Origin of the sequence: Litoribaculum gwangyangense (assembly GCF_039543505.1) — a bacterium.
Lineage (GTDB): Bacteria > Bacteroidota > Bacteroidia > Flavobacteriales > Flavobacteriaceae > Litoribaculum > Litoribaculum gwangyangense.
The window spans coordinates 576714-1038086 of the sequence record NZ_BAABJW010000001.1 but is presented as its reverse complement, the minus strand read 5'-3'; the positions used below and the strand labels follow the sequence as shown (position 1 = coordinate 1038086).

At 33.2% G+C, this 461373-nt stretch carries 430 protein-coding genes and 5 tRNA genes (2 of these 435 running past the window's edge); 178 read left to right on the top strand and 257 right to left on the bottom strand.

All coding sequences use genetic code 11. The annotated features are described in order from the left end of the window. The 3 genes in view from ABD963_RS04670 to ABD963_RS04660 are tightly spaced (at most 1 nt apart) and all read left to right on the top strand, a layout consistent with a single transcriptional unit that may run on beyond the window. On the top strand, positions 1-785 hold the 3' portion of the coding sequence (locus ABD963_RS04670; RefSeq protein WP_345275777.1) for a four-carbon acid sugar kinase family protein. Its footprint begins 604 nt before the window's first position; 785 of the gene's 1389 nt are visible here — the last part of the coding sequence; the start codon falls outside the window, past its left edge; it ends in the stop codon at positions 783-785. Further along, on the top strand, positions 782-2050 hold the full coding sequence (locus ABD963_RS04665) for an MFS transporter (RefSeq protein WP_345275776.1): 1269 nt from the start codon (positions 782-784) through the stop codon (positions 2048-2050). Before ABD963_RS04670 ends, ABD963_RS04665 begins: the two co-directional genes overlap by 4 nt. Position 2051: 1 nt before the next feature. Beyond that, positions 2052-3080: a Gfo/Idh/MocA family protein gene (locus ABD963_RS04660; protein ID WP_345275775.1), complete on the top strand. Its 1029-nt coding sequence runs from the start codon at positions 2052-2054 to the stop codon at positions 3078-3080. Positions 3081-3122: 42 nt separating this feature from the next. Here ABD963_RS04660 and manA read toward each other — a convergent pair whose 3' ends face one another. After that, complete coding sequence (gene manA, locus ABD963_RS04655) at positions 3123-4325, bottom strand: mannose-6-phosphate isomerase, class I (protein WP_345275774.1); 1203 nt, start codon at positions 4323-4325, stop codon at positions 3123-3125. A gap of 271 nt (positions 4326-4596) precedes the next feature. Beyond that, a tRNA-Leu gene (locus tag ABD963_RS04650) sits at positions 4597-4678 on the bottom strand. Between the two features lie 101 nt (positions 4679-4779). On the opposite strand from ABD963_RS04650, the gene ABD963_RS04645 reads away from it, so the two are divergent. The 3 genes from ABD963_RS04645 to ABD963_RS04635 all read left to right on the top strand — a co-directional run bounded on the left by ABD963_RS04645 (position 4780) and on the right by ABD963_RS04635 (position 8316). Beyond that, a complete protein-coding gene (locus ABD963_RS04645; protein WP_345275773.1) occupies positions 4780-6168 on the top strand; it encodes a dipeptidase in 1389 nt (462 codons plus the stop codon). Between the two features lie 114 nt (positions 6169-6282). After that, complete coding sequence (locus tag ABD963_RS04640; RefSeq protein ID WP_345275772.1) at positions 6283-7143, top strand: DMT family transporter; 861 nt, start codon at positions 6283-6285, stop codon at positions 7141-7143. Positions 7144-7215: 72 nt separating this feature from the next. Then, on the top strand, positions 7216-8316 hold the full coding sequence (locus tag ABD963_RS04635; RefSeq protein ID WP_345275771.1) for a DUF4407 domain-containing protein: 1101 nt from the start codon (positions 7216-7218) through the stop codon (positions 8314-8316). On the opposite strand, the gene ABD963_RS04630 is transcribed toward ABD963_RS04635, so the two are convergent. Both ABD963_RS04630 and ABD963_RS04625 read right to left on the bottom strand, forming a co-directional pair. Next, on the bottom strand, positions 8317-8595 hold the full coding sequence (locus tag ABD963_RS04630) for an STAS domain-containing protein (RefSeq protein ID WP_345275770.1): 279 nt from the start codon (positions 8593-8595) through the stop codon (positions 8317-8319). Between the two features lie 98 nt (positions 8596-8693). Further along, positions 8694-8975, bottom strand: a complete 282-nt coding sequence (locus ABD963_RS04625; protein WP_345275769.1) for an STAS domain-containing protein — start codon at positions 8973-8975, stop codon at positions 8694-8696. A 224-nt stretch (positions 8976-9199) separates the two neighbouring features. Between ABD963_RS04625 and ABD963_RS04620 the strand changes: the two genes are divergently transcribed. Continuing rightward, positions 9200-9631 (top strand): YybH family protein, encoded by a 432-nt coding sequence (locus ABD963_RS04620; protein WP_345275768.1) that lies wholly within the window; start codon positions 9200-9202, stop codon positions 9629-9631. 10 nt (positions 9632-9641) lie between these two features. Beyond that, positions 9642-9782: a hypothetical protein gene (locus ABD963_RS04615; RefSeq protein ID WP_345275767.1), complete on the top strand. Its 141-nt coding sequence runs from the start codon at positions 9642-9644 to the stop codon at positions 9780-9782. Positions 9783-9801: 19 nt separating this feature from the next. On the opposite strand, the gene ABD963_RS04610 is transcribed toward ABD963_RS04615, so the two are convergent. The 7 genes from ABD963_RS04610 to ABD963_RS04580 are packed head-to-tail and all read right to left on the bottom strand — an operon-like array spanning position 9802 to position 16685. Further along, positions 9802-10164, bottom strand: coding sequence for an MmcQ/YjbR family DNA-binding protein (locus ABD963_RS04610; protein ID WP_345275766.1), 363 nt, complete (start codon positions 10162-10164; stop codon positions 9802-9804). A 60-nt stretch (positions 10165-10224) separates the two neighbouring features. Continuing rightward, positions 10225-10926: a hypothetical protein gene (locus ABD963_RS04605; RefSeq protein WP_345275765.1), complete on the bottom strand. Its 702-nt coding sequence runs from the start codon at positions 10924-10926 to the stop codon at positions 10225-10227. Positions 10927-10930: 4 nt separating this feature from the next. Then, entirely contained in the window at positions 10931-13414 is a 2484-nt protein-coding gene (locus ABD963_RS04600) for a T9SS type A sorting domain-containing protein (RefSeq protein WP_345275764.1), read from the bottom strand. 3 nt (positions 13415-13417) lie between these two features. After that, positions 13418-14797, bottom strand: coding sequence for a T9SS type A sorting domain-containing protein (locus ABD963_RS04595; protein WP_345275763.1), 1380 nt, complete (start codon positions 14795-14797; stop codon positions 13418-13420). A 29-nt stretch (positions 14798-14826) separates the two neighbouring features. Then, on the bottom strand, positions 14827-15288 hold the full coding sequence (locus ABD963_RS04590) for a DUF3592 domain-containing protein (RefSeq protein ID WP_345275762.1): 462 nt from the start codon (positions 15286-15288) through the stop codon (positions 14827-14829). Between the two features lie 10 nt (positions 15289-15298). Beyond that, complete coding sequence (locus tag ABD963_RS04585) at positions 15299-15865, bottom strand: hypothetical protein (protein ID WP_345275761.1); 567 nt, start codon at positions 15863-15865, stop codon at positions 15299-15301. Between the two features lie 13 nt (positions 15866-15878). Then, positions 15879-16685, bottom strand: coding sequence for a DUF4412 domain-containing protein (locus tag ABD963_RS04580; protein WP_345275760.1), 807 nt, complete (start codon positions 16683-16685; stop codon positions 15879-15881). Positions 16686-16868: 183 nt separating this feature from the next. Between ABD963_RS04580 and ABD963_RS04575 the strand changes: the two genes are divergently transcribed. Both ABD963_RS04575 and ABD963_RS04570 read left to right on the top strand, forming a co-directional pair. Continuing rightward, on the top strand, positions 16869-18896 hold the full coding sequence (locus ABD963_RS04575; protein WP_345275759.1) for a histidine kinase: 2028 nt from the start codon (positions 16869-16871) through the stop codon (positions 18894-18896). Further along, the gene (locus ABD963_RS04570; protein WP_345275758.1) at positions 18893-19651 is read left to right on the top strand and encodes a LytR/AlgR family response regulator transcription factor; all 759 of its coding nucleotides are present in this window, start codon (positions 18893-18895) and stop codon (positions 19649-19651) included. The genes ABD963_RS04575 and ABD963_RS04570 overlap by 4 nt, the downstream gene beginning before the upstream one ends. A gap of 44 nt (positions 19652-19695) precedes the next feature. Here the strand turns inward: ABD963_RS04570 and ABD963_RS04565 are convergent, their stop codons facing one another. The 4 genes from ABD963_RS04565 to ABD963_RS04550 are packed head-to-tail and all read right to left on the bottom strand — an operon-like array spanning position 19696 to position 22742. Then, positions 19696-20442, bottom strand: coding sequence for a cyclase family protein (locus tag ABD963_RS04565; protein WP_345275757.1), 747 nt, complete (start codon positions 20440-20442; stop codon positions 19696-19698). After that, positions 20439-21572 carry a radical SAM family heme chaperone HemW gene (hemW, locus tag ABD963_RS04560; RefSeq protein ID WP_345275756.1) on the bottom strand — a complete coding sequence of 378 codons (1134 nt, stop codon included), beginning with the start codon at positions 21570-21572 and terminating at the stop codon, positions 20439-20441. The genes ABD963_RS04565 and hemW overlap by 4 nt, the downstream gene beginning before the upstream one ends. After that, a complete protein-coding gene (ruvC, locus tag ABD963_RS04555; protein WP_345275755.1) occupies positions 21572-22126 on the bottom strand; it encodes a crossover junction endodeoxyribonuclease RuvC in 555 nt (184 codons plus the stop codon). Before ruvC ends, hemW begins: the two co-directional genes overlap by 1 nt. Continuing rightward, a complete protein-coding gene (locus tag ABD963_RS04550) occupies positions 22119-22742 on the bottom strand; it encodes an outer membrane beta-barrel protein (protein WP_345275754.1) in 624 nt (207 codons plus the stop codon). Before ABD963_RS04550 ends, ruvC begins: the two co-directional genes overlap by 8 nt. A gap of 54 nt (positions 22743-22796) precedes the next feature. Between ABD963_RS04550 and ABD963_RS04545 the strand changes: the two genes are divergently transcribed. From ABD963_RS04545 to ABD963_RS04535, 3 genes are read left to right on the top strand one after another with little or no spacing between them, the layout of a single operon-like run. Continuing rightward, on the top strand, positions 22797-23762 hold the full coding sequence (locus tag ABD963_RS04545) for a lysylphosphatidylglycerol synthase domain-containing protein (RefSeq protein WP_345275753.1): 966 nt from the start codon (positions 22797-22799) through the stop codon (positions 23760-23762). Positions 23763-23767: 5 nt separating this feature from the next. Continuing rightward, positions 23768-24880, top strand: coding sequence for a glycosyltransferase (locus ABD963_RS04540; protein ID WP_345275752.1), 1113 nt, complete (start codon positions 23768-23770; stop codon positions 24878-24880). 19 nt (positions 24881-24899) lie between these two features. Continuing rightward, on the top strand, positions 24900-25634 hold the full coding sequence (locus ABD963_RS04535) for a Bax inhibitor-1/YccA family protein (protein ID WP_345275751.1): 735 nt from the start codon (positions 24900-24902) through the stop codon (positions 25632-25634). Between the two features lie 6 nt (positions 25635-25640). On the opposite strand, the gene ABD963_RS04530 is transcribed toward ABD963_RS04535, so the two are convergent. Continuing rightward, positions 25641-26117: an energy transducer TonB gene (locus ABD963_RS04530; protein ID WP_345275750.1), complete on the bottom strand. Its 477-nt coding sequence runs from the start codon at positions 26115-26117 to the stop codon at positions 25641-25643. Positions 26118-26223: 106 nt separating this feature from the next. Here ABD963_RS04530 and ABD963_RS04525 point away from each other — a divergent pair, with 106 nt between their 5' ends. After that, a complete protein-coding gene (locus ABD963_RS04525) occupies positions 26224-26724 on the top strand; it encodes a DUF456 domain-containing protein (RefSeq protein ID WP_345275749.1) in 501 nt (166 codons plus the stop codon). 265 nt (positions 26725-26989) lie between these two features. Here ABD963_RS04525 and ABD963_RS04520 read toward each other — a convergent pair whose 3' ends face one another. From ABD963_RS04520 to ABD963_RS04470, 11 genes are all read right to left on the bottom strand, one after another. After that, entirely contained in the window at positions 26990-27661 is a 672-nt protein-coding gene (locus ABD963_RS04520; protein ID WP_345275748.1) for a response regulator, read from the bottom strand. Between the two features lie 9 nt (positions 27662-27670). Next, on the bottom strand, positions 27671-29503 hold the full coding sequence (locus ABD963_RS04515) for a tetratricopeptide repeat-containing sensor histidine kinase (protein ID WP_345275747.1): 1833 nt from the start codon (positions 29501-29503) through the stop codon (positions 27671-27673). Positions 29504-29609: 106 nt separating this feature from the next. Then, the gene (locus ABD963_RS04510) at positions 29610-29756 is read right to left on the bottom strand and encodes a hypothetical protein (RefSeq protein WP_345275746.1); all 147 of its coding nucleotides are present in this window, start codon (positions 29754-29756) and stop codon (positions 29610-29612) included. A gap of 344 nt (positions 29757-30100) precedes the next feature. Then, positions 30101-31108, bottom strand: coding sequence for a LacI family DNA-binding transcriptional regulator (locus ABD963_RS04505; protein ID WP_345275745.1), 1008 nt, complete (start codon positions 31106-31108; stop codon positions 30101-30103). Positions 31109-31338: 230 nt separating this feature from the next. Then, positions 31339-31415 (bottom strand) — tRNA-Asp (locus ABD963_RS04500). A gap of 81 nt (positions 31416-31496) precedes the next feature. Next, a complete protein-coding gene (locus ABD963_RS04495; protein ID WP_345275744.1) occupies positions 31497-32426 on the bottom strand; it encodes a DUF58 domain-containing protein in 930 nt (309 codons plus the stop codon). A 10-nt stretch (positions 32427-32436) separates the two neighbouring features. After that, a complete protein-coding gene (locus ABD963_RS04490) occupies positions 32437-32982 on the bottom strand; it encodes a ClpP family protease (protein WP_345275743.1) in 546 nt (181 codons plus the stop codon). Between the two features lie 79 nt (positions 32983-33061). Beyond that, on the bottom strand, positions 33062-33379 hold the full coding sequence (trxA, locus tag ABD963_RS04485) for a thioredoxin (protein WP_345275742.1): 318 nt from the start codon (positions 33377-33379) through the stop codon (positions 33062-33064). A 147-nt stretch (positions 33380-33526) separates the two neighbouring features. Further along, a complete protein-coding gene (locus ABD963_RS04480) occupies positions 33527-34675 on the bottom strand; it encodes a serine hydrolase domain-containing protein (protein ID WP_345275741.1) in 1149 nt (382 codons plus the stop codon). Positions 34676-34685: 10 nt separating this feature from the next. Beyond that, positions 34686-39074 (bottom strand): DNA polymerase III subunit alpha, encoded by a 4389-nt coding sequence (dnaE, locus tag ABD963_RS04475; protein ID WP_345275740.1) that lies wholly within the window; start codon positions 39072-39074, stop codon positions 34686-34688. A 156-nt stretch (positions 39075-39230) separates the two neighbouring features. After that, entirely contained in the window at positions 39231-39695 is a 465-nt protein-coding gene (locus tag ABD963_RS04470; protein WP_345275739.1) for a ferritin-like domain-containing protein, read from the bottom strand. A 344-nt stretch (positions 39696-40039) separates the two neighbouring features. On the opposite strand from ABD963_RS04470, the gene ABD963_RS04465 reads away from it, so the two are divergent. The 3 genes from ABD963_RS04465 (at position 40040) to rimM (ending at position 42247) form a co-directional block, all read left to right on the top strand. After that, entirely contained in the window at positions 40040-41032 is a 993-nt protein-coding gene (locus tag ABD963_RS04465) for a lactonase family protein (protein WP_345275738.1), read from the top strand. A 96-nt stretch (positions 41033-41128) separates the two neighbouring features. Further along, complete coding sequence (locus ABD963_RS04460) at positions 41129-41659, top strand: 30S ribosomal protein S16 (RefSeq protein WP_345275737.1); 531 nt, start codon at positions 41129-41131, stop codon at positions 41657-41659. 63 nt (positions 41660-41722) lie between these two features. Continuing rightward, positions 41723-42247 carry a ribosome maturation factor RimM gene (gene rimM / locus ABD963_RS04455; RefSeq protein ID WP_345275736.1) on the top strand — a complete coding sequence of 175 codons (525 nt, stop codon included), beginning with the start codon at positions 41723-41725 and terminating at the stop codon, positions 42245-42247. Between the two features lie 16 nt (positions 42248-42263). On the opposite strand, the gene ABD963_RS04450 is transcribed toward rimM, so the two are convergent. Then, positions 42264-42731 carry a DUF2383 domain-containing protein gene (locus ABD963_RS04450; RefSeq protein WP_345275735.1) on the bottom strand — a complete coding sequence of 156 codons (468 nt, stop codon included), beginning with the start codon at positions 42729-42731 and terminating at the stop codon, positions 42264-42266. 235 nt (positions 42732-42966) lie between these two features. Here ABD963_RS04450 and ABD963_RS04445 point away from each other — a divergent pair, with 235 nt between their 5' ends. The 4 genes from ABD963_RS04445 to ABD963_RS04430 all read left to right on the top strand — a co-directional run bounded on the left by ABD963_RS04445 (position 42967) and on the right by ABD963_RS04430 (position 46688). Then, positions 42967-43626, top strand: coding sequence for a tRNA1(Val) (adenine(37)-N6)-methyltransferase (locus ABD963_RS04445; protein ID WP_345275734.1), 660 nt, complete (start codon positions 42967-42969; stop codon positions 43624-43626). A gap of 98 nt (positions 43627-43724) precedes the next feature. Continuing rightward, positions 43725-44903: an acyl-CoA dehydrogenase family protein gene (locus tag ABD963_RS04440; RefSeq protein ID WP_345275733.1), complete on the top strand. Its 1179-nt coding sequence runs from the start codon at positions 43725-43727 to the stop codon at positions 44901-44903. An 86-nt stretch (positions 44904-44989) separates the two neighbouring features. After that, the gene (locus ABD963_RS04435) at positions 44990-45730 is read left to right on the top strand and encodes an SGNH/GDSL hydrolase family protein (RefSeq protein WP_345275732.1); all 741 of its coding nucleotides are present in this window, start codon (positions 44990-44992) and stop codon (positions 45728-45730) included. A gap of 58 nt (positions 45731-45788) precedes the next feature. Beyond that, complete coding sequence (locus ABD963_RS04430; protein ID WP_345275731.1) at positions 45789-46688, top strand: metallophosphoesterase family protein; 900 nt, start codon at positions 45789-45791, stop codon at positions 46686-46688. A gap of 174 nt (positions 46689-46862) precedes the next feature. On the opposite strand, the gene ABD963_RS04425 is transcribed toward ABD963_RS04430, so the two are convergent. Further along, positions 46863-47189, bottom strand: coding sequence for a 2Fe-2S iron-sulfur cluster-binding family protein (locus ABD963_RS04425; RefSeq protein ID WP_345275730.1), 327 nt, complete (start codon positions 47187-47189; stop codon positions 46863-46865). 237 nt (positions 47190-47426) lie between these two features. Here ABD963_RS04425 and ABD963_RS04420 point away from each other — a divergent pair, with 237 nt between their 5' ends. The 7 genes from ABD963_RS04420 to ABD963_RS04390 are packed head-to-tail and all read left to right on the top strand — an operon-like array spanning position 47427 to position 52874. Next, positions 47427-47855, top strand: coding sequence for a SoxR reducing system RseC family protein (locus ABD963_RS04420; protein ID WP_345275729.1), 429 nt, complete (start codon positions 47427-47429; stop codon positions 47853-47855). 6 nt (positions 47856-47861) lie between these two features. Next, positions 47862-48752 (top strand): Fe-S cluster domain-containing protein, encoded by an 891-nt coding sequence (locus ABD963_RS04415; protein WP_345275728.1) that lies wholly within the window; start codon positions 47862-47864, stop codon positions 48750-48752. Next, positions 48745-50073, top strand: coding sequence for an electron transport complex subunit RsxC (gene rsxC, locus ABD963_RS04410; protein WP_345275727.1), 1329 nt, complete (start codon positions 48745-48747; stop codon positions 50071-50073). The genes ABD963_RS04415 and rsxC overlap by 8 nt, the downstream gene beginning before the upstream one ends. A 2-nt stretch (positions 50074-50075) precedes the next feature. Next, entirely contained in the window at positions 50076-51086 is a 1011-nt protein-coding gene (locus tag ABD963_RS04405; RefSeq protein ID WP_345275726.1) for an RnfABCDGE type electron transport complex subunit D, read from the top strand. A 2-nt stretch (positions 51087-51088) separates the two neighbouring features. Then, the gene (locus tag ABD963_RS04400; protein ID WP_345275725.1) at positions 51089-51685 is read left to right on the top strand and encodes an RnfABCDGE type electron transport complex subunit G; all 597 of its coding nucleotides are present in this window, start codon (positions 51089-51091) and stop codon (positions 51683-51685) included. 5 nt (positions 51686-51690) lie between these two features. Continuing rightward, a complete protein-coding gene (locus ABD963_RS04395) occupies positions 51691-52296 on the top strand; it encodes an RnfABCDGE type electron transport complex subunit E (protein WP_345275724.1) in 606 nt (201 codons plus the stop codon). A gap of 2 nt (positions 52297-52298) precedes the next feature. Further along, entirely contained in the window at positions 52299-52874 is a 576-nt protein-coding gene (locus ABD963_RS04390) for an electron transport complex protein RnfA (protein WP_345275723.1), read from the top strand. A gap of 1 nt (position 52875) precedes the next feature. Here ABD963_RS04390 and ABD963_RS04385 read toward each other — a convergent pair whose 3' ends face one another. Together ABD963_RS04385 and ABD963_RS04380 are read right to left on the bottom strand one after the other, a co-directional pair. Further along, positions 52876-53889: a 2-oxoacid:ferredoxin oxidoreductase subunit beta gene (locus ABD963_RS04385; protein WP_345275722.1), complete on the bottom strand. Its 1014-nt coding sequence runs from the start codon at positions 53887-53889 to the stop codon at positions 52876-52878. Between the two features lie 2 nt (positions 53890-53891). Further along, positions 53892-55748 carry a 2-oxoacid:acceptor oxidoreductase subunit alpha gene (locus tag ABD963_RS04380; RefSeq protein ID WP_345275721.1) on the bottom strand — a complete coding sequence of 619 codons (1857 nt, stop codon included), beginning with the start codon at positions 55746-55748 and terminating at the stop codon, positions 53892-53894. A 149-nt stretch (positions 55749-55897) separates the two neighbouring features. Between ABD963_RS04380 and ABD963_RS04375 the strand changes: the two genes are divergently transcribed. The 3 genes from ABD963_RS04375 (at position 55898) to ABD963_RS04365 (ending at position 60377) form a co-directional block, all read left to right on the top strand. Beyond that, positions 55898-56248 carry a 4Fe-4S dicluster domain-containing protein gene (locus tag ABD963_RS04375; protein WP_345275720.1) on the top strand — a complete coding sequence of 117 codons (351 nt, stop codon included), beginning with the start codon at positions 55898-55900 and terminating at the stop codon, positions 56246-56248. Between the two features lie 104 nt (positions 56249-56352). After that, positions 56353-59886 carry a pyruvate:ferredoxin (flavodoxin) oxidoreductase gene (gene nifJ, locus ABD963_RS04370; protein WP_345275719.1) on the top strand — a complete coding sequence of 1178 codons (3534 nt, stop codon included), beginning with the start codon at positions 56353-56355 and terminating at the stop codon, positions 59884-59886. 116 nt (positions 59887-60002) lie between these two features. Next, a complete protein-coding gene (locus ABD963_RS04365; protein WP_345275718.1) occupies positions 60003-60377 on the top strand; it encodes a HEPN domain-containing protein in 375 nt (124 codons plus the stop codon). Between the two features lie 23 nt (positions 60378-60400). Here the strand turns inward: ABD963_RS04365 and ABD963_RS04360 are convergent, their stop codons facing one another. Further along, positions 60401-60643, bottom strand: coding sequence for a NifU family protein (locus ABD963_RS04360; RefSeq protein WP_345275717.1), 243 nt, complete (start codon positions 60641-60643; stop codon positions 60401-60403). Positions 60644-60646: 3 nt separating this feature from the next. After that, positions 60647-61783 carry an Mrp/NBP35 family ATP-binding protein gene (locus ABD963_RS04355; RefSeq protein ID WP_345275716.1) on the bottom strand — a complete coding sequence of 379 codons (1137 nt, stop codon included), beginning with the start codon at positions 61781-61783 and terminating at the stop codon, positions 60647-60649. Between the two features lie 163 nt (positions 61784-61946). Here ABD963_RS04355 and ABD963_RS04350 point away from each other — a divergent pair, with 163 nt between their 5' ends. Further along, positions 61947-62783 (top strand): outer membrane beta-barrel protein, encoded by an 837-nt coding sequence (locus tag ABD963_RS04350; RefSeq protein ID WP_345275715.1) that lies wholly within the window; start codon positions 61947-61949, stop codon positions 62781-62783. Positions 62784-62791: 8 nt separating this feature from the next. Here ABD963_RS04350 and ABD963_RS04345 read toward each other — a convergent pair whose 3' ends face one another. The 3 genes from ABD963_RS04345 to trmB are packed head-to-tail and all read right to left on the bottom strand — an operon-like array spanning position 62792 to position 64430. Further along, entirely contained in the window at positions 62792-63121 is a 330-nt protein-coding gene (locus ABD963_RS04345; RefSeq protein WP_345275714.1) for an MGMT family protein, read from the bottom strand. Positions 63122-63123: 2 nt separating this feature from the next. Beyond that, positions 63124-63753 (bottom strand): LysE family transporter, encoded by a 630-nt coding sequence (locus ABD963_RS04340; RefSeq protein ID WP_345275713.1) that lies wholly within the window; start codon positions 63751-63753, stop codon positions 63124-63126. 2 nt (positions 63754-63755) lie between these two features. Then, positions 63756-64430 carry a tRNA (guanosine(46)-N7)-methyltransferase TrmB gene (gene trmB / locus ABD963_RS04335; protein WP_345275712.1) on the bottom strand — a complete coding sequence of 225 codons (675 nt, stop codon included), beginning with the start codon at positions 64428-64430 and terminating at the stop codon, positions 63756-63758. Between the two features lie 179 nt (positions 64431-64609). Here trmB and ABD963_RS04330 point away from each other — a divergent pair, with 179 nt between their 5' ends. Next, positions 64610-65656: a glycosyltransferase gene (locus tag ABD963_RS04330; protein ID WP_345275711.1), complete on the top strand. Its 1047-nt coding sequence runs from the start codon at positions 64610-64612 to the stop codon at positions 65654-65656. Here ABD963_RS04330 and ABD963_RS04325 read toward each other — a convergent pair. After that, on the bottom strand, positions 65639-66682 hold the full coding sequence (locus tag ABD963_RS04325) for a sensor histidine kinase (protein ID WP_345275710.1): 1044 nt from the start codon (positions 66680-66682) through the stop codon (positions 65639-65641). The two genes, ABD963_RS04330 and ABD963_RS04325, sit on opposite strands and share 18 nt — an antisense overlap. Continuing rightward, complete coding sequence (locus ABD963_RS04320; protein WP_345275709.1) at positions 66682-67362, bottom strand: response regulator transcription factor; 681 nt, start codon at positions 67360-67362, stop codon at positions 66682-66684. Before ABD963_RS04320 ends, ABD963_RS04325 begins: the two co-directional genes overlap by 1 nt. 197 nt (positions 67363-67559) lie before the next feature. On the opposite strand from ABD963_RS04320, the gene ABD963_RS04315 reads away from it, so the two are divergent. The 3 genes from ABD963_RS04315 (at position 67560) to ABD963_RS04305 (ending at position 70904) form a co-directional block, all read left to right on the top strand. Beyond that, on the top strand, positions 67560-67895 hold the full coding sequence (locus tag ABD963_RS04315) for a T9SS type A sorting domain-containing protein (RefSeq protein ID WP_345275708.1): 336 nt from the start codon (positions 67560-67562) through the stop codon (positions 67893-67895). A gap of 106 nt (positions 67896-68001) precedes the next feature. Then, positions 68002-69846 carry a T9SS type A sorting domain-containing protein gene (locus ABD963_RS04310; protein WP_345275707.1) on the top strand — a complete coding sequence of 615 codons (1845 nt, stop codon included), beginning with the start codon at positions 68002-68004 and terminating at the stop codon, positions 69844-69846. A 77-nt stretch (positions 69847-69923) separates the two neighbouring features. Continuing rightward, entirely contained in the window at positions 69924-70904 is a 981-nt protein-coding gene (locus ABD963_RS04305; protein WP_345275706.1) for a LuxE/PaaK family acyltransferase, read from the top strand. A gap of 208 nt (positions 70905-71112) precedes the next feature. Here the strand turns inward: ABD963_RS04305 and tyrS are convergent, their stop codons facing one another. After that, complete coding sequence (gene tyrS, locus ABD963_RS04300; protein ID WP_345275705.1) at positions 71113-72408, bottom strand: tyrosine--tRNA ligase; 1296 nt, start codon at positions 72406-72408, stop codon at positions 71113-71115. A gap of 86 nt (positions 72409-72494) precedes the next feature. Between tyrS and ABD963_RS04295 the strand changes: the two genes are divergently transcribed. Next, complete coding sequence (locus tag ABD963_RS04295; RefSeq protein ID WP_345275704.1) at positions 72495-73499, top strand: NAD-dependent epimerase/dehydratase family protein; 1005 nt, start codon at positions 72495-72497, stop codon at positions 73497-73499. Here ABD963_RS04295 and ABD963_RS04290 read toward each other — a convergent pair. From ABD963_RS04290 to ABD963_RS04280, 3 genes are read right to left on the bottom strand one after another with little or no spacing between them, the layout of a single operon-like run. Then, complete coding sequence (locus ABD963_RS04290; RefSeq protein WP_345275703.1) at positions 73465-74013, bottom strand: DUF4296 domain-containing protein; 549 nt, start codon at positions 74011-74013, stop codon at positions 73465-73467. The two genes, ABD963_RS04295 and ABD963_RS04290, sit on opposite strands and share 35 nt — an antisense overlap. Beyond that, positions 74010-75356, bottom strand: coding sequence for a dihydroorotase (locus ABD963_RS04285; RefSeq protein ID WP_345275702.1), 1347 nt, complete (start codon positions 75354-75356; stop codon positions 74010-74012). The genes ABD963_RS04290 and ABD963_RS04285 overlap by 4 nt, the downstream gene beginning before the upstream one ends. 2 nt (positions 75357-75358) lie before the next feature. Beyond that, positions 75359-76084, bottom strand: a complete 726-nt coding sequence (locus ABD963_RS04280) for a polyprenol monophosphomannose synthase (protein ID WP_345275701.1) — start codon at positions 76082-76084, stop codon at positions 75359-75361. Between the two features lie 118 nt (positions 76085-76202). On the opposite strand from ABD963_RS04280, the gene ABD963_RS04275 reads away from it, so the two are divergent. Then, positions 76203-76850, top strand: coding sequence for a DUF4271 domain-containing protein (locus ABD963_RS04275; protein ID WP_345275700.1), 648 nt, complete (start codon positions 76203-76205; stop codon positions 76848-76850). Between the two features lie 17 nt (positions 76851-76867). After that, positions 76868-77617: a uroporphyrinogen-III synthase gene (locus ABD963_RS04270; protein ID WP_345275699.1), complete on the top strand. Its 750-nt coding sequence runs from the start codon at positions 76868-76870 to the stop codon at positions 77615-77617. 55 nt (positions 77618-77672) lie between these two features. Here ABD963_RS04270 and pckA read toward each other — a convergent pair whose 3' ends face one another. After that, positions 77673-79289: a phosphoenolpyruvate carboxykinase (ATP) gene (pckA, locus tag ABD963_RS04265; RefSeq protein WP_345275698.1), complete on the bottom strand. Its 1617-nt coding sequence runs from the start codon at positions 79287-79289 to the stop codon at positions 77673-77675. Between the two features lie 62 nt (positions 79290-79351). Beyond that, positions 79352-79747: a DUF423 domain-containing protein gene (locus tag ABD963_RS04260; RefSeq protein ID WP_345275697.1), complete on the bottom strand. Its 396-nt coding sequence runs from the start codon at positions 79745-79747 to the stop codon at positions 79352-79354. A gap of 109 nt (positions 79748-79856) precedes the next feature. On the opposite strand from ABD963_RS04260, the gene ABD963_RS04255 reads away from it, so the two are divergent. Next, a complete protein-coding gene (locus ABD963_RS04255; protein WP_345275696.1) occupies positions 79857-81221 on the top strand; it encodes a saccharopine dehydrogenase family protein in 1365 nt (454 codons plus the stop codon). A 56-nt stretch (positions 81222-81277) separates the two neighbouring features. After that, positions 81278-81745 (top strand): Lrp/AsnC family transcriptional regulator, encoded by a 468-nt coding sequence (locus ABD963_RS04250; RefSeq protein WP_345275695.1) that lies wholly within the window; start codon positions 81278-81280, stop codon positions 81743-81745. A gap of 68 nt (positions 81746-81813) precedes the next feature. On the opposite strand, the gene ABD963_RS04245 is transcribed toward ABD963_RS04250, so the two are convergent. After that, positions 81814-83355, bottom strand: a complete 1542-nt coding sequence (locus ABD963_RS04245) for a glycine--tRNA ligase (RefSeq protein WP_345275694.1) — start codon at positions 83353-83355, stop codon at positions 81814-81816. Positions 83356-83552: 197 nt separating this feature from the next. Between ABD963_RS04245 and ABD963_RS04240 the strand changes: the two genes are divergently transcribed. Continuing rightward, a complete protein-coding gene (locus ABD963_RS04240) occupies positions 83553-84230 on the top strand; it encodes a ComF family protein (protein ID WP_345275693.1) in 678 nt (225 codons plus the stop codon). 57 nt (positions 84231-84287) lie between these two features. Further along, positions 84288-85892 carry an Ig-like domain-containing protein gene (locus ABD963_RS04235; protein WP_345275692.1) on the top strand — a complete coding sequence of 535 codons (1605 nt, stop codon included), beginning with the start codon at positions 84288-84290 and terminating at the stop codon, positions 85890-85892. Here ABD963_RS04235 and ABD963_RS04230 read toward each other — a convergent pair. Continuing rightward, positions 85885-86664: an amidohydrolase gene (locus ABD963_RS04230; protein WP_345275691.1), complete on the bottom strand. Its 780-nt coding sequence runs from the start codon at positions 86662-86664 to the stop codon at positions 85885-85887. The two genes, ABD963_RS04235 and ABD963_RS04230, sit on opposite strands and share 8 nt — an antisense overlap. 77 nt (positions 86665-86741) lie before the next feature. Between ABD963_RS04230 and ABD963_RS04225 the strand changes: the two genes are divergently transcribed. Next, a complete protein-coding gene (locus ABD963_RS04225) occupies positions 86742-87902 on the top strand; it encodes a serine hydrolase domain-containing protein (RefSeq protein WP_345275690.1) in 1161 nt (386 codons plus the stop codon). Here ABD963_RS04225 and ABD963_RS04220 read toward each other — a convergent pair. Genes ABD963_RS04220 through ABD963_RS04210 form a run of 3 tightly spaced genes read right to left on the bottom strand, consistent with a single transcriptional unit; the run spans position 87899 to position 90711 of the window. Next, positions 87899-89041, bottom strand: a complete 1143-nt coding sequence (locus ABD963_RS04220) for a methionine aminotransferase (RefSeq protein ID WP_345275689.1) — start codon at positions 89039-89041, stop codon at positions 87899-87901. The two genes, ABD963_RS04225 and ABD963_RS04220, sit on opposite strands and share 4 nt — an antisense overlap. 9 nt (positions 89042-89050) lie before the next feature. Then, positions 89051-89743 carry a LytR/AlgR family response regulator transcription factor gene (locus tag ABD963_RS04215; RefSeq protein ID WP_345275688.1) on the bottom strand — a complete coding sequence of 231 codons (693 nt, stop codon included), beginning with the start codon at positions 89741-89743 and terminating at the stop codon, positions 89051-89053. Beyond that, positions 89740-90711, bottom strand: coding sequence for a sensor histidine kinase (locus ABD963_RS04210; protein ID WP_345275687.1), 972 nt, complete (start codon positions 90709-90711; stop codon positions 89740-89742). The genes ABD963_RS04215 and ABD963_RS04210 overlap by 4 nt, the downstream gene beginning before the upstream one ends. 170 nt (positions 90712-90881) lie before the next feature. On the opposite strand from ABD963_RS04210, the gene ABD963_RS04205 reads away from it, so the two are divergent. Next, a complete protein-coding gene (locus ABD963_RS04205) occupies positions 90882-91778 on the top strand; it encodes a thioredoxin domain-containing protein (protein ID WP_345275686.1) in 897 nt (298 codons plus the stop codon). Here ABD963_RS04205 and ABD963_RS04200 read toward each other — a convergent pair. From ABD963_RS04200 to ABD963_RS04180, 5 genes are all read right to left on the bottom strand, one after another. Beyond that, the gene (locus tag ABD963_RS04200) at positions 91775-93547 is read right to left on the bottom strand and encodes a MutS-related protein (protein WP_345275685.1); all 1773 of its coding nucleotides are present in this window, start codon (positions 93545-93547) and stop codon (positions 91775-91777) included. The two genes, ABD963_RS04205 and ABD963_RS04200, sit on opposite strands and share 4 nt — an antisense overlap. A gap of 76 nt (positions 93548-93623) precedes the next feature. Then, positions 93624-94319, bottom strand: coding sequence for a zinc metallopeptidase (locus ABD963_RS04195; protein WP_345275684.1), 696 nt, complete (start codon positions 94317-94319; stop codon positions 93624-93626). Positions 94320-94395: 76 nt separating this feature from the next. Beyond that, entirely contained in the window at positions 94396-94650 is a 255-nt protein-coding gene (locus ABD963_RS04190; RefSeq protein ID WP_345275683.1) for a SemiSWEET family sugar transporter, read from the bottom strand. Between the two features lie 3 nt (positions 94651-94653). Further along, complete coding sequence (locus ABD963_RS04185; protein WP_345275682.1) at positions 94654-94959, bottom strand: DUF6370 family protein; 306 nt, start codon at positions 94957-94959, stop codon at positions 94654-94656. A gap of 25 nt (positions 94960-94984) precedes the next feature. Then, the gene (locus ABD963_RS04180) at positions 94985-97972 is read right to left on the bottom strand and encodes a leucine--tRNA ligase (protein WP_345275681.1); all 2988 of its coding nucleotides are present in this window, start codon (positions 97970-97972) and stop codon (positions 94985-94987) included. Positions 97973-98098: 126 nt separating this feature from the next. On the opposite strand from ABD963_RS04180, the gene ABD963_RS04175 reads away from it, so the two are divergent. The 4 genes from ABD963_RS04175 (at position 98099) to ABD963_RS04160 (ending at position 101129) form a co-directional block, all read left to right on the top strand. Beyond that, the gene (locus ABD963_RS04175; protein WP_345275680.1) at positions 98099-98872 is read left to right on the top strand and encodes a patatin-like phospholipase family protein; all 774 of its coding nucleotides are present in this window, start codon (positions 98099-98101) and stop codon (positions 98870-98872) included. 53 nt (positions 98873-98925) lie between these two features. Beyond that, on the top strand, positions 98926-99843 hold the full coding sequence (locus ABD963_RS04170; protein ID WP_345275679.1) for a DMT family transporter: 918 nt from the start codon (positions 98926-98928) through the stop codon (positions 99841-99843). An 81-nt stretch (positions 99844-99924) separates the two neighbouring features. Further along, positions 99925-100803: a cell division protein FtsX gene (locus ABD963_RS04165; protein WP_345275678.1), complete on the top strand. Its 879-nt coding sequence runs from the start codon at positions 99925-99927 to the stop codon at positions 100801-100803. A 71-nt stretch (positions 100804-100874) separates the two neighbouring features. Continuing rightward, positions 100875-101129: a DUF3098 domain-containing protein gene (locus ABD963_RS04160; protein ID WP_345275677.1), complete on the top strand. Its 255-nt coding sequence runs from the start codon at positions 100875-100877 to the stop codon at positions 101127-101129. 35 nt (positions 101130-101164) lie between these two features. Here ABD963_RS04160 and ABD963_RS04155 read toward each other — a convergent pair whose 3' ends face one another. Further along, complete coding sequence (locus ABD963_RS04155) at positions 101165-102298, bottom strand: glycerate kinase (RefSeq protein ID WP_345275676.1); 1134 nt, start codon at positions 102296-102298, stop codon at positions 101165-101167. 45 nt (positions 102299-102343) lie between these two features. Here ABD963_RS04155 and ABD963_RS04150 point away from each other — a divergent pair, with 45 nt between their 5' ends. From ABD963_RS04150 to ABD963_RS04130, 5 genes are all read left to right on the top strand, one after another. After that, positions 102344-103684 carry a GntP family permease gene (locus tag ABD963_RS04150; RefSeq protein WP_345275675.1) on the top strand — a complete coding sequence of 447 codons (1341 nt, stop codon included), beginning with the start codon at positions 102344-102346 and terminating at the stop codon, positions 103682-103684. A 57-nt stretch (positions 103685-103741) separates the two neighbouring features. Continuing rightward, on the top strand, positions 103742-104536 hold the full coding sequence (locus tag ABD963_RS04145) for an undecaprenyl-diphosphate phosphatase (protein WP_345275674.1): 795 nt from the start codon (positions 103742-103744) through the stop codon (positions 104534-104536). A gap of 1 nt (position 104537) precedes the next feature. Further along, a complete protein-coding gene (truB, locus tag ABD963_RS04140) occupies positions 104538-105233 on the top strand; it encodes a tRNA pseudouridine(55) synthase TruB (protein ID WP_345275673.1) in 696 nt (231 codons plus the stop codon). A 58-nt stretch (positions 105234-105291) separates the two neighbouring features. Next, entirely contained in the window at positions 105292-106008 is a 717-nt protein-coding gene (locus ABD963_RS04135; protein ID WP_345275672.1) for a hypothetical protein, read from the top strand. Between the two features lie 90 nt (positions 106009-106098). After that, positions 106099-108633, top strand: a complete 2535-nt coding sequence (locus ABD963_RS04130; protein ID WP_345275671.1) for a PQQ-dependent sugar dehydrogenase — start codon at positions 106099-106101, stop codon at positions 108631-108633. Between the two features lie 154 nt (positions 108634-108787). Here ABD963_RS04130 and ABD963_RS04125 read toward each other — a convergent pair whose 3' ends face one another. Further along, the gene (locus tag ABD963_RS04125) at positions 108788-109408 is read right to left on the bottom strand and encodes a thioredoxin family protein (protein WP_345275670.1); all 621 of its coding nucleotides are present in this window, start codon (positions 109406-109408) and stop codon (positions 108788-108790) included. Positions 109409-109524: 116 nt separating this feature from the next. Between ABD963_RS04125 and ABD963_RS04120 the strand changes: the two genes are divergently transcribed. The 3 genes from ABD963_RS04120 to ABD963_RS04110 are packed head-to-tail and all read left to right on the top strand — an operon-like array spanning position 109525 to position 111329. Continuing rightward, positions 109525-110088 (top strand): DNA-3-methyladenine glycosylase I, encoded by a 564-nt coding sequence (locus tag ABD963_RS04120; protein WP_345275669.1) that lies wholly within the window; start codon positions 109525-109527, stop codon positions 110086-110088. After that, a complete protein-coding gene (locus ABD963_RS04115; RefSeq protein WP_345275668.1) occupies positions 110075-110662 on the top strand; it encodes a hypothetical protein in 588 nt (195 codons plus the stop codon). Before ABD963_RS04120 ends, ABD963_RS04115 begins: the two co-directional genes overlap by 14 nt. Beyond that, positions 110610-111329 carry a DUF2490 domain-containing protein gene (locus ABD963_RS04110; protein WP_345275667.1) on the top strand — a complete coding sequence of 240 codons (720 nt, stop codon included), beginning with the start codon at positions 110610-110612 and terminating at the stop codon, positions 111327-111329. The genes ABD963_RS04115 and ABD963_RS04110 overlap by 53 nt, the downstream gene beginning before the upstream one ends. Here the strand turns inward: ABD963_RS04110 and aat are convergent. The 3 genes from aat to ABD963_RS04095 form a co-directional block, all read right to left on the bottom strand. After that, positions 111326-111958, bottom strand: a complete 633-nt coding sequence (aat, locus tag ABD963_RS04105; protein WP_345275666.1) for a leucyl/phenylalanyl-tRNA--protein transferase — start codon at positions 111956-111958, stop codon at positions 111326-111328. The two genes, ABD963_RS04110 and aat, sit on opposite strands and share 4 nt — an antisense overlap. 91 nt (positions 111959-112049) lie before the next feature. Next, on the bottom strand, positions 112050-112427 hold the full coding sequence (locus ABD963_RS04100) for a DUF3127 domain-containing protein (RefSeq protein ID WP_345275665.1): 378 nt from the start codon (positions 112425-112427) through the stop codon (positions 112050-112052). Positions 112428-112464: 37 nt separating this feature from the next. Beyond that, complete coding sequence (locus tag ABD963_RS04095) at positions 112465-113334, bottom strand: flavin reductase family protein (RefSeq protein ID WP_345275664.1); 870 nt, start codon at positions 113332-113334, stop codon at positions 112465-112467. A 122-nt stretch (positions 113335-113456) separates the two neighbouring features. Here ABD963_RS04095 and ABD963_RS04090 point away from each other — a divergent pair, with 122 nt between their 5' ends. Continuing rightward, positions 113457-114608, top strand: coding sequence for a sensor histidine kinase (locus ABD963_RS04090; protein ID WP_345275663.1), 1152 nt, complete (start codon positions 113457-113459; stop codon positions 114606-114608). A 2-nt stretch (positions 114609-114610) separates the two neighbouring features. After that, a complete protein-coding gene (locus ABD963_RS04085; protein ID WP_345275662.1) occupies positions 114611-114961 on the top strand; it encodes a hypothetical protein in 351 nt (116 codons plus the stop codon). Here the strand turns inward: ABD963_RS04085 and ABD963_RS04080 are convergent. Both ABD963_RS04080 and greA read right to left on the bottom strand, forming a co-directional pair. Continuing rightward, a complete protein-coding gene (locus tag ABD963_RS04080) occupies positions 114956-115345 on the bottom strand; it encodes an HIT family protein (protein WP_345275661.1) in 390 nt (129 codons plus the stop codon). The two genes, ABD963_RS04085 and ABD963_RS04080, sit on opposite strands and share 6 nt — an antisense overlap. Positions 115346-115441: 96 nt before the next feature. After that, positions 115442-115915: a transcription elongation factor GreA gene (greA, locus tag ABD963_RS04075; RefSeq protein WP_345275660.1), complete on the bottom strand. Its 474-nt coding sequence runs from the start codon at positions 115913-115915 to the stop codon at positions 115442-115444. A 143-nt stretch (positions 115916-116058) separates the two neighbouring features. Here greA and ABD963_RS04070 point away from each other — a divergent pair, with 143 nt between their 5' ends. Beyond that, positions 116059-116490, top strand: coding sequence for a hypothetical protein (locus ABD963_RS04070; protein ID WP_345275659.1), 432 nt, complete (start codon positions 116059-116061; stop codon positions 116488-116490). 55 nt (positions 116491-116545) lie between these two features. On the opposite strand, the gene ABD963_RS04065 is transcribed toward ABD963_RS04070, so the two are convergent. The 8 genes from ABD963_RS04065 to ABD963_RS04030 all read right to left on the bottom strand — a co-directional run bounded on the left by ABD963_RS04065 (position 116546) and on the right by ABD963_RS04030 (position 123706). After that, the gene (locus ABD963_RS04065; RefSeq protein WP_345275658.1) at positions 116546-118681 is read right to left on the bottom strand and encodes a TonB-dependent receptor; all 2136 of its coding nucleotides are present in this window, start codon (positions 118679-118681) and stop codon (positions 116546-116548) included. A gap of 305 nt (positions 118682-118986) precedes the next feature. Further along, entirely contained in the window at positions 118987-119394 is a 408-nt protein-coding gene (arfB, locus tag ABD963_RS04060) for an alternative ribosome rescue aminoacyl-tRNA hydrolase ArfB (RefSeq protein WP_345275657.1), read from the bottom strand. After that, entirely contained in the window at positions 119395-120945 is a 1551-nt protein-coding gene (locus ABD963_RS04055) for a DUF4301 family protein (protein ID WP_345275656.1), read from the bottom strand. Next, on the bottom strand, positions 120945-121514 hold the full coding sequence (locus ABD963_RS04050) for an AAA family ATPase (RefSeq protein WP_345275655.1): 570 nt from the start codon (positions 121512-121514) through the stop codon (positions 120945-120947). Before ABD963_RS04050 ends, ABD963_RS04055 begins: the two co-directional genes overlap by 1 nt. Then, positions 121475-122107, bottom strand: coding sequence for a nicotinamide riboside transporter PnuC (gene pnuC, locus ABD963_RS04045; protein WP_345275654.1), 633 nt, complete (start codon positions 122105-122107; stop codon positions 121475-121477). Before pnuC ends, ABD963_RS04050 begins: the two co-directional genes overlap by 40 nt. Beyond that, positions 122091-122351, bottom strand: coding sequence for a thiamine-binding protein (locus tag ABD963_RS04040; protein WP_345275653.1), 261 nt, complete (start codon positions 122349-122351; stop codon positions 122091-122093). Before ABD963_RS04040 ends, pnuC begins: the two co-directional genes overlap by 17 nt. Continuing rightward, positions 122348-123079, bottom strand: coding sequence for a phosphoglycerol geranylgeranyltransferase (locus ABD963_RS04035; RefSeq protein WP_345275652.1), 732 nt, complete (start codon positions 123077-123079; stop codon positions 122348-122350). Before ABD963_RS04035 ends, ABD963_RS04040 begins: the two co-directional genes overlap by 4 nt. Continuing rightward, the gene (locus ABD963_RS04030; protein WP_345275651.1) at positions 123080-123706 is read right to left on the bottom strand and encodes a 4'-phosphopantetheinyl transferase family protein; all 627 of its coding nucleotides are present in this window, start codon (positions 123704-123706) and stop codon (positions 123080-123082) included. A gap of 137 nt (positions 123707-123843) precedes the next feature. Between ABD963_RS04030 and ahcY the strand changes: the two genes are divergently transcribed. Then, positions 123844-125160: an adenosylhomocysteinase gene (gene ahcY, locus ABD963_RS04025; RefSeq protein ID WP_345275650.1), complete on the top strand. Its 1317-nt coding sequence runs from the start codon at positions 123844-123846 to the stop codon at positions 125158-125160. Positions 125161-125473: 313 nt separating this feature from the next. Here ahcY and ABD963_RS04020 read toward each other — a convergent pair whose 3' ends face one another. After that, positions 125474-125743 (bottom strand): hypothetical protein, encoded by a 270-nt coding sequence (locus tag ABD963_RS04020; RefSeq protein ID WP_345275649.1) that lies wholly within the window; start codon positions 125741-125743, stop codon positions 125474-125476. A gap of 95 nt (positions 125744-125838) precedes the next feature. Between ABD963_RS04020 and ABD963_RS04015 the strand changes: the two genes are divergently transcribed. Next, on the top strand, positions 125839-126309 hold the full coding sequence (locus ABD963_RS04015; protein WP_345275648.1) for a DUF1569 domain-containing protein: 471 nt from the start codon (positions 125839-125841) through the stop codon (positions 126307-126309). A gap of 56 nt (positions 126310-126365) precedes the next feature. Here the strand turns inward: ABD963_RS04015 and rpmA are convergent, their stop codons facing one another. The 3 genes from rpmA to ABD963_RS04000 form a co-directional block, all read right to left on the bottom strand. Next, positions 126366-126626 carry a 50S ribosomal protein L27 gene (gene rpmA, locus ABD963_RS04010; RefSeq protein WP_345275647.1) on the bottom strand — a complete coding sequence of 87 codons (261 nt, stop codon included), beginning with the start codon at positions 126624-126626 and terminating at the stop codon, positions 126366-126368. Positions 126627-126649: 23 nt separating this feature from the next. Further along, the gene (rplU, locus tag ABD963_RS04005) at positions 126650-127165 is read right to left on the bottom strand and encodes a 50S ribosomal protein L21 (protein ID WP_345275646.1); all 516 of its coding nucleotides are present in this window, start codon (positions 127163-127165) and stop codon (positions 126650-126652) included. 77 nt (positions 127166-127242) lie between these two features. After that, complete coding sequence (locus tag ABD963_RS04000) at positions 127243-127695, bottom strand: DUF4199 domain-containing protein (RefSeq protein ID WP_345275645.1); 453 nt, start codon at positions 127693-127695, stop codon at positions 127243-127245. Positions 127696-127952: 257 nt separating this feature from the next. Between ABD963_RS04000 and ABD963_RS03995 the strand changes: the two genes are divergently transcribed. Further along, positions 127953-128483: a heavy-metal-associated domain-containing protein gene (locus tag ABD963_RS03995; RefSeq protein WP_345275644.1), complete on the top strand. Its 531-nt coding sequence runs from the start codon at positions 127953-127955 to the stop codon at positions 128481-128483. Positions 128484-128534: 51 nt separating this feature from the next. Here the strand turns inward: ABD963_RS03995 and gldD are convergent, their stop codons facing one another. The 4 genes from gldD to mutY all read right to left on the bottom strand — a co-directional run bounded on the left by gldD (position 128535) and on the right by mutY (position 132051). Continuing rightward, positions 128535-129116 carry a gliding motility lipoprotein GldD gene (gene gldD, locus ABD963_RS03990; RefSeq protein WP_345275643.1) on the bottom strand — a complete coding sequence of 194 codons (582 nt, stop codon included), beginning with the start codon at positions 129114-129116 and terminating at the stop codon, positions 128535-128537. Further along, positions 129109-130419 (bottom strand): gliding motility-associated protein GldE, encoded by a 1311-nt coding sequence (locus ABD963_RS03985; protein WP_425562786.1) that lies wholly within the window; start codon positions 130417-130419, stop codon positions 129109-129111. Before ABD963_RS03985 ends, gldD begins: the two co-directional genes overlap by 8 nt. A gap of 53 nt (positions 130420-130472) precedes the next feature. Next, the gene (locus tag ABD963_RS03980) at positions 130473-130919 is read right to left on the bottom strand and encodes a single-stranded DNA-binding protein (RefSeq protein WP_345275641.1); all 447 of its coding nucleotides are present in this window, start codon (positions 130917-130919) and stop codon (positions 130473-130475) included. Positions 130920-131007: 88 nt separating this feature from the next. Beyond that, positions 131008-132051, bottom strand: coding sequence for an A/G-specific adenine glycosylase (gene mutY, locus ABD963_RS03975; RefSeq protein WP_345275640.1), 1044 nt, complete (start codon positions 132049-132051; stop codon positions 131008-131010). Positions 132052-132190: 139 nt separating this feature from the next. Here mutY and ABD963_RS03970 point away from each other — a divergent pair, with 139 nt between their 5' ends. Further along, positions 132191-132481, top strand: a complete 291-nt coding sequence (locus ABD963_RS03970) for an HU family DNA-binding protein (RefSeq protein WP_044626974.1) — start codon at positions 132191-132193, stop codon at positions 132479-132481. A gap of 318 nt (positions 132482-132799) precedes the next feature. Next, a complete protein-coding gene (locus ABD963_RS03965) occupies positions 132800-134347 on the top strand; it encodes an Rne/Rng family ribonuclease (RefSeq protein WP_345275639.1) in 1548 nt (515 codons plus the stop codon). A gap of 92 nt (positions 134348-134439) precedes the next feature. Here ABD963_RS03965 and ABD963_RS03960 read toward each other — a convergent pair whose 3' ends face one another. The 3 genes from ABD963_RS03960 to ABD963_RS03950 form a co-directional block, all read right to left on the bottom strand. Next, positions 134440-135474, bottom strand: coding sequence for an NADP(H)-dependent aldo-keto reductase (locus ABD963_RS03960; protein ID WP_345275638.1), 1035 nt, complete (start codon positions 135472-135474; stop codon positions 134440-134442). A 167-nt stretch (positions 135475-135641) separates the two neighbouring features. After that, the gene (locus ABD963_RS03955; protein ID WP_345275637.1) at positions 135642-136601 is read right to left on the bottom strand and encodes an OmpA family protein; all 960 of its coding nucleotides are present in this window, start codon (positions 136599-136601) and stop codon (positions 135642-135644) included. A 32-nt stretch (positions 136602-136633) separates the two neighbouring features. Then, a complete protein-coding gene (locus ABD963_RS03950; protein ID WP_345275636.1) occupies positions 136634-137398 on the bottom strand; it encodes an exodeoxyribonuclease III in 765 nt (254 codons plus the stop codon). Between the two features lie 121 nt (positions 137399-137519). Here ABD963_RS03950 and ABD963_RS03945 point away from each other — a divergent pair, with 121 nt between their 5' ends. Further along, positions 137520-140942 carry a hypothetical protein gene (locus ABD963_RS03945; RefSeq protein WP_345275635.1) on the top strand — a complete coding sequence of 1141 codons (3423 nt, stop codon included), beginning with the start codon at positions 137520-137522 and terminating at the stop codon, positions 140940-140942. On the opposite strand, the gene ABD963_RS03940 is transcribed toward ABD963_RS03945, so the two are convergent. The 5 genes from ABD963_RS03940 to ABD963_RS03920 form a co-directional block, all read right to left on the bottom strand. Then, entirely contained in the window at positions 140939-141718 is a 780-nt protein-coding gene (locus tag ABD963_RS03940; protein WP_345275634.1) for a M28 family peptidase, read from the bottom strand. The two genes, ABD963_RS03945 and ABD963_RS03940, sit on opposite strands and share 4 nt — an antisense overlap. Before the next feature lie 260 nt (positions 141719-141978). Next, positions 141979-142719 (bottom strand): succinate dehydrogenase/fumarate reductase iron-sulfur subunit, encoded by a 741-nt coding sequence (locus ABD963_RS03935; RefSeq protein ID WP_345275633.1) that lies wholly within the window; start codon positions 142717-142719, stop codon positions 141979-141981. 10 nt (positions 142720-142729) lie between these two features. Further along, positions 142730-144727, bottom strand: coding sequence for a fumarate reductase/succinate dehydrogenase flavoprotein subunit (locus ABD963_RS03930; protein WP_345275632.1), 1998 nt, complete (start codon positions 144725-144727; stop codon positions 142730-142732). A gap of 11 nt (positions 144728-144738) precedes the next feature. After that, positions 144739-145416, bottom strand: coding sequence for a succinate dehydrogenase cytochrome b subunit (locus tag ABD963_RS03925; protein WP_345275631.1), 678 nt, complete (start codon positions 145414-145416; stop codon positions 144739-144741). A gap of 124 nt (positions 145417-145540) precedes the next feature. After that, entirely contained in the window at positions 145541-147382 is a 1842-nt protein-coding gene (locus tag ABD963_RS03920; RefSeq protein ID WP_345275630.1) for a T9SS type A sorting domain-containing protein, read from the bottom strand. A gap of 108 nt (positions 147383-147490) precedes the next feature. On the opposite strand from ABD963_RS03920, the gene ABD963_RS03915 reads away from it, so the two are divergent. Then, positions 147491-148783, top strand: coding sequence for an aminopeptidase P N-terminal domain-containing protein (locus tag ABD963_RS03915; RefSeq protein WP_345275629.1), 1293 nt, complete (start codon positions 147491-147493; stop codon positions 148781-148783). A 54-nt stretch (positions 148784-148837) separates the two neighbouring features. Here ABD963_RS03915 and ABD963_RS03910 read toward each other — a convergent pair whose 3' ends face one another. Next, complete coding sequence (locus ABD963_RS03910) at positions 148838-150160, bottom strand: aspartate kinase (RefSeq protein WP_345275628.1); 1323 nt, start codon at positions 150158-150160, stop codon at positions 148838-148840. A gap of 96 nt (positions 150161-150256) precedes the next feature. Between ABD963_RS03910 and ABD963_RS03905 the strand changes: the two genes are divergently transcribed. Beyond that, positions 150257-150913, top strand: coding sequence for a hypothetical protein (locus ABD963_RS03905; RefSeq protein ID WP_345275627.1), 657 nt, complete (start codon positions 150257-150259; stop codon positions 150911-150913). On the opposite strand, the gene brnQ is transcribed toward ABD963_RS03905, so the two are convergent. Then, positions 150894-152189: a branched-chain amino acid transport system II carrier protein gene (brnQ, locus tag ABD963_RS03900; protein WP_345275626.1), complete on the bottom strand. Its 1296-nt coding sequence runs from the start codon at positions 152187-152189 to the stop codon at positions 150894-150896. The genes ABD963_RS03905 and brnQ overlap by 20 nt on opposite strands. 34 nt (positions 152190-152223) lie before the next feature. Here brnQ and ABD963_RS03895 point away from each other — a divergent pair, with 34 nt between their 5' ends. The 3 genes from ABD963_RS03895 (at position 152224) to ABD963_RS03885 (ending at position 153661) form a co-directional block, all read left to right on the top strand. Beyond that, entirely contained in the window at positions 152224-153003 is a 780-nt protein-coding gene (locus ABD963_RS03895) for an alpha/beta fold hydrolase (protein ID WP_345275625.1), read from the top strand. Positions 153004-153101: 98 nt separating this feature from the next. Beyond that, positions 153102-153341, top strand: a complete 240-nt coding sequence (locus ABD963_RS03890) for a hypothetical protein (protein WP_345275624.1) — start codon at positions 153102-153104, stop codon at positions 153339-153341. 68 nt (positions 153342-153409) lie between these two features. Further along, positions 153410-153661 (top strand): hypothetical protein, encoded by a 252-nt coding sequence (locus ABD963_RS03885; protein WP_345275623.1) that lies wholly within the window; start codon positions 153410-153412, stop codon positions 153659-153661. Here ABD963_RS03885 and thiL read toward each other — a convergent pair. Next, positions 153651-154697, bottom strand: a complete 1047-nt coding sequence (gene thiL / locus ABD963_RS03880) for a thiamine-phosphate kinase (RefSeq protein WP_345275622.1) — start codon at positions 154695-154697, stop codon at positions 153651-153653. The genes ABD963_RS03885 and thiL overlap by 11 nt on opposite strands. An 83-nt stretch (positions 154698-154780) precedes the next feature. Between thiL and ABD963_RS03875 the strand changes: the two genes are divergently transcribed. The 17 genes from ABD963_RS03875 (at position 154781) to ABD963_RS03795 (ending at position 170492) form a co-directional block, all read left to right on the top strand. Next, a complete protein-coding gene (locus tag ABD963_RS03875) occupies positions 154781-156028 on the top strand; it encodes a choice-of-anchor B family protein (RefSeq protein ID WP_345275621.1) in 1248 nt (415 codons plus the stop codon). A 9-nt stretch (positions 156029-156037) separates the two neighbouring features. Beyond that, positions 156038-157375, top strand: coding sequence for a hypothetical protein (locus ABD963_RS03870; RefSeq protein ID WP_345275620.1), 1338 nt, complete (start codon positions 156038-156040; stop codon positions 157373-157375). Then, on the top strand, positions 157372-158139 hold the full coding sequence (locus ABD963_RS03865; RefSeq protein WP_345275619.1) for an MbnP family protein: 768 nt from the start codon (positions 157372-157374) through the stop codon (positions 158137-158139). Before ABD963_RS03870 ends, ABD963_RS03865 begins: the two co-directional genes overlap by 4 nt. Positions 158140-158187: 48 nt before the next feature. Then, positions 158188-159219 (top strand): cytochrome-c peroxidase, encoded by a 1032-nt coding sequence (locus ABD963_RS03860; protein ID WP_345275618.1) that lies wholly within the window; start codon positions 158188-158190, stop codon positions 159217-159219. Between the two features lie 138 nt (positions 159220-159357). Next, complete coding sequence (locus tag ABD963_RS03855; protein WP_345275617.1) at positions 159358-159687, top strand: HesB/IscA family protein; 330 nt, start codon at positions 159358-159360, stop codon at positions 159685-159687. A gap of 16 nt (positions 159688-159703) precedes the next feature. Further along, a complete protein-coding gene (gene sufB / locus ABD963_RS03850) occupies positions 159704-161152 on the top strand; it encodes a Fe-S cluster assembly protein SufB (protein WP_345275616.1) in 1449 nt (482 codons plus the stop codon). Between the two features lie 15 nt (positions 161153-161167). Next, a complete protein-coding gene (locus ABD963_RS03845) occupies positions 161168-161587 on the top strand; it encodes a hypothetical protein (RefSeq protein WP_345275615.1) in 420 nt (139 codons plus the stop codon). Position 161588: 1 nt separating this feature from the next. Further along, positions 161589-162341, top strand: coding sequence for a Fe-S cluster assembly ATPase SufC (gene sufC / locus ABD963_RS03840; RefSeq protein ID WP_345275614.1), 753 nt, complete (start codon positions 161589-161591; stop codon positions 162339-162341). A gap of 10 nt (positions 162342-162351) precedes the next feature. Next, complete coding sequence (gene sufD, locus ABD963_RS03835; RefSeq protein ID WP_345275613.1) at positions 162352-163665, top strand: Fe-S cluster assembly protein SufD; 1314 nt, start codon at positions 162352-162354, stop codon at positions 163663-163665. A 101-nt stretch (positions 163666-163766) separates the two neighbouring features. Further along, positions 163767-164981, top strand: coding sequence for an aminotransferase class V-fold PLP-dependent enzyme (locus tag ABD963_RS03830; RefSeq protein WP_345275612.1), 1215 nt, complete (start codon positions 163767-163769; stop codon positions 164979-164981). Between the two features lie 149 nt (positions 164982-165130). Beyond that, a complete protein-coding gene (locus tag ABD963_RS03825) occupies positions 165131-166198 on the top strand; it encodes a zinc metalloprotease (RefSeq protein ID WP_345275611.1) in 1068 nt (355 codons plus the stop codon). Positions 166199-166280: 82 nt separating this feature from the next. After that, the gene (locus ABD963_RS03820; protein ID WP_345275610.1) at positions 166281-167072 is read left to right on the top strand and encodes an META domain-containing protein; all 792 of its coding nucleotides are present in this window, start codon (positions 166281-166283) and stop codon (positions 167070-167072) included. A gap of 39 nt (positions 167073-167111) precedes the next feature. After that, on the top strand, positions 167112-167534 hold the full coding sequence (locus tag ABD963_RS03815) for a SufE family protein (protein ID WP_345275944.1): 423 nt from the start codon (positions 167112-167114) through the stop codon (positions 167532-167534). 7 nt (positions 167535-167541) lie between these two features. After that, complete coding sequence (locus tag ABD963_RS03810) at positions 167542-167868, top strand: SUF system Fe-S cluster assembly protein (protein ID WP_345275609.1); 327 nt, start codon at positions 167542-167544, stop codon at positions 167866-167868. Between the two features lie 47 nt (positions 167869-167915). Beyond that, positions 167916-168422, top strand: a complete 507-nt coding sequence (locus ABD963_RS03805; RefSeq protein WP_345275608.1) for a DUF2480 family protein — start codon at positions 167916-167918, stop codon at positions 168420-168422. A 77-nt stretch (positions 168423-168499) separates the two neighbouring features. Beyond that, positions 168500-169426: a DUF3078 domain-containing protein gene (locus tag ABD963_RS03800; RefSeq protein WP_345275607.1), complete on the top strand. Its 927-nt coding sequence runs from the start codon at positions 168500-168502 to the stop codon at positions 169424-169426. A gap of 127 nt (positions 169427-169553) precedes the next feature. Next, positions 169554-170492 carry a DUF3078 domain-containing protein gene (locus ABD963_RS03795; RefSeq protein ID WP_345275606.1) on the top strand — a complete coding sequence of 313 codons (939 nt, stop codon included), beginning with the start codon at positions 169554-169556 and terminating at the stop codon, positions 170490-170492. 85 nt (positions 170493-170577) lie between these two features. Here the strand turns inward: ABD963_RS03795 and hflX are convergent, their stop codons facing one another. Next, entirely contained in the window at positions 170578-171795 is a 1218-nt protein-coding gene (gene hflX, locus ABD963_RS03790) for a GTPase HflX (protein ID WP_345275605.1), read from the bottom strand. 74 nt (positions 171796-171869) lie between these two features. On the opposite strand from hflX, the gene ABD963_RS03785 reads away from it, so the two are divergent. Next, positions 171870-172838 carry an endonuclease/exonuclease/phosphatase family protein gene (locus ABD963_RS03785; RefSeq protein WP_345275604.1) on the top strand — a complete coding sequence of 323 codons (969 nt, stop codon included), beginning with the start codon at positions 171870-171872 and terminating at the stop codon, positions 172836-172838. A 43-nt stretch (positions 172839-172881) separates the two neighbouring features. On the opposite strand, the gene ABD963_RS03780 is transcribed toward ABD963_RS03785, so the two are convergent. After that, complete coding sequence (locus ABD963_RS03780; protein WP_345275603.1) at positions 172882-174360, bottom strand: DUF5689 domain-containing protein; 1479 nt, start codon at positions 174358-174360, stop codon at positions 172882-172884. Between the two features lie 2 nt (positions 174361-174362). Further along, positions 174363-177164 carry a carboxypeptidase regulatory-like domain-containing protein gene (locus tag ABD963_RS03775; protein WP_345275602.1) on the bottom strand — a complete coding sequence of 934 codons (2802 nt, stop codon included), beginning with the start codon at positions 177162-177164 and terminating at the stop codon, positions 174363-174365. Between the two features lie 117 nt (positions 177165-177281). Here ABD963_RS03775 and ABD963_RS03770 point away from each other — a divergent pair, with 117 nt between their 5' ends. Then, positions 177282-178334: an endonuclease/exonuclease/phosphatase family protein gene (locus ABD963_RS03770; protein ID WP_345275601.1), complete on the top strand. Its 1053-nt coding sequence runs from the start codon at positions 177282-177284 to the stop codon at positions 178332-178334. On the opposite strand, the gene ABD963_RS03765 is transcribed toward ABD963_RS03770, so the two are convergent. The 11 genes from ABD963_RS03765 to uvrC form a co-directional block, all read right to left on the bottom strand. Then, positions 178331-178771: a hypothetical protein gene (locus ABD963_RS03765; RefSeq protein ID WP_345275600.1), complete on the bottom strand. Its 441-nt coding sequence runs from the start codon at positions 178769-178771 to the stop codon at positions 178331-178333. The genes ABD963_RS03770 and ABD963_RS03765 overlap by 4 nt on opposite strands. 102 nt (positions 178772-178873) lie before the next feature. Further along, positions 178874-182131 (bottom strand): TonB-dependent receptor, encoded by a 3258-nt coding sequence (locus ABD963_RS03760; protein WP_345275599.1) that lies wholly within the window; start codon positions 182129-182131, stop codon positions 178874-178876. Positions 182132-182306: 175 nt separating this feature from the next. Beyond that, positions 182307-183926, bottom strand: coding sequence for a glucose-6-phosphate isomerase (gene pgi, locus ABD963_RS03755; protein ID WP_345275598.1), 1620 nt, complete (start codon positions 183924-183926; stop codon positions 182307-182309). Position 183927: 1 nt separating this feature from the next. Then, positions 183928-185244 (bottom strand): M23 family metallopeptidase, encoded by a 1317-nt coding sequence (locus ABD963_RS03750; RefSeq protein ID WP_345275597.1) that lies wholly within the window; start codon positions 185242-185244, stop codon positions 183928-183930. Beyond that, positions 185196-186119 (bottom strand): tryptophan 2,3-dioxygenase family protein, encoded by a 924-nt coding sequence (locus ABD963_RS03745; RefSeq protein ID WP_345275596.1) that lies wholly within the window; start codon positions 186117-186119, stop codon positions 185196-185198. The genes ABD963_RS03750 and ABD963_RS03745 overlap by 49 nt, the downstream gene beginning before the upstream one ends. Before the next feature lie 6 nt (positions 186120-186125). Continuing rightward, positions 186126-186908 (bottom strand): DUF3108 domain-containing protein, encoded by a 783-nt coding sequence (locus ABD963_RS03740; RefSeq protein ID WP_345275595.1) that lies wholly within the window; start codon positions 186906-186908, stop codon positions 186126-186128. 201 nt (positions 186909-187109) lie between these two features. Further along, positions 187110-188270, bottom strand: coding sequence for a 4-hydroxyphenylpyruvate dioxygenase (hppD, locus tag ABD963_RS03735; protein ID WP_345275594.1), 1161 nt, complete (start codon positions 188268-188270; stop codon positions 187110-187112). 99 nt (positions 188271-188369) lie between these two features. After that, positions 188370-189527 carry a homogentisate 1,2-dioxygenase gene (locus tag ABD963_RS03730; RefSeq protein WP_345275593.1) on the bottom strand — a complete coding sequence of 386 codons (1158 nt, stop codon included), beginning with the start codon at positions 189525-189527 and terminating at the stop codon, positions 188370-188372. Between the two features lie 192 nt (positions 189528-189719). Then, positions 189720-191960, bottom strand: coding sequence for a patatin-like phospholipase family protein (locus ABD963_RS03725; protein WP_345275592.1), 2241 nt, complete (start codon positions 191958-191960; stop codon positions 189720-189722). Positions 191961-191971: 11 nt separating this feature from the next. Continuing rightward, the gene (locus tag ABD963_RS03720; RefSeq protein WP_345275591.1) at positions 191972-192337 is read right to left on the bottom strand and encodes a hypothetical protein; all 366 of its coding nucleotides are present in this window, start codon (positions 192335-192337) and stop codon (positions 191972-191974) included. 24 nt (positions 192338-192361) lie between these two features. Beyond that, positions 192362-194155 (bottom strand): excinuclease ABC subunit UvrC, encoded by a 1794-nt coding sequence (uvrC, locus tag ABD963_RS03715; RefSeq protein ID WP_345275590.1) that lies wholly within the window; start codon positions 194153-194155, stop codon positions 192362-192364. Positions 194156-194249: 94 nt separating this feature from the next. Here uvrC and ABD963_RS03710 point away from each other — a divergent pair, with 94 nt between their 5' ends. From ABD963_RS03710 to ABD963_RS03695, 4 genes are read left to right on the top strand one after another with little or no spacing between them, the layout of a single operon-like run. Further along, a complete protein-coding gene (locus tag ABD963_RS03710) occupies positions 194250-194696 on the top strand; it encodes an ATP-dependent zinc protease family protein (RefSeq protein WP_345275589.1) in 447 nt (148 codons plus the stop codon). Beyond that, entirely contained in the window at positions 194674-195549 is an 876-nt protein-coding gene (rimK, locus tag ABD963_RS03705) for a 30S ribosomal protein S6--L-glutamate ligase (protein ID WP_345275588.1), read from the top strand. Before ABD963_RS03710 ends, rimK begins: the two co-directional genes overlap by 23 nt. Then, complete coding sequence (locus ABD963_RS03700) at positions 195550-196530, top strand: succinylglutamate desuccinylase/aspartoacylase family protein (protein ID WP_345275587.1); 981 nt, start codon at positions 195550-195552, stop codon at positions 196528-196530. It abuts the gene before it with no gap. After that, complete coding sequence (locus ABD963_RS03695) at positions 196531-197094, top strand: 5-formyltetrahydrofolate cyclo-ligase (RefSeq protein WP_345275586.1); 564 nt, start codon at positions 196531-196533, stop codon at positions 197092-197094. It abuts the gene before it with no gap. Here ABD963_RS03695 and ABD963_RS03690 read toward each other — a convergent pair. From ABD963_RS03690 to panC, 9 genes are all read right to left on the bottom strand, one after another. After that, positions 197091-197720 carry a lipoprotein signal peptidase gene (locus ABD963_RS03690; protein WP_345275585.1) on the bottom strand — a complete coding sequence of 210 codons (630 nt, stop codon included), beginning with the start codon at positions 197718-197720 and terminating at the stop codon, positions 197091-197093. The two genes, ABD963_RS03695 and ABD963_RS03690, sit on opposite strands and share 4 nt — an antisense overlap. A 59-nt stretch (positions 197721-197779) precedes the next feature. Beyond that, positions 197780-198163: a TraR/DksA family transcriptional regulator gene (locus ABD963_RS03685; protein WP_345275584.1), complete on the bottom strand. Its 384-nt coding sequence runs from the start codon at positions 198161-198163 to the stop codon at positions 197780-197782. Between the two features lie 4 nt (positions 198164-198167). Then, positions 198168-201668: an isoleucine--tRNA ligase gene (gene ileS / locus ABD963_RS03680; protein ID WP_345275583.1), complete on the bottom strand. Its 3501-nt coding sequence runs from the start codon at positions 201666-201668 to the stop codon at positions 198168-198170. Between the two features lie 118 nt (positions 201669-201786). Further along, entirely contained in the window at positions 201787-206415 is a 4629-nt protein-coding gene (locus tag ABD963_RS03675; protein ID WP_345275582.1) for a LamG-like jellyroll fold domain-containing protein, read from the bottom strand. 431 nt (positions 206416-206846) lie between these two features. Next, positions 206847-208205, bottom strand: coding sequence for a DNA repair protein RadA (radA, locus tag ABD963_RS03670; RefSeq protein ID WP_345275581.1), 1359 nt, complete (start codon positions 208203-208205; stop codon positions 206847-206849). Beyond that, positions 208205-209356 carry an alpha/beta hydrolase gene (locus ABD963_RS03665; protein WP_345275580.1) on the bottom strand — a complete coding sequence of 384 codons (1152 nt, stop codon included), beginning with the start codon at positions 209354-209356 and terminating at the stop codon, positions 208205-208207. Before ABD963_RS03665 ends, radA begins: the two co-directional genes overlap by 1 nt. 88 nt (positions 209357-209444) lie before the next feature. Beyond that, positions 209445-210413 (bottom strand): lysylphosphatidylglycerol synthase transmembrane domain-containing protein, encoded by a 969-nt coding sequence (locus tag ABD963_RS03660; protein ID WP_345275579.1) that lies wholly within the window; start codon positions 210411-210413, stop codon positions 209445-209447. Between the two features lie 88 nt (positions 210414-210501). Continuing rightward, positions 210502-210852, bottom strand: coding sequence for an aspartate 1-decarboxylase (panD, locus tag ABD963_RS03655; RefSeq protein ID WP_345275578.1), 351 nt, complete (start codon positions 210850-210852; stop codon positions 210502-210504). A gap of 13 nt (positions 210853-210865) precedes the next feature. After that, a complete protein-coding gene (gene panC / locus ABD963_RS03650) occupies positions 210866-211717 on the bottom strand; it encodes a pantoate--beta-alanine ligase (protein WP_345275577.1) in 852 nt (283 codons plus the stop codon). A gap of 289 nt (positions 211718-212006) precedes the next feature. Here panC and ABD963_RS03645 point away from each other — a divergent pair, with 289 nt between their 5' ends. The 7 genes from ABD963_RS03645 to ABD963_RS03615 all read left to right on the top strand — a co-directional run bounded on the left by ABD963_RS03645 (position 212007) and on the right by ABD963_RS03615 (position 223109). Then, the gene (locus ABD963_RS03645; protein ID WP_345275576.1) at positions 212007-212816 is read left to right on the top strand and encodes a glycogen/starch synthase; all 810 of its coding nucleotides are present in this window, start codon (positions 212007-212009) and stop codon (positions 212814-212816) included. 23 nt (positions 212817-212839) lie between these two features. Further along, positions 212840-214492 (top strand): BamH family beta-barrel-assembly machinery protein, encoded by a 1653-nt coding sequence (gene bamH / locus ABD963_RS03640; RefSeq protein WP_345275575.1) that lies wholly within the window; start codon positions 212840-212842, stop codon positions 214490-214492. A 125-nt stretch (positions 214493-214617) separates the two neighbouring features. Next, positions 214618-216471 (top strand): glutamine--fructose-6-phosphate transaminase (isomerizing), encoded by a 1854-nt coding sequence (glmS, locus tag ABD963_RS03635; protein WP_345275574.1) that lies wholly within the window; start codon positions 214618-214620, stop codon positions 216469-216471. Positions 216472-216684: 213 nt separating this feature from the next. Further along, entirely contained in the window at positions 216685-219519 is a 2835-nt protein-coding gene (locus ABD963_RS03630) for a TonB-dependent receptor (RefSeq protein ID WP_345275573.1), read from the top strand. Between the two features lie 11 nt (positions 219520-219530). After that, positions 219531-221138, top strand: coding sequence for an SGNH/GDSL hydrolase family protein (locus ABD963_RS03625; protein WP_345275572.1), 1608 nt, complete (start codon positions 219531-219533; stop codon positions 221136-221138). A gap of 166 nt (positions 221139-221304) precedes the next feature. Beyond that, the gene (atpD, locus tag ABD963_RS03620; protein WP_345275571.1) at positions 221305-222813 is read left to right on the top strand and encodes a F0F1 ATP synthase subunit beta; all 1509 of its coding nucleotides are present in this window, start codon (positions 221305-221307) and stop codon (positions 222811-222813) included. 17 nt (positions 222814-222830) lie between these two features. Beyond that, the gene (locus tag ABD963_RS03615) at positions 222831-223109 is read left to right on the top strand and encodes a F0F1 ATP synthase subunit delta/epsilon (RefSeq protein ID WP_345275570.1); all 279 of its coding nucleotides are present in this window, start codon (positions 222831-222833) and stop codon (positions 223107-223109) included. A 55-nt stretch (positions 223110-223164) separates the two neighbouring features. Here the strand turns inward: ABD963_RS03615 and ABD963_RS03610 are convergent, their stop codons facing one another. The 3 genes from ABD963_RS03610 to ABD963_RS03600 are packed head-to-tail and all read right to left on the bottom strand — an operon-like array spanning position 223165 to position 225413. Then, positions 223165-223617 (bottom strand): LexA family protein, encoded by a 453-nt coding sequence (locus tag ABD963_RS03610; protein ID WP_345275569.1) that lies wholly within the window; start codon positions 223615-223617, stop codon positions 223165-223167. Between the two features lie 47 nt (positions 223618-223664). Beyond that, entirely contained in the window at positions 223665-224921 is a 1257-nt protein-coding gene (locus ABD963_RS03605) for a Y-family DNA polymerase (RefSeq protein ID WP_345275568.1), read from the bottom strand. A gap of 57 nt (positions 224922-224978) precedes the next feature. Continuing rightward, the gene (locus ABD963_RS03600) at positions 224979-225413 is read right to left on the bottom strand and encodes a DUF3157 family protein (protein WP_345275567.1); all 435 of its coding nucleotides are present in this window, start codon (positions 225411-225413) and stop codon (positions 224979-224981) included. A gap of 68 nt (positions 225414-225481) precedes the next feature. Between ABD963_RS03600 and ABD963_RS03595 the strand changes: the two genes are divergently transcribed. Next, a complete protein-coding gene (locus ABD963_RS03595; protein WP_345275566.1) occupies positions 225482-225898 on the top strand; it encodes a putative signal transducing protein in 417 nt (138 codons plus the stop codon). Here ABD963_RS03595 and ABD963_RS03590 read toward each other — a convergent pair. Continuing rightward, the gene (locus ABD963_RS03590; protein WP_345275565.1) at positions 225874-227370 is read right to left on the bottom strand and encodes an aminotransferase-like domain-containing protein; all 1497 of its coding nucleotides are present in this window, start codon (positions 227368-227370) and stop codon (positions 225874-225876) included. The two genes, ABD963_RS03595 and ABD963_RS03590, sit on opposite strands and share 25 nt — an antisense overlap. A 73-nt stretch (positions 227371-227443) precedes the next feature. Here ABD963_RS03590 and ABD963_RS03585 point away from each other — a divergent pair, with 73 nt between their 5' ends. The 3 genes from ABD963_RS03585 to ABD963_RS03575 all read left to right on the top strand — a co-directional run bounded on the left by ABD963_RS03585 (position 227444) and on the right by ABD963_RS03575 (position 230846). After that, the gene (locus tag ABD963_RS03585) at positions 227444-229267 is read left to right on the top strand and encodes a TonB-dependent receptor plug domain-containing protein (RefSeq protein ID WP_345275564.1); all 1824 of its coding nucleotides are present in this window, start codon (positions 227444-227446) and stop codon (positions 229265-229267) included. 165 nt (positions 229268-229432) lie between these two features. Beyond that, complete coding sequence (locus ABD963_RS03580; protein ID WP_345275563.1) at positions 229433-230293, top strand: cupin-like domain-containing protein; 861 nt, start codon at positions 229433-229435, stop codon at positions 230291-230293. 61 nt (positions 230294-230354) lie between these two features. Next, positions 230355-230846, top strand: a complete 492-nt coding sequence (locus tag ABD963_RS03575) for a DUF6646 family protein (protein ID WP_345275562.1) — start codon at positions 230355-230357, stop codon at positions 230844-230846. A gap of 20 nt (positions 230847-230866) precedes the next feature. On the opposite strand, the gene ABD963_RS03570 is transcribed toward ABD963_RS03575, so the two are convergent. Further along, a complete protein-coding gene (locus ABD963_RS03570; protein WP_345275943.1) occupies positions 230867-231340 on the bottom strand; it encodes a regulatory protein RecX in 474 nt (157 codons plus the stop codon). A gap of 111 nt (positions 231341-231451) precedes the next feature. Here ABD963_RS03570 and ABD963_RS03565 point away from each other — a divergent pair, with 111 nt between their 5' ends. Then, positions 231452-233824 (top strand): T9SS type A sorting domain-containing protein, encoded by a 2373-nt coding sequence (locus tag ABD963_RS03565; RefSeq protein WP_345275561.1) that lies wholly within the window; start codon positions 231452-231454, stop codon positions 233822-233824. Between the two features lie 551 nt (positions 233825-234375). Here the strand turns inward: ABD963_RS03565 and ABD963_RS03560 are convergent. The 5 genes from ABD963_RS03560 to gdhA form a co-directional block, all read right to left on the bottom strand. After that, positions 234376-236787, bottom strand: coding sequence for a TonB-dependent receptor plug domain-containing protein (locus ABD963_RS03560; protein ID WP_345275560.1), 2412 nt, complete (start codon positions 236785-236787; stop codon positions 234376-234378). 3 nt (positions 236788-236790) lie between these two features. Continuing rightward, a complete protein-coding gene (gene recO, locus ABD963_RS03555; RefSeq protein ID WP_345275559.1) occupies positions 236791-237510 on the bottom strand; it encodes a DNA repair protein RecO in 720 nt (239 codons plus the stop codon). After that, positions 237510-239846 carry a type IX secretion system anionic LPS delivery protein PorZ gene (gene porZ, locus ABD963_RS03550; RefSeq protein ID WP_345275558.1) on the bottom strand — a complete coding sequence of 779 codons (2337 nt, stop codon included), beginning with the start codon at positions 239844-239846 and terminating at the stop codon, positions 237510-237512. The genes recO and porZ overlap by 1 nt, the downstream gene beginning before the upstream one ends. 55 nt (positions 239847-239901) lie before the next feature. Beyond that, positions 239902-240939 carry an acyltransferase family protein gene (locus tag ABD963_RS03545; RefSeq protein WP_345275557.1) on the bottom strand — a complete coding sequence of 346 codons (1038 nt, stop codon included), beginning with the start codon at positions 240937-240939 and terminating at the stop codon, positions 239902-239904. A gap of 131 nt (positions 240940-241070) precedes the next feature. Then, positions 241071-242414, bottom strand: a complete 1344-nt coding sequence (gene gdhA / locus ABD963_RS03540) for an NADP-specific glutamate dehydrogenase (protein WP_345275556.1) — start codon at positions 242412-242414, stop codon at positions 241071-241073. A 199-nt stretch (positions 242415-242613) separates the two neighbouring features. Between gdhA and ABD963_RS03535 the strand changes: the two genes are divergently transcribed. Further along, a complete protein-coding gene (locus ABD963_RS03535; protein ID WP_345275555.1) occupies positions 242614-243444 on the top strand; it encodes a THC0290_0291 family protein in 831 nt (276 codons plus the stop codon). Here ABD963_RS03535 and ABD963_RS03530 read toward each other — a convergent pair. Beyond that, positions 243441-244580 (bottom strand): cystathionine gamma-synthase, encoded by a 1140-nt coding sequence (locus ABD963_RS03530; RefSeq protein WP_345275554.1) that lies wholly within the window; start codon positions 244578-244580, stop codon positions 243441-243443. The genes ABD963_RS03535 and ABD963_RS03530 overlap by 4 nt on opposite strands. Positions 244581-244668: 88 nt before the next feature. Between ABD963_RS03530 and ABD963_RS03525 the strand changes: the two genes are divergently transcribed. Beyond that, positions 244669-245388, top strand: a complete 720-nt coding sequence (locus ABD963_RS03525) for a DUF3298 and DUF4163 domain-containing protein (protein WP_345275553.1) — start codon at positions 244669-244671, stop codon at positions 245386-245388. Here the strand turns inward: ABD963_RS03525 and ABD963_RS03520 are convergent. Beyond that, on the bottom strand, positions 245368-245832 hold the full coding sequence (locus ABD963_RS03520; RefSeq protein WP_345275552.1) for a DinB family protein: 465 nt from the start codon (positions 245830-245832) through the stop codon (positions 245368-245370). The genes ABD963_RS03525 and ABD963_RS03520 overlap by 21 nt on opposite strands. A 57-nt stretch (positions 245833-245889) precedes the next feature. On the opposite strand from ABD963_RS03520, the gene ABD963_RS03515 reads away from it, so the two are divergent. Further along, positions 245890-246243, top strand: a complete 354-nt coding sequence (locus ABD963_RS03515; RefSeq protein WP_345275551.1) for an arsenate reductase family protein — start codon at positions 245890-245892, stop codon at positions 246241-246243. 11 nt (positions 246244-246254) lie between these two features. Here ABD963_RS03515 and ABD963_RS03510 read toward each other — a convergent pair. Continuing rightward, positions 246255-246326 (bottom strand) — tRNA-Arg (locus tag ABD963_RS03510). Positions 246327-246339: 13 nt separating this feature from the next. Beyond that, complete coding sequence (locus ABD963_RS03505) at positions 246340-246816, bottom strand: cupin domain-containing protein (protein WP_345275550.1); 477 nt, start codon at positions 246814-246816, stop codon at positions 246340-246342. Between the two features lie 361 nt (positions 246817-247177). Between ABD963_RS03505 and ABD963_RS03500 the strand changes: the two genes are divergently transcribed. Beyond that, positions 247178-248197, top strand: a complete 1020-nt coding sequence (locus ABD963_RS03500) for an AAA family ATPase (RefSeq protein ID WP_345275549.1) — start codon at positions 247178-247180, stop codon at positions 248195-248197. Here ABD963_RS03500 and ABD963_RS03495 read toward each other — a convergent pair. The 11 genes from ABD963_RS03495 to ABD963_RS03445 form a co-directional block, all read right to left on the bottom strand. Further along, positions 248194-249672, bottom strand: coding sequence for a DUF2779 domain-containing protein (locus tag ABD963_RS03495; protein ID WP_345275548.1), 1479 nt, complete (start codon positions 249670-249672; stop codon positions 248194-248196). The genes ABD963_RS03500 and ABD963_RS03495 overlap by 4 nt on opposite strands. A 2-nt stretch (positions 249673-249674) precedes the next feature. Next, positions 249675-251069: a GmrSD restriction endonuclease domain-containing protein gene (locus ABD963_RS03490; RefSeq protein WP_345275547.1), complete on the bottom strand. Its 1395-nt coding sequence runs from the start codon at positions 251067-251069 to the stop codon at positions 249675-249677. A 2-nt stretch (positions 251070-251071) separates the two neighbouring features. Further along, positions 251072-255952 carry a DEAD/DEAH box helicase gene (locus ABD963_RS03485; RefSeq protein ID WP_345275546.1) on the bottom strand — a complete coding sequence of 1627 codons (4881 nt, stop codon included), beginning with the start codon at positions 255950-255952 and terminating at the stop codon, positions 251072-251074. 169 nt (positions 255953-256121) lie between these two features. Then, positions 256122-256775, bottom strand: a complete 654-nt coding sequence (locus ABD963_RS03480; protein WP_345275545.1) for an NUMOD1 domain-containing DNA-binding protein — start codon at positions 256773-256775, stop codon at positions 256122-256124. Positions 256776-256878: 103 nt separating this feature from the next. Further along, positions 256879-258168 (bottom strand): hypothetical protein, encoded by a 1290-nt coding sequence (locus ABD963_RS03475; protein WP_345275544.1) that lies wholly within the window; start codon positions 258166-258168, stop codon positions 256879-256881. A gap of 455 nt (positions 258169-258623) precedes the next feature. After that, the gene (locus tag ABD963_RS03470) at positions 258624-258878 is read right to left on the bottom strand and encodes a hypothetical protein (protein ID WP_345275543.1); all 255 of its coding nucleotides are present in this window, start codon (positions 258876-258878) and stop codon (positions 258624-258626) included. A gap of 45 nt (positions 258879-258923) precedes the next feature. Next, complete coding sequence (locus ABD963_RS03465; RefSeq protein WP_345275542.1) at positions 258924-259919, bottom strand: DUF3871 family protein; 996 nt, start codon at positions 259917-259919, stop codon at positions 258924-258926. Then, positions 259885-260793 carry an AAA family ATPase gene (locus tag ABD963_RS03460; protein ID WP_345275541.1) on the bottom strand — a complete coding sequence of 303 codons (909 nt, stop codon included), beginning with the start codon at positions 260791-260793 and terminating at the stop codon, positions 259885-259887. The genes ABD963_RS03465 and ABD963_RS03460 overlap by 35 nt, the downstream gene beginning before the upstream one ends. Before the next feature lie 108 nt (positions 260794-260901). Next, positions 260902-261300: a hypothetical protein gene (locus ABD963_RS03455; protein WP_345275540.1), complete on the bottom strand. Its 399-nt coding sequence runs from the start codon at positions 261298-261300 to the stop codon at positions 260902-260904. A 443-nt stretch (positions 261301-261743) separates the two neighbouring features. Continuing rightward, a complete protein-coding gene (locus ABD963_RS03450) occupies positions 261744-262205 on the bottom strand; it encodes a hypothetical protein (RefSeq protein ID WP_345275539.1) in 462 nt (153 codons plus the stop codon). A 9-nt stretch (positions 262206-262214) separates the two neighbouring features. Further along, complete coding sequence (locus ABD963_RS03445; protein ID WP_345275538.1) at positions 262215-262700, bottom strand: hypothetical protein; 486 nt, start codon at positions 262698-262700, stop codon at positions 262215-262217. Between the two features lie 112 nt (positions 262701-262812). Here ABD963_RS03445 and ABD963_RS03440 point away from each other — a divergent pair, with 112 nt between their 5' ends. Continuing rightward, positions 262813-263055: a helix-turn-helix domain-containing protein gene (locus tag ABD963_RS03440; protein ID WP_345275537.1), complete on the top strand. Its 243-nt coding sequence runs from the start codon at positions 262813-262815 to the stop codon at positions 263053-263055. 300 nt (positions 263056-263355) lie between these two features. Here the strand turns inward: ABD963_RS03440 and ABD963_RS03435 are convergent, their stop codons facing one another. The 4 genes from ABD963_RS03435 to ABD963_RS03420 form a co-directional block, all read right to left on the bottom strand. Continuing rightward, a complete protein-coding gene (locus tag ABD963_RS03435) occupies positions 263356-263592 on the bottom strand; it encodes a hypothetical protein (protein WP_345275536.1) in 237 nt (78 codons plus the stop codon). Next, positions 263592-264596, bottom strand: a complete 1005-nt coding sequence (locus tag ABD963_RS03430; protein WP_345275535.1) for an exodeoxyribonuclease VII large subunit — start codon at positions 264594-264596, stop codon at positions 263592-263594. The genes ABD963_RS03435 and ABD963_RS03430 overlap by 1 nt, the downstream gene beginning before the upstream one ends. After that, positions 264589-264768: a S24/S26 family peptidase gene (locus ABD963_RS03425; protein WP_345275534.1), complete on the bottom strand. Its 180-nt coding sequence runs from the start codon at positions 264766-264768 to the stop codon at positions 264589-264591. Before ABD963_RS03425 ends, ABD963_RS03430 begins: the two co-directional genes overlap by 8 nt. Positions 264769-264846: 78 nt before the next feature. Beyond that, entirely contained in the window at positions 264847-265632 is a 786-nt protein-coding gene (locus tag ABD963_RS03420; RefSeq protein ID WP_345275533.1) for a Swt1 family HEPN domain-containing protein, read from the bottom strand. 64 nt (positions 265633-265696) lie between these two features. Here ABD963_RS03420 and ABD963_RS03415 point away from each other — a divergent pair, with 64 nt between their 5' ends. The 3 genes from ABD963_RS03415 (at position 265697) to ABD963_RS03405 (ending at position 266981) form a co-directional block, all read left to right on the top strand. After that, on the top strand, positions 265697-265978 hold the full coding sequence (locus ABD963_RS03415) for a helix-turn-helix domain-containing protein (protein ID WP_345275532.1): 282 nt from the start codon (positions 265697-265699) through the stop codon (positions 265976-265978). 180 nt (positions 265979-266158) lie between these two features. After that, positions 266159-266725, top strand: coding sequence for a hypothetical protein (locus tag ABD963_RS03410; protein WP_345275531.1), 567 nt, complete (start codon positions 266159-266161; stop codon positions 266723-266725). Further along, positions 266709-266981, top strand: a complete 273-nt coding sequence (locus ABD963_RS03405) for a hypothetical protein (protein WP_345275530.1) — start codon at positions 266709-266711, stop codon at positions 266979-266981. The genes ABD963_RS03410 and ABD963_RS03405 overlap by 17 nt, the downstream gene beginning before the upstream one ends. A gap of 204 nt (positions 266982-267185) precedes the next feature. Here the strand turns inward: ABD963_RS03405 and ABD963_RS03400 are convergent, their stop codons facing one another. After that, the gene (locus ABD963_RS03400) at positions 267186-267476 is read right to left on the bottom strand and encodes a DUF2188 domain-containing protein (RefSeq protein WP_345275529.1); all 291 of its coding nucleotides are present in this window, start codon (positions 267474-267476) and stop codon (positions 267186-267188) included. 208 nt (positions 267477-267684) lie between these two features. On the opposite strand from ABD963_RS03400, the gene ABD963_RS03395 reads away from it, so the two are divergent. The 3 genes from ABD963_RS03395 (at position 267685) to ABD963_RS03385 (ending at position 269053) form a co-directional block, all read left to right on the top strand. Then, positions 267685-267834, top strand: coding sequence for a PspC domain-containing protein (locus ABD963_RS03395; protein WP_345275528.1), 150 nt, complete (start codon positions 267685-267687; stop codon positions 267832-267834). A gap of 327 nt (positions 267835-268161) precedes the next feature. After that, entirely contained in the window at positions 268162-268563 is a 402-nt protein-coding gene (locus tag ABD963_RS03390; RefSeq protein WP_345275527.1) for a hypothetical protein, read from the top strand. Between the two features lie 37 nt (positions 268564-268600). Then, on the top strand, positions 268601-269053 hold the full coding sequence (locus ABD963_RS03385; RefSeq protein ID WP_345275526.1) for a hypothetical protein: 453 nt from the start codon (positions 268601-268603) through the stop codon (positions 269051-269053). A 15-nt stretch (positions 269054-269068) separates the two neighbouring features. Here the strand turns inward: ABD963_RS03385 and ABD963_RS03380 are convergent, their stop codons facing one another. Beyond that, positions 269069-270268 (bottom strand): site-specific integrase, encoded by a 1200-nt coding sequence (locus ABD963_RS03380; RefSeq protein WP_345275525.1) that lies wholly within the window; start codon positions 270266-270268, stop codon positions 269069-269071. A 15-nt stretch (positions 270269-270283) separates the two neighbouring features. Here ABD963_RS03380 and ABD963_RS03375 point away from each other — a divergent pair, with 15 nt between their 5' ends. Continuing rightward, positions 270284-270694: a GIY-YIG nuclease family protein gene (locus ABD963_RS03375; RefSeq protein WP_345275524.1), complete on the top strand. Its 411-nt coding sequence runs from the start codon at positions 270284-270286 to the stop codon at positions 270692-270694. 171 nt (positions 270695-270865) lie between these two features. On the opposite strand, the gene ABD963_RS03370 is transcribed toward ABD963_RS03375, so the two are convergent. Together ABD963_RS03370 and rseP are read right to left on the bottom strand one after the other, a co-directional pair. Further along, a tRNA-Asn gene (locus tag ABD963_RS03370) sits at positions 270866-270939 on the bottom strand. Between the two features lie 74 nt (positions 270940-271013). Next, complete coding sequence (rseP, locus tag ABD963_RS03365) at positions 271014-272357, bottom strand: RIP metalloprotease RseP (protein ID WP_345275942.1); 1344 nt, start codon at positions 272355-272357, stop codon at positions 271014-271016. 161 nt (positions 272358-272518) lie between these two features. On the opposite strand from rseP, the gene ABD963_RS03360 reads away from it, so the two are divergent. The 11 genes from ABD963_RS03360 (at position 272519) to ABD963_RS03310 (ending at position 281627) form a co-directional block, all read left to right on the top strand. After that, the gene (locus ABD963_RS03360; protein ID WP_345275523.1) at positions 272519-273193 is read left to right on the top strand and encodes an SCO family protein; all 675 of its coding nucleotides are present in this window, start codon (positions 272519-272521) and stop codon (positions 273191-273193) included. Positions 273194-273265: 72 nt separating this feature from the next. Beyond that, on the top strand, positions 273266-273502 hold the full coding sequence (locus tag ABD963_RS03355; RefSeq protein WP_345275522.1) for a FeoA family protein: 237 nt from the start codon (positions 273266-273268) through the stop codon (positions 273500-273502). After that, entirely contained in the window at positions 273495-275594 is a 2100-nt protein-coding gene (gene feoB / locus ABD963_RS03350; RefSeq protein ID WP_345275521.1) for a ferrous iron transport protein B, read from the top strand. The genes ABD963_RS03355 and feoB overlap by 8 nt, the downstream gene beginning before the upstream one ends. Before the next feature lie 27 nt (positions 275595-275621). Then, on the top strand, positions 275622-275756 hold the full coding sequence (locus ABD963_RS03345) for a FeoB-associated Cys-rich membrane protein (protein ID WP_345275520.1): 135 nt from the start codon (positions 275622-275624) through the stop codon (positions 275754-275756). Between the two features lie 117 nt (positions 275757-275873). Next, positions 275874-276533 carry a metal-dependent transcriptional regulator gene (locus ABD963_RS03340; RefSeq protein WP_345275519.1) on the top strand — a complete coding sequence of 220 codons (660 nt, stop codon included), beginning with the start codon at positions 275874-275876 and terminating at the stop codon, positions 276531-276533. Beyond that, a complete protein-coding gene (locus ABD963_RS03335) occupies positions 276520-277329 on the top strand; it encodes a transporter (protein ID WP_345275518.1) in 810 nt (269 codons plus the stop codon). The genes ABD963_RS03340 and ABD963_RS03335 overlap by 14 nt, the downstream gene beginning before the upstream one ends. 9 nt (positions 277330-277338) lie before the next feature. Continuing rightward, positions 277339-278241, top strand: a complete 903-nt coding sequence (locus ABD963_RS03330; protein ID WP_345275517.1) for a metal ABC transporter solute-binding protein, Zn/Mn family — start codon at positions 277339-277341, stop codon at positions 278239-278241. Further along, positions 278241-278978, top strand: a complete 738-nt coding sequence (locus tag ABD963_RS03325; RefSeq protein WP_345275516.1) for a metal ABC transporter ATP-binding protein — start codon at positions 278241-278243, stop codon at positions 278976-278978. Before ABD963_RS03330 ends, ABD963_RS03325 begins: the two co-directional genes overlap by 1 nt. Then, positions 278978-280105 (top strand): metal ABC transporter permease, encoded by a 1128-nt coding sequence (locus ABD963_RS03320; RefSeq protein ID WP_345275515.1) that lies wholly within the window; start codon positions 278978-278980, stop codon positions 280103-280105. Before ABD963_RS03325 ends, ABD963_RS03320 begins: the two co-directional genes overlap by 1 nt. After that, the gene (locus ABD963_RS03315) at positions 280098-281258 is read left to right on the top strand and encodes a metal ABC transporter permease (RefSeq protein ID WP_345275514.1); all 1161 of its coding nucleotides are present in this window, start codon (positions 280098-280100) and stop codon (positions 281256-281258) included. The genes ABD963_RS03320 and ABD963_RS03315 overlap by 8 nt, the downstream gene beginning before the upstream one ends. 9 nt (positions 281259-281267) lie before the next feature. Further along, positions 281268-281627, top strand: a complete 360-nt coding sequence (locus ABD963_RS03310) for a YraN family protein (protein ID WP_345275513.1) — start codon at positions 281268-281270, stop codon at positions 281625-281627. An 8-nt stretch (positions 281628-281635) separates the two neighbouring features. On the opposite strand, the gene ABD963_RS03305 is transcribed toward ABD963_RS03310, so the two are convergent. Both ABD963_RS03305 and mfd read right to left on the bottom strand, forming a co-directional pair. Further along, on the bottom strand, positions 281636-282967 hold the full coding sequence (locus ABD963_RS03305; protein WP_345275512.1) for a TlpA family protein disulfide reductase: 1332 nt from the start codon (positions 282965-282967) through the stop codon (positions 281636-281638). A 30-nt stretch (positions 282968-282997) separates the two neighbouring features. Continuing rightward, positions 282998-286345 carry a transcription-repair coupling factor gene (mfd, locus tag ABD963_RS03300; protein ID WP_345275511.1) on the bottom strand — a complete coding sequence of 1116 codons (3348 nt, stop codon included), beginning with the start codon at positions 286343-286345 and terminating at the stop codon, positions 282998-283000. Between the two features lie 254 nt (positions 286346-286599). Between mfd and ABD963_RS03295 the strand changes: the two genes are divergently transcribed. After that, positions 286600-287031: a TerB family tellurite resistance protein gene (locus ABD963_RS03295; protein ID WP_345275510.1), complete on the top strand. Its 432-nt coding sequence runs from the start codon at positions 286600-286602 to the stop codon at positions 287029-287031. Between the two features lie 79 nt (positions 287032-287110). Here the strand turns inward: ABD963_RS03295 and ABD963_RS03290 are convergent, their stop codons facing one another. The 3 genes from ABD963_RS03290 to ABD963_RS03280 form a co-directional block, all read right to left on the bottom strand. Further along, on the bottom strand, positions 287111-287815 hold the full coding sequence (locus ABD963_RS03290) for a YiaD family glycine zipper/OmpA-like lipoprotein (RefSeq protein ID WP_345275509.1): 705 nt from the start codon (positions 287813-287815) through the stop codon (positions 287111-287113). 8 nt (positions 287816-287823) lie between these two features. After that, complete coding sequence (locus tag ABD963_RS03285; RefSeq protein ID WP_345275508.1) at positions 287824-288291, bottom strand: lipocalin family protein; 468 nt, start codon at positions 288289-288291, stop codon at positions 287824-287826. Positions 288292-288600: 309 nt separating this feature from the next. Further along, entirely contained in the window at positions 288601-290727 is a 2127-nt protein-coding gene (locus ABD963_RS03280) for a Tex family protein (RefSeq protein WP_345275507.1), read from the bottom strand. 66 nt (positions 290728-290793) lie between these two features. Here ABD963_RS03280 and ABD963_RS03275 point away from each other — a divergent pair, with 66 nt between their 5' ends. Next, entirely contained in the window at positions 290794-291261 is a 468-nt protein-coding gene (locus ABD963_RS03275; protein ID WP_345275506.1) for a nuclear transport factor 2 family protein, read from the top strand. Between the two features lie 245 nt (positions 291262-291506). On the opposite strand, the gene ABD963_RS03270 is transcribed toward ABD963_RS03275, so the two are convergent. The 3 genes from ABD963_RS03270 to metG all read right to left on the bottom strand — a co-directional run bounded on the left by ABD963_RS03270 (position 291507) and on the right by metG (position 296753). Beyond that, positions 291507-292025: a ferritin gene (locus ABD963_RS03270; protein WP_345275505.1), complete on the bottom strand. Its 519-nt coding sequence runs from the start codon at positions 292023-292025 to the stop codon at positions 291507-291509. A 95-nt stretch (positions 292026-292120) separates the two neighbouring features. After that, positions 292121-294538: a hypothetical protein gene (locus ABD963_RS03265; RefSeq protein ID WP_345275504.1), complete on the bottom strand. Its 2418-nt coding sequence runs from the start codon at positions 294536-294538 to the stop codon at positions 292121-292123. A 148-nt stretch (positions 294539-294686) separates the two neighbouring features. Beyond that, the gene (gene metG / locus ABD963_RS03260; RefSeq protein WP_345275503.1) at positions 294687-296753 is read right to left on the bottom strand and encodes a methionine--tRNA ligase; all 2067 of its coding nucleotides are present in this window, start codon (positions 296751-296753) and stop codon (positions 294687-294689) included. A 69-nt stretch (positions 296754-296822) separates the two neighbouring features. Between metG and ABD963_RS03255 the strand changes: the two genes are divergently transcribed. Beyond that, positions 296823-297842 carry a S66 peptidase family protein gene (locus ABD963_RS03255; protein ID WP_425562791.1) on the top strand — a complete coding sequence of 340 codons (1020 nt, stop codon included), beginning with the start codon at positions 296823-296825 and terminating at the stop codon, positions 297840-297842. Here the strand turns inward: ABD963_RS03255 and ABD963_RS03250 are convergent. Together ABD963_RS03250 and ABD963_RS03245 are read right to left on the bottom strand one after the other, a co-directional pair. Beyond that, the gene (locus tag ABD963_RS03250; RefSeq protein ID WP_345275502.1) at positions 297839-298291 is read right to left on the bottom strand and encodes a DUF1569 domain-containing protein; all 453 of its coding nucleotides are present in this window, start codon (positions 298289-298291) and stop codon (positions 297839-297841) included. The genes ABD963_RS03255 and ABD963_RS03250 overlap by 4 nt on opposite strands. A gap of 31 nt (positions 298292-298322) precedes the next feature. Further along, complete coding sequence (locus ABD963_RS03245; RefSeq protein WP_345275501.1) at positions 298323-299099, bottom strand: TerB family tellurite resistance protein; 777 nt, start codon at positions 299097-299099, stop codon at positions 298323-298325. 120 nt (positions 299100-299219) lie between these two features. Here ABD963_RS03245 and ABD963_RS03240 point away from each other — a divergent pair, with 120 nt between their 5' ends. The 5 genes from ABD963_RS03240 to ABD963_RS03220 all read left to right on the top strand — a co-directional run bounded on the left by ABD963_RS03240 (position 299220) and on the right by ABD963_RS03220 (position 302633). Beyond that, positions 299220-299630, top strand: a complete 411-nt coding sequence (locus tag ABD963_RS03240; protein ID WP_345275500.1) for a BrxA/BrxB family bacilliredoxin — start codon at positions 299220-299222, stop codon at positions 299628-299630. A 112-nt stretch (positions 299631-299742) separates the two neighbouring features. Then, on the top strand, positions 299743-300138 hold the full coding sequence (locus tag ABD963_RS03235) for a hypothetical protein (RefSeq protein ID WP_345275499.1): 396 nt from the start codon (positions 299743-299745) through the stop codon (positions 300136-300138). Positions 300139-300165: 27 nt separating this feature from the next. Beyond that, positions 300166-300903 carry a lysophospholipid acyltransferase family protein gene (locus ABD963_RS03230; protein ID WP_345275498.1) on the top strand — a complete coding sequence of 246 codons (738 nt, stop codon included), beginning with the start codon at positions 300166-300168 and terminating at the stop codon, positions 300901-300903. Positions 300904-300912: 9 nt separating this feature from the next. Then, positions 300913-301905 (top strand): acyl-ACP desaturase, encoded by a 993-nt coding sequence (locus tag ABD963_RS03225; RefSeq protein ID WP_345275497.1) that lies wholly within the window; start codon positions 300913-300915, stop codon positions 301903-301905. A gap of 68 nt (positions 301906-301973) precedes the next feature. After that, positions 301974-302633 (top strand): HD domain-containing protein, encoded by a 660-nt coding sequence (locus ABD963_RS03220; protein ID WP_345275496.1) that lies wholly within the window; start codon positions 301974-301976, stop codon positions 302631-302633. Between the two features lie 366 nt (positions 302634-302999). Here ABD963_RS03220 and ABD963_RS03215 read toward each other — a convergent pair whose 3' ends face one another. Together ABD963_RS03215 and ABD963_RS03210 are read right to left on the bottom strand one after the other, a co-directional pair. Next, positions 303000-303176 carry a hypothetical protein gene (locus ABD963_RS03215; protein ID WP_345275495.1) on the bottom strand — a complete coding sequence of 59 codons (177 nt, stop codon included), beginning with the start codon at positions 303174-303176 and terminating at the stop codon, positions 303000-303002. Between the two features lie 12 nt (positions 303177-303188). Further along, positions 303189-304061, bottom strand: a complete 873-nt coding sequence (locus ABD963_RS03210; RefSeq protein ID WP_345275494.1) for an AraC family transcriptional regulator — start codon at positions 304059-304061, stop codon at positions 303189-303191. Positions 304062-304594: 533 nt separating this feature from the next. On the opposite strand from ABD963_RS03210, the gene ABD963_RS03205 reads away from it, so the two are divergent. Beyond that, the gene (locus ABD963_RS03205) at positions 304595-305194 is read left to right on the top strand and encodes a hypothetical protein (protein WP_345275493.1); all 600 of its coding nucleotides are present in this window, start codon (positions 304595-304597) and stop codon (positions 305192-305194) included. Positions 305195-305249: 55 nt separating this feature from the next. Here the strand turns inward: ABD963_RS03205 and ABD963_RS03200 are convergent, their stop codons facing one another. Further along, on the bottom strand, positions 305250-306323 hold the full coding sequence (locus ABD963_RS03200) for a PA0069 family radical SAM protein (RefSeq protein ID WP_345275492.1): 1074 nt from the start codon (positions 306321-306323) through the stop codon (positions 305250-305252). 319 nt (positions 306324-306642) lie between these two features. Between ABD963_RS03200 and ABD963_RS03195 the strand changes: the two genes are divergently transcribed. After that, a complete protein-coding gene (locus ABD963_RS03195) occupies positions 306643-308316 on the top strand; it encodes a glycoside hydrolase family 26 protein (RefSeq protein ID WP_345275491.1) in 1674 nt (557 codons plus the stop codon). Between the two features lie 76 nt (positions 308317-308392). Here ABD963_RS03195 and ABD963_RS03190 read toward each other — a convergent pair whose 3' ends face one another. From ABD963_RS03190 to ABD963_RS03155, 8 genes are all read right to left on the bottom strand, one after another. Continuing rightward, positions 308393-309175 carry an enoyl-CoA hydratase/isomerase family protein gene (locus tag ABD963_RS03190; RefSeq protein WP_345275490.1) on the bottom strand — a complete coding sequence of 261 codons (783 nt, stop codon included), beginning with the start codon at positions 309173-309175 and terminating at the stop codon, positions 308393-308395. 3 nt (positions 309176-309178) lie between these two features. Further along, the gene (locus ABD963_RS03185; RefSeq protein ID WP_345275489.1) at positions 309179-309607 is read right to left on the bottom strand and encodes a hypothetical protein; all 429 of its coding nucleotides are present in this window, start codon (positions 309605-309607) and stop codon (positions 309179-309181) included. A gap of 6 nt (positions 309608-309613) precedes the next feature. Then, positions 309614-311074 (bottom strand): sensor histidine kinase, encoded by a 1461-nt coding sequence (locus tag ABD963_RS03180; RefSeq protein ID WP_345275488.1) that lies wholly within the window; start codon positions 311072-311074, stop codon positions 309614-309616. Between the two features lie 224 nt (positions 311075-311298). Further along, positions 311299-311847, bottom strand: a complete 549-nt coding sequence (locus tag ABD963_RS03175) for a CopD family protein (RefSeq protein WP_345275487.1) — start codon at positions 311845-311847, stop codon at positions 311299-311301. A gap of 4 nt (positions 311848-311851) precedes the next feature. After that, entirely contained in the window at positions 311852-313201 is a 1350-nt protein-coding gene (locus ABD963_RS03170) for an MATE family efflux transporter (RefSeq protein ID WP_345275486.1), read from the bottom strand. Beyond that, the gene (gene hemH / locus ABD963_RS03165; protein ID WP_345275485.1) at positions 313201-314247 is read right to left on the bottom strand and encodes a ferrochelatase; all 1047 of its coding nucleotides are present in this window, start codon (positions 314245-314247) and stop codon (positions 313201-313203) included. Before hemH ends, ABD963_RS03170 begins: the two co-directional genes overlap by 1 nt. Positions 314248-314280: 33 nt before the next feature. Next, the gene (locus tag ABD963_RS03160) at positions 314281-314436 is read right to left on the bottom strand and encodes a hypothetical protein (protein WP_345275484.1); all 156 of its coding nucleotides are present in this window, start codon (positions 314434-314436) and stop codon (positions 314281-314283) included. 27 nt (positions 314437-314463) lie between these two features. Beyond that, positions 314464-315363 carry a helix-turn-helix transcriptional regulator gene (locus ABD963_RS03155; protein ID WP_345275483.1) on the bottom strand — a complete coding sequence of 300 codons (900 nt, stop codon included), beginning with the start codon at positions 315361-315363 and terminating at the stop codon, positions 314464-314466. Between the two features lie 188 nt (positions 315364-315551). On the opposite strand from ABD963_RS03155, the gene hemA reads away from it, so the two are divergent. The 13 genes from hemA (at position 315552) to ABD963_RS03090 (ending at position 330178) form a co-directional block, all read left to right on the top strand. Further along, the gene (gene hemA / locus ABD963_RS03150) at positions 315552-316814 is read left to right on the top strand and encodes a glutamyl-tRNA reductase (RefSeq protein ID WP_345275482.1); all 1263 of its coding nucleotides are present in this window, start codon (positions 315552-315554) and stop codon (positions 316812-316814) included. Next, positions 316807-318384 (top strand): hydroxymethylbilane synthase, encoded by a 1578-nt coding sequence (gene hemC, locus ABD963_RS03145; RefSeq protein ID WP_345275481.1) that lies wholly within the window; start codon positions 316807-316809, stop codon positions 318382-318384. Before hemA ends, hemC begins: the two co-directional genes overlap by 8 nt. Before the next feature lie 3 nt (positions 318385-318387). Continuing rightward, positions 318388-319413 (top strand): uroporphyrinogen decarboxylase, encoded by a 1026-nt coding sequence (gene hemE / locus ABD963_RS03140; protein WP_345275480.1) that lies wholly within the window; start codon positions 318388-318390, stop codon positions 319411-319413. Further along, positions 319406-320164 carry an EI24 domain-containing protein gene (locus ABD963_RS03135; RefSeq protein WP_345275479.1) on the top strand — a complete coding sequence of 253 codons (759 nt, stop codon included), beginning with the start codon at positions 319406-319408 and terminating at the stop codon, positions 320162-320164. Before hemE ends, ABD963_RS03135 begins: the two co-directional genes overlap by 8 nt. Further along, positions 320154-320696, top strand: a complete 543-nt coding sequence (locus ABD963_RS03130) for a GNAT family N-acetyltransferase (RefSeq protein ID WP_345275478.1) — start codon at positions 320154-320156, stop codon at positions 320694-320696. Before ABD963_RS03135 ends, ABD963_RS03130 begins: the two co-directional genes overlap by 11 nt. 2 nt (positions 320697-320698) lie before the next feature. Further along, positions 320699-321607 (top strand): oxygen-dependent coproporphyrinogen oxidase, encoded by a 909-nt coding sequence (hemF, locus tag ABD963_RS03125; protein ID WP_345275477.1) that lies wholly within the window; start codon positions 320699-320701, stop codon positions 321605-321607. A 27-nt stretch (positions 321608-321634) separates the two neighbouring features. Next, positions 321635-322624 carry a porphobilinogen synthase gene (hemB, locus tag ABD963_RS03120; protein ID WP_345275476.1) on the top strand — a complete coding sequence of 330 codons (990 nt, stop codon included), beginning with the start codon at positions 321635-321637 and terminating at the stop codon, positions 322622-322624. A gap of 23 nt (positions 322625-322647) precedes the next feature. After that, the gene (locus ABD963_RS03115; RefSeq protein WP_345275475.1) at positions 322648-323733 is read left to right on the top strand and encodes a CNNM domain-containing protein; all 1086 of its coding nucleotides are present in this window, start codon (positions 322648-322650) and stop codon (positions 323731-323733) included. Then, the gene (locus ABD963_RS03110; RefSeq protein WP_345275474.1) at positions 323733-324206 is read left to right on the top strand and encodes a methylated-DNA--[protein]-cysteine S-methyltransferase; all 474 of its coding nucleotides are present in this window, start codon (positions 323733-323735) and stop codon (positions 324204-324206) included. The genes ABD963_RS03115 and ABD963_RS03110 overlap by 1 nt, the downstream gene beginning before the upstream one ends. A 49-nt stretch (positions 324207-324255) precedes the next feature. Further along, on the top strand, positions 324256-325407 hold the full coding sequence (locus ABD963_RS03105; RefSeq protein WP_345275473.1) for a serine hydrolase domain-containing protein: 1152 nt from the start codon (positions 324256-324258) through the stop codon (positions 325405-325407). Continuing rightward, a complete protein-coding gene (locus ABD963_RS03100; protein WP_345275472.1) occupies positions 325404-326117 on the top strand; it encodes a 3'-5' exonuclease in 714 nt (237 codons plus the stop codon). Before ABD963_RS03105 ends, ABD963_RS03100 begins: the two co-directional genes overlap by 4 nt. Then, positions 326118-327797 carry an ABC transporter ATP-binding protein gene (locus ABD963_RS03095; RefSeq protein WP_345275471.1) on the top strand — a complete coding sequence of 560 codons (1680 nt, stop codon included), beginning with the start codon at positions 326118-326120 and terminating at the stop codon, positions 327795-327797. Between the two features lie 422 nt (positions 327798-328219). Further along, positions 328220-330178 carry an acetoacetate--CoA ligase gene (locus ABD963_RS03090; protein WP_345275470.1) on the top strand — a complete coding sequence of 653 codons (1959 nt, stop codon included), beginning with the start codon at positions 328220-328222 and terminating at the stop codon, positions 330176-330178. Here ABD963_RS03090 and ABD963_RS03085 read toward each other — a convergent pair. The 4 genes from ABD963_RS03085 to trhO form a co-directional block, all read right to left on the bottom strand. Continuing rightward, a complete protein-coding gene (locus tag ABD963_RS03085) occupies positions 330175-332508 on the bottom strand; it encodes a penicillin-binding protein 1A (RefSeq protein WP_345275469.1) in 2334 nt (777 codons plus the stop codon). The two genes, ABD963_RS03090 and ABD963_RS03085, sit on opposite strands and share 4 nt — an antisense overlap. A 65-nt stretch (positions 332509-332573) precedes the next feature. Further along, positions 332574-333077, bottom strand: a complete 504-nt coding sequence (locus tag ABD963_RS03080) for a gliding motility lipoprotein GldH (protein ID WP_345275468.1) — start codon at positions 333075-333077, stop codon at positions 332574-332576. After that, the gene (locus ABD963_RS03075; RefSeq protein WP_345275467.1) at positions 333064-334302 is read right to left on the bottom strand and encodes a PSP1 domain-containing protein; all 1239 of its coding nucleotides are present in this window, start codon (positions 334300-334302) and stop codon (positions 333064-333066) included. The genes ABD963_RS03080 and ABD963_RS03075 overlap by 14 nt, the downstream gene beginning before the upstream one ends. 186 nt (positions 334303-334488) lie before the next feature. Continuing rightward, complete coding sequence (gene trhO, locus ABD963_RS03070; RefSeq protein ID WP_345275466.1) at positions 334489-335562, bottom strand: oxygen-dependent tRNA uridine(34) hydroxylase TrhO; 1074 nt, start codon at positions 335560-335562, stop codon at positions 334489-334491. A 282-nt stretch (positions 335563-335844) separates the two neighbouring features. On the opposite strand from trhO, the gene recA reads away from it, so the two are divergent. The 4 genes from recA (at position 335845) to ABD963_RS03050 (ending at position 339443) form a co-directional block, all read left to right on the top strand. Then, complete coding sequence (gene recA, locus ABD963_RS03065; protein ID WP_345275465.1) at positions 335845-336846, top strand: recombinase RecA; 1002 nt, start codon at positions 335845-335847, stop codon at positions 336844-336846. A gap of 112 nt (positions 336847-336958) precedes the next feature. Further along, positions 336959-337366: a hypothetical protein gene (locus ABD963_RS03060; RefSeq protein WP_345275464.1), complete on the top strand. Its 408-nt coding sequence runs from the start codon at positions 336959-336961 to the stop codon at positions 337364-337366. Between the two features lie 23 nt (positions 337367-337389). Continuing rightward, positions 337390-337932, top strand: a complete 543-nt coding sequence (locus ABD963_RS03055) for an RNA polymerase sigma factor (protein ID WP_345275940.1) — start codon at positions 337390-337392, stop codon at positions 337930-337932. Beyond that, a complete protein-coding gene (locus ABD963_RS03050) occupies positions 337929-339443 on the top strand; it encodes a porin family protein (protein WP_345275463.1) in 1515 nt (504 codons plus the stop codon). Before ABD963_RS03055 ends, ABD963_RS03050 begins: the two co-directional genes overlap by 4 nt. Positions 339444-339525: 82 nt before the next feature. Here ABD963_RS03050 and ABD963_RS03045 read toward each other — a convergent pair whose 3' ends face one another. Continuing rightward, on the bottom strand, positions 339526-340263 hold the full coding sequence (locus tag ABD963_RS03045; RefSeq protein WP_345275462.1) for a lysophospholipid acyltransferase family protein: 738 nt from the start codon (positions 340261-340263) through the stop codon (positions 339526-339528). 116 nt (positions 340264-340379) lie between these two features. Here ABD963_RS03045 and trpS point away from each other — a divergent pair, with 116 nt between their 5' ends. Then, positions 340380-341348, top strand: a complete 969-nt coding sequence (gene trpS / locus ABD963_RS03040) for a tryptophan--tRNA ligase (protein ID WP_345275461.1) — start codon at positions 340380-340382, stop codon at positions 341346-341348. A 161-nt stretch (positions 341349-341509) separates the two neighbouring features. Here the strand turns inward: trpS and dprA are convergent, their stop codons facing one another. Next, entirely contained in the window at positions 341510-342613 is a 1104-nt protein-coding gene (gene dprA, locus ABD963_RS03035; RefSeq protein ID WP_345275460.1) for a DNA-processing protein DprA, read from the bottom strand. Positions 342614-342749: 136 nt separating this feature from the next. Here dprA and ABD963_RS03030 point away from each other — a divergent pair, with 136 nt between their 5' ends. Further along, on the top strand, positions 342750-344099 hold the full coding sequence (locus ABD963_RS03030; protein WP_345275459.1) for an HU domain-containing protein: 1350 nt from the start codon (positions 342750-342752) through the stop codon (positions 344097-344099). Between the two features lie 77 nt (positions 344100-344176). Beyond that, positions 344177-344686 carry an acyl-CoA thioesterase gene (locus ABD963_RS03025; RefSeq protein WP_345275458.1) on the top strand — a complete coding sequence of 170 codons (510 nt, stop codon included), beginning with the start codon at positions 344177-344179 and terminating at the stop codon, positions 344684-344686. A 36-nt stretch (positions 344687-344722) separates the two neighbouring features. Here ABD963_RS03025 and ABD963_RS03020 read toward each other — a convergent pair whose 3' ends face one another. From ABD963_RS03020 to ABD963_RS02920, 21 genes are all read right to left on the bottom strand, one after another. Next, on the bottom strand, positions 344723-345952 hold the full coding sequence (locus ABD963_RS03020; protein ID WP_345275457.1) for a murein hydrolase activator EnvC family protein: 1230 nt from the start codon (positions 345950-345952) through the stop codon (positions 344723-344725). After that, the gene (gene lolB1, locus ABD963_RS03015) at positions 345952-346719 is read right to left on the bottom strand and encodes a lipoprotein insertase outer membrane protein LolB1 (RefSeq protein ID WP_345275456.1); all 768 of its coding nucleotides are present in this window, start codon (positions 346717-346719) and stop codon (positions 345952-345954) included. The genes ABD963_RS03020 and lolB1 overlap by 1 nt, the downstream gene beginning before the upstream one ends. After that, positions 346719-348059 (bottom strand): tetratricopeptide repeat protein, encoded by a 1341-nt coding sequence (locus ABD963_RS03010; protein ID WP_345275455.1) that lies wholly within the window; start codon positions 348057-348059, stop codon positions 346719-346721. The genes lolB1 and ABD963_RS03010 overlap by 1 nt, the downstream gene beginning before the upstream one ends. Positions 348060-348142: 83 nt before the next feature. Continuing rightward, positions 348143-349162, bottom strand: a complete 1020-nt coding sequence (locus ABD963_RS03005) for a sugar phosphate nucleotidyltransferase (RefSeq protein WP_345275454.1) — start codon at positions 349160-349162, stop codon at positions 348143-348145. Positions 349163-349256: 94 nt separating this feature from the next. Then, entirely contained in the window at positions 349257-349691 is a 435-nt protein-coding gene (gene dut / locus ABD963_RS03000; RefSeq protein ID WP_345275453.1) for a dUTP diphosphatase, read from the bottom strand. Next, positions 349681-350439, bottom strand: coding sequence for a DUF6090 family protein (locus ABD963_RS02995; protein ID WP_345275452.1), 759 nt, complete (start codon positions 350437-350439; stop codon positions 349681-349683). Before ABD963_RS02995 ends, dut begins: the two co-directional genes overlap by 11 nt. 7 nt (positions 350440-350446) lie before the next feature. Then, a complete protein-coding gene (locus ABD963_RS02990; protein ID WP_345275451.1) occupies positions 350447-351910 on the bottom strand; it encodes an oligosaccharide flippase family protein in 1464 nt (487 codons plus the stop codon). 69 nt (positions 351911-351979) lie between these two features. Beyond that, positions 351980-352444, bottom strand: a complete 465-nt coding sequence (locus ABD963_RS02985; RefSeq protein WP_345275450.1) for a hypothetical protein — start codon at positions 352442-352444, stop codon at positions 351980-351982. Between the two features lie 147 nt (positions 352445-352591). Further along, complete coding sequence (gene atpG / locus ABD963_RS02980; RefSeq protein WP_345275449.1) at positions 352592-353449, bottom strand: ATP synthase F1 subunit gamma; 858 nt, start codon at positions 353447-353449, stop codon at positions 352592-352594. 72 nt (positions 353450-353521) lie between these two features. After that, positions 353522-355102, bottom strand: a complete 1581-nt coding sequence (gene atpA / locus ABD963_RS02975) for a F0F1 ATP synthase subunit alpha (protein WP_345275448.1) — start codon at positions 355100-355102, stop codon at positions 353522-353524. Between the two features lie 44 nt (positions 355103-355146). Further along, positions 355147-355677: an ATP synthase F1 subunit delta gene (gene atpH / locus ABD963_RS02970; RefSeq protein WP_345275447.1), complete on the bottom strand. Its 531-nt coding sequence runs from the start codon at positions 355675-355677 to the stop codon at positions 355147-355149. Positions 355678-355683: 6 nt separating this feature from the next. Continuing rightward, positions 355684-356184 carry a F0F1 ATP synthase subunit B gene (locus ABD963_RS02965; protein ID WP_345275446.1) on the bottom strand — a complete coding sequence of 167 codons (501 nt, stop codon included), beginning with the start codon at positions 356182-356184 and terminating at the stop codon, positions 355684-355686. Between the two features lie 82 nt (positions 356185-356266). Continuing rightward, positions 356267-356461, bottom strand: coding sequence for an ATP synthase F0 subunit C (gene atpE, locus ABD963_RS02960; RefSeq protein WP_104735064.1), 195 nt, complete (start codon positions 356459-356461; stop codon positions 356267-356269). A gap of 33 nt (positions 356462-356494) precedes the next feature. Further along, entirely contained in the window at positions 356495-357589 is a 1095-nt protein-coding gene (gene atpB, locus ABD963_RS02955; protein WP_345275445.1) for a F0F1 ATP synthase subunit A, read from the bottom strand. A 116-nt stretch (positions 357590-357705) separates the two neighbouring features. Further along, on the bottom strand, positions 357706-358092 hold the full coding sequence (locus ABD963_RS02950; protein ID WP_345275444.1) for a hypothetical protein: 387 nt from the start codon (positions 358090-358092) through the stop codon (positions 357706-357708). Further along, positions 358092-358265: an AtpZ/AtpI family protein gene (locus ABD963_RS02945; protein WP_345275443.1), complete on the bottom strand. Its 174-nt coding sequence runs from the start codon at positions 358263-358265 to the stop codon at positions 358092-358094. The genes ABD963_RS02950 and ABD963_RS02945 overlap by 1 nt, the downstream gene beginning before the upstream one ends. A 16-nt stretch (positions 358266-358281) precedes the next feature. Beyond that, a complete protein-coding gene (locus ABD963_RS02940; protein WP_345275442.1) occupies positions 358282-358701 on the bottom strand; it encodes a bactofilin family protein in 420 nt (139 codons plus the stop codon). A 12-nt stretch (positions 358702-358713) separates the two neighbouring features. Beyond that, positions 358714-361275 (bottom strand): type IX secretion system periplasmic lipoprotein PorW/SprE, encoded by a 2562-nt coding sequence (gene porW / locus ABD963_RS02935; protein WP_345275441.1) that lies wholly within the window; start codon positions 361273-361275, stop codon positions 358714-358716. Positions 361276-361390: 115 nt separating this feature from the next. Next, positions 361391-362086 carry an ABC transporter ATP-binding protein gene (locus tag ABD963_RS02930; protein ID WP_345275440.1) on the bottom strand — a complete coding sequence of 232 codons (696 nt, stop codon included), beginning with the start codon at positions 362084-362086 and terminating at the stop codon, positions 361391-361393. Between the two features lie 12 nt (positions 362087-362098). Then, positions 362099-363577 (bottom strand): DUF5687 family protein, encoded by a 1479-nt coding sequence (locus tag ABD963_RS02925; RefSeq protein ID WP_345275439.1) that lies wholly within the window; start codon positions 363575-363577, stop codon positions 362099-362101. Positions 363578-363579: 2 nt separating this feature from the next. Further along, entirely contained in the window at positions 363580-363987 is a 408-nt protein-coding gene (locus ABD963_RS02920; RefSeq protein ID WP_345275438.1) for a DUF2059 domain-containing protein, read from the bottom strand. A 139-nt stretch (positions 363988-364126) separates the two neighbouring features. Here ABD963_RS02920 and ABD963_RS02915 point away from each other — a divergent pair, with 139 nt between their 5' ends. Continuing rightward, positions 364127-365185 carry a 2Fe-2S iron-sulfur cluster-binding protein gene (locus tag ABD963_RS02915; RefSeq protein WP_345275437.1) on the top strand — a complete coding sequence of 353 codons (1059 nt, stop codon included), beginning with the start codon at positions 364127-364129 and terminating at the stop codon, positions 365183-365185. On the opposite strand, the gene ABD963_RS02910 is transcribed toward ABD963_RS02915, so the two are convergent. Beyond that, positions 365182-366201, bottom strand: a complete 1020-nt coding sequence (locus ABD963_RS02910; RefSeq protein ID WP_345275436.1) for a glycosyltransferase family 9 protein — start codon at positions 366199-366201, stop codon at positions 365182-365184. The genes ABD963_RS02915 and ABD963_RS02910 overlap by 4 nt on opposite strands. Positions 366202-366240: 39 nt before the next feature. Next, positions 366241-366846: a DUF4254 domain-containing protein gene (locus ABD963_RS02905; RefSeq protein ID WP_345275435.1), complete on the bottom strand. Its 606-nt coding sequence runs from the start codon at positions 366844-366846 to the stop codon at positions 366241-366243. Between the two features lie 73 nt (positions 366847-366919). On the opposite strand from ABD963_RS02905, the gene upp reads away from it, so the two are divergent. After that, complete coding sequence (gene upp / locus ABD963_RS02900; RefSeq protein WP_345275434.1) at positions 366920-367579, top strand: uracil phosphoribosyltransferase; 660 nt, start codon at positions 366920-366922, stop codon at positions 367577-367579. Here the strand turns inward: upp and ABD963_RS02895 are convergent. Next, complete coding sequence (locus ABD963_RS02895) at positions 367568-368491, bottom strand: DUF6427 family protein (RefSeq protein ID WP_345275433.1); 924 nt, start codon at positions 368489-368491, stop codon at positions 367568-367570. The genes upp and ABD963_RS02895 overlap by 12 nt on opposite strands. 67 nt (positions 368492-368558) lie before the next feature. Here ABD963_RS02895 and ABD963_RS02890 point away from each other — a divergent pair, with 67 nt between their 5' ends. Beyond that, positions 368559-368786: a DUF6341 family protein gene (locus ABD963_RS02890; protein ID WP_345275432.1), complete on the top strand. Its 228-nt coding sequence runs from the start codon at positions 368559-368561 to the stop codon at positions 368784-368786. Here ABD963_RS02890 and purD read toward each other — a convergent pair. After that, positions 368781-370052 carry a phosphoribosylamine--glycine ligase gene (gene purD, locus ABD963_RS02885; protein WP_345275431.1) on the bottom strand — a complete coding sequence of 424 codons (1272 nt, stop codon included), beginning with the start codon at positions 370050-370052 and terminating at the stop codon, positions 368781-368783. The genes ABD963_RS02890 and purD overlap by 6 nt on opposite strands. Before the next feature lie 86 nt (positions 370053-370138). Between purD and ABD963_RS02880 the strand changes: the two genes are divergently transcribed. From ABD963_RS02880 to ABD963_RS02870, 3 genes are read left to right on the top strand one after another with little or no spacing between them, the layout of a single operon-like run. Next, positions 370139-371458: a phenylacetate--CoA ligase family protein gene (locus ABD963_RS02880; RefSeq protein WP_345275430.1), complete on the top strand. Its 1320-nt coding sequence runs from the start codon at positions 370139-370141 to the stop codon at positions 371456-371458. Next, positions 371455-372549, top strand: a complete 1095-nt coding sequence (gene wecB, locus ABD963_RS02875; protein WP_345275429.1) for a non-hydrolyzing UDP-N-acetylglucosamine 2-epimerase — start codon at positions 371455-371457, stop codon at positions 372547-372549. The genes ABD963_RS02880 and wecB overlap by 4 nt, the downstream gene beginning before the upstream one ends. Then, entirely contained in the window at positions 372549-373715 is a 1167-nt protein-coding gene (locus ABD963_RS02870) for a glycosyltransferase family 4 protein (RefSeq protein WP_345275428.1), read from the top strand. The genes wecB and ABD963_RS02870 overlap by 1 nt, the downstream gene beginning before the upstream one ends. Here ABD963_RS02870 and ABD963_RS02865 read toward each other — a convergent pair. From ABD963_RS02865 to ABD963_RS02750, 24 genes are all read right to left on the bottom strand, one after another. Then, positions 373709-375115 carry an exopolysaccharide biosynthesis polyprenyl glycosylphosphotransferase gene (locus tag ABD963_RS02865; RefSeq protein ID WP_345275427.1) on the bottom strand — a complete coding sequence of 469 codons (1407 nt, stop codon included), beginning with the start codon at positions 375113-375115 and terminating at the stop codon, positions 373709-373711. The genes ABD963_RS02870 and ABD963_RS02865 overlap by 7 nt on opposite strands. Before the next feature lie 11 nt (positions 375116-375126). Continuing rightward, positions 375127-376113, bottom strand: a complete 987-nt coding sequence (locus tag ABD963_RS02860) for a UDP-glucuronic acid decarboxylase family protein (protein WP_345275426.1) — start codon at positions 376111-376113, stop codon at positions 375127-375129. Positions 376114-376213: 100 nt separating this feature from the next. Continuing rightward, the gene (locus ABD963_RS02855; protein WP_345275425.1) at positions 376214-378166 is read right to left on the bottom strand and encodes a polysaccharide biosynthesis protein; all 1953 of its coding nucleotides are present in this window, start codon (positions 378164-378166) and stop codon (positions 376214-376216) included. Positions 378167-378187: 21 nt separating this feature from the next. Continuing rightward, on the bottom strand, positions 378188-379324 hold the full coding sequence (locus ABD963_RS02850; protein ID WP_345275424.1) for a DegT/DnrJ/EryC1/StrS family aminotransferase: 1137 nt from the start codon (positions 379322-379324) through the stop codon (positions 378188-378190). Next, complete coding sequence (locus tag ABD963_RS02845) at positions 379314-380315, bottom strand: MraY family glycosyltransferase (RefSeq protein WP_345275423.1); 1002 nt, start codon at positions 380313-380315, stop codon at positions 379314-379316. Before ABD963_RS02845 ends, ABD963_RS02850 begins: the two co-directional genes overlap by 11 nt. A gap of 19 nt (positions 380316-380334) precedes the next feature. Then, positions 380335-381252 (bottom strand): NAD-dependent epimerase/dehydratase family protein, encoded by a 918-nt coding sequence (locus ABD963_RS02840; RefSeq protein WP_345275422.1) that lies wholly within the window; start codon positions 381250-381252, stop codon positions 380335-380337. A gap of 7 nt (positions 381253-381259) precedes the next feature. Beyond that, positions 381260-382402, bottom strand: a complete 1143-nt coding sequence (locus ABD963_RS02835) for a glycosyltransferase family 4 protein (protein WP_345275939.1) — start codon at positions 382400-382402, stop codon at positions 381260-381262. 1135 nt (positions 382403-383537) lie between these two features. Further along, positions 383538-385385, bottom strand: a complete 1848-nt coding sequence (gene asnB / locus ABD963_RS02830) for an asparagine synthase (glutamine-hydrolyzing) (protein ID WP_345275421.1) — start codon at positions 385383-385385, stop codon at positions 383538-383540. A 177-nt stretch (positions 385386-385562) separates the two neighbouring features. Further along, complete coding sequence (locus ABD963_RS02825; protein ID WP_345275420.1) at positions 385563-386627, bottom strand: glycosyltransferase; 1065 nt, start codon at positions 386625-386627, stop codon at positions 385563-385565. Then, positions 386627-387547 (bottom strand): glycosyltransferase family 2 protein, encoded by a 921-nt coding sequence (locus ABD963_RS02820; RefSeq protein WP_345275419.1) that lies wholly within the window; start codon positions 387545-387547, stop codon positions 386627-386629. Before ABD963_RS02820 ends, ABD963_RS02825 begins: the two co-directional genes overlap by 1 nt. Continuing rightward, on the bottom strand, positions 387540-388766 hold the full coding sequence (locus ABD963_RS02815) for an O-antigen polymerase (RefSeq protein WP_345275418.1): 1227 nt from the start codon (positions 388764-388766) through the stop codon (positions 387540-387542). The genes ABD963_RS02820 and ABD963_RS02815 overlap by 8 nt, the downstream gene beginning before the upstream one ends. Next, positions 388763-390007, bottom strand: a complete 1245-nt coding sequence (locus tag ABD963_RS02810) for a lipopolysaccharide biosynthesis protein (protein WP_345275417.1) — start codon at positions 390005-390007, stop codon at positions 388763-388765. The genes ABD963_RS02815 and ABD963_RS02810 overlap by 4 nt, the downstream gene beginning before the upstream one ends. Next, the gene (locus tag ABD963_RS02805) at positions 390004-390732 is read right to left on the bottom strand and encodes an O-antigen ligase family protein (RefSeq protein WP_345275416.1); all 729 of its coding nucleotides are present in this window, start codon (positions 390730-390732) and stop codon (positions 390004-390006) included. Before ABD963_RS02805 ends, ABD963_RS02810 begins: the two co-directional genes overlap by 4 nt. A 610-nt stretch (positions 390733-391342) precedes the next feature. Beyond that, the gene (locus ABD963_RS02800; protein WP_345275415.1) at positions 391343-392332 is read right to left on the bottom strand and encodes an SDR family oxidoreductase; all 990 of its coding nucleotides are present in this window, start codon (positions 392330-392332) and stop codon (positions 391343-391345) included. A 5-nt stretch (positions 392333-392337) separates the two neighbouring features. Continuing rightward, on the bottom strand, positions 392338-392865 hold the full coding sequence (locus ABD963_RS02795; RefSeq protein ID WP_345275414.1) for a hypothetical protein: 528 nt from the start codon (positions 392863-392865) through the stop codon (positions 392338-392340). A 68-nt stretch (positions 392866-392933) separates the two neighbouring features. Continuing rightward, positions 392934-394184 (bottom strand): nucleotide sugar dehydrogenase, encoded by a 1251-nt coding sequence (locus ABD963_RS02790; protein ID WP_345275413.1) that lies wholly within the window; start codon positions 394182-394184, stop codon positions 392934-392936. 42 nt (positions 394185-394226) lie between these two features. After that, positions 394227-395093 (bottom strand): dTDP-4-dehydrorhamnose reductase, encoded by an 867-nt coding sequence (rfbD, locus tag ABD963_RS02785; RefSeq protein ID WP_345275412.1) that lies wholly within the window; start codon positions 395091-395093, stop codon positions 394227-394229. Next, on the bottom strand, positions 395090-395635 hold the full coding sequence (gene rfbC, locus ABD963_RS02780; protein ID WP_345275411.1) for a dTDP-4-dehydrorhamnose 3,5-epimerase: 546 nt from the start codon (positions 395633-395635) through the stop codon (positions 395090-395092). Before rfbC ends, rfbD begins: the two co-directional genes overlap by 4 nt. Beyond that, positions 395635-396501 (bottom strand): glucose-1-phosphate thymidylyltransferase RfbA, encoded by an 867-nt coding sequence (rfbA, locus tag ABD963_RS02775; protein WP_345275410.1) that lies wholly within the window; start codon positions 396499-396501, stop codon positions 395635-395637. Before rfbA ends, rfbC begins: the two co-directional genes overlap by 1 nt. Positions 396502-396507: 6 nt before the next feature. Continuing rightward, entirely contained in the window at positions 396508-397551 is a 1044-nt protein-coding gene (gene rfbB / locus ABD963_RS02770; protein WP_345275409.1) for a dTDP-glucose 4,6-dehydratase, read from the bottom strand. A 3-nt stretch (positions 397552-397554) separates the two neighbouring features. Then, entirely contained in the window at positions 397555-398625 is a 1071-nt protein-coding gene (locus ABD963_RS02765; RefSeq protein ID WP_345275408.1) for a hypothetical protein, read from the bottom strand. A 12-nt stretch (positions 398626-398637) separates the two neighbouring features. Then, entirely contained in the window at positions 398638-400326 is a 1689-nt protein-coding gene (locus ABD963_RS02760) for a DUF6909 family protein (protein WP_345275407.1), read from the bottom strand. A 39-nt stretch (positions 400327-400365) separates the two neighbouring features. Further along, on the bottom strand, positions 400366-401859 hold the full coding sequence (locus tag ABD963_RS02755; RefSeq protein ID WP_345275406.1) for a GH3 auxin-responsive promoter family protein: 1494 nt from the start codon (positions 401857-401859) through the stop codon (positions 400366-400368). Then, positions 401856-402728, bottom strand: a complete 873-nt coding sequence (locus ABD963_RS02750) for a M23 family metallopeptidase (RefSeq protein WP_345275405.1) — start codon at positions 402726-402728, stop codon at positions 401856-401858. Before ABD963_RS02750 ends, ABD963_RS02755 begins: the two co-directional genes overlap by 4 nt. Positions 402729-402870: 142 nt before the next feature. Here ABD963_RS02750 and tatA point away from each other — a divergent pair, with 142 nt between their 5' ends. Next, positions 402871-403053 carry a twin-arginine translocase TatA/TatE family subunit gene (gene tatA / locus ABD963_RS02745; RefSeq protein ID WP_345275404.1) on the top strand — a complete coding sequence of 61 codons (183 nt, stop codon included), beginning with the start codon at positions 402871-402873 and terminating at the stop codon, positions 403051-403053. Between the two features lie 65 nt (positions 403054-403118). On the opposite strand, the gene ABD963_RS02740 is transcribed toward tatA, so the two are convergent. The 3 genes from ABD963_RS02740 to ABD963_RS02730 all read right to left on the bottom strand — a co-directional run bounded on the left by ABD963_RS02740 (position 403119) and on the right by ABD963_RS02730 (position 406916). Further along, positions 403119-404099, bottom strand: a complete 981-nt coding sequence (locus ABD963_RS02740; RefSeq protein ID WP_345275403.1) for a DUF4837 family protein — start codon at positions 404097-404099, stop codon at positions 403119-403121. Between the two features lie 24 nt (positions 404100-404123). After that, a complete protein-coding gene (locus ABD963_RS02735) occupies positions 404124-405650 on the bottom strand; it encodes a LysM peptidoglycan-binding domain-containing protein (RefSeq protein WP_345275402.1) in 1527 nt (508 codons plus the stop codon). A 78-nt stretch (positions 405651-405728) separates the two neighbouring features. Further along, positions 405729-406916 carry a phosphoglycerate kinase gene (locus ABD963_RS02730; protein ID WP_345275401.1) on the bottom strand — a complete coding sequence of 396 codons (1188 nt, stop codon included), beginning with the start codon at positions 406914-406916 and terminating at the stop codon, positions 405729-405731. 220 nt (positions 406917-407136) lie between these two features. Here ABD963_RS02730 and ABD963_RS02725 point away from each other — a divergent pair, with 220 nt between their 5' ends. Beyond that, entirely contained in the window at positions 407137-408291 is a 1155-nt protein-coding gene (locus tag ABD963_RS02725; protein WP_345275400.1) for a DNA polymerase III subunit, read from the top strand. Between the two features lie 116 nt (positions 408292-408407). Here the strand turns inward: ABD963_RS02725 and ABD963_RS02720 are convergent, their stop codons facing one another. The 6 genes from ABD963_RS02720 to ABD963_RS02695 form a co-directional block, all read right to left on the bottom strand. Further along, the gene (locus tag ABD963_RS02720) at positions 408408-409553 is read right to left on the bottom strand and encodes an MFS transporter (RefSeq protein ID WP_345275399.1); all 1146 of its coding nucleotides are present in this window, start codon (positions 409551-409553) and stop codon (positions 408408-408410) included. A gap of 100 nt (positions 409554-409653) precedes the next feature. Next, a complete protein-coding gene (locus tag ABD963_RS02715) occupies positions 409654-410169 on the bottom strand; it encodes an OmpH/Skp family outer membrane protein (protein WP_345275398.1) in 516 nt (171 codons plus the stop codon). A 245-nt stretch (positions 410170-410414) separates the two neighbouring features. Continuing rightward, on the bottom strand, positions 410415-411275 hold the full coding sequence (locus ABD963_RS02710; RefSeq protein WP_345275397.1) for a class I SAM-dependent methyltransferase: 861 nt from the start codon (positions 411273-411275) through the stop codon (positions 410415-410417). A gap of 54 nt (positions 411276-411329) precedes the next feature. Beyond that, positions 411330-413201 carry a tRNA uridine-5-carboxymethylaminomethyl(34) synthesis enzyme MnmG gene (gene mnmG, locus ABD963_RS02705; RefSeq protein WP_345275396.1) on the bottom strand — a complete coding sequence of 624 codons (1872 nt, stop codon included), beginning with the start codon at positions 413199-413201 and terminating at the stop codon, positions 411330-411332. Between the two features lie 80 nt (positions 413202-413281). Beyond that, on the bottom strand, positions 413282-413692 hold the full coding sequence (gene ybeY / locus ABD963_RS02700; RefSeq protein ID WP_345275395.1) for an rRNA maturation RNase YbeY: 411 nt from the start codon (positions 413690-413692) through the stop codon (positions 413282-413284). Continuing rightward, entirely contained in the window at positions 413685-417104 is a 3420-nt protein-coding gene (locus ABD963_RS02695) for a hypothetical protein (protein ID WP_345275394.1), read from the bottom strand. The genes ybeY and ABD963_RS02695 overlap by 8 nt, the downstream gene beginning before the upstream one ends. Positions 417105-417196: 92 nt before the next feature. On the opposite strand from ABD963_RS02695, the gene gltX reads away from it, so the two are divergent. Both gltX and ABD963_RS02685 read left to right on the top strand, forming a co-directional pair. Then, entirely contained in the window at positions 417197-418708 is a 1512-nt protein-coding gene (gene gltX / locus ABD963_RS02690; protein WP_345275393.1) for a glutamate--tRNA ligase, read from the top strand. Between the two features lie 24 nt (positions 418709-418732). Continuing rightward, positions 418733-419785 (top strand): metallophosphoesterase, encoded by a 1053-nt coding sequence (locus tag ABD963_RS02685; RefSeq protein WP_345275392.1) that lies wholly within the window; start codon positions 418733-418735, stop codon positions 419783-419785. 16 nt (positions 419786-419801) lie between these two features. Here ABD963_RS02685 and ABD963_RS02680 read toward each other — a convergent pair whose 3' ends face one another. Further along, positions 419802-420485, bottom strand: coding sequence for a hypothetical protein (locus ABD963_RS02680; protein ID WP_345275391.1), 684 nt, complete (start codon positions 420483-420485; stop codon positions 419802-419804). Positions 420486-420559: 74 nt separating this feature from the next. Here ABD963_RS02680 and ABD963_RS02675 point away from each other — a divergent pair, with 74 nt between their 5' ends. Then, a complete protein-coding gene (locus ABD963_RS02675) occupies positions 420560-421483 on the top strand; it encodes an SPFH domain-containing protein (protein WP_345275390.1) in 924 nt (307 codons plus the stop codon). A gap of 95 nt (positions 421484-421578) precedes the next feature. On the opposite strand, the gene ABD963_RS02670 is transcribed toward ABD963_RS02675, so the two are convergent. The 6 genes from ABD963_RS02670 to ABD963_RS02645 form a co-directional block, all read right to left on the bottom strand. Then, a complete protein-coding gene (locus tag ABD963_RS02670) occupies positions 421579-421884 on the bottom strand; it encodes a hypothetical protein (RefSeq protein WP_345275389.1) in 306 nt (101 codons plus the stop codon). 101 nt (positions 421885-421985) lie between these two features. Then, positions 421986-422618 carry a response regulator gene (locus ABD963_RS02665; RefSeq protein WP_345275388.1) on the bottom strand — a complete coding sequence of 211 codons (633 nt, stop codon included), beginning with the start codon at positions 422616-422618 and terminating at the stop codon, positions 421986-421988. After that, positions 422611-424266: a sensor histidine kinase gene (locus ABD963_RS02660; RefSeq protein ID WP_345275387.1), complete on the bottom strand. Its 1656-nt coding sequence runs from the start codon at positions 424264-424266 to the stop codon at positions 422611-422613. Before ABD963_RS02660 ends, ABD963_RS02665 begins: the two co-directional genes overlap by 8 nt. 71 nt (positions 424267-424337) lie before the next feature. Beyond that, complete coding sequence (locus tag ABD963_RS02655; protein WP_345275386.1) at positions 424338-425492, bottom strand: GNAT family N-acetyltransferase; 1155 nt, start codon at positions 425490-425492, stop codon at positions 424338-424340. Positions 425493-425559: 67 nt separating this feature from the next. Then, entirely contained in the window at positions 425560-426042 is a 483-nt protein-coding gene (locus tag ABD963_RS02650; RefSeq protein ID WP_345275385.1) for a DUF1761 domain-containing protein, read from the bottom strand. A 78-nt stretch (positions 426043-426120) separates the two neighbouring features. Next, complete coding sequence (locus ABD963_RS02645; protein WP_345275384.1) at positions 426121-428115, bottom strand: glutamine--tRNA ligase/YqeY domain fusion protein; 1995 nt, start codon at positions 428113-428115, stop codon at positions 426121-426123. Positions 428116-428217: 102 nt separating this feature from the next. On the opposite strand from ABD963_RS02645, the gene folB reads away from it, so the two are divergent. Continuing rightward, on the top strand, positions 428218-428580 hold the full coding sequence (gene folB, locus ABD963_RS02640) for a dihydroneopterin aldolase (RefSeq protein WP_345275383.1): 363 nt from the start codon (positions 428218-428220) through the stop codon (positions 428578-428580). A 51-nt stretch (positions 428581-428631) separates the two neighbouring features. Beyond that, positions 428632-428702, top strand: a tRNA-Cys gene (locus ABD963_RS02635). Positions 428703-428721: 19 nt separating this feature from the next. Here ABD963_RS02635 and ABD963_RS02630 read toward each other — a convergent pair. The 3 genes from ABD963_RS02630 to ABD963_RS02620 all read right to left on the bottom strand — a co-directional run bounded on the left by ABD963_RS02630 (position 428722) and on the right by ABD963_RS02620 (position 430572). Continuing rightward, complete coding sequence (locus tag ABD963_RS02630; protein ID WP_345275382.1) at positions 428722-429417, bottom strand: LysE family translocator; 696 nt, start codon at positions 429415-429417, stop codon at positions 428722-428724. A 110-nt stretch (positions 429418-429527) separates the two neighbouring features. Next, positions 429528-430202, bottom strand: a complete 675-nt coding sequence (locus tag ABD963_RS02625; RefSeq protein ID WP_345275381.1) for a head GIN domain-containing protein — start codon at positions 430200-430202, stop codon at positions 429528-429530. A gap of 76 nt (positions 430203-430278) precedes the next feature. Next, positions 430279-430572, bottom strand: coding sequence for a YbjQ family protein (locus ABD963_RS02620; RefSeq protein ID WP_345275380.1), 294 nt, complete (start codon positions 430570-430572; stop codon positions 430279-430281). Between the two features lie 199 nt (positions 430573-430771). Between ABD963_RS02620 and ABD963_RS02615 the strand changes: the two genes are divergently transcribed. After that, positions 430772-431869 carry an acyltransferase family protein gene (locus ABD963_RS02615; RefSeq protein ID WP_345275379.1) on the top strand — a complete coding sequence of 366 codons (1098 nt, stop codon included), beginning with the start codon at positions 430772-430774 and terminating at the stop codon, positions 431867-431869. 114 nt (positions 431870-431983) lie between these two features. On the opposite strand, the gene rnr is transcribed toward ABD963_RS02615, so the two are convergent. Then, a complete protein-coding gene (gene rnr / locus ABD963_RS02610; RefSeq protein ID WP_345275378.1) occupies positions 431984-434179 on the bottom strand; it encodes a ribonuclease R in 2196 nt (731 codons plus the stop codon). Between the two features lie 615 nt (positions 434180-434794). Here rnr and rpiB point away from each other — a divergent pair. The 3 genes from rpiB to ABD963_RS02595 are packed head-to-tail and all read left to right on the top strand — an operon-like array spanning position 434795 to position 436649. Further along, positions 434795-435229, top strand: a complete 435-nt coding sequence (gene rpiB, locus ABD963_RS02605) for a ribose 5-phosphate isomerase B (RefSeq protein WP_345275377.1) — start codon at positions 434795-434797, stop codon at positions 435227-435229. After that, positions 435230-436147 carry a cation diffusion facilitator family transporter gene (locus tag ABD963_RS02600; RefSeq protein WP_345275376.1) on the top strand — a complete coding sequence of 306 codons (918 nt, stop codon included), beginning with the start codon at positions 435230-435232 and terminating at the stop codon, positions 436145-436147. A gap of 58 nt (positions 436148-436205) precedes the next feature. Further along, positions 436206-436649 carry a GNAT family N-acetyltransferase gene (locus ABD963_RS02595; protein WP_345275375.1) on the top strand — a complete coding sequence of 148 codons (444 nt, stop codon included), beginning with the start codon at positions 436206-436208 and terminating at the stop codon, positions 436647-436649. Here the strand turns inward: ABD963_RS02595 and ABD963_RS02590 are convergent, their stop codons facing one another. The 4 genes from ABD963_RS02590 to rnpA form a co-directional block, all read right to left on the bottom strand. Further along, a complete protein-coding gene (locus tag ABD963_RS02590) occupies positions 436650-438059 on the bottom strand; it encodes a T9SS type B sorting domain-containing protein (RefSeq protein WP_345275374.1) in 1410 nt (469 codons plus the stop codon). A 6-nt stretch (positions 438060-438065) separates the two neighbouring features. Continuing rightward, the gene (locus ABD963_RS02585) at positions 438066-438920 is read right to left on the bottom strand and encodes an OmpA family protein (protein WP_345275373.1); all 855 of its coding nucleotides are present in this window, start codon (positions 438918-438920) and stop codon (positions 438066-438068) included. A gap of 98 nt (positions 438921-439018) precedes the next feature. Then, positions 439019-440653 (bottom strand): S41 family peptidase, encoded by a 1635-nt coding sequence (locus ABD963_RS02580; protein ID WP_345275372.1) that lies wholly within the window; start codon positions 440651-440653, stop codon positions 439019-439021. A gap of 8 nt (positions 440654-440661) precedes the next feature. After that, positions 440662-441039, bottom strand: coding sequence for a ribonuclease P protein component (gene rnpA / locus ABD963_RS02575; RefSeq protein ID WP_345275371.1), 378 nt, complete (start codon positions 441037-441039; stop codon positions 440662-440664). A gap of 190 nt (positions 441040-441229) precedes the next feature. On the opposite strand from rnpA, the gene ABD963_RS02570 reads away from it, so the two are divergent. Then, on the top strand, positions 441230-443086 hold the full coding sequence (locus tag ABD963_RS02570) for a CBS domain-containing protein (protein WP_345275370.1): 1857 nt from the start codon (positions 441230-441232) through the stop codon (positions 443084-443086). Continuing rightward, positions 443083-444273: a succinylglutamate desuccinylase/aspartoacylase family protein gene (locus tag ABD963_RS02565; protein ID WP_345275369.1), complete on the top strand. Its 1191-nt coding sequence runs from the start codon at positions 443083-443085 to the stop codon at positions 444271-444273. Before ABD963_RS02570 ends, ABD963_RS02565 begins: the two co-directional genes overlap by 4 nt. Before the next feature lie 133 nt (positions 444274-444406). On the opposite strand, the gene ABD963_RS02560 is transcribed toward ABD963_RS02565, so the two are convergent. The 13 genes from ABD963_RS02560 to ABD963_RS02500 form a co-directional block, all read right to left on the bottom strand. Beyond that, positions 444407-446158: a hypothetical protein gene (locus ABD963_RS02560; RefSeq protein WP_345275368.1), complete on the bottom strand. Its 1752-nt coding sequence runs from the start codon at positions 446156-446158 to the stop codon at positions 444407-444409. Positions 446159-446161: 3 nt separating this feature from the next. Further along, positions 446162-449179, bottom strand: coding sequence for a type I restriction endonuclease subunit R (locus tag ABD963_RS02555; RefSeq protein ID WP_345275367.1), 3018 nt, complete (start codon positions 449177-449179; stop codon positions 446162-446164). After that, positions 449176-450498, bottom strand: a complete 1323-nt coding sequence (locus ABD963_RS02550; RefSeq protein WP_345275366.1) for a restriction endonuclease subunit S — start codon at positions 450496-450498, stop codon at positions 449176-449178. The genes ABD963_RS02555 and ABD963_RS02550 overlap by 4 nt, the downstream gene beginning before the upstream one ends. 89 nt (positions 450499-450587) lie before the next feature. Further along, positions 450588-452396, bottom strand: coding sequence for a type I restriction-modification system subunit M (locus ABD963_RS02545; RefSeq protein WP_345275365.1), 1809 nt, complete (start codon positions 452394-452396; stop codon positions 450588-450590). A 516-nt stretch (positions 452397-452912) separates the two neighbouring features. Next, positions 452913-453665, bottom strand: a complete 753-nt coding sequence (locus ABD963_RS02540; RefSeq protein ID WP_345275938.1) for a hypothetical protein — start codon at positions 453663-453665, stop codon at positions 452913-452915. A gap of 85 nt (positions 453666-453750) precedes the next feature. Continuing rightward, positions 453751-454596, bottom strand: coding sequence for an NmrA family NAD(P)-binding protein (locus ABD963_RS02535; protein WP_345275364.1), 846 nt, complete (start codon positions 454594-454596; stop codon positions 453751-453753). Positions 454597-454651: 55 nt separating this feature from the next. Beyond that, positions 454652-455053, bottom strand: coding sequence for a DUF5367 family protein (locus ABD963_RS02530; protein WP_345275363.1), 402 nt, complete (start codon positions 455051-455053; stop codon positions 454652-454654). A 37-nt stretch (positions 455054-455090) separates the two neighbouring features. Beyond that, on the bottom strand, positions 455091-455585 hold the full coding sequence (locus ABD963_RS02525; protein WP_345275362.1) for an anthrone oxygenase family protein: 495 nt from the start codon (positions 455583-455585) through the stop codon (positions 455091-455093). Position 455586: 1 nt separating this feature from the next. Then, entirely contained in the window at positions 455587-455886 is a 300-nt protein-coding gene (locus ABD963_RS02520; RefSeq protein WP_345275361.1) for a hypothetical protein, read from the bottom strand. Positions 455887-456049: 163 nt separating this feature from the next. Further along, entirely contained in the window at positions 456050-457039 is a 990-nt protein-coding gene (locus tag ABD963_RS02515; RefSeq protein ID WP_345275360.1) for an AraC family transcriptional regulator, read from the bottom strand. A gap of 212 nt (positions 457040-457251) precedes the next feature. Next, positions 457252-459066, bottom strand: a complete 1815-nt coding sequence (locus ABD963_RS02510) for a M1 family metallopeptidase (protein ID WP_345275359.1) — start codon at positions 459064-459066, stop codon at positions 457252-457254. A gap of 33 nt (positions 459067-459099) precedes the next feature. Further along, on the bottom strand, positions 459100-460710 hold the full coding sequence (locus ABD963_RS02505) for a S8 family peptidase (protein ID WP_345275358.1): 1611 nt from the start codon (positions 460708-460710) through the stop codon (positions 459100-459102). A 27-nt stretch (positions 460711-460737) separates the two neighbouring features. Next, positions 460738-461373: the 3' portion of an MBL fold metallo-hydrolase gene (locus ABD963_RS02500; RefSeq protein WP_345275357.1), read on the bottom strand. It continues 225 nt past the right edge of the window; 636 of the gene's 861 nt are visible here — the last part of the coding sequence; its start codon lies off the right edge, out of view — the gene reads right to left on this strand; the stop codon is at positions 460738-460740.

The following is a 461373-nucleotide window of genomic DNA, read 5'->3' as shown; positions in this document are numbered from 1 at the left end:
AGATAATAAGCTTATCTATCGAATCATTGCGCACCCATTCTGTAGAAAATATTATTTCCATTATAAAGAATTCAGACTGTTCGCATATCATTGTAAATGCAACCTCTTATTCTGATTTACAAATTGCCGCTTTAGCCCTTTTAAAAAGCAACATCCCTTTTCTTTTTAGAACAGCAGCTTCCTTTGTAAATGCCATTTCAGGTATTGAAGTTAAAGGCTGCCTTTCTAAAACTGATATTATAAGTAATTCAAATAAAGAAACTGGTGCTTTGGTTGTTATTGGTTCATATGTACCAAAAACAACAGCACAACTTCAGTTGCTAAAAGAAAAATCCAATGCTGTTTTTTTAGAATTAGACGTAACGAACGTACAAAATGATTTGCTTTTTGAAAAAGATATTAACCTTCTTTTAGAACAAGTAAATCATTATATCAAAACACATCACGATGTTGTGTTATACACTAGCAGAACTCTTATAAAAGGCCAAACAAAAGCTGAAAGTCTCGCAATTGTAAACCGTGTTTCAAACGGATTAATTTCAATCATAAAACAACTTAAAGTACAACCAAGATATATGGTAGCCAAAGGCGGCATTACATCTAGTGATATAGCAACTAAAGGTTTGAACGTAAAACGTGCAAAAGTTTTAGGGCAAGTACTAAAAGGCGTACCCGTTTGGCAATTGGGTAACGAAACCAAATTTCCCAATATGCCCTATATTATATTCCCTGGGAATGTAGGCGACAACAATGCATTATACCAACTAACCACATTACTAAAATGAAAAAAAATAGCTATTTCCCGAAACGTTACCTTATGGTAGGCGGCACCTTTTTGTTAGCACTTTTATTATATATAGATCGTATTTGTGTTTCTGTTGCCAAAGACCCTATTTCTGAGGCTTTGAATTTAAGCGACAAACAAATGGGTTGGGTTTTAGCCATATTTTCTCTTGGTTATGCTTTTTTTCAGACGCCTTCTGGAATGCTTGCCGATCGCTTAGGCCCAAGAAAAGTGTTGGCTAGCATTGTTACCATTTGGTCATTATTTACAGCATTAACAGGGTATGCATGGAATTTCTTATCACTTTTAATTGTTCGATTCCTATTTGGCGCTGGTGAAGCTGGCGCATTTCCTGGTATGACAAGAGCCGTTTATAATTGGATCCCTCTACAAGAACGAGGCATTGTTACCGGTGTTAATTTTTCTGGCTCCAGGTTAGGGGCCGCTTTTGCTTTACCACTAGTGGTTTGGTTAATAGATAGTTTTGGCTGGCGAACTTCCTTTCTAATCATGGGAGTAGTTGGAATATTATGGGCCATAGCCTGGTATATGTTATTTAGAGATAACCCAGAAAACCACAAAGCTCTTTCTAAAGAAGAAAAAGACTTTATTTTAGAAAACAGACAAGAAAAAGAAACAGATGTTGCTAAAGAAAAAATAAATTTTGCTGCGCTTTTAAAATCAAAGAACATGTGGCTAGCTATGGGTCAATATTTCTGTAGTAATTTTACCTTTTTCTTTGCACTTACATGGTTATTCCCGCATGTGAAAAGCGAATATAATTTAGATACCATTGAGGCAGGATTCTACACTGCAATCCCTCTTGTTTTTGGTGCCTTTGGCAACTGGTTTTCTGGTGCTTTGAGCGACAATATTTTCAAAAAAGGAAATTGGGCAAAATCACGTATATTACCAGCCGCCATTGGGTTTACCTTAGCAGCCGCTGGGTTAATTGGAAGTATTTATATGAGTACAGCCCTAGGTGCTATTCTATTTTTAAGTATGGCTATTTTTGGAGCTGATATGACTTTACCATCGTCTTGGGCTTTTTGCGCCGATATTGGCAAAGAACACTCTGGAGCCGTTTCGGGCACCATGAATATGGCAGGAAATATTGGAGCATTTATTACTGCTCTTGTTTTTCCTTATTTATTAGACTGGACAGGAAATACCAACTTATTTTTTGTTGTTGGTGCTATTTTAAATATTATAGCCATCGCAATTTGGTATAATATGAAACCACATAAACATTTTTCGGAATATTAATATGGAAAAACTTAGAGGTGTTGCCGTTGGCACAGGTTATTTCAGTCAGTTTCAATATGAAGCTTGGAATCGTTTAGAAAATGTTGATATTGTAGCTGTTTCTAGTAGAAGGTTAGAAAAAGCGGAAGCCATATGTAAGCAGTTCAATATTCTAAAAGCTTATGATGACTTTGAAACTATGCTTATTTCAGAAAAGCCCGATTTTGTTGATATTATTACACCGCCAGAAACCCATACCGATTTTTGCAGAATCGCTATAAAACATGGGGTAGCTATTATATGCCAAAAACCTTTGGCACCTACTTACGAAGAATCTATGGCTTTGGCAAAAGCCATAAAAAACTCTCATGTTAGAATGATGGTGCATGAAAATTTCCGTTTTCAGCCTTGGCATCGCGAAATAAAAAAGCTTTTAAACCAGAATATAATCGGGCACAAATTGCATACAATAAACTTACGTATGCGCATGGGCGATGGCTGGCAAGAAGATGCCTATATGAACCGTCAACCCTATTTTAGAGAAATGCCACAACTTTTAATATATGAAACCGGCGTTCATTTTATTGATGTATTTAGATATTTAATTGGAGATATCTCACAAGTATATTCCAAATTGAAAACGTTAAATTCCAACATAAAAGGTGAAGATTTTGCCTGGGTTAATTTCGAATTTAAAAATGGCGTTTTAGGTTTTTTGGATGCTAACCGTTTTAATGAAAATACGGCTGATGACCCACGATTAACCTTTGGCGGTATTTGGATAGAAGGCAATAAAGGCACCATACGTTTATTTGACGATGGCACTATTACCATACAACTCCTTGGGGAAAAAGAAACAAAACACGATTACCCTTTTGAGAAAATAAACTTTGCAGGGGATTGTGTTTACAATACTCAAAAGCATTTTATTGATTGTTTACGATCCGGTGCTCCATTTGAAACCGATGTTCAAGCATATTTAGATAATATTATGGTGCAAGAGGCTATATACGAATCGAATGAAACGGGGCTCCCCATAAAAATCAATTGATTTTTTAACATATAACAATGGAATTAGACCTTTTATGGTTTATTATGGAGCTGTGGCTTTGTAAAGTATCGCTGTTGAGTTTGTTGTTACATTGTATTTTGCATTCGCAACCAAAAAGGCCGATTCACCTTTTTTAAGTTTTATAGTAGAACTATTTTCCTGGATTGTTGCTTCGCCTTCAATAACTATCAATATTTGTGCTGTTTTTGATGTTGATTTGTATTCTTGGTGCTTATCCAAACGTATTTGGCTCAATTCAAAATCTGGAGCTGGACTTTTATAAATACGTTCCACACCATCATCTTGTAATTCTCCTTTCATAATATTGGGAATGGTAGGTTCAAACTTGGTGTGTTTTAATAACTCTGGTACATCAACATGTTTTGGTGTTAGGCCACCACGTAATACGTTATCAGAATTTGCCATAAGCTCCATATTTTGGCCTTCCAAATAGGCGTGAGGAATTCCTGCATCTTGAAAAACCGCTTCTCCTGTATTCACTTTTACGATGTTAAAAAAATAGATGGAATAAATACCTTTGTCGAAATTAGATGAGTTTTCACTGGCATCTACAGCTTTAGCTGCCCAATAATCGGGGCTAGACTTCCTTAATTTTCCAGCTTTATAAAGTGGCAAAATCCTATCAAGTAATGGCTGCAATACTTTATTTGTTGTGTCCTGAGTCTGCATCATGACAAATTTGTATAGACCATAATAGCCTTCTTTTTCAAAAACAGAAATTAACGAATGAAATTCTGGAATGCCTTTTAAAACTTTTTTTAACTTTTCTTCAGATAAAAACCCATGTAATAACCAGAATTCACTCAACGCTACCATAATTTCAGGTTTATGGTTGTCATCCTTATAATTTCTGTAAGGTGCATTTAAAGGAATTCCCTCCTCATTCTCTCTCTTGTAACCTTTTTCTGCTTCTATTTTTGTTGGATGTACCTGTATCGATAACATATCCTTTACATCTAAAACTTTGAATAAAAAGGGTAATCTCCCGAATTTATTGGCTATTTTAGAACCTAGTTTTTCATTTAAATCAGTTTTCAAAAATGAATTCAATGGTTCAAATTCATTATTAATTTGTATTATCGAAGTGGCGTTTTCGTGGGCCCCCAGCCAATATTCAGCACATTTATCTTCTGTGATTTTTTCTCCCAACAGGGTAGGTATAAACTCTGTACCTCCCCAAGCATAGTTTTGAATTTTTCCTCTAATATGAAATAGTTTTTTCATTAACTTTTGCTTATTGATTTATGATTCGTTAAAAATGTTTTGCCCTTTATATGTTATCTATACAAAGCAAACAACTTATTTAAAATTTCGGTGTTCTAATTTAATGCTTAATTTGAAATTAATAGCAGAAAAATTATCTTTTGGTTATTAGTGAGAAGCGCTAAATTGTTACTAATCGATTTAAAATTGAATTCAAATATAACTAAAGAATTCCCTATGTAACACATCAAATAAAAAAGCCAACTTTAATAAGTCGGCTTTTCCTTTGCAGTGCGGGCGGGGAGACTCGAACTCCCACACCTCGCGGCACTAGATCCTAAGTCTAGCGTGTCTACCAATTCCACCACGCCCGCTAAAGGACTGCAAATATAAACAAGATTTTTAAATTGCAAACTCCTAGCCCCTAAAAACATTCTTTTTTTATACTTTTGGAAAGGAACTCTAAAAATACTTTATGAACAACATTCAATCATATATTTCTAAACATAAAAACCGGTTTTTAAACGAACTTATCGAGCTACTCAAAATACCTTCTATTAGTGCTGATTCAGTTTATAAAGAAGAAGTTTTAAAAACAGCTGGTGCTATTAAAGTAAGCCTAAAAGAAGCAGGTTGCGACACGGTTGAAATTTGTAAAACGGAAGGTTACCCCATAGTTTATGGCGAAAAAATAATTGACAAAAACTTACCAACAGTTTTAGTTTATGGACATTATGATGTACAGCCACCAGACCCTTTAGAACTTTGGACCTCGCCACCTTTTGAACCAGTAATTAAAACATCTGAATTGCATCCTGAGGGCGCTATTTATGCGCGTGGTGCTTGTGATGATAAAGGACAAATGTTTATGCATGTGAAGGCTTTGGAATTTATGACGGCAACAAACCAATTACCCTGTAACGTCAAATTCATGATTGAAGGTGAAGAAGAAGTAGGCAGCTCCAATCTTGCCACTTTTGTAAAAAATAATCAAGAAAAATTAAAAAATGATGTGATCCTTATTTCCGATACAGGCATGATTGCCAATGATGTTCCTTCTATCACAACAGGTTTACGAGGATTAAGTTATGTTGAAGTAGAGGTAACAGGACCCAATCGTGATTTACATTCTGGCCTGTATGGCGGTGCCGTGGCTAACCCCATCAATATACTATCAAAAATGATTGCCTCATTACATGATGAAAACAATCGTATTACCATTCCTGGTTTTTACAATAAGGTGGAAGAACTCTCTAAAGAAGAACGCGCTGAAATGGCAAAAGCACCTTTTAGTCTCGAAAAATATAAAAAAGCATTGGATATTGAAGCTGTTTATGGAGAAGCAGGTTATACCACCAATGAACGAAACTGCATTCGCCCAACCTTAGATGTTAATGGTATCTGGGGCGGGTATATTGGCGAAGGGGCTAAAACCGTTATTGCCAGTAAAGCCTTCGCTAAAATTTCGATGCGATTGGTACCTCATCAAGATTGGAAAGAAATCACACAATTATTCAAAACACATTTTGAAAGCATCGCTCCAAAAGGTGTAAAAGTGAAGGTAAAACCGCATCATGGTGGGCAAGGTTATGTAACACCCATAAACCATATTGGATATCAAGCAGCTAGTAAAGCATACGAAGAAACTTTTGGCAAAACACCTATTCCACAGCGAAGCGGTGGTAGTATTCCTATTGTGGCGTTATTTGAGGAAGAATTACAAATTAAAACTATTTTAATGGGCTTTGGTTTAGATAGTGATGCTATCCACTCCCCTAACGAGCATTTTGGCATATGGAATTACCTAAAAGGCATCGAAACCATCCCGTATTTTTATAAATATTTTACAGAACTTTCTAAATAAATATGGGTGTTACCTCCTTTTGTTTTTTAAAAGGAGGTCGCGCTTTTCGTTTCAATCTTTTGCCAAAACAAAAGGATTTTCTCTACAATCGCTAACACCAGTAAGCACCAAACCATGAAAAACCAGCACGCCCATCATCTTTTATTATTAGGATTAGCTACCTTATTTATAAGTACCTCTGGTGTTTTAGGTAAATATATTAATCTTCCTACACCACTAATTATATGGTTTAGAAGTGCCCTGGCGGCCATACTCCTTTTTATTTTCTGTAAATACCGGAAATTAAATCTTAAAATTAAATCTAAAAGAGATCTCCCTACCATTATTTTAGGGGGTTTATTACTGGGCACGCATTGGATTACCTATTTTTTGGCTTTAAAATTTAGTAATGTAGCCATTGGCATGCTCTCCATGTTCACGTTTCCAGTAATTACAGCATTATTAGAGCCGTTTTTCACAAAATCTAAACGAAATCCAATACATGTATTATTGGGGCTTATGGTTTTATTGGGCATCTATATTCTCGCGCCAGAAATAAATTTTGAAAGCACTTACTTAAAAGGTATACTTCTGGGCGTATTTTCTGCATTATGTTATTCACTAAGAAATCTCATCTTAAAAAGACATGTTTCTCAGTACGACGGTACGGTATTAATGATGCAACAGTGTATTATAGTTTCCTTTTTTTTGATACCCGTTTTATTCAATATTGATATTGAGAAAATACAAACCGAACTTCCGTTCCTCCTGATACTAGGTATAGTCACCACCGCTTTAGGACATTCTTTATTTATAAGCAGCTTAAAACATTTTTCGGTGAGTACAGCTAGTATTATTGGTAGTGCGCAACCTATTTTTGGAATTATTATGGCTTATTTTTTTTTGAACGAAATACCAAATATCAACACATTTATTGGTGGCTCTCTTATTCTTCTTACCGTTTTTATTGAAAGTATGAGAACTTCCAAAAGATAATTTTTAAATTTTTATGTAACAATTCCCTAGCTTTAACGTTCTAATAGTCAATCAATCAAAAAACAATCAATCATGTTAAAGCAATTCTTCATTATTTGCTCTGGCTCAGACACCGATATTTTAGAACAATGCTCTAAGGGCGAGCAAAATAAATACGCAGGTATTGGCGCTACCGTTTTTTTTACTGCTGTTATGGCTTTTATAGCGGCAAGTTATGCGCTGTATACCGTTTTTGATAATATGTTTACCGCTATTTTTTTTGGATTTGTTTGGGGTTTACTCATTTTTAATTTAGACCGCTTTATTGTTTCAACCATCAAAAAAACCGGTAATGTTATAGATGAATTCATTCAAGCATCACCAAGAATTATTCTGGCCATAATTATTGCGGTAGTGATTTCCAAACCCTTAGAGCTTAAAATTTTTGAGAAGGAAATCAATCAGGTTTTGTTAGTACAAAAAAACGACATGACTTTAGCCAATAAAACGCAAATAGCTGAACAATTTACTCCAGATATTGAAGCACTAAAAAACGACATTTCTGGTTTACAAAATCAAATAGACGCCAAAGAAGCCGAAGTCAATGCGCTTTACGACACATACATCTCGGAGGCTGAAGGGACTGCCGGTACCAAACTTTTAGGGAAAGGTCCTGTTTACAAAGAAAAACGTGAAAAACATGACGCTGCTATGGCTGAATTACAGCAATTAAAAACTGAAAACAAAGCAAAAATTGTAAGTACAGAAGCTCAAATTGCCGAATTAGAAGGTGATTTTGAAAGTCAAGTGGTAACAACCCAACCCATTATTAATAATTTTGATGGCTTGATGGCCAGAGTTAATGCTTTGGGAAAATTGCCTTGGTTACCTTCATTCTTTATTTTTCTGCTGTTTCTAGCGATAGAAACCTCTCCTATTTTCGCAAAATTATTATCTCCTAAAGGGGCTTACGATTTTAAATTGGAAGACCAAGAAACAGCTGTGAAAACCAACGTCCTTCAAAATAAAAACCAAAGAGAAGCATTATTAAAAACAGATTATGCGATTAATGATCGTATTTATGAAAACATAAAACAAGAGGACGAACTCTACCATTATAAACGCAAAAAAGCTATAGAACTCATGCAATTACAGGCAGACGCGTTTTACAAGCAACAAAAAAATGTTTTATAGTTACGCTGCCGTCTCTGTTTTGAAATGATCGTACAAATCTTTACAACCAAAACCAATAATTGATAATCTTTTATTCTTGGTTAAAGCTTCTTGATGTAATTTAGCAATAGCAGCCACACCATACTCATCAATACTTTCAACCTCTTGAATACTTATTGTAAGTATATTAATACGCTCAAAAATATGTCTGAATTCTTCATTAAAAATATGAAGTGTACTTCTATCGAGGACACCTTTTATTTTAAAAAAACTGTTTGAGTTTGTAATTTTTAAATCCATAATAAATTGTATTTAAATTAGTTAAGTAAAGTTGCTAAATTGGGTATGATGAAATTATCTAAAATTTTCAGTAACCATTAAAAAGGCAAACATAATAGTTAAGCTGCTGTTGTATGATGTTCAAAATGTTTGTACAATTCTCGATTACCATCACCTATAACAGACATACTTCTGTTGCCAATTTTAGATAAATTGTACAAATGTGTAAGAGCCGATATACCAAATTCGTCCATGGTTTCGACTTCTTCAATACTAATTGTTAAATTCTTTACACGATCAAAAACATCATTAAATGTATTGTTAAATACATCCATATTTTCCTTGTTTAGAGACCCAACAATTTTGAAAAAATTTTTATGATTGGTAATTTTTAATTCCATATTAAGTAGTAATAAATAATTAAATAATAAACTTGAGGGAGAGCAATCAATTGATTACGAAGTAAATATAAAAGCATATAATGGAATTTCACTATTTACTCGACCAATAGATTTTAACTTTAGATGAAAAATTATTTGATGTCAATTTTATCGTTGAGTAACCATTTAAATACTAGTTTTTACTATTTTTACCTATGTAAAAAATGCTTTTGTTAAAAAATTCCATGAAAAGACTAATTCTATTACTTTGTTTACTTACTACGTTTAGCAGCTTTTCTCAAAATGATGATGAAGCCGATAAAAAAGCCATTCAAAAAGTACTAAAAAAACAGCGTTTAGCTTGGTCTGATAATGACCTAGAGGAATTCATGGAAGGTTACTGGAAAAACGATTCCTTAAAATTTTATGGAGCCAATGGTGTTACGTATGGCTGGGAAAACACCCTAGACCGCTACCAAAGAGCCTACCCAACAAAAGACCACACGGGTAAATTAAGCTTTAAAATAAATGCCATTTCTAAAATAACTGATGGTGCCTATTATGTTTTGGGTGAATACCATCTGAAACGTGAAGTAGGAAATGCCGATGGCATTTTTATGCTTATTTTTAAGAAAATTGATGGCGAATGGAAGATAATTGCAGACACTTCTTCTTGAAAGCTGTTTGATGAAATACAGTTACAAAGTAATTTTAATGATAGTTCTGGCAGGCATTACCATTTTTGGTATTGTTACTGGTAAGTTCTTGTTTCTTGTATTTATGTTTCCCTTAGGTCTGGATTGGTTTAAAAAGAAAAAATCGGATTAGGTTTTTTCTTGACACTATTTTATTGAAAAGATTCCCTCATTTTTTTAGTCATCCCCTTTACAACCATTTCGTCGGAGTGGTCTATTAATTCCAAAATAAACTGTGGTTTTAATTCATTTTTATGTATGGCGATGGTATTCCAATGTTTATTGCTTACATAAGGTCCAGCGTAAATACTTTCGTATTGTTCTCGCAATTCTATGGTGTAATCGGGGTCGCATTTTAGGGTTATAGCCGCTTCACCTTTTTCCCATTTATCCAATGGCGCCATTAAAAACATTTTGTTTAGTACTTTAAAAACCAATGTGTTTTCATCAAATGGAAAGCTTTCAGTTGATGCCTTTTTACTTAAACAATATTCACGAAGTTGTTCAATATGCATAAAAAAACGCGTTCATAATAATGTTGCAACGCGTTTAAATTTAAGGTTTTTTGAATTATCTTAAAAATACTTTCCTATCCATTTACAGTTTGGGACACCTTCAACATTGGTTACCGTTACTTTATCCGGAAAGGAAGCCATAACATTTGGGTCTGTTTTATATATATGTTCTATTTTATATTCTATAAAGTTAAAACCTGCTTTTAAATTCAAATTGTAATTATAGTTAATCTCAGTATCACTAGTATCTGTCATTTTTGTCGTGATACAGTTTCCATGATATTCAAATGGCTTCGCTACATAAATTAATTCATAATAAGAACCTAAAATTGGTTCTATATATGCTGGGTCTTCTACCCAAGGCATGAGGTTTTCGTCTGAAAGCGTGAAAATAACGCCTGCATATGGGTTATCATTTGTGGATAATGATATTACCCCAGAATCAAAAGAAAAGATATTGTCTTTTTCTTTAACCATGTCCATACCATTATCACATTGTGAAAACAAGCTATACCAAAGTTTTACCGATTCACTGTTTTTATCCTCTTCTGAAATGTTTTTTAATTCTTTAGGGAAATCGAAATTAATGTCTCCAGATTTTGAGATAGAGCCTATTTTAATGGGGTTTTCCATACCAAAAGGCATCACCATCATATTATATTCTATACTTTCCAATGGGTTATTAGCAAGTTTTGGTTGGGTTTGTGAAAATCCTAGATAGAATATAAAAAGGCTCACTGTTAATACATTGACTTTTTTCATGGCTTTAGTTTTTAATGAATTTTATGGTTTGGGTATTCCCGCTTTTCGAAGTGGCTTTTAAAATGTATAATCCGGATTGTAAATGTGTAAGTTTTAGCTCATCATTAGCAAAAACAGCATTCTTTAAGAATACTTGCTTGCCAAGAAAATCATAAATTTTTATTTGAAATGCTTCTGGGTTTTTTGAAGAAATAATCAACTTATCTGCAACTGGATTTGGGTAAATATATATAGCTTTTAAGTCTTTATTTTTTTCAACAGAAAGCGAACTGTTTATATTTATTTCAATAAGAGAACCAACTGCATAAACATTGTCACTACTAAAATTAAACTTGCCTGTAAGAGTGTTTATATTTGGATTATATTCAAACAAGGAACCTTGATATGTTGACCCTGAAGAACCATTTAAAATAAACGCTTTATTTTCTGAAGTTTTAAGAAAATTTTCTTGGAAGCCATAGCCTGGGGTTTGGGTATTAAAATCGATTTTTTTTGTAAAGGAATTTGTATTTAAATTATATTGAAAAATACCACCATTATTATATACCCCTCCATTCCAAGTAAAACCATATAATATACCCGATTCTAATTCACTTAAAGAAACTCTATATGTTTGATATAATAATGCTGTAAAATCAAATTTCTTTGAATAAGTTTTTGATTCTATATCAAATTCAAATAAAACATCTTTATTATTAGCCCCTTCATAAGTTAATAAACCATATAACTTTCCATTGGAAGCTTGGATTAAATTGCCACTTGGCAAGCTACCCGTATTTGTACCATCAAAATCAAAAAGGTTTAAATAAATATCATTAACATAATCATATTCAAAAATGTTTCCTTTATAATAAAGTCCTCCATTTCTTGTCATTCCGTAAATTTTTCCATTTACAGCTTCAATTATACCAGTTGGAGTTTCCAATGCATAAATGATAGAATTTATAAAAGAGATTTTAGGAGTATAAGTACTCGTTTCTAAATCAAATTCAAACAGTTCATAATCATTAATCCCATATAACTTTCCATTTGAAGCATATACATAGATTTGGTTACTGGATCTATCTTCGAAATCGTATTTTTTAATGAGTGAATTGTCATCTGGATTGTATTCAAGTAGAGTGCCTTTAGAATATTCACCACCACCACCAGTTGCAATATATAGTTTATCATTTAGTCCTTTAGTAAAACCTTTACTGAAACCACTCCCCATATCGGCATAATTAAAGTCTATTTTTTTTGTGTGTTGTTGGTTATCAAGATTAAACTCAAACAAGGTTCCAGAACCTAAACCTAAACCTCCAAGTCTAGTTGTTCCATATAACTTATTATTAAATAAAGTTAATGTACCTGATGGAAGAGACCCTTCCTTTTGAGAAGGAAATTGAAATATTTTATTATAACTATCATTGTTTAAAATATCCAATTCATACAAAACGCCCCAATTCAAACCCCCATAACCCATTAGGCCATACAGTTTACCATTTGGAGCTTCTATTAAATCTCCGGTTGCATTCCATCCCATCGACGTATCCAAATCAATCAACTTATTGAAAGTAGACGTAGCCAATTCATATTTAAATATAGTCCCGAAATTAGACAAACCTCCTTGATTAGTTGTGCCGTATAAATAGCCATTTGACGCCTCCATTAATCCAGAATAAGGCCTAGAACCAGAATCTGCGCCATCAAAATCAAATAGCTTTATAAAACTAAAGTCATTTAAATCATAGCTAAATAAAGTACCCTTGTCGTTTATGCCACCTATTAGCGATATGCCATATAACTTGCCATTACTTGCTTGCATTAAAAAAGCTGGGCCAGCTCCACTAGTAATAGATTCAAAATCTAAAAGTTTAGAAAAAGTATTAGTGCTTAAATTATATTGAAACAAAACACCGTTGTTATTAGTCCCTCCTAAATTTGTTAGACCATATAAATTACCATTATCTGCCTGAATTAATGGTGCATTAGGGTGTGCTCCATCATCTTGGTTAAAATGATAAATAATTTCTACATTATTAGTTTGAGGATTAAACTTATACATTGTTCCAGTATTATTTGAGCCTCCAGAACTAGTTATTCCATACATAAAATCATTATTTGCAAGTATTAACCCAAAAGAAGGAGAACTACCAGAAACTGTATATTCAAAATCAAATAATTTTAAATATTCTTCTGTTACAGGGTTATAAGAAAAAATTACCCCACTGTCGTTTGCTCCTCCTTGATCTGTTGTCCCGTAAAAAACACCATTATATTCACATAACTTAATGTTTCCAGGATATTCACCCTCGTATTTAAATGCTAATTGTTGCAAAACTGTAAAGTTGTCTCCGTTAATGTCTGTCTTAAAAATGGTACCAAGATTATTGGTATTACCACTGGTAACACCAATAATTGCTTTTTCTTGGGCGCGTAATGACATTATAGTCAAACATAAAAAGGAATAAAACCAGCAGCTTATATAAATTTTATATGTTTTCATAATTTAATTTTTAATGAATTTGATTTTTTGAGAGTTACCATCAGAAGTCATATTTAAAAAATAAAGCCCTTCAGAGAGGTTAGAAACATCTAAAGACGTTAAAGGTTCGTTATGATTTAGTTTTAAAACTTCTTGTCCTAATTGGTTAATTACTTGCAATTGAATATGCCTAGCCAAAGGGTTTTCAATAGTTAAAATGTTTGATACAGGGTTTGGGTAAATTTTAAAACTAATTGAACCAACATTAATTAAACTTAGGGCATTGCAACTAACTTGTCCATAAGTATTTCTTGTTGAATTAGTGCCATCACCTAACTGTCCAGAAGTATTTTCACCAGAAGTCCATAAAGCCATATCAGTTTTTATGGCTATAGAATAACTACTACCAGCACTTACATTTTGCCAGTTTGAATCTGTCCCTATTTGTGTTGGTATATTATAAGGGGTGAAATTACCTGTTCCTAATTGTCCTAATGAATTATATCCCCAAGAATATAAAGTGCCGTTACTTTTTATAGCATGGGAATGATTATTATATGCATTTACAGTATCCCAATCCAAATCACTACCAACCTGAGTTGGAACATTTTTATTAGCACTTGAACCAATTCCTAATTGGGAATTGCTATTATAACCCCATGCCCAAAGCGAATTATTGTTTTTTAAAGCTAAATTAAAAAACCTTCCAGCGGAAATGGATTTCCAATCAGTATCTGTTCCAATTTGAACTGGCACATCTTTTAAATCGGTAGTACCATCGCCTAATTGCCCCCAAAAATTTCTACCCCATGCCCATAATGTACCATTTGTTTTTATAGCGACTGAATGCTCTAAACCTGTTGCCGAAACTTCTTTCCAATTAGTATCAGTGCCAATTTGAATTGGCGCATTGCTCTGCGAGGTACTGCCATTACCTAATTGGCTGTATTGGTTTCTGCCCCATGCCCATAAAGTTCCATTTGTTTTTATTGCTAAAGAATGTTGAATGCCTGCAGATGCCATTTTCCAATCAGTGTCTGTACCTATTTGGGTAGGTGTTAATAAATTTGCAACAGCACCAATTCCTAACTGACCGTATCGATACCTTCCCCAAGCCCATAAGGTTCCATTTGTTTTAATCGCAAAACTATGTTCAGCTCCAGCGGATATAAAATCCCAATCTGTTTCAGAACTTATCTTAATAGGCTCATTTACATTAGTGCTATTTCCGTCTCCTAATATACCATTCCCATTTAATCCCCAAGCCCATAGCGTCCCATCATCTTTTATTGCAATAACATGATTAGCTCCAGCTGAAACCTTTTGCCAACATTGGGAAAAAAGAGTTAGAGATAGTAAGTTTAAAATGACAAATAAGACTGACTTTAGTAATTGTGTTTTCATAGACGTATATATATTTAATATTCAACCAGTTAATTTATAAAAGCGGTAATAAGGGCTGGATTAAAAAAAGCGACATAACCCAAGGTGAAAAATAAAGTCAATAGTATAATAGCGGAAATTACACCATCCTTTCTTCCGGGTTCTAAAACGGCCATACGGTGTTTATTTGGATTGTAAAAGACATTTACTTGCTGTCCCTCCCGATATTTTTTCTCAAACTCTATGGCACGGTTTTTTTTATAATATTTTGAATTTGTAAAAAAGATGCGCTTGTTTTTATGGGTTTCACCTTGCACTTGGTAGCTATATTCTAAATCCATTTGTATTTCACTTCCATGGATATTAACAGTTTGAATAGTCCCTTCTACTTTTGGCCATCGTTTTGATTGATTTGCCAAATACCATATATACAAAGTATTAATTAACAAAGGCGATATAATCAGCATAATGATGAGGCCCGTAGTTTGATAATCTGTGAGTTCTTGAAACATTTGAAAATCTTTAATTATTATTTAATTTTTCTAAATCCTCTTTTTTAATGTAAGACCACAAGGCATCTGAATGCTCTGGACCTTCAAGAACAATTCTGAAGCGATTATTATACACAAATCGAATATCATAACGCTTAATGTTGGGCTGTAAAAAGGCAATGGTTTTGTAGCCATCTCTTTCTTTTAAAACATACTCGGTACCCTCAGGGGCTATTTGTTTGGCGTTAAAAGACATTTCAAAGTTTTTGACAACTGAATGGTCTCTAGCAGCATCATATATGGAGTAATTATAGCTGCTTTCAAAGCTACCATAACTGGCAGTTGCCATAGGTTCTCCAGGAAACAAATAAACATTGTATCGCTTATTGGAACCTATATAATCAGGGAAAAACGCTTCCAATTGGGCTTTGGTAAGTGGTATTTTTTTTGGATTTTGATTTTTGGAATCGATTCCTTTTTGCACTGGCAATTCCACTTTTTGTGCTTGAATTGAACTCACATTTTCGTTTTTGAGCTCATTTTTACAAGAAAATTTCAAAACGAAAAGAAACAGTATGATGGGAATATAATTTTTCATAAATAATTTAGGTTTACATAAACTTATAATTCGACTTTTTAATGGTTTTAGCTACTGTCTCCAACCCAACACATTCCATTTGCATACTTTGATTTTTATCTTTCAAGGCCCTCATATCCATATAAATCATGAGTACTTTTTCGTCTTTACCAAAAAAGTCTTTTACTTGTTCCGGAATTTTGGCTTGTTGGTTTTTGTAGATATCATCAAAACTTACTTCGGTTTCATTAGTAAAATACATATCCATTTCAAAATCTGCATTACGGGCGTTCACACCTTGGCAATAGTATCCGTTTATGGTTTTATTGTCTATTGATGTGATTTCGAAGCCTTCTGATTGGTCTTTGGCTTCTTCTAAATCTAAATCGTCTGGCATTGAAGAAACCATACCCACATTATTACCTTCAGATTCCATAAACATGGTGGTTACTTTATTGCCATTATCCATCACGGTAAACATATTTTCCATGGCTGCCGAGGCGAATCCAAAATAAGGTGCACCGGGTTTTAGATAGTAATCAAAAACAACATCTCCCTGCTTTGAAGTCATTTTTAAGGAATATTTCCAATTAAAATCATAGGTATCAGCAACCAAAGCAGGATCACCCTTATCCATTTTTCCTCCAAAAGGATTAGTTTCAAAAGCCATATCCATAGTTTTTGATGTTTTTTCGGCTACTTTATCAGAGGCTTTTTCAACAATCACATTTTCTACCTTCTGCTCGACACGATTTTTCAGTTTTTTTAGTAGCTGCGCATTGCTAATTTGGGCATATAAGACGAAAACAATTAATATGGCGAAAGAATAATTTAGTTTCATTTTGTTCTATTTTTAAAACAAAACTAACTAAGCATAAATCAATTAAAAACCGCTAATTAGAATTTGGAAGATATGATTTAGAATTCGGAAAAAATGTTATAAACTACTGAATACTAAATAAAAATAACTAAATTCTAGGTAGTAATATGACAATATAAAATAGATGTGTACTTTAGCTTAATTATGAAAAAAACACGCTTGTTTCTACTATTTATTTGCTTTGGAATTTATTCGTTAAATGCCCAAATAGTATTAGATTCCATTAAAGCCATTCAATCTTTAGTAAATAACGATCAGGTGGAGGCATTGGTAATTAATCGTGAAGTTTCATATAACAATGTTAAAAAGTACAAAAATTGGCAACCCTATGATTCTACTTTTACCACTTCACCTAAACTGGCTCTTTGGGTAAGGTTTACTGTAAAAAACACCTCAAATAAACCCGCAAATATTTATTTATATGCTGCCGATAACTTTGTAGATGTTTTCATAGAAAACAAACAACAAACAGAACATCTAAAAAATGGCTATTTGGCTTCTTTGGGTGAACGCGATAACAAAATAGAAAGCTATTTTACCCAAATAGAACTTCCACCTTTACAAAGCACCTTATGTTATGTTAAATTAAGCAACGATTATGTATTGTCTAAAACCTATTATCCATTGCTTTACTCCACAGAAAGCTATTTAGATTTTGCATATAAAACCTCAAAATTATATACAAAACCAGTAGGTTTTATATACTTTTATTTAACTACACTGTGCTGTATTTTTGTTTTTGTTTTGGTGTTTTGGTTTCGTTTGCAGCAACGCCTGTATTTTTATTATTTGGGGTATTTGCTGTTTCAAATCATTTATGCGTTTTTGGTTTTAAGAACAACAACTGCTACCGTGGCAAATATTTTTCTTTATGCTCCTGCATTTTCCCAACTCATTTTTGAACCCGTGCAATTTGCATTTATTGGCTTCTATATTTTTTTTATTTTAAACTTACTAGAAATTAATAAATACAATAAAACCCTTTCTAAAGTACTTATCTATTTTGGTGTATTTTGTTTTTTTTATGCCTTTGCACGTTTTATTTTCAATTATTATTTCAAGGACTTGCAACTGGGTGAGATCGTTTTTTCAGCAGTAAGGTTTATTATACTCCCTCTAAATTTTGTTTTAATAATTTGGATAATTTACAAAGTAAAACACCCCCTTTTAAAATATTTTATTATTGGACAATCCCTATTTTTTATAGGGTCTATACTGTCTTTTTATTTGGCATATTCTGAACTTTTTTTAGATCCCAATAGCATATTTAATTTCCCTCAATCCCGAAATATTATTTTTCAAATTGGGCTTTTAGGAGAAGTTTATTGCTTTTCTATTGCCATTGGAGAAAATATTTTTTTGTTACAAAAAGAAAAGAACCTTACAAGTCAAAAATTAATCGACCAATTACAAGAGAATAAGGTGTTGCAAGAAAACATGAATCAAGAATTAGATAAAAAAGTAAAGCAAAAAACCGAAGAGTTAATTCATTTGTATTCTGAAATTGAAAAACAAAAAGAGGCCGAAATAAAAAGTGAATTTACCCGAAGAATTCAAGATATGGAAATGTTGGCACTACGGTCTCAAATGAATCCTCATTTTATATTCAATAGTTTAAATGCCCTAAAAAACTTAATTATGATATCTGATAAGGAGGGCGCCACATCGTATTTAGATAATTTCTCTGTATTGTTACGCAGTATTTTACAAAACAGTACCAAAGATGTAATAACTGTTGAAGAAGAGCTTGAAATATTAGAACTTTATCTCTCTCTTGAAAAAAACCGCATTGAAGACAGTTTTAATTACACTATAGAAATACATTCCAGAGAACTATTATCTCAATATAACATCCCTCCACTTTTATTGCAACCTTTTGTAGAGAATGCTATTTGGCACGGTTTAAACCCAAGTGAAAAAGCCGAAAAACAATTAACCATTATTTTTGACACCACAAAAGCGCTTAAAATTACCATTCAAGATAATGGAATTGGCAGAAAAGCTAGCGGAAATTCAAAAAAAATGCACAAATCAATGGGTACAGATATCACTAAAGAAAGGCTGTCCCTTTTTAACCATACCAACGATATTAATTTGCATTTAACTATTTTAGATCTAGAAGAAAATGGTATACCATCTGGAACAAAAATAATTTTAAATTATAACCAATGACCAATATAATAATTATTGATGATGAAATGCACTGTGCCAATGTTTTGGAGAGTCTAATAAAAAAAGTACATGCAGATTATAACATTACAGGTATTTTTACTAACCCTTTAAAAGGCTTAGAGTTTATACAGAACCACCCACCAGATTTACTTTTTCTTGATATAGAAATGCCCCATTTAAACGGGTTTGCCTTATTAGATAGGTTACTGCCTATTGATTTCGATATTATTTTTACCACAGCATACGACCAATATGCCATAAAGGCATTTCAATATAGTGCTATAAATTACTTACTTAAACCCATTGCCGAAAAAAGTATTGTTAGAGCATTATCAATTTGGGAAAAACGCATAAGAAAAACGAGCCATGAGCAGTGGGAACTTTTTCAAAAAAATTTAAAAAATACTCCTAAGGATTGCTCTAAAATTGCTTTACCAACAGGTGTAGGATACCATATTGTTGAAATTGCCACCATTATACGTTGCCAATCAGATAACAATTATACCTATTTCTTTTTTAAAGATGAAAACAAAATGCTTATTAGCCGTACCTTAAAAGAAATTGACGACATGCTTACCGAGCATGGTTTTTTAAGAGTCCATCAATCGCATTTAATAAATCCGAAATATGTAAAAGGAATTTTAAGGCAAGATGGGGGGTGTTTAATTATGCATGATAATGTAGAAATTCCTGTATCCAGACAAAAAAGAACACAAATAAATGATATTTTAGAATCTATGCTTAGGTTTAAGTAGATGCTATTTAAAAATTATATTTTTATGCTTTTTAAAGGGAATCTTTAGATTATTTTATATAAAACGGGTTTACTTGGTGTAGCATCATTTTCAAAAGGTGCTATTTGAAGATTTAGAAAATAAGTACCATCCTCTACTGTATTGGGCACAAAAATAAGTTCGGTAATAGTGGCATCCATTCTTAATTTTCCTTTGGTGTTCCAAAAGGCATTATGCGCCAACAATTGGCATTCATCTTTTTCTTTATCTACACTGGGTAAATCTATAAGCAAATGTTTCACTTCCTTTTCTCTCAAATAAACAGCGACGTCTTTTAACAAATAAGGTGGATTTGTATTGGAATACTGCATGGACAGTTTTTCTTTAGTATTAGGTATGGTTCTAATAACTACAGCATCTCTTTTTTTATTACCCAGAGCAAACTGTATTTGTTTTTTTGATATGACAGAATCTCCATTTAAACGTTCGGGAGCAACCGTAATCACTTCAGCCAAAAAGAAAAACTGTTTCAAATTTTGGTTGATAGAATGTACTTTTTCCGTGATATGGCCTACACATTCGGTATGTGTTCCGTGTCCATGCGGATTGAAATTAATATTATTGAAATTAATGCACGCTCCATCTTTAACACTTGCAACCCAATCGCCATCTTTTTCTGGTTCAATTTTAGGTGCTTCAATATACCATGCATTAACGTTGCTTTTTGAAGCGCGCAAAGGCATGGATATATCTAAGGGTTTAGATAAATCTATTTTAAGTTTCCTTGAATTGTATTCTATGGTTGCTATCAAATTAAATTGATTTTAAAAAGGTCTGAAGCGATACCATCACTTAAAAATTTGCCCTTTTTGGTTGTTAAAAGCTTATCATCATCAATATACAATAAATGTTCACTAATGTATTTTTCAGATTGTTTTAAAATATACTTTTTATAGTTTTTACCAAAATCATGTTCCACTTTTTTTAATGAAACACCCCATATGGTTCGTAAACCCGTCATTACATATTCATTGTATTTATCGGTTACCGAAAGCGATTCCCTTTCTATGGGCAATATATTTTGCTGAATGGATTTTATATATGTTGTGTTGTTTCTAACATTCCAACCACGTTGTTCTCCATTGAATGAATGCGCCGACGGGCCCATACCTAAATACGGTTTCCCTTGCCAATAAGCTGAATTGTTTTTACTGAAATAATCAGGTTTTCCAAAGTTTGATAATTCGTAATGCACAAAACCTGAAGCTTCCAGTTTTTCAATCAATAAATGAAATTGTTCTTGCGCCAATTCATCATCTACATTTTTAATAATGCCTTTTTTGATGAAATTTTCCAAGGCTGTTTTGGGCTCAACGGTTAGGGCATAACTGGATATATGCGGGATATTGTAGGATAAAGCGATTTCTATATTCTCTAGCCATTCCGCGTTTGATAAATCGGGAATGCCGTAAATTAAATCTACTGAAATATTATCAAAATACTTAGTGGCATCCTCTAAACACTTTTTGGCTTCCACAGAATTATGGGCACGATTCATAAGTTTTAAATCGCGCTCAAAAAACGATTGAATGCCAATGCTAAGTCTGTTAAATGGTGTTTTCGCTAATTCGCTTATTCGATTATTTGATAAGTCGTCAGGGTTTGCCTCTAAAGTAATTTCTGGATTATCTACAACTTCGTGATTTTTATAAACAGTATTAATGAGAAACTCTAACTCTATGTTAGTTAACAAACTAGGTGTTCCACCACCAAAATAAATAGTCTCAATGGTTTGGTTTTCAAGTTCATTAGTTCGTAATTCTATTTCCTTGCACAATGCTTGAACGAGTTCCTCTTTCTTTTTTAAAGATGTTGAAAAATGAAAATCGCAATAATAACAAGCTTGCTTGCAAAAAGGAATATGGATGTAAATGCCTGCCATTATTTTTTGACCCTATCGCCATTTTGCTTAATAAACGCATCCCAACCAGAGTAACTTTTGCCAATTTCCACTTTACCCATATTGTAAAAATGACAAACAGCAGCCGCTAAACCATCCGTTGCATCTAAGTTTTTAGGTAAAGTTTTAAGACCCAACAAACTTTGTAACATCTTAGCTACTTGTTCTTTACTGGCATTTCCATTACCGGTTATGGCCATTTTAATTTTTTTTGGCAAATATTCGGTTATGGGTATTTCCCTGCTCAAACCAGCAGCCATGGCAACACCTTGTGCCCGACCTAGTTTTAACATACTTTGTACGTTTTTACCATAAAAAGGGGCTTCTATAGCTATTTCATCAGGATGATGCGTATCTATCAACTCAATGGTGCGTTCAAAAATAAGTTTCAGTTTTAAATAATGGTCGTCGTATTTTTTTAAATCGAGTTCATTAAGTTGCATAAACTTCATGCTTTTTCCAACTACTTTTATGAGACCAAAACCCATAATGGTTGTTCCTGGATCGATTCCTAAAATTATTTTTTCTTCAATCATTTTGTTCACAATAGTAACAACCGCTGAGCGATATGGAAGCACCCAAAGTTACTGTTAAAAGATTACCGTTAAAAGAACCAAATCCGTTTGAAATGGGATTGAAATCATCGGAAAAACCCATAATGTAGGACGTATCAATATATACCGATAGTTTATCTGATATTCCAAAATGGAATTCTATTCCTGCCATGGCATTCAAATTTGAGGTATCGTTTTGGGTATAATTCCCCAATGGTTTAACCTTTGTAAATCCGGGGCCTGCGTGAATAAAAGTACCCATATTTTGTGGTAAAAAGCTAAAAATTGGAGTCGCATTATAAACTATTTGGGCATTTATACGAGAATAATTTAATTTAAATTCTTGGGCGTCTGTATCGTTCGATATTCTGCTAAAACCATAATCCAATTTGGCACCTATTTTTTTTGAGAACATGTATTGAAGTCCTAAATTAACCGTTGGGAAATTTAAGGTTTTACCCTCAAAGCCCTGAACAAATCCATCTGTAGATGGATTATTTAACCCCAATGCCACTTGTACTTTAAAGGTGCTGGTGTCTCCTTGGGAAAAACTTAAAAACCCACAAAAAAGAAAACACATTGCTAAGCAAAACTTCATATAAATTTTAAAACTTGAAGACATATACTAATAATCGTTTAATTTGTATTCGATATGACCTATTCGTTGCCATACAAAACTAAACAATTCTTTTTTGTGCTCATTAAATTGGGCATTCTAGTTGGCGCATTTTATTTTATTTATCAAAAATTGGCAAATAATAATGAATTGAAATTTTCAGTTTTCATCGATATTTTATCAAAAAATGAATCTTTTTCAATAAAAAGTATCCTTTTTTTAGTGTTTTTAAGCATTTTAAATTGGTTTTTCGAGATTTTAAAATGGCAAAACTTAGTGAGTTATATTAAAAAAATAAACTTTAAAAAATCGCTAGAACAAAGCTTAGGAGCTTTAACTGCTTCCTTATTTACACCCAATAGAATTGGAGAATACGGTGCCAAAGCAATTTATTTTAAATCTAATTATAGAAAGCCTATCATGCTTATTAACTTAATAAGCAATGTTCTACAAATGAGCGTTACTGTTTTAATTGGCATCATTGGTTTTAGTTTTTTTATCTCTGAAAACAACTTAAATATTAATTATTACAAACTTGCCAAATTTTTAATGATCATTTTTGCAGTACTACTTTTACTAGGTTTTGGCATATTAAAAAGCAATGATACTATTAGAGGGTTTGCATTAAAAAAAATCAAACGTTTTTTTTATAAATACCCAAAAAATAAATTGGTTTTGGGTTTTATATTATCATGCATACGTTATACCATTTTTTCATTTCAATTTTATTTTTTGATGACCCTTTTTAAAATTGATATGTCCTATATAAATGCACTTAAGGCAATAACTTCTATGTATCTAATGGCTTCCATTTTACCCTCTATTTTTATTTTTGATGTGGTTATTAAAGGAAGTGTGGCCGTTTATCTGTTTTCGTTTCTTGGTGTAAACGAACTCACCATTTTAAGTATCATTACCATCATGTGGCTTTTAAATTTTGTGGTACCAAGTATATTTGGTAGTTATTATGTACTTAATTTTAAACTACCTAAAAATAATTGATAGACATGATTTTAATTAGCATCATCATAACTGTTTTGTACTTGTTTTTAATTGGAAGTTTTGTTTTTGGTTTTGATAAAGTGCATCTTTTTAAGTTGAGTGATATTCAACCTAAAACTAAGTTTTCTGTTATTATTCCTTTTAGAAATGAAGCCGAAAATTTACCTAGCTTACTAGAATCCATTAAAAATTTAAACTACCCTAAACAACTTTTTGAAGTGTTTTTAGTGGATGATGAATCTGATGATAACTCTTTGGAAATCATTATAAAAAGTGGTGTTGATGTTATAACTATTCCCAATAAAAGAGAAACCCATTCCCCGAAAAAGGATGCCATTTCCAACACCATAAAATATGCAAAAAACGAATGGATTGTAACTACTGATGCTGATTGTGTTTTACCAAAATATTGGCTCGATAGTTTTGATGAGTTTATTCAAATTAAAGATGTCGTTTGTGTGGTAGCACCTGTTATTCTAACTAATCAAAATAGCTTTTTAAATCGGTTTCAGTTACTGGATATGCTGAGTTTACAAGGAACGACCATGGGTGGTTTTGGTATCAAAAAACCATTTTTATGCAACGGTGCTAATTTTGTTTACAAGAAAGATGTATTCAACAAATTGAATGGGTTTGAAGGCAATACTAATATCGCTAGTGGTGATGATATTTTTCTACTTGAAAGAGTTTTGAAAACTTACCCTAAACAGCTTCACTATTTAAAATGTGAACATGCTATTGTCTCAACAAAACCTCAACCAACTTGGAATGAACTCATATCCCAACGCATTCGTTGGGCTGCAAAAACCAGTGCTTATAATAATTGGTTTGGAAAACTTACAGGATTAATCGTCCTGCTTAAGAACGCTATACTAATTATTGGTTTATTACTTTCAATTATAGGTGTTTTCAATATCAAAATATGGTTATTTATTTTAATTATTAAGTTAAATATTGATTTCTTTTTGATTTATAAATCGGCCACCTTTTTTAATCTAAAAAATGTTTTAGTAAACTTTGTCACCGGCTTTTTTGTGTATCCATTTTTTAGCGTTTATGTAGCTTTTAAGTCTTTATTTTCTGGTTACCATTGGAAAGGAAGACCATTCAAAAAATAATTTAATTAGATTTATACTTATGAATTTTTTAAATAGAACATCAAACCCAGCTTTCACTAACTACTTTTTTGGTGGTGACAAGACTAGTCCAAAAACCATGTCGACAACGGGTATTTTTTTTAAATCGATATTTTCAATAGCTATCATTATAATAATTTCAATAGGGATCTGGAAACTGTATACAACAGGTTTTGACATTAAATGGTTTGGTATAGGCGGCATGATTACTGCTATAACAATTAGTATCCTGATTTCTGTTCGTCAACATTGGGCTCATATTTTGGTGCCACTGTATGCGATTGCTAAAGGCTTTTTTCTAGGAAGTATGAGCGTTTTTGCGCATGCACATTACCCTAATTTGCCTTACCAAGCTATTGGTTTAACCGTTATTACTTTTTTGGTAGTGTTATTATTATACCAAACTCGAATTATAGTGGTTACTAAAAAACTTAGAAGCATTATTATTACTGTTGCTGCCAGTATTTTTGTGATTTATATAATTTCATGGATTTTAGGTTTTTTTGGTGTTAAATTTTTTATATGGGGAACTACATGGCCAGCAATAATATTTAATATAGTGGCCGCCATTTTTGCTGCCTTATCATTACTGCTTGATTTTGATTACATAGAACGCCACAAAAACAAATCTCCCAAATACAAAGAGTGGCTTGCAACTTGGGGGCTTTTGGTAACCCTAGTTTGGTTATATGCCGAAATTTTAAGATTGATGCGAAGTTTGGCTATAAAATTTTAATTATACCTAATTTACATTTATAATTATAGGCAATTCAAACTTAGTAGTGACCTGTTGTCCCCTCTTAATGGCAGGAAATACTTCAGGTAAGGAATCTAAACTTTCGTTCAGTAAACTTTTTATATTAGGGATTTCTTGAACCGTTAAAGAATCTATCTCAGCATCTATTAAAAGTAGATTTCCAGATTTGTCTACTTGAAACTCAAGCAATATGGTATCATGAATGTCTTTCGTTACTACTAAATTCTCTCTCTTTAAAAACTCCCAAATATGTATGGTTAAAACCGCTTGAAAACATCCTTTTCTGTCTTCTTTTAAAGATAAAGAGTCACATACTGAAAAACTTGGGTACTCATCAACATCATTCCAATTAAAGGTTTGCAATTCTTCTTTTAAAATAGCTTCAGAAGATGTTTTTTTTACATTAAAATACTTGCAGGAGGTAAGTATAAAAACACATATAAAAACACAGAATAGCTTCATGGATAATAACTAAAACTGAAAAATACAATTTTATTCTTTAAGATACACCTATTTGTAACAATTGACATGATTTTCCGTCTCAGAATAGAATAAATAAAACATCTTTATGGATATCATTTTAATTATTATAGCTGGCCTAGTGATGCTTTTAGGCATTTTAGGTAGCTTTTTACCAATCTTACCTGGTCCTCTAACAAGTTGGTTTGGTCTTTTATTACTTCATTTAACAGAAGCCATTCCAATGAATAAATCCTTTTTAGTTATCACACTTATGATTGCCGTATTTATTTGGTTTTTAGATTATATCATCCCTGCTATTGGCACTAAGCGTTTTGGAGGAAGTAGATATGGCATGATAGGAACTTCTATAGGATTAATTATCGGTTTAGTGGCTCCAATACCTGGTGGCATAATTATGGGTCCTTTTCTTGGAGCCTTTATAGGAGAAGTAATCAATCAAAGCGATACTAAAACTGCAACCAAGGCAGCATTTGGATCCTTTATAGGATTTTTAACTTCCACTTTTATAAAATTTGTTGTTGCTGTCATTTATTTAGGGCTCTTTATTGGGATGGTCTGGGATTATAAAAACACCATATTTCAATGATAATAATGAAGAAGCCCTGTGGGTCTCTCACCTCCACAGGGCTTTTTGTAAATTGCTATTATCAACAAAAAAATTGAGGGATTAATTAATTTTGAAGTGTTGATGTAACAAACATAATTATAAGATTTCACTTCAAGCTGCGGGAAACCCGTAAACCTTTTACGGGTATGTGATAAGATACAAGTATAATAAAGGTTTCAAGCTTAAAAAAAAATCAATTTTTTTTTAATTTTTTTTAAATAACAATAAAATTGTAAAAATTTACTTATACAAAACCTTTTTTTCTGGCTTTTTTTAGCAACGTTTCATCTTGTCCATCTTCCACTTCAAAAATCTCCCTAAGCTGCTTTTTTCTTTTCTCAACAGCACTTAACGACATATCTAAATGCGATGCAAGGTTTTTGGTTTTCACTCCTTGTGACAAGAGATGAAGAATTTTCCTGTTTTTGTCATCGATAACGATATCACTAGTAATTGTTTTTCTTATGTGACTATTTACAGTGCCACTATAAAATGGCGGATTATTTAGCACTGCTTGAAAAGCACTAGCCAGTTCACTTGAAGTTAAATCACTTTTTATTAAAAAACCCTCTGGGTCGATAGTTTTTATGATATTATGAATTCTGAAAGATTCATTAAACATGGTTAAAATAATAATTTTAGCCTTGGGTAACACTTTACGTGCATATTCTGCCAAATCTTCACCAGAATTCATCATCCCATCGGATGAGGGTGGCAAACTAATATCTACAAACAGGACATCATAAGGGGTTTCTTGTACCGCTTTATCTATATATTTAATAGCCTCATCACAATTATTAGCAATGTCGATTTTTAATTCTTGGTTATCTTTTTTTGTGAATTGTAATGTGTTTTGATATCCCTCGATAATCATGGGATGATCGTCAATCATTAATATTTTTAGTCTCTCGGTCATAATTTAGCACTATGATATAGGTGCCTCTATAGTTACTGTGGTTCCTATATCTTTTTGAGAAGTTATTTTAATAGCTCCTTTAATTTCATTAATCCTGGAGTTCATGTTTTTTAGTCCTATCCCTGATTTGGCCTTGTTGACATCAAATCCAGAACCATTATCTGTCATGTTTAAGCAAATTACGTTATTTTTTAATTTAAAACTAATTTTCACATTAGTTGCGTTGGCATGTTTATATATATTATTCAAGGTTTCTTGAATAATTCTATAGATATGAATTTTTGTTTTATTAGAAACTTCTTCCCAAACTATGGTATCATCATGCTGTAAATTATAAGTTAAATTATAGGCTAATGTTTGAGTTTCCACTAAGGTTTTTATGATGTCTATAAAACCAGAGCCAGATACAAAATCGGTATTTAAATCATGTGAAACCTTACGTATGTCTTGTTCTATGGTCTTTAGCTCATCAATATACTGGCTTCTAGTTTTAATAGCTTCGGCAGTATTATTCATGTTTAAACTATCTAAACTTAAACGCGTTCCGAATAGCCTTCCTAAAACACCATCATGTAATTCCTCTGAGATACGCTTCTTTTCAAGTGCTCTAGCCTCTTCAATACTTTCGTTTTGAGATAGCATTAAGTTATAAATTTCCTCATTCGTTTCCTGTTGTTTTTGAATGAATTGCAGTTCTTTGTTCCTATTTCTTTGATAAATTACCACATATAATAAAAAGGAAGCTATTATTACTATTATGGAAGTAAACAAAAGCCATTTACGCTCTTTAGCTATTTGTATATTTTCTTGTTCGATTTTATTCGTTTCGTATCTAATCCTAGCAAATTTATCACGCTTTAACCGTTCGCTTTTTTGCAAACTATCACTTAGCATAATGTACTCTTTTAGGTAATTAGAAGCCTTATCTCCGGTTTCTATTTTTGAAAGAAGCAATAATGATTTTAGTAAATCGTCATTATTGTAAGCCTCCGAAAGCTCTTTTGCTTGGTAGGCATAATATTTTGCCGAATCTTTTTTGTCTATATCATTGTAATATTCTGCTAAATGCTGATGGATTATTATGGAGTTATATTCATCATCAATACTATCGCAAATTTTTAGGGCTTTATGGTATAGGGCAGGTAATTGTTCAAAATTTTTGGAGAGATATAGAGTATTGGCATAGTTACCCAAGGCCAATACGTAAACACTAGGGTAATTATTAATCAATTCTTTATTTTCAAAAATATCCTCATATATCTCTAAGGCTAAGTCATACTTTCCTGAATTTTTGTATGCAAAAGCTATATTATTTTTTGACAAACCTATACTTCTGAGGAAATCGCCATCCAATTCTCTTTTCAAATCAAGTGATATTTTATGATATTTTATTGACTCATCAAATTGCTCCAATTCATTAAAAACAATGCCTAAATTATTGTATATGTAAGCTTTGTAACGGTTAACATTATGATTCCCTTTTAAACTTTCAAGTAGTGTAATTGCCTCTATGGATGTAGATTCGCTACCTGTATAATCTTTGTCGTAGGTTTGGCAAACAGCTATTCCGTAGAGCGTCATGGCTATTTCCAATTTGAGATTATATTTTCTAAAAACTTTCTCTGCTTTTTGAAAATAAACATAAGCACTATCACTTAAAAGCGAATTCCTATACAACTCGCCAATTTTGTAGTGTTCTTGGGCAATTGAAATAGAATCGAGAGTTTTATAATTTGATAAATATGATTTAATGGAATCGATCTTTTCTAAACGGTCATCTATTTGAGCATTTCCATAACCAAATCCAACAATGATATAAACTAAAAGTCCTAAATATTTCAATACTGAGTTCTATTTAAACTCAAATGTATTTATAATTTTCCAATTTTATTCAATAAAAAAAGCCTTGAGGTATTTCAAGGCTTTAATGTAAGTTCAATTTTTTTATTTAGTCTTGTCCTTGACCACCTGTAAAAGGTGCAGCTTCAACTTCTGGTGAAACCAATAAATCATCTTCATTTAAATCTTGTTTTGTACATGAGGTTATGGATGCAAAAATAAGTGCTAAGATTAAAGTAATTTTTAAAGTTTTCATATTAATTTTCGATTTTAGGGTTATACAGTTTTTCTCTATTGTTTGATAAAATAATGAACTAAGATGTTTGATAAAAAATATCTCGGTTGAGGGAAAAAATGGATAATTAACTTAAAATCGAATACATAAAAATATGCACTACGATTACTATATTTTTTTACTTTGAGGGAATTGTGACTCTGGAGTCACTAAATGGATTAATTTTCTTTATTGAACTTAGGGAAATAATTGGCGCCCAATAAGAGACAACTAAAGTATGTCATAGTTTCATCATTTTACTAAAAATTCGATGAAATGTTACTTTTTACCGATAAAATGTAATTTATAAGTGAATTTTGCTTCCTTTAATGGATTGTAGATTTATTTTTTACCAAACTCGTCTTCACAATTATAGTCTTCACATCATCTGTTTTATCTATGTTCTGAATTCTATTAATCAATAATTGCGTCGCATTTGCTCCAATTATTTTAGCGTGTTGCCTAATAGTTGTTAGTTTAGGTAAAGTATGGTAAGAATCTGATTTACTTGCAAAAGCTATAACAGAGATATCCTTGGGTACTTTTAAGCCCAAATTTATAGCCGTATTTAAGGAAATAATTCCTGATGAACTGTCTGCAGCTATAACACCATCTATAATTTTATTCTTTTTAAAGAAAGACTTTATCTTTTTTTGATGGTCATCCTTCTTTTTAATTTTTAAAACGAGAGGTTTAAAGTGTTCGCTCTCCAAAACAGCTTTATTATACCCGCGTTCTCTAAGTTTACCAACACTTAAATCGTCAATATTACTTATGAAGGCTATTTGTTTTCGCTTTTCTAAGATTAAACTTCTGGTCGCATTATAGGTAGCGTCAAAATCGTCAACAATTACTTTATCACACATAACATCGTGAGCAACTCTATCGAACATCACTATGGGCAATCCATTACTTATAGTTTTTTTAAAATGTTCTATTTCATTATTAATTTGAGTTTCTTCTGCTACACATAAAATAAAACCGTCCACACTTCCATTGGCCAACAAGTGTAAACTCTCTTTTTCCTTTTCCAAAGACTCATTAGATATGCAAGTAATAATATTATACCCGTGTTTTGTCGCTTCACGTTCAATACCAAAAAGCACTTTGGCCAAAAACCTATTTAGAATGTTTGGTATGATAACACCGATAGTTTTTGTTTTATTATTTTTTAAACTTAAGGCTACCTTGTTAGGTTTGTAATTATATAGTTCTGCCAGCTCTTTAACCCTTTTCACTGTTTCTTCGCCAATTTCTTCACTATTATTCAATGCTTTTGAAACTGTTGAAATAGATACATTTAATTCTTTAGCTAGCTGTTTTAAGGTAACCATATTAGAAAAATAAATTTATAAATCGCAATTTACAAAAATAGATGAAGCAAAATCAAGAGATTAAAATAACCTTAAAACAAAAAAGCATCCCAATCTTCTATAAAGAAAAAAGGAAAGCTTTCCATTGGTTTAACTACTTAAACCTTTGATAAACACTGGGTGTTTACCAAACAACACAACTTCTTTTACTTGCCAAAAAAAGCCCTAATCTCTTAGAGCTTTTAACAATTTGGCGGTCTGGACGGGACTCGAACCCGCGACCTTCGCCGTGACAGGGCGACATTCTAACCAACTGAACTACCAGACCGTTGCTTTATTGCGGTTGCAAATATACACGCCTTTTTTTATATCTCAAATGTTTTTTTGTGTTTTTTGTATAAATTTTTAACTAAACAAACTTTTGACGTTCTATCATATATATGGTTAGTAGGTTGTTAAAATTCTTATTAATATCGGCCTCTACATATTTTATTTTGTATTGGGCACATTTTAATCGTAGCGCATTAAAATAAGCATCTACAGCTTTACTGTAGTTCTCCCTTATCGAATCGGCATATAAATTAATATACTCCCCTGTTTCAACATCAACAAAACGTTTTGGCTTATTGTTAAAATCGAACATTAACTCCTTTTCTTTATCAAAAACATGAAACAATATAACTTCGTGCTTATTGTACTTCAAATGCCGCAATGCTTCAAAAAGTTTGGTTTCATCTTCTGAAGTTTGAAACATATCGGTAAATAAAAAAATCATAGAGCGTCTATGAATTTTTTCGGCTATTTCATGCAAATACTTATAAGTTTCGGTTTGCCTGTTTAAAGATTTGGAAACAACGGCTTCACTTAAATGATTAAGTAACATTTGGTGATGGCGTTCACTACCCTTTTCAGGAGCATAATAATCGTATTCATCACTATAAATGCTCAATCCAACGGCGTCTCGCTGTCTTTTTAAAATTTGCATTAAAGCCGCTGAAGCTAATACCGAAAACCCAATTTTATTTAAATGATTAATAGAAAACGTATCCATTTTAGGATAATGCATGGAGCTACTGTTATCTATGATAATATGACAACGCAAATTGGTTTCATCATCATATCTTTTGGTATATAACTTATCGGTTTTGGCAAATAGCTTCCAATCTATATGACGTGTGCTTTCACCTTGATTATAAATTTTATGTTCCGCAAATTCAGCTGAAAACCCATGAAACGGACTTTTATGCATGCCAGCTATAAATCCTTCAACTACTTGCTTGGCAAGTAATTCTAGGTTTTTAAAACCTTCAGCTTTATTAAGTTCGTTTTGTAAATTCATTAATATGGGACTATTTTATAATACCATCAACAATACCATAAGTAACGGATTCTTCAGCTCCCATCCAGTGATCGCGGTTAAAATCTTTCATGACTTTTTCATAAGATTGCCCACAATTATCTGCCAAAATTTGAGCACTTAGTTCTTTAGTTTTTATAATTTCCTGTGCTGTAATTTCAATATCACTAGCTTGTCCACGTGCGCCACCACTTGGTTGATGTATCATAACACGTGCATGAGGTTGTATAAATCGTTTTCCCTTAGTGCCAGCTGAAAGTAGGATAGACCCCATACTCGCCGCTAATCCTGTGCAAATGGTTGACACATCACTTTTTAAGGATTTAATACAATCGTACATGGCAAAACCAGAGGTTACATAACCACCAGGACTGTTAATGTATAAATGAATATCCTTGGTTTCCAAAGCATCTAAATACAATAATCTATCTATTACGTGTTTTGCGGATTTATCATCTACCTGCCCCCACAAAAACACTTTGCGTTCTTCAATTAATTTGCTATCAATAGCATCCTGTACTTTTATTGGTTTACTCATAATTTATTTTAATTTTCATCTAAAATAAAAAAAGGTTTCCCATAATGGGAAACCTTTTTAGTTTCTTTTTAATATTTATTTATAATAGCGAATCAATCGCATCTGTATATGCTTTTTTTGGAGCAACTCCTACCTGTCTACCAACAACTTCTCCATTTTGAAAAACTAAAACAGTAGGTATGTTGCGTACACCATATTTAGCAGCAAATTCTTGATTCGCATCTACATCTACTTTACCAACTACAGCTTTACCATCATATTCACTACTAATTTCCTCAATGATTGGACCAACCATTCTACATGGTCCACACCAAGCTGCCCAAAAATCTACTAAAACTGGTTTTTCACTTTTTAAAACCGTTTCCTCAAACATCGCATCTGTAATTTCTAATGCCATAATATTTATATTTTTATATGTTCTTAAATCATTTTAATACTACAAAATTAGTCAAAAAAAACTCGAAAGCTTACAATGTCTTAATTTGTTTTGCTTATAATGGTATTGTAACACCCTATATGCTGAAATATTAATCGCTTAAGAACATTATTTTAGCTTTTCCAATATTGATCTATTTAAATCTAATAATAAAGATTGTTGATCTCGCTCTAAAACAGCAACCGCTATGGTAGTTTTTAAATTAGGGACATAGTTTACTGCTGAACCCCAATACCCATTGTGTCCCAACCCTCCTGTTCCATCAAATTCAGTGTAAGACAAACCAAAGAAATAATTGTTTTCTTGAGCTTTTTCTGGAACCATTTCACCATACATTAATTTGATTGTTTCTGGGTTATCAAAAATTTTATTTGAAAAAAGATAGTGCAAAAACATAGCCAAGTCTTTTGTGGTGGCGGCTAAACCGCCACCACCATATAAATCAAAGGAATGATCTAAGCTGTAGCTGTTAATTCTTTCGGAACTTGAGTATTGATGTGCCAGTGGTTTCGTATGGTTTGGATAATCTTCTAAACTTGAAAACCACGTCGTATTTAAATTTAGTTTCTCAAAACTTAACAATTCCCGTAAAGCAATGAAAAAATGCTTTTGAGTAATGGTTTCTATGATTTCTGATAGTAGTAAGTAATTGGTGTCAGAATACGAAAACACCATACCAACTTCCCCTAAGGGTTCTCCTGCAGATGTAGCCAGTTTTATTTGTTCATCTCGAGTCCATCTGTAATTTGGTTTATTTTCAATGAAATCAAAAAATTCACCTGAACCAGCATAATCAAAAATGCCACTGGTATGCGAAAGCAAATGTTTTAGTTTAATTTCTTCAAGATTATAACCCTCTTTTTCCAAAACCTCTCGGGATTTTTGTGAAATTAATGTAGCAACGGCATCGTTGAGTGTTATCTTATTATCCTCAACCAATCGCAATATTGCTGCGGCAATATAGGTTTTGGTATTGCTAGCAATTAAGATAGGATTATCTTTTTGCAGGGCTATTTTAGTCACTGTATCTGCCACCCCGATAGCACCAGTCCAAGATATTTTTTTTTCAGGAGATTCTACATGCACCATTAAACCAACACAATCTTTATTACTATTGTAAATGGAATCTAAAATAGGTTGAAAATCAATAGCATTGTTTTGATTCTTAAAAGTCTTATTATGGTTTTTACAACTAAAAGTTAAAATAAAACATATCAATACCGTAAAAAGATTAAGTGCAATTTTTGAATTTATCATATAATATAAATTAATTCAACTTATACATCATATCTTGAGCTTCCAATTCATTTAATAACTCTTGGCAAACCTTAACCTTTTGTTTTCTACTAGACATCGTTAATTTAATTTTGTCCTGATTATCATACACCAAAAAATTGAGCGATTGATTACCTGGATGCATATGAAGAAGTTCTTTTAAAGCGATTATTTTATGCTCATTCAAATCATGAATGTCTACTTGAATGGATAATTTTTTGGCGTAATTTTCCATAACATCATGTAATAGCTGGAAGTTGTTGAATTGCAACCTTGGATCACTTTTATTTCCTGTGTCCTTGTTAGTCCAACCTTCACGAACAAAAGTCTTAACAAACACAAAATTGTTCTTCATTAAAAAATGTCTAAATTTTAAATACTCTTCACCAAAAATTCTAAATTCAAAACTATCTGTATAATCCTCGACCGTAAATAGCGCCCAACCTTTACCTTGCTTACTTACACGATGCTGCACATCGGTAACCACACCACCAAAAACTAATTCCCTATTCACATAAGGTTCTAAATTGTTAAACATAGCAAGTGTAGCATTGCAAAAGGTTTTCATTTCGGTTTTAAAATCATCCAACGGATGCCCTGAGATATAAATACCTACAACTTCACGTTCCTTTCCAAGTTTCTCCATGGTTCCCCACTCCTCACAAGGTGGCACTTGGGGTTCTGCTATTTGCACATCGCTGGCATCACCAAACAAACTTACTTGAGCTGAATTTTCATTTTCCTGGTGTTTTGCTCCATATTTAATAGCTTTTTCCAAAAAGGTAATACCATCACCATCATCATGGAAATATTGTGCTCGATGGGTATTTCCCAAACCATCAAACCCTCCTGCCAAAGCTAAATTTTCAAAGGCTTTTTTATTGGCTGCTCTCAAATCAATACGCTTAGCCAGATCAAAAATGGATTTATAATGGCCATCTTTTTTTCGGTTTTCAACAATGGTCACTACCGCACCATGGCCTACCCCTTTAATAGCACCCATTCCAAAACGAACTGCACCATCTTTATTTACCGAGAATTTGTAATACGATTCGTTAACATCAGGTCCTAGAACTTGTAATTTCATGCGTTTACACTCTTCCATAAAGAAAGTTACCTGCTTGATATCATTCATGTTGTTGGATAGTACGGCCGCCATATATTCCGCAGGATAATGTGCTTTTAAATACGCTGTTTGGTAGGCTATCCAGGCATAACAGGTGGAGTGGGATTTGTTGAATGCATAACTAGCAAAAGCCTCCCAATCTTTCCAAACTTTTTCAAGAATTTTGGCGTCATGGCCATTCGCACTGGCTTGCTCAATAAACTTGGGCTTCATTTTATCCAATACCGCAATTTGCTTTTTACCCATAGCTTTTCTGAGTACGTCGGCTTCTCCCTTAGTAAATCCAGCGAGTTTTTGCGACAACAACATTACCTGCTCTTGATATACCGTGATACCATAAGTTTCTTTAAGGTATTCTTCCATTGCAGGTAGATCATAATCAATGGCTTCATCGCCGTGTTTTCTTCTAACGAAACTAGGAATGTATTCCATAGGTCCGGGACGATACAAGGCATTCATAGCAATCAAATCTTCAAAAACCGTAGGTTTTAAATCTTTAAGGTGTTTTTGCATTCCAGGAGATTCGTATTGGAATACTCCAACCGTTTCGCCCCTTTGGAATAACTCATAGGTTTTTTCATCATCTAAAGGAAAATTATCAGGATCAAGTAAAATCCCGTGTTTTGCCTTTACAATTTTAACGGTATCTTTAATTAAAGTGAGTGTTTTTAAACCCAGAAAATCCATTTTAAGAAGTCCAGCTTCCTCTACCACCGAGTTGTCAAATTGGGTGACATATAAATCGGAATCTTTAGCAGTGGCAACAGGAACAAATTTGGTAATATCGTCTGGCGTGATGATGACACCACAGGCATGAATCCCAGTATTCCTCACAGATCCTTCCAACATTCTGGCAGTGTTTACCGTTTCAGCTTCTAAATCATCACCTTCAGAAATGTTTAATAACTGATTCACTTTTTCCAAATCCTCAGCTCTAAACTTGCTTGCCAATTCCTTTTCAGGTATTGCGAATATTTTATTGAGTTTAGACATGGTTGGAATCAGTTTCGCTATTCTATCCGCATCAAAAAGGGGTAAATCGAGTACGCGAGCCGTATCTCTTATCGATGATTTTGCAGCCATGGTTCCGTAGGTAATGATTTGTGCCACCTGATTACTCCCGTATTTATTGATTACGTATTCCATTACTTTACTTCGACCTTCATCATCAAAATCAATATCGATATCGGGCATACTGATACGATCAGGATTTAAGAAACGCTCAAAAAGTAAATCGTATTTAAGGGGGTCTATGTTGGTAATCCATAAGCAATACGCCACTACCGATCCTGCAGCAGAACCACGACCTGGGCCAACAGAGACATCCATGTTTCTGGCTTCACGAATAAAATCCTCAACAATTAAAAAGTACCCCGGATAACCCGTGTTTTCTATTACACTAAGCTCAAAATCGATGCGTTCTTTTATTTCTTCACTTATTTCTTCGCCATATCGCTTTTTGGCTCCTTGATAAGTTAGATGTTTTAAATAAGCATTTTCTCCTCGTTTGCCACCATCAATAACATCTTCTTCATTTTTAAATTCATCGGGTATATTAAACGCTGGAAGTAACACTTCTCTAGCCAATTCATAAGGTTCCACTTTATCAACCACTTCTTGAATATTACTAATCGCCTCAGGAATATCCTTAAATAGGGCTTTCATTTCTTCTCCCGATTTAAAATAATATTCTTGATTTGGCAAACCGTAACGATAGCCACGACCGCGACCTATAGGCGTTGCCTGCTTTTCACCATCTTTGACACAGAGTAAAATATCATGCGCATTGGCGTCTTCTTTTTTGCAATAATAGGTGTTGTTGGTAGCTACTAATTTAACATCATGTTTTTTAGAAAAGTCAACTAAAACGCTATTGACACGGTTTTCATCTTCTTGTTTGTGACGCATGATTTCTATATACAAATCGTCTCCAAACTGCTCTTTCCACCACAGCAACGCTTCTTCTGCCTGATTTTCACCAACATTTAGAACCTTGCTTGGTACTTCTCCATATAAATTTCCGGTGAGTACGATCAAATTTTCTTTATATTGTTGAATCAAATTTTTATCAATTCTTGGCAAATAATAAAATCCATCTACAAAAGCATGCGACGATAATTTTGCCAAATTATGATAACCATTTTTGTTTTTAGCAAGAAAAACCACTTGGTAGCCATTGTCTTTTCTGGTCTTATCGGTATGATCTTCGCAAACAAAAAATTCGCAACCCAAAATGGGTTTTATTTCTTTCGCTAAGGGCTTTTCGCCATTTTCATTAGCTACCTCGTTTTTAGCTTTAACCGTTTTGTTGTGATTACTTATGGCTCTTACAAAATGAAAAGCTCCCATCATGTTCGCATGGTCTGTTAAGGCCACAGCTGGCATTTTATAATCGGCAGCCGCTGAAACCAAATCGGTAACACTTATGGTAGATTGCAACACCGAAAATTGCGAATGATTGTGAAGATGCACAAAATCAACCTCTTCTAATTCTGAAATGTTTTGTTTTATCTCATCAGAAGAAATTTGTTTGGTTTCAGATTTTTTAAGGCGCTCCTTTATTTTAGCACTTTCTTTCTTAAGGTTGATGTGCTTTAACCCAATGAGTTGAACTTCCCGTGGATTAGCCTCCTTGAAGTATTGAAAATAATCGGGTTGTACGTCCAACTGCTCTTTGGTGTATTCTTCCAGTCGAACTAACTCAAAAAAACATCGGGTGGTTGCCTCCACATCGGCGGTGGCGTTGTGGGCTTCAGCAAAAGGTTCGTTAAATAAATATTCGTGCAGTTCGGTTAATGTTGGTAATTTAAACTTGCCGTAGCGCCCACCAGGAATTTGGCATAATTCTGCAGTATGCTCCGTACAGGTATCTAAAACTGGGAGTTCTTGTAAAGGATTCGCAACATCCGCACGTACAAATTCGGCACCCATGATATTCAAATCGAACTTTACGTTTTGCCCAACCACAAATTTGGTTTTGCTTAAGGCTTCATTAAACTTTTCTAAAACCTCTAATAATGGAATGCCCTGTTCTTGAGCCAATTCGGTTGAAATACCATGTACTTTTTCAGCATCAAAGGGAATATTAAAACCATCTGGTTGCACCAAATAATCTTGATGTTCGATACAATTACCCATAGCATCATGCAATTGCCATGCAATTTGAATACACCTAGGCCAATTATCGGTATCTGTGATTGGAGCATCCCAATGCTTTGGTAATCCTGTAGTTTCGGTATCGAAAATTAAGTACATTCTGTATGTTTAGGTGTTGATTTGTTAGTTGTTGATTTTTCTAATGAGCCTATAAAAATACATAGAAATAATACTTTTTTAAAGTGAAGTTATAAACAGTTGTAAACAAAAAAACGCAACCCGCTGGGTTGCGCTTATCTTAACCTAAATTAATGTTTATGATACTAATTCTTCGTGTACTTTTTCGGTATTAATAGATGCTTGAATCGCATTTTTTTGCTTAGTTAATAACGAATCGATGGTTGGTGGTAAAGTTTTGTCTTTTAAGATTTCATTGTATTCTTCCAGACTTGCTTCTTCCCCACGAATGGCTTCTTCTAAGATAGCCTCTTCATTATTTGAACTGAATAACGATTTTAAGCTCATCCAATTTCTGTGCATGATTCCTTTAAAACTACCTGCGTTTTCCGGTAATTCACCATAACGCAAAATTTCTGTTCTTAATTCTTTTGCGAATTCACTTCTTTCGGAAGCTCTTCTTTTAAAGAACATTTTTAACCTGTCGTTATCTATAGTATCGATAGCTTTCAAATACCCTTTTTCGGCATCATAATTTTTAATTAATAATTCATTTAATTTGTTTGAAATTTTTTCACTGTACTTCATAATATTCATTTTCATTTTTAAATTTCATGTGTTTGTTTTAATTGATTTTCAGAAGTCATATGCGACTTTTGAGGGTTAAATAAATCATTAAACACAAATAAATAATTTGTTTAACCATGTCGATTTCAATAATTTGTTTAAAGATGTATATTGTTTCACATCTGCATATTCAATATAACAGAAACATACAGTAAAAACAAGGGTTTTAACGTTTTTATGATATCATTAAGAGTATTTAACATTTATTGTCTAACATATTATTTTAGTGTATTTTTGATAACCAATATATTATTATGAAATTACATTTTTTATTGCTGGTCACAATTCTCATTTTAAGTTGTAAAGAAAAAACTCTGCCTATGTACGTAGGAACTTATACAAACGGTCAAAGCGAAGGCATTTACCAATTGCAGTTTGATACCGATACTGGGGAACTAAGCGATTTAAGATTAGTTGCTACGATAGAAAATCCTTCATTTATAGCGTATTCTCCTAATAAAAAATATTTGTATGCTACGGATGAAGGCAATTCAACTGTTTCTTCTTTTAAAATCGAAGATAACGGTATGTTGAAATTTATAAATACAGTAAAAAGTTTTGGTGGCGCACCATGTCATATTTCTATAAATCAAAAAGGAAACAAAGCGGTTGTGTCAAATTATGTTGGTGGTAATATGGCGTTATATGACATTAATGAAGATGGAAGTCTGAATCAAGCTTCTCAAGTTTTTAATCATAATACGCCTGAACAAAAATCACATGCACATTCTGCACAGTTTATAAATAATGAACTTTTTGTGGCTGATTTAGGTAGAAATGCCATGTATTTGTATGAAAAAGGAGGTAATAACAACTACAAATTAAAAGATTCATCTATAATAAAAATGACAGAAAATGCTGGTCCAAGGCATTTCACATTAACCAAAGATGGCAAATTTATTTACGTTATTAATGAATATGCCAGTACTGTTACCGCCTCAAAAAAAGTAGGAAATAAGTTTGAACTTATAAATCATTTCTCGACACTTTCAACCGATTACAAGGGCAATAATGCTTGCGCCGATATTCATTTAAGCAATGATGAGCGTTTTTTATATGGCTCAAATAGAGGTGAAAATTCCATAGCTGTTTTTAAAAGAGATATCGAAACAGGTGTTTTGGAAAAAATTCAAAATATGCCAGTTCATGGCGATTGGCCACGTAACTTTACATTAGACCCAACGGGTAAATTTCTTTTGGTTGCCAATAAAAAGAGTAGCAACATAAGTATTTTTAATATTGATACTTCTTCAGGGAAACTGTCTTTTTTATATGATATTAAAGTTCCAAATCCTGTTTGCTTACTTTTCTAGATTTCATCATAAATAAAGGCTTGATAATAAAAAAATTATAGTATATTTGCACCCTTATTAATAACCGAGGTCGTGAACCTCAATTAATTAATTATTATGCCAGTAAAAATTAGATTACAAAGACACGGTAAAAAAGGGAAACCTTATTATTGGATCGTAGCAGCAGATGCACGAGCAAAAAGAGATGGTAAATACCTTGAAAAATTAGGAGCTTACAATCCGAACACAAACCCAGCAACTGTTGAATTAAACATTGATGGTGCTGTAAAATGGTTACAAAATGGTGCTCAACCAACCGATACAGCAAAAGCTATTTTATCTTACAAAGGAGCCTTATTGAAAAATCATTTAGTAGGTGGTGTTAGAAAGGGTGCTTTAACAGAAGAGCAAGCAGAAGCAAAATTCACAGCTTGGTTAGAAGAAAAAGCGGCTAAAATTCAAGCTAAAACCGATGGTTTATCTAAAGCCGAAGCTAAAGCTAAAGCTGCAGCATTAGAAGCTGAAAAAGCTGCTAATGAAGCACGTATTGCTGCCGCTGCCCCGGTAGTAGAGGAAGCAGCTGAAGAAGTTGAAGAAACGATTGAAGCTGCAACTGAAGACGCTCCTCAAGTAAAAGAAGAAGAATAAAAACAGTAATTTTTGTACTTTTGAACTCCGATAATAATTATCGGAGTTTTTTATTTTAAAAAAATGAAAAAAGAAGATTGCTTTTACTTAGGTAAAATTGTAAAAAAATACAGTTTTAAAGGTGAATTGCTTATAAAATTAGATACTGACGAACCGGAAATTTATGAGAATTTAGATGCTATGTTTCTTGAAGTAAGAGGTTCATTAATTCCATTTTTTATAGAAAGTTCTCAACTTCATAAATCCAATTTGCTACGCGTGCAATTTGAAGATGTAAACGAAGAAGCTGATGCGGACGCCTTAATTAAAAGCGACGTGTATTTACCATTAGAATTTTTGCCAAAACTAGAAGGCAACAAATTTTATTTTCATGAAGTTGTAGGATTTACCATGAAGGATAAAAACTATGGGGCCGTTGGAAAAATAGTAGCTATTAACGATACTACTGCTCAAGCACTTTTTGAAGTTGAAAAAGATGGAAAGCAAATTTTAATCCCAATGAATGATGAGTTCATAGTAAAGGTAGATAGAAAAACCAAAACTATTTTAGTTGAAACACCAGAAGGGTTGATTGATTTATATCTTTAAAATATCAAAAAATTACCTAGTGTGACACCACGTTTTTAGCAAAAAAATCTTTATGAACTTCAATAGCATACAAGGATTTTACTAAAGTGTCTTTCTGCTGTTTAAGAGACGTTTCAATTTCTTCAGAAAATTCGTAACTATTTAGAGTCTTTTGATATTTTTCAATATTAGCTAACTTTAACCTTCCGATTTCAGTCAATAGTAGTTGCTCGTTTTTAGACGAAATAATCTCCTTTATGCTTGCATTCAATTTATGATTAGACACAAAAGAATCTTCTGGGTATGAAGGTATAGCTCCCTTTTGTCTTATTAAAGAATCTAGCGACTTAATTATTTGGTTTCTCTCATAGCCAAAAACTCTGAAGAAATTTTTTAAGACCACATTATTTACTTTTGATAGTGCGTGCAAAAATATTTTTTCCGATTCAAAGTTTAGAATTAGAAGCTCGTTAAGATAATCAATAGATTTTTTAGGCTTTTTCATGGTTAAGTTGGTTAAGATTTGAAATTTAAAAAATTTGATAAAATGTAAAAATTTTTAGATAAAAAGCATGTTTTACAAATTTGTATCTTAAATTTATTACAAAATAATAGCTAATCTATTAAAAAAAATACAATAAACAAAAAGATCTATATTAAAAACCCTTAATTTATGCCAAGAAATGATTGAAAAGCCTTTTAAATTTAAAAAATTTACAATTAATCAAAGTAATTGTGCCATGAAAATTGGTACCGATGGTGTATTGCTTGGGGCTTGGACGTCTTTAAAAACCCACCCGTTTTCCATATTAGATATTGGTGCTGGCACAGGCGTTTTATCGCTTATTATGGCGCAACGAAGTGACGCAGAAATAATAGATGCCATTGAAATTGATGATTATGCTTACGAACAATGTGTCGAGAATTTTGAAGAATCTATTTGGGCAGATAGACTATTTTGCTATCATGCCTCTCTAGAAGAATTTGTTAATGATATGGAAGATAGATATGATTTAATTATTTGTAATCCACCATTTTATACAGAAGATTACAAAACCCCAAACAACAAGCGTAATTTAGCCCGTTTTCAAGACGCTATGCCTTTTGATTACTTACTGAAAAGCGTTTCTAAATTACTATCGAATAACGGCGTTTTTTCTGTTATTGTACCGTTTAAAGAAGAAAAGGAATTCACGCATTTAGCCTCCAAAAACAATCTTTTTCCAAATCGTATATTAAACGTTAAAGGCAACCCAACCTCAGAAATAAAAAGAAGTCTTATCGAGTTTTCTTTCCATAAAAGCGATTTGGAAATTAGCGAATTAATTATTGAAACTAACCGCCATCTATACACCGAAGATTATATTATCTTAACTAAAGATTATTATTTGAAAATGTAAGCGTATTCTTTTTAATAAATATTAAATTCTCAAAAACACACATAATTAGTTTATTATTTTCAATAAATTTACACCCACACTGAATAAAATTAAATTTTATGAAGCCTGATTTATTTGAAGCACCAGATTATTACAACCTAGACGAACTACTTACTGAAGAGCATAAATTAGTACGAAATGCGGCTCGCGACTGGGTAAAACGAGAAGTTTCACCAATTATTGAGGATTTTGCCCAAAGAGCGGAATTCCCAAAACAAATTATAAATGGGTTGGCGGATATAGGTGCTTTTGGACCCTACATCCCTATGGAATATGGCGGAGCTGGATTAGATCAAATTAGTTATGGCTTAATCATGCAAGAAATTGAACGAGGCGATTCTGGAGTACGAAGTACTGCTTCAGTACAATCGTCTTTAGTGATGTATCCCATTTGGAAGTACGGCAACGAGGCACAACGCCAAAAATATTTACCAAAATTAGCAAGTGGCGAATGGATGGGGTGCTTCGGGCTAACCGAACCAGACCATGGTAGTAATCCTGGCGATATGGTTACGAATTTTAAAGATAAAGGCGACCATTATTTATTAAATGGCGCTAAAATGTGGATAAGTAATGCGCCTTTTGCACAAGTGGCTGTAGTTTGGGCAAAAAATGAAGAAGGACGCATACACGGTTTAATAGTAGAACGTGGAATGCAAGGATTTTCGACTCCTGAAACTCACAATAAATGGTCATTGAGGGCATCGGCTACCGGCGAACTTATTTTTGATAATGTAAAAGTTCCTAAGGAAAATTTACTGCCAAACAAATCAGGATTAGGAGCACCCCTTGGATGTTTAGATTCTGCTCGTTATGGAATTGCTTGGGGTGCCATTGGCGCTGCCATGGATTGTTATGATATCGCTTTGCGCTACAGTAAGGAACGCATGCAATTTGGAAAACCTATAGGGCAGTTTCAATTACAACAAAAGAAATTAGCCGAAATGATTACAGAAATTACCAAAGCCCAACTTTTAGCTTGGCGATTGGGAGTTATGCGTGAAAATGGAACTGCAACTTCAGCACAAATATCGATGGCTAAGCGTAACAATGTTGACATGGCTATTAATATAGCTAGAGAAGCAAGACAAATATTGGGAGGAATGGGAATAACGGGTGAATACAGTATCATGCGTCATTCCATGAACTTAGAAAGTGTGATCACTTATGAAGGTACCCATGATATTCATTTGCTCATTACAGGATTGGATATTACAGGATTGAATGCCTTTAAATAGCCTTAAAATTAAATATTGATTCTTTTTTAGAACAGGCTATTTTTTAAATTGTAAGTCTTGAAATTCAAATATTTACAGAAAAATTAATGAAAAAGATTGTTTTCATATTAATAGTGTCAACAAGTTTAAGTTTCAATTGCAGCAAAGAAGAAGCCCCCTCAGAAGTTGAAAATCGAATAGTAGAAAATCAAGAGCAAGAAGAACAAAATTCCGAGCCTAATAACACTATTAAAATATTATCACTAGGTGATAGCTACACCATTGGGGCGAGCGTTTGCGGAACTTGCAGGTTTCCTGAACAATTAAAAGACAGCTTAATTTTAAATTTCGAAAACAGTAAAAATTTCGATCTAAAAGTTATTGCTCGAACAGGATGGACAACCACCAATCTTATTAATGCCATAAAGGATGAAAATTTAATAGATGAATATGATTTAGTAACTCTTCTAATCGGCGTAAATAATCAATATCAAGGAAAATCTTTTTCGATTTATGAAAGTGAATTTCCTCAACTTGTAAATATGGCTATTGCAAAAGCAAAGCGACTCAAAAATAATATTATTGTTGTTTCTATTCCAGATTATGCGTTCACACCCTTTGGTAGAGGCGACACAAATATATCAAGTGAGATAGATAAATATAACTCCTATGCAGAAAATTATTGTTTAGGAAACAATATAACCTTTGTAAACATAACCGATATTACTAGAATGGGGTTGGACAATACCAATTTAGTTGCATCAGATGGTTTACATCCTTCAAAATTAGCGTACAGTAAATTTGTTGAACGCATACTTCCTTTTGCTATAGAAAAACTAAAAAAATAATTTTTTCGAACATGCTGAACAGCATTTCTTTTTAATAGGTTTTGTTTACTTTTACTTTATGCTTACAACCAAAAAGAGATTGGATAAGGCTTATAAAAATGCTAAAATCATTGATTTTGATGATGATAGTAAGTTTATCCTTTTCAGTGATTGCCACCGTGGTGACAATAGTTTTGCTGATGATTTTGCCAATAATAGAAACATTTATTTTCATGCGTTAAAGCATTATTTTACTCAAGGTTTTCAATATTGTGAATTGGGAGATGGTGATGAACTTTGGGAAAATTTGTCTTTTGAGTCTATTTTAAATGCACACAAAAATGTGTATATGCTAATGAAAGAATTTCATAAGCATAATAAATTACACATGATCTGGGGAAACCACGACATGGTTTATAGAAACTCAGACTATGTTAAAAAACATTTATCAACTTTTTTCGACCCCAAAGTAGGTGAGCATGTTGAACTTTTTGGAGATATTACTTACCATGAAGGCATTATACTAAAACATGACAACACTGGACAGGAGGTTTTTTTAACCCACGGTCATCAGGCTGATTGGTGGAATTTTCTCTTTTGGAAATGGAGCCGATTTATGGTTCGAGTTTTATGGAAACCATTAAACGTCATGGGAATTGCAGATCCTACGAGTCCAGCAAAAAACTACAAAGAACTTATTAAAGTAGAGAGAAGAACCAAAAAATGGATTACCGAAAACAATAACTTGGTTACCATCGTTGGGCATACTCATCGCCCTCGTTTTCCAGATCCAGGAGATATTGCGTTTTTTAATGATGGAAGTTGCGTGCACCCCAGGAGTATAACGGGTATGGAAATTGAAAACGGAGAAATATCGTTAATTAAATGGCATATAGAAACTACAGATGAAGGTACTTTACAAATAGTTAGAGTGCTTCTTGAAGGGCCAAGAAAACTATTGGATTACAAGACAGAATAATTAAAAGTAGCCTTTCTTCGCAAACCATAGGAGAGGATTTTATTTGCTACTACTAATGTCATATAAGAAGCAGGGCGAATACATCTTTAAACTAAAAACTTTGTGTTTAGTTAGATTTATAACTAAACATCTGTTTTGGATTTAAAAGATTCCTTTAAATAAAGTAATTCCTAATTAACTCTCAGGAGCCAATTCTACTTCAAGACCTTCCATTTCTGGCGTCATTTGAATTTGGCAGCCTAGTCTACTATTTTCCTTGACATCAAAAGCTTCAGATAGCATAGCTTCTTCATCATCGGTCATTTCTGGTAATTCAGTATCACTTAGCACATAACATTGACATGAAGCACACATGACCATTCCTCCGCAAACTCCAATAGTACCCTCCGGTGCTAATTCGTAAGATCTAACTACCTCCATAAGATTCATAGCCATATCTGTAGGTGCTAACACTGTATGTGACACACCTTCTCTATCTGTGATTTTAATTTTAATATCCACATTTAAAAAAATTAAGCGCAAAAATAGGTAAATAAATTCACAAAACTAAAACTCCTACTAATTTAATAGACTAAATAAAATTATTTGGTGTTTAACCATTCTTCAACCCTTTAATTGCTGTTCTTTTGTTTTGAAATCAAAATAAATGGATACAATAAACCTGACATAAATCATATTATTGCCTGATTGAATTAATTAATTTCGTACAGTACCTTTTATGACTTAAGAACACTATTTATGGGTTCTCATCAAAAAAATAAAGACATATTTGTTCACTCTGGTTTTATTTCTAAAATAAGCAGTAAATCTATTTTTGTCACTTTAGAAGAAAATGTTCATTGTGAGTCTTGCCATGCCAAAGGATCATGTGGTGTTTCAGGATCAAGCACAAAAGAGATTGAAGTTCTAAATTCAAAGGATTCTTTTAAAATTAATGAACATGTAAATGTCGTTTTAAAAAAAACACTGGGTTTAAAAGCCGTTTTTTTCGCCTATTTACTCCCTTTTACTTTAATGTTTTTGACATTAATAATAGCCTCAAATTATTTAACCGAATGGATGGCTGGGATACTAGCACTTAGCATTTTAATACCCTATTACATAATACTTTATTTTTTAAAAAATACGCATAAGAGAATCTTTGAAATTTCAATTTTAAAAACATAGTTCAACATGTCAGATTCAGTTTTAAATAGTGTTTTTTTATTGGTTTCTTTAGGAATAATTGCAGCTATCGTGCTGTACGTAGTATCAAAAAAATTCTATGTTTATGAGAACCCCTTAATAGCTGAAGTTGAAAATATCTTACCAGCCGCAAATTGCGGTGGTTGTGGTTCTCCAGGCTGTAAAGCATTTGCTGAGAAACTTGTAAATTCTGAAGATATTTCTAATCTGTTTTGTCCAGTTGGAGGTAATGACATCATGAAACTTGTATCTATCGCATTAGGTAAGGAAGTCGCCGAGAAAGAACCAACACTTGCTGTTTTAAGATGTCAAGGTGGGTGTGATGTAAGGCCAAAAACCACAGAGTATCAAGGGCCTAGATCTTGCGCAATTTCATCTATGATTTACAGTGGAGAAACCGATTGTCAGTACGGCTGTTTAGGCGATGGTGATTGTGTGGCAGTTTGCAAATTTGATGCTATGTATATGGACGAAACTACAGGATTGCCTGTAATTATAACAGATAAATGCACCTCTTGTGGAGCCTGTGTCGAAGCATGTCCTCGAGATATTATTGAAATGCGACCAAAACACAAAAGGGATTTAAAAATATTTATTGGTTGTTTGAACGAAGACAAAGCAGGTATTGCCAAAAAAGCTTGTGATGTTGCTTGTATAGGATGCTCTAAATGTGAGGATATTTGTCCTAAAGATGCTATTACTATGGCGAATAATTTAGCATACATAGACCCCATCATTTGCACACTCTGTAGAAAATGTGTAGATGTATGTCCTACACATTCTATTATAGAAACTAATTTTCCTCCAAAAAAAATAAAAAAGGTTACCGCTGATGTTAATGTAAATGTTGAATCTGTAAACTTAAAAACTGATGCTTAAAACATTTCCGAAAGGTGGTATACATCCCCCAGAAAACAAGATAACTTCAGAAAAATCGATAAAAAAGATGCCGATTCCAAAAGTTGTATATGTCCCTATATCGCAACATATTGGCGTTCCAGCAGAAATAATAGTTAATGTAAAAGATACTGTTCAAATTGGACAAGTTATTGCTAAATCTGGTGGATTTGTCTCTTCAAATATTCATGCCCCTGTAGCTGGAACGGTTACCAAACTGGATAAGATTATTGATACAAGTGGTTACAAAAAACAATGTATTGTAATTAGAACAGACTTTAAAAACGAAGCTAATTTTGAAGACATTATCTACCCTCTAAAAAAAGAGATTGAATTAAGTCCAAAAGAAATCTTACAAAGCATAAATGACTATGGTATTGTAGGCCTAGGAGGTGCCACATTTCCTTCTCATGTAAAATTGAACGTAAAGGAGGGCATAACTATAGATCACTTAATAATTAATGGAGTAGAATGTGAACCGTATTTAACCGCTGATCATCGTTTGATGCTTGAAAAAGCTGAAGAAATTATCGTTGGAATTAAGATTTTAATGTTCGCCTTAAACATCAATAGAGCTATAATTGGAATTGAAAACAACAAAAAGGACGCCATTGAAATGTTTAAGAAACTTACTAAAAATGAAGAAGGAGTCAAAGTTGCCGCATTAAAAGTTAAATATCCACAAGGAGGTGAAAAACAATTAGTATACGCCTTATTAAATAGGGAAGTTCCTAAAAATGGTTTACCAATAGATGTAGGTGTAATTGTACATAATGTGGGGACTATTTTTGCTATTTATCAAGCCATACAACATAAAAAACCTTTAATAGAACGTGTAGTAACTGTCACTGGCAAAAAATTAAAAAACCCGTCTAACTATTGGGTAAAAATAGGCACTCCAATTACAGACCTAGTAAATGAAGTCGGTGGTTTGCCAGAGGGTACTCGTAAAATTGTAAATGGTGGCCCCATGATGGGTAAAGCTATAAAAAATACAGACGTCCCGGTAACAAAAGGAACCTCTGGAATTTTAGTAATTTCTGAAGATGAAGCCAGCAGAGGTGAACCTAAAAATTGTATTCGTTGTGGAGAGTGTGTAACGGTTTGTCCAATGGGATTAGAACCACATCTTTTAATGAATTTATCTGAAAAAGGTATGTTTGAAAAAGTAGCTTATGAGGATATTATGACTTGTATTGAATGTGGCTCCTGTAGTTATGTTTGTCCTTCTCATCGTCCATTATTAGATTATATCAGGTTTGGAAAAAATATAGTAAAAAAGTTAAATACCGCTAAAAACTAATTATGAGTGCCCAACCAATTATTGTATCTGCATCTCCCCATGTTCACTCAGACAGAACTTCAAAAAAGATCATGTACGATGTTGTAATTGCTTTAATTCCTGCATTTTTAGTCTCATTATATGTTTTTGGAATTAGGGCTTTAATTGTAACCTCTGTTGCTATTATTTCTTGTTTGGCATTTGAGTATTTGATTCAGAAATACCTATTAAAAACTGAAATAACCATTATGGACGGATCTGCATTGATAACAGGTGTTCTATTGGCATTCAACTTGCCTTCAAATTTACCCATTTGGATGATTATTATTGGTAGTTTAGTAGCTATTGGAATTGCTAAACTATCTTTTGGCGGTTTAGGTTTTAACATTTTCAACCCCGCCTTAGTAGGTCGTGTGTTTTTACTCGTATCATTTCCAGTACAGATGACAACATGGCCAACGGCCATTGTAAATAATACCAATATTGCTGATGCGGTTACGGGAGCAACTTCACTTGGTGTTATAAAAGAAGGTTTAATGTTTGGTGAAACCATGACAGAAATCAGCACCAGACTGCCATCTACTTTGGATATGCTGTTTGGTTTTACAGGCGGTTCTGTGGGTGAAATATCTGGCATGGCATTGCTGATTGGTGGATTATTCTTAATCTTTAGAAATGTTATCTCTTGGCACATTCCATTTACAATTTTGACAACTATAGCAGTTATGACTGGGATATTCTGGTTTTTAAATCCAGAACATTATGCAAATCCATTAATCCATGTTTTAACAGGCGGGGCTATTTTAGGTGCCTTTTTTATGGCGACGGATTTGGTTACAAGTCCAATGACTAGAAAAGGGATGATGATTTTTGCCGTTGGTATTGGAGTAATTACGGTAATTATAAGACTTTTTGGTGCCTACCCCGAAGGTATTTCGTTTGCAATTATAATTATGAACGCCTTTGTACCACTAATCAATAAATATTTTAAACCTCGGAGGTTTGGCGCCAAAATAAAAGCTAAAATTGTGTAATTATGAGTAAGAAAGAATCAACATTTGCAAGTATGGTTGTCTCACTTTTAGTGATAACACTCGTTTCAGGATTCGCTTTAGGATTTATTAATGATCTTACCATTGAACCAAAAGCAAAAGCGAAATTAGATAGAAAAATTAAAGCTGTAAAATTAGTATTACCAGAGTTTGATAACAATCCTGTGGAAGATTTCAAATTAGTTAAATCTGAATTTGCCATGGATAGTGTTGAAATATATCCAGCTTTTAAAAATGGAAAATTTATTGGAGCAGCTATAATTGGTTCTTCCGAAAAAGGATACAGTGGTTTAATTAAAATTTTGGTGGGTTTTAAACCAGATGGCACCATTGAAAATATTTCTGTTTTAGAACAAAAAGAAACTCCTGGTCTGGGAACCAAAATGAAAGATGAGTCGTTTTTACAACAATTTAAAGGAAAAAACCCATCAAAATTCAATTTAAAAGTAGTAAAAGATGGAGGTGATGTTGATGCCTTGACTGGCGCTACTATTTCGACACGTGCATTTAGTGAGTCAACTAAAATGGCGTATGATGAATTCTTAAATAATGTTGATTTTATTAATAAATCTAAATCATAAGTGAGATGGGTGAAAAAATAAGCCAAAAACAGAATTTCTTAAAAGGTGTTATTAAAGAAAACCCCATTTTTGTTATGCTACTTGGTATGTGCCCTACTTTAGGTGTTACCTCATCGGCATTCAACGGTTTAGGAATGGGGGTGGCTACCTTATTTGTTTTATTAATGTCCAATATTGTAGTTTCCTTGGTGAAATCTCAAATACCCAGTAAAGTTCGGATTCCAGCTTTCATCATTATTATAGCATCCTTTGTAACCATTGTTGAAATGGTTCTAGAGGCTTTCATTCCATTTTTATATGAACAATTAGGCATATTCATTCCATTGATAGTTGTAAACTGTTTAATATTAGGGAGAGCTGAAGCCTTTGCTTCAAAAAACAACTTGACATCTTCCATTCTTGACGCCTTAGGCATGGGGTTAGGATTTGTTTTGGCCTTAACTGTTTTAGGCACCGTTAGAGAAATACTTGGAAGCGGTAGTCTTTTTGGATTAAAATTTGTTCCGGAAAACGCCAATACATTTATTCTATTCATATTGCCTCCTGGAGCTTTTATAGCCCTAGCCTATTTAACAGTAATATTTAATCGATTAACCATTAAATCAACATAGATATGGATTATGTCATTATTCTTATTGCAGCCGTATTTGTTAATAATATTGTCTTATCTCAATTTTTAGGAATTTGCCCTTTTTTAGGTGTTTCAAATAAAGTATCTACATCTGTTGGCATGTCTGGTGCCGTATTATTTGTAATGACCATTGCAACTACTGTTACATATTTACTTAATGAATATGTTTTAATTCCAGCCGGTTTAAATTATTTAAGAACCATCACTTTTATATTAGTTATAGCAGCTTTAGTTCAAATGGTAGAAATTGTTCTTAAAAAAGTAAGCCCTCCATTATACCAAGCCTTAGGGGTATTTTTACCTCTGATAACAACCAACTGCGCCGTTTTAGGTGTAGCAATTTTAGCTTTAGGGCTGGATAATGGAAGTTTAATAAAAGCCGTTTTTTTTGCAATCTCTAATTCTATTGGCTTTTCTTTGGCTCTTATCATTTTTGCAAGTATAAGAGAACATTTAGAACTTGCAGATATTCCTGAGGGATTGAAAGGTGTCCCAATAAATTTGCTGGTTGCCGGTTTATTATCCTTAGCTTTTTTAGGATTTACAGCTTTGGTTTAAATCAATAAACTTGATAAGTTTCTCCTGAAAAGAATAAATCGTCAGTTGTAACGAAATTAGATTTTGACTTAACTTCTGCAGTTAATGCATCTTCTCGTTCTTCTAAAGTTACATCATCAAAACTTCTTATGATTCCTGTCACTAAAGGATATTCCAATCTTACCAACATTTGATGTAATGTAGGATCTTCATCTTTGGCATTATGCACTAATAAATCTTCTTGCTCAATACCATTTTCACCAATTGCCACTACTTCTAGTTTTAATTTATTCAACATCAAACCTTTATCTCTATTTTTACCAAAAATCATAGGCTTTCCATGTTCCACAAACAATTGTTTATCTTCTCTAATATCTTTATCTGTATACTTTGTATAGCAACCATCATTAAAGATGACACAATTTTGCAATATTTCTATTAAAGATGTTCCATTAAATTTTTCAGCTTCAATAAAAATTTGTGTCATTTCTTTTGGAGTGTTTCCTCCTATTCTTGCAAAAAATCTTGCTTGAGCACCAATCGCTAACTCTCCAGGGTGAAATGGAGGTTGTGTATTTCCGTAAGGCGATGATTTCGTTTTTTGACCGACAAGGGAGGTTGGTGAGAATTGACCTTTTGTTAAACCATAGATTTCGTTATTAAAAAGTATCATGTTTAAATCAATATTTCTCCGTAAAACATGAATAAAATGATTGCCACCAATAGCCATAGAATCGCCATCGCCTGTAATCACCCAGACACTTAAACTTGGGTTAGCTAGTTTAACCCCAGAGGCTATCGCAGGAGCTCTGCCATGAATACCGTGCATTCCATAGGTGTCCATATAATATGGAAAACGCGAAGAACAACCAATACCAGAAATAAAAACCACATCTTCCTTTTTTACGCCAATTTCTGGTAGTGCTTTTTGCATAGATCTTAAAATAACATAGTCGTCACAACCTGGGCACCATCTAACTTCTTGATTACTTGCAAAATCCTTAAACGTGTATTTTTTAATATTAGTTGTTTCCATAATCAATTTAACAATTGTTTAAATTTTTCTACAAGTTCTGTATTTCCAAATGGTAATCCTTGAATTTTATTAAACTGAAGAAAGTCATATTTATTAAAATTCATTCTCAATATATTCACAAACTGTCCATTGTTTAATTCACAAACCACAGTTTTTTTAAACTTGCCTAAAATATCTTCTGTGTTTTTTGGTAATGGGTTTATATAATTAAAATGTGCAAATCCTATGTTGCTATAGCCCTTTTTGTTTAATTCCTTCACGGCTGAATGTAATCCCCCATAGGTTCCACCCCAACCAATAACTAATAAATCTCCTTCATCAGCAAACTCGGTAGTTAATTCTGGGATATAATTTTGAACACGTTCAATTTTTTCAGCTCTTATTTTTGTCATGAACTCATGGTTTTCTGGCACATGAGATACATTTCCTGTGATTTTATCTTTTTCTAAACCTCCAATTCTATGCTCTAATCCAAAAGTTCCTGGAACAGCCCAATTACGAGCAAGAGTATGTTCATCTCTATCATAAGGATGCCAATTTTCTTTTAATTCAGTGACTTTATTATTTTTTATCTCTGGCATTTCTGAGACTCTTTTAATTTTCCAAGGCTCCGATCCATTCGCAATATAGCCGTCCGTTAACAATATCACTGGAGTCATATGCTCTAACGCCAATTTGGCGGCTTGGAATGCAAATTCGAAACAATTTGAGGGAGTGCTAGCTGCTATTACAATTACAGGGCTTTCACCGTTTCTACCATACATAGCTTGCATTAAATCAGACTGTTCGGTTTTAGTTGGCAACCCAGTTGAAGGACCTCCTCTTTGAACATTTACCACAACTAAAGGTAATTCCACCATCATAGCTAATCCTAATGCTTCACTTTTTAAAGCCAAACCTGGACCTGAAGTGGTTGTAATTGCTAAATCTCCTGCAAATGATGCCCCAATTGCGGACGTTATACCTGCAATCTCATCTTCAGCCTGAAAAGCTTTTACTCCAAAATGTTTGTGTTTAACAAGTTCATGTAAAATATCGGTTGCTGGTGTTATTGGGTAAGATCCTAAAAATAATTCTAAACCAGATTTTTCAGCTGCGGCCAAAAGCCCCCAGGCAGTGGCCGTATTTCCGCTTATAATTCTATAAGTGCCAGCAGGCATCCTCGCTGGAGAAATAGTATATGAGTTAGGAATTAATTCTAGCGTTTCTGCAAAATAAAAACCTGCATTTAGCACTTTGGTATTCGATTCTATTAAATGGGGCTTAGATGCAAATTTTTTATTGAAAAAATCAATAGTATGTTCTGGAGAGCGATGGTACATCCAGTACACCATGCCTAAAGCAAACATGTTCTTGCTTCTGGTAATGCTCTTATTATCTAAGCCCTCAACATCTTTCAACGCTTCCTTTGTTAGCGATGAAATGGCTACTTCAATAATTCTGTAATTTTCAAGACTGCCATCTTCAAGAGGATTCGTTTCGTATTGCGCTTTTTCTAAATTTTTTTTATTGAACGAATCAATATCAACAATTATAGTATGTCCAGGTTTTACTGCATAAAGATTTGTTTTTAAACCCGCAGGATTCATGGCCACAAGTAAATCTACATCATCACCAGGTGTACTAATCTCTACACTACCAATATGAACTTGAAAGCCTGAAACGCCGTATAGACTTCCCTGTGGAGCTCTAATTTCTGAAGGGTAATTAGGAAATGTTGAAACATCATTCCCAAACATAGCAGAAGTATCCGAAAATTGAGTTCCAGTTAATTGCATACCATCTCCAGAATCACCTACAAATCTTATTACAACAGCTTCTAAAGCTTCGGGTTGTGTATCTTTAATCTCAGCAATCATAATTTTAGATATAATATTTTAGTATCAAAAATTGAAGTTAATACTACCAAATATAGTTTCTGTTTTTAGATTTTTATATGATTTTTATCATATAAAAAGTGGTCATAAAAAATTAATTTTACTCATAATTATCATAAAAACAGATAACTATGGCTATCATTATAACAGAGGAATGCATCAATTGTGATGCTTGTATTGCAGAATGTCCAAACAATGCAATTTACGAACCAGACCAAGAATGGTCTTATTCTGATGAAACATCTTTAAGTGGATTAATTACATCTCTAAATGGAGAAGAAATTGATGCCGATGCACAAAATGATCCGATTTCAGATGAATTTTACTATATAGTTCCCGACAAGTGTACTGAATGTAAAGGTTTTCATGATGAACCTCAATGTGCTTCGGTTTGTCCAGTAGATTGTTGTATCATAGATGAGAATCATGTTGAAACAGAAGATGAATTATTACTAAAAAAAGCTTGGTTACACGGTGAATAACAACCACTTAATAACCAAGTTTTTTACTATATATATTCTTAAAAAATTAAAACCATTGAAACTCTTTTCATACGAAGATGGTTTTTAATTATAATTTATTCATTATGAAGAAAAAATTTCCAAAACTGATTTGCGATGCCAATGAAGCCGTTGCTCGCGTAGCGCATAAAACTAATGAGGTCTGTGCGATATACCCTATAACTCCTGCTTCACCAATGGGAGAGCATGTAGATGTATTTAGTTCAAACGGCGAGAAAAATATTTGGGGAAATATTCCCAGAATTGTAGAAATGCAAAGCGAAGGTGGTGCCGCTGGCGCTGTTCATGGTTCTTTACAAGCTGGTGCTTTAACTACCACTTTTACAGCATCACAAGGTTTACTATTAATGATACCAAATATGTATAAAATAGCAGGCGAATTACTTCCTTCTGTTATTCATGTGGCAGCTAGAACGGTTGCAACACATGCCTTATCAATTTTTGGAGATCATTCTGATGTTATGGCAACTAGACAAACTGGTTTTTCTATGCTATTTGGTGGCTCTGTTCAAGAAGCACAAGATTTTGCATTAATAGCCCAAGTATCTACATTAAAATCTAGAATACCATTTTTAAATATTTTTGATGGTTTTAGAACCTCTCATGAAATTTCTAAAATTGATGCCATTCCAGATGATATCATTAAAGCTATGATGCCTGATGATAAAGTAATGGACCATAAAAAAAGATCCTTAGATCCTGATCATCCTGTAGTAAGAGGTACGTCTCAAAATCCAGATGTCTTTTTTCAATCTAGAGAAGCTGCCAATTTGTTTTACAGTAAAATACCGAAAATTGTTCAAGAAACAATGAACGAATTTTATAAACATACTGATCGTAAATATGAATTGTTCGACTATATAGGACATCCAGAAGCAGAAAAAATTATAATAATTATGGGATCTGGCCAAGGTCCTGTCATGGAAGCCGTAGATACCATGGTGAAAAATGGTGAAAAAGTTGGAGCCTTAATTGTGCGCTTATTCAGACCATTTTCGGTAAGCCATTTTATTGATGCACTGCCAAAGACCGTTAAAAAAGTAGCTGTTTTAGACAGAACCAAAGAACCTGGTAGCGCTGGTGAACCATTATATTTAGATGTAGTTACAGCATTCGCTGAAAGCAACAGAGAGATGCCAAAAATTATTGGTGGTCGTTATGGATTATCTTCAAAAGAATTTGATCCAGCAATGGTTAAGGCCATTTACGATGAACTAGATAAGGAAAAACCAAAAAATCATTTTACTATAGGTATTAATGATGATGTTTCAAATACAAGTTTAGAAATTGGAGAACGGCTACAAACTGTTAAAACCACATTTAACTGCATGTTCTTTGGTTTAGGTTCTGATGGTACTGTTGGTGCTAACAAAAATTCTATTAAAATTATTGGTGAAACAACTGATAATTATGTACAAGGTTATTTCGTATATGATTCTAAAAAAGCTGGTGCTCAAACGGTGTCACATTTACGTTTTGGACCTCAACCTATTTATTCAACCTATTTAATTCATAAAGCAGACTTTATTGCTTGTCACCAATTTAATTTCATTGAAAAATATGATATCTTAAAAACTATTAAAAAAGGTGGTACTTTTTTGTTGAATTCTCCTTTTTCTAAGGATGATATATGGGGAAAATTGCCTCAAAAAATGCAAGAAGAAATTGTAAAAAACAAATTAGATTTCTATGTAATTGATGCCTCAAAAGTGGCTCAAGAAGCCAATTTAGGGAAAAGAACCAATACGGTTTTACAAACCTGCTTCTTTGCTATTTCAGGGGTATTACCTAAAGATGAAGCTATTCAGAAAATTAAAGATGCCATTGTAAAATCATATTCTCATAAAGGAGATAAGGTTGTTCAGATGAATTTTAATGCTGTTGATAAGTCACTTCAAAATCTTCAAAAAGTAGAATATCCTAAAACAATAACAAATGATAGAAACCTAAAACCTATGATGACTGGAACAGACGATCCATTTGTTTTAGAAGTTTTAGGGAAAATCTTGGCCGGTAGAGGTGATGAATTACCAGTAAGTGCTTTTCCTGTAGATGGCACATTCCCAACAGGTACAACACAATATGAAAAGCGGGGAATAGCTGATTTTATTCCAGTTTGGGACGATAAAGATTTATGTACTCAATGTAATAAATGTGTTGCCATTTGTCCGCATGCAGCGATAAGAGCCAAAGTCGTTCTAAATGATGAATTAGTTGGCGCTCCGGCATCATTAAAAACTGTTGCGGCTAAAGGAAGACCATTTACAAGTGATACTGAATCTTATATATTACAAGTATCCCCAGAAGACTGTACAGGTTGCGATCTTTGTGTGGCTGTTTGTCCAGCAGAAAGCAAAGAAATTGAAGATTTCAAAGCCATTAATATGAGGAAAAAATTAGATGTTGAGGCTGAGGAAAATGCTAATTGGGATTATTTTGTAAATCTTCCAAATTATGATAGAACAGCTCTACAAATAACCAATGTAAAAGGCTCACAATTTTTAGAACCATTATTTGAATTCTCAGGAGCATGCTCTGGATGTGGAGAAACACCTTATATTAAAATGTTAACCCAATTATATGGCGACAGTATTTTAATTGCAAATGCAACAGGTTGTTCTTCAATTTATGGAGGCAATTTACCTACAACACCATATAAAACCAATGAACTTGGCAGAGGTCCTGCTTGGGCAAATTCGTTATTTGAGGACAATGCAGAATTTGGTTTAGGAATGAAATTGGCATTAAGCAAAAAACAAGAAATAGCTATAGATTTATTAAAATCGTTAGAAGAAACTGTTGGTAGTGATCTTGTAGACGCTATTTTAAATAATGCTGAAGAGACAGAAGCACAGAAAAAAGATAAAAACGAGCAAATTCAAAATCTAAAAGAAAGGTTAACTAAACTACCAAATAATGATAAAGCTGTTAGGTTAAATCAATTGACCGAATATTTAAGAAGAAAATCTGTATGGATTCTTGGTGGTGACGGTTGGGCTTACGATATAGGATATGGTGGTGTAGATCATGTATTAGCATCTGGAGAAGATATTAATATTATGGTTTTAGACACCGAAGTTTATTCTAATACTGGTGGCCAAACGTCTAAAGCTACACCTCTAGGGGCGAGTGCAAAGTTCTCAGTATCTGGAAAAAGAACTGGCAAGAAAAGTCTGGGATTACAAGCTATCTCCTACGGTAATGTATATGTAGCACAAGTTGCTTTAGGCGCTAAAGATTTACAAACTTTAAAAGCCATTGAAGAAGCTCAAGCTTATCCAGGCCCATCATTAATAGTCGCTTATTCACATTGTGGAGAACATGGTTATGATTTAAAAGATGGTGCTTTACATCAAGAAAAAGCTGTCGAAGCAGGATACTGGCCTTTATTTAGATTTGACCCTTCCAAGCCTAAAGGTAAAAAGTTCAAATTAGACTCTAAAGCACCTAGTATTCCACTTAGTGATTTCATGTATAATGAAACTCGATTTAAAAGAGTTGTAAAGGATGATAAAGTATTAGGAGCTGCATTACTTGAAGAAGCTCAAGAAGAGGTTAACACTAAATGGGAGCGGTTAGAACTATATAGAAATATGTAAATAATTAGTAAAAACATCTATTTCATTTAGAAATAGATGTTTTTACACTTTTGACGGAAAACCTTGAAAATTAAGTTTTCTAAAGGTATGGAGATTTAAAACTTTAAATTAAAAAAATGGAAACTGAAGCAAAAAAATTATTCAAGGAAGCTGTTGATAAATTAAATGAGGCCAACAAAGAACTTTATAGACCTGAAGAAGATATTGTATCTTATTCTGTTTGCAAAAATTCTCAAAGAGCAATCGAAAACTATTTGAAAGGATATCTATTAAAAAGTGGAATTGATCCAATTGGTTTCAAAACCGTTAGTACTCTTTATGAACAATGTATAAAAGTGAACAAAAAATTTGAAAAAATCGACTTCTCTGATTTTCAATGTAAATCACATAATTTAGAAAATGTTTATTGCAACGAAGTATCGAAAGTGAGCAGTTGTTTCGATATTGCAGATAGTTTAGATACTTTTCTAAGAAGAGAAAAAATCCTTTAAATAGCCTAAACTTTACCAAACGTTTAGTCTATATTAATAACATGCTCTATTTGTGGAACATACTTTTTAATAGTCATTTCCACACCAGATTTTAGGGTCATTTGATTGACACTACAACCAACACATGCTCCTTGTAATTTAACTTTTACAAGTGTGTCATTCTCTTCTATTGACATTAATGAAATATCCCCACCATCACTTTGTAAAAACGGACGTATTTCGTCTAAGGCTTTTTCAACATTTAACCTAACCTCTTCTGTACTCATAAGCTACTTTTTTATTGCTGAACAACCAGCCATGGTTGTTATTTTTATGGCCTCAGTTGGCGGTAAATCGTCATTACGCCTTACTACCTCCTGAACTACATTTTTTGTTAATTCTTCAAAAGATTTCTCTAATGGTGTTGCTGTTTGTAAAGCTGCAGGGCGCCCAACATCTCCAGCTTCTCTAATGCTTTGTACCAAAGGTATTTCTCCTAAAAAAGGTACATCCAAATCATCAGATAAATGTTTTGCACCTTCTTTTCCGAAAATATAGTATTTATTATCTGGTAATTCCGCTGGCGTAAAATAAGCCATATTTTCAATAATTCCTAAAACGGGTACATTGATACTTTCTTGCTGAAACATGGCTACTCCTTTCTTAGCATCGGCTAATGCCACGTTTTGAGGTGTACTTACTACTACTGCGCCAGTAATAGGTAAAGATTGCATAATACTCAAATGAATATCACCTGTTCCTGGTGGTAAATCAATGAGTAAAAAATCGAGTTCTCCCCAATAGGCATCAAAAATCATTTGATTTAGCGCTTTTGCGGCCATAGGACCACGCCAAACGACGGCTTGATTAGGTTGTGTAAAAAACCCGATGGATAATATTTTTACCCCATAATTTTCAATGGGCTTCATTTTCGATTTTCCTTCAACATTAATCGCCAAAGGTTTTTCTGCTTCCACATCAAACATAATTGGGATAGATGGCCCATAAATATCAGCATCCAAAACCCCAACCTTAAATCCCATTTTAGCCAATGTTACTGCTAAATTGGCTGTAACAGTAGACTTTCCAACACCTCCTTTACCCGATGCTACAGCTACAATATTTTGAATCCCAGGAATAGGATTTCCTTTAATAACATTAACCTTTGGTTTTGCAGGTGCATCTACTTTTACGTTTACAGTAATTTTAGCTTTTTCATAAACCTGCTCATGAATGGTTTTAAGTATTTCAACTTCTGTACGCTTTTTAGCTTGTAAACTTGGGTTTTTAATTGTAATGTCTACAATCACCTCATCACCAAATGTAACTACATTTTTAACTGCTCCACTTTCAACCATATTTTGTCCTTCACCGGGAACGGTAATGGTTTCTAGGGCCTTCAATATATCTTGTTTGTTCAGCTTCACTTTATCTAATTTAGATTAATTCTAAAGTACAAATATACACTGAATTCTTTACAATTTAAAGTTCTTTAATTGAAATGATTTATGTTACTATTAATGAGAACAATTGATAAATATGGTATGGTTTGTGTGCTATACTATTTCATAATTTTATGATTGATTTATAATGAAAAGAATTTTACTAAGTATTTGTTTTTTGTTTTTTATTGGAGTATCCAGTTTTTCACAAAGTAAAATTGAAAAGGCAGAGAAAAGCCTGAAAAAAAAGGAAAAGACGACTGAAAATACGAAATCAAATCATAATAATAGCCGAAATAACCATAATTCTGAGGGTGATTTTTTAACAGAAGTGGTTGGCGAGATTATTGTTCAAGCCTTTGCTTACTCTATATATGCGGTAGCTATTGAATCTCCTTTTGAAATGGAAAATAAGGCAAGTAACGCTTACATTACAAAACATCCGTATTATAAATCCAACAAAGGCAACTACATTTATGACTGGAGTGAAGATATAACCTTTTTTAGAACGGATTTATCAACAAGATACATCTCTGAAAATAGTAAACTCAAGGGGATGCATCTAAATTTAGAAATGCATTTTTTAAAAAGAATTGCCATTGAAGGAGATTATTTACAGCTTTGGGAAAACAATCCTAACTTTGGTTATGATAATTTAGCTATTTACACTTCACTTGCAAAATATTATCGCGTTCGTTCTGAAAAATTTGATGCGTGGTGGGGTTTGGGCGCTTCCTATATTGATGGTTCTGTAAATGAATTTGGTTTTACTTATGGCTTGGGCGCTGAATGGTTTATAGCAAAACCAATAAGTGCAGAAGTTAGCTATAACCAAACCCTAATAAATGATGAAAGCATAAATAAATTTAATGGTTTATTGAATTATCACTTTAAACAATTTAAAATAATTGGAGGTTATGAGCATCTTAGAATAGGCAACCAAAATTTTTCTACAGTCACTTTAGGTACTGGGTTTTTCTTTTAAGATAAAAATTACAATTCCTTTGCCGGATCCCAAAAAACCTTTTGAAAGTTTTGAATTTGGTTTTCTATCACTTCAACACCTTCACTTTCCAATAGTTGCTGCATAAGATTAGTACCATCAAAATGATGCTTTCCAGTGAGCATTCCTTTTTTATTAACCACGCGGTGTGCCGGCACATCCTTACCTGAAGAACCATTCATAGCATAACCCACCATTCGAGCGCTTCTTGTTGCACCAAGATAATTAGCAATTGCGCCATAACTACTCACTCTCCCAAATGGAATTTGCTTTGCTACCTCATAAACTTTATCAAAAAAATTAAGGGTTTCAGGTTGCATTTTTAGATCTCTTTAATGATATTTATTAACGTAATAATAGCTATAATCCCAGTGATTCCTCCTATAATATAATTCATATTTTTTTGTGAGGTAAAAGATCTTTCTCGTATTTTTTCAAAAAAGAAAATATAAATATACAACATAACGAACGTCCCCATAACAGCGCCAGAAACATATGAAACAATACTTATATGACTAAAATCTAACCAACCAAATGAAGCCAAGGTGATGGTCATGTAAGCTTGATATGGTATAGGAAACACGTTAATTGCGGATAAAAACATTCCTTGAAAAAAACGACTGTGTTTGCTCCTTATTTTAGGTTGGAGTTGTTGCTTAGGTTGCGATTTTGCTATAAATAAAAAGTAAATAGAAATTAAAATAAAAATTACAAAAGCTACCCGTTGAAGGATATCAATTACCTCTGGATGCATGCTTAAATAACGAGCAAAAATAGCTGCTATGTAAGTTTGAATAATAACGATGACACAAACCCCTATAGAAAACATAACCCCTCTTACATGGCCTTCTTTCAAGCTTATTTTGGCAGCCGTCATGTTTAACAACCCAGGTGGCACAACCCCAATTAACGCCACTATTAAGCCTATAAAAAAGATAAAAGTTATGTTCACTATTACTTTATTTTAAACCTAATATACGTAATAGGTTTGTTTTGTTCTAAATATTGCGATTCATAAAAGGTTTGAATACTGGTTACTTCCTCAGGGCTACCTTCTTGTTTGTATACATTATGGTTAGCATAAAGCACTTCGTGTCCTGCTCCATGCAACAAACCAAGGGTATAACCATGCATAAATTCACTATCGGTTTTTAAGTTTACCACGCCATCTGGTTTTAAAATTTGTTTGTAGCGCTGTAAAAAGGCAGTATTTGTCATGCGGTGTTTGGTGCGTTTGTATTTTATTTGTGGATCTGGAAACGTTATCCAAATTTCATCCACTTCATTTTCTGCGAAAGCGTAATCAATCAATTCTATTTGAGTACGAAGAAATGCCACGTTTGGAATAGCCTCCTCTATAGCTGTTTTGGCACCTCTCCAAAAACGAGCTCCTTTTATATCGATGCCAATGAAGTTTTTATCAGCATATTTTTGTGCCAAAGCTACAGAGTATTCGCCCTTTCCACAGCCCAATTCTAAAACTAACGGATTATTGTTTTCAAAAACGTCTGTTCTCCATTTCCCTTTTAAATGGAATTTAGAATTAACTAGCTCGTCTCTTGTTGGTTGAAATACGTTTGAAAAGGTTTCGTTCTCTTTAAATCTTCGGAGTTTATTTTTGCTTCCCACAGGTTATTGCAAATTTTTAATTATTTGGTAAAATTAAGGAAATATACGAGAGTGTTAATATGCTTATCTTTGAATTTGCGTGAATTTTGCCTGAGGAATTTAAGCGGCGTCCCCCGGAAGTGTTTTGAGAATATGGCAGAAAGCTAGACTTGAACTACTAAAAGCACACCATGAAACATATGAAAAAAAAAATTTTAGTTGCGCCTTTAAATTGGGGTTTGGGACATGCCACCAGAAGCATTCCCATAATTAACGCTTTAATTCATGAGGGTTTTGAGCCTATTCTTGCAAGTGATGGAGTTGCTTTAACGCTGTTGCGAAAAGAGTTTCCTAATTTATCTTCAATTGAGCTTCCTTCGTATAATGTGACTTACGCAAAAAACGGGAAACATTTTAAATGGAAACTTTTAAAAGACTCTCCAAAACTTTTGAAGGCTATTAAAGCTGAAAAAAAAGCGATTGGTGTTATTTTGGAAAACAATGATATATCTGGTATTATTTCGGATAACCGCCTAGGTGTGCGAAGTAAAAAAGTGCCATCTGTTTTTATTACGCACCAATTGAATGTTTTAAGCGGAAATACCACCTGGTTAAGCACCAAAGTACATCAAGAAATTATAAAAAAATTTGATGCGTGTTGGGTTCCTGATGTTGAAGGAGACGTTAATTTAAGCGGAAAACTGGGGCATGTAAAATCCTTTGAAATTCCCACAAAATACATTGGCCCACTTAGTAGATTTACCAAAATGAATTCTGAAGTAAAAAATGACTTGATGGTTTTGATTTCTGGTCCAGAACCTCAACGTACCTTACTTGAAGAAAAACTTCTGTTGGAATTAAAAAATTATACGGGTAAAGTGGTTTTTGTTAAAGGGATTATGGAAAAGGAGCAAAACATGCAAGTTATCGGTAACATGACCATTTATAATTTCATGACATCTCATTTACTTGAAAAAACTATTAATGAGAGTGCTTTAATACTTTCCCGATCTGGCTACACCACAGTTATGGATTTGGCTAAACTTAATAAAAGAGCGTTTTTTATACCTACACCTGGGCAATTTGAACAAGAATATTTAGCTAAAAGATTCATGGAATTACAATTAGTCCCTAGTTGTAATCAAGATGATTTTACTGTAAAGAATTTAGATGTAGTTGCTATTTATGAAGGATTGAAGGCTTTTGATTTTGAAGTGGATTATAAAGATTTATTTAGCCTTTTCTAAAGTGAAGGAGAATTCACTGCCAACCCCATATTCACTCTCCACATAAATTTTTTCGTTATGCGCTTCAATAATATGTTTTACAATAGATAAGCCCAGACCAGAACCACCTTCTTTTCTTGATCCACTTTTATCAACTCTATAAAACCGTTCAAACAATCTTGGTAAGTGTATTTTTTCGATACCCTCTCCATTATCGGTTACACGAACGATTACTTTATTTTTTATAAGGTTTTCAATACTTACTTCGGTAGTACCTTTTTCTCTTCCATACTTAATGGAGTTTACCACTAAATTGGCCAATACTTGCTGTATGCGTTCCCTATCTGCTTTAACCATTATGGGATTCTCATAGTCCATATCAAAGGTGAGAGTAATGTTTTTTTTAGTAGCTTTCATTTCCAGCATTTCAAAAACATTTTCAACCAATTCCACAATATTAAAGGTTTCAATTTTAAGACTCAAATCGCCAACTTCCAATTTAGTAATCATGTCTAGATCTTTAATAATGTAGCCTAATCTTTCAACACCTTTATTAGCTCTCTCTAAATACTTTTTTCTTAAAATTTTATCATCCATAGCGCCATCCAATAAGGTTAAAATATAACCTTGGACAGTAAAAAGAGGTGTTTTTAACTCATGGGAAACATTCCCTAAAAACTCCTTTCTGTATTGTTCTCTAACTTTTAGGGTTTCTATTTCTATTTTTTTATCTCTTGCAAATTTGTCTATCTCCTGTGTCAAGGTGCGCATATCGGTAGTAATAGGGCCTTTTGTTAAACTAGCAGACTCTAACAAGGTTAAGTCATCGTATATTTTTTTTACACGTTTGTAAATAAAACGTTCTACCCTAAATTGAACCGTAAAAAAAGAAAAGAGATAGACTCCAAATGAAAACGCCAATAAGTACCACCAATTAAGCTCATATAAAAAGTATAAAAAAACACTCATTAAGAGTGTTACATACAAGGTTATATAAAGCGAGGTTTTTATCGCGAACCGATATGATTTTTTAAATTTTGTTTGCATTAATCTACGAACTTATACCCAACTCCTTTAATAGTCTTAAAACTTTTGTCTCCTAATTTTTCACGTAGTTTTCTAATGTGTACATCAATTGTTCTACCTCCAACTACAACTTCATTACCCCAAACTGTATCTAGAATTTCATCTCTTTTGAAAACTTTACCTGGTTTTGAGGCTAGTAAAGATAATAATTCAAATTCTTTTCTAGGTAAAATAATTTCTTTTCCTTTTGAAGTGATTTTATATTCGTCTCTATTGATTACCAAGCTACCTACTTTAACAGTATCGGTAATATCTTCTTCCTTAAAGCGTCTTAAAAGTGCTTTCACTTTACTTACCAAAACCTTTGGTTTAATGGGTTTGGTAATATAATCATCAGCTCCTGCATCAAACCCAGCTACTTGCGAGTAATCTTCTCCTCTTGCCGTTAGAAATGCGACAATGGTGTTTTTTAAATCTGGGTTTTTTCTAATAATTTCACAGGCCTCAATACCATCCATTTCGGGCATCATAACATCCAAGATAATCAAGTGCGGAAGTTCTTTTTTGGCTTTTTTAACACCATCGCTACCATTTTCGGCAGTAATCACTTGATAGCCTTCACTTGTTAAATTATAGCCAACTATTTCTAAAATATCCGGCTCATCATCTACTAGCAGAATTTTAATGTCCTTTTTTTTCATTTTTTTAATTACCTCGCATTAATATAGTAAAGATAAAACTAATAACATAAATTCATTAAAATTTTAAAATTAATAACATTAAGGTAACAAACCAATTAAAAGAAATTAACGTTTCGATGTATCACTCAAATCTTTAACACTTTTTTGGCATCACTTTTGAAGTATTTTAATACTTTTATAGTGCCAAATCCAATCTTATGAAAAAATATTACTTATTGTTTTTATTCATTACTTTAGCATTTTTCCAAACACAGCAGGGTATTTCTCAAAGCAAAGTTAACAATATACCTGCTGAAAAAATAATTGAGAATCTTTCTATTTACCCAAACCCTGCAAGTAGTGGTAAAATTTATATTACCTCGAAAAATAACCTAAACAAAAAGGTTGAGTTTTATAATGTTTTAGGAAAACAGATATTTTCAATTGATTTAGTTGGCAAAGAATTAAATATTTCCAATCTAAGCAAAGGTGTTTATATTTTGAAAATTACGGAAGGCGAAATAAGCGAAACTCGCAAATTAATAATAAAATAACTTCCATATTATTATATAGTTAAAAAACAGCCTTTTTGGCTGTTTTTTTAGTTTATATGCAGATTAATAATTATTTTTAATACTCTATTAATTAATCTCTCATATTATGAAAAAACTTTACTTTTTACTTTTTTGTATTTTAATTTCTGGTTTGTCTTTTGGGCAAGTATTTATAACAGAAATTGCAGATCCTAACAACAATGCTGACGCAAGATATATTGAACTTTATAATGCAGGGGCATCACCAGTTGATTTCACTGAAGGCAGTGGATGGCAAATTGATAAATATCTCAACGCAAGTGCAACTGTATCGGCAAGCCTAGATCTTACAGGAATAATTCCAGCTGGTGGCTTTTATATTATTGCTTACAACAACGTTGATGGAACATTTGCCAGTGTCTATGGATTTGCTCCTGACCAACTAGACCCTATTTTAAATGGTGTAGCTGGAAGTAATGGAGATGACGACTTGTTCTTGGTAAATGGAGCAGATGTAATTGTAGACGCGTTTGGAACCCCCGGTATTGATAATACAACCACATGTGCTGAATATGAGGATGGTCGAGCTGAGAGAAAACCTACCGTCACTTCTGGTTCAAACCCATGGAATGAGGCCGAATGGAATATTTGGGCTGATAGTCCAACTTCAGATAGTTGCACTAGTTATACTGTTGCTACTCAAGATGCACCCGGAGATTTTGACCCCGGTTCATGGATTGGCACTAATACGGACCCAACACTTTCATTAAGTGACGGACCGGGCAATGGAGATGTTCTCATTGCTGACCCAGAAACCGTAAATAATGCCAATATTGATTTTGCTACAACAAATTTTAATATGTCTGGCGAAACTTCACCAGGTAGTGGAATTAGTGATGGATCAGAAGATGGTTTTATAATATGGTCTATAGAAAATACTAATGGTAATGTTTTTGTAGACGGTGGTAGTGTTTTTACATCAAACGACTCGAACGTAACTTACCCTGTAAATGGATTAATTGTGGGTGAAACTTATTTTTTCAGAGCAGAGTTAGTAGATAATTCCGGAAATCCTTTAAGTACGCCAGTAGTTTATTCCTTTACCTTCACTATAGCCACCTATACGGACGTACCTGATTTAGCAACCCTGAGAGCCCAAGTAGTTGGCCCTGACTTATATTATCGGGTAACGGGGCCCGTAATTAATACCTGGACTATTCCTGATTTTGATTTAACAATGTATTTTCAGGATGGAACGGCCGGTATCATGGTTTATGACATTGATTATGCCACATCTCCTTACAACACCGGTGATGCTGTATCAAATATAAGAGGTCGTTTAGACAATTTTAACAGTGTTCTTCAGTTAATACCTAGTGATGCTGGTTGGGGAGCGCCAACATCAACGGGAAACAGTCCTGCAATCCCAACCGTTACAATCGCAACTTTATTAAGCAATTGGGAAGATTATGAATCAGAATTAGTTCGAATAAATGGTGCCACTTTTGCTGATGCCGGAGGTACTTTTGTTAGTGCTATTGGCAGTACTGGTAATTATAACATCACGGATGCTACCGGAACTACCATTTTTAGAAGCGCATTTAGTAATGCCAATTATATAGGCCAGACCATCCCTTCAGGAAATCAAGACTTAGTGGTAATTGTATCAGAATTCTTTGGAACTGTTCAGGTTACTTCAAGAGGATTATCAGACATTACACTTGATACCGAATACAACGAAATAGAAGGGTTTAGTATGTATCCTAACCCAACCTCATTAGGTTATGTTAATATTTCTAGCAGAAAAAATGCCGAAATGAATGTGACAGTGTTTGATGTTTTAGGAAAGCAGGTTATCACTAATACTATTACTGATAACAAATTAGATGTTTCAACCTTAAAAACAGGTATTTACATCATGAAAGTTTCACAAGAAGATGCTATATCCACTCAAAAATTAGTGATTAGATAATTTAAGCAAACCATTTATTTAAAGCGTTACCCTTTGGTAACGCTTTTTTATTTTATCTACCTTTGTTATCTTAGTTTATGATAGATATAAATTCCATTTTTAAAATTAAAAGCACAACTGAATTTGAAAATTTGTCTTTACAAGTTTTTAAATTTCAATTCGATAACAATCCTATTTACAGATCGTTTTGCGATTTATTATATATACACCCCAGTGATATAAAAAAAATAACGGATATCCCGTTTTTACCAATTCAATTTTTTAAAAGCCATAAGATTTTAAGTTCCAATCAACCTATAAAAACAACGTTTACTAGCTCTGGAACCACAGGAAGTTTAACTAGTAAACACCATGTAACCGATTTAGGTGTCTACAAGCAAAGTTTCACCAAAGGATTTGAGCATTTTTATGGGAACATTGAGAATTATGTTATTTTAGGTTTACTACCTTCTTACATGGAGCGCGGAGGGTCTTCTCTTGTTTATATGGTAGATAATATGATTAAAACCTCAAATCATCCTGAAAGTGGTTTTTATTTGAATAATATTATAGAATTAAAAAATATCCTAATCAAATTAGATTCGGAAGGCAAAAAAGTTTTACTAATTGGTGTGTCCTTTGCTTTGTTAGACTTGGTTGAAACATATAAATTTGACCTACAACATACCATCATTATGGAAACTGGTGGCATGAAAGGGCGTCGTAAAGAATTGATTAGAAGCGAACTTCACAAAAAACTAAAAGCAGGCTTTGGAGTTGATACTATACACAGTGAATATGGTATGACCGAACTTTTAAGTCAAGCCTACTCCAAAGGAAATGGTATTTTTAATTGTCCGCCTTGGATGACAATTTTCACCCGTGACACCGAAGATCCGCTAACCATATTAACTGAGGGAAAAACAGGAGGGATTAATATTATTGATTTAGCCAATACAAATTCTTGCTCTTTTATTGCCACCCAAGATTTGGGTAGAGTATATCAAGATGGTTCTTTTGAAGTTATAGGTCGCTTTGATAATTCAGATATCCGAGGGTGCAACTTAATGGTTCTTTAATTTTGTTGCTAACTAAAAATTCTTCTATTTGAAGGATAAAAATAGTTTAGAATCTTAAAAAGATTTAAAATATAAAACACTTTTTTTGTAAGGCAAAGAATGTAATCCCGACAAAAAATAAACTAAGAAAAAGAAAAATTAATTTTTTCTAATTAGTTTGGTTGGTTAGTTAGTTAAAGCCCAATGTTAACATTGGGCTTTAATATTTTTAAATAATTTGTAATACAAAGTAATTTTTTTTACCCCGTTGCAGCAATACAAATTTATTGTTAATCAAATCCTTTGATTCAATTTTATAATCCTCGTTAACCTTTTCTTTGTTTACCGAAATCGAATTTTCTTTTAAAGCGCGTCTAGCTTCACCATTGGATTTTAAAAACCCCCCTTTTTCAGCCAAAGCCGCTATTATATCCAACCCGTTATCAATGTCAGATTTATGAATTTGCGTTTGTGGAACCCCATCAAAAACGTCTAAAAAAGTTTGTTCATTAAGCTGTTTTAAGTCTTCACTTGTGGAGTTTCCAAACAAAATAGTACTGGCTTTTATGGCATTATCTAAATCCTCTTTTGAATGAACCATCATGGTGATTTCTTCAGCTAATCGCTTTTGAAGCACACGTAAATGAGGCGCTTCATGATGTTCATTTACCAAAGCAAATATGTCATCTTGATTTAAAAAAGTAAATATTTTAATATACTTTTCAGCGTCCTCATCACTTGAATTCAACCAATATTGATAAAATTTATAAGGTGACGTTCTATTGGCATCCAACCATACATTGCCCCCTTCAGATTTACCAAATTTAGATCCATCTGATTTTGTAATTAAAGGACACGTTATAGCATATCCTTTACCGCTTTCAATCCGCCTAATTAATTCGGTACCCGTTGTTATATTTCCCCACTGGTCGCTTCCTCCCATTTGTATAGTACAATCTTTTTCTTTGTATAGATGAAGAAAATCATAACCTTGCACCAATTGATAGGTAAACTCTGTAAAACTCATCCCTTCTGAAGAATCTGATGAAATTCTATTTTTTACAGAATCTTTAGCCATCATATAATTTACAGTAATGTGCTTACCGACATCACGAATAAATTCAAGGAAAGAAAAGGATTTCATCCAATCATAATTATTCACCAAAATTGCCGCATTTTCAGCATGGCTTTCAAAATCTAAAAAATGAGCCAATTGCTTTTTTATGGCTTCTTGATTATGACGTAAAGTATTTTCATCTAGCAAATTACGCTCACTAGATTTTCCTGATGGATCCCCAATCATTCCTGTGGCACCACCAACTAGAGCTACTGGCTTGTGCCCACAGCGTTGATAGTGCGCCAATAACATAATTGGTACCAAATTACCAATATGTAAAGAATCTGCTGTGGGGTCAAAACCCACATAAGCACTTCGCATGCCCTCCATAAGGTGTTCTTCCGCTCCTGGCATAACTGTATGTATCATGCCTCTCCAAGTTAACTCTTCAACAAAATTCTTTATCATTTGTAACAATTTTAAAATACTTTGGCAAATATAAAAATACCCTTATAATTACTAATGTATTCTGAATAATTCTTTACTTTAGTTGCATGATTTTAGTAACAGGAGGTACCGGTTTGGTTGGCGCACATTTACTTTTTAAACTCGTTAATAATAAAGAAAAAGTAAGAGCCATTTACAGAAATGAAAGAAAGCTCAGTAATGTTAAAAGTGTATTTTCTTGTTATACTAACAATTACGAGTCTTATTTTAATGCCATTGAATGGGTTGAAGCTGATATTTTGAATATTCCAGCTTTAACAGAAGCTTTTGAAAACATTACCCATGTTTATCATTGTGCTGCTTTTGTGTCTTTTGAGCCCGATAAATATCAACTTTTACGAAAAACTAATATTGAAGGTACTGCCAATATTGTAAATTTTTCTATTTCAAATAGCATTAAAAAGCTTTGTTATGTAAGTACAATTGCGACTTTAGGACACGAAACAAACCCTATTGCAGAAGATACCAATTGGAATCCTGAGGCCGACAATAGTGTTTATGCCATAACAAAATATGGAGCAGAAATGGAGGTTTGGAGAGGTACTCAAGAAGGCTTAAATGCAGTTATTGTAAATCCAGGAGTTATTTTGGGCGCAGGTATATGGCGATATGGCACGGGCGTTTTTTTTAAAAAAGCAAAAAAGGGTTTTAAATATTATCCTTCTGGTACTATTGCCTTAATTGCCATTGAAGATGTCGTTACTGTGATGATAAAATTGATGGAAAGCAACATTAATAATGAACGATTTGTATTGGTTAGTGAAAATTGGACCTACAAAGATTTTTTAAGTGCTTTATCAAAATCCGTGAATGCTATACCTCCGAAAAAACAAGTAAACCAAAGGCTATTGAATCTAGCTTGGAAACTAGATTGGTTAGTACATAAACTAACTGGCAAACGAAGGCAGCTTACCAAACAAATAGTACATTCATTAACAACAGAAACAATTTACAGCAGTAAGAAAATTAAAGATGCCTTGAGCTATGAGTTTAAACCTATTAATGAAACTATTGATTTTATTGGTGGCCAGTATCTGATACAGGCGGAATAAGATTTGTTCCTGCTTCAAACTTTTTAAATGTAGTAGTTTTATCCAAAGAATCTTTAATAATTTCTTTTTTTAAAGAATCTTTTAAGCTTAATGTATCTAATTCTTTTGCCAAAGCTGCTTTTAGTGAATCTTCTTCCCGTTTGGTCTTCTCTTTCCATTCTTGAGCCTCTAAATCCTTGTATTTGGTTTTTAGCATCTCCAAACTATCTTCCACCTTATTATAAATCTCTTCGTAATCTTTTATATGAAACGCATAATAATTATTGCTTAAAACAAATTGCAAACTATCAATGTTATATTTTGTAAAAATGTAGGTGTCCAAATCAATACCACTATTTTTTAAAATCATTTTATTAACAGTACTTGCAGATGATATAAGTTTATCATCAATTAAAATATCTATCATTTTTTCCTTAGGAATCAAATTATCAGGCTTTTCTGGACCATTAAATCTGTTACAAGCCACTAAAGTTAAAACAATGGATATATATGAGATAAATCGCTTTAAAATCATCTATTAAAAGTTAATCGTTTTGCTGATTTAACATTACTAAATTTAGCGTTTTGATACACTAAATTACCATTTAAAAATGTATGTGTAATTCTAGATTTAAAGGTGGTTCCTTCAAAAGGCGACCAACCACATTTATATAATATGTTGCTCTTATTAACTGTCCATGGATTATTTAAATCTACCAAAACTAAATCGGCAAAGTACCCTTCTCTAATAAATCCACGACGGTCGACTTGGAATAAAATAGCGGGATTATGGCACATTTTTTCTACTATTTTTTCCAAGGAAATCTTCTCCTTATGATACATTTCCAACATAGCTGGTAACGCATGTTGCACTAACGGGCCACCTGAGGGTGCTGCTGTATAAACGTTTTTCTTCTCCTCCATCGTATGCGGTGCATGGTCAGTGGCTATCACATCAATTCTGTCATCTAACAAAGCTTTCCAGAGTTGGTCTCTATCATTCTTGGTTTTTACCGCGGGATTCCACTTAATTAAAGTGCCTTTTTTATCATAATCTTCATCAGAAAACCATAAATGATGAATACAAACTTCAGCAGTAATTTTTTTATCAGCGAGTGGCATTTTATTTGTAAACAAATTGGTTTCCTTTCCTGTAGATAAGTGAAAAACATGCAATCTTGCACCTGTTTTTTTTGCCAATTCTATGGCTGTTGATGAAGACAAATAACAAGCTTCTTCACTTCTGATTATAGGGTGGTATTTTATGGGGATATCTTCACCAAATTCTTCTAAATGTTCTTGCAAGTTTTTTTTAATGGTACCTTCATCTTCACAATGAACTGAAATTACCATGCTGGTACTTTTAAAAATTTTTTCTAAAACCACAGGATCATCAACCAGCATGTCCCCCGTAGAAGACCCTAAAAATAATTTTAACCCAGCGACTTGATTTGCGTCCAATTTTAAAATTTCTTCCAAATTATCATTAGTTCCCCCAAACATAAACGAATAGTTGGCAAACGATGTTTTAGATGCTATTTCAAATTTTTCTTCCAGTTTCTCAATGGTTGTAGTTTGTGGATTGGTGTTTGGCATTTCTATAAAACTGGTAATACCCCCTGCGATAGCAGCTTTACTCTCAGTTTCAATATTTGCTTTATGGGTTAAACCAGGTTCCCTAAAATGAACTTGGTCATCGATAGCTCCCGGTAAAATGTATTTTCCTTCGGCATCAATAACTAGAACATCGGAAGATTTTGCACTTATTGAATCACTTACTTCTTTAATGTACTCGCCTTCAATTAATATATCACCAATAAATATGGTGCCTTCGTTTACTATTTTAGCATTTTTTATAAGAGTCAATTTTTGGTTCATTCTTACTGTTTTTTTAATAAACTTTTAAGCTTCATAGAGATAACTCCAAAGATAGCTTCAGAAATAATACCTGAACTTAATTTAGATTCGCCTTTCGTTCTATCGGTAAAAATAACGGGGACTTCAACAATATTAAATCTTTTTAAATAAGCTTTAAACTTCATTTCAATTTGAAATGCATAACCTATAAATTTAATGGTATCAAGATTGATGGATTCTAAAACTTCTTTTTTGTAGCATACAAAACCTGCTGTAGTGTCATGAATTTTCATACCTGTAATTAATCTCACGTATTTTGATGCCAAATAAGACATTAATACTCGGCTCATGGGCCAATTCACTACATTGACACCCGTTATATATCTGGAGCCTATGGATACATCGGCACCCTCATCATGGCATGCACTATAGAGCTTTTCAATATCATTAGGATTATGTGAAAAATCAGCATCCATTTCAAAAATATAATTATAGTTTCTTTTCAAACTCCACTTAAAGCCATGAATATATGCAGTGCCCAAACCAGATTTCTCCTTTCGAACTTCTAAAAACAACCTTTTTGGAAATTCCTCTTGAAGCTCTTTAACTTTTAGAGCCGTTAAATCTGGTGAATTATCATCAACAATAAGAATATGAATATCAACTGATTGACTGAGAACTGCTTTTATAATAGCTTCTATGTTCTCGACTTCATTATATGTTGGTATAATTACAATTGTACCCTTCATACTACTATTTCTTGAAACCCAATTTAGTTTTGGCAAAGGTACATTATTAACCGTTTATTTTTTTTAAATATTCTTTAATAATAAGGTTTAATATTAAAATTTATAATAATTTTAAAGCATGCTTCGTAATATTATTTCAAACGAATTGTTTACTATTTTATTGGTTGTTGGTTTAGTAATTATAGCTATGGCAAAATTAACAGCTCCTAAACGTTTTGATGATTTTTTAATTGTTTTAGGGAACAATAAGTACCTTAAAATCTATGCAAGAGATCAAAAATTCCTTGATATTTTTGATGGGTTGTTGTTTGGAAATTTAATACTCTCATTATCTGTTTTTTGTTATTTAATCTATCAAAATCTAACGGAAACAAGAGAAGTATCTTTCAACATCATGTTTAAATTAGGTATAGGAATAGCATCGTTTATTTTGATAAAAGTGCTTGTGGAGCGACTTATAGCTAGTTTATTTGAAATTGATAAACTAATAGATACTTATATTTTTCAAAAAATTAGTTACAAAAATTATTTAGGGCTTTTACTACTTCCCATAAATGCCTTATTGTTATATACTTTTAAACCTACATTAACCCTTTTTTATATAATTATAGGTTTATTATTAATAGTTAATATAGTTGGTTTATTAAGTTTGTTTAAAGCACATCAAAGTTTAATAAAAAATAACTTGTTTTATTTTATTTTGTATCTTTGCGCACTTGAAATCACACCCTATATAATTTTGTATAAGGTGTTTTTTATAAAATAAAAAAACTACCAGTGTTTATGAAAGTGAAAACCATTTTGGTATCTCAACCTGAACCTAAAATAGAGAACTCCCCCTACTTTGATTTGATTGAAAAACAGAAAGTTAAAATAGATTTTAGACCTTTTATTCATGTTGAAGGTGTTAGCGCTAAAGATGTAAGACAACAAAAAGTTGATTTAAAAAACTATACCGCTATTATTTTAACCAGTAGAAATGCTGTAGATCACTTTTTTAGGGTAGCAGAGGAAATGCGTTTTAAGGTTCCAGACACCATGAAATATTTTTGTCAATCTGAAGCTGTGGCATTTTACCTTCAAAAGTACGTGGTATACAGAAAACGTAAAATTTATGTAGGTAAACGTTCGTTTTCGGAACTTTCTCCACTTATCAAAAAATATAAAGATGAGAAATTTTTATTACCCAATACCGATAAAGTAAAGGATGAAGTTCCTGAAACTTTAAATGCTTTGGGCGTAAACTGGAAACAAGCTATCTTTTACAAAACAGTTGTTAGCGACCTTTCTGACTTAGCTGATGTATATTATGATGTTTTGGTGTTTTTTAGTCCTTCTGGTATTGAATCATTATTTCAAAACTTCCCTGATTTTAAACAAAACGAAACTCGTATAGCTGTTTTTGGAAATACCACTATTAAAGCGGTTGAAGAAAAAGGTTTACGTGTAGATATTGCTGCTCCAACTCCTGAAACCCCATCAATGACTATGGCGTTAGAGAAATATATCGAAAAGGCTAATAAGGGAAAATAATTAATTTTCTATAGTTAACAAAAAGGCCCAATTAATTAATTAGGCCTTTTTGTTGTTAAAATGCATACCGTTGTGGACCACCACGTCTTATTTCCTCACTACAATGTGCTTCAAACTTTTTAAAATTTTCTCTAAAAGCATTGGTTAATTTGAAAGCTGTTTTGTAGTAAGCTTCGTCATCATTCCAGGTAGCTCTTGGGCTCAATACACTAGTTGGAACACCAGGGCAAGTTCTAGGTTGTGCCACTCCGAAAACCGAATGTATATGGTAATCATCATAATTATATAATCCTAAATCGCCATTTAAAACTGCATTAATCATGGCACGAGTATATTTTAGTTTCATACGTGTTCCTATACCATAAGGGCCTCCTGTCCATCCTGTGTTTACCAACCAAACATTCACGCCAGCATCAATCATTTTCTTACTTAACATTTCGGCATATTTTGAGGGATGTAAGGGCATAAAAGGCGCACCAAAGCAAGCTGAAAAAGAGGGTACAGGCTCAACAACTCCAGCCTCGGTTCCTGCAACTTTGGCAGTATAGCCAGAAATGAAATGATATGCTGCCTGACTTGGTGTTAACTTAGAAATTGGAGGCAACACACCAAAAGCATCTGCAGTTAAAAAGAAGATATTTTTAGGGTTTTTACCAATGGAAGGTATTTGGATATTTTCAATATGGTTTATGGGATAACTTACCCTGGTATTTTGCGTAATAGATGTATCAGAAAAATCAACTTCGCCTTTGTTATTTAAAATAACATTTTCAAGGATAGCTCCTTTTTTTATAGCATCAAATATTTCGGGTTCATTATCTCTGGACAGATTTATTACTTTAGCATAGCATCCACCTTCAAAATTAAACACCGTGTTTTCGTTGGTCCAACCATGCTCATCATCACCTATTAAACTTCTATTAGGGTCGGTTGATAGGGTTGTTTTTCCTGTACCTGATAGCCCAAAGAAAATAGCTGTATCATCATCTTTACCTACATTAGCACTACAGTGCATGGGTAACGTATTTTTAAAAACAGGAAGTATAAAGTTCAAAGCAGAAAAAATACCTTTTTTAATTTCGCCGGTGTATCCTGTTCCTCCAATTAAAGCGATTTTTTTTGTGAAGTTTAAAATAGCAAAATTATGCTGACGCGTACCATCCTCTCCAGGGTTTGCCATGAAACCTGGTGCATTTACGACTGTCCATTCTGGAGAAAAATTTTCAAGTTCTTCTTCAGTTGGCCGTAAAAACATGTTAAAAGCAAATAAATTGCTCCATGGATATTCATTAATTACTCGAATATTTAATTTATAATTTTCGTCTGCACAAGCATAACTATCTCGAACAAAAATTTCTTTGTTTGATAAATAATCTACAACCTTATTGTAAAGTTTATCAAATTTATCAGCTTCAAAAGGAATGTTTATGTTACCCCACCAAATTTTATCTTCCGTTATGTTATCTTTAACAATAAACCTATCTTGAGGAGAACGTCCGGTAAATTCCCCAGTATTAACCGCCAATGCACCTGAAGAAGCTTCAACACCTTTTCCTTTTTCAATTGTTATTTGGTGTAATTCTTCTGGTGATAATTGATAGTTGATTTTTGAATTTTTAATGCCATATGATTCCAAAGAATTCGTTATCAAAATCTTATTACCGCTTTCCATAAACTGATATAAAATTATTTATTTTTCAAAATTAAGACAATTATTTAAATTATATTTAATTATTATTGATTTTTAGATGACATTTTTATAAAATCAATAAATACGAACACCCAAGCTAAAATCAAAAAAAAGCCACCTAAGGGCGTAATAAAACCAAAAAAATTAAAATCGAAATTCGTTAAATCATTTGTAGCCAATCCATAAATAGAACCTGAAAAAAAAAGGACACCAATTAAGGTTAAATAATAAACTATCTTTTTAGTTTTTATAGTTACGTAGGAAGTGTTTCCAACAAATAGCAAAAAAAAGGCGTGGTACATTTGGTAACGAACGCCTATTTCAAAAGTTTGAATTGCATTAACAGTGATTAATTCCTTTAAACCATGCGCTCCAAACGCTCCTAAAGCTATACTTAAAATCCCTAAAGCGGATGCCGTAATTAAGATTTTTTTATTCATTTTTATAAATTATTCGCAATAAATACTTTCAGAATATGTTAATGTCATAAAATTAAACAGTAATTTTACTGCTCGTTATTCACAACAAAACTACTCAACAATATCCAAAATGCGAAAGATTTTAATCATTGGTTTAGGGAAATCTGCTCCTTATCTTTTAAAATATTTATTAGATAAATCGGTTTCTGAAAATTTATTTGTAAGCGTTGCTGATTTAAACATTGAAACTGCAAAAAAACTAATTGCTAATCACAAAAATGCGGAAGCCATTCATTTAGATATTTTTAATGAAACCGCTCGCAATGAGGCTATTAAAAATTCAGATATCGTAGTTTCTATGTTACCTGCCCGTTTTCATATTGAAGTTGCCAAAGATTGTATAAAACATAGAAAACACATGGTCACGGCATCATATGTTAGCTCCGAAATGCAAACCTTGGATGATGAGGCCAAAACTAATGGTCTTATTTTAATGAACGAAATTGGCGTAGATCCAGGAATAGATCACATGAGTGCCATGCAGGTTTTAGATAGAATTCGTGAAAATGGCGGAAATATTATTTTGTTTGAATCATTTACAGGGGGATTAATTGCACCAGAAAGTGATAATAATCTTTGGAATTATAAATTTACTTGGAATCCAAGAAATGTGGTGATTGCAGGACAAGGTGGAGTCGCAAAATTTTTACAGGAAGGCACCTATAAATATATCCCCTACAACCGTTTATTTAGGCGAACAGAATTTTTGGATATTGAGGGATTTGGTCGATTTGAAGTTTATGCCAATCGCGATTCTTTAAAATACCAAAATGTGTATGGTTTAGAAAATGTTAAAACTTTGTACAGAGGTACCATGCGTCGTGTGGGTTTTAGTAGAGCTTGGAATATTTTTGTTACATTGGGAATGACAGATGATAGTTACACGATGGATGACAGCGAAAATATGAGTTATCGTGATTTTGTAAACGCCTTTTTGCCTTATAGCCCATCAGATTCTGTAGAGTTAAAATTACGTCATCAATTAAAGATAGATCAAGATGATATTGTTTGGGATAAACTCATAGAACTTGAAATTTTTAGCTCAACAAAAAGAGTTGAACTTAAAAAAGCAACACCAGCCCAAATTCTACAAAAAATATTAATGGATAAATGGACGCTTGATCAAAAGGATAAAGATATGATTGTGATGTACCATAAATTTGGTTACGAAAAAGAGGGTAAAAAATATCAAATTGATGCCAATATGGTTGTGGTTGGTGAAGATCAAACCTATACTGCCATGGCAAAAACTGTTGGCTTACCCGTTGCCATGGCAACGCTTGCCATTTTAAATGGAAAAATTAAGACTCCAGGGGTGCAAATTCCAATAACCAAAGAAGTTTACAAACCTATTTTAAAAGAGTTGGAAACTTTTGGCATCAGCTTTAACGAAAAAGAAGTGCCCTATTTGGGATACAATCCTCTAAATAATTAGTTTCAATTTAAAAGTAAATAACTACATTTATGTTTTAGTTTGAAACCAGATTTAGCATGCAAAAGAACAAAACCATAACTATTGATGGCATTGATAAAAAAATACTTCGAGCCTTAATGCTAGATGCCAGGACACCTATTTTAGAAATTGCTCGAAATGTTGGTATTTCTGGTGCTGCCATCCATCAACGGTTACGAAAATTGGAAAAATCCAAACTTATTTCAGGTTCAAAATTTATTATTAACCCCAAAATATTAGGATATTCAACGTTGGCGTTTGTGGGTATTTATTTAGATAAAGCAGCTAACACCGATGAAGTCATTAGAGCCTTAAAACGTATTCCAGAAATTGTTGAATGCCATTTTACTACGGGCTCCTTTGGTATTTTTGTAAAAGTTTTAAGTTTAGACAATACCCATCTTATGCACATTATTAACAAGAATATTCAAACGATAACTGGTGTTTTAAGAACCGAATCCCTTATTTCTTTAGACCAACAGATTGATAGGCAAATACATATATAAAAAAAGCCCGATCAAATTGTTCGGGCTTTGTGATTTTATAAATAGAATCCTGTGTAGGTGGGAATAATTTACATCTTCATCAACCAAGTACGTACATCCACTTCTTGCTTTATAATATTCCGTAAATCCTCAATTTTAACTCGCTGTTGTTCCATAGAATCCCTGTGGCGAATGGTTACAGTGTTATCCTCTAAAGTATCATGATCTACTGTAATACAAAATGGTGTTCCATTGGCATCTTGTCTTCTGTAGCGTCTACCAACGGCGTCTTTTTCGTCATAATCCACATTAAAATCCCACTTCAAATCATCCACAATTTGTTTAGCTATTTCGGGCAAACCATCTTTTTTTACTAAGGGTAGAACCGCCGCTTTTACAGGTGCTAAAACACTTGGTAATTTTAAAACCGTTCTGGTGGTTCCATTTTCCAATTCTTCTTCTACCAAAGAATTTGAAAATACTGCTAAAAACATCCTATCTAAACCAATTGATGTTTCTAACACAAAAGGCACATAGCTTTTATTCTCTTCAGGATCAAAATACTGTAATTTTTTACCTGAGTATTTTTCATGCTGACTTAAATCGAAATCGGTACGTGAATGAATCCCTTCCAATTCTTTAAACCCAAACGGAAACTTAAATTCAATATCACAAGCAGCATCTGCATAATGTGCCAATTTTTCGTGGTCATGAAAACGGTAATTGTCTGCTCCCATTCCTAAACTTAAGTGCCACTTCAATCGCGTATCTTTCCAATGGTCATACCATTCTTTTTGAGTGCCTGGTTTAATAAAAAATTGCATTTCCATTTGTTCAAACTCACGCATTCTAAAAATAAACTGTCTTGCAACTATTTCATTTCTAAAAGCTTTACCTGTTTGCGCTATACCAAAAGGAATTTTTAAACGACTGGTTTTTTGAACGTTTAAAAAGTTGACAAAAATACCTTGTGCCGTTTCAGGGCGTAAGTATAAATCCATAGCATTTTCAGCAGAAGCTCCCAGTTTAGTGCCAAACATTAAATTGAACTGCTTCACATCAGTCCAGTTTCTGCTACCCGTTAATGGATCAGCAATTTCCAATTCTTCAATAAGTGCTTTTACATCGGCTAAATCTTCATTTTCCAAAGACTTTGCCATACGCGAAAGCGTCGTATTTATTTTTTCTTGATATTCAACAACGCGTTGGTTGGTTGCCAAAAATTGTTCCTTATCGAAAGCATCCCCAAAACGCTTTTCAGCTTTTACAACTTCCTTATCAATTTTAGCTTCTATTTTAGCACAATAGTCTTCAATCAATACATCGGCACGATAGCGTTTTTTTGAATCTTTATTATCAATTAAGGGGTCATTAAAGGCATCCACATGACCAGAGGCTTTCCAAGTGGTTGGATGCATAAAAATAGCGGCATCAATACCCACTATATTATCATGCATTTGCACCATAGCTTTCCACCAGTAGTCTCGTATGTTTTTCTTTAATTCTGCACCATTTTGAGCGTAGTCATAAACAGCACTTAAACCGTCATATATCTCACTGCTTTGGAAAACATATCCGTATTCTTTGGCATGAGAGATAACCTTCTTAAATTGATCGTCTTGATTTGTCATGCTGCAAAAATAAAAAACCGCTTTAAACAAATAGCTTGTTTGTTGAAAAATAAGTTTTGATTTTATTGTTTTGGATTTAATTATCTTTAGAACGGTTTAGTGTTAGCGATTGCAGTAAAATCCTTTCTAAAACTAAACCTTAATAATTTTAAAAAGATTGTAGTAAAAAAGTGCCTTAAAGAAAAATTCAAAAAAATATGCTAAAACCCTTAGTAAATTTATTTTTCCCTAAAGTATGTTATGCTTGCCATAGCTTACTCCATGATAATGAGGATACTATTTGTTTAAATTGCAGGCACGATTTACCTATAACCAATTTTCATTTTGATAATAATGATGCTGTTTCAAAAGTGCTTTACGGTCGTGCCAAAATCGAACAAGGTACATCCCTTTTCAGGTTTGAAAAGAAAGGTCTTGTTCAGCAACTCATTCATAGTTTAAAATATAAAGGCTATGAAAATATCGGATTTGTTTTAGGGAATTGGCTTGGCGGGGAACTTAAAACTGTTGAGAGCTACAATAATATTGACATGGTTATCCCTGTTCCACTTCATAAAAAAAAACTAAAAAAAAGAGGGTATAACCAAGTTGCTAAATTTGGTCAACAAATTGCCAAAGCTTTGAATGCTGATTATAAAGATGATGTTTTAGTAAAAATAACCAACACTAAATCTCAAACTAGTAAAAGCCGTTTTTCCAGATGGATAAACCACGAGGAATTATTTGCCTTGAAAAACATGGATATTATTGACGGAAAACATATTTTACTGGTAGATGATCTTATTACAACAGGGGCAACCTTAGAAGCCTGCACTGCTGTTTTAAACCAAGTGAAAAATGTAAAAATAAGTGTAGCTACAATGGCAATAGCCTAACACTATTGGGCATTATTTCTGTAAATTTATGTAGGTTTGTAGAAATATAAATTGTTAATGACCAAGACCCTTTCAAATTTTATTTTGGCCTTTGTTTTAGGGGCTATTTTTATAAACTGTGCCAACAGAGGAACTCCTGATGGCGGACCAAAAGATGAAACACCGCCCGTCATTATTAAATCTGAACCAGAGAATTTTTCAACAAATTTTAAAGGCAAGGAAATACGGGTTTATTTTGATGAGTATATAAAAATAAAGGATATACAAAAACAACTCATCATTTCGCCACCCATGAAAACCCAACCCGAAATAAAACCTTTGGGAGGCGCTAGCAAGTATATTTCTATTAAAATTTTCGACACGCTTCAACCCAACACCACCTATGCTTTTAATTTTGGAAATAGTATAACCGATAACAATGAAGGCAATCCATATCCATACTATCGTTACGTATTTTCAACCGGTGATTATATAGATTCATTGACCGTAAAAGGCACTATTGTTGATGCCATTAAAAAACAACCTGAAACTTTTGTAAATGTTGCTTTATATGAGGTAGATTCAACCTTTACCGATTCTGTCATTTACAAACAAGTTCCTAAATATATTACTAATACCCTAGATAGTTTAACCACATTTTCTATCGAAAACATAAAGGCGGGTAAATATTTACTGATAGCTCTAAAGGATAAAAACGGTGATAATAAATTTCAGCAAAAAACCGATCAAATTGCATTTCATAAGGAGTTTATTGAGGTTCCAACAGATACTACTTATAATTTAAAGTTGTTTTCTGAAGAACTTGATTTTAACGCTACAAGACCTAAGTTAATATCGGGAGAAAAAATCGCTTTTGGTTATGAGGGCGATTATAAAAATATGGAAATCAAAATTCTTTCTCAAACTCCTCAGGATTTTGAATATCGTATTACAAAAGATGAAAAAACAGATACTCTTTATTACTGGTACAAACCAAGACTGGAAGTAGATTCCCTTATTTTTAAAGTAAGTCATCCCAATTTTGAAAAAGATTATACAGTAAGAATAAGTGAACAAAAAAGAGATTCATTGACAATAAGTGGAAACCCATCTGGAAATATAAAATATGATGAACCCCTCAAAATAACTGGTAATATCCCCTTTGAGGGTTTTGACCAATCCAAAATTGCTCTAATAGATAAGGACTCTACTCGAATTCAGTTTGCGTCAACATTTGATTCCATTTCAAACACCTATGCTTTGAGTTTTGACAAAACGGAGGGCAATACCTATCAAATAAAAATATTGCCCGAGGCTTTTGTTGACTTTTTTAACAATAAAAACGATACTATTAACTTAAAAGTAAGCACAAAAAATAATTCTGATTATACCGACTTAAGGATTGTTTTACAGAATGCCACTTTTCCACTCATCGTTCAATTAATTGATTCAAAAGAGTCGCCTAAGTATGAAATGTACACAACCCAAGAAAGTATTTTAGACTTTAACAATATTAGCCCGGGAAAATATACTATTAGAACCATTTTTGATGCTAATGGTAATAGAAAATATGATACTGGAAACTACTTGAAAAAAATTCAGCCAGAACGTGTTGTTAATTTTGAGATAGATGAAGAATTAAGAGCCGATTGGGATATCGTACAAACCATTATTTTTAAATAATAGTAAAACTATCTCTATCATTTAAAAACTTCAATTTATTTCTGTATGCTTCGATATGTCTTTTTTCTAAAATTACTATTTCAATTTGTTCTTCATTTGGCTTTATAACAGTTATTTCATTACCTAAAACATCATAAACCGCCGAATTTCCAGTATATTCACTATTTACTCCATCAATGCCTACCCTATTTACACCAATACAATAGCACATGTTTTCAATAGCCCTTGCTTTTAATAATGTATCCCAAGCAGATACTCTTGGTTTTGGCCAGTTTGCTACATACATTAAAACATCATAATCCTCTTTATTTCGTGCCCAAACAGGAAAACGTAAATCGTAACAAATTAGCGGACAAATTTTCCAACCTTTATAATTTACAATCACTTTTTTGGTACCAGCTTTGTAAATTTTATCCTCACCTGCTAATGTAAATGTGTGGCGCTTATCATAACAAACAAACGTACCATCAGGTTTAACAAAAAATAAGCGGTTGTAAAAATTATTATCCTCTGAAATAACAATGCTACCGGCTATAGCTGATTTTTTTTTAGATGCCATTTCAAGCATCCACTCAACTGTTATCCCATTCATGGACTCTCCAACCAATTCAGCATTCATGGTAAATCCTGATGTAAACATTTCTGGCAGCACAATAAGGTCAACCATTTCAGATATACTTTCAATTTTATTAGTGAAGTTTAACCTGTTTTGCTCTGGGTTTTCCCAGACCAAATCGGCTTGAATTAGTGCGATTTTTAATAGTTCTTGCATGTTTTAAATTTAAGCATTTTAGACAAGATTTAAAATTAATTGAGTAATTTGAACCATTAAACTTTCATAACCACATTATGCAAAAAAGCAAATTCCTTTTACTCATTGTAGCAGTTATATTTTTTGTTCCTATAGCGAAAGCGCAAATTATCTATTTTCCAGACAGAAATGCTGATTGGGAAGTTAAACCTGCATTAGATTTTGGAATCAATGCAAATGATTTAAAAGAAGCAGTAGATTTTGCCTTAGCGAATGAATATTCCGGCTCCAGAGACTTACGTGTAGCCATTTTAGAGGGTTTTGCTCGAGAACCTTTTCATCAAATTCTAGGACCAACAAAAAAGCGAGGTGGACCAGCAGGGCTTATTTTAAAAAATGGATATATTATTGCACAGTGGGGAGACACAAAACGCGTGGACATGACCTTTAGTGTTACTAAAAGTTTTTTATCTACGATGGCTGGTTTAGCTGTTGATAAAAATTTAATTAATAACGAAGCCGATTATGTAAAAAATTATGTTTGGGATGGTACATTTGATGGCTCCCACAATTCTAAAATTACATTTCAACATTTACTGCAACAAAATTCCGATTGGTCTGGAGAACTTTGGGGTCTAAAAGATTGGGCAGATCGACCGCCAAGAGAAGGCGGTTTGGATGACTGGAAAAATAGAGAACTTAAAGAACCTGGTACTTTTATGGAATATAATGATGTTCGTGTAAACGTGCTAGCTTATGCCCTACTTCAAATATGGAGAAAGCCACTACCTCAAGTGCTTAAGGATGACATTATGGATAAAATAGGTGCCACAACAACTTGGAGATGGTTTGGTTATGATAACGCATGGACAACTATTGATGGATTAAAAATGAAATCTGTAACCGGAGGAGGGCATTCTGGGGGCGGTTTATTTATTTCTACCGAAGACATGGCTCGTTTTGGCTTGTTGTTTTTAAATGATGGGAAATGGAAAGATAATCAAATAATAAGTGAAGATTGGATTAAAAAAGCTACTGAACCCTCAACAACCAATGTAAATTACGGTTATATGTGGTGGTTAAATAAAAAAGGTCCACGACATTGGGAAAATATATCTGAAGATGTTTTTTACGCTTCAGGATTTGGTGGCAACTTTATCGTTATAGACAAAAAACACCATGTTGTAGTTGTAACTAGATGGCTTCAACCTTCAAAAATAGGTGAGTTTATGCAAACTCTTTCTAAAGTTTTAGACTAGATTTTATTTAAAATATCAGCGGCTTTTTTTAAAGTGTCATCTGATTTAGCAAAACAAAAACGCAATACTTTACTATCAAGATTATTGGTGTTAAAAGCAGATAAAGGTATTGAGGCCACTCCAAATTCAATAGTCAATCGTTTTGCAAAATCTACATCATATTCTTGGGTGATTTCTGAGTAATCTAACACTTGAAAATAGGTGCCTTTTGAGGGTTTAAACTTAAATTTGGAATCTTTAATTAAGTTTAAAAATAAATCTCTTTTTCTTTGAAATAAATCTGGTAAATCCAAATAATGTTTGGGTTCTTGCATATAATCTGCAATGCCTTTTTGAGTTGGATGATGAATACAAAATACATTAAACTGATGTATTTTCATAAATTCTTCCATTAATTCTTTTGGCGCGCAACAATACCCGACTCGCCAACCCGTATTATGAAAAGTTTTTCCGAAAGAACCTGTTATAAAACTTCTCGATTTTAAATCAGGAAATAAGCAGGCACTTTGATGTTCTTCTCCATCAAAAATCATATGCTCATAAACCTCATCACTTAAAACAATAATATTGCTATGTTTTGTTATTTCTTGCAACTGTAACATATCTTCTTTTGAAAAAACAGTACCTGAAGGGTTATGGGGAGTATTTACAATTATCATTTTAGTTCGACTGTTAATAGTTTGTCGTACCGAGTTCCAATCCACTTTAAAATCTGGCGCATTTAATTGAATGGAAACGACTTTTCCACCATTTAATATTACAGATGGTTCGTAACTATCATATGCAGGTTTAAAAATAACAACTTCATCATTAGGTTTTATAAATGTATTTATGATTGTAAAAATAGCTTGCGTGGCACCAGCAGTAACTGTTATTTCATTTTCTGGATGGTAACATATTTTGTAAAGCAACTCGAATTTTTTCGCAATAGCTTCTCGCAATTGCAAATTTCCAGCCATGGGCGCATATTGATTATATCCCGTATTCATGGCTTGAGAAACTAAATCTATAAGCTTTTGGTCGCTCTCAAAATCTGGAAAACCTTGTGATAAATTAATGGCTTCATGCTTTTTAGCCAACCCACTCATTACAGAAAAAATAGTAGTTTCTACATTGGGGAGTTTAGAAATATACTGCATAAAATGGATTTAAACTATTTGTAATTGCTTTAACAATCCTTGTTTGTAAGTTCTCCCAATGGGGATTTTAAAATCTCTTACAAAAATGAGGTTTCCAGAAATCTTACTTACAAATTTACTATTTATTATGAAGGATTTATGAACTTGAATAAATTGATTATTTGGCAATTTTTCAGTCCAGTTTTTTAAAGAATCTATGTAAGATAGTTTTTGTGTTTCGGTAACTACGGTGATATAATTTCTATCAGACTCTATGTATAACACAGAACTTAATGTGATTTTATGAAGTGTTTTATCAACGTTTAAATAAATGATTTCGGTATTATCTTCTTTTGTGTTTTTCCAAATTTGTAATCTACTTTCTGCTTTATTGACAGCTTTTAAAAACCTATCAAACGAAAAAGGTTTCACTAAATAATCAACAATAGTATCGAGCTCAAAACTGTTCACTGCATATTCTGGATAAGCGGTTGTCATGATAATAGCTGGCGGTTTATTAATGGTCTTTATAAAATCCAAACCAGACATATCTGGCAAATTAATATCTAAAAAAATAACATCAATAACATTGTTTTTTATGAAGGCGTTGGCTTCAATAGCTGCCTTAAAAGTAGCCTGCAAATTAATATTTGGCAATTTCTCAATAAAGTTTTTTAAGATTTTTTGAGCTGGCATTTCGTCTTCTATAATGATGCAATTCATTGTAATGTCAAATTTAAAGTCACTTTAAACGTTTTATTTTTTTCAATATTGAGTTTATAGTTGTCTTTATAGATAAGTTCTAAACGCTTTTCTAAGTTTTGTAAACCTATTTTAAAATCGGTGGTGGTTACTATGCTTTCATCAAAATCATTTTCGCAAACCAAATTTAAAATACCATTTTCACCTTCAATCATAACTGAAATAGCACTATTTAAAGTACTATGCTTAAACGCGTTTTCAATAATGGTTATTAACAACAAAGGCGCTATTTGATTTTTTAAAGAATCGATATGTTTTTTGTATTGAATATGCTTAACGCCTTCTGTTCTTATGGTTTGGAACTTGATGTAATTATCGATAAACTGGATTTCTTTTTCAAGTGAAATGGTTTCTTCATTGCTTTCATACAGCACATGTTTCAGGTTATCTGAAAGCATTAAAATAAGCTCTGGCGTTTCATTGGGTTTTTCAAGCGAATAAGAATAAATAGTATTCAAATTATTGAACAATACATGCGGATTTATTTGCGATTTCAGAAACTTCAATTCCATTTCGGTATGTTCCTTTTTTACTTTTTCAACTTCTTCTTGTTCGTCAATAAACCTAAATAAAATCCACACAAACGAAAAGAAAATAAGTGGCACCAAGGTTTGCCATAAATAATCGCTTAAGCATTTGGGCAAGCTGCACCCACATTGTGCAAAAGCGTAGCAATACAACTGAGTTGCCAAAAAGGAAATGAGTGCAAAAACCAAAACATAGAGTATATACCATGTTTTTTTTACAAAATACGGTAGCAGAAAAAAGTGGTTGATATAAACGATGGCAATCAATAAGGACACGTATTGCAAAAACGGGTTCTCTCTCCAATAGAAATCTGAAAACAAAAAAAGCGATACAAACACAAACAGCATCCAAAAGAGAATGTGTACCAATATTTGCGAAATGTGCTTTTTACTTAAAACCATGTTTAAATGTAATTAGAAAACCCAAAAGCATCAAAGAATATGTATAAAAGTCCATTTTGTTATTGCAAACAACCAAAATTGCTGTTTGTAAACCTATTGTGGTTGTTGGTAAAGTTAATTAGCAGTTGTAACTAAACTGATTTAAATTTGAAAAAACAATCAAAAAAATCATGAAACGAACCGTTATTTTTTCAATTCTATTTCTTAGCCTTCACTTTTGTTATTCCCAAACTTTAAATCATCTTGAAAGAGATGAAAATGGCCATGAAATGTTGTTAGGAGAAATTAATAAAACAGGACTTACTCAAAATCCTTTTAATACTTGGTTTTCGGAAAACTATGAGGATTATTTAGTGAACAAAAGCATTGTAAAACGATTGAGAGACTCTTTAAAGCAATATACCATAAAATTATTTTTAGGTACCTGGTGTGGCGATAGTAAACGCGAAGTTCCCAGATTTTATAAAGTTTTGGAGACAGCTAAATTTCCTGAAAAACAATTACAGGTTATTGCGGTTGATAGAACTGAAGATGCCTATAAACAAAGCCCTAACCATGAAGAAGCAGGATTAAATATTCACAGGGTGCCTACTTTTATTTTTTATAAAAACGGTAATGAAGTCAATAGAATTGTTGAATCGCCAGTTGAAACTTTAGAACGTGACATACTCAAAATTGTAACTGATAATAGATACACGCCCAACTATATGGCAGCAAACTATATGAACTATTTACTAAGCTCAAAACCTATTGAAAGTTTAAAAACTGAAGAATCTATTTTAGTACCCAGACTAGCTGAATTTGTAAAAGGTAGCAGAGAATTAAACACGCTTGGGTATATGCTTTTGCGTTCTAATGAATTAGAAAAAGCTTTATATATTTTTGATTTGAATACCCAAATTTTTCCTTACAAATATGATGTTTATGATAGTTTGGGAGAAGCTTTTTATGTAACTAAAAACTACTCTGAAGCTTTAAAAAACTACTATAAAGTTTTAAGCATAAAACCTGATGATAAAAATGCTATGGCAATGATTGAGAAAATTAAAATTGAAATGGTAAACTAAACAATATCCATCTTTTTAAGTAAGAAAGATGCATTCATATTTTTGCAAATACCTTGTTTTAGTTTGTAATCAAAATAAAGTTCGTCGTTAACAATTTCGGCGTCAAAATAATAGTTCTCTATAACATCTAATTCTTGTTCGATTTCGCATAAGCTTAAATCGTGCGTTGCAATGATGCCAGTTGCCTTTAAAGCCACCAGTTTTTCAACAAATTTTCTAGAACCAATAGCTTTATCAGTGCTATTGGTGCCTTTTAAAATTTCATCTAATACAATAAAATAAGGCTCTTTATGAATAGTATCAACAATATATTTTAATCGTGTTAATTCAGAAAAGAAATAGGAACTGTTATCTGTTAAAGAATCGGAGGTACGCATACTGGTAATTAGTTTTACGGGCGAATATTCACTCGAAGTTGCGCAAACAGGTAAACCCACATTGGCCATAACGATATGCAATGAAACCGTACGCAAAAAAGTACTTTTACCTGCCATATTAGCACCCGTAACAATGAAAAACTGTTCATTTCCAATTATTAAATCACTATTTATACGTTTTTCTTTTTTTAATAACGGATGCCCTAATTGTTCTGCTTTAATTACAACTCTATTATTTTTTATTATGGGAAATACAAAATTTGGATGGTTAAAAGCATAATTGCCGAGTGAGTTATAGGCATCAAAAAAAGTAACAACTTCAAACCAATGGTTAACTTTATTAGCATACTGTTTAATCCATTGTTCTATTTCAAAGCTATTCTTTATATCTGTTAAAAAATAACCATTTCCGAAAATGGCACCAATAAAATTATTTCTGTTGTCTAGAGCATCTAATGCTTTTGAAAACTCTTTAAAAATAACAGATGCTTTTTTATTTTCAGATTGAATTTTCTTTTGCTTTTGTTTTAGTAATTCAGAGGAAAATGTTTCGTTTTCTATTAAATCTAACAGCAACCCATATTGCCTAAAGGTATCTCTAACTTTATCCGTATTTGCGGCTAAAACATTTATTTTTTTTAGATAATTACCTGTAATTCCCAATCCAATTAACAACCAATAGCCAATAAATTCAGGATTTGGCATGCCTTTAAAAGCTATAAACACAACAATAAGTAATGTTACTAAAGTAAAAACCATAGGCAACCATTTTATACTTTTTGGTAAAAACGATTTGTGGTTTTTCAACCATTGGATGATTTGCTTTTCAGGGGTTTCAACATGTACTAAACTGGCCGTAGCCGAATATAGTTGGCGCCATTTAACTTTATTACTTAATTCGTTAATAGCCTGTTGCCGTAATTCGATATTTGAAATATCGTTGGCTTTTAGAGCATTTGCTAATCTCAAAGAACCTTCATTTAAAGTGGTTCTGTTAATAAACTGGTAAAAAGAACCTCGGCCAAACAAATCGATATCCAAACTATAAGAGTGGTTTGGCTCTTGAAATTCCAACCCTTCTTCTCTGTGATGAAAATTGCCAGAATTAATTTTTATTTCTTCCTCATTAATGGAAACCAAAGCTTCATGCAAGGTCTTTTGGGTTTTTAAATCGGTATATTTTGAGAGTAAAAAAGCAAAAAGGACCATTCCAATTATGGCTATTCCAAGAGCAACCTGCCATTGTGAGAACATCATGTAAACTCCCCAAACAGTTAAAACAAAAATTGCTATTCTGTAAATACTAAAGAGCACCATTTTATTGGTTAACTTTTGAACCTTTTCAGTGTATTTTTTTAAGTGCTCATTATAATATTTTGAAGGGTTTTTCATTTATTTTGATTGTTATATAAAGAAACAAAAAAGCCCTGAAAATTTTCAGAGCTTTATGTAAATATTTAAATTGGTTTTAATCTCGCCCTCCAAATACTTGAAGTGCCCAATATAATAACGAGGCTAGTGCACCAATAGCTGCAACCACATAAGTTCTTGCCGCCCATTTTAAGGCGTCTTCAGAACCAACATATTCGTCTGGAGTTACTATGTTTTTATTTTTTAGCCATACTAATGCTCTATTGCTGGCATCATATTCTACTGGTAAAGTTATAAAACTAAACAACGTTGCAAACCCCATGAAAGCAACTCCAGCAGCCGCTACCCACCAACCTAATCCAAGTCCTGCAGCACCACCAAGTATTAACCCTCCAATGATTAACCATTGGGACATTCCTGAAGTTACACTTACCACAGGTACTAAACTAGAACGCATTTGTAACCAACTGTAAGCCTTTGCATGTTGTACTGCATGCCCACATTCATGAGCAGCAACAGCAGCAGCGGCAGCATTTCTTTGATTATAAACGGCTTCACTTAAATTAACGGTTTTGTTTTTTGGATTGTAATGATCTGTTAACTGTCCAGGGGTTGAAATAACCTCAACATCCCTTATACCATGGTCTGCCAACATTTTTTCTGCAATTTCAGCACCACTCATACCATTACGTAATTGAACTTTAGAATACTTGTCAAACTTTCGTTTAAGTGTGTTGCTCACTAACCAACTCACAAGAGCTATAGCACCTATTAATATATAATATCCTATCATGTTTTTTTATTTTATTATTTTTTTATTAAATATAGCAAAAATAACGCCAATTATTTATTATGAAAGTTTGTCAGCATTAATTATTCTTTCCGTACTTAATTTTAAAGTAAACTAAGAGAAAAGACGATAATGCAGTAATGGTATTTGCAAAAATCATTGAAGGGCTATGCTTCAGAAAACCATACACAAGCCATCCAAGAATACCAACAAAAAACATAAGTAACATAGGAAGTGATAAACTCGATACGTCTCGTGTTTTCCAAGTTTTATAAACTTGAGGAAGGAACGCTGCGGTTGTTAAAATGGCTGCAACAAAACCTATAATTTCCATAGATTAATCCAATAAATTGATAGAGCTTACTTGAAATCTGTCATGAACAATTTTTCCCGATATCTCAGCTTTTCTAATCACTTCACAAAATCCTGAGTTTTCATCATGAGCATCACCAAAATCATCAATATGGGCGCCATCAACAAAAAAAGCTTGTTCATCAATTCGAACCGCTAAGTCACATCCTTTTTGGGATGCTAGTCCGAATTGGCATTGCCCGCAAGACACTTCAACAATTTGTGTTTTACCTTTGGCCTTGTTACACGATAAAATCGCTAGAAAAGCGCAAAAAACTAAAAGGTTTTTCATGATTTTGAATTTTTATCAAATGAGCCTATCCAACTATATTAACAATTTTACCTGGAACTACAATCACTTTTTTAGGAGCGCGCCCTTGCAACTGCTCTTTGGTTTTTTCGTTTGCCAACACGGCTTTTTCAATCTCTTCTTTACTGATGTCTAAAGGTAACTCCAGCGTGAAACGCATTTTGCCATTAAACGAAATAGGGTAATTTTTACTACTTTCTACCAGATGGCTGGCATCAAATTTTGGAAACGGCGCCGTTGAAATACTTTCGTTATGCCCCAATTGATTCCATAATTCCTCGGCAATATGTGGTGCATATGGTGAGATTAAAATCAACAACGGTTCTAATATGTCTTTGCTGGTACATTTTTGAGCTGTTAACTCATTCACCGCAATCATAAAAGTGGATACCGAGGTATTAAACGAGAAATTCTCTATGTCTTCCTGAACTTTTTTGATGGTTTTATGCAGTGTTTTTAAGTTGTCTTTTGAAGGTTCTACATTATCAACAAGCAATCCGTTTTCTCCAACATACAATCGCCACATTTTTTTAAGGAAACTGTGTACACCCGTAATACCAGCCGTATTCCAAGGTTTGTATTGCTCTAATGGACCTAAAAACATTTCATAAAGGCGTAAACTGTCAGCGCCATAATCGATACAAATTTGGTCTGGATTGACCACATTGTATTTGGATTTAGACATTTTTTCGACATCGCGCTTTACTTTAAACGTACCATCATCTTCACAAATAAATTCTGCTTTTTTAAATTCTTCTCTCCATTTTTTAAAAGCTTCAATGTTTAATTCATCAGAGGCATTTACAAATGATACATCAACATGCATTAATACTTCTGTTTGATTATAGTCTACAATTCCTTCACCTCTTGAAATATTATACTCTTTCTTTAAACTATCCGCTTTATTAACAAAATCATTTATTTTAGTTTCTTCGCCATTCTTATATTTAATATATTCTGAATAACTAACAAAAGCTACAATACCGTTTGGCAATTTTTTTTCATTTTCGGGATTGATACCAATATTATTTGAATATACACTAAAACTGAAAGAAATTCTAAAAACAAAAGCACTCGTCCCCAAAATCATACCTTGGTTAATCAGTTTTTTGGCAAACTCATCATAAGGCACCAAACCTTTATCGAACATAAACTTTTGCCAAAAACGCGAATACAACAAATGCCCTGTAGCATGCTCACTTCCGCCAATGTACAAATCCACCTGTTGCCAATAATTAATAGCTTCTTGCGAGAAGATTTCGGCGTCATTGTGTGGGTCCATATAGCGGTTAAAATACTGGCTACTACCTGCCCACCCAGGCATGGTGTTCAATTCTAGAGGAAACACCTTTTTATTATCTATTTGGCTATTATCAACTACGGCATTTGTTACGGTACACCACGCCCATTTTGTAGCGTTACCTAAAGGTGGTTCGCCCGTTTCGGTTGGCAAGTATTTTTCAACTTCGGGTAACTCAATAGGTAAATATTTGGTGTCAATCATTTGTGGCATCCCATTCACATAATACACCGGGAATGGTTCGCCCCAATAACGCTGGCGACTAAATACCGCATCACGCAAACGGTAATTGGTTTTACCTTTGCCTTGACCTATTTTTTCTAGCTCAGCAATCGCTTTTTTGGTAGCTTGTTTATAGCTTAAACCGTTTAAAAAATCACTATTGGCAATCATCGTTTTTTCTTTATCGGCAAAGGCTTCTTCGCTAATATCAACACCCTCAAAAATATTGGGTATGGGAATATTAAAATGTTTTGCAAAATCGTAATCCCTTTGGTCACCACATGGCACACTCATGACTGCGCCTGTGCCATAACCTGCCAACACATAATCGCCAATCCAAACAGGTACAGGTTTTTTAGTAAAAGGGTGCTCAACATAAGCGCCTGTAAAGGCACCTGAAATGGTTTTAACATCCGCCATTCTATCACGCTCGCTGCGCTTAGCCGTGGCTTCAACATACGCCTCAACTTCAGATTTTTGCTCTGGCGTTGTAATTTTAAAAACCAACTCGTGTTCGGGGGCTAAAGTCATAAATGAAACTCCAAAAATAGTATCCGGTCGTGTTGTGAAGACATCTATAACGTCATCATGTTCGATTAAATTAAAAGAAACGGCCGCCCCAACTGATTTTCCAATCCAGTTACGTTGGCTTTCTTTTAAAGAATCTGTCCAGTCAATTTTATCTAACCCCTGAAGTAAACGTTCAGCATAGGCAGAAATTCGCATACTCCACTGGGTCATTTTTTTACGAATCACAGGATGTCCACCACGCTCGGAAACCCCATTAACAATTTCATCGTTTGCAAGTACCGTACCTAAGGCTGGGCACCAGTTTACTTCAGTTTCTGCCAAATAGGTTAAACGGTATTGCAGTAATATTTCTTGTTTTTTTACGTCATTAAAATTATTCCAATCTGAAGCCGTAAAGAATGCTAAATCATCATCGCAAGCAGCGTTCACATGCACATTCCCTTCAGTTTCAAATATTTTAATCAATTCTGATATATCCTCAGCCTTATCACTTTTGTAATTATACCAAGAGTTAAATAGCTGAATGAAAATCCATTGTGTCCATTTATAATAACTTGGATCAGACGTTCTTACTTCTCGAGACCAATCAAAAGAAAACCCGATTTGGTCTAATTGTCGGCGATAGGTTTTAATGTTTTCGGCAGTTGTAATCGCAGGATGCTGACCCGTTTGAATCGCATACTGTTCTGCAGGCAAGCCAAAAGAATCATACCCTTGTGGATGCAATACATTATAGCCTTGGTGGCGTTTATAGCGCGCATAAATATCTGAAGCTATGTAACCAAGCGGATGCCCCACATGCAGCCCAGCACCACTGGGGTACGGGAACATGTCCAACACATAATATTTGGGTTTATCACTATGGTTTTCAGCTTTAAACGTTTGGTTCTTGGCCCAATAGTCTTGCCATTTTTTCTCGATTTGATTGAAATCGTATTTCATTCTAAAATTTTCAGCATGTAAAGGGGCAAAGTTAAGGTTTAAATAGAAAAAACTAAAGGCTATTTAAATTACTTCTAGGGATTTTTTTATAATTGTATCTTTATTCAGCTTAACTTATAAATTTATATGAATCAGAAAATTGGCTTAGTGCTTTCCGGTGGCGGTGTTAGAGCCATTGCTCATATTGGACTAGTAAAAGTTTTATTAGAACATGATATAGTTCCAACACATGTTTCTGGAACCAGTGCCGGGGCTTTAGTGAGTGCGCTTTATGCCAATGGGTACAATACCGATGAGATGATCCAGTTTTTTAAACAAACTCCTATTTTGGATTTCTCCCTGTATGCGTTGAAGAAACCAGGCCTTTTGGATAGTGAAAAATATATTAGGTATTTTAACAAGTTTTTTACCGAAAATTCTTTTGAGAAATTAAAATACCCCTTAACAATAACGGCTACCAATTTATTATCTGGTAGACTGGAATACTTTAGTGAAGGAGAGCTTATAAAACCTCTTATAGCCTCTTGTGCGCTTCCACCTTTGTTTTCACCGTTAAAAATTAATGACAACCTATATTCTGATGGCGGTATTTTAAACAATTTTCCTGTAGAACCATTAAAAAAACAAGATGTCCCAAAAATAGTTGGCAGCTTTGTAAACCCTATAACCACCGTTAAAGCCTCGGAAATAAACACCTCTTTAAAATTAATTTATCGTGTTTATCACCTTGGTTTAGAAACTAATAATATCAAAAAATTCAAATTATGTAACTATGTTTTTGAACCCAAGCCCATTGATAAAATTGGTACATTGGAAACTAAAAGTATAGATGCTGCTTTTGAAATTGGATACAATCAAGCTAAAAAAGAAATTGACGGTATACTTAAATCGCTAGAATAGCTGAAATCAATTTCAAATTTCTACCTTCGTAGCTTCATATAAAGTATTCTTTTTTGATTAAAAACACCACTAAAGCCCACTTAGCACTTCTAGGAGCCAATATTATTTATGGTGCTAACTATATTATTGCAAAAGGTATTATGCCCAATAAAATTGGACCTTCTGCTTTTGTATTTATTAGGCTTTCGTGTTGTGCCTTACTATTTTGGGGTATTAAGTTTCTGTTTGTCAAGGAAAAGGTTGAAAAAAGGGACTTATTGAGGTTGGCACTTTGCGGTTTGTTTGGTGGTGCTTTAAACCAAATGCTGTTTTTTCATGGTATTAATTTAACATCACCCATAGATGCTTCCATTATTCAAACATCAAACCCCGTTTTGGTTTTAATATTTAGTCTTATTATTTTAAAAGAAAAACTTACCAAAAATAAAATTATCGGAATTACCATGGCAGGCATAGGCGCTGTATTCTTAATTTTATATGGTAATAAAGTACAAGGTACCAGTTCTTTTTTGGGCAATCTATTTGTTTTTTTAAATGCTTGTAGCTATGGGTTGTATTTGGTTATTGCAAAAACACTCATGCAAAAATATCAAGCTATCACGGTGGTTAGTTGGGTATTTTTATTCGGTTTTATGTATGCTTTTCCTTTTGGAATTGGTGATTTTTTAAACACCAATTTTGAAGCTTTTACAACCAATACCTATTTAACCATTGGTTATGTGGTTTTATTCACCACCTTTTTTGCTTATCTGTTTAACATTTATGCACTAAAATACGTGTCGCCAGCAATAACCAGTAGTTATGTGTATTTACAACCTGTTGTTAGTTTTATATTGGTGAGTGTTTTAGCCTATATTTTTATGCAAAGCGATTATGCACAAGACATCAGTTTGGTTAAAATATTGAGTTGTTTACTTGTTGCGGCAGGGGTTTACATCACCAGTAAATCTCAAAAAAAATCGCCCATTTAAAACAATATTAAAAGTTTAAACGTTGTATTTCCTAACGAATCGAGTTTTCTTTTATATTTTTACATTGTTAATCCATATTTTATGAGTTCATCTTTTGAAAAACACCAAAAACGCCGATTGATATCTTCTTATTTTTCTGTGGTGTTGAGTATTGCCTTGGTTTTATTTTTATTGGGATTATTGGGCATGCTGGTTTTGAACGCTAAAAAAGTATCCGATCATTTTAAGGAGCAAGTGGTAGTTACGATTTATTTGAAAGATTCTGCCAAAGAAGTTGAAACCAAGCAACTGGAGAAAAGTTTAGCCATGGCAGATTATGTAAAGAGTACCGAATACGTTTCTAAAGAACAAGCTGCAGAATTTATGAAAGCTGAAAATGGTGAAGATTTTATGGATTTTGTGGGTTATAATCCGTTGCAAAACTCCATTGATGTGCATTTGAAAGCCGATTTCGTAACCTCGGAACATCTTGAAAAAATTTCAGAAGAAGCGTTGTCAAAAAACTTTGTTGATGAAGTTACTTACGATAACGACTTGGTAAACTTAATGAACGACAACGTTAAAAAAATTAGTTTTTGGGTATTGGTGATTAGCGGTATTTTTACGTTAATTGCTGTTTTATTGATTAACAGTTCCATAAGATTAGCGGTATATTCCAAAAGATTTACCATAAAAACCATGCAAATGGTGGGTGCTACCAAACAGTTTATTCGTCGCCCGTTTGTTTGGAAAAGTGTCCGTCTGGGAATGATTGGGGCTGTTTTAGCCTTAGTTGGTATGGCGATAGTACTATATTATCTAAACAAAACATTCACAGATTTACAATTACTAAGTAACCCTGTTTTGGTAAGCCTATTATTTCTTTTAATTTTTGTTTTAGGAATAGTTATTACCTGGATTAGTACTCATTTTGCAACACAACGTTTCCTGAATTTAAAAACCGATGAATTATATTATTAGATAATTTATAAACGCCTTAACATTTAAATTTTAAATAAATACGTTAATTTGCGTTATATTTTTAGTGAATCATGGGAGAAAAAAAACGAAAAGAAGAATCTAAACCAACATTTGTTTTTGGAAATAAAAACTATAAATTCATGTTTATTGGCCTTGCCATTATAGCTTTGGGTTTTATTTTAATGTCTGGTGGAGGTAGCGATGACCCCAATGTTTTTAACCCTGAAATTTTTAATTGGAGGCGTATCCGTTTAGCACCTATGTTGGTGCTTATTGGTTTTGGTTTTGAAATTTATGCCATTCTTTTGAATCCTGATAAGGAGTAGTTCTCGAAACAATTTTTCATACTTCAAATTCACAATTATTGAAGCAACAGTAAAGTTTCTGCAAATTTTTCTGCTATTTTTTTTACATACTTCTCACTATTTTCCATAGCGTCTTCCAAGTTTTCAGCATATTTTATAACGGCATCGGCATAATGAATTCCGAAATCTTTGATTTCAACAGCATTCAAATCTAAAGCACCACAAAAGGCAGCCACTTTGATGTTTTTCGCTTTTGCAGAGGTAAGCACACCTTGAATAGTTTTCCCTGAAAGGGTTTGATTATCTAATTTTCCTTCCCCAGTAATAATCCAATCGACATCCTTTATTTTTTCATCAAAATCAATTAAATCCTTAACTAAATCTATCCCTGATTGAAGTTTGGCATTTAAAAAAACCATGGTTCCAGCTCCCATACCACCAGCTGCTCCAGCTCCTTTTGTGTTTTCAATGTCTTTCCCAAACTGTTTTTTAAACAAATTGGAAATGTGTTTTAATCCAGCATCCAAGTGTTTTATCTCTTTTTTTGAAGCACCTTTTTGAGGGCCATAAATATAAGCAGCTCCCTGTTTTCCATGCAACGGATTGGTAACATCACTAGCTACCTTAAAGTCAATATTTTTAAAAATCTTTGAAACCTCTCCCGTATTTATCTTGTGGATATTTAATAAATTCTTCCCAATGGGGCTTAATTCTTTTCCATTTTCATCTTCAAATTTATACCCTAAAGCGGTCGCCATACCCATTCCACAATCGTTTGTTGCACTACCGCCTACACCTAAAATAATGGTTTTAGCACCTTTTTTTATAGCATCTAAAATAATCTCACCTGTTCCCAAAGTGGTGGTGTTAAAACAATTTTGCTCCTTGGGCTTTAACAATGCCATTCCAGAGGCACTTGCCATTTCTATAAAAGCGACTTTAATATCTTCCATGTAGAGGTAAGATGCTTCTATGGGTCGAAATAATGGATCGTTAACAATAACTTTTACAAGTTTTCCTTTCAAGTGATATTTTAAAATTTCAATCGTGCCATCACCGCCATCAGAGAGAGGTATAAAAATAACCTCGGCCTTTTTAATTAACTTTTTTAAGCCTTCTTCAACGGCATTACAAAACTGTAAGCCTGTTAAAGAGCCTTTAAATTTATCTGGTGCCAGCACAAAACGCATAAATAAAATTTATTAGTACTTTTAGTTAAATCAAATATACGCATAATGGAAATTTTAATTGCCTTAGTAGTAGTGGTTATATTCATGGTTGTTGCTGCCTCAAAATATAAATTCCATCCTTTTTTATCGTTGTTACTAGCTAGTATTGTTATGGGTTTTGTTGGTGGTCTGACAGAAAAAGAAATAACAGCAACCCTTACAACTGGCTTTGGTAAAACATTGGGAAGTATAGGGATAATTATTGCTTTTGGAACCATAATTGGTGCTTATTTAGAAAAAAGTGGTGGTGCTAAAACCATGGCAAATTGGGCATTAAATACCATTGGAAAAAGCCGTTCGGTTTTGGCCATGAACATCACTGGTTTCATCGTTTCAATTCCTGTTTATTGCGATTCCGGTTTTATAATTTTATCCTCTTTAAACAAGGCCATAAGCAAACGTACTAAAATACCTTTAGTGGTTTTGGCAGTGGCTTTGGCTGGTGGTTTGTATACCGCCCATGTATTTATACCCCCAACACCAGGGCCTTTGGCGGCCACCGCTGCTTTGGAGGCTGATTTGGGTTTGGTGATACTTTTAGGAATTGTCGTTTCGTTTCCTGTATCGTTAGTCAGTTATTTTTGGGCCAATTATCTTCAAAAAAGATATAAAAATATCGTTGATACTGAGAGTATTGTTGATAATATTACTGAAGCGGATAATCCGTCTCAAGGTATCCCAAAAACCTCAACAGCCTTTATGCCTATCATTGTCCCAATTATTTTAATCGCTTTAAAATCAATTGCCGATTACCCTACACATCCCTTTGGAGAAGGTATATATTCTAGAATAGTCAACTTTATTGGGAACCCGATTATTGCCTTATTGATAGGAGTATTTTTGGCTTTTAAACTGAAAAACAAAGTAAAAGAAGCTGTTCATTTTAATTGGATTGGCGAAGGTTTAAAAGAGGCTGGGGTTATTATATTAATCACAGGTGCTGGTGGTGCTTTTGGTTCCATATTACAGGCAACTGGTATAGGGGATATTATTGGAAATTCATTTTCAAATTTTAACTTAGGTCTATTTTTACCCTTTTTAATAGCGGCTGTTTTAAAAACTGCACAAGGGTCTTCAACTGTATCCATAATTACAACCGCTGCCATAATGGCTCCCATTTTAACATCCTTTGGCTTAGATTCTGCCTTAGGAAAAGCCCTGTCGGTTCTGGCTATTGGTGCAGGCGCTATGACGGTTTCACATTTAAACGACAGTTATTTTTGGGTCGTGGCCCAGTTTTCTGGAATGGACACCCCAACAGCATTAAAAACACAAACTGTTTCCACTCTGCTGCAAGGTGTTTTTGGTATTTTATTGATACTGATTATTGGTTGGATTTTTATTTAACTAAATTTTTAGCTAAACACTTGCGTTTGCTTTAGGTTATTGGTTATTTTTACCCTCATGAATATAATTGACTCCATCATACTTGGTATTATTCAAGGGCTTACCGAATTTTTACCTGTTTCATCCAGCGGCCATTTAGAATTAGGAAAAGCCATTTTGGGAGACCAATCAGTTCCAGAAGAAAGCCTTCTATTTACCGTGGTTTTACATTTTGCTACCGCACTAAGTACCATGGTTGTTTTTAGAAAAGATATTTTGCTCTTAATAAAAGGTGCCTTAAAATTTAAGTGGAATGATGATTTGAAATTTATTGTAAAAATTGCGATTTCCATGATTCCTGCTATTATTGTTGGTCTATTTTTCGAAAAACATTTAGAATCCCTTTTTGGTGGCAATATCCTGTTGGTTGGTTGTATGTTAATGGTTACTGCTATTTTACTGTACTTAGCAGACAAGGCAAAGAACACAAACAAAAATGTCTCATTTAGTAATGCCTTTATCATAGGAGTCTCACAAGCTATTGCAATGTTACCAGGTATTTCGCGATCTGGCGCAACAATTTCTACTTCAGTTTTATTAGGAAATGATAAAACCAAAGCTGCTCGTTTTTCCTTTTTAATGGTGGTCCCATTAATTTTTGGTAAAATAGCGAAAGATGTTTCAAGCGGAGAGTTAACTTACGAAAGCAGTAACTTTACAATGCTCTCCATTGGGTTTATAGCTGCTTTTATTTCAGGTCTTTTTGCATGTACCTGGATGATTGCTTTGGTTAAAAAAAGTAAGCTAAGCTATTTTGCTGTTTACTGCGTTATTGTTGGTTTAATTGCTATCGCATTTTCATTATTCTATTAAAATGAAAACTGTAGAAGATTATCTTTCGGGGGAAGTATTATTAATTGACAAACCCTTAAACTGGACCTCCTTTCAGGTGGTTAATAAATTACGCTGGGAAATCAGGCAAGCTTTCAAAATAAAAAAAATTAAAGTTGGTCATGCGGGTACTTTAGACCCTTTAGCATCAGGTTTACTAGTTATTTGTACGGGTAAAATGACCAAGCAAATCAACACGTTTCAAGGTCAAGAAAAAGAATACACAGGAACTTTCGTTTTAGGAAGTACAACCCCTTCTTTTGATTTGGAAACTGAAATCAATGAAACCTTTGAAACTAGTCATATTAACGAAACACTTATCTACGAAACGACAAAACAATTTGTTGGCGATATCGAGCAATTTCCTCCTGTTTTTTCAGCATTAAAAAAAGATGGAAAACGCCTATATGAATTTGCAAGAGCCGGGGAAGATGTAGACATTAAACCCAGAATGGTAAACATTTCAGAATTTGAAATCACTAAAATCGATAATCTTCAAATTGATTTTAGAGTGGTTTGTAGTAAGGGTACTTACATACGTTCTTTAGCTAACGATTTTGGTAAGGCCCTTAGTTCTGGTGCTCATTTATCTATTTTAAGACGCACAAAAATTGGTGATTTTCATGTTAAAAACGCAACATCCATTGAAACCTTTATTGAGGGTCTTAATTTCTGTTAACAACTAAATTGCTTTATTTTACGTATATTTCACGAACCCAAACGTAAAAATTTAAGATTTGCACCTAACAAATCAACATAAAGCAATATTAATTACCTTCTTCCTTTCGGGAACTGTTGTGCTATCTGTTTTCAATTTAAGCCTAAAAAAACATAGTGAGCTAATTTCTGAAAGTTACTACGAAATTGAACCGGAAAAAGAACTCTCCGAAGAAGAAATAAAAATTCTTGAAGCTTTGGAAAAAATAAATAATGCCAAAGCCGAAACGAATAACGCCTTTAACGAAAACCAAAAAAGCAACCAGTTTGCACAAGCTTATAAAACAATAGCACCACCCGAGGATTATGTCCCCAAAACAAATAGCATTTCTGACGGACCGAACACTGCCCAACGCAGTTATGAAGATGAACAAGATTCTAAATTAAAAGAGGAAGAACTCTCTAAATTCAGTAAAGTAAATGAGCTTTTAAAGAAACAAAAATCGGATGGTAACAATTCTAAAAGCACCATTAGTTTTTCGTTAAAAGATAGGCAAAAAATCTACATCCCTATTCCTGTTTATTTATGTGAGGAGGATGGAAAAATTATTGTAAATATTACCGTTAATGCTAATGGTGATGTTATTGATTCTTATATTAATACATCTTCCACATCAGACAATGAGTGCCTAATAGAGCGTGCCTTAGAGTATGCCAACCAGTCACAATTTAGTGCTGATGCCTCAAAAACCTCTCAAATAGGCACCATTACATTTTATTTTATTGGTAAACAGTAATTCAATATTTTACTTTAAGTTAACCCATTTGAATAATAAATTCACTTTAAATTCGGTAACTTTGAAATAAAAACCTCAAACAATTGACTTATGGCTTACAAAAATCTAATACTATTTTTTTCTTTTTTAAGTGTTACTATTATAACAAGCGCTCAAATAACCTACGAATCAGCATTCCCTAATTTAGATTTTCGATTTCCAGTAGAGATGCAATCTGCAAAAGATGGAACAGATCGTATGTTTGTTGTAGAGCAAGAAGGACGAATAAAGGTTTTTCCAAGAAACCCTAATGTAACTTTAGGTAATTTAACAACATTTTTGGATATTACAGACAGAGTTAGTTTTGCAAACGGGCAAGAAATAGGCCTTTTAGGTCTAGCTTTTCATCCAGATTTTACTAACAATAGATATATATATGTTTTTTATACTACTCAAAGTCCCCTTTCACAAATCAGTGTTAGGTCTGTATTATCTAGGTTTACTGTAAACAGTGGAAATATCAATCTTGCCGATCCTAATAGTGAACTTATTATTTTTCAATTTGATAAGAACCAAAATAACAGCAATCATAATGGTGGGAAAATTGCCTTTGGTCCTGACGGCTATCTTTACGTATCATTTGGTGATGGTGGAGGTGGAGATGACCCTAACAATAATGCTCAAAACACCAATAATGTTTTTGGTAGTATTTGCAGAATTGATGTCGACATAGATGGTAGCAACCCCTTAGAAACAAATCCCATTTTACCGAATGGAAATTATGAAATTCCTACGGATAACCCTTTTGTGGGAGTTAGTGGCCTGGACGAAATTTACGCTTATGGCATCAGAAACACTTGGAAATTTTCATTTGATGAAGTCAATGGAACTCTTTGGGGTGCTGATGTTGGACAAGGTACTTTTGAGGAAATAAATATTATTGAAAAAGGCAAAAACTATGGTTGGAAACGTTTTGAAGGAAATATTGTAAGAAATAATATAACCATTTCTGGCCTTTCAGACTTTCCTGTTTTTTTTTATGGCCACAATGCTGGAGACAGATCTATAACTGGAGGCTATGTTTATCGAGGAACAGAAATTACAAGTTTAAGTCCAGATATCAATTCTAAATATATTTTTGGAGATTATGTAAGTGGAAGAGTGTGGGCTTTAGATTATAATGCAACCACAGGTAGTGCCAGCAGCACTTTACTTTTTAAAACTAATGGGCAATTTATATCTTCTTTTGGTGTAGATGACGATGGTGAATTATATTTTAGTGATTATGGTATTAACGCTAAAATATACAAATTAGTTGATGGTACAACGACAGCAACAGGAACAGCAGTAAATGGTATTGGGGCATGGAGCCATTTAGATGAAGGTGTTAATGGCACTATTGAAGCCATAGCAACAGCACCAAACGGAAACGTTTATCATGGAGGTAATTTTAACCAAGTTGGCACTATTACAGCAAATAATATTGCGGTTTGGAACAAAAATAATGGATGGCAAACTCTTGGTAGCGGCTCTAATGGTACAATTAACGCATTAAAAATTTCTAGTAATGGTGATGTTTATGCTGGTGGTTCGTTTTCATCAATTGGAGGTGTGTCAGCTAATAATATAGCGGTATGGAATGGAAGCACATGGAGTCCTGTTGGGGCAGGTATTAATGGGCCTGTTGCTGCTTTAGAAATAGACAGTAATGGGAATATTTATGCTGGTGGTGTTTTTGAAACAGTAAATGCCAGCATTACAGCAAGAAATATAGCACTTTGGAATGGCAGTGCTTGGTCTGTTTTAACAGATGCGACTAACTCAATTCCGGGGACTAATAACGAAATTAGATCACTAGCAATTGATAATAACGGCATATTATATGTTGGTGGTAACTTTGATGAAGCTGGTGGCAATACAGCGCCAAGAATAGCGACTTGGGATGGTGCTAACTGGGGCACCTTAGGCTCTGGTACTAGCGGATTTGTGGAAGCTATAGCTACTACAGATACCGATGTGTATGTAGCCGGAAACTTCGCTATCGCTGGTGGATTAACCGTTAACCGTATCGCTAAGTGGAGCAAAACTGGCAATAACTGGTCTACCTTAGGCAACGGCTTGAGCAACATTGTAAACACATTAATTCATGATGGCACAAATTTATATGCAGCAGGAGCTTTTGATAATGCCAATATTAATGCAACAAATAGCATTATAGTTCATAATATAGCTCAATGGAATGATATTAGTGGATGGAAAGCATTAGGCACAAATACTAGTGTAGGTGTAGATATTAAAATTAATACCATGACCTTTGCTTCTGATAGTGATGGCGTTGACAGAATATTTGTTGGCGGTAATTTTAATAATGCGGGGGCGATTAGTGCCAATAATACGGCACAATGGTCTTCTCCAAATTTATTGAGTATAACAGAATTGAATAAGAATGAAAACCTTTATGTGTACCCTAATCCAACAACAGGAATAGTTAACTTGAGTAAAGAACAAGAATGGTCTCTTTACAATATTCACGGAAAAATTATTAAAACAGGAAAAAGCAATGTTTTAACAGTTTCTTCGTACCCTTCAGGCATTTATTTTTTAAAAATTAAAAATAGTTCAACTCTTAAAATTATTAAAAAATGAAAATGAAAAAAAGATGTGGATGGTGTGTTGGAGATGATTTATATGAAACTTCACCGCAACCAATAATGTGGTGTGGCCTCAGATTATTTAAAATAGTCCCAATTTAGTACTGATACCTCAAAACCTCCATAAATAGGTACAATTACGTATTATTTTATTGGTAAACAGTAAATTCTATATCAAACAAAATATTTGCTACATCCTCTGCGATGGTTTGGCCTTTATCTTTATTGTACCAAATTTGCAGCTCTTCTTTAAACTCTGGTGTTAGTTTTCCATGATTGTTTTTGTATTCATTAACAAGTTTGTTAGCTATGCTCGGTCTGGGGCCATAAGTGTTTAAAATTTCACCTGTTTCGTCATCAACCATAATAACTTTAGCAATAGCCCTTCCACCATTAGTTAAAAACATGTCCATGAGCTCAATATTTTCATCACGCAATACAATCTTTATGCTTATATTATTATTAAATTCTGCCATTTTGTTAAGTACTGGCATTACATGGGCTGCATCACCACACCAACTTTCAGTAATAATAATCCAAGTAATTTTTTTATTCAAGGCTGTAACTTTTTTCTGGATTTTTTCGGAAATCTTGATTGTTTTGTCCCAACGTTTCATGCGCCTATCATTAAGCTTGGTGTAATTAATTAAAGCTTCTGATTTATTATGACCAGTTGTTGAGTTTATTTCTGCTAAATGTGATATCATATTTCGATATGATTCATAGGAAATTCCCTTTTTTATACTCGATTTTATAATTGGATCTATCATTGTTTCAGTTAGTTGACTTTATGGAACTTTTTTCTACTTTTCAACATCAACATTTGTCATTTTATTTTACAAAAGCTTACATTTATAATCGAAATTTTCACTTTATAGAATTTTAAATGAAAAAAAATAGATGCGGTTGGTGTGTTGGAGATGATTTATATGAAACTTACCACGACCAAGAATGGGGTGTACCTATTTACAATGATAATACTCTTTTTGAATTCTTAATTTTAGAAACTTTTCAAGCGGGTTTAAGTTGGATTACTGTTTTACGTAAACGTGAAAATTTCAGAATAGCATTTGATAATTTCGATTATAAAAAAATTGCCCAATACCAACAGCCAAAAATTAATGAACTATTACAGGACACGGGTATCATTAGAAATAAATTAAAGATTCTAGCAACCATTACCAACGCTCAAGCTTTTATAAAAATTCAGGAGGCATTTGGCAGTTTTAGTAACTATATTTGGGCTTTTGTTGACAATAAACCCATAAAAAATGCACTTAAAAATTATACACAGGTTCCTGCAAATACCTCGTTAAGTGATGCCATTAGTAAAGATTTAAAAAACTATGGTTTTAAATTTGTTGGCACAACGGTCATATATGCCTATATGCAAGCGACAGGTATGGTTAATGATCATGAAATGAGTTGTTTTAGATATGATGAAGTTTAATATTATTATATTGATTCTTTTTTATTGTTCACTTTCATTTTCACAAGTCAAAAATGAAAAAGAAGAACGTATTGAGGCATCAGAATTTCCTAAAAATAGCCTTTTATATTTCAATGCTATAGCAACTCGAGCAAAAAACATTAAATATTATAAAGAAACCGATGGAGAAAAAAGCAGTTATGAAGCTAAGTTTAAACTGAATAAGCTCCATTACAGTATAGAGTTTGATACTTTGGGTAAACTAGAGGACATTGAAATTGTTATAAAAGAAAAACATATACCTGAGCCAATACTCAATAAAATCATGGATTATTATAAAACCAAATATGCCAAAGTTAGATTTATAAAAATACAAAAACAGTTTGTAAATACTTCAGATAAAAGTGACCATGAGTTTTTAAATTATGTCCTCGATAATCCCATTGGCAAAAACACCCATTTTGAGATTATAGCTGAAATCAAAACTAAGGAAGATAAAACGCGTTTGTTAAAGGAGTTTACCTTTGAAAATACTGGCAAATTTGAAAAATCAAGACCCATTTCTTCATCCTCATACGAGCATGCATTATACTAAAGCCATTACTTTTTATATATTTCTCCTGATGTGGGTTTTTTCAGGAGCACAGGAAAGTTTTAGGGCCTTGGCAGAAACCTCTATAGCAATCAACCATAAAGTATCTAAAAATTACAATGTAAATTTTGCAACCCGTTCACGTTCTTTCCTATACAGAAACCAAACTTTACAGTACCAGCAACAGCAGCTGGATATTTTTCACTTTTCAACCTTGGTTTTAGATTACAGTCACGATCTAAGTTTTGGAATCTACTACCGCAACCGGGATATTTTTGATACGGGCAGTGATGAACTTCGCCTTACACAACAGTTTAACTACAAAAAGCAAAAACTTGGTGTTCGGTTTGGTCATCGTTTTAGGAGTGAACAACGCTTTTTTAACGACAGAACGGTTTTTAGACAACGATACCGTTTTACCATAGATTTTCCTTTAAATGGAGAAAAACTTGACATAGGAGAGCTTTATTTTGTAAGTTCTTTGGAGGGGTTACTTAATTTAAGTAAACCTGATATACCAGAAATAGATCAACGTACTACCGTACAAATAGGTTGGCAACTTACAGAAAATTTAAAGCTACAAGCAGGTTTAGAGTATAGGTTAGAATCTTTTAATGTAGAAGCTCAAAATAATTTGTTTGTATTAAGTTCTGGTATTTTGAAGATTTAAAAGGCCATGATATATCTCATAAAACTATCTCTTGAAATTTCTTCAGCACCCAAACTTTCTAAATGCGGGGTGTACACTTGGCAATCTATCAGGTTATAATTGCTGTTTTGTATAAAATTAATAAACCCCAGCTTACTGGCATTGCTTTCTTTGGTAAACATACTTTCACCACTAAATACACCGTTTCCTAAATCCACGCCATAAAGACCGCCGACTAATCGATTTTCATTCCACACTTCAATAGATTTAGCAAAGCCTAATTCATGGAGTTTTACATAGGCACTTATCATATTTTTGGTTATCCAAGTTCCTGCTTGACCATCTCTTTCAACTTTAGAACATTCCGTAATCACTGCTTTGAAATCTTTATTTAGTGTCACAACAAAATTATTATTTCGCAGGATTTGTTTCATGCTTTTGGATACTTTTAACTTATCTGGAAACAAGACAAAACGTGGGTTTGGGGACCACCATAAAATGGGTTCTTCATACTCAAACCATGGAAAAATTCCAGATTTATAGGCAAGCAAAAGGCGTTCTACTGACAAGTCGCCACCAATAGCCAGTAATCCATCTTTAGTTGCTTCATTTACATTTGGGAACCATATATTTTCATTCAAATAATGCATTTACAAACTTAGCTTTAATACAATAGAAAAACCTCTCAATAAAAATACTGAAAGGTTTTATAATTTATGTTTCTGCTCAAGCAGAAATTATTTAAAACGGTAAATCGTCGTGATCGTCTTCGTTTAAATCTCCTGCTGGTTCAAAAGCATCAGCTGGTGGCATTGGAGGTAAATTATCGCCTCCTGCTTCACCTTGTAAAGCTTCAATGCGCCATCCTTGTATGGAGTTAAAATATTTGGTTTCGCCTTGCGGATTTACCCATTCCCTTCCTCGTAAATTGATGCTTATTTTTACTTGTTGCCCAACTTGATAGTTGTTTAACAAATCGGTTTTATCTTGCACAAACTCCACCATAATATGCTGCGGGTATTGCTCTTCTGTAGTCACTACAATTTCTCTTTTTCTAAACCCATTGTTTCCAAAAGTTTGGGTTTCTCCTATCATTTTAATTCTTCCTTGAACTTCCATTTAATCTATATTTAATCTTTAATATTACTACTTTTATTTATGACAACAATATTTTCCAAGCACTTTCAATATCTCCAAAGCTTAAATAATTTCGTGCCAATTTATGTTTTTGTCTATGTGTCTTGGTTTTGATATCGGGATATCGCGAACCTAAATCTTCAATAAAAGCTTTGACTTCTATTTCTGTTGGGAGTGCTTCAATATTGCCTAACATGCCTAAATCGTTCCCTGTTAAAACCATACTGTTTTTAACATAGTCTGGAAAATTATCAACTCCAATTCCTAGGCCAGAAAGTGGTTTGGGTATTTCAAAAAAGCCCTTTATTGCACGACTATAATAATTACCTCCTGCTCTAGCTACCAAGTCTAACTTTTTTTGGTTTATGGACCCATCTTCATTTAAAACATCTTCATCAATATGAAATTTTACAATTTCACAAATAACTAAATTACCGGCACCTCCCTCTGTCCCTAATTTTATGATGTCATTTACTTTACACTCAAATTGTACAGGAGCTTCTGCAACCCTAAAAGGTTTCACAATCTCTGATTTCAACATGGTCAAACCTGCTTTTTCAAACTCATTAACGCCCTCAGGATATTCGGTGCTACTTAATGACATTTGATGTACCATATCAAAATTTACAACATTTATTACTACTTCTTTTGTGGCTTCAACATTTTGCAACGTATGCTTTTCTGTGTTATCCCGAACACGTCTGGATGGTGAAAAAATTAAAATAGGAGGATTTGCACTGAATACATTAAAAAAGCTGTAAGGTGATAAATTTGGATTGCCATCAACATCAACGGTACTTGCAAAAGCTATTGGCCTTGGTGCTACAGCATTTAACAAATAACTATGCAATTTGCTGGTGGACAAACTTTTTGGATCTAAAGACAGCATTAACCTCTTTTAAGTTTTACAAATGTAACTAAACTACAACGCATCTAAAAACAGATTTACTAACAACTTGCGCAATAATATTAACAGATTTGCATTATATTACAAATCAAATTTAATTTTTAATGATTTTCACAAAACACAGCAATGCTTTTAGATGGATTATCATCCTAATATCATTTGCTATAGTATTACTTATTTTATGGAAAACCTATGAATTCTTTCAATATTTTAAGGAGGAAGAGCGAAGCAAAATGGAAAATTGGTCTTTTGCACAAACCGATTTAATAAACTCTGATAATAATACAAATTTAGACCTAACATTAAAAATACTAAATAGCAATAAAAGCACACCTGTTTTAGAGATTAATAAAGATGGAAGTGTTGGCAGTCATCTTAATATTGATGATATTAAATTGACAGACTCTACGTACATAAAAAATTTAATTACAAAATTCAAGAGTGAAAACAAACCTATAGAAGTTATTTTCGACGGTAAATTAAATAGCATTATTTATTATGGAAATTCACCATTACTTAATAAACTAAAGTATTATCCTTTAGCCTTGATGCTAATTATTATTCTATTTGTAGCAGTAATTTTTTTCTTTTATAGCAGTAACAAAAACGCCACTCAAAATAAGTTATGGTCAGGTATGGCTAAGGAGACCGCGCATCAAATAGGTACGCCTTTATCATCATTAATTGGCTGGACAGAAATTTTAAAAAGTGAGAACGTAAACCCAGATTATATTGTTGAAATAGAAAAAGATGTAGATAGGCTAAAAACCATTACTGAGCGTTTTAGTAAAATAGGTTCGCTGCCAACATTGGAAATTACCGACATTGTAAAGGAAACTATTGAATCTTTTGATTATTTAAAAGCACGTTCTTCAAAACTTATTGATTTTGAGATAAACGTCCCAGACGAAGTAATTCCTGTAAATCTAAATGGACAACTTTACAGTTGGACTATTGAAAATCTAGTAAAGAATGCCATTGACGCCATGAAGGGCCGGGGTAAATTAATTGTTGAAATTTCACAATTGGAAAACAATGTAAAAGTAAGTGTTACCGATACTGGAAAAGGAATTCCGAAGAAGGATTTCAATAAAATATTTGAGCCAGGTTTTACAACCAAAAAAAGAGGTTGGGGTTTAGGACTATCACTTACCAAACGTATTATAGAAAGTTTTCATGATGGGAAAATTAAAGTTTTACACTCTGAAATTGGAAAAGGCACCACTATACAAATTGCTTTAAAACGTGCTAATTAAAAATGCCTGAAAAACAATTTGATATAAAAGAAGTCACTTTAAAAAACAACTGTCCAATATGTTTTATTAGAGAGGGTTTACGCTTAATTTTAAAGCAAAAAATTAAAGAAACGAAGTTTTACAAATCGATTACCTCTGAGGTCAATTATGAATTAGTTTGTAAAAAATGTAACTCCATTATATACCCTGTACAATGGACAGATGATATTGATCAAGTAGTGGATTACCAAAAAAAAGCTGTGGAGCCGAAAAAAGCTTCCACGTACCTAAAAAAACTCAGTTGGGTTGTGATAATAACTACTGCTATAGTTGTCTCTGCAGTAATTTTTACGATGCTTTACAATAATTTATAGTGCAGCTTTTATGGAATTTGCTATATCTTGAAATTCGTCTGGTGTTAATTTTACTTTTTGAATAAATCGGGCATCTTCCATAGAGTTTAAAGGAATTAAATGCACGTGGGCATGTGGAACTTCCAAACCAATGACGGTTAAACCAACCCGTTTACAAGAAATGGTTTTCTCAATAGCTTTAGCAACTTTTCTTGAGAAACTCATTAAACCATTAAAATCAGTTTCATCTAAATCAAAAATCTTATCGACTTCCTTTTTAGGTATACAAAGCGTATGCCCTTTACTGTTGGGATTAACATCTAAAAAGGCTAAAAAATCATCTGTTTCAGCTACCTTATAACAAGGAATTTCGCCATTAACTATTTTAGTGAAAATTGAAGCCATATTTTTTGAGAGTTTCAATAGATGTAAATATAAAAAGATTCCCAATCAAAATAGATTAGAAATCTTTAAAATAGGTTTTTTTTTAATATAAATAGTTTATCTAGAAATCTCTATAATATCAAATTTCATAACACCATTTGGTACTTGTATTTCTGCAACTTCACCAACCGATTTTCCCAACAAGCCTTTGCCAATAGGAGAGTTTACCGATATTTTACCCGATTTTAAATCGGCTTCACCATCGGCCACCAAAGTATAAACCATTTCCATACCATTGGTTTGGTTTTTTATCTTCACTTTGGACAACACCAATACTTTAGATGTATCCAATTGTGATTCGTCTATTAATCGAGCTCCTGCTAAAGCGTCTTCAAGTTTAGAAATTCGCATTTCCAACATACCCTGTGCTTCCTTAGCTGCGTCGTATTCGGCATTTTCACTTAAATCGCCTTTATCTCTCGCTTCAGCTATAGCTTTAGAAGCTTTTACGCGCTCAACATCTTTTAATTGTTTAAGCTCATCTCTTAATTTTTTTAATCCCTCAGGTGTATAGTATGATACTTTACTCATAACTTCATCGTTTTACTTAATAAAAGATGCTGAAAAAATTCAGCATATAAAAAAATCCCGTAAGCACGAGATTAGAATACAAATATACAAAATATTTATGTCAATTTACTTTTTGTTGTAAATTGCCCATTATTACGAATGCTATGAAACACTTCCTGTACTTATTTTGTTTACTTTTTTTATGCGCATGTAGTGGCAACTCTATTGATAATAGAAATTGTAATTTTTTATTGGATATTAATGTGAGTGAAACTATCAATCTTAATTTTCCTCAATATAGTCAGTTAAAATCCATAAACGTTCCAGTTCATATCCCCAATATAGGAGGTAAAGACGGCATTATAGTTAACAATACCGGCTCCAGATATGTAGCTTTTGATGCCACCGACCCCAACCACATTCCCTCAAATTGTTCGTTTTTAACTATTAATGGCATTATTGCTAAATGTAATTGTGACGATGGAAATGAATACAGTTTACTGGATGGCATCCCTGTTGGTAACACTGGAACAAGATGTCCTTTAAGAGGTTATGTGGCACAAAGAAGCGGTGATAACTTGACTATATTCAATTAAAAAAGCGCATTTGGTATTAAACCAGCCGCGCTTAAATTTAAACCTAATACATCACTTAAAATTTTAAAGTAGCCCCTAACAAGAAATTTGTGGTGGCTTGTGGATAATACCCAGCAAAATAACCTGTGGTTGTTCCAGTAGGACTGCTTGCATCATCAAAATCGAAAGAGCCAAAGTAGCCATTAGAAACATATTCTTTGTTAAAAATATTATTTACTAAACCAGATAATACAATGGATTTGAATAACGCTTTGGGTTTAATTTCATAATTGATATTGAAATCGCTCACAAAGTAACTTTCCAAAATAGAGTCTGCATTATCGGTATTTCCCATATATTGTTCGCCAACATATTTGCTTAAAAGCGATAGTTGTAAACGTTCAACAGGATAAAAATTTAAAGCATTACCAATAACTAATTCTGGTGAAAAGGAAATATTGGTGTTACCTAAGTTTACCAGAACTCCATCAACTGAGGTGGTAAAATCTTTATTTTTATTACGGCTCAAAGCCACATTAGTTGATAAGTTAAATACACTGCTAAACTTGATGTTAGCATCCACTTCTAAACCTAAACGGTAACTTTTACCACTAGTAGCTCTTAATGGACTTCCCACATCATCCAATTCACCTGTTAAAACCAGTTGATTTTGATAAAACATGTAATAAACATTAGTACTAAGTGCTACCTTTTCAGTGTTATGGCGCCATCCTAATTCAATATCATTCAAGGTTTCATTTTCTGTTACTCCTGCTTGAAAATCATCCCGATTGGGTTCTCTATTAGCTATAGCATACGATGCATAAAAGTTATTATTCAAGCTTGGTTTATAAGTAAACCCTAATTTGGGATTAAAAAAGTCGAAATCTGCATCGGTATTAAATACATTCCTATCAGAATCCAACCCATTGGTTTTGTAGCTTACAAAACGTCCTTGCAAATCAACAAACCCAGTTATCTTTTTGGCAAGTTTGAAAGTAGCTTTTGTAAAGATGCTGAAATCGTTTTTAGTGGCATCGCCATTGTAATAACGATCTCTTATTTGAGTATTGGGTGCTAAATTACTACCCCATATAACCTCTCCAAAATGATCTCCGGTATAAGAACTTATGGATAATCCTGAAATAATTTCCAGCATATTTTTTTTATAAGTAACATTGGCATTTAGCACATAAAAGTTATTGTCCAGCCAACGGCGCACAATAACATCAGAATCATCTACAATTAAATTGGCAAAATCTGTAGCAGATTCCTCTGGTCTGTACTGCTCAAAATATCCGTAACCTTTAGTGTAATTTAGGCCTAAATTGGTAGACCAGTTATTGTTAAAACGCTCATTCCAATGTAATTGATAGTGGTCTTGCCAGTAATTATCGGTTTCATTTTCGTAGGTGTAAGGGTTTTGTCTTCGGTCTTCTTGTAATTGTTCTGCTGTTAACCCAAACCAAGATTGATAGGTTTGTTCTTTATTTCCAAAAGTTAACGCTTTAATTAAGGTGTTTTCATCTTTATAAATACCTTGTAAAAAATAGGATTTCAAGTCGGTAAAAGCACGATCTACATACCCATCGGAATATATTTTTGAGAAGCGTCCAGAAAATTCAAAATGATTATTTAGCAACCCCGTACTTAATTTTACGGTGTGTTTACGAGTATTGAAGCTACCAAAACTATTAGATATTTCACCAGAAGCTTCTTCGGAAAACGCATCGGTTAATAGGTTTAAACTAGCCCCAAAAGCACCAGAGCCGTTTGTTGAAGTTCCAACCCCTCTTTGCAATTGCAAGCTTTCTGTAGATGAGGCGAAATCACCTAAATTGACCCAAAAAGTGCCTTGGCTTTCAGGGTCGTTGTATGGAATTCCATTTATGGAAACATTTACTCTTGTGGCATCGGTGCCACGAACTCGAATACCCGTGTAACCTATACCAGCACCCGCATCACTAGTGGTTACGACTGAGGGCAAATAATTAAGCAAAATTGGGATATCCTGGCCCAAGTTGCGTTTTGCCAACTCTTCCTTTGATACGTTTGAATGAGTAATAGGAGAATCGGCGTCCACTCTCACTGCTTTTACTAAAACCTCGTCAAGATTTTGAGTTTTGGTTGAATCTTGTTCCGTTTGATTTTGTTGTGCATAAGCACAGATTGATAACACAAAAAGTGTCAAAAAAAGAAAATTGTTTTTCATCTCGAAATAAATAAAATTTAAATCGAATAAAAAGAGGTCATTATTCTTTTATTGTTAATAATTGATTTTTTGAAAAGCAACTTGCTTTTCTTTTATAATCCCTAAACAGCATTACCTGTTCCAGGTTCATTGGGTATGATCTCAGCCTTTCGGAAGTTAAAAGTTAAAAGCTAAAAGTTAAAATATCTTTATTAAGAATTTTTCAATGTTCACTAATCACTGTTAACTGAAAAAGCACCCCTTTTTGAGAACGACGCAAAATTACTCAACAATAGATAATTGACAATGGACTATGTACAATTATTTTAATCTAAATCAGGTTTTTTTCTATTTACCTTTTTCTCAGATAGATTACGTTTGCTTTTCAATCGTTTTCTGACTGCGGATTTTGGAACTTTTGTTGGTATTCGCCTTTTTGGAACAACCAACGATGCTTGAACTAGGTCAAAAAAACGCTTTATTACCAGGTCTTTATTTTTATGTTGGCTTCGGCTTTCATCGCATTGCAATATTAAAACGCCTTCATTGGTCAGTCTTGATTTTAATTTATTTTGAAGGCGTATTTTTTGTAAGTCAGTTAAAGCTTGTGAATTATTTAAATCAAAATACAATTCAATTTTTGAAGACACTTTGTTCACATGCTGTCCGCCAGAACCTGAACTTCTAATGGCTTTAAAATTGAGCTCTTGCAGTAAACCATCTTTATTTAACATTTATAAAACTTGATGTGCGGGTTTTAATAAATCGTTAACTGTTTTTACAGGGTTAAACGTTTCAACGGGTACTTCAACAAAAATTGAATTCCAATGTGCCATACTACCATTCCATAATCCAGGTAACTCAAGAGCCTGAATATCAACCCCATTTTGCGTTTTCATGGTGATAAAAGCTGCCTCAGGATCAACATAATTCATTAAATCAAACTTTTTACCTTTATAGTTTTTAATACCACATACCAAATCGGTTGGATTAAAATGTGTAGCGTTTTTTACTATATCTGCTTGCTGTTTATTATCAATATCTATTTGAGCAAATTCCACAATTTGTAATGATATCTCTCCATTAATATCCTTTACCCAAAATGGACCTCCACCAGGTTCGCCTTCATTTTTTACCATAGCGCAAACACGCATAGGCCTGTTAAGTTTATTCTTTAAATAAATTATTTTTTTCTCAAGTGACAGGTCGTCAAAATTCTCTGTAATAGGTACATTTAGTGTTTTTGATAAAAATAACGCCATGTCTATTGTATCCTCTTCTGTAATAGTCTTATTATCTAAATCTTCTAGATAGGCAAAAGCTTGATTTTGCGCTTTTAATAAGACTCCAGCTATCATTTTTTTATAATCGGATATTTTTTTGTTTTTATCAAACACTACTATGTTATCTATATTTTTAATAAAAACAACATCGTTATCTAAATCATTTAAATTTTCTAAAAGGGCGCCATGGCCTGCAGGCCTGAATAAAATAGAGCCGTCGTCGTTTCTGTAAATTTCGTTATCAGTAGTTAAAGCCAAGGTTTCGGTTTCTGCTTTTTGGTAGGAAAAAGACACGTTAAATGTAGTTCCGATGCTATTTTCTAAACCAGATTTTACCTTGTTCAACTCCGTGTTGAAATAACTGTGGTGTATTTCAGAAACTGTAAAATGCAGATTTGATATTCCGTTTGAACTCGCATAAAGTGTTGATTCCAACAAATGTTCACGAAATGCCGTAACCGATCCCGTTTTGTATTGATGGAAAGGAAGTAATCCCTTAGGTAAAAAACTGTAATTTAACCCGTTTTCTAATAGCATCGTGTGCACAAATTTGTAGCAAGCTTCATCTTTGGATAAATTTTTGAAATTCGGGGTTTGTGATTTAACCTCATTCAATACTTCTTCATAAAAAGGAAATTGATTTAAACAATCGCTAAATGTTTTAATTAATTTGTTTCCTGATCGATTTACATAGTCATCAATACTTTCGTTTGACACATCAAAATCATTTAAAAACTGAAACAAAAATTTGAACATTCTAGAGGCTGCACCAGAGGCAGGAACAAATTTTATGATGTTATAATTATTTTGTTCCGTTTCGTAAAAATCTATTAAATCTCGCATCTCCTGTTCAGAATATTTTTCTATTCCGTTTCCAATATTTGCAGCTTCAACCAGATTTGAATAAGACATGCCATTTTTAATTCGGTTAACTTGTGCTTCAACCAGTTTTACCGTTATGCCTTTATTTTTTATTTGTTGTAAATCTTTTTCTGTAAACATTATTTTTGGGGTTTTAAAAGTTTATCAATATGTTTTACGGCTTCTTCCAGTCGTTTTTTTTTGTTGCCTTTTAATAAAATGTATGGTCTATTTTGTTTTATGAGCTCATTTTTAAAGGCTTCAAACATTTCTTTTCTATGTTCTGGTTTGTCTCTTAAATCATCTGCCTCCCATGGGGTGTCAATGTAAGTGAGCAAATACAAATCATAAGTGTTTTCAAGTGCATACTTTTCTAAAATGGGATCGCAACTTCCTATATAGTAGGCCTCAGAATACACTTTGGTTTCCAGTAAATCGGTATCGCAAATTAAAACAGTATCTGTTTTTTGCGCCAATTCATTTTCTAAACGCATTTGTCCTTCAGCAATAGGAAGTAAATCATTTGGCTCACAAGTTTTACGTTCGTTATTCCATTTGTTTTGAAGATATTCGCGTGCATATTCTGGCACCCAAACCGAATTGTAGTATCGAGCTAACTGTCGAGACAAAGTCGTTTTTCCAGTAGATTCGGGACCAAACAAAACTACTTTCACACAGTTTGAAGGTTGTTGTTTAAATTTTTCTTCCATGCTAAATAACCAAAAATGGCAATCACTGTAAATCCTAAATATTGAAAACTAGTAAACGTAAATCCTTTGTAAAAATACAATGGGACTGAAATAACATCTCCAATAATCCAGAAAACCCAATTTTCAATTTTTCGTCTTGCCATAAGCCACATACCAACAAAAAATATAGCAGTTGTTATGGTGTCTACGTAGGCAACCCAACTTGTCCATTTACCAAAAGCCTTGTAAACTAAATAAACAAACAACAGGGTAGCAAAAAATATGGCTATACTAACTCTTTTTTCGTTGAATGTTGTTGTTGAAATTGGTGTAACGTGGATTTCATCTATTTTTCTTGTCCAAATGTACCAACCATAAACACTCATTATAAAGTAGTATGCATTTATCATCATGTCACCCAAAAGCTCCCACTTAAACAATAAATAAACAAAAATAATAGTACTTATCATACCCGTTGGAAACACTGAAACACTGTTCTTTTTAGAATACCAAACTGATAAGAATCCAAAGATAACTGCAACAATTTCAAGAACAATATCTAAAGTTTCATAATCTGAATATTGCCCAAAGAAAAACTCAAAAGTGGGGCTCATAATCGTGTCTATCAGATTTTACAATTTTCATATACAGTAAGCCTCTATCAATAAGTTCAAATGCTTCTTTAATTTCTGAGGTTAAAAGTTTCATTACCTCATCATAATCGCCATAAACTTGGGTGCTTAAAGGGTTTTCAAGAACTTTTAAATTTGAAGCTCTTAATTTCTTTATAAAATGAATGATTGCAGGCTCGTAATTATCATGTAAGGGAGTTAATGTTAATTCTACTGATATTTTCATATTTCTTTTTTTAATTCATCAAAAAACGCTTCGTTGTCTTCAAAAACAGTTCCAATAACCACCATATCTGCTCCAGAATCATACGTGTTTTTTAGTTGCTGTTTATTTCTAATACCTCCTCCAACTATAATTGGTATTTGCAACTCTTGTTTTACGGATTTTATTATCTCAGTATTTATGGGGTGAATGGCACCACTACCTGCCTCTAAATACATCAATTTCATGCCCAACAATTCTCCCGCTTTTGCAGTATCTACTATGTTCTGCACATTTTTTCTAGGAATTGGTTTTGTTCCCGTTACGCGCTGAACAGAGGTTTCCTTCCCGTTTTCTATTAACATATATCCAGTAGAAATAACTTCTAATTTGGTTTTTCTTAATTTTGAAACCGCATCAATATGTTTACCAATTAAATAATCAGAATCCCTCCCGGAAATTAAAGACAAAAACAATAGAGCATCAGCTTTTTTGGTAATTTGCGACACATCTCCTGGAAATAATACAAGGGGTAATTTGGTATACTTTTTAATTTCAGCAACCAAAATTTCAGTAGCCTTTTCATCAACGATACTACCTCCAACAAAAATATAATTTGCAATGGACTCATTGACTTTTTTGACAAAATTAGCGGTGTTTTCAATAGAAAATTTATCTGGATCGATTAAAACAGCAAGCAGTTTTTTCTTGTTTGATACAGAATCTTGTATGTTTTTATAAATTAAATTCATTTAAGCAATGGCATAAGCACAAGTAAACCCTTCAAACTCCAAAAATTGAATAGTATAGCGATATTTTTGGTTTTGATAATCAATCCAAGCAACGGTTTCTTTATCTTTTATTTCAAAAGGAATCACCAAAAAATATTTCTTAAAACTCAATCCTGGTGTTGCAAATAGCTTATACAACGATTCCTTTATACACCAAATAGCAGTGAGTTTTTTGATGTAATCTGAATCGTTTTCTTTTAAGTAATCAAACTCATAATCAATAAACTTATGTGCAATAATGGTTATTTTATTACGTTGCTTTTCAATATCAATTCCAACCACATTTTCACTTACTATAACTGCTGAAAAATGAAAGGAATGTGTTATGGATATCTGTTTTCCATCTTTCAAATGTGGTTTTCCATGTTCGTCATAAAATAAATCCGAATCTTGATACCCAAACTCAGTTAACAAATGTCTTACACTTAAAAACCCACGTTGATGTAATTCACTTTTCATACCAAAAACACGTTCTAAACTTTCGGGTTTAAGTTGGGTATTATTCATTAAATCCTCAAACGATTCTAAAATCTTCCATATTTTAACAGTTGTTTGTGAATTTGGGTTAATGGTTTTATATAATGGCATTTAATATTCTGAAAGTTATTGATTATCTTTGCACTGCCTATGGCAGATTATATGTTTTTGTTGAGCAATTTAACTATTTTAAATGCTTTTCCAAAGATGTTTTCCTTTTATAAAAAACAAAAAAGTAAGAAATTGATATGAGTACAAAAACCATTCCTTTTATAGCTAATAAAGTGAAAGATATATCACTTGCAGCTTGGGGTAGAAAAGAAATAGAATTGGCCGAAGCAGAAATGCCGGGTCTAATGAGTTTACGTGAAGAATATGGAAACTCAAAACCACTTAAAGGCGCTCGAATTGCAGGTTGTTTGCATATGACCATTCAAACAGCGGTTTTAATTGAAACTTTGCAAGCTTTGGGTGCAGAAGTGACTTGGAGTTCATGCAATATTTTCTCAACCCAAGATCAGGCTGCCGCTGCCATTGCTGCGGCTGGAACATCTGTTTATGCTTGGAAAGACATGACTGAGGAAGAATTTGACTGGTGTATCGAACAAACACTATTCTTTGGTGAGGACAGAAAACCCCTAAACATGATTTTGGATGATGGTGGCGATTTAACTAACATGGTTTTAGACCGTTACCCAGAATTAGTTTCTGGTATAAAAGGTTTAAGTGAAGAAACCACAACAGGGGTTCACAGATTATACGAGCGTGTAAAAAACGGCACGTTACCAATGCCTGCAATCAACGTAAACGACAGTGTTACCAAATCAAAATTCGATAATAAATACGGTTGTAAAGAAAGTGCGGTAGATGCTGTTCGTCGTGCTACTGATATTATGCTTGCTGGAAAGCGCGTTGTAGTTTGTGGTTATGGCGATGTTGGTAAAGGAACTGCTGCCTCTTTTAAAGGTGCTGGAAGTATTGTAACTGTTACCGAAATCGACCCCATTTGTGCATTACAAGCTGCCATGGATGGTTTTGAAGTTAAAAAATTAGAAACCATTGCGCCAAATGCAGATATTATTATTACTACAACTGGAAATAAAGACATCGTTCGTGGTGAACATTTTGAGGCTGTAAAAGACAAGACCATTATTTGTAACATTGGGCATTTTGACAATGAAATTGATATGGCTTGGTTAAATAAAAATTATGGCCATACTAAAAACACTATCAAGCCTCAAGTTGATAAATATACCGTAAACGGGAAAGACATCATTATTCTAGCTGAAGGTCGTTTGGTAAACTTAGGTTGTGCCACAGGACATCCAAGTTTTGTAATGAGTAATTCATTCACTAATCAAACCTTAGCACAAATAGAGCTATGGAACAACAGTGATAAGTACGAAAATGATGTGTATATGTTACCTAAACATCTTGATGAAAAAGTAGCAAAATTACACCTAGAAAAAATTGGTGTAGAGTTAACTGAGCTGCGTAAAGACCAAGCGGATTATATAGGTGTAAAACCAGAAGGCCCTTATAAACCAGAGTATTACAGATACTAGTTAAGAACAATAGATTTTTATATATTAAAAACCCTTGCAGAAATGTGAGGGTTTTTTATTGATGGTGAATTCTGGCATGGTTACTATTACAATGAAAGCAAAAACACCATAAAAATAATCGTGCATTTTGATTACCAAAAATAGAACGAAATATATAGCGCGATAAGGAAGTCAATCAACAATTAATCGAAAAGGGCTATATGGCTTTAGGTTTTGGGAGCACGAAATAAAAAACGAACTGACCAAATGCATTAATGATGTTTTGGTTTACATTGATGTTGGAGAAAATAATTAATTACATTACATTCAAGAATCAATCCACCATATCCTCCTCAAAATACCACCACAAACTAGAATCAATAGATTGCTTCATTTTGGCGATATCAACACCATCTTTTAAAAAAACAGTAATACTTTCATTAGCTCTGTTTTGCTCTACACAATCAGATATTTCAATGAGTTCAATTTCTTTGAAGTGCTCTAAATGACTTTTTATTTTTCCATCTAAAGATTCATCACTTAAGTAAATTTTTATGCTTGGTTGAGATGGGGAATTCCTAATTTCAGATCTAAAGGGTAGCATAACTATCTAAATTTAAGTTAGACATAGTCTAATTGCAAGTGCAATACTTTAAAGTTACGGATTTTATCAATATCTTTTACATTTAAAATAGCCCTATGAACCAACAACAAATTACGGTTTTAAAAAATCAGTTATCTCAAATTGAAGCATTAATACCTTTAATTAACAAATTAAACCCCAAAGTATCAAAATCTAACGTAGGTTGGCAACTAGATCACGCTTTAAAGGTATTTAATGCGGTTTGTGATTGGACTGAGAAATCTAATCCAAAAGATTATAAGTGGAATTTTAATTTTTGGCGCAGTATTTTATTTCCTTTAGGTTTTATACCAAGAGGCAAGGCCAAGGCACCAAAATTGGTATTACCACCAGAAAATATTAAACCTGAAGACTTAAAGTCTCAAATAAAAACAGCAAGAAATCATATTGAAAATTTAAAAAAATTACCAAAAAAAGCTTATTTCAAACATTTTGTTTTTGGCATGTTACCTAAAAAACAAACGTTACGATTTTTGGAAATGCACACTAAGCATCACTTAAAAATTGTGAGAGATATTTTGAAGTAATAAAAAACCCTTACTTGAAATAGTAAGGGTTTTTATTTTTAAAACAACCATGTTTCTTAAGCGTCAAAAGGCTCTATAGAAACATAAGATTTGTTATCTTTTTTCTTAGTAAATTTTACAACACCATCAACGTAGGCATGTAATGTATGATCTTTTGAAGAGTATACGTTTTCACCTGGGTGATGTGTATTTCCTCTTTGTCTAACGATAATGTTTCCAGCTTTAGCAGCTTGACCCCCAAAAATCTTAACACCTAAGCGTTTCGATTCTGATTCTCTACCGTTTTTCGAACTTCCGACTCCTTTTTTATGTGCCATTTTATTTCGATTTTATATTTTTATTAACTTAACGCAGCTATTAAATCAGCTTTCTTCATTCCAGAAATTCCTTCTATCCCTTTAGCCTTCGCCATCTCTTTCAATTCAGCAACGGTTAAACTGGTTAAATCTTGAGTTAATTCTGCTTTTGGTAAAGCAGTTTTGTTCTCTGTTTCAAGTTTTTTTGCTGGAGTAGCTTTTTCAACTTTATCAGCTTTTTTGGCTCCTGAAGCAACAATGCTTTCAATAACGATTTCAGAAAGCGATTGACGATGACCGTTTTTAACACGGTATCCTTTACGTCTTTTCTTTTTGAAAACGATAACTTTATCACCTTTTAGGTGCTTTAAGACTTTTGCTCCTACTTGAGCTCCGTCTATAGCTGGGGCGCCTACAGTTACGTTGTCACCATCTGCCAAAAGAAGGACATTATCGAAAGCAATTTGCTTTCCTTCTTCAGTTTGTAAACGGTTAACAAAAACTCTTTGGTCTTTAACAACTTTAAATTGTTGCCCTGCTATCTCTACAATTGCGTACATAGCGTAACGTTTTTATTAATTAATTTTGTTCAAAAATGAGTGCAAATATAATGCTAATTAATTAAACTACAAACGTTTTATTGCTTTTGAGGAATATTTCCGGTTTTTTTGAAAAGTTGCATAACGGTAAGAGTTGAAACCACTGTAGTTGCAAAACCCATAATTGCTACTACAAAGGTTACCAAACCAACATCAGCACCAAGACCACCATTCATAACTTTGAGTAATTCTGGCAAAAAATTGGTATTGAACTCTGTTGCGTAAAATAAAAAGAAAACTGAAAACAAAATGGTTGCAATGGTTCCTGTAATTAAGCCTGTTTTAAAACCTTCTCCATATGAAAACCCCTCCGAGTCCTCCAATTTTTTTAATCGAATTACTTCATAAATTCCAAAAGCAGTTATAAAGGCATTAAAAAAGCTAAATACAGGATTGGTATGCTTATGGAACAAAGCTAAAACTAAAAAATAAGCTATTAACACGGCACTAGTTACTAAACCAAAACGAATGGGAAGAGATATTTTTTTCATTTATTTTTTTCTTTTTTAATGGTTATATACAATACTTTAGTTATTAAATTCTATTAATTTCAAATAATGTATAAGTATGCAAAATTTCAGATTGAAATTAATCCACTTAAATTTCGTGAAAAATAATGAATAAAAAAATTTTTAAGCATTTTATACTTATCACCCCTATTTATTAATTCATTAAAATTTTATATTTTAATACGGTAAAAGATACTTATTTAGTAATTTCGCATATTACTTTTTTAAATTAACTCCCAATGAAAACAATAAAGCAAATTATATTAGCAACCTTAATTTCAACTTTTGCATTTAATTGTAAAAATGATGTTAAACCTGAAATTAAGACTGTTGAGGCTATAACTGATACAAAAAAAGAACTAGACCCCAATGCGACTTATGCTAAAGCAGAATTCACTATTGATGGTATGATGTGTGCTATTGGTTGTGCTGCAACTATAGAAAAGAAAATTGCAAAAATGGAAGGCGTAAAATCTGCTATTGTAGATTTTGACAAAAAACTTGCTATGGTCGAATACAATGAAGCTAAAGTAACTCCAGCTTCTCTTGAGGAAACCGTTTCTGGTGTTTCAGATACTTATAAAGTAAGCAACATGAAAACAGTTACTGATTTTTCAACAAGCAAAATTTGTGATAAAGCATGTTGTGCAGGAAAAACAGATGAAGAAAAAGCTAAGTGTAAAAAAGCTTGTTGCTCTGAAACTGCTTTGGTTGACATAAAAGCTTGTGCTGCAGATTGCAAAAAGGCATGTTGTGCTAATAAAGCTTAAATAACACTTTCCTATAACAATAAAAAAGCATCTTAAAATTAAGATGCTTTTTTATTTCCATTCTACGGTTTCCATAATGTGTCTAATATCCTTTTGCAAATAATTGGCTGCTGGCAATATGGAATCATAGTTAGGTTTTGCATAAAAATAAAGCGATCCTGTTAAAAAATGATTGATGCTATCGGTTACATAAAACTGAGCTTGAGAAGCCACATCACCCTTAACTTCCGCAAAAGCACCATACACTTTGTGTAACTTATTTTCATAAGGCGTAACAGGAATTTCATCTGCTTTAATAGTGTGCTTTTGTGTAAAATTTTGTGCATCTCGTAAAAAGTTTATCAAGTTTTCTTTGTTTCCCTCAACAGCTTTATATGTTAAGAAAATGGTACCTTTTAATGAAGGATATTCAATGTTAATACCATAACTTTTGGTAGAGGATTGTACTTCTTTTTCTGATATTTTGGTAGCTAATAAATTGGTTTCAAAAGTAAAAGGCAAATCTAAATTTGATTCTACATACTTTGCTTCTGGATATTCTAAACGTAAAAATGCTTTTGGTTTAGGCACATAATCCTCGCCACAGGATATAAAGAATATGGCTACTAATAAGGCTGCTAAATACTTAGACATTATTTATGGTGAATTTTACAAGTTTAATGCGCTTTTTGTCCATAGCTTCAATAGTAAAAACGTAATTTTTAAAATTTATTTTACTATTTAACTTAGGAAAACTTTTTGATATTTCAAGAACAAATCCAGCTACTGTTTCGGCCTCTCCTTTATTATTTTCAAAAACGGTATCATCTTCAATCTTGATTATTTTGTAAAAATCCTTTAAAGCTGTTTTTCCTTCGAATACATAATTATTATCATCCAATTTAGAATAAGTTAAATCTTCATCATCAAACTCATCACTTATATCACCTACAATTTCTTCAATAATATCTTCAAGTGAGATTAATCCTGATGTTCCACCGTACTCATCAACCACAACAGCCAAATGCACTTTTTTCTCCTGGAATTCAGCCATTAAATCATCTAATTTTTTGTTTTCTGGCACAAAAAAGGGCTCGCGAATTAAGGTTGTCCATTCAAATTGTTTTCTATCAATATAAGGCAATAAATCCTTAACATACAGAATGCCTTTAATATTATCGATATTGTCTTTGTAAATAGGAATTCTAGAATAGCCATTTGAAATAATTTCTGGCATTATCTCGGTATATTTTTGGTCTATATTTAAAGCAAAGATATCTATACGAGGGCGCATAACTTGCTTGGTATCCGTATTTCCAAAAGACACGATACCTTGTAATATTTTGTGTTCTTCTTTGGTGGTGTCTTCATCGCTTGTTAGCTCCAAAGCTTGGGATAGTTGATCAACGCTTAAATTTGATTTTTGCCTTCCTAATTTATTATGTATAGCCAGAGTAACGCTTCGCATTGGCAAGCTAATGGGCGACAAAAGAATATCTAAAACCCTCAACGGATATGCCATAAATACAGCAAATTTTAAATTGTTTCTACTAGCATAAATTTTTGGCAAGATTTCTCCAAATAACAAAATTAAAAAAGTGACAACTACTACCTCTAGAACAAATTTCAATTGAGGGTTTGTTATATTACCAAACATAATATCTCCCATGAAAGCAAAGAGAATCACCACGGCAATATTTATAAAATTATTGGCTACCAATATAGTTGCCAAAAGCTTTTTAGGGCGCTCTAAAAGTTTGGAAATAATTTCAATACGTTTGGATTTTTGCTCCAAGCCTTCTTCAATATCACCTCTGTTTAGAGAAAACAAAGCAACCTCAGCACCTGAAATGAGTGCGGAACAAACCAAAAGCAATATTAGTAAAGCAAAACCAAAGACGATTGAAAAATCAATTGCCATTATTAAAAGTCTAAAACTCGTGAGGTCAGGATCCAAATACTTGTGCTTTAGTTAAACATAAGATTATCGATGTGTAATCGAATATTTTATTAAAACGGAAGATCGTCATTATCATCTACTGGTGGTTCATTACTAATTTGTGAACTCGAAACTGTGTTATGTGATGTAATATTACTAGATGCATTACTCTCACTCTCTTTTTTCGTTGTGAGAAATGTGAAATCAGTACATTGAATTTCAGTAGAATATCTATCCATACCTTTTTCATCTTGCCATTTTCTGGTTTTTAATCTGCCCTCGATATAAACTTTATCACCTTTGCTTAAATATTTTTCACAAATTTCGGCAGCTTTATTTCTAACCACTATATTATGCCATTCGGTATTTGTAACACGCTCATTGGTTTGTTTACTAGTGTAGGTTTCATTGGTAGCCAAAGGAAACCTCCCTATGCATCCCCCTCCTTCAAAATAGTGCATTTTAACCTCATCACCTAAATGCCCTATAAGCATGACTTTATTCAAAGTTCCTGACATAATTATTAATTTTTAAAAGAGTGCAAAAATAACCATTTGTACTCCATTTTTTTAAAATTAGTAAAAAAATGTGATTGTAAATACCAAACTAATCAAAATTAAACGATTCGATAAAGTTTTCAATTAAAATAGGCACAGGATAATTACTTAACTCTGCAGTTGGAACCCCATCATACAAAGGTTTTTCAATGTTTATAATCCAAAATTTTGTGTGTAAATGCTGGTGAGATAATTTATGAACAATAGGTTCCTCATTATACAGAGACAATTCAAAAGTGGTTTCTTTTAATAAACTATGGGTCACAAGTTCTTTTTTTAAACTTTTAGCATCCATATTTTTTTCTGTTTCAATTAAAGGAAATTGATATAAATTTTGCCAAATACCTTTTCCCTCTCGCTTTTGCAAAATGGTTTTTTCATCTTTTGAGATAAATACTAAAAAGTTGAAGTGCTTTTTTTTTGCTTTCGCAGATTTTATTTTAACTGGTAGTTCGTTGATTCTATTCTTATTAAAAGCGATACAACTATCATTTAAAGGACAACGATCGCAAAATGGATTTTGGGGTTTACATTGCATCGCTCCAAATTCCATAATGGCTTGATTGTATTCAGAAGGATTGTTTTTATCGATTAACATTTGCGCCAATTCCTTGAATTCTTTTGTACCCTTTGAAGAGTTTATCGGTGTTTCGATGCCATAGTAACGAGAAAGCACTCGGTATACATTTCCATCAACTACCGCAGTTGGTTCATTAAAACAAATAGAGGCAATGGCACTCGCCGTATAATCCCCAACACCTTTCAACTGTAACAACTCTTTATAACTTTTTGGGAATTCTCCTTCCAATTTATTAGCGATGTATTTAGCTGATGCATGTAAATTTCTAGCGCGCGAATAATACCCAAGTCCTTGCCATAATTTTAATACCTCACTTTCCTTAGCATTTGCGAGATGAAAAACAGTAGGATAATTAGAAACAAAAGCTTCATAATATGGAAGGCCCTGCTTTACTTGTGTTTGTTGTAAAATAATTTCTGAAAGCCAAATGTAGTAGGGGTTTTGGGTTTTTCGCCAAGGTAAATTTCGCTTATTATTTGAATACCAATATGTTACTGCTTCTGAAAACTTCATTCATTAATTTATATAAAGCAAACAAAAATAAACGTTTATAATCTTAAATTTTAATGAATTAGGTTTGAAATATTGAATTTTAAATTCCTATATTTGCATCCCTTTTAGAATTTAAAGTAACTTAAAATAATATCAAAAAATGACGAAGGCTGATTTAGTAGCAAAAATTTCCGAAAAATTAGGAATTGAAAAAGGCGATGTTCAAGCAACTGTTGAAACATTTATGGATGAAGTAAAAACTTCTTTAGAGAGTGGTGATAATGTTTATTTAAGAGGTTTTGGAAGCTTCATTATTAAGACTAGAGCTGAAAAAACAGGTAGAAACATATCAAAAAATACAACTATTAAAATTCCTGCTCATAATATTCCTGCATTTAAGCCTGCAAAAGTTTTTGTTGAAGGTGTAAAAACGAATGTAGACGTTAAATAAAAAATCAAACGAATTATTAATTAATAAAGACACTATTTATGCCAAGTGGTAAAAAACGTAAAAGACATAAGGTAGCGACGCATAAACGTAAAAAACGTAGACGCGCTAACCGTCACAAAAAGAAAAAATAAATCGGGAAAGTAGTTAGATTAGCTACTTTTTTTGATTTTACAAACAACAAGTTCTTTGAAATGAGTTCATTAATTTTTTGGCACTATTAGTGTTTTATGAACTCCACGGATATTAAAAAATCCTGTGAAAAAATAATGTATAATCCATCTGTTACATAATTTGTGTAATGGAATTAAAATTAACTAAATGGATAAAGAATTGATCATTAGATCTAGTTCTGAGCATGTTGATTTTGCCTTATTAAAAGATGGAAAACTTATTGAATTACAGAAAGATGAAGGTGCTAATAACTTTTCGGTTGGTGATGTGTTTATAGCCAAAATACGAAAAGCTGTTCCTGGGCTAAATGCTGCATTTGTAAATGTAGGTTATGAAAAAGATGCGTTTTTGCATTATCATGATTTAGGCCCAAAATTGCCTTCACTTTTAAAATTCACAAAACGTGTAAGCACAGGTAAACTAAAAGATTTTTCTTTAAAAAATTTCCCATTTGAAAAAGATATTGATAAAGACGGCAAGATTGCCGATGTCTTAAAATCAAATCAATCGCTATTAGTACAAGTAGTAAAAGAACCTATATCAACCAAAGGTCCAAGAATAAGCTCTGAGCTTTCTATTGCCGGCCGGTATATTGTTTTAGTTCCTTTTTCGAATCGTATTTCTATTTCACAAAAAATAGAGGACAAAGAAGAAAAGGACAGACTAAAACGTTTGGTAAAGAGTATTACACCACCAGGGTTTGGTATTATTGTTCGTACAGTAGCACAAGGCAGAAAAGTAGCAGAGCTAGATAAAGATTTACAGAATTTGCTTAGTCGTTGGACGGCAATGTGTAAAAAGCTACCCAAAGCACATCACCCCAGTAAAGTATTAGGAGAAATGAATAAAGCCTCGTCTATTCTTCGAGACATATTCAATGATACCTTTACAAGTATTTATGTGGATGATGAAGAGCTTTACATTCAAATTAAAGACTACGTGCAAGAAATCGCACCAAAAAAAGAATCAATAGTAAAATGGTATCAGTCTAACGTTCCCATTTTTGAAAAATTTGGAATAGAAAGACAAATAAAAACCTCGTTTGGAAAAACTGTTTCTATGGCAAAAGGCGCCTATTTGGTAATTGAACATACCGAAGCCTTACATGTTGTAGATGTAAATAGTGGAAATAGGTCTAACAAAGCCAACAACCAAGAGGATACAGCACTGGAGGTTAACTTGATAGCTGCCACAGAAATTGCTCGCCAATTGCGTTTACGTGATATGGGTGGTATTATTGTGGTAGATTTTATTGATATGACCAATGCTGAAAACAGGCAAAAATTGTTTAACCACTTTCGTGATGAAATGAAAGATGATAGAGCTAAACATAAAATATTGCCTCCAAGTAAATTTGGATTGATACAAATAACAAGACAGCGTACCCGACCAGAAATGAACATTAAAACCCGTGAGGAAAATCCTGACGAAATTATTAATGGCTCTGAGGTTGAAGCACCCATAGGGATTGTACAGAAGGTAACGCATGATCTTGAACAACTATTAAAAAAAGACTATAAAAAGTTGACTTTAAACACACATCCTTTTATAGCAGCCTTCTTAACAAAGGGCTTTCCATCTATACGTTCAAAATGGTTTTTTGAACACAAAAAATGGGTTAAAATTTTACCAAGAGATGCTTACACATACCTAGAATACCATTTTTTTGATAAAGATGGTAATCAAATTAAATAATTAAAAACCCCGTTACTTTTAAGTTACGGGGTTTTTGTTTTTATGTAAAGCAGAAAGTTGCTGAATTCTCCTGTGGAGTTAAATTACTAAGTTTAAGGTGCAGGATTGGGTATTTCAGCATGCACCTCGTTTATCTGTTTTAAAACTTCCTCGCTTAAATTTATATTTATTGAACCTATATTTTCTTTAAGTTGTTCCAAATCCGTAGCTCCAATGATATTACTTGTTACAAAAGGCTGTTGATTTACAAACGCTAAACTCATTTGTGCTAGGGTTAAACCATTATCTTCAGCTATTTTAAGATACCTCTTAGTAGCTTCCGTAGATTGTTTACTGCTATAACGGGCAAACCTAGGAAATAGTTTTAATCTAGCATTATCTGCTGCAGTTCCTTTTATGTACTTGCCAGAAAGCACCCCAAATGCCATAGGAGAGTAAGCCAAAAGACCTATATTTTCCCGAATGGAAACTTCTGCCATATCCCCTTCAAAAACACGATTTATAAGCGAATAGGCATTTTGTATAGTGATCATTCTTGGTAAGTTTTTTTTAGATTCTTCCACGAAACGCATAGCTCCCCAAGCTTTTTCGTTAGACATCCCAATATACCGAATTTTTCCTGCTTTAATTTGTTCTTCAAGAGTATGCAAAACATCATTAAAATTATCTTCCCAAGAATCGTTGGCATTATGTTTATAATCCCTGACTCCAAAGGTGTTTGTTTGTCGCTCAGGCCAATGCAATTGGTATAAATCAATATAATCTGTCTGTAAACGTTTTAATTCCGAGTCTACAGCTTCTTTAATACCGCTTTTACTGAAACCAACAGTTCTTATATGAGCCGTATAATCGCCTGGTCCAGCAATTTTAGAGGCTATAATAACCTTGTCTCTATTATTTGTTTTTTTTAACCAAGTACCTATTATTTCACTGGTTCTGCCTTGTGTTTCTGCAGCTGCTGGCACAGGATATAATTCGGCTGTGTCAATAAAATTAACGCCTTGTTCTAAAGCATAATCTAATTGAGCATGTCCTTCTACTTCGGTGTTTTGGTTTCCCCAAGTCATCGTACCAAGACAAATTTTACTAACTTTTATTTGGGTATTTGGTAAGGTGGTATATTTCATTTGAGATCTTTAGATATGATTTTAAAGATAAAAAACCTTTCAATTTTATTTAAATTGAAAGGTTTAAAACTTTGTTAAGGTTTTTTGTGTTAGATGTTAAAGCATCTTCTTCAAATCTTTCTAGATAGCATCTGCTTAAAGGAACACCCTTATGGATGGTTTCAATACTAATTCTCGTTTAACAACTTAGAGAGTTCGTCTAATTTTGGTGTTAAAATAACTTCGATTCGTCTATTTTTAGCTCGACCTTCCGAGGTAGAATTGGTAGCCACAGGAGCAAATTCGCCACGTCCTGCAGCAGTTAAATTTTCTGGATTGATAAAGGCATTCTCTCTTAAAATATTAACAATAGCTGTAGCGCGTTTGGTAGATAAATCCCAGTTACCACTTAATTGCCCACTTCCTTGGTAGGGTACATTATCAGTATGTCCTTCAATTAAAACTGCAATATCTGGATTATCTCCCAATACATTCCCCAATTGCTGAACAGCTCTTCTACCCTCACTACCAACGGCCCAACTACCCGATTCGAATAGCAACTTGTTTTCCATGGATACATATACTTTGCCATCGCGTTGCTCTACAGTTAAACCCTTACCTTCAAAATCGGTTAAAGCTTTTGAAATGGCATTTTTTAATGCGGTCATGGCAGCATCCTTATCTGAAATCACTTTTTCCAACTCTGCAACACGATTAGAACGGTCTTCCAATTCTTTTTTAAGTTTTTCCAGTCTTTGGTTTTCTGCCGCCAATGCTTGTTCTTTAGCTTCCAACCGCGCTAATAATTCTCTATTTTTTTGTGAATTTGCTGCTATGGCTGCCGAACTGTTTTTTTCTAATGCATCATAAGATGCTTTTAAATTATCTAAACTGGCTTTGGTGGCGTTGTATTCAGATTGTAATTTATCGCGTTGAGAAACGGCTTCATCATAAACCGATTGTAATTGCTTTAATTCATTTTCCGCGGCTGTTTTGGCACTTTTAAGTGCTTCATTATCGGTTGAAAGTTTTCTGTTTTCACTTTTTAAATCGGCATATTTCGCCTCCAAATCTTTATAGACTTTTGGTGAAACACAAGAAGTTAAAACCATTAGGGCTAATACTAGGAAAGTGCCTTTTTTAATCATTTTGTTTGGGTTTTTTGTTATTCATTAATACTTTAATTTTCTATTTCCAACAGAATTGGACAATGGTCGCTATGTTCTGCTTCAGATAGTATAACGGCTCTTTTGATGTTTTCTTTTAAAGGTTTTGCTACCATGGCATAATCTAATCGCCAACCCTTGTTATTAGTGCGAGCATTGGCTCGATAACTCCACCAGCTGTATTGTTGTTTATCTTGATTTAAATATCTAAAAGAATCTATAAATCCTCTGTCAATAAAGTCACCTATCCATTTGCGTTCCACAGGTAAAAATCCAGAAGTATTGCTTAATCCTTTGGGGTTGTGAATATCTATTTCTTCATGGCAAATATTATAATCACCGCAAATAATGAGGTTTGGAATTTTCTTTGTAAGGTCGTTTATATAATTTTGAAACATATCCATATATTCCAATTTATGATCCAATCTTGCATCATTGGTTCCGGATGGCAAATACAAACTCATTACCGAAAACCCATCAAAATCAGCTCTCAAGTTTCTCCCTTCAAAATCCATAGATTCTATACCTGTGCCATACTCCACATGTTTGGGTTCTGTTTTGCTTAAAATGGCTACACCACTATAACCCTTTTTTTGAGCACTAAACCAGTAGTTATATTTGTAACCAGCTTCTGCAAACATATCTAAATCCAATTGCTCTTCCATTGCTTTAATTTCTTGTAAACAAATAACATCTGGATTGGCGCTTTTTAACCAATCTAAAAACCCTTTGTTTATAGCTGCTCGTATACCGTTTACGTTATAAGATATAATTTTCATATAGCTTCTTTGAATTTCAGCTAAAATAAATAATACGTTACTTTTACACTATTAAATATAGCAGGAGTTTTAACGAAGCTATTAACAAAATATTTTAAACGATTTACAGTTTAAGTACTTAATGAAGATTTTTAGTTGTATTCTTTTATTTATAATTTGTTTTTGTGGGTTTTCGCAAGAGCAAGTTTCCAATTATAAAAGTAAAAGAGTTGCTGTAAAAGATTCCATTAAAATTGATAGCATTAGTATAAACCCTCATTTTTTTTCAATCAAAACCAATAATAATATGGTTGTTGATTCTTCTTTTTACACTATTGATTTTCCGAAAGCGCTCTTAACATTTAAGAAACCCATTGAAAGCGATTCCATTATTATAAATTACTTAAAGTTTCCTGAGTTTTTAACTAAAACTTACAAACAACTTGATGAAAATATTATTGTTGAAAATAATAGCAATATTGAAACCTTATACAAACTTACACAACCAAACAACACTAATAATTTTATACCTTTTGATGGATTAACTACTTCGGGAAGTATTTCACGTGGCGTTACGGTTGGTAACAATCAAAATTCGGTTTTAAACAGTGAGTTGGATCTCCAAATAACTGGAAAATTGAATGACAAAGTATCCCTTCGTGCATCCATTCAAGATGCTAATATTCCCTTACAAGAAAGTGGCTACAGCCAACGTTTAGATGAGTTCGACCAAGTTTTTATTGAACTATTTAGCGACCGTTGGAACATTAGAGCGGGTGATATTGATTTGCTCAACACCAATTCCTATTTTGCTTCATTTTCCAAACGTGTGCAAGGTTTAAATTTTAATGTGAAATTGGGTAATGAAGACAAGCAAACCAACCTATTTGCTGCAGGTGCCATAGTTCGTGGGCAGTTTACAACCAGTCAGTTTATAGCTCAAGAAGGTAATCAAGGCCCTTATAAACTGCAGGGTCAAAATGGTGAGTTGTTTGTTTTGATTGTTTCCGGTAGTGAAACGGTTTATGTAAATGGCGTAGCCGTAAAACGTGGTGAAGATCAAGATTATATCATCGATTATAATGCTGGTGAAATTATTTTCAACTCTACTTTTCCTATAACTTCGGAAATGCGGATAACCGTCGATTACCAATTTAGCGACAGAAACTATTCTCGTTTTGTGGCTTATGGTGGTAGCACCTATGAAAGTGAAAAATTAAATATTGGTGTTTCGGTGTATTCTGAAAATGATGCTAAAAATCAACCTTTACAGCAAAATTTATCAGAAGAACAGGTGCAGATTTTAGCTAATGCTGGCGATGATAGAACCCAAATGGTAGCGCCATCAGAAGTTAGGGAAGATTTGAATGAAAACCGAATTTTATACCGAAAAGAAATTATTGGCGGTAATGAAGCTTTTGTATTTTCCAACGACCCCAATGATGAATTATATCGGGTAACTTTTTCTTTGGTTGGTGCTAATCAAGGGGATTATATTTTGAGTAATATCAATGCCATCAATAATATTTATGAATATGTTGGCATAAACCAAGGAAATTATGCTCCTGTTGTTCAACTAGTTGCCCCTACAAAGTTGCAAATAGCGGTCGTAAATGGTAGCTATAAACCCTCAGAAAAAACACGTATCAATTTTGAAGCTTCGGCTAGTAAAAACGATTTAAACTTGTTTTCTGATATTGATGATGAGAATAACAACGGTTTTGCTGGTAAATTAAACATGGAACAATCGCTCATCAAAAAGGATAGTTTATGGACTGTTGATGTGTTTATTAATACCGATTATATTAGCTCAGACTATAGAAATATTGAAGGATTGTACAACCCAGAATTCAACCGCGATTGGAATTTAAACTTAAATAACATTAATGGCATTGGTTATGGCTTAGGAAATCAAACACTTTTAAACTCAGGTTTCAGATTCGGTCATCATAAGAAAGGGTACGCCAATTACCAGTTTGAACACCTAAATTTTACCGAAGGTTTTAATGGAAACAGACACGTTGTAAATGCGAATTTGGTCTTGAGCAAGTTTAATATATTGTCTTATTCAAGTTTTTTAAATGCCAATTCAAGTATCAATACTTCAACTTTTTTGCGCTCTTATAACCGTATTACCTATAGCATGAAAAAAAGTTGGTTGGGCACTAAACTAGCTATTGAAGATAATGAACAGCGGGAGACAACCACCCAAACATTAACACCTATAAGCCAGAAATTCAAATCTTACGAACTATTTTTTGGAATTGGAGATAGCACCAAAGTTTTTGCCGAAATTGGTTATAAAAACCGAGTAAACGATAGTATTAGAAATAACGAATTGCAAAAAGTAAACACCTCAAACACCTTTTATATGGACTCGAGATTGGTTCAAAATAAAAACACCAATTTATCGCTTTATGCTAATTATAGAACTTTAAAATATACTGAAGTTAATATTGACAATGAAAACTCAGTTAATTCCAGATTGCAGTTCAATCAAAAACTTTTTAAACAAATAGTGCAATGGAATACCATTTTCGAGACCAATTCGGGTACATTGCCACAACAAGATTTCACTTATGTGGAAGTTGAATCGGGACAAGGGACTTATACTTGGATTGATTACAACAATAATGGTATACAAGAGCTAGAGGAGTTTGAAATTGCGCAATTTCAAGATCAAGGTAAATACATTCGAGTACTTTTACCCAATAGAATTTTCATCAAAACCCATCAAAACAGATTGAGTCAAACACTTATTATAAATCCTTCACAATGGTCGGTTTCAGAAAGTAAATCAAAAAAAATTTGGTCTCATTTTTATAACCAGACCAGTTATCTGATTGATAGAAAATTAAAGCGCGAAGGGAGCAGTTTCAATCTAAACCCTTTTGAAATTAATGAGAATAACCAATTGGGGTTACAACTCAATTTCAGAAATGTTTTCTTTTTTAACCGCGGTAAACAACGCTATACAACTTCTTATACATTTCTTGATAACAGTACTCGAACCGTATTATCTATTGGATTTGTTGAAAATAGCTTAAAAAGCCATCAGTTTAATTTTAATCATAAAATTGCTGAAAGTTGGTTAATTAATTTACTCTCATCTTTTGATAATAATGAAAGTGTAAGTGAAAATTTCTCTAGTAGAAATTATAATTTTGATGAAACCATACTAAATCCAAAATTATCCTACCTATTTAATGACAATTCTAGTTTTGATGTATTCTACCAATATGCTAACAAAGAAAACACCATTGGGAATTTAGAGTCATTAAAACAGCAAAAATATGGCATCTCTTTCACTTTAGGCAGTAATCAAAAAAGCGCTGTAAATGGTGAATTCAATTATTTTTCAAATATATACTCAGGAAACCCCAATACACCCGTGGCTTATCAAATATTGGAAGGTTTGCAACCGGGAAAAAACTTTACATGGAGTTTGTTAGTACAAAAAAAACTGACTGATTTTTTAGATTTAAATCTTAGCTATTTTGGTAGAAAAACAGAAACTAGCAGAACCATTCACTCTGGCTCCATTCAACTAAAAGCTTATTTTTAAAATTTAGAATCATCCATTCTTTCAAATACTGAGATAATGGTTTTAACGGCTTCTATATAAAATTCTGGTTGGATATTTTCATAATCATCCGTTGGTTCATGGTAATCTTTGTGGTCTTCAACCCCAAAATATAAAAATGGAATCCCTTTTTTATGAAAACTCGCATGATCTGAAGAATACGTCCAGTTTTCTAAACCATCAAACCCGTCATGTCCTGTTAAGAGTTTTATTGATTTGGGGCCATCGAAATGCTGTAAAACATACTCTAATTTTTTACTAAAAGATGTTCCAACTGCATACAATTCATTTTTATTACTCCTGCTAATCATATCCATATTTAAATTAAGTACGATGTCATTTCTGGAAATCATGGTATTATTTACAAAATATTTGGAGCCCTCTAAACCTAATTCCTCTGCATCAAAAGCTGCTAAAATAACTGAGTGTTTTGGGGGATACTTCATAAAATATTCCGCAAAACTAAATAGCGCACTTAAACCAGAAGCGTTATCATCAGCACCATTATATATGACACCATTTTTAATTCCTTCATGATCGTAATGGGCACTAATTACAATATGTTTTTTTGGAAATTCTGTGCCTTTTATAAGGCCTAAAACATTATCAGCTTTATATAAATTCCTTTTATGGATAAATGAAAAAGATTGTTTATAATTTTCTACAAATGGTAATACATTTAAAGTATGAAATTGGTTTATTATATATTTTTGAGTTTTAATAGCTCCAATTGTGCCCGTTCTTCTTCCTTCAAACATATTTGATGATAAGGATTTTATATGTTTTAATAAAGTGCTCTCGTTTAATAAAAATTGTCCACTACTTATATCTTCTTGAGAATAAATTTGAAAGTTAAAACCTAGACAAAAAAGAAAGCTAAAAAAAAATACTTTAGGAGTATATTGAAATTCCATTTTGGAAATGTAAAAAAAATAAATATGAACATGCTTTACATTGTATAATAAAAAACTCATGCATTGCAATAAACACATGAGTTTTTTAAATATGTTATGTTTTTTTAAATAGAAGCCTTCATCAGCTCTCTATTCATTCTAGCTATATTATCAAGAGATATACCTTTAGGACATTCTACTTCACATGCTCCAGTATTAGTACAGTTTCCAAAGCCCTCTAAATCCATTTGAGCTACCATGTTTCTAACTCTATCGGCTGCTTCTATTTGTCCTTGTGGTAATAATGCATATTGTGAGACTTTAGCTCCAACGAATAACATTGCGGATGAGTTTTTACAACTCGCTACGCAGGCTCCACAACCAATACAAGTTGCCGCGTCCATAGCTGTGTCAGCTGCATATTTAGAGATTAAAGTGCCATTAGCATCTTGTGTATTACCCGAGGTATTAACCGAAATAAAGCCCCCTGCTTGTTGTATTCTATCAAAAGCACTTCTATCTACAATTAAATCTTTTATTACAGGAAAAGCCGTTGCGCGCCAAGGTTCTATATAAACGGTATCTCCATCTTTAAAACTTCTCATATGTAATTGACAAACCGTAATGCTTCTGTCAGGACCATGGGCACGGCCATTGATAAACATAGAACAACTTCCACAAATGCCTTCACGACAATCGTGGTCAAATGCTATTGGCTCTTCATTTTTATCAATTAGGTCTTGATTTAAAACATCTAACATTTCTAAAAAAGACATGTCAGGTGATATGTTATCAACTTTATAATCAACAATTTTTCCTTTATCGTTAGCGTTTTTTTGACGCCAAATTTTTAATGTTAATTTCATAACTAATTTGTTATTTATAACTTCTTTCTTTTACTTCAATATTCTCGTATACCAATTCTTCTTTATTTAAAATGGCGTCTTTTGGTTCTCCTTTGTACTCCCATGCCGAAACATATTGAAACTCTTTTCTACGCATGGCTTCTCCATCTGGAGTTTGATACTCCTCTCTGAAATGTCCTCCTGCTGATTCTTCTCTTTGCAATGCATCCTTAGCGAATAATTCTCCTAATTCTAAAAAATCTGCAACGCGTCCCGCCTTAGCTAGTTCTTCATTATACTCATTTGCATTTCCTGGTACTTTTACATCTTTCCAAAATTCGGCTCTTAATTCAGCAATTTCAGAAATGGCTTCTTTTAATTCTTTTTCATTTCTGGCCATTCCACATTTGTTCCACATTATTTTCCCTAGTTTCTTATGGAAATAATCTACAGAATGTGTACCATTATTGTTGATTAATTTGTCAAGATTGGACTTTACAAGTTTTTCTGCTTCGTCAAACTCTTTAGTATCCGTTGGAATAGGCCCTGTTCTAATATCGTTAGATAGGTAATCACCAATGGTGTAAGGTAACACGAAATAACCATCGGCCAATCCTTGCATTAATGCTGATGCGCCCAGTCTATTAGCACCATGATCGGAGAAATTAGCTTCACCTATAGCATATAAACCAGGAACTGTAGTCATTAGGTTGTAATCTACCCAAATGCCACCCATGGTGTAATGTACTGCTGGGTAAATCATCATTGGTGTTTCATAAGGGTTCTGGTCTACAATTTTCTCGTACATCTGGAATAAGTTCCCATACTTCGCTTTTACTATTTCTTTACCTAACTTGGTGGTTATTGATTTATCATTTTCATCAAGACCTTTTATATGGGCTTGCTCTTTCCCATAGCGTTGGATGGCTGCAGCAAAATCTAAATATACGGCTTCACCAGTTTTATTTACCCCATAACCAGCATCGCAACGCTCTTTAGCAGCCCTTGAAGCTACATCTCGAGGTACCAAATTTCCAAACGCTGGATATCGACGTTCTAAGTAATAGTCTCTGTTTTCTTCTGGAATATCGGTTGGTTTTAATTTACCTTCTCTAATAGCGGCCACATCATCTAGGTTTTTAGGAACCCATATGCGCCCATCGTTTCTCAAAGATTCAGACATCAATGTCAATTTAGATTGATGATCACCAGAAACTGGAATACAAGTAGGATGGATTTGCGTATAACATGGATTTGCAAAAAACGCTCCTCGTTTATGGGCTTTCCAAGCCGCAGTAACGTTACTACCCATGGCATATGTAGATAAATAAAATAAATTACCATAACCACCTGTACCCAATACTACAGCGTGTGCTGAATGACGCTCTATTTCTCCTGTAACTAAGTTACGAGCTATAATACCTCTTGCTTTGCCATCAACTATAACAACATCTAACATTTCGTGGCGACTGTACATTTTAATTTTTCCACGGCCAATTTGACGATTCATTGCAGAATAGGCGCCTAATAAAAGCTGCTGCCCTGTTTGTCCTTTTGCATAAAATGTCCTTGAAACTAATACCCCTCCAAACGAACGGTTATCTAATAGCCCTCCATAATCACGCGCAAAAGGTACACCTTGGGCTACGCATTGGTCTATAATGTTTGTAGAAACCTCGGCTAAACGATATACATTGGCTTCACGAGAACGATAATCTCCTCCCTTTACGGTATCATAAAATAATCTGTATGTCGAATCGCCATCTCCTTGATAATTCTTTGCTGCATTGATACCCCCTTGAGCTGCAATGGAATGCGCACGACGTGGAGAATCTTGAAAACAAAATGATTTTACATTGTAACCTAATTCGGCCAGAGTTGCAGCGGCAGATCCTCCAGCTAAACCTGTTCCTACGATAATAACATCTATTAAACGCTTATTTGCTGGATTTACTAAGTTAATTTTATCTTTATAGCTTGTCCATTTATCTTTTATTGGACCTTCTGGTACTTTTGAATTTAAAGTCATATCTCTTAAGATTAATGGTTAAAATGGTGATATAGCGCTATGAAAATGAAACCTAATGGTACAATAATTGAATAAGCTTTACCAATATTTTGCAATGTTTTCTTTCTTCCTGCGGTACCTCCCATAGATTGAAATGCCGAAGTGAAACCGTGCAAAAGATGTAAAGCTAAAAATACAAAAGCTAAAACATAGGCTCCAACTCTAATGGGGCTAACAAATTTATGAGTTAATTCCTCATAATAGCGAAACCCTTCTACACCTTCCATGGTTCCAGACCAATCACCTTTAATGAATTTTGTATTGATTTCTGGAAACCAAAAATCAATAAAGTGTAAAACTATAAATGCTAAAATAGCAACTCCGCTCCAAATCATATTTCTACTCATCCAAGTAGAATTTGCTGAGCCATGTGTTTTTACATATGCTATTTTTCTGGCATTTCTGTTTCTAATCTCTAAAACAAAACCCATTATAAAATGAAATACCACACCAAAAATTAACACAGGTTGCAATATAAATTGTACCAATGGATTCGTTCCCATGAAATGTGACACTTCATTAAAAAGATCAGGATTAAGAACCGATAAAATATTAATTGAGAAATGCTGAAGCAAGAAAAACATAAGGAAGAACGCAGAAAGTGCCATAGCCACTTTTCTTCCAATTGAAGACTTAAAAAATCCGCCCATTTTTATAACGTTATTTATTTATTACAAAGGTAAGTTAGCATACATATATAGACAAATAACCAATGTCTTGTTTTTGTTATTTAGAATGATTATAAAGAATTTTGTTGTTATGAAAAATGGCCAATTAATGAACTACTAATTTTTTGGTTATAAATGAAGTTTCAGAGTGAATTTTAACAAAATAAACTCCCTTGGAAACGTCTTTTAAATTTATTGGTGATGATTTTGAACTATTTAAAATACGGTGTTCAGAAACTAGCCTACCACTTAAATCAAAAATAACCACTTTTTCTAGAATAATATAGGATTCGTTTTTTATGAAGAATTGGGTTTTTGCAGGGTTAGGGTATAAGGTTATAGCATTTTTAAGCTCAAATTCCTCAACACTTAATGGGCAATTGGCATTAGTCATTGGTGATCCGCAAAGTGATAAGCCAGTACTTCTTGTTTGTACATTAGTTGCCGCTGTGATGTTATTAGCCGTTAAAACGCGTTGTTGCTCACCATTTGATATAGAGTAATGCATAACATCATCATTATTATTTCCGTTAAAAACCGGATCTATTACATGGCTTAACTGATGCCCATGACCTAATTCGTGCAATGCAACACTTTGAAAATCATATTGTGAGCCACCAACTGATCCTGATCCAAAATACCAGTTAGTTTCGCTATCAAATACAATGTCTAAACTTGTAATAAGCCAATCTGTGCCATTACATGATCCATACCATGAGTAACAAACTCCTAAAATATTAGTATCTAATTCGTTCTCATTATCAAAACGAATAATATTTTCATCGTCATCATCCAATTCTCCATCAAAAGGAGCAAATAAATCTGCAACGCCTATTACATCTGTAGTTGTAGGCGTTCCGCTAATGGTCCAATTTATTCCGGTTTGGCAAACCCACTCATTAAATGCATTTTCAAAAGCAGCTTTAGCTCCAGGGTGTTCTGTGTCATTAAAAAAATCCGTTTGCATATCCCATGTATAACCCCCACTATTATTTTCATTAAAATGCTGAACTACAAACGCTTCATCACCAGAACCAGGATTGTAAATCACATTCGTCTCTGCATAAGAAACTGTGAGTGTTGACGATAATGGTGATTGAATATTACTACTGTCTTCTATAAAAATGGGCCCAGTTCCAGCTGTTGAGGGCACTTGAACAATTATTGAAGTGTCGTTCCACGTTAAAACTTCAGTATCTAAAGCACTAACGTAGGTAGCACCTCCATCATCTGCATTACTAAACCAAACCTTACCTTGCGACATTCCAAAACCACTGCCTGTAATGGTTAAAACATCTTTTGTTCCGGCACTAACTATGGATTTATCCAATGTTAAATTACTTGGTGGCAAAAGTCCTTTTTCTTGATTTAGTTTGCTTTTAGTTTGAATTTCTTGAACATCAAAAGCTAGTATTTCTGTATAATTATTTCCAGTGGCTTTGATGATGTCCTGATAGAGAATGGATTTTATTCCCTGTTTAATGTTAAATGGGTTTACAGCTAAATCATCCCGTAAATTGTATTTGTAAAATCCTTGTAACGACCCATAAGGTTTGAATGTGTTTTTATTCGACTGTTGCTTCGAATTTGGATTTATAACAACACTATTTTCCAGAGCGAAAACTCCTATATCATCTACATTCAATTTTAAGCTAGGAAAGGCTATTAAAGCCTTAAGACCAACTGTTCCGCCTAGAGTTATTACATCAATCTTAGAAATTAATTGTCCTTTGAACACTTTATATACTTCAATAGTATTTGTTGTATAAATCAAACCATCATTCTCATTCCAAAAAGACTCTTTGTTGATAACCTTACCCTCAATTACAAGACTTGAATTTCCAATTTGTTCCTCTAAAGAAGTTTCTTTGAGAGCTATTTGAGAATTTAAAATTATTGTAAAAAAACCAAATACAATTGCTAGACTTGGTGATAAATTTCTTTTCATTATTTGAATTGTTGATTGTACAAAAGTATTTGAGGGATAATCAAATATAATAAATTATCTTATAGATTTTTTTAGTTTTACTACTTTTATAAACTAATTAAACTTTCCATGAAATATTTACCCATTGACAAAAATCTTTTTATAAAAAACCGTAAAAATTTTACGGCTAAAATGAAACCCAACAGTTTAGCTGTTTTTAATTCAAATGATATCTATCCAATTAGTGCAGATAGCACGATGCCTTTTGAACAACATCGAGATATATTTTATTTAAGTGGGGTTGATCAAGAAGAAAGTATATTGGTATTATTCCCTAACTGCCCAAAAGAAAAACATCGGGAAATTTTATTTTTAAAAGAAACGAATGACCATATTGCTGTTTGGGAAGGGGAAAAATTAACCAAAGAAGCGGCCTTTGAAACCAGTGGCATACAAACTGTTTATTGGCTCAAGGATATGGAAAAAATTATGTTTGAACTGATGACCCAATGTGATACCATTTACATAAACACCAATGAACATTACAGGGCAAATGTAGAAACCCAAACTAGAGAAGACCGGTATACGAAATGGTTAAAAGAAAAATATCCTGCACACTCTGTTGCAAAAAGCAACCCCATTTTACAAAGACTCCGCTCTGTAAAAGACCCTATAGAAATCGAGCTAATGCAGAAAGCTTGTAACATTACCGAAAAAGGCTTTAGGCGCCTATTAAATTTTGTAAAACCCAATGTATGGGAATATGAAATTGAAGCCGAATTGATGCATGAGTTTTTAAGAAATCGCTCAAAAGGTTTTGCTTACACCCCCATAATAGCTTCTGGTAATAATGCCAATGTTTTACATTATGTACAAAATAATCAACAATGTAAAACTGGTGATTTGATTCTACTAGATGTTGCTGCTGAATATGCTAATTATTCGAGTGATTTAACAAGAACCATTCCTGTTTCAGGTAAATTCAGCAAAAGGCAAAAGGATGTATACAATGCGGTGAATCGCGTTAAAAAAGAAGCTACTAAAATGCTCCTTCCTGGAACCATGTGGGCAGATTACCATGTTGAAGTTGGAAAAATCATGACCAGTGAATTAAAAGGATTAGGACTTCTCGATAAAGCAGATGTACAAAATGAAAACCCTGATTGGCCTGCTTATAAAAAATATTTCATGCACGGAACCTCACATCATATTGGTTTAGATACACACGATTATGGGATTTTAACTGAACCCATGCTTCCCAATATGGTTTTTACAGTAGAACCAGGAATTTATATCCCTGATGAAGGTTTTGGAATTCGTCTTGAGGATGATGTGGTTATACAAGAAAAAGGAGAACCATTTAATTTGATGCAAAATATTCCTATAGAAGTTGAAGAGATTGAGGAGTTAATGAACTCATGAAAAAACAAAAAGGATTGTTACATAACAATCCTTTTTTACTACTAAACTTGAAATTTACAGAGTGACTAATTCAAATAAATAATTATTTAGCTTTTGTAGAGTGGCTATTTTATGTTTAGTATCAATTAATAATGAGATGTTGTTATTACTTCCTCCATAAGATATCATTCTAATTTTTACATCTCGCAATATCTGAAACAACTTATAAGTGTCCTGGTGGTTCACTATGGAATGTCCTACTAAACATACTATACTCTGGTTTTTATCTACCTCAATAGTGGCTATTTTTTGAAGCTCTAATAAAATTTTATCTAAATTTTTATCATCATCAATAGTTAATGAAACTGCAACTTCAGATGTCGTTATCATATCTATTGACGTTTTATGTGCCTCAAAAATCTCGAATACTTTTTTCAAGAAACCGTGTGCAAGCAACATTCGAGCCGACTTGATTTTTATGGCCGTAATATTATCTTTAGCCGCTATAGCCTTGACGCCATTTTGGGAAGTTTCATTAGAAATTAAAGTCCCATAAGCTTCAGGATTCATAGTGTTTTTTAATCGAACAGGAATTCCATCCGCCCTGACTGGAGTAACCGTTTGTGGGTGTAAAATTTTAGCTCCAAAATATGCTAATTCCGCAGCCTCATCAAATGACAAATTGGATATTGGCTTCGTGTTTTCCACATATCTTGGGTCGTTATTATGCATACCATCAATATCGGTCCATATTTGTACCTCTTCGGCTTTAATGGCAGCTCCAATTATGGTTGCCGTGTAATCACTTCCACCACGCTGTAAATTGGAAATTTCATCATTGTCATCTAAACAAATAAACCCTTGTGTGATGTAAATTTGAGAATCTTCGGCCTTATCAAAAACACTCTTGAAATGTCTGGAAATGTATTCTAAATTTGGCTCTTTAAATGCATCAATACGCATAAAACTTAAAGCAGGCAACAAAGTAGAACTAATATTTTCCTGCTTTAAGTAACTATTAACCATATAGGTTGATAGTAACTCTCCTTGAGCCACTATGAGATTTTCTAAAGTTTCTGAAAATGCTTTATAAGTTGATTCAACCAATAAATTAAATATGTTGGAAACATATGTTTTAACATCTTCATTGAATGATTTATTCGTTAAAAGGTTGTCAATGGTAGAAAAATATGCTTCATGCAATTTATTGATTTTTTCGATAGCGTCATTGGGACGATTATCAGCAATATCTTGGGATATCGACACCAATTGATTTGTGGTACCAGACATAGCCGAAAGCACGACTACTTTTTTTTCTCCATCATTGATGATGTTTTTAACATGACTTATATTTTCTACTGAACCAACGGAAGTTCCTCCGAATTTTAATACTTTCATTTTCATTAATTTGCTGTAAAATTATAACTCCTTTGAGTAATAACGATGTTTATTGAAAAAAATGTTTATTTTTGCACATATTGTTAAATAATTAACATGAAAACTGTATCTAATTGTGTTGAAGACATTTTAATATCACAACCTTATTTAGAAGAAGCGCTTTCCAGAAACATCATCAATTTTAGCGCATTGGCTATTGAACTTACTGCACCTATTAGCGAAATGTTAAAAAAGGATGTGAAACCTGGAGCCATTATGATGGCATTAAGACGTTACAGTCCGCCAGCGGCCTTGTCTAATACCGTTAAAATGAAACGCGTTATCCAAAATTTAGGGGATATAACGGTACGCTCTAATCTTACGGATTTTACAGTAAAAAATTCAGACACTATTATTGATAATCACGCTAAGATTCTAGAAAAAATCAATCAAGAATCTAAATTATTTTACACCTTCACCAGAGGTATCCATGAGAGTAACTTAATTATTTCCAGTAGTTTAAATGCATTTATTGAAGAGCAATTACAAAATGAAACCTTTCTTGCTGTACAAGATGGACTCTCAGCTATCAGTATCAATTTGCCAAAAGACAACTCTAAAATCGCAGGTTTATATTACCATTTTTTTAAACGCTTAGCTTGGGAAGGCGTGGTACTTTACGAGGTTATTTCCACCACAAACGAATTCACTATTTTGGTTGAAGATGAATTTGTTGATAAGGCTTTTACCGCTATTAAAAAGGTGAAATCTTAGTTTGATGATTGTGACTTTCAAATATATTTACCAAAATAAATGTGAGAATAGCTGGTAAAACCCACCCTAAATTTTTATTTGCTAAAGGAATAATCATTTTTAAAGTTTCCAAATTCTCCATCGGAATTACAAAACCTAAAAAATCTGGAACACTAAAAATAAACGCCACAAAAACTACCCATCTAAAAACAAGTTTTGAAGCCCACTTTTCTGGAATTACATTAAGTAAAATTAAGACGATACATATTGGATATATAAACATTAAAACGGGAAGTGCTAAATTAATAATATAGTTTACATCCAATTGACCAACAAAAATACCTACTAAACAACACCCTACAGTTGTAACTAAATAAGCATTTTTATAATTATTAAAATAGGCTTTACAAAAATCAGCTATACTAACAATGATGGCCACTGCGGTAGTAAAACAGGCTAAGCTAACTAAAACACTCAAAAAGGTTGAGCCTATATCTCCTAATGTTTTTAAGGCTAGGGCAGAAAGTAGTTCTGTTCTAGAAATATTTGAATCAAATTGTTTATTGTAAATGGCTCCAATGACTATCAGACCAGAATAAATTATGAAGAGACCCGTCATTGCAATAATTCCAGATTTGGCAATCATCTTTTTCTTTTCAACAAAATTCAAATTCGTTTTGAAACTGTTTATGGATACAATAACGATTCCTCCAGTAACCAATCCTGCTATGGCATCATACGTTTGGTATCCTTCAAGCAATCCGCTGATTAATGGTGCATCAAAAATTGATGAATTCATTTCTTTAACGGGAGAAAAAACTCCAACAAAAATTATAGCTAGCAGGATTAAAACTATTATTGGTGTTAAATATTTGCCAAGAAGATTTAGAACTTGACTTCTATTAAAAGCAAAGACAAATACTAATGTAAAATACACCAAACTTGTTAGAAAAGCACTTGTTTCAAAATTAGGGGCGATGGCTATCTCATGTGTAACAGCGGCTGTTCTGGGACATGGCAAAGCAATAACTATGGCGTACACAACGAAACAGAAAATAGTACTGAATAAGGGAGATACTTTTTTGCCAAAATCAAACATTGTGCCCTGTAATTTAGCATGTGCAAAAATGGCTAAAAGCGGTATAATTACAGTTGTTATCATGAACCCAATGGAAACTATCCACCAATCTGGGCCAGATTTAAAACCTAAAAGAGGAGGCAAAATTAAATTTCCAGCACCAAAAAACCCAGCAAACAAAGCGAAACCAAACACAAAGGTTTCTTTAGTTTTATTCATAGTATGGCTTATCTTTGACTAATATAAATTAAAAATGTATATAGAACATAAAGGGAGTCGTATTTTCTACATGGATAAAGGGACAGGCTATCCTTTAATTTTGCTTCATGGCTTTTTGGAAAATAGTTCCATGTGGAAACCTTTTATCCCAAGTTTAGCTAAAAATAATAAGGTCATATGCATGGATTTATTGGGCCATGGTAAAACTGAATGTTTAGGTTATGTTCACACAATGGAAATGATGGCAGAAGCCGTTGAAGCTGTAATAAAAAAACTAAAGATCCAAAAAGCCTTTTTCGTGGGGCATTCTATGGGTGGTTATGTGGCACTCGCTTTCGCGGAAAAAAATCCTGACATGATTCAGGGTTTGTGTTTGATGAATTCTACTGCCTTAGCGGATTCAGAAGAACGAAAAAAAAACAGAGACAGAGCTGTAATGGCAGTTAAGGAAAACCATGAACGGTTTATTAATATATCAATTTCAAATTTATTCAGACCGAAAAACCGAAGCATTTTTTCTGAAGAAATAAAACAAATAAAAACAGAAGCTTTACAGATGCCCTTACAAGGAATAGTAGCTGCTTTGGAAGGTATGAAAATCAGAAAAAATAGAACACAACTTCTGAAAAACATGGATTATAAACAACTTATGATTGTAAGTAAAAAAGATCCTGTTCTAGATTACTTTTCGCTAATTGATCAAGCAAAAAACACCCCTGTGAAAATAGTTGAACTTCCAGATGGACATATGAGCCATATTGAGAATAAAGATGATTTATTACAAACACTAATGCATTTCGTCGAAAATATATAACATTTCATCGTTTATTTGTTTTTTTTGTATAAATTTATTCTCTAAATGCTCCGAATATGAAAAAAACACCAACTAGCAAACCTAAACTACTGCCAAAAATGTACTGCAATATCTTTGGTCATGAGTATCAAGTAACCAAAAAAGTAACTTATCACGTTAAGGAGTATACATGTAGGCATTGTAAAAAAGAATTAACCACAAACAGCAACGGTACGTTAACAGAGCTAACCCCCAAGTTTAAAGAGATTAATGCTATTTTGGAACGTATTCACACCACCCGAATGGAACGTTTAAAGAGAAAATCTATCACTTCGTCGATTTATAGTCAACTTGTTTAAAATAATAAATGTTTTTTAATAATTTCACTATCTCTCCTAGTTGAATTAATTAAAAGATATTGAATTAAATGAAAAACATACATTGCAAAATGTTTGGTCATAACTATCATGTTACTCGCCACGTTACCTATCACGTTAAAGAATACACTTGTAAAAATTGTAAAAAAGAATTAACCACCAGTGGTAATGGACATTTGGTTGAATTAACGCCAAAATTCAAAGAAATCAACGATGTTTTAGAGCGCATCCACAGAAAACGCATCCAAAAACAAGTTAAGGAAAATGCCTCCGTAGATAATTTATTGGTTTTTAGCCATTAAAATTTTTCCAACCCTGTGCCTTAATAGGAATTTTCGTTTCTGCTCTAGTAACTAAATGTAACCCCTCCTTTTCTTCCTTTATGTAACCAATTACGCTTAGATTAGGATTTGCTTTAATTTTTGGATAATCTTCTTGTGAAATAGTGAACAATAACTCATAATCTTCCCCCCCACTCAAAGCTACCGTAGTGCTATCAATATTAAATTCTTCACAGGTAGAAATTACTTGCGGGTCTAAAGGGATTTTTTCTTCATACAAATCACAACCTACTTTACTTTGTTTACATATATGAATAATTTCTGAAGAAAGCCCATCGCTAATATCAATCATAGAAGTTGGACATACTTCCAAATCATTTAATAATTTAACAATATCCTTACGTGCTTCAGGTTTTAATTGACGTTCAATTATATAGTTATAAGGTTCTAAATCTGGTTGATTGTTAGGATTCACCTTGTAAACTTCCTTTTCGCGCTCTAAAATTTGAAGCCCCATATATGCAGCCCCTAAATCACCACTTACAACAAGTAAATCGTTCGGTTTTGCACCATTTCTATAAACTACTTTTTTAGTTTCTACCTCTCCAATGGCCGTTATTGAAATTAACAATCCTGTATTTGATGATGTCGTATCTCCCCCAACCACATCAATATCATATATTTTAGCAGCCATTTCTATACCCGAATACAACTCCTCAAGAGCTTCCAAAGGAAATCTATTGGACACTGCAATAGAGACAGTTATTTGTGTTGCATTCGCATTCATGGCATACACATCTGATAAATTTACAATCACAGATTTATATCCCAAATGTTTTAAAGGCACATAACTTAAATCAAAGTGCACACCTTCAACAAGTAAATCTGTAGTTACAACAATGTTCTTTTTATTAAAATTTAACACAGCCGCATCATCTCCGATTCCCTTAATCGTTGAGCCTTTTTTTAACTTAAAGTTTTTGGTTAAATGGTCTATAAGTCCAAACTCTCCTAAATCACTTAATTGGGTTCGCTGTTGATTTTTATCTTCTATCATACTGCAAAAATAAGAAGCTAATTTTGTTTTTACTATCTTTATACTAAAACATAACCTATTTAGTTATTAATAAAAGTTTTGCTATGAAATCCCTAAGATTTGTCTACTCTATTTTTTTAATATTCGCAATATTTTATTTGATTCAATCTTGTAATACTGAACCTGTTGAAAAAGTTGAGGTAATAGAAAATAATGAAATTATACCACTAGCTAAGTGCCTCGATGGTTTTGCCGATATCTATCCCTGCAATGATTATGATTTGATCGGATTTGTCCCAATATCAGATTTGGGAGGACCGACGGCCGAAGGAAATGATTGTTGGGGTTGGGTAGACCCAGAAACTCGAAAAGAATACGCTCTGTTCTGCGCCACAACAGGCGTTGCTTTTGTTGATATAACAACTCCAAATGAACCCGTTATAATCGGAAAATTACCAACAGCAACAGTCAGTAGTCCTTGGAGGGATGTTAAAGTATTCAACAACTACGCTTATATAGTAGCTGATAGGGCTACCACACATGGGATGCAAATATTTGATTTAACACGTTTAAGAAACGTTACTAACCCACCTGAAATATTTACAGAGGACCAAATATATACGGGATTTGGGAGCGCACATAATATTGTTATCAATGAAAATACAGGTTACGCTTATGCCGTTGGCACCAATAGAACTGGAACTTATCAAGGTGGCCCATTGTTTATTAATATTCAAGATCCTTTAAATCCCATCGAGTCTGGTGGCTACTTAGGGTATTCACATGATGCTCAGGCAATCCTGTACAATGGCCCCGATAATACTTATATTGGAAAAGAAATTTTAATAGGAAGTAACGAAAATGAAATAGTGATTATTGATGTTACAAGCAAAGCTAGCCCTGTTTTCATATCAAGTATTAGTTACGACAATGTAGGTTACACGCATCAAGGTTGGTTTACCGAAGACATGAAATATTTCATTCTAGGTGATGAGCTTGATGAAATAAATTTTGGAGCCAACACCCGAACTGTAGTATTTGATTTTTCCGATTTAGACAACCCTAGATATCATATGGATTATTTTGGACCCACTTCTGCCATTGACCACAATGGATATGTGAATAGGAATTCATACGTTCAGGCAAGTTATACAGCAGGCATGAGAGTACTTGATATTACAGATATAGAGAGTAAATCCATAACCGAGATTGGTTATTTTGATACCCATCCTGAAAATAATATCGCTGCTTTTAATGGGGCTTGGAGTGTTTACCCATATTTTCCAAGTGGAAATATTATTATAAGTGACATTAACAGAGGCTTATTTATTGTTAAGAAAAGTGATTTGTAATTCTTTAATATGAACTTTAAGGATTCTTCTTTTTTTACGGTTTGCTCTTGCCTTTTAATATTATGTTGTTCGTCAAAAAGTGATATTACAAGTATTACAGATTCTGAAATTCAAATCGAATTTATTAAAACTTTAGGAGGTTTAAAAAATGAAAGCGCTCAGTCCATCATAAAGACTATTGATGAAGGGTATGTCATAATGGGCTACACGCAAAGTATGGATGCCGACATTGAGGGAAAAACAAATGAATCTTTCGATTATTGGTTACTTAAATTTGATGCAAACAACAATATCCAATGGCAAAAAACCTATGGAGGGAGTGATGATGATAGAGCAAGCGATATTGTACAAACCAACGATGGTGGATTTGCCATCATTGGTTACAGTAAAAGCAATGATATAGACGTTTCCGAAAACTTTGGAGCACAAGATTTTTGGATACTGAAATTAAATAGTTCAGGAAATATCACTTGGCAAAAATCGTTTGGTTTTTCTGGTGCTGATATTGGCATATCCATTATTCAAACCAACGATAATGGGTTTTTATTAACTGGGGTTTTAGATGTATCCGCTTCGGGTGGTTTAGGGAATAGTAAAAACGCTTCAATTAAACATGCTGGCGGCGATTATTGGGTTATTAAACTAGACCCTTCTGGTAACAAACAATGGAGTCGCTATTACGGTGGTACATTTACAGATATTCCTAATGATGTGATTCAAACTGATGACAACGGATATATAATTGTAGGTTCCTCAGATAGTAATGATGTCGACATTTCGGCAAACAAAGGCTCCTATGATTTTTGGGTTGTTAAAATTTCAGAAACTGGCACCCTTCTTTGGGAAAAATCCTTTGGAGGATCAGAAATTGATGAAGCCAGAGCCATAACAAGTTCAGATGATGGAAATTACGTAATTGTTGGGGATACTAGAAGTAGTGATTTGGACGTTTCTATGAATAAAGGAGCTGCCGATTTATGGATTATTAAAATATCCTCTGATGGAAATTTAATTTGGGAAAAATCTTTTGGTGGCAGCAGTTTTGATGTAGGTCGTTCCATTTTCAAAACATTAGACAATGGATTTGTAATTTCTGGCAGTTCCAGAAGTGCTGATGGAGATGTTGAAGTTAACCGTGGGCAAAACGATGCTTGGATTTTAAAAATAGATGCCAATGCTAATTTATTATGGCAAAAAACCATTGGTGGGTCAAATATTGATTTTGCTTACGATGCCGTTGAATTGAATGACCAATCAATTATAGCTGTTGGTGAATCAGCAAGTAACAATTTAGAAATACCTGAAAACAAAGGATTTAATGATTTGTTAATAATAAAATTAAAATGAAAATAATTGCCTCAATATTGATGTTTTGTTTTGTTTTGTTTTCCTGTAGTGAAGATAAAGATGATACTATTTCACAGGCAAATTTAACTTTTAATTTTACCCACAATTGGGATGGAGTAGAAGTTTCAAATGTAAACTTCAATACTATTCAATATACAAATGCAAATGGCGAACAATTAAGCATCGAAAGACTTCGATATTTAATTTCAAGAATTACATTTCAAAATTCTAATAATGAAGTTTTTACAATAAATAGTTATAAGCTAATTGACGTTACGAACAATAAAAATTTATCATTTACACCAACTACGACAATTCCATCGGGCACCTATAAGAGTTTATCTTTTACGTTTGGTTTTAACAATGATGATAATTACAATTTTAATTATCCCGACTTAAATTCTACCTCATGGAATGTACCAGAAATGTTAGGTGGTGGCTATCATTTTATGCAACTAGAAGGTAAGTTCATGGACAATACAGCAACCGAAACAGGTTTTGCATACCACACCATAAGAGCTGTTGATAATTCTGGAGCTACACCTATATTTCAAGATACTTTTTTTGAAGTTGATTTAGGCGCTGTAACCATATCAAATAATGCCGTATTTAATATTGAAATGAATATTGCTGAATGGTTTAAAAATCCCAATACTTGGGATTTAAATGTGTTAAACAATATGCTGATGCCTAATTATAATGCCCAAATCATGATGTTTGAAAATGGACAAAACGTATTTAATTTAAAATCAGTTAATCAATAATCCCTTAATGCCTTGAAAAAATGGATTAAACATAATTGTCTAATACTTATGTTCATTAGTTTTTCTTGTTCAAATGAATCGGTAGATCAATATGTTCCAGTTTTAAATCCACTGAAAATACCAAAGTTATTTGAAGACAACATTTTAAATCCTGTAATTCCTATTGATAATCCACAAACGGTTGAAGGAGTCGCTTTAGGTAAAAAGCTCTTTTTCGATCCAATTTTATCCGGTAATAACACCCAAGCCTGTGCCGATTGCCATGCTCCACAAAATGCGTTCACTGATTCATCCCAATTTAGCGACGGAATTGATGGCATTTTAGGCACAAGAAACTCTATGCCCCTTTTTAATTTAGCATGGAATTATGACGAAAAATTCTTTTGGGACGGAAAAGTGTTCAGTTTAGAACATCAAGCATTAGTTCCGGTTTCAGATCCAATTGAAATGAAAAGTTCATGGCAACAGGTAGAAAAAGAACTTCAAAATCATCCTGAATACCCTAATTTATTTCAACAAGCTTTTGGAACTTCAACCATAGATTCAACTTTGGTAACCAAAGCAATCGCCCAATTTGAACGTACTTTAATTTCTTCAAATTCGAAATTTGACAAATATCTTTTAGGTGAAATAGAATTAACCCCAGAAGAACTGGAAGGGTTTAATATATTTATGAACGAAAACAAAGGTGATTGTTTTCATTGTCACGGCAGCGATAAAAACCCGCTGTGGACCGATAATATATTCCATAACAATGGTTTAGATGAAACCTTTACAGATTTAGGTTTGGGAGCCGTTACTGGCGACCCTTCAAATAATGGAAAATTCAAAACGCCATCGCTTCGCAATTTAGCATTTACAGCGCCTTATATGCACGATGGCAGATTTGCAACTTTAGACGAGGTTATAAATCATTATTCCGAGGGCTTAAAAAACTCAGCTACTATTGACCCTTTAATGAAAAAAGTCGTCCAGGGAGGCGTGCAATTATCCGCCCAAGATAAAGCCAATTTGAAGGCCTTTTTACTCTCTCTCTCAGATTATGAATTTATAAACAACCCAGACTTTACAAATCCATAACAAAAACCTATAAAACTATATGCTAATATAATGTTAGGTTATATGGAAATCCATGACTTATATTGTATATTTGTACTCTATTTAGAAACTGTCTTAATAAATTTTCTTTAAAACATTTCTAAATTTAATTAATAGAATATGATAAAAGTTTCTGAAACAGCTAAAAAGAAAGTCATCGAACTTATGCAAGATGATGGCTATAACCCAAGCACGGATTACATTCGTGTAGGGGTAAAAAGTGGTGGTTGTTCTGGTTTATCTTACGATTTAAAGTTTGATAAAGAAAATCAAGAGGGCGATAAAGTGTTTGAAGACAATGGCGTTAAAATTATTGTTGACAAAAAGAGCTTTTTATACTTAATAGGAACCACCTTAGAATATTCAGGAGGTTTAAACGGCACAGGTTTCGTTTTCAATAATCCAAACGCCAACCGAACTTGTGGTTGTGGCGAATCATTTTCATTATAAAAAATAATAAAGCATTATGTCCAAGTATACTGAAGATGACTTACGAGAAGAACTCAAAACCAAGGAATATGTATATGGTTTCTACACCGATATAAAATCGGATACCTTTCCTGTTGGTTTAAATGAAGATATTGTTCGTGCGATTTCTAAGAAGAAAGAAGAGCCAGAATGGATGACCAATTGGAGGCTTGAAGCCTTTAAAGCTTGGAAAGAAATGACCGAACCTGAATGGGCAAACGTGCATTACGCAAAACCAGATTTTCAAGCTATTTCATACTACTCAGCTCCAAACAGCAAACCAAAATATGATAGTTTAGATGAGGTAGACCCAGAGTTATTGGCAACTTTTGCAAAACTTGGCATCTCACTTGACGAGCAAAAAAAATTGGCTGGGGTTGCCATGGACGTGGTAGTCGATTCGGTTTCGGTAGCAACCACATTCAAGAAAACCTTAGGTGAGAAGGGTATTATTTTTATGAGTATTTCTGAAGCTATCAAAGAGCATCCTGAACTCGTAAAAAAATATATTGGCACCGTTGTTCCACAAAAAGACAATTTTTATGCAGCTTTAAACAGTGCCGTTTTTAGTGATGGCTCATTCTGTTATATTCCTAAAGGTGTTAAATGCCCTATGGAGCTTTCAACATACTTTAGAATCAATCAAGCTGGAACTGGTCAATTTGAAAGAACTTTAGTAATTGCTGACGAAGGTAGTTACGTAAGTTATTTGGAAGGTTGCACCGCTCCAAGCAGAGACGAAAATCAATTACACGCAGCAGTTGTCGAATTGATTGCCTTGGACAATGCCGAAATAAAATATTCCACAGTACAAAATTGGTACCCTGGAAACTCTGAAGGTAAAGGTGGTGTTTACAATTTTGTAACCAAACGTGGTTTGTGTGAGAAAAATGCAAAAATTTCTTGGACACAAGTTGAAACAGGTTCTGCTGTAACTTGGAAATATCCTTCATGTGTGTTAAAAGGTGATAATTCGGTAGGCGAGTTTTACTCAATTGCTGTTACCAATAATTATCAGCAAGCGGATACGGGAACAAAGATGATTCACTTAGGTAAAAACACCAAGTCAACTATTATATCTAAAGGAATTTCTGCTGGAAAATCTCAAAATAGTTATCGTGGTTTGGTTCAAATAAACTCCAGAGCAGAAAATGCCCGCAACTTTTCGCAATGCGATAGTTTACTCATGGGTAACGAGTGTGGCGCTCATACATTCCCATATATTGAAGCCAAAAATAAAACCGCAAAAATAGAACATGAAGCCACAACCAGTAAAATTGGTGAGGATCAAATTTTTTACTGTAACCAACGTGGTATTGATACCGAAAAAGCTATTGCTCTAATTGTAAATGGTTTTAGCAAAGAAGTTTTAAACAAGCTCCCTATGGAATTTGCTGTGGAGGCCCAAAAATTATTGGAAATTAGTTTAGAAGGAAGTGTTGGATAAATTTTACTGTTTAAAATGAAAAAAATAATTTTTCTAATTTTCTGTATTTCTGTCTTGGTAAGTTGTAAAAATGATAAAAATTCAGAACAAACAGAAGACACCAATTTAAATGGAAATATTGAAAAAACCGAAAAACAAAGCGATGGTTTAACATTACTTAAAGGTGAATTCGTTTATTATGGTGGTGCGGCAGTTTTACAAACTCAATCCGAAATTTATGGTGTTTTTATAACTGATAAAATGCTAGAGTTAAATGAACTTGCGGAGAAATTCAAAACTCAACCAACCGATATGGTTCAAGTAGAAGTAAGAGGAAAAATAACAACACAAAATGATGAAAAGATTCTTTGGGATAATAAGTTAGAAATAGAAGAAATATTGAATGTTTTTGCTCCAAAAAGCAAAGATGATATAATAAAATTAGGTAAAGAATAGTATGTTAAAAATAAAGAACTTATACGCAAGTATTGAAGATAAAAGCATTTTAAAAGGAATTAATCTAGAAGTTAAACCGGGAGAAGTTCATGCCATCATGGGACCAAATGGCTCAGGTAAAAGTACGCTTGCCTCCGTTATTGCCGGTAAAGAGGACTATGAAGTAACCAAGGGTAATATACTTTTTGAAGGTGAAGATATTGATGAATTAGCCGCTGAAGAGCGTGCCCACAAAGGTATCTTCTTATCATTTCAATACCCGATTGAAATCCCAGGTGTGTCTGTAACTAATTTCATTAAAACAGCCATTAACGAATCTAGAAAAGCCAGAGGACTTGAAGATATGCCAGCTAAAGACATGCTAAAGTTGATTCGTGAAAAAGCAGATTTACTAGAGATTGATAGAAAATTTTTATCCCGCTCCTTAAACGAAGGGTTTTCTGGTGGCGAGAAAAAACGAAATGAAATTTTTCAAATGGCCATGTTAAATCCAAAGTTAGCCATCTTAGATGAAACTGATTCTGGATTGGATATCGATGCGCTTCGAATTGTAGCAAATGGCGTAAACAAATTAAAAAGTAAAGATAATGCTGTAGTAGTTATAACTCATTATCAGCGTTTGTTGGATTATATAGTTCCAGATTTCGTACACGTACTTTATAACGGTAAAATTGTAAAATCGGGTACCAAAGAATTAGCACACGAGCTTGAAGAAAAAGGTTACGACTGGATTAAAGAAGAAGTGAACGCTTAACACCAAGCAAATGGATTTAAAAGAAAAATTATTATCATCTTTTATGGTTTTTGAAGATCATGTAGATAACGATACTTATGTGCACGATATAAGAAACGATGCTATAAAAATATTTGAAGAAAAAGGCTTTCCAACAAAAAAAGAGGAAGCTTGGAAATACACCTCTTTAAATAAAGTTTTAAAAGAAGATTACAGTGTTTTTCCCAAACAGGAAAACGCTTTGGAATACCGTGATGTTAAAAAATATTTCATCCACGATATCGATACTTATAAAATTGTATTTATCGATGGTAAATATTCATCACACTTGTCACAAACCACTCACGATGGTATGGATATTTGTTTAATGTCTGCGGCATTTTCAAAGCCTAAATACCGCTTGGTTATTGAAAACTATTTTAATAAAGCTGCTTCTAAAGACAGTTTGCCTTCTTTGAATACAGCCTTTTCAAGTGAAGGTGCCTATATTCATATTCCAAAAAATAAATTGGTTGAAAAACCTATACAGATTATTCATTTTTCTACTGGAAATGAATCAGCCATCATGTTACAACCTCGTAACCTCATTGTGGTTGATGAGAATTCACATGTACAAATTATCGAACGTCATCAAAGTTTGACAAGTAATGCAGTTTTAACAAACTCTGTTACAGAAATCTTTACAAACAAACGCGCCATTGTTGATTATTATAAAATACAAAATGATAGTTTAAATGCTTCGTTAATCGATAATACTTTTATTAAACAAAAACAAGAAAGTGTAGCCTCGGTTCACACCTTTGCTTTTGGTGGCAAATTAGTACGTAATAACCTTAACTTTTACCAAAATGGCCAGCGTATCGATTCAACTTTAAAGGGTGTAACTATTATTGGTAATAATCAGCATGTCGATCACAATACATTGGTGCATCATATTGAACCCAATTGTGAAAGCCATCAAGATTACAAAGGTATTTTTGATGAAAATTCAACAGGTGTTTTTAACGGAAAAATTATTGTTGAAAAAGAAGCTCAAAAAACAAATGCCTTTCAAGCAAATAATAATATTTTAATAAGTGATAAAGCCACTATTAATACTAAACCTCAATTAGAAATTTTTGCAGATGATGTAAAATGTTCGCATGGTTGTACGATTGGGCAATTAGACGAAAGTGCCTTGTTTTATATGCAATCGCGCGGTATTCCAAAAAAGGAAGCTAAAGCGCTTTTAATGTATGCATTTAGTAATAATGTGTTGAGTTCGGTTAAAATCCCCGAAATGAAACAACGCATTACCAAAATTATAGCTAATAAATTAGGTGTTAATTTAGGCTTTGACTTATAATACTAAACTTGATTCAGTATCCAAAATATGTTGAATCCATTCCCTGCAATTTCCTTTGTCTTAAAAAAGATAATGTTATCATAGAGGATAAACGGTAAATTATGTTTAAAGTAGAAGATATACGTAAAGACTTCCCTATACTTTCACGCAAAGTAAATGGTAAACCTTTGGTTTATTTTGATAATGCAGCAACCTCACAAACGCCAAAACAAGTTATTGATGCTATTGTAGATTATTATTCTAACTATAATGCCAACATACATAGAGGTGTACACACTTTAAGTCAAGAAGCTACAGATTTATATGAGCAAGCACGCCACAAAATACAAACGCATTTTAATGCGAAATTCTCCCATGAAATCATTTTTACTTCGGGTACAACACATAGCATTAACTTAGTTGCTAATGGGTTTTCATCACTTTTAAAGAAGGGAGACGAAATAATTGTTTCGGCTTTAGAGCACCATAGTAATATTGTACCTTGGCAAATGTTATGCGAACGCACAGGTGCTATTTTAAAGGTCATTCCCATGAACCAACAAGGAGAATTGGAAATAGCTGATTATGACAAATTACTTTCGAAAAACACAAAATTAGTCTTTGTAAATCACGTGTCTAATGCATTAGGAACCATCAATCCTATTCAATATATTATTGAAAAGGCACACCATGTTGGTGCTGCTGTTTTAATTGATGGTGCGCAATCTTGCCCCCATATTAAAACAGATGTTCAAGCATTAGATGTTGATTTTTATGTAACATCAGCTCATAAAATTTGTGGCCCTACAGGTGTTGGTATGCTTTATGGTAAAGAGGAATGGCTAAAAAAATTACCACCATATCAAGGAGGCGGTGAAATGATTGCAGAGGTAACATTTGAAAAAACCACTTATGCAGATTTACCTCACAAATTTGAAGCAGGCACACCAAATATTTGCGGCGGTATTGCGTTTGGAGTCGCCATAGATTATATGAATGCCATTGGTTTTGAAACCATTGCTACTTATGAAAATGAATTACTTGAGTATGCCACAAATGAACTTCTTAAAATTGATGGCTTAAAAATTTATGGGACTGCAAAAAATAAAACTTCTGTAATTTCATTTAATTTAGCAGGGATACATCCTTACGATGTGGGTAGTATTTTGGATAAATTAGGAATTGCTGTTCGTACAGGACATCATTGTGCACAACCCATAATGGATTATTATAAAATTCCTGGAACTGTACGTGCTTCTTTTTCTTTTTATAACACCAAATCTGAAATTGACACTTTAGTTAATGGTGTTAAGAAGGCAAAAATGATGCTTTCTTAAAATTCTTCCGATTTTGTTTCATTATTATTGTTTATTAATTAACAATCTCTTGCCTTTTGTCGAATATTTAACATTTTTTTTAGTAATTTTTAGATATATTCTGAAATAATTTTAACTTCAGCGTCAACTAATTCAAATTTATATTACTTATGAAAAAAGTGTTTTTAAGTATGGTAGCTTTTGCCCTGATCTTTACAGCTTGTGAGGATGAAAAAAATGATGTTATTGAAGTTCAAGAAGTCGACATGAGCGACTTTTATGTTTACACGGATTCCAATAATGATTTAAGCTCCAAATCTGCTAATTCTAAAGAACAGTTTAAAAACTGTTTTACCATGGATGTCCTAAATAAACAATTGGATGCAAACCCTGGGTTGGCAAAAAAAATGTTTGATGTTGAGTATCACACCCGACAATTTATTGCTTCAAAAAGCAATGGTAAAGGCAAACCTGGCGGAGGCAGTGGTGGTGGAGAAACTGATATTGATGTATTACCCATAAACGATGGCCTGGGTGCCATTAACATCCCAGTTTATGTTCATATTGTATTACCAAATGCTAACGATGTAACAAACTCTCAAGTTCAAGCGCAAATGAATGTATTAAATGACGATTTTAGTAACCCTAATACCAATCAACTGCCTTCTGGAGCTACTAATTTTGTCAACGATGCTACAAATACAGGAATTACCTTCACTTTAGCTAATACTTTTAGATACAATGATTCAAGATCGTCTTGGGGTACCAATGATGCTGTAAAATCTGCTTATCCACCAATTACACCAAGCACACATATGAATGTTTGGGTATGTAATATTGGTAATGGTATTCTAGGGTATGCACAATTCCCAGGTGGTAATGCATCTACAGATGGCATTGTTTTGTTATACTCAAGTTTACCTGGTGGTTCTGCTTCGCCTTACAACTTAGGTAGAACAGCTACCCATGAAGTAGGTCATTACCTAAATTTACGACATATTTGGGGCGATGGCAGATGTAGACAAGACGATTTTGTTGCTGACACTCCAACGTCAGACGGAGCAAATTACGGCTGCCCTTCTTACCCAACGGTTAATTGTCAAACTACAGACATGACCATGAATTATATGGATTATACCAACGACGCCTGTATGTATATGTTTACCGATGGACAAAGAAATAGAATGCGTGCTATTTTTGCTTCTGGTGGTCCTAGAGCTACTATGGCAGGAAACTAATTGAAATAATAAATCAATAAAAATAAAAAGACGCCAAGTTTGGCGTCTTTTTTGTATATTTTATAATCAAATATTCTAACTCATGAAATTTATTGTAACCGTTTTTAGTGCCATTTTACTTCGCTGTTGCTGGGGGCCATCTGATTTTCAACTTATGTTACAAGAAGATAGCGATATTACTTTAAAAGAACTTGATGGAAAATACAAAATCAATACTTTAAGTGATATGGATATTTCATCTCTTGACCTCAGTATAGTATTTAATGAAAGTACAAAAAAAGTATCAGGTTTTTCTGGTTGCAACCGCTTTTTTGGTTCTTATACTTCAGAAAAAAATGCCCTAAAATTTAACTCTTTAGGCACTACAAAAATGCTTTGTAATGAAGACTCAAATAAAGTGGAACAAAAATTTCTTAAGGCTCTTGAGAAAGCCAATTTAATTTTGTTTGATAAAAATGGATTTTCATTATTAAAAGACAAAAAACGTTTACTTTCTGTCACCAAAGAGAATTTACAAGAACAGATAAAAATAGAATATACAGCCTCGTCTCGAGGAGTTTACAATCAAATCATTGTCAATAAAGAAACAGTCTCAAGTCTACAAAAAAGAGGTGGAGAGCCTAATCGTAAACCTAGTGAAGAAAAAAACTGGAAAACCATTACAGAAATGTTAAAATCTATCGACGTTGAAAACATATCAACTTTAAATGCTCCAAGTAAAGCGTTTCAATATGATGGTGCGGCCATAGCCCATTTAAAAATAACGAAAAATGGTAAAACATATGAGTCGCCACCTTTTGATCACGGAAATCCACCTAAAGAAATCTCAGAACTTGTTAAAGAAATCTTATCAATTTCAGAAAACATTGAATAGCAACATTTGATGTTGTATTTTTGTATAAATTTTGTGACTGTGACTATTGAAAATATACAAGAAGAAATAATTGATGAATTCTCAATGTTTGAAGATTGGGAAGAACGCTATCAATACATGATTGATCTGGGAAAAGATTTGCCATTAATTGATGCGCAATATAAAACCGAAAACAACATTATAAAGGGATGTCAAAGTAAGGTTTGGGTGCATGCAGAAATGAAAGATGACAAAGTAGTTTTTACAGCCGATAGTGACGCTATCATTACCAAAGGCATTATAGCTATTTTAATACGAGCATTTTCTAACCAACACCCCAAAGACATTATTGAAGCCAATACCGATTTTATTGATAAAATTGGCTTAAAAGAACACTTATCACCAACACGAGCCAATGGTTTGGTGAGCATGATTAAACAACTTAAAATGTATGCCATCGCATATCAAACACAGTTAAACTAGTTGAAAAATGAATAAACCAATAATAGATACCACCGAATTAGGTGAAAAAATAGTAAATGTTCTTAAAACCATTTATGACCCAGAAATACCAGTAGATATTTACGAACTTGGGTTAATTTACGACGTATTTGTAAACGAAGATTATGATGTTAAAATCTTAATGACGCTTACGACTCCAAACTGCCCTGTGGCAGAAACTTTGCCACTTGAAGTTGAGGAAAAGGTAAAATCGCTTAACGCTGTTAAAAGTGCCGAAGTTGAAATTACTTTTGATCCTCCTTGGACCCAAGAACTCATGAGTGAAGAGGCGAAGTTGGAATTGGGAATGCTTTAATTTTTAAAACCTAAAAAAGCATGAATCAACTTAATTAAATGAATTTTATGCAAGACGAAATCGTAAATCGCGTTGCGAACAGCAAATTGGTTACTGTAAACCTAGAAGATTATTATCCAAAAGGCGATCGTGTTTTAATTGATATTAAAGATTGGCTTTTTGAAGGTTTTGTGTTGCGCGAAAAAGACTTTAGGAACCACATTGCAGAATATAATTGGCAGCAATATCAAGATTGTTTTGTAGCATTAACATGCACCAGTGATGCCATTATACCGGGTTGGGCATATATGCTTTTAAGTATTCAACTAGAACCTTACGCAAAAAAAATAGTTATTGGAAATCTAGAAAACTTGGAAACTTCCATTTATCAAGATGTCATAAACACCCTAGATATTTCAGAATTTATAGATAAGCCTATCATCATCAAAGGATGCTCAAAAAAACCGGTCCCCAAGAATGCTTATATTATGCTTACTACAAAATTAAAGCCTATTGCCAAATCTATCATGTATGGGGAAGCCTGTTCCTCCGTTCCACTTTTCAAAAAGAAATAATTATAAGTAAAATAAAATCCTACAAAAAAGTGTAATTCATATATTTGTGGCGTAAAACTTAACAAAAATTAATAATTATGAAAAAGATATTAGTGTTTGCTATATTTTTTGCGGGTGTTATATGCTTAAATGCCCAGACAAAAGAAGAATTACAAACTCAAAAAGCTGAAAAACAAGCCCAGGCAGATGCTGCCCAAAAAGAAGCCAATGCTTTACAAGCTAAAATAGATGCACTACCTGGTTGGAGAACTGGAGCTTTTGGTACCATCGGTGGTAGTTTATCCAACTTTAATAATTGGTATGCACAAGGCGCACCAAATAACTCATCTGGAAACATTGGATTTACCGTTAATGCTTATGCTAATTTAATTGAAGAAAAATTCTTCTGGAGAAATGCTTTAACAACTAATTTAAATTGGGTAAAACTAGATAACAAGGATATTGATACTGATGATGAAAACTTTAATCCAACTACCGATGTGTTCAATATTTCTTCATTATACGGTAGAAATATTACTAAAACATTAGCTATTTCTGGTTTAATGGAATATAGAACAACATTACTAGATAATTTTAATGATCCTGGATATTTAGATTTAGGTTTTGGTGCGACTTGGACACCTATAGAAAATTTAATAGTTGTTATACATCCACTAAACTATAACTTTGTTTTTAGCAGTGGAGATACCGTTTTTGAATCTTCTTTGGGTGCTAAAATAGTTGCGGATTATACCAGACAAATTGGCGCCATCAACTTTAAATCAAATTTATCGATGTTCCAAAGTTATAAGAGTAGCGACTACTCTAACTGCACTTGGACAAACTCTTTTGGGTATACTTTATGGAAAATGATTGGTGTAGGTTTTGATTTTGGATTGAGAAATAACAAACAAGAAGCTTTAAATTATGCTCTAGCACAAACACCAGCAACTGCTACTTCTTTTGACGATTTAGATAATAAATTACAAACCTATTACACCATTGGTTTAAGTTATAAGTTTTAATTTTCACTCATTTAGTTATAAAAGGTGTATAATTTTTAACATTATACACCTTTTGTATTTAGTCTATCATTTTAATTATTTGACAAATACAAAAAATTTATATTTGCACGCATATAAAACCCAATAAATGAAAAAAATATTAGTGTTATTAATCCTAATTGGAGTCACCATTTCAGCACATTCACAAACCTTGGAAGAGTTAAAAGCTACCTTAGCGATACAAAAAGACTCTTTAAAAGCAATTCAAGAACGTGTTAATACTACCCAGGGCAAAATTAATGCCTTCCCTGGTTGGAAGAAAGCTGCTTTTGGTACAATTGGGGGCACATTTTCCAACTTCAACAATTGGTATGCACAAAGGTCTCCAAATAACAGGTCTGGTAATATTGGATTTACAGTAAATGCTTATGCTAACCTTGATACCGACTATTATTTTTGGAGAAATGCTGGTAATTTAAACTTATCTTGGGTTAAATTCGACGATAAAGACCGGGCAAATGACAATACAAGATGGCGTGAAGCTACCGATGTTTTCAATGTTACCTCTTTATATGGTATGAAATTAACTGAAACATTTGCCCTTTCTGGTTTGGGCGAATACAGAACCACCATTTTAAACAACTTCAATAATCCTGGATATTTAGATGCTGGTATTGGTGGGACCTGGACCCCTACTAAGGATTTAGTAATTGTTGTACACCCTTTAAACTACAACTTAGTATTTAGTAGAAACGATGTTATTTTTCAATCATCATATGGTACTAAAATATTGGTGGATTATACTAGGCAGATAAAAGAAGTGAGTTTTAAAACCAACTTATCCATGTTTAATAGTTACAAAAATGGAAACCTCTCTAACTGGACTTGGAACAACTCTTTTAGCTATTCTCTCTGGAAGATGATTGGTATTGGTTTTGATTTTGGTTTAAGGAACAACAAACAAGAAGCGTTAAAATTTGCTTTTGATAATTATGATGTCAATAGCGGCGATCCAATCCCAACTTTTGATACGGTAAATAACAAATTACAAACGTATTATACCATTGGTTTAAGCTATAAATTTTAACTAGCTATCAGATTTTTTGCGTTAGCGATTGAAGCCATCTTACAAGTAGTATGGAAAGCGCGACACGAAGGGTAACGTCCTTAAACTATTCCAGGTCTTCGTAATTGTAATCTGGATAAAGAAAGTGGTTGTAAGGAAAACGTGTAACGTGAATGTCTCTTACCTCATCGTATACGCGTTTTTTGAAATCCTCTAAATTCTTTTTATTCAGTGCTGAAATGAACAGCGCATTGTTTCCAACTTTACTCATCCAAGTGCTTTTCCATTCTTCAAGGGTGTAATGTCTTTCTGTTTTTTCGGTTTCTAAGTCGTCTTCATCCAGCGGTTCCGGTTTATAGGCGTCAATTTTGTTAAACACCATGATAGTGGGTTTATCGCTACTTTTAATTTCACCTAAAATTTTATTTACAGACTCTATATGTTCTTCAAAATTAGGATGTGAAATATCCACTACATGTAATAGTAAATCGGCTTCCCTCACCTCATCCAATGTGCTCTTAAAACTATCCACTAGTTGTGTCGGCAGCTTTCTAATAAACCCAACGGTATCACTTAATAAAAAAGGCAGATTTTGTATAACCACTTTACGAACGGTAGTATCGAGTGTTGCAAAGAGTTTATTCTCAGCAAATACGTCGCTTTTACTAATCACATTCATTAAGGTAGATTTTCCAACATTGGTATAGCCTACCAAGGCTACTCTAACCATAGCACCACGGTTGCCACGTTGGACAGCCATTTGTTTGTCAATGGTTTTAATCCGTTCTTTTAAAAGGGAAATTTTATCACGTACTATACGTCTATCTGTTTCAATTTCGGTTTCACCTGGTCCACGCATTCCGATACCTCCTTTTTGGCGTTCAAGGTGCGTCCACATACCTCTTAAACGAGGTAACAAATATTCACATTGTGCTAATTCTACTTGGGTGCGTGCATAACTGGTTTGGGCACGTTGTGCAAAAATATCAAGTATTAAATTCGTTCTATCTAATACTTTCACATTCAAAATCTTACTAATATTGCGTTCCTGTGCTGCCGATAACTCATCATCAAAAATGGCGGTTCCCACTTCATTATCCTCAATAAATTGGCGCACTTCTTCCATTTTACCACTACCTATAAATGTTCTGGGATCTGGGTGATCCATTTTTTGGGTAAAACGTTTTACAGCATAACCTCCCGCCGTATAAGTTAAAAACTCCAATTCATCTAAATATTCCTTAGATTTTTCTTCGCCTTGTTCTTTAGTAATAATACCTACCAAAACGACCTTTTCTAAGGATATGTCTTTCTTTTCAATCATATAAACAAATAATGCACAAAGTTACGTAAATGAAACCATTTTAATTTTTATATTTTTAAAGCTAATTTAGATTTATGGTAGATTCTTATGATGGCATTCCCGTAAACCACGATATGCAAACCGTGGCTTTTTATAACCTTGAAAATCTTTTTGATTTAGTTGATAACCAACTTACCAACGATAATGATTTTTTACCAACATCGGTTAAAAGATGGACTCCCAAAAGATATGATAACAAACTTAGAAAACTAAGTTTCGCCATTTCAAACATTGGGCGCAAAGAAACCGGAAAGCATCCTGCTATAGTGGGTTTAGCTGAAGTAGAAAACGCCAAGGTAATTGAGGATTTAATCACTTCAAAACATTTAGAGGGATATGATTATAATTATGTGCATTACAATTCACCTGATGAAAGAGGCATTGATGTGGCTTTACTTTATGACTCGAAAGCCTTTGAAGTTTTGAATTCTGAAACGTTTACTGTAATGCTGTTTAATGATGAAGGATTACCTGATTATACGCGAGATATATTATTGGTTACTGGTTTGCTAGATGGTGAAAAGGTACATGTAATTGTTAATCATTGGTCATCAAGACGTGAGGGCGAAAAAGAAACCGAACATAAACGTTTGTCTTCATCAAAGAAAGTTATTGAGATAATTTCATCCATTAGACTTGAAGATGAACATGCTAAAATCGTGGTTATTGGCGATTTTAATGATGAACCACAAAACCATAGTATTAAGCTATTGGTTGAAGGTTGTAAATTGTACAACCCCATGGAAACCCTGCGTTCTTACAGTAGAGGTACTACTTACCATAACCGCCAATGGAATTTGTTTGATCAAATTATGTTATCTTCAAATTTTTTAAAATCTTCTAACCATTTATTTGAATATTTTTCAGCTAATATTTTTGATGAAGATTTTTTAAAACTCTTCAACGGACCTTATAAAGGGTCGCCCTTTAGAACGTATGTTGGCAAAAAATACAAAGGAGGTTACAGTGATCATTTCCCTGTTTATGTGATACTGAAGAAATAAAAAAAGCCCACAAAAAGTGGGCCTTTTTACACTCTAAACCTATTTAGAAGTCTATGCTTATATCGTCTAGTTCATAGGTACCGTCAAAATCTGCTTCGCCACTTCCAGTGTACTTAAAGGCTATATATACAGTTCCAGATACACATGATAAATTTACAATTCCAGAGTCAAACCAACTACTAAAACTATCACTATCTTGGGTAATGTAAGCATCGGTTAGCACGCCCCAAGTGGCCGTTGATATTCCAGATTCGGTACCATCCCAATCTGTTGATAATAACACTTCCATATTACTACCATCAGAAAAACTATTAGAGGTTTTAAAAACTAATGTTTCATTTTCTTGAGCATCTAAATTGATAGCCGGAGTTATTAACCATGCAATTGTTGATACATCGTTAGACCGAAAAGAACCTACTCTTGCTGATATTCCTAGAGATGCATTGGATCCTGTTGCCGAATACGCTTCCCAACCTTCGGTTCCAGATTGGATATAGTTGGTCCATCCATTACCAGATATTGGCGCATTTCTTATTTGAGTTTCAAAATTATCTGCAAATAAGTTATTAGTTCCTTGACTTGACGCAATGCCACAACTCAATTCAATAGGGTCACATCTTTCATTATTATCAAAAACAATATCTGAAGTACTATTAATTATTAAGACGTTAAAATCATCGCGGAAGTCTCTACTAAAAATCCCTTTTATAGAACCTTTTAACTGTGGGACTTGAAGTGACTTAAAATCAGCAAAAGTACTGGTTTGTAATATTATTGTAGAACTGTTTTCACAGCTTTCAATGGTTCTAAAACCATCAAACTCATCATCTGGTTCTCCCGCAAAAGTCTTGTCCAATTCATTTCTGTTTATCTGCACATCGTTTAATTGAATGTATGTGTTTTCATCAGCTTCTGTTAATTCAGATATGGAAACTATTTTAGGAGTTATGGTTGCCACTTCAGGAGTTCTTAAAATAAAATCTTTGTACTCAAACGCTTGGATTTGCCCAATATCACTCCCATCTCCTTTACCAATAACTATAACCCCGTTAGCTTCACCAATTGTGAGTCCGCTTAAATTAACAATAACTCTACGCCCAAACTCATAAGTATCACTTAAACTGGCCACATTTATTGATATTCTAAAACCAAGTCTTGGGTCATTGGTTGGGTTGCTATCGTCTATTTTATTCTGAATGATTAATTCTTCAAAATAGTTGCCCGAACGGTCACTTGAAACAACATAACCTTCTATATATAATTCTTCATCTAAGCCTATTATGGCCGTATCATCCCCATTGGCTTGTGCTTGTTCTAAACGTGATTTTACAGCTTCAAAAGTCGTAATTTTATCTGAAGGAATATTGGGTTCATTAATTGTTAGATCAGGTAAGTTATAATCATCATCATTCACACACGATGCTATAAAAACAGTAAGCGCCAAAACACTTAAAACCGTTAAAAATTTATTTGAATTACTCATAATGCTTTTATTATTTGATATTTTATTTTTCTTTTTCATAGTTAAAAGGATAAGTACACATTCAGGAAATATGTTGCGCCAAACCCGTAAAAGTATTTTGAACCAAAAACGGGTGTGTCTAGAGCTTTATCATCTCGTAATTGCCTGTAATTGGCATTTCTTCCTTGTTCAAAGCCTCCAGATCTATAAACTTCATCCAGCACATTATTGATACTAGCAAAAAAACCAATAAATTTATCACCTATTTTCCACGATTTGCCTCCTACTAAGTTTACAACCATGTAGTCATCAAACTTTTCTTGTCTTAACAATTCTCTGGCTAAATCTTCATCATAATCATTAAAAGTATTACCATCAAAATCGGTTGTGAAGTTAGATGATCTAATCAAAGGACTTACATCTATGTAAGTATTGGTAAAAAAATTAGCCGTGGCACCAATCCACCAATAGTCAGGGTCTCGATACTCAAACCCAACAGAATAGGCTCTGTGGGGTCCTGCGGCTATTTTATAATCTTTTAAATTTGATTGACCAAAATCTTTAAACCCATCTATAAAACCTGCGGCTACAGATTCATCATCGGCCTCTGTGGTTAAAAATAAATTAGGGTTATTATCATAAGTGAACTGACCAACGGAGGCAACCCCTTTTAATTTGATGGTTGGTGTTACCTGTGCTTCAATTCCCAACTCGCCACCAATATGTCTTTTATCAATCCCTTGCAAAATTTCTTGAACAAAAGCGGTATTATCACCCCCTATACCATCAGCAAAGAAAAAGGATATTTCGCTGGCATCTTCTATTTTGGTATAATAACCTGTTAGTTTGGCTTTTAATATAGGAGATCTAAAAATATAACTAGCATCGGCAGAGGTTACTTTTTCCTCAGTGATGTTAGGCACTATATTGTGGTTTTCTCTTGAATTAGAATAGGTATTACGTAAGGATGGTGCTCTAGTAATATAACCTCCATTAAAATCTAATAAATGTTTTCCTGAAATTTTATAAGTAACTCCAGCTTTAGCTCCAAACCCCGTAAAGTTTAATTTTTCGCCTTTACCAAAAGAGTTGTTAGCGAAGCCCCCGTTTTGGTACAACCCTTCTCGTTGGTATTCGGTATTTGAAATACTTCCTGAAAGGTAAAAATCCACTTTATTGTATTTAAATTGGGCTTGTGCATAACCATTCATAACATTTGCAAGAAGATTGTAGTTGTAGGCAAATCTATCGCCTTCGGTTACAATTCTATTGGGATTGCGCAAATCGTTTTGTGCTTCATCAATATCTGTTGCGAACGCATCTACATCCAAATACGTACTTGCACCCAGTAAATCCAACACTTGAGCAAAATTTTCAGATCGCAATGATTTGTAATTAACCGATGCGTTTAAAATGATGTTATCATTAAGTTCACTGGTTAAAATGGTATTAAGTGTTAGTTGCTTATCATCAACTCTATCTTCATATAAGGCGTAAATAGCATTACCGCCATTTCTAGCATTGGATATATTGGCTTGATACATGCTGTTCCAATCAATTTGCCCATCGTTTAGAAATTGTTGTTGCAACCCATAAGCCACACTCGTATCGTCTGGGAAATTTCTTAAAGCATAGCTTGGTAACTTTTGATAGTATGTTGGACTGGGGTTAGCACCTCCGCCCTGTGGGAAACCATTTATCAAATCCGTACCATTGTTATTCAATCGGCTGTTTCCAATTTGTCCAAATTGATAGCCAATATTGGTGTTTAAAGTAGTTTTACTAGATATATCCCAATAGTGGTTCAACATTAAAATGGGTTGTTCAATTTCTCTCATACGGGAGTTTCGTTTTTCACCATCTTGCCAACCCCAATATTCATTGTAACGGATGCCTTTTAAATCGACAACTTCTAGAGTGTTAGGTGATGATCTTCCTCGCCGGTTTGGTGCGTAAATAGAGACAAAATTAATACTATGCTTCTCATTAAATTTCTTTTCGACAGAAGCAAAAATGGAGGTGGCATCATATAAGGTGGCATCTTGGAACCCTTCATTACCCCAACGCCTTCCTAATGATACGGTAAATGCCCAATCATTTTTTAATAGTCCAGAAGCATAGGTAGCCATTAATCTGTTATTGTAGGTTCTGTCTGAAGAAGAATAGGTTAAACGAGAGCCTGGTCTTGCTTGTGATGCCCGAACATTTATATTGGTGGTTCCTAAAACACCTCCAAAATTATAACTAGACGGAGATAATCCTAGGGTTAATTCTTGATTTCTCATGACATCATTCAAACCTCCCCAATTGTTCCATTGTGGTCTGCCATCAAAAAGCTTGTTCATTTCTATCCCATTGATTAGAATCGAACCATTCTCAGAATCCAAACCTCTCAATCTATAGAATGATTGACTAAATTCAAAAGCCGCCGTTCTTTGGAATACATCTAATGAGGATGACAATAATCCTGAAATATTATCAGCGCCTCCACCGTCGTCATTCAATTCATCATCCGAGAGTGTTATGGTAAACAAATCCTGACTTGAGGTGAAATCCCTCTCCAAAGTCATATCAGAGATATCCACAATACTATTTTTGTTGACAACAATAGGATACCTTTTAGTGATGTATCCGCTTTTAGAAATTCTTAAAACCTGTTCTCCCAATGGAACATTTACAGAGAACATAAATTCTCCAAGAACATCTGTTTGAATAGTTTGTTCGGTTTCCTCAATGGTAATACTAACATTTGAAATGGGCTCAAACGAAACCGCATCTTTTACACTACCTTTAACTATGGTTTGCGCAAATACTGATGAAAACGAAAAAAAACCTATCAAAAAAATGAGTAATTTTTTTTTCATACTTAAGTTTGTAAAATAATAATTATTTAATATTTACAAACTTACTGTATTTATAAGAAATATTTACTTTTGGCTTAAATTTTGTAATCAAAATAACGATAACTTAATATATCAATAATGAACAAATTGAGATTGTGTTTATTAACTCTTTTACTATGTGGAATTTTAATTGTTACTGCACAAGAAAAGAAAACCTATAAAATACACGGTATTGCTTTTTATAATCTTGAAAACTTATTTGATCCGATAGATGACCCTACCAAGTTTGATGAAGCTAGTCCTATTATGGAATTAAATACAAACAAAGAAGAGGCATATAAAAAGAAAATTAAGAATATGGCTCGGGTAATAGCTGATATAGGAAAGGATGTTACTAACAATGCTCCAGCATTAATTGGCGTATCGGAAGTTGAAAATAGAGAGGTTTTAGAAGATTTGATTAATGACTCACTTTTAATTGATAAAGATTATGGTATTGTTCATTATCATTCACCAGATGCTCGGGGTATTGATGTGGCTTTACTTTATCAGAAAAAGCTTTTCACACCCATATCAACAAGTAGCCACGAATTAAAAATTTATGATGATATTTCTAGAAAACGCGTCTATACAAGAGACCAATTATTGGTGAGTGGAAATTTAGAAGATGACCCCATACATATTATTGTAAACCATTGGCCTTCAAGAAGCGGTGGAGAGGCCAGAAGTAGACCAAAGCGTGTTGCTGCTGCCAAACTAACTAAACATTTAGTAGATTCATTACAAGTTATAGACCCTTATGCTAAAGTTTTTATTATGGGCGATTTGAATGATGACCCTACAAATTCCAGTGTTAAAGATGTATTAAAAGCCAAGAAAGATAGAAATAAAGTGGGTTTAAAGGGCATTTACAATCCCTATGAAAACTTTTTTAAAGACGGATTGGGCACAACTGCTTATAGAGATGCATGGAGTTTATTTGACCAGATTTTAATAACGAAACCCCTACTTGAAAAAGATTATTCTTCATATAGATATTATAAAGCGAGTATTTATAATGAAAACTACCTAATTACCAGTAAAGGGCAATATAAAGGCTATCCTTTTAGAAGTTGGTCCAATGGTGGCTTTAGTGATGGTTTTAGTGACCACTTTCCAGTTTGCGTTTATGTAATTAGAGAGGTTGATTAACCTAACCAAGTACTCCAAGGAATTCTTGACAAAAACAGTACGAGGGCTATTGTATAAAAAATAGCGATAGTTTTCAACTTGGCCTTGGATGTTAATTTCCTTTTATGCTTTGAATACCCTATGGTAATTAAAGCAACCGCAATGATATTTATGAAAGGATGTTCTACTAAATACAACCTATTCACTGAATCTTTCATAATCTCACCCATACCCAATTCACTAAACATTTGCAATCTTGGTGATACAAAATATAAAACCAACCCAATTAACAATTGAATGTGCGAAACAATAAGCGTGAATAATGATTTTCTAAAGTCATTGGCTTCGTATTCTTTGTCCCCAAAGGTTTTTATTAAAGCATTAACCGTTGCAATTATTAAAACTAAAAGCACTAAATAAGCCCAATAGGAGTGAAGTGTTCTTACTATTTCGTACATGATTATTTTTATTTGTTAATATTTAGCAAATGTAATAATTAAAAGCATAAAAAAACCGCTTCAAATTAAAGCGGTTTTTTTATTATTATGATTTAATTGTAATTAGTTAAAAGTATATCTTAAACCAACTTGTGCTTGCCATCTTGAACTTTGGATACCACTATCATCATATAAAACTGGACCATTCTCAAGAACATTTTCTACCAATCTGAAAACTGGTGTGTTACCTGCTCCAGCACTTCTAGTTTCTAAAATTGAAGTGTTACCTGATGCAAACGCTTGTCTTCCCCAATCCTTATTTAAGAAGTTTGTAAAGTTAAAAATATCGATTGACAATTGTAACGTATTTTTCTTTTTTAATGCTGGGAAAGAAATATCTTGTAATAATTTAAAATCAAGTATGTGACTCCAAGGACCTCTAGAACCATTTCTTTCCGCATATTGTCCTCTTCTGGTTTTCAAATAACTATCATTTTCAATATAACTATTTAAAATAGCCCATTCATCGGCTGTACCAGCGGCAGAACCCGATCTATCTTCCAATACAATTTCCGATGCATTGGCAGGAACATACATTAAAGCATTATCTCTACTATCATCATTTAAAAGAAAACTACCTGCTCTATATACATAAGAGTATGGACTTCCTTGAGAACCATTATAGAATAAACCAATAGTAGTTTTGATGTTATCGTTCCAGTCAATTTCATAAGACATATTACTTGAAATTCTATGTCCTTGAGCAAAATCAGACCTAGTTACAGGTAAAACTGAATTTTTACCATTTACCGTTTGCTGATTTCTCCATTGTGAACTGTTTTGAGAAGAGGTTCCATCAAAAATAGCATTAGCCTCTCCATAAGAGTACGATACCTGGCCTGCAAAACCATTTTCAAAAGGCTTTCTAAGAGTAAAGGCAGCATTCCATGAATTTCCGCCTCCAGTATTAGACGCTAAATAAATACCATTATAAGTTGGATCAATTCGGGCAGATCTGTTATAAACTGGTCTATTATCAGCTCCTGCTAAACTTCCCACAGGACCTCCTAAATTTAAATTTTCATAATAAATATCAGTAATATTATCATTCCAAATAACGTCTGCACTAGCTATTAAACCCCAAACTGGTAGTTTTTGATCTACAGCAAAGTTTACTTTAAATCTTTGAGGCAATTTAAAGTTTGAAGCAAATAAATCTACGTTTCCAGAAGTTGCACCTGATCCTGGCGCAATATGCACTGGTTGGTTATTAACATCAGGGTTAAAAAAGATAGGATTAGCAAAATTACGTTCATCGCTAGAACCACTATTTAATCCATTACTATTATATGTAGCTCCTGGCCATACTAAAGGCAATCTAGATGTAAAAATACCTAATCCACCACGTATTTGGGTTGATTTATTTCCATTGACATCCCAATTAAAGCCTATTCTTGGTGATACATGAACGGTAGTACTTACACCACGTCCTACTTGTGCACCTTGTAAATCTTTACCTGCCGCTTCTAGAATTGGAATTGTTCTATCATTGAAATCCTCATTTACAGGGCCATCTGACCAAACAGGAACATCAAAACGAATACCTGCTGTTAACTTGAAATTATTCGACATTTGTACTTCGTCTTGGAAATAAACTCCCGCTTGAAATACTTCAAACTCTGAAGCTCCTGTAGATTCATCTCCAACTGCTGTACCACCTGAAAGCGAATAACCTTTATCATAATCTGAAGCAGCTAATCCAGCTAAAAATTGTTCTAATCCAGAAAGACCTAAAGATGAGCTGTTTCTAAAACGATAACTTCCAAAGTTATTTGGAATGAATAAGTTTTTCATTTTAGAGTACTCATTATGTGTACCTATGGTGATTGTGTGTCTTCCTTTAAATATTTCAAAATTATTAGTAAAAGTAAAAATATCTTGATTTAAAAGGTTCGCAGTTGAAAATGGTTCAGATCCAAAAAAGATACTTCCACCTGATCCATCATCTAGTCTTACTGTAGGAAATGGCGTTCCTTCAGGATCTCTATCATCTCTTACTGTTTTGTACGCTATAGTCATACTATTTGCAAACTTATTACCGTAGGATGAATTCCATTGTAATGTTGTTGCATTGGTCTTGTTAACAAAAAGTTCAGAACCATTTAAGAAATTTATTGACCCGTTTGATGAATTACGGGCTTCTAAATTATCAACATCCTGTAATCTATGGGTTAATGTCAAACTATGATTTTCGTTAATATTCCAATCTACTTTTGCAGTAACCATATTATTTACCAGTGTCGAAGCATTATTATCATAAATACCCGGATCGTAACCATAGTTAGAAATTAAAAATTGTCTCAGCGATTCGATATCTGAAGCTGAAGAATCTCCTAAATAATTACTGATGTTGAATGGTTGTGGCGTTTCATTATCCTGTTTTTCGTAATTAACAAAAATGAATAATTTATCTTTTACTATTGGCGCTCCAACTCTAACACCATAAGTTAATGCCGTGAAGTCAGCCAATTTTTCTCTAGTATCACCACTATTGGTTAAAACCGCTGGTGTTTTTCCAGCAAGATCTTGATTTCTGAAAAAAGTATAAATAGAACCTTCTACATTGTTAGATCCAGAACGTGTAATGGCATTAATAGCACCACCTGTAAATCCAGAAATTTTAACATCAAAAGGCGCTAATTGAATTTGAATTTGCTCTAATGCATCAATTGAAAAAGGGTTGGCACCAGTTTGTCCACCATCAGTACCTGAACCTGCTAATCCAAATACATCATTACTAACGGCACCATCTACTGTAAAATTGTTAAATCTATTATTTTGTCCACCCAAAGAAACCGAGAATCCATCATTGCCTTCACTAAGTTGTGCTTGCGGTGTAGCTCTCAAAAAATCTGCGACAGATCTAGAAGCTGAAGGAATTGTAGCAAGATCTCTCCTGCTCACTGTCGTTTCTGCACCAGTTCTGTTAGAATCAAACACATTATTACGTGTGGTCGTAATAACAACTTCTTCTAAAGCATTAGCTTCTTCTACTAGTTGTTTGTTAATTGATGTTGTTTGTCCAAGTGTTAATTGAAGCCCATCCTCTGAAAATTCAGCATATCCTACATAACTAATAGTGACTGAATATGGTCCCCCAGGTCTCATATTTGAAATCCTGTAAAACCCATCAAAATCTGTAGCGGCTCCATAAACAGTTCCAGTTGGGAGATGCTTAACAAGGACATTTGCCCCAGGTAAAGGCTCTCCATTAGTGTCTGTGATTCGCCCATTAAGAGCAGATGTTGTCGTTTGTGCAAATCCCACTGAGGTAACCAGCATTCCTACAAGCATCATTAAAATTTGAGTAATTTTTCTCATAATTTTTAAAGATTAATTATTTATTGTTTGAAATTAGTCTTTGCAAAAGTAAGTATTAAATACTTTTATATATTACACAAATGTTAAGAAATTTAACGTTTGTTAATAACTAATTGAATTTTTTTATGAAAATAAAATAGGGTTTGCTTGGTTTTTATGAGAATCCTTTTGAGTTTTAAGATAAACTCTTATAATAATTCAATAAATTATGAGTCGAAGAATCATGTTTATTATTTGCTTTATTGTTAATTTCTTGTAAAATTTTCGTTGCTAATTGTTTCCCTAACTCTACTCCAAACTGATCATAGCTAAATATATTCCAAATAATACCTTGTACAAATATTTTATGCTCGTACATGGCTATAAGTTTTCCCAAGCTTTCTGGAGTAAGCTTATTAATAAATATTGTATTTGTAGGCTTATTGCCCTCGAATATTTTAAATGGTACAATATCTTTTTGAGTACCTTCAGCGATTACTTCAATTTCTGTTTTTCCATTTAATAACGCTTCTGTTTGCGCCAGAAAATTTGAAATCAACTTGTCATGATGGTCTTGGTTTCCATGAAGTGACTTTGCAAAACCTATAAAATCGGCAGGAATTAATTTAGTGCCTTGATGTATTAACTGAAAAAAAGCGTGTTGCGCATTGGTTCCCGGTTCTCCCCAAATAATGGTACCTGTTTGATAATCTATGGGATTCCCATTTCTATCAACACTTTTCCCGTTACTTTCCATAATACCTTGTTGCAAATACGTTGCAAACTGGTTTAAATATTGCGTATAAGGAATAATGGCTTCGCTTTCAGCTTTAAAAAAGTTATTGTACCAAATACTTATCAATGCTAAAACGACAGGGATATTGGATGAAAAATCTTCATTTTTAAAATGTTCATCCATTTTGTTGGCGCCTTGTAATAAATTATCAAAATTATTGTATCCAATGGCCAAACTTATGGTTAAACCAACGGCGCTCCAAAGTGAAAAACGCCCTCCCACCCAATCCCACATGGGGAAAATGTTGTTTTCATCAATACCAAAATTCTTTACGTTTTTAATATTCGTTGAAACCGCAACAAAATGCTTTGCAATGGCATCTTCACTAGCAGATTTTAAGAACCAAGATTTTATGGTATTGGCGTTGGAAAGCGTTTCTTGAGTAGTAAATGTTTTAGAAACTATTACAAACAGTGTTGTTTCAGGATTTAACTTTTTTATGATTTCGTTTACATGGTCACCATCAACGTTGCTTACAAAATGCGTGGTTAGATGATTTTTGTAGTATTGCAAAGAATCTACAACCATGGCGGGACCAAGATCAGAACCACCAATGCCAATATTCACAACATCGGTAAATGTTTTTCCAGTAAATCCCTTTAAATGGCCATTTACTACATTATTAGTGAATAAATTAATTTTTTCTTTTACTTTATAAACTTCAGGCATTACATTAACGCCTTCTACTTTAAATTCTGTATTCTCTGGTGCACGTAGTGCAGGATGCAAAACCGCTCTTCCTTCCGTTTGATTTATAAATTCGCCAGAAAATTGACTTTTAATAGCTTCTTTTAGTTTTACCTCATCAGTCAATTCAAGCAAATATCTAAACGTTGTTTCATTTATTCTATTTTTTGAAAAATCTACATAAAAATCTTCATATTTGATGGTGTATTTACTCGCTCTATCTTGGTCTTGAGCAAATAGATCTTTCATATGATAATCCTTGACTTCTTCAAAATGTTCTTGTAGTTTTTTCCAAGATTTGGTTGTTGTTGGGTTTATTTTTGGTAAAGCCATATTATGAATTTGCTTGTCTAATAATAGTTTGTTCCGGTTGTTGTTTTAAGTCCTCAGGAGAAAAATAAATGTTATCTAACTGATTTTTAATAGGTTTAATATATTCTAAATATTTAGTCTTTAAAGAATCCGAAATAGGTTTAGCCTCAGGAAGTTTTTGCCTGAAAGGGTCTACCTGTTTGCCATTTACCCAAAAACGATAGCACACATGTGGGCCTCCCGTATTGCCAGTCATACCCACATAGCCAATAACATCGCCTTGTTTAACGAACTGGCCCTTTTTAACATTTTGTCTTGACATATGAAGATACTGAGTTTCATAAGTAGCGTTATGACGAATTTTTACATATTTCCCATTTCCGCCTTTACGGGTAGATTCTGTAACCGTTCCATTCGCAGTAGCACGAATAGGAGTTCCTACAGGTGCCGCAAAATCGGTGCCTTTGTGAGGGCGTAAAGCGTAACCATAGTAGGCGATTCTTCGTTTTAAATTGTACCTAGAAGAAATTCTACCAAATTGAATAGGTGATTTTAAAAAAGCGCGGCGTAAATTTTTGGCTTCTTCATTAAAATAATCAATAATGCCTTTCACTGTATCTGTTTGATACCTGAAAGCGTAAAACGGTTCGTCTTTATGCTCAAAATAAGCCGCCTTAACATTATGGATACCTGTATAAATGGTATCGTCAATGAACTTATCTGTGTAAATCACCTTAAAACGGTCTCCTTTTTGTAAGCGTCTAAAGTCTATGGTCCAAGCATAAATTTCATCGGCCAATTTGTTGGTTAAAACTGGGCTAACACCTTGTTCATCAAGAGTCTCCGAAATACTACTTGTAATGATACCTGTTATCGTTTTTTCAACATATTTAATAGGCTTCCTGCTTGTATAAGCATGGATGGAATCTTGAAAATTAATTACTACGTATTCCTCTAGATTAGGTTGATAGATAAAGCACCGAGGTGTTTCCAAAGAATCTTTTGAGCAAAGAAGCGTGTAGGGTTTTCCAAGCTGAAGTTTTCTAATATCAAAAGTATCTTTAGCTTTTTCGGCGATATGAAATATTTTGGGATACCCTATTTTGTTACGCTCCAAAATCACACCAAAACTATCTCCTTTTCTTATGGTATCTCTTTTAACAACGTAATCATTTAAATTAAAACCAAACTCCAAAATCTCTTCTGGTTCTTCAACAATGGCTAATTCTTCTTCAAGTATAGGTTTTTCTTCTTCTTTTTTACAAGCTATTATACCAAACACAATAGCAATTAGAACGAGATATTTGTTCCCCAAGTTTCTTTTTCTTTGTCTGTCCATAAATCTGGAAAAAATATTCTTTTTTGATATTTTGGATGCATATACTTAACCCATTCACTACCTCCAGTAGCTTCTGCTGTTTTACCGTTTATATTTAAATAATGATTAGCTGTATTGTAATGTGCCATCACCCATTTTATGTTAACCGTATAATCATAATGCTTCATAGCATCAATTAACGCTTTATTTTCTCTAGCCTCTTTTGGAAGCGATTTAAATTTGGAATATAAATTATTGAATTGATAAAACTTTGTAAATCTAATAAATTCCTCTTTATACCGCTCTTCAAATGCGGTTAATGTGTAAGTTTTTTTTCCTGACTTATAATCTTTCCCTGCAGCTTGCCAATATAAGTGTTCAAAAGCATGTTCGTAAGATGAGTTTCTATCTATGGTATCCCTAAATCTTTTATCTATTAGATTGATAAGTTCGGTTGATGCAAATTCAATTTTTCGATATTGGGCACTTTGAAAACCACTAGCAGGCGTTAAAGTAGTCCTGAATTTATTGTATTGCTTTATGTCCATTCCGTCTTTCATAATGCTGAAAGAAGAGGTTAGTACATCAAAATAGCGACTAACACGCATGATTTTATCAGTGAACGTTTCAGTAGTAATGTTATCATTCTTAGCCACTTGTTCAATCTCGCTCAGAATCATCTTGAACAAAAGCTCTGAGATTTGATGGTACATAATAAATACCTTCTCATCTGGAAAAACCGTGCGCTGTATCTGAAGATTTAATAAAGCATCTGTTTGAATGTAATCCCAATAATTGATGGGTTTGCTATGTAAAAGCCCTTCTAAATGTGCCTCAACATCTTGGTCTATGGCTTCGTATTTTTCTTTAAGTTGTTTGGTGATTTTGGAGTTCAAAATGTGCTAATTTTTTACAACTATTCTAAAAGGATGTTTCAACCCTTTAAAGGCTTCTAAATCGGCTCGTAAAGAACCTATTCTTAGGTCCGCCTTAATGCGTAAAGGTACTTTATTTTTGTCTTTTGAAACCCACAAAGTTAAACTTTCTTCTTCCTTAAAAACCCTTCCTGCCATAACATAAGGCCTGAATTTTAAAGCTTCTATATCTCCAAAATCCGTATCTATAATCTCTTCACCTAAATACTTAAGCTTAAAGCCATAGTTTTCTTCATCAAAAAACATATCTGTGCGTATTTCGTCACCTATTTCCAATTTGCTAACATCTATACTATTACGAAGGTAATAATAGGTTGATACCATGTCTTGGATATTTGGTTTAGTTTCAAAAACTTTTTGGTTATTGTGCTTTTTATCATTTACAAAAGCCTTATTGTTTTCATGATCAAAGGTGATTTCAATATCTTTAGTATGACCGCCCTCGTCAATATTTCTTATGAATTTATATGGTTTGTTAGTTTTCTTGTCGAAATATGATTCGTATCTATCTTTTACTTTGAAAAACCATTTTATCATACCAGTTGTCCAACCTTTCCCTACAACATGATAAACATCTTTATCATCTAATTTGGTATCTTTTACAGTAAGGGTGGCGTTACCGGCCTTTAACCAATTGCTATAGCTCATTTTGAATTTGAACCATTCGCCATCACCAAATGCTGATTCTTGCTGCGCACTTGATATTTGAATGGTTGCTAGCGCTATGAATGTAAGTAGTAAATTTTTCATCTTTATTTGGGTAATTGTATTGTAACACTTAATGCTCTAATTTATTGTTACAAGCAAGAAATTACAATTACTGTTCCAAAAATATAAAATTTCTTCACATAGCTCGTTATGATTAAAAACTCTTAACGTTAAAATGATTTATAAAAACGCCATCAATTAAAGTTTTGATGGCGTTTTAAATTGTTTAAAGTATCCCTAAGTTTACAGGGTACCTCTGTTTGCTTGTTCACGTTCAATAGATTCAAAAAGCGCCTTAAAGTTGCCAGCTCCAAACCCACGTGCTCCCATGCGCTGAATGATTTCAAAAAATAGGGTTGGCCTATCTTCAACAGGTTTTGTGAAAATCTGTAATAAATAGCCTTCTTCATCCGCATCAATCATAATGCCTAAGCTTTTAAGGGTTTCTATATTTTCTCGAAGTTCATGACTGTGTTCTTCTAATCTTCCGGGAACAGCTTTATAATAGGCTTCCGGCGGTTTTGATAAAAACTCAACACCTCGTGCTCTTAATTGTGATACTGTGCTAATAATATCATCTGTTGCTACAGCGATATGTTGAACTCCTGCGCCCTCATAAAAATCAAGATATTCTTCAATTTGAGACTTTTTCTTTCCTTTTGCTGGTTCGTTTATTGGGAATTTTATACGTCCGTTTCCATTGCTCATTACTTTACTCATAAGCGCTGAATATTCGGTATGAATTTGCTTATCATCAAACGATAAAAAGTTTTCAAAACCCATGACGTCTTCATACCACTTTACCCATGTATTCATTTGTCCCCAACCCACATTACCGACCATGTGATCGATGTATTTTAAGCCTACAGAGGTTGGATTGTAATCGCTTTTCCACTCTCGAAACCCTGGCAAAAAGGGGCCATTATAGTTTTTACGTTCCACAAACATGTGCACAGTTTCACCATACGTATAAATCCCGGCTCTTACTACTTCCCCATGGTCATCCTTTTCTACAATAGGCCCCATATAAGATTTTGCGCCTCTACTGGTGGTTTCTTCATAAGCTTTTCTGGCATCTTCCACCCATAATGCAATCACTTTTACACCATCACCGTGTTTTACAATATGTTCATTAATTGGTGATTTGCTTGTTAAGGGCGTTGTTAAAACCAATTTGATTTTGTCTTGCTTTAAAACGTAACTTACTTGGTCTTTTGAACCTGTTTCTAACCCTTTATAAGCGTAGGATTGAAATCCAAATGCTGTTTTGTAAAAGTGAGCAGATTGTTTGGCATTACCAACATAGAACTCTACATAGTCCGTTCCTAAAAGCGGTAAAAAATCTTGTGCACCTTCAAATATTTTTTCTAAACCGTAGTTTACTGATTTTATGTCTTTACTCATTTTATTAAATGTTTTTTGTTTATTCGTTTAGTTATTAAGTTTATAACGAATATTTGATTTTTAGCCCTGATTAAAGCGGGTAATAGCTTCTAATTAAATTTATACTAACCAAGATTTATAATAGGAATCATCGGCTATTTTTAAGGCTTCTTCGGTAACTTTTAAAGGTTTAAAGGTATCTACCATAACAGCCAATTCATCGGTTTTTGTTTTACCAATACTACGCTCGGTTGCTCCTGGATGCGGACCATGGGGAATCCCCGCTGGATGTAATGAAATATGACCCGCTTCTATGTCGTTTCTACTCATAAAATCACCATCAACATAGTACAAAACCTCATCAGAATCTATATTGCTATGGTTATATGGTGCAGGAATGGATTGTGGATGATAATCGTAAAGCCTAGGCACAAAACTACACACTACAAAAGCATCCGTTTCAAACGTTTGGTGAACCGGTGGCGGTTGATGAATGCGCCCAGTAATGGGTTCGAAATCGTGAATTGAAAAGGCATAGGGGTAATTGTATCCATCGTACCCAACCACATCGAATGGATGAGATGCATAAACCATTTCGATAATATCGTCTTGTTTTTTTACTTTTATTAGGAAGTCGCCACTTTCGTTATTGGTTTCCAGCTCGTAAGGTCTACGAATATCTCGTTCACAAAACGGAGAATGTTCCAATAACTGACCAAACCAATTACGGTAACGTTTAGGTGTGTAGATTGGCCGACGTGATTCTACAATAAACAATCTATTATCCTCAGTATTAAAATCGATTTTATAAATAATCCCTCTTGGTACCAGGAGATAATCACCGTATTTGAAATCGAGGTTACCTAAATGCGTTCGCAATTTCCCTGAACCCTTATGAATAAAAATCAACTCATCAGCATCGGTATTTTTATAAAAGTAATTTTTAGTTGACTCCTTTGGAGCTGCTAAAACAATAGCACAATCACTATTCACTAAAATGGTTTTTCGGCTTTCTAAATAGTCATTTTCAGGTTTTACTTGAAATCCCTTTAACCGATACGATTGTATATTGTTCGATTTGGCAATTTTAGGTGCCACACTATATTGTTTTTTAATTGCTTTTACCTGGGTTGGTCGCTGCTCATGGTAGCTATTCGTAGACATGCCATCAAAACCAATGGTGCCAAATAATTGCTCATAATACAAACTACCATCTGGTTTTCTAAATTGGATATGACGTTTATGTGGAATATTTCCTAATTTATGATAAAAAGGCATTTTCTTAAAATTAAAAGTTAAAAAGATAAAGGTGTTAGCCTTAAGTAAGGTATATAAAGATACAAAAATGTCTACTTATTCAGGATTTCTCTTGATAAGAAAATGAAGATACTGAAATAAGTCTTTCCAGAATAAACTCATAATAACGCAAATATCGTTATTAATTTATAATTTATAAAATTCATCCCACTTTTAAAACCAAAACCCAATATTGAAAAACCAAAAACTCTTTTTTTGCTCAGGTGAATAACTGAATTTTGCTTGGACTGGTCCTAAAAAGGTATTAACGGCGTAACCCATTGCATAGCCTCTATAATCTGGTAGGGTAAACCATTCACCAGAATCAAAAATATTATCGTCAATGTTTGCCCAGTTGGCTTCTGCTGTTATATGATGATTTTTATAAATTTCATAATCTACTAAAAACGATGCCTTTACAAAACTATTTCCGGTGAGTGAAATGAAATCATACCCTAAAAATGGTATAAAATTGTTAATCAAATTATTACCATATCCACCCAATGCAAAATCCAATGTATTTGTAGAATCATCGCCAATCTTAAAGCCTCCATGTGTTGCTAAATTAAATGCCAATTTATTTGAAAGACTAAAAGCATACCCTATATCTGCTTTTGCTATAGAAAAATTTTCGAAGGTTTGGTTAAAACTTGAAGCATATAAATAAATATGAAGGTTGCCATTAAAATAGACGCCTTTTTTTGGAAAATATTTGTTGTCGTAGGTGTCCAACTTTAAATTACCAAAAAGACTGATATAGTCTGTCTTTTCAAAGAAAAATTCATCCTCTGAATTGTTTCCCGAAAGAGTCTCTGATTTTATTTCCAGTCGCTTATGCTCTATCCCCATACTAAGGGCAAAATCTCTTCTAAATAATGTTTGTAAATAAAACTGATTGGTTTGATCTGTGAGTTTTGAATCTATTTTATTTAAACCGGTACTTGTAATTTGATTATCATCCAACAGTAGTTGAGCGCTAATATTTTTATTGAATTGATTGTATCTTGAGTTTAAACCAATACTCCAATAAAATCCTTTATCAATTAAATATTCAAAATTATAACGCACATTATCTCCAAGAATAATATCGAGAGACGTGACATCATTATTGAACAATAATCGTTTTTTTGTTAAGTTTACTAGAGCCGCGCTTTTGTATAAATCATCATAATGAACACCTAGTTTTAAAAAAGTGTTTACTTGAGATTCTTTTAAATTTGTAATCAAATCATAGCCAGTTTTGTCTTTTGAGTTTTTTAATTGATACTCAAATGAGCCAAAATTATTGGTAGCCACCAAGTTATTAATGCCTTTTTTAAAATCAGCATAACTTATTTTTTCATTGTTTTTTAATTTGAGCTTTCCTAAAACATAAGCTCTGGTATACTTTTCATTTCCATTAACCGATATTCCATTAATGGTTAGGCTATCAATTACTTTAGGTTTTAATTTTGGCGTTTCTGTTTTTGCTCTTTTCGTTAAACCCATTAAAACATTGAGTTCAGATAAAGCTGCATATTTACCTTCTTTTATAATATCTGTACCTTCATCAAAAGAGACCACATTAAAATCTTTAATGTTTGGCTTAATGTAAACATCCGTTTTATTAACTTTTGTTTTCATATCATTGATGGTTCGAAAATTATTGATTTGAATCAAAACATCAAGTGCAGAAGCTAACTCCTCACGGGTTGATAAACCATGCTGTACATCCACGCCAATAATGATATCCATCCCTTTGGAGCGTAATTCATCAACGGGATAATTATTAACTACCCCTCCATCAATTAACACCTCATCATTAATAACCACGGGCTGAAACAAAGAGGGCAGGGCTCCACTTGCCATAACCGATTGAGTTAAATTTCCCTTATCTAAAATGACTTGTTTACCAGTCTCAACATTAGTGGCAATACAAAAAAACGGAATGGGTAATTTGCTAAAATCGTTAACCTCATTAACATGCAGCATTAATTTTAAAAGTAAACTGTAGGTATTATTACCTCTTGATAGAGCCGATGGTAGTTTAATTTTGAAATCGTTAAAAGGTAATTTTATGGCGTATTTTTCCATATTGGCTCGCTCATCAAACGCCGTGGAAGATCTCGGCAGATCATCATTAATTATAGTATCAAAATCTATTTCATGGAATATGGAATCCAGCTGTTTCCCTGTGTACCCTGAGGCATACAATGATCCAATTATAGCGCCCATACTGGTTCCTGCTACATAATCAATCTTTACACCTAAGCTGTCAATCACTTTTAAAACCCCAATATGTGCTAATCCTTTAGCGCCACCACCACTTAACACCAACCCAACTTTGGGTTCATCTTTTACGAGCGTATCATTTTGCCCTTTCGCAGAAATGAAAACGAGGAGGAATAGTGTTAATATGATAAGGGCCTGTCTCAAATCATTTTTTTTTACCAACTTTGTTTAATACCTCCACTACTACCTGATCTTGGAAATATTCTATCGTAATGTAATTTTTTATTGTAAGCATTATTTTTCAGTTTGTCTAATTCAGAATATCTAGCCACTTTCGAATTTGCTAATTCAATTATTTTTTTAAGTTGTTCCTTGGTAAGATGTTTGTTCCAAATTAATTTATCTCCATAAAAAGCAATACCCTTAATATCATTTAAAGATTCTGATTTAAGAAACTTATTCCAATGCTTATCCAATACCCTTCTATCATTGATTCTGTCTCTCCACAAAAAATATTGTATCAAAATTCCTCCTACCACAATAACTATTAGCGCAATTATTAATGAAATTGAATTATCCATTAAATTATATTAATTAAGAAATCTTCACTTCCCATGATAATAATTATAAACCTTTTCTGCCCTGGATACGCCTACCACTTCTTCCAGTTCATCTAATTTGGCATTAGCAACCCGTTTTGCCGATTTAAAATGCTTTAGCAACTCTACTACTGTTTTTTCTCCTACACCGCTTATAGTTTCAAGCTCGGTATTTAAAGCACTTTTACTGCGCCTGTTTCGGTGGTGCTCAATACCAAAACGGTGTGCTTCATTACGGAGCTGCTGTATAATTTTTAAGGTTTCGCTTTTCTTATCTAAATATAAGGGAATTGGATCGTTTGGGTAGAATAATTCCTCTAATCTTTTTGCAATACCAATTATGGCAATTTTTCCTCGTAAATTTAAAGCATCCAAACTTTTTAAGGCCGATGATAATTGCCCTTTACCGCCATCAATAATAATAAGTTGTGGCAAGGGTTGCTGTTCATCCAACATGCGTTTGTAACGCCTGTAAACCACTTCTTCCATGGATGCAAAATCATCAGGACCTTCCACAGTTTTTATGTTGAAGTGACGGTAATCTTTTTTACTGGGTTTGCCATTTTTAAATACCACACAAGCAGCTACAGGGTTAGTCCCTTGGATGTTGGAATTATCAAAACACTCTATATGGCGTGGTTCTTCAGAGAGTCTTAAATCGGCTTTCATTTGCGCCATGATTCTATTTACATGCCTATCGGGATCGACAATCTTCATTTGCTTAAAACGCTCCATTCTAAAATACTTAGCATTACGAAGCGATAAATCTAAGATGTGTTTTTTATCGCCCAATTGAGGTACGGTTACCTTAATATCCTCGCCTAAATCGACTGGAAATGGTACATAGATTTCTTTACTTTTTGAATGGAACCGTTGCCTAATTTCGGTTATGGCAAGCTCCAATAATTCCTTATCGGTTTCATCCAGTTTTTTCTTAATTTCAAGTGTGTGGGAACGAATGATGGAACCATAAGACAACTGCAAAAAATTGATATACCCGTAACTTTCATCACTCATAATGGTAAACACATCTACATTACTGATTTTTGGATTTACAATGGTAGATTTTGATTGGTAATTCTCTAGAACCTCTACCTTTTCCTTTATTTTTTGGGCTTCTTCAAACTGCATATTATCTGCCAAATCTCGCATTTGCTTTTTAAACTGCTGCAATGAATCTTTAAAATTTCCTTTCAAGATTTCCTTGATAGCTTTAATATTCTCATTATATTCCGTTTCGGTTTCAAAGCCTTCACAAGGACCGTTGCAATTTCCCAAGTGGTATTCCAAACATACCTTGTACTTTCCTGCTTGTATTTTTTCCTCTGCCAAATCATAATTACAGGTTCTTAAAGAATAGAGACCTTTTATTAAATCTAGAAGTGTGTAAACTGTTTTAACACTGGTGTAAGGACCAAAATATTCTCCACCATTTTTAAAGACTCGTCGTGTTGAAAACACCCTAGGAAACCGTTCGTTTTTTATGCAAATCCATGGATAGGATTTGTCATCTTTTAACATCACGTTGTAACGTGGTTTGTGCTTTTTAATTAGGTTATTTTCCAATAAGAGCGCATCGGTTTCAGTTTCAACCACAATGTGTTTAATGTTTGCGATTTTTTTTACAAGCACCCGAGTTTTACCATTATCATGGGTTTTAGTAAAATAAGAACTGACCCGCTTTTTTAAATTCTTGGCTTTTCCAACGTAAATAATAGTACCCTCTTTATCAAAATATTGATAGACCCCAGGTTGGTTTGGTAAGGTTTGCAATTGTATTTCTAAAGCAGGCATATCCATTAAACCAAAGGTAATTATTTAATAGTTAATGTTTTTTAATAATATTGTTTTTTCAATTGACTATTTCCTAACTTGCACCACTTTTAAATGAGTAATGAGTAAAAAAATTATTGGTCGGGTTGATAAAATCGACTTCCCAAAATTAGGTTTGTTTAACATTGATGTGAAAATTGATACCGGTGCTTATACATCGGCCATTCATTGTTCTGAAATCATCATAGAAAATGACAGTTTAAGATGTATTTTCAATAGCGATGTTCACCAAAACTTCGGAAAAACAGAAATCATTTTTGATACTTACACCAAAACCAATGTAAAAAGCAGTAACGGCTACAAAGAAAACCGATACAAAGTAAAATCGGAAGTGGTCTTTTTTGGAAAAAATTACAAGATTAACTTAACTTTAAGCACTAGAGACGACATGAAATTCCCTGTACTGATAGGCAGACAATTTTTAAAACAAAAATTTATAGTTGATGTAGATTTAGATTACGTTTCTTATTTATACAAAACACACCATGAATATAGTCATTCTATCTAGAAATGCACAATTATACTCCACCGATCGTCTTGTAGAAGAAGGTTTAAAAAGAGGACATAAAGTTGAAGTGATTGACCCTTTAAAATGTGACATTATTATTGAAAAAGAAAAACCCACTATATACTTTAACGATCGTTATTTAGATTATGTAGATGCCATTATCCCTAGAATTGGAACTTCGGTAACCTTTTTTGGATGCGCAGTTGTCAGGCAATTTGAGATGATGGGTGTTTTTACAACCGTTACCTCGGATGCTATTATTCGTTCCCGAGATAAATTAAGAAGTTTTCAAAGACTTTCGAAAGCTGGTATAGGCATGCCAAAAACTGTATTTACAAACTATTCACGCGACATTGAAAAAGTATTATCTCACGTTGGAGGTGCTCCAGTAATTATTAAACTTTTAGAAGGTACTCAAGGTTTAGGAGTAGTTTTGGCGGAAACCAAGAATGCAGCAGAATCTGTTTTAGAGGCCTTTAACGGTTTGCAGGCACGTGCTTTGGTTCAAGAATATATAGCAGAGGCCAAAGGCGCCGATTTAAGAGCATTGGTCGTTGACGGACAAGTAGTTGGCGCCATGAAGCGCCAAGGTAAAGAAGGAGAATTTCGTTCTAATTTACATCGAGGTGGTTCAGCAGAAATCATAAAATTGAACCATGACGAATTAAAGGTAGCCATGAATGCAGCAAGAGCTTTAAAACTACCTGTTTGTGGAGTAGACATGTTACAATCTGCGCGAGGACCTTTGCTTTTAGAAGTAAACTCAACACCTGGTTTAGAAGGAATCGAGGGTGCTACGGGAAGAAATATTGCAAAAAGTATCATTATGTATATTGAACGAAATACAAAATAAATGCCTGAAAAGAAAAGTGACATATTAACTATTTTAGGCGAACAGATAAAACCGGGCGAAAGCAAAGAAGTTAATTTTGATGTCGCCAATTTACATACCTCGTCATCAGTATATGTTCCTATAATCATTGAACGCTCAAAAAAACCCGGACCCACTGTTTTATTTACAGCTGGTATTCATGGTGATGAAGTTAATGGCGTTGAGATAGTTAGGCAACTCATAGCCAAAGGCATCAACAAACCCAAAATTGGCACTATTATTTGTATGCCTGTTATCAATATTTTTGGGTTTATCAATTTAAAACGCGAATTCCCTGATGGACGGGATTTAAACCGTGTTTTCCCTGGTAGCCCAACAGGTTCTTTGGCTGGAAGGGTAGCCCATAAATTGGTAGATGAAATACTTCCAAATGTTGATTTAATCATAGATTTTCATACAGGCGGCTCTGGCAGATTTAATGCACCGCAATTACGATATTCTAAAGACAATAGGGCACTCGATATTTTAGCAAAAGCGTTTGGCGCACCGTTTGTTGTATATTCTAAAAACCTCTCAAAATCTTTTAGAACAACCTGTTATAAACTGGGAAAACCATTGTTGCTTTTTGAGGGTGGCAAATCATTTCATATTGATGAAACCGTTACCAATTCTGGTGTTAATGGTTCTAAAAGGGTGTTGGCACATTTAGGGATGTTAAAAACCACTTTTAAATCTTCAAAACCAAAAAAAGATTGTGTTTTTATAAATGAAAGTAAATGGCAACGTGCTAGCTTATCTGGTATGTTTAAAGCCACTACTGGTGTAGGAACCCAAGTTAAAAAAGGCGATATTTTAGGAAATATTACTGACCCATATGGGAAGTTTAACTATTTTGTAAAGGCTCAAAACTCCGGCTATATTATAAACGTTAATGAATCTCCTATTGTCTATCAAGGCGATGCATTATTTCACATTTCTACCAAACTGAAAAGAACAACCTAAATGACCAAAACTGAATTACGAAAAAAATATAAAGTACTTCGTAATAATTTATCAGTAAATTCCATTGATGAATTAAGTTTAACCATTGCCAACCAACTTTTAAAATTGCCTGTTTGGGATTATTCATTTTACCACATTTTCTTAACTATTGAGTATAAAAAAGAGATAAATACTGATTATATTTTGAGTATTGTATCGGGTAAAGACAAACATATTTTGGTCTCTAAAAGCGATTTTGAAACGGGTTCAATGACCCATTTTTTGCTTACGGATAATACTGTGATTAAAAAAAACACCTATCAAATTCCTGAACCAGTTGATGGCATTGAAATCTCTAGTAACAAAATTGATGTGGTATTCATCCCCCTTTTAGCCTTTGATAAAGGTGGAAACCGGGTAGGTTATGGCAAAGGGTTTTATGATCGTTTTCTAGCTAAATGCAACCCAAAAACGATTAAAATTGGTTTATCATTTTTTGAGGCTGAAAACGAAATTACCGATGTTTTTGAAAATGATATTAAGCTAGATTATTGTGTGACACCTGAAAAGGTATATGAATTTTAGTCGTTATCTTTTTTAGCAAACGCCTTTTTATTAAAAACAATCAGCATTAAAAACCCCGTGCTAATAGCCATATCGGCGAAATTGAAAACAGGCTCAAAAAAGTTAAATCGTTTACCACCATAAAACGGAAACCACCCGGGTAAATCAATCTCAAACAATGGGAAGTAAAGCATATCTACCACTTTCCCATGCAATAGGGAATCATAGCCGCCAGTTTCAGGTAAAAAAAGGGCCACTTGGTTAGCACTGCTATCAAATAAAACACCGTAAAAAACAGAATCTATAATGTTTCCTAGAGCACCTGCAAAAATTAGAGCTATGGCTATAATCAAAACTCTTGATCTGTGTTTTTTTGAAGCATCAAACAACCAATAACCAATACCAAAAATAGCGACTACCCTGAAAAGAGTTAAAACAACTTTGGCAGTTCTTTCGGTCATAAAAGATAAAAAATCACTGATTTTTGTACCCCAAGCCATGCCATCATTTTCTATAAAATATATTTTAAACCAACTAAAAACATCAACACTTTCGTAAAGCGCAAAGTGGGTTTTGATATAGATTTTACTAATCTGATCAATCAATAATATCAGAATAATAAGGATTATGGATTTTTTTAATGACATGTTATAAAATAAAAACGTCCCAAATTTTGAGACGTTTCAAATATATAATTTAAACGTAGTTATTGCTGCATGTTTTTAGCTTCAATGCTTAAAGTTGCATGAGGCACCAATTTTAAACGTTCTTTATTTATTAATTTACCAGTAACTCTGCAAATGCCATAAGTTTTGTTTTCAATTCTAATTAGGGCGTTTTTTAAATCGCGGATGAACTTTTCTTGACGAATAGCCAAAGCCGAATTAGATTCTTTACTCATCACTTCACTACCTTCATCAAAGGCTTTAAATGTTGGTGATGTGTCATCAGTACCATTATTATGGTCATTCATATAGGCACTTTTTATAAGTTCTAAATCGTGCTGTGCCTTTTTTATCTTTTCTTGAATGAGTTCTTTAAATTCTACTAAATCTTTGTCCGAGTATCTTACGTTTGCATCTAAGCTCATAATATTAATGTTTTTTAATAAATAGTTTGGTGTTTACATCATCAAAAGCAATATCTATACCATTGTCTAGTTTATCTGTAATCTCTATCTTGTTTGTTAACGTTTCCGATTTTATATAGGTCATGTTTGAATTGACCGCGTTTAAAATTTGCTCATCTTTTTGAAGGGTAACATCAATTCTATCGGTTACTTCAAAACCTGAATCTTTACGCAAATTTTGAATACGATTGATAAGCTCTCTAGCAATCCCTTCTTTTCGTAAATCATCAGTTATTGTGACATCCAAGGCAACTGTTAGAGCCCCTTCATTTGCTACCAACCAACCTTCAATATCTTGTGACGTAATTTCAACATCTGTGCGTTCTAAAGTAATGTTTTTTCCGTTCACTTCAACGTCTAAATTGCCATTTTGCTCCATTTTGTTGATATCTTCTGCCGTAAAGTTAATTACTGCATTGGCAATAGCCTTCATATCCTTTCCAAAACGTGGTCCCAACACTTTAAAGTTTGGTTTAATTTGTTTTACTAATATATCTGAAGCGTCTTCTAAAAGCTCTATTTCCTTGACATTCACTTCATGTTTTATTAAATCTGAAACAGCCGAAATCTCCTCTTTTTGCTGAAGATTATCAACCGGAATCATGATTTTTTGTAAAGGTTGGCGCACTTTTATTTTTTCTTTGGCTCTTAGTGATAACACTAATGAGGATATGGTTTGGGCGCTTTCCATTTTACGCTCCAAAGTTTTATCAATAAAAGAAGCATCAAAAACTGGGAAATTCGATAGATGAACACTTGAAAAAGATTCTTTTCTGGTAACCGAATTTAAATCTAAATACAACCTATCCATAAAGAAAGGTGCTACAGGCGCACCAAGTTTTGCTATGGTCTCCAAACAAGTGTAAAGTGTTTGGTAAGCCGAAATTTTATCCTGCCCATAATCGCCTTTCCAAAAACGTCTTCTACTTAAACGTACAAACCAGTTACTTAAATAATCTTGAGTAAAGTCTGAAATAGCACGAGATGCTTTAGTGGGTTCATAATCGGCGTAAAATTCGTCTACTTTTTTAATAAGCGTATGCAACTCCGAAAGGATCCATCTATCTAGCTCCGGTCGTTGCTCTATAGGAATATCAGCCTCAGCATAACTAAAGTTATCTAAATTTGAATACAGACTAAAAAAAGAATACGTATTATAGAGCGTTCCAAAAAATTTACGTTTTACTTCTTCAACGCCATCAATATCAAACTTTAAATTATCCCAAGGATTGGCGTTACTAATCATGTACCAGCGCGTTGCGTCGGCACCATGATTACTCAATGTTTCAAAAGGATCGACAGCATTGCCTAAACGTTTGGACATTTTTTGTCCGTCCTTATCCAACACCAATCCGTTAGATACGACATTTTTGTAGGCCACTGAGTCAAAAACCATCGTGCCAATAGCGTGAAGTGTATAAAACCAACCACGGGTTTGATCAACGCCCTCAGCTATAAAATCGGCTGGAAAAGATTCTTGTTTATCTATTTTTTCCTTGTTTTCAAACGGATAATGCCACTGTGCATAAGGCATAGATCCTGAATCGAACCAAACATCTATTAAATCGCTTTCGCGAAACATTTTTTGTCCTGTTGGGGACACTAATACGATAGCATCAACAATATTTTTATGTAAATCGATTTTTGAATAGTTGTCTTCAGAATTGTTTCCAATTTCAAAATCTTCGAAAATATCTTTTGATAGTACACCAACTGAAACGGCTTTGGCCATTTCGTACTTTAATTCTTCAACCGAACCAATACAGATTTCTTCTTTACCATCCTCGGTTCTCCAAATGGGTAACGGAATGCCCCAATAACGGGATCGGGATAAATTCCAATCATTGGCATTTGCTAACCAGTTTCCAAAACGTCCGGTACCCGTAGCTTTTGGTTTCCAATTAATGGTTTCATTCAGTTCGAACATTCTGTCCTTAACGTCTGTTATTTTAATAAACCAAGAATCTAAAGGATAGTACAAAATAGGCTTATCGGTTCGCCAACAATTTGGATAGCTATGTTTATATTTTTCAACCTTAAAGGCTTTATTTTCTTCTTTTAATTTAATAGCAAGTTCCACATCAACAGAGCGTTCTGGTGCTTCACCTTCGGTGTAATATTCATTCTTTACATATTTGCCTGCAAACTCGCCAAGTTCTGGTCTAAACTTTCCTTGTAAATCTACTAATGGTACTAAATTTCCATTATCATCTTTTACCAACATGGGTGGTATTTCTGGGCTTGCTTGTTTTGCTACCAAGGCGTCATCGGCTCCAAAAGTTGGCGCCGTGTGTACAATACCTGTACCATCTTCGGTAGTTACGAAATCTCCAGAAATAACTCTAAAAGCGTTTTCAGGATTGTCATTTGGTAAAGCATATTGTAATAATTGCTCGTACTTGATGCCTACTAAATCTTTACCAATAAATTCTTTTATTATTTTAAAAGGAATCTTTTTCATGCTACTAACATTATTAAAAATATTAGTTACATCTTTTAGTTCATTCTCTGGAAAAATCTTTTTTAGTGTATTATAAATAGGACTTTCTTCTTTAACTAATCTAGGTGCGTTAAGAAAATCTATAATATCATTACTCTCAAAAAACTTACCAGAAAACTGGAAATTCACTAACTTTTTAGCAAGCACTACTTTTATGGGCTCAAAAGTATATTGATTATAAGTTTCAACCAACACATACTCGATTTTTGGACCTACGGTTAATGCCGTGTTACTTGGTAACGTCCAAGGTGTGGTTGTCCAAGCCAAGAAGTAGATATCCCCTTCATTTTGCAAAAAAGCTGGAAGTGATTCTGGTATCGCTTTAAACTGAGCAACAACCGTTGTATCTGTTACATCTTGGTAGGTTCCTGGTTGGTTTAACTCATGCGAACTTAAACCTGTGCCTGCTTTAGGAGAATAGGGCTGAATCGTATAGCCTTTGTAGAGTAAATTTTTATTATAAATCTGTTTTAATAACCACCAAACACTTTCCATGTATTTGGGTTCGTAGGTAATATATGGGTCGTCCATATCTACCCAATAGCCCATTTTTTGGGTTAGGTCGTTCCAAACATCGGTGTATCGCATTACTGCTTTACGGCAAGCATCATTGTAATCTTCAACAGAAATGGTTTTCCCTATATCTTCTTTAGTAATACCCAATTCTTTTTCTACGCCTAATTCAATGGGCAAACCATGGGTGTCCCAACCTGCTTTTCGCTTTACTTGGAAGCCTTTCATGGTTTTGTAACGAGGGAAAATATCTTTAATGGCGCGCGCTAAAACATGATGCACACCGGGAAGTCCATTAGCGGAGGGTGGCCCTTCAAAAAAAACAAAAGGTTTGCTGCCTTCTCTGGAAGTTACACTTTTTTCAAATATGCTGTTTTCTTGCCAATAGTTTAGAATTTCTTCTGCTACTTTTGGCAAGTCAAGTCCTTTATATTCAGGAAATTTAGCACTCATTATATCATATTTCTTTTCGATGCGCGAAAATAAGAATTTATCACGAAACGATTAATTAATATCATAAAAAAAGCCAAAACAAATGTTTTGGCTTTTTTACTTTTAGTGAGAAACACTTTTAGTTGATAATGATTTTTTTGGTTAATACTTCATTGTTCTCTGTTCTTAAACAAACAACGTAGGCGCCTGTTGACATATTTTCAAATCGAATACCGTTTTCTAGATTTGTTGTTGTAACATCCTCAAGCTCTAGTATTCTTTGCCCTCGCATATTTATTAAAGCTAGGTTTTTAACCTCGCTATTTAATTTTTTAACATAAAATGTATTGGTTGTATTTTGATAATACATATAATTTTCTGAAGCTAAAGCTTCTTCTATACTTAATACCTGTGATTGACTTTGGAATACTATCTCAAAACGTTCATTAAACTTGCCTTGGGTTGATGTGAATCCATATGGTTCCCCAGTTCGTAAATCAAAATAGGCATCAGTTAAATTATCCTTTAAATAGATTTCTTGGTTTTCGTCAATGTTTTCCATCTCGGTAATTCTTATTTCAAATGCATTGTCGCCCGATGATTTAAAGTTTAAAGGCACTATCTTGTCGTTAGTAATTTCACCATAGGCCTGTATGTTCATGTTTTGACCGTTCAGATCTAGATTTAAATCGTTGTTGTTAGAGTCGGTACATTTTGCATCATAGCCATAATCAAATGCATCACTGGTATAGTCACTGAACCCGAGCAATAATTCTCTTCGGGTTGCTGGACCCGATGTTGAATTTAGTTCTAAACGGATTTTTTTCATGTCGCCGTTTGATGTATTTTCTTTTGAAGCATTGCCTTTTGATGATTTACCATTGGCCGTTTTAGAAAATACAGATCCATTATTATAGGTTCCATCGGCATCTACTTCTTTAATAAATACACGCTGACTGTTATTAAACTCTACATTACCACTGGCTATTATTTCTGTAATAAATCCTTGCCCTACAGGCAGATACCTTGTTGGTACAATCGTTCCATCTTGAGAACCATTATTTGCGCCATAAAACCCAACAAATTGATACGCTCTTGTTGATCCTAGTTTATTTACTTGGGCATAACCTCCATTGTAATCATTCAAGTTATGGGATGACCCGCTCCATTGTTGCCATAGGTGTAATGTTCCATCTATGACTCCCACATTATCATCAATAAATTTATGAATATCTATAGCTGAAGGGTAAGGATTCCCTAAGAGGAATTCTGTTTTTGAGGCGTTAGGTACAGATCCTGGACCACCTCTATCAGTCACACTCACCAAAATAGTACCGTTATTTGGTTTTCCTTCAAAAATGTATTGTTGTTCGGAAGCTGGTATACCCGTTCCCTTTTGAGTATAACCCACACCTGGGATCAGGGCCGTTGATGTTGTAATACGTGCCCAATCCCAATAGGTCAAACCATTTATATAGGTGAACAACCAATAAGTACTTACATTTCCATTTCCTGTATAAGATGACGTGAACAGACAATTGTTACCTGCCTCATCCTTCAGCATATTTAAAGAAAATGGTGAATTATTAGCATTGTTAGTGGCAGCATTGTTGTTTGATAAGGCGGTTGCGCCTATTGCCCCAACTGGTGATGACCAATAATTGTACCAAAAGGCACTTGCTGTTCCTTCTTGGCGTCTTAATATTTTACCATCTGCTGAGGTCACTAAATCACTATCTACCGTTTGAATGAGCTGTGAATCGTCTTCTAAATCTAAAGTACCATTCAATTCTAAATACCAACTGTTTTCAACGAAATGATCTCCTTGTACAGTTAATTTTTGACCAGAATCTATGATTAACCCTACTTGTTTTAAATCGTGGCCCACTGTTACATCATTCGAAATTTTTACAATACCATAATCATTGGTTGCTGCAGCGTTTTCTATATCCCAAACATCGCCGTGTAACCAAGTAGATTCGTTAGACCAAGAACCTGAATTTATTGCCACATAAGGCATCGGCGCCGTTTGATCCTGAATGGTTGTAATCCAATTAATATATAGGAAATTATCATAACTTGAAAAATCTTTAGTTCTTCCCATTTTAATATCGGTCATTGGATAGTAAGCTATCAAATTTACCCAAGGAACTGTATTACCTGTAGCTATATCCTTAATATCTTTCTGAACGATTGTTCCTTTAACATTTCCGGAGTTTTCTTCAATTTCTTGATAAACCATTTGTTGTATTTGATCGTCGGTAAGTATCATATTGAAAACACGAACTTCATCAATATCTCCTTTAAAATATTGATTGTCTAATAATTCATTTGAAAACCTTCCTATCTCAAAAACATCACTGGTATCCGAACTTTGTGTTAGGTTGGTTCCAGAAACGCTCGCTGAGTCTTCTAGCACACCATCTACGTACAATTTTATTTCACCAGTACTGGCGGAAAAAACGCCTGTTAAATGGTGCCACTCATCGTAGTTAATCTCAGAATTACCCACTCCACCTATGGTTTGCTGAGTACTACCATTTGTTGAGACACTAAAAGCTGGATGATGCCCCGCTTCTAGCCATAATTTAAGTGCTATATCTTCACTAGCAATAACCATATTTGTGGTGTTGCCTGAATCCGTTTTAACCCAAGCCATAATAGTTACATCACTTAATCCACTTATAAATGAATCTCTTGACAGGTAATCATCCACACCATCAAAATCTATTGTGGCGATTGCTGGTGGATTAATATCGAACATATCCCTATAATCTAAATCACCTCCTATGGTGGCGTCAAAATCTACATCTCCGAAAGAAGCTGTTAAATCTGCAATATCTCCACTAGTGACTTCATCATTAATGTCTATATAAGCCAAAACAGCATCAAAAACATCATCTAAACCATCATTATCTGAGTCTATACCACTTAAAACACTGGCTTGCCCATTTTCTTGTATATCAGGGATTCCGTCGTTATCCGTATCACTATCTAAATAATCTTTTAATTTATCTCCATCGGTGTCTTCAACATCAAATAAATCGATACCTCCCATGGCAGATTCATAAACATCGTCTAAACCATTATTATTTAGATCTATAATACTTGAACTAATTCCACTTGGTGGTATATAGCCAATGGTTGGCTGAGCTTCAACATTATCTGGTATACCATCATTATCACTATCAATATCCAGAGTATCCAAAATTAAATCGTTGTCAATATCACATTTAGAACTAACCCCAAAATTGGTTAATCGTGTACTAGTTGTAACTGTACCCGTAGCGCCATAAACTAAATCTACATGTGAAAAAATATCAAACTCCATATATAAGTAGAAATCAGGATCATCTCCCTGAGTTCCTCCATCATCTGGCTCGTCTTCCCAATCGGTAGGGGACCCAGCTATTGTAGGATCTAATCTATAATTAATGAACCCAGCAGGTCCACCACCATTAATAAATCCAGCTTGCTCTAAATTTGTTGTTGGAGACAAATAACCTGTTATTGAAGAAGTAACTGTAGATGGATTAAATCCAGCGATCTCAGTAAAGTCATCTCCAACTCTGTGGTCAATATCTCTAGATTCTAAAATAATGCCGTATAAAATGGCCGGTTCGCCAATGGGATTCGATGGTGTAGCCGTTCCAGATTCAACTAAATCAAATGAATATGTTACATACTCGTCGGCACTGGCATCAAAACCATCTATTCTTATTTCATTGTTACAATCAACTCTGAATGTTCCATTTATTTCTGTAATGGTTACAATTATATCGTAATATTTATTTTGAAATAAAAGGGCGTTGGAATAAATAACTTTCTCCCCTTCTTTTACATCATTTAAATCTGTAGCAGTTAAAACAGCTGCGTTATCAAACTGGATAGTTGCGGAACACTCATAAGTATCAATGATTCCATCATTATCATCATCTAAGTCACAAATGTCACTTACTCCATCGCCATCGGTATCCAAATTACCAGATGCTACTGCATCACATGGATCAATAACCGTTAATGTTGCTGAATAGGTTTCATAAATACAAACATTATTATCGTGGGTTAACAAAACATAATAAACATTCCCATTTAGGCCTGTTACATCACTTATACTTAAAGTCGAATTGGTAACACCACTATAAACTCCTGAATTTGATAGCGCTGTTCCACCTGAAGCAGGATTTCCAAGGTACCATTGGTAGTTTATTCGTGAATTGGCGTTTTGGGAACTTCCGTTGGAATAATTCGGATTTCCACTATTAAAAGTTGTTGTTCTACGTGAAGAAGCACTAACACTAAAAGAGGTAGAATTACCTGCATTTTCAGTTCGATTGTTTGGTGTTGAGGAAACGGTAAGGTTGGACGCCTCGATTTCGTCGCCGTTAACCCCATTATATCCACCAGAACCTCCTATTACCCGGCCATTAGAATTAATTCCCGTTCCGTCTAAAACACCATCATTATTACTATCTGTTCCGCCGGACTCTCTTGAATCATAGCATCCATCGTTATCACTGTCTAAATCTAAGTAGTTATAAATACCATCTCCATCAGTGTCTATTCTTTTTTCTTCAGAATCCAAAACACCGTCATTATCACTATCCAAGTCTAAATAATTCAAAATACCGTCGCCATCTGTATCTGTTCCGTCTGCGATTTCATCAACATCAGATATAGTATCTCCATCCGTATCTTGTGCAAAAGAAGTATTTGACACAAAAAATAGAATAACAAACACTGTTTTAAAAAGTAGTATTTTTTTCATAGGTTAAAATTTAATAGTTTGGGACTATTTAACTTATTGTACTTCTTAACCTATATTCTAGTAAAATGGATTATAAAAAATCTTTGAGGGAAGACTATTAATCGTCAGAATGTATAGAATGTTCTGAAATTAATCATTAGCAATATTAAATTTTATTAAACTGTTTTTATTAAAAGACACTTATTTTTCGACAAAACATTAAAAAAATCCAATTAAAAGCACAACAAAACACATGAAATGCATAAAAAAAGGATGAATAACATTTTATTTTTAAATTAAAAAATCATTGTTTATTTCTGATTAACTGATTAAAACAGCTACAATATTAATTTAAAAAATCGATAAAACCTAATAAAAATTCGATGAAGTGTTATTTTTTTAAGATGAAACGATTATTTTTACGAAATACGATATTTTTACGAAAAGTTTTTTTAAGTCAAAAGAGGTGCCAAATCTTCAATTTTGGAAATTAATTGAATTTTAATCGCTGTGTTTTTTAGTGAAATTTTATTGTATTTGGATATAAAAATGGTTGAAAATCCTAATTTTTCTGCCTCTAAAATACGTTGTTCCACTTTCTGAACCGGACGAATTTCGCCAGATAGTCCCACCTCTGCAGCAAAACAGATATCTTTTGGAAGGGCTACATCTTCATTTGAGGATAAAATAGAGGCTACCACCGCTAAATCTATGGCGGGATCATCAACGGTTATCCCACCTGTAATATTTAAAAATACATCTTTAGCACCCAATCTAAATCCGGCACGCTTTTCCAAAACTGCTAAAAGCATATTTAATCGTTTCGCATTAAATCCGGTAGCACTTCGCTGCGGTGTCCCATAAACAGCGGTACTCACTAAAGCTTGGACTTCAATCATCAAAGGGCGCATGCCTTCCAAAGTAGCGGCAATGGCATTACCAGAAAGTTCTTCATCCTTTTTTGATATTAAAATCTCGGATGGATTGGAAACTTCACGTAAACCAGACCCTTGCATTTCGTATATACCCAATTCGTTTGTAGAGCCAAAACGGTTTTTATGAGCTCTCAAAATTCTGAAAACATGGTTTCTATCGCCTTCAAATTGAAGTACCGTATCTACCATATGCTCTAATATTTTAGGACCAGCGATATGGCCATCTTTAGTAATATGACCAATTAAAATCACAGGTGTAGCAGACTCTTTTGCAAATTTAATAAGTTCGGCAGTACATTCTTTTATTTGAGATATACTTCCTGAAGACGATTCAATATAATCGCTATGTAGTGTTTGAATGGAATCTATTATTACAATATCAGGTTCTAAAGATTCAATTTGCTTGAAAATATTTTGAGTTTTAGTCTCAGTTAAAATATAGCAATTGTTATTACTAGGATTAATGCGCTCTGCACGCATTTTTATTTGCTTTTGGCTTTCTTCACCTGAAACATAAAGTGTTTTATAAGGCAGTTTCAAGGAGATTTGAAGTAATAAGGTGCTTTTACCTATTCCTGGTTCGCCTCCTAAAAGGGTTAACGACCCAGGTACGATGCCTCCGCCTAAAACACGATTTAACTCACCATCAAAAGTATCCAAACGGATTTCTTTAGTGGTATCAATGTCCCTTATGCGCAAAGGTATTGAAGCCCTTTTACTTGTTGATGTTACTGATTTCCAATCACTTTTTTCTGGTTTTTGTATAACTTCTTCAACAATGGTATTCCATTCTTTACAAGCATTGCATTGTCCCTGCCATTTCGCATATTGCGTGCCACAGTTCTGACAAAAAAACGTGGTTTTTACTTTAGCCATTAATACCCGAAGTCTGCTTTAATTAAATCTGCTTTCTCCAAAACCAAATCTTTTGTGATACCTGCAATTTCACTTAAAGTATAAGCTGATTGATACGTTCTCATGGCTTTCTTTGGCTCTCCGGTTTCTTCATAAAAACGTGCTAAATAGTATAACCCTAATAAGGTTTCAGGATATTCTTTACGTGCTATTTTACCTAACTCTTCGTAATACTCAAACGTTTCATTCTTTTCAATAGCTGCAGAAATTGCTTTAAAATCATTGATCAAAACTTGCTTTTCTATACCAAATAAATCTCTAATGGTTTGATACTTTTCTTCAAGGTAAACTACAGGTGAACCCTCTAACTTTAAAATAACTTCTTGGTACTCTTTTTTAGAAATAGGCTGGTATACTTTAAACATGCCTTCAATGGCATTGGGAATAGCGTGCGTTGGTACTGAATAATGTGAAGGCCCTTCAAAGCTGTCAAAATCATAGAACAGATAGTCATTTTCAATAGCCGAAATGTCTTTATTTAAGGCATCTGTCATTTGTTTTATGGAAGAGATATCATTATTGGTATTTGCCAAATAATAGAATATTTTAGATTGCGTTTTACCTAAAACTTCAGGTATATAATCCAACATATTTGGAGCTAATTCTGGGCTAACCGATATATAACCTTGAAACAAAGGATTCGGTTTTAATAGATAATAATTGATAAAATTTGCGGTTTCACTATGGCCAACAGCCACCCTAAAACCTCCTGATTTATAGGTATTTTCCATGTATGGAATCAGTTCCATTCCAATAAACTCAAAAAAAGCAGCTCCTGTTTCAATTGGTAATGAATTTTGTTCGGAGTACATACTGTCATCATACCGTTTATCTATTTGATTAACTCCTACGACAATTGATTCTGGCATATCTTCCCAATATGAAAAATAATCCACATTTCCAGCTACTGCTTCAAACATATAATCGCCGTCTAAAACAACAAACAATGGGTAGGTTTTATCATCATTTGAACTATATCCTCTGGGTAATTGAATTTTTAATTGGCGTTCTTCACCTAATTTTGAAGATTGAATAGTTTCATATTTAACTTGGGCCTTACATACATAATTTGTGCAAAACAGACATAAAAAGAAACAGATTGCTTTATTCATTTTAAAAATGATTTGAGATTTTATACCGCCAAGGTAATAAATTTAAGTAGAGATAAAAAGCAAAGTTTTTGTAAGCTATAAACAACTTTCAAATACGTTTTGGCAATTTTTTTCTGTTAAAAATAGGTAGATAAATAAGTGATAAACCTCCAAAAATAATAATCATTAAAGTTTGAGATGCCCACATAATCCAACCAAAAGCGCGACTTGGATCATCAGGGATGCCAAACAATAAAAATGCCAAAACAACAGCCTCTGGATATGAGCCAATACCACCATTTGTAGCCGCGATACTAAAACTGGCTGCTATAAAACCAATTAAAATAGCTGCAAAGGGAATATCACTGGTTTGCTGCAAGGAAAAAGATGTCACATAAAACATAAGCACATACATAGCCCAAATAAATAGGGTATGAAAAATAAAGGCCCATTTCTTTTTCATTTTAAAAATACTTAATGCCCCCTCAATTAATCCAGTTACAAATTCTTTAATTTTTAAAGCGAATTTTGAGCGTCCTTTTTTTACAAATCTTAAAATAAAAACTAATAAAAGAACTACTAAAATAGTAGCCACTAAAAGTTTTATGGGATTGAATTTGCCAATTAAAAAACCGTATATAAAATCGAACTCCAGAAACAGAGTAATAATAATGATTCCTAACATGACAAACATATCGGCAATACGTTCGGCAACAATGGTTCCTATTCCTTTTTCAAAAGGCACGTCTTCGTAATTAGTAAGTATCGATGCTCGCGCAACTTCGCCAGCTCTGGGAATGGTATAATTGATCAAATAGGTTGCAAAAACAGCCATGATACTGTTGCCTAACTTAATTTTGTAACCCATAGGTTCTAATTGAAAACGCCAACGATAAGCACGAGAAAGGTGACTTAAAAGACCCAGAAACATTCCTAAAACAACAAAGGCATAATTAGCTTCTTTGAAGTATTTAAGTAACTCCTCGATAGAAATTTGAGATAGTGAATACCAAACAAGAAAAACGCCCAGTAATAGTGGAAGTGAAATTTTTAATAGCCTTTTTATATTAATTTTCATCTATTTAAAATTTCACAAGTTTTTGATAATCAGTTAAATTATCTGAATTATTATTTACTAAATACCTCTAATGGACTTTGAAAAGTATTTATTTTAACAAATTAGTGGCTTCATCAGGAAACACTAAAGAAGGTTTAAATCCTTTAGCTGCCTCTATATCCATAAAAGCATAAGTAATTAAAATTAAAGTATCCCCTACAGAAACTTTTCTGGCTGCAGCACCATTTAAGGTGATTTCACCGCTATTTCGTGGGCCTGGAATGCAATAGGTTTCCAAACGCTCTCCATTATCATTATTAACAATTTGAACTTTTTCACCTTGTATAATGTTGGCAGCATCCATTAAATCTTCATCAATAGTGATACTGCCTATATAGTTGAGTTCTGCACCAGTGCATTTAACTCTATGTATTTTAGATTTTACTACTTGAATTTGCATGAGGCAAAGATAATTAATTTAGAGCGATATTATCAATGAGTCTTATATCATCCGCATATACTGCTATAAAAGCTCTGTATGTTTTTTTATTCGATTTTCGTTTTATTGGTTTTAAGGTTTTTGCATCTGCAATAATGAAATATTCTAATTGTAACAAATCATTCTTAGCAAACCGTTTTTCAACCCATTCTGTAACCTTATTAGCACTTTTTATGCCAAAATGCTGTTTGGCAGTTTTTAAGGTTTTATAAATGAATGGCGCTTCTGCTTTGTGTTCTGGTTTCAACCTAGTATTCCGGGAACTCATGGCTAAACCATTAACTTCGCGGTGTATTTTACAGCCTACGATATTTACCGGTATGTTATGTTTTTCAACTAGTTTTTTAATAATGGCTAATTGTTGAAAATCTTTCTCGCCAAAATAAGCGTTGTTTGGTTTAATAATTTCAAAAAAACGTTTTACAATCGTGCCCACCCCATCAAAATGTCCGTTTCTAAATTTGCCTTCCATTTCAAACTCCAATCCATCAAAGTCAAATTTTTGCGAAACGGTAAGTCCATCATACATATCATCAACCGTTGGTGCATAAACCAAAATATTTGTTTTGTTTACTGTTTTAAGCAAGGCAACATCTTTCTCAAGTGTTCTTGGATATTTCTCTAAGTCCTCCTTGTTATCAAACTGTGTAGGGTTTACAAAAATACTAACAACCACCATGTTGTTGTTCTCCAAGGCTTTTTTTACCAATTGTAGATGACCCCGGTGCAATGCGCCCATAGTAGGAACCAAACCTAATGTTTGGTTTTTATGCCTTAAAGCATTTATAGCACTTATTATTTGTTGTTTTTTGGAGTAAACTTCCACGATTTAATAAAAAATTAACGCGTGCAAACTTAAGATTTTACAACCAATTAGCATAAATTTTTGTATTTTTGCATGTTTTTTATTTTGAATTTTCAAAAGCAGACCAAATATAAAAACTCGCTTTACAGAATTTCTCTTTAAAAGAAATATATAATTGCTAATGGTTTAAATATCATTTTAAGTCAACAAAACAAACATATGAAACATACATATCTAAAAATACGCGCCCTCGAAAGCTTGGTTTTTTGGATGTTACATATGGTCATTGAAAAACGATAAACACATACACATGAAAGATAAGAGGATATTATATGTATCATCTGAAGTAGTGCCCTATTTACCTGAAACTGAAATTTCTTCAATGTCCTTTGAAGCTCCTAGGTTGGTAAACCAACAAGGAGGACAAATAAGAATATTTATGCCCCGATACGGCAATATTAATGAACGAAGACACCAATTACATGAAGTTATAAGATTATCCGGAATTAATTTAGTGATTAACGATTTGGATATGCCTCTCATTATTAAAGTGGCATCCATACCAAAAGAGCGTATTCAGGTATATTTTATTGATAACGATGAATATTTTAAGCGTAAAGCAACTTTAACCGATGAAGACGGAAAATTATTTTCAGATAATGATGAACGTGCTATTTTCTTTGCAAAAGGGGTCATTGAAACCGTTAAGAAACTAAATTGGTCCCCCGATATTATTCATGTACACGGCTGGTTAGCATCTTTATTACCCTTATATCTAAAGGAATATTATAAAGATGAGCCTTTGTTTAACGAAAGCAAAATAGTAACCTCTGTATATAATCAAAGTTTTAACAATACCTTAAATAAAGATATGGTTAATAAGATTAAATTTGACAACATTAATGAAGAAGTTATTAATGTATTGGAGGAGCCATCTTATAACAATTTAATGAAAGTTGCCATTGATTATTCTGATGCATTGATTATTGGCTCTGAAAGTATTCCTGAAGAATTGACCAATTATTTAAAAGCATCAAAAAAACCTGTTCTAGAATATAAAAGTAAAGATGAATTTGGTGAAGCTTACACAACATTTTTCAATAACGACGTTTTAAGCTAAACACTACATTTATCCAATTACGTATGAAAAAAATCATAAAAGCTCTTAAATTCCCTACTATATTTACACTATTTTTTTTAATTTTAGTGAGTTGTGATAAAGATTTTACATCAATAGAAAGTGATGTACTTGGAAAAGAAAATTCAAACTTCAATACCAACTCTGATGTTATAGTAGTTTCGGCCTACAATAAAAAGTTAGATTCTTTACAAGTAAATGGTTTAGCCTCTAATTTACTGGGTGTTTTCAAAGACCCTTCTTACGGAACAACCATAGCTAGTATTGTAACTCAAGTAACACCTGCAAGGTTTAACCCAGATTTTGGCGTTAACCCCATTATTGATTCTGTAGTTGTTAATATCCCTTACTTTAGCACACAAATTGGAGTAGATGAAAATAGTAATGCCATATATAAACTGGACTCCCTATATGGGAATCCTGAAGCTGAATTTAAGCTTACTATTTATCAAAATAATTATTTTTTAAGGGATTTTGATCCTAATTCTACTCTAAACAATGCTCAAAATTTTTATTCAAATGCAAATTCTACTTTAAATTCTGTACTTACTGGAAGCAGTAATGTAAATTTTGACGATCATATTGCAGCAATAATTCATGAAGATTTACAGTTTCTACCAACTGCGAATGCCGTTGTAACCAAAACAGGTTCAGGGGATAATTTAATTGAAACAAGGAGTGCTCCAGCCTACAGAGTTACGCTAAACGACCCTGAAGACATTTCATATTGGACAAATACAATCATTGCTAAACAAGATTCACCTGAATTGAGCAATGCGAATAATTTTAAAGATTATTTTAGAGGGCTTTACCTTAAAGTGGAAGCTGTTGGAAATGATGGCAATATGATATTACTGAACTTAGCTTCAACTAACGCCAATATTACTATTAATTATACAAGTGGTGAAACGGACTCTAGAACCCAATCAACCTATACTCTTAATTTTGTTGGAAACAGAGTGAATACTTTTATTAATAATTACAACCTAGTAACGTTACAAAATGGTGATCCAGTTTTAGGTGATGAAAAACTATATTTAAAAGGTGCGTCAGGTTCCATGGGAGTTGTAGATATTTTGGGCAACAATCAAGGTTTAGAAGATTTTTTAAACACCTATAGAATACCTAATGGACTTGGTGGCTATGAAAAGGACAATAATGGGAATTACATTTTGAGGAGACTTATAAATGAAGCGCATTTAGTTATTTATGAAGATGAAGGCATACCTAATGAAGAAGATGAAAATGGTGATGTTTACCATAAATATGACCGTATATATGCATATGATATTGATAACAACACCCCAACTGTCGATTATCAATTAGATCCGACTGAAAATAATAATGCCATTAATTCGAAATTAATAAGTTTAGGCCAAAGAGACTCTAGCGGAAGATATAAAATTATTCTTACAGAACATTTAAATAATATCTTATTGCGAGATTCTACAAATACCAAAATTGGCTTAGTGCTATCAAACAATGTGAATTATACAACTACTAATAAAATTTTAAATAGTAATGATGATGTTACTGCATTTCCTGCGGCCGCAATAATTAGTCCAAGAGGCACCATTCTATATGGCAGTAATACAAATGTTCCAGAAGAAAAGAAGTTAAAATTTAAAATATTTTATACTGAACCCGATCGAAATTAAAATTCCTTTAATGAGATCTAAAATTAAAACCCATTAAAATAAACGATTTATATTATATTTAGGTCGGTAATTAAGGGTTATAATTGCTGATAATTTTAAAACCAACATCAAAAATTTAATTATACATGTGTGGAATTGTTGGGTACCTCGGACCTCGTGAAGCTTATCCTATCATTATTGAAGGGCTAAAAAGGCTTGAGTACAGAGGCTATGATAGCGCTGGCATCGCCTTATTTGACGGCACCAATCTTAAAGTTTCCAAAACAAAAGGAAAAGTAGCCGATTTAGAAAATCGAGTGGAAAATGAAATTACCAAACATGGAAATGTAGGTATTGGTCATACCCGTTGGGCTACACATGGTGTGCCTAATGATATAAATTCACATCCACATATTTCAAACTCTGGAGACCTTGTGATTATTCATAATGGAATCATAGAGAATTATGAATCTCTGAAGCAGGAATTAACCTCAAGAGGATATACATTTCAATCTGACACCGATACTGAAGTTTTAATCAATTTGATTGAAGATGTGAAAACGCAGGAAAAGGTCAAACTTGGTCAAGCAGTTCAAATTGCATTAAATCAAGTTATTGGTGCCTATGCTATTGCAGTTTTCGATAAAAACAAACCTGAAGAAGTTGTGGTTGCCCGTTTAGGAAGTCCACTCGCGATTGGAATTGGCGAAAATGAAGATGAGTTTTTTATTGCAAGCGATGCCTCTCCTTTTCTAGAATACACAAAGAATGCTGTTTACCTAGAAGATGAAGAAATGGCCATCATTAGGTTTCATAAAGGTGTTAAAATCAGAAAAATTAAAGATGATTCGTTAGTAGATACTTACGTTCAAGAGCTTCAAATTAATTTAGAACAAATAGAAAAAGGTGGTTTTGATCACTTTATGCTAAAAGAAATATATGAACAGCCAAAAGCTATAAAGGACACTTACCGAGGAAGGCTTTTAAGAAATGATGCTATAATAAAAATGGCAGGTGTTGAAGACAATATGAAAAAATTCCTCAATGCTAACCGTATCATTATAGTAGCATGTGGTACATCTTGGCACGCCGGCCTAGTTGCAGAATATATATTTGAGGATTTGGCCAGAATACCGGTCGAGGTAGAGTATGCCTCAGAATTTAGATATAGAAATCCTGTGATTACTGAAAATGATGTGGTTATAGCCATTTCACAATCAGGTGAAACAGCTGATACACTAGCAGCCATAAAATTAGCAAAATCCAAAGGTGCTTTTGTTTTTGGTGTATGCAATGTTGTTGGCTCATCCATTGCTAGGGAAACTCATGCTGGTGCTTACACCCATGCAGGCCCTGAAATAGGGGTTGCATCGACTAAAGCTTTTACAACCCAAATAACTGTTTTAACATTAATCGCCCTAAGGTTGGCTCGTGCCAAGGGCACTATTAGTAGTTCCGATTTTCGTCAACATTTGTTAGAATTAGAATTAATTCCTAACAAAGTTGAAAAGGCCTTAAAGTCTGATGCACACATAAAAATGATTGCTGAAATTTATAAAAACTCCAGAAATTGTTTGTATTTGGGTAGAGGTTATAACTTCCCTGTAGCTTTGGAAGGCGCCTTAAAATTAAAAGAAATATCATACATTCATGCTGAGGGATATCCAGCCGCAGAAATGAAACATGGTCCTATTGCTTTGATTGACGAAAATATGCCAATTGTTGTAATCGCAACAAAAAAAGGCCATTACGAGAAGGTTGTAAGTAATATTCAAGAAATAAAATCCAGGAAAGGTAAAATAATAGGTATCGTTACAGAAGGAGATACCCAGGTTAAAGAACTAGCAGATCATGTTATAGAAGTGCCTGAAACTCTTGAATCACTATCTCCTTTATTAACAACCATACCCCTTCAATTATTATCTTACCACATTGCAGTGATGCTTAATAAAGATGTAGATCAACCCAGAAATTTAGCTAAATCTGTTACTGTAGAATAATTTTCATTGGCTAATAAAGGTGTCAATTCCCCTGAAATTTTTATGAAATCATTAGAATTCTTATTTTCTATACTTATTTTTAAGGATATAATAATTTTTAATAGTGTTTTTTGAAAAAATATACTATGCGCGCATAATTTTTTTATATTTTTACGCGCAAGTAATACTTTATATACATATATTGCTAGACTAAAATTAAACTTAATCAAATAAATGAAAACAATTCTCCCTTTTTTATTTTTGTTTTTTTGTGGATTATCATATTCCCAAACAACAATTACTGGTTCTGTAGTTGATGATAATAGTCAACCCATTCCAGGAGCTAACATCTTAATTCTTGGAACCTCAACGGGTACGGTTACAGATTTTGATGGCCAATTCACAATTACTTACAATCAAAATCCTCCATTTTCTGTTCAAGCAAGCAGTGTAGGGTTTGAAACCGTAACTGTAGAAGTAACAACAACCAATCAAACCATTAATTTCGTTTTAAAAGAGGGTACTTCTTTAGATGAAGTCGTTATCTCTGCTTCCAGAACGCCAGAACGAATTTTCGAATCGCCTGTAACAGTTGAACGGTTAGGACTTAAAGAAATAAAAAACACTGCCTCTGCGGAGTTTTATGATGGTTTAGAGAATTTAAAAGGCGTAGACGTTAACACCAATAGTTTAACTTTTAAATCTGTTAACACCAGAGGTTTCGCAACATTTGCCAATACCCGTTTTATGCAATTGGTAGATGGTATGGATAATGCAACACCAACACTTAACTTCCCTTTAGGTAACTTATTAGGGATGATAGAAACCGATGTGCAAAGTGTGGAATTACTTCCCGGTGCTTCTTCGGCACTTTATGGAGCGAATGCTTTTAATGGTATTTTATTCATGAGAAGTAAGAATCCTTTTGATCATGAGGGAATAAGTGTCTATTATAAACAAGGTGTTACATCACAAGAGGCTGCAGGAAATAATGAATATAAAGATTTCGGTATAAGAGCTGCACATAAATTTAGTAATAAGTTTGCGGGTAAAATTAACTTTAGTTATTTACGCGGTACGGATTGGGCTGCTAATGATACGAGAGGAAAAAACAGAAACAATACCTTCATAAATAATGATAATAGTACCAGAGAAAATAATATTGATTATGATGGTGTAAATATTTATGGAGATTTGGTGTCAACAAATATTAAAACTGTAGCTAACAGACTCGTAGAATTAGGCAGATTACCAAACCCTGCACTTGCTAATCTAGTTCCATCAGTAAATGTCAGTAGAACTGGTTATGCAGAAAGTGACTTAACCGATTATAATGCTGAAAGCATAAAATCAGATTGGGGACTTTATTTTAGACCATGGGAAGATGATTTTGAAATACAATACGTTGGTAAAATAGGATCTGGTTCTACAATATACCAAGGATCTAATAGATATAGAATTGAAAATTTCTTTTTACAACAACACAAACTAGAAATAAAAAATAAAAACTTCTTTGTTAGAGGTTATTTGACTGCAGATAACGCAGGAGACTCCTATGACATGGTTTTTACAGGCGTAAATGTAAACAGACAATGGAAATCTGACGAACAATGGTTTGGAGAGTATACCGGTGCTTTTATAACAGGCACACTAGCCGGTTTAAATGGTAACGAAGCCCACGCAAATGCTAGACAAGTAGCAGATACTGGCAGATTTGAACCTGGTACACCAGAGTTTATAAATGCTTTAAATAAGGTAACCAGCGACCCAGATATATTAACTGGTAGCCAACTTAAAAGTGAATCTAAAATTTATCATGGAGATGCTAATTATAATTTTAGTCATCTTACAGATTTTGCAGAAATCCAAGTTGGAGGTTCTGTAAGACAATATGTATTAAATTCATCTGGATCTATATATACAGATAGGTTGAATGAAATTAAATACTCTGAACATGGTTTATACACACAAATTCAGAAGAAATTCTTAGAAGACGACCGTTTAAAACTAACGGCATCGTTACGCTATGACAAATCTGAACTTTTTGATCCATTCTTTTCTCCAAGAATTTCTTTAGGGTATAACATTGGCGAAAATGAAAACCATAATATAAGAGCCTCTTTCCAAACAGGCTTTAGAAACCCAGATACGCAAGCATTATACATTGGGTTTAATGTAGGACCGATTGTTTTACTTGGTAGTGCACTAGATAATCCTGAAAGATTTACAAGAACTATTAGTGGCGATCAAATTTCAACAGCTGGTAAAGCAATCATTGGGTCTAACTCCTTAACTTACGATGGTTCAGGCGCATACAACAACTCTTTCACAAGAAGTTCTGTTGTGGCATTTGCTGCATCTCAAAACCCTGCCGATTTACAAATAGCCAATCCAGGACTAGTGAAGCCAGAACAAGTAAGTTCTTTTGAGATAGGGTATAGAGGTAAAATCGATAAAATTATTATTGATTTCAGCACCTATTATAACCAATACAAAGATTTCATAGCCACTACAGATGTTGTAAACCCCTTATATGGAGATGTACAATTAACCCAAAGGCTGCCTAACAATATTCCAGTTGCCGTAGCTGCATTAGCAAATTCTGATGTTCAAGCATTTCGTGCTTACACCAATTCAACTGCAGATGTAAGTTCTTACGGAGCCGCTATAGGAGTTAGCACTAAAATATTTGGAGGTTTTGACTTAGATATGAATTATACCTATGCCAAACTGGATTTTGACAGAGAAGCCAATCCAAACTTCCAAACAAACTTTAATACTCCTGAACATAAAGCAAAAGCGTCTTTTGGCAATACAGATTTATTCAAAAATTTCGGATTCAATGTAGCCTGGAGATGGAGTGATAATTATGTTTGGGAAGCCTCTTTTGCAACTGGCGAGGTGCCTGCGTTTCATGTTATGGATGCTCAAATAAACTATAGAGTACCTTCTCTAAAATCTACTTTTAAGGCAGGAGCCACAAATCTTTTCGGAGATGAATATTTCACTGCTGTTGGAACAGGGTTAATAGGCTCTATGTACTACCTTTCTTGGACAATTAATAACTAATAAAATCAATTATGAATACTCGATATATATTTCTTTTATTTCTACTATTAGGATTCATTTCATGTAATGAAGAAGATAATATTTTACCAGAACCAGTAGTTTTACCTGAGTTGACTTCTGGATCAGCAGACTTCTCTAACTATGTGGCTTTAGGTGCCTCATTTACTGCTGGATTTACAGATGGCGCTTTGTTTAAAGCTGCCCAAGAAAATTCATTTCCAAATATTTTATCTCAACAATTTGCCAATGCAGGTGGAGGAAACTTTAACCAACCATTGATGAACGACAATTTTGGTGGTCTTGCTTTAGGCGGAAACAGAATACAAGGCCCTAGATTAGTCTTTGGTGGAGCTGGTCCAGTATCATTAGAATCTATCATTGGTCCTGTTACTGTTACAACCGATATCGCTTTAAATAACCCAACTGGACCCTTTAGTAACTTAGGTGTTCCAGGAGCTAAAAGTTTTCATCTACTTGGTAATGGCTATGGAAATATCGCGAATCTTCCATCAGCAGCAAACCCTTATGCAGTTCGTTTAACCGGTAGCACTCCCAATGCTTCATTACTGGAATTAGCGATGGCCCAAAGCCCAACATTTTTTACCTTATCAGAAATTGGAGGAAATGATGTTTTGGGATATGCCACTTCGGGAGGCGATGGCTCAAATCCTATAACTGATACTGCAACGTTTAATTTTGCTTTTACAACCTTAGTAACGACCTTAACTTCCGGAGGTGCTAAAGGCGTTGTCACCAACGTACCTTATATTACAGATTTACCACATTTTACTACGGTTCCCTTCAACCCTTTAAGTCCAACAAATCCAAGTTTTGGTCCGCTAATACCAACACTGAACGGAGTTTTTGGTCAGTTAAATCAAGTTTTTGCATTTTTAGGTGTTCCAGAAAGGTCTATCGTGTTTTCATCCACAGCAGCTAGCCCTGTTGTTATAAAGGATGAAACGTTAGTAAACCTTTCGGCGCAAATCACAGCTGTTTTAAACGGAAGCCCAACCTTTCCTGCTTTCGTACAAAGTTTTGGGTTACCAGCTGCTGCCGCTCCATTAGTAGCAAATCTTTTTGGAAATATTTACGGCCAAACAAGACAAGCAACTTCCGAAGATTTATTTGTATTACCCAGCAGCTCTATTATAGGTACTGTAAATACAACTACTTTAGCTTTTTTACAGTCTCAAGGTTTACCGGCTAATTTAGCAGGTCAATTTTCAGTCGAAGGTGTTACCAATCCGTTAGCTGATAAATGGGTTCTTTTGCCAAGCGAACAAATGGAAATAAAGAATGCTACTGACGCCTATAATGCGACCATAGAAAATGTTGCGACAGCGAATCCTAATGTCGTATTGGCTGATTTGAACAGTGTTTTAACACAATTGGCGTCAACAGGAATTAATTTCGATAATTACACCCTTAATGCAGATTTAGTTACTGGGGGTGCCGTAAGCTTAGATGGTATACATTTAACCCCTAGAGGTTATGCCTTAATGGCCAATGAGTTTTTGAAAGCTCTTGATAGCGAATTTGGCTCAAACTTCGTAGCCTCTGGAAATACTGCAAAAGCAAAAGATTACCAAACTAATTTTTCACCCTTATTACAGTAGAAACAAACTAAAATATAATTTTTAAACACCTTCAAATTGAAGGTGTTTTTTTATTCCAAAAAACCTTTAAAAACAACTTTTATTTTAAATTAAAAAAATTATCTTTGCACCCGAAAACGCAACGTGTTTTCTTCAATTTAAACGCATAATATTAAACATATAAGTAATGTCTAAAGTTACAGGTAAAGTTGCACAAATAGTAGGACCAGTTATCGATGTTGAATTTGCTGCTGGTTCAGAGCTTCCAAAAATTTATGATTCATTAGAAATTAAAAGACCTGATGGTTCTTTGTTAGTACTAGAAGTACAATCTCACATTGGTGAAGATACAGTGCGTACTATTGCAATGGACTCTTCTGATGGTTTAAGTAGAGGTACTGTAGTTACAGCTACTGGAGCTCCTATTCAAATGCCAATTGGTGATGCTGTATACGGAAGATTATTTAATGTAATTGGAGATGCCATTGATGGTCTTGGAAATTTACCAAAAGCTGGAGACGCTGGGTTGCCAATTCACCGTCAAGCTCCTAAATTTGAAGATTTGTCAACGTCTACCGAAGTTTTATTTACGGGTATTAAAGTAATAGATTTAATTGAGCCTTATGCAAAAGGTGGTAAAATTGGTTTATTTGGTGGTGCTGGTGTAGGTAAAACAGTATTAATCCAAGAATTGATTAACAATATAGCAAAAGGTCACGGTGGTTTATCAGTATTTGCTGGTGTAGGAGAAAGAACTCGTGAAGGAAATGACCTGTTAAGAGAGATGTTAGAGTCTGGAATTATTCGTTATGGTGAGGATTTCATGCATTCTATGGAAGATGGTGGATGGGATTTATCTAAAGTTGATAAAGCTAAGATGAAAGAATCTAAAGCTACTTTCGTTTTCGGACAAATGAATGAGCCACCAGGAGCACGTGCTCGTGTTGCTTTATCTGGCCTTACAATTGCTGAATATTTCCGTGATGGTGCTGGTGAAGGACAAGGGAAAGACGTACTTTTCTTCGTAGATAACATTTTCCGTTTTACGCAAGCCGGTTCAGAGGTATCTGCATTACTTGGCCGTATGCCTTCTGCGGTAGGTTATCAACCAACATTAGCAACAGAGATGGGTGCGATGCAAGAACGTATTACTTCAACTAAAAGAGGTTCTATTACATCCGTACAAGCGGTTTATGTACCTGCAGATGATTTAACGGATCCTGCGCCTGCTACAACATTTGCGCACTTAGATGCTACAACGGTATTATCTCGTAAAATTGCTGAGTTAGGTATTTATCCTGCGGTAGATCCATTAGATTCTACTTCAAGAATTTTAACTGCTGATATTTTAGGTAAAGAGCACTATGATTGTGCACAACGCGTAAAAGAGTTATTACAACGTTACAAAGAATTACAAGATATTATCGCCATTTTAGGTATGGAAGAATTATCAGAAGAAGATAAATTAGCGGTATCTAGAGCAAGACGTGTGCAACGTTTCTTATCGCAACCTTTCCACGTTGCAGAACAATTTACAGGTATCCCAGGCGTATTAGTTGATATTAAAGAAACCATTAAAGGATTCAATATGATTATGGATGGTGAATTAGATCACCTTCCTGAAGCGGCCTTCAATCTTAAAGGTACTATTGAAGAAGCGATTGAAGCGGGAGAAAAAATGTTAGCGGAAGCTTAAACTAAAATAACTGAATTATGCATTTAGAAATCGTATCACCAGAAGCTACGTTATTTAGTGGAGAAGTAACAAGTGTTGCTGTTCCGGGAGTAAATGGCGAATTTGAAATGCTTAATAACCACGCGCCTATTGTTTCCTTATTGAAAGAAGGCGTTGTAAAAATTTCAGGCGCTATTGAACTAGCCGAAGAGGTTCAAGATAAATTTACCAAAGGTGATAAAAACACAACCTTGTTAAAAATAAATTCTGGAACTATTGAAATGAAGGACAATAAAGTAATTGTTTTGGCAGATTAGCCTATTTTTAAAACTATAAACAAAAAACGCGAAGCATAAGCTTCGCGTTTTTTGTTTAATATACTTTCTTAATCACATTGGTAACTATTCCCCAAATTACAAAATCGTTTTCTTCCGTAATTTTTATCATAGGATAATTGGGATTTTCAGGTTTTAGCCAAAGACCTGTTTTATCCATTTTTAAACGCTTAACCGTAAATTCACCATCTAAAAAACAGACGGCTATTTTATTGTTAGCTGGTTCAAGACTTCTATCTATTATCAATAAGTCGTTATCCTCAAGTCCAGCTCCAACCATGGATTGTCCGCTTACGCGAGCAAAAAAAGTAGCCTCTTTATTTTTGATAAACTCCTTATCTAAAGAAAGACGCTCTTCTTTAAAATCTTCAGCCGGAGATGGAAAACCAGCTGAAATACCTGTGTCGAAAAAGAAACCTCCCAGACTATCTGAAACCTCAGCGTTGTAGAAAGTTAAATTTTTAGATTTATATAATATATTTTTCTTCACTTTATGATTTAACAAAACATCCCTGCTAAAGTTAATAAAGATTCTTATTATTTTACAGAAATAATGTCATTAAAATTGGTTGTGTACTTTGGCGATAATCGCTCCTGACGCATTTTCCAGGTACGTTTTAAATCTTGATTACCTATTTTTATTTTACTTTCTCGGTATTTATTGTTTAATCCGTCGATAGCAGACATAAGCGATTTATGCTTTGGATCTTCATGTTCAAACATATCCAGTTGATAGTTATCACTAGGAACTAATCCAGTAACAATGACTCCTGCTTTCTTGTAATGAATGCCTTTTTTAAAAATACTTGAAACCGCTTTTACTGCTTCATTGCTTATAACTAATGAAGAATCTGTGGGAAAGGTTAAACTAACATGTTTACTCGCTCTATATCGTTCTGCGTCTTTCCTAAACGGGTCACTTCTTAATGTTACAATAATCATATGGCAACTAGACCCTTGTTTGCGTAATTTTTCGGCGCAACGTGTCGCAAACGTAGAGACTCGTTCTTTTATATAATTAAGGTCGTTATAGCTGTAATCAAAACTTCGAGTGGTAGCAATAGCTCGTTTGTTTTTAGGTTCATCCAACAATATTTTAGGATTTCCTTCCAAGTCCTTTTTTAGTTTCCACTCTGTAATTGAAAAGGTTTTCCGCACCCAATCATCGTTTAATTGTATAAAATCAAAAGCGGTTTTGCATCCATTGGCTTTTAATCGCTTTTGCAATCCCCACCCTATTCCCCAAACGTCTTCAATTTTTGTCCATTTTAAAGCTTTAATACGTTTTTCATCAGAATCAATGACGTAAACTCCTTTCGTTTGCTCTGGAAATTTTCGAGCTATTTTATTCGCTATTTTACTCAACGCTTTTGTTGGGGCAATGCCTACACAGGTTGGGATGCCTATCCATTTTAAAATGCGTTTCCGTATTTGGTTTCCGTAGTCATTAAAATCATAATTCTTAAATCCTATAAATTCCAAAAAAGCCTCATCAATACTATAAACCTCAACATCAGGTGTAAATTGTTCCAAAATTTTCATAACCCGGTTGCTCATATCGCCATACAATGGATAGTTAGATGAAAACACCTGAATATCATTTATTTTACAAAACCCTTCCCACTTAAAAATAGGCGCTCCCATGGGCAAACCCAAAGCTTTTGCCTCATCACTGCGTGAAATAACGCACCCATCGTTATTACTTAAAATAGCAATGGGTTTATGGTGAAGATTAGGGTTAAAAACACGTTCGCAAGACGCATAAAAGTTGTTGCAATCTACTAGGGCGTACATAGTAGTAAAGATACAGGAAAGACCTTAAAAATTTAAATTTTTAACAAGAATGACATGTTAAAAAAGCTTTTGATGTTTTATGATAGAATTCCCCACGCGTTTATATTTAACCTCTTTTCCATTGGCACAAAACGTATAAGTAGCTTTAGATTTTTGCTCAGAAACCGATAATAACAATACCTCATCTATCGTACAATTGTTGTCCTTTGCTACCTTTTCCTTTACGTGTTCTATGGTTGCACGACCCTTTTTTAATTGGGATTGAATTTTTTGGTTCAATTCAGGCTCCATAAAATCAGACGGTAGATTGCATGAAATGGTCTCTTTTACTTTTTCTGTTGTTTTAGTAGATATTTGTGCATCAATATATTCCCAAGTAAAATCGGCTTTTAATAAAACACGTCTTCCATCTTCCGTGTTAACGATGTAATTGTTTTGGGAAAAGGCAAAACTTGTAATGGCAAAAAAAAGAATAAAAAAAGAGGTTTTCATAATGCGGAATATTTATAATTTCAAAAATACAAAACTAATCTTCAAAAGTTCTTTCTATTTTTGTGATTATGAGCGACACCTTTAAAACCATAGCTAGATTTCAATACTCTACAGAAGCCCAAATTATTAAAGGACGTCTAGAAGCCGAAGGTATTCAAGTTTTTTTGTCGGACAACCTAACTATTGACACGGACCCGTTGGTTAGTAATGCTATTGGTGGCGTTAAACTTAAAGTGTTTAGACATGATGCTCTAAAAGCCCAACATATTTTAAATTCAATTCACAAATATTCATTGGACGATAATGGCAACCCTATTCATTGCCCAAATTGTGAAAGTGAAGAGGTCAATTTGTTTTCAACAATTACAGATTTGAGATCCTTTTTAGCCTTTCTTTTCGGATTTATTTCAGGTACGCTCCCCTTTTATTCTAAAGATAAATACCGATGTGAAGTTTGTAATCATGAATTTAATATAGCATCGTAAGATTCTTTTAGCTTTTTAACCACAAGGTCTGTATCATTTTCATTTAAGTGTCCAAATCCAAAACGAATAGCGCAAGTATCCCTATCTTGATAAAGAATGGTTTTAGGAAGAAATAAATCATTCTTTTCAGCTTGTTCAGCTAGTTTTACCAACGAAATTTTGGCGTCAAACTGCACCCAAATGGCTAAACCGCCTGTAGGAACTTGAAATGTAATATCGCCCTTAAAATATTTTTCTAGACACTGGCATAAAAAGTTGCGCCTTTGCTTATAAATAATCACGTTCTTTTTCATGAGGCGATGTATTTCACCTTCAGAGATCAATTCAGAAAGCATCTGTTCCTGAATTAAATCACCTTGTTTGTCTAACAATTGTAAATAATTGTTTGCCTCTAAAATTAAATTTTCTGGAGCTACCACAAAGCCTGTTTGAAAACTTGGAAATAACGATTGCCCCAACTTTCCTAAATAGATAACCATACCATTGGCATCGGCACTTGCCATGGGTAACATAGCTGAACCTTCAAACTGAAAATCATAATCGAAATCATCTTCAATAATAGCAAACTGATAATCCTTTGCCAGTTCTAACAATTTTAAACGGCGTTCTGCACTTAGTGTTTGTGTTGTTGGGTAATGCCTATTTGCACACACATAAACACAGCGAAGGCTACCTCTTGCAAAGTGAGTTTTGATATAATCAACATCCAAACCTTCATGATCTACTGGAATTGTTTTAATCGTAGCACCGGCCTCTTGAAAAATCATGTTGGAGGCATAATTGCTTAAATGCCCTACTAAAACCAAATCGTTTTGCTTAATTAAAAGTTGGGAAACTATATACAAACTCATTTCTGTGCTTCTGGTACTTATGACATTTTCTGGCTTTATATGAAATCCTCTAGTAGCATTTAAATAATTACAAAGCTGTATTTCAAAAATTGAATACGTTGATTCGTAGGTTTGATGCCACTTCGAAATCAAGGATTTTCGTTTCATAGCAGCGCTATACCACCTGGAAAATTGGTGTACAGGATGCAATCGTAAATCAGGTGTGCCTTCATTAATCGTATATTTCGCTTTTGTAATTTGATGTGTTGAAGCTAAATGGAGAGCGGATTGAAAAGGAAACCCAGTGGTTTTAGAATACTCATAAACCTGATCTATGTGATAGGTTGACGCTTTAATAGGAGCCGTTGTATGTTCTGGTTCTAAAATAAAAGTTCCTTTATTGGGTATAATTTCCACCCAACCCTGGGAGGCTAATTCATCATAAACCGCTACAATTGTATTTCTATGGACATGTAAAAGACTACTTAAACTGCGGCTTCCCGGCAAGGCAGTTCCTTTAGACAAATAACCACGTTGAATGGCATTTATAATTTGTTGTGCAATTTGAATATAAATCGCTGTTGACCTCGATTTTTCGAAATGGATTAATTGTTTTAAAAGATCATTAACCGGACTATTCATTGTTTTAAAACTGGACTACCTTACTCGTCCGGAAAGTTACGACTTTTGCATCGTTTTTAAACACCATATTTTTATGAGAGCCCAATTATCCTTAACAAGTCTTTTAGTTTTATTTGCCCTTACAGGAAAAGCACAAGAAAATCCTGTAAAAATAGATTCTTTAAAAGAAATTGTGATTAACTCAACAAGAATAGACCTGCCTTTTAAAGAAAACTCAAGAACCATTGATATCATTTCTTCCGAAGACATAAAAAATAGCGCCACCAATAATTTAGCCGATTTATTACAACAAGTCGCAGGTGTAGATATTCGGCGTCGTGGTACTGGTGGAAGTCAGGCAGATTTATATATTCGTGGTGGTAGTTTTGACCAAACGCTCTTACTTATTGATGGCATTAAAATGGATGATGCGCAAACAGGGCACCACACCATGAATGCCGCTTTACCTGTTGAAGTTATTGAGCGCATTGAAATCATCAAAGGCCCTGCAGCTCGGGTTTTTGGTCAGAATGCTTTTACGGGCGCCATCAATATTGTTACTAAAAAAGACTTGAAAAACAGCGTTTCTGCCAATATGGAAACGGGTTCTTTTGGGCAATTAAATGGATCGGTAACAGTGGGTACCGATTTGGAAAACACATCCCATATTATTCATGTAGGAAAATTAACTTCTACAGGCTACAGAAATAATTCTGACTACGAGAATTCTAATTATTTCATGAAGAGCATTTTCAATAAAAAAGAACTCCCCATCGAAATGATTGCCACATTTTTGGATAGAAAATTTGGAGCCGAAAACTTTTACACCACCAACCCCTCGTTTAATGAATACGAGGAAACTCAAAATAGTTTAGTTGCTTTTACCACCGAACTTAATAACGAAAAACTAAAAATGAAACCTCGAGTGTATTGGAAACGTAACCAAGACATCTTCTTATTAAGACGTAACGACCCTGGTTTTTATAGAAACCTTCATATTACAGATAAAATGGGTGTTGAAGTTAATGCATCTTATACATCAAGTGCTGGAATAACAGGATTTGGAATAGATATGTCTAAAATATATATACGCAGTAATAATTTGGGAAATAGAAACCGTTTTATGACCAATATGTTTTTAGAACACCGTTTTAAATTATTAGATAACAAGCTAGATGTAACCCCCGGTATTGCAGTAACCTATTTTTCTGATTTTAAATTTCACGCATTCCCGGGAATTGATGTTGGCTATAAACTAACCGACCATTTTAAACTATACGGAAACGCTGGTTATACTTATAGAATTCCAACCTATACCGATTTGTTTTACAGAGACCCTGCCACTGAAGGCAACCCAGATCTCAAACCCGAAGAAGCACTTTCTGGAGAATTGGGCGCCAAATACCTATCGCCCAAATTTACAGGTTCGGTAGTGTTTTTTTACAGAGATGCTAGTAAATTAATTGATTATGTAAAGGATGTTGAAGCAGACCCTTTTATGGCAACAAACCTACGTGATTTATATACCAAAGGGTTTGAAGTGAACACAAGTTATAATTTTAAAATCCGTAATTTAAACCAAAACTTTTCTTTGGGATACGTGTTTTTGGAAGATGAAGTGGGTGATTTAAACTTAAACTTTTCTAGGTACAGCATCAACTCCTTAAAACACCATTTTACCTCACGTTTAAGTACACAACTGTGTAAAAACTTTAACTTTAACATAATCTATAAACATGCAGAACGTACCGAGGGTTTAAGTTACAATGTATTGGACGCTTCCATGGTAGTCACCTCAAAACAATTTGAGTTTACTGCCATTGTAGGGAATATTTTTGATGCCGACTATATAGAGAGCGGAATTATACCCATGCCACCTAGTAATGTATTGTTTGGATTGCGTTATCAGTTTAATTAGTAAACGCCTTATTGATGGTATTCTGCTATGTTAATTGACATTGGCAGTAAATAAATTTACTTTGTAACAACGTTTAGATGAGATGAGTAATTAGGCCATCGCCCGCCAAATATTATTTTAAATTTGGTAACGTTTTCTTAACTTTGAGCACTAAATTTTTAAGCTTTGTCGTTAAACTTACAAGACATTCCGCGCGTAAAAACCATTACCAAAGCGGATTTTTTAAAGCACTATTTTAAACCACAAAAACCGGTGGTTATTGAGCGTTTTATTGAAGATTGGCCTGCTTATAACAAATGGAATTTAGACTACATGAAAAGTGTTGGTGGCCATATTACCATTCCGCTGTACGATGATAGACCCGTGGATTATAAAGATGGTTTTAACCAAGCACACGCTAAAATGAAATTGAGCGATTATATTGATTTGCTTAAGCGCGAGCCCACTAAATATCGCATTTTTTTATGGAATGCCCTGAAGGAAATACCTGAGTTGCAAAATGATTTTACGTTTCCCGATTTTGGGTTGCGACTTTTAAAAGGCATTCCTATGTTGTTTTTTGGAGGGCGCGATTCGTACACCTTTATGCATTACGATATTGATTTAGCAAACATTTTTCATTTTCATTTTGAAGGCACCAAAAAATGTATCTTGTTTGATCAAAACCAGAACCCCTTTTTATACAAAATACCCCACTCGTTAATTACTAGAGAGGATATCGATTTTAATAATCCTGATTTTGAAAAATGGCCTGCATTAAAAAAAGCCAAAGGATGGGTTTGCGAACTTAACCATGGCGAAGTGCTTTACATGCCCGAAGGCTATTGGCATTATATGCGTTATGTAACCCCAGGGTTTTCCATGAGTTTGCGTGCCATAGCCAGAAACCCGAAAAACTTAAGTAAAGCTATTTATAATATTTTTGTGATGCGCAATTTAGATAATGTGATGCGCCGAATAAAAGGGCAAAAATGGATTGACTGGAAAAACGAGCAAGCTATTATTAAAACCCAAAATAGATTGTAATTAAAGTACTTTGGCGAAGAAAGTAATCCTATATTTGCGGTCTCAGTAACATACTTAACACATGAAAAAAATAATTTTATTAGTTGCTTTTTGTAGCATTTCCTTTTTAAATGCCCAGGTTTTTATAGGCAGTGGCGATAACAAATTTCAAGTGGGTGCCAATGTTCAAGATAATGGCTCTGGTTTAAATCTAAGTTACGACTTTGGTGTGGGTCCCAACATGTCGTTTGGTGTGTCATCAACCTATCTTTTAGGTGTTGATGATAGTTTAAATGCCGATTTTGGTGACCGTTTTGATATGAAAGGCCGTTTTAACGCACATTTAGGAAATGTGGTTAATATGGATGAGAACTTTGACATCTATCCGGGATTAAATTTCAGCCTTAAAAATTTTGGAGGCCATTTAGGAATGCGATATTTTTTCTCTGATGGTTTTGGGCTTTTTACAGAATTTAATGTTCCTATTGCCAAATATAACACGGATACCTTAACACCTGCTGAAAAACTGCACAACCAGTTTACATTTAATTTTGGAGCTTCTTTTAGTTTGTAAAATGCAAAAAAATCAAACGATCATTTAATTAATTCATTGGCTTTTTCATAAACCAAGTGCATTTCCCAGCCTCTATACAACAGATAATCGATTAATTTTTTCTTTTTCTTAAAAACATTGGTTTCTTTAATAGATTGGACTTTTTTTTCGGCTAACGCATTGAAAACCTCGACATATTCCGTATTTTCTATTTCTGCAAGTGCTTGATTTATATTAACTTTGCTTATGTCTTTTTTCTTAAGTTCATAAGTTAAACGGCTACGCCCCCATTTCTTAATTTTAAACTTACCGCTTACAAATGTTTTGGCAAAACGTTCTTCATTAAGAAAGTTGTGCTTTAATAAATGAACCACAATCATATCGATAGCTTCGGGTATCATGTGCATGGTTTCCAGTTTTTGCCTTACTTCTTGATGGCAGCGTTCTTGGTACGCACAATAATGCTCCAATTTTTTGGTAGCTTCTTGTAGTGTATATGTTTTTTTGGTATGCATAGGTAAGCCAAAAATAACAATTGATAAATTAACTAAACGAATAAAAAACATAAAACCCAAATCCATTGTACTTGTATATGTAAAGTGCATGTTTTAAAAACCCTCTTAGCTATGAAAAAAATTACGTTCTCAAAATATTTTACTTTTTTAATTGCCCTTTTTGGTGCCCTAAATTTTGGTTTTGGGCAGACTACATTAAGTGCTGGAGATATTGTTATTACAGGCTTTAATTCAGATGATCCTGACGAATTTACATTTGTTTTACTAACTGATGTTTCTAATACAACAAGTATAAAGTTTACTGATAATGGATGGCAATCGTCGGGAAGTTTTAGATCAAATGAAGGCATTATTGAATGGACAGCCACATCAGCACTCTCCTGTGGCACTGAAATAACAATAACTGATGGCAGCCCTTTTTCAGCCTCAATTGGTAATGTTACAGATGATAATCAATTTCAACTTAGCGCTACAGGAGATCAAATATTAGCCTATCAAGGAGCTGATATATCTCCTACATTTATTTATGCTATTAACTTTGATGGTACTGGATGGTCAAATGCTACTACTGCTTCTACTTCAGCTTTACCAACTGGGTTGACTAATGGAACTAACGCCGTAAATTTAGGTGAAATAGATAATGCTAATTATAATTGTGCTTCAGTTTCTGGGCAAAGTGCAATTTTAGCTGGAGTTTCAAGTTCAGTAAACTGGATTTTAGATAATAACCGCTTAGCTTCTTTAGGTGGATGTACTTACACTTGTGGGACTTGCGTATCAACAGTAACATGGAATGGTACAACTTGGTCAGCAACACCCGATTTAACCACTGAAGCTATAATTAATGGAGATTATGACTCTTCAATTGATGGTGATTTAAGTGCTTGTAGTTTAACAGTTAACACAGGATTTAGATTAACCGTTGGAAACAATAGTTTTGTTGAAATTGAAAATGATGTCGTGGTAGATGGTGAACTATTTGTTGAAACCTCAGGTAACTTTGTACAAAATGATGCCTTGGGCACCTTTACGGTTAACGCTGGTGGTCTTGCTAGGGTTAACAAGCAAACCCCTCCAAAAGACCAATGGTATTATTACACCTATTGGAGTTCGCCCGTTGTTAACGAAACTATTGGTAGTGTATTCCCTGATGTAGATGGGGATAGGCGTTTTTGGTTTAATGCCGCCAATTTTATCGATAATAATGGTGATGATATTGATGATTTCGGTAATGACTGGCAATATGCATTAGCTGGAGCTACGATGACACCTGGCGTTGGATATGCCGTAACTGAAGCACGTTTATTCCCAAGTGGACTTGGTGCTTCAGGTACTGCTTCGTTTGAAGGCGAGTTTAATACTAGTGACGTTCCCGTAACCATTACTTCAAATCCTGCAAATACAGGTACTAAGTGGAACTTAATTGGAAACCCTTACCCTAGTGCAGTTAATTTTGTGGATTTTCATACGGCTAATTCAACAGTTATTGATGGTGCAGCCTATTTTTGGTCACAAGCAACACCTCCTGATGCTGGAAACTCAGGCAATCAACAAATAAATTTCAGCAAAAACGATTATGCAATTTATACAGTGGGCAGTGGAGCTATTCAAAATGATGCTTTCGGAAATCCTCCTAATGGCTTTATACCATCAGGGCAAAGCTTTTTTATAGCAGGTTTAACAGATGGAACTGTAACCTTTACTAACGCCATGCGAGAAAAGAATGCTTTAAGTAATTCTCAATTTTTTAAGAATTCCACTACCAAAAATAATTCAACAACATTTAATAGACTTTGGGTTAATTTAACCTCAAATAACGGGGTATTTAATCAAATTTTAGTAGCCTATGTTGATGGGGCTACAAATGCCAAAGATGCTCTAGCTTATGATGCTCCAAGACTTTCAATTAATGATTTACCTGCTGCTCTTTACACATCAATTGAAGGAATAGATACAAAATTCGCCATTCAAGGTAAAGCTACCACTAGCTTAAATGAAGACGAAGTTATTAAACTAGGGTTTGCCACCAATATTAATGTAGAAACTACTTACACCTTAACTTTGGCGCAATTTGAAGGCGACTTTTTAACTAATAATCCCGTGTATTTAAAAGATAATTTGTTGAACAAGGTACACAATTTATCGGCCTCAGATTACACGTTTACAAGCGATGTTGGGGAATTTAACTCCCGTTTTGAGGTTTTATTCAGTCAAGCTTCTTTATCGACTGATGAATTCGCTTTAAATTCAAAATCATTAAAAATTGTGGAACTTGAAGATGACAGAGTCCAATTTACCACCACTGAAGATTTAAGTATTAAAAATATAAATATCTATGACCTTTTAGGCAGACAATTATACACTTTTAAAGGCAATAGCGATTCTGAAATTTATTCCCTTTCAAATATAAGCAACAGCATTTATATTGCTAAAGTAGAATTATCTAATGGTGCCGTTATAACCAAAAAAGCTATTAAAAAATAACTAAACTTACGTTTTAAAATTAAGCCGCCATAAAATGGCGGCTTTTTATTTTATGGGAATTTATTCCGTTTCCTACCTTATTTTTTAATGGCTTATAATGAGGTGTTATAAATTTATATACATTTTATTGTTGCATACTAATTTCAAATTACTAAGTAAGACATCCGTGCAATAAAAACCATTTTCTGGCCATTTTGTGCGGTTCAACAAAAAAATAGTCCATTGGTCAAACTTTTTTTAAGGAAACATGATAGTAATATACCTTTGCTAAGTATTTGATTTACAGCATGTTAAAATACATAAAATACCGACAAACTGTAAAGGACTACAAAAAACATGGATAAAAAGAAAGCCCATGTAAAAAACATCGATAAAGGATTATTAATTTAAAAAAACAATAACATGAAAAAAGTTACCCAAAAAATTAAATTATTTATGAAAGCATTAAAAGAACACGCTGTCGCAGCCTCTTATGCTATAAATAGATAAAATTGAATAAATTACTAAAACTCAAAGATGAGTTTTCTATTTCGTTCGGGCGCCATATCAAGTTACAAACTATATTTTAACGATACCACAAAGTTTCTTCCAGCGGCTGCAATACCTGAGGAATACGTTTTATAACGTTGGTCTGAAATATTTTCCAAACTAGCTGTAACCGTTGTAGAGTTCGTTACTTGATATTGCGTTCTTAAATTGATAGTATACCAAGATGGACTGTAAGGGTTGCCATTAGCATCTAAGGCATAAATGTAATCCTTTTCAATTTCTGAAGGTGCCAATTGGTAAAATGACAATTCACCATTGTAATTAGCAAAAAAGTCGAGTTTTAAATCCCCCGAACTCCAAACTATGTGCGTATTTCCAAAATTGGGAGCCACATGTCTTACTGGCACTTCTATAGAGCCTTCAACCTCAGTTCCGCCAATAATATTGTATTGTGAAGTAAGTGCAAGTTGATTTGTAAAATTAATTTTTGCCCCCACTTCAAAACCATAAATCCAAGCTTTTGAGGCATTTTGTATGGCTTGTACATTACTTAATTCACCGTCATAAATAATTTCACTTTCACCATTCAAATTAAAATCCCTCCTAACTAAAGCATTGTCTAAATAGGTATAATACGTATTCATATCCAGGATGACTTTATCATTAAAATTCAATTTCAATCCCAATTCGCCACCATAAGCATATTCTGGTCTTAAAGTTTCATTTGGCACGACTACGGACCCCGGTTCCGAATCAAAAACTTTTCCGATATCGTCAATATTAGGAGCCCTAAAAGCCGATGAAGCATTCAATTTCCATTGAATCATTTTACTGGGCAACCAGCTAATCCCAGCCGTTCCTGTAAGAGCACTGGCTTCGTTTTGTGAGGTGTTGAAGGGCAGATTTAAATACGTATTGTTTTCGGTAAAATCGGCTTTTGAAATGATATGGTTAAAGCGTAAACCTGATTGAAATACAAACTTAGTATTAGGTTGGTATTTGATACTTGAATAAGCGGCCATAGATTGCCAGTTAGCACCATTTGGATATCTTGAAACCGTTGGGATTATTGAATTTGTTTCGATGTTTTCTTCTTCTCCTGTAGACTTCACTTTGTTGTAGATATACTCTAAACCATAAAAAAACTCCGTTTTAAGGCCTAATTTTTTTTCTAAATCTAAATTAAAAGAATAAGCATCAACAGCTTCTTGCCTCATATTTCTAATTGGGGATTGAAAATCCCTGTCCATTCTACTCTCTTGAAAATTTTGATAGGCGATGGTAGCCTTTATTTTGTCGTACAAATTCGAATTACTGCTTAATTTGGTTACTTGTAGATTAGACATCAACCATTTTTGTGGCCCATAATTCCATTCTGCGGAACGTAAAGTCCCACGCCGATACCGTATTAAACGATCGTATCTGGAATAATCTGACGTGGTGGTATAATATAACCCTAAATCGAAACTAAGGTTCTTATAAGGCTTGTAATGTGCCTTTTGCATGAGATTTACTTGGGTGTAACAAGTAGGCTTTTGCACTAAAGGATTAGTGTTTGTTACCACAGCATCATTCCCATTAGTGGATACCACAAACTCGGGCCTTAAATACGCTTTTGGGCCATGGCTTCCCATGCGTAAATCACCAAAATATGAATAACTGGCATTAGTTACAAAGGCCCATTTTTTATATCCCAAGTTAAAATCAAAATGGCCCGTTTTTTCATCACTGGCCGTTGAATATCTTACAATGGCATTAGCCTTTAATAATAACGAATCTGAGTACGATAATATGGGTTTTTGGGTGTAGAAACCCATAACGCCTCCAATGGCATCGCTGCCATAAATTACAGAACCTGAACCTAATATAACCTCGGTATTTTGTATTGAAAAAGGGTCTACAGATATCACATTTTGTAAATTTCCTCCCCTGAATATGGCATTATTCATTCGCACACCATCAACTGTAATTAATAGCCTGTTTGTTGAAAACCCTCTTATCATAGGGCTTCCGCCACCCAGTTGACTTTTTTGAATGTAAACCTGCCCCGTATTTTCCAATAAATCGGCACTGGTTAGTGGGTTTGAAAACTCAATATTTTTGGCATTGATGTTGATTATTTTTTGAGGAATGTCCCTTTTATTTTGCTCAAATTTGGATGCTGATATAACAATTTCGTTTAAATCTTGTGTGTTGGAATTTAAATAAACTTTATTGGAATTCCCTAATTGACGTTTAGTAATGCTCTTCAATTGATGGGATAAATGCTTGAAATAAATAATTTCAGTTTCAAAAAACGCATCTAAATCTGCTTCTCCCCTAAAATTGGTTACAACACTTTTAGATTTGTCTACATTGTAAATGGCTACTCCAAAAAGGGGCTCTTTGGTTTGAGCGTTTAAAACTTTAATGTTTTGACATTGCGAACTTTTAAATACAAATAAAAAAAATGTAAAAGCAAGAAATGATTTCATTGATTAGTTAAAAACTTGATTAAATATTTTTAGGGATTTGGGAATTTTAAAGCTTCCCAAATGTAATTCAAAATAAAGCAACATCATACTTAAAAAAACTTGACGTTGTTTTGAACTGATTTTTACATAAGATAAGCCATCAAATTTTGTGCCTAACAAGTGTTTTAGAAGGGTTAAATTTTCTCCGGAAATAGAGTGTTTACTGGTAGGTTTTTCTTCAAATTTACCTTCGTTTAAACTAAAATAAGAGTATTCAATATGGGATTCATCGGGATAAAACCCAATATATTTTGTTAATTTTAATAAAAATAACAAGTGAAAATTAGAATATTCCGATTGTGAGTCTAACCACAATAAAGTGCTTTCTAAATAGCTATAAAGCTCTTCATTTTGCTCTTCTTCCTTTAAAATATTAGATAATACCTCAGATAAGAACATTACGATGGAACTTTTTAGAACATGGGTATGTAAACTCGTGTAAATATGTGCAATTTTGGCCTCTTTAATAGTTTGTAAAGACCTGTTCTCTTTAAAAAGAACAATCAATTGTAATTGTGAAAGCAATTGAAAATACGCTGTCTTTGAATGTCCTTTTTTACTTTTTAAAACGCCTCGAAGTAAAAAACTTATAACTCCCAATTGCTGTGTATAACACTTAACAATGAGATCGCTATCTCCATATTTAAGTTTTGATAGCACAATGGCATTTGTAGTAATGAGCATTATCTAACCACCATTAATTTTATAACTTTTGTTTCGAAAGTATCTAAATCAGATAGCATAATTAAATAAACCCCTGAAGCCACAACATTATTAGCAAGGTTTTTTCCATTCCAATAAGCTGTACCCCCATCTATTTCTAAATTATAGCCTCTATATCTTTGATTGGTTCTGGATTGTGCTTCGGCCACTAAATTACCTTCTATATCAGTAATTTTAATATTGACATTTTCTGAAATGTCTTTAATTTTAACTTTTTCATCCACAATATTAAAACCAGGGCGAACTGGGTTTGGATAAGCATAGGAATTTGATAAATCTTCAAATGGACTGGAACCCCCTGATTTAAAAGACACCAAGCCTCTACTAGTGGCTATATAAACGATGCCGTTCGTATCATCTAATGCTATGTCTCTAATACTATTAGAGGGTAAGGGGGAGTTTTCTTTTGTAAAATGAAAAATGGTATTTTGTCCATCTGATGAAAAATAAAATAATCCGGAATCATCAGTTCCTACCCATTTGTTATTGGAACCATCAACTTTTATATCTGTGATGAATTGTTGAAATAATAATTCTTTTGCAATGCCATCTTCCTCTATGATAATTTCCTGTACCTCAATATCATCATCCGTAAAAAAATTGGATGTATTAAATAAAACCCTTAACCCTCTAAAAGTTCCTATCCATAATTGATTTCTTTTATCTAATGCTAAAGCTGTTACAGCTGATGAAGGCATATTTTGCTCTTCTTTATAAATCGCTTTTGTTAATTGGTTTCCATTGTTCTCATTAAAACCAATAAAACCAAAACTAAACGCCGATGCAAGCCATTTTGTTTGGTCAGGTCCAATTATTACATCGGCAAATCCATTGTTATCTGTAGCATTTGGAATAATGGCATCGAATGAAAAAGATCTCCACTGGTTAGATGATGGATTAAAAGACTTTAGTTGATTTTTATCTCTTCCGATACTTAGCCATAAAAGTCCATTAGTATCAAATGAAGATGCACCAACTTTAATACCTAAGTTATTTGCAATCTCAACCTCCAGTGGGCTATTCGTTTCATCATATAAAAAAGTTGGAACACCATCATTTACTTCTAATAAACCACTATAAAACGAACTTATAAATACTTGACTAGTGTTTAATGGATTAATTGAAATTTTATTTAGGCATTTAGCTTCCAGTACTTCGCTATATCTATTATTAATCCATTGATTATTTGATAAGTGACTAAACCCACGACTGTTTATAGGAAACGGATTATAAAATACATCATATTCGCCAAAAGTAACCCATAAACCATTTGGTTCGGCTTCAATTGAAAAGGGGATGTTTAATAATGGCCCATCTGGATGAATTTCCTCAAAAACCGTTGGATTTGTTACAGTAGTTTCTAAAATACCAAATTCTCTAGTGCCTATATAAATACTATTATTTTCAATAGTAGCACAAGTATATAACGTGCTAAAATTGGTGTCTACTGAAACTTGCAATACAATATTAAAATTGGTGTCATAAATAAAAACATTGTTGCGTGTTGTTACTATTAAACTATCATCTAAAGCTCTTAAATCTAGTGGAGCACTTGAATAAAGAAATCTTTCATTTATAACATCGTTTATAATTTGATAAATTTTTCTGTCGACATTTATAGCATATAATTTATCTCCTTGAGCTTCAATCGAGGTCCAACTGCTTGAGTTGACCAATTGCCAGTTTTGGAAATCAATTAAATTTGGATTGGTAACCAATGCCTTTCTTATACCATTTCCATCCAAGCATGAGGCATAAATATAATCGCCAAAAATGGTGGTTTGGGTTACTTGAATTTGTATCCCTCCATCTCCTATAAAATAAGTGTCCCCAAATTCCAATCTTTCTAAATCGAAAACCGAAATCCCATAATTAGTTGAAATATAAACCAAATTTTGATATTCATTGAAATGATTTATTTTTTTGCTTGTAGGAGGTATTGTTGGTTTATCAATAATATCTACAATTGTTAAAACATTGTCATCATTATCAAAAGCAATTTCAATTAAACCATTTTCATAACCAATAATTAATAATTGATAGGTTTCACTGTAGAGAATAGAAGAAATAATTTCTCCTGACAACCCATTAATGGTTGTAATCTCATTGATTTCATTTGTTTGAAGATCTAAACTGAAAATAGCATTGTCTGAGGCTGCAAAAATTTTGTTGCTCCCTCTTGAAATATCTTTAATTTGGTTGTATGAAAAATGACCTTCCCAAAGTGCTGAAAAATCTTGAGCCCTTTGTTTAAAAGGGATTAGTATAATGATTAAAAAAATAATCCTACGAAGCATAAATTGTTTCTTAAAATATATTTATATAAAACGCTATTTATCTTTATTTCATATACTAACTTTTTGATATTAATTTCTTTTGCCTTGATTTTCTACTCTTAGATAAATTAGGCAATTCAATTACATACCATGAAAAAACCGCTAAAGCCAAAACAAAAATAAGTAAAACAACACTTGTAAAGTAAGGGTTGTATTTATCAAATAGCTTATAATGAACAAATATTTGAATTATTGGAAAATGAAAAATATATATTCCATAGGTGAAATCTCCATACTTACCGAAAGTATTTAGGAATTTAAAATTGTATGCTATATAGAAAACAATAACCCCAAAAGTAAAAGGTTTTAAAATATGACTTGAAAACATATATTGTTCTGTAAGAAAAATGATTAAACACGGAACAATGAGGTAATGCTTCCATTTTATGAAAAATGCAAAATTTTTATATAATATAATTCCTGACACGAAAAATGCTAACGCACCAGGAAGCTGTTTTGCTATTCTGTAAGCATCTATTGAAAGAAAGTAATTAAAATAAGCTATTGATAACAAATATGTTATTATTGTCAATAAATAAATATTAAACCTTTTAGTATTCACAAGAAAATAAAATACTGGCACCAACAAATAAAAGGCCTCTTCAACTTTAATAGTCCATAATGCACCATTAACAGTGCAAATTGAATTGTCATTGAAAACCCCAGGTAAACAAGGTTCTATGTAATTTTGAAAAGTTAAATTGGCAATTAAATATTTCCAGAATTGAAAATTCAAAAAATAGTTGTTGATTGAATTTTTTGATAGTATTACTAAAAAAATAGCACTACCCAAAACAACAAAGAAGTATGCTGGAACTATTCTTCTAACTCTTTTTATTATATATTCTTTAATAGATACACTATTTTCGTAACTCTTTGCAATTAAAAATCCACTAATTATAAAAAACCCGTGAATAGCTACTTGTGTGTTAAAAAACTTTGAATAAGATTGAAAAATTTGAACTTGACTTAATCCAATTAAATGAGCCAAAGCTACAGTTGAAGCAAATACTATCCTTAAAAAATCAAAGTTATTAGTGTTGACGTCTTTCAAAAAAACAATAATTGTTGACTAATGTTTCAAATATATTTATAACTATCGACTTTTAGTTCAAAATAATATATTTTAAACAAAAAAGCTTTCCCTTTTCGGGGAAAGCCTTAAGCAATTTAAATTATTTCGTTTTATACGATTCCTTGTGCCAACATAGCATCGGCTACTTTTACAAAACCTGCGATATTAGCTCCTTTTACATAATCAACATAACCATCTTCATCTTTACCATATTCAATACAGGATTGATGTATATCGGCCATGATATCTTTAAGTTTGTTATCGACTTCTTCTCTGGTCCACTTATAACGCAATGAGTTTTGAGTCATTTCTAAACCAGAAGTAGCAACACCTCCCGCATTTGACGCCTTTCCTGGAGCAAATAAAATTTTGGCTTTATGGAAAGCAGCGATAGCTTCCTTAGTTGAAGGCATATTAGCGCCTTCACTAACACAAATACATCCATTATTTAAGAGTGTTTTGGCATCTTCCTCATGAAGTTCGTTTTGAGTAGCACAAGGTAATGCAACGTCACATTTTACTTCCCACGGGGTTTTCCCTTTTACAAATTTTGCGTTGGGATACGTTTCTAGATATTCACTGATTCTACCTCTTTTAACATTTTTAAGCTCCATAACAAATTTTAATTTGTCCGTATCTATACCTTCCTCATCATAAATATATCCAGATGAATCTGAAAGTGTTAAAACTTTACCTCCCAATTGTATTACTTTTTCAGCAGCATATTGTGCGACATTTCCAGATCCAGAAACCACTACACTTTTACCCTCGATAGTATCTCCTTTGGTTTCCAGCATCTTTTGCGCGAAGTACACATTCCCATATCCGGTTGCTTCTGGTCTTATTAAAGAACCTCCCCAAGACATCCCTTTACCGGTTAAAACGCCAGTAAATTCATTATTCAATTTTTTATACATGCCGAAAAGAAACCCTATCTCTCTCGTTCCTACACCTATATCACCAGCTGGGATATCTGTATTTGGGCCTATGTGTCTGAATAATTCACTCATAAAAGCATGACAAAAACGCATGATTTCATTGTCACTCTTACCTTTAGGATCAAAATCGCTACCTCCTTTTCCACCTCCCATAGGCAGTGTAGTAAGACTATTTTTGAACACCTGTTCAAATGCCAAAAACTTCAGTATACTAGCATTTACAGTTGGGTGGAAACGTAAACCTCCTTTGTACGGGCCAATTGCAGAATTCATTTGAACTCTATAGCCTCTATTTACTTGTATTTCTCCACTATCATCTACCCAACAAACCCTAAATGATATCAATCTCTCTGGTTCAACCATTCTCAACAGAATATTTTTACCATAGTAAATATCATGTTTTACAATATAAGGAATTACAGTTTCTGCAACTTCTTCAACGGCTTGTAGAAATTCTGGTTCATGACCATTCCTTTCTTTTACAAGATCTAAAAATGCTTCAATGTTACTTTTCATATATACATTAATTGTATTGTTTTTATTAAATAAATAATTTACGAGTGCAAATATACGTTATCTTTAAAATTAATGTTGTTTTTTTTAAAAATTCGCAATACATATTTTTATTGATTATGGCTAAATCCATTAATATTTGTTTGTTTGGTGAGTTTTTATATATTTGTCTTTAATAATGCCTCAAAAAACGAACCTTATTATGCTTAACGTGAAACAATTAGTTTCCTTTTTTTGCTTGTTTGTTATGCTTCAAACAGCGCATTCTCAATTAGGCTTCTCTCACGAATTAGGGGTAATTGCAGGACCGGTTCAATTTAGATCAGATTTTGGTAGCCGTAACGAAGGTGAGACCAATTTTGGTAATTCTGGAATAGGAATAGGCCTTATACATTATATAAATTTTTCTTATAGAGCTGATTGTAATTGTTATACAACTGATACCTATTTTAATGATCATTTCAAATTAAGGAATGAAATTTCTTGGAATAAAACCAAACTAAACCATTTAGGTCAGTGGGTTGGACCAGAAAATGTAACACCAGATGCCGACAGACTTAGAGCACAAAGTGGTGTTGCCAAAAATTTAGATATTGGTACACAAATAGAATTTTTTCCTTTAAGTATTAGAGATTTTCAGGGGTTTGCATACAGTTTTGCCCCTTTCGTAAGTCTAGGTGTGCATTATACATATTCTACGCCAGAAGCTAGCACTACGTATGGTGATGGTGATATTTTTAATGAAAATAATATCTACTCATTTTGGTATCGCGATGATACACGCTTACCTCCTCTGCCCTCCGGACAGCAAAGACAATATCCCATAGATGTAACCCCTCATTCATCTTGGTCAATGGTTGCAAGTGTTGGAGTTCGGTACAAACTAACTAAACTTTCAGATTTAATGTTAGACTTAAGATGGCAGTACTATTTTGATGATTGGGTTGACGGTTTAAACCATGAGTTGAGTTTCAATAAAAATAATGACTGGTTGGTATGGTTAAATTTTGGATATATCTATTATCTGGATTAACCTAAAGCCTGTTTTAAGTCGGCAATTAAGTCTTCTACATCTTCTATACCAACGCTAAGTCTAATTAAAGAATCTACTACACCTGTCTTTTCACGTTCCTCCTTTGGAATACTGGCATGGGTCATGCTAGCTGGATGACCACATAAAGATTCTACCCCTCCTAAAGATTCTGCCAATGTAAAAACTTTTAAATTTTCAATAGTTTTAATTGCTTCTTGAAAATTATTGCCTTTGGTAGTAAATGATATCATACCGCCAAAATCTTTCATCTGGTTTTTAGCAATTTCATGATTTGGGTGATTTTCAAACCCTGGCCAATAAACCTTCTCTATTTTCTTGTGATTTTGCAAATATTCTGCTATGGCTTTCCCATTTTCACAATGGCGTTGCATTCTAACATGCAACGTTTTTATACCCCTTAAAACCAAAAAACTATCTTGAGGTCCACAAATAGCGCCACTAGCATTTTGAATGAAATATAATTTGTCCGCTAAACTTTTGTCTTTTACCACTAAAGCTCCCATAACTACATCGCTATGCCCACCTAAGTATTTTGTTGCAGAATGCATAACAATATCGGCTCCCAAATCTAACGGCTTTTGCAAATATGGCGTGGCAAATGTATTATCAACTGCCAATAAAATGTGATGTTTATTAGCAATTTTCGAAGCAGCTTCAATATCTATAATATTCATCATGGGATTGGTTGGTGTTTCAACCCAAATAAGCTTTGTGTTTTTGTTAACAAAACTTTCAATGTGAGAAGCATCTTGCATTCCTATAAAATGAAATTTAATACCAAAATCTTGGAAAATTTTGGTGAATAGTCTAAAAGATCCTCCATATAAATCATTCGTTGAAATAACCTCATCACCTGGTTTTAAAAGCTTGATTATGGCATCAATAGCAGCGAGTCCAGACGCAAAAGCAAGTCCATAATTACCATTTTCGATACTAGCTAAAGCGCTTTCTAAAGCGCTTCTTGTTGGGTTGTGTGTTCTGGAATATTCATACCCTTTATGACCACCAGGTGTGGTTTGCGCATAAGTGGATGTTTGGTAAATAGGAGGCATCACCGCTCCATAAGCCTTATCATGCTCTTGACCACCGTGAATGACTTTTGTATTAAATTTCATTTGATATTGAATTTGTTACAAATGTAAGTTTTAATTCGCTCTATTCAAATGCAATAATTATCTTTAACTATAGTTAATTATAACCCAAATGTGTCTAAAAAAATCTTACTTGATTTTCTTTTTGTTTTTTACTTTTTTTGCTTGTAAAAAAGAAAATAAAACCTCTTTTTCCAATATTACCATTTCAACAGAAAAGAATGATTTAGTTGAAGTAAACATTCCTAAAGCAAATGGGGATGAAAATATTTCAAAGAAAATTAATTCAACCATAAAAGAGTTAATTATATCTGCTTTGCATATTGGCAATCCAGATGATGTTGCTTCTAAATCCATTGAAGAAAGTATAGATGCTTTTAATAAAGAATATACTGATTTTGTAACAGATTTTCCCGATACCGTTCCAGAATGGGAGGCCCAAATTGATGGTGAAGTGATGTTTCAATCGCCTGAAATTATAAGTTTAGCATTCACTAGCTACAAGTTTACAGGAGGAGCGCATGGTAATTTGCTTATTTCGCTATTGAATTTCAATGCTCAAACTGGTAATCTTATAGAAAATAGTGAGCTTTTTAATGATATTGAAAGCTTTAAAACCCTAGCAAACACTTATTTTGATAAAGCCATAGAGGACAAAAACACGCTTTTTGAACCTACAAAATTCCAATTGCCAGAAAATATGGGTTATGGTGAAGAAGGTGTTGTTTTACTATATAATACCTATGAGATTGCTCCCTATTCAACAGGCCTTATTGAGTTTGTAATACCGTTTGAAGACGCTAAACCATTTTTAGTTTTTAATAGCCTTTAAAAGCGCCAGAACGTACCCGTAATGTAAACCCTCGTGAATGGTGGCAAACTGCAAAGCTTCATCAACATTGGTTAAGGTGTTTCCGGTTGTAGAAACCGTATAGGAATTATACTTTTTAAAAACACCATTATAATAGTCTTCTTGTGTGTTTTTTATGGTCGAAAAGAGAAAACTTTGTATTTCTTTCACTTCATTTTCTGAAATATCGCCATTAGGTTTTGTATCCTTTCTGTATTTATTAATAATAGTATCTGAAAGCATCGACTCTAAACCAGATAACTTATAAACCAACAATTGTTCCGATACTATCACGTGGGCAATGTTCCAAATGATGTTGTTGTTAAACCCTTTGGGGATTTTATTTAAATCGGCTAAAGAATTAGCCTCTATTATTTTATTAAAAATACCTCTTGTGTTATTTAAAACTTGAAATGTAAAATCCATATTCTTTATTATTTTGATAAATATAGTTTTAATTTGTTTTTTGAAACCTTATAAAGCATGAAAAAAGTATACTTTTTAAAAACCTGTAACACCTGTTTAAGAATTTTAAAAGAATTGGATTTACCCTCAGAATTCATTTTACAAGACATCAAAGCTGAGGAAATAACCGTTAAGCAATTGGAAGCCATGAAAACCCTAGCTGGAAGTTATGAAGCCTTGTTCAGTAAACGTTCTAAATTATATAAGGAAATGGATTTAAAAACTCAAGATTTGAATGAACGCGACTACAAGCATTACATTTTAGAACATTATACCTTTTTAAGCAGGCCTGTAATAATTGTTGACAACCACATTTTTATTGGAAACTCTAAAAAAACGATTGAAGCCGCCAAAAAATTCATAAAAGGATAAGTAAAGTATTGTGACTCCATCAGGATTCGAACCTGAATCTAAAGTTTAGGAAACTTTTGTTCTATCCCTTGAACTATGGAGCCAGAAATTAAAAAACTAAGGGGTTTTTAATTTTAGAGCAATATCATTATAATATTCCTGAGAAAGCACTTCGGTCCAAACCGTTGGTTGATCTCCACCGTAAATAGCCAAATAAGTGACATCATTTTCTTTACTGGAAGAATGCCAATGCTCAATATCTTTATCACATTTTATTACATCTCCAACTGTTAGGATCACAGGATTTTTTCCACGTTCTTGATAATAGCCTGTCCCTTCCACAATAATAATAACCTGTGGGGTGAAGTGTTTATGCCAATCTAAAGTGGAGTTCGCTTTAAAAGTAGCTTTGGTAATATTGTAATTTAACTCTTTATCATCATGAAATAAGCCATTTAACCAAGCTTCACCTATATAATGCGTGTTGGGTGCTTTGGTTCCTTCCTCTTTATAAGATTTTATATCATATTCTGAGTTTTGAGCGAATGTAAAAAAAGGAAAGATTATGAGTAAAGAAGTTATTAGTTTTTTCATGGTTAATAATTTTTAATCTAAAAATAAAAAAAAGCCTCAACAATTTAGATGTTAAGGCTTTAGTTTTGCTCCCCCTCTTGGGCTCGAACCAAGGAATTTAAAACACTTGTATTCAGTAAATTACACAAAAAGGAGTGAACATGATACCTTAAATCTATCCTAATTCGCCTTAAAAATAACAATTAATCAACTAAAACATTATCCTTAATAGGATAGAATTTCATACATCCAAAAGAATCAACAAAACCATTAAAACAATTAATGGTCGTTTAATTAAGATTTATTAAATTGTCCTGTCCTATTATAATTAAATTAATTGGACACAATTAATTATTTATATGAGATGGATAACTTTGATAGGATGAAGCAATCTGAAGAAACTAATAAATTATTGGCTGAAGCATTTGGACAAATTTTAAATGTTAACAATATACTCAAAGGACACTCATTCAAAAAATCATATACTGCTCTAGAACTATTTAATCTGGAAACTGAAAACATTCCTAAGCTTCTTGAGCCTTTCCTTCAAAAAAGTGGACTTGCTACTTTAGTTGGTACGTCTGATGCAGGTAAATCTACTTTTTTAAGGCAATTATGTCTTTCAATTGTACTTAAATCTAAAGCATTTTTAGGTTTTAAATTAAACCCCAAACACCATAGGGTTATTTATGTAACTACTGAAGATGATTACAGTTCTGTAAGTTATTCCATTATTAAACAAGTAAATTCATTAAAAAAGAAAATAAAAAACTTAGATGTTTCTAATTTGAGTAATCTAGAATTTATTTTTGATACTGAAAACTTATATGAAAACTTAAAAACTAGTATTGAAGAAAACCCTGTTGATTTAATAGTGATTGATGCTTTCACTGATATCTATGACAAAGAAATTAATGCTAATACACAGGTAAGGAGATTTTTGAATATTTATAGTAACCTAGCCTTTCAAAATAATTGTCTGATTTTATTTTTACACCATATTGGTAAAAACACCCAAAGAAAGACTCCATCTAAAGATAGCATAATTGGGAGTCAAGCATTTGAAGCAAAAATGAGAGTAGTCCTCGAGTTAAGACCTAATTTCAAAAACAAAAATTTTATTGATTTATGGGTTTTAAAATCTAATTTTCTAGAATCCTCATATAAAGAAAAAGGAATCATTTTAGAAAGGGATAAAAATCTTTATTTCTCTAATACTGGACAAACCACCAATAATATTAAAGACCAAAAAAAAGACAATAAGGAACTTGTTGAAGTAGTAATAAAATACCACAAAGAAGGTTTATCTTATCGAAAGATAGAAGAAAAGTTGAAAGGGACTGAATTTGAAATTAGTAAAACAGGTATTGGTAATATTATAAAACAAATAAAGAATGATTAATTTATCATTCTTATTAATACTTTATAAATTTCAACCATTGCAAAGGTGTCTAATTCACAATATGCTAAAAGACTTTTTCTTGTTTCTTCAATATCTTCACTAAAGTCTTTATCTAAAACCATTCTTCCCCAAGTATCTAAAGCCATTGTACCATTATTAATATCTAAATCTGAATAGGTTACTTCTGGGACTACTACAGGTAAAACTTTTTTAATGGAACTAGAACCATGAAAACGGTAGTCTATATAATCTCTTTTAAAAATAGTTTCTAAATCAAAGGTATGCTCGTTTATGTAAGTAAGGTAATTGGTAAATTGTGGCAACCATTCTATTAAGTCTTTATTTCTTCCTATTTCAAAACTGGCGTGCCAAGATACAAATGTGCCTGTGCTACCTGTAAAGTCTTGCATTGCTTGTAACATCTCTATTGGCATTTGCATTTTATCCAATAAATATTCAAAATGAGTTAATGTACCTTCCTCAGATAAAGTGTGTATGGATACTTGAAAGGTTAAATGCTTATGAGGACTTAAACCATCTAATTTAGGAATAGCACTTGCATAGGTTTCATAATCTATAAAATGTAAAGGAAACTTCAATTTGTCTATTTCCCTTTTAATATTAGGTATATTGATTATAGGTTCTTCATGTTTTACCGATGCTACTTGTGTTTGTTGGTTTGCATTTAATTCAAAATCTAATGGAATATCAATAATTGCTAATTGGTCATTATCTACTAATTGACCTATTTTTTTGGCTCTTATATTACCTATTTCATAAATGCTATACTCTGGAATAGTAGTATTGAAGTACTTAAAACTATCGCAATGATTAGACCTTGTGTTGTATTTACAGGAACAAACCGTTTCGTTAATGCTTTCTTTATTTATAAAGTTTGATGCCGCATGTATTTGATTCACGACACTTGAATACAAAACCTCTAATTTATCTGTTACCTCTACAATTTCTAACAATTCATTGGCTACAATTTGGGCTTGTTTTACATACTCTTTGTTAAGATGTATGATAGATACTTTTGAAACCGCATAGCCATTTTCTGTGAGTACTTGTTTTTGGAAACACGCATCTTTTAAGTGGTTGTGTTTGTTATCTGTTTTTATAGAAGTAGACGATTTTACCTCATAAATATGCCAGGTATTATCTGCCAAACGTTCTAATATGTCAATTCTTGCAAATACGCCTTTTTGAGTAGAAAAAGAGGGTTGAAAATATACTGTTCCTCCTTTATTTATGATGCCTTTTGTAAACTCTGGACTTGCATTTTCGGGTATCTCTATACCGTTTGTAAATAGTTGTTTTGCATAGGCTTCTACCTCGTAACCTTCTTTAATTAGTTTTTCTAAAAACAATGAAAATTCTCCATTAGGATATTCATTAGGCTTGTTTTTTAGTAACCATAAAGATTCTGGACAATTTAAATAATGAATAAAGTCAGTTTTGGTGAGTTGATGCATAATTATATTCTATTCCCTTTTGAAAGGTTATGAAATGAACATAACAACTCACCATTTTCAATTATAGTTTCGCCTCCTTTAGAATGAGGTAAAACGTGGTCTGCCTGATATTTTGACCAACTTACTATTGCTTCTTTTTCGGGAACACCTTCTCTTAAACATTGTTGACATAAACCCTTGCCTTTTCTATAAATTAATATTCTTTGTAATTCAGAAAAAGCTCTATTTGTATCTTTCTCTTTTAAATCTATATTATTATCTGAAACATATTTAAAGAAAATTTGGCGTAATATCATATCTCTTACTTCTAAATCAGTTTCTCCTTGTTGTCGTCTATTGCTAAAGCTTAATAAATCTGTATCTGTACCTTCATCATAAGTTTTCCACCTCTTGTAAAAGTCATATACAAAACCTTTAATATTAGATTTTGTCTCGTCATCAAGAACGTAATACATTCTTAAATGACGAATTAACATATAGATTGAGATTATAAAATATTCTGTTGAAAATTCTTTAATACCATTATTATCATCTAACACAGCATCATCTTTAAAGATGCTGTAAAATGTATTAAGGTTAGTTTTTACGTTTGTTGCTACTTTTTCATTTTCAAATGAATAATCTCCAATACCATTTTTAGTTTTATGCTCATTGATAAACTCGGTAATTTTCTTATCACTTAAATCTGTATAACCACCTTCTTTTTCAATTAATAAGAAACGTGCCATTAATTGTAGATGTTTCATTCTACCATTATCTACATCTAACAATTTAAAAAATGATAATTTATCCTTATTGGCATCAATTGGCATGTATGCTTCATAATCAAACGTTAAGTCATCAGAATATTTAACTATGAAATTTCTACTTAAACTTGATAATTGAGCGTGTGCCACTTCCATATAATTTAACGATTCACCTTGTTGCAAACGCCAAAATATTTCAGTTGCAATGATTTGATGTTCAACACTATTAGGTTCATCTATGTTTTTGATTACATCAGCTTGGTATTTAAGAGATTTATCTATAAACTTTCTTATTTCTGTATCTAAATCTTTATAATATTTTCCTGCTAAACCGTCTCCCAAATCTGAAAGTGTTTTAGGTAAAGGATATTTATTGTCAAAAAAATCTTGAACAGTTGTTATACGTTGCTGACCATCTACAATTTCACTAACAGTACCGCTATTATCTTTACGTACCTCTCTGATAACTAATTTAGGTATATAATATCTTCTAAACAAACTATCCATTAAAGCCTGTTTTTTCTTTTTATTCCAAACTACCCTTCGTTGATAAGGTGGTCTTGTAACAAAATCTTCTTTATACTCAAAAAAATCTTTAATACTTATTTCCGTTGGTACTACCGTATATTCTGTTTTTGGATTGAATGCCATTTTTATTCAAATTCTAATTTTGGTAAGTCATTTACAATATCTACTGTTTGAACACTTAAATTTATTATACTTAATATTAAATCTAAAATGTAACGTGGGTTTTCAACTTCTTTAGACCAGTCGTTAGGGTCGTTTTTAATTCCTGAATTTTTATCAACTGTAACTTGATATCTGTCCTTTATCCAATCAATAGCAGATTTACCATTTACTACATATTCATAAGCTTTATTAGGTATATTATTTATTTTAATTCTGCTATTATAAATAATTGTTCCTTTTTGGTCTTTTTTAGGGAAACGTAATTTTGTTACTCTATAAAACTCATACTCATCATTTATAAATAAGTCTTGTGGCATTATCACTTCTACATCATTATAAGGCTCTACTGATTCATATTTTATGTGTATTTCTGCTAATTGGCGCCCTGCTTTACTAAACGCCCAAAAATCTTTAGGTCTATCGACTAAAGGAATGCGAGGTAACATCTTTTTAAGGTCGTTAGCAAATGTTTCTCTGTAGTCTGGACTGTGTAAAATACCGTACACATAGTAGAAAATATCTTCTTTAGTTATCGACTTGCCATATTGCTTTTTAGCACGTTCCCAAATAAAATCACTTACACCATCTCTACGAATGTATTTAGACTCACTTGCTGCATCAAATAAACTGCCTTGAACTTGTTCTTTTTCTTCGTAGTAATATAATGGGAAACATTGTCCATTCATTTGTAACTGTAAATCAGGAATAGAATTAGTTATAATAACTGAAAATGATTTACTGCCACCTAAACCAGTAATACTAATTGTTCTATTAAATGTTTCATTAGTAGGTAAGATTTGTGAATGTAAGCCTGGACTCTCAATAAAAGCCTTATGGAAATACAATTGTTGTTTTGAATATGGTCTATAAAGACCTGTTCTAATATTTGATAAGTCTAATGAAAAAGTATTACCTGAATTTGCTTGTTTTCGTAATGAACGTGTCCATTTTATCTTTTTTAAATCATTGCTTATAAAATCCTCAACTTTTAATTTTTTATTTTCTTTTAATTTATTTTGGTAATCCGTAGTTTGCTCATTATAAAAACCAATCATATTACCCATATTAGAACCTAATTTATTTTTTGAAAAATTGTAACTCCATACATCTCTATTTGTACCTACACCTACAGCATAAGTATTGAAAAATGTTTGTGTTTTTAAGTTAAATTTCTTTTCTGGCTCAATAGGAATAAAAGTATCAAAAACATCATTTCGTTTATTTACCCAATCACTATGTTCATTGGGTTTTATCTTTTTCCAATCTATTTTATTGATTGATTTAAATTTTGCAATGATATCTAACTTTTCTTTTTGGTTTAAATAATCACCAATGTCGTGATAATAGATTTTTGCTTTTTCAGAATTATCAGGATGTTTAATCAATAAGGTGATGGATATTGGTGTACGTGAACCACCACCAAAAACGTTGCCAGCTTCCTTCTGTCTTAATTCACCTTGCGTTCTGGCGTTTCCTCTTAAATTAAACACATAAATCGTAGAAAATTCTTTTTCTAATGATTTGCGGAAACCATCTGTACTATTGCCATCTAACCATGCTCCATTACTCACAAAAGCAATGACACCACCATTTTTGGGGTCTAATCTATCTGTACTCCAACGGAACGCTTTTATATAAGCATCATATAAAGATTTATTTAAACCTGCATTTGATAAGGCTGCATACGTATTTGCTATTCTTGAATCTAACTTATCATAACTTTGGTTTTGTGCATTATCATTAGCAGATTTTTGACCAATGGAATAAGGTGGATTTCCCATTATTACACGTAATGGTGCTTTTTGTTGTGCCTGAACTCTTTTAGAGTTTTGAGGAAACATTTCAGAAAACAATTTTTCGCTTTGGTTGGTTTCGCCTAATTGAAAGGTATCAGTTAATACCATACCATCAAAGGGTGTGTATTCTGATTCTTCTTGTTCTATTTGGTCATGAAAAGCATTCTCGATATTTACAGCAGCTATGTAATATGCTAATAATACAATTTCGTTTGCGTGTAACTCTTTGGTGTATTTGCGTTGTAAATTTTCTTTTTTTATTAAACCACTTTGCAATAAACGAGTAATAAATGTTCCTGTTCCTGTAAATGGGTCTAAAATATGTATGTTTTCATCTGAAATAGAACGGTTAAATTCTTTTTGTAAAACATCATTAACAGAATGGATAATAAAATCTACGACTTCTACAGGTGTATATACTATTCCGAGCTGTTGAACCATTTTAGGAAAAGCCGTATAGAAAAATTTATCATATAACTCTAAAATAATACTTTGTTTACCCTCTGCATTATCTATACCCTCTGCACGTTTTTTTACAGATTGGTAGAATTTATCCAATGTTTCAGCATCTTTATCTAATGCTTGGTCTTCCAAAACATCTAACATTGTTTGCATAGATGTTGAAATGGCATTGTTTTTCACAAATGAGTACCCTTCAAATAAAGCCTCAAAAACAGGTTTTGTGATGATATGTTGTGACAACATTTCTACTGCCTGACTTTCTGAAATTGATGGGTTAATATTCTTTTGAAGTCCTTTTAAAAACTTATTAAATGCCTTTTGGTATTTAGGTTCTCTATTAATAAGATTGTTTATACGGTCTATTTGATTTTCGGCAATTTTTGCAACGTCTTTAGCCCATTTCTCCCAATATACCCTATCACCAACCTTTTGTACCATTTTAGCGTATACAACAGATTGCAGTTGTTCAAACTGCATTTGTAATTGGTTGTTTAAATCTTGGTATTTTGAATTTTTGTCATCTTTCGCCTTGCCTTCACCGTCTGTTGCAGAACCGCCAACTAAAACCTTTTTGGACTTATTATTATTTAATTCTAACTTATTGACCTCTGCATTAAAAGTATCATCATGAGCACGTAAGGCATTTAACACTGACCATACTACTTTAAATCTATCATTATCATCTAACGCTTTTGAAGGTTCAACATCGGAAGGAACTACCACAGGGATAATGATGTAGCCATATTTTTTGCCTGGTGCTTTACGCATTACACGACCTACAGACTGCACTACATCTACTTGAGAATTACGAGCAGATAAGAATAAAACAGCATCTAAAGATGGTACATCGACACCTTCGCTTAAACAACGTACATTGGTTAGTATTCTACATTCATTTGAATCAGCAGATTGCGATTTTAACCAACCTAATAATTCATCACGTAGTGGTGCATTCATACTACCATCGATATGGTTTGATGATACACTAACTAATTTTTCGCGTTGGCTTGGTTCAACAGAATCTAAATAAACATCAGAAGTTTCATTAAATATGTTAGTAATCTTTTTTGAAACCGAAATATTTTGACAAAAAGCAACAGCACGTTTCATTGGTTCTGGGTCAACTTCTTTTATTAAACCATTATCACCTAAAACTTGTTTTGAAAGTGCATTTAAACAACCAATTAATTTAGAAGCATCGTCAGAATTAATTTCATTTTCAGAATTAGCCACCATTCTTTGAACTGCGCTTGGGATATCGTTTTCACTTAATGTTAGTACCAATACTTTATAGTCGGTTAATAAGCCTCTATCTACAGCTTCACCAAAACCAATACGATACATTTCTTTACCATATTTAGTTTCATCGTCCATAGAACAAAGTACAGCATCATTTAAATCTGCTTTAGTTTTATCACTCTCTTTAAATAAACGAGGTGTAGCAGTCATATATAGTCTTTTATTGGCTTGTAAAAAGTTGTTATCGTGAACTTTTACAAATGTGGATTCGTCATTACCAGCTAAAGTAACTCCAGTTGTACGGTGTGCTTCATCACAAATAATTAAATCGAAAATAGCATTGTTATTATTCTCGTTTAATAAATGTTTTTGTGCATTTGCAATAACATCTATGGATTGATAGGTAGAAAATACTACGGTCATTCCTTTTTTAGATGACCTATCAATTGCTTTAAATTGTTTGATTACACTTTTTACATCTGTAGATGCAGGAAAAGGTAAATCGACTACATTTACATCTGGGTCGTCACTAAATTTCATTCTTTGTCTACCAATTTTAGCATCCGAACAAATAGCAATAGGTTTTATAGGTTCGTTAGCATCTGATGACCATTCCCGTAATGTTTGACCTAATAATGCGATAGATGGTACTAAAAACAATATCAACCCACTATTGTTGGTTTCGTTTTCAGCTATTCGTAATGAAGTAAATGTTTTACCCGTACCACAAGCCATTATTAACTTACCACGACCATTTTCTTTAAAATGTTCGTGAGTTTTATTTAGTGCTTCCTCTTGGTGATTAAATAATGTTTTTTTCTCTGTTCTTGCTAAATCACCTATTATACCCTTTTCAAGTTTTTCCCATTCAACAGGAGCTTGTTGTAAATCTGTAAGGTTTATTCTTGTTACAGGTGGATTTTGGTTTTTTATAGCCTCTTCAGCATTTGAACCCCATTTATTAGTAGTAGAAACCCAAATTCTTTTTGAAAATCCTATTGTTTGAAATTGGTCGTTTTTAAATTCACGACTTGATGTAGATAAAAAAGAATCAACAGAACTTTTATCTATAGAAGCATTTTCCGAGAAACATTTACATTGTATTGCCCAATAATCACCTTCAAAAGTTAAAGCTACCAAATCAATACCTGTGTCTTTACCACCAAAATCCTTTTTACCAGGGAACTCATTCCACATCCAAACATATTTTAAAGTATATGAATATGTTGGGTCTGTTTGTAAATATGCTTGTATTAATCTTTCAAATCTATCCCCTTTATCTCTTTCTGAAAATGATTTATCTCTGTAGTGTTGTAATATTTTATTGAATTGGGTAGGTGTAGCCATAAATTTAAAGTTAAGCTAAAATTAAGATTGAATGATAATTTTAACCAAAAAAAAGAAAAAATATCTTACAAAGCTATGAAAACTTTAAAATGATTTTTTTGTCCTGTCCCAATGTGTTACATAAAATACTTTTTAAATTTTTTATATATAATTAAAAAAAGGGAGTATATTAATTATACTCCCATTTATATCCATTTGATTGTTCTCTTTCTCCTCTGCAACATCTTGAAATACATGTTTTTGATATTCCTGTAAGTCTGGAAGCTTCTGCAACTGAAACATATTCAGACATAAAGTATCCATCTAAAGAATATTGATAAACTTTCTTTCTCCTTATATCACGTTTTGGACTAAATGTCTCTTTGAATTCATAGCTCCAATAAAAACCTCCATAAATATTATTGACAGATAAACATGCTCGAGATATATGTTGTTTAGTGGAACTGATGGATTTAGCTGCATTATCTAAACAATCAAAACTAGCCAACATTTTCCCATTGTCTAAGCTATACTTATAGACATTTTTTTTAAATTCACCACCAACTGAACTATTATACCCTTTATTTTTAGAATTATATTCTAAGATGTATTGTTGCTCTTTTTGCGCTAACTCATCTATTGAACTTGCCGTATCAATCTGTTCCCAGGAGAAAGCATCAGAACCACATGTATAGATTGCTTCATGGAATTTATTTTCTTCATTTCTATATGCTCTTTCAGTATGGTCTAATTTGCGTTGATGTATTGAATTGGTGGTTGCACCTATATACATTTTTCCATCTATTAAATTTTCAGCCTTGTAAATTATATAATTCATCTTCATAATCATTCTTCATTTTTCTAATTTCCTTTTAGGGAACCCCTCTCTTATCCCAATAATATCAAAGGATTCAAAAAAATTTACCCTTTTAAAACGGGTAATTTATTTATACTGCTTTTAAAAATCCTTTGTTAGATTGTCCATTACTTACAAACTTACCTTCCAACCAATCATTTAAAAGTTTCCTCATCCTTGAGTTTGGAATGAACAAATTCATTGGCTTGTTGTCCCTAATTCTGCCCCTCCAGACCCATTGAAGGAGTTCTGACAACGCCCAAATATCATCATCTAATATTACCCCTCTTTCCTTAAAGAAATGAACTGTTTGTGGGTCATGATACCTGTTTCCTAGAAAAGCCATTGACTTTTTACTCTTAAAAATATTAGTGGCTCTTGCATTGATAGGTATGAAACCCTTTGTATAACCATTACCACTCAACTTCTGCCTAAAAGCTTTGAAAGTTGTAAATGCATTTTCTTCTGTATTAGTCTTGAAAACCTTCTTGAAAATATACTCAGTGCTATTAACAACCTTTTTCAAGTTCTTCTTGTTCAAATTCTTTATCCAGGTCTTACTGAATGAGTTTAAACTTTCATTATAGTTTGCACTTCCCTCATAAACGTTCAACAGTTTCTTAATACTTCTCAGATGGTCTTCTTCATTATTGTAATTGATTTTATAATCAATATTGTACATTTTGAAATAGGAGCTCAACAAGCTTCCCTTAAAAAGGTACGTCAGTATTTCCACTCTTTGGAACCCCTTAAAAATCTCAATGGGAAAAACCCAAACAAAAAAATACTTGTCCAAAAAGAATACTGTACTGTTGTTGCAAATCCTTTTTACCTCCTTAAAAGCATTGTCGTTATATTCATCGTCTATGAATTTAACCTCGCTTGTTTCTTGGTCTATGATAATCAAGTTCTCATTGGTCAGAATTTCAATATCTTTGGCTCCAATATTGAAAACATTCAATGGATTCACGACTTCATCCAAAATCAGAATATAATCATCAAAAAGGCTATAATCATCCTTTTTAAGGTTCATAAACAGAGAATGAGTGGATACAATGTTTCGCTTTTTATTACAAAGCTTTAAAAACTGTGCCCTTTTGTTCAAATATTGATAACTACCTTCTGAATTAAGGTCAATATTTCCACTCTCATCACAATAGTCTATATTATAATCATATTTACCTTCCCCTTTCTCTCCTGGTCCCAATGGCGCATACACACTGTTTATTGGAAGGCTGTCCATTATCCTATCAATTTCACTCAAAAAAGGAGTTATATATATAAAACTCTTATCGTCTTTTAAATAGCTTTTCATTCTCTCTATGGCATCATAGGTTTTACCGCTACCCATGATAGCATCATAAACTTTAATTTTACTCATTATCAAATATCATTTATACCATTTAGGTGTATATTCATCAAAGCTAGCAACTATTATTCTAACCTTTATTTATTCAATTTTTTTGGGAATAGTTATTCAGAAAGAGTGAAGATTAATAATGTCCAAATAACTAAAAAGTAACTTGTGAGTTTGGGAATTTCATTTACATTCTTCATCATCTTTCTAACCCAAATAATCTATACAAATGTACAAAAAAAATATGACTTATGCAAGTTTTTTCTTACTTATTTTATACTCAAAAAGATTATAAATCATAACTTTTAAGTTAATTCATCTTTTGTACTTAAAGCATTGTATATAATTAAACATACAATGCCATAAATACAATTGAGCACTCTAATTCATTTTCAGTGGTTTTTCATATTATAGAGGTAAAACCTTCTCAAAACATATCTAGTAGTAAGGATATGGAAAATACAGCATAAGCCTCTTTTTTATTCATCAACCTGAATTTCAAAATGATGGTGATAATAATATTTCTCTTTAATCTTAAAAACTGTTTTAAGTTCCATAGTAACCTTAACCTCTTCAACCCAAACAATTTCACCTTTTTTTAATTCACCGATATCACCAATTACTTGGACTTTAAAAGGACAAAAAAGTAATTTTAACAAGTTGTTCCAGGTGACAACATAAAGCACTTTTGGATTTGAAAATTTAAGTAGTTCAGCTAGCTGTTTTTCATCCATAGCAATATTATATTAGAAGGCTAAATTCTGTTTTTAGCTATATTATTAATTATCAAGGAACCAATTTGGGATATTGTTTTTCATTGAAATACCCAGTTCATTGACTAGCTCGTATGCGTTGACATTTCTACTCAAGAAAGTATCTATGTAACTACTTTTCACACTTCCAGTAAGTAAATTATATAAGCACCAAAGACTAATTGTCCCATCTGAATTTCTTGAAAAGTTTTCATCTTCATAATAACCTTTAGTCACGGCATTAATTTGACCATCATTTAATAATAGAGATGGAACTTGTTTCCTTTCTACTTTTGACAAATAATAATACATACGACACCTTCCTAAAAACTTCGCAAATTGTTTTTCTGTTAGATAATATCTTGATAAGAGCTTTAGATTATTTAAGTGATTTTGAATTTCATAGCTGCTCAAAACGCCCGTTATTTTTGATTTTAGTTCTTTAACTGATGATGCTCTAAGCTCTTCAACAACACCATCTGAACTCAAACACATGTTAGTACAGACAAAATTTAAAAAGCCTATTCCAATTTTGAATTTCTCATAGTTTTTATTACTGTAGAGATTTTCTTGATTATAGGCTCTAACAGCTATAATAGAAAGGTTTAAGCTATTCCCATTTATTATTTCATTGATACTAGGAACATCTATTTTGAACATCATTCTTTCAAAATATTGTGTTTTTTCATTTTCAAGGAGAGCCTTTACAGGCTTGTCAATTGCAGAAGGAATACGTCCTAACACTTTATGACTAGCCCTAATTACAGGCTTAGTAATCTGCTGACCTTCAAATATTGATTTAACGCATTCTTCAGTTGTTTGAATAAATTCATGATGTGCCAATGTACATTCCAAATCTTTAAATGTTGGAATGATACAGTCCTTCTTTAAATAATCTAAACTTACCTCTTTAGTATTCGCCTCAATAAATGGGCTTTTTGATTGTCCAGTCATTATTTCCTCTTCAGAAATAATCTGATTATCTGTGTCATTTTGTATTGCTATCGATTCCATTTTCTTCATTCTTTGATTGGTTAATAATTTCTTTATTGGGAATAATTTGAGATTTTAATGTTTGAATCTCTTGTTGTCTCTGTAATATTTGAGGTTTTATTTTTTCCTGTATTTCAGGATACTTGGCGTAGACATATCTTAACTGTTCTATGGTTTTGCAGCTGGAGATTTCTTTTGTGATATCATCATTTGGGGGTATATCAGTTTGATTGCACCACTGTAATATCTTTTTCCCTGTAGCTGCATTAATAACAAATTCTGGTTTACCTGATGAAAACAATCCCGTTCTGTCCTTGCTTGCTCTTACTAAATGTTGGTCATTAATGATTTCAAAATTTACCGTTAGTTCATATTCAAAGCCTTCTCTAGTGATTTCCTTCATGCCATGTTTGACAACTTTTGTGCGTCCGTTTGAAGTAGTATCTATAGAATAGTCAATTTTGCTTCTTACTGTTGTAATAATATGGCTTTTACTTCCTAAAATTGCATCAATAAAAGCCTGGTGCCTTGGAGTTACATTTGCCCAGTCCTGAAACCTACCTCCTAATTGTTCGTGTATCTGTAGACAACCACCTTTGCCCTGCCATTCATGGGTAATACTATCGATAATAATTACTTCCATAGAAGCATTTTCACAAGTTCTAATAGCTTCAATATACCGTTCTGGACTGTAAGGTTCATCTAGCCTGAGCACGTTAAAATCACCTAAATGAGAGTATAGTGAGGCTGAATTGTTTTCTGTGTCTATGATTGCAATCTTAGTCCAATCATTTGTAATACCATAAGCTAATAATAAAGCAGAATAGCTTTTGCCAAATCCGCTTGCACCGCTTATTCCAAGTCTTAATTTTACTTGGTCCCTTTGTGCTTTTTGTAGTTTCATAATATTTATGAATTAAAGTTTTTATTTAAAATGTTATAATTTATTATGTTCATGCATAAAAAAAGAGCTCCATTTCTGAAGCTCTGTAAATATTGTCTGTTGACTCTTTTAAGCCTCTACCAATACATCGTCAACCACATTATCTTTGATAATTGACTTGGTATGTGAGGAATTCAAAGAATTTTCACCCAATAGTAAAGCTAGGTCTATAGGTGTACCTGCTCCAAGCTTGGCAACTGCCCTACCTGCATATTCACCCTCTATTTGGATTTCCAATCCTATCTCTTGTCCCACAGCATATCTTTCCTCATGTTTTGAAATACTATTGGAATAAAAGCGAACTGGTGTGATAATCTTCTGTCCATTTGGATAAACCATCTCAACATCCCCCAACTGATAAGGAGTGTTCTTTTCATTGTTCAAATAGTAAATTTCATCATTAAGTGATACAATCTTTCCGTGGTAGTCTACTACCATTATACCTGCTTTGTTTCTGTAAGGTACCATAATTTTTAATTTTAAAAGTTAATAAATATGCACCCCACAATTAGCCAGGGGGTACTTCGCAAAAGGAAAAAAGAGTAGGGGGTGATGTTTAGATTAGTCTGCGTTTACAGCTCTATTTATATTTTGAAATATTATAAGGGGGTGTTTCAAAAAAAAGGTAATTGCTAAATTCCAAAAAAGCTTAGAAATTTTTGTCAAAAAAAAATTTTTTTTAATCCCAAAGGACTCCTGTAAAGAATAATTGGAGATATATTTGCTAGCATTTGGGACATTTTTATAATCCATCCTTTAAAAAGTTATCAAAGGACTTTGCTACAAAATAACTACCCCTGGTTCCAATTAGGATTTTATTATTATATGGGATTATATTTTGTAAACCACAGATTAATACTTTTTATTGTAATCATACGTTTATATTGCCTATACTTGTGACCACATGATAATTAAAATGGTAAATCATCCTCATAATCTTCTATATCATTATTCTCTAGGGTACTAATTCCTAACCATTGTCTCAATGGCTGGTAATTATCATTATATAATCTAAAAATTTCATCTTCATCATGATTTAATATTTCATCTAACCCATAAAAAGCCTCCATAATTCCTACAATGTAATGACCATAAACAATTAAATCAAAATGTCTGTAGCCTAGTTTTCTAACAACACAAAAAGTAGTTATCGGTAAATTTTGAAAAAAAGATAATGACCCTTCGTATGTCTTTGCTTTAACCATAACTAATTCCCCAGATACAAAATCTAAGATTTCTATATCTATGCTAAAAACCTTTCCCCTTAACCTATTACCAACACTTAAAACCTTACAAGGTACTTTGTATACATTCTCCTTATAGAACTCACTGTATGAGTTAATAATTGGGATTAATCTAAAATCTGTTGACATTTGTAATTATTAGTTTGTAAAAAGTTCCTTTTGTGGTTCTATATTATTCCCCATAAGATTTAAAAGATGTAACAATCCTTTTTGGATTCTGTTTGTAATCTCATTATGTCCATTTTTCATGCTAATAGTGAACTCGGAAACAAACTCATCATCTTCAGGGACATAAATATCTTCCGTATCGGACCTAATAAAAATATCCAAGGTGCTGTTGGTTCTGTTTTTGGTAGATAGGTATATTTTAGAAACAACTTCAGGCACAAAAGAATAATATTGGTAAGTGTTTCTATTCAGTAATGGATTCCAGCTTTTGCGGACAAATAACAAGTAATCCCCGTAATTATCATCTTTTTTTATTGAGATTTGATATGTACCCATTATTTGATTGTCACCAAACTCTTCAAGCTTTAGATTAAGCCAATCCAAGGTTTCCTCTCTGGTCTGTGAATAAATTAGTGCAGTAGAGAGAATCAAAAATATTGATATTAAAATTTTCATTGGTTTAGGCTTTAAACTAATAGATAGATTTTCCATTATTAAATATATAAAACATATTTAACCGAACATATATGTTCTGCTGTTTTTTTATCAAATGGAGCAAATTTGTTCTATGGCTAGCAGGTCGATAAATAATGTTGATAATGAAGCAATTATTAAATTGGGTAGGCGTATAAAATTTTTACGTTATGAAAAGAATATGACCCAAATGGATGTAGCCGTATTAGTAAATATTGATGCTTCTGCGGTTAGAAGATATGAAAAAGGTAAAGTTGAAATGGGGTTTACTACCTTGATAAAATTTGCTGAAGCTTTTGAAGTAACAGTTAATGACTTGATTTATTCAAAAGAATAATATATGCCTACAAATCTTGAAGCAATCATTACACATTAGACCATTGACAGATGTCTTAACAACAAACTTATTAGGTATTCCATTGATTTACTTATAGATAGGTGCTCAGATGAAATCAGTGATTTTTATGGAGATATATGGCTAAAATAAAAAATAAAAAACGACCATTTTTTTATTTGTTATCCAAGAGAAACCGAAGAGAACTGTTTAATTGGGAATTCATTTTTAGGATTGTAAAATAACCCCCTACAAATTTCTGATTAAAAAGTTAACAAGTAGACTGCTATAAGTTTACAAGTTTTATTTTAAATCTAAGTGAGAAATATATTTGTCCAATTGTACACCAAGCTTAAAGCTTCTTACTTCAACCACTTTGTTTAATTGACTGTCATATATCAATTCAACATAAAATTTATCCAAAGAATAAAGGTTCATCCTTATATCCACTGTTACATAATTATCCAAAAAAACACCATTATCCACCACGGCAAATAGTTTATCATCAAATTCTAGCTTATTGAACTCCTCTAATGTCATTAACTGTTTACTTTAAATACAAGAACTCCCAATAAAGCAATCAAAACAACAAGGACAATCCAAATTATATTTAATGTTTTCTTGTATGCCATAATCTGACTTGAAAGTAATTTAGTTTCTTTATCAGCTTGCTTCTTGAACTGAATCAATTCTTCATCTTTAATCTTTAAAGCATTATTTCTATTCTTATAAGTAATTATCACTTTCTGCAGAAATGCTCCAACAGCTGTAGGAGTTGAAAAACCTCTATCAGCAACTTTTTCAAACAAAGTTTTATCCTCATCATGACCTATTCCTGTAATAAAAGGAATTGGTAGTTCAATAGCCTTTTTACAAAGTTCAACTTCATTAAATACTTCCAATCCACTTCCACCTCCTCTGATAATAACTAATAAATCAGAGTTACTAAAATCAAATTTATTTAAAAACTCAAGTGTTTCATTTTTTGATGATAAATTACATCTGTGATGTCTAATATCATAATAATTTGCTTCTAAAAGCTGACTCATATAATCATCTTGTGATGTCGACTTTACACCTGTTATAATTTCTATTCTTGGTTTTAAGCCATTCTCAATTTTATTTATTAATAGGTCCTCTATTAAAGGAAAATCACGCTTAAACCTTGCTTCTACAACATCATATTCAACTTCAGAAATAAGTTGTACTCTTTTCTCATACTTTAAAATTTTGGTAACAGTGAACAACACATTTATTTTAGAATCATTTGATAAATTTTGTGATTTATTTATAAATCCCTCAAATTGGTAATATTTTCCATCTGTAAGTTGTTCCTTTAAATCTTGAGTAAATTGTGAAGTAATTTTACACTGTTTATCCTTGCTTACTATTTCATCATAATAATACTTTCCATAAAGCTTCCCATTTTGATGAAAATAAAACCCCTCTAAAATCAATAATTGACCATCTAAAGTAGATGATAAGCTATTGGCATATAAAGATTGGAGTGTACTAACAGTAATAGTATTATTTGTTTTATTCATTATAATTCACTTTATAAAGAATATCAGGTTTATTGCCTTTTTCCCCAGCATAAAAAGTAGTACTGGGATGCTTAATTAAGTGCTTGTTAAGGTCTATATTAATATCTAAAAAATCATCAGCTGGTGATGGAAAGCCAACAGATATACCATTTACAACAAAAGGAAGTTTCAATTCAGTTGTGTATGAAGGAGTATAAAACTCAATATTTTCCGTGTTATATAGATTTTTTAATTTCAATGTTTATTAAATTTATTTAAGTAATCTAAACCAATCTTTTAGGGCTAAATTAAGCCTAGAAATCTCGTCGTCAGGAAGAACAACGGAATGAGCAATTGAATTCCTTAATGTATTTAAATTCTCAGTGATAACCCTAAAATCTGTAGAGTTCTTGAATTTTTTTGAGAATACATCCCAATTTGTTTCAACAATTTTTCTCAGCTCGCCAAATGTGGTATAATCAATTTTATGTTCTGACTTTTTAGAAAAAACACGATTGTTTTCATTTTCAATTAATGAATTAACCTTATCTCTGATTTTATCAATTACTTTTTCATTCCACCAATTATCTCCATACTCTTCATAGAGAGTTACTTCTACTAATCTTCTAATTGATTTTTCAAGACAATAAATTAATTTGTAATATTCACTCATTTGCTTAGCTTCTTCAATTAACTTTTCATCAAAATTAAAGTCATTATCGACAGTCTTAATTTGTAAACTTTTTTTCTCTTTATTATTTACTAATCTCTTAGATTTAGGGGATTTTGTAAAGAATCTATAATATGCTTTTAATGCATTTCTATAAGTTCCATGCCCGATATTACCAATCTCAGCATATTCACCTTTTAACTGGTACAAATCAACTATTTTAGCTAATAATTCAGCATTTTTAATTAGATATATTTTGGTATGTAAACTTGTTACTTTATTTATATGTTCTGAAATTTTATTAATTGATAATGCATATGCTTTTGCAGTATTAATTTTTTTATTTTCTTCTTTAACAAGCCAATTTATGAATCTTTCTTCTACCATATTGAAAAGATAATTTATTATCATTTAAAAGTATTAAAATTAAACTATCCAAAAACTTAATAGAATGAAAAACTTAAAATTTGAGGATTTACCAAAAGCAATGGAATTAACTTTAGAGAAACTAATGTTTATAGAGCAACAACTTTATGAATTAAAGCAAAATTATCAGCCTAAAGAACATGTGGAGTTAATGACTAGAAATGAAGTGGCTGACTATTTAAAAATAAATATGACCACACTATGGAATTGGACTAATAAAGGAAAACTAATTGCTTATAGCATTGGTTCTAGAGTATATTATAAAAGAAGTGAAATAGTGAATTGTTTAGTTAAAATTTATAAATAAAAAAAATGTAAGTTATATTTTTGATGTTTTGTAAGAAAGTGATTATATTAGAATTATGGCTTTGGTTATTTAGAATAATAAAGTATAGTAATAATCAAATGTATTTCTCAATATTGGAGGAGTATAGGTCATTCAATAACTTATATAACTAAGTTGACAAACATTTAAAAAAGTCAAAATATGAGGAAATTTATATTATTAACTTTAATTCTTTTTTCTACATTTTCATTTGCACAAATCCCAGGGTTTTGGGAATCAAAAGAATTTAGTAAAGATGTTTCTTTATTCAAAGCTAAAACTTTTTTAACTCAGGATGTTTTAAAGACATCGGAAAACTCACTACAATTTGAAGCAATACCATTAGCTGCTGCAAGTTCAGGAGAATTAACAACCTTAATTTATAAATGTGATAGCCAAAATGCAGATGGACTAATTTTAGGTTTTTATGGAAATTATTGGGATTCTACATCTGGAGTAATTTATCAAGGTTATGGGTTTAAAAACCTTCCGAAAGACAAAGCCTATAACTTTTTAAACAAAATAGAATCTGAAATTGAAAAGAATCAAAAGTTTTTGAAAGACAATAATGATAACAATAACATTGTATTTGAATTTGACGACTTAAAAGTTATGATATGGACAACATCGGGAAGTTATCTAATACGTGTTTTTTATAATGGATTCGATTCCACTTGGGAAAAGACATCTTTTGAACGGTCTAAACGAAGATTTGAAAGAAAAATATAATAAATTGAATGTGACACATAACAGTATTTTCAATAACCCAGAATTTGATAATCGATTTGACAGATTAATGGCTTCAATAAAAAAATATTTAATTGAAGCCAACTATGATTTAGTTAATTTAGAAATAGATGAAATTATTGGATGGCATGATTGGGGAACGGAACGGAAAATATATGTAAGTGATAAATGCCCTTTAGACATAAAAACCCAAATTACTGACTTGATAAAAAAGGAATTTTCTAATCCAGAAAAATAAACAAATTAAAAACTTATTGCAACATATTATAAAAATAATTCCTTGGTTATCTAATTCTTGTTTAATCAAAGTAATATTTAGATTTAAACTAAGTTTGTATAAACAATTCTCTTTAATCTAGAAATCTCTAAACAAATTTTCTTCATTGTTATTATTACATATTTTATTTATGTAATCTCCACACTTGAACGAATTCAAAATTCCCTAATCAAAATCAACTTGGTCTCTTATAGTCCCATCCTGTCGGTGAATAATAACATTTGCTTTGTATTTTTTTGCCAACACTTTGGCTTTATTAATAGCTGTACTTTGCTTTATATGCTTTGATGTAATTTGTTTATTACCCTCACGTCTTACCGCCCAGCCATCCTCATAAGGTACCACATGTTGATTCCAAGTTCTAGAGTGTGAGGCACCTCGTGAACTTTTAAAATAAGCTTCAATTAACTCTTTGAGAACACCTAACCAAGATGGTGAGTTATTACTTTTTGTCATTTACTAATTGTTTTGAAAATCTAAGATACAATTTTCCTAATCATTGGTTACTGACCTAAATTAAGTAATTTTCAACTAAAAATTACCTTCAGTCTATTAAGCTCCATACTAATGCTGTGAGCTACTTTTCTGTAACTATCCTTGAAGTGAAGCTAATAGAAAAGCCATAATTGATTATATTTGATTGTTAATCAATTAAAATAATATTATGATTTTAGGAGTTGCAGAATGGCTTAGTGTTAAATTGGGTTGGAAAGCATCACATATCCGTATTGCTTTTGTTATATCAGTATTATTCTTTGGAGCTGGTATTGGACTTTATTTAATTCTTTGGATAGTTAAAATGTTTTCAAAATAAGATTAAGGGAAGCTAACCACTCTCCTTTAATCTGTTATCTCCAAAATTTATCTACATTTAAAAATAAAGTTGGTAACGAGACGTCTACTTGAAAGGTTTTATTTAAAGATTAGTATCTACAGCGCATTTTGAAAACTCAAACTTGGTAATATTAGATATAGAATTACCATATAAAACTATAAATGTGCTATTAGAATTAAAGAGAAGACAAGAGTTCTTTATAAATTTTGAGACAAATCTTCAGCATAAATGATTAATTTATGGACTTCTTGCAACTGTAGTTTATTTCTTATATTTGGCTCTTAATAAAATTCAATATACTTACGAATGAAAGCCCTAAATGTATTCTTAAAAATTCTTATTGTTTGCTTATTTACATTCTCCTGTTCAAATTCAGATGACAAACAGATTGAAGAAGTAAAATTGGAAGAGGTAACAGCTAATGTCATTTTTTGGGAGTATACCGCTGACACAGGTAATAATACATCAAGATTACGCTATGTAATAGAATTTCAAAATCCAAATGATATAGCTGTTAATGGCTATTATCGAATAAAACAAAATGCTGACGGTTTGATTACTACGGCATTCTCAACTAATAAATCACCATGCTATCAGATAGGAGCTAATTCCACGTGCACTCTAAGTTTTGATGCGGAAGATTCCCATGACCTTGGGAAATTAAACTCTATTGATTTGATTTCTGTAGAATATATTATTGAAGTATAATATTAAATTAAACAGTTACTTAATTGAACTGATTTTTATGATTAAGTTAAAATCTATTTGTTTATTGTTTTTAAGTCTTGCGTTTCTAGGGTGTTCAACCAATTCTGATAATAATGAAGAATCTAGTGAATGTTTTTACAAAAATTCAATGGAATCCTTTGAAATAGAACCTGGTCAGTGTGTGATTATTTCGGAAAATCCAGATATGACACTAGTATTTGTTAGTATTGAAAACCACGTTAAATCTAATAATACTGACTATTTCACCACAGTTACTGTAAGACTAGAAGAAACCAATTTCACTTGGGAGACTCCTCATGAAATTCATGACAACCCAAATACTGAAGCAATTGATTTTAAAGGAGAAATCCTCACTGGGATAAATGAGGATTCTTATGCGATTTATGTTGATAACATTGAATTTACTGAAAAAGAAACTGAATTCATTTTTCACAAAGCTTTAGTAAGAGTAGAATACACTACTAATTAAGTTAAAAAAGGGAAGCTAACCACTCCCCTTTAATCTATTCATTTCAGTACTGATTTTCTTTTGAACCACTTTTCCATAACTATCTTGCGTTATCTTCATACTTGAATGTCCCAAGAGTTCACTTACAATCTCCATCGGAACATCATTATATAACAAAACAGTCGATGCAAAAGTTCTTCTTGCCATATGTGTGGTCAAGTTTTTTTCAATACCAATAATAACAGCTATTTCTTTTAAATAGGAATTGTATCTCTGATTGCTTATTCTGGTGAAAACATTCTTATCGGTAATACTACAGCGCTCTATAATCTCAATGGCTTTAGGAAGCAAAGGGATTGATAATGCTTTTAAGGTTTTCTCACGCTTCATTTTAATCCATTTGTTTCCATCAAAGCCTATGATTATATTAGATTGTTTTAAGTCCATTAACTCTCTGTATGGTAAGCCAGTATAACAGCTAAACACAAATAAATCTTTCACAAACTGTAATCTTGGTTGTGTAAACTCATGGTTTTCTAATTTTAATAATTCCTCTGGAGATAAAAAGACTACTTCTTTGTTAACACGTTTTGATTTAAAAAGCATAAATGGGTCGTTATCTAAATACCTTTCTGAAACAGCCACTTTGATAGGTTTTCTAAAGCGCTGAATCCCTTTGTTAATAGTAACCTGTTTTTGTTTCTTAACTACTTTTAGGTAATACTCAAAGTCATTTAGGAACTGTAATTCAAGCTTTTTTAGTGGGAAATCATTGGTTTTGAATTTCCATTGTATAAATCCTTTTACATCGTTTTTAACATACTCAAACTTGTTGTAAGTGATTGATTTTATATCAATCCCTATAAGTGTTTTAAGCTGTTTTAAGTAATGTTCAAAGTATTCTACCACATTATATTCTTTGGTTAGTTTTTCACCTTTATAAAGCCTGTAAATATCATCAACTGTAAAGCTCACTTCTTTTACTTGTAGCAATAAAAAAACCTTATTAATTTTAGTTTTAATAAGGCTTAGTTGAGTGTTGATATTATCTCTATCTGGTTCTGGAGGTTTAATAATTTGCTTCTTGCTATCCCAGTTTTTAGGGTTTACAAATTGTCCAGTAGAGAATTGTTTCCTAACTTTATTGTATGTTATTCTACAAAAAATTACAGATTTAATTTTATTATTTGTTCTCCTATTCAAATAAAATAGGATATTAAGTTTATAATTATTCATGATAAATTATTTTTTATGATAAGCGTTGAAAAATTAAAAGAAACCACCAATGATTTCTTTAAGGAATTTTGCAATATTGATGGACCAACTTGGTCGGAAAAATGGAAGTTTGAAGGAGAGTTACCTCATAATACAAAAAAAGGATGCTATGCTCATCTAAAAGGAAATGAGGTAGTGTATGTAGGATTAGCAATTGGCAATTCTTTTGATGGTAGTGGTATTGGAGCAAGAGTTTCTAAATATTGGAAGAAAAGTGAAAATTATAGCGTAAATAAACAAGTATATCTACCTACTGTAAAAGATGTAGACTCAATAATAACATTACCTTTTGAACCTGATAATTTTTATTTAGCTGCTGCTTTAGAAGTGTATTTAATTCAAAAACTTAAACCAATTAAAAACAAAATACATTCCATAAAAAAATAGAGTGTACCTAGAATAATTAAAGGTATACCTCATAGTGTACCTTTTATATTGAAAAAACTTGGCAAGTTGGTGTTTAGAGAGAAAATGCAATTAATGCAGATAATGCAACTATAATCAAGGGTTATTGCATAAAAAAGCCTCAACAATTTAGATGTTAAGGCTTTAGTTTTGCTCCCCCTCTTGGGCTCGAACCAAGGACCCTTTGATTAACAGTCAAATGCTCTAACCAACTGAGCTAAGGAGGAGTGTTATCTTTTCGCTTTTGCGAGCGCAAATATATATATATTTTTATTTAATGCAAACTTAATAATTAAAAAAATTACCCAAATATTGCTTTGTAAATATCATTCCCATTTGCAAATAAAACCAAGGCTATTAAAATAAAGAAGCCAACCATTTGCGCATACTCCATAAACTTGTCTCCTGGCTTTCTGCCAGAAACCATTTCGTATAGTAAAAACATCACATGGCCACCATCTAAAGCTGGTATGGGTAGTAAGTTTAAAACCCCTAACATGATAGAAAGGAATGCCGTAATGCTCCAAAACACTTGCCAGCTCCAAAAACTTGGGAAAATATCATATATCGCCTTAAAGCCTCCAACGCCTTTGTACGCACCTGTACTAGGTGTAAAAATGGCTCCTAATTGATCCCAGTATGACGCCATTTTATCTTTAGCTTTTTTTAGGCCAACAGGAAAGGATTCAAAAAAACCATACTTTTTTGTTTCAAATTGGTAATATCCTAGTTTTTCTAAATTGTCTTCTGTAATGCCTCCATAAACCAACCCTAATTTGCCTTCATTGCTTATTTTAAGAGGCACTGTAATTTGGTTTTCCTCTCTTAAAATCTTAGCTGTTACCTCTTGGCCTTTAAATTTTTCTAATCCTAGCTTTACCTCATCGGCATATTTTGTGTTTAAATCGTTCAACCCAATAATAATATCACCCTTTTTAATTCCACTATTTATATTATATGATGTATCTGGGACTTGAACAACTACAAAAGGCAACCTTAAATCGATAAATCCTCTTTCTTTAGAGTCTATTAATTGTGCTAAGAAGTCTTCTGGAAAAGTGATGGTTGATTGTTCTCCGTTTCTTTCAATGGTTATCTCCTTACCAAATAACACTTTTTCAGAGATTTCTGAAAAGTTTTCAATCTTCTCACCATCTACAGCTAAAATTTTATCTCCAGTTAAAAGACCTGCTTTATTTGCTACTGCATTTTCAATTAAAAGACCATCTTTAATATTATCAACGGGCAGGAATTTATCTCCATAGAAATAGCTCATTCCTATATAAATTAGGATAGCCAGCAAAAAGTTAACCGTTACCCCACCAAGCATAATAATCAAACGCTGCCATGCAGGTTTAGATCGAAATTCCCAAGGTTGAGGTTCTTGTGCCATTTGCTCGGTATCCATACTTTCGTCTATCATACCGGATATTTTTACATACCCTCCTAATGGTAACCAGCCAATACCATAAACAGTTTCACCTATTTTCTTTTTAAAAAGCGAAAATTTTACATCAAAAAATAAGTAAAACTTCTCTACTCGTGTTTTAAAAGCTTTAGCTGGAATAAAATGCCCCAATTCGTGCAAAATAATCAGCAAAGAAAGACTCATTAAAAACTGAGATATTTTTATAACAAACTCCATATGTTCTTGAATCAATTTTTTATAATCGCACAAAAGTAAGCTTTTAAACCAACTTTAAAAAGCCAATTAAACAAAGGCCCAAGTTTTAACATGAATTTAGGCTTCCATAACGTTATACAGCTTTAAAATTCATTGTATTTTTGCACAAATTGTTTAGTTATATGCTGCTGTTTTTTAAAGATTACAAAAAATTTGCCATCGTTTTTGGAGTCATTTCCATTATTATCATAACGCTTATTTATAACACACTAAATGTTTATAAACCACTTCCCATTTATCAACCGGCCATGGTAAGCACGGAACTCGTAGACAGCACCATTCAATATCAAAAAAAATACCATAGAGTGGCTGATTTTAGGTTGATTAACCAAAACGGTAAAACCATTACCCAAACTGACTATCAGGACAAAATTTATGTCGCCGATTTCTTTTTTACAACCTGCCAAACCATTTGCCCAATCATGACAGACCATATGGTCCATATTCAAAAAAAAATCATGGATGATGATGAAGTAATGTTACTTTCCCATTCTGTAACTCCAGAAATTGACAGTATTGCGCAACTAAAATACTATGCTAAATCAAAAGGCGTAAACGATAAGAAGTGGAACTTAGTAACTGGAGACAAAAAACAAATTTATGATTTAGCCAGAAAAAGCTATCTAGCAGTTAAAGACAATGAATTTGGCGGTAAGTTTGATATGATTCACACCGAGAACTTTATGCTAATCGATAAAAAAAGACAGATTCGCGGGTTTTACGATGGCACAAACCCAGAGGAGATTGATCGGCTTTTGGATGATATTGAAACTCTAAAAAAAGAATACAAGAACTAGTTTTTTCTGTACAATTTTTTTAGGCTGAATATTTAGCTTATTTTTGCTTCTTTAAAATCAATCTAAATAAGCGTGCAAGACACATTAGAAAATTTAAAACGTGGTGAAAGCGCCGTCATTAAAGATGTTTCCTCCATTCATATACCATTAAAACTACTTGAAATGGGTTGCTTACCCGGTAATTCTGTTGAACTTGTTCAGGTTGCACCATTTCAAGACCCCATGTATCTAAATATTAATGGAACACATTTAGCTATTAGAAAAGAAACTGCTTCTCACATAATCATTGAAAAACTGGCAAATGAGTAAGCAAATTAATGTCGCTTTAATTGGGAATCCTAACACTGGAAAAACCTCAGTATTTAATGCCTTAACTGGATTGAACCAAAAAGTAGGCAACTACCCTGGTATTACTGTCGAGAAAAAGGAAGGTGTTTGTAAGCTCCCACGCGGTGTTAAGGCACACATAATTGATTTACCTGGAACTTACAGTTTAAATGCCTCATCACTTGATGAAAATGTGGTTATTGAACTTCTTCTAAATAAAAATGACAAAGATTTTCCAGATTTAGCTGTAGTTATTAGCGATGTTGAAAATCTAAAACGAAACCTATTACTTTTCACTCAAATTAAAGATTTAGAAATCCCAACCATTCTAGTTATTAATATGGCAGACAGAATGAATTACAAAGGAATTTCTTTGGATATAGAATATCTAGAAAAAAATCTTCAAACAAAAATTGCGTTAATTAGTACTCGGAAAAACCAAGGTATTGATACTTTAAAAACGCTTATTGCAAATTACAAAGATATCTCTATTACACCCTGTTTAAATGCTTCGGAAATTGATAAAGAATATTTTGATAATTTACAGAAAGCGTTCCCTAACCAACTGCTTTACAAATTGTGGTTAGTTATTACCCAGGATGTCAACTTTGGAAAAACCGATAGAAATGAAATTAATGCAGTAGCCAATTTTAAAACTAAAAGCAAAAGCGATTTAAAACGTTTACAACAAAAAGAAACCATAAAGCGGTATCAATTTATAAATAATGTGCTTAAAGTGGGTCAAAGCATTGATGCATCGCAAGCAAAGGATTTACGCACCAAACTCGATAGGATTCTAACCCACAAAGTCTGGGGCTACTTAATTTTCTTCATTATTTTACTTACTATTTTTCAAGCTATTTACGATTGGTCTAGCGTGCCTATGGATTTTATTGATAGTGCATTTGCCTTTTTAAGCGAGTGGACTAAAAACCAATTACCAGCTGGCGCATTTACCAATTTATTGGCAGAAGGCATAATTCCTGGTCTTGGAGGTATTGTTATTTTTATTCCACAAATAGCCTTTTTGTTTTTATTTATTTCTGTTTTGGAAGAAAGTGGCTATATGAGTCGAGTCGTGTTCTTAATGGACAGGATTATGCGTCGTTTTGGTTTAAGCGGAAAGAGTGTAGTGCCATTAATATCTGGAACAGCGTGTGCGATTCCAGCCATCATGGCTACCCGAAATATTGAAAGCTGGAAAGAACGTTTGATAACCATTTTAGTAACCCCTTTTACAACCTGTTCTGCCAGATTGCCGGTGTATTTGATTATTATTGCCTTGGTGATTCCTGAAGGACGCATTTTTGGTTTAGGTTACCAAGCATTAACATTAATGCTATTATATCTTATTGGGTTTGGAGCCGCTATTGTTTCAGCATATATTTTAAATAAAATATTAAAAATTAGAAGCAAAACTTTTTTTGTTATTGAAATGCCTAATTACAAACTGCCTCTTTTTAAAAATGTAGCTTTAACGGTTATTGAAAAAACTAAGTCGTTTGTATTTGGCGCAGGAAAAATTATTTTGGCGATATCCATTGTGTTATGGTTTTTAGCCTCTTATGGCCCAGGTGAACAGTTTAATAATGCTGAAAAAATAGTGAAAATCGAATATGCTTCAAATAATTTAACTGAAGAAGAATTGCAACAAAAAATAGCATCTCACAAGTTGGAACACTCCTTTATTGGGGTCACGGGACGCGCCATAGAACCGTCTATTAGGCCCTTGGGTTACGACTGGAAAATTGGCATAGCTATAGTAAGTTCTTTTGCCGCTAGAGAAGTATTTGTGGGAACTCTAGCTACTATTTATAGTGTAGGAAGCGATGAAGAAGAAACCATAAAAAATAGAATGGCAGGAGAGGTAAACCCCATCTTAGGGGGTCCATTATTTACATTTGCTTCAGGCATTTCGCTTTTGCTGTTTTATGCCTTTGCCATGCAATGCATGAGCACTTTAGCTGTAGTGAAAAAAGAAACCAATAGCTGGAAATGGCCCATACTTCAATTAGTAATAATGTCTTCTTTTGCTTATATTGTAGCTTTGATTGCCTTTCAATTATTGAAATGAAATCAAATTAGAATTGACTAAAGAATTATGAACACCTTCATCCAAAATATATTAGTTTTTGTAGCCATGGCTTTTGCCGTAATCTTTTTGGTTAGAAAATTTATTTGGAAAAAATCGGCTTCAAAAAAAAATTGTGGAAATAGCGATTGTGGGTGTCACTAATTAATCTCAACCTCTTAACTATATAAATAAGTTACAGATTTTAATTGTAACTTATTTTTTTTAGTTACTTTTGAAAAAATTTAAGCTTACTTAAAAATATTTTAAAGCAATTAAAAAATGTCTATAGCCATAGAAAATTTTGTAAAAGCTATTTACAAAAACGGAAAACGGGATAATAATGACACTAAGCCAGGAAATATTGCTAAAGAGCTGGGAATTTCAAATGCAGCGGCCACTGACATGGCTCAAAAATTGGCCTCAAAAGATTTGCTTCATTACGAAAAATACCAAGCTTTAAAACTTACTGATAAAGGCAATAAAATGGCCTTAAATGTGGTAAGAAAGCATCGCTTATGGGAGAGTTTGCTTTTTAAACTATTTGATATGTCTCTACACGATATACATCGCGAAGCAGAATTATTAGAGCACCAAACTTCAGATTTATTGGCAGAAAAAATTAGTGAATATCTTGGAAACCCAAAGTTTGACCCTCATGGGGATCCTATTCCAAATGCCGATGGCGAAATAACAACCACGGATACTTCTGTAGCACTTTCTCAAACTTCTGAAGGAAAAAAATATATTATTTCTCGATTAATGAGCGACGATAAGGAGTTTTTCGATTTTTGTGCGCAACACGGGTTGAAATATGGTAACACCTTACTGGTTTCGAAGCAATTCAACAAAAATAAAATGACTCAAATTTTAATAAACAACAATACCATTTTACTTAACGAAGATTTTTCTTCAATAATATATGTCAATGAAAGCATTTAGATACATCCTTTTCATGCTGAGTTTAGCAATATCATTTTTAACTTTTTCTCAAGAGGTTGACAGACATTCTCTACCTTTAATTACCGATCGACCCGATGCCACCGAAGCCTCATCAACGGTTGGAAAAGGCATTTTACAGTTCGAAACAGGCGGATTGTTCGAATCGTACGAAGTTGGAAATATAAAAACGGAGAGCTACACTTTTAATACCATGTTGGTTCGTTACGGAATTTTAGATAATTTAGAACTACGATTAGGTTGGGATTTTGTAGAAGGAGTAACCAAAATAAACAACAATAAACTTGATAATGTAACTAGCGGATTGTCACCTTTACTATTAGGAATGAAAATTGACATAGCTAAAGAAAATAGAGCCATGCCTGAAATAGCATTAATCGGGCATGTATTCCCCATTTTTAGTGCATCAACTGATTATAGACCCGAATTTACTGGCATTGATTTTAGATTATCACTATCTCATACACTCAGTGAAAAATCTAGTTTAGGGTATAATATTGGAGCCGAATGGGGTAATGATTCCCCCGAAGCTGCAGCCATATATACGCTTGCTTATGGCTATAGTATTACCGATAAATTTGGAATGTATGCTGAGTTATATGGTGATTTACCTGAAGATAGCTCTGCAAACCATTATTGGGATGCTGGTTTTACTTATTTAGCCTCGAACGATTTACAATTTGACACGTATTTCGGGACAAGCCTTACTGAAGGACAAGATATTTTGATTGGTCTTGGATTGAGTTATCGTGTAAAAACTACAAAAAAATTGAAATAATTGAAAAGCATGAAAAAAATACTTATCATATTCATTACTATTATTTGCGTTGGCTGTAAAGAGGAGAAAAAGACAAACGGCAAACTTAATGTAGTCACAACTACTACCATGATTACCGATTTGGTTCAAAATATAGGAGGAGAACACATTAACTTACAAGGCTTAATGGGTAGTGGTGTCGATCCGCATTTATACAAAGCCAGTGAAGGAGACGTAACCAAATTATCCAACGCGGATATTATTTTTTATAATGGTTTGCACCTAGAAGGTAAACTGGTTGAAGTTTTTGAAAAAATGAAAAACAAAAAAACCATTGCTATATCTGATGCTATTGATAAATCCACACTTATTGGGTCAGACTATTTTGCCTCAAATTACGATCCCCATATTTGGTTTGATGTTAATTATTGGATACAAGCAACCCAATTTGTAATTGATAAACTTTCAGAGGCTATACCAGACCAAAAAGCAGCTTTTGAAACCAATGGTGCTAATTATATTAAAAAGTTAGAGGCCTTGAAAGTTAACATGAAGAACATTATAGAAACGCTGCCTCAAGAAAAACGCATTTTAGTTACAGCACATGACGCCTTTAACTATTTTGGAAAAGCTTTCGGTTTTGAGGTAGTTGGTTTACAAGGGCTTTCAACCGCTACTGAGGCTGGTGTACAGGATGTTCAAAAATTAGCGGCTTTTATAATAGAGAAAAAATTGAAAGCAATTTTTGTAGAAAGTTCCGTTCCAAAACGTACCATTGAAGCACTGCAAGCTGCGGTAAAATCTAAAAATCACGATGTAGTAATTGGTGGCACCTTATATTCCGATGCGCTTGGAAATGCGGGGACTATTGAAGGAACCTACATTGGGATGTTTGAATACAATGTAAATACCATAGTAAATGCATTAAAATAATGAAACAAAAAATAGCAGTACAAGTAGATGATTTAACCGTGGCATACAACTACAAACCCGTATTGTGGGATATCGATTTGGAAATCCCAGAAGGTGTACTTATGGCTATTGTTGGTCCAAATGGAGCCGGAAAATCTACACTTATTAAGTCTATTTTAGGGATTTTAAAACCTATAGCAGGTAGTATTAGTGTTTATGGTAAACCTTATACTAAGCAACGTTCACTTGTGGCATACGTTCCTCAAAAAGGCAGTGTTGATTGGGATTTTCCAACTACTGCGCTAGATGTTGTAATGATGGGAACTTATGGTCGTTTAGGTTGGATAAAACGCCCTGGACAAAAAGAAAAAAAAGCAGCACTTGAAGCTCTAGAAAAAGTTGGGATGTTACCTTTTAAAAGTCGACAGATAAGTCAATTATCAGGCGGACAACAACAGCGAATCTTTTTAGCCAGAGCATTGGTACAAGATGCCTCCATCTATTTTATGGACGAACCTTTTCAGGGTGTAGACGCCACTACTGAAATAGCCATAATAAACATTTTAAAAGAACTCCGTAAAGCGGGTAAAACCGTGGTTGTTGTGCATCATGACTTGCAAACGGTTCCTGAATATTTTGATTGGGTAACCTTCTTAAATGTTAAAAAAATTGCTACAGGACCTGTTAAAGATATTTTTAATGATGATAATTTAACAAAAACCTACGGTATTAATTATAAAGTAAGTATTCAAGAATAATGACAATTAGCGAATATTTTTCTTTAATTTTCTCTGACTATACCCTGAGAACTATCACTCTTGGAACCGCAATTTTAGGGGCTGTTACTGGTATGTTAGGTAGTTTTGCAGTATTGCGAAAACAAAGTCTTTTAGGAGATGCTATTTCGCATGCTGCCTTACCAGGCATTGCACTTGCCTTTTTAATCACTGGGGCTAAAGATAGTAATGTATTGCTTTTAGGGGCTTTAGTAAGTGGACTCACGGGTACATTTTGGATTCGTGGGATCATTAAAAAGACACATTTAAAATCGGATACAGCATTAGGATTAATACTGTCATTGTTTTTTGGTTTCGGAATATTATTACTCACTTTAATTCAAAAGCAACCCAATGCTAATCAGGCAGGTTTAGATAAATATTTATTTGGACAAGCGGCTACTTTAGTTGAAAGCGATGTTTGGTTAATGTCTTTTGTAACCGTTATTTGCTTTTTTATATTATTACTCTTTTGGAAAGAATTCAAAATGCTTCTTTTCGATGCAGATTATACTAAAACACTTGGATTTAACACCAAAATTATTGATATACTCATTACGTCCTTTATTGTTTTAGCCATAGTTTTAGGCTTGCAAACTGTTGGTGTTGTGTTAATGAGTGCCATGTTACTAGCGCCTGCAGCGGCAGCAAGACAATGGACAAATAGTTTAAGTGTTATGGTGTTTTTAGCGGCTATTTTTGGAGCTTTTTCGGGGGTGTTTGGTACTGCTATTAGCGCTAGTCAAAATAACCTGTCAACTGGTCCCGTAATCGTGATTGTGGCAGGGGTTTTTGTTTTAATTTCTTTCCTTTTTTCCCCTCGACGCGGTTTACTTTTTAAACAGATTCGATTCATTAAAAACCGCAGAGATTTAAAACTACATAAAACTTTAGCCTTCATGTTTCACATTGCGGAAACTCATGATAATATTTCGCATCCTCATGCCATTAAAATTTTGAACAACTTTCAAGGATACACAAAACACACACTTCAAAAATTAGTGGATAAAAATTATGTAACTATTACTGGCGACTTCTGGAGTTTGACCGAACAAGGGTTTAAAACAGCATCCAATTTATATAATCAACAAGATAAAAACAATGAGTAATGCACAAATTGAAATACAACTTATTGCAAGTATAGTAGCCATTGCTTGTGCTATTCCAGGAACCTTTTTAGTGTTACGAAAAATGGCCATGATAAGTGATGCTATTAGTCATTCCATATTACCTGGTATAGTTATTGGTTTTTTTATAACACAGGATTTAAATTCTCCATTATTGATTTTATTGGCAGCTTTAACAGGTATTATTACGGTGGTTCTAGTTGAGTATATCCAAAAAACTGGCTTAGTAAAAGAAGATACTGCCATTGGGCTTGTTTTTCCAATTTTGTTCAGCATAGGTGTTATTTTAATTGCTAAAAATGCAAATGATGTGCATTTAGATGTGGATGCCGTTTTACTAGGTGAATTAGCTTTTGCCCCTTTCGATAGACTGATGATTTCTGGCGTAGATATGGGTCCAAAATCATTATGGATTATTGGAAGTATTTTAGCAATTACCACTGCCTTATTGATGGCGTTTTTCAAAGAACTCAAAGTAAGTACTTTTGATGCCGGTTTAGCCGCATCTCTAGGGTTTTCACCAGCCATAATACATTATGGATTAATGACAGTTTCTTCAGTTACTACCGTTGGTGCATTCGACGCCGTGGGAGCCATTCTAGTTGTCGCATTGATGATTGCTCCTGCTGCCACAGCATATTTACTAACTACCAACCTAAAACGTATGCTTGTTTATTCTATTTGTTTCGGTGTTTTTAGTGCCATTTCTGGGTATTGGTTGGCGCATTGGTTGGATGCTTCCATTGCAGGATCGATTACAACCATTTTGGGATTACTATTTTTAGCCGTTTATTTATTGGCACCAAACAAAGGAATTATAGCCGTTTTGTACAGAGAAAAACAGCAGCGCACAGAAGTTTTGCTTATCACATTTTTACTTCATTTGAAAAACCATAATGAAGAAAGAGAGCGACATGTAAACCACCTAAACGAGCATATTAATTGGCAAAAGGTACGTTCAAAAACGATATTGGATTTAGCTTTGAAGAATAATATGATTTCAATCGCCAACAAAATAGTTTCTCTAACTGAAAAAGGCAATGAATTCACCTCCCAAGCAATTGACTATATAATTACGAATGAGGACACCCAAATTGAACACATGAAAGATGATTTCTTTTTGTTTAGGGGGTAAATTAATGAAATGGCAAAACACAACGAACTAGGTAAAAAAGGGGAACAACTTGCAGTTGATTTTCTATTAAAAAACGGGTATGATATTTTAGAACGCAATTACCGTTTTGATAAAGCCGAAGTTGATATTATTGCTCAAAAAAAAGACATACTCGCTATTATTGAAGTAAAAACAAGATCAAATACCGATTTTGGAAATCCACAAGATTTTGTTAAACCTAAACAAATACAGCGATTGGTGAAGGCAGTTGATGAATATGTTACTGTTAACGCTCTAGATGTGGAAGTACGTTTTGATATTATCGCTATTGTTAAAGAAGGAAAAAACTATAAAATTGAGCATTTGGAAAATGCTTTTTATCATTTTTGATACTTTAGTCATTCGTCATCTTCGAAAAAAGCTTTTAAAGCCTCAAAGTTCTCAGGTTTTGCAATAATTTCTTTTTGCTTGTTAAGCACAAAATAGGCTGGAGTAGCCTTTACTCCATAATCATTTCCTATCTCGTTATCCCATTTCCCTTTACCATAAACATGGATAAATTCGGGGAAATTTTTAATAACGCTTTGCCATCTTTTTGGTTCATCTTCCAAACCTACGGCAACTACTTTTAAAAAGCCTTTTTCCTGAGCGTTTACATAAGTTCTCAACTGTGGAACCTCATCCAAACAATGCGAGCATGTACTGCTCCAAAACAAGACTATATAATTTTCAGCAAGGGTTAATTCACTTAATTTTTTGGTGATGGTAGTTTTATCTTTTTTAATTTCAAAAGAAAAATCAGGGGCTTCACTGCCTAAAGAGGTGTCTTTATAAACAATCAAAGCATGTAAAAGTTCTTGATCATTCAACGTTACAGCGATATCCATCAAATAGCTTTCTGCAATGTAATTGGCAACAGGCTCTATGTTCAAATCCACCATTTGCTGCCATAAATCGAGTAAAATAATACGTTTTATTTTTAGTGGTGTTTCCTTAATTTTAGTATAAATTACATCTATGTTTTTTTTGTAATTTGTGATATAATCCTTGGAATCATCAGACATTCCAAACACATAACTCACTATTTTTTCCTCTAAAAAACTAGAACTTTGAAGGGTTTCATTATTAAAATCGACATAATCAAAATAGTGTTTTCTTAAATTATTCGAATACGTTTTCACATCTTCAGCCTTTTTGGGAATATAGGGTTTGTTTGCTTTAATAAATTGAAGCGCTATGGTTTCTTTAGCTGCTTTTTCAAAATTAGCTTGGGTTTCCCTCTGGGTTTTAAAAATAGCTTTTAACGCCATAGTATCCTTGCTTTTTTGACTGTAATAATTACCTATACTTTGGGTTACCATAGACATGCTATTGGTATATGATGATAATAATTTGTTCTCTAAGGATTTAATGAAATTCACTCCTGTTTCGGAATTGAAAGTGAGTTCAATATCTTCTTTTCCGTTATAAATAATGTCAAAATTATAATCTTCTTGTGGAATGGCATATACCAATCGATAAACACCTTTTTTAGCTGTAGAATCCAACTTAAATTGAAATTTACCATCCTTTTTTACTTCGAAACTAGAGATGTATTTTGAAACCGTTGGAGTCACTTTATATAACAAAGCCACATTATAGCTTTCCGGTGGAGAGAAAACCCCTTTAATGGTATGTTGCGCAACAAGAATGCAGGGTAATAAAAGTGATAGAAAAAAGATGCGTTTCATTAATATAAATTCATTTTTTTAGAACAATAATTACGCCATAATAGGTCGTAAATTATTTAATGCTTGCTTTACAGATTTTATGTTTTCGAAAGTTAGCATCAACCTGAGTCCATTTCTGGTTTGTTTTTCCTTTATTTTACAGTTATTTGGATGTGTTTGAACAAATTGTAATACTTTCGAAAAGTTTGTACTTTGATAAAAATTACTTTGTTGATCGTTAATAAAATAGCCAATTAATTTACCTTGTTTCATAACTATTTTCTCAAAACCAATTTTGGTTGCTAACCATTTTATTTTAACACTGTTAAGCAAATCGATAACTTCTTTTGGTAACTCACCAAAACGGTCAACTAATTCTGTTTCAAAGGTATGCAATTCTGCCTCTGTTTTTAAATTATTTAGTTCAGTATATAAGTTTAGGCGCTCTGTAATATTATTAATGTAATTATCTGGGAATAAGAGCTCAAAATCGGTGTCAATTGTCACGTCTTTTACGTATACTTTTTTGGTTTCATCTTCATTATACAAATCCTTAAATTCGTTTTCTTTGAGCTCTTCAATAGCTTCATTTAATATTTTCTGATAGGTATCAAAACCAATTTCATTAATAAAACCACTTTGCTCGCCACCCAACAAATCTCCTGCGCCACGAATTTCCAAATCTTTCATGGCAATGTTGAAACCACTTCCTAATTCTGTAAATTGCTCTAATGCCGTGATACGCTTTCTAGCATCTTCGGTCATCGCTGAATATTCTGGTGTAATGAAGTAACAGAACGCTTTTTTATTGCTTCGCCCAACACGACCCCGCATTTGATGCAAATCGCTCAACCCAAAATTATTGGCGTTATTGATAAAAATGGTGTTGGCATTGGGTACATCCAGGCCACTTTCTACAATCGTGGTGCTTACCAATACATCAAAAGCGCCATCCATAAAAGCCAACATGAGTTGCTCTAGTTTTTTACCCTCCATTTGTCCATGACCAATACCTATTTTAGCATCGGGTACCAAACGTTGTAGCATACCAGCCACTTCTTTGATGTTTTCAATACGATTGTGTATGAAAAATATTTGTCCACCGCGTTCAATTTCGTAACTCACTGCATCACGAATGGTTTCTTCATTGAAACGAATCACATGGCTTTCAATAGGGTATCGATTTGGTGGTGGTGTAGTAATAACAGATAAATCGCGTGCGGCCATTAAACTAAATTGCAGTGTACGAGGTATAGGCGTGGCGGTTAAGGTTAACACATCCACATTTTCTTTTAGAGTTTTTAATTTTTCTTTTACAGCAACCCCAAATTTTTGCTCTTCATCTACAATTAAAAGTCCCAAATCTTTAAACTTGACATTTTTATTAACGAGTTGATGTGTTCCGATAATAATATCTACGCTTCCGTTTTCTAAACCTTCCAGCGTTTCTCGTTTTTCTTTGGCAGTTCTAAATCGGTTTAAATAGTCCACCTTTACAGGGAATTCCTTTAAGCGTTCTGAAAATGTTCTGGAATGCTGGTAGGCCAAAATAGTTGTGGGGACCAAAACAGCAACTTGTTTTCCATTATCGACTGCTTTGAATGCCGCTCGAATAGCGACTTCGGTTTTACCAAAACCAACATCGCCACATACCAATCTATCCATTGGGCGTTCGCTTTCCATATCGGCTTTAATATCTGCGGTTGCTGTACTTTGATCTGGAGTATCTTCATAAATGAAAGAGGCTTCCAACTCATGTTGCATGTAACTATCGGGGTTGTATTGGAAACCCTTTTCTGTTTTTCGTTTTGCGTATAGTTTAATTAAATTGAACGCAACATGTTTAACCCTAGATTTTGTTTTTTCTTTTAAGGTTTTCCAAGCATTGCTGCCCAATTTATAAATTTTAGGCGGCTTCCCGTCTTTACCATTAAACTTAGTGATTTTATGTAACGAATGAATACTTAAATACAACACATCGCGCTCGCCATAAACCAGTTTTATAGCCTCTTGCTTTTTGCCTTCTACATCAATTTTTTGAAGCCCTCCAAAACGCCCAATACCATGGTCGATATGTGTTACATAATCGCCTATTGAAAGATTGGTAAGCTCTTTTAATGTAAGTGCTTGTTTTTTAGCATACCCGTTTTTAAGATGGAATTTATGATAGCGTTCAAAAATTTGATGATCAGTATAGCAGATTATTTTGTTATCATGATCTATAAACCCCTGGTGCAATGACAAAATAACCGTGTTGTATGGTTTTACTTCCAGATGTGAATCGTCAAAAATATCATGAAATCGTTTTGCTTGTTGCTCGCTTACGCAGGTAATGTAATTTGTATAACCCTTTTCATAATTAGCATTTAAATCTTCAATTAATAGGTTGAATTGTTTATTAAATGATGGTTGGGGAGTAGTGTTAAAAGTAACAATGTTTTGAGATGAATTATTAAATAGTGTTATGGGTCCAAACTCAATAATTGAAAAATCGAGAAGCTGTTTTTTTAATAATGAAGAATCACAAAATAATTCCTCGGGTTTTGCGTGTTTAATATCTGATGACAATGTTTTAAAAGCCTCTGTGGCTTTAAAATAAAAATCGTCAATTCTTGAAAAAAGCAAATCAGGGTTTTTAATACAAACCACCGTTTTTTGAGCGATATATTTTAAAAAACTTTGTCTGCTTTCTTGCAATAATTTATTGGCAACATTGGGGATGATATTAATTTTTTTTAACTGCTCAATGGATAATTGGGTTTCTACATCAAAAGTTCTAATACTTTCTATTTCATCACCAAAAAACTCTATTCGGTAGGGTTCATCATTGGAAAAAGAAAAGACATCTAATATCCCACCACGAACAGAAAATTCTCCGGGTTCGGTAACAAAATCTACACGCTTAAATTGGTATTCAAATAGTACTTCGTTGACAAAATCGATTGATAAATTATCATTGACCGAAACTTTTAATGTGTTACGCTCTAATTCTTTTCTTGTAACCACTTGCTCAAAAAGTGCATCGGGATAAGTAATTATAATCGCTGGTTTTTTTTGCGAATTGATGCGGTTTAAAACCTCGGCACGGAGTAAAACATTGGCGTTATCGGTTTCTTCGATTTCGTAAGGCCTACGATAACTGCCTGGATAAAACAATACATCTTTATCGCCACATAATTGTTCTAAATCATTCAAATAAAAAGCAGCTTCTTCTTTATCATTAAAAACAATTAAAAAGGGTTTTTCGCTTTCTTTAAAAATGCTCGAAATAACAAAGGAAAACGATGATCCTACAAGCCCTTTTAGATGTGTTCTACTTTGGGTTTTACCAATAGCCAATTGCAGATTTTGCGTTTGCAAAGTCTGTAAATAGGTTTGAGAGTTTAGGGTTTTACTCACCTAATTATTGATTTTTGAGAGTGCAAAGATAAGGTTTAGAATTATTATTTACATGTTGAATTATTGCTAATTTGCTGATGTCTCTTTTTTATTTTGCATGAAGGACTGAAGTGAAAATCTTTATTCTTTTTGCGAAAGATTGAAATCAAAAAGGTGAACACGCTCAAGCACGCAAATGCCCAAAAAATTAATTTTTCGGTTTAGTTTATTAAAAAAAATATGTACGTTTGCAGCACTTATTAAAACAAGAATATATGTCGTTTTCAGATTTATTTGATAGTGGATTTAAAAAGCGTAATGAAGACCATTTTGCAGCCATTGTTAGAGTGGCTATGGCCGATGGCATCATTACTGATGAAGAAAAACAGTTTTTAGATAGACTAGCCAGAAACTTGGATATAAGTGAAACGGATTATAAATTGATTTTGAAAGACTATCAATCGCATCCAATAAATCCCCCGATATCATACGACCAGCGTTTGGAACGTTTGTACGATTTGGTTCGAATGATTCATGTTGATACTATTACTGGTGACCCCGAAATGTTACTTTTAAAGAAAATTGCAGTTGGACTAGGTTTTCATGCTGTAAACGTAAAATACATTATTGATAAAGCATTAACTCTTGTTAATAATGGTGTTGATTTAGATACTTTTATGCAGGAGATAAAGAATATGAATAGATAATAACCGCTTATTTGTAATATTAAAAAAGGCTGTTCCTATAAAGAACAGCCTTTTTTACGTTATCATCATAAAACAGACTTTATTGCCCTGCCTGTTTTTTTGCTTCTTCAATCATTTTATCGTTTGGTAATATAGCCACATTAACGCGTCTGTTTTTTGCGCGCCCCTGAGCCGTTGAATTGTCATGCATAGGTTGTGTTTCACCAAACCAATTGGTGGTAAGCCTACCGCTAAATATGCCGTTTTGTGATAAGTAATTGGTTACCGCATAGGCTCTATTTTTTGATAGAGTCATGTTGTATTCTTCTGAGCCTTGACTATCGGTATGTCCAACAACTAAAATATTGGTGTCTGGATATTCTTTGAAAACCCCGATTAGCTTATTTAAAGTATTTTGTGACGCACTATTTATATTATATTTATTGGTATCGAAATACACACCGCTACTTTCATCAAAAGTCACTACAATACCGTTATCTACACGTTCTACCTGTGCTCCTGGAATTTCTTCTTCAATCTTTTGAGCTTGTTTATCCATTTTGTTTCCAATAAGTACGCCAGCCGTACCACCTACTACGCCCCCAATAACGGCACCTAATTCGCCATTGCCTCCTTTACCAACATTGTTTCCAATAATAGCTCCTAAAATAGCGCCACCTGTGGCTCCTATTACAGCCCCTTTTTGTTTGTTGTTAGCGTTTTGAACCGCTTTACAATTTGTAAAGCTTATTAGAGTAATTAATGCGAATAGTAAAATTCCTGATTTTTTTATAATTGTTTTCATGTATAATATTATTTAGTGAAATTCATGTTTATTGTAAGTGGACTTCCAGATACATTGACCGATTGTTGCCATTGCATTTGTGTTTCGGAGAGTGATGATAGTTTTAGTCGGAACCCTTGATTGGTATCTGATTTATATTTTTCGTTTGTTGGTTTTAATAAGAAATCATAGAGTCCTGTTGTGGCATCAACTTCTTGAATAGTGAACACAAAATAACGTTCTCCTGAGGAACAACTGGAATCATTAATGGTGTAAATTCCTGTATTGTTATTCGGAACAAATTTCCAGATGCTGCCTTCAAAACAAGCTTTTGAGGCATCATTCAATAAAACAGTATTGTAGGTTCCTGCTTGGTTGTAGGTTATAGAACTTAAGGTCCAATCACCTTTAATAACTTTTTTTGATGTTCTTACCGTTTTTGAAGTTCCACAAGATATCATGCCAATGGTAACTATAATTAAGAGTATTCGTTTCATATATTGTTTATTTAAATTAACTAGATATTATAATATACGGATTTATCATGTAGTAAAGATGATTCTTTGCTAAAGATTTAAATAAATTGACTTAAATAATTAAAATTACATCCTTAGATTCATTGGTATTGTTCATGAAGGTGATAACCCTGACATAAAAAATTTAAAATGTTTGAATCTAAACATGTTAACCATAATAACTTTTAGAATTATTTATTAGGTTATTCATAAGGATGTTAAGTTTGGGCTGGTGGTTCATTTCGATCCTTGCCGCTTAAAAAGGGATCCGTTAATTTCTGTATTAATAGTTTATTTATGCAACTTTAATTGAATACGCTTTCTGGGAATATCTACCTCTATTACTTTCACTACAATTTGTTGATGCAAGCTCACATGATCGTTTACGTCTTTCACATAGGAATCTGATAAATTCGAAACATGAATCAATCCGCTTTCTTTAATACCCACATCTACAAAAGCACCAAAATTGGTAATGTTGTTGACAATTCCCGGTAGTAACTGTCCCTCTTGTAAATCATTAATAGTTTTAACATTTTGATTGAAAGTAAATACTTTAGCTCGCTCTCTGATATCTAAGCCCGGTTTTTCAAGTTCTTTTATGATATCTTGAAGCGTAAGCAAACCAACTGATTCTGTACAATATTTATTTAAATCTATCTTTTGAAGTACCTCTTTATTTCCAATTACACTTTCGATTGATTTTCCTATATCTTTAGCCATTTTTTTAACTATTGGATAGCTTTCAGGATGCACTGCAGAATCGTCTAAAGGATTTTTAGAATCTTTAATTCTTAAAAATGCAGCCCCTTGTTCGAATGCTTTTTCACCCAAACGTGGAACTTTTTTAATATCATCTCTAGATTTGAATGCCCCCTTTTCACTTCTATAATTAAAAATGTTTTCTGCTAATTTTGGTCCTATCCCAGAAACATAACTTAACAAACTTTTACTTGCTGTATTGATATTTACACCAACTGCATTTACACAATTTTCAACCACTATATCTAATTGCTTTTGTAGTTTGGTCTGGTCAACATCATGCTGGTATTGCCCAACACCTATAGATTTTGCATCAATTTTAACTAACTCAGCTAGTGGATCCTGCAAGCGTCTTCCAATAGACACCGATCCACGAACGGTAACATCATAATTTGGAAATTCTTCCCGAGCTATTTTTGACGCTGAATAAATACTTGCTCCCGCTTCACTTACTACAAAAACTTGAATATCGTTTTTAAAATGAACCTTTCTAACTAAAGCCTCGGTTTCTCTTGATGCCGTTCCGTTTCCTATGGCTATCGCTTCAATTTTATGAGCCTCACAAAGCGAACTTATTTTTTTCATGGCGCCAATACTATCACTTTTTGGAGGATGGGGATAAATGGTTTCGTTATATTTTAATTGTCCTTGGGCATCTAAACACACCAATTTACAACCTGATCTAAACCCAGGATCTATGGCCAAAACACGTTTTTCTCCTAAAGGCGAACTTAATAAGAGTTGTTTTAGGTTTTTTGCAAATACACTTATGGCTGAGTCATCGGCTTTATCTTTTGCTATTTGTAACGCTTCATTGCTTAACGATGGTAATAATAATCGTTTGTAAGCATCTTTAATGGCTATTTCAATTTGTTCAGCGCAAGAGTTATTACTTTTAATAATGCGTTTTTTAATAATATTTATAGCACTATCGTTATCAATTTCAATTTTCAACCTTATGAATCCTTCTTTTTCGGCTCTTAAAATCGCTAAAAACCGGTGTGATGGAATTCTAATTAAGGATTCTTCCCAATCAAAATAATCTCTAAACTTTTGCGCGCTTTCTTCATCGGCTTTTGGTTTTATCACTTTCGTGGAAAGAATCGCAAAACGGTCCAATTGGTTACGAATATTGTTACGAATATCCGTGCGTTCATTAATCCATTCAGCAATAATGTGTCGAGCTCCTTCTAAAGCATCTTTAGCCGAACAAACATTAGCTTTTACATATTTAAAAGCAACCGATTCAATATCATGAGCGTTCTGACTCATTATAATTTTAGCCAGTGGCTCTAAGCCATTTTTACGTGCGGTTTCTGCTTTCGTTTTTTTACTTTTTTTGTAGGGTAAATATAAATCTTCAAGGGTGGTTAGCTCTTGACTCGATTCTATTTTTTCTTTTAAATCTGGTGTTAAAACTTCTTGTTCTTGTAACGCTTTTAAAATAGCATTTTTTCGTTTTTCTAAAACATCAAATTGTTCTTTAAACTTTACTATTTCTCCTATTTGGACTTCGTCTAGATTGCCTGTACGTTCTTTTCTATATCTTGAAATAAAGGGAATGGTGCAATCTTCTTCTAATAACTGAATAGTGTTTTTAACCGATAGCTCTGGTAATTTTGTTTTGGAAATTATGTATTTTAGTAGTAGCGACATTTACCTTAAAATTATTTAACAAAAATAAGATTTACACATGATTTAAATCTGAAAAATAACAATTCCATGAAATACCTTTTAAAAACACTTTCTGTTTTTATATTAATTCTAACTAGTTGTGAAAAACAAAGAGAAACTGCTAGCGACCCTAGAGAAGATTTTAAAGCTGTCGAGCAAGTTATTCAAGATGTTTTTGATGATATTTGGAGTGCCAAAAAAACAGAATTAATTAGCAAATATCATACTGATCACTTTATTCTTCTAGAACATGGAGAAGTTTGGACAAACGATACCATTGCCAATTGGTGTGAGCAAGCAAAAAAAAGAGACCAAGGTGTAAAACGTATCAATCGATTTAATTTTTTTAAAGCAAAAAAAGAAGGAAACCGGATTTGGATGGCGTACCATAATTATGCCACGATGAAAAAGGATACTGTAGAACGGAAACTGCAATGGTTGGAAAGTATTGTAGCCATAAAAAAAGATAGTCTCTGGAAATTAGAATTAATGCATTCAACACGGTTAACCATGTAAAGCTACGCCACTATTTTAATTAAATCGAAACAAGGGCACTTTTTGCAGCGTTTACTTTCACACTTTTTAAATTTTTTACAGCAATTGTTTTTTACTTTCTCAGGAACTTCAATACCTAAGCGTCGTAACTTTTTGATAGTTTTCTTTTGCTTCTTTTTTTTGCCCACAATAGATATTTATAAAATCAAATCTGTAAACAAAAATAAGTTATTTTTATTAAATCTAAATAAGATTAATTGTTAAAATTACTCCGGTGTGTTGGCAGCGGCTGTAGTTACAGTTAAAGTCTGGATGTCTCTATCAAATAAATACAAGCCACCTTTATCATCCCCTATCATATTAATTTTATCCAAAATGGTTCGTGCAACAGCTTCTTCTTCAATTTGTTCTGCTACATACCACTGTAAAAAGTTATGGGTAGCATAATCTTTTTCTTGAAGGCTTATGTGTACCAATTCGTTAATGCTTTGAGAAACATAAACCTCGTGTTCAAAAAGTTTTTCAAACATTTCCTTAAATGATTTAAAAGTAACATTTGGCGCCTTTAATTCTGATATTTTGGCATGTCCTCCACGTTCGTTAACAAACTTTACTAGTTTTAACATGTGTTCACGTTCTTCATCGCTTTGCGCATACATAAAATTGGCAACACCTTCTAAGCCTTTAACTTCTGCCCAACATGCCATAGCTAAATAAATTTGAGAAGATTCTGCTTCTATTCGAATTTGATTATTTAATGCGTCTTGTATGATTTTTGATAACATAATATTAGTTTTTTGTAAAGTTAAAAATTTCCTCAGTGACTTTTAATACTGTTTCATAAAAAAAGGTACTATATATCAGGAAAATCATCTTCATTCTAATTAGATGTCGTTAATGTTTTAACCTCTGAAATGAATTCCCCTTTTTCATTAATACCCTCGATAAACAGTTTTATGCTGTTGTTAGCAGGGTTATATATGGTGAAACTTAAATTTCCATTGTCATCAATTTTACAATTAGGAATCCAATCTATAACACCATATTCTTTAAAAAAAGAATCATTATAAGCCTCATATTTTGGTACGTAAAACTTCTTAGCCACAGAAAAAGTTAGGGGAAATTCAAAATTCTTAAAAGGCTGTTTATTAACACTATTATATAGATTTTTGTTCGTATAAATTCTTATCACTCCATTTGCTCCAAGAAAACCTTCTCCAAGTCCTCGTCGATTTACAGAAACGTAATCAACAATATTCATATTAAAACCTGCCAAAAAATCTAAATTTACTAAAACATCATCTAAATAAACAATTGGGCTCAGATAAGAATTATTAATTGATGTAGGAACTCTATTAAATAGAGTAATAAAACCTCCTCGTTCGAAAGCCTGAAAATCTAGAAGGTAACTATTTACATAATTTACAAAGGTTAGATTCATGGCTCGTTTGGAATCATTGAAAACATCAACTCTTTGAAAAGGACTATCTAATAAACTTTTTAACTTGCTAGATTTCGGAGTAGCTTTAACCAAAACGTCATCAAGTTGTTGAGTTCTTTTAATATCTATTAGAGTAAATGGAGATGAATTAACTCTAACTATTGTTTCATCGCTTCCACCAATGACTTCATATTCCTTATTAAAACCAGGTATCATGGAAGGGAAAAATTGCAAATAAAGATTTGGACTTTTCAACTTCCCCTTTTTATCTAGAGCTCCTAAAATTAATTTCTCATCTCCTTCAGGATATAAATTCATTTTTACAAAACTACTTTTCCCGTTGGTTAATTTTATTATTTCTCCATCATTATTCTTTAGAGGATATAAAACAAAATCATCTAATGAATTGGTATTTGTATTGGCTTTTAAAAGTATCCCGTCTTCAAAAGCAAAATTATCTCTAACATTATACTTAAAAATATCATTCCAATTATAGCTACTCCAACCTTGTGTAATGAGTAAATTATCTAGTTCATACTTTTTTTGAGAATCAATGTTCTCAAAATAATAATTAGCATTTTCAATAAACCCTTTAACATAAGGCTGTAGATAAGTGTGGGAGGTAATATTATGATGTCTCTTATAAGATTTTGTTTCCTTAGGTAATACTGATATACTTATATTGTACTTTTTTTCAAAAAACTCAAAATTTTTTAAAATAGGTATTTGAACTTCAGTAGAATCCTTTATTTGTGTGTAACTAATTTTACCAGAATTCATAAATTTGATGCCTAAATAGTTAAAAACCATCCTTTCTAATATTGGCCTATTTTTAGAATCAAACAAAGTGAAAATATTTATCCCAGAAAATAAGTCCTTATAATCAATGATTTTGACAAGATTTGTTTCATTAAATGAAATATTAACGCCTTTTAACTTGGCGCCGTTATGAATAGTTAACTTAAATGGTTGTTCTTTTATATCATTTAATGTTCTTTCATTAGTTCTAAATTGTAATATTAGTCTTCCTTTTGAATTGTTTTTGTTTACTTGTATAGATATCCCTTTGGCTTCAATTTCATTTATAATATACTCGGATTGCTCATTTAAATAATTTATTCTAACTGTATAGCATTCACCTATTTTAGGAAACAATAAAAATTTGCTTATCCCTAGGGAATTTGTGCTAAATGTTGTTATAAATTTACCACTACAATTATAAACGTTGCCAATTAAATTTGGTATTCCGAAACCTTCACTATTCTTTACAACAACCCCTACATTAGTTTTAACTAAATCAACAAAATGACCCCCTTCTGGTAAAAATTGAACGTCAATACTACTATCAGAAACTACTTTTTTATTAATTGAATCCAGCTCTGGATTTATTACTTTGAATGATTCTACAAAAATGTTTCGCTCATCAAAATTCTTCATCCAATTCGTATAGGCTTTTAATTTATAATTCCCTGATAAAAATAAATCGTCTACATTAAATACATTATTTGTAAAGCCGTTATCAACCCTCAATAATTTACTTTTTATCACTTTGTCATTTTGATCTGTAATAATACAATACAGATTTTTTGTTATTTGAGATGGTACTTTTAATTTTTTATCAAAAACGTAGCAACTAAAACCAATCATTTCTCCCTTGGCGTAGGTACTTTTATTCAAATGACAATAAACAACCTCTCGGTAAGGAGAACTGTATTTATCAAAAAGAGCAATTATATTTTCTGAAGTTTGTTCTTGAGCATCTATTGTTTCAAAAATTGAACTAAAAAAAGTTCCTATAAATAAAATAACTATACAGTACCTATTTATATAAATTATTGAATCACTAAATATTTTCATAACAATAGAATTTTATTTTTCATTTAAAGTTAATGAAAATAATTTCCCTTTAAAGACTATACATTCTATGTTTTTAGATAATATTCGTTAATTTATAACATTACAATTAAACTTATGATAAATTTAGTGAGATGTTAATTAAACAACATTAACTTATTTGTAATCCATTATCAACTTGTGAATTATCTGGATTCACAAAAACCAATTTGCCTTCGGGGGTTTCCGTCATTAAAATCATACCTTGACTTTCAACACCTCTTAAAACTCTTGGTGCGAGATTTACTAAAACCGTGACACGTTTTCCAACTACTTCATCAGGTGTAAAACTTTCTGCAATTCCTGAAACTATGGTTCGTACATCAATTCCTGTGTCTACTTTTAAAACGAGTAGTTTTTTTGCTTTTGGTATTTTTTCAGCTTCCAAAATAGTTCCTACTCGAATATCTAATTTCGTAAAATCATCAAAAGAAATGGTTTCTTTTTGGGGTTCTACCCCTTTATTGGCAACTTCATTGGCCTTTTTACTAGCTTCCAATTTATCAAGTTGAAACTGAATCGTTTCATCTTCGATTTTGGAGAATAGTAATTCAGCTTTTCCTATTTGATGGCCAGCTGGAAGCAACACTTGTTTTGAATTGATGTCGTTCCAAGTTGATTCTGAGTCAAGGGTTGAATGACCAAGTATGTTTTTTAGTTTATCTGAAGTAAACGGTAAAAACGGTTCGCTTAAAGTCGCTAGAGCTGATGCTATTTGTAAGGCTACATACATAATGGTTTTGGTTCGTGCTTCATCTACTTTAATCACTTTCCAAGGTTCTTCATCTGCTAAATACTTATTTCCCAAACGCGCTAAATTCATAAGTTCCTGTTGTGCTTCTCTAAATCTGTAGCGTTCAATAGAACTTGCTATCACATCTGGATAGGCTTTTATGGCTGCCAAAGTTTCTTCGTCTACCTGTGTGAAGAAATCAGGTTTCGGAACAACACCGTTATAATATTTGTTGGTTAAAACAACCACACGATTGATGAAGTTACCAAAAATAGCCACCAACTCATTATTATTTCTGGCTTGAAAATCTTTCCAAGTAAAATCATTATCCTTAGTTTCTGGGGCATTAGCTGTTAGGGCATAACGCAATACATCTTGTTGATTTGGAAATTCCTTTAAATAATCGGGTAACCAAACCGCCCAATTTTTTGAGGTTGAAAGTTTATTACCTTCTAAATTTAAAAACTCATTGGCGGGCACATTATCTGGTAAAATATAACTGCCTTCTGCTTTTAGCATGGCAGGGAAAATAATGCAATGAAAAACAATATTATCTTTTCCAATAAAATGTACCAATTTGGTCTCATCGCTTTTCCAATAGGGTTCCCAATCCTTACCTTCTCGTTGCGCCCACTCCTTGGTAGATGAAATATACCCAATAGGGGCATCAAACCAAACGTACAATACTTTGCCTTCACCTCCTTCAGCTGGAACAGGAATACCCCAATCTAAATCACGGGTTACAGCTCTTGGACGTAACCCATCATCAATCCACGATTTTACTTGTCCATAAACATTGGGTTTCCAGTCTTTTTTATGACCCTCTAAAATCCATTCTTTTAAAAAATCTTCATATCTATCTAAAGGTAAAAACCAGTGTTTGGTCTCCTTTAGAGTAGGCACATTCCCTGTTAAAGCCGATTTAGGGTTAATTAAATCGGTAGCATTTAAACTGCTTCCACACTTTTCACATTGGTCCCCGTAAGCTTCTTCATTACCGCATTTTGGGCATGTTCCTGTTACAAATCTATCAGCTAAAAACTGGTTGGCTTCTTCATCATATAATTGCTCGGTAGTTTCTTCAATAAACTCCCCTTTTTCATTTAATGTTTGGAAAAATTCTGAGGCAGTTTCATGATGAATTGGTGCCGAAGTACGCGAATAATTATCAAAAGAAATTCCAAAATCCTCAAACGATTTTTTAATAATAGCATGGTATTTATCAACTACATCTTGAGGAGATACGCCTTCATTTTTTGCTTTTATAGTTATTGGTACCCCATGCTCATCACTACCACCAATAAGTACCACATCATTTCCTGTTAACCGCAAATAGCGTGCATAAATATCAGCTGGTACATAAACCCCTGCTAAATGCCCAATATGTATTGGCCCATTGGTGTAAGGTAAAGCAGTGGTAATGGTATATCGTTTTGGTTTGTCCATCAATCTAAAATTAAGCTGTAAAAGTACACATTTTGACAGCTATTTAGAAAAAAAATGTACATTTACATAATGTCGAAATACCTACTTACATTAAGCTTATATTGTGTTCTTTTTTTCCTTGGAATAAAAACCGTTTTGGCACAAAATTCAAACTCTGAAATTGATGGCATGACTTTACGAAAACCTTCATACTTGAAAGCCGGTGATACGGTTGCTATTGTTGCTCCATCTGGGGTTTTAAAAAACAGAACTCAAGAAATTGAACAAGCCACAAAATTGTTGAAAAGTTGGGGACTTAATTTTGTGGTTGGAAAACATGTGTTTAACCAAGCCAACCATTTTGCTGGAACGGATAATGATCGCTGTGAGGATTTGCAAAAAGCCTTGGACGATCCAAAAATTAAAGCTATTTGGTGCGCCCGAGGGGGCTACGGAACCGTGAGGATTTTAGATAAATTGAATTGGACTAAATTTAAACAAAATCCCAAATGGATTATTGGATATTCAGATATAACAGCACTGCATAACCAAATACACATTGAAGGCGTAGAGAGTATTCATGCGATGATGTGCACTAGTTTGCAAGATGATTTATCGGAAATTGAAGAAACCATTTCAACCTTTAAAGATGCCGTTTTTGGCAAGTCTTTAAGCTATGATTTAAGAGGTTCAAAATATAATAAAACAGGAGCTGCAACTGGAAAACTTGTTGGTGGTAATTTAACGATGTTACATACCATGTTAGGCTCAAAAACGAGTATTGATGTGTCTGGTAAAATATTGTTTATTGAAGAAATTGGAGAATATAAGTACCATATTGACCGAATGCTACAAAGCTTAAAACGTGCAGGTTATTTTGATAATTGTAAAGGTGTTATTGTAGGCGATATGACGAAACTTCGCAAGAACACCACACTTTGGGGAACAAGCGTAGAAAAACTTATATTAGATGCTCTGGCGGATTATGATTTCCCAATTGCCTTTAATATGCCGGCAGGACACGAAAAGGATAATCGCGCTATGATTCTGGGGAGAACGGTTGATTTGACAGTTGGCATTGAGCAGTCTTCAGTGGTGTTTGAAAACTAAACCCCAAACTGGCACAAGTGATGGTCTAGATGTTTATAAAATAAATTGTTCCATTCTTTAGCAGTTAATTTCCCGAAAGAATGCGATGGTTTATTTTCAAAATAAGCTTCTCCCAAGTTTTGGGTTTTGTTCAAATAATCTATCAATTTAGCTTTTTCTTCAACAAAATTTTTAGAACCTGAAATTACAAATTCTGGCGCTGTTCTACTGCTTTTCTTGTATGGTTTTTCACTTACAACATAAGGTTTTACAATGGCTTTTAGCATCCATTTTTTAAACGCATTTGGTTTTGGGTGTTTATTATCATAAATCATTTCATAGGTAACGTTACAATGTGCCAGCATTTGGTCAACACTCATTTTACCCCATTGGGGTTTTGCATAAGCATCTAATTTATCAATTCTTTCTATTAATTTATTAGTTTCCTTTAAGTCGAAAATATTATTCATGATTTTATATTTTTAAATAACAAGGTACTCATTAAAATCCTCTTTCCTTTTGCAACTGTTCATAGGCCATTTGTACTTGCCTAAATTTTTCTTCTGCACCTTCTTGATGTTCTTTTCCTAAATGGCGCACTTTATCGGGGTGGTATTTTTTGGCCATGATTCTGTAGGCTCTTTTAATGGCATCCACTGAGGCATTTTTTTCAATTTCCAAAATTTTATAAGCATTATCGCTACTGTTATAAAACATGGCTTTGATGCTTTCATAATCTTTCGAGTTTATTCCCAAATATCCCGCCATGGTGTAAATTTGACGCTCCTCATCCTGGGTGACCACACCATCTGCTTTTGCAATTCCAAATAAAAAATGCATTAATTGAAGTCTAGATGGATGGTCCATCATTTGTTTTATTTGTAAACACACTTGCCTAGTTGAAATATTTCTTTGATTAGTGATCTCTTTAAACAATTTGAAAGCATGATTGGCGCGCTCTTTACCATACATGCTAGCAAACTGTTGCCGCACAAAATCTAATTCTCGTTGATCTTGTTTCCCGTCGGCTTTTATAACAATAGATGCTAGAACGAGTAAGCTCACTTCAAAATCACCAGACTGGGTTTGTGGGCGTTGTTGCGGTTGTGCTCTGTAAGTAGTTCTTTGGTTTGATGTTTGTCCTTGTCCAATATAGGGTCTGCTTTTGTCATCAAACATATTGTCAATTAGACTGCCCAAAGCTAAACCAACTATAGCACCAATGGGGCCTCCAAAGGACCACCCAATGGCTCCCCCTATCCATTTTGAAAAACTCATGTAAGTATAAATTTTGTTTATCGTCAAATATAATATTTGTTAGTTGATTGCATACCGTTTTTGTTACACAATTGGTATCTTTGCAATCATAAAAAATGTTAATTATTAAAATTTGAAAATATGTATCCAGCAGAATTAGTTAGACCCATGCGCGAAGATTTAACCAAGGTTGGTTTTGAAGAATTGCATACTCCAGAGGCCGTTGATGCCGCTTTAGCAAAAGAAGGCACCACTTTAGTAGTGGTAAATTCAGTTTGTGGATGTGCCGCTGCCAATGCAAGACCAGGAGCAAGAATGAGTTTACAAAATGCTAAACGACCAGACCACATAGTAACTGTTTTTGCAGGTGTTGATAAAGAAGCCGTTGATGCTGCTCGTGGGTATATGGTACCTTTCCCGCCAAGTTCTCCAAGTATGGCATTATTTAAAGATGGCGAATTGGTGCATATGCTAGAGCGTCACCATATTGAAGGGCGTCCTGCAGAATTGATCGCTGAAAATTTAGTTGATGCTTACAATGAGTTTTGTTAAGAATCAACATCCTTATTAATTAATAAAAAAACCACGATTTTAAATTGTGGTTTTTTTATTTTTAGTGCGCAACTATTTTTAAGTTTTTGCATCTAGATTAAAATTAATTGTTATGGAAAGAAGAATATCATTTTTTGCACTATTTATCCTTGGCTTTACTCTATTATCCACACAATGTGATGAAGACGCTGTAATGACACAGGATGAAGATAAAGAGATGCTTTTATCCCTCAAGCAGGACATAGAAGCCTTAGCCAATACTTCGGTTTGTAATGAATCGACTGAATGCAAATACATTCCCTTGGGTAGCAAACCTTGTGGTGGTCCTTGGAGCTATCTTGTGTATTCTACTTCTATTGATACTGAAACATTAGAAACTATGGTGGCTAATTACAATCAAAAAGAAGCGGAATATAATACAAAATACGGTATTGTTTCAGATTGTGCTTTGGTAAATCCGCCTTCTGAAATAGTTTGCGGAAATAACTCTTGTGTTGCCATATATTAAAAAGCGGTTTTTACTTATTTTTGCTATATGCAAAAACTTCTGGCATATCCTTTAACGGTTTTATATTTTCTACTTTTTGGATTAACCCTTATTGTTTTTCATCCAATACAATGGTTTTGCTTTAATGTTCTCGGATACAAATCCCATAAAATCAGTGTTGACTGGTTGCAATTTTTTATCATGTGCTGCCTTAATGTTTTAGGTACTCGATTTACTTTTAAAAATCCCTATAAAATTGACACCTCTCAGCCATTAATAATTGTGGCAAACCACCAAAGTATGTACGATATCCCACCCATTATTTGGTACATGCGTAAACATCATCCAAAATTTATAAGTAAAATAGAATTAGGTAAAGGCATCCCAAGTGTGTCTTATAATTTACGTCACGGTGGTTCGGTTTTAATAGATAGAAAAAATCCGCGTCAATCGTTACCAGCCATTATAAAATTTGGCGAATATATTGAAGAAACCAAACGATGTGCCGTTATTTTTCCTGAGGGAACCCGAAGTAAAAACGGCGAACCCAAACCTTTTCAAACAAAAGGCTTGGATATTTTATTTAAAAAAATGCCTTCGGCTTTAATCGTTCCCATTTCAATCAATAATTCCTGGAAATTGTTAAAATATGGTAAATTTCCTATGGGTTTAGGCACTCATTTGAAATTTACAGTACACAAACCTATAAAATTGGCTACCTTTACAAATAAAGAAAATTTAATAAATAGTATTGAAACTACTATTAAAGCACATATACACCCTTAAAAAATATCGATGTCGTTAAAAAATGTACGATTGGAAGTGATGCAGTTTTTGGAAAAAGACGTTGAATCCCTAATTGAAAAATACCTTATCCCAATAGAAAAAATTTGGCAACCTGCAGATTTTCTGCCAAACTCTGAAGGTGATAACTTTTTTGAAGATGTACGCGAAATACGTGAACTTTCAAAAGAATTGCCTTATGATTTTTGGGTAGTTCTTGTTGGTGATATGATTACCGAAGAAGCTTTGCCAACGTACGAATCTTGGCTCATGGATGTTGAAGGTGTGAAGCAACAAGACCGAGAAAACCCATGGGCAAAGTGGGTTAGACATTGGACGGGTGAAGAAAACAGACATGGCGATGTTCTCAACAAATATCTCTATTTATCTGGTAGAGTAAATATGCGCGAAATTGAAAAAACTACGCAATTTCTAATAGCTGACGGTTTTGATATTGGCACCGATAGAGACCCTTACAAAAACTTTGTTTATACCAGTTTCCAAGAGCTAGCTACCTATATTTCGCATAATAGAGTGGCTAAAATAGCAAAATCAAAAGGGAATAAAAAGCTAGGGAAAATGTGCCAGATTATTTCTGGCGATGAAATGCGTCACCATAATGCCTATTCTGAGTTTGTTGAGCGCATTTTTAAAGTAGATCCTAATCAAATGATGCTGGCTTTTTATGATATGATGAAACTTAAAATTGCCATGCCTGCTCACTTTTTAAGAGAATCTGGCAATAAAATTAGCACTGCTTTTGAAGAATTTTCAAATACAGCACAACGAATAGGTGTATATACTTCAACTGATTATGTTGATATTTTAGATAAGCTCATCAAGCGTTGGGAAATAGATAAAATTTCAAACCTGACCGATGAAGCTGAAAAAGCCAGAGATTATTTAATGAACCTCCCTTCAAGGATGTATCGTTTATCAGAACGCATAAAAATTCCAGAAAATTCGTTTCAGTTTAAGTGGGTTGAACCTGCTTTTACAAAATAACAATTAAAACATTCGTTTATAAATTAATTCCTTTCGTTTAAGAAAGGAATTTTTATTTTTAACAAATAATGGATAATTCAAAAGAAATAATAAATAAAACCATAGTTTTTGTTAAAGACACGCTTTCTTGTGCTGAAGGCGGTCATGACTGGTTTCATGTAGAACGTGTTTATAAAAACGCCTTATTAATTGCAGAAAATGAAACCGTTGATATTTTTGTTGTTTCGCTTGCAGCTTTGCTTCATGATATTGCCGATAGTAAATTTCATGAAGGTGATGAAACCGTAGGCCCAAGAATAGCTCAGGAATTTTTAGTTAAATTGAACGTAAATTCTGAAGTTATTGAGCACATTATAAATATCATTAAGCACATTTCATTTAAAAATTCACTTGCAAAAAAATCAAATTTTACCTCCAAAGAGTTCGATGTTGTGCAAGATGCAGACAGACTAGACGCTATTGGTGCTATTGGTATTGCACGTTGTTTTAATTATGGAGGTTTTAAAAACAGACCTCTTTACAACCCCGATGTAAAACCTAACCTCCAAATGAGTAAAACTGAGTATAAAAACTCATCAGCGCCAACCATCAATCATTTTTACGAAAAATTATTACTTCTAAAAGATAAAATGAATACTATAACCGGTAAGCATCTTGCTTTAGAAAGGCATGCTTTTATGGAGGAATATTTAAACCAATTTTTTAATGAATGGGAAGGAAAAAGATAAATTTGAGGCCTTACTTTCTTTTGAAATTATCCTCATTGTATGTTATTTTAACACAATAATAACAATATATTGATATTAATGATAAAATAGAACATATATTGGTCAAAATGGATGTGTTTTAAAGTGACCCATTACTATAACTTTGTGCAGTTGAACGTTTAATAACTTTAAACATGAAAAAAATAGTAAAAAATAATAGAACTGCTACGTTAAATTTTGTTTTATCGCTGGCTTTACTTTTACTGGCGCTCCCCGTATTAGTTGGTGTTTTATTAATATGGTTCAGATTAAAATAATAACGTATAATTTTAAATTAAAAACCCTTCACTTAATAGAAGTAAAGGGTTTTTTTAATTTATGAGATTTTTAGTTTTCTTTAGCTACCTCAAGTGCAGTCAATTTGTATTCCAATATGGATAGTTCTTTACCACTTTGTATGATTTGTTCCACGGTCAAGTTGTTACTGGAATTTATAAAATTTACTATCCCATTCATTTTTACAATATAGTAACTTATTGTTTTGTCAATTTTATCATCTTCCATAGTAGCAACTTTCTATTGAATAATATGTTTTATTTCCTTTCTGTAATTTGAAGCACTTTTACCTGTAATTTCGTTGAATTGCTTATTAAAATGAGAAAAATTATTAAACCCACATTCGTAACAAATATCGGCGATACTTAATTTGCTTTCATTTAAAAGTTTGGTAGCATGTACAACTCGATATTCATTTACCAGTTGAGTAAAAGTTTTTCCAGTGGTTCTCTTGAAATATCTACAAAACGCTGGTACAGTCATACTAACCTTTTCCGCTATATCATCTAAAGTAATATGTTCTTGAAAATTAGCGTTTACGTATTTATATATGGTATTGATCTTATCACTGTCCTGTGGGTTGGTTTCAAGCGCTATACCATCTGCATTTAATACAGTAAAATCTTCAGTATAGGCTAAGTAGTTTAAAATTTCCAAAAACTTTAAAACACGTTCTAGCCCTTGGTATTCCAATAGTTTATTTATTTTAGGTCCCATAACGGTTTTTGTTTCAATACCAAACCTAATTCCTTTTTTGGCTCTATCAAATAATGACGAAACATGTGCCATTTCTGGAATACCTATAAAATCGTTTCCCAAGAAATCAGATTTAAATTGTACCGTAGTTTCGGTTCCATTGGCCGTTAACCTATCGGCAAACCCATTGTGGGGCAAATTTGCTCCAATTAAAATAAGTTGGCTATTATTAAAATAGGATAAATGGTTTCCTATATGTGTTTTTCCTTGGCCTTTGTTTACGTAAACCAACTCCAATTCAGGGTGAAAATGCCAAAAAGCATTATTCTTATCTACCTTCTCTGCATGTTGTTTTACAAGTAGCGAACTACCAAAACTAGGGCTTAGTTTTTCTAGTGTAGGTTTCTTACTCATCATAACGGGGTGGTTGTTTTTGTGCAAATTTAATGCATATTATACATTCAATATGTATTTTTTTGTCTTTATTATATGTTATTTTGTCTTAACATACTGTTAACATAAATTTAACGGTTAATATAGCATATAAATAAGTCAAAATTGATGTTTTCCTTACCCCATATCTAACATATCTTTGTATTGTTAAACATTAGGAAATATAGATTAAAAAAATATACTCTTAGGTGAGTGACAAAATTCATTAATAATTAGTTTAATGTCTTATTTAGTTTAGTTGGTAAAAGTGAGCTGTGGTGGCTCACTTTTTTTTATGCCTTATTGTGTCCCTTCTTTTAAATGAGGAATAACAACATTTATTTTATTGGATATTTTGAATTTATACTTTTTTAACAGAGAGTTGTTCTATATTAACTTAATAATTGTTTTATATAGATATAAAAGATAATATAGCACATAAAATCATCAAAATCAATGTTTTAAAAACTTATAACTCAATCTATATTTGCTGTGTTGAACGTTAAAAAAACCAAATCATGAAAAACCTAATTAAACACTCTAAAAAAGGAATCTTAATGGTAACTATGTTTGCTACCTTGTTAAGTTTCGCCAATGAAGTATCATTCTACACTATTAAAAATGACACGAAAAAAACTTTACTTACTTTAAAAAATGTAAAGGGAGGTAACCTATTGTCCATTGTAGATAATAATGGTATAATTTTATACAAAGAGATTATTGAAAAATCTGGTAATTATACCAAAGGATTTGATTTAACATCACTTCCAGATGGTAAGTATATTTTTGAGATTAACAAAGATTTAGAAATAACTACCATTCCTTTTTCAGTAACATCGAATAATGTGGTTTTTAATAAAGAAGCCAGTGAAACTATTTACAAGCCTTTTACAAGAGTTCAAGGTGATATGGTATATGTTACCAAATTGGCTTTAAATGATGAACCTTTAAAAATTGAAATTTACTTCACATCGGCAAGTGATTATGAACTTATGTTTTCTGAAACTATTGAAAACACCAGAAATATCCAGAAAGCATATAAGTTAACTGGACTGGATAAAGGCAATTACAAAATTGTTATTAAAACAGAAGGAAGAACTTTTACAAAAAACATCTAACTCTTTAAACACTATTAATCGTTAAAAGTGGGTTTTAAAAACCCACTTTTTTGTTTTAAAAAAGTTTTAATTGCCCATCTCTAAACTGTTCATACAATTCTGTGTTCAATTTAGGCATGCCTTTATCTTTAAAATATTTACGTTTTGCCAATTTTATAAGGTTATTGATTTGCTCCGCAATTTTACAATCACCTTGCATTCGTGTTTGATATCGTGAATCGTTTAAAGTTCCTCCATGGCAACTTTCTATTTGATGTAATACTTTATCGGCTCTATCGGGCATGGTTTTTTTAATCCAATCAGTAAAAATTTCACCAATCGCACCATTTAATCTGACAATAGTATGTGCAATGGATAAGGCACCATGATCTGAAGCGGCTTTTGCCAAAGGCAAAATTTCATGGCTATTTATGGATGGAATAATAGGTGCTAACATCACATTTACAGGAATTTTGTTATCGCTTAATATTTTAACGGTTTCTAAACGCCTTGCTATAGTTGCTGTTCTTGGTTCTAAAACGCGTCGGGTTTGTTCAGATAATGAGGTAATAGATACATTAACAGCTATTAAATTATCCTTCGCCAAAGCTTTTAAAATATCTAAATCTCTTAAAATTAAAGAGTTTTTAGTAATAATACCAACTGGATGTTTGTGATTTAAAAATACTTCTAAACAGTTTCTGGTTATTTCAAATTGCTTTTCGGCAGGTTGGTAACAATCGGTATTTCCAGACATAACAATAGGGTGTGCTTTCCAAGTTTTCTTTTTCAACAATTCTTCCAGCAATTTTGGCGCATCTTTTTTTACTAAAATCCTTCTTTCAAAATCCAACCCTGCACTGTAACCCCAATATTCATGGGTGTTTCTGGCATAACAATAAATGCATCCATGTTCGCAACCTTGGTAGGCATTCATGGAGAACATCATGCCAACATCTGGACTTACCACTTTATTCACTATAGTTTTTGGAAAAACAGGTAAGTAAAGGGTTTTATTTTTATCGGCTTGTTCTCCTTCTTTTAAGCAGAATTCTAGGAAATCATCACGAACTTCATGGCTTAATTCAAAAAAACGATTATGCGCATTTAGTTGCGCACCACGTCCTTTTATGGTAGATTTTGGGTCCATTACAGTAAAATTAAGGGTTATTGCTGTATAAGTAGCTCTTTAAAATTACTTATAATTTTTTCTGAAAATTGTTAAAACAAATGAACTTTATTAACAACTTGATTTTGTAAAAATTTTCAGCTACCTTGGTTTAAAATAATGAAAGTAGCTTATAATCAATATATTTTAGGCTTAAAGGATATTTTATAAAATTTTTCTTCTATTCACGAACAAAAAACACAGCGCCAAAATTCTATAGAAAATCATATAAAATTTACTTTAAGAGTTAAAACGGCAAAGCACTTTGAACTAAGTGAACCTGAATTAAAAAATAAAATTTATGAATAATAATACAAGACTTATAAGGGTTTATGCCATGGTGTTTATTTTAGTCGCATTTACAACTAGTAAAAAGATTATTGCTCAAGAACAAAAAAAATCAAAGCTTTCAGTTGAGGCAATGGTCTCTATGATTGATAAGACTATTGATGATGAATTTGTTTATGAATACGAAAAAACAAAATATGTTCCCCCAAAAGGGAAAACACTTCTTATCATGGGTCAAACCGTTGAAAGAATTTCAGAATATATGGCTGCTTTTCCAGAGGAAGAAATTCCAAGTGGTTGGTCAGCATATTGGGGGATTCCAGAATTCAAAGGTATTATAGAGCCTCATAAAAATACAGCAGGCAATACACAATATCATCAAATGATAATTGACAAGTTTCCCAACACCGTAATACAAAGTGCCATGTGGATGGTAGGCAATTGGGATATTGCAAAAAATGCAGGAAATGGAGCATACGATAATGTTGTTAAACAATTTAGTGCTTGGGCTAAAGTTGCCAATAGACCAATATATTTAAGAATAGGATACGAGTTTGATGGACCTCATAACACTTTGGAACCAGATGAATATGTAAAGGCCTATAAGCATATCGTAGATATCATGCGAACAGAGGGCGCTCATAACGTCGCTTTCGTTTGGCATTCATTTGCATCCAAACCTTACAAAAACTATCCCTTAGAAGCTTGGTATCCTGGTGATGACTATGTTGACTGGGTTGCTATATCGGTTTTTGGACACGCCTACGATGGTCCTGAATTTGGCATTTATTGTGATAATGTGCTGAACTTTGCCAAACAACACAAAAAACCAGTAATGATTGCAGAATCTAACCCCATAAATGGAATTGATATAGAAAATACCGAAGTATGGAATAACTGGTTCGCAAACTATTTCAGTTTCATTTATAACAAGAATATCAAGGCCATTAGCTTTATAAATGAGGACTGGCCAAAAATAGGTATTGAAGGTATTTCAGAATGGAAAGATAGTCGACTTTATAAAAACGATGTAATCTCTAAAGCATGGTTTAAGGAAACTAGCAATGATAATTATTTAAAGCAATCTTCTAAATTGTTTGATATCTTGGGCTTTGAACCTATCCATAACGCTACAAAATCCATTCTTAAAGAATATGATGAGTCGGCGAAAGATGACCTTGTAGTTAAAAAAATGGACTTGCCATTCTATGTTTATCAAGATGGAGAAAACAACCCTTACTTCCCCTCTGCTTACATGGGAAATTATAAGGCTATAAAGGTAGACTTAAAAAACAAAGAAGATGTTTATGCTGGCACTTATGCTTTAAAACTATCTTATAGTGATGACTACGAATGGTATGGTCTGGGCTTAGTAACTCCTCCAAATGATTGGGGAGATATTGAAGGAGGTTATGATCTTTCTGGTACAAGCCAATTTAGTTTTTGGGCCAAGGCCAGTGAAAAAAATCTTAACGCTACCGTAGGTTTTGGATTGATAAAAAAAGATAAACCATATCCAGATAGTGCCATAGAGCACATAGAGATTAAGCTTACAACCAAATGGAAGAAATATACCATCAAATTGAAGAATCAGGATATGAGCTGTATTCGATCAGGGTTGGTTGTTTTTTCTAGTGCTTATGGTAAACCTCATGACATTTATATAGATGACGTGGTCTTTGAATAAAAGCATAACACCCAATGAGTGAGATTAAAATAGTTTCAAAAAGAAATTAAAATACTCTGAATTCTAAATGAAAAACTTACTTTCCGGGGAAGTTTGCCTGTCTTTTTTCAAGAAAGGCGGTAGTGCCTTCTTTAAAATCTAGGGTTCCAAAACACTTCCCAAACTGTTTTATTTCTACTTGGTAACCATCTACCCCATCTTTAAAATTGGCATTAATGGCTTTTATAGCACTTTTAATTGCTACTGGCGAATTACGCATGATTTTACTTGCTATTTTTTCACAAAGCGGTAACAGTTCATCTTGAGTGGTAACATGGTTTACTAAACCATAATTTAAAGCGGTGTGGGCATCAATCATACCGGCCGTCATAATCAACTCCATAGCGCGCCCTTTGCCAATTAATTGTGGTAAACGTTGCGTGCCTCCGTAACCCGGTATAACACCTAACGATACTTCTGGCAAACCCATTTTAGCATTATCGCTAGCTACCCTAAAATGACATGCCATGGCCAATTCCAATCCGCCACCAAGAGCAAATCCATTTACTGCTGCTATAACTGGGGTTGATAAATTTTCAATAAAATCGAACAACAATTCTTGACCTTTTGAGGCTAGATTAGCGCCTTCTTTTACAGAAAAATTTGCAAATTCACTAATATCGGCACCTGCAACAAACGCTTTTTCGCCACTTCCTATTAAAATTATAACTTTGGTTTTCTTATCGTGGTTAGCTTCATCAAATGCCTCGTGAAGTTCTTTAATAGTTTCTCTGTTTAAAGCATTTAATTTGTTAGGACGATTGATTGTAATAGTTGTAATACCCTTTTCTTCCTTTGAGAATATGTTGTTGTAGCTCATAATTTATTCTTTGAATAATTTTAATCCTTTAATATAAAATAAGTTGGATTCATAAAAGTGTAATGCCGTTTTGACAACTCTATCTGACTTATCTCTGGGTGATTTTGTAATATATCTTGCTTTAGAGTTGGTGAAATCGATGTTATACTTTTCATCCAAATCTGTTTCTTTATTGGTATGAAAATAGACTATATTATTTTCAGCTTTCCAAGTTCCTTTTCCGTAAAAATTCTCCTCTATGTTGGCTTTTGAAATAGAAGAAATATCCCTTAAAAAGTGATATGAAAATGTTCCATCATCGTTCAAAATAAGTGTCCATTTCGTTTTTGTTCCATCAATACTGTCATGGGTGTGATCAATTACGTAAACCCCAGATTGTGCCCATACATAACCGGGAATTAAAGCCCAAAAAATAAAAAATAGCTTTATCATAGTTGTTTAATTTTGTTTAGGAAATATGACTATGAAAGTAGTGCCTTTATCTTTTTCAGTATTAAATGTAATGCTCCCTTTATAGGTTTCTACAATATTTTTAACCATGGCTAATCCTAAACCCATACCACTAGTTTTGGTGGTAAACTTCGGCTCAAACACTTTATCCATGTTTTCTTCTGAAATTCCCGAACCGTTATCAGCAATCGTAATGACCACATTATATTCATCGGTGGTAACAGCTACATTTATTTTAGGCGTTCGATGATCTGGTATGGATTGAATTCCGTTTTTTACCAAATTGGTTACTAAACGAATAAGCTGTGCTCTGTCAAATTTTGCAATAATTTCCTCCTGCTCTGCCGAAAAAGCGATATAATCTTCATTAAAAATATCCAGTGCCAATTTCACGATATTAACCACGTTAAGTGTTTCGTTTTGTTGTGCGGGCATTTTAGCAAAATTTGAAAATGCTGATGCAATAGAACTCATGGTATCAATTTGCTGGATAAGCGTCTTGCTGTATTCATTTACTTTTAAATGGATGTTTTCATCTTCTGGATTAAACTTTCGTTGAAAATTTTGCACCGTTAATCGCATTGGCGTCAATGGATTCTTTATTTCGTGCGCTACTTGTTTTGCCATTTCTCTCCACGCTTGTTCACGTTCGCTTCGAGCTAATTGCACAGCACTTTCCTCTAGCTCGTCAATCATACTGTTATAGGAGTTTACCAAAGTAGAAATCTCTTCACTAGTGGTATCAATTTCAATTTTTTCATTACGTTTTTCCAATCTCGTGGTATTGATTTTGTCACTAATGGCCTTTAGCGATTTCGTAATGTATTTTGAAAGCAAAAATGCCAAAATGATGGCCATTAAAAAAATAAAGGTGAATGCTAAACCAATTCGCTTTAAAAATTCTTCAAGTTCTTTGGTTAAAAAATCATCTTTTTCTAAATAAGGTAAATTTAATATGGCCAATGACTTAGAATGTTGGTCCGAAATAATAGTGTAAGAAGATTGAAACGTTTCTCCATTTTCAGTATGCTTATCAACAAATCGATGGGTGGCTGTATTGGTGATCGCGTTTAAAACCTCGGCAGACAAACATTTATCGGCAGCTGTGTTTTGTAAGCCTGCTCTTGATGAAATCAATAAATTTCCATCTAAATCATATAGATTGATTTGAAGTTTATGGATGTCTGCAATATTATAGATTTCTTCTTTGAAAATAATGGGTATATTTTCGGTTTTTACTTCCCATGTATTTTGTCTGCCGTTTAAAACCCGCCTAATATGTGTTTGAATGTTTTCTTCTTTGCGCCCCAAACGTTCGGTGTGGTAATCTTCACTTTGTTCTTTGTACTGATAAATTGCTACTGCAGAAATAAGAATAGATGCCAGTAATACCAAGAACATCATGGCTAAAAAAATACGAGTACGAAGGGAAAGTTTTTTTATATTCATCTAAAATATCGATGCAATAAATATAGCAATAATCAAACCAAACAGGCTAAGCTGGTTTAAAAAACTATAACTTGATAATTGAGTGCGTTTAGGATAGCCATGGAAATCCTTTTTTGAGGTACGATAAAAAAGATTGTAATGAATAGCCTGACCCAACAGGGTAACGCCCAACTTCTCGATACCATTTTGATTTTAATAAAAACCCATCGACGTGATATAAAAGCCTATGTTTCAGGATTTTTATTTCTTATATTCTTATAAATTTTAAATCCCAACATAATAAGAATTGCTAAAAGCAATATCCCAACAATACCCCAAACCCAATTAATAGCACTTTTTAGTAGCACTAGAAAAACTACTGCAAACAGGATAAAAGTGGCGCCTTCGTTCCAAATTCGCATAAAACTGGAGGTTTTTTTTACCACATCGTTTTGTAATTGCTTATAATATTGATGGGTTTTTAAATGATAAATTATGAGTAAAACTACAAAAGCAAGTTTTACATGCATCCAACCTTGTTGCAACCAGTAGGGTTGTAAAACAAGTAACCAAATGGCAAAAATAGTTGCCAAAATGGCTGATGGCCATGTGATGATAAACCATAGGCGCTTTGCCATAAGTTTAAGTTGCTTCCCTAAAATTTCCTTATCTGGAGAAGGTTTGTGAAACGCTTCAATTTGATAGACAAATAAACGCGGGATGTAAAATAACCCAGCAAACCAAGTAATCACAAAAATAAGATGAAAGGATTTAATGTAGTTGTAATATTCCATAACCCTAGTTGGTAGTTACTAAATTTCGTTTTAGTTCTAAATTAAGAAAATAGGCTGTAATAATGGTTGCCAAAACATCAGAAATAGGAAAAGACATCCAAACCCCTAATTCTCCAAAAAACTTGGGAAGTATCAAAATTAAGGGAATAAAAATAAATCCTTGTCGAGTTAATGTGAGTAAAAGTGCAGGGACAGCTTTACCGATAGCTTGAAAATAAGCCGCTCCAATAAGTTGAATTGCAATGATCGGGGTAGCGGCAAATACCCAACGCATATCGTTAGGAGTTTCTTTTATTACTGCAAGATCAGTTGTAAATAATTTAGTAATGGCTTCTGGGAATACCATAAGTAAAATAAAAACCAGCGTTGCTAAGCCAGCAGCATATTTAATGGCGGTAAAAATGGTTTCCTTAACTCGATGATATTTTTTCGCACCATAATTAAATCCTGCTATAGGCAAAAAACCTTGAGTAATTCCATACACTGGAAATAAAGCAAACATAAGCATTCTACCTACTATCGCATACGCTGTAACAGAAGTTTCACCTCCCAAATTGAACAAAATATTATTCATAAATAGGTAGGTAACACTTACTACTGCTTGTCTTGCTAGAGTAACAAATCCTAGAGAACTGATCTCTGAAACTATAGGTTTATTGAGACCAAAATGAGATATATTTATTTTTAACTCAGAGTTTTTTGAAAGGAAAAACCACAGAATAAAACCAAAACAAAGCAAATATGACCCTGTGGTAGCCCATGCTGCTCCTTCCATTCCCAATTCTAGTAAATTGATAAAAACATAATCCAAAAGTAAATTACCAACCGATGGAATCATCATCGCGTACATGGCAAACTTAGGCTTACCTTCTGCGCGAATAACAGTGTTTCCCATCATACATAGTGCTAAAAATGGCACACCATAAAGCACAATTTTATAATATATTTTGGCAGGCTCGAAAATGGTGTCTTTGCCACCAAAAGCAGGAATAATACCATCCACAAACCAAAGTCCAAAAATTACAAACGTAACAGTAACCAAGAGGGTAAGTGTAAGCTGATTTCCGAAAGTTTTTAAAGCTTTGTCTTTATTATCAGCTCCTAAAGCTCGGGAGATTATAGACGAACCACCAATGCCAATAGACATTCCCAATGCGGCAATAAAAAATGACACCGGCAATACCACGTTAATGGCAGCAATAGCTGTAGAGCCTATCCATTGGCCTACAAAAATAGTGTCGACTAGAATGTTTAGCGACATCACTAAAATTCCAATTGATGCTGGGACAGCTTGTTTTATTAAGAGTTTACTAATAGGTTGTGAACCTAATTCTTGGGATGAAACCTTGGTCATTATACCATTACGGTTTCAGGAGTAGCCCATTCCTTTATCCAACGGGAAATGAGTGCTACCCAGTCATCATCGTCATTTAAACAAGGTATAGTTGTAAACTCCTTTCCTCCAACTTCATGAAATATTTCTTCCCCTTCCATGGCTATTTCTTCTAAAGTTTCTAAACAATCACTCACAAAAGCGGGGGTTACAATCGCCATGTTTTTTATCCCTTGTTTTCCCAAACGTTCAATCGTTCTATCGGTATAAGGTTGCAACCATGGGTCGAATCCTAAACGAGATTGAAAGGAGGTTGAAAAGGTGCCTTCTTTTAAATTTAATGCTTCTCCAACTAAACGTGTTACTTCAACGCATTGGTGCTTATAGCAATACTTGTGCGCCTCACTAGGTATTTTACAACATTTACAATTTACTTTATCGCTTGGATTACAATGTGATTTAGTGATATCGCTTTTACGAATGTGACGTTCAGGAACCCCGTGATACGAAAACAATAAATGCTCGTAGTTTTTCCCTTGTAGGTGTTTTTTAATGGAGTTTGACAATACTTCTATGTAATCTGGTTTGTTGTAAAAAGCTGGAACCGATTCGATTTTTAAATTTGGAAAATATTTTTGTCTTATTTCCTCAGCTAAAACCGTTATGGTTTCAGTGGTTGCCATCGCAAATTGTGGATATAATGGAAACAATAATACTTCTTCTACACCTTTGTTAACCAATTCTTGAAGCCCCTTTTTTATGGTCATACTCCCATAGCGCATAGCCAAAGCAACCGGTTCCTCCACTTGTTTTTGAAGTTTATTTTGAAGTCTTTCAGAAAGCACAATTAAAGGTGAACCTTCATCCCACCAAATTTTTTTGTACGCTTTCGCAGAAGCTTTCGGACGCGTATTTAAAATGATTCCTTTTACAAGCAAATTTCTTGCCCAAAGGGGCACGTCTATAACGCGTTCATCCATTAAAAACTCTCCCAAATATTTTTTTACATCCTTTGGTTCTGGGCTATCGGGAGATCCCAGATTTACTAGTAATATTCCTTTTTTCATTTGCAATTTAAATATCTCTTTTGGTGCTATTCCTTAATGCTCATTTATTCTCTGTTGAGGATATGGTTTTGGTCGTTCTTCAGTATAATCACAATCTTGAAAAATACCACACGACATATTTATACGTGCTAAAGATTTTGATTCTACGTTTTTTGACAAGGCTTCAATTTCTGGGGTTAAATATTTCATCCGTATCAATTTAAAGCATTTACAAATTTAGTTTAAAGATGTCACATATTTTTTGGGAGTGGTACCATATTTCTTTTTGAAAGCAGCAATAAAGTGGCTTGCGGTGCTGTAACCTACTTTTAAACCCACTTCGTTAACATTATCATCACCAGACTCCAATAATTTTCTTGCTACCTCCATTTTGTAATCGAATAAAAAACTAAAAACCGAATCGCCATAAATTTGTTTAAATCCTTCTTTTAGTTTTTTAATATTAAGACCAATTTCATCGGCAAGTTCCTGTAAACTCGGTGGCTCTGCCATTCTGGAAATAATAATATCTTTTGCTTTTCTTATTTTTATTACATTGGTTTCATCAACAAGAAAAGGGCATTGCTCTACATTGGTGTCCTCATTTCTATTAAAATACAAACTCAACAATTCATAGGCTTTCCCTTTAAAATAAAGGTTTTTTATGGATTGATTTAGGTTGAAATTTATAAGTTGATTAAGTACAATCGCCATGGATGGTGAAATAATACCATCCTTATAATATTTTTTATCCTTATTATCTTCACTTAAAAACGTAATATAACCAGCTTCTTGCGAGAACAATCCATGGAATTTTTTAATGGATATTAAAATGGAAACTATCCAAGAATTTGAGTCTATCTGAAGATCTATAGGTAAATCGCGTTGCGGATTATAAAGCAACAACGAATTTTCTTCCAAAACGTTTAAACTATAACGCCCTTCATTAAAAATAAACTTACTATGGCCCTTAACGCAAAAATGAAATTGAATAAAGTCGCTATTTATTTCTTTAACAATACTTTGCACTTCACTTTGGTCATTCTTATAAGTTAAAACCAAAAAATCATCAGCTATTTTGGTTTCTTTAAAAGAACCTTGAACGACATTTTTTTGTAAACTTTCTTGGTTATTCATTTTGCTTTTATTTAGATTGGTTCTAAATAGAATTCGTTGAAATACTTGATTTTACTGCAAAAATAAAACATTTATCATATAATTTTAAAATTACTTCCTAAAAAACTTGAAACGATACTAAAAGTTCTTTCAGCGTTATTTTTTTAATAAGTATCCCTATATTTTTGTTCCACATTTCAGGTATCAGCATGCAGAAGTATAATATTTCACGCAATAACTATTTTTATGCCATTGGTTTGAGCTACAAAAAAGCCGATGCAGATATTCGTGGGCGATTTAGTTTAGATGAAGATTCTAGACTTAGCTTACTCAACCAAGCCAAAAAGAATGGTATTGAAAGTTTGATAGTAACCTCAACTTGTAACAGAACAGAAATTTATGGTTTTGCCCAACATCCTTTTCAACTCATTCAATTACTTTGTGATAATGCTCGGGGTACCGTTGAGGAGTTTCAGGAAGTCGCTTACATTTATAAAAATAAGGACGCCATTGCGCACATGTTTCGTGTAGGTTCTGGTTTGGATAGTCAAATTCTTGGGGATTTTGAAATTATTAGCCAATTAAAAAATAGTGCCCGTATTTCAAAAAAATACCATTTGCTCAATCATTTTACCGAGCGTTTAGTGAATGCCGTTATTCAAGCAAGTAAACGTATTAAGAATGAAACTGAAATTTCTTCGGGTGCAACTTCTGTGTCTTTTGCATCGGTTCAATATATATTTAATACCGTTGAAGATATTTCGAATAAAAACATTTTGCTCTTTGGAACAGGAAAAATAGGCAGAAACACCTGTGAAAATTTGGTGAAGCATACCAAAAATGAGCATATAACACTCATCAACAGAACTAAGGATAAAGCGGAGCAAATTGCTGGAAAGTTCAACTTAGTGGTTAAAGATTATGCCAATTTGCAAGAAGAAATTTCAAAATCGGATATTTTAATTGTTGCTACAGGAGCCCAACGTCCAACTATCGATAAACAACTTATACAAACCAAAAAGAACTTGTTGATTTTGGATTTATCCATTCCTAAAAACGTTAATGAAAATGTTGAAGATTTGGATCATGTTTCCCTTGTTCATCTGGATCATTTATCTAAAATCACTGATAAAACTTTAGAGGATCGAAAAAAACACATTCCATTGGCAGAAGCCATCATCGAAGAAGTCAAAACAGACTTTAACAATTGGCTTGAAACCAGAAAATTTGCACCAACTATTAAGGCTTTAAAACATAAATTAAATGATTTTGCTGCCGCTGAATTAGAAACTCAACGCAAAAAGTTGACTGATTTTAATGAAGCACAAGCCGAATTAATTAGCAACAATATCATTCAAAAAATAACTAATCATTTTGCGCATCATTTAAAAGATGATAGCGTTTCTACGGACGAAAGTCTCGAACTTATTAAAAAAGTGTTCCAGTTAGAACCTTCACCAAAAAATGTCTAAAACCATAAGAATTGGTACGCGCGATAGCGAATTAGCGTTATGGCAGGCCAAAATAGTACAAAGTCAACTCGAAAATTTAGGTTATAAAACCGAACTAGTCCCTGTAAAATCTACAGGCGATTTAGTTTTAGACAAGCCCCTTTATGAGCTTGGAATTACAGGCATTTTTACTAGAACACTTGATATCGCCATGTTAAATGACGATATCGATATTGCAGTACATTCGCTCAAGGATGTTCCAACTTTGTTGCCAAAAGGTATTGTGCAAGCGGCTGTCTTAAAACGTGGTAATGTTAATGATACATTGGTTTTTAAAAACAATGAAGAATTTTTAAGCTCCAAAAAAGCTATAATAGCAACAGGAAGCTTAAGACGACGTGCACAATGGCTTAACCGCTTCCCCACCCACACTATTGTAGACTTACGAGGTAATGTGAATTCCCGTTTGCAAAAACTGGAAAACCATGAAAATTGGAACGGTGCTATTTTTGCCGCAGCAGGCATAGGCAGAATTGGTTTAAGACCCGAAGAAGCCATTAATCTTGATTGGATGATTCCTGCGCCAGCTCAAGGTGCCATCATGATTACGGCTTTAGAAGAAGATGAATTTGTAAGAAATGCTTGTGCCAAATTAAATCATGAAGAAACTGAAATTTGCACTGGTATTGAGCGTGAATTTTTAAATAAGCTGGAAGGTGGCTGTACCGCGCCCATAGGTGCTTTAGCTTATATTAAAAATGAAGAAATTCATTTTAAGGGTGTTTTATTAAGCACTGATGGATCTAAAAGAATTGACGTTACTCGTGTTAAAAAATTAGGTGAACATAAAGATATGGCTCAATTTTGTGCGGATTTTATAATAGAACGTGGTGGAAAGCGCCTCATGGAAACCATAAAACACTCTAATAAAAAAACAAATGTGTTTTCAACTAAATCGCTTACCGAAGACCAACGTTTATTATTCAATGAAAAAGTCGTTCCTGAAAGTAGTGATTTTATCAAAATAAGCTTGAATCGTATTCATCCGCGTTTTTTAAAAAATGAAATCCAAAATGTGGTTATCACTAGTAAAAATGCGGTTGAATCTTTAATTACTAATTATTCAGCAACCGAATTGCAATTCAAAAATATATATTGTGTTGGCAGAAGAACCAAGCGATTAATTGAAAAGAAAATAGGTAAAGTAACTCACTCCGAAAAAAATGCGGAAACACTGGCTGAATATTTGGTTGAATACCTTGAAGGTACAGAAGTCACTTATTTTTGTAGTGATATAAGACTAGATGCTTTACCCACTATTTTAGCCGAAAACCATATAAAAGTAAATGAAGTTGAAGCATATCAAACAAAATTTGACGGCTTTAAAATTGAAGATACTGTTGAGGCTGTGATGTTCTACAGCCCATCTACAGTAGAAAGTTTTGTTGAAAAAAATAAAGACGAAATTATTGCTTTTTGTATTGGTGAAACCACCGCTAAAGAAGCAAGAAAACATTTCAATGATGTTAGAGTTGCTAAAGTTCCAACGGTAGAAAGTGTAATTGAATTGGTAAACGAATATTACGTTTAAGTTATGATTAAAAACGATTTATTTTTAAGGGCATTAAAAGGAGAAACCGTAAAGCGACCACCGGTTTGGATGATGCGTCAAGCGGGCAGATACTTACCTGAATTTATGGCAATAAAAGAAAAATACGATTTCTTTACACGTTGTCAAACCCCAGAATTAGCAAGTGAAATAACCGTTCAACCTATTCGCCGTTACGGTATGGATGCTGCGATATTATTCAGTGATATTTTGGTAATTCCGCAAGCGATGAACATTGAGGTACAGATGAAACCCAATTTTGGGCCTTATTTACCTAATCCTATTCGATCTCAAAAAGACGTTGACAACGTGATTGTTCCTGACGTAACGATTGAACTTGATTACGTTTACCAAGCTATAAAAGCTACAAAAGAAAAGCTAAACAACGAAATCCCTTTAATAGGCTTTGCGGGTTCTCCATGGACTATTTTATGTTATTGTGTGCAAGGTCAAGGCAGTAAAAATTTTGATAAAGCTAAAGAGTTTTGCTTTACCCATCCTATTGCTGCACACCAATTACTTCAAAAAATAACCGATACAACCATTGCTTATTTAAAAGAAAAAGTGAAAGCGGGATGTAACGCTTTACAAGTTTTTGATTCTTGGGGGGGCATGCTATCGCCTACTGATTATCAGGAATTTTCGTGGCAATACATTCAACAAATTATCGATGCCTTAAAAGATGATGCGCCAGTGATTGCTTTTGGCAAAGGCTGTTGGTTCGCTTTGGGTGAGATGGCCAAATCTGGTGCCTCCGCCTTGGGTATCGATTGGACCTGTTCTGCTCGAAACGCCCGTTATTTAACAGGTGGAAACATCACACTTCAAGGTAATTTTGACCCTGCAAGATTGTTTTCGCCACCATCAGAAATCAAAAAGATGGTACACCAAATGATCAATGAGTTTGGAAAAGATAAATACATTGTAAATTTAGGACACGGCATTTTACCAAATATTCCGTTAGACCATGCCAAAGCGTTTATTGATGCGGTAAAAGATTATCATGCTTAAAAACATTACATCAGGAATAAAAGCCTATTTTGGAGCTTTTGGTTTAATCTCTAAACTCAAACTCTGGAAATTTTTTGTTATTCCTATGTTAATTAGTTTTGTAACTGCATTAGCTATTTTCGTTTCCGCCTATGGACTCTCTGATAATATAGGAGCATTTATATCAAAAATTTGGATTTGGGATTGGGGGAAAGATACCTTTTCTACTATAAGTAATTTTATCGGTGGTTTAATCATTATCGTTATTGGGCTTATCCTTTTCAAACATATCATAATGGCATTGTCGGCACCTTTTATGAGTCCAGTATCCGAAAAAATTGAAGCTTATTTAACTGGAAATACGCCACAATCGCAAAGAAACACATCGTTCGTGCAACAACTATGGCGAGGTATAAAAATTAATGGCAGAAATTTAATTCTGGAACTGTTGTTAACTATTCCTATCCTTCTTTTAAAATTGATTCCCATAGTCAATATATTTTCAACAATTTTATTGTTTTCCGTACAAGCCTATTATGCTGGTTTTGGTAATATGGACTACACCTTAGAACGCCATTTTAAATACAGGGAAAGCATTCAATTTGTCCGAAAAAACCGCGGTATTGCCATAGGCAATGGTATTGTTTTTATTCTTTTTTTATTGATTCCCATAATTGGTGTTATTCTTGTATTACCGCTTTCGGTTACTGCAGCCACATTAAAAACTGTTGATGCCTTACAAATAAAATCAAACTTACCCAATGCAACTTAATTTTGATTCGCATAAAATAGAACCGATTAAGCTAGAGGATGCTTGGAATGTTTGCAATTTTGTCATTTCTAATGAAAATCGATTAAAGCGCTTTTTTCCTTTAACACTAAAAGAAAATCTAACCCCAGAATTATCAAAGATTTTCACAGAAAAAAAAGTTAAAGAATTTCATAAAAAAGAAGAATTTTTATTTACCATCAAAGAACAAAATACGAATCAATTTGTGGGATTAATCTATTTAAAAAAATTAGACTGGGTTAAAAAAGAAGGGGAATTGGCTTATTGTGTAGGTTACCCTTTTGAAGGAAAGGGCATAACTACAAATACAGTAAAGCTTTTATCGGATTATGCCTTTGAAAATCTAAATCTTAAAACGCTTCAAATCATTGTTCATAAAGATAATATAGCCAGTATCAAAGTCGCTGAAAATTGTAATTTTACTTGGATAAAAACGCTTAAAAATGAGCACACGCCTCCTGGAGAAAGCGCTCTGGATATGGAACTATATGAATTGTATCATGAAATTGAATGAAAATGAAAGACAAATTCTTTAAATACATACATGAACTGCAAGACCGCATTACTTCAACGCTTGAAACAGTTGACGGGAAAGCCTCTTTTAGAGAAGACCTTTGGGAACGACCTGAAGGTGGCGGCGGACGAACTCGTGTTATAGAAAACGGCAACGTATTTGAAAAAGGTGGTGTCAATATTTCTGGTGTACATGGTAAACTTCCCAAATCCATGCAAACCTATTTTAACGTAGGTGATGTCGACTTTTTTGCTTGTGGATTAAGTTTAGTGCTTCATCCAAAAAACCCTATGGTGCCAACGGTTCATGCGAATTGGCGCTATTTTGAAATGTATAATGAAACTGGTGAAATTATTGATAGTTGGTTTGGTGGCGGACAAGATTTAACACCTTACTATTTGTTTGAAGAAGATGCTAAACATTTTCATCAAACCTGCAAAACTGCTTGCGACAAACATAATCCTGAGTTTTATCCAGAATACAAAAAACGATGTGACGAATACTTTTATAATACGCATCGTAATGAGGGCAGAGGCATCGGTGGATTGTTTTTCGATTATTGTAAAGCTTCTGAAGCCATGACCATGGAAAATTGGTATAACTTTGTAAAAGAAGTTGGTAATAGCTTTTTAGATGCTTATGTTCCTATTGTCGAAAAACGTAAAGATTTAACTTATACAAAGGCACAACGCCACTGGCAGGAAATCCGTCGTGGCAGATATGTAGAATTCAATTTAGTTCATGATAAGGGTACCCTTTTTGGGTTAAAAACCAACGGACGCATTGAAAGTATATTAATGAGTTTACCCCCTCACGTGCAATGGGTTTACGATCATCATCCTAAAAAAGGAAGTGATGAGGAAAAGCTCTTAGAAGTATTAAGAAATCCTATTGACTGGATAACAAAATAAATACATTAACGAATAAACATATTCAAAATGTTTCCATTAAGAAGAAATAGAAGACTTAGAACCAGCGAAGCGATTCGTGCTTTAGTTCGCGAGACCATCATCACACCAAATGACTTTTTAGTGCCTCTTTTTGTGGTAGAAGGCAAAGGTGTAAAAGATGAAATTCCATCGATGCCAAATTACTTTCGTTATAGTTTGGATTTATTGGAAAAAGAAGTAAAAGAACTCTGGAAACTGGGTTTAAAATCTGTGTTGCTGTTTGTAAAAGTTCCCGATAACTTAAAAGACAACAAAGGAACGGAAGCCTTAAACCAAAACGGACTCATGCAACGTGCCATTAAAACGGTTAAAAATGTATGTCCAGATATGTTAGTGATGACCGATGTGGCATTAGATCCTTACTCCATTTATGGTCATGATGGAATTGTTGAAAACGGACAAATAAAAAATGATTTAACTTCGGATATTTTAGCAAAAATGAGCATTTCCCACGCTAAAGCAGGCGCAGATTTTGTAGCGCCAAGCGATATGATGGACGGTCGTGTTTTAACCATTCGGGAGGCTTTAGAAAATGAAGGGTTTATCAATACAGGAATCATGAGTTATTCCGCTAAATATGCCTCGGCTTTTTATGGGCCTTTTCGTGATGCGTTAGATTCTGCTCCTGTTGATTTGGTTAACATTCCGAAAGATAAAAAAACCTATCAAATGGATTATGCCAATCGTTTGGAAGCTATCAAGGAAACGCAAATGGATATTGAAGAAGGCGCTGATATAGTGATGGTAAAACCAGGGTTGTGCTATTTAGATATTGTTAGGGACATTAAAAACGCCGTGGATGTTCCTGTGGCAGTATATCAAGTTTCTGGTGAGTATGCCATGCTAAAAGCAGCCGCAGAAAAGGGTTGGTTAGATCATGATGCCGTAATGATGGAACAAGTTATGGCCATAAAACGTGCCGGTGGAGATATCATTGCCAGTTATTTTGCTAAGGATGTTGTGAAATTAATTTCGTAATTTCACACTAAAATTTATTCTTAATGAGCGCATTAATTTTTTGGGCAACCATATCTATTTTCTTTTCTTTTTTATGCTCTATCCTAGAAGCTGTTTTATTAAGTGTAACTCCCACTTTCATAAATGTGAAAAAACAAGAAGGGAAAGACTATGCTTTAATTTTAGAAACTTTAAAAAAAGATGTTGACAAACCCCTAATCGCCATACTTACTCTCAATACCATAGCACATACTTTAGGTGCGATGATGGTTGGTATAGAAGCCGAAAGTTTACCATATAAAATAGAACTTTTTGGAATCAACACCGTTGGAATTGTTTCGGCAATTATGACGTTTTTAATTCTCGTGGCTTCAGAAATTATACCAAAAACCATTGGTGCTACTTATTGGAAAAACCTAGCAAACTTCACTGCAACTGCTCTAACCATTTTAATTTTTCCCTTAAAATGGACAGGTATATTATGGTCCCTACAACTTACCACAAAACTTATTGGGGGCAAAGGTCATGGTAGTATTTTAAGCAGAGAAAGTTTTATGGTGATGACTGATATGGCACAAAAAGAAGGTGTTTTTCAAGAAAACGAAAGCAAGATTATAAAAAACCTACTCACTTTTAAGGAAGTTTTCGCAAAGGATGTCATGACACCTAGAACGGTGATGCAAACTGAAAATCAAGACACCACTGTTGAAGATTTTTTTAAGCGAAATCTTAATTTACGTTTTTCTAGAATCCCCATTTATGCCGATAATCCGGATGATATAAAAGGTTTGGTTCTTAAAGATGAGATTTTTAAAGAAATGGCCCTGGACAATGGCTCAAAAAAATTATCCGAGCTCCAAAGAAATATCATTATTGTTGATAGAGATTTGCCTATACCAAATCTTTTTGAAAAACTGGTAGAAAGCAGAAACCACATGGCTTTAGTAGTTGATGAATATGGAAGCGTTAGTGGTTTAGTTACCATGGAAGACGTGATTGAAACCCTCTTAGGTTTGGAAATTATGGATGAAAGCGATAATGTTTCAGATCTTCAACACCTAGCAAGAAAAAGTTGGGAAACGCGTGCCAAAAAATTGGGCATTATAGAAGACTTCAATGTATCTGAATAATGGAATCTTGCATCATCAAATCACCACTGGGTTTTACCAAAATTGTTGGTGATGAAAATGGTATCATGTCCGTTTCCATTTTAAATTCCGAAGAAAAAGTTAACGATATCATTCCCGATGTATTAGAAGATTGCGTGATTCAACTTAATGAATATTTTCAAGGTATTCGCAAGCAATTCGACCTCAAATTAAATCCTGAAGGCACCGATTTTCAAAAAAAGGTGTGGGACATACTTCTCAAAATACCATACGGAAACACTATATCTTATCTTGAGCTCTCAAAACAATTGGGCGATGTAAAAGCGATTCGTGCCGTAGCAAACGCTAATGGTAAAAACCCGCTTTGGATCATTATACCTTGCCACAGAGTTATTGGAACAGACGGAAGTTTAACAGGGTATGCTGGTGGATTACATAGAAAACAATGGTTGCTAGAACACGAAAATCCATATAAACAACAAACATTGTTTTAAAATTAATGAAGATTATTTTCCTATCTTTAATTCAACTAAACTTATTAAAATGAAATTTCTTAAAAAACTCCTTAAATGGATATTCATTGTTTTTGGATTATTAATACTTGTGCTTTTTATAACAGATACGGACTATCTTATAAAAGCAGTGAGAACTATTTATTTACAAGGCTACACCACTGCTTATTTAGAGGATTATAAGAAATTTGATAATGCGATTGTGGAAAACGGTATTCCTCAACCTTGGCCAAATCACAAAAACTATAATACTATCAAAGAAACGGAGGCCTTAAATGACATAAATAAAGCCAACGGAACCATAGCTTATGTTATTATAAAAAATGACAGTATCTGGTTCGAAAATTATTATGATGGTTTTAATGAAGATTCTCAAACAAATTCCTTTTCCATGGCAAAAAGCTATGTTTCCGGTCTTATGGGAAAAGCCATTGAACAAGGTTATATTAAAAGTTTAGACCAACCTGTGAGCGATTTTTTACCCATATTTAATGAGGGTTTAGCTACTAAAATGACGGTAGGCGATTTATCTAGTATGGCGTCTGGTACCTCATGGGATGAAAAATACTATTCGCCATTCTCCATAGTAACGCGCGCTTATTTTGATGACGATTTAGAAAAGGTCATGCTAGGTTTAAAGGTCGTTGATGAGCCAGGGCAAAAATTCAAATATTCAAGTGGTGACACCCAATTACTAGCCATGGTAGTAGAGAAAGCAACTGGTAAAAAAATGTATGATTATTTAACAGAAACCTTCTGGAAACCCCTAAACTCTGAAAACCCAACGCTTTGGCAAGTAGATAGCGAAGACCACGATTTAGTTAAGGCGTATTGCTGTATTGCGAGTAACGCTAAAGATTTTGCACGCTTCGGAAAACTATTTAAAGACCACGGGAAATGGAACGGAAAGCAAATTTTAGATTCTGCTTTTGTAGCAAAATCCATTACACCTCGTTTTCCAGAAAGTCCACAATATGGTTATGGTTGGTGGATGAAAGATATTGGTAAAAAACATTTTTTTATGATGCGTGGCCATTTAGGGCAATATGTAATAGTGGAACCAAATGACAATGTTATTATTGTAAGACTTGGACACTCAAAAGGAAATAACAATGAAGTTGGTTCGTTTACTGCTGATATTGATACTTATATTGAGGAAGCTTATAAAATGTTGAATAAATGATTTCAAAACTAAATTTAGAAAACATCTTATTTCTGGACATTGAGACTGTACCAGAAGTTCAGTATTTTTCTGAATTAGATGAGACTAAACAAGCTCTTTGGGAGCATAAATCCCAATACCAAAGAAAGGATGATGAAACACCAGAGGACTTTTACCAACGCGCCGGTATTTGGGCAGAATTTGGAAAAATAATTTGTATCTCTGTTGGATATTTTACTTTTAAAGGAGACCTTAGAAATTTTAGGGTAACGTCTTTTTTTGGGAATGAAGTTAAAATTTTAAAAGACTTTAAAAATCTTTTGATATCTCATTTTAGTGACACCAAACATTTACTTTGTGCACACAACGGAAAGGAATTCGACTTTCCATACATTGCCAGACGCATGATAATACATCATATTGAATTGCCTTATAAATTAAACCTTTTCGGAAAAAAACCATGGGAAGTGCCCCATTTAGATACTTTAGATTTGTGGAAATTTGGTGATTATAAAACCTACACGTCTTTAAAATTACTAACAAACGTTTTAGGGATTCCTTCACCTAAAGACGATATTGATGGCAGTGAGGTGTATCGCGTATATTATGAAGAAAACGACATTGACAGAATTATAAATTATTGCGAGAAAGACACCATTGCAGTAGCACAAATATTTTTAAGACTTCGTGGAGACGACATTCTCACAGAAGATGAAATTATCCATATCTAAATGCCTGAAAACACCATTCTAAAAGTTGAAAATCTTTCCATTTCATTTGGTAACAACGAAGTGATTCATAACATTTCCTATCAACTTAACCAAAATGAAATCTTGGGTATTGTAGGCGAATCAGGTTCTGGCAAGTCGGTGTCATCCTTGGCTATTTTGGGATTGCTTCCAAAGAAAATTTCAAAAATAACATCAGGTTCCATAACTTACAATAATCAAGATTTAACCACATTATCATCAAAAGCATTACAAAGGATTCGTGGTAAAAAAATAGCTATGATTTTTCAAGAACCCATGAGTTCTCTAAACCCATCCATGGTTTGTGGAAAACAGGTTCAAGAAATTTTATTGCAACACACTAAACTATCCAAACAACAAGCCAAAGAAGAAACTATTTTGTTATTTGAAAAAGTAAAACTTCCTAACCCTGAACGTATTTATGATGCTTATCCTCACGAGATTTCTGGTGGACAAAAACAACGGGTTATGATTGCCATGGCCATTGCTTGCAAACCAGATATTTTAATAGCGGATGAACCCACAACAGCTTTGGATGTAACCGTTCAAAAAGAAATTATTAAACTTTTAAAAACACTCCAGGTTGAAACTAAAATGAGTGTGATTTTCATTACCCATGATTTGTCTTTAATCTCTGAAATAGCCGATAGCGTATTGGTGATGTACAAAGGTGATATTGTTGAAAAAGGAAATACCAATACAATCTTTAAGAATCCTCATCATATTTACACCAAAGCATTAATTAATTCACGTCCATCATTAGAAAATAGATTAAAAATACTGCCTACCATCGAAGATTACTTAAACAATACAACCAATAATAAGATTGTAACTTCTGAAGAGCGCAAACAAAATCATAAAAAACTCTACAGTAAACTACCTTTATTGGAAATAATAAATATTGAAAAGGAATACATTTCAACTAGTGGCTGGTTTAGTAAACCGACTAAATTTAAAGCTGTAAATAATGTGAGTTTTAAACTTTATGAAGGTGAAACTTTAGGTTTGGTAGGCGAGTCGGGTTGCGGAAAAAGCACTCTAGGTAACGCAATTCTTCAATTGGATAGAGCAACCGCTGGTTCAATTATCTATAAAAGTATCGATATTACGAAGCTACCAAATTCAGAAATCAAAAAGCTAAGAAAAGATATTCAAATTATTTTTCAAGACCCCTATTCTTCCTTGAATCCAAGAATTCCTGTTGGCGAAGCCATTATGGAACCCATGAAAGTGCATAAACTTTATAATTCTGATGCTGAGAGAAAAGAAAAAACCATTGAAATTTTAAACAAAGTGGGGTTGAGTGAGGATTATTTTAACCGATATCCCCATGAATTTTCTGGTGGACAAAGGCAACGTATTGGTATTGCCAGAACCATTGCCCTACATCCTAAATTAATTGTTTGTGATGAATCGGTTTCGGCATTGGACATTTCGGTACAGGCACAAGTTTTAAACCTTCTTAACCAACTAAAAGAAGATTTTGGGTTTACCTATATTTTTATTTCACACGATTTAGCTGTAGTAAAATATATGAGCGACCAATTACTAGTGATGAATGAGGGCAAAATTGAAGAATTGGATGATGCAGATGTAATCTATGCAAATCCTAAAAAAGACTACACCAAAAAATTAATTGACGCCATTCCCAAGGGGTTATAAATTTTGATTTGGGGCAAAAAAAAATCCCGAAAGCCTTCGGGATAGAATTTTTATAAATGCTTAAACAATTATAGCATAAATATTTTTTTGGTCAAATAAAACAAACTCCTTAAAAACTGTAGATTTTCTTTTACAGTTTCTTTGAACTTGCTTTCATCATTAGTAGGTAGTTCAGGTAGATTTGTGGCCATATTCATAAGTTTAAAATTTATGATAGATTTGGGGAAATCTATAATTAATTTTGGTTTATTTGGGGACTGCTAATATGGAAATATTTTTTATATAATCCGTTTAAAAACATATATTTTCGATGAAATGCATTTTTATTTAACATTTAAGGTGTTTTTGTCTAAAATTAAAGTTTGTTTAGTGCCTTTTAGTGAAAATCTAAATAATTATCTTTGATTAAAAGTGGCTTAGAAATGAAAAAACTTTGGGAAGGATCAAATCAGTTTAAAGAAAATAGTAACCTTAGTAGCTATAGGACTTGGTTAGCTAAAAACTACCATACTCATTTTGAAAACTATGAAGCACTGTGGTCATGGTCTATCAATCATATTGAAGACTTCTGGGAAAGTATTTGTCATTATTTTGATGTAAACTTTCACTTGCCTTACACTCAGGTGATTTCTTCTCAGTCAATGCCCGGGGTAAAATGGTTTGAAGGTGGCACATTAAACTATTCCGAACATGTTTTTAAAAACTATGATACCAATAAACCAGCTATTATTTTTGGTCATGAATCTGGTACCATAAATTATATATCGTGGAGGGAACTTAAGCTTAAAGTTGCCTCAATGGCAAGCTATCTTAAATCTCTAGGGGTTACAAAAGGGGATAGAGTAGTTGCGTTTCTACCAAATGTACCCGAAGCCACTATTTGTTTTTTAGCAGCCAATTCACTCGGTGCAATCTGGTCTAGTACATCTCCAGATTTTGGTTTAGATAGTGTTATTGATCGATTTTTTCAAATAAAACCTAAAGTACTTATTGCTGTAGATGGCTATTTCTACAACAATAAACCCTTCGATAAAACCAAAATTGTTACAGATATGGTTTCTGCTTTACCATCATTGGAAAAGGTGATAATTCTCCCTTATCTGAATGAGCGTGGTTTAGCTAAATTTCCAAATGAATTTGTAAACATCAACACCATTTGGCAAGAATACCCACCACAGCTTACTTTTGAGGCTGTAGAATTTAATGACCCTATATGGATTTTGTATTCCTCAGGCACCACAGGCCTACCCAAACCTATCGTACAATCGCAAGGGGGAATTTTATTGGAACATTTAAAGTATATGGCGTTTCACAACGATGTACATAAAGGTGAACTTTATTTTTGGTTTTCAACCACTGGGTGGATGATGTGGAATTTTGTTCAAGCAGGTTTATTAATGGGTGCAACCATTGTGTTATATGATGGAAGTCCCAGCTACCCTAATTTAAATACCTTATGGGATTTTGCCGATAAGGTAAACATTAATCATTTTGGCACCAGTGCGCCATTTTTGGTGGCTAGTATGAAAAATGAAATTATTCCAAAAAACACTAATAATTTATCCTCTATTCGCTCTATTAGTTCAACTGGTGCGCCATTGCCACCTGAAGCTTTTCAGTATGTTTACAAGCATATTAAAGAAGATGTTTGGTTGTGCTCTATGGCTGGGGGAACCGATGTTTGTACAGCCTTTGTGGGTGGTTGCCCCGATTATCCGGTTTATGAAGGTGAAATTCAATGTCGTGCGCTCGGTGTTTCCTTATTTGCCTATAATGAAAATGGTATTCCTGTTGAAAATGAATTGGGTGAAATGGTGATTGATAAACCCATGCCCTCAATGCCCATTTACTTTTGGAACGATGAAAACAACAAACGCTATAAAGCCAGTTATTTTGAAGATTATCCCGGTAAATGGCGCCATGGTGATTTTATTAAAATCAACTCCAAAACGCACGGGCTGGTTATTTATGGCAGGTCGGATGCTACTTTAAATCGTCACGGAATAAGGATTGGAACCGCAGAAATTTATAGAGCCGTAAATAAAATCAAAACTATTGAAGACGCTTTAATTGTTAATTTGGAACTTGAAGGCGGTCGACACTACATGCCCTTATTTGTTAAAATGAAACCAAACATTGTATTAACAGACGATATAAAATCTCAAATCAACCATCAATTAAAAACGGAATATTCCCCTAGACATGTGCCCGATGAGATTATAGAAGTGCCAGATATTCCTTATACTATTAGTGGCAAAAAAATGGAAGCACCTATAAAAAAGATTTTGTTAAAGATGCCCTTTGAAAAATCCATTAATATGGACGCCATGAAAAACCCTGATTCTGTAAACTTTTTTGTAGAGTTTTCTAAAAATATTTAAAACTCTAAATCTTTTGGTTTTTCATTTTCTTTGTCTAAATCTTGAGATGACATTTGAGAACAATCAATGTTTATTGAAAGATTTTCTGGAGCCACAAAATCTTCTTTAGATACATTCAACTCCTTATCAGCATAACAACTTTTCATATATAAGCCCCAAATTGGTAATGCCATAGCAGCACCTTGACCATAAGTAATAGTTGGGAAATGCACAGCTCTATCTTCGCCACCTACCCAAACGCCGGTTACCAAATTTGGTACCATGCCCATAAACCAACCATCGCTTTGGTTTTGAGTCGTTCCTGTTTTACCTGCTATAGGATTTGTAAATTCGTAAGGATAGCCTGTAACAATTTCTCTGTAATCTGCTCTGTAAGCATCTGCGCCTTTACCCCTTAATCGAACCCCTGAGCCACTTTGGGTTACGCCTTCCATAAGTTTTACGGTGACATAAGCGGTTTCTTCACTTATTACGTCGCGTGTTTCAGGTTTAAATTGATACAGAATGGTACCGTTTTTATCTTCAATGTTCGTAACCATCACGGGCTTAGTGTAAACACCTTGGTTTGCAAAAGCAGCATATGCACCTACCATTTCATAAACACTAATATCCGGAGTTCCAAGAGCTATTGAAGGCACAGGAAGCATTTGTGATTCAATACCCAACTTTTTAGCCAAATCTACAACCGTTTGAGGCCCAACTTTATCGATTAATCTTGCGGTGATGGTGTTAACAGAGTTTGCTAAGGCGTCTTTTAAAGTTCGCTGTCCGCCATAATCTCCTCCCGAATTTTTAGGACACCACTCTTCTGGGTTACCAAACTTCCCAGCTTCAATACAAAACGGCGTATCTGGAAATTGATCGCATGGTGAATAATGAAGTTGGTCAATAGCAGCGGTATAAACAAACGGTTTAAAGGTAGAACCTATTTGACGTTTCCCTTGTTTCACCATATCATATTGAAAATGCCTATAATTCATCCCACCAACCCAAGCTTTTACATGGCCTGTTTGTGGATCCATAGACATCATACCTGTTCTTAAAAACGATTTATAATAACGCATAGAATCCATAGGTTTCATAATCGTGTCTATCTCAGAAGGTTTCCCATCTTTCCAGGCGAATACTGACATTTGTATTGGTTTTTGAAACGATTCAATAATTTCCTTGTCATCTTTTCTTAAGTCATACTTCATGTGTCGCCATCGCTCAGATTGTTTCATGGAGCGATTCAATAAATCTGTGATTTCATTTTGGTCAAGTTCTAAAAAGGGTGCTGTTGGATTACGTTGGGGTGTATTTTGATGAAAAAACTCAGCTTGTAACCTAGGCATATGTTGTTCTACAGCATCTTCAGCATATTTTTGCATGCGTGAATCTATGGTGGTGTAAATTTTAAGTCCGTCGTTGTATAAATTCCATTTGGTGCCATCTGGTTTTGGATTGTTTTTAATCCATTCCTTCATAAAACCATCTAAATACCCTCTAAAATAAGTGGCAATACCTTCACGGTGCGATTCGGGAGAATAGTCTAAATCCAATTCGGTATTTTGAAGTGAATCTTTTAGCTTTTCATCTATGTAATCATATTTATACATTTGGGCCAAAACCACATTTCTTCTGTTTTTAACCCCTACAGGATTTCTTCTAGGATTATACAAAGATGAATTTTTAAACATGCCCACTAACATGGCAGATTCCTTAAGATTTAAATCTTTAGGCTCTTTATTGAAATAAATTCTTGAAGCACTACGGATTCCATCGGCATTATTTCCAAAATCATAAATGTTGAAATATTGCGCAATAATTTCCTCTTTCGTGTATTGGCGCTCTAAACGTATTGCAATAATCCATTCCTTAACTTTTTGAAGAACGCGTTCAATTATATTAGAAGAACCTTCGCCATGAAATAATTGTTTTGCCAATTGTTGCGATATGGTACTAGCGCCTCCACCACTTCCTAGAGTTAACATAGCTCTTAAAGTGCCTCTAGCGTCAACTCCAGAATGCTTTTGAAAGCGAGCATCTTCCGTAGCTATTAAAGCATCTACTAAATTTTGAGGTAATTCCTCATAACTCACAGGAGTTCTATTGTCATTAAAATAAAACTTCCCCAAAGTTTTCCCGTCTGAAGAAATAATCTCAGTGGCTAAATTAGTTTTTGGATTTTCTAAAACAGTATGATCTGGCATTTCACCAAAAACACCCCAGGATGCCAGTAAAAACGCAAATAGAACGATTAATAAACCTCCTAAAAACAGCTTCCAAAACCAACGAATGTATTTTGAAAAATCTTGTGTTGCTGTTTGATTTTTTTTTGCTTTAGCCATGTACTCTTTTTTAATAAATACTTCTCGATACATCCCAATTTATAATTGAAACTCTCGAAGTGACGTTAATTGTTTGTATGTTCTACTCGAAAGCCAACATCCGTAATCCCTTCAAGTTCAACTACGCCATTCACTTTTCCGTTTTCTCGCATAGCGTGTTGTATATTAACCGTGTAAGTTCCAGCTTCATTGAAAACAAATGAAGACTCATGGCCTTTGTACCACAGTTTATTCTCTTTAACATCGGTGTAACCTGTTCCCAGTAGTTTACCACTAGGTTCCGCCATTCTATATTCTAAGGTGTCCTTTATTGTTTTACCGTGTGGATATGCCATTTCGACAATTAAAAACAAATTATTGTATTTGTAGGCATTGGTATTTCTTAAGTTCACAAATAAATTGTAGGCATTAGTAGAATCTGGAGGATTTACTTTAAAACTTACAACAGAGTCTTTATGCCATTTATTGGGAACCGATTGATACGTATCGTAAACACGATTGGAATCACAAGACTCTAAGCCTATAAAAGAAACTATAAAAAGAAATAACACAACATTACTTCGCACCATTATTCGTTTTTTGAGGTTTTCTTTTATTGTTATTTTTTCTTTTATTCTTTTGATTTGGATTGTCGTTGTTTGATGTTGCGCTTTTGTTGCCCTGATTTCTTTTCCTCTTATTATTTTTACGTTTGTTAGAGCGTTTTGGACTATCGAAACGTGTTAAACTGTCTTGACCTACAACGTTTCCAAATTCGGTTTTAGTGTCTTCAGTAACACTAGAAGCATATTCTTCAAGACTGGCGACTTTTTTATTTTTATTATTTAAAGCGATAATTTCATTAGCCTGTTCGGTAGTTATTTTGTGCCAATTCATCCATTCACCTTCATACGCATACCACATATGACCTTTAAAAATATCGGTTTTTTGGCATACTGCTGTTCCCTTTTCAGTTTGAAGTTTAATATCGGTTTTAGGAAAGCTTTTTAGAGCATCCATGTAAGTATCGAGCTCATAGTTTAAGCAGCACTTTAGTTTGCCACATTGGCCTGCCAGTTTTTGCGGATTTAATGATAATTGCTGGTAACGGGCCGCCGACGTGCTTACCGAACGGAAATCGGTTAACCAAGTGGAACAACATAATTCGCGACCACAAGAGCCAATACCACCAAGTCTTGCTGCTTCTTGACGAAAACCAACTTGTTTCATTTCAATACGCGTTCTAAACTCGCGCGCAAACACTTTTATGAGTTCTCTAAAATCTACACGTTCTTCGGCTGTATAATAAAATGTGGCTTTACTGGCATCGCCTTGAAATTCAATATCCGAAATTTTCATTTGAAGTTTCAAATCAATAGCAAATTGGCGTGCTTTAACCTTCATAGGTTCTTCTTTATCGCGGGCTTCACTCCAAATATCAATATCTTTTTGGCTGGCTTTTCTATAAATTTTTAAGGCCTCATCAATGTTTTCGGCAATGTTTTTACGCTTCATTTGAACCCGTACCAGCTCACCTGTAAGGGTAACCATGCCAATATCATGACCCGATTGTGCTTGGGTAGCAACAATGTCACCAATACTTAAAGTTAAATTTTCAGAATTGTAGTAGTACTCTTTTCTACCGTTTTTATAGCGGACCTCAACCCAGTTAAAAGGCTTTTCTCCATTGGGTAGAGACATGTTGGATAACCAATCAAAAACAGTTAGTTTATTACAACTATCTGTTCCACAAGTACCATTATTTTTGCAGCCTTTTGGTGAGCCGTCTTTAGTTGAGCAACTTGCACAAGCCATATATTATGTATGTTGATTCCAGCCAAAACCATGGTTTTACTGGAAGGAGGTTCGTAAATAATTTAGTTTTCCAAAAAATTGGAAACAACAAATTAAAGGGTTTTTGAGAAATTCAAAAAAACTCTTATCGATGTAAAGATAAGATTATTATGCTGACTTAAAAAAGGAAGTTTTTTAATTACGCTTTTAAACTTGTTCTTTTTTCAAAACCTCAAAAATATTTCTCAAATCTTTCTTATAGGGAAGATGATCTGCACGTCCTTTTTTGAAAATATCGTTACTGTTACCTTGCCCTTTTCTTAAAGCTTTTTGTTCTTCATAGGGCAACGCATGTATCTCTTTACAGTTGGTAGAACAACAGTTATTCATTTCTTCTTTGCATTTATCACACTGGATAAAAAGCAGGTGGCAAGCATCATTAGCACAGTTGGTATGTACATCAAAAGGTTCGCCACATTGGTGGCATTGGGCAATTATATCATCACTGATTTTTTCGGCTCTACGCTCATCAAAAACAAAGTTCTTTCCTAAAAATTTGTTTTCAAGATTTTTTTCATTGACCTGACGCGTATATTCAATTATGCCGCCTTCCAATTGATAAACATTTTTAAAACCTTTATGCTTAAAATAGGCACTGGCTTTTTCACAACGGATACCGCCTGTACAATACATCACCAGATTTTTATCTTCTTTATGGTCTTTTAAATCTTCTTCAATGATATCTAATGATTCCCTAAACGTATCTACATCTGGCGTTACGGCGTTTTTAAAATGTCCTATCTCACTTTCGTAATGATTCCTCATATCTACCAAAACGGTTTGTTGATCTTCAATAAGTTCGTTAAATTTCTCAGCATCTACATGTATGCCCTTATTTCTAACATCAAACGTATCATCGTTTAAACCATCGGCAACGATTTTATGACGTACTTTTATTTTGAGTTTTAAAAACGATTTATTGTCTTGCTCTACCGCAATATTCAGTCTTACGCCTTTTAAAAAATCGATGGAATCTAAATGCTTTTTAAATTCTTTAAATCTATCGGCTGGTAAAGATAATTGGCCATTAATACCTTCGTGGGCAACGTAAATTCTACCCAGAACATCGAGTGCATCCCACGTTAAGAACAAATGATCTCTAAAAGTTTGTGGATTACCAATTTTGGCATATTTGTAAAAAGAAAGTGTTAATCGATTTTTTCCAGCTTTATCGATTAATTCTGCTCTTTCTTTTGCGCTTAGTTTATTGTACAGTTGCATGCTATACTAATTTATAAGGTTAAAGAATTATTAAGGTACAAAAGTACAATTTTAAGAGAATAAGACAATTGATTAAGTGAAAAAAGCACTTCAATAATTGAAGTGCTTTAAATAATTATAGTTTGAGTTAGTCTAATTTTCAAACCATCATAAGGAAACCCATAGCAAAATCTTTCCTCTTCATTTCATAGATGCAGAATGTTAAAAAAGGTTGCGTGATAAAATTGTATTCTGATAAAAGATGTAGTATTTTAGCATACAATTTTATAGAAAAATAAAGCAATGAGTAGCGAAAAAGAAGCAAAATTAAAAGCACTGAAACTTACATTAGATAAACTGGATAAGGCTTACGGAAAAGGAACGGTCATGAAAATGAGTGACTCTGCGATTGTAGATGTTGATGCCATACCCTCTGGTTCTTTGGGTTTAGATATCGCCCTGGGCGTTGGTGGATATCCTCGAGGTCGTGTTATTGAAATTTATGGTCCTGAATCTTCAGGAAAAACAACTTTAACCTTGCATGCCATTGCTGAGGCACAAAAAGCTGGTGGTATTGCTGCGTTTATAGATGCAGAACATGCCTTTGATAGGTTTTATGCTGAAAAATTAGGTGTCGATATTGATAATTTAATCATTTCACAACCAGACAATGGTGAACAAGCTTTAGAAATTACTGATAATTTGATTCGTTCTGGAGCTATTGATATTGTGGTTATCGACTCTGTAGCAGCCCTGACTCCTAAAAGTGAAATTGAGGGCGAAATGGGCGACTCAAAAATGGGATTACATGCCCGTTTAATGTCTCAAGCCTTGAGAAAATTAACAGCATCTATTAGTAAAACAAACTGTACTGTTATTTTCATAAACCAGTTGCGTGAAAAAATTGGTGTTATGTTTGGAAACCCAGAAACCACAACGGGTGGAAATGCTTTAAAATTCTATGCATCTGTGAGATTAGATATTCGTCGGTCAACTCAAATAAAAGAAACCGATGGCAATGTAACTGGTAACAAAACCCGTGTTAAAGTGGTAAAGAACAAAGTGGCTCCACCTTTTAAAACTGCAGAGTTCGACATTATGTATGGGGAAGGGGTTAGTAAAGTAGGTGAAATATTAGATTTAGCCGTTGAGCATGAAATAGTAAAAAAGAGCGGCTCATGGTTTAGTTATGATGATACTAAGTTAGGGCAAGGCCGCGATGCAGTAAAAGCCCTCATAAAAGATAATCCAGAACTTATGGATGAACTAGAAGCCAAAGTGAGAGCGATAGTTTCAGGTAAATAATTTAAAAAAGTCCCGTGGAAAGCGGGATTTTTTTGGTAAATACGCAACCTTTTAATAAAATGTGCATCTAAATGGTGTAACATGTATTAAATAAACCCCTAATTTACTTACTATGAAAAAATTAATTGCCATTTGTTTTGCAGTACTAACTATGTCCTGCAGTGTAAATGATGATGGAGAAAACTATAGTTTTGAAGTTTTACCTGTTGAGAGTGTAGATATCCCGAATGAGTTTCAACTTGGGCAAACCTACCTAATAACCGTTTCATATTTTAGACCTTCAACATGTTATAACTTTAAAGAGTTTTATTATTTAAAAGAAAATAATGAACGTACCATTGCACCTATTACCTATGTTTTTGATAGAAATGACTGCGAAACACTAGATGATGTTTTAGTAGAAGCTACTTTTAATTTTATTGTAACGAGCAATGGGTCCTATATTTTTAAATTTTGGCAAGGAGAAGATGCCGAAGGGGAACCCATATATTTAACTATTGAAATACCGGTAATAGATTAAGTATTAATTAATACATGTTTAATTTGGGTTTAAAACAACTCATAGAAAATTGTAAAATAAATGATACTAAAGCACAAAGCGAGTTATACAAGCTTTTTTCAAGCAAATTATTCGCCATATGTTTGAAGTATTCGCGGAACTATGCCGAAGCTGAAGATAATTTACAAGATGCATTTTTGACTATTTTTAAAAAGATAGAACAATATAAAAACAAAGGTTCTTTTGAAGGTTGGCTAAAACGCATTGCCATAAATACGGCTTTACAGCGTTACCGCAACGAAAAAGTTTTTGAAATAATAAATGAAAATACCATTGAAAATGTTGAATTGGAGGTTGATGAAGATACCATCTCTATCGATTACCTGTTGAAAATCATTCAAGAATTACCAGATAGATACCGTATGGTTTTTAACCTTTATGTTCTTGATGGTTATTCACACAGAGAAATAGCAAAAATGCTAGACATCAATGAAGGTACTTCAAAATCAAATTTAGCACGAGCTAGATATATTTTGAAGCAAACTATTGAAAATTATAAAACAAATGAACATTCACAATCGTTATGATGAATGACAAAAAACATATAGACAGGATCTTTCAAGAAGGCCTCAAGGATTTTGAAGCCACACCTAACGATACGGTTTGGAAACGTATTGAAGCCGAGCTAAACCAGAAAAAGAAAAAGCACCGTGTTATCCCTATATGGTGGCGATATGCTGGTATTGCTGCTTTATTGATTTTACTTTTATCTATTGGCTTTAACTACTTTAGCAATTTAGATGATATGGTTCCAGAAAATCAAGTTGTTGAACATGAGAGTACTTCTTCTGATAATGAAAACACCATTGAGGATTTAATAGATACCAATGCACCTGAAACATCTGTTGTAGAAAATATTGACGAAAAAGAAAATACTGAGAATTCGAATGAAAAATCGAATTTAAAAACTACACAGAATAGTTTAACATCTTTAAAGCCATCGACAATTAAAAAAAACTCAAATTCAAAAAATAGCAACAAAAGCAATATCAATACACTAGAAAATTCAGATTCTAACAATGCTATTGCCAATATCTCTAAAGAAATAACTACCAATAAAACTCCTCAAGATACATCAGAAAACAATATTTCTATTGCCTCATCAAATGGCGAAGAAAACCAAAATGAAACCCTTTTAATTGACAAAGAAAAAACTAAAGAACTTATTAATAACACTAGTAATAAACATATTGCTAGTGATACAAAATATGATGTAACCGAAACATATCCAGCTAATGGAGAAAATAAAACACTTACCATAGCAGAGGCTTTAGAGAAGAACAAAGATCTTATTGAAGAGAAGAAAGAACAACAAAACAGGTGGAGTATCGCTCCAAATGCTGCGCCAGTTTATTTTAACACTTTAGGAGAAGGTTCTTCAATCGATCCTCAATTTAACAAAAACTCTAAAAGTGGTGAGCTAAACATGAGTTATGGTCTTTTAGCAAGTTATGCTATCAATAATAAAATAACCATTCGCTCAGGTATTAATAAAGTCAATTTAGGTTATAACACGAATGATGTGATTGTTTTCCAATCGGCTGGACTTAGTTCAAGTAGTAGTGCATTACAAAATGTTAATTCTGGTAGTGGTTCAGGTAGTGATAGTGGTGTTTCCATTATCAGTGCTGAGAATTTGAATAACAATTCAGTTCCTGTGGATTTTTCAACCACAAACACATCCATTAATCAAGCTTTGGGTTATATTGAAATTCCATTAGAAATTCAATATAACCTTTCTGATAAAAAATTAGGAGTAAATGTTATTGGAGGATTTAGTTCTTTCTTTTTAAATAACAACGAAATATATTCTAATGCAGAAAACGGCAGCAGAACATTTTTAGGTGAAGCCAATAATATAAATAAAATAAGTTACAGTGCTAATTTTGGTTTAGGTTTTAACTATAAAGTTTCAAAGAAAATAGATTTGAATTTAGAGCCCCTGTTTAAATATCAAATTAACACATTTAAAAATACTTCTGGAAATTTTACGCCTTTTTTTATAGGTGTTTACACTGGATTTGGAATTAAATTTTAGGTTTTTGGTTAGATCTAGATATGTGTTTTAATTAAGCTCTAAAACACATATTAAAAAAACTGCTTCTCCCCGAAGCAGTTTTTTATTTATTAAATACTTTTAATTCCTCCAAAATAATACTTCGCGCCCTATCATTTAGAATTTTAGTATCATTAATAGACAATCCTTTAGTTGACAAAAATTTATGAATTTTAGCTCTCATTTTTCCGGGACCTCCACTAAAAAACGTATATGAAAATCGTTTTTTATTATCGGCAAAGGTTATTGGAACAATAGGTATTTGGTGGTTTATGGCTAGCCTGAACGCTCCATCTTTGAATTCATCTAATAAAATATGCTCTTCTGGGACTCCTCCTTCTGGGAAAATGCATATACTTACCCCAGCTTTTAATCGTTTTTGAGCTCTTAAAAATACTGCTTGCCTACTTTTAGGAGAACTCCTATCTACCAAAATACAGGTTCGCTTGTAGAAGAACCCAAAAAGAGGAATTTTAGCCAACTCCTTTTTTCCAACAAACACAAACGGATTTTTAACCGAAACCAACATCAACATGATATCGGTCATTGAGGTATGGTTAGCAATAAACATATAGCTTTTTTTAACATCTGGAGTTTGCTCACGTTCAGTTTTATAAATAAAGCCCATACCTATTAAAATAAATTTTGCCCAAAAGCGTGCAAGTTTAAAAAAGAAAGGGTACCAGGACTCTTTAAGTATAGAAACCAAAAGTAAAGGAAACAAAACCAGTATTGGAAGTGCAACTAATATGTAAAACCAAATGCGGTAAAGTATCCAGAAAATATATTTAAAAATCCTCATTGTAGTCCAAAAATACGTATTTGTATTGAGCTATTCTATTAAAAAAATTACCTTTGTTCGAAGAAGAAAATATAAGATTAACTTTATGGGATTCCCACTTTCTTGGGAATAAAATTATGGCAAGAATACTCACAGGCATACAAAGCACAGGGACACCACATTTAGGAAATATTTTAGGCGCCATTATGCCAGCTATTGAAATGGCAAAAAACCCTGAAAATGATTCGTATTTATTCATCGCAAACCTGCATACGTTAACACAAATCAAAGATGCAGAGAACTTGCGCTACAATACTTACTCTACCGCGGCAACATGGTTAGCTTTTGGATTGGATATTGATAAAACCGTATTTTACAGACAAAGCGATGTGCCACAAGTAACCGAATTATCATGGTATTTAAGTTGTTTTTTTCCATACCAGCGCTTAACACTTGCCCATAGTTTTAAAGATAAAGCCGATAGGTTGGAAGATGTAAACTCAGGTTTATTTACTTACCCAATGCTCATGGCTGCCGATATTTTATTGTATGATGCAGAAATAATTCCTGTTGGAAAAGACCAAGAGCAACATATTGAAATGACCCGCGATGTAGCTTCGCGTTTTCATGCTAAAGCGGGGGAAACCTTTGTGTTACCCAAGGCCAAAGTTCAAAAAAACACCATGCTTATACCTGGAACGGATGGTGAAAAAATGAGTAAAAGTAGAAATAACATCATTAATATTTTTTTAGATGATAAAAAGCTACGCAAGCAAATTATGAGCATAGAAACTGATAGCACCCCTCTTGAAGACCCTAAAGATTGGAAAAGCTGTAACTGTTTTGCTATTTATAGTCTGTTGGCTAATGAAGCGCAAATTGAAACTATGAAAGCTAACTATGAAAAAGGAGGTTATGGTTATGGCCATGCAAAACAAGCCCTATTTGAGTTGATTGTTGAAAAATTTGCAACACAACGCGAGCGATACAATTATTACATGAATAATTTTAACGAAATTGATAAATCGTTGGCTGTTGGTGCTGAAAAAGCAAAGTTAGTTGCCAATGCTGTTTTGAAAAGAGTTAGAGAGAAGGTAGGGTATTAAAATGAGAAAAGAATATTTATCACCAATCCTAACTATGTTAGCTATGCTATTGATTATTGTTTCAAGATTTCTATCTGAAAACGGTTTCGATTGGTTAACCATAGTGGCTATAATCATTTTTTTGCTTTCAACCGCACATTTTATTCAGCTAATCAGAAAATCTAAATAACTTCAAATAATTTTCCTGGTAACGGTCTAATCACGCCTTTTAATTCCATGTTTAACAACGAACTGCTTACCTTAAAAATAGGTAGGTTACAATTAATTGCAATGACGTCTAACTCTTGTTTTTCAGTTTCTTTTAAGTAGTTATATATCGTTTTTTCGGTAGTATCCAACTCTACAAACAATTGCTTTTGTACCAATGGTTTTTTATCATTTTCTAACTTCCAATTTAAAATATAAGGTACATCTAATGGTGTGGTTAACATATGTGCTTTTTGGTGTTTTATTAAATTATTACAGCCAACACTTTGTGCATCAGTAATTCTTCCAGGTACAGCAAACACTTCTCTATCATATGAATTCGCAATGTCTGCTGTAACCAAACTACCTCCTTTTTCGGCAGATTCAATTACAATAGTAGCTTCACTTAATCCTGCAATAATCCTGTTTCGTTTTAAAAAATTATTTCTATCAAAATTATCTGTACTCCAAAAGTCAGTGAAAAAGCCACCGTTTTTTTCTACATCTAGCATATATTTTTTATGTACATGGGGATAAATTGTGTTCAATCCATGTGCTAAACATGCAATAGTTTGCAAATTGTTTTTAATGGCTGCTTTATGGGCAGTAATATCAGTTCCATAGGCAAATCCTGAGATTATTACAGGATTATAAGGCGTTAGATTTTCAACTAAAGCTTCGCAAAATGCTATGCCAATTGTGGTTATTTTTCGTGTTCCAACAATACTTATTATGTGTTGTTGTTTCAAATTTATATTCCCTACTTGAAATAACAAAATAGGGGCATCAATGCAATGTTTTAATTTATTTGGATAATCATTCTCTTCGAAATAAGAAACTTTAATGTTATTTGATTTTATGAACTCAATCTCTTTTTCGGCTTCTTTCAAATGTTCAGTGTTATACAAATCCCTTAAAATAACACTTCCAATACCACCAATTTTAGCTAGGTTTTGCTTTTTTTCTTTTAAAACCCCTTCTGCAGAGCCACAATGATTTATTAAGCGTTTTGCAATAATATCGCCAATATTGGGTATATGTTGCAACGCTAAAGTGTAAAGCAAATCATTTTCTGTCATTTCATCCTTGATTTTAAAGTTGCAATAAAAGAATTTTTACTCAAATATTGAAGCTTAAAATTTCAGCATTTCCTATTGTTAATAAATACTTCACCCTAAATTTTATCTAAAAGCAAAAAATTTTAACTTTGTTTTTATGCAATTAGAAACCTACATAAGCGATTTACTTTACAGATACGAGTGCGTCACCATCCCTGATTTTGGTGCTTTTTTAACACAAAATAGCCCCGCAACTATCGATGATGCATCGAATACATTTTTTGCTCCTAAAAAAATGGTGTCTTTTAACGAGCAAATTCAAAAAAATGATGGCCTATTAGCTAATTATATTGCTGATGTAGAGAAAATACCTTTTGAAACTGCCAACAAAAAAATTGCTAAACGTGTTAAAATATTAAAATCTTATTTAACCCAAGGTGAAACACTTACCTTTAAAAATATTGGCGACATTGTTTTCAATAATGAAGGTAAGATTTTATTTGAGCCCTCTTATCATCTTAATTATTTAACAGATTCTTTTGGCTTATCACAATTTGTGTCACCACAAGTTAATCGTGAGGCATACAAAAAAGAAGTGGAAACCATTGAAAAAGTAATTCCTATAACAGTTACACCAGAAAAAAGGAAACCACGACTTTATTTAAGATATGCTGCAGTTGCCCTAATTGCTTTAACCATTGGTGGATCTGTGGCTTCAAACTATTATGTCAATCAAATTGAGAAACATAATCAATTAGCGCAATTAGAAGCCGCAAAACAATTAGAAACCAAAATACAGGAAGCAACTTTTAATCTTAATCCACTTCCCGCTGTTACCTTAAATGTAACTAAACAAACTGGTAATTATCATATTGTTGCTGGTGCATTTAGGATTAAAGAAAATTCTGAAAAAAAGGTTAATCAACTTAGAGAACTTGGCTATAATGCAAGAATTATTGGTTTAAATAAATTTGGCTTGTATGAGGTGATTTACAGTAGTCACGAAACGGGAACTGATGCTCTAAAAGCGATTCGCGAAATTAGAAAAACCCACAACAAAGACGCTTGGATTAAAATAGAATCTAAAACCAGTCAAATCCTTTCTCCTTCAAAAACAAAATTTGAAACTGAATCATCTAATGAAAACTCTATCGACGCGTCTGAAAAAGAAACTACTAATCTGAGTTCGGAAACTATCAATACTAATATCAAAAGCCCCCCTGAAAACGCTAATATCATTCAAATCGTTAGAGGTGTTTCTAATTTAGAAAACGGCTACTATATTATATTAAATACTTACTCTGAACCATCTGAAAGAGACGCTTTTATGGAAAAGTTGCACTCCGAAGGGATAACCAATGCAGGTTTCTTCTTTCATGGTAATAGCGCTAGGTATTTTGTATACACTGAAAAATTTAACACCCTAGAAGCAGTTCAAAAAAAATTGAAAACTCAACCTAATTTCTCGCTTAATAGTAAACCTAGAATTGTAAAAGTAGAAAACTAGCAAGTAATAAGTTTGTTTTTAAGAATACTAATATTCCAAAACGCTTTATATTTGTTGCATTATCAACATCTACCATAATGCAAGGAAAAACTCCCGAACAATCTAGAACAATAATGACCGATATGGTCTTACCTGGTGAGACCAATCCTTTAAATAATTTATTTGGTGGTGAGCTGTTAGCGCGTATGGATCGTGCTGCTAGCATTTCAGCTAGAAGACATAGTAGACGCATTGTGGTTACAGCTTCGGTAAATCATGTCGCATTTAATAGAGCTGTACCATTGGGTAGTGTAGTAACCGTTGAAGCAAAAGTTTCTAGGGCTTTCAAAACATCTATGGAAGTGTTTATTGATGTTTGGATAGAAGACCGTGAATCTGGAAATAAAACAAAAGCAAATGAAGCTATTTATACCTTTGTGGCTGTTGATGAGACAGGTCGTCCTACCACGGTGCCTGAAGTAACTCCTCAAACTGATTTAGAAAAAGAGCGTTTTGATGCTGCTTTAAGAAGAAAACAACTAAGCTTGTTGCTAGCCGGAAAAATAAAACCTAATGATGCAACTGAGTTAAAGGCTTTATTTATGTAATAAAATCCTGAAACACGTTCAGGATGATGCAAAGTGTCACATTTTATAAATCCAACTCGCCGGGTTTTGTGTTGCACCATCTTTATAGATTATGAAACTGAAAATAGTTTCGCCGTTTGAAGGATTTGTAAATATTTCTCCAATAGCTTGTTTTGTTGATACTTTATCGCCCTCTTTCACATATACTTTAGAAAGATTTTTATAGACTGTATAGTAGTTACCATGACGTATCATTACAAAAGGATTGGCATTTTTTAAATTTATGACCTTAGTAACTTCACCATTAAAAACTGCCATTACCTTAGCACCCTTTTCGGTAGCAATTCTTACACCATTACTTTTTATGGTTAATGATTTATTGATAGGAGATGGTTGAGAACCATATCCAAGAGTAACATACCCCTTTTCAACAGGCCAAGGCAACTTACCTTTATTGGAAGTAAAATTTGATGCTAAAATCTTCTCTTCAGGCGTTAATGCAAATGTGCTGGAGCTGGAGCTTTTGCCTGCTTTTTCATTGGATTTTGCTATGGCCTCTGCAATTATTTTATCAATCTCGGCATCAATTCTATCGACTTCTCTTTGCTTGCTTCTTATTTGTGCAGTGTACTTACTTAAGTTACTTTGAATAGACTTCATTAAAGCTTCATGCTCTTTTCTTTCAACTTCTAAAGATTTTTGAACATCTCTGTTTTCGGCAATTAACTTTTTCTTTTCCTCTTGTTGTTTTAATAAGCTGCTATTGGTTTCTTGTAATTCAATAGTTTTAGTTTTTATGGTTTCACCTTGTTGTTTTTGGTGATCGGAATATTGCTTAATGTATTGTAAACGTTTATAGGCTTGTTTAAAGTCATTTGAGGACAGTAAAAACATGATCCTACTTTGTTGGTTTTTACTTTTGTATGATTTTACAATCATAGCGGCATAATCACCTTTTAGCTCCTTTAATTCGTCACGTAAATCGGTTATCTTTTTTTGATTTGAATTAATCTCTCGGGTTAATAAATTGGCTTGCTGATTGGTTACTTTAATTAAATTGGACAACACGTTTATCTTATAATTAAAATTTTCAATAAGAGATAATTCCGATTTTTCTTTTGATTTGTTTTCGGCACGTAATTCGTTTATTTTTTGAATCTCTCTGCGCAGTTCCAGTCTTCTAGTTTCTAATTCTTTTTGTTTATTATTTTGAGAAAAAGAAACACTAGTGAACAGTAAGAAACCAAGTAAGAATACTATTTTATATTTTTTTTGACAACTTCTCATTAAAGCTCAATTTCTTTAAATCCTGATGGTATTTTAAACGGAAACCGTAAATCTTCATTTAAGGTAATGCCCTTAAATTCTAAACCTAAGATGATTTCTTCATTACCTTCAACAGCAATCACTTTGATGTTTTCGGGTAAAATTTGTTTATCAACTTCTTGATACGTTAAGTAATCTATTTGTAGATGTCTCTTTTCCTTGGGTTGTGTAATTTGTTGCGATTTCACTTTAAAAAGTGAAGGGTCCAACAAAAAGAAAATCTCAAACAGCTCGCGTTGTTTTTTTGGTTGAACAATGTATTTTCCATCATCCACTGACGCCTTGTAATCACCATCTTTTAAATTATAGATGGTTTCTCCCATCAATAGATTTTGGACTTTTTGAAAATCCAGTTCCGCGCCTAATAAATCACTTAAATATTTATAATTGCCATCAAAATATGTGTTATCCAACTTATTATAAAAACTGACTTTCTCAGGTGTTACTAAAGCCCTAATAACAGAAAATGAAGCGTTAATCCACAACATTTCGTCTTTTTTAGCTCTAAAATTAACCGTATGAGATTGTATTTTTCCATTTTGGTCAAGGGTTATTTTGAGTTTGGATTGAAACGTATTAAAAGAAGGCGATTGTTTTGCATTTTCTTTTATTAATTGCTTTGTAGAAAGGTTGAAATTGGCTTCACCATTGACAATGGTTTTTGCCGATTTACAATGAAACAAAAAAAACACCAATGAGACTAAAATGAGTTTGGAGCGTATATTCATTAATTTGAAATTTCTATTTGTTTTGCTTTATCACTAAACGTTTTTGCTTTATCGGTATTGTTCGACAAGGTGTAAGCTTTACTGAGTTGATTATAAAAATCGACCTCCATTTTGGTGTTATCAATAATGTAATCCAACCCCATTTCTAAAGATTCAATGGCTTTTTTGGGTTGGTTTAACTCGTTAAGCGCCACACCATTTACTAGGTAAAACAAAGGTTGTGAAGGATATTTTTCAAGTGCTTGGGCACTTTTTTCATTAGCTATATCGTATTTTTTTAAATCTATGTATAACAATAACACATTACGCAACACATTAAAGTTTTCGGGTTCCAGTTGTAAAGCAGTTTCAAAATAATCCAATGCTTTGGCTTTGTTATTTTTTGCTAGGTGGTATTGCCCCAATTCAATAAGTGTTTTACTGTTATTAGTGTCGCTAACCAAGGTTGTTGCTTCCACCAAATCGGCTTCATATTGGGGGTTTTCTTCAACAAATTGTACAAAATCGGTTAATACTTTAAGTTTTGCCTCTGGTTTAATTTCATTGCTTCTAACCACAATTTTCATAGATTCAATGGCTTTTTCAGCATCGTTATCATCTAAATAAAATTTGTAAAGAGCCAAATGAACTAACTGGGATTCTGGATTTATTTTTAAGAGTTCTTTGGCGGTTTCAAAAGCTTTATCTTTTTCATTATTTTCACTGTATCGGAAAATGAGCGCTAAATAATTGGATTCTTTATCTGGGTTGTTTTCAACACGCTCTTCTAAGTTTTTGATTTGATCTTTTTTTCTACCAGTAACTTCATAAATTCTATTTCGCATCATGTCGCGGGAAAGTGAAATTCCAAATTCTTCATCCAATTCATCTAAAATCTCTAGCGCTTCATCAAATTTTTCGGTTTTTAAATAAAGTGATGCTAAATCTTCTCTATAATCTGGATGGTATTGAACCAATTGCATAACTGTATTTATAGCTTTATCTAAGTCGTTTTGCGTTACATAAAAACCATATAATTCATCCAGAAACCATTCGTTATCGGGGTCTTTATAAACCGCTTTTTTTAATGCGTCTTCGGCAGCTCCAAAATTTTTGAGTTTGTTGTAGTTTTTACCCAATTCGAAATATAAAACAGGTACCGAATTATCAATATCAATACATTTTAAAAGTGCTTCAACAGATCGATCATAATTTTCAATGCCTTTTTGTTTTAAAGCTTCATAGAAAAGCTCTTGAAATTGGTCGTCGTTGTTTCCTAAGTCATCGTTTTGGGCAAAGTTTGATTGAGGAATTATTAAAATTCCGATAAGAAAAAGTAGGCTGTAGATTTGTTTTTTCATTTTTTATTTTGATGCTTCGATAAGCTCAGTATACAACTGATTTTCTTAGTTAAAACCAATAACATTCTTGCTTTTGCTGTAAATTATTCCAAAACAGAATAATCGCCAATACTGATGCTCGTGAATTCGCCATTAAATTCCACATGATTGCCAATCATAGCGTTATCTAAATTAGCATTTTTTATGGTTGTATAAGTTTGTATTAAGCTATTTTTAACGGTTGAATTTTCTATTATCGTCCCATTTCCAACAGAAACAAAAGGGCCAACTGTTGTATTTTTTAGTACCACATTTTCTCCAATAAAACAAGGTTCAATGATTTTAGAATTCTCCAATTTAGCTGATGAAGCTACCAATTGCTCCTCACCATCAGATTTTAAAAAACCTAACATACGCTGATTAGTCTCAATGGTAATAGCTTTATTCCCGCAGTCCATCCACTCATCAACGGTGCCCGTTTTAAAAATTTTACCGTCTGCCATCATCCGTTTTATACCATCATTAATTTGGTATTCACCTCCATTCATAACGTTCTCGTCCAAAATTTCTTGTAATTTTTCCTTTAAAACAGCAACGTCTTTAAAATAGTAAATACCAATTACTGCTTGATTACTTACAAATGATTTTGGCTTTTCAACCAATTCGACAATTTCATTTTTGTCATTTAATTTTACCACACCGTAAGCTTCGGGATTATCTACTTCCTTTGTCCAAATAACGCTGTCTGCCATTGGGTCTAAATCAAATTCAGCTCTAATGAGGGTGTCGGCATAAGCAATAACCGCTGAACCTGACAGTGATGGCTTAGCACACATAATGGCATGACCCGTTCCCAATGGTAGGTCTTGACGGTAAATAGTGGCTTTGGCACCTAAGCTTTTTGACAAATCTTGCAAACTAGACACCACATCATCACCAAACCAAGCTGGATCCCCTAAAACAAATGCAATTTCCTCAATGGGTTGTTTTAAAACTTTAGCGATATCTTTTACTAATCTATGTACAATGGGTTGCCCCGCAACTGGAATTAATGGTTTTGGTACAGTTAAACTATGAGGTCTCAAGCGAGATCCCCTTCCCGCCATAGGTACTATTATTTTCATTCTTTAAAGTTGAGTTGTTTATTTGCTTGTTGTTTATTCGCTTTTGCCACGAATTCATAAATGTTTTTTGTATCGTGAAATCAAAAATAGTCAATCATTTCACTCCTGTACTTCCGAAACCACCTTCTCCACGTAAAGTTTCAGATAATCCTTCTACTTCAATCCATTCAGCACGTTCGTGTTTCGCAATAACTAATTGCGCAATGCGTTCGCCATTTTGAATAGTGAAGTCTTCATTTGACAGATTTACTAAAATCACCCCTATTTCACCTCTATAATCAGCATCAATGGTTCCTGGCGCATTTAAAACGGTGATTCCTTTTTTTGCTGCTAACCCACTTCTTGGACGTACTTGTGCTTCAAACCCAATAGGCAATTCCATAAATAGTCCCGTACCAACTATGGTGCGCTCTAAAGGCTTTAAAACTCTAGGTTCAGAAATACTGGCACGTAAATCCATTCCTGCTGAAGCGACGGTTTCGTAATGTGGTAATTCGCTATGGGATTTATTAATAATTCTAATTTTCATGTTTTTCTATTTCTGATTGTAAAATATTGATAATGGCTAGCATTTCTTCGCGTAAATCTGGTCCTTCAATGAAAATACTGTTCATATAGCTATAGATATAAATCAATAGGTTTTCATATTTTTCTGATTCTAATAATTCAATCAAATTTTGTTTAAATTCCATTTTTTCAACTTCAGAACCTTCCACTGAGGAATAAAAAATTTTGAATTTCATTTTTGAATTATCCAGCTGGAAAGGATAGAGATTACTCTGAGTAAACAACATGGTGTTCGTTTCTTCCTCTTTATAATCATTTAACAAATCCTGAAACCTTGCGATTTTGAGTTTTAATGAATCGTTGGAAACCAACTCAATTTTTCCTGAATTAATAACCGAATTATATATCCCTTGAAATGGATCAAAGGTGTAGTTTTCATTTATGTTACGATTTAAACTTCTTAAGCTATCTAAAGTTAGTTCTCTTGGGTTGATAGCCATAATAGTTTCGATGGCTTTTTTTCTATTTAAGTGAAACTTATAGGCTATATCAAAGTTTTGTAGGTTTTCATTAAACTCTTCTTTTAAACTTTTAAGTACTTTTAATTCATCTTTTTTTAGTTGTCTATCATTATTCCAGTTATTAACCTGTAATGCCAAAAGAATACCAATCATAACTAAAATAATCTCTCCAACGGCGTATTTAAGGTAACGACCTGTTTTATTGTCGTCGAGTAATTGTTTTCGCATCTTATTAAATAACTTAAGCATCAATCAATTAACGTTTTAACAATAGTTTGATTTGTTCTCTTTCTGAGTAATAAACAATTCCCAAAAATACAATTAACATTGGTACAGCAATAGCATAATTACCTCTAAATCTTGAATAAAAGATAAATGCCGATAAACTTATAGACACCAACAAATACATGACTATTTTTTTTAAATTATAAGGAATCGGGTAATATTTTCTTCCGAAATAATATGATAAAACCATCATAAGTGCATAAGCTGTTAAAGTGGCTATGGCAGAACCTTTGTAACTTAAAATAGGTATTAACCAAAAGTTTAATGCTAAAGTGATTGCAGCCCCAAAAACAGATATGTAAGCACCGAATTTTGTTCTGTCGGTTATTTTATACCAAACAGAAAGATTATGATAAATACCTAAACAAAAATTAGCAAGAAGTATGATAGGGACAATCCACATGGCTTTCCAATACGCTTCATCCCCTATAAAAATTACTTTCAAAACATCGGCGAAAACAACTACGGTAACCAATATAACGGAACCAAAAATGACAAAATATTCCAAGATTCTGGCATAGTTTTTTTGAGGGTTTTCACTTTTTGCATGACTAAAAAAGAAGGGTTCTATACCCAAACGGTAGGCGGTTGCAAAAAGTGTCATAAACAAAGCTAATTTATAGCACGCAGAGTACATACCAATTTCGGTTTTAGCAATGTTCTCTGGTAATAGCTTATCCAATAAAATTCTGTCAAACGTTTCATTTACAGAAAAGGCAACCCCTGCAATTAAAACAGGAAATGCATAGCGCATCATTTGCTTCCAAAGTGTTTTGTTGAATGTGTATTTTATCTTTATGTAAAAAGGAAACATAAGCAATAAAGTAACGCCACTGGCTACCAAATTGGCTATAAAAATGTAATTGATTTCAAAATTGGGTTTATAAATAGACTCGAAAACGGAAGATTCTGATGCCAAATCTTTCAACCATAACAGTAAAAACAGATTTAAGCCCAAGTTAATTGCTACGTTTAATATTTTAATTGCTGCATATTTTATGGGTTTTGCATTGGCTCTTAACCATGCAAAAGGGATGATAACCAAGGCATCAAACAATAAAATCCAGATAACGAGATTAACGTATTCTATTTTTATATCGATGGTTTTTGATATACTATCCTGAAATACCAAAGCCAAAACAAAAAAGAGTAATGATGTGATAATGAGTGAAATGGTAGAGGTGCCAACTACTTTGGTTTTATCATCTTCCTTGTTAAAAAACCTGAAGAAAGCCGTTTCCATTCCATAGGCCAAAATAACATTGAACAAAACAAAGTAGGAGAAAATTAAAGATACATCGCCATAATCTGCAACCGATTTTAAAACACTATCATCGGTGTGCAATCTTACCAATAAAAAACTTAGCATTCTGGGAAGTACGGTTGCTAAGCCATAAATAAATGTTTGCTTGAATAATGTTTTGAGTCCGCTCAAGAATTGCCTATTTATACCGCTAAAAATACGTTTTTAGCAAATGCAAACCAAAGATATGTTTTTAAGGATTTACAGAGGTGCTTCCTTAGATTTATTATGCTTAATCGTAATATTTGAAATCTTAAAATACTTCGTTTTTTTATCTGTTTTATAACTTACAATGCATTCGTTTGGATGTAATGCAAATGGTAATTTAGGTATTATTGTAGGAAGTTTATTCCCATATTCTCCATAAGGTTCATTACTCATAACAATATCTATTGGCTGGTTTGTCGATGTTTTAAAACGACCCATAACAAGTGTATCTTTAATGTATACTAGCTTGGTTGTTTTGTCCATAAAATAAACACTATCAAGAACAATTTTATTGATATTGGATTTAATAGTGATGAACAAATTTATTCCAGAGCCACCACCTCTTGGTTCCACCACCCATTTCTTATAATAAACTTCGCCCAATTCAAGAGGTGCTTGGGTTTCAAGTTTTGATTTATGTTTACATTGAGAAAAACTCATAGTTATTAATGATATCATTAATATGAATGCTATTTTTTTTAATTATTTCATGATACTAGTATTTAAAAGATGTATTTTCAAATTTAATGCCATAAAAAAACCTCACTTTTTGTGAGGTTTTTTTATGTTATGTTAAGTACTGAATCTAATTCAGTAAACAAAATTTTAGTTATTTAAGGCTTCGGCTCCACCAACGATTTCTAATATTTCATTGGTAATGGCTGCTTGTCGCGCTTTGTTATATGTTAATTTAAGTTGATCTCTTAACTCAGTAGCGTTATCTGTTGCTTTATGCATAGCGGTCATACGGGCACCATGCTCAGAAGCAAAAGAATCTCGAATACCCTTATATAATTGAGTTTTTAAAGATTTAGGAATTAATTGATTAACAATTTCTTCTTTTGATGGCTCAAAAATATAATCCGCATTATTGTTAGCTTCCCCTTCAATTGGAACAATTGGCAAAAACTGCTCGGTAGTAACTATTTGGGTCGCCGCGTTTTTGAATTTATTATAAACAATTTCAATTTTATCAAACTCACCAGAAACAAATTTATCCATTAATAACTCAGCGATTTCTGCTACATTATCAAATGTTAAATCATCAAAAACATTACTTTTATTAGCGATAACTCTTTTTGTTTTCTTGAAAGCGTCATTAGCTTTTTTACCAATGGCGAGATAAGATACTTCTTGATTTGCATAATTTGAAGTTAACCTATTAACCTCTTTTATGATGTTTGAATTAAAAGCTCCAGCTAATCCTCTGTTTGAAGTTATAGCTACAATCAAGACTCTTTTTACTTCGCGTTGGGTAGAAAATTTGCTCCCAGAATCTGCATCTAAAGTGGCGCTTAGATTTTGTAAAAGCTCGGTTAACTTATCTGCATAAGGTCGCATTGCCGTAATAGCATCTTGAGCCTTCTTTAACTTTGCAGCCGATACCATTTTCATGGCACTGGTAATCTGCATCGTTGAAGATACCGATGTAATTCTGTTACGTATTTCTTTTAAGTTTGCCATATGTTTTAGAATTGAGTATTGAGTATTCAGTAGTGTACTTTTTAAAATTCACTACTCAACACTAAAATCTAATTATGCTCTATATTTTCCTGATAAATCTTTTGCTACTGCTGTTAATGTATCAGTAACTTCATCGGTTAATTTACCTGCTTTTAAAGTTGCTAAAACATCGCTATGCTTCGCCTTTAAGAATTCTAAGTAATCACGTTCAAATTCCTTTACTTTTTCAACAGGAACATCTCTTAATAGGTTTTTAGACCCCGCATATATAATAGCGATTTGATTTTCAACAGTAAATGGATCGTTTTGAGCTTGTTTTAAAATCTCAACATTACGTTTTCCTTTTTCAATTACGTTTAAAGTCACCGCATCAAGGTCAGAACCAAACTTAGCAAACGCTTCTAACTCACGATATTGTGCTTGGTCTAATTTTAAAGTCCCTGCTACTTTTTTCATGGATTTAATCTGAGCATTACCCCCCACACGAGATACCGAAATACCCACGTTAATTGCCGGACGCACACCAGAGTTAAATAAATCTCCATCCAAGAAAATCTGACCATCCGTAATAGAAATTACGTTTGTTGGAATATATGCAGAAACGTCTCCCGCTTGTGTTTCAATAATTGGTAAGGCTGTTAATGAACCACCACCTTTCACCATAGGCTTTAACGAATCTGGAAGGTCGTTCATATCTTTAGCAATATCATCATCATTAATCACTTTGGCTGAACGCTCTAATAAACGAGAGTGAAGGTAGAAAACGTCTCCAGGATATGCTTCACGTCCTGGTGGACGACGTAATAATAACGATACCTCACGATAAGCAACCGCTTGTTTAGATAAATCATCATAAATAATTAAAGCCGGACGACCCGTATCTCTAAAATACTCACCAATGGCGGCACCTGCCATAGGCGCGTATACTTGCATTGGTGCAGGATCGGATGCGTTTGCTGCCACAATAGTTGTATAAGCTAAAGCGCCTCTATCTTCCAAAGTTTTTGCAATGTTTGCTACAGTAGATGCTTTTTGGCCTACTGCTACATATATACAATATACAGGCTCACCTGCATCGTAAAATTCTTTTTGATTTAATATGGTATCGATGCAAACCGTTGTTTTACCAGTTTGGCGGTCACCAATAACCAACTCACGTTGTCCACGACCAACTGGAATCATCGCATCGATGGATTTAATACCTGTTTGTAATGGCTCAGTTACAGGCTCACGGAAAATAACGCCTGGTGCTTTACGCTCTAGAGGCATTTCGTAAGTTTTGCCTGAAATTGGACCTTTTCCATCTATAGGGTTTCCTAAAGTATCCACCACACGACCAACAATACCTTCACCTACATTAATAGAAGCGATACGTCCTGTACGTTTTACTGTAGAACCTTCTCTAACTCCTACCGAGGCTCCTAATAATACAATACCAACGTTATCTTCTTCAAGGTTAAGTACAATACCTTCCAATCCGCCATCAAACTCAACTAACTCGCCATATTGCGCATTAGCCAATCCGTAAGCACGTACAATACCATCACCTACTGTTAATACGGTTCCTACTTCATCTAATGAAGCACCTGCTTCAAAACCTGAAAGTTGTTTTTTTAAGATTGCTGATATTTCAGCTGGTTTTACTTCTGCCATCTTTATTTAATATTTAGACCCTTTGACTGCGCTCAGGGCAAGTCTTAGTTTAATGTAAATTCTCTTTTTAATTTGTTAAGTTGATTTGAAACACTAGCGTTGTATTGCACATCGCCAACTCGTAAAATGAAACCACCTAAAATGCTTTCATCAATAATGTTTTCTAATTCAACTTCTTTACCTGAAATTTCTTTAGCTTTAGCCAACACTTGCTTTTCTAAAGCTGATGTTAAAGCTACTGCTGTTGTAACTGTTGCGTGCTCTATTCCTTTTGATTGGTCGAACAATTCATTGTATTTTAAAGCAACATCTCCTAAAATATTTATTCTGTTGTTGTGGATTAAAATATCTATTAAACTCAAAGTTGTTTTATTTGATTTTTTAAACACTTCCAATAAAACAGATTTTTTTATTGAAGAAGGCACCACAGGACTTTGAAGCATCTCGCTTAAATCTTTATTCTCTGCAACTGTATTGGCAATTAATTGCATGTCGTTGTTTATCACATCGGCTGATTTTTCATCGGATGCTAAACTTAAAACGGCTTTTGCGTAACGTATTGCTGCTCTTGACATACCGAATTAGTTTAATGATTTTTCACCCAACATCGTTTCAACTAGTTTCAACTGTTTATCTTTATTTGATAGCTCTTCGCGAACCACTTTTTCAGCTATATCTATGGATAAGTTAGCTACTTGTGTTTTTAACTCAGCAATAGCTGCTTTCTTTTCGCTCTCTATAGCTGCTTGAGCTTGTTGAATCATTTTATTGGCTTGCTCTTGGGCTTCTCCCTTAGCATCTTCAATCATCTTGTTTTTCATATCACGAGCATCTTTCAACATCGCTTCGCGTTCTGCTCTAGCCTCTTGTAATAACTTTTGATTATCAGCCTGAAGGTTTTGCATTTCCAATTTTGCTTTTTCGGCCGAATCCAATGCATTCTTAATCCCTTCTTCTCTGTCATTTACAGAATCTAAAATAGGTTTCCATGCAAATTTCTTTAATAACAGAATTAACGCTATAAACAAAACTGCTTGCCAAAAAAACAGCCCTAATGAAAAGTCTTCGAATAATTTTCCCATAATAACTTATATTTCTAAAAACTTATGTTTAATTTAAAAAGAACAGCTATAACCAACCGTTATAGCTGTTTCTTAATTTGTTTTAGTTCACAGCAAATAAAGCGGCGAAACCAATACCTTCAATTAACGCTGCTGCAATAAGCATAGCGGTTTGAATTTTTCCTGTAGCTTCAGGTTGACGAGCGATTGCCTCCATTGCAGAACCACCGATTCTACCAATACCAATACCTGCTCCAATTACTACTAAACCTGCACCTACGATAGCTGGAATTTCCATAAAATATATATAATTAATTAAACATTCAATTTATTAATGTGCCTCATCATGATGTTCTTCAACGGCCATACCAAAGTATAATGCTGAAAGCACGGTAAAAATATATGCTTGTAAGGCTGCGACCAGCAACTCTAAAATAGCCAAAACAAATGCTAACAATAATGATAGCGAACTACCTATCCAGTTTTGAAATAAAAATATCATTCCAATAATACTCATCAATACCACGTGTCCAGCAGTTATGTTTGCGTATAAACGAATCATTAATGCGAATGGTTTAATGATGGTGCCTAATAATTCAATTGGAGCTAAAATTATTTTCATAGGCACAGGAACACCTGGCATCCAAAAAATATGTTTCCAATAGTTTTTGTTTCCTGAAAAGGTGGTTATTAAATAAGTTATCAATGCCAAACAAAGCGTTACGGCAATGTTGTTTGTTAAATTCATTCCTATAGGTGTTAAACCAAAGAGGTTTACAATCCACACAAAGAAAAATACCGTCAGCAAATAACTCATGTATCGCTTATAATGTTTTTCGCCAATGTTTGGTATGGCAATTTCATCCCGTACGTACAGTACAATGGGTTCTAAGAAACGACCAGTTCCCTTTGGCATACCATTGTTGTTTTTGTAAGCTTTAGCCATTCTACTGAACATGAAAAACATGATGCCAAATACTAAAAATATCAAGAAAACATTTTTAGTGATTGAGAAATCTAAAGGTTTTTCATTGATAGCATGATGGTGCTCATCTTCAATAATTTCTCCGTTCGTACCTTCAACTTTATATATTTTAGAATGATGAACTTTGTAGAAACCTCCATCAACTTCAGCCACTTCTTCGCCATGATGAAATTTAGATGATGAAAACACTTTCAAACCGTTGTCCCATAAAATTACTGGAAGCGGAAAACCAAAATGCTTTTCCTCACCAGAGTCTGTAGTGTAAGAAAACAAATTAAAATCGTAAGAATCTTTTAAGTGGTGTTGAATATATTCTTTTACCTCCGAAGCCCTATCCGTATCTTCATATCCAACATGTTCGGCGTCATCTTGTCCAAAAGAAACAAAAGTTAATAAAAACAGTAAAAGTGTAATTGGTTTTAAAGATATTTTTCTTCGCATATCACTTTAAATAATAGTGGCTTAAAAATCGCTGCAAAGGTATGTTTTTATCTCAAAAACAAAAACAATTTTGCTTTTTATTTTAACTATGACTATTCTATAAATTTTTAAAGTAATTAATCCAACTCATTAAGCCATTTACTAAGGCTTACAGATTCTAATATTAAACCAATGGCATAAGGAACGAAAAAAGCTGTAAATTCCATCTTAGTAATAATATTATCAAGCTTGTAGATTGGTTGAAAAACTATAAAAAAAACAGCGAATTTCAATAAACTTCCTGCTAAAAACAAAAACCCTAATTGACTTCTATACTTTTTTTTAAACATGTAAAGCACTCCAAAAATCAGGATAATTAAAGTTAAATTTACAGTGTAGGATAATGCGATACTGTTTTCAAACAAGGGTAGCTCCAAAAGACCTAATATGGATAAATGGATTCCAAAAGAAAGGCTTAAAACAACTATTGCTTTTAAAGTGAAGCTAAAAAAAGGGTTGTTCATTAATATTTGATTCTATTAACTTGTTTAAGAACCGCATAAAGTGAAATGGCCACGCCAAGAAGCGTCATGATTATAATGTTAAGTTTTTCACCATGGTTGTAATTTGTATCTAACCATTTTCCTAAAAGTACAAACAGGTAAATGGTAACACCCATTTGAAGTCCAATTCCCATGAGAATAGCAACGTTTTTAAGCTGTTTTTTCGGTTTCGGTTTTTCGCTGTTGTCCGCCATTATTCATTTCTTTTACAGTTCCTTTCATAACACAGGTTACATTGAATGTTGCTCCTGGTTCTACAGCTAATTTACCGACAACCACTTCGCCTTCAATATGTGCAGAGGCTTTTAAAGTTAAGGTGCCTGACAAAGCTAATTTACCTGAAAATTTACCCTCAAAATATGCATCGGTTCCTTGTAAAGTGCCTTTTATGAAACCTGCTTTACCTACAACTATTTTTCCGGTGGTTTTAACATTGCCTTCTATGACGCCATCTATTCTAAAATCGCCTTCACTATTGAAATCGCCAACTAATTTAGTGCCTTGGGCTATAATGTTTTGGTTTGATGTGCCATCTGTCATTTGCTTTTCTTTTTTGTTTTCTGAGAACATAATCGGTTAAGTTTAATTATTATTTAAGTTCAAATAGGCATCCAAATTTTTATGGATTTGAATGATTTGGTAATTTGTAGAAGTTACTACAAAATAAGGGGCTTTTATTTTTTTCTTATCTTCTTTGGTTAATAATTGATCAAACGTTTTGGCAACCGTCCCTGTTTTTATACCATGTACAATTACAAAGGTTGTAGTGGCATTGTAAACATCTTTTGATGCGGTTAATTTATAATATCTCATGTTTTCCAAAACCTTATCTAACGCACTTTTAAAATCATTTATCTTCTCAGGTTCTGCATTGTTAAATTTAAAAACTACTTTGTAATTATTGGATATGCTATCATTTTCTTCGGCAAAATCTTTATTAGCTAATTTAGGTAAAATATTTGACTCGATGTTTTGCGCTTGTTTTCCCTCTGGTGTATTAGCATAAGTGACAGCCAAATTATTAATGGCTTTAGCGTATGCTTCATAGCCATTTAATCGACCTAAGGAAGTAGCTTTTAACAATTCGAATTTTGGCACTATGGGTTCTCCATCAAAGGTGTTGATGTGCTCTTCACTTTTTGAAATAACCTCTGCATATTCTTGGTTTTCATACTTAATATATAAGGCCTCATAGAGACTTTCAGGACTGTTTTCATCTTTTTCCGAAACCAAGTCTGGATTTTCTAAAATGTTGGCATATCTAGATTCTGGATACCTTGAAATGATATCGTTTTTTGCAATGGTAGCCTCGTCGTTCTCTCCTAACAACTCATAAATCTTAAAAAGGTTATATTTCGAAGGCAGTATCAATCGTTCCTCTGGATTGCTTTTTAATAGGTTTTGGAGTTTATCCTTTGCCAATTCGTATTCCTTAAATTTCTCTTTATATATTAATCCTAGCTGGTAATAGGCATAATTTCGATCTTTATAAATGCTGTCAATTTCTTTTTCTTCGGATGGAATTTTAGAAATATAAAACTGCGGATCGAACTTTTCTTCATCAGAAGCTGAAGTAATTAAATTATCTGTTGAAATTGCATTATCAACGACACCCACAATATTTTTACTGGACCATCGCCAGTTGTCTTCTAAAGGGCGATCACCCCAAATCTTAATAAATTCATTTTTACCATATGCCACGGTTGTAGGATTGTAAAAGTAAAATACAGTGGGTTGATTGGGCACGCCTGCTCTTTGTATTTGATTGTTAATGGGGTTGTTTACAGTTGCTAAACCACTGTTACGATCGGCAATTTCCGCTTTTTCTTTTTCTTCTTCAGCTTTAGCCTTCAAGCTTTCAACAAAAGCCTCAAAATAAGCTATACGTTCAGGCTCTGATAAGTTTACAAGTGATAAAATACTATCATTCGTTTTGGCTATGGCTTCGTAATAAATAACATCTTCCAAATTATCACGCTTTCGCTTGATAACTCTATATGGCTTGGAATTAAGATCAAAATTAGCCATGGTGCTATCGTAATACTTGCCAGCTTCAGCATAGAATGATGCATCAAAGTTCATATCGCCCAAAGTTTCGTAGTTTTTGGCTTTCAATATTTTATCCCTTGAATTGGTGCGCAATGATCTGTTATAATAGGCAACCGCTAATGAATCGGAATTGTTATTTAAATAAAAATTACCGAATTGATGGTAAATTTTATCCAAAAAAGGTCTGTTTTCCCTATTTTCCTCTAGTTCAGTAAGTAATTCTGTGGCTTCTAATTTATTGCCGTTTTCATAATCAAAATTCTTGATTTTCTCCAGGTGAGCCGTTATCAAATAAATTCTGGGGGTTTTTCTGTTTAGTTCAATGACCTTATCAAAAGCGATGTTGGCACTGTCTTTATAACCCAACTCGTTATATAGTTGGCCTTGAATAAAACGATATCGACCTCGTTCATCATTATTTTTTGTGAAGTTTGATGCAATCTCAAGTTGGATAATGGCGCTGTCAATAGATTTTGTGTTTAAATATGCTTGTGCCAAAATGGAGGTGGCATCGGCTAAATCTTGATTTTCTAGTTTTTCTTGCTTAAGTAAACGCTTCAAGTTTTTAATGGCCAATTCATTATTATCTAATCGAATATTAGCTTTTTCACGCCATATTTTTGCTTGATTGATTTTATCACTGGCTGGGTATTTATAAAGTATATAGTTAAACGCTTCCAAAGCAGGAATAAAACGTTGATCGAAATATCTAGCCTTCCCTAAAAGCAAATATGCTTCATCTATTTGTGGGTTTTTTTCTTTCCCACCAATGTTCATGCTATGCTTTTGAATAGCTTTGGTTGCTTTCTCTTCAGCTCTAGTGAATTTCTCGTTTTTTGATTGGCCAGGAAGTACAATGTCCTCAAAAACCTGCATGCGCTCAATGGGCAGTACCTCCCAATAATTATCAAAATAAGCGTCGTTTAGATTTTTTTTACCTTCATCTAAAGCTACAAAACCATTATAAAGTGAATTAAATTCAGCAGTGACCGCATGAAAATTTCGATTTATGAATTTATCTTTTTTTCGAGAGCAACTAGCCAACAAAAAAATGGATAATAAAAGAGGTAATATGCCTTTAAATGTTAATTTCAATGCTGTTATTTTTTGTCTAAATAATAACTAAAAACTCACGTTATTATTATATAACGGTAAAAATAAGCATCTTTTTGAATTAACCTAAAATATGTATAGCCTTTATATTAAAATCCTAATTGGCAAAATGCGCCTCCAATTCCTTCAAAGTCGCTGCACTGGTTTTTAAATCTTTAACCACTTCGCCCTTTTCGAGAACCACAATGCGTTCGCAGACATCGGTAACATGCAATAAATCGTGACTGGAAATTAAAACCGTAACACCTTGTGTTTCTGCCAAATTTTTGATGATACTTTTAAGCCGAATTTGTGTTGTAGGGTCTAAATTGGCGAATGGCTCATCCAAAATAATTACTTCTGGATTGCCTATTAAAGCCGCTACAATCCCAGCTTTTTTTTGGTTTCCTTTACTTAAATCACGTAGGTATTTTTTCTGTCCTAAGATTTCTCCATGAAAAAAGTCCTCAAATTGCGATACCAACTTATCCACATCCGCTTTGTTTTGCCCACGTAGTTCACCAATAAAATAAAAATATTCTTCGGCAGTTAAGTACCCAATTAAAAAGCTTTCGTCTATAAAAGCAGCTGTAAAAGGTTTCCAGTCTTCACTTTCATTAACTTGGATGTCATTACTTTTTATGTAGCCTGTTGTGGGCTCTATCAAATCTAAAAGCAAGCTAAAGTAGGTGGTTTTTCCAGCACCATTATTTCCTACTAAACCAAAACTTTGTCCTTTTGGAATTTCTAATGATTCTATATTTAAAACAGTCGTTCCTGAGTATTTTTTTGATAAGTTCGATGTTGTTATCATGATTTTATTTTGTTAGTTATTTTGATCAAAAGCACTAATCATCTTATATTTTGATTCCAAATATTTTTCTGTGATGGTTTTCATAAATTTCTGGTGAAAGATAATTCCTAAAATACCCATTGCCAATAATACAATACAGGCTATTTCGAAACTTAAAAGCCAATTTAAAAGCCCAAAAATAACCATGGGTAATATTAAAAGTGGTATCCCGATTAGCCATTGTACCGCACCTGTTCCTTGATAATTAAAAGCTGCTTTTTGGCTCAAATCGATTTTCTTTCTGTTAAAAGAACCACCCCATAGTATGACATGGGTGTTAACGCCTATGTTGTAAATGGCTGCCGCAAAATGTGCAAACAAAATTTTCCATCCAAAAAACACGTATGGAATTCCTAAAATAAATAAGAGGGCCACACTTACAGCCATTAAGGTGAATTTTGATTTTAAGTATTGTTCGTACTTAATATTCTGACTCATGAGTAGTTTATAATAACCACTATCCCATGCTGGAACAAATTGCCCGAAATTGATGAGAAAAATGCCAGTTGAAAAAATCCCTATGAAAATAAAGAAAAACGTTTTGTCTTGATATACCGGTTGTGGATAAAAAAACAACCCATAAAGTAAACCAAGTACCAACATCCAAACGGATGATTTGGTACGCTTGTTGCGCCAAATCAATCTCAAATCCAGTTGCATAAAAGGCGCTATATCTCCAAAGTTTTTAGTCCATTCAAGGTTTGATGCATTTACCTCTTTAATCTTTGTTTTTAACCCGCTATCCAAAAACAATTTTTGCCTTAGTAATTTAAAATTGAAAATGTAAGTTCCAATTAGAATTAAAATAAGAATTATGATTAAAAAAGGCGAATTGTAGATAGCGTTAAAACTCTTTCCAACCAAATCACTAAGTGATATTATATCGAAATAGTTAAGCGCATATAAGCCTCCAGTTAAAAGTATTATTGGAAGAAACGATAATTCTGTTTCTGCGGAAAAGCTTTCAATAATAAAGTTTAAAAAATTGATTATCAACGTAACCAAAATAAGTGCTAACATCCAAACTAAAACAGAGCTGGTAGGATAATCTTTTATTATTAGCGTTATTCCAAAAGGTACTACAGCAAATAAAGGCAGAAAATTAAAAAATGATAATGCCGATTTACCCAATACAAAATTGACGACTTTACTACGTTTTATGGGCAAGGTTAAAAGTGGTTTTACACTCATTACCGGTAGTTTTTGGAAAAAAAACCTAAAAACCAAATCGGCCAAAATCCAGTAAAAAAGATAGTTGTTTACAATTAATAAAGGGTCACTATCTGGGAATACTTTTTTTAATCCTGGGTACAATGCCACACCCATAATCAAGAAAACAGCAATGAAATAAAGAGCCAAAAACCCCATAAATATTTTAATGCCTAAACTTTTGCCAAAGCTTGCAGACCTTAAAAAGGACTTCCACTCTAAGCTTAAAAAATGTTTAATCATAATTAATTGTATTTTTGGGCTATGCCTTGTACTTCCATACCCCATGATTGACCAAACATCATTGCTTTTTGAGTTAATCCCATTTGTTTTGTTGCCAGTTTTTTACCTAAATCGGTGTTGTAAAACGCGACCAATTCTTTTATTTCATCTTGTGTAAATTCTTCCATATACAACTCGGCCATTTTACCGTACAAACCATCCAAAGTTCCATTGGCTTCTTTAGTGTAAGCCTCTTTATTTTCTTCAGAAACCATGGCGCCTATTTGAGCAATGGCGTTTTCAAAGGCTTCTCCTGCGCCAGTGATTTTTAAGAATTCAATGGTTTCCTTTTTAAACTCTGAAATTTCTTGTGCGTTAACTTGAGTTAAAACTGTTAAAGAAAATGTGAATACTAGTAAAAATTTTTTCATGTTATTTTATTTTATGGTTAATGTATTTGTTTCTGTTTTAACTTAATTCGTTTCGTTAGTATACTTTTTATGTTAATTGTTACAAACAAAGTTAATATTTGAAAATCAACTTCACTATTTTTGCAAAAAATAAATTTACATGTCTTCATTTTATAAACTCGCGATTAAAAATATTGAACGATTAACCAATAAATCCATTAGCATTTCTTTTGATGTTCCAGAAAGTTTAAAAAACACTTTTGCTTTCAAAGCAGGGCAATACATTACTTTAAAAACGAATATAGATGGCAATGAAGTTCGTCGAGATTATTCGCTTTGCACCTCACCAAAAAGCGGTGAACTAAAAGTGGCCATAAAAGAAGTCTTAGATGGAACTTTTTCGGCATATGCTAACAACAAATTGCAAGTCGGGGATATTTTGGAAGTTGCCGCCCCCAGAGGGAGATTCATTTTTGAACCCAATGATAACAAAACAAAAAATATTGCCGCTTTTGCAGCAGGTAGTGGTATAACCCCTATTTTAAGTATTATAAAATGTGCATTAGAAGAAGAAATACACAGTAAAGTTATTTTGGTTTATGGAAATAAATCAACGGAAGACACTATGTTTTTAAATGAACTTTTAGAACTTCAGCACCAATACAAAGATCGCTTTTCCATTCAGTTTGTGTTTAGTCAACAAGATGAAGATGATGCAATTTTTGGTCGTATTGAAAAAAGCACGGTTAATTATGTGATGAAAAATAAACATAAACATGTTGAAGTTGATGCTTATTATTTGTGTGGACCAGAAGCTATGATTCATACGGTTAAAGATGTTTTGACCGAGCATGGTATTGATAAAACTAAAATTCATTTTGAGCTTTTCAAAACCTCAAAAACTGATGGCATAGAAGAAGTAAACGATGTTACAAGTGGTAAAACCAAAATTACCATTATTGTTGATGAAGAAACGACTACTTTCCAAATGTCGCCAAAACAAACCGTTCTTGAAGCCGCATTAGATGAAGATTTAGATGCGCCTTACTCATGCCAAGGTGGTATATGCAGTAGCTGCTTAGCGAGAATAAAAGAAGGTGAAGCCACCATGAGGCAAAACAATATTTTAACTGAAGCCGAAGTTGCTGAAGGATTAATTTTAACCTGTCAAGCGCACCCAACCACACCAACTATTGTGGTTGATTACGATGATGTTTAAATAATAGATTTTATTTTCTCAATGACAGTTTCAGGAGAAATACTTCTGGAAACTTCTTTGTAATGCTCTGGATACTTATTTCCATAAACAGAAGTTGGGATTTTCGGAAATTGATTCCTATCTGAAAGTAACGCATAATCCTCTGGTTGGTTAAATGGTGCAAATCCAGCATACGGATGTGTAACACCCCAAATGGTTATAACCTTTATGCCCAACATGGCGGCGATATGGCCATTTCCAGAATCCATGGAAAGCATGAGGTCTAAATTTGAAATCACATCCAACTCTTCATCTAAAGATAGTTTACCTGCAACATTAATCACGTTGTCATAGGCGTTTTCAAGATCATTTAAAACAATTATTTCATTTTCTCCACCTCCAAAAAGGAGTAATTTATAATCTTTTGAAAGGGTCTCAATAACAATTTTCATCAAATTTAAAGGATACATTTTACCTTCATGAGCGGCGAATGGCGCTATCCCAATCATTTTTTTTGAATCCCTTGATATTAGTTTCTGAATTTTTTTACTCAAAATAGCTTTTTCAGGAAATGTAGGATTCGATAAATCAATGGCGTAACCCAATGATTTAAAAACCTCGGCATAACGCTGATGCGTGTTTTTAAGTGGTTCAAAAAAGGCACCAAGTGTTAAAGCCTTTTTCATCTTTCGGCCCTTATCAATAGAAATAAACCGCTTACATCTAATAAACTTTTTTAAAATCTTACTTCTTAAAACGCTGTGCAAATCAGCAACTGCATAAAATGTATGGTCTTTATTAAGTTGTCGTGCTAATTTATAAAGGCCGAAAATGCCTTTGTGCTCTCGTTTTAAATCAGCAGGAAAAACCGTCACATTTTTTAAATCCCTAAAAAAAGGAGCAAAGAAGCCTCGGGTTAAAACAGTGATTTTTACTTCAGGATGTTGTTGGGTTAATGCCCTTAAAACAGGAACCGTCATCGCTACATCTCCCATGGCTGAGAGGCGAATAACGAGAATGTGTTTTGGTTCTGGCATCTCAACTTAATTAATGGGATTCCTGTTTTAGCAGGTGTTCTATTTCTGTGAACGAAGTACTGGGTTTAGCTCGTCATCATTATACATTTTCATCTGCTTGTATACCTTCATGTATTTATCGCCTTTTTCAATATCACTTAAAAGCGTATCTATAGCTGTAGATAAATCTAATCGTTGCTCCAATAAAATGTCTAACTTTTTTTGGCAGGCTTCTCTGTGAGCTTCAGAGGCATCTTGACGAATAGCTTCTTCATTCATGTGATAGATTTTCAAAGCTAAAATGGATAATCTATCTATTCCCCATGCTGGGCTTTCCGTGTTAATTGTTGCGTTAGCTTTTGGAGTTATGTGTTTATATTTCTCTAAAAAATAACTATCAATATATTCTACCATATCCGTTCTGTCCTGATTTGAAGCATCAATCTGACGCTTTAATTTCAGTGCTGCAACAGGGACTATTTGTGGATCGCGAATAATATCTTCATAATGCCATTGCACGGTATCAATCCAACATTTTCTATATAGTAAATGTTCGATTAAATCACTTTTTGGATAGGGGTTTTCAAATGATTGGTCAACGGTATTTATGATGTGGTATTTTTCAATAACGTCTTGAAATATTTTGTTGGCTTTACTTGTAAACATGTTGTGTTAAATTTAATGTGCAAATATAGTCCATAATAATTAACTTTACTATTGAAAAAAACTACATACAAACATGCACATTCACAATATTTCGCAACATAACTCTATTTTAAATACCTTTATTTCTGAAATAAGAGATTCTAATATTCAAAAGGACCGCATGCGTTTTAGAAGAAATATTGAACGCATAGGGGAGATTTTAGGTTATGAAATGAGCAAATTTTTGAACTACGAACCCATAAATATTAAAACACCATTAGGAACATCTAAAATCAACTTACCGAAAAACGATATTGTTTTGTGCTCTGTTTTAAGAGCAGGTGTTCCTTTACATAATGGGTTACTCAATTATTTCGACACTGCTGAAAACGCATTTATATCGGCCTACCGGCACCATAAACATAATCCTGAAAGTTTTGAAATTATTGTTGAATATCTAGCATGCCCAGATTTGGAAAACAAAACTCTTGTTTTGGCAGATCCAATGCTTGCCACAGGTCAATCTTTGGTTGCCACTTTTGAGGCTTTAAAACCTTTCGGAAAACCCAAAGAAGTTCATTTGATAAGTGTCATAGGCGCACAAGAAGGTATTGGTTTTGTAGAAAGTCATTTTGATGAAAAAACTCATTTATGGATTGCTGCCATTGACGAAAAATTAAACGAAAAAGGCTATATAGTTCCTGGCCTTGGAGATGCAGGCGACTTAGCTTTTGGGGAAAAACTACAACAATAAGAGAAAAAAAGGCGCAATTACAAGAACTAGAACAAATGCTTCTTTAAACCATTTTTCCTGAATAATCTCGATGTAATTGGTTATTATAATTGCTAACGGCGCAAATAAAAATAAAAACTCACTGCCGTTTTTATCGGGCGTCTGTATTACAATTAAAAAAGCAATTATTGCAGCAATAATGATTATTTTGAATGATGCTCTAAATGCTTTTTTTTTCTTTTTTATGTTGTTTAAATAAAAAATAGAAGACCATGCCCCAAAAGACAAAAGAATAGTAATAGCTACAATATATTGAAAGGTATTGTAACTACTAAAATCATAACTAATTTGAGGAGATATGTTAAATATCTTGAAATAACTGCCATAAAAAACAACAGAAGCCGCTATTGATAATGTAAAAACCGTTAAAGCTCCCAGAAAAGGCACAATCCAGTGCCTTAAATTATTATCTGAATAAAACACAAGTGCCGCAAGTATTATAGCAAAAAACAAAATGGCCCAAAAATAAAACAAACATGCAATAGCTATCCAAAAAGCCGCATCAAAAAGCTTTTTTTTAGTTTCCTTTTGAGAACGTAAACTCATGATTCTTCTTAATGCCAATAACACAAAAAAGTTTGATATTAAAATATTGGTATGACTTGTAGTTGGAACAATTAAAAGTAAAAACAAACTAAATAGCAAAATTTCATAATTGTTTTTCTTTGTTAAACTATTCTTACTTACTATGAAATTTACTAGTAGAATGGAAGCATAAATAAGAAGCAAAATAATCGCTTGCTTAATAAAACCCAAAAATGTTATAGCATCCTCTATCACATTAAGCTTGGCTATTAAAAAAGCCAAAAGCGTAATAAAAAAAACAATAACAAAATTTATTGGTTTAGATTTATTAAAAAAGCTTGTTATCATTAACTGTTTTTGTATTTTTGCTTTGTAAATATAGTAACTAACGGTTATAAAATAATAAAGACACCCTATGAAAGATTTCTTTTACGGTATAGAAGATTTATTTGTAAATGTACTTTTCGCGCCTTATGATGCTTTAAGAGCTTTAGAGCTAGAAAACTGGTTTGCAGCAAATACTGTTTCTTGGTTATTCCTCATTGTTGGTTTTGTTGCCATGGTTTATTGGATGGGGCAACTTAGAATTTTTGACAATAATAATGAAGAAGATAAAAGCATTTCTGCTCATTCTTATTTATAAATCAAAACCAATATCTTTACGATAATACATCTTATCAAAATGTAATCTTTCTATGTTTTGGTAAGATTTTTTTATGGCCTCTTTATAGGTATTCCCATAAGAAGTAATGGCCATAACACGTCCTCCAGAGGTAACTATTTTACCGTCTTTAAGTTGAGCGCCCGCATGAAACGCAATGGAATCTTCAATTAAATTAACGCCTGTTATTTCCTTGTCTGTTTCATAAGCCTCCGGATAACCACCCGATACTAACATAATAGTTGTAGCCGCTCGTTCATCAATTTCGATATTGATTTTATCTAAAGTTCCGTTGGCCATCGCTTGAAGAATGTCAACAAAGTCATTTTTAAGCCTTGGTAAAACCACTTCTGTTTCAGGATCGCCCATGCGTACGTTGTATTCAATTACTTTTGGGTCGTCTCCAACTTTTATTAATCCTATAAATACAAAACCAACATACGGCAAATGGTCTTTTTCAAAACCATTAATAGTTGGCTTTACAATGCGTTCTTCAATTTTATTAAGAAAATCGTCTGTAGCAAAAGGTACTGGAGAAACCGCTCCCATACCACCTGTGTTTAATCCGGTATCACCTTCACCAATACGTTTGTAATCTTTGGCGGTAGGCAATATTTTATAGTTTTTACCATCGGTTAATACAAAGCAGCTTAACTCAATACCATCTAAAAATTCTTCAATAACTACTTTGTTACTGGCTTGACCAAATTTTGCATCAACAAGCATACTTTTTAATTCGGCTTTAGCTTCATCTAAATCATTAAGAATCACAACGCCTTTACCCGCTGCCAAACCATCGGCTTTTAAAACATAAGGTGGTTTTAATGTTTCTAAAAAGGCATAACCATTTTCAACGGTGTCTTTCGTAAAACTCTCGTATGCTGCTGTTGGAATTTGGTGTCGATACAAAAATTCTTTGGCAAACTCTTTGCTACCTTCTAGTTGAGCTGAAATTCTTTGTGGTCCAATTACCGATACATGTTTAATGCTTTCATCGTTCAAAAAATAATCATGAACCCCCTGAACTAGTGGGTCTTCAGGACCCACAACAACCATGTTTATTCCTTCTTTTAAAACCAATTTTTTGATGGCTTCAAAATCGTTAGCACTTATGTTTACATTCGTCGCGATCTCAGAGGTTCCTGAGTTTCCGGGTGCTACATACAAGTTTTTACATTTTGGGCTTTGAGCTATTTTCCAAGCAAATGTGTGTTCTCTTCCGCCAGAACCTAAAATTAAAATATTCATGGAGTTTGTTGTTTGCACAAAAATAAAACTAATGCCTCTATTACACGAATATTTTTTATTTACTTTACGTCATAATGTTTTTTAATTTGAATTTATTTGATATGTCCTTGCGATTAAATGGCTTTCCCATACAGAAAGCTAAACATCTATTAAAGGATATTCAAGCAAAAAACCATGTTGAATTTGAAGCTTATCTAGAATCTAAAAAGCAAGAAATTGTTGCATTTCATTTAAAACAAAACCCATTTTATAAAAACTTTGCAAAAGGTGCAAACCCAGAACAATGGGATAGCATTCCTGTTATGACTAAAAGGGATTTACAACAACCCTTAAAAAGCAGATTGTCAGATAATGTTACTCTAAAAAATGTTTACATTAACAAAACTTCTGGCTCTTCTGGAGACCCTTTTATTTTTGCCAAAGATAAATTTTGTCATGCCTTAACTTGGGCTATTATACAAAACCGCTTTCGGTGGTTTCATTTAGATTTTAGCACCTCAAAACAAGCACGTTTTTATGGTATTCCACTAGATAAAAAAGGTTTTTACAAAGAGAAATTAAAAGACTTCATAAGTAACCGAACCCGATTTAATGTGTTTGATTTAAGCGATGTAGCATTAAAAAGAAATTTAAAAAAATTTGAAACCACTTCTTTTGATTATATCAATGGGTACACAAGTTCCATTGTGCAATTTGCTAAATTTCTTAATAAAGAAAATGTAGTTTTAAAACAGGTTTGTCCAACTTTAAAGGCCTGTATGGTCACTTCTGAAATGCTTTTTGAAAATGATAAAAAACTTATGGAAACTCAATTTGGAGTACCTATAATTAACGAATATGGAGCTTCGGAATTAGATTTAATTGCTTTTGAAAATCCAGATGGTGAATGGCAAGTAAATAGCGAAACTCTTTTTGTAGAGATTTTAGACGATAAAAACAATGTGTTACCTTACGGAAAAGAAGGTCGTATTGTAATTACATCCCTTTATAACAAAGCACAACCATTTATAAGATATGAAATTGGTGATATAGGGACTCTATCTAAAAAAAGTACTCTTAAAAAACCTATTCTTGAAAAACTTATAGGCAGAACCAATCACATGGTTATATTACCAAGTGGAAAAAAAGCAGCTGGTCTAACCTTTTACTATATTACAAAAAGTATTATTGAAGATGACGGGCATATAAAAGAATTTGTTATTGAGCAGTTAGAACTTGATAGTTTTAGGATTATTTACGTTAGTAATAAAGAGCTCTCAACAGAAAAGATAAAAAAGATATCTATCGAAATAGAAAAGTATCTAGAAAAAGGATTAACCATTGTTTTTGAAAGACAAGACAATCTCATTCGTTCAAAAAGTGGTAAATTAAAGCAATTTACATCCTACTTAAATAAAAATACATGAATATTACAATTGTAGCAGGTGCAAGACCAAATTTCATGAAAATTGCCCCCATTATTGAATCTATCCAAAATAAAAAAAAGGAAGGTTTCAATATTAATTATCGCCTAGTACATACAGGACAGCATTACGATAAAAACCTAAGCAGCACTTTTTTTGAAGAATTAAATATTCCCTTACCTGATGCTAATTTAGAGGTTAAAAGTGGCACCCAAGCGGAGCAAACTGCCGCCATTATGATTGGTTTTGAAAAAGAGTTAGAACAGAACCCATGTGATTTGGTAATGGTTGTAGGTGATGTAACCTCAACGATGGCCTGTGCTATTGTAGCTAAAAAAGCTTACATAAAAGTCGCCCATGTAGAAGCGGGTATTCGATCGGGTGACACGAAAATGCCTGAGGAAATAAACCGAATTGTTACCGATAGTATAACTGATTATTTTTTCACTACCTCAGTTTATGCCAACCAAAATCTGGAAAAATTAGGGGTTTCTAAATCCAATATTTTCTTTGTTGGAAATGTGATGATTGACACGCTTATTAAAAATAAAAAGCAATTAAAAAAGCCTAGTTTTTGGGAAAATTTAAAATTAAGTGACAGAAAATATTTGGTCATGACACTTCATAGACCTAGCAATGTTGATGAAAGAACGATTTTAAAAAAACTAATTATTCAAATAGTAACGCTTGGAAAAAGCTATCCAATAATTTTTCCAGTTCACCCCAGAACTCAAAAACTTTTAAAGGATTTGGACTTGAATTTTAAAAACCTGCACTATGTGGAACCTCTAGGCTATTTAGAGTTTAATTATTTAGTGAAAAATTCTTTGGCAGTGATAACAGATTCTGGAGGAATTACTGAAGAAGCTACTGTAATGAATATTCCATGCATTACTTTACGAAACACCACGGAACGACCGGAAACTTGTAATTTAGGAACGAATATTTTAGTTGGAAATGATCCTGAAAAAATCAATGATGCTTTTAAAACACTGCTTTCTGGCACTTGGAAACAAGGAGAAGTGCCAGAATTATGGGATGGTCAGGCTGCCAAAAGAATTGTACAACATATTATAGCATTATACTCGTTATAATGAAGGAAATCCTCATCATAACTAATTATTTTCCGCCCGAAACCGGAGCCGCCTCTAACCGTATTTTTCATTTAGCCGAAGGGCTCCAAAAACATAACTTTAAAGTATCGGTTGTTACACCCCTTCCAAACTACCCAACAGGAAGAGTGTTTGAAACTTACAAAGGGTGTTTTAAAGCATCTTCAACTGAAAACAATATCAATGTTCATAGACTATGGATTTACGCTAGTAATTCCAAAAATAAGCTGTTGCGCTTAATTGCCATGTTATCATATAGTTTTAGTTTAATTTGGTTTTTTGTTTGGAACAAAATTCCTAAAACAGTCATTGTACAGTCTCCTCCTTTATTGGTTGCATTTACTTCAGTTTTACTTCTAAATTCAAAAAAGAGAAAACTGATTTTAAATGTAAGTGATTTGTGGCCTATTGCTGGTTTAGAATTAGGCGCTTTAAAAAAGAATCTTGCCTATGGTTTTTTAGAAAAAATTGAGCGTTTTAATTATAAAAACGCTGATTTGGTTTTAGGGCAAAGTGAAGAAATTTTAATTCATGTAAATTCTATCTTTCCTGAAAAAGACACCTTTTTATATCGTAATTATCCAGATTTCAACCCAACTGAAATATTTGAAACTAATCAATCCAAGAATAAACTAAAAATGGTTTATGCTGGGTTATTGGGTATTGCTCAAGGTGTTTACAAATTGTGTCAAGAATTAGATTATTCGAATATTCAACTTCATATTTATGGTGCGGGTGCCGAGAAAAACAACATTGAAACTTTAATTTTAAACAATCCAGAATTAGATATCATCTATCATGGCGAAATCTCTAGAAAAGAACTGCATCAAGAATTAATAACATATGATATCGCCATTATTCCTTTATTAAACAGGATTTATGGTTCGGTTCCTTCTAAAATATTTGAATATGCTCGCTTGGGATTGCCAATGATTTATTTTGGAGGCGGAGAAGGTGAAAATATTATACAAAAATTCCAACTGGGTTGGATAGCAAAAGCTGGAGATTATAAAGATTTAAATACCGTTATTTCCAAAATAAACACCTCTAATATTAATAAGATATATAAAAAAGAAATTCAAAAAACGGCTATTGATAATTTTAATTTTAATACACAGCTTAAATCTCTAATTGGAATTATTCAATAAGCTTTCTCTTCACCTTTGATGATATTCAAAAGTGTTTGTATAATAATTTTTACATCGAGTAACAATGACCAATTTTCAATATAAAAATTATCATATTTTATTCGATTAATAATATCCGTATCTTTTTCTACCTCTCCTCGATAGCCTTTTATTTGGGCTAATCCTGTAATGCCTGGTTTCACATGGTGTCTGAAAATAAAATTGTATTTATCAATTTTTTTTGAATAATCATCTGTATATGATAACATATGGGGTCTAGGTCCCACAACACTCATCTCCCCTTTTAATACATTTATAAATTGAGGTAGCTCGTCAATACTTGTTTTTCTTAAAAACTTGCCAATTTTAGTGACACGAGAATCGTTTTGCTTTACATAGGTTCCCTTAATTTCTTTCGTTACACTTAAAGACCTATACTTGTAACAGTAAAACTCTTTGTAGTTTATTCCATTTCTTTTGTGTCTGTAAAACAATGGGCCTTTAGACTCTAGTTTTATAAGAATAAATAGCAAAATAGATAGCCATGAAAGGATGAACAATATTATAAATAATGAAAATAGAACATCAAAAGCACGTTTTAGAAATTTATTAAAATCATTGTTTAATGCGGCTTCTTGAATAGATAAAACAGGCAGATAATTATAGTAATCTGTATTGAGTCGTTTTGTATAAAGCTTAAGCGTATTTGGAACAAACTTAATGTTACAATGATTAATATTTGCGTATTTTACATATTCATTTACCTGTTTTTCAGATAATTCATCAATGGCACAATAAATCTCATCAATGTGTTGATTATTCTCTAAAAATTTAAAACTTGCTTTAATATCTCCCGTTAAGTTTTCTTGGGATGAATTACTAAAAACTGCCTCTATATTATAGCCCAATTCTTTTTTTGATAAAATATTCTTAAGGTCATAAATACTTTCTCCACTTCCAATGATAACAACATATCTCAAGTTTCCTTTTAAAAAGGACCTAACGGATTTTAAAATATAAAAACTAAGAATTTTAATACTTGCTATGGCAGTGAACGAATAAAAAATATATTCTAAAACAGTAAAGGCCTGTAGATTTATACTTCTAAATACACCAATGAATGCAAAAACAATTATTGAATAAACCAAAAACTGTTTTATTAATAATGTGAGGATGTTAAATATGGAAGTGTATCTGTATACCTCATAGAACTTTAAAAAAAAAGTTGACAACAACCAAAAGAAAGTAGAATATAAGACATAAAGTAAATTCTTATCATTGAGAAATGATTTTGAAAAGAAATATAAATTCTCTTCATTAAAACTCAGTAGATAAAACGCAAAAATATTTATGACGAAAAGATCATATATAATCAGTATTGGTCTTAAGAGCCATGAGTATCTTCCTCGCTTATAGTCCATAAGCTAAATTACTACTTATTAATATAGCTAGTAAAATCTTTATGCTCACTTTTGTAAAGTTCGTCTTCAGTGAGGTTTTTAAAATAATTGTAAGTAATTTTCATGCCTTCAGCTCTATCAACTTTTGGTTCCCAACCCAACAATTTTTTTGCTAAAGTTATATCTGGTTGTCTTTGCATAGGGTCATTAACTGGTAAATCTTTATAGATTATTTTTTGGTTAGTACCGGTAAGTTTAATAATTTCTTCTGCAAAATCTTTTATTGATATTTCATGGGGATTACCAATATTTACAGGCTCAACATAATCGCTTAAAAGCAATCTGTAAATGCCTTCTACTTGATCGTCTACATAACAAAATGAACGAGTTTGAGAACCATCACCAAAAACTGTTAAATCTTCGCCTCTTAAAGCTTGCCCCATAAAAGCTGGAATTACTCGACCATCATTCAGTCGCATTCTAGGTCCATAGGTGTTAAAAATTCTAACGATTCTAGTTTCTAAGCCATGAAACCTATGATATGCCATGGTAATTGATTCTTGAAAACGCTTTGCTTCATCATAAACGCCTCTAGGACCAATGGTGTTTACGTTGCCATAATAATCCTCTGTTTGAGGGTGTACCAATGGGTCTCCATATACCTCAGAAGTAGATGCTATAAGCATTCTGGCTTTTTTGGCTTTTGCCAAACCTAGTAAGTTATGAGTCCCTAATGAACCAACTTTTAAAGTTTGAATTGGTATTTTTAAATAATCAATGGGGCTTGCAGGCGATGCAAAATGAAGTATATAATCAAGGTCTCCTTCAATTTTAATGTACTCAGTAACATCGTGATTTATAAACTCAAAATTTGGATTGTTCTTTAAGTGACTTATATTTTTCATGTCTCCAGTTATGAAGTTATCCATCCCAATAACTTTATACCCTTCTTTAACAAAACGATCTGAAAGGTGAGAACCCAAAAAACCTGCGGCTCCTGTAATTAATATTTTTTTCATGTTTATAAATGTTTGTTGAGGTAAAAATATGAAAGTAAATCTAAACTAATCAATGCAAAAACCAACTAATAATAATGAGAAAATTGCAATTGAAAAAAAGTTAAGTATCTAATTTTTCAAAACTTGAGTTTAAACTTTTATATTCAGGTACAAGTTTTTTAATTCTTTTTACAATTTTTATTGATTGATTTTCGTTAGAAGCACTTATTATTTGATTTACTTGTTTTTCAATAAAATCATATTGATCGTTATTTACCTTGACAATCATTATTTTTTCATGATATGTAGGAAGTGTAATGGATTTATCGTTCAATAGCTCTTCATAAAGCTTTTCTCCTGGTCTTAAGCCAATGGCTCTTATTTTAATGTCCTTTTCTGGAGTAAATCCCGCTAAGAGAATCATTTTTCTAGCTAAATCTAAAATCTTAACCGCCTTACCCATATCAAAAATAAATATCTCGCCTCCTAATCCCATAGTACTGGCCTCCATAACTAATTGGCATGCTTCAGGTATGGTCATAAAGTACCTGATAATATCGGGGTGTGTTATAGTAACAGGGCCACCTTCTTGAATTTGTTTTTTAAATAGAGGGACTACTGAGCCATTAGAACCTAACACATTGCCAAATCTGGTAGTAATAAATTTTGTTTTCGACTTGTCTCTTAAATAATTGTGTAACGATTGAACATACATCTCTGCAACTCGTTTTGTAGCACCCATAACGTTACTTGGGTTAACAGCTTTGTCTGTTGAAATCATTATAAAGCGCTCTACATCATATTTAGCAGACAAATCAGCTAAAATTTTTGTACCCAAAATATTTACTAAAACAGATTCCGATGGGTTTTTCTCCATCATAGGCACATGTTTGTAAGCGGCACAATGATAAATGATATCTGGCCTGAAGGTTTTAAACAAATAATCTAACCTCTCTTTATTTCTAACGTCACAAATAATTGGAATAAAATCTAATTCTGGGAATTTATTTTCAAATTTTAAAGTTAAGTTATGCAAAGGGGTTTCTGCTTGATCAATAACCACAAGTTTTTTTGGGTTGTATTTCCCTAATTGATTTACGATTTCCGAACCTATTGAACCAGCCCCACCAGTAACAAAAATGATTTTTCCTTCTATTAATCCTAATATTTTATTGTTATTTATTTCTATTGGCTTTCTCTCAAGTAAATCTTCAATTTGTATATTTTGAATTCTTTTGTTTATCCCTTCATTCAAGTCAAACTCTGATATTGAAGGAGCTCTGTATATCTTAAGGTTATGTTCCAAACAATCTTCTATGTGTCGAATATTTTCTTCATTTTTTAAATCATTTTCAAGAACAATTAAACCTGTTGCGTTGTTTGCCCTGATTAGTACATGAGCTTTTCTTTTTAAGACAAATATGGGCATTCCAAATATTCTTTTATTTGCAATTTTTTCATCCCTATCTAGAAACCCAATTACTTTAAATCTTTTTGGAAACTCATTCTCTATTGCAACAGCTATTGAAATTGAGTTTTGTGATGTTCCTAGAACAAATACTTTTTCATAACCTGATGGGTTTTTAGACAAATATTGTGTGTAAACCAACTTTACTAGCCCTCTAAATAAAAATAAACCAACAAATAGACCTAAAAAAAATAGTATTAAATATAAATGTTCGTAGAGGAAATTACCTTTTACTTTAAAACTTATAAAGTTTATTAAAAACAATGATATTGCCGAGCAAAAAGAGGCGAAAAATAATTTTACAGCATCAATATAACTTGAGTGTCTTATTAAGCCTACGTATGTTTTTAAAATGATAAAACAAATAGCCGTAACAGATAATGCTACAATAAAAGCAGGTATAAACTGTTTGTTCAAAAAAGAAAGTGAATAATTATTGATGATAACTCCAACAAGAATTAGTACAAATGCAGTTATTTGTAAATCAAACCAAAACACCAACCATCTGGGGATATATCCTATGTTTTCAAAGCTAAAGTTAAAAGGGGTATACCTTAAAAACAACTTAATGGTTTCTTTAATTTTAACGAGCCTATCCTTTAACATAAAATGAGTATTGATGCAAATTTAGGAATTTAAGTAGCTATTCAATGTTTTTGAAATAAACTCTTTATCTTTTTTTGTGAGATTAGAACCTGATGGCAAGCATAAACCTTTTTTAAATATATCTTCAGAAACGTTACCGCCATAAAAAGGAAATTTTTCAAAAATAGGTTGTAAATGCATGGGCTTCCATAAAGGTCTTGATTCAATATTACTTCTTAATAAATTTAATCTCAAATCTTCTCGATTAAATCCAGCTATTTCACTCTCAATAACAATACAGCTTAGCCAATGGTTTGAAAAATAGTCGCTATTTGGTTCTTCAAAAACAGTTATTGCTTCTAAATCTTTAAAAATGCTTTTATAAAAATCTTTGTTAGATCTTCTAAGTTCAACATAATTATTTATAACTTCTATCTGGGCTCTACCAATACCGGCTAAAACATTACTCATTCTATAATTATAACCAATTTCTGAATGTTGATAATGAGGCGCATAATCTCTGGCTTGCGTAGCTAAAAACAACACCTTTTCTTTGGTTTTGGGGCTTTTAGTAATCAAAGCACCTCCTCCTGAGGTTGTTATTATTTTATTTCCATTAAAAGATAGTATTCCATAATCTGCAAAAGTTCCACATTTTTGGTTTTTATAGGTTGAACCTAGAGCCTCTGCAGCATCTTCAATTAATGTTATTTCATACTTTTTTGCTATAGCGACAATCTCTTCTAATTTTGCAGGCATGCCATATAAATGAACCAAAACAATGGCCTTTGGTTTGGTGCCCCTTGAAATTCGGTCTATTATGGCTTCTTCCAAATAGAGAGGGCACATATTCCAAGTGGAGGTTTCACTATCAATAAATATGGGTTTGGCACCTAAGTAAATTATTGGATTTACAGATGCAGAGAAAGTCATACTTTGGCAAATTACTTCATCACCATTTTTAACACCTGCCATGATTAAAGCTAAATGAATAGCAGCAGTACCTGATGAAAGACAAGCCACATTAGAGTTTTGACCTAGATATTTTTCTAATTGTTTTTCAAAATTTATTATGTTCTCTCCAAAATTAGAGACTTGATTTGTGTTAAATGCTTGTTTAATATAATCAAGCTCTTTACCGCTTAAATGAGGATTAGAAAGTGTTATTTTATTTTTCATTATGCTCAGTTGATCCTATTTTTTTGTAAACTTTAATCTTAACTAAAAAATACACTATGGTCATTAAAGACATGATTGATAACAAAATAAAAAAATCATTAAAGGGGTTACTTATTATTGAATAAACAACTAAAATATTTAAACAGGTCTGAACCATAAAATATCCTGTAGATATTTTTAAATGGTTCATTTTTAAATCATTAGCAAATAGTTGATACATGTGTCTTCTATGTGCTTTTAATACGTTTTCTTTCCTAATTACTCGCTCAATGATAGTCCACCCTCCATCGAGAAGATAAACTCCAAGCATCAAAAAAATAATAAAGCTATTTGATTCTAAAAATAATTTTATAATCAAATAAATAATAGCGAAACCTATGGTAATGCTTCCAACATCACCCGCAAAACATTTAGGCTTTAATCGGAAATTATAAAAACCGAAAACCAATGTTGATGATATTAATATGAGTAATAAATTGGAATCAGTAAATTCAATTACATATCTGTTTATTATGAGAAAAGTTGAAAAAGTCACTAAGGCATTTAAAAAAGTCATTCCATTGATGCCGTCCATGAAATTATAAATATTTAAAAAACCCAATGAAAACAAATAACATAGCGTTATAAAACAAATTGTTAATAGAGATAAATTATTAAAAAAATGTAAGTCGTAAAAAATTAAAGTAAAGGCTATGAAATGAATTATCATCCTTTTAGAGGTAGAGAGACTAACCAAGTCGTCAATAAAGCTAATAATTGCTACTAATAGGATAGAGGCTATTATATAATGATAATTTGATGATTCATTTGGAAAAAATATAATAAAAAGTAAAATAGCTGGTATAAAAATTATACCCCCTCCTCTTAATGTTGGACTTGAATGTGCGCTTCTATGATTTGGGTCATCTTTTATTTTATAAAATCTAGCGATTCTTAGATATATGTATTCAGCAAAAAAAAGAAAAATTACTATGAATGCTATTTTAACCATACTTATGACCTTATGAAATTTATTCTTTTATTGTTAACCATTCCTCTGGATTATTAATAACTTTTTTAGGTTTCCATCCTAAATTAGAAGCTTTTTTGTCATTAAAAGTTAGAGATTTTGTCATTTTTAAGTATTGTCTTTTATTTAAAGGCATATTTGTTTTAAACAAATTTTGAATTAACTCACCAAACTGAGCCATAATTAAAACAACAAAACTTGGCAATGTAATGGGTAATCGTGATTCATAAAATAATGCTATGTTATGTGAAAGCTCTTTAAAAGATGGATGATGGCCGTCTGTTAAATTAAAAATACCTCCCTCTTTAATTATTTCAGGAATAAATTTTGCCACATCTTTAGCTAAAACCATTGATTTATTGGCCGCACCATTACCAATATTAAAATAATATTTCTTTCTTATAGCCTTAATCATGGCTTTTAAATTTCCCGGAGGATTAAACCCTAATAATAGCGGAAGTCTTAAAATAGTTAAAATAATATTATGTTTACTAGCCCAAACTAAAATTTCTTTCTCCGCCATTATTTTACTTTTTCCATAGGGATCGGTTGCATTTAATGCTGCCTCCTCATTAATATTTATGCCATAATCTAACCCATAAACTGCAACTGAACTTATATAGACAAAATAATCTGGTTTATGTTTTAATGATTTGATTAAGTTTTTTGTTCCAGTTAAGTTTATGTCAAAAAAAGCCTTTTTTTCTGCTTCTGTCTTGGGAACCATATGTGCTTTACCTGCACAATGAATTACTAAGTGATATTTTTCATTAAGGCTTATTATTTCACTGGATAAATCTGCCACATAAGTCGAACTTTCATTTCTCCCTACTGTAGAAATGTCAAATTGCAAAAATTCTAATTCTGAGATAATATATTTACCTAAGAATCCCGATGCTCCAGTTACTAAAACTTTCATTATTTATTTATTTTTTTACCCAATCTATATTAAGTAAATTATTATAAATTTTTAAATGATGATTAACCACGGTGATTTCTGAGAATTCTTTCTCGGCCTTTTCTCTAGATTTCTTACCCATTATCAATCTATCAGACTCTGAAAGTATTAATTTTTCTATGGCCACAGCAAGTTCAACAGTTGATTTTATTGGCACTTTATAGCCGTTTATGCCTTCATCCACACATTCTTTACATCCTATGGAGTTGGTGGTTACTATTGGCCTTCCTGCAGCACATGCTTCAATTAATGATTTGGGAATACCTTCCCTATATGAGGGTAAGACGACAATATCTGATGCACTGTAAACTTCCGGCATATCTTTAACAAACCCTATCCATTTTACATAATTTGGCTCCTCCCAATCTTTTAAATATTTATCAGAAACACCAGCGTTGTTATCATTGTCTGCAATCCCTGACAAAATAAACATAACGCTATCCCTATATTTATGCTTTAGAATATTTGAAGCTTCTCTAAGTTCAGCAACCCCTTTATCCCAAAGCATTCTGGTAGGTAATAAGATTTGTAACTTTTCTTTTTTAACTGGTGGAGTATATCTAAACAAATCTAAATTTACTCCTGAGCCTTTGATAAAATTTATCTTATTATTTTTATTTATGACCCCTAAACTGAGAACCTCCCTATAATCATCTTCATTTTGAAAAATCACTGCCAAATTCTTTTGTCTAAAACCAAATTTCATTAGGATAATCATCATATTTTGCACAAAACCTCTTCTGTTGCTTGTAAAATTATAACCTAACCCGCTTATAGCATTTAAGGTCCCTTTAATTCCTAATAATTTCGAAATAATACTTCCATATATTACTGGCTTGAATGTTACATGATGCACAACATCCGGTCTTATCTGACTGTAAATATTGTAGAATTGAAAAATTGTCCTTATTTCTTGTAAAATATTAGTGCCTGATCTTGAAATATTAACAGGGATGAATTTTATACCTTTATCTATTATTTCCATCGCCCTTCCTGTATCATTAGTGGCGACGTAAACTTCCCAGCCATTTCTTACAGCATGTTCTGCTATAATTAATCTATGAGAAATAAAAGCCCAATCCACGTTTACTACTATTAATAACTTTTTCATCAATTGTGTTTAAAAAGTTCTCCTTTTCGATAATAAAACATGAAAATCAAGATATATATGTAAGGCAAAAACATAACTCTCATTCTTGAAGCTAAGCCCAAATTATACATGTAAATACTGTAAAAAAGAATCAATCCCACTATCGCTATGATTAAAAAACTCGCATTCTTAAAACATTTAATTAATTTTAAATACCTAAAAACATCTATTGTAAGTTTTATTGTCAAAATTAGAAAAATGGCGTTTTCCATAGAAATTATATATTGATAAATTGTGCGAGCATCTAGGAATAAGGGTCGATATAAAACCAAAAATAATTTTTCTAAATAAGATGAGTTCAATATGTCTATTGAAGATGAACCAGCGTTGCTGCTGTATTGGACTAATAGGTTAAACCCATACTCAATTGAATCTAAGGAGAGCGAATTTAAACCTAAAAACTTCATTAAAATTGGCATAGTTATACCGAAAATTAAAATAGAGATGAAAATAAATTTTAATTTATTAGATTTTGAAGTTTTGGAATTAATCAAGAAATGAATAAATAAAGCCCCATTTAAAATGAAAAACAAATATGGCCTTATTAATAAAATGGCTATGGATAACAAAATTAACTTATTTGAAATTGATTTATTTTTGTAAACTTCAAATAAAACTTCGCACATTAAATAAAAAACTAATGCTTCTTTTGATAAGCCAGAAGTCCAAAAATGTAATGATGGAGTTAAAAATAATAGAATTATTATTAATAAAAACTTGTTGTTTTTAATTTTTAGTTTTTCAAATAAAAATTTAAAATATTTCAAAAATGCCAATAGGCTTACTGTGGAAAAGGCGAAAGAAAGAGCAAAATACGAAAATCCTAATTTAACAAATGGATATATTATTACAGAAATAAATTCGCTGCCATAAAATTTGAACTCACTTACCTGATTGGCATTTAATGCGTGTTGGTAAAACAGAAAGGAATCACTCTGTGATTGATAATTCATTGAATAATGCATTCCAAATGCAAAAAAGTGAATTAAAAAAAGAAATAAATAAATTATTCTTAAAAACAGGTCATTTTGTTTAAACGCCAAATTGAATAACTTAAATGCATTGAAAACTACCAGTAAAAAGATCAGAAATATATTCATATCAATGATTGGTTAGTTTTGAAATTTGAGTACCATATCTCTAAACACAATATCGAATAAAGCATCTTTGCCCTTTTTTCACTGGGTATATTTAAATTATTATTCAGTAAGTTATATACAAAATTTTTATCTATGAAGTTTTTAAAATAGGCATTAGGGCTTTCTAAATATGAATGTAATAGGTCTTTTATTGTGCTATTTACCCAATCTTTTAAAGGAATTTCGAACCCTCTTTTGGGCTGTTTACTTATTTCCTCTGGCAACATTTTGGCGGCAATTTCTCTTAAAATATATTTTGTTTGAGATCTCTTAATCTTAAACTCTGTAGGAAGCATTGGTGCATAATTAAGAAACTCTTTTGATAAAAAAGGACTTCTACCCTCCAAAGAATTGGCCATATTGGCAATATCCATTTTAACTAATAAATCTCCAAAAAGGAGATTTTCAAAATCTAAACACATAATTTTATTCAGACCCCCTTCAAGTGTGTTGTTTATATAATCATAATCCTTTTTCAGGTTTGTTAAATTTGGACTGTTTTTAAAATATTTTTCGTAACCAATAAAAACATCTGTTGTAGCAGCTAAATATATATCAATCCCAGTTTGGGCAGTTAAATTAACTAATCGGTTGAAATAATTGTAACGTGTTTTTTTATCATGTGATTGAGGCAATAAACGAGAAAGTTTTTTTGACCCATAAGTTATCAATTCATTCTTTTCAAAAAAATCAAATTTAGAAAAAGGGACATACCTTCTATAACCTCCAAATAACTCATCTGCACCATCACCATTTAAAATTACAGTAGAATATTTTTTAGCTTCTTTAGATACATAATAACTTGGAATAGCCGAGCTATCCATAAAAGGCTCACCATGGTTACTAATAATATGCTCTAAATCTGTTTGTAAGTCTTTAAAATCAATTTGAATTTGCGTATGCGTTGTATTAAATTTTTTAGCTACTAATTTAGCCAAAGGCGCTTCATTATAAGCTCCAGTAAAGGCAACAGTAAATGTTTTTAAGTTTTTTGATCTCTTAGATGCCATGGCAGTAACCAAACCACTATCAATCCCACCGCTTAAAAAACACCCAACTTCTAGATCTGAAGCATCTATTCTTCTTTGAACAGCTAAATCTAAATAAAATTCTACTTGCTCCTTGGCTTCAATGATATTTACATTCAGCTTTGGCTTTTTATATTGATCAATTATGGACCACCACAATGTTTTTTCTATGGATAAATTTTGTGTGTCAATTATTATATAACTACCACTTTCAAGTTCTTGGACATTTTTAAAAACTGTATCGTTTTTGTAATGGTTCCCTAAAAAAAAGTAATCATTTATCTTTTCTTCGTTAATTTCTAAATAAACGAGTTTTTGTATTGTATTTAATTCGGATGAAAACAATAATGTATTTTCTTTATGGTAAATATATACTGGTTTTTTACCAGCTCTATCTCTAGCAATAAACAACTTTTTATTTATATTGTCATAAATGGACATTGCAAACATTCCATCTATCTCATTCAGCATATTAACTCCTAATTTATCATATAGATGGAGTATCGTTTCTGTATCCGAACTGGATTTACAAACTAAACTATATTTTTTCCTTAACTCAAGGTGGTTATAAATTTCCCCATTATAAATAATAGTGTAATTTTTATATTGCATGGGTTGATTTCCAGCTTCAGATAAATCTTGAATGGCCAACCGATAATGGTAAAGATTAATATTATCAATACTAATAGAGTCTTGTTTATCCGGTCCTCGATGATATAAAAATGATTTATATTTTTGAATTGTCTTAATATTTATTGTTCCTAAAATTCCACACATATGGATTAATATTTTTATTAAATCTTTTTTATATTTTAATTAAAATTTATTTGTTCAAGTGAATTCTACGGTTGAAAATGAGTAAATAATAATCAAATCATTGGTTTTTAACAATTCGTTTTGAAACAAATTTCTTCGTAAAATTACGGCGTTCGAACATATAATAATGTTGATTAATCAAAATACACAATAGGTACTCTTAAATATGTTTTTATATAGGTTTATATTAGACTGTATTGAGTAATGATTTTCAACAATTATTCTGTTTAGATGACCTATTTCTTTAAATCTTTTTGGATTTTTATTTAATTCAATAAAAGCATTAATCCATTCGTCTTTACTATTTGCAAAAAGATTGAAATTATTCCTATTAACTTTTATATTGGCAGGTAAAGGCGTTGAGATTGTTGGTATACCGCATGCCATGTATTGAATAAGTTTAAACGCACATTTTCCTTTATTAAAAGCAGTGTTTTCAAGAGGCATAATTCCAACACTAAATTTGCTAATTTCTTCTACCTCAGTTTCAGAATTCCAGTCCACTATAAAGAAGGGTAAATTTTTAAATTGATTCTCTAGTTCTCTATCAAAACCAATACACCTTATTTCAAAATTTAAATCTTTTGCTTTAAGACTTTCAAATACTGAAATTAAGGAAAGTAAATTATAAGAGGTAGCCTTGGATCCAATCCATCCAATAATAAATTTGCTTGATATAGGGTTGTTATTTGTATTATATTTATTTAAGTTAATGGATGTTGGAATCTCAACAACATTTTGGTTATATTTCTTTGCAAATCCAGTTAAATATGGGCTACCCGTAATTACGGTTTTAGAAAATTTTATGACTTTTGAAACTTTATCTTTTAATAGAAATCGAATAAACCTGTTTGGATGTAAATCATAATTATGAAAAATGGCATCATCATAATCAACAATATAATTTATATTAAATAGTTTAAAAAAAAACGTGTTAAAAGGCAAATAGGGCATAAATTCATATTCAAGAAATACCAGATCACTTCTTTTAATTCGAAGCATATTTAAACATCTCCTGAAGTAGCAAAATGCAACATAAAAAACACCTTTTATACTTTTGAACGACTGTGAAGGTGTATATCTATTATCGAAAAAAGGAAATACTTCAATTTCATAATCGTTAAAATAATGAAGATATTGATAGGTTCTATACCTACTACTAGCTCCCTTTTCGGTGTATTTTGGAAAAAAAAGTAGTCTCATTATTTAATTATTTCTCTGTATAGCAAACCAAACGCTTTAAAAGTATTTTTGTTCTCCGAAGGATTCTTAATTAAGTTAAATACACCCCTTGTTATAGGTTCAACAGTTAAGGTTAAAATTAAAATTAAAGCTCCATAAAACCTTCCATAGTGTTTGTAAGTGAATTGTATTCTACTTCTTAAGTTGTAAAACAGTGTTGTGTGGAAAATTTTTTTTGTTGTACCTCTCCCACTATGCATAATTTCAATGTTAGAATTGTAGTAACTTAAAAACCCCATTTTTTTAGCTCTTAGCGCAAAGTCTGCATCTTCATAATAAACAAAAAACTGGGTATCAAAACCCCCTAGTTTATCAAAAATTTCTTTCTTCATTAACATATAAGCACCCATTACCTGATCTACAAAACGAGATTCTTTATGATTGAAATTAGTCATCAATGTAGCGGGTTTAAAAATATTTGGAAATAATTTTGATAGACCTAATATATCCCAAATCATATTTTTAGGTTTAGGGCTATACGAGCAACTGGTTTGAATCTTTCCTATTTCATTCTTATGCATTGTGCCTAAAATTGAAACATCACTGTTGTTTTTTAAAAAAATAATGCTTTCGAAAAATGTGTTCATTCCAACTTGAGTGTCTGGATTTAAAAACAAAAGATACTGAACATTTTTTAATGCTTCAACCCCTTGGTTACAAGCATAGCCAAAACCATAATTTTCTAAATTTTTTATGAGTATTAATTGTTCATTATTTTTTTTATCTAACTCCAAAGAGCCGTCTTTTGAGTTATTATCAACAACAACCACTTTTAATGATAAATTTTGAAGGTTACTATTGAAAACAGCATTTATACATTGATTTAAAAGCTCTGCAGAATTATAATTGACTATTACTATCCCAAGGATGTCCTTAACCATATTTGTGTTTTATAAAAAATTTAGTTGCATAAACGAACAATATAACTTGAATCCAAGTAGATAAAATGGACATATAATTTTCCTCAAAAAAGGTCATAGTCAGAGGAAATAGCAACATAGAGAACCCTATTAAACTTCCAAAAGATTTTTTTGAATTAATAAAAAAATAGGTGTGTAAATATCCGAAAAAAAACATAGCTGTTAGAGAATATATAATTCCAAAATCCTTAATTAACTTATAGTAGGCAGTATAAACATTCACTAAATCTGGCACTTTTACATATTTTTCAACTAAATCTTTAGGGGGGGTATTTGTTAAACCTGTTTTATAAAGAACTGCCTTTGGAAACCTAAAAGCAATATCACCATAAGTGATTTTATAAGGTTCATTTAAAAACTTATCGAATGCACTTAAAGGTAATGTGGAATAGGAATACAACAAATATTCTATTTTATCAATTACACCATATTCTATTTTACTTGTATGTTCATTTGGCATAGATTTTTTTAGTAATGTTGCCATAATTATGAAGACCGCAAGTGTGATTCCAACTGTCTTTAAAACTAATTTTATGTTAATTCTTCTGTAAACAGAGTAAATTCCTAATGTACTTATTAATAAAAACATAAATGCTCCTTTAGATGCAGACAAAAAAGCTGTTGTAAAACTCAATATAAATATTAAAACAAGTCTAAAACTCATAAAATAAGTTCTCCTTTGTTTATTGTAAAAATCGATTAAAATCAGCAACAGCGAGAAGATAGCTACTGTTAAACTGTATTTAATAAAGCCAATATCTACACCTTTAACTGAAGTGTAGTATCTGTACATTAAAAGATTAAAGTAATCTCCCGTTATCTCCTTAATTTTGATAAAATAAAAAATCAAAGCCAAAAGATTAATCAATAGAATGACGTTTAAAAAAATATTCGAGAAAACTATTTTTACATCTGGTTTTGCGTTGTTTTTGTTAAGTCCTTTAGCTATTAATCCGCCTAAAGAAAATAACATTATGACTATAAAAAAATATGCAAGGGTAATAAAAGACAAAGGGAATGGTTTGTTATCAGAAAAAAGCCAAAAAAATAAATGAATAGTAACAAATAAAATCCAAATAAAGGATAAGTAAGTTGCAGGATAAAAAAGTTTTTTAGAAACACTATTATTGACATAAGCTAAAACTATTGTAAGTGCAAGAAATAGAAAATAGAAAATCATAATTTAAAATGTTTTTTTGTTCCATAAATTACTAACAACAAATAAACACTTGCAGTGAACAAAGAAATATAAGCAGATGCTAATAAACCATATGAGGGAACAAAAATAATTCCTAGTAAAACAATAATCACAACCACAATTAACATGTAAATAGTTATTTCAAAAGTCTTGTTTGAAACCTCCATGTTTTTTTGCAATAATATTGCTATTTGCCAAATATAACTACTAAATGCCAAAGGAATAATTAATTTAGAGAGTAACAATGATTGTTCACAAAAGCCAAGATACCTGCATATAATAAAGTCTTGTAGCAAAATTACTCCTGAAATAAAGAGTAAAAAAATCAAAGTAAGATAGACTAACGCTTTATTGACTGTTTTTTTATATTCCGTATAATTTTTTTCATTATAGTTTTGAATTAACATAGGTTGGACAATGTTGTTGAATGGAATAGCGATACTAGAAAAAACTTTAAAAACAATATCAAACACAGCAGTGTATTTTGCCAACATAATTGTTCCTAAGCTGTACTCTATTATGTATCTATCAACGCCATTTGTAGTTGGAGAAAACATCATCCACAAACTTAATGGTAATCCATATTTCAAAAAAATTTTCCTCCATCTCGTTTTTCCTCTAAATCTAATTGATGGGAAAGTGATTTTAAATTTTGAAAGCCATAAAACACTTAAAAGATAACTAAACAAAACACCTAAAAACAATGCATTTATTGCACTAACAGATGGCAAGATAAATTTTATACTTAATGGAATTGTTAAAAAAATTAGAACTCGAATGATGTCAGCAATGATATAGTTTTTTGATTTTAACAATGCTTGTTCAATCGTTATTTTACTAGTGTAAAATAAGCTAAAAAAAAGACTACAAACTGCGATTATAAGTAATGTAATATCTGCATCATAATACGTGAAAACTGCTAATAGGATAATTACAGAGAAAACAAAAGAATTTAAAATCATTTGGTTTATCTCATTTCTAATTTTTTCTTTGTTACTTTCTAGAGTGTAAAACCTCAAAATACCTTGTACTACCCAACCCGTTGAGCCAGCATAGAGCATTAAAAAAGTTGTATAAAACAAAATAAAATCTCCGTATTCTTTAACTCCAAAGTATCGAATAAATAAAGGAATTGAAGCAATCATTACCCCAGCACTAATAACTTTTCCTATTAAATAAATAATAAAATTAAATTCTAACTTATATTTTGTTTTTAAACTCAATCTTGGTTGTTTTTATTAATCATTTTTGCGATGAAAAAGCCATTGAAAATAGCATAAAATAAAACTCCATGAATTCTTGATAACATATTTTCAAACATAAGATTAACTGAAATAATTATGAGAAAAAATATATATATCCAATCTTTATGCAATACACCTTTATATATTGAAAACACCAGGCTCATCAAAAATAGTATCAATAAAACCACACCTCCACAAAGTATAAAAAAAGCATAATTATTATGAGTGTTTAGCTTCTTTTCATAAGCAATCAAATAGGATTTTGAATCACTGATGTGCTGGTAATAATAATTATTTAATTCGTTTTGCACATCTCCAATACCATACCCAAACAAGAAGGCATCTTTTATTAAATCTTTATTTGCAATGTTAATTTCATAACGTTCATCAACACTTTTATAATGGTTTCCAGTGAACACTTTCTTAACAAGATTAACTGCTGGGATTACATATTTTACAGCGACTTTGTTTGTGGGGAAATTTAAATTAATTGTAATTAAAAACGTAATAATAGCAAGTACAAACGTCGTAAAGATTTTTTTTGCTTTTAAAGATGGGGCCCTAATGATAATGAACAAAGGGATAAGTAAAATAGATAAAAATACATTTACAACAGAAAATTGGTAGAATATTAAGTATCCAAAAACTATAAAACATATAATTGACAAAAGATAAAAAGCAATGTTTTTATTTAACTTTTTCATGAAAAAAAGTTCAATTAACAAAAGAATTGAAAATAAAAAATTCATTGAATTATATACTCTGTGAATAAAAAAGGAATGTTTTGATTCATTTTCAAAACACGAAAAAATGACGTGATTTGGTTTTTTTAAAATGAAACTTAGTTTGTTAAAAAAATTCTTATAATATATCTCTGGATAGCAAGTTGTTTCTAAAACTAAAATGGCTTTGTAATATATTATAAAAACAAAAAGTAAATTTGAGAAAATAAATGACAAATAAAAATATTGACTTTTTTGAAATAAATATTTGGGAACAAAAAACATTAGAATTAACGGAATGGCCATTATGTTAATATACCTTTGAGCCATTTTTAATCCGTATTCCATATCCTCTGAATAAAAAATTGTTACACATAAAAAAATTACCCAAAAAGTTGATATACCATAAACTAAGACATGTTTTCTTTGAAAATTAAAAGTTTTTTTACAAAAGGATTGAATAATTGATAGTCCTATTAATGATAAAATTGAAATCGATTGAATGGCATTGGGAAGTATGGGGAAGGCAAATACTAAAAGCGTTAAAAAAAAAAGAATTTTAGTTTTTAAATTATTTCCAAAAATAACAGGTTCATTTTTCATTATTTAAAAAATGATTTAATGTTAATCCAATACCTTCTTTAAACTTAACTGATGGTTTGTACCCCAACAATTTATTCGCTTTGTCAATGGAAGCTAGGGAATGCTTAACATCTCCTTTTCTCTCTGGTCCATAATTTATATTTAGACTTTCAGTGCTAATTCCTTTGTTTTTTAGTCCTTCCTTAATAGAATCCACTAATTCAGTTAAATTAGTATTTTCTCCACAGGCCACATTGAAAACCTCATTAATAGCTTTAGGGTCATTAATTAATGCCGCTAACTGGTTTATTTGAACAACATTGTCGATATAAGTAAAATCCCTGGAGTGCTGCCCATCGCCATTAATAGTTGGAGATTCTCCTTTTAGAAGTAAATTAATAAACTTAGGTATTACAGCTGCATAGGCACCATTAGGATCCTGTTTTGGGCCAAAAACATTGAAATACCTCAACCCTATAGTTTCGATACCATAAGTGTTTGAAAATACTTTTGCATATAACTCATTTACATATTTGGTTACAGCATATGGAGATAAAGGGTTTCCTATTGTTTCTTCCTTTTTTGGCAATCCAGGATGATCACCATAAGTTGAAGAACTAGCCGCATAAACAAACCTTTTTACTTTTTTTTCTTTAACAGCCCAAAGCATATTTAAAAAACCAGAAATATTAACCTCGTTTGTAAGTATTGGGTTATTAATAGATCTTGGCACTGAACCCAAAGCTGCTTGATGAAGTACTATTTCTACCTCATCACAAGCTTTTAAACAAATTTCTAAGTCTCTGATATCTCCCTCAAGAAATTTGAAATTAGGATTGTCTAGATGTTTTTCTATATTTTTTATATGTCCTGTTGACAAATTATCTAAACAGACTATCTTGTTATTTTGTTTTATCAACACATCAATAAGATTTGACCCTATGAAGCCCGCTCCACCTGTAACTAATACTTTTTTATTTTCAATTATTCTTTGATTCATGATTTTTATAATTCTAGCAGTAATCTAACCAATTCGGGGGAACATGTAAAATAAGGATCGTAAATATCGTTCTTCTCAACGTTTAAAGTTAATAGATTATACACGTTTTCAAATTCATTATATTCGATAAATGTGTTTGGTACTAATAATTTTGATATTAATTGTTGTGGTATAAAAATTTCATTGTTGCCATATCTAAATTGTAAGGACTCTATTTTTATCCATTTTTGTTCTATATTACTTCCAACATCCAATCTGTATCTGTCTGGAAATACATTTTTAGGCAATTTAAAAACTATACTTTGGTAGTTGTTAGACCCTTTAAAACCCGTAGTAATCATATCTTTTTCATTAAATGACAACATATAATCTTCCGAGTAAAACAATTGAAAACTATCATCTTTTTTTGCCAAAAAACTCAAAATCACGGTAACATGTTCAAAATTTATATTATTCCTATTTGTTATTTCCCGGACAAGTTGTTTTGCAAGTTTGTCTTCAACTATTTTTTCTTCAGTTTTTCTCTTACCCATACATGAAATAAAAAAACAAATGAATACAATAACTAAGAGTTTTAAATTTTTCATCGGTTTTAAAAAACTTATAAACTGTCTGTGGCTAATCCTTTTTCTAAAATGTTTTTAACATCAAAAACTATCTTTCCGGTTACAATTGATTTCCAATCATACCCTAAAAACTCTTCGTGTCCAACAGCTATTATAATACCGCTGTAGTTATTAATGTCTTCAGATTTTACTTTTATTCCATATTCCTCCTCAATTTCTTCCGTATTTGCTATGGGGTCATATATGTCTGCTTCTATCCCATAATCCTTTAGCTCATTATAAATATCTATTACTCTAGTGTTTCTAATATCTGGACAGTTCTCTTTGAATGTAAATCCTAGTATTAAGGTTTTAAAATTATTTCCACCATTTTTTGTTGAAAGCAATCTTTTTATATATTTTTTGACAACCTGACTTCCCATACTATCATTAATGCGCCTCCCTGCTAAAATAACCTCTGGATTATACCCCAAACTTTGAGCCTTATATGTTAAATAATAAGGGTCTACTCCTATACAATGACCTCCTACAAGTCCTGGCCTAAATGGTAAAAAATTCCATTTTGTGCCTGCTGCTTCCAAAACCTCTAAGGTATTAATTCCCATTTTATCAAAAATTAAGGAAAGCTCGTTCACAAAAGCTATATTCAAATCTCTTTGTGTGTTTTCTATTACTTTTGCAGCTTCGGCAACTTTTATAGATGATGCTTTATGAGTGCCTGCAACCACTATGGCTTTATATAAATTGTCGACTTTTTCAGCAATTTTTGGTGTACTTCCAGATGTCACTTTTACAATATTATGAACTCTTCGCTGTTTGTCTCCTGGATTGATTCTTTCTGGTGAGTAGCCACAAAAAAAATCTTTATTAAATTTTAAATCACTTATGGTTTCTAAAATAGGCACACATACGTCTTCTGTGCATCCAGGAAAAACCGTAGATTCGTATATAACGACATCACCTTTATCAATATACTTGGCAATTAATTTGCTCGCCGAAATAATTGGGTTTAAATCGGGCTGCATATATTTATCTATTGGTGTAGGGACCGTTACTATATAAATATTAGCTTTTTTTAACTCTAATTCTGACGAGGTAAAATAACAGTTTTGTAGCTGTTTCAATTCGGCTTCTGAAACCTCAAGAGTATGGTCTAACCCCTTATTTAGCTCACTTATTCGCTTTTCGTTAATGTCAAAGCCTATCACATTAAAATTATTTTTACCAAATTCTACTGCTAGGGGTAAACCCACATATCCTAACCCGATAATTGCGATTTTTTCCATTTATTTTTTTTCTAGAGTATTTGAAATATAATTTTTAAAAAATCAATTGTTTAAATGCCCTAATTTAATTATGGCGGTTTTTAAGCTTTCTCTCCAATAAGGAATTTCAATTTTTAGCATCTCTTTAATTTTTGTTTTATCTAAAACACTATATTTTGGCCTTTCAGCATCTGTTTTATATGCCTCCGTTTTAATGGGATTCACTGTTACCTTAAATCCAGATATGTCAAAAATATTTTTGCTAAAGTCATACCACCCTGCAACTCCTTCATTGCTGAAATGATAAGTTCCGTAAGATGTCATATCGCTAAAAATTAACTTCAAAATAACATCTGCTAAATCTCCAGCATAAGTAGGGGTACCTATTTGATCGTAAATTATATTAAGTTCATCTTTCTCTTCTGCTAATTTTAGCATCGTCTTCAAAAAATTGTTTCCATGCTCGGAATATAACCATGATGTTCTGATGATAAAATATTGCTCTAATACAGAAGAAACAGCTATCTCCCCTTTTAATTTACTTAAACCGTAAACGCTAATTGGATTGGCTTCATCTGTTTCCAAATAGGGCGTGTTTTTTTTACCATCAAAAACGAAATCTGTTGATATATGAACTAAAATTGCATGGCTTTTTTTACAAGCTTCGGCTAAATTTTTAGCACCAATTTCATTTACCAATTTTGCAGTAACTTCTTCTTTTTCGGCCTTATCTACGGCGGTGTAAGCTGCACAATTAATACAATAATCAATCCTGTTTTCCAAGAAAAATGCGTCTACCTCTGGTTTTTTAGTAATGTCAAGTTCATCATAATCAACATAAATAAAATTATATTCTTTAAGGCTATTAGTTGCATCTTTCATACATAGTGCCAATTGGCCTTTTCCTCCTGTTACTAAAACCGTTTTCATAATTGAGCGTTTTTAAGAGGTGGAAGTACTATGTCTTTTTCTGAAATTATTAGTTCTTCATCTTGCATTTGCCAATTAATATTCAATTCTGGATCATTGAAAATAATTCCTCCTTCTGATTCTTTGTTGTAAAGGTTGTCACATTTATATGAAAAGATTGCTGTTTCACTTAATACTAAAAAGCCATGAGCAAACCCTCTAGGAATAAACAATTGCATTTTATTGTATTCGTTCAACTCTATTTTAAAATGTTCACCAAAAGTTGGAGAATTCTTTCTTAAATCTACCGCTACATCTAAAACACTCCCCTTAACGACCCTTACTAATTTGGCCTGCGCAAATTCGCCTCGTTGATAATGTAATCCGCGTAAAACACCTTTGGAAGAGAAAGACTCATTATCTTGAATAAATTTTATATTAGATGAAATTAATTCGTTAAACTTATCATTATTAAAACTTTCAAAAAAATAACCTCTTTTATCCTCAAATATTTTAGGCTCGATAATATAACAACCTTTAAGATTTGTTTCTATTACTTTCATTAATTCTTATTCAATAAACCTAACAAATTTTTTCCATAACCGCTTTTAAGTAAAGGCTCTGCTAATACTTTAAACTGTTCTCTGGTAATATAACCCATTTCAAAAGCAGCAGCTTCAATAGCTCCTATTTTAAGGCCTTGACGTTCTTCTATTACTTCTACAAATTGAGAAGCTTGCATTAAAGATTGAAACGTACCTGTATCTAACCAAGCCGTCCCTCTGTCTAAAATACTTACATTGAGTTTTTCTTGTTTTAAATATTCCTTGTTTACGTCGGTAATTTCTAGCTCTCCTCGGTGGCTAGGTTTTATATTTTTAGCAATTTCTACTACAGAGTTATCGTAAAAATAGATTCCGGGTACCGCATAATTTGATTTTGGATTCTCTGGTTTTTCTTCAATAGAAATAGCTTTTCCTTCCTTATTGAATTCTACCACACCGTAGCGTTCAGGATCATGAACTCGATAAGCATAAATAATACCACCATCTGGATTGTTATTCGCTTGCAGAAGTGCTGCCAAACCTGTTCCATAAAAAATATTATCTCCTAGGATTAAGGCAACTTTATCATTTCCAATAAAATCTTCTCCTATAAGAAAAGCTTCGGCTAAACCATTGGGGTGTTCTTGTATGGCGTATTCAAATTTACATCCATATTTCTTACCGTCTCCTAACAAATCTTTAAATAAAGGTAAATCTTTTGGTGTTGAAATAATTAGGATCTCACTTATACCTGCATACATTAAAGTTGATAACGGATAATATATCATAGGTTTATCATAAATAGGCATTAATTGCTTACTTACAGATAATGTTAAAGGATGTAATCTTGTTCCAGAGCCACCAGCGAGTATAATTCCTTTCATTTAGCGTTATTTGTATTGTTTCTTATAGTAATTTTGATATTCACCAGAGGTTACATTTTTTAACCACTCTACATTACTTAAATACCAATCTATGGTCATTGACAACCCTTCTTCAAAAGTTACTGAAGGTTTCCATCCCAATTCTTTATTTATTTTTGAAGCATCAATGGCGTATCGCAAATCATGCCCTGGACGATCTTTTACAAATGTTATAAGTTTTTCAGAACTTCCTTTTGGTCGATTTAATTTTTCATCCATCTGCTTACATAAAAGCATCACTAAATCAAGGTTTTTCCACTCATTAAAGCCTCCAATGTTATAAGTTTCACCAATTTTTCCTTTCCTAAATAACAATTCAATTGCGATTGCGTGATCTATCACATACAACCAATCTCTGGTATAATTTCCATCTCCATAAACGGGGAGTGGATTCATGTTTATTATATTATTGATAAATAAGGGTATTAATTTTTCAGGGAATTGATTTTGCCCATAATTGTTTGAACAATTAGAAATTATAAAGGGTAGGCCATACGTTTCGCCATAAGCCCTAACAAAATGATCTGAGCTAGCCTTAGATGCTGAATATGGGGAATTTGGGTCATATGGTGTTGTTTCTGTAAATAGCCCTGTTTCTCCAAGAGTTCCGTAAACTTCATCAGTACTAATATGATAAAAGAGCTTATTTTCAAAATCCTTGTCCCATATTTTTTTTGATGCATTGAGCAAATTTACTGTTCCGAAAACGTTTGTTTTAACAAATGCCAAGGGGTCTTTGATTGATCTATCTACATGTGATTCCGCTGCAAGATGAATAACCGTTTCAAAACGGTATTTTTCGAATAGTGTATTTAAAAATTCTCCCTCGTTGATATCACCTTTAATAAACGTATAATTTGAATGATTTTCGACATCTTTTAAATTCTCCAAATTTCCAGCATATGTCAAATTATCTAAATTAAATATATGATGGTTAGGGTGATTCTTTACAAAAAGCCTCACTACATGAGAACCTATAAATCCTGCACCTCCTGTTATTAAAATATTCATGATTTAAATTTTATCTTTGAAGCGCTCTAGAAATTTTAAAAAATCAATTGTCATTAAAACAATCATTGTTATGAGAATTATAAGAATTACATAAAATACTTTTGGGCTTAGTTCTAAACTTAAAAACTCAATGCGATTGTCTACGGTACCACTATCTTGTTTACTAGATATAATTTCTACAATACGTTCTTTATCAGCTTTTTGTCTTTCTATTTCAACAAGTTCTCGTCTAAGCTCTAAGTCGTTCAGGTATAAATCGAATTCTTTGGTTTTGTTCTTTTCTGTGTTCCCTTCAAAGGTGATACCAATTTCGGAGCCATTATTTTTTAAATCTTTTTCTAAAACTTTTTTGTAGGTGTTTTTTAATGAATCTGACTGAGCAAGCGCCTCCTTTAAAGCAATCTCCTTACTAATTAATTCTGACAAATCTTTTTTCTGTTCACTCACAAAGAAAGGATTAGTCTCTAAGTTTCCAACAATATTATCGAAAACAGATTTAAAATTACTCCTTACCAAAGCTTTAATGGTAATTTGCTGATATGTATGGGTATAATCTTTATTGTTCTTTAAAAAAGTTTCATACTCTATTTTTGATGCCGCTACGGAATCAAGTGTTTTTATATATTTATCAAATGCCTGTAGTTTTTCGTTTTCACTTATTACAGATTCGATACTAAAACTCAAAATGGATGATGCCTCACTGCCCGTAAAGCCCAAAACATTTTTTAAAGTAGCATAATCTTTTTGCTGCACAAGATCATTATAATAACTTATTGAGTTGTACAAATTCTCTCCTGTTTCGTAATTTTGTTTGATAGTTACATAAGATTTATACGTTGGCTCTGAGTTTTTTTCTAAAAAAACCCCTAATGCTATTCCCAAAACCCCTGCTACTACAAATTTTATTATGTGTTTTTTTATAAAAAAAACAAACCAAACAAAGGCTAAAAATAACTTGTAGAAAATACTTCCAATAAATTTAAATAGTCTTTCAAAAGCGTTTCCAATTAACTTAAATAACTGTCCTAAATCTACTTCCTCTGATTGTTTTGGTTGTTGTAAATCTTTACTCATTGTAAAAGTTTATTAATTAAGTATTTGTTCTAATATGGTTCGTGTTATTAAATAAGTTGGTTTTACTCCTGATGTGCCCAAACCTCCTGATGCTAATGTTGCGCCTGTTTCTAATGGGTTATCACTGGCATAATAGGCATAGCGTACTTTTACATTGGGACTTATGCTTCCTCTAACCTTTGAGGCCGCTTGAATGGCTTTTTGATAGTGCGCCCCTTCCATCTCTAAACCTATTACTTGCCAAGTGGAGTTATAAAAAAACTTCAAAATATCTTTGTTTTGAAGAGAGGTTCCTAAAACCGTAATCATAGAACCCTCATAAACAGCGACACCTTGTCCTTCTAGATCTTCTTTCTTTAGTTCGTTTTCAAACGGGTAATTATCTGCAGTTCCTTCAAAAATGTGTGCAGAGGGTATCATAATATCGCCTTTACCACCTTCTAAAATACCGGCTTTTCCCATTATGGATACAGATTCCACGTTTAAATGTGTTTTCTTTCCTTTGGCTTTGTAGGGTTTCAATAACTCATCAATTGTTTCATAAGCTTGTTCCCCAAAAGCATAATCCATAACAATTATAACTGGTTTTTTTTCTTTTAAAATGGATTCAGAAATCCTTATATCAACATCAGAGATATTCAATTTGGAAGTATCAAAAATTTGAACATCAATATTAGCTCCAGAGGTGTCATCGATATAAATCATTCCATTTTGCAACGCTTCTTTAGTTACTTTATTGCGCAGTGTTTGGTTTTCTTTTTTGCTCAAAGATTCATAGACCTCAAAAACACTTTTCTTGGTGGCTTCTTTTTTTAATGCATTCAATGAAAACAAGGTATTCATTACACTATGCATATTAGCACTAATAATATGTAAAGGTCTTTCCATTAAATCGTGCTTATAAAGCACTTCTTTTACAGTATCTGCCCAGATTTCTCCGTGAATATGATGTCCTATGCGCTCTCTTAAAACTGGGCTAAAAGTAATGGTTCTTTTGTTGTTATTAATTTGTTCTTCTATAGCCAGTTTTCCTAACCAATAAACGATATGAAGTAACCTTTCTGGTTGTGATGCCGTAGCAAACTCATCGTAAACACTACTTAACTCATTAAAAGTTCTACCCAATATGTTTGCGGTGTGGGTGATGGCAACTTCGCGCTCCTCTTGAGTTAATTTCTTTTTTGACAAAACCGCTTTCTCAAGTTTTATCCAATCGCGTGTGGTATGCCCTTGTTCGTTTATAACCACACGATTACTTATTTTATGCGATTCTATAAAAAGAAAGGTTAGATGCGTTAAAATATCATAGATCTCTGAACGACCACGAGTGATTTCAATGTTCATTTGCTCATCGTCAATTCTGTAGCAATTTCGTCTTCTTTTTTCAGGAATGATAGGTTTGAAATGGGAGTTTGAATACCCCTCGTCACTGGTTAGATTAATGAAGGTACATTCTTCAATACCAACTGGAAGTCTGTCTATAACGTAAAGCAAGCCTTCTAACTCAGCTTTTTCCTCTCCAATGGACCCATAAATTTCGGGTCTTAAAAGGAGTAAAGATTGCCTAAGTGTTTCGCCCGAGACACCCATTGGTTTATAAAAACCTCTATTAAACAAATGCCGCATAGTAATATACATACGCTCAATGGCATTGGAACTTTCCTGAGCTCTCGTTCTGGCATGATGCTTTTTACTACTCATCGTTTAATTTGGTCGGGTACAAAGATAGTACTATTTAACTTAATTTGGCTCTGGAAAACCCTCAACAATTTTCCTGTCGTTTGATAGCCTTGGTAATTTATTTTGTCCTCCTAATTTACCGATAGACTTCATATATTCTTGAAAACCGCCTTTTTTTACTTTGGTTATTTTAAGAGGCTGCAACACTTTTCCTTGAATTAAATCAAAATAATATGAGTTTTGTTTTTGAAGGGATTCGTCTATCTTTTTTGCTAAAGTGGAAAGGTTTTCAGGTTCGTTTTCGAATTCAATAAACCATTCGTGAAAAGGTAAACCTTCTTTTGGATTAATTTGAGGAGCCACTGTAAATTCTGTAACCCTAATATTTGTGTCTTTTGTGGCTTCTTGCATCGCTTGCTCTACTTCCTTACCAATAACATGTTCTCCAAAGGCCGAAATAAAATGTTTAATTCTGCCCGAAACTATAACTCTATAGGGTTTCGTTGAAGTAAACTGTACGGTGTCTCCTATATTGTAGGCCCACAAACCTGCATTGGTTGAAATTATCATCACATAATTGACACCAATTTCAACATCTTTAATGGTCATTCGCTTGGGGTTTTCATCAAAAAAATCTTCTGCTCTAATAAACTCATAAAAAATACCAGAGTTTAATTGAAGTAGCATTCCTTTTTCGTTTTGCTTGTCTTGAAAAGCAAAAAAACCTTCACTGGCCGGATATAATTCAATACTATCTACTTTTCTTCCTATTAAATTCTCAAATTTTGCGCGATAGGGTTCATAATTAACGCCTCCAAAAATAAAAAGGTTAAAATTTTTAAATACCTCACCTACTTTTTTACCTGTTTTCTGTTGAATTTTTTCAAAATACATTTGTACCCATGAGGGAATGCCAGAAATAATGGTCATGTTTTCTGGCAAAGTTTCTTCAACAATAGCATCTACTTTTGTTTCCCAATCATCAATGCAATTGGTTTCCCATGAGGGCAATCGATTTTTTTGAAGGTATTTTGGCACATAATGCGCCACAATTCCTGAAAGCCTACCTAATTGAATTCCATTTTGCTGCTTAAGAATAGGGCTTCCTTGTAAGAAAATCATTTTCCCATCAACGAACCTAGTGTTGCCTGTTTCATGAATATACATTAAAATAGCGTTTCTAGCAGCTTCAACATGGCTGGGCATACTTTCCTTTGTGATTGGAATATATTTTGAACCCGATGTGGTTCCTGATGTTTTTGCAAAATAGATGGGTTTGCCTTTCCACAATATGTTTTCTTCACCGGCAACAACCTTTTCAACATAAGTTTTTAAAGCTTCATAATCTCGAATAGGAACTCGCTTTATAAAATCTTTATAGTTGTTTATACTCACAAAATCGTGGTCTTTTCCAAATTCTGTACTTGTTGCTTGTGAAATGAGTTCCTGAAAAACTTTTTCTTGGATTTCAACAGGGTTGCGTGACCACTTTTGAATTTTTTTATAGATATGTTTTGCAAAAGGTTTTGCTAAAGCAGATTTGAGCGACATCATTTATTAAAATCTATAAAGTTTGTGGGGTTAATTGGGTAGCCATCGTTCCAAAGCTCGAAATGTAAATGGGGTCCAGTAGTCAATTCTCCTGTATTGCCAGCGGTTGCTATAACCTCGCCAGCTTTAACCAAATCTCCTTGCTCTTTAGTTAAAGATGCATTGTGTTTGTAAATTGAAATTAAGCCATAACTGTGTTCAATAATAATCACATAACCCGTGCTTACAGTCCATTCAGAAAAAATAACAATACCATCGGCAGTTGCTTTAACCGGGGTGTCTTTAGCAACAGCAATATCCACGGCATAATGTTTTTCTTGAGCATTATAATCTTCAGTAATAGTACCATTAACTGGTGGGAATAACACGAAATTAGTTGCGGATGTTGCTGATTCAAAAAGATTGTATTTATCTTCTTTATCAACCTTTTCACGAAGCAAAGAATCTTCGGCATTGGGATTTAAATTCACTTCACTAGCCTCTAATTTTACTGCTTCAATAATGGAGTCTTTGTTAAAATCTGAAGCACTTACATCCCCTTTCAGAACTTTTTTAATGGAAGCATAGTACAACTCATTCATAGAGATAACTTGTTGCAAAGAATCTGTTTTATAATTCAATTCTGTTGCTTGTTTTTTTAGGGCTGTTGATGAATACCCCGGAATATATTCTCTAAGTGGTGTAAATGCGATTAACAAGTACGTTAATGATATTAAAAAAACCGCAATAAGTGAGCATAGTACAAAAACATTTAATCTGGTTAGCTTAAATGATAACCGTTCTTCAAAAGTATTCTCATTTAGTATTAACAAACGGTACTTATCGAGTAACTTCCTTTTTATTTTTTTAGGTTTCTTTTTTTTGTCTTTCATTGTGAAACAAAAATAAATAGAATTTATTACAATCTATTCTTTTAATTGGAGCCTTGTTTTATAATTCTGTTTATGCTAAAGTTATGCATAAAACGATTTTATTTAACTTTAATTATTAACTTTGTTTCATAAAACTAATATTATGAGCTTATATATGTTACCCTTAGCAATCGGGCCTTGGCAAATAGCATTAATTGTTGTGGTTGTATTGTTGCTTTTTGGGGGTAAAAAAATTCCTGAATTGATGCGCGGACTTGGTAGTGGTATTAAAGAATTTAAGGATGCCAGTAAAGAGGACGATAAAAAAGATGATAAAAAAGAATAAACTTAGTTTATCAAAACAAAAAAGGCTAACAAATTGTTAGCCTTTTTTGTTTTATCATTTTGATTTTATTCTATTTTAACCGATTTGATAATGGCTTCTAGCTCTAACATATAATTTCTCTTTTCCACAGAAGGCGCAAATGCAAAGCCTTCAATAACAACCCAACGTTTGTTGGTCTTATCTTCGATAGCATAATTAACAAATGGCCCGCCCATAAACGCATTTTTAACATCCCAAATACCTTTTGTTTCCAAAGCCGGTTTATTGTCAATAATAGTTTCGTTATGAAATGGTGTATAGGCGTTTTCAGTTACCAAATAAGAACCCTCAACAGGCCCTTCAATATATTGCTTCCCAATGGAATCTCTAATTTTAATGATTTGATTTACTAACGTATCACTTCTTAAAATGGCATTACTGGGTAATTCATAAATCAATAAATTATTAGTTCCTGTTGTAATGTCTTTTCTAATCCAGAAAAAATCATCTGTCTCTTTTGCAATTCTATAACTAGCGTCAAACTGAATAGTTAAACCCAATTTTTCTTTAATAGATGTAAATGGGTGAGGTGATTTAGACATTTGACGGAGTCTTTCCGAAAGTTCTTGGTTTCTAAAGGTTTCAACTATTTTTGATTCGTTTTCATTTATAATATTTATAATATCAGCTTTAGTCCTACCGGAAATTACAATCACTTTTTGAGGTTTTGCATACACATCTTCTAAAATTTTGATATCTGCATCCTTGTTCGTTTCTAATTTTAAAACCGTTCTATTTTTAGTAACAAAGCCTGAAAAAACTGATGGCGGTATTTGGCTAATAGTGAAAGTGGGTTCGTCTTGAGGTAGCCCATATATTGGTTTAGTTAATATAGCCCTAATAGCATCTCCAATACTGCCGTCCCACAAATCGTTTTCCAATACAACCGATACATTATTAATAGCACCAGAAGCATCTGCTATGTAGCGTTCTTCACTTGATTTTTTTTTGTCTCCGCAAGACATTAAGAGCATTAATGATAAAAATGAAAGAATAATATGTTTCATGATTTGTTTTTGGTTTTCTGGAATTTATCCTTTAGATATTTTAAGTTTCATTCCCGGTTTTAATTTACTACCACTAATACCGTTCCAATCTTTAATATTTTGAACAGAAACTCCAGGAAATTTTTGAGAAATGCTCCAAAGCGAATCTCCATTTTCTACTACATACGTAATTACATCGCCCGTGATGGGCTTTGGTTGGTTGGTTTTAACTGTTTTAGATTGTGGTGTGAAAGCAACTTGTGGGTTTTTGGGGTAAATAGTTAATCGTTGCCCTATTTTTAAATCATTACTTCGCAATCCGTTCCATCTTTTTATATCGCTTACGCGGACACCATAAATTCTAGATATTTTACCCAAATAATCTCCTGATTTTACTCGGTAGGTAATTTTATCATTAGCATTAAAAAATTGTGGAAGCGGTTTTTCTCGTTTATCGAACTCTTCTTTAGCGTAAGCATAAATTTTTTCCTCGTTATTTACAAAAGTCCCAATAGCAATTTTTGGCAGTCTCAAGGCATAATTTTCACCTTTAATATGTGGAATGATATCTAATTTATATGAAGGATTTAAAAATTGTAGCTCCTCAATGGATGTTCCTGTTATTTCTGAAACTTGATCGAGTGTAATCATTTGTTTTACTCTAATCGTATCCGTTTCAAAATGTGCTATTTCTGGTTTTATTTTTTTAAATCCGTGTTCTTCTGCATACTCAAAAATATACATAGTGGCTAAAAATGCCGGTAAATATCCTGCGGTTTCCCTAGGCAAATTATGCCTAATATTCCAATAATTCTGGTAACCCCCTGAACGACGAATGGCTTTTGTTACATTACCGGGGCCGGAATTATATGCTGCCAAGGCCAAATCCCAATCTCCAAAAATCTCATACAGTTTTGCTAAATATTTTGATGCTGCAACAGTAGATTTTATAGGATCGCTTCGCTCATCAACATAACTGCTTACATCTAGCCCGTACATTTTGCCTGTGGCAAACATAAACTGCCACAACCCTGTAGCGCCTACTCTAGATTTGGCCCTAGGTTTTAACGCTGACTCTACTATGGCTAAATACTTTATTTCCAGAGGAATATTTTGATTGTCTAACTCACGTTCAAACATAGGAAAATAAAATGCACTTAATGTCATGAGGTTTTGAAGGGAATTTCTTCTATTCTTTAAGTACGATTTAATAACATTTTCCAAAGATGGGTTATATGCTACATTAAAAGGCGTTTTGGCGTCAAGTTGCTTTAATCTCGCTTTAAGGGTGTCTGTAGATAATTCTGGGTAATCAACATCTTCAAAATTTAACTCTGTTACACTTTTATAAATCGTGTCAAAAAGGGTGTTGCTATATAGTTCTTCAAACCATTTGTCATCAAATTGGGAAGATAGTTCATGATCATTTAAATTCTTTATGGAAGAACTGTCTGTTTTGACTTCAATGATCTTCTTTACTAAAGGTTTTCCGTCAATTATAGAATCTTGACTTTGGGAAAAACTAATCCCAAAACTTAAAAATGATATTATAATAAGAAATCGAAAAGCCATAAAATCTATTCATTTGTTATTGAACGATGTTATGGCTAAAATCGTATTTTTTCGGCTAATTTGAAAACTTAATTTACTTTATTCTAAAATAGCCGCAATACCAGGTAACGTTTTCCCTTCTAAACTCTCAAGCATAGCGCCTCCACCAGTACTTACATAACTTACTTTGTCTTCAAAACCAAATTGTTTTACTGCAGCTACAGAGTCGCCGCCACCAACTAATGAAAATGCCCCATTTCTTGTGGCTTCAGCAATAGAATTTCCTAACTCAATGGTACCGTTAGCAAAACTTTCCATTTCAAAAACGCCCAAAGGACCATTCCAAAGGATGGTTTTAGATTGCATTACTATATCGTGAAATAATTTTATTGATTTTGGGCCAGCATCAACCCCTTCCCAACCGTCAGGAATATTGTTAATATCGACCACTTGCTTATTGGCATCATTACTAAACGCATCAGCCGCAATCGTATCCACAGGAATATGAACTTGAACACCTTTTTCTTTAGCTTGTTTTAAAATATCCAAAGCCAACGGCATTTTATCATCTTCGCAAATAGAATTTCCTATTTTTCCGCCTTGGGCTTTTACAAACGTAAATGCCATGCCACCACCTATGATTAAATGGTCTACCTTATCTAAAATGTTTTCAATAATGGTGATTTTCGATGATACTTTTGCACCCCCTAGAATAGCTAAAACTGGCTTTTCGCCTGTTTTCATGACCTTATCAATACTCTCAATCTCTTGAGCCAATAAATATCCAAAGCATTTTTTACCTTCAAAAAAGTGAGCTACAATAGTTGTTGATGCATGCGCTCTGTGTGCCGTGCCAAATGCATCGTTTACATAAATATCCCCTAATCTTGAAAGTTGTTTTGCAAACCCTTCATCTCCAGCTTCTTCTTCTTTATGAAAACGCAGGTTTTCTAATAATAAAATTTGTCCGGGTTGCAAGTTTGCAGCAGCCATTTCTGCTTTCTCTCCAACGCATTCATCCACAAAAATAACTTCAACACCTAAAATATCCTCAACAGGGCCCACAATGTGTCTCAACGAAAACTCATCTTGCACACCTTTTGGTCGACCTAAATGGGACATTAAAATACAGCTTCCTCCATCTTCTAAAATTTTTATGATGGTTGGTTTTGCAGATACAATTCTAGTTGAATCTGTTACTTCAAACTTTTCATTTAAAGGCACATTAAAATCTACACGAATTAGTGCTTTTTTATTTTCGAAATTAAAATCATTTAGAGTCTTCATTGTTGTTGTTTTTCTTTTATTAACACAAATGTAACTAATTAAAAAGCTATTTAAAACGTGTTTTTAAGCGAAAACGATTTAGTCATTAAAGAATTATAAAAAAACTATATTTCCTTTAATATTTTTAATTTTATGCAATGGGACAAAGGTAACCTACAAATTTCTATTGAAGATGATTCATGCCTTTAACAAAACCAAAAAAATTATGTAGGTTTGCCCTATGCTTTTTGAAGATATATTAGGTCAAAATCACATTAAGAACCATTTAACTAAAAGTGTTGATAATGGTAGAATACCGCATGCCCAATTATTTGTAGGTAATGAAGGTTCTGGAACTTTACCCATGGCTTTGGCATATGCACAATATATTTTATGTTCCAATTCTGGTGGTGAAAACAATAATGGCAATGACGCTTGTAACCTAAAATTCAAAAACTTTTCACATCCTGATTTACATTTTGCTTTTCCTGTAACCACTAGCGATAAAGTTAAAAGCAAACCCGTTTCCAGTTTTTATTTGGAGGAATGGCGACAATTGTTGGAACAACAGCCTTATGGGAATCTTTTTGATTGGTATAAACTACTTGGGGTTGATAATAAGCAAGGACAAATTGGGGTTGAGGAGGCTTATGAAATCGTGAAATCACTCTCCTTAAAGTCATATGAAGGTGGTTATAAAGTGATGCTGATTTGGATGGCAGAAAAAATGAATACCGCCTGTGCCAACAAACTTTTAAAGCTCATTGAAGAGCCACCAAACAAAACTGTATTTATTTTAATTGCTGAAGAGGAAGAACTCATTATCAATACCATTCGATCACGATGTCAAGTATTACATTTTCCACCGCTAGCTGAAGATGTTATAAAGGAGGCTTTAATAAAACATTATAATTTAGAGCTTTCGGTAGCTACAAAAATTGCGCACCAATCTAATGGGAATTATAATAAAGCTTGTGATTTGGTTTATCAAGATTCTGAAGAGATTCAATTTGAAACTTGGTTTGTTTTCTGGATAAGAAGTGCTTTCAAAGCTAAGGGTAACAAGGCCGCTATTCATGATTTAATTTCATGGAGCGAAGATATATCTAAAACTGGTCGCGAAACACAAAAACAATTTTTAAACTTCTGTCTAGACTTTTTTCGTCAAGCATTGCTGTTAAATTATAAAGCTAATGATTTGGTGTTTTTTGAACCCAAAGCAGAGACTTTTAAGCTGGAAAAATTTGCGCCTTTTGTTCATGGAAACAATATTTTAGAAATAAGCGACGAGCTTCAAAACGCTATTTACCACATAGAACGAAATGGAAATTCGAAGATTATTTTAACCGATTTATCCATCAAACTTACTAGACTTTTACATAAAAACCCTACTTAGTGAAAGGTTCTTCAAAAACCTGTTTAAGAATCATCAATTAAGCTTCAATAGCGCAGCTATTTATTTCTTAATTAATTGAAAAACAATGTTTTATGAATTAAACTTTCGGTAAATATTTAATTCATACTGTTTTTCTCTTTTTTGAAAAATAGTTGGGAGATTGGTATAAACATTAATCCACAAAAAACAAATATGAAAAAGGCTTTTTGCAAACCAAAAGAGTGAGAAAGGAAGCCAATTAAAGGAGGCCCAATAAACATGCCTACAATGGAGTAAGTCCCTACAATAGAAATGGCCATCCCAGGTGAATATTTTTTAGACCTTCCAGCCAAAATATATGTCATTGGGAAAATTGGGGAAACGCCTATTCCTACCAGGCAAAAGCCAATGATTGCGCTCCAAAAATTCGGAAATAAAATAGCCAACAAAATTCCGAAAGAAATTAATATTCCACTCAAAATATATATGCTAGGCATTCCTAATCTGTCCAACAGACTGTCGATAAAAAATCTAGATGTAGTCATGCATATCATAAATAACAAATACCCATAGGTAAATATGTCTTCTTTCACGACTTCCTTGAAATAAATCCCACTCCAATCATAAATTCCACCTTCACAAATAGCCGCACAAAAAATGAGTAAGCCTAAAATAAGAATAAACGTGTCTGGTTTACCAAAAATTAACTTATTTCCTGTTTTAGATTTATCATTAGTTAGTAAAAATTTATATGCTGTCAATGAGCCTAAGATGGTTGTTATACCAATTATTGTTAAATGAATTTGAATAGAAATGTTTGCTTTTACTATTGCTGTAGAAAATAAAAGCCCAATTACACCCCCTAAACTCCATAGTGCGTGAAAAGAACCCACAATTTTCTTTTGAAATTGCTTTTGAAGTGAGATTGACTGTGCATTCATGGCAATGTTTAGGATACGCATAAAAATTGAAAAAGCACTTAATAAAATAATAAGCAACAAAGTGGTTTTCACATGTGAAACTCCAATTAATGATAGTGCGAAAAAAATGAAAGAAACAACCAAAGGATCTCTGCTATCAAACTTGGAAACCAACCACCCCGAAGCAATAGTACCCAACAAAGCGCTTACAGGCATCACTATTAAAAGCGAGCCTAATTGAGCATCATTTAAATTGAAAATATCTTTAATAGTAGGTATTCTGGATGCCCAAGATGAAAAACACAAACCAGACAAAAAAAAGTATGTACTTAAGGCTATGCGCTGTAATTTCTTGGTTTCCATATCAAATTAAAATTCCTAAAGTAATACATATTCGAATCTGTTTTTACAAAAAAAAGCTAGCAGATTGCTAGCTTGATAATTTTTATAAAATAGACTACATCTATTTCTTATAATTTGCATTTAAAGAGTCCAAAATGATTTGTGTCAAATCGTTTTCATCAGATCCGTAAAGTACATTTGAAGTACCATCGCTGGTTCCTAAAATATAATTATATCCATTTGATTTTCCGTAATCTTTAACGAAGTTTTTAACTTTTACAATAACTGAATCTATCTCTGTTTGAAACTCTTGAGTTAGTTGTTGTTGCTCCATTTGCATTTGTTGCTGAAGCTGTTGTTGTTTTTGTTGTAAGCCACCCATTAACTCTTGTTGTTTTTTAACTGAGGATTTTTGAGCTACCAATTGTGTGCTTTGAACCTCTGTTTGGAATGCTCTTCCAATACTGTCGGCTCTTTTTCTAAAAGAATCATCTTTTAATTGAAACTTAGCTTCAATATCCTTTTTCTCTTGATAATCGTTAATTACTTTACTGTTATCTATAAATCCAATTTTGTTTGGTTTTTCACATGACGATAACACTAGCATAAATAAGGCAACATAAATTATATTCTTCATTGGTTTATATTTTCGTTTTTTTAAGATTTTTTAACCCGCACAAATGTAACAAAGTAAGTTAAAACTCCGAATGGAATTACTTTGATTTTATTCCATAATAAAAAATTATAGAAAAGCCAAAGTACTATAATAAATAATTATTAAAAGGAGGTTCTTTAGAGGCGATTTAAACGACTTTTGTTTCTGCCGCAATACAAAATATTGTTGGAATGATCATTGTTGAAATAAAGAGCTTAAATTAATTTTTAAGTGTTTCTCACGATATAAATAAGCGAAGAATACTCTTTTGTTGCATAAGCTTTAAGATTTGATATAAAACCTATCAAAAATCCTTTTAAGAAATTCATTTTTCCAGTTTTATACTTTTCTGAAAGCAAACTCACATAAAAGGAATCAAACCACATAGGTTTTATATTATGGATTTCCATATATTGTTTTGAAACCAATTTTGAAATAGATTTTTTATTAAAATGCCAAAGATGTCTAGGAACATCATAAGCAGCCCAAAAGTTTTTGTAATGTTTAGCATCAAAGCTGTTATAATTGGGAACCGCAATGATTAAAGTGCCTTTTGGTTTTAATAATTTTTTGAAAACTTTTAATTGATCTTCCAAATTTGGCAAATGTTCTAAAACATGCCAAAGCGTTATCACATCAAAACTAAATTCATCTAATTTAGAAAGTTGATCTACATTATAAACAGCATTGTTTGTTTTTGAATTTGCAATCTTTTTTGCTTGTTCATTTGGTTCAATTCCTAAAACCTTCCAATTATTTTGTTGGGCTGTTAATAAAAAGTCTCCTGTTCCACAACCGATATCCAGCAAATTTTTACCTTCATTGGAAAATTTATTGATTAAATTTAATTTCCTTTTTAAAGAAACTTTTCTAATAAGATGATACCCTTTTTCGAAAAAATTTCTTTTAGAATCGGTATGTGAGATATAGTCATCACTTTTGTAATAATATGATAATTTATTTGATGCTGGTTGGGGTGTGGTTTCTAAAAACCCGAATTCTGAATTTTCCACCAGCTGAAATTCTTCACCCGATACGGAATAATCATTTAAAGTTAAATAAATTTTTTCTGGGTTGTCCTTTGCCACAAGTTGTGTATATTTTAAAAAATACTTTGATGTTCCACGTGGAACGTTTTTGAACTATCTCCCCATATAAACCAACAAAACGGAAATATCATTTGGTGACACCCCACTAATTCTAGATGCCTGAGAAACGGTTTTTGGCTGAACTTTTTTAAGCTTCTCTCTCGCTTCAAAACTCATAGATTTGATTTGTGAAAAGTCGAAATTCTCTGGAATTTTTACATACTCTAACCTGCTTAGTTTATCAGCGTTATTCTTTTCTTTAGCTATATATCCAGAATATTTGACTTGAATTTCTGCTTGTTCAATAACTTCCCTATCCAGATTGTTTTCTTGTATATAGGCCTCTACAGATTCAATGTTTCTAATATCATCCATATCAATATTTGGTCTCGCAAATATTTTAAATAACTTACCAGATTGATTTACTGTTGCAGAATTTTTTTTCTCTAAAACCGAGTTAATCTCTTCAGGTTTTACACTAGTGATTTCAAAAAATTCAACGAATTTTTCAGCAGCTTCGTGTTTTTCTTTCATCCTTTTAAGGCGCTTTTCGGAAGCTAAACCAAGTTCATATCCTTTTGGTGTTAATCTTAAATCCGCATTATCTTGTCGTAACAGAGTTCTATACTCTGCCCTAGAGGTAAACATTCGATAAGGCTCTTCAGTACCCTTTGTAATCAAATCATCAATCAAAACACCAATATAAGCTTCGTCCCGTTTTAAAGTAAAAGGTTCTTTGCCCTGCACTTTTAAGCTAGCATTTATTCCAGCCATCAAACCTTGTGAAGCGGCTTCTTCATATCCCGTTGTTCCATTTATTTGACCCGCAAAATACAACCCTTCAATAATCTTAGTTTCTAAAGTATGCTTTAATTGAGTAGGTGGAAAATAATCATATTCAATCGCATAACCAGGTCTAAAAAACTTAACGTTTTCAAAACCAGCAACAGATCTTAAGGCCTTGAATTGTACATCTTCTGGTAATGATGTTGAAAACCCATTTACATACACTTCAACCGTATTCCAGCCTTCTGGTTCAATAAACAATTGATGTCTGTCTTTATCTGCAAAACGATTAATCTTATCTTCAATTGAAGGACAATAGCGTGGCCCTAAACTTTTAATTCTGCCATTAAACATAGGCGATCTATCAAAACCCTCACGTAGCAAATCATGTACCACTTCACTAGTATATGTCATATGGCAGGAACGTTGTTGCTTTAAAGGTTTTGTAATGTCCAAATATGAGAATTTTTCAGGATTTTCGTCTCCAGGCTGCTCAATCATTTTAGAATAATCCAAACTTCTACCGTCTACCCTCGGAGGCGTACCAGTTTTCATCCTTCCTGAATCAAATCCTAAATCAACCAATTGTTCCGTAATACCTGTTGCAGCTTTTTCTCCTGCTCTTCCTCCACCAAAATTTTTATCACCAATGTGAATCAAACCATTTAAAAACGTGCCGTTTGTAAGCACCACAGATTTAGCTTTTATAACAACCCCAAGAGATGTTTTAACTCCAACAACTTTGTCTTTTTCTAACAATAAACCAGATACCATCTCCTGATAGAAATCAAGATTCGGAGTGCCTTCTAAAAGCAATCTCCAATCTTCCGCAAAACGCATTCTATCACTTTGAACCCTTGGGCTCCACATAGCAGGGCCCTTTGATTTATTAAGCATTTTAAATTGAATGGCAGAGGTGTCAGAAACAATACCACTATAACCGCCCAAAGCGTCAATTTCACGAACAATTTGTCCTTTAGCAATACCGCCCATAGCTGGATTGCAAGACATTTGCGCAATGTTTTGCAAATTCATGGTAACAAGCAAAGTTTTACTTCCCATGTTGGCAGCAGCAGCAGCGGCTTCACTTCCAGCATGGCCGGCACCAACAACTATAACATCATAAACATCGTTAAACATAACTTGCTTTTAATTTCTTTGATGTTCCACGTGGAACACTTTATACTTTGAGTTTGCAAATATAAATGAATTCTGGTATTTTAAGAAAGAAGGTTTATATAGTGATTCTCTTTTTCTCTCATCAATTCAACTTGCTTTTTTGATTTGTCTTTATATCCACAATAATGGAGAATGCCATGTATAATAACTCTAAGTAATTCTTCTTCGAACAATACATTAAAATCTTTTGCGTTTTCCTTTACCCTATCAACTGAAATAAAAATTTCACCATGTATTACTTTTCCTATAGAGTAATCAAAACTAATAATATCCGTTAAGGTGTCATGTTTTAAAAATTCAAGATTTAATTTATGTAATTCATCATCATCACAAAAAACATAACTAACATCACCTAACTTAAAGTTCTCGGCTTCAACCGCTTTCTCTATCCATTTAGCAATCCGCTCCTCATTATTAAGTATGAAATCGGTATCGTAATTAAAGCTAATCATTGTTTGTTTTGAAATACTCTTGAACTTTCTTTTTATAAACTTGTTGCAAAGGTAATGCTTGTCTATTTAAAATTTCAGTAGTGTTAAAATATTGTTTTGCAGTTGGAATTTGATTTACAGTTTTATTGTTAAATTTATTTCTATTTGTTTCCGATTGCCGTTTATCATCTTCACCTTGCTGTAAGGTCGCATTTTCCAACTTTAACAATTGATGTTTTAACGCCATCATTTTTTGTAGGGTTTGGTTGGTGAATCCTTTATTCAATAAGTCCAATTCAATTTCTTCCATTCTCCTAACCAGAGCTTCACCATTGCCACCTTTTCCTTCTTTGGAAAGTTTATCTTGTAAAGCATTGCGTAATTGTTGTTGCTGTTGGTATATTTCGTATAACAGGCCATTAAGGTCTTCGTTGGTGCCTTCTCCTTCTCCAGACTGTTTACCATTCTCACCCTTTTGCGCTCCATTTTTACCTTGATTTTGTTTGGTGCCTTTTTCACCTTCCTTTTCACCTTCCCCTTCTTGTTTACCTTCTCCTTCTTTCGGTTTTCCAGATTGGCTGTTTTTCATACCTTCTTCCATCATCTTATTAAGTTCCTCTTGGCTCAAAATAATATCAGGTAATTGCATATCACCTTGACCTCCATTGCCAGCAGACATGCTCATATTTTCTTGCATATTATCCAAAACATCGCTTAAAAAATCAGCCAAATTATTTGCTGCTGTTATGGTAAATTGTTGGTTAGATATACCCTGATACATTTGATTTTGAGAAAGTAAATCTAGAGCTTTCTCAATGTTATAGTAAACCTCTGAGATTTCTTTATTGACCTGTTCTGATAATTTTGGGTTTCTTAAAGAAATTGCAAAAAGACTATCATCGATATGCTCAAAGTGTTCTCGTAGATTGTTTTGCTTCTTTAAATAATTGGCATATTTATTATTGTCCTCTTCAATGTCTTTAAACTGATTCATGAGTGTTTCCTGATCAAAAGAAAACAATACCAAGTTGTCTAGAATTTGTCTAAGCATTTCGACATCCTCCTGCATTTGTTCACCACCGCCAGCTTGCATGGCACTTTGCATTTTTTGAGACATTTGCATCATTTTTTGTGCTGCTTTCTTCTGGCTTTTTTGAGCATTTTTTATATTCTGCTTTTCACCATCACTGGGTTGCTTCTCAGGTTTATCTATGGCCTTTTCTTCTTGACTTTTTTCCAACTCTTCCGAAGCCTTTTTCTGTTCATTCTCTACTTCTTTTTCATCTAGCTTGTCCCTTGGAATATCAATAGGCTTTTTGAGTGCTTTACTCTCCTTTTCCAAGTTTTCAATTTCATTTTTAAAATCCCCAAATTGGTTGTTTAATTCATCTTGTTTTTCCTTGGTGTTTTTTTCGTCGGTTTCATTCGATAACTTTTGTTGGTCTATGGACAGTTTCATCAAATCTTCTTTAAGCTTTTCAAGCTTTTTTTCGACGTAAAAACGCTTAGTTAATTCAACAAGCTGTTCTAAACTACGTTTTTTGTTTTTATTTTGTTTCGCTAATTCTTCAAGTTTTTCGGTTAACTCCTCTTTATTTATTTTTTCTTGAAGTTTCTCTAATTCCTTTAAAAGTTTTTCGTCTTGTTCCAGTTTCTTTTCATTCTCCTCAAGACGTTTTTTTAAATCTTCCTTAAAAGTATCTTCTTTTGGATTCTCGTTTTGAAAATCTTCAAGGTTGTCTTTTAATTTTTTATTGAAATTTTTCATCATTTCATCTTGCTGCTTCTGGCGTTGAAAAAATGATTCCAATTTCTTTTTATCATTAAAATTAAGTGTTGATTTCTCCTTTTGGGTTTGAGTAATTTCCTCTAAGGTTTTTTCTTGTTCGTTAAACTTTTCTAAAGATTTATTAAAATCCTTAATCGTTTTACTCTGTTCCTGCAACTGTTTTTGTTCTTCTTCTTCTTTAGTGCGTTTTCTATAGCTTATCACATTACTTTTTGCGCTTTTGTAATTGTTAATAGCATCATTATCAAACACTTGAAAATATAATTCGTAAGGGACACCAGCTTCAACATTCAAGTTATTTGGAAAAGCAGTAATAAATTCGGCAATATTTGATTGAGGTATTGATATGTTTTCAAACTGCTTATTTTCTTCATTGTTGGAAGGATAATACACCAACTGAAGCTTGCTTAATCCATAATCATCATTTAACTGTCCATAGAAATAGAGTGTTTGTAAATCCAAACTATCTTGCACAACTTTTAAATTGATTTCTGGGTGTTGGTCTTTAACCACGTCTATACTAAACTCTAAGTTTTCGTAATTACTTAAGTTTTTATTGCTTGTGCTTAAGGTGTAATTATAATTATTGAAAAGTTGTTTTGAAGCCTCAAAAACCCCTTTTTTATCTGATAGAAACCACACAGTATCTTTGGCATAGAGAAACACTTCATCGGTTGATTTGGTTTTTAATTGCCACTTAACACGAGTTCCTTCTGGCACTAACGCATTTCCTGTACTTTTTAAAACCTCATCTCGTTTTTTGGTATAATTTGGATAGTCTAAAACCATCTCAAAATCCAATATTGAGGGTGTTTCCACCAAATTAATAAAGTAAGGCTTTGAAGTTACATTGTTAGCTGTTAACTGAAAACGAATAGCTTCTTTTGGTTTAGAAAAAACATACTCAAACTCTCCCAATGTTTTTTGCTGCATGTAATACGTTTCTTTATTGTAAATTATTTGAGCGCTTTCTGGAGTAATATCCCCTGCGGTTTTTACAATCAATTTAAAATCTTTGTTTTCAATAGCGTTTAAATTCTCGTTAACCACAAAAAACTGAAATGGGGCTGGAGGTTCATAAGCCGTTTTATAATGCACAACACGCTCATAACTATCGCTAAACCAATTAAAGTTTCCGGTAATAAAAGTGATTAATAAAATGATAATAGGAATGGCGGCATATTTTAAATAGCCTAAGTTCTTTTTAAAATTGATCGCTAATTTAAAAGGTATGGGTTTTAATTCCAATGCTTTTTGCTCGATGCTTGCCAATAATAATTCTGACTTGGATTGATTTTGGTTGAGCTGAAGTACATTTAACAACTTATCATTAACCTCTGGAAAATGGCGACCAATAATTTTGGAAGCATCTTCATAATTCAAACCCTTTTGAAGCTTAAATAACTTAGCTAAAGGAATAAAAATAAATTTAACCAATAACCCTAATTCTACAGCAACAAACAACCAAAACAAAATACTTCTGGCTGTGGTGTTTAGCCATAAAACGTGCTCAATAAATAAAGTAAACAGAAAATATAAAAGCCCTAAAGCAAAAAACAAAATAGCGCCCTTAAGCAGTTCATTAGTGTAATACCTTCGAATGAAAGCCTCTAATTTATCTTGTATGTTTTTAAAATGGTTCAACTTGGGTTATTTAACTTACTAAACTACAATTTTATTTTGTACCATTATCTTAATTAGCTGTTAATTGTATCTTTGCACAAATTTAACTAAACATGACAAAAAATGTTCGTGTGCGTTTTGCACCAAGCCCAACAGGTCCTTTGCATATAGGTGGCGTACGTACGGCGCTATTCAATTACTTATTTGCAAAAAAATATCAGGGAACTTTTATTTTGAGAATAGAAGATACCGACCAAAACCGCTATGTTGAAGGTGCAGAACAGTATATCATTGATGCTTTAAATTGGTGTGGAATTCCTTTTGATGAAGGACCAGGTAAAAACGAAAAGTTTGGGCCTTACAGACAAAGCGAACGCAAACATTTATATAAAAAATATGCCGATGAATTAATTGCTTCGGGTAATGCCTATTATGCTTTTGATACTGCTGAGACGTTGGATTTTCACAGAAAAGACCATGAAGAAAAAGGAAAAACTTTTATTTACAATTGGCACAATCGCCTAAAATTAAGTAATTCTTTATCGCTTAGCGCCGAAGAAGTAAAAGCAAAATTAGATGCTGGTGAAGATTACGTGATTCGTTTTAAAAGTCCAAAAAACGAAACCTTACATTTAAAAGATATTATTCGAGGCGATATTAAAATTGATACCAATGTTTTAGATGATAAAGTGTTGTTTAAAAGTGATGGTATGCCCACTTATCATTTAGCCAATATTGTAGATGACCATTTAATGGAAATTACCCATGTAATTCGGGGTGAAGAATGGTTGCCTTCTTTAGCATTACATTACCAATTGTACAAAGCTTTTGGGTGGGAAGCCCCCGAGTTTGCACATTTACCACTTATTTTAAAACCCACTGGAAAAGGCAAATTAAGCAAACGCGATGGCGATAAAATGGGTTTTCCTGTTTTTCCATTGCAATGGACAGACTCAACAACGAACGAAGTTTCAAGAGGCTACAAGGAAGACGGTTATTTTCCTGAAGCTATGGTAAACTTTTTAGCATTTTTAGGGTGGAACCCGGGAACTGAGCAGGAAATTTTTAATCTAGAAGAATTGATAAAGGCTTTTGAACTAGAGCGGGTCAATAAATCTGGTGCTCGTTTTGATCCCGATAAGATTAAATGGTTTAACCACCATTACATGCAAGAGCAGGATAATCAAATTCTGGCTGAAGCTTTTAAAAAAGAACGTCCTGAACTTATTGACATAGATACCGAATACATGGCTTTAGTTGTTGGTTTAATAAAAGAACGTGCTACGTTTGTGAATGATTTTTGGGAGTTAAGCCATTACTTTTTTGTGGCGCCATCCACTTATGATGAAAAAGCCTCAAAAAAAGCGTTTAAAGAAGACACCGCAGACATCCTTAATAAAATAAAAGACCTTATTTTGCATATTGATGATTTTACGGTTACCGCCTTACAAAACGATATTAAAGGTTGGATTACCAATAATGACATAGGTTTTGGCAAAGTCATGATGCCCTTACGTTTAGCTTTAGTGGGCTCACTACAAGGTCCTGATGTGTTTGAAATCATGTTTTTAATTGGGAAAAACGAAACGATTAACCGATTGACAGCTGCTTTAAATGCCTTATGATTTTCTGACCCCAAATATAGCTATATGCTAAAAAATCTCTTTTACATACAACTCTTCTTGTTGTCCATTTTGAAAGTATCCTCTCAAGATCTATCGAAACAAGAAAACATATTGTATTCATCGATTAACGATGGTCCTTATGTTTTTATTGAGAGCAATAAATTAATACAAAAGACAATAGTTAGTGGTAAAGTTTTTACTGATACGATAAACACTAGTTTATATAACACTTCGTTTTCTCCAAACAAAGAAATATATAAAAATGTTAGAAAAATTGCTGCATTGAGTGATATTCATGGACAATATGACCTAGCCGTTGAAATTTTAAAAAACAATAAAATTATTGATAAAAATTTAAATTGGTGTTTTGGTACAGGGCATTTAGTTGTTGTTGGTGATATATTTGATAGAGGAGATAAAGTAAATGAAATGCTTCTACTGGTCTATAAACTTGAACAAGAAGCTAAGAGAAAAGGAGGTAGAGTACATTTATTGCTTGGAAACCATGAGTACATGGTGCTTCATAAAGACTTAAGATACCTTAACAATAAGTATAAAATAACCTGTAGATTGCTAAACGTAGATTATGATGAGTTATATGGAAAACAAACTGTTCTAGGTAGATGGCTTCGTTCAAAACCCACAATAATTAAACTAAACAACACTATTTTTGTTCATGGAGGAATTTCCAAAGAGTTTTTATCTCAAAATGATTTCAATATTGAAACTATAAACAATCTCATGAGAGCCTCTATTGAAAGGGACAAAACAGAAATGAGGTCCTCAGGCTTTTACGAAACCTTTTATGGGGGTAATGGTTTAATTTGGTATCGTGGTTATTTCTATGGTGGTCTAGATGATATGGATATTTCCCAAATATTAAATATTACAAAATCAGAACATATTGTAGTAGGACATTGTTCTAATGACAGAGTGGTTAGCTTATTTGATAATAAAATTTTTGGCGTAGATTCTAGTATAAAAAAGGGGAAATATGGCGAGCTTTTATTTGTTAAAAATGATAAATATTATAGAAAAACTTTAAAGGGAACTAAAGAACGTTTTGGTAACAAATAAGACTTTATAGAAAATTCTAAAAAGAGACCATAGCCCCTAAAAACAACATACTTTGATTTCCTTTAAAACGGGCATTACCTCCGGTAGTATCTAAATTCTGGCTTTCTAGCTTCTTTAAAATATTGGTAAAACCATAAATATATTGGGCTTTCAACTTAAAATTTTTAACTCCTAGTGAAGCGCCTACAGCGCCATTCAAATTAAATTGAGAAATATTGGTAATATCCTGTGCGGTTAAGTTAGTGTAATTGTTTATGTAAAACTCCCCTTGGTTTCTGTCTTTAAATTCTAGCTTTCCATTGTACTGTACCATAGGGCCTATATCTATGGAAAAATAATCTGGAATGGCTTTTATGTGCAATAACATGGCCACTTGCGCAGCAAATAGTTTGTATTTAATATAAGCGTCTTCGGTACTAATTAGAGTAGGTCTTCCCAATATTTCAATAGTGCTTTCCGAGAGCTGCATGCCAAAACTCACATTATACCAACGTAATGGAATATCAACAGTGGCAGACATACCTCCTAAAAATCCATTAGAAGATTTAGTGGAAAAATTATCTGTTATAATATCAAACTGCGTAATACCACCCGTTAAACTGAACCCATTTTGAATAGGATATTTTCCTTTTTGAGAAAAACTATTTGTAACAAAACATATACAAATGACTACTAATAGAAAAGATGGCTTAAATTTCATTGTTATATAGTAAAGTAGCCAAATATAGCATAATTTTAGTATCTTAATATTTTAACCATTTTAAATAAGAGATTATGAGTTACTTTTTTCCAGTTATTCTTTTTTTAGGAGTTATTATTTTAATTTCCTCTTTTTTTATTGTGAAACAACAAACAGCTGCTATTATAGAGCGTTTTGGCAGATTCCATAGCATTCGTCAATCTGGTTTAAGGTTAAAAATTCCGCTAGTAGATAGGATAGCAGGTCGGTTAAGTTTAAAAATCCAACAACTAGATGTGATTATAGAAACCAAAACTTTAGACGATGTATTTGTCCGCCTAAAAGTATCGGTTCAATACCGTGTATTAAGCCAAAAAGTGTATGATGCGTTTTATAAATTGGACTATCCTCATGAACAAATAACCAGCTATGTGTTTGATGTGGTGCGTGCCGAAGTGCCTAAAATGAAATTGGATGACGTGTTTGTTAAAAAAGACGATATTGCCATAGCCGTAAAAGCCGAATTAAATGATGCCATGCTTGAATATGGGTTCGACATCATCAAAACCTTAGTAACCGACATTGATCCCGATGCCCAAGTAAAAGCGGCCATGAACCGTATCAATGCTTCCGAGCGTGAAAAAATTGCAGCGCAATATGAAGGTGATGCCGCCAGAATTTTAATTGTTGAAAAAGCAAAAGCGGAAGCCGAGAGCAAACGTTTACAAGGTCAAGGTATTGCAGACCAGCGTCGCGAAATTGCACGCGGTTTGGAAGAATCTGTAGAAGTATTGAATCGTGTGGGTATTAATAGTCAAGAAGCTTCTGCATTGATAGTCGTTACACAACATTATGATACGTTGCAATCTCTGGGCGAGGAAACCAATAGCAACCTGATTCTTTTACCAAACTCACCACAAGCTGGAAGCAACATGCTAAACGAAATGGTGGCCAGTTTTACCGCAAGTAACCAAATTGGAGAGGCTATGAAAAATGCTAAAAAGAAAGGAGATAAATAATTTTATATCTTTCTATTATAATCACCTGTCTCGATTAATTAAACGAGACAGGTGTTTTGTTTTACATGATGTTGGAGATTCAATATTTAAAAAATTTAAGCTTTTGATTTCCTCCAAGGCTTATAGTTTTTATAAGCAGGACCTGTAAGTTTAGATCTTTCTGATCCAAAAACTATAGGTACATATGTTTTCTGCGATTTATTTTGCCAAGGCTTTTTGTTTTTATAGGCGGGTCCTGTTAATTGCTCTTTTTTGGATACTGAATACACTAAAGTTGTTTCGCTTTTATGTAACCATGGTTTATAATTTTTGTAAGCAGGCCCCTTAAAATCGCCTCTTTTTTGAGCAAAAACACCAAAAGAAACAAACATGAACAATAATACAAATGCTAAATTTTTCATAACGATTGGTTTTAAAATCGTTATAAAATTAAATACAATGCCTGTTTTTGGATATATAAGAAATCACGTAATTCCTATCCGTATTTATACGGATAGGAATCTCAAATCAATTTGATTTTAGTAGCTTTTTTTATTAATTCGGCAGTATTTTTAACTTCTAATTTTTTAATAATATTGGCGCGATGTGTTTCAATGGTTCTTCTGCTTACAAACAATTTTTCTGCTATTTCTTTAGTGGTTAGACCTTCTGATATTAAGCCTAAAACTTCCTTTTCTTTTTCCGAAAGTATTTTATCGCCAACTGTTTGGTCAGACATGTAATTAACCATTCTTTCCGCTATTTGTGGGCTGAAATATTTTTTTTCTTGGTTAACAATACGAATTACTTTTATCAATTCATCTTGATCGGTGTTTTTAAGCAAATAGCTATAGGCACCATGTTTTGCACATTTAGCAATATAATTGCCATCATCATGCATGGATATAATAATAGGTTTGATGGTGGAGTTTAGATTTTTTATTTCCTTTAAGGCTTCAAATCCATCCATGGTAGGCATGGTAATATCCAACAAAGCAATGTCAATATCTATATCGTTTTTTATTGCTTCAATAAATTGTTGTCCATTCCCAACACTTTTAACCACCATCATATCCTCGTGCTTTTTTAACAACTCTGTTAGTCCGTTTCTAAAGAGCTCGTGGTCATCGGCTATTATTAATTTAATTTTACTCATTGTTTACAGGTAATTCAATTTCAAAAGTGGTGTGTCCTTTTTTGGAATTAATATCTATTTTTCCGTTACAAATTTCAACCCGTTCTTTAATGTTTATTATTCCAGAGCCGAGTTTCACGCTATCTATGTCAAAACCTTTTCCATCATCAAAATAGAAAAACGATATAAAATCTTCAAATTCAGAAAGTGTTATTCTAATGTTTTTCGCGTTGGCATGTTTTAACGCATTATTTATTAATTCCTGCCCTATCCTAAAGATATTAATTGCTTGGTTTTTAGATATTTTACTGTTTGATTTGTTTGATAAATCTTCAAATTCTATAGATATATTTGATGACTTTTTTATGTTGTCAACGAAATTGGTTAAGGCTGCACCTACTCCAAAATCATCAATAGTTGTTGGCATTAGGGCGTTTGACATTAATCGTATTTCAGAAATGGTACTATCTACTATTTTAATCATCTCGGTTCTTTTATCCTTACTTTCAATCCTGTTTTCAATATAAAATTTTAATGAGGTTAAAAGAGGCCCAATACCATCATGAAGCTCGCGAGATAGCCTTCTTCTTTCGTTTTCCAATCCGTCTACCAATAACCTTTGTGTGTTTAAACGGTTTTTGTTTTCATTGTTTCTAAATTCCTGGAGTTTGTCACGCATTTTTATAAGACTTTTCCCCAATAAATCATTCTGGCTTTTAGGGATATAATTAGTATTAAAGTTCATTTTTCCTATTTCATTAGAAAAATTAACCGCTCCTCGAAGAGATTTTTTAAGATTCGCCAACGCCTCAAACATTTCCTGTATTTCATTGGAAATTTTTGTAAACTCATTGGTTTGGGTATAATCGCCGGCAGCCATAATTTTCAAACTTTTCTTCATGTTAATTATAGGGCTGGTAATTATTTTGGTTAGGAATAATGATAAAATTACCGCAACTAACATAATGATTAAGGTTAGTCCTATAAGTCTTTTTTTTAGGTGCTCCAAAGGTGCTTTAACTTCGCTGGTGTCAATTTCTGACAATATGACTAATTTAAGATTTGAAATGTCTATTAAGCTATAAACACTATAGACTTTAACATTTCTATAATCATTAAAAACACCTCTGCCTGGTTTGCCAGATAGTGCATCACGTACTCCTTTTGTTTTAACTAATATACTTGATGGTGTTTTATTTGGCAAAAAACGAGATTGCGACCTCATGTAGAAGTCTTCCCCTACAAGATACGATTCTCCAGTATTTCCCATACCTGTTCGCTCTAAAAGTATGGTCTTTATTTTTTCATAGTCTATAATTTTTAAATTGGTTTTGTTTCCGTCTAAAGAAACCATCCCTATTGAGGTTTTGCCCTCTTTATCAAAACGTGTAAAATCATAAATTCCAGAGGAATTATAGGCACTTTTTGGTACTTCAACTTGTAAGCTATCCAAGCTTATAGTGTCTTTTGAGTTTAAAAACTTATTCCATTCCGCTTTAATTAAATTTTCAACTTGGATTTGTTTTAAAGTTTTTATTGAATTTAACTGAAGTAGGATTCTATCATCTAATACATTTGAAAATTGATTATAGAAAGTAATAGATAGCATTAGAATAACCAGAAAAATCAAGCTATTAATAATTATTAATATGAGGTTTCTTAAGCTCATTTTTGTGTATCTAGATTGCGCGTAAACAAATTACATCAGCACCATATCTGTAAAAATAGATAAATAAGGTGTTACTTAAAAGGATGACGAACTTCCCAGGCTTGAGAAGGGTTCATTAATTTAAAAACCAGTTTTAAAATGGCATTTAAAAACAGGTTGGTATGTTTCATATAAACCACCATGGGTTTTGCTTTTGCTCCAACCGAACTTTTTATTTCCATAGCAGTTCTGGCATAAACCACAGTTTTAAACTTATTCTCTATACCAAACCTTAGCATATCATAAAGCATGTTCAAGTATAATTGATTTGGGTATTGGTGGGCTTCATCATACCCTAAAAAATAGGTTTCCAAGGTGCTATTATTTAGAATTAAAGTGTAAAAACCAACGAGTTTATCTTTTAAATAATAACCATAAACTTTAAAGTTGTCCTTTAAATGTAATTTCAAACTGTAAAAATGATTTTGGGGCAATATAAACGTGTTGAATTTTGCATTCTTGGACACATTCAAATACAAAGAATAAAGCTCTTCAGAGTGGTTTTTTATGTCTTCTAAACCTAATTCAACAGGTTTAATGGAATTCAATTTTTTTCTGGCGCGCTTGTATCTATCTCTATATTTCTTGTTTAAATCTGAAATATAATCTTCCATACTTAACCAATTTGCTTTTACAGGAAGTATCATATTAGGTTGAACATATACTTTGTGAAGTTTCTCCGAATCAAAAATGGTTTTGTTTTTATGAATAGAATCATTTTCAAAATAATCCTTAAACATAATTGCTCTTATGGTTTTGTTTTGACTCCTTTTAATGTCGGATTTAATATCACTTAAAGCCGAAAAAATAGCCTCAAAAAATTCGGTTTGAGAAATCGATTCTAGATTAACAAATAGCCCATGCTGACCAGTGTGGGTTAAATTACCAACCACTAAAATATTGCCTTTTAACACTTTGGATACCTGATTTCGAATAAAGGTTTTTAGGCATGATACTTGGGTTTGCCTGAATATATCCTTTACATACAATTGCACCCGCTGCACTATAACTACACCAACTAAATCATCACCTTTGAACACAACCACATAAAACCATTGAATATTATTTGGAGAGGCTGCGTATAATGCCTGTAGATAATTGGTTTGCAAAAAAACATCGTGTTCTGCAACCGTATTCCAGCTGTCGGGAAGATTATCAAAAGACTTATAAACTTTAAAGTGTATCAAAGTAAAAATAAAAAAGACTGAAAAATACAATTCTCAGTCTTTAAATATGTTAAAAGGTTACAAAATATTATTGCCATCCACAAACAATGGCTCCCATAATACACATCGTTACAATCCAATAACCACTGTTAATTAATATGTATTTAGCGCCTTTTCTCTCGAACAATGCATTGGTGCCAATAATTGGAAGGGCAATAAAAATACCGGACATAACACCATGCAAAGCACCATGTTTAAAAGTTCTAAAAGAGTTTCCGTAGTCTGCCATAAAGGCTTCAAAAGAAGGTAAGGCAATTTCGGGATCTCCACCTATCATTCCTAAAGCTCCAAATTGATGAATGGTAAGCGTCTGCATAACCATAGCTAATAAAAGAGCAAAAATTAGAGCCATAATAAAAATTTTTACCATGTTACCTCCTTTGATTTGCTCTTCGGTTATTCCGGCAGCTTGCATCCAAGCATTCCCAAATACTTTTGGATTATACCAAATAAATCCCACAACTAGTGCAGATACTGCAGCAACTAATACTGCTAAAAGATTCATTTCCATAATAATGTTAGTTTAGTTAGTAAATAAATATAAATAAATTTTTGTCTGATTTAATATTTTAAAAGCAATTATTTTTATTTAAATAGACTGAGCCTCAGAAACTAACAGTTCGTTTTCGTCCTCTAGGGCTTTTTGAATAAATTCATTTACAACATCTGTTTTTGGTAAACCTTCCATTAGTTTTTGCTTTAATACCAACATAACCGCCATACGAGTACCAACTTTTTTAGCCGCGGTATTAAACAACGGTTCTAACTCTTCATAACGAACCTCTTTGGCAAGCTTTTGAATCTCTGCTTTAACTTTCAACTGTTTTTCTGCTGGCAAATTGGTGTACTTTTTGCCCAATTGCTGAATAACATCAATAGCCTTTCTTTGAGGTTGCTGCTGGTTATTACTTGGTTTAGGCTGTTCATGTGGTTGTGGTTTTTGCTTTGCCCATGAATCTCTTAAGCCAACCGTTTTATTGAATACCAATTTATCAGCCTTGGAATCTTTATCAACATTGAAATACCCCAAACGCTGAAACTGAAACCTATCTCCAATTTTAGCGTCAATTAAACTCGGCTCCACATAAGCTTCAATAATCTTTAAAGAATTAGGGTTAATAAATTCCATAAAATCTTTGTCTTCATAACTGTCTGGGGCTTCATCCATAAATAATCTGTCGTATTCCCTAACTTCAGCATTCATAGCGTGTTTTATGGATACCCAATGAAGTGTGCCCTTTACTTTTTTTGAAGTATCCTCATCATAGGTACAATGAACCTCTATAATATGACCTTTAGCATCTTTTACAACACTATTTGCTTTAATAATGTATGCGTTTTTAAGTCTTACTTCGCCATCTAATTTCAATCTAAAAAACTTGCTTCCAGCTACTTCCTTGAAATCTTCTTTTTCAATATAAATCTCCCTAGAAAAAGGAACTTTTCTATAGCCAGCGCTTTCATCTTCTTGGTTGTTTTCAGCGTCAAGCCATTCCTCTTTATCGACAGGATAATTGGTAATAACCACTTTTAAAGGGTCTAAAACAGCCATAACTCGGGGTGCTGTTTTGTTTAAATCTTCTCTAATACAAAATTCCAACAACGATACATCTATCACATTGTCGCGTTTGGCAACTCCCACAGTTTCCACAAATTTTCTAAGTGCATTTGGCGTGTACCCTCTTCGTCGTAATCCAGAAATGGTTGGCATTCGTGGATCGTCCCAACCTGCAACTACTTTATCATTGACCAACTGCAGCAATTTACGCTTACTCATAATGGTGTAGCTTAGGTTTAAACGGGCAAATTCACGTTGTTTAGGTCTTATTAATTTAGGGTCGACCACTTGATCTAAAAACCAATCGTAAAGCTCTCTATGAGGTTTAAATTCTAAGGAGCATAAACTGTGGCTTATTTGCTCGATATAATCACTCTCCCCATGCGTCCAATCATACATCGGATAAATACACCAATTGTTACCTGTTCTGTGATGGTGCTTTTTTAAAATTCGGTACATAATGGGGTCGCGCATTAACATGTTCGGGTGCTGCATGTCTATCTTAGCTCTTAAAATATGCTCACCTTCCTCAAACGCTCCACCTTTCATGCGTTCAAAAAGATCCAAATTTTCTTCAACGCTTCTGTTTCTGTAAGGGCCATCTACACCAGGTTGCGTGGGGGTTCCTTTTTGTTCTGCCATGGCTTCACTCGTTTGGGAATCCACATAAGCCTTTCCGTCTTTTATCATTTCAACAGCCCAATCGTAAAGTTGTTGAAAATAGTCAGATGAAAATAATTCCTTATCCCATTTATAACCCAACCAAGAAACATCTTCCTTTATGGCATCTACATACTCTTGCTCTTCTTTTGCTGGATTGGTATCATCAAACCGAAGGTTTACTGGAGCGTTGTAATATTCTCCCAAACCAAAACTTATCCCAATGGCTTTTACGTGACCAATATGTAAATACCCATTTGGCTCGGGTGGAAAACGAAAGCGCAAATCAGCTTTAGACATTCCGTTTGCTAAATCTTCTTCTATGATTTGCTCAATAAAATTGAGTGATTTTCTTTCCTCTAACATGTTTGTTATTTATTTCAACTGAATACGCTTCAAAATTACGTAAATTCAAGTTATTTTAGCTCAATAAGTAAGATCTAGTATAGCAAATTTATTTAAAAACGAATGGGAATTATTAAAGTTGAAAATATTCGCGTATTCGCTTATCATGGTTGTTTAATGGAAGAAGCCAAAATAGGTAGTGATTATCGTGTTGATTTAGAGGTTGAAGCCGATTTACAAAACTCTGCGAAAACAGATAACCTGAGCGATACGGTTGATTATGTTTTTTTAAATAGGGTAATAAAAGAAGAAATGGCTGTAGCTTCTCAATTACTTGAAACAGTAGCAAAACGGATATTAAACAGAATTTTTAAAGAAGATCATATGGTAACAAAAGCCACTGTGTGCGTAAGTAAGTTAAACCCGCCTATTGGTGGCGATGTGGCTAGAGTGACTATAAAAATGTCTGATACGCGTAAAAAATAGTTTTAAGTATTATAAAGTATTTATTTTTTTTACATTTGCACAACTAAACAAGGCGTCATGGCCGAGTGGCTAGGCAGAGGTCTGCAAAACCTTCTACAGCGGTTCGAATCCGCTTGACGCCTCAAAATAAAAAGCTTTCAGTTATTCTGGAAGCTTTTCTTTTATGGGATTAATTTGTTCCAACTTTTCTTTAATCAATTCCTTTTCCTTTGGAAAAAATGCTTGAACCAAAAGCAAAATACCAAACCCTAAAATAACTAAGGCAATAATTTTTTTTGTTTTAAAAATGGTTCGCGGTGTTAATTTACTTTTAAGCTTTTTAGCAACAGCTATTTTAATTAAGTCGACCAAAAAGTATACCATTAAAATCGTACTCAAAAACACTAAAACACCGTTTTTGGATTCTGTTAAAGAATTTGCCAAAACTATAAAAGCAACCCATCCCAATAACACCCCTATGTTAATAAAATTCAATAAAAAACCCTTTAAAAACAGTTTACCATACCCTTTTTTTATTTCAATTTTATGGTATTCCCTAACAATGTCTCTAAATGATTTTGATGTTTTGATGAACGAAATAACGCCATAGGTTACCAAAAGAACACCACCAAAAACCAAAAAATTAGGGTCGTCTTTAATTTTTTCCAATAGTTTATTGGTACTAAAAAATGCCACTAAAATAAAAATGATATCAGCCAGCATCACACCACTATCAAAAATCAAAGCGCTCTTAAAGCCTTTGGTAGCACTGGTTTCTAAGAGAACAAAAAATACAGGTCCTATGGTAAAAGCTAAAATTATACCAAAAGGGATTGCTCTTATAATATCATCAATCATGAAAATATCCTGTTTTATAACAAAGTAAAGAAATATTTTATTTTTAAACTTGATAATATAGAAAAACCCTCTGCTTTCAGAGGGTTTACATTATTTTATGATGAGTTTATTTAATCCATCCGTTTCACACGGCCTCCAAGAACCCTGCTTTCATTCACTTCTTCTGGATTGCCATAAATAAACACGTCGCCTCCAGCCCTTATTTTTATATCTACCAATTTTGAGGCTTTAACATACGCTTCTCCAGCGGCATTGATGGATACTTCTGTTTTTTCAGTGTCTAGATTTTCTCCTTCGTAAATGCCTCCTGTAGATAAGTTTACGTCTTGATTTTTTGATTTTCCTGAGGTTTTTATAACGCCTCCAGTTACCGATTTTATGTTTATATAGTTCACATCCACAGGGACTTCTATTCGTCCGCCCTCTTGGGCTTTTAAATCGATTTCAAACTGTTTTATTTTGTCTTCTGAAGTTACTTTGGCCCCTTCATTGACATCGATAATATCAACGCTGGTGTAGTGTAATGTAACCTTCGTTTTGTTCCCATCAAAAATTTCTTCCAAACTCATTTTTATTTTGAGTTTACCATTTTTGTTGTTTACAAGCACATTTTCTTTGTTTTCGCCAGTAATGATTACCTTATTTTCGTAAGACTTGATCATCTTAACTTCAATTAAATCATACACTTTTATTTCGGTGAATTCTCCAATACTCTTTTCAATGGGATTTTGTGCAAATAGTGTTGCTGTAATAAATAATACAAACGCTTTAATTAAGGTTTTCATGGATTTGTTTTTTGATTCAACGTAAAATTATCAATAATTATTCCATTGCTTATAAAAATAATGAAACATTATCTTTTTAAGCCACTTTTACAGCGGTACCTGTTATCGAAACAAAGAAATAAAGACCTGATTCGGTTTCAAAATCTATTGAAATACCAACCACCGCATTGGCTTTAAGCTTTATAGCATTATCTCTTAAATCTTGAAAAGCTTCTTCTTTAGCTTTATTAATCAGATCTGATGAAATACTTAAATTTTTCTCTGTTTTAAAAGAATATTTCGTTTTTAAATTGACTGAAACACCTGTAACAATGCCCAAATAATCTTGAATAACGTGTCCTTCTATGTTGTTTGTAGTCGTTAAAATCATTGGTGTAAATTTTCAATGTTAGTATATAAAAACCAACTAAAGTTACAAGTTTTATACATTAAAACACAAAGGATTGGTGGCTTTGTAAAAAATTTCATCTATCTTCAATTATCAATAGGTATTGACAATTAAAAAATGAATATTATTAAATGAAACAAAATTAAATTTATTCGCTTAGTATGAATTAACTTCTTCAAATATGAACAAAGAAAACCAACCTCAATTCCTTGGATACTTGCATAGTTTCAGAGGTTTTGCCATCATAAATATTGTTTTCATTCATGCCTTCGCATACGCTCTTTATGACTTTAACTACCAAAGTATGGACCTAAAAAGCCCTTACAGTATTGCCAATGAATTGCTTTTTCACAACAGTACTATTTATTTTGCCGTTATCTCTGGTTTACTTTTTTCGGTTATCTTAAAAAGTAGAGGGTATAAAAGATTTTATAGCAGTAAGTTTAAAAACGTATTATTACCCTATTTGTTTTTAACATTGGTTTTTTCCATATTCAACCCTGTTTTCGAACCCCCAATCTACATTCCATTTCAACTGCAGACAGATTTTAACTCCTATTTACATGCCGCTTTTAATAATTTTATATTTGGTACGGCACAGTTTCCATACTGGTATATACCTATTTTAATATTTCTATACCTCGTAACACCTCTTTTAGATTATTTAATGAGTTTTGAAAAATGGGGAACATTATTCATGTTGGTCATTATTGCATTACCCTTGGCTATATCTAGAGTTGAGTTGATGGATATGGAAGAAAATCAGTTGAGTTTATCCACCATGATATACTTCTCAGGTGCCTATGCCGCAGGTATATATTTTGGTAACCATCCGGAGAAAAAGTTTTCATGGGTAAAAAAAAACATGTTGTTGTTTGTGTTGATTGCTCTGCTCTCATCAGTGGCCTTAGTTTATTTTCAAACAATAGAAATTAATAAGTTTGGGGACTGGTCGTTAATGAGTGCTTTGTACTATATTCAGAAAATGTGTTTATCAGGAATATTTATTGTATTATTTAAAAATTTAGGTGAAAGGCAGCCTCGTTGGTTAAATCCTGTAGCGAGCTATGCTTTTGTTATTTATTTTCTACACGCCTTTTTTTTAGACCTTATTGCGGAGCCTATAATGCCTTTATCAACCATGCATCAAATAGCCCCTCTTAATTTGTTTCTAGCTTCTATTACTTATTTAGTATTGTCAATTGGCCTAAGTATGGTAATTGGTTTGATATTTAAGAAGTTGTTTGGTAAATACTCAAAGAGGCTTGTGGGTGTATAAAGTAATTGATTGTAAACTTTTATTCCATAATTAGTCAATTCAAAAATATTTCATATGTATCAATACAATACATGGTTTCAATAAAAAAACAACTAGCTAACTACCAAAAAATTATTATTCCGGCTTCCCTATCAAATTAAAGTCCAGGTGTTTTTTAACTAAATCGGTATTTTTAACTTTTACAACCACTTCATCACCTAATTGATACATGGTTTTGGTGTTTCTACCTATCATGGCATAATGGTCTTGATCGAAGGCATAATGGTCATCTTTCATATCACGAACGCTAACCATACCTTCACACTTATTGGAAATGATTTCCACATAAATACCCCAATCGGTAACACCTGAAATTACACCTACAAATTCTTCATCTTTATGGTCTTCCATAAAACGTATTTGCATATACTTAATGGAATCGCGCTCCGCTTTGGTAGCCAGATTTTCCATATCGCTGGAGTGCTGGCACTTTTCTTCAAACACTTCTTCGTTGGCCGATTTTCCTCCATCGATGTAGTATTGTAATAACCGATGTGCCATAACATCAGGATACCGACGAATGGGTGAGGTAAAATGACTGTAATAATCAAACGCCAATCCGTAATGACCTATGTTATGGGTAGAATACTCTGCTTTACTCATACTTCGTATCGCCAAGGTGTCAACCAGATTTTGTTCCTTTTTACCATTTACTTCTTTAAGTAAATTATTTAAGGATGCTGTGGTGGTTTTTCGGTCTTTAAAATTTAGTTTATAACCAAACCTACCCAAAATATTTTGTAAAGCGGCCAGTTTACTATCGTCTGGTTCGTCATGGATACGGTACACAAAGGTCTTTTTAGGAGATTGCTTTCCAATAAATTCAGCAACTTTTTTATTGGCCAATAGCATAAATTCTTCAATAAGTTTATTGGCATCTTTACTGGTTTTAAAAAATACACCGGTTGGGTTTGCTTGATCATCTAAATCGAATTTTACTTCAACTTTATCAAAAGAAATGGCCCCATTTTTCATGCGTTGGCGACGCATAATTTTAGCGAGTGTATCCATTTTTAAAATAGCGTTTGCTATAGCTTCATCGGTTTTATAAGCTTTTCCTGTAAGAGATACTTCTTGCGGAATATGGTTTGTTTTACTTTCTATAACCGCTTGGGCCTCTTCGTAAGCAAAACGCGCATCGCTATAAGTTACGGTGCGCCCAAACCATTGGTTTTTAACTTCAGCTTTATCATTTATTTGAAACACCGCCGAAAATGTATATTTCTCCTCGTGAGGTCTTAATGAACAAGCGTTGTTTGATAGTATTTCTGGTAACATAGGCACCACTCTATCTACCAAATAGATTGAAGTGGCACGCTCGTAAGCTTCATCATCCAATACCGTACCTTCTTTTACATAATGGGACACATCGGCAATATGGATACCGATTTCATAAAGTCCGTTTCCAAGTTCTTTAAAAGATAGAGCATCATCAAAATCTTTGGCATCTTTTGGATCGATGGTAAAGGTTAAGGTTTGTCGCATATCGCGACGTTTTGCAATTTCTTCCGGGGTAATAGAGGTATCAATTTTATTGGCAAAATCTTCAACTTCAAAGGGAAATTCGTAAGGTAAGCCGTATTCTGCTAAAATAGAATGTATTTCTGTATTGTGCTCTCCTGGTTTACCTAAAACCTGCAGCACTTTTCCATAGGGAGAATCTGCTTTTTCTGGCCAATCTTCAAGTTTTACCAGTACTTTATCACCATCTTCAGCTTTGAGTGTTTTATTGATGGGTACAAAAATATCTTTGTACATTTTGGTGTTATCAGGAACTACAAAAGCAAAATTATTGTTTTTCTGCATTTGTATCACGCCTACATATTCACTTTTGGCACGCTTTAAAATCTGGGTTATTTCACCTTCTAGTTTACCTCGCTTTCTGCGTTTATAAAGGTAAAATTCAACTTCATCACCATCCAAACCTTTATTAATATTATTAGAAGCCACATAGACATCATCATCAAAATCTTCGCATATAATGTAGCCAGATCCTCTTGCTGATAAGTCTAGAATGCCTTTATGATATTCCGTATTAATAACCGCCTTGAACTTGCCACGTTCTACTTCCTCAATTTCTTGCTTTCCTTGTAAATCACGCAGTTTTTTTATGATTTGGTTTCTGCTACTGGCATCATTAACACCAATTTTTGCAGCTATTTGTTTGTAGTTAAAACTTTGGTTTCTTTCTTTTTTTAAAATACTTAAGATAGTATTTGTTAAGTTGGAAATGCCTTTATTTTTGGTCTTTCCTTTTTTCTTTCTTGTCATGTAATTTTTGTAATCATATTCATTTCCTAAGATACAGGAAATTGTGTTATTAAATAGCTATAGTTTAGGAGAAGGTTTGCTATTTATTTTGCACAAAGTTACAATATTAATATTTAATAGTATTTAGTGAATGTTAAATTGAAGTTATCAACCATAAATAACATATTATTATTTTCTTTTAAAATTTTAAAAAAACAAATACTGATGATTATAGCTTGTTAATATGTGGTATAACTTTTTTAAGTTTTATTTTGATTACAATAATTTTACATTCTATTAATAGTTAATTAACAATAGAATTTATTTTAAATGGTTCATATTTAATGATTTTGATTTTTATATACACAGTTGTTAACAACCAAAATTAACTACTTTATTATCATAACTTTTTATAATTTTATGTTTACAGCTCTGCTTTTTATATCTCATAACATTGCTAAAAAAAGTGAATTAAATATTTTGTTTTTAATGAGTCATTTTTGATTAGAAAAATAAATGGATATTCCATATTTTTCTTTTAAAAAACGATAAACAGTTATTAACAAGTAATGAATATTTTAATACACAATGTTTATAATTGCTACCTTTGCCATTACACTTAAAATTCATAAATAAATGACCATTTCAATTGGAAACGATCACGCAGGAACCGATTATAAATTTGCTATTATTACGTACCTAGAATCAAAAGGATATACCGTTATAAACCACGGAACAGATTCTAAAGATAGCGTTGATTACGCCGATTTTGTGCATCCAGTAGCGCAAGATGTTGAAGATAGTAAATCTCAATACGGTATTTTAATTTGCGGTAGTGCCAATGGCGTTGCCATGACGGCCAACAAACATCAAAAAATACGAGCTGGTTTATGTTGGAATAAAGAAATAGTATATCTAGCACGCACCCATAATAATGCCAATATTTTATGTATTCCAGCAAGATTTACTGCTATTCAACAAGCTGTAGACATGGTTGAAGTGTTTTTAAATACGGATTTTGAAGGAGGAAGACATCAAAAACGCATAGATAAAATTCCATTATCTTGTTAAATGGGTCATAACCATTCTCATAATCACACGCACGCACATCCCGATTTAAAAGGTAGAAACTTGTTTATTTCTATTCTTCTAAATATTGTTATCACCGTTTCTCAAGTTATAGGAGGTGTGCTTTCGGGAAGTTTAGCGCTTTTAAGTGATGCCCTGCATAATTTTAGTGATGTTTTATCTTTAGTGGTGAGTTATGCAGCTAATAAATTAGCCAAAAAAAAGGCATCTACCCATAGAACTTTTGGGTATAAACGTGCCGAAATTTTAGCGGCTTTCATAAATGCCTCTACCTTAATTATTGTAGCCACCTTATTAATTATAGAAGCCATAAAAAGATTTAGAAACCCTGAAGCCATTGAAAGCGGGTTGGTTATTTGGTTATCGCTTTTAGGTATTGTTGCCAATGGTTTAAGTGTGCTTTTATTAAAAAAAGATTCGGAGGCGAACATGAACATGAAAAGCGCCTACCTCCATTTATTAACAGATATGATGGCTAGTGTAGCGGTTTTAGTAGGTGGTTTATTAATGAAATATTATGAAGTATATTGGGTAGATAGTGTATTAACCTTTGCGATTGCTATCTACTTAATTTGGATGGGTTTTGATTTATTGAAAGATTCTACAAAAGTATTAATGTTATTTACACCCGATTCCATTCCGATAAGACAAATTGTTGAGGAGATAAATGCCTTTGAAAGTATAAAAAATGTGCATCACGTGCACGTTTGGCAATTAAATGAAGAAGAAATTCATTTGGAAGCTCATATAGATTTTAAAGAAGATATTTCCTTATCTCAGTTTGACCTTATTTTACATGAAATTGAAGATTTAGTTTTTCATAAATACGACATTAATCATGTAAACATTCAACCTGAATTTGGTAAAAATGATGCTAAGGATATGATAGTACAGGATTAAAAGCCCTGTGAAAATTATTTAATAAGTTGTTTAGAGTATTGTTAAGCATTAGTTCAAAATGTTAAAAATCAAAATAAAGTCGTTTACTGAATTAACCAACCAAGAACTTTATGATTTGCTTCAATTACGAAGTGAGGTTTTTGTGGTTGAGCAAAATTGTGTTTATCAAGATATTGATGGAAAGGATCAAAAGGCACATCATATTTTAGGTTTTAAAAACAACAAACTAATGGCTTACACCCGTATTTTTAAACCAAATGATTATTTTGAAGAGGCCAGTATCGGTAGAGTACTAGTTGCAAAAAACGAGAGAGCTTTTAAATATGGTTACGATATTATGGCAGCATCCATAAAAGCTATTGAAGATTTATATAGTGAAACAACTATAAAAATATCAGCTCAATGTTATTTAAAGAAGTTTTATAATAACTTAGGATTTGAGGTTGTTGGAGAAGAATATTTAGAAGATGATATCCCTCACATCGCTATGATAAAACGGTAACTATCGTTTTAATGAAAAATGCCCTCTTAGGGTTTCACCAGTATTTAAAACCACAACATACCAATAATCATTGGTTGGTAAAAGTTCGCCTTTAAAAGTGCCATCCCAAATAAGAGAATTAGGCAATAAGTACTTAATAAGTTTGCCGTATTGATTGAAAATAGTAACACTATTTATTTTATTGGTATAGTCAATTACTTGCCACAAATCGTGGGTACCATCGTTGTTGGGTGTAAAATATTTAGGAATATAGTAATCTACATTATTGGTAATTAATATATTAAAGCTCGTTTCGGTATCACGACAAGCATCCCTATTGTATATATAAATGGTTTGTGACGTTGAAATAGTATCTCCAGGATTCAACATAGCTCCGTTTCCACCAGATTGAGTGAAATAGTTCCCGTTGTTAATATTGGGAAGCGTATAGGATACATTTGCAACAATATCCGTTAAACGATCTACTTCAACAAAATTTGCACACTGATCAATGGAAGATACATAATTCGGATAGTTTGCAGGGCTCCAATTAGTTGAAATATCCAATGGGTTGTCAACAACAACACATTTCAATAAAACATTTAATTCAAAATCTGTAACCATTAACATGTTGTTGCCGTTTCTTAAATTAAGGCTGCATAAAACATTGTTGCTGCAGTCTAACACCGTTAACAAATTATTGTTGGAAACATCTAGCTCAGATAGTAAATTATTCGAGCAAATTAAGGTACTTAAATTCAGATTTTTGCTAGGATCTAAAGCAGTAATTTTATTATCCTCGCATGAAATGTAAGATAATTTTAAATTGTTGGATAGGTTTAACGATGTTAAAGCGTTTCCACCACATTGCAATCTGTTTAAATCGGGGTTATTATCTAAATTGATATTTAAGATTTGATTGTTCTCAAAACTAAGAACTACTAGTTTTGGGTTTTGTGTAACATCTAAACTTGTGAGTAAATTGTTTCCACATACTAAAGAAATTAAATTTGGATTTTGATTCGTATTAACAGAGGCTAATAAGTTATTCTGGCACCATAAGATTTTTAAATTTAAGAGGGGAGTGGTATCAATACTAGCCATTTGATTGTTAAAAAAATACAATTCCGTTAGGTTTATATTTTTTGAAACATCCAGAGACGTTAGTTGATTTAGGGAACAATCAAGAACAGATAATGCTATAAAATCTTCAATTCCAGTAAGGTCAGAAATGTTTTTATCGGCAATATCTAAAGTTGTGATGGTATTAATATTGGCTGTGAGAACAAAATCATCTAAAGGACCGGAGTCATAGCCTAAATCAATTAAAGCTTGCTCAAAATTATCATCAGGAACAAAGGTTTGTGATGCACCACAAAACGGGATTAAGAAAGCGATAATACCTAAAAGAAATCTGGCTTTGAAGTCCATTGGCTGTTAATTGGCATCGTCAACATATGTTATTACGATTTCTACACGTCTATCAAATTTTGGGTCGCCACCAAGCGGAAATTTTCTGCGCATTCCTAAATGGCGCATACGTTTTTTATCAACCCCTTTTTTAGCAAAATAATCGTAAACATATTTAGCTCTAGCTTCAGAAAGATTTCTCAGTTTTGTTTTTCTATCTACAGCATCCCTTGTAAATTGTGTACAACATACATGGCCCTGAATGGTGAAGTATATATCTTTTCTCTCAACGAGAGCCTTGGCTATGTTATCTAAATTTTTTTTAGAGTCTGGAGTTACTGTGGCGTAGCCTGTTTTAAACAGAATATTTTTGAAAATAATTTTATCTCCTTTAGTGCTTTCTTTAATTAAATCAACAACATCTTTTTCCTTAACAACGGCTATGGTATCCTTTTGAATAGGTTTTGTTTCTGGCAATTTTGGGTTTACAATAATTTCTACCTTTCTGTTTAAACCTCTTATTTTTAGTATGTTTTTTTCTTCTACAATTTTTAATAAAATTTCACCCTTTCCATCGACATTGGTTATTAAGGACTCACTGATTTCATTATTAGAAAAAACGGTTTTTATGGCTTCAGCGCGTTGCTGAGAAAGCTTTAGGTTGTAGGTGTCTGCGCCTCTATCGTCACAAAACCCATAAATGGATATAGATTCTATGTCCATATCCATTAAGCTGGAAATAAAAAGCAATAAACGATTTTCTTCAGTTGAAGGAACATCATATTTATCGGTTTCAAAATAAACCTCATGTGTCAATTCTTTTTGGGAAAAAGAAAACGCACAATTTAGGGCAATTAATGTATATAAAAATAGCTTATTCATAGTAGGATGATAGAACTGGCATAAATATACTATTTTAAATCGAAAATCGTGCCAGACGCCTGATAACAAGGAACTTTCTTACGATAAACAGATAAAAATCATTTTAAATACCCATAATATTCTGAAGGATTTTCAAGTATTTCGGTGGCCTTTTTTATATGGTTGTCATGTATTTTATAATAATCGTACAACCCTTCTCTATAGGCATATTGCTTTACAATCTCTTCTGTTAATAATTCCAATAAATACGCCTTATTTTCATCAATAACGGTTGTTTTTGAAGTGTTTAAGTTAGTCATTAAGGTATTAAAATCAGCTTTAATATTATCATTTAACTCCTCGTCTTTAGCGGTTTCAAAAGCTTTTTTAAGAGCTTTTTCTGTGTTGGTTTCAAACGAAAAATTAGTCGCCTTTAAATAGTTTTTAAAATCTTTGAAATCGGCATCAGTCAACTTAAAACTTTTTATATCATTGATATTATGTTTATAGTGATAGTTGGTGGCATAATTAAAAATAAGGTCATTATTAATGATAGCCGTGGTAATGGGTGATTTTGTATAGGAACCCATAGGAACATCTGGAAAAACACCCCCGCCATCAAATACCTTTCTACCGTTTTTAGTTTTAAACTCGTTATAATTTTCTTGTTTTACCCGAACCGCTTCACCGTTTTCATCCCGGTGCCAATAATCTAAAGCTTGTATACACCTTCCTGAGGGCGTATAATATCGCGAGATGGTTATTTTAACTTGTGTGCCATAAGTAAGTGGTTTTGGGCGTTGTACCAAACCTTTTCCAAAACTTCTTGAACCTACAATCACGGCGCGATCTATATCCTGTAACGAACCGGAAACAATCTCACTTGCCGAGGCGCTATTACCATCAATTAAAACCACTAATGGAATCTCGCTATCAATAGGGTCGTTTTGGGTATAATAGGTTTTATTGTATTTTTCTACTTTAGATTTGGTGGTTACTACTAATTGTCCTTTCGGCACAAAAAGGTTAACAATTTTAATGGCTTCGTTTACCAAACCACCGGGGTTTCCACGCAAATCAAGAATTATTTTTTTGGCGCCTTGGGCTTTTAAATCACGAAGCGCATAGTTGGTCTCAAAATAAGCTTTATCACTAAAACTGCTCAAAACAATATAACCGGTTTTATCATCCACCATAGAAAAATGAGGCACGGCCTTTATTTCTACTTCAGCTCTTTTTATAGTAGCCGTTTGTGGTTTTCCTTGACGTTTAAAAGTCACTTCCACCGAACTATTAGGTGCTCCTTTTAACAAATTTCCAGCGTCTTCTTTATAAGTTTCAACCACAGTATTACCTACTTTTATAATTTCATCACCGGCTTTTAAACCCGCTTTATCGGCAGGGTAATCTTTATAAGGCTCTATCACCACTAGTTTATCTTTCAAGGTTTTTACTTTCGCTCCAATACCTGTGTAATCGCCTGTGTTATTAATTCGTGCCGCTTCAACATCTTGTTCGTTCATGAAATTGGTGTAGGGATCTAAATCCGCCAGCATACTTTTTATGGCGGTATCCATTAAATCACCTGGGTTGGTGTCATCTACATAATTCATATTGAGTTCCTTAAACACTGAGGTGAAGATTTCTATCTGTTTAGCGATTTCAAAAAAATCATTTTGAAAGGCCGTGGTTGATAAGAAAACGGAGGCCGCAAGAATAGGGATGATGATTTTCTTTTTTAGTAAGTTTTTCATACGATTAATTATTTTTCAGGAATTTTACTTGAAAATTTTTCAAATAGTAATGCCATTTGGGTTTCAATTTGGGTTAATGTGGGTATTTCTTTGCCAATGTACAAAATCATAAACGCGTGCGGTGTTGTTAAATTGTTAAAATATAGTGGTTTATGTAATCTGTATGCTTCTCGCAGTAAACGTTTTATACGATTTCTATGAACAGCCGTTTTAAAATGCTTTTTACTAACCGAAACACTTGTTTTAGTAAGCGCGCCATCGGCAAACACTGTAGGTAAATAAACTAAACGCAATGGAAATGCAGAAACCGATTGTCCTTCAGAAAACAATTGATCAATAAGCTTTTTGCTTTTAAGTTTTTCTTTTTTTGAATAGGTAAATTTCAAGTTAAGTTTTTAGGATGTTCTTTTAGCTTTTGCGACAGAGAATCTTTTAAATTGTCTTAATTAGGGTCTAAACGAAGGTAGCTGAAATTTTACTTAAAATCAAGTATCCAACCACACATGACAAAAATCATATTTAAAACCAATATACTGAAGTAATTTAATGGTTTCGAAACCTTATTAATTTGCTGATATGGGCGATTTAAATGTAACCAAACTAAAAACAAAAAAGGATAGGGCTAATTATATTCACCATTTATTGAATGATATCAAGGCGCTGGATATGATGATTGAAAAGGGATTGATGGAAGAGGGGCCACTTCGAATTGGTGCTGAACAAGAATTCTTTATTGTTAATAATCAATTTTTGCCAGAAGGCAAATCAGTGGAATTACTCAAGGCCATTAATAACGCGCATTTTACAACCGAAATAAGTAAATATAGCCTCGAAGTTAACTTAGATCCTTTAGAACTTGGTAAAGATTGTTTTTCTAAACTTCATAAGCAGTTAGACCATTTTATTGATAAAGCAAAAAGCGCAGCTTCAAAACATCATTTAAAAGTCATTCTAACTGGCATTTTACCTTCACTGTCGCTAAATAATGTGAATGAAGAAAGTATGACCAATGTTGTACGTTACTCGGTTTTAAATGACGCCATAAAAAGCATTAGAAAGCAAAGTTTTAATATCCATATAAAAGGAGCCGATGAAATAAATTTACATCACGATTCCGTTATGCTGGAAGGCTGTAACTCGAGCTTCCAAATGCATTTGCAGCTCAGTCCTAAATCTTTTGTTAGCGATTATAACTGGGCTCAAGCCATTGCAGGTCCCGTATTGAGTATTTGTGCTAATTCGCCCATGTTGTTTGGGAAAGAACTGTGGAGCGAAACCCGAATAGCGTTATTTACTCAGAGTGTAGATACCAGAGCAAATTCCTTTTTACTAAACGAAAAACAATCACGTGTAAGTTTTGGTAATAAATGGCAAACAGGGTCTGTAACCGATATTTTTAAAGACAACATTTCAAGGTTTCGAAGTTTTTTAACAACCAACTTTACCAGAGACAGTATAGACATGTTGGAAAACAATGAAATACCAAAACTGAAAGCACTCAGCTTACACAATGGTACAGTGTACCCTTGGAACCGGGTTTGTTATGGCGTTATTGACGGAAAACCTAATTTAAGAATTGAAAACCGCTACATACCATCGGGTCCCACCACGGTTGATGAAATGGCGAATATGGTATTTTGGATAGGGGTTATGTTAGGCAAACCAGAAAAATATAATAACATTCATGAAACTTGGGATTTTAAAGATGTAAAAACAAACTTTTTTAACGCTGCTCGCTATGGCATGGCTACCCAATTTTATTGGAATGGGGCTTATGTTTCCAGTCATGATCTCATTTTAAACGAGTTGCTTCCCTTGGCATACAAAGGCTTATACCATGCGGGCATTCAACCTAAAGATGCTGAATATTATTTAAAAATTATTGAAAATAGGGTGCATGCCAAAAATGGCTCAGAGTGGATGGTTAGGAATTTTAGAGCACTTTTAAAAAAACACAACCGTTTTGAGGCCATGCAAATTTTAACCTCAAAAATTCATGAAAAACAAGAAAAGAGGTATCCCGTTTCAACATGGGAAATGTTGCATCATTTGGAAGAAACCCCTTTTAAAGAAAGCCGTGTAGTGAAACATATCATGAGTACCGATATTTTTTCAGTTTCGAAAAAGGACAGTATAGAACTGGTACTAAACATTATGAAATGGAAAAACATACATCATATGCCAGTTATTAATAATGAGGGGGAGCTAGAGGGATTATTGACCTGGACGGATGTAAAAGACTACCAAATTTTTACCAAAAAGCAAATTGTTAGCGTTGGCAAAGTTATGAAAACAGATATTATAACCGTTGATGAATATACACCTGTTATTAAAGCTAAATATTTAATGATATCAAAAGCTATTGGAAGTTTACCGGTGGTAAATAATAACAAACTAACGGGTTTAATAACGTTAAACGATTTTGATAAATGATAGAGGTTTATAATGATGCCTTAAAAAATAAAATTGGTGTAGAGCGATTCCTTGGAAAAATAGAAGGCACAGAGCCCGGTCCAACAGTCGTGTTTTTTGGCGGAATACATGGGAACGAAAATGCAGGCATTTTGGCTATTAAAGAGGTTATGGACCACCTTAATCAACAACATGTTAAAGGCGTTATTTATGGCATCTCAGGAAATTTAAAAGCTCTGGAAGCACAACAACGCTTTTTAGATCAAGATTTAAATAGATTATGGACAAAACCACAAATACAAACCATTCACAACAAACCCGTTTTAAATACTGAGGAATCCGAACTTATAGAACTTTCCACTGTTTTAAATTCGATTTTAAAAAATAATAAGCCCCCCTTTTACTTTATAGACTTACACACCACCTCTAGCAAAACCCTGCCTTTTATTACTATTAACGATGCTTTGATAAACCGAAAGTTTTCAAAACTATTTCCGGTGCCTATTGTGTTGGGTATTGAAGAATATTTAAACGGCCCATTGCTAAGCTATATCAATGAGTTGGGTTATGTGTCCTTAGGTTTTGAATCGGGACAACACAACGATTTAATGGCCATCACCAATAGTGTGGCTTTTGTATATTTAACGCTGGTGTTTTCAGGGGTTTTAAACAAAAAAAGTGCCCTCAATTTTTCAAAATATTACCAAGAACTTAAAATACAATCTTGCGATTTAACAGATGTTTTCGAAGTGGTTGATCTCTATAAAATTAACGACCACGATCACTTTAAAATGTTGGGAGGGTTTAAGAGTTTTCAAGGCATCCAAAAAGGAAACCCATTGGCATTCAATAACGGAAATGAAATAAAAGCCACTTATTCAGGGCGCTTGTTTATGCCTTTGTACCAACAAAAAGGTGCCGAAGGGTTTTTTATCATAAAACCCATTAAACCTTTTTTCCTGAGGCTATCAGTATTCTTAAGAAAAATAAAAACGGATAACTTTTTAGTGCTTTTACCAGGGGTTTCTTGGGCCAATAAATACGAAGGTGTTTTGCAAGTAAACCTAAAAGTAGCCAAGTTTTTCGCAAAATCTATTTTTCACTTATTGGGTTATAGAAGCAAACAGATGACGCAAACCCATTTAAAATTAACCAACCGAGAACGGGTTGCAAAAACAAGTATGTATAAAAAAGAACCTTGGTATTGAATTTTTTTGGTTTTTGTTTTTAACGGTTTGGTCGTGCTATTGGGTAGACACACTCTTTGTCAAGTTTTTTACTTGCGGATCGGCTTGAGTGATTTGGCAATATGTATGGATGCTTAGCGTTCGCTTTTTCATGTCACTCAAATACATCTCTAATTAGTTTTTTAATTGTCAGATTTTCAAGTTTTGAAGCAATAGGAGAAACGTTATCCTGATTGTCCCTCCAATGCATTCCCTCATTGTAAATAATTCCAAGTAAAAAATGAGATTCAGGAGATACAACGCCAAGTTCTTCCGCTTTTTCTAGTTTTTTACGAGTCATATGAGTACTTAAAAACGCTGTTCTTGCTTCAGGACTTTGGAGTTTATTGTAAGCTATCTCTTCAATTTTTACTCTAACTCCACCGCACACTGCAAAAGGGCAAAATGCACGTCCATTTAGATAGTTGTCAACTTCTCCAAATAGAAATTGATAGAAATTATCAGATTTACCCCAAAGTTCAGGAATTGTTAAACCTCTGAAATCAGCTCGTCTGTTTATGTGAGTTGGTTCGTAGTGAACTAGATGCTTTGAAATATCATCCCTTAGTGGTTCGGCAAATGCCTCATCATCTCTAATTCTAAGCATTCTCGATAAATGCTGATTCACTTGAATGTTCGATTTTTCGAGATAATAAACCTTCTGATTGCTGAAAGCAAAATTCTTAAAGTAGTTAGGGTTTAAATGAGTTAGGATAATAGGATATAACCGTTTGCATTGATCCTTAAATTCTTTAATGAACGTAGTAATATAATACTGTGCTGCTGTAAGATTTCCGTCATCCAGATAGTCAAAAACTTCGTCAATAATTAAAATATTGGCATCCTTCTTTAAATGGCGTTTTGCCCTGAAGAGCATTGAAATGAAAGTTAAAATATCTCGTTGACCATTTGAGATGTGGATAGCTTTAGGGAATTTTATAACCAATTGCCCTCTAGTTTCACTTGCTCTAATATTACGCCATGTACAATTGAAAGTTGAAAGGGTAGTTTCGAATCTTTCTTTGTCAAGTTTGTAATTGCTGAATGCACAGGCATCTTTAAACTGATTTGAGTTTTCGTTGTACGACCAAATAAGTTGAATTGCAGCCAAGTAACTTTTTGATTCTGAATTATAACCAATGTCAAAAGTGTGAATGAGATTACCTAGTGTATTCAGATAATCAATTGCTTTTAAATCATCTAAAACATTCGCTGACACCCAATCAACTAAAGCGTTGGCGGTACCACCTTCGTTGTTTATCAAATCAATAACCGCATTGATTCTGCCTTGAATTCTTATGCCATTTGCACGTTGTAAATCTTGATAATGCTCACTTATTTGCTCTACCAATAGGCGATTGGAAAATACGGCTGAAAGGTTTGGTAATACCCTACCATTTGTGCCAAACCTACCTTGTGCATTTCTGTATGTAAAGGGAAAAGAAGTATTTGTAGGAATCCTGTCAAGTAGAACGACATCTTCAATAATCAAGGTTGCACGTGAATTTGCAAATCCGCCAAATGTAGAAGCGTTGCCTTTTGGTTTTGTATTGTTATTAATGACAAAATAATCTAGCTCACCAGAAATGGTATTGCTAGTTGAAGTTGCTTCAAGATGGACAATTGAACTGTCAGGTTTTTGATATTCGATATAAATTCTAGGAGCGTTTGCTTCATCTTCAGCATGATAATCGTCCTCATTGAGAACAATTCGCCTATTATTCATAGAGTTGAACGCTGTTGCTAAGGAGCTTTTACCAAAACCATTCGGAGCAACCATAAGACTGGGCTTGTTTGGTGAAATATCCAATTCAAACCTCTTGTGCTGAATGCCTTTAATATGTTCTATCTCGATAACCTTTAGCATCCCTTACTTCTGAGCGTTTATACCTCTGTTAATTAATTCTTTCACAACACCAAACATCATTGCAGAAAAGTCCTCTTTAAATTCCTTGTTGTCCGAATACAACTTATACAGGTCAAAGTTGGTAGTGATGTGCTTGAGCAGTTCTTCTCCTACAATTTTGTCGCTGGTTATTCTTGCGTTCTGTTCGTCTGAATGCTGAATTGAACTTATCAGCTCTTTGTTTTTCGCTACATCAGTTGCAATGTTTTCAGCCATTTGGCGGACTTTGTCAGCATCTTCAAATTCAGTTCCGTAGCGGTCATTGAAAGTTTGAAGGATGTTCGAAAGCTTGTCAATTTCAGGTTCACTTACTCCGCCTCTCATATCAGTTGGAATAGGCTTTAAGTCTTCACCTTGCTCCAAAACTACATTGGTTGTAGACTCCAATTGCAGGCGGTAACTGTCCATGTCAATATTGTCCAAAACGCCTTTTGCCAAATCTACTGAGGTATCACCGCCAAGCTTGTTTTGTAAATGATTCAGGAAAATGTAAAGACGCTCCAAATAAGGATTTTCAAACGGTACAATCTGAGAAAGGAAAATGTAAAGTCGAACGTATGTTTTGACTTTTGCCCTGAAATCGGCTTGTTGCTCTTCTTCTAGGTCGTCTCTGAAAATGGCAGCAGATTCATCTAATGATGCGTGGAGCTGGTCAACGGGGACATTATTCAAAATCTTGTTTGAGAAGTCTTCAACTTGTTCACGTGAATACACTTGATAATTGTCCAAAGCATCTTGTAAATCAAAAAGCTTGTTTGGATCTGTTGCTTCTCCAAGAATTGTGCTTTCAAAATATGGCTTGAAAGCATTCTCCATATCTTCGGCTGTATTAGCAAAGTCAAGAACAAAAGTGTCTTTCTTTAATGGATGACTTCTGTTTAGCCTTGATAGGGTTTGAACCGCATTCACTCCGCCTAGCTTTTTATCTACATACATGGTATGAAGAAGTGGCTGGTCAAAGCCAGTTTGGTATTTATTGGCAACCAATAGAAAACGATATTCATTTTTTTCAAACTCAGATGGAATTGAGCTGCTCGAAAAGCCGTTCAAACTTGCCTCTGTTTCTCCGTCAATTTCACCTGAGAATGCAACAACTGCTTTGTACGGGCTGTTTATAGATTTCAAGTAAGCATCAAAAGCCTTTTTGTATTGCACAGCATTTTTTCGGCTACTCGTTACCATCATGGCTTTTGCTTTGCCACCCATTCGCTTTTTCCGAATCACATTTTCCATGAAATGGTCAACCATCATTTTTGACTTTTTCTTGATGGCGTGTTCATGGCTTTCTACATAAGCCTTGAGTTTCTTCTGTGCTTTCTTTTTGTCGTATTCAGGGTCGTCCTCTATTTTCTTGAGTAAGGCGTAAAAACTTTGGTAGGTGGTGTAATTCTGCAATACATCTTTTATAAAACCTTCTTCAATCGCTTGCTTCATAGAGTAGAGATGGAAAGCTCTAAATTTCGTTTTGTCTCCTTCTTGATAAGGAACTCCAAAGAGTTCCAAAGTCTTGTTTTTGGGAGTAGCCGTAAATGCAAAATAGCTGGCATTTGGCAAGAGTTTTCTTGATTTCACCAAAGCACGGATTAAGTCTTCTCCTGTTACTTCACTGTTTTCATTTTCGTCATAATCTTCCAAGTCAAATTTCAATTCGTCTTCATCATTCAGTTTAGATAAAGATTCGTTGAGTTTCCTTGCCATTTGGCCGCTCAAACTGCTGTGAGCTTCATCTATGACGATACCAAAGTTGTTTCCTGGTAACTCTCCAATTTCTTCTACAATGTGCGGAAACTTCTGAATGGTGGTTATGATGATTTTCTTTCCGTCTTCCAAGGCAGTTTTGAGTTGCTTACTTCCTTCGGTAATCGCTTCAACCACACCGCCAACTTGTTGAAATTGCTTGATGTTTTCTCGGATTTGGGCATCCAACACTCTGCGGTCTGTAACGACAATAACGGTATCGAAAATGTTGTTACTTCCTGACTTGTCATGCAATCCAATTAATTGGTGCGAAAGCCAAGCGATTGAATTGGACTTGCCTGAACCTGCGGAATGTTGAATCAAATATTTCTGACCTGAGCCTTTTTCTTTTGCATCTGCCAAAAGTTGTCTTACTGCTGATAGTTGGTGATAGCGGGGAAAGATGAGTTTTTTCTCCTTTTTAGTTCGCTTTTTCCCTTTGTCGTCCGTGTATTCTTTTTCTTCGGTAACGAGCTGCGAGAAGTTTTGAATGATATCCGTAAGGCTGTCCTTGGTTAGAATTTCTTTCCAGAGATAATCGGTTTTAATTCCACCGTTTGGTGGGTTTCCAGCTCCGTTGTTATTGCCCTTGTTAAATGGTAAAAAATACGATTGCTCACCTTTCAGTTGAGTACACATCCAAACTTCTTCTGTGTCTACAGCGAAGTTTACAACCAAACGACCCAAGCGAAATAACTCCTCATTAGGGTCTCTGTCCTTTTTGTATTGGTTGATGGCGTGTTTTACATTTTGTTTGGTTAATTCATTTTTTAACTCAAAAGTGATAACTGGCAAGCCGTTAATGAAAACGACCATGTCCAAGGAATTCTTGTTTTTGGTAGAGTAGTAAACCTGACGAATGACCGAAAAAACATTGGTTTTGTACAAGGCACTTGCACTGGCATTGTATGCCGAAACAGGCTTGTCATAAAACAGCTTGAGTTTGGTGTCTGTAAAGCCATCAACAATGCCTTTTCTTAAAACTTCAATAACCCCTTTGGCTTGAATGCGGTCATTCAGACGTTTGATGATTTTCTGGCGATACAAGTCTTTGTGATACCGCTTGAGCTTCTCGACTGCTTTGGGTTGGGTAGTTTCTAAAAATTTAAACAATAAGTCTTCGTCTAAGCAGGAAACATTATTGTAATCCGTACTTTCTCTTTGGATGTATCTATTCGCCTCTACCAAATAATTGGTAATATGGCTTTCTAAGCCCTTTTCTGTGGTATCTGTGCTTTTACTCATTCTTCAATTTCTTCGGTTTGGTATTCAGCCTCATCCTCAGCTGCTAAACTCAATTCCTCTTCTAATTCTTCATAGTTCTCTTCTTCGGTTGAATCAGGAATTTTAAAATCCCTGATATCTATTTTCCCTGTAACCGCTTCTGCTATAATGGCTGTTTTGTACTCTTGAGTTAGAGCGATTTCTTTCTCGATTTTGGAAATGGTTGTATCTATTTTATCTGTTTCTTGAACAATTATTTCAACTATTTTCTCTTGTTCATCAATTGGGGGAATTATCAACTGAATTTTTCGAAAGTCTCCTTTTCCAATGTTTGGTTGTCCCGTTTCTCGAACATAGAACTTCATTTGAGCTTGGATAAATTCGGACTTTAATTGCCAGTAGAGAAAGTCTTTGCTTAGCTTATCGTTTATAGGATAGAAATTGCCTACACGGTAGTTTTGGAGTAATATTTCACCATTGATATTTGCTCGAATGATTTTTCCAATCGTTCCTCCAGTAAGAGCCATAAGAACATCATTGTCCTCAATTATTATGTTCTTAAAATCATATTGATAATGCTCAGGTACAAAGCTTGCATTTTCCAACCTCAAGCTTCCATCTGGAGAAAGCTGCGTAATCTTAACTACTTTGATGCCTTCTTGGGAGAAATGTTCCTCTCTAAACTGAAAACCATGTTTCAAAAAGACGTTTTTATTAAATCCTTCCAGATTGAAACCAACGGGGAGTTCATCTATCCATAAGTTTTCTATTCCGTAGGTAGCTGATTCCAAATTTGTTCCTTTGGTTATTGCTTGATTAATGGTGGCGACTTTTTGCTCGGTGAGTAGTTTAATCAATTGCTTTTTCTTTTGGATAAAGCGGTTGATTTTGGCGAGTTTGTAATCGAGAAAAGCGGCTATTTTGATTTGTTCTTCTGCTTCAGGAACAAGCAGTGTTTCCCTTTTAAATTCTTTGTAACTCAATGATTGTCTTACTCCACCACCAAGATTGTAGAAATACTTTATGGTGTCTAAAAAGTGTAGTTGATAATAAAAGTATTTGGAATGTATATCTTCATTTGGAACGATACCAACATAGGCATTGGTGATAATGCCTCTTTCAGGGCAGTAGCCAACTCTCAAGCTCTTTTTATCATTTTGCAGGTCGGTAAAACGTAGAATAATGTAGCCTTCTTCAATTATTTGATAGCCTTCAAATGATTCGGGCACCAAACCAGTTGCATTGTCAATGTCCTTGCGTTTCAGTTTACCATAACTCAGAGAAAGAAGATTTCGCTCAACTAAGCCAGTGTTCTTGACCTTATTTTCAGTAAAAATCATTCTCAAGTCAGTTTCCTGCCAATGACTCGGAATTTCCTCTTGCCAAAGCGTTTTAGAAGGTTTATAGCTTGTGTATTTCTTCTTTGCCATTATTCCACAATCTCTTTTAATAAACCATCTGTTTCTTTTTCCAATTGCATAATATCATTTTCTATATCAGCAAGGTCTCGAAGTGGTTCGTGTTTGTAGAAATACTTAGTGAAAGAAATTTCATAGCCCAACTTCATTTTGGACTTATCATACCAAGCATCAGGAGCAAATGGTAAAACCTCACGTTCAAAATATTCTTGAATGTCCTCTTTCATTGGTACATTCTCAGTGTCTTTCAGCTCCTTATCGGACTTGGGCTTACCCTTGGCGTCTTTGATTATTTCGCCATTGGCATTTCTTTCAGGTTGGTGTACCGTGATTTGGTAGAAACCAAAATCTTCATTGTCAAAAATTAAGCTGTATTCATTCTCTTCAAAGGCAAAGTATAATTCCTGAATTTTAATGATATGGTCATTTGTCAATTCTACTCGCTTGTCACCAAGTGGCTTTCTCATGTTCTTGTAGAACTCAGCAGAAGAAGCATTGATAAGTTGAACTTTACCTTTTCTTCGCTCTTCTTTCATATTGCTGATAATCCAGATATACGTTGAGATCCCAGTATTGTAGAACATATCATTTGGTAACTGAATGATGCATTCCACAAGGTCATTTTCTAAAATGTATTGACGAATTCCGCTTTCTCCGCTTCCAGCATCTCCAGTAAATAGAGCAGAACCATTTTGAACAGAAGCAATTCGACTACCGCCATCTTTTGGGTCTTTCATTTTGGAAAGCATGTGAAGCATGAACATGAGCTGCCCATCATTGCTTCTGGAAGTCAAACATGTTTCTTCTAACTCACCTTTAAAGTTTTTGATAGGCAGATTAAAACGTCTATCAACTATGCTGATTTTCTTTCCACTTCCAACGTTTAGTTTGGCAATATCTTCTTTCCAACTTGTTCCATAAGGCGGGTTGGTCAGCATGAAGTTGAACTTCAAATCAGGGTCAAAGCCATATTCGCTCAATGTCGAACCGTACTTGATTTTGTCAGGGTCTTCATTTTTCAGCAACATATCTGATTTGCATGTTGCATACATTTCGCCTGTGTTCTCTTGGCCGTATAAGTGAAAGGTCGCTTTCGATTTTATTTCACCATCAGGATTGGTTGCATAGCGTTTAGATTGGGTAAGCATAGCACCAGAACCCGCACAAGGATCATACACCAAATAAGTTCCTTGTTGTATTTTATCTTTTACAGGCAGGTAAACCAAATGGGTCATCAGTTCAATGATTTCTCTTGGTGTAAAGTGTCGCCCTGCTGCTGCATTGGTCTTTTCGTTGAAACGTCTGATTAAGTCCTCAAACATGTAGCCCATTGCCATAGGCGAAATCTTTTCAGGTCTTAGCTCAACTTTCGGGCTGCAAAATTTTTCAATCAGCGAAAAAGTGATTCCAGTATTTTCAAAGGTTTCTAATTGGTTTCTGAATTTGAACTTGGAAATGATGTCTTGAACGTTTTCAGAAAAGCCATTGAGATAGTCCAAAAAGTTGGCGTCTATATTTTTCGGGTCAGCCAACAATTTTTTCATGGTGTAAGGCGAAGTATTGTAAAACGCCAATCCAGAGCCATGTTCTTTGCTCGTCAGTAGTCCAGATAGGTTGTCAATTTTTCCTTTGAACTCATTATGGGTTTTTAGCACTTTGTCTTTTGTTGGCTCAAGTGCCAAGTCCAACCTTCTTAATACCGTCATTGGCAATATCACGTCCTGATACTGGTTTTCAAGGTATTTGTTAATCAATACGTCATCCGCAACTGTCCAGATGAAGTTGATAATTGGTTGTAAACTTTGTGTATCTAAATTCATTTATGTCTATTCTTCTTTATTCGTTTCAGTCGAGCGTTGGCTTTGCGTGTCGGCAAAATCAAATACGCCATTTGCGGGTTGGCTTTTTACATTGACGCACAACTACATGGATATGAAATCGTATTAATGTTTTATATCCATAGTTTAACGAATTTAGTTGAATTTTTTTACAATCTCAAGTTTAAAAAACAAAAAAAAGCCCCTATTAAAAGAGGCTTGAGGTGTTATAAAACAAGTTGTTTTAATTTTTGTTGTTGGTTCTATCTACATCAGCCATATATCTCGAAGGGTCTATTTCAACAGATGTTACAGGTTTTGAAGTCTCAAACGTATAAGTGGGATACGCCCAAGCCCAATTATTTTACCGGCAACAGTGCCCAAAGATCATCCAATTGCAATATTTTTTGTTAAACTTCTAACAAAAAGTGAAATTCTTCTCAAAATGTTATACTTAATTTTAAATGTTATACATAGGATATTAATTCAAATATTTTACAATAGGTATTATTTAAAAAATTAGTCAAGATGTAAAAAAGTTAAGGAGAGGAATAGCGTATTAGTTGCCATATGCAATAATAGAGGGTATTGAAAACCAAAGGCTATTCTGGTATAGCCTGCAATAAAAGCGCTAAATAATTGAGGTAAGGTTAAAAAAGGTAACCATAAAAGATTTATTAGATTCAATTCAAAATTGAAAATATGTAGCCAAGCGAAACCTATACAAGAGAAATAATAAATCGACCTAAAGTGCTTATGCCAGTAGTTTTGTAGTATGATTTTTATATTCTTGGTTCTGCCCACTAGATACATAATCAACACAACAGCAATACCGATTATTATGCGAAACCAGAAAGTTTCATCTAAAAGGGATAATCGGCTTTTAAAAACTGCTTTTGTAATGATGTAATATGTAAATGTTCCAGAAGTTAACGCAAAATAAATAGGGTTAAACCTTAACGACAATCTAAAGGTCGTTTCTTCAAGTATGGGTAAAATAATCCCACCAACTAAAAGTAAGAGTATTGGGGCAAATCGCTCCGACATACTGGTTGATGTTAGATTTTCAGGTTCATAAATAAACTGTAATAATGATGCTAATGTTATTGAGAAAATTATCTTTATAAAGAAGAGACCTACAGTATCATAGATTTTGTGAGTTGTGCTTTTCTCTATCGAGGGTTTATCTTTAGGAGACTTAATAAAATTCAATAAATCTATTAATAGGGATTTATAGTATTTTGGTTTGATTAAAGGATAGGAAATTATCATCACTTTCTAATTTTAGATATAAAATAACATATAATTGAGGCTCCAAAAACCTACTAGAGTTAGTTGGAGCCTCTGATTTAATGGATTATTGGGCATGAGTTATTTCTACATTCCAAATACCGGTTGCAGCAGTTTGTTTAGCATATGTTTCAAAATCTTTAGCCGGCCTACCCAATACCTCAGCCACATCATGGGAAACCTCTTGGTTTTCTGGATTCCCTAGTACTTCTTGGAATAAATAACCAAAGAGCCATACGTAAGAATCTGGTAATCCTGCTTTTCGCATACCGTCTTTAAATTCGTCGATTGAAATCGGCACAAATTGAATTGTTTTATCGGAAGCTTCAGCCATAATCCCTACCACTTCTTTAAAGGTTCTTTTTTGAGGTCCAGTAACAGTTATGGTTTGTCCGTTATAGGAATCATCGATTAGTACTTTAGAAACGACGTCTGCAATATCATCTGCGTCCACAAATGGAATTCTTGCTTCTGGCATAGGTAATGCTACAACGCCATCCAATACAAAATCTAAAAATGCACCCTCACTAAAATTTTGGTTAAACCAAGAGGCTCTCACTAAAGTGTAGTTTAAGCCTGAATTAGCAACGATATCCTCACAGGCTTCGGCTTCAGTTTCTCCTTTTCCTGAAAGCAATACTACTTTTTCTAAACCAGCTTCTAATGCTTTTTCAGTTAGCGTTGTTATCGCATCTCTCGATCCAGGTACAGCTAAATCAGGATAATACACGATATAGGCTCTGTCCATATCTTTCAAAGCCGCATCATAAGTTCCCGGTTTTTCCCAATCAAAAGTTGGATTTGTTTTTCTCCCTACAACTCGTACGTTGTGTCCAGATTGCTTTAAATTTTCGACTACCCGGCGACCAGTTTTACCAGTTCCGCCAATAACTAAAATGTTTTCTGTTTTCATGTTTTCTGATTTAATTAAATATTAATTGTGTTTCAACTATTTGAAATTTTTTTTACTAATGATTCACTATATTACTTCTGCTTTTAACTACGTTGTACCAATACACTGTAGTCATTATGATAAATTCTATTCCGATAAGCCAAAAACTGATGGCAGTAAAGAAACTATAATGTGTTCCTCCATACGGAGCTATTAAATATGGTACGGTAATTAGTGCATCCATAGCGGCTGCTATTAAAAAGAAAGCTAACCCTAACCAGTATCCTTTTGTAGTACTTTTTTTTCTGTAGTATAGTTTTGTTCCAAACCAAACTATTGGCAGAATTCCTAAAGACAAGAAAATATTTGCTTGAAGTTCTGGGTCTTCTAATATTGGGATGTAGAAAGAAATGATGTAAATACTAACTCCAAGAATCCAAATAATGATTCCAATACCTATAGTTCTAAAAAGTTTCATGATTCTTCGTTTTTTATTTTTTAAAATTGTTATGTTTTTATTTTGTGTAAATAAGCCCAATTAGTAAGAGAGCAAATGAGGTAAAAGAGGCTATGGTGCGCTGAATGTGCCAGCGATTCCAAGGTTTTTCAAATTTCGCTCTCAGTTCTTTAAGATCAACTTCAGAAAGATTTTCTAAAACTGTTTTGTCAAGAAGTTCATTTAGCGGAACATTTTTGAAAACCGTAATAAGACCAATACCCAAGAAAAATAGAATTGCCGCCAAGGTAAATGACCAGAATGTTACCGGATGTGAATTGCGATGCAAAAAGGCATTTATAAATAAAAGTATGACGGGTCCAAAAAAGACAAAAAGAAAACTTGGATTGATTATGGCACGATTCATTGCTTGAAATGCTTGCAAGAACCCTAAGTCATTTAATCTGGCAATGCCGGGTGTTATGGAATTAGACCATGTAAAACACAATCCTGCTGTAAGTCCAGTAAATAAGATGCCTAGCATCAATACGATGATTTTAAAGTTTAGCTCCATTTTATTTATTTTTTGTGGATGATATCCAGGTTAATAATTCTTGATACTCTTTAGAGGTTAGTTTTATTTTTTTTCCCTTGGGCATTCGTTTCTTTATATAGACTTGCTTATAAATATCATTGACCCAAGAATCCATATTTTGCATTGTGAATACGCGTCTTTTGTTCTGTTTGCGATGACATACGTTACATTTGTTATTCAAAATTTGAAAAGCTTCTGCTTTTGAATCTTTTACTGTGTAACTTGAAACTTGTAGTGCCGTCAATTCTTTATACTCTTGAACTGGTTCGTAGCTCTTCATTGAATTTATTAAAAGTGTTGTTATAATTCCTATTAGAAGTTTTTCTATTGTTACCATCATTAAATTGTATTAATTAATTTGATGACACAAAGTTGCGAAGCGTTCAAAAGAGATTTTTGACACTTAAAGACAACCTTTTGACAGTTTACGCCAAAATGGAATTTTAGATGGTTTTTTGGAATTCTGTAGGAGTAAGGTCAGTCCATTTTTTAAAAGCGCGATTAAAAGCACTTTGCTCGGAGAAGCCCGTTAGGAAAGCTATTTCACCTATACTTTCAGATTTTTTCCTCAGCAGTTCCTTGGCTATTTCTTTTTGAGTTTTTTTAACCAAATCACGATAAGTGACGCCAGCTTCTGAAAGTCTGCGTGTTAAAGTTCGGTTGCTCATAGCTGTAAGATCACTGATATATTGGATACTTGGAATACCTGTTGGGAGAGCATCTTTTATTAGCGCTTCAACATCACGAACAAATTTACTCCCTGGAATCTTGATTCCTTTAAGCTGCTCATCAACTTGTTTTAGCAGATAATTATTAATACTAGTGTCCGCCTTAGCTGTCCTTAAATTCAGGTCATGAGTTTTGTAGCTTATTGAATATTTTGGTTGATTGAAATTTAAAGAGCATTTAAAAGCTTCATCAAAGCTACTTAAATCTTTGGGAGGGTTGTGTTTGAAACATACTTCAATGGGCCACACCTTTTTTTCAGACATTGCTTGCATCACTACCATTGTTGCGGACAAACTAGCCTCCGAAGACAGTTGCATACCTCTTCTATTAGCATCTCTATTTAGAATTATATTAGAAATTTCTTTACCTTCTTTTACTTCCCAATTATAAGTATTAGAAAGCAATTTAAAATAACGCTCACTACGATCAAAAATTTCTCTGACTTTTGCACAGGTTCTCCATGATAATCCTAGTACACCATAATCATCTATTTTCATCTGTTGACCAACCCGAATCGCAAACCCCGGTTTTAGCTTTTCATCAATCAATTCATGGGCTCTTAAATGTTCATCTGCGGAAACAAATTTTAAATTTTCAGCCTCTTCAAGCGATATAGGCAAATCCTCAAAATCCTTCAAGGACATACCTTCCGCAATAGCACAATTAAGTATCTTTTTATATAAATTAACAGAAAAGTATTTCATTTTTTACAGAACTAACTATTCCAGATATTCAATTTCTTTTAATTATGGTCAACTATAGAGACATGAAATCGTTTAAATGCCGAAACAAGTTCAGCACAAGGGTCTTATACCCAACGTTAAACGAAGTTAGTTGAATTTTTTTTCTATGTCAACTTATAGAAACAAAAAAGCCCCTTTTAAAAGAGGCTTTATATTTTATTAAATCAATGATTTTAATTTTTGTTGTTGGTTCTATCCACGTCAGCCATATATCCCGAAGGGTCTATTTCAACAGATGTTACAGGTTTTGAAGTCTCAAACGTATAAGTGGGATACGCCCAAGCCCAATCGCTTATAATGGTGGCTGTGGTTGGTTTTTCACCACGCATCATTTGTAAGGGGATATAAAAATTTTCGGTAGTACCATCTGTATATGTAACCGATAAATCAATAGGCATGGGCATTAAACCAATACGCTCTAAGGTTATGGTTTTATCGTCTACAGATGTAACGCCATAATCAATGGTATTGGTGGTTTGTGCAAAATCGATTAAATACCAATCGAGTTCCAAACCAGAAACTTTTTCAGCGGTTCTAATAATATCTAATGGTTTAGGGTGTTTAAAAACAAAATCGGTAAAGTATTTTTTTATGGTTTTTTTTAAATTTTCTTCTCCTATCACATAACCCAATTGTGCTAAAAACACTTCGCCTTTACTATAGGCCGAAATACCGTAAGCTTGGTTGTAAGCATATCTGTCAGAATGTGTGGTAAGCGGTTGTTCTTTTCCAGATTTCGCCAAGTACATGTATCCGTTGTAAGCACTTACAGTTGGGTTGTCCTTACCTTCATTCATCACGTCATTCATAGCTAAATCACTAATATAGCTAGTAAAGCCTTCATCCATCCACTCGTGTTTTGATTCATTAGAAGCTAATAAAAATTGAAACCAAGTGTGAGCCAATTCGTGCGCCGTTACACCTACCAAACTTCCAAAACTGCGGTTTCCAGTAATCAAAGTACACATGGCATACTCCATACCACCATCGCCACCTTGAATAACCGAATACTGCTTGTAGGGATATTTTCCAATGTGCTCTGAATAATACTGCATCAATTCAACGGTTTTGGGTTGTAATTTTTTCCAGCTTTCTTGTTTTTCGGCATCGAGCGTATTCTTGTAGTAAAAATGAAGCATCGGGCCATTGGGCACTTGCATCGTGTCATGAATATAATCAGGATCTGCAGCCCATGTAAAATCGTGCACATTAGGCGCGATAAAATGGAGTGTTTTTTTGTTTCCGTTTGTGGTTTCGTTCTGTAAATAACCAGAGCCCCCTACTACATAATTTTTGTCTATGGTGAGTTTTACATCAAAATCTCCCCAAACACCATGAAACTCTCGAGCGATATAGGGGTCGGCATGCCAACCTTCAAAATCGTATTCCGCTAATTTTGGGTACCACTGCGTCATGGAAAGTGCCACACCTTCTTTATTATTCCTTCCAGAACGACGGATTTGAACAGGTACTTGTCCGTTAAAATCCATATCAAAGGTTACGCTTTCACCGGGTTGAATGGGTTTAGCTAAATCCACTTCCAAAACGGTACCAACGGTTTCGTGTTTTAAAGCCACGCCATTTTGTTTTAATGAGGTTACTTTTAAATACCCAATTTCATTGGGTTTAAGTTTGCTTATGCGATCGCCTACTCTGGGGTCTGGATCTGCAATCGTTCTGGAACGCACATCCATTTCACTTCCTGGTTGAAAGGCGTTAAAAAACAAATGGTAATACACTCTATTTAACACATCAGGAGAATTATTGGTGTACACCAATTGTTGTTTTCCATTGTATTGATAGGTGTTTACATCCATATCAACCGTCATTTTATAATCTACATGCTGTTGCCAATATCCTGAATTTGAGTTAGGAGCAGGCACCTGAGGGGTTATAGCTACAGGAGTGGAAGCCATAGGACCTTCTTTTGAAGCATAACAGGACCATAAAAGGGAAACAGAGAAAATTAATAATAAGGAACGATTCATCTAAAAATGATTTTAAAAGTGTTTTAAAGAATTTTATTTGGCGGCCATTTGAGAAGCCATAATTAAGGCATTGTATGCGTTCACTATTTTTCCGGATTTTGACAAATCTGCAAAAGGTTTTACATCGCTACTATTTCCACCAACAATCACTTTGGTTTTTAAAGCCAAACCAGAATCCATAATAACCTGTTTTACTTGAGCCGCCTTTAATTTAGGATAATACGAACGAATTAAAGCCGCTACACCCGCCACTGCTGGTGCTGCCATAGAAGTTCCTCCTTTAGTGTCGTACTCGTTTTCAGGTGTGGTTGAATACACGCTCGCTCCCGGAGCAAAAACATCTACATTTTGCTTTCCGTAATTTGAAAAACCAGCCACCATGCCAGAACCGTATTTAGGCGCTAACGCACCCACTCTAATGTAAGTGTCTGATATTTCTTCTCCATTGATATTATCATCTGGGAAATTGGGCTCCACATCTACATTGTTACTATCATTTCCTGCAGCATGAACAAATATCACATCTTTTTTTGCAGCGTAAGCAATGGCATCACGTACCCAATCGCTGTGAGGCGAAAAACTTTTTCCGAAGCTTCCGTTAATTATAGACGCCCCATTATCTACAGCATAACGAATGGCTAAAGCCACATCTTTATCATACTCATCGCCATTAGGTACTGCTCTAATACTCATAATTTCAACATTATTTGCAACACCGTTTGCGCCTTTACCATTGTTGCGTTCCGCAGCAATAATACCAGCTACATGGGTTCCATGACTTTCTGTTTTCTTAACAGGTTTTACGTTGCCATTACCATAGTATTTGGTTGTCATATCCTCTGGGTTGTCGCCATTTACTCTACCTTTAAAGGTTTTATTCAGGTTGTAGTTTAAGCGATCATTGATGCTTTCTAAACCGTCACTTATTTCCTTTTTTGCATCAGCCATAGATTCCATTCCATTACTAAACATATATTGGGCTATCTGTTTTGCTTGGTTAATGCTTTGGTCTTCACTTTTAATGGCATTAACGTCTTCCTTGGTGTAATCTTTTTTGCCAATGTGTTTTGCCAATATGTCGTCGGTATTGGTTAATTGCTGATAAATTTGGTCATATTGTGTTTTTCTTCCTAACCATTTTTGATATTCGGTTTCATATTCGGCTTCAGCTCTGGCATAATCAGGATTATTTTTATCGCCACTTGCTAAAATTCTAACAAACTCTAATTGTTCGTTGTAACCATCTCCTAAAAAATTCCACCCATGCACATCGTCTATATAGCCATTTTTATCATCATCTTTTCCGTTGTTAGGTATTTCACCTTTATTGGTCCATAGCACATCGTTTAAGTCTTCATGATCAATATCGATTCCAGAATCAATCACCGCTACAATAACCTTTGTTCCTTTTCTGTTTTTAATAATTTCGGCATAGGCTTTATCTACACTCATTCCTGGTATGGTGTCTTTAGGCAAGTCTAAATGTCCCCAATTTTGTTTTTCGGCCTCTGTTAAATCTGAAACTTTTAAAGGCGAGGTGTCAATATTTTCAACAGGAGTTGATATGATAGGCGCTGTACTACCACAGCCAAAAAGAAGGAATGTTAATAATAAGGAGGTTAGTAATGTTTTAATTGTTTTCATTTTTTATTAGAATTAGTCGTTTTTAATTTAATTGAAAATATCTTGGGTATTATAAACAGCGTTTAATCTCACGCCTTTTTCTGTGTTTTTTACGGTTATGATTTCGTTGTGTGCATCATGCTCTAAAAATAAATAATAATTACGTTCTGCTGCCAGATTAAGAAATTTTTCTTTTTCATCTAACGTTAAAAGCGGTCTAGTATCATAACCCATAACATAAGGCAAGGGCAAATGCCCAACGGTTGGCAGCAAATCGGCCATGAAAGCAATGGTTTTACCTTTGTAATGAATTAACGGAATCATTTGTTTATCGGTATGACCATTGGCAAAAAAAACATCAAAGCCCAACTCAGAACTAGTAAGCATATCCAATTCAGGAAGGGATGTGAATTTTAGTTGTCCACTTTCTTCCATAGGAAGAATATTTTCTTTCAAAAACGAAGCTTTTTCGCGTTTATTGGGTTGAGTTGCCCATAACCAATGGGCTTTATTGCTCCAAAAATAGGCGTTTTTAAAAGCAGTTTCGTAACCTGTTTTATCCGAATTCCATTGAATGCTACCGCCACAATGATCGAAATGTAAATGTGTTAGAAACACATCAGTGATATCATCACGATGAAATCCATAGGCCTTTAAGGAGTTATCTAAATTAAATTCGCCCCA

What these genes read in the sequence shown, in the direction of transcription:
- ABD963_RS04665 (WP_345275776.1), top strand. Translation starts at nt 782, where the DNA reads ATGAAAAAAAATAGCTATTTCCCGAAACGTTACCTTATGGTAGGCGGC.
- ABD963_RS04660 (WP_345275775.1), top strand. Translation starts at nt 2,052, where the DNA reads ATGGAAAAACTTAGAGGTGTTGCCGTTGGCACAGGTTATTTCAGTCAG.
- manA (WP_345275774.1), bottom strand. Translation starts at nt 4,325, where the DNA reads ATGAAAAAACTATTTCATATTAGAGGAAAAATTCAAAACTATGCTTGG.
- ABD963_RS04645 (WP_345275773.1), top strand. Translation starts at nt 4,780, where the DNA reads ATGAACAACATTCAATCATATATTTCTAAACATAAAAACCGGTTTTTA.
- ABD963_RS04640 (WP_345275772.1), top strand. Translation starts at nt 6,283, where the DNA reads ATGAAAAACCAGCACGCCCATCATCTTTTATTATTAGGATTAGCTACC.
- ABD963_RS04635 (WP_345275771.1), top strand. Translation starts at nt 7,216, where the DNA reads ATGTTAAAGCAATTCTTCATTATTTGCTCTGGCTCAGACACCGATATT.
- ABD963_RS04630 (WP_345275770.1), bottom strand. Translation starts at nt 8,595, where the DNA reads ATGGATTTAAAAATTACAAACTCAAACAGTTTTTTTAAAATAAAAGGT.
- ABD963_RS04625 (WP_345275769.1), bottom strand. Translation starts at nt 8,975, where the DNA reads ATGGAATTAAAAATTACCAATCATAAAAATTTTTTCAAAATTGTTGGG.
- ABD963_RS04620 (WP_345275768.1), top strand. Translation starts at nt 9,200, where the DNA reads ATGAAAAGACTAATTCTATTACTTTGTTTACTTACTACGTTTAGCAGC.
- ABD963_RS04615 (WP_345275767.1), top strand. Translation starts at nt 9,642, where the DNA reads ATGAAATACAGTTACAAAGTAATTTTAATGATAGTTCTGGCAGGCATT.
- ABD963_RS04610 (WP_345275766.1), bottom strand. Translation starts at nt 10,164, where the DNA reads ATGCATATTGAACAACTTCGTGAATATTGTTTAAGTAAAAAGGCATCA.
- ABD963_RS04605 (WP_345275765.1), bottom strand. Translation starts at nt 10,926, where the DNA reads ATGAAAAAAGTCAATGTATTAACAGTGAGCCTTTTTATATTCTATCTA.
- ABD963_RS04600 (WP_345275764.1), bottom strand. Translation starts at nt 13,414, where the DNA reads ATGAAAACATATAAAATTTATATAAGCTGCTGGTTTTATTCCTTTTTA.
- ABD963_RS04595 (WP_345275763.1), bottom strand. Translation starts at nt 14,797, where the DNA reads ATGAAAACACAATTACTAAAGTCAGTCTTATTTGTCATTTTAAACTTA.
- ABD963_RS04590 (WP_345275762.1), bottom strand. Translation starts at nt 15,288, where the DNA reads ATGTTTCAAGAACTCACAGATTATCAAACTACGGGCCTCATCATTATG.
- ABD963_RS04585 (WP_345275761.1), bottom strand. Translation starts at nt 15,865, where the DNA reads ATGAAAAATTATATTCCCATCATACTGTTTCTTTTCGTTTTGAAATTT.
- ABD963_RS04580 (WP_345275760.1), bottom strand. Translation starts at nt 16,685, where the DNA reads ATGAAACTAAATTATTCTTTCGCCATATTAATTGTTTTCGTCTTATAT.
- ABD963_RS04575 (WP_345275759.1), top strand. Translation starts at nt 16,869, where the DNA reads ATGAAAAAAACACGCTTGTTTCTACTATTTATTTGCTTTGGAATTTAT.
- ABD963_RS04570 (WP_345275758.1), top strand. Translation starts at nt 18,893, where the DNA reads ATGACCAATATAATAATTATTGATGATGAAATGCACTGTGCCAATGTT.
- hemW (WP_345275756.1), bottom strand. Translation starts at nt 21,572, where the DNA reads ATGGCAGGCATTTACATCCATATTCCTTTTTGCAAGCAAGCTTGTTAT.
- ruvC (WP_345275755.1), bottom strand. Translation starts at nt 22,126, where the DNA reads ATGATTGAAGAAAAAATAATTTTAGGAATCGATCCAGGAACAACCATT.
- ABD963_RS04550 (WP_345275754.1), bottom strand. Translation starts at nt 22,742, where the DNA reads ATGAAGTTTTGCTTAGCAATGTGTTTTCTTTTTTGTGGGTTTTTAAGT.
- ABD963_RS04545 (WP_345275753.1), top strand. Translation starts at nt 22,797, where the DNA reads ATGACCTATTCGTTGCCATACAAAACTAAACAATTCTTTTTTGTGCTC.
- ABD963_RS04540 (WP_345275752.1), top strand. Translation starts at nt 23,768, where the DNA reads ATGATTTTAATTAGCATCATCATAACTGTTTTGTACTTGTTTTTAATT.
- ABD963_RS04535 (WP_345275751.1), top strand. Translation starts at nt 24,900, where the DNA reads ATGAATTTTTTAAATAGAACATCAAACCCAGCTTTCACTAACTACTTT.
- ABD963_RS04530 (WP_345275750.1), bottom strand. Translation starts at nt 26,117, where the DNA reads ATGAAGCTATTCTGTGTTTTTATATGTGTTTTTATACTTACCTCCTGC.
- ABD963_RS04525 (WP_345275749.1), top strand. Translation starts at nt 26,224, where the DNA reads ATGGATATCATTTTAATTATTATAGCTGGCCTAGTGATGCTTTTAGGC.
- ABD963_RS04520 (WP_345275748.1), bottom strand. Translation starts at nt 27,661, where the DNA reads ATGACCGAGAGACTAAAAATATTAATGATTGACGATCATCCCATGATT.
- ABD963_RS04510 (WP_345275746.1), bottom strand. Translation starts at nt 29,756, where the DNA reads ATGAAAACTTTAAAAATTACTTTAATCTTAGCACTTATTTTTGCATCC.
- ABD963_RS04505 (WP_345275745.1), bottom strand. Translation starts at nt 31,108, where the DNA reads ATGGTTACCTTAAAACAGCTAGCTAAAGAATTAAATGTATCTATTTCA.
- ABD963_RS04495 (WP_345275744.1), bottom strand. Translation starts at nt 32,426, where the DNA reads ATGAATTTACAAAACGAACTTAATAAAGCTGAAGGTTTTAAAAACCTA.
- ABD963_RS04490 (WP_345275743.1), bottom strand. Translation starts at nt 32,982, where the DNA reads ATGAGTAAACCAATAAAAGTACAGGATGCTATTGATAGCAAATTAATT.
- trxA (WP_345275742.1), bottom strand. Translation starts at nt 33,379, where the DNA reads ATGGCATTAGAAATTACAGATGCGATGTTTGAGGAAACGGTTTTAAAA.
- ABD963_RS04480 (WP_345275741.1), bottom strand. Translation starts at nt 34,675, where the DNA reads ATGATAAATTCAAAAATTGCACTTAATCTTTTTACGGTATTGATATGT.
- dnaE (WP_345275740.1), bottom strand. Translation starts at nt 39,074, where the DNA reads ATGTACTTAATTTTCGATACCGAAACTACAGGATTACCAAAGCATTGG.
- ABD963_RS04470 (WP_345275739.1), bottom strand. Translation starts at nt 39,695, where the DNA reads ATGAAAATGAATATTATGAAGTACAGTGAAAAAATTTCAAACAAATTA.
- ABD963_RS04465 (WP_345275738.1), top strand. Translation starts at nt 40,040, where the DNA reads ATGTACGTAGGAACTTATACAAACGGTCAAAGCGAAGGCATTTACCAA.
- ABD963_RS04460 (WP_345275737.1), top strand. Translation starts at nt 41,129, where the DNA reads ATGCCAGTAAAAATTAGATTACAAAGACACGGTAAAAAAGGGAAACCT.
- rimM (WP_345275736.1), top strand. Translation starts at nt 41,723, where the DNA reads ATGAAAAAAGAAGATTGCTTTTACTTAGGTAAAATTGTAAAAAAATAC.
- ABD963_RS04450 (WP_345275735.1), bottom strand. Translation starts at nt 42,731, where the DNA reads ATGAAAAAGCCTAAAAAATCTATTGATTATCTTAACGAGCTTCTAATT.
- ABD963_RS04445 (WP_345275734.1), top strand. Translation starts at nt 42,967, where the DNA reads ATGAAAATTGGTACCGATGGTGTATTGCTTGGGGCTTGGACGTCTTTA.
- ABD963_RS04440 (WP_345275733.1), top strand. Translation starts at nt 43,725, where the DNA reads ATGAAGCCTGATTTATTTGAAGCACCAGATTATTACAACCTAGACGAA.
- ABD963_RS04435 (WP_345275732.1), top strand. Translation starts at nt 44,990, where the DNA reads ATGAAAAAGATTGTTTTCATATTAATAGTGTCAACAAGTTTAAGTTTC.
- ABD963_RS04430 (WP_345275731.1), top strand. Translation starts at nt 45,789, where the DNA reads ATGCTTACAACCAAAAAGAGATTGGATAAGGCTTATAAAAATGCTAAA.
- ABD963_RS04420 (WP_345275729.1), top strand. Translation starts at nt 47,427, where the DNA reads ATGGGTTCTCATCAAAAAAATAAAGACATATTTGTTCACTCTGGTTTT.
- ABD963_RS04415 (WP_345275728.1), top strand. Translation starts at nt 47,862, where the DNA reads ATGTCAGATTCAGTTTTAAATAGTGTTTTTTTATTGGTTTCTTTAGGA.
- rsxC (WP_345275727.1), top strand. Translation starts at nt 48,745, where the DNA reads ATGCTTAAAACATTTCCGAAAGGTGGTATACATCCCCCAGAAAACAAG.
- ABD963_RS04405 (WP_345275726.1), top strand. Translation starts at nt 50,076, where the DNA reads ATGAGTGCCCAACCAATTATTGTATCTGCATCTCCCCATGTTCACTCA.
- ABD963_RS04400 (WP_345275725.1), top strand. Translation starts at nt 51,089, where the DNA reads ATGAGTAAGAAAGAATCAACATTTGCAAGTATGGTTGTCTCACTTTTA.
- ABD963_RS04395 (WP_345275724.1), top strand. Translation starts at nt 51,691, where the DNA reads ATGGGTGAAAAAATAAGCCAAAAACAGAATTTCTTAAAAGGTGTTATT.
- ABD963_RS04390 (WP_345275723.1), top strand. Translation starts at nt 52,299, where the DNA reads ATGGATTATGTCATTATTCTTATTGCAGCCGTATTTGTTAATAATATT.
- ABD963_RS04385 (WP_345275722.1), bottom strand. Translation starts at nt 53,889, where the DNA reads ATGGAAACAACTAATATTAAAAAATACACGTTTAAGGATTTTGCAAGT.
- ABD963_RS04380 (WP_345275721.1), bottom strand. Translation starts at nt 55,748, where the DNA reads ATGATTGCTGAGATTAAAGATACACAACCCGAAGCTTTAGAAGCTGTT.
- ABD963_RS04375 (WP_345275720.1), top strand. Translation starts at nt 55,898, where the DNA reads ATGGCTATCATTATAACAGAGGAATGCATCAATTGTGATGCTTGTATT.
- nifJ (WP_345275719.1), top strand. Translation starts at nt 56,353, where the DNA reads ATGAAGAAAAAATTTCCAAAACTGATTTGCGATGCCAATGAAGCCGTT.
- ABD963_RS04365 (WP_345275718.1), top strand. Translation starts at nt 60,003, where the DNA reads ATGGAAACTGAAGCAAAAAAATTATTCAAGGAAGCTGTTGATAAATTA.
- ABD963_RS04360 (WP_345275717.1), bottom strand. Translation starts at nt 60,643, where the DNA reads ATGAGTACAGAAGAGGTTAGGTTAAATGTTGAAAAAGCCTTAGACGAA.
- ABD963_RS04350 (WP_345275715.1), top strand. Translation starts at nt 61,947, where the DNA reads ATGAAAAGAATTTTACTAAGTATTTGTTTTTTGTTTTTTATTGGAGTA.
- ABD963_RS04345 (WP_345275714.1), bottom strand. Translation starts at nt 63,121, where the DNA reads ATGCAACCTGAAACCCTTAATTTTTTTGATAAAGTTTATGAGGTAGCA.
- ABD963_RS04330 (WP_345275711.1), top strand. Translation starts at nt 64,610, where the DNA reads ATGAAAAAAAAAATTTTAGTTGCGCCTTTAAATTGGGGTTTGGGACAT.
- ABD963_RS04325 (WP_345275710.1), bottom strand. Translation starts at nt 66,682, where the DNA reads ATGCAAACAAAATTTAAAAAATCATATCGGTTCGCGATAAAAACCTCG.
- ABD963_RS04320 (WP_345275709.1), bottom strand. Translation starts at nt 67,362, where the DNA reads ATGAAAAAAAAGGACATTAAAATTCTGCTAGTAGATGATGAGCCGGAT.
- ABD963_RS04315 (WP_345275708.1), top strand. Translation starts at nt 67,560, where the DNA reads ATGAAAAAATATTACTTATTGTTTTTATTCATTACTTTAGCATTTTTC.
- ABD963_RS04310 (WP_345275707.1), top strand. Translation starts at nt 68,002, where the DNA reads ATGAAAAAACTTTACTTTTTACTTTTTTGTATTTTAATTTCTGGTTTG.
- ABD963_RS04305 (WP_345275706.1), top strand. Translation starts at nt 69,924, where the DNA reads ATGATAGATATAAATTCCATTTTTAAAATTAAAAGCACAACTGAATTT.
- tyrS (WP_345275705.1), bottom strand. Translation starts at nt 72,408, where the DNA reads ATGATAAAGAATTTTGTTGAAGAGTTAACTTGGAGAGGCATGATACAT.
- ABD963_RS04295 (WP_345275704.1), top strand. Translation starts at nt 72,495, where the DNA reads ATGATTTTAGTAACAGGAGGTACCGGTTTGGTTGGCGCACATTTACTT.
- ABD963_RS04290 (WP_345275703.1), bottom strand. Translation starts at nt 74,013, where the DNA reads ATGATTTTAAAGCGATTTATCTCATATATATCCATTGTTTTAACTTTA.
- ABD963_RS04285 (WP_345275702.1), bottom strand. Translation starts at nt 75,356, where the DNA reads ATGAACCAAAAATTGACTCTTATAAAAAATGCTAAAATAGTAAACGAA.
- ABD963_RS04280 (WP_345275701.1), bottom strand. Translation starts at nt 76,084, where the DNA reads ATGAAGGGTACAATTGTAATTATACCAACATATAATGAAGTCGAGAAC.
- ABD963_RS04275 (WP_345275700.1), top strand. Translation starts at nt 76,203, where the DNA reads ATGCTTCGTAATATTATTTCAAACGAATTGTTTACTATTTTATTGGTT.
- ABD963_RS04270 (WP_345275699.1), top strand. Translation starts at nt 76,868, where the DNA reads ATGAAAGTGAAAACCATTTTGGTATCTCAACCTGAACCTAAAATAGAG.
- pckA (WP_345275698.1), bottom strand. Translation starts at nt 79,289, where the DNA reads ATGGAAAGCGGTAATAAGATTTTGATAACGAATTCTTTGGAATCATAT.
- ABD963_RS04260 (WP_345275697.1), bottom strand. Translation starts at nt 79,747, where the DNA reads ATGAATAAAAAAATCTTAATTACGGCATCCGCTTTAGGGATTTTAAGT.
- ABD963_RS04255 (WP_345275696.1), top strand. Translation starts at nt 79,857, where the DNA reads ATGCGAAAGATTTTAATCATTGGTTTAGGGAAATCTGCTCCTTATCTT.
- ABD963_RS04250 (WP_345275695.1), top strand. Translation starts at nt 81,278, where the DNA reads ATGCAAAAGAACAAAACCATAACTATTGATGGCATTGATAAAAAAATA.
- ABD963_RS04245 (WP_345275694.1), bottom strand. Translation starts at nt 83,355, where the DNA reads ATGACAAATCAAGACGATCAATTTAAGAAGGTTATCTCTCATGCCAAA.
- ABD963_RS04240 (WP_345275693.1), top strand. Translation starts at nt 83,553, where the DNA reads ATGCTAAAACCCTTAGTAAATTTATTTTTCCCTAAAGTATGTTATGCT.
- ABD963_RS04235 (WP_345275692.1), top strand. Translation starts at nt 84,288, where the DNA reads ATGACCAAGACCCTTTCAAATTTTATTTTGGCCTTTGTTTTAGGGGCT.
- ABD963_RS04230 (WP_345275691.1), bottom strand. Translation starts at nt 86,664, where the DNA reads ATGCAAGAACTATTAAAAATCGCACTAATTCAAGCCGATTTGGTCTGG.
- ABD963_RS04225 (WP_345275690.1), top strand. Translation starts at nt 86,742, where the DNA reads ATGCAAAAAAGCAAATTCCTTTTACTCATTGTAGCAGTTATATTTTTT.
- ABD963_RS04220 (WP_345275689.1), bottom strand. Translation starts at nt 89,041, where the DNA reads ATGCAGTATATTTCTAAACTCCCCAATGTAGAAACTACTATTTTTTCT.
- ABD963_RS04215 (WP_345275688.1), bottom strand. Translation starts at nt 89,743, where the DNA reads ATGAATTGCATCATTATAGAAGACGAAATGCCAGCTCAAAAAATCTTA.
- ABD963_RS04210 (WP_345275687.1), bottom strand. Translation starts at nt 90,711, where the DNA reads ATGGTTTTAAGTAAAAAGCACATTTCGCAAATATTGGTACACATTCTC.
- ABD963_RS04205 (WP_345275686.1), top strand. Translation starts at nt 90,882, where the DNA reads ATGAAACGAACCGTTATTTTTTCAATTCTATTTCTTAGCCTTCACTTT.
- ABD963_RS04200 (WP_345275685.1), bottom strand. Translation starts at nt 93,547, where the DNA reads ATGAAAAACCCTTCAAAATATTATAATGAGCACTTAAAAAAATACACT.
- ABD963_RS04195 (WP_345275684.1), bottom strand. Translation starts at nt 94,319, where the DNA reads ATGATAGGATATTATATATTAATAGGTGCTATAGCTCTTGTGAGTTGG.
- ABD963_RS04190 (WP_345275683.1), bottom strand. Translation starts at nt 94,650, where the DNA reads ATGGAAATTATAGGTTTTGTTGCAGCCATTTTAACAACCGCAGCGTTC.
- ABD963_RS04185 (WP_345275682.1), bottom strand. Translation starts at nt 94,959, where the DNA reads ATGAAAAACCTTTTAGTTTTTTGCGCTTTTCTAGCGATTTTATCGTGT.
- ABD963_RS04180 (WP_345275681.1), bottom strand. Translation starts at nt 97,972, where the DNA reads ATGAAATACGATTTCAATCAAATCGAGAAAAAATGGCAAGACTATTGG.
- ABD963_RS04175 (WP_345275680.1), top strand. Translation starts at nt 98,099, where the DNA reads ATGAATCAGAAAATTGGCTTAGTGCTTTCCGGTGGCGGTGTTAGAGCC.
- ABD963_RS04165 (WP_345275678.1), top strand. Translation starts at nt 99,925, where the DNA reads ATGAGTTCATCTTTTGAAAAACACCAAAAACGCCGATTGATATCTTCT.
- ABD963_RS04160 (WP_345275677.1), top strand. Translation starts at nt 100,875, where the DNA reads ATGGGAGAAAAAAAACGAAAAGAAGAATCTAAACCAACATTTGTTTTT.
- ABD963_RS04155 (WP_345275676.1), bottom strand. Translation starts at nt 102,298, where the DNA reads ATGCGTTTTGTGCTGGCACCAGATAAATTTAAAGGCTCTTTAACAGGC.
- ABD963_RS04150 (WP_345275675.1), top strand. Translation starts at nt 102,344, where the DNA reads ATGGAAATTTTAATTGCCTTAGTAGTAGTGGTTATATTCATGGTTGTT.
- ABD963_RS04145 (WP_345275674.1), top strand. Translation starts at nt 103,742, where the DNA reads ATGAATATAATTGACTCCATCATACTTGGTATTATTCAAGGGCTTACC.
- truB (WP_345275673.1), top strand. Translation starts at nt 104,538, where the DNA reads ATGAAAACTGTAGAAGATTATCTTTCGGGGGAAGTATTATTAATTGAC.
- ABD963_RS04130 (WP_345275671.1), top strand. Translation starts at nt 106,099, where the DNA reads ATGGCTTACAAAAATCTAATACTATTTTTTTCTTTTTTAAGTGTTACT.
- ABD963_RS04125 (WP_345275670.1), bottom strand. Translation starts at nt 109,408, where the DNA reads ATGATAGATCCAATTATAAAATCGAGTATAAAAAAGGGAATTTCCTAT.
- ABD963_RS04120 (WP_345275669.1), top strand. Translation starts at nt 109,525, where the DNA reads ATGAAAAAAAATAGATGCGGTTGGTGTGTTGGAGATGATTTATATGAA.
- ABD963_RS04115 (WP_345275668.1), top strand. Translation starts at nt 110,075, where the DNA reads ATGATGAAGTTTAATATTATTATATTGATTCTTTTTTATTGTTCACTT.
- aat (WP_345275666.1), bottom strand. Translation starts at nt 111,958, where the DNA reads ATGCATTATTTGAATGAAAATATATGGTTCCCAAATGTAAATGAAGCA.
- ABD963_RS04100 (WP_345275665.1), bottom strand. Translation starts at nt 112,427, where the DNA reads ATGGAAGTTCAAGGAAGAATTAAAATGATAGGAGAAACCCAAACTTTT.
- ABD963_RS04095 (WP_345275664.1), bottom strand. Translation starts at nt 113,334, where the DNA reads ATGCTGTCTTTAGATCCAAAAAGTTTGTCCACCAGCAAATTGCATAGT.
- ABD963_RS04090 (WP_345275663.1), top strand. Translation starts at nt 113,457, where the DNA reads ATGATTTTCACAAAACACAGCAATGCTTTTAGATGGATTATCATCCTA.
- ABD963_RS04085 (WP_345275662.1), top strand. Translation starts at nt 114,611, where the DNA reads ATGCCTGAAAAACAATTTGATATAAAAGAAGTCACTTTAAAAAACAAC.
- ABD963_RS04080 (WP_345275661.1), bottom strand. Translation starts at nt 115,345, where the DNA reads ATGGCTTCAATTTTCACTAAAATAGTTAATGGCGAAATTCCTTGTTAT.
- greA (WP_345275660.1), bottom strand. Translation starts at nt 115,915, where the DNA reads ATGAGTAAAGTATCATACTATACACCTGAGGGATTAAAAAAATTAAGA.
- ABD963_RS04070 (WP_345275659.1), top strand. Translation starts at nt 116,059, where the DNA reads ATGAAACACTTCCTGTACTTATTTTGTTTACTTTTTTTATGCGCATGT.
- ABD963_RS04065 (WP_345275658.1), bottom strand. Translation starts at nt 118,681, where the DNA reads ATGAAAAACAATTTTCTTTTTTTGACACTTTTTGTGTTATCAATCTGT.
- arfB (WP_345275657.1), bottom strand. Translation starts at nt 119,394, where the DNA reads ATGTTAAATAAAGATGGTTTACTGCAAGAGCTCAATTTTAAAGCCATT.
- ABD963_RS04055 (WP_345275656.1), bottom strand. Translation starts at nt 120,945, where the DNA reads ATGTTTACAGAAAAAGATTTACAACAAATAAAAAATAAAGGCATAACG.
- ABD963_RS04050 (WP_345275655.1), bottom strand. Translation starts at nt 121,514, where the DNA reads ATGGAAGAAAAATTTAAACAACAACCTTCAAACTGTGTGAAAGTAGTT.
- pnuC (WP_345275654.1), bottom strand. Translation starts at nt 122,107, where the DNA reads ATGAGCCCCACTTTTGAGTTTTTCTTTGGGCAATATTCAGATTATGAA.
- ABD963_RS04040 (WP_345275653.1), bottom strand. Translation starts at nt 122,351, where the DNA reads ATGAAAATATCAGTAGAATTAACATTAACTCCCTTACATGATAATTAC.
- ABD963_RS04035 (WP_345275652.1), bottom strand. Translation starts at nt 123,079, where the DNA reads ATGAATTTAATTTATAAAAACATACAAGATTCTGTATCAAACAAGAAA.
- ABD963_RS04030 (WP_345275651.1), bottom strand. Translation starts at nt 123,706, where the DNA reads ATGCCATTATATAAAACCATTAACCCAAATTCACAAACAACTGTTAAA.
- ahcY (WP_345275650.1), top strand. Translation starts at nt 123,844, where the DNA reads ATGAGTACAAAAACCATTCCTTTTATAGCTAATAAAGTGAAAGATATA.
- ABD963_RS04020 (WP_345275649.1), bottom strand. Translation starts at nt 125,743, where the DNA reads ATGCTACCCTTTAGATCTGAAATTAGGAATTCCCCATCTCAACCAAGC.
- ABD963_RS04015 (WP_345275648.1), top strand. Translation starts at nt 125,839, where the DNA reads ATGAACCAACAACAAATTACGGTTTTAAAAAATCAGTTATCTCAAATT.
- rpmA (WP_345275647.1), bottom strand. Translation starts at nt 126,626, where the DNA reads ATGGCACATAAAAAAGGAGTCGGAAGTTCGAAAAACGGTAGAGAATCA.
- rplU (WP_345275646.1), bottom strand. Translation starts at nt 127,165, where the DNA reads ATGTACGCAATTGTAGAGATAGCAGGGCAACAATTTAAAGTTGTTAAA.
- ABD963_RS04000 (WP_345275645.1), bottom strand. Translation starts at nt 127,695, where the DNA reads ATGAAAAAAATATCTCTTCCCATTCGTTTTGGTTTAGTAACTAGTGCC.
- ABD963_RS03995 (WP_345275644.1), top strand. Translation starts at nt 127,953, where the DNA reads ATGAAAACAATAAAGCAAATTATATTAGCAACCTTAATTTCAACTTTT.
- gldD (WP_345275643.1), bottom strand. Translation starts at nt 129,116, where the DNA reads ATGTCTAAGTATTTAGCAGCCTTATTAGTAGCCATATTCTTTATATCC.
- ABD963_RS03980 (WP_345275641.1), bottom strand. Translation starts at nt 130,919, where the DNA reads ATGTCAGGAACTTTGAATAAAGTCATGCTTATAGGGCATTTAGGTGAT.
- mutY (WP_345275640.1), bottom strand. Translation starts at nt 132,051, where the DNA reads ATGAAGTTTTCAGAAGCAGTAACATATTGGTATTCAAATAATAAGCGA.
- ABD963_RS03970 (WP_044626974.1), top strand. Translation starts at nt 132,191, where the DNA reads ATGACGAAGGCTGATTTAGTAGCAAAAATTTCCGAAAAATTAGGAATT.
- ABD963_RS03965 (WP_345275639.1), top strand. Translation starts at nt 132,800, where the DNA reads ATGGATAAAGAATTGATCATTAGATCTAGTTCTGAGCATGTTGATTTT.
- ABD963_RS03960 (WP_345275638.1), bottom strand. Translation starts at nt 135,474, where the DNA reads ATGAAATATACCACCTTACCAAATACCCAAATAAAAGTTAGTAAAATT.
- ABD963_RS03955 (WP_345275637.1), bottom strand. Translation starts at nt 136,601, where the DNA reads ATGATTAAAAAAGGCACTTTCCTAGTATTAGCCCTAATGGTTTTAACT.
- ABD963_RS03950 (WP_345275636.1), bottom strand. Translation starts at nt 137,398, where the DNA reads ATGAAAATTATATCTTATAACGTAAACGGTATACGAGCAGCTATAAAC.
- ABD963_RS03945 (WP_345275635.1), top strand. Translation starts at nt 137,520, where the DNA reads ATGAAGATTTTTAGTTGTATTCTTTTATTTATAATTTGTTTTTGTGGG.
- ABD963_RS03940 (WP_345275634.1), bottom strand. Translation starts at nt 141,718, where the DNA reads ATGTTTGAAGGAAGAAGAACGGGCACAATTGGAGCTATTAAAACTCAA.
- ABD963_RS03935 (WP_345275633.1), bottom strand. Translation starts at nt 142,719, where the DNA reads ATGAAATTAACATTAAAAATTTGGCGTCAAAAAAACGCTAACGATAAA.
- ABD963_RS03930 (WP_345275632.1), bottom strand. Translation starts at nt 144,727, where the DNA reads ATGACTTTAAATTCAAAAGTACCAGAAGGTCCAATAAAAGATAAATGG.
- ABD963_RS03925 (WP_345275631.1), bottom strand. Translation starts at nt 145,416, where the DNA reads ATGGGCGGATTTTTTAAGTCTTCAATTGGAAGAAAAGTGGCTATGGCA.
- ABD963_RS03920 (WP_345275630.1), bottom strand. Translation starts at nt 147,382, where the DNA reads ATGAAAAGAAATTTATCACCAAGTCTAGCAATTGTATTTGGTTTTTTT.
- ABD963_RS03915 (WP_345275629.1), top strand. Translation starts at nt 147,491, where the DNA reads ATGAAATATTTACCCATTGACAAAAATCTTTTTATAAAAAACCGTAAA.
- ABD963_RS03910 (WP_345275628.1), bottom strand. Translation starts at nt 150,160, where the DNA reads ATGAAAGTATTAAAATTCGGAGGAACTTCCGTTGGTTCAGTAGAAAAT.
- ABD963_RS03905 (WP_345275627.1), top strand. Translation starts at nt 150,257, where the DNA reads ATGAAAACTGTATCTAATTGTGTTGAAGACATTTTAATATCACAACCT.
- brnQ (WP_345275626.1), bottom strand. Translation starts at nt 152,189, where the DNA reads ATGAATAAAACTAAAGAAACCTTTGTGTTTGGTTTCGCTTTGTTTGCT.
- ABD963_RS03895 (WP_345275625.1), top strand. Translation starts at nt 152,224, where the DNA reads ATGTATATAGAACATAAAGGGAGTCGTATTTTCTACATGGATAAAGGG.
- ABD963_RS03890 (WP_345275624.1), top strand. Translation starts at nt 153,102, where the DNA reads ATGTACTGCAATATCTTTGGTCATGAGTATCAAGTAACCAAAAAAGTA.
- ABD963_RS03885 (WP_345275623.1), top strand. Translation starts at nt 153,410, where the DNA reads ATGAAAAACATACATTGCAAAATGTTTGGTCATAACTATCATGTTACT.
- thiL (WP_345275622.1), bottom strand. Translation starts at nt 154,697, where the DNA reads ATGATAGAAGATAAAAATCAACAGCGAACCCAATTAAGTGATTTAGGA.
- ABD963_RS03875 (WP_345275621.1), top strand. Translation starts at nt 154,781, where the DNA reads ATGAAATCCCTAAGATTTGTCTACTCTATTTTTTTAATATTCGCAATA.
- ABD963_RS03870 (WP_345275620.1), top strand. Translation starts at nt 156,038, where the DNA reads ATGAACTTTAAGGATTCTTCTTTTTTTACGGTTTGCTCTTGCCTTTTA.
- ABD963_RS03865 (WP_345275619.1), top strand. Translation starts at nt 157,372, where the DNA reads ATGAAAATAATTGCCTCAATATTGATGTTTTGTTTTGTTTTGTTTTCC.
- ABD963_RS03860 (WP_345275618.1), top strand. Translation starts at nt 158,188, where the DNA reads ATGTTCATTAGTTTTTCTTGTTCAAATGAATCGGTAGATCAATATGTT.
- ABD963_RS03855 (WP_345275617.1), top strand. Translation starts at nt 159,358, where the DNA reads ATGATAAAAGTTTCTGAAACAGCTAAAAAGAAAGTCATCGAACTTATG.
- sufB (WP_345275616.1), top strand. Translation starts at nt 159,704, where the DNA reads ATGTCCAAGTATACTGAAGATGACTTACGAGAAGAACTCAAAACCAAG.
- ABD963_RS03845 (WP_345275615.1), top strand. Translation starts at nt 161,168, where the DNA reads ATGAAAAAAATAATTTTTCTAATTTTCTGTATTTCTGTCTTGGTAAGT.
- sufC (WP_345275614.1), top strand. Translation starts at nt 161,589, where the DNA reads ATGTTAAAAATAAAGAACTTATACGCAAGTATTGAAGATAAAAGCATT.
- sufD (WP_345275613.1), top strand. Translation starts at nt 162,352, where the DNA reads ATGGATTTAAAAGAAAAATTATTATCATCTTTTATGGTTTTTGAAGAT.
- ABD963_RS03830 (WP_345275612.1), top strand. Translation starts at nt 163,767, where the DNA reads ATGTTTAAAGTAGAAGATATACGTAAAGACTTCCCTATACTTTCACGC.
- ABD963_RS03825 (WP_345275611.1), top strand. Translation starts at nt 165,131, where the DNA reads ATGAAAAAAGTGTTTTTAAGTATGGTAGCTTTTGCCCTGATCTTTACA.
- ABD963_RS03820 (WP_345275610.1), top strand. Translation starts at nt 166,281, where the DNA reads ATGAAATTTATTGTAACCGTTTTTAGTGCCATTTTACTTCGCTGTTGC.
- ABD963_RS03810 (WP_345275609.1), top strand. Translation starts at nt 167,542, where the DNA reads ATGAATAAACCAATAATAGATACCACCGAATTAGGTGAAAAAATAGTA.
- ABD963_RS03805 (WP_345275608.1), top strand. Translation starts at nt 167,916, where the DNA reads ATGCAAGACGAAATCGTAAATCGCGTTGCGAACAGCAAATTGGTTACT.
- ABD963_RS03800 (WP_345275607.1), top strand. Translation starts at nt 168,500, where the DNA reads ATGAAAAAGATATTAGTGTTTGCTATATTTTTTGCGGGTGTTATATGC.
- ABD963_RS03795 (WP_345275606.1), top strand. Translation starts at nt 169,554, where the DNA reads ATGAAAAAAATATTAGTGTTATTAATCCTAATTGGAGTCACCATTTCA.
- hflX (WP_345275605.1), bottom strand. Translation starts at nt 171,795, where the DNA reads ATGATTGAAAAGAAAGACATATCCTTAGAAAAGGTCGTTTTGGTAGGT.
- ABD963_RS03785 (WP_345275604.1), top strand. Translation starts at nt 171,870, where the DNA reads ATGGTAGATTCTTATGATGGCATTCCCGTAAACCACGATATGCAAACC.
- ABD963_RS03780 (WP_345275603.1), bottom strand. Translation starts at nt 174,360, where the DNA reads ATGAAAAAGAAAAATAAAATATCAAATAATAAAAGCATTATGAGTAAT.
- ABD963_RS03775 (WP_345275602.1), bottom strand. Translation starts at nt 177,164, where the DNA reads ATGAAAAAAAAATTACTCATTTTTTTGATAGGTTTTTTTTCGTTTTCA.
- ABD963_RS03770 (WP_345275601.1), top strand. Translation starts at nt 177,282, where the DNA reads ATGAACAAATTGAGATTGTGTTTATTAACTCTTTTACTATGTGGAATT.
- ABD963_RS03765 (WP_345275600.1), bottom strand. Translation starts at nt 178,771, where the DNA reads ATGTACGAAATAGTAAGAACACTTCACTCCTATTGGGCTTATTTAGTG.
- ABD963_RS03760 (WP_345275599.1), bottom strand. Translation starts at nt 182,131, where the DNA reads ATGAGAAAAATTACTCAAATTTTAATGATGCTTGTAGGAATGCTGGTT.
- pgi (WP_345275598.1), bottom strand. Translation starts at nt 183,926, where the DNA reads ATGGCTTTACCAAAAATAAACCCAACAACAACCAAATCTTGGAAAAAA.
- ABD963_RS03750 (WP_345275597.1), bottom strand. Translation starts at nt 185,244, where the DNA reads ATGGACAGACAAAGAAAAAGAAACTTGGGGAACAAATATCTCGTTCTA.
- ABD963_RS03740 (WP_345275595.1), bottom strand. Translation starts at nt 186,908, where the DNA reads ATGAAAAATTTACTACTTACATTCATAGCGCTAGCAACCATTCAAATA.
- hppD (WP_345275594.1), bottom strand. Translation starts at nt 188,270, where the DNA reads ATGAGTAAAGACATAAAATCAGTAAACTACGGTTTAGAAAAAATATTT.
- ABD963_RS03730 (WP_345275593.1), bottom strand. Translation starts at nt 189,527, where the DNA reads ATGCCTTTTTATCATAAATTAGGAAATATTCCACATAAACGTCATATC.
- ABD963_RS03720 (WP_345275591.1), bottom strand. Translation starts at nt 192,337, where the DNA reads ATGGATAATTCAATTTCATTAATAATTGCGCTAATAGTTATTGTGGTA.
- uvrC (WP_345275590.1), bottom strand. Translation starts at nt 194,155, where the DNA reads ATGGATATGCCTGCTTTAGAAATACAATTGCAAACCTTACCAAACCAA.
- ABD963_RS03710 (WP_345275589.1), top strand. Translation starts at nt 194,250, where the DNA reads ATGAGTAAAAAAATTATTGGTCGGGTTGATAAAATCGACTTCCCAAAA.
- rimK (WP_345275588.1), top strand. Translation starts at nt 194,674, where the DNA reads ATGAATATAGTCATTCTATCTAGAAATGCACAATTATACTCCACCGAT.
- ABD963_RS03700 (WP_345275587.1), top strand. Translation starts at nt 195,550, where the DNA reads ATGCCTGAAAAGAAAAGTGACATATTAACTATTTTAGGCGAACAGATA.
- ABD963_RS03695 (WP_345275586.1), top strand. Translation starts at nt 196,531, where the DNA reads ATGACCAAAACTGAATTACGAAAAAAATATAAAGTACTTCGTAATAAT.
- ABD963_RS03690 (WP_345275585.1), bottom strand. Translation starts at nt 197,720, where the DNA reads ATGTCATTAAAAAAATCCATAATCCTTATTATTCTGATATTATTGATT.
- ABD963_RS03685 (WP_345275584.1), bottom strand. Translation starts at nt 198,163, where the DNA reads ATGAGCTTAGATGCAAACGTAAGATACTCGGACAAAGATTTAGTAGAA.
- ileS (WP_345275583.1), bottom strand. Translation starts at nt 201,668, where the DNA reads ATGAGTGCTAAATTTCCTGAATATAAAGGACTTGACTTGCCAAAAGTA.
- ABD963_RS03675 (WP_345275582.1), bottom strand. Translation starts at nt 206,415, where the DNA reads ATGAAAAAAATACTACTTTTTAAAACAGTGTTTGTTATTCTATTTTTT.
- radA (WP_345275581.1), bottom strand. Translation starts at nt 208,205, where the DNA reads ATGGCTAAAGTAAAAACCACGTTTTTTTGTCAGAACTGTGGCACGCAA.
- ABD963_RS03665 (WP_345275580.1), bottom strand. Translation starts at nt 209,356, where the DNA reads ATGAATAAAGCAATCTGTTTCTTTTTATGTCTGTTTTGCACAAATTAT.
- ABD963_RS03660 (WP_345275579.1), bottom strand. Translation starts at nt 210,413, where the DNA reads ATGAAAATTAATATAAAAAGGCTATTAAAAATTTCACTTCCACTATTA.
- panD (WP_345275578.1), bottom strand. Translation starts at nt 210,852, where the DNA reads ATGCAAATTCAAGTAGTAAAATCTAAAATACATAGAGTTAAATGCACT.
- ABD963_RS03645 (WP_345275576.1), top strand. Translation starts at nt 212,007, where the DNA reads ATGAAAGATAAGAGGATATTATATGTATCATCTGAAGTAGTGCCCTAT.
- bamH (WP_345275575.1), top strand. Translation starts at nt 212,840, where the DNA reads ATGAAAAAAATCATAAAAGCTCTTAAATTCCCTACTATATTTACACTA.
- glmS (WP_345275574.1), top strand. Translation starts at nt 214,618, where the DNA reads ATGTGTGGAATTGTTGGGTACCTCGGACCTCGTGAAGCTTATCCTATC.
- ABD963_RS03630 (WP_345275573.1), top strand. Translation starts at nt 216,685, where the DNA reads ATGAAAACAATTCTCCCTTTTTTATTTTTGTTTTTTTGTGGATTATCA.
- ABD963_RS03625 (WP_345275572.1), top strand. Translation starts at nt 219,531, where the DNA reads ATGAATACTCGATATATATTTCTTTTATTTCTACTATTAGGATTCATT.
- atpD (WP_345275571.1), top strand. Translation starts at nt 221,305, where the DNA reads ATGTCTAAAGTTACAGGTAAAGTTGCACAAATAGTAGGACCAGTTATC.
- ABD963_RS03615 (WP_345275570.1), top strand. Translation starts at nt 222,831, where the DNA reads ATGCATTTAGAAATCGTATCACCAGAAGCTACGTTATTTAGTGGAGAA.
- ABD963_RS03605 (WP_345275568.1), bottom strand. Translation starts at nt 224,921, where the DNA reads ATGTACGCCCTAGTAGATTGCAACAACTTTTATGCGTCTTGCGAACGT.
- ABD963_RS03600 (WP_345275567.1), bottom strand. Translation starts at nt 225,413, where the DNA reads ATGAAAACCTCTTTTTTTATTCTTTTTTTTGCCATTACAAGTTTTGCC.
- ABD963_RS03595 (WP_345275566.1), top strand. Translation starts at nt 225,482, where the DNA reads ATGAGCGACACCTTTAAAACCATAGCTAGATTTCAATACTCTACAGAA.
- ABD963_RS03590 (WP_345275565.1), bottom strand. Translation starts at nt 227,370, where the DNA reads ATGAATAGTCCGGTTAATGATCTTTTAAAACAATTAATCCATTTCGAA.
- ABD963_RS03585 (WP_345275564.1), top strand. Translation starts at nt 227,444, where the DNA reads ATGAGAGCCCAATTATCCTTAACAAGTCTTTTAGTTTTATTTGCCCTT.
- ABD963_RS03575 (WP_345275562.1), top strand. Translation starts at nt 230,355, where the DNA reads ATGAAAAAAATAATTTTATTAGTTGCTTTTTGTAGCATTTCCTTTTTA.
- ABD963_RS03570 (WP_345275943.1), bottom strand. Translation starts at nt 231,340, where the DNA reads ATGCATACCAAAAAAACATATACACTACAAGAAGCTACCAAAAAATTG.
- ABD963_RS03565 (WP_345275561.1), top strand. Translation starts at nt 231,452, where the DNA reads ATGAAAAAAATTACGTTCTCAAAATATTTTACTTTTTTAATTGCCCTT.
- ABD963_RS03560 (WP_345275560.1), bottom strand. Translation starts at nt 236,787, where the DNA reads ATGAAATCATTTCTTGCTTTTACATTTTTTTTATTTGTATTTAAAAGT.
- recO (WP_345275559.1), bottom strand. Translation starts at nt 237,510, where the DNA reads ATGCTCATTACTACAAATGCCATTGTGCTATCAAAACTTAAATATGGA.
- porZ (WP_345275558.1), bottom strand. Translation starts at nt 239,846, where the DNA reads ATGCTTCGTAGGATTATTTTTTTAATCATTATACTAATCCCTTTTAAA.
- gdhA (WP_345275556.1), bottom strand. Translation starts at nt 242,414, where the DNA reads ATGAAAAGTAACATTGAAGCATTTTTAGATCTTGTAAAAGAAAGGAAT.
- ABD963_RS03535 (WP_345275555.1), top strand. Translation starts at nt 242,614, where the DNA reads ATGCTTAACGTGAAACAATTAGTTTCCTTTTTTTGCTTGTTTGTTATG.
- ABD963_RS03530 (WP_345275554.1), bottom strand. Translation starts at nt 244,580, where the DNA reads ATGAAATTTAATACAAAAGTCATTCACGGTGGTCAAGAGCATGATAAG.
- ABD963_RS03525 (WP_345275553.1), top strand. Translation starts at nt 244,669, where the DNA reads ATGTGTCTAAAAAAATCTTACTTGATTTTCTTTTTGTTTTTTACTTTT.
- ABD963_RS03520 (WP_345275552.1), bottom strand. Translation starts at nt 245,832, where the DNA reads ATGGATTTTACATTTCAAGTTTTAAATAACACAAGAGGTATTTTTAAT.
- ABD963_RS03515 (WP_345275551.1), top strand. Translation starts at nt 245,890, where the DNA reads ATGAAAAAAGTATACTTTTTAAAAACCTGTAACACCTGTTTAAGAATT.
- ABD963_RS03505 (WP_345275550.1), bottom strand. Translation starts at nt 246,816, where the DNA reads ATGAAAAAACTAATAACTTCTTTACTCATAATCTTTCCTTTTTTTACA.
- ABD963_RS03500 (WP_345275549.1), top strand. Translation starts at nt 247,178, where the DNA reads ATGAAGCAATCTGAAGAAACTAATAAATTATTGGCTGAAGCATTTGGA.
- ABD963_RS03495 (WP_345275548.1), bottom strand. Translation starts at nt 249,672, where the DNA reads ATGCATCAACTCACCAAAACTGACTTTATTCATTATTTAAATTGTCCA.
- ABD963_RS03490 (WP_345275547.1), bottom strand. Translation starts at nt 251,069, where the DNA reads ATGGCATTCAATCCAAAAACAGAATATACGGTAGTACCAACGGAAATA.
- ABD963_RS03485 (WP_345275546.1), bottom strand. Translation starts at nt 255,952, where the DNA reads ATGGCTACACCTACCCAATTCAATAAAATATTACAACACTACAGAGAT.
- ABD963_RS03480 (WP_345275545.1), bottom strand. Translation starts at nt 256,775, where the DNA reads ATGAAGATGAATTATATAATTTACAAGGCTGAAAATTTAATAGATGGA.
- ABD963_RS03475 (WP_345275544.1), bottom strand. Translation starts at nt 258,168, where the DNA reads ATGAGTAAAATTAAAGTTTATGATGCTATCATGGGTAGCGGTAAAACC.
- ABD963_RS03470 (WP_345275543.1), bottom strand. Translation starts at nt 258,878, where the DNA reads ATGGATGAAAAACAGCTAGCTGAACTACTTAAATTTTCAAATCCAAAA.
- ABD963_RS03465 (WP_345275542.1), bottom strand. Translation starts at nt 259,919, where the DNA reads ATGAAGAAAATGGAATCGATAGCAATACAAAATGACACAGATAATCAG.
- ABD963_RS03460 (WP_345275541.1), bottom strand. Translation starts at nt 260,793, where the DNA reads ATGAAACTACAAAAAGCACAAAGGGACCAAGTAAAATTAAGACTTGGA.
- ABD963_RS03455 (WP_345275540.1), bottom strand. Translation starts at nt 261,300, where the DNA reads ATGGTACCTTACAGAAACAAAGCAGGTATAATGGTAGTAGACTACCAC.
- ABD963_RS03450 (WP_345275539.1), bottom strand. Translation starts at nt 262,205, where the DNA reads ATGTCAACAGATTTTAGATTAATCCCAATTATTAACTCATACAGTGAG.
- ABD963_RS03445 (WP_345275538.1), bottom strand. Translation starts at nt 262,700, where the DNA reads ATGAAAATTTTAATATCAATATTTTTGATTCTCTCTACTGCACTAATT.
- ABD963_RS03440 (WP_345275537.1), top strand. Translation starts at nt 262,813, where the DNA reads ATGGCTAGCAGGTCGATAAATAATGTTGATAATGAAGCAATTATTAAA.
- ABD963_RS03435 (WP_345275536.1), bottom strand. Translation starts at nt 263,592, where the DNA reads ATGACATTAGAGGAGTTCAATAAGCTAGAATTTGATGATAAACTATTT.
- ABD963_RS03430 (WP_345275535.1), bottom strand. Translation starts at nt 264,596, where the DNA reads ATGAATAAAACAAATAATACTATTACTGTTAGTACACTCCAATCTTTA.
- ABD963_RS03420 (WP_345275533.1), bottom strand. Translation starts at nt 265,632, where the DNA reads ATGGTAGAAGAAAGATTCATAAATTGGCTTGTTAAAGAAGAAAATAAA.
- ABD963_RS03415 (WP_345275532.1), top strand. Translation starts at nt 265,697, where the DNA reads ATGAAAAACTTAAAATTTGAGGATTTACCAAAAGCAATGGAATTAACT.
- ABD963_RS03410 (WP_345275531.1), top strand. Translation starts at nt 266,159, where the DNA reads ATGAGGAAATTTATATTATTAACTTTAATTCTTTTTTCTACATTTTCA.
- ABD963_RS03400 (WP_345275529.1), bottom strand. Translation starts at nt 267,476, where the DNA reads ATGACAAAAAGTAATAACTCACCATCTTGGTTAGGTGTTCTCAAAGAG.
- ABD963_RS03395 (WP_345275528.1), top strand. Translation starts at nt 267,685, where the DNA reads ATGATTTTAGGAGTTGCAGAATGGCTTAGTGTTAAATTGGGTTGGAAA.
- ABD963_RS03390 (WP_345275527.1), top strand. Translation starts at nt 268,162, where the DNA reads ATGAAAGCCCTAAATGTATTCTTAAAAATTCTTATTGTTTGCTTATTT.
- ABD963_RS03385 (WP_345275526.1), top strand. Translation starts at nt 268,601, where the DNA reads ATGATTAAGTTAAAATCTATTTGTTTATTGTTTTTAAGTCTTGCGTTT.
- ABD963_RS03380 (WP_345275525.1), bottom strand. Translation starts at nt 270,268, where the DNA reads ATGAATAATTATAAACTTAATATCCTATTTTATTTGAATAGGAGAACA.
- ABD963_RS03375 (WP_345275524.1), top strand. Translation starts at nt 270,284, where the DNA reads ATGATAAGCGTTGAAAAATTAAAAGAAACCACCAATGATTTCTTTAAG.
- rseP (WP_345275942.1), bottom strand. Translation starts at nt 272,357, where the DNA reads ATGGAGTTTGTTATAAAAATATCTCAGTTTTTAATGAGTCTTTCTTTG.
- ABD963_RS03360 (WP_345275523.1), top strand. Translation starts at nt 272,519, where the DNA reads ATGCTGCTGTTTTTTAAAGATTACAAAAAATTTGCCATCGTTTTTGGA.
- feoB (WP_345275521.1), top strand. Translation starts at nt 273,495, where the DNA reads ATGAGTAAGCAAATTAATGTCGCTTTAATTGGGAATCCTAACACTGGA.
- ABD963_RS03345 (WP_345275520.1), top strand. Translation starts at nt 275,622, where the DNA reads ATGAACACCTTCATCCAAAATATATTAGTTTTTGTAGCCATGGCTTTT.
- ABD963_RS03340 (WP_345275519.1), top strand. Translation starts at nt 275,874, where the DNA reads ATGTCTATAGCCATAGAAAATTTTGTAAAAGCTATTTACAAAAACGGA.
- ABD963_RS03335 (WP_345275518.1), top strand. Translation starts at nt 276,520, where the DNA reads ATGAAAGCATTTAGATACATCCTTTTCATGCTGAGTTTAGCAATATCA.
- ABD963_RS03330 (WP_345275517.1), top strand. Translation starts at nt 277,339, where the DNA reads ATGAAAAAAATACTTATCATATTCATTACTATTATTTGCGTTGGCTGT.
- ABD963_RS03325 (WP_345275516.1), top strand. Translation starts at nt 278,241, where the DNA reads ATGAAACAAAAAATAGCAGTACAAGTAGATGATTTAACCGTGGCATAC.
- ABD963_RS03320 (WP_345275515.1), top strand. Translation starts at nt 278,978, where the DNA reads ATGACAATTAGCGAATATTTTTCTTTAATTTTCTCTGACTATACCCTG.
- ABD963_RS03315 (WP_345275514.1), top strand. Translation starts at nt 280,098, where the DNA reads ATGAGTAATGCACAAATTGAAATACAACTTATTGCAAGTATAGTAGCC.
- ABD963_RS03310 (WP_345275513.1), top strand. Translation starts at nt 281,268, where the DNA reads ATGGCAAAACACAACGAACTAGGTAAAAAAGGGGAACAACTTGCAGTT.
- ABD963_RS03305 (WP_345275512.1), bottom strand. Translation starts at nt 282,967, where the DNA reads ATGAAACGCATCTTTTTTCTATCACTTTTATTACCCTGCATTCTTGTT.
- ABD963_RS03295 (WP_345275510.1), top strand. Translation starts at nt 286,600, where the DNA reads ATGTCGTTTTCAGATTTATTTGATAGTGGATTTAAAAAGCGTAATGAA.
- ABD963_RS03290 (WP_345275509.1), bottom strand. Translation starts at nt 287,815, where the DNA reads ATGAAAACAATTATAAAAAAATCAGGAATTTTACTATTCGCATTAATT.
- ABD963_RS03285 (WP_345275508.1), bottom strand. Translation starts at nt 288,291, where the DNA reads ATGAAACGAATACTCTTAATTATAGTTACCATTGGCATGATATCTTGT.
- ABD963_RS03280 (WP_345275507.1), bottom strand. Translation starts at nt 290,727, where the DNA reads ATGTCGCTACTACTAAAATACATAATTTCCAAAACAAAATTACCAGAG.
- ABD963_RS03275 (WP_345275506.1), top strand. Translation starts at nt 290,794, where the DNA reads ATGAAATACCTTTTAAAAACACTTTCTGTTTTTATATTAATTCTAACT.
- ABD963_RS03270 (WP_345275505.1), bottom strand. Translation starts at nt 292,025, where the DNA reads ATGTTATCAAAAATCATACAAGACGCATTAAATAATCAAATTCGAATA.
- ABD963_RS03265 (WP_345275504.1), bottom strand. Translation starts at nt 294,538, where the DNA reads ATGAAAATATTTAGTGATTCAATAATTTATATAAATAGGTACTGTATA.
- metG (WP_345275503.1), bottom strand. Translation starts at nt 296,753, where the DNA reads ATGGACAAACCAAAACGATATACCATTACCACTGCTTTACCTTACACC.
- ABD963_RS03255 (WP_425562791.1), top strand. Translation starts at nt 296,823, where the DNA reads ATGTCGAAATACCTACTTACATTAAGCTTATATTGTGTTCTTTTTTTC.
- ABD963_RS03250 (WP_345275502.1), bottom strand. Translation starts at nt 298,291, where the DNA reads ATGAATAATATTTTCGACTTAAAGGAAACTAATAAATTAATAGAAAGA.
- ABD963_RS03245 (WP_345275501.1), bottom strand. Translation starts at nt 299,099, where the DNA reads ATGAGTTTTTCAAAATGGATAGGGGGAGCCATTGGGTGGTCCTTTGGA.
- ABD963_RS03240 (WP_345275500.1), top strand. Translation starts at nt 299,220, where the DNA reads ATGTATCCAGCAGAATTAGTTAGACCCATGCGCGAAGATTTAACCAAG.
- ABD963_RS03235 (WP_345275499.1), top strand. Translation starts at nt 299,743, where the DNA reads ATGGAAAGAAGAATATCATTTTTTGCACTATTTATCCTTGGCTTTACT.
- ABD963_RS03230 (WP_345275498.1), top strand. Translation starts at nt 300,166, where the DNA reads ATGCAAAAACTTCTGGCATATCCTTTAACGGTTTTATATTTTCTACTT.
- ABD963_RS03225 (WP_345275497.1), top strand. Translation starts at nt 300,913, where the DNA reads ATGTCGTTAAAAAATGTACGATTGGAAGTGATGCAGTTTTTGGAAAAA.
- ABD963_RS03220 (WP_345275496.1), top strand. Translation starts at nt 301,974, where the DNA reads ATGGATAATTCAAAAGAAATAATAAATAAAACCATAGTTTTTGTTAAA.
- ABD963_RS03215 (WP_345275495.1), bottom strand. Translation starts at nt 303,176, where the DNA reads ATGGAAGATGATAAAATTGACAAAACAATAAGTTACTATATTGTAAAA.
- ABD963_RS03210 (WP_345275494.1), bottom strand. Translation starts at nt 304,061, where the DNA reads ATGATGAGTAAGAAACCTACACTAGAAAAACTAAGCCCTAGTTTTGGT.
- ABD963_RS03205 (WP_345275493.1), top strand. Translation starts at nt 304,595, where the DNA reads ATGAAAAACCTAATTAAACACTCTAAAAAAGGAATCTTAATGGTAACT.
- ABD963_RS03200 (WP_345275492.1), bottom strand. Translation starts at nt 306,323, where the DNA reads ATGGACCCAAAATCTACCATAAAAGGACGTGGTGCGCAACTAAATGCG.
- ABD963_RS03195 (WP_345275491.1), top strand. Translation starts at nt 306,643, where the DNA reads ATGAATAATAATACAAGACTTATAAGGGTTTATGCCATGGTGTTTATT.
- ABD963_RS03190 (WP_345275490.1), bottom strand. Translation starts at nt 309,175, where the DNA reads ATGAGCTACAACAACATATTCTCAAAGGAAGAAAAGGGTATTACAACT.
- ABD963_RS03185 (WP_345275489.1), bottom strand. Translation starts at nt 309,607, where the DNA reads ATGATAAAGCTATTTTTTATTTTTTGGGCTTTAATTCCCGGTTATGTA.
- ABD963_RS03180 (WP_345275488.1), bottom strand. Translation starts at nt 311,074, where the DNA reads ATGAATATAAAAAAACTTTCCCTTCGTACTCGTATTTTTTTAGCCATG.
- ABD963_RS03175 (WP_345275487.1), bottom strand. Translation starts at nt 311,847, where the DNA reads ATGGAATATTACAACTACATTAAATCCTTTCATCTTATTTTTGTGATT.
- ABD963_RS03170 (WP_345275486.1), bottom strand. Translation starts at nt 313,201, where the DNA reads ATGACCAAGGTTTCATCCCAAGAATTAGGTTCACAACCTATTAGTAAA.
- hemH (WP_345275485.1), bottom strand. Translation starts at nt 314,247, where the DNA reads ATGAAAAAAGGAATATTACTAGTAAATCTGGGATCTCCCGATAGCCCA.
- ABD963_RS03160 (WP_345275484.1), bottom strand. Translation starts at nt 314,436, where the DNA reads ATGAAATATTTAACCCCAGAAATTGAAGCCTTGTCAAAAAACGTAGAA.
- ABD963_RS03155 (WP_345275483.1), bottom strand. Translation starts at nt 315,363, where the DNA reads ATGAATAACCAAGAAAGTTTACAAAAAAATGTCGTTCAAGGTTCTTTT.
- hemA (WP_345275482.1), top strand. Translation starts at nt 315,552, where the DNA reads ATGCAGAAGTATAATATTTCACGCAATAACTATTTTTATGCCATTGGT.
- hemC (WP_345275481.1), top strand. Translation starts at nt 316,807, where the DNA reads ATGTCTAAAACCATAAGAATTGGTACGCGCGATAGCGAATTAGCGTTA.
- hemE (WP_345275480.1), top strand. Translation starts at nt 318,388, where the DNA reads ATGATTAAAAACGATTTATTTTTAAGGGCATTAAAAGGAGAAACCGTA.
- ABD963_RS03135 (WP_345275479.1), top strand. Translation starts at nt 319,406, where the DNA reads ATGCTTAAAAACATTACATCAGGAATAAAAGCCTATTTTGGAGCTTTT.
- ABD963_RS03130 (WP_345275478.1), top strand. Translation starts at nt 320,154, where the DNA reads ATGCAACTTAATTTTGATTCGCATAAAATAGAACCGATTAAGCTAGAG.
- hemF (WP_345275477.1), top strand. Translation starts at nt 320,699, where the DNA reads ATGAAAGACAAATTCTTTAAATACATACATGAACTGCAAGACCGCATT.
- hemB (WP_345275476.1), top strand. Translation starts at nt 321,635, where the DNA reads ATGTTTCCATTAAGAAGAAATAGAAGACTTAGAACCAGCGAAGCGATT.
- ABD963_RS03115 (WP_345275475.1), top strand. Translation starts at nt 322,648, where the DNA reads ATGAGCGCATTAATTTTTTGGGCAACCATATCTATTTTCTTTTCTTTT.
- ABD963_RS03110 (WP_345275474.1), top strand. Translation starts at nt 323,733, where the DNA reads ATGGAATCTTGCATCATCAAATCACCACTGGGTTTTACCAAAATTGTT.
- ABD963_RS03105 (WP_345275473.1), top strand. Translation starts at nt 324,256, where the DNA reads ATGAAATTTCTTAAAAAACTCCTTAAATGGATATTCATTGTTTTTGGA.
- ABD963_RS03100 (WP_345275472.1), top strand. Translation starts at nt 325,404, where the DNA reads ATGATTTCAAAACTAAATTTAGAAAACATCTTATTTCTGGACATTGAG.
- ABD963_RS03095 (WP_345275471.1), top strand. Translation starts at nt 326,118, where the DNA reads ATGCCTGAAAACACCATTCTAAAAGTTGAAAATCTTTCCATTTCATTT.
- ABD963_RS03090 (WP_345275470.1), top strand. Translation starts at nt 328,220, where the DNA reads ATGAAAAAACTTTGGGAAGGATCAAATCAGTTTAAAGAAAATAGTAAC.
- ABD963_RS03085 (WP_345275469.1), bottom strand. Translation starts at nt 332,508, where the DNA reads ATGGCTAAAGCAAAAAAAAATCAAACAGCAACACAAGATTTTTCAAAA.
- ABD963_RS03080 (WP_345275468.1), bottom strand. Translation starts at nt 333,077, where the DNA reads ATGGTGCGAAGTAATGTTGTGTTATTTCTTTTTATAGTTTCTTTTATA.
- ABD963_RS03075 (WP_345275467.1), bottom strand. Translation starts at nt 334,302, where the DNA reads ATGGCTTGTGCAAGTTGCTCAACTAAAGACGGCTCACCAAAAGGCTGC.
- trhO (WP_345275466.1), bottom strand. Translation starts at nt 335,562, where the DNA reads ATGCAACTGTACAATAAACTAAGCGCAAAAGAAAGAGCAGAATTAATC.
- recA (WP_345275465.1), top strand. Translation starts at nt 335,845, where the DNA reads ATGAGTAGCGAAAAAGAAGCAAAATTAAAAGCACTGAAACTTACATTA.
- ABD963_RS03060 (WP_345275464.1), top strand. Translation starts at nt 336,959, where the DNA reads ATGAAAAAATTAATTGCCATTTGTTTTGCAGTACTAACTATGTCCTGC.
- ABD963_RS03050 (WP_345275463.1), top strand. Translation starts at nt 337,929, where the DNA reads ATGATGAATGACAAAAAACATATAGACAGGATCTTTCAAGAAGGCCTC.
- ABD963_RS03045 (WP_345275462.1), bottom strand. Translation starts at nt 340,263, where the DNA reads ATGAGGATTTTTAAATATATTTTCTGGATACTTTACCGCATTTGGTTT.
- trpS (WP_345275461.1), top strand. Translation starts at nt 340,380, where the DNA reads ATGGCAAGAATACTCACAGGCATACAAAGCACAGGGACACCACATTTA.
- dprA (WP_345275460.1), bottom strand. Translation starts at nt 342,613, where the DNA reads ATGACAGAAAATGATTTGCTTTACACTTTAGCGTTGCAACATATACCC.
- ABD963_RS03030 (WP_345275459.1), top strand. Translation starts at nt 342,750, where the DNA reads ATGCAATTAGAAACCTACATAAGCGATTTACTTTACAGATACGAGTGC.
- ABD963_RS03025 (WP_345275458.1), top strand. Translation starts at nt 344,177, where the DNA reads ATGCAAGGAAAAACTCCCGAACAATCTAGAACAATAATGACCGATATG.
- ABD963_RS03020 (WP_345275457.1), bottom strand. Translation starts at nt 345,952, where the DNA reads ATGAGAAGTTGTCAAAAAAAATATAAAATAGTATTCTTACTTGGTTTC.
- lolB1 (WP_345275456.1), bottom strand. Translation starts at nt 346,719, where the DNA reads ATGAATATACGCTCCAAACTCATTTTAGTCTCATTGGTGTTTTTTTTG.
- ABD963_RS03010 (WP_345275455.1), bottom strand. Translation starts at nt 348,059, where the DNA reads ATGAAAAAACAAATCTACAGCCTACTTTTTCTTATCGGAATTTTAATA.
- ABD963_RS03005 (WP_345275454.1), bottom strand. Translation starts at nt 349,162, where the DNA reads ATGAAAATAATAGTACCTATGGCGGGAAGGGGATCTCGCTTGAGACCT.
- dut (WP_345275453.1), bottom strand. Translation starts at nt 349,691, where the DNA reads ATGAAAATTAGAATTATTAATAAATCCCATAGCGAATTACCACATTAC.
- ABD963_RS02995 (WP_345275452.1), bottom strand. Translation starts at nt 350,439, where the DNA reads ATGCTTAAGTTATTTAATAAGATGCGAAAACAATTACTCGACGACAAT.
- ABD963_RS02985 (WP_345275450.1), bottom strand. Translation starts at nt 352,444, where the DNA reads ATGATATCATTAATAACTATGAGTTTTTCTCAATGTAAACATAAATCA.
- atpG (WP_345275449.1), bottom strand. Translation starts at nt 353,449, where the DNA reads ATGGCAAACTTAAAAGAAATACGTAACAGAATTACATCGGTATCTTCA.
- atpA (WP_345275448.1), bottom strand. Translation starts at nt 355,102, where the DNA reads ATGGCAGAAGTAAAACCAGCTGAAATATCAGCAATCTTAAAAAAACAA.
- atpH (WP_345275447.1), bottom strand. Translation starts at nt 355,677, where the DNA reads ATGTCAAGAGCAGCAATACGTTACGCAAAAGCCGTTTTAAGTTTAGCA.
- ABD963_RS02965 (WP_345275446.1), bottom strand. Translation starts at nt 356,184, where the DNA reads ATGGGAAAATTATTCGAAGACTTTTCATTAGGGCTGTTTTTTTGGCAA.
- atpE (WP_104735064.1), bottom strand. Translation starts at nt 356,461, where the DNA reads ATGGAAATTCCAGCTATCGTAGGTGCAGGTTTAGTAGTAATTGGAGCA.
- atpB (WP_345275445.1), bottom strand. Translation starts at nt 357,589, where the DNA reads ATGCGAAGAAAAATATCTTTAAAACCAATTACACTTTTACTGTTTTTA.
- ABD963_RS02950 (WP_345275444.1), bottom strand. Translation starts at nt 358,092, where the DNA reads ATGAACAACCCTTTTTTTAGCTTCACTTTAAAAGCAATAGTTGTTTTA.
- ABD963_RS02945 (WP_345275443.1), bottom strand. Translation starts at nt 358,265, where the DNA reads ATGGGAATTGGACTTCAAATGGGTGTTACCATTTACCTGTTTGTACTT.
- ABD963_RS02940 (WP_345275442.1), bottom strand. Translation starts at nt 358,701, where the DNA reads ATGTTCTCAGAAAACAAAAAAGAAAAGCAAATGACAGATGGCACATCA.
- ABD963_RS02930 (WP_345275440.1), bottom strand. Translation starts at nt 362,086, where the DNA reads ATGATAACAACATCGAACTTATCAAAAAAATACTCAGGAACGACTGTT.
- ABD963_RS02925 (WP_345275439.1), bottom strand. Translation starts at nt 363,577, where the DNA reads ATGATTAAACATTTTTTAAGCTTAGAGTGGAAGTCCTTTTTAAGGTCT.
- ABD963_RS02920 (WP_345275438.1), bottom strand. Translation starts at nt 363,987, where the DNA reads ATGAAAAAATTTTTACTAGTATTCACATTTTCTTTAACAGTTTTAACT.
- ABD963_RS02915 (WP_345275437.1), top strand. Translation starts at nt 364,127, where the DNA reads ATGTCTTCATTTTATAAACTCGCGATTAAAAATATTGAACGATTAACC.
- ABD963_RS02910 (WP_345275436.1), bottom strand. Translation starts at nt 366,201, where the DNA reads ATGCCAGAACCAAAACACATTCTCGTTATTCGCCTCTCAGCCATGGGA.
- ABD963_RS02905 (WP_345275435.1), bottom strand. Translation starts at nt 366,846, where the DNA reads ATGTTTACAAGTAAAGCCAACAAAATATTTCAAGACGTTATTGAAAAA.
- upp (WP_345275434.1), top strand. Translation starts at nt 366,920, where the DNA reads ATGCACATTCACAATATTTCGCAACATAACTCTATTTTAAATACCTTT.
- ABD963_RS02895 (WP_345275433.1), bottom strand. Translation starts at nt 368,491, where the DNA reads ATGATAACAAGCTTTTTTAATAAATCTAAACCAATAAATTTTGTTATT.
- ABD963_RS02890 (WP_345275432.1), top strand. Translation starts at nt 368,559, where the DNA reads ATGAAAGATTTCTTTTACGGTATAGAAGATTTATTTGTAAATGTACTT.
- purD (WP_345275431.1), bottom strand. Translation starts at nt 370,052, where the DNA reads ATGAATATTTTAATTTTAGGTTCTGGCGGAAGAGAACACACATTTGCT.
- wecB (WP_345275429.1), top strand. Translation starts at nt 371,455, where the DNA reads ATGAATATTACAATTGTAGCAGGTGCAAGACCAAATTTCATGAAAATT.
- ABD963_RS02870 (WP_345275428.1), top strand. Translation starts at nt 372,549, where the DNA reads ATGAAGGAAATCCTCATCATAACTAATTATTTTCCGCCCGAAACCGGA.
- ABD963_RS02865 (WP_345275427.1), bottom strand. Translation starts at nt 375,115, where the DNA reads ATGGACTATAAGCGAGGAAGATACTCATGGCTCTTAAGACCAATACTG.
- ABD963_RS02860 (WP_345275426.1), bottom strand. Translation starts at nt 376,113, where the DNA reads ATGAAAAAAATATTAATTACAGGAGCCGCAGGTTTTTTGGGTTCTCAC.
- ABD963_RS02855 (WP_345275425.1), bottom strand. Translation starts at nt 378,166, where the DNA reads ATGTTAAAGGATAGGCTCGTTAAAATTAAAGAAACCATTAAGTTGTTT.
- ABD963_RS02850 (WP_345275424.1), bottom strand. Translation starts at nt 379,324, where the DNA reads ATGAAAAATAAAATAACACTTTCTAATCCTCATTTAAGCGGTAAAGAG.
- ABD963_RS02845 (WP_345275423.1), bottom strand. Translation starts at nt 380,315, where the DNA reads ATGGTTAAAATAGCATTCATAGTAATTTTTCTTTTTTTTGCTGAATAC.
- ABD963_RS02840 (WP_345275422.1), bottom strand. Translation starts at nt 381,252, where the DNA reads ATGAAAGTTTTAGTAACTGGAGCATCGGGATTCTTAGGTAAATATATT.
- ABD963_RS02835 (WP_345275939.1), bottom strand. Translation starts at nt 382,402, where the DNA reads ATGAAAAAGTTATTAATAGTAGTAAACGTGGATTGGGCTTTTATTTCT.
- asnB (WP_345275421.1), bottom strand. Translation starts at nt 385,385, where the DNA reads ATGTGTGGAATTTTAGGAACAATAAATATTAAGACAATTCAAAAATAT.
- ABD963_RS02825 (WP_345275420.1), bottom strand. Translation starts at nt 386,627, where the DNA reads ATGAGACTACTTTTTTTTCCAAAATACACCGAAAAGGGAGCTAGTAGT.
- ABD963_RS02820 (WP_345275419.1), bottom strand. Translation starts at nt 387,547, where the DNA reads ATGGTTAAGGACATCCTTGGGATAGTAATAGTCAATTATAATTCTGCA.
- ABD963_RS02815 (WP_345275418.1), bottom strand. Translation starts at nt 388,766, where the DNA reads ATGATTTTCTATTTTCTATTTCTTGCACTTACAATAGTTTTAGCTTAT.
- ABD963_RS02805 (WP_345275416.1), bottom strand. Translation starts at nt 390,732, where the DNA reads ATGAAAAAGTTAAATAAAAACATTGCTTTTTATCTTTTGTCAATTATA.
- ABD963_RS02800 (WP_345275415.1), bottom strand. Translation starts at nt 392,332, where the DNA reads ATGAATCAAAGAATAATTGAAAATAAAAAAGTATTAGTTACAGGTGGA.
- ABD963_RS02795 (WP_345275414.1), bottom strand. Translation starts at nt 392,865, where the DNA reads ATGGGTAAGAGAAAAACTGAAGAAAAAATAGTTGAAGACAAACTTGCA.
- ABD963_RS02790 (WP_345275413.1), bottom strand. Translation starts at nt 394,184, where the DNA reads ATGGAAAAAATCGCAATTATCGGGTTAGGATATGTGGGTTTACCCCTA.
- rfbD (WP_345275412.1), bottom strand. Translation starts at nt 395,093, where the DNA reads ATGAAAACGGTTTTAGTAACAGGAGGAAAAGGCCAATTGGCACTATGT.
- rfbC (WP_345275411.1), bottom strand. Translation starts at nt 395,635, where the DNA reads ATGAAAGTAATAGAAACAAATCTTAAAGGTTGTTATATTATCGAGCCT.
- rfbA (WP_345275410.1), bottom strand. Translation starts at nt 396,501, where the DNA reads ATGAAAGGAATTATACTCGCTGGTGGCTCTGGAACAAGATTACATCCT.
- rfbB (WP_345275409.1), bottom strand. Translation starts at nt 397,551, where the DNA reads ATGAATATTTTAATAACAGGAGGTGCAGGATTTATAGGTTCTCATGTA.
- ABD963_RS02765 (WP_345275408.1), bottom strand. Translation starts at nt 398,625, where the DNA reads ATGAGTAAAGATTTACAACAACCAAAACAATCAGAGGAAGTAGATTTA.
- ABD963_RS02760 (WP_345275407.1), bottom strand. Translation starts at nt 400,326, where the DNA reads ATGAGTAGTAAAAAGCATCATGCCAGAACGAGAGCTCAGGAAAGTTCC.
- ABD963_RS02755 (WP_345275406.1), bottom strand. Translation starts at nt 401,859, where the DNA reads ATGATGTCGCTCAAATCTGCTTTAGCAAAACCTTTTGCAAAACATATC.
- ABD963_RS02750 (WP_345275405.1), bottom strand. Translation starts at nt 402,728, where the DNA reads ATGAAAGACAAAAAAAAGAAACCTAAAAAAATAAAAAGGAAGTTACTC.
- tatA (WP_345275404.1), top strand. Translation starts at nt 402,871, where the DNA reads ATGAGCTTATATATGTTACCCTTAGCAATCGGGCCTTGGCAAATAGCA.
- ABD963_RS02740 (WP_345275403.1), bottom strand. Translation starts at nt 404,099, where the DNA reads ATGAAACATATTATTCTTTCATTTTTATCATTAATGCTCTTAATGTCT.
- ABD963_RS02735 (WP_345275402.1), bottom strand. Translation starts at nt 405,650, where the DNA reads ATGGCTTTTCGATTTCTTATTATAATATCATTTTTAAGTTTTGGGATT.
- ABD963_RS02730 (WP_345275401.1), bottom strand. Translation starts at nt 406,916, where the DNA reads ATGAAGACTCTAAATGATTTTAATTTCGAAAATAAAAAAGCACTAATT.
- ABD963_RS02725 (WP_345275400.1), top strand. Translation starts at nt 407,137, where the DNA reads ATGCTTTTTGAAGATATATTAGGTCAAAATCACATTAAGAACCATTTA.
- ABD963_RS02720 (WP_345275399.1), bottom strand. Translation starts at nt 409,553, where the DNA reads ATGGAAACCAAGAAATTACAGCGCATAGCCTTAAGTACATACTTTTTT.
- ABD963_RS02715 (WP_345275398.1), bottom strand. Translation starts at nt 410,169, where the DNA reads ATGAAGAATATAATTTATGTTGCCTTATTTATGCTAGTGTTATCGTCA.
- mnmG (WP_345275396.1), bottom strand. Translation starts at nt 413,201, where the DNA reads ATGTTTAACGATGTTTATGATGTTATAGTTGTTGGTGCCGGCCATGCT.
- ybeY (WP_345275395.1), bottom strand. Translation starts at nt 413,692, where the DNA reads ATGATTAGCTTTAATTACGATACCGATTTCATACTTAATAATGAGGAG.
- gltX (WP_345275393.1), top strand. Translation starts at nt 417,197, where the DNA reads ATGACAAAAAATGTTCGTGTGCGTTTTGCACCAAGCCCAACAGGTCCT.
- ABD963_RS02685 (WP_345275392.1), top strand. Translation starts at nt 418,733, where the DNA reads ATGCTAAAAAATCTCTTTTACATACAACTCTTCTTGTTGTCCATTTTG.
- ABD963_RS02680 (WP_345275391.1), bottom strand. Translation starts at nt 420,485, where the DNA reads ATGAAATTTAAGCCATCTTTTCTATTAGTAGTCATTTGTATATGTTTT.
- ABD963_RS02675 (WP_345275390.1), top strand. Translation starts at nt 420,560, where the DNA reads ATGAGTTACTTTTTTCCAGTTATTCTTTTTTTAGGAGTTATTATTTTA.
- ABD963_RS02670 (WP_345275389.1), bottom strand. Translation starts at nt 421,884, where the DNA reads ATGAAAAATTTAGCATTTGTATTATTGTTCATGTTTGTTTCTTTTGGT.
- ABD963_RS02665 (WP_345275388.1), bottom strand. Translation starts at nt 422,618, where the DNA reads ATGAGTAAAATTAAATTAATAATAGCCGATGACCACGAGCTCTTTAGA.
- ABD963_RS02660 (WP_345275387.1), bottom strand. Translation starts at nt 424,266, where the DNA reads ATGAGCTTAAGAAACCTCATATTAATAATTATTAATAGCTTGATTTTT.
- ABD963_RS02650 (WP_345275385.1), bottom strand. Translation starts at nt 426,042, where the DNA reads ATGGAAATGAATCTTTTAGCAGTATTAGTTGCTGCAGTATCTGCACTA.
- ABD963_RS02645 (WP_345275384.1), bottom strand. Translation starts at nt 428,115, where the DNA reads ATGTTAGAGGAAAGAAAATCACTCAATTTTATTGAGCAAATCATAGAA.
- folB (WP_345275383.1), top strand. Translation starts at nt 428,218, where the DNA reads ATGGGAATTATTAAAGTTGAAAATATTCGCGTATTCGCTTATCATGGT.
- ABD963_RS02630 (WP_345275382.1), bottom strand. Translation starts at nt 429,417, where the DNA reads ATGATTGATGATATTATAAGAGCAATCCCTTTTGGTATAATTTTAGCT.
- ABD963_RS02625 (WP_345275381.1), bottom strand. Translation starts at nt 430,202, where the DNA reads ATGAAAACCTTAATTAAAGCGTTTGTATTATTTATTACAGCAACACTA.
- ABD963_RS02620 (WP_345275380.1), bottom strand. Translation starts at nt 430,572, where the DNA reads ATGATTTTAACGACTACAAACAACATAGAAGGACACGTTATTCAAGAT.
- ABD963_RS02615 (WP_345275379.1), top strand. Translation starts at nt 430,772, where the DNA reads ATGAACAAAGAAAACCAACCTCAATTCCTTGGATACTTGCATAGTTTC.
- rnr (WP_345275378.1), bottom strand. Translation starts at nt 434,179, where the DNA reads ATGACAAGAAAGAAAAAAGGAAAGACCAAAAATAAAGGCATTTCCAAC.
- rpiB (WP_345275377.1), top strand. Translation starts at nt 434,795, where the DNA reads ATGACCATTTCAATTGGAAACGATCACGCAGGAACCGATTATAAATTT.
- ABD963_RS02600 (WP_345275376.1), top strand. Translation starts at nt 435,230, where the DNA reads ATGGGTCATAACCATTCTCATAATCACACGCACGCACATCCCGATTTA.
- ABD963_RS02595 (WP_345275375.1), top strand. Translation starts at nt 436,206, where the DNA reads ATGTTAAAAATCAAAATAAAGTCGTTTACTGAATTAACCAACCAAGAA.
- ABD963_RS02590 (WP_345275374.1), bottom strand. Translation starts at nt 438,059, where the DNA reads ATGGACTTCAAAGCCAGATTTCTTTTAGGTATTATCGCTTTCTTAATC.
- ABD963_RS02585 (WP_345275373.1), bottom strand. Translation starts at nt 438,920, where the DNA reads ATGAATAAGCTATTTTTATATACATTAATTGCCCTAAATTGTGCGTTT.
- ABD963_RS02580 (WP_345275372.1), bottom strand. Translation starts at nt 440,653, where the DNA reads ATGAAAAACTTACTAAAAAAGAAAATCATCATCCCTATTCTTGCGGCC.
- ABD963_RS02570 (WP_345275370.1), top strand. Translation starts at nt 441,230, where the DNA reads ATGGGCGATTTAAATGTAACCAAACTAAAAACAAAAAAGGATAGGGCT.
- ABD963_RS02565 (WP_345275369.1), top strand. Translation starts at nt 443,083, where the DNA reads ATGATAGAGGTTTATAATGATGCCTTAAAAAATAAAATTGGTGTAGAG.
- ABD963_RS02560 (WP_345275368.1), bottom strand. Translation starts at nt 446,158, where the DNA reads ATGCTAAAGGTTATCGAGATAGAACATATTAAAGGCATTCAGCACAAG.
- ABD963_RS02555 (WP_345275367.1), bottom strand. Translation starts at nt 449,179, where the DNA reads ATGAGTAAAAGCACAGATACCACAGAAAAGGGCTTAGAAAGCCATATT.
- ABD963_RS02550 (WP_345275366.1), bottom strand. Translation starts at nt 450,498, where the DNA reads ATGATTTTTACTGAAAATAAGGTCAAGAACACTGGCTTAGTTGAGCGA.
- ABD963_RS02545 (WP_345275365.1), bottom strand. Translation starts at nt 452,396, where the DNA reads ATGAATTTAGATACACAAAGTTTACAACCAATTATCAACTTCATCTGG.
- ABD963_RS02540 (WP_345275938.1), bottom strand. Translation starts at nt 453,665, where the DNA reads ATGATAATTTCCTATCCTTTAATCAAACCAAAATACTATAAATCCCTA.
- ABD963_RS02535 (WP_345275364.1), bottom strand. Translation starts at nt 454,596, where the DNA reads ATGAAAACAGAAAACATTTTAGTTATTGGCGGAACTGGTAAAACTGGT.
- ABD963_RS02530 (WP_345275363.1), bottom strand. Translation starts at nt 455,053, where the DNA reads ATGAAACTTTTTAGAACTATAGGTATTGGAATCATTATTTGGATTCTT.
- ABD963_RS02525 (WP_345275362.1), bottom strand. Translation starts at nt 455,585, where the DNA reads ATGGAGCTAAACTTTAAAATCATCGTATTGATGCTAGGCATCTTATTT.
- ABD963_RS02520 (WP_345275361.1), bottom strand. Translation starts at nt 455,886, where the DNA reads ATGAAGAGCTACGAACCAGTTCAAGAGTATAAAGAATTGACGGCACTA.
- ABD963_RS02515 (WP_345275360.1), bottom strand. Translation starts at nt 457,039, where the DNA reads ATGAAATACTTTTCTGTTAATTTATATAAAAAGATACTTAATTGTGCT.
- ABD963_RS02510 (WP_345275359.1), bottom strand. Translation starts at nt 459,066, where the DNA reads ATGAATCGTTCCTTATTATTAATTTTCTCTGTTTCCCTTTTATGGTCC.
- ABD963_RS02505 (WP_345275358.1), bottom strand. Translation starts at nt 460,710, where the DNA reads ATGAAAACAATTAAAACATTACTAACCTCCTTATTATTAACATTCCTT.